Annotated in this window: 405 protein-coding genes, 15 tRNA genes, 3 rRNA genes, 6 pseudogenes and 2 riboswitches (2 of these 431 cut by a window edge); of the genes and pseudogenes, 257 read left to right on the top strand and 172 right to left on the bottom strand. The window is 60.9% G+C overall.

Annotated elements, in window-relative coordinates:
* From colR to DOCECA_RS16205, 5 genes are all read left to right on the top strand, one after another.
* Positions 1-360, top strand: the 3' portion of a protein-coding gene (colR, locus tag DOCECA_RS16225) for a two-component system response regulator ColR (RefSeq protein WP_039591775.1). It extends 324 nt beyond the left edge of the window; only the last 360 of its 684 coding nucleotides appear in the window; its start codon lies off the left edge, out of view; its stop codon occupies positions 358-360.
* Positions 350-1627, top strand: a complete 1278-nt coding sequence (locus DOCECA_RS16220) for a sensor histidine kinase (RefSeq protein ID WP_445570800.1) — start codon at positions 350-352, stop codon at positions 1625-1627. Before colR ends, DOCECA_RS16220 begins: the two co-directional genes overlap by 11 nt.
* A 112-nt stretch (positions 1628-1739) precedes the next feature.
* A complete protein-coding gene (locus tag DOCECA_RS16215) occupies positions 1740-2408 on the top strand; it encodes a class I SAM-dependent methyltransferase (RefSeq protein WP_420765204.1) in 669 nt (222 codons plus the stop codon).
* Between the two features lie 5 nt (positions 2409-2413).
* A complete protein-coding gene (locus tag DOCECA_RS16210) occupies positions 2414-3121 on the top strand; it encodes a lipopolysaccharide kinase InaA family protein (protein WP_420765203.1) in 708 nt (235 codons plus the stop codon).
* Between the two features lie 2 nt (positions 3122-3123).
* Positions 3124-3351 (top strand): hypothetical protein, encoded by a 228-nt coding sequence (locus tag DOCECA_RS16205; RefSeq protein WP_420765202.1) that lies wholly within the window; start codon positions 3124-3126, stop codon positions 3349-3351.
* Positions 3352-3429: 78 nt separating this feature from the next.
* Here DOCECA_RS16205 and DOCECA_RS16200 read toward each other — a convergent pair whose 3' ends face one another.
* The 11 genes from DOCECA_RS16200 to DOCECA_RS16150 all read right to left on the bottom strand — a co-directional run bounded on the left by DOCECA_RS16200 (position 3430) and on the right by DOCECA_RS16150 (position 15898).
* Positions 3430-6456 (bottom strand): multidrug efflux RND transporter permease subunit, encoded by a 3027-nt coding sequence (locus DOCECA_RS16200; RefSeq protein ID WP_445570799.1) that lies wholly within the window; start codon positions 6454-6456, stop codon positions 3430-3432.
* Positions 6457-6469: 13 nt separating this feature from the next.
* The gene (locus DOCECA_RS16195; protein ID WP_420765200.1) at positions 6470-7618 is read right to left on the bottom strand and encodes an efflux RND transporter periplasmic adaptor subunit; all 1149 of its coding nucleotides are present in this window, start codon (positions 7616-7618) and stop codon (positions 6470-6472) included.
* A gap of 155 nt (positions 7619-7773) precedes the next feature.
* Positions 7774-8871: a DUF1513 domain-containing protein gene (locus DOCECA_RS16190; RefSeq protein ID WP_420765199.1), complete on the bottom strand. Its 1098-nt coding sequence runs from the start codon at positions 8869-8871 to the stop codon at positions 7774-7776.
* A gap of 2 nt (positions 8872-8873) precedes the next feature.
* The gene (locus DOCECA_RS16185) at positions 8874-9938 is read right to left on the bottom strand and encodes an imelysin family protein (RefSeq protein WP_434675976.1); all 1065 of its coding nucleotides are present in this window, start codon (positions 9936-9938) and stop codon (positions 8874-8876) included.
* 27 nt (positions 9939-9965) lie between these two features.
* On the bottom strand, positions 9966-11393 hold the full coding sequence (locus DOCECA_RS16180) for a di-heme oxidoredictase family protein (RefSeq protein ID WP_434560273.1): 1428 nt from the start codon (positions 11391-11393) through the stop codon (positions 9966-9968).
* Between the two features lie 242 nt (positions 11394-11635).
* Entirely contained in the window at positions 11636-12988 is a 1353-nt protein-coding gene (locus DOCECA_RS16175; protein ID WP_445570798.1) for a sensor histidine kinase, read from the bottom strand.
* 68 nt (positions 12989-13056) lie between these two features.
* Positions 13057-13485, bottom strand: a complete 429-nt coding sequence (locus tag DOCECA_RS16170; protein WP_445570797.1) for a Spy/CpxP family protein refolding chaperone — start codon at positions 13483-13485, stop codon at positions 13057-13059.
* A gap of 288 nt (positions 13486-13773) precedes the next feature.
* Positions 13774-14451 (bottom strand): response regulator transcription factor, encoded by a 678-nt coding sequence (locus DOCECA_RS16165; RefSeq protein WP_434560269.1) that lies wholly within the window; start codon positions 14449-14451, stop codon positions 13774-13776.
* Between the two features lie 7 nt (positions 14452-14458).
* On the bottom strand, positions 14459-14869 hold the full coding sequence (locus DOCECA_RS16160; RefSeq protein WP_434607382.1) for a translation initiation factor 2: 411 nt from the start codon (positions 14867-14869) through the stop codon (positions 14459-14461).
* A 131-nt stretch (positions 14870-15000) separates the two neighbouring features.
* Positions 15001-15300: a YciI family protein gene (locus tag DOCECA_RS16155; RefSeq protein WP_420765192.1), complete on the bottom strand. Its 300-nt coding sequence runs from the start codon at positions 15298-15300 to the stop codon at positions 15001-15003.
* A gap of 1 nt (position 15301) precedes the next feature.
* Positions 15302-15898, bottom strand: a complete 597-nt coding sequence (locus tag DOCECA_RS16150; protein WP_420765191.1) for a septation protein A — start codon at positions 15896-15898, stop codon at positions 15302-15304.
* A gap of 87 nt (positions 15899-15985) precedes the next feature.
* Between DOCECA_RS16150 and DOCECA_RS16145 the strand changes: the two genes are divergently transcribed.
* The 5 genes from DOCECA_RS16145 (at position 15986) to rluB (ending at position 20746) form a co-directional block, all read left to right on the top strand.
* A complete protein-coding gene (locus tag DOCECA_RS16145) occupies positions 15986-16849 on the top strand; it encodes a PHP domain-containing protein (RefSeq protein WP_420765190.1) in 864 nt (287 codons plus the stop codon).
* 13 nt (positions 16850-16862) lie between these two features.
* A complete protein-coding gene (locus tag DOCECA_RS16140; protein WP_039591791.1) occupies positions 16863-17492 on the top strand; it encodes an L-threonylcarbamoyladenylate synthase in 630 nt (209 codons plus the stop codon).
* Between the two features lie 132 nt (positions 17493-17624).
* A complete protein-coding gene (locus DOCECA_RS16135; RefSeq protein ID WP_186706403.1) occupies positions 17625-18323 on the top strand; it encodes a segregation and condensation protein A in 699 nt (232 codons plus the stop codon).
* An 11-nt stretch (positions 18324-18334) separates the two neighbouring features.
* Positions 18335-19282 carry an SMC-Scp complex subunit ScpB gene (scpB, locus tag DOCECA_RS16130; protein WP_445570796.1) on the top strand — a complete coding sequence of 316 codons (948 nt, stop codon included), beginning with the start codon at positions 18335-18337 and terminating at the stop codon, positions 19280-19282.
* 231 nt (positions 19283-19513) lie between these two features.
* Positions 19514-20746 (top strand): 23S rRNA pseudouridine(2605) synthase RluB, encoded by a 1233-nt coding sequence (gene rluB / locus DOCECA_RS16125; RefSeq protein ID WP_420765188.1) that lies wholly within the window; start codon positions 19514-19516, stop codon positions 20744-20746.
* A gap of 225 nt (positions 20747-20971) precedes the next feature.
* Here the strand turns inward: rluB and DOCECA_RS16120 are convergent, their stop codons facing one another.
* Together DOCECA_RS16120 and DOCECA_RS16115 are read right to left on the bottom strand one after the other, a co-directional pair.
* Complete coding sequence (locus DOCECA_RS16120) at positions 20972-21934, bottom strand: leucyl aminopeptidase (protein WP_434607375.1); 963 nt, start codon at positions 21932-21934, stop codon at positions 20972-20974.
* Positions 21935-22018: 84 nt separating this feature from the next.
* Positions 22019-22156 (bottom strand): hypothetical protein, encoded by a 138-nt coding sequence (locus DOCECA_RS16115; RefSeq protein ID WP_003178782.1) that lies wholly within the window; start codon positions 22154-22156, stop codon positions 22019-22021.
* Between the two features lie 14 nt (positions 22157-22170).
* Here DOCECA_RS16115 and DOCECA_RS16110 point away from each other — a divergent pair, with 14 nt between their 5' ends.
* The 3 genes from DOCECA_RS16110 (at position 22171) to arfB (ending at position 25043) form a co-directional block, all read left to right on the top strand.
* Positions 22171-22470 (top strand): hypothetical protein, encoded by a 300-nt coding sequence (locus tag DOCECA_RS16110; protein WP_434607373.1) that lies wholly within the window; start codon positions 22171-22173, stop codon positions 22468-22470.
* A 624-nt stretch (positions 22471-23094) separates the two neighbouring features.
* On the top strand, positions 23095-24513 hold the full coding sequence (locus DOCECA_RS16105) for an amino acid permease (protein ID WP_420765185.1): 1419 nt from the start codon (positions 23095-23097) through the stop codon (positions 24511-24513).
* A 116-nt stretch (positions 24514-24629) separates the two neighbouring features.
* Complete coding sequence (gene arfB / locus DOCECA_RS16100; RefSeq protein ID WP_420765184.1) at positions 24630-25043, top strand: alternative ribosome rescue aminoacyl-tRNA hydrolase ArfB; 414 nt, start codon at positions 24630-24632, stop codon at positions 25041-25043.
* Here arfB and DOCECA_RS16095 read toward each other — a convergent pair.
* The 3 genes from DOCECA_RS16095 to DOCECA_RS16085 form a co-directional block, all read right to left on the bottom strand.
* Positions 25040-26239 (bottom strand): MFS transporter, encoded by a 1200-nt coding sequence (locus tag DOCECA_RS16095; RefSeq protein WP_434560261.1) that lies wholly within the window; start codon positions 26237-26239, stop codon positions 25040-25042. The two genes, arfB and DOCECA_RS16095, sit on opposite strands and share 4 nt — an antisense overlap.
* An 82-nt stretch (positions 26240-26321) precedes the next feature.
* Positions 26322-26570: a hypothetical protein gene (locus DOCECA_RS16090; RefSeq protein ID WP_434560259.1), complete on the bottom strand. Its 249-nt coding sequence runs from the start codon at positions 26568-26570 to the stop codon at positions 26322-26324.
* 37 nt (positions 26571-26607) lie between these two features.
* On the bottom strand, positions 26608-26751 hold the full coding sequence (locus DOCECA_RS16085) for a hypothetical protein (RefSeq protein WP_420765181.1): 144 nt from the start codon (positions 26749-26751) through the stop codon (positions 26608-26610).
* Positions 26752-26981: 230 nt separating this feature from the next.
* Here DOCECA_RS16085 and DOCECA_RS16080 point away from each other — a divergent pair.
* Both DOCECA_RS16080 and DOCECA_RS16075 read left to right on the top strand, forming a co-directional pair.
* Positions 26982-27734: pseudogene (locus tag DOCECA_RS16080) on the top strand (methyl-accepting chemotaxis protein); the annotation flags it as partial.
* A gap of 165 nt (positions 27735-27899) precedes the next feature.
* Positions 27900-28667 (top strand): methyl-accepting chemotaxis protein, encoded by a 768-nt coding sequence (locus tag DOCECA_RS16075; protein ID WP_420765413.1) that lies wholly within the window; start codon positions 27900-27902, stop codon positions 28665-28667.
* A 187-nt stretch (positions 28668-28854) separates the two neighbouring features.
* Here the strand turns inward: DOCECA_RS16075 and DOCECA_RS16070 are convergent, their stop codons facing one another.
* The 5 genes from DOCECA_RS16070 to DOCECA_RS16050 all read right to left on the bottom strand — a co-directional run bounded on the left by DOCECA_RS16070 (position 28855) and on the right by DOCECA_RS16050 (position 33101).
* Positions 28855-29877 carry a transporter gene (locus DOCECA_RS16070; protein ID WP_420765180.1) on the bottom strand — a complete coding sequence of 341 codons (1023 nt, stop codon included), beginning with the start codon at positions 29875-29877 and terminating at the stop codon, positions 28855-28857.
* Between the two features lie 179 nt (positions 29878-30056).
* A complete protein-coding gene (locus DOCECA_RS16065) occupies positions 30057-30362 on the bottom strand; it encodes a PepSY domain-containing protein (protein WP_434648695.1) in 306 nt (101 codons plus the stop codon).
* 119 nt (positions 30363-30481) lie between these two features.
* The gene (locus DOCECA_RS16060) at positions 30482-31609 is read right to left on the bottom strand and encodes a glycerophosphodiester phosphodiesterase (protein WP_445570795.1); all 1128 of its coding nucleotides are present in this window, start codon (positions 31607-31609) and stop codon (positions 30482-30484) included.
* 470 nt (positions 31610-32079) lie between these two features.
* Positions 32080-32394 (bottom strand): antibiotic biosynthesis monooxygenase family protein, encoded by a 315-nt coding sequence (locus tag DOCECA_RS16055; protein ID WP_420767518.1) that lies wholly within the window; start codon positions 32392-32394, stop codon positions 32080-32082.
* Positions 32391-33101: a CTP synthase C-terminal region-related (seleno)protein gene (locus tag DOCECA_RS16050; protein ID WP_420767517.1), complete on the bottom strand. Its 711-nt coding sequence runs from the start codon at positions 33099-33101 to the stop codon at positions 32391-32393. The genes DOCECA_RS16055 and DOCECA_RS16050 overlap by 4 nt, the downstream gene beginning before the upstream one ends.
* Before the next feature lie 14 nt (positions 33102-33115).
* On the opposite strand from DOCECA_RS16050, the gene DOCECA_RS16045 reads away from it, so the two are divergent.
* On the top strand, positions 33116-34063 hold the full coding sequence (locus DOCECA_RS16045; protein WP_445570794.1) for a LysR family transcriptional regulator: 948 nt from the start codon (positions 33116-33118) through the stop codon (positions 34061-34063).
* A 3-nt stretch (positions 34064-34066) separates the two neighbouring features.
* On the opposite strand, the gene DOCECA_RS16040 is transcribed toward DOCECA_RS16045, so the two are convergent.
* Entirely contained in the window at positions 34067-34675 is a 609-nt protein-coding gene (locus tag DOCECA_RS16040) for a TetR/AcrR family transcriptional regulator (protein ID WP_445570793.1), read from the bottom strand.
* A gap of 183 nt (positions 34676-34858) precedes the next feature.
* Here DOCECA_RS16040 and DOCECA_RS16035 point away from each other — a divergent pair, with 183 nt between their 5' ends.
* On the top strand, positions 34859-35917 hold the full coding sequence (locus tag DOCECA_RS16035) for an MBL fold metallo-hydrolase (RefSeq protein ID WP_445570792.1): 1059 nt from the start codon (positions 34859-34861) through the stop codon (positions 35915-35917).
* A 17-nt stretch (positions 35918-35934) separates the two neighbouring features.
* Here the strand turns inward: DOCECA_RS16035 and DOCECA_RS16030 are convergent, their stop codons facing one another.
* The 3 genes and pseudogenes from DOCECA_RS16030 to DOCECA_RS16020 all read right to left on the bottom strand — a co-directional run bounded on the left by DOCECA_RS16030 (position 35935) and on the right by DOCECA_RS16020 (position 37461).
* Positions 35935-36252, bottom strand: coding sequence for a helix-turn-helix domain-containing protein (locus tag DOCECA_RS16030; RefSeq protein ID WP_060740988.1), 318 nt, complete (start codon positions 36250-36252; stop codon positions 35935-35937).
* Between the two features lie 82 nt (positions 36253-36334).
* A pseudogene (locus DOCECA_RS16025) lies at positions 36335-36442 on the bottom strand (AraC family transcriptional regulator); the annotation flags it as partial.
* Positions 36443-36477: 35 nt separating this feature from the next.
* The gene (locus DOCECA_RS16020; protein ID WP_445570791.1) at positions 36478-37461 is read right to left on the bottom strand and encodes a hypothetical protein; all 984 of its coding nucleotides are present in this window, start codon (positions 37459-37461) and stop codon (positions 36478-36480) included.
* Positions 37462-37772: 311 nt separating this feature from the next.
* On the opposite strand from DOCECA_RS16020, the gene DOCECA_RS16015 reads away from it, so the two are divergent.
* Both DOCECA_RS16015 and DOCECA_RS16010 read left to right on the top strand, forming a co-directional pair.
* Positions 37773-38198 (top strand): helix-turn-helix transcriptional regulator, encoded by a 426-nt coding sequence (locus tag DOCECA_RS16015; RefSeq protein WP_434560243.1) that lies wholly within the window; start codon positions 37773-37775, stop codon positions 38196-38198.
* 13 nt (positions 38199-38211) lie between these two features.
* Positions 38212-38457 (top strand): type II toxin-antitoxin system Phd/YefM family antitoxin, encoded by a 246-nt coding sequence (locus tag DOCECA_RS16010; protein WP_434560241.1) that lies wholly within the window; start codon positions 38212-38214, stop codon positions 38455-38457.
* On the opposite strand, the gene DOCECA_RS16005 is transcribed toward DOCECA_RS16010, so the two are convergent.
* From DOCECA_RS16005 to DOCECA_RS15990, 4 genes and pseudogenes are all read right to left on the bottom strand, one after another.
* Positions 38432-38620, bottom strand: a complete 189-nt coding sequence (locus DOCECA_RS16005) for a DNA-binding protein (protein WP_445570790.1) — start codon at positions 38618-38620, stop codon at positions 38432-38434. The genes DOCECA_RS16010 and DOCECA_RS16005 overlap by 26 nt on opposite strands.
* Before the next feature lie 165 nt (positions 38621-38785).
* Positions 38786-39230 (bottom strand): annotated as a pseudogene (locus tag DOCECA_RS16000) (BRO family protein); the annotation flags it as partial.
* 63 nt (positions 39231-39293) lie between these two features.
* A complete protein-coding gene (locus tag DOCECA_RS15995) occupies positions 39294-40541 on the bottom strand; it encodes a ribonucleotide-diphosphate reductase subunit beta (protein WP_024776511.1) in 1248 nt (415 codons plus the stop codon).
* 485 nt (positions 40542-41026) lie between these two features.
* On the bottom strand, positions 41027-41290 hold the full coding sequence (locus DOCECA_RS15990) for a DUF2790 domain-containing protein (RefSeq protein WP_420767509.1): 264 nt from the start codon (positions 41288-41290) through the stop codon (positions 41027-41029).
* Between the two features lie 420 nt (positions 41291-41710).
* On the opposite strand from DOCECA_RS15990, the gene acs reads away from it, so the two are divergent.
* The 13 genes from acs (at position 41711) to astE (ending at position 56774) form a co-directional block, all read left to right on the top strand.
* Positions 41711-43666 carry an acetate--CoA ligase gene (gene acs / locus DOCECA_RS15985; protein WP_420767508.1) on the top strand — a complete coding sequence of 652 codons (1956 nt, stop codon included), beginning with the start codon at positions 41711-41713 and terminating at the stop codon, positions 43664-43666.
* Between the two features lie 708 nt (positions 43667-44374).
* On the top strand, positions 44375-45148 hold the full coding sequence (locus tag DOCECA_RS15980) for an ABC transporter substrate-binding protein (RefSeq protein WP_445570789.1): 774 nt from the start codon (positions 44375-44377) through the stop codon (positions 45146-45148).
* An 89-nt stretch (positions 45149-45237) separates the two neighbouring features.
* Positions 45238-45927 carry an ABC transporter permease gene (locus DOCECA_RS15975; RefSeq protein WP_420767506.1) on the top strand — a complete coding sequence of 230 codons (690 nt, stop codon included), beginning with the start codon at positions 45238-45240 and terminating at the stop codon, positions 45925-45927.
* Positions 45924-46622 carry an ABC transporter permease gene (locus DOCECA_RS15970; protein WP_420767505.1) on the top strand — a complete coding sequence of 233 codons (699 nt, stop codon included), beginning with the start codon at positions 45924-45926 and terminating at the stop codon, positions 46620-46622. The genes DOCECA_RS15975 and DOCECA_RS15970 overlap by 4 nt, the downstream gene beginning before the upstream one ends.
* A gap of 56 nt (positions 46623-46678) precedes the next feature.
* Positions 46679-47443: an ABC transporter ATP-binding protein gene (locus tag DOCECA_RS15965; protein ID WP_434560239.1), complete on the top strand. Its 765-nt coding sequence runs from the start codon at positions 46679-46681 to the stop codon at positions 47441-47443.
* Positions 47444-47555: 112 nt separating this feature from the next.
* The gene (gene argR, locus DOCECA_RS15960; RefSeq protein WP_420767503.1) at positions 47556-48536 is read left to right on the top strand and encodes a transcriptional regulator ArgR; all 981 of its coding nucleotides are present in this window, start codon (positions 47556-47558) and stop codon (positions 48534-48536) included.
* Positions 48537-48893: 357 nt separating this feature from the next.
* The gene (locus DOCECA_RS15955) at positions 48894-50114 is read left to right on the top strand and encodes an aspartate aminotransferase family protein (protein ID WP_420767502.1); all 1221 of its coding nucleotides are present in this window, start codon (positions 48894-48896) and stop codon (positions 50112-50114) included.
* Between the two features lie 234 nt (positions 50115-50348).
* Positions 50349-51368: an arginine/ornithine succinyltransferase subunit alpha gene (aruF, locus tag DOCECA_RS15950; RefSeq protein ID WP_420767501.1), complete on the top strand. Its 1020-nt coding sequence runs from the start codon at positions 50349-50351 to the stop codon at positions 51366-51368.
* Positions 51369-51415: 47 nt separating this feature from the next.
* The gene (gene astA, locus DOCECA_RS15945) at positions 51416-52441 is read left to right on the top strand and encodes an arginine N-succinyltransferase (RefSeq protein ID WP_420767500.1); all 1026 of its coding nucleotides are present in this window, start codon (positions 51416-51418) and stop codon (positions 52439-52441) included.
* The gene (astD, locus tag DOCECA_RS15940) at positions 52438-53907 is read left to right on the top strand and encodes a succinylglutamate-semialdehyde dehydrogenase (protein ID WP_445572174.1); all 1470 of its coding nucleotides are present in this window, start codon (positions 52438-52440) and stop codon (positions 53905-53907) included. Before astA ends, astD begins: the two co-directional genes overlap by 4 nt.
* A 143-nt stretch (positions 53908-54050) precedes the next feature.
* Positions 54051-55397: an N-succinylarginine dihydrolase gene (gene astB / locus DOCECA_RS15935; protein ID WP_445570788.1), complete on the top strand. Its 1347-nt coding sequence runs from the start codon at positions 54051-54053 to the stop codon at positions 55395-55397.
* Positions 55398-55466: 69 nt separating this feature from the next.
* On the top strand, positions 55467-55754 hold the full coding sequence (locus DOCECA_RS15930; RefSeq protein ID WP_003178862.1) for a hypothetical protein: 288 nt from the start codon (positions 55467-55469) through the stop codon (positions 55752-55754).
* 12 nt (positions 55755-55766) lie between these two features.
* The gene (astE, locus tag DOCECA_RS15925; RefSeq protein ID WP_445570787.1) at positions 55767-56774 is read left to right on the top strand and encodes a succinylglutamate desuccinylase; all 1008 of its coding nucleotides are present in this window, start codon (positions 55767-55769) and stop codon (positions 56772-56774) included.
* Positions 56775-56908: 134 nt separating this feature from the next.
* On the opposite strand, the gene DOCECA_RS15920 is transcribed toward astE, so the two are convergent.
* Positions 56909-57418 carry a 6,7-dimethyl-8-ribityllumazine synthase gene (locus tag DOCECA_RS15920; RefSeq protein WP_434607346.1) on the bottom strand — a complete coding sequence of 170 codons (510 nt, stop codon included), beginning with the start codon at positions 57416-57418 and terminating at the stop codon, positions 56909-56911.
* 98 nt (positions 57419-57516) lie between these two features.
* Positions 57517-57684, bottom strand: a riboswitch (FMN riboswitch).
* Between the two features lie 182 nt (positions 57685-57866).
* On the opposite strand from DOCECA_RS15920, the gene ltaE reads away from it, so the two are divergent.
* The 7 genes from ltaE (at position 57867) to DOCECA_RS15885 (ending at position 63825) form a co-directional block, all read left to right on the top strand.
* A complete protein-coding gene (gene ltaE, locus DOCECA_RS15915) occupies positions 57867-58871 on the top strand; it encodes a low-specificity L-threonine aldolase (RefSeq protein WP_445570786.1) in 1005 nt (334 codons plus the stop codon).
* A 146-nt stretch (positions 58872-59017) separates the two neighbouring features.
* On the top strand, positions 59018-61639 hold the full coding sequence (gene alaS, locus DOCECA_RS15910; protein WP_445570785.1) for an alanine--tRNA ligase: 2622 nt from the start codon (positions 59018-59020) through the stop codon (positions 61637-61639).
* A gap of 85 nt (positions 61640-61724) precedes the next feature.
* Entirely contained in the window at positions 61725-62966 is a 1242-nt protein-coding gene (locus tag DOCECA_RS15905) for an aspartate kinase (RefSeq protein ID WP_434648671.1), read from the top strand.
* 184 nt (positions 62967-63150) lie between these two features.
* The gene (gene csrA, locus DOCECA_RS15900) at positions 63151-63339 is read left to right on the top strand and encodes a carbon storage regulator CsrA (RefSeq protein WP_003178872.1); all 189 of its coding nucleotides are present in this window, start codon (positions 63151-63153) and stop codon (positions 63337-63339) included.
* A 62-nt stretch (positions 63340-63401) separates the two neighbouring features.
* A tRNA-Ser gene (locus DOCECA_RS15895) sits at positions 63402-63492 on the top strand.
* A gap of 107 nt (positions 63493-63599) precedes the next feature.
* A tRNA-Arg gene (locus DOCECA_RS15890) sits at positions 63600-63676 on the top strand.
* Positions 63677-63748: 72 nt separating this feature from the next.
* A tRNA-Arg gene (locus DOCECA_RS15885) sits at positions 63749-63825 on the top strand.
* Between the two features lie 40 nt (positions 63826-63865).
* Here DOCECA_RS15885 and DOCECA_RS15880 read toward each other — a convergent pair.
* Positions 63866-64357, bottom strand: coding sequence for a cell envelope protein SmpA (locus DOCECA_RS15880; RefSeq protein ID WP_434560227.1), 492 nt, complete (start codon positions 64355-64357; stop codon positions 63866-63868).
* Positions 64358-64678: 321 nt separating this feature from the next.
* Between DOCECA_RS15880 and mgtE the strand changes: the two genes are divergently transcribed.
* Positions 64679-66121 carry a magnesium transporter gene (gene mgtE, locus DOCECA_RS15875; protein ID WP_420767492.1) on the top strand — a complete coding sequence of 481 codons (1443 nt, stop codon included), beginning with the start codon at positions 64679-64681 and terminating at the stop codon, positions 66119-66121.
* 130 nt (positions 66122-66251) lie between these two features.
* On the opposite strand, the gene DOCECA_RS15870 is transcribed toward mgtE, so the two are convergent.
* Positions 66252-66578 carry an Arc family DNA-binding protein gene (locus DOCECA_RS15870; RefSeq protein ID WP_003178899.1) on the bottom strand — a complete coding sequence of 109 codons (327 nt, stop codon included), beginning with the start codon at positions 66576-66578 and terminating at the stop codon, positions 66252-66254.
* 524 nt (positions 66579-67102) lie between these two features.
* Between DOCECA_RS15870 and DOCECA_RS15865 the strand changes: the two genes are divergently transcribed.
* The 5 genes from DOCECA_RS15865 to DOCECA_RS15845 all read left to right on the top strand — a co-directional run bounded on the left by DOCECA_RS15865 (position 67103) and on the right by DOCECA_RS15845 (position 72587).
* Positions 67103-67179, top strand: a tRNA-Arg gene (locus DOCECA_RS15865).
* 218 nt (positions 67180-67397) lie between these two features.
* Positions 67398-69005 (top strand): response regulator, encoded by a 1608-nt coding sequence (locus DOCECA_RS15860; protein WP_420767491.1) that lies wholly within the window; start codon positions 67398-67400, stop codon positions 69003-69005.
* Complete coding sequence (locus tag DOCECA_RS15855) at positions 68998-69690, top strand: sensor histidine kinase (protein WP_434607338.1); 693 nt, start codon at positions 68998-69000, stop codon at positions 69688-69690. Before DOCECA_RS15860 ends, DOCECA_RS15855 begins: the two co-directional genes overlap by 8 nt.
* 217 nt (positions 69691-69907) lie before the next feature.
* Positions 69908-71149, top strand: a complete 1242-nt coding sequence (locus DOCECA_RS15850) for a glutamine synthetase family protein (protein ID WP_434611646.1) — start codon at positions 69908-69910, stop codon at positions 71147-71149.
* A 70-nt stretch (positions 71150-71219) separates the two neighbouring features.
* Positions 71220-72587, top strand: coding sequence for an MFS transporter (locus DOCECA_RS15845; RefSeq protein WP_445570784.1), 1368 nt, complete (start codon positions 71220-71222; stop codon positions 72585-72587).
* 63 nt (positions 72588-72650) lie between these two features.
* Here DOCECA_RS15845 and DOCECA_RS15840 read toward each other — a convergent pair whose 3' ends face one another.
* The 4 genes from DOCECA_RS15840 to flgA form a co-directional block, all read right to left on the bottom strand.
* Positions 72651-73397, bottom strand: coding sequence for a flagellar brake protein (locus DOCECA_RS15840; protein ID WP_420767488.1), 747 nt, complete (start codon positions 73395-73397; stop codon positions 72651-72653).
* A gap of 92 nt (positions 73398-73489) precedes the next feature.
* Entirely contained in the window at positions 73490-73957 is a 468-nt protein-coding gene (locus tag DOCECA_RS15835; protein WP_420767487.1) for a flagella synthesis protein FlgN, read from the bottom strand.
* 48 nt (positions 73958-74005) lie between these two features.
* Positions 74006-74320, bottom strand: coding sequence for a flagellar biosynthesis anti-sigma factor FlgM (gene flgM / locus DOCECA_RS15830; RefSeq protein ID WP_420767486.1), 315 nt, complete (start codon positions 74318-74320; stop codon positions 74006-74008).
* A gap of 172 nt (positions 74321-74492) precedes the next feature.
* Complete coding sequence (flgA, locus tag DOCECA_RS15825) at positions 74493-75257, bottom strand: flagellar basal body P-ring formation chaperone FlgA (protein ID WP_420767485.1); 765 nt, start codon at positions 75255-75257, stop codon at positions 74493-74495.
* A gap of 78 nt (positions 75258-75335) precedes the next feature.
* Between flgA and DOCECA_RS15820 the strand changes: the two genes are divergently transcribed.
* The 6 genes from DOCECA_RS15820 to flgE all read left to right on the top strand — a co-directional run bounded on the left by DOCECA_RS15820 (position 75336) and on the right by flgE (position 80418).
* Entirely contained in the window at positions 75336-76262 is a 927-nt protein-coding gene (locus DOCECA_RS15820) for a chemotaxis protein CheV (protein ID WP_420767484.1), read from the top strand.
* A 54-nt stretch (positions 76263-76316) separates the two neighbouring features.
* Positions 76317-77144: a protein-glutamate O-methyltransferase CheR gene (gene cheR, locus DOCECA_RS15815; RefSeq protein ID WP_434607332.1), complete on the top strand. Its 828-nt coding sequence runs from the start codon at positions 76317-76319 to the stop codon at positions 77142-77144.
* A 354-nt stretch (positions 77145-77498) separates the two neighbouring features.
* Entirely contained in the window at positions 77499-77906 is a 408-nt protein-coding gene (flgB, locus tag DOCECA_RS15810; RefSeq protein ID WP_420767482.1) for a flagellar basal body rod protein FlgB, read from the top strand.
* Positions 77907-77909: 3 nt separating this feature from the next.
* A complete protein-coding gene (gene flgC, locus DOCECA_RS15805; RefSeq protein ID WP_039591882.1) occupies positions 77910-78353 on the top strand; it encodes a flagellar basal body rod protein FlgC in 444 nt (147 codons plus the stop codon).
* 15 nt (positions 78354-78368) lie between these two features.
* Complete coding sequence (gene flgD, locus DOCECA_RS15800) at positions 78369-79091, top strand: flagellar hook assembly protein FlgD (protein WP_420767481.1); 723 nt, start codon at positions 78369-78371, stop codon at positions 79089-79091.
* A gap of 28 nt (positions 79092-79119) precedes the next feature.
* A complete protein-coding gene (flgE, locus tag DOCECA_RS15795; protein WP_434607330.1) occupies positions 79120-80418 on the top strand; it encodes a flagellar hook protein FlgE in 1299 nt (432 codons plus the stop codon).
* A gap of 221 nt (positions 80419-80639) precedes the next feature.
* On the opposite strand, the gene DOCECA_RS15790 is transcribed toward flgE, so the two are convergent.
* The gene (locus DOCECA_RS15790; protein WP_420767479.1) at positions 80640-83531 is read right to left on the bottom strand and encodes a ribonucleoside-diphosphate reductase subunit alpha; all 2892 of its coding nucleotides are present in this window, start codon (positions 83529-83531) and stop codon (positions 80640-80642) included.
* Between the two features lie 823 nt (positions 83532-84354).
* On the opposite strand from DOCECA_RS15790, the gene DOCECA_RS15785 reads away from it, so the two are divergent.
* Together DOCECA_RS15785 and DOCECA_RS15780 are read left to right on the top strand one after the other, a co-directional pair.
* Positions 84355-85077, top strand: coding sequence for a response regulator (locus DOCECA_RS15785; protein WP_420767478.1), 723 nt, complete (start codon positions 84355-84357; stop codon positions 85075-85077).
* Positions 85074-86684, top strand: a complete 1611-nt coding sequence (locus DOCECA_RS15780; RefSeq protein WP_420767477.1) for an ATP-binding protein — start codon at positions 85074-85076, stop codon at positions 86682-86684. The genes DOCECA_RS15785 and DOCECA_RS15780 overlap by 4 nt, the downstream gene beginning before the upstream one ends.
* A gap of 47 nt (positions 86685-86731) precedes the next feature.
* Here DOCECA_RS15780 and DOCECA_RS15775 read toward each other — a convergent pair whose 3' ends face one another.
* Together DOCECA_RS15775 and DOCECA_RS15770 are read right to left on the bottom strand one after the other, a co-directional pair.
* Positions 86732-87457: a 4'-phosphopantetheinyl transferase family protein gene (locus DOCECA_RS15775; RefSeq protein ID WP_420767476.1), complete on the bottom strand. Its 726-nt coding sequence runs from the start codon at positions 87455-87457 to the stop codon at positions 86732-86734.
* 196 nt (positions 87458-87653) lie between these two features.
* On the bottom strand, positions 87654-88442 hold the full coding sequence (locus DOCECA_RS15770; RefSeq protein ID WP_434560219.1) for a dienelactone hydrolase family protein: 789 nt from the start codon (positions 88440-88442) through the stop codon (positions 87654-87656).
* A gap of 143 nt (positions 88443-88585) precedes the next feature.
* On the opposite strand from DOCECA_RS15770, the gene DOCECA_RS15765 reads away from it, so the two are divergent.
* From DOCECA_RS15765 to DOCECA_RS15755, 3 genes are all read left to right on the top strand, one after another.
* On the top strand, positions 88586-89185 hold the full coding sequence (locus DOCECA_RS15765; RefSeq protein WP_420767474.1) for a hypothetical protein: 600 nt from the start codon (positions 88586-88588) through the stop codon (positions 89183-89185).
* 93 nt (positions 89186-89278) lie between these two features.
* Complete coding sequence (locus DOCECA_RS15760) at positions 89279-89956, top strand: response regulator (RefSeq protein ID WP_434560215.1); 678 nt, start codon at positions 89279-89281, stop codon at positions 89954-89956.
* Positions 89953-91299, top strand: coding sequence for an ATP-binding protein (locus DOCECA_RS15755; protein ID WP_434560213.1), 1347 nt, complete (start codon positions 89953-89955; stop codon positions 91297-91299). Before DOCECA_RS15760 ends, DOCECA_RS15755 begins: the two co-directional genes overlap by 4 nt.
* A 181-nt stretch (positions 91300-91480) precedes the next feature.
* Here the strand turns inward: DOCECA_RS15755 and DOCECA_RS15750 are convergent, their stop codons facing one another.
* Positions 91481-92479 (bottom strand): AraC family transcriptional regulator, encoded by a 999-nt coding sequence (locus DOCECA_RS15750; protein WP_420767471.1) that lies wholly within the window; start codon positions 92477-92479, stop codon positions 91481-91483.
* Between the two features lie 333 nt (positions 92480-92812).
* Between DOCECA_RS15750 and DOCECA_RS15745 the strand changes: the two genes are divergently transcribed.
* Together DOCECA_RS15745 and DOCECA_RS15740 are read left to right on the top strand one after the other, a co-directional pair.
* Complete coding sequence (locus DOCECA_RS15745; RefSeq protein WP_420767470.1) at positions 92813-94144, top strand: dicarboxylate/amino acid:cation symporter; 1332 nt, start codon at positions 92813-92815, stop codon at positions 94142-94144.
* Positions 94145-94452: 308 nt separating this feature from the next.
* Positions 94453-95634 carry a CaiB/BaiF CoA transferase family protein gene (locus tag DOCECA_RS15740; protein WP_445570783.1) on the top strand — a complete coding sequence of 394 codons (1182 nt, stop codon included), beginning with the start codon at positions 94453-94455 and terminating at the stop codon, positions 95632-95634.
* 113 nt (positions 95635-95747) lie between these two features.
* Here DOCECA_RS15740 and DOCECA_RS15735 read toward each other — a convergent pair whose 3' ends face one another.
* On the bottom strand, positions 95748-96242 hold the full coding sequence (locus tag DOCECA_RS15735; RefSeq protein WP_030142420.1) for a SprT family zinc-dependent metalloprotease: 495 nt from the start codon (positions 96240-96242) through the stop codon (positions 95748-95750).
* Positions 96243-96413: 171 nt separating this feature from the next.
* Positions 96414-97016, bottom strand: coding sequence for a Yip1 family protein (locus DOCECA_RS15730; RefSeq protein WP_039591896.1), 603 nt, complete (start codon positions 97014-97016; stop codon positions 96414-96416).
* A gap of 318 nt (positions 97017-97334) precedes the next feature.
* On the opposite strand from DOCECA_RS15730, the gene ttcA reads away from it, so the two are divergent.
* Positions 97335-98159 (top strand): tRNA 2-thiocytidine(32) synthetase TtcA, encoded by an 825-nt coding sequence (ttcA, locus tag DOCECA_RS15725; RefSeq protein ID WP_030142418.1) that lies wholly within the window; start codon positions 97335-97337, stop codon positions 98157-98159.
* A gap of 66 nt (positions 98160-98225) precedes the next feature.
* Positions 98226-98900, top strand: a complete 675-nt coding sequence (locus DOCECA_RS15720; protein ID WP_445570782.1) for a DNA-3-methyladenine glycosylase I — start codon at positions 98226-98228, stop codon at positions 98898-98900.
* Positions 98901-99014: 114 nt separating this feature from the next.
* Here DOCECA_RS15720 and DOCECA_RS15715 read toward each other — a convergent pair whose 3' ends face one another.
* Genes DOCECA_RS15715 through arsC form a run of 3 tightly spaced genes read right to left on the bottom strand, consistent with a single transcriptional unit; the run spans position 99015 to position 100388 of the window.
* Complete coding sequence (locus DOCECA_RS15715) at positions 99015-99440, bottom strand: DUF2069 domain-containing protein (RefSeq protein WP_434560209.1); 426 nt, start codon at positions 99438-99440, stop codon at positions 99015-99017.
* Positions 99433-100038 (bottom strand): NAD(P)H:quinone oxidoreductase, encoded by a 606-nt coding sequence (gene wrbA, locus DOCECA_RS15710; RefSeq protein ID WP_420767464.1) that lies wholly within the window; start codon positions 100036-100038, stop codon positions 99433-99435. The genes DOCECA_RS15715 and wrbA overlap by 8 nt, the downstream gene beginning before the upstream one ends.
* The gene (gene arsC, locus DOCECA_RS15705) at positions 100035-100388 is read right to left on the bottom strand and encodes an arsenate reductase (glutaredoxin) (protein ID WP_420767463.1); all 354 of its coding nucleotides are present in this window, start codon (positions 100386-100388) and stop codon (positions 100035-100037) included. Before arsC ends, wrbA begins: the two co-directional genes overlap by 4 nt.
* 104 nt (positions 100389-100492) lie before the next feature.
* Between arsC and DOCECA_RS15700 the strand changes: the two genes are divergently transcribed.
* Positions 100493-100960, top strand: coding sequence for a TlpA family protein disulfide reductase (locus tag DOCECA_RS15700; protein ID WP_434560205.1), 468 nt, complete (start codon positions 100493-100495; stop codon positions 100958-100960).
* A gap of 54 nt (positions 100961-101014) precedes the next feature.
* Here the strand turns inward: DOCECA_RS15700 and DOCECA_RS15695 are convergent, their stop codons facing one another.
* The 4 genes and pseudogenes from DOCECA_RS15695 to DOCECA_RS15680 form a co-directional block, all read right to left on the bottom strand.
* Complete coding sequence (locus DOCECA_RS15695; protein WP_420767461.1) at positions 101015-101419, bottom strand: META domain-containing protein; 405 nt, start codon at positions 101417-101419, stop codon at positions 101015-101017.
* A complete protein-coding gene (locus tag DOCECA_RS15690; RefSeq protein ID WP_434607300.1) occupies positions 101419-101853 on the bottom strand; it encodes a hypothetical protein in 435 nt (144 codons plus the stop codon). Before DOCECA_RS15690 ends, DOCECA_RS15695 begins: the two co-directional genes overlap by 1 nt.
* 100 nt (positions 101854-101953) lie before the next feature.
* Positions 101954-102058 (bottom strand): annotated as a pseudogene (locus DOCECA_RS15685) (2-hydroxyacid dehydrogenase); the annotation flags it as partial.
* Positions 102046-104796: a response regulator gene (locus DOCECA_RS15680; protein ID WP_445570781.1), complete on the bottom strand. Its 2751-nt coding sequence runs from the start codon at positions 104794-104796 to the stop codon at positions 102046-102048. The gene DOCECA_RS15680 and the pseudogene DOCECA_RS15685, both read right to left, overlap by 13 nt.
* Positions 104797-105013: 217 nt before the next feature.
* Between DOCECA_RS15680 and DOCECA_RS15675 the strand changes: the two genes are divergently transcribed.
* The 7 genes from DOCECA_RS15675 to DOCECA_RS15645 all read left to right on the top strand — a co-directional run bounded on the left by DOCECA_RS15675 (position 105014) and on the right by DOCECA_RS15645 (position 113414).
* Positions 105014-105736, top strand: a complete 723-nt coding sequence (locus tag DOCECA_RS15675) for a response regulator transcription factor (RefSeq protein ID WP_434611645.1) — start codon at positions 105014-105016, stop codon at positions 105734-105736.
* Complete coding sequence (locus DOCECA_RS15670) at positions 105723-107144, top strand: histidine kinase sensor domain-containing protein (RefSeq protein ID WP_434675992.1); 1422 nt, start codon at positions 105723-105725, stop codon at positions 107142-107144. Before DOCECA_RS15675 ends, DOCECA_RS15670 begins: the two co-directional genes overlap by 14 nt.
* Positions 107145-107329: 185 nt before the next feature.
* The gene (gene cysM, locus DOCECA_RS15665) at positions 107330-108232 is read left to right on the top strand and encodes a cysteine synthase CysM (protein WP_420767457.1); all 903 of its coding nucleotides are present in this window, start codon (positions 107330-107332) and stop codon (positions 108230-108232) included.
* Positions 108232-109602, top strand: coding sequence for a 23S rRNA (uracil(1939)-C(5))-methyltransferase RlmD (gene rlmD / locus DOCECA_RS15660; RefSeq protein WP_434607295.1), 1371 nt, complete (start codon positions 108232-108234; stop codon positions 109600-109602). Before cysM ends, rlmD begins: the two co-directional genes overlap by 1 nt.
* A gap of 100 nt (positions 109603-109702) precedes the next feature.
* Positions 109703-111949, top strand: coding sequence for a GTP diphosphokinase (gene relA / locus DOCECA_RS15655; protein ID WP_030142406.1), 2247 nt, complete (start codon positions 109703-109705; stop codon positions 111947-111949).
* Between the two features lie 65 nt (positions 111950-112014).
* Positions 112015-112848, top strand: a complete 834-nt coding sequence (gene mazG / locus DOCECA_RS15650) for a nucleoside triphosphate pyrophosphohydrolase (protein ID WP_434648656.1) — start codon at positions 112015-112017, stop codon at positions 112846-112848.
* 26 nt (positions 112849-112874) lie between these two features.
* Complete coding sequence (locus DOCECA_RS15645; RefSeq protein WP_420767454.1) at positions 112875-113414, top strand: DUF2058 domain-containing protein; 540 nt, start codon at positions 112875-112877, stop codon at positions 113412-113414.
* Positions 113415-113554: 140 nt separating this feature from the next.
* On the opposite strand, the gene DOCECA_RS15640 is transcribed toward DOCECA_RS15645, so the two are convergent.
* The 4 genes from DOCECA_RS15640 to purM all read right to left on the bottom strand — a co-directional run bounded on the left by DOCECA_RS15640 (position 113555) and on the right by purM (position 116464).
* Positions 113555-113749 carry a hypothetical protein gene (locus DOCECA_RS15640; protein WP_420767453.1) on the bottom strand — a complete coding sequence of 65 codons (195 nt, stop codon included), beginning with the start codon at positions 113747-113749 and terminating at the stop codon, positions 113555-113557.
* A gap of 284 nt (positions 113750-114033) precedes the next feature.
* Entirely contained in the window at positions 114034-114747 is a 714-nt protein-coding gene (locus tag DOCECA_RS15635; RefSeq protein ID WP_420767452.1) for a DUF3108 domain-containing protein, read from the bottom strand.
* Positions 114748-114755: 8 nt separating this feature from the next.
* Positions 114756-115406 (bottom strand): phosphoribosylglycinamide formyltransferase, encoded by a 651-nt coding sequence (gene purN / locus DOCECA_RS15630; protein WP_434560195.1) that lies wholly within the window; start codon positions 115404-115406, stop codon positions 114756-114758.
* Positions 115406-116464 carry a phosphoribosylformylglycinamidine cyclo-ligase gene (purM, locus tag DOCECA_RS15625; RefSeq protein ID WP_420767450.1) on the bottom strand — a complete coding sequence of 353 codons (1059 nt, stop codon included), beginning with the start codon at positions 116462-116464 and terminating at the stop codon, positions 115406-115408. The genes purN and purM overlap by 1 nt, the downstream gene beginning before the upstream one ends.
* A 365-nt stretch (positions 116465-116829) precedes the next feature.
* On the opposite strand from purM, the gene DOCECA_RS15620 reads away from it, so the two are divergent.
* The 5 genes from DOCECA_RS15620 (at position 116830) to DOCECA_RS15600 (ending at position 121452) form a co-directional block, all read left to right on the top strand.
* Positions 116830-117888, top strand: coding sequence for a DUF2066 domain-containing protein (locus DOCECA_RS15620; RefSeq protein ID WP_445570780.1), 1059 nt, complete (start codon positions 116830-116832; stop codon positions 117886-117888).
* Positions 117889-117920: 32 nt separating this feature from the next.
* Positions 117921-118994, top strand: coding sequence for an AI-2E family transporter (locus DOCECA_RS15615; protein ID WP_420767448.1), 1074 nt, complete (start codon positions 117921-117923; stop codon positions 118992-118994).
* 169 nt (positions 118995-119163) lie between these two features.
* Positions 119164-119868, top strand: a complete 705-nt coding sequence (gene hda, locus DOCECA_RS15610) for a DnaA regulatory inactivator Hda (protein ID WP_420767447.1) — start codon at positions 119164-119166, stop codon at positions 119866-119868.
* Positions 119869-120126: 258 nt separating this feature from the next.
* Positions 120127-120753: a C40 family peptidase gene (locus DOCECA_RS15605; protein WP_420767446.1), complete on the top strand. Its 627-nt coding sequence runs from the start codon at positions 120127-120129 to the stop codon at positions 120751-120753.
* A 165-nt stretch (positions 120754-120918) separates the two neighbouring features.
* Positions 120919-121452: a C40 family peptidase gene (locus DOCECA_RS15600; protein WP_434560191.1), complete on the top strand. Its 534-nt coding sequence runs from the start codon at positions 120919-120921 to the stop codon at positions 121450-121452.
* 83 nt (positions 121453-121535) lie between these two features.
* Here DOCECA_RS15600 and DOCECA_RS15595 read toward each other — a convergent pair whose 3' ends face one another.
* Together DOCECA_RS15595 and DOCECA_RS15590 are read right to left on the bottom strand one after the other, a co-directional pair.
* Entirely contained in the window at positions 121536-122846 is a 1311-nt protein-coding gene (locus tag DOCECA_RS15595; RefSeq protein WP_445570779.1) for a PQQ-dependent sugar dehydrogenase, read from the bottom strand.
* A 185-nt stretch (positions 122847-123031) separates the two neighbouring features.
* Entirely contained in the window at positions 123032-123616 is a 585-nt protein-coding gene (locus DOCECA_RS15590; protein WP_434560187.1) for a hypothetical protein, read from the bottom strand.
* 160 nt (positions 123617-123776) lie between these two features.
* A riboswitch (cobalamin riboswitch) is annotated at positions 123777-123984 on the top strand.
* 81 nt (positions 123985-124065) lie between these two features.
* Here DOCECA_RS15590 and cobO point away from each other — a divergent pair.
* The 13 genes from cobO to DOCECA_RS15525 all read left to right on the top strand — a co-directional run bounded on the left by cobO (position 124066) and on the right by DOCECA_RS15525 (position 135551).
* Positions 124066-124677, top strand: a complete 612-nt coding sequence (gene cobO / locus DOCECA_RS15585) for a cob(I)yrinic acid a,c-diamide adenosyltransferase (protein WP_420767442.1) — start codon at positions 124066-124068, stop codon at positions 124675-124677.
* The gene (locus DOCECA_RS15580; protein ID WP_445570778.1) at positions 124674-126086 is read left to right on the top strand and encodes a cobyrinate a,c-diamide synthase; all 1413 of its coding nucleotides are present in this window, start codon (positions 124674-124676) and stop codon (positions 126084-126086) included. Before cobO ends, DOCECA_RS15580 begins: the two co-directional genes overlap by 4 nt.
* On the top strand, positions 126083-126733 hold the full coding sequence (gene bluB, locus DOCECA_RS15575) for a 5,6-dimethylbenzimidazole synthase (RefSeq protein ID WP_445570777.1): 651 nt from the start codon (positions 126083-126085) through the stop codon (positions 126731-126733). The genes DOCECA_RS15580 and bluB overlap by 4 nt, the downstream gene beginning before the upstream one ends.
* Positions 126730-127638 carry an adenosylcobinamide-phosphate synthase CbiB gene (gene cbiB / locus DOCECA_RS15570; RefSeq protein WP_434648650.1) on the top strand — a complete coding sequence of 303 codons (909 nt, stop codon included), beginning with the start codon at positions 126730-126732 and terminating at the stop codon, positions 127636-127638. The genes bluB and cbiB overlap by 4 nt, the downstream gene beginning before the upstream one ends.
* Positions 127631-128623, top strand: coding sequence for a threonine-phosphate decarboxylase CobD (cobD, locus tag DOCECA_RS15565; protein ID WP_434648649.1), 993 nt, complete (start codon positions 127631-127633; stop codon positions 128621-128623). The genes cbiB and cobD overlap by 8 nt, the downstream gene beginning before the upstream one ends.
* Positions 128620-130071, top strand: coding sequence for a cobyric acid synthase (locus tag DOCECA_RS15560; RefSeq protein WP_445570776.1), 1452 nt, complete (start codon positions 128620-128622; stop codon positions 130069-130071). Before cobD ends, DOCECA_RS15560 begins: the two co-directional genes overlap by 4 nt.
* A gap of 132 nt (positions 130072-130203) precedes the next feature.
* Complete coding sequence (gene cobU / locus DOCECA_RS15555) at positions 130204-130725, top strand: bifunctional adenosylcobinamide kinase/adenosylcobinamide-phosphate guanylyltransferase (RefSeq protein ID WP_420767519.1); 522 nt, start codon at positions 130204-130206, stop codon at positions 130723-130725.
* A complete protein-coding gene (cobT, locus tag DOCECA_RS15550; protein WP_445570775.1) occupies positions 130722-131777 on the top strand; it encodes a nicotinate-nucleotide--dimethylbenzimidazole phosphoribosyltransferase in 1056 nt (351 codons plus the stop codon). The genes cobU and cobT overlap by 4 nt, the downstream gene beginning before the upstream one ends.
* Positions 131774-132349, top strand: a complete 576-nt coding sequence (cobC, locus tag DOCECA_RS15545) for an alpha-ribazole phosphatase family protein (protein ID WP_445570774.1) — start codon at positions 131774-131776, stop codon at positions 132347-132349. The genes cobT and cobC overlap by 4 nt, the downstream gene beginning before the upstream one ends.
* 2 nt (positions 132350-132351) lie before the next feature.
* Positions 132352-133083, top strand: coding sequence for an adenosylcobinamide-GDP ribazoletransferase (locus DOCECA_RS15540; protein WP_445570773.1), 732 nt, complete (start codon positions 132352-132354; stop codon positions 133081-133083).
* A 71-nt stretch (positions 133084-133154) separates the two neighbouring features.
* Positions 133155-133559: a MarR family winged helix-turn-helix transcriptional regulator gene (locus DOCECA_RS15535; protein ID WP_030142382.1), complete on the top strand. Its 405-nt coding sequence runs from the start codon at positions 133155-133157 to the stop codon at positions 133557-133559.
* Between the two features lie 52 nt (positions 133560-133611).
* Complete coding sequence (locus DOCECA_RS15530; RefSeq protein ID WP_445570772.1) at positions 133612-134820, top strand: MFS transporter; 1209 nt, start codon at positions 133612-133614, stop codon at positions 134818-134820.
* Between the two features lie 182 nt (positions 134821-135002).
* Positions 135003-135551, top strand: a complete 549-nt coding sequence (locus DOCECA_RS15525) for a glutathione peroxidase (RefSeq protein WP_420767432.1) — start codon at positions 135003-135005, stop codon at positions 135549-135551.
* A 98-nt stretch (positions 135552-135649) separates the two neighbouring features.
* On the opposite strand, the gene DOCECA_RS15520 is transcribed toward DOCECA_RS15525, so the two are convergent.
* The 3 genes from DOCECA_RS15520 to DOCECA_RS15510 all read right to left on the bottom strand — a co-directional run bounded on the left by DOCECA_RS15520 (position 135650) and on the right by DOCECA_RS15510 (position 138056).
* Positions 135650-136930 (bottom strand): OmpP1/FadL family transporter, encoded by a 1281-nt coding sequence (locus DOCECA_RS15520; protein WP_445570771.1) that lies wholly within the window; start codon positions 136928-136930, stop codon positions 135650-135652.
* Between the two features lie 144 nt (positions 136931-137074).
* Positions 137075-137557, bottom strand: a complete 483-nt coding sequence (locus tag DOCECA_RS15515; RefSeq protein WP_445570770.1) for a hypothetical protein — start codon at positions 137555-137557, stop codon at positions 137075-137077.
* A gap of 274 nt (positions 137558-137831) precedes the next feature.
* Entirely contained in the window at positions 137832-138056 is a 225-nt protein-coding gene (locus DOCECA_RS15510; protein WP_249875763.1) for a hypothetical protein, read from the bottom strand.
* A gap of 901 nt (positions 138057-138957) precedes the next feature.
* Here DOCECA_RS15510 and DOCECA_RS15505 point away from each other — a divergent pair.
* A complete protein-coding gene (locus DOCECA_RS15505; RefSeq protein ID WP_080942569.1) occupies positions 138958-139281 on the top strand; it encodes a hypothetical protein in 324 nt (107 codons plus the stop codon).
* Between the two features lie 175 nt (positions 139282-139456).
* Positions 139457-140839: a DNA recombination protein RmuC gene (gene rmuC, locus DOCECA_RS15500; RefSeq protein ID WP_445572173.1), complete on the top strand. Its 1383-nt coding sequence runs from the start codon at positions 139457-139459 to the stop codon at positions 140837-140839.
* A gap of 74 nt (positions 140840-140913) precedes the next feature.
* On the opposite strand, the gene DOCECA_RS15495 is transcribed toward rmuC, so the two are convergent.
* Both DOCECA_RS15495 and DOCECA_RS15490 read right to left on the bottom strand, forming a co-directional pair.
* The gene (locus DOCECA_RS15495; RefSeq protein ID WP_445570769.1) at positions 140914-144384 is read right to left on the bottom strand and encodes a hybrid sensor histidine kinase/response regulator; all 3471 of its coding nucleotides are present in this window, start codon (positions 144382-144384) and stop codon (positions 140914-140916) included.
* 244 nt (positions 144385-144628) lie between these two features.
* Positions 144629-145168 carry a TetR/AcrR family transcriptional regulator gene (locus DOCECA_RS15490; RefSeq protein ID WP_420767880.1) on the bottom strand — a complete coding sequence of 180 codons (540 nt, stop codon included), beginning with the start codon at positions 145166-145168 and terminating at the stop codon, positions 144629-144631.
* Positions 145169-145271: 103 nt separating this feature from the next.
* On the opposite strand from DOCECA_RS15490, the gene DOCECA_RS15485 reads away from it, so the two are divergent.
* The 3 genes from DOCECA_RS15485 (at position 145272) to DOCECA_RS15475 (ending at position 149829) form a co-directional block, all read left to right on the top strand.
* A complete protein-coding gene (locus DOCECA_RS15485; RefSeq protein ID WP_445570768.1) occupies positions 145272-146465 on the top strand; it encodes an MFS transporter in 1194 nt (397 codons plus the stop codon).
* A gap of 103 nt (positions 146466-146568) precedes the next feature.
* Positions 146569-147729, top strand: a complete 1161-nt coding sequence (locus DOCECA_RS15480) for a TDT family transporter (RefSeq protein WP_434701690.1) — start codon at positions 146569-146571, stop codon at positions 147727-147729.
* A 225-nt stretch (positions 147730-147954) separates the two neighbouring features.
* On the top strand, positions 147955-149829 hold the full coding sequence (locus tag DOCECA_RS15475) for an MFS transporter (RefSeq protein WP_420767877.1): 1875 nt from the start codon (positions 147955-147957) through the stop codon (positions 149827-149829).
* Between the two features lie 106 nt (positions 149830-149935).
* Here the strand turns inward: DOCECA_RS15475 and sugE are convergent, their stop codons facing one another.
* The 3 genes from sugE to rdgC form a co-directional block, all read right to left on the bottom strand.
* Positions 149936-150250 carry a quaternary ammonium compound efflux SMR transporter SugE gene (gene sugE / locus DOCECA_RS15470; protein ID WP_420767876.1) on the bottom strand — a complete coding sequence of 105 codons (315 nt, stop codon included), beginning with the start codon at positions 150248-150250 and terminating at the stop codon, positions 149936-149938.
* A gap of 116 nt (positions 150251-150366) precedes the next feature.
* Positions 150367-151332: a bile acid:sodium symporter family protein gene (locus DOCECA_RS15465; RefSeq protein ID WP_420767875.1), complete on the bottom strand. Its 966-nt coding sequence runs from the start codon at positions 151330-151332 to the stop codon at positions 150367-150369.
* Positions 151333-151473: 141 nt separating this feature from the next.
* A complete protein-coding gene (rdgC, locus tag DOCECA_RS15460) occupies positions 151474-152394 on the bottom strand; it encodes a recombination-associated protein RdgC (RefSeq protein ID WP_434560149.1) in 921 nt (306 codons plus the stop codon).
* A 160-nt stretch (positions 152395-152554) separates the two neighbouring features.
* On the opposite strand from rdgC, the gene DOCECA_RS15455 reads away from it, so the two are divergent.
* The 4 genes from DOCECA_RS15455 to DOCECA_RS15440 all read left to right on the top strand — a co-directional run bounded on the left by DOCECA_RS15455 (position 152555) and on the right by DOCECA_RS15440 (position 153075).
* Positions 152555-152630 (top strand) — tRNA-Val (locus tag DOCECA_RS15455).
* Between the two features lie 19 nt (positions 152631-152649).
* A tRNA-Asp gene (locus tag DOCECA_RS15450) sits at positions 152650-152726 on the top strand.
* Between the two features lie 179 nt (positions 152727-152905).
* A tRNA-Val gene (locus DOCECA_RS15445) sits at positions 152906-152981 on the top strand.
* Positions 152982-152998: 17 nt separating this feature from the next.
* Positions 152999-153075, top strand: a tRNA-Asp gene (locus tag DOCECA_RS15440).
* 90 nt (positions 153076-153165) lie between these two features.
* On the opposite strand, the gene DOCECA_RS15435 is transcribed toward DOCECA_RS15440, so the two are convergent.
* Complete coding sequence (locus DOCECA_RS15435; RefSeq protein ID WP_445570767.1) at positions 153166-154302, bottom strand: catalase family protein; 1137 nt, start codon at positions 154300-154302, stop codon at positions 153166-153168.
* A 31-nt stretch (positions 154303-154333) separates the two neighbouring features.
* Positions 154334-156139 (bottom strand): di-heme-cytochrome C peroxidase, encoded by a 1806-nt coding sequence (locus DOCECA_RS15430; RefSeq protein ID WP_445570766.1) that lies wholly within the window; start codon positions 156137-156139, stop codon positions 154334-154336.
* Between the two features lie 270 nt (positions 156140-156409).
* Here DOCECA_RS15430 and DOCECA_RS15425 point away from each other — a divergent pair, with 270 nt between their 5' ends.
* The 7 genes from DOCECA_RS15425 (at position 156410) to DOCECA_RS15395 (ending at position 164438) form a co-directional block, all read left to right on the top strand.
* A complete protein-coding gene (locus tag DOCECA_RS15425; protein ID WP_030142016.1) occupies positions 156410-157123 on the top strand; it encodes an FKBP-type peptidyl-prolyl cis-trans isomerase in 714 nt (237 codons plus the stop codon).
* A gap of 294 nt (positions 157124-157417) precedes the next feature.
* The gene (locus tag DOCECA_RS15420) at positions 157418-157873 is read left to right on the top strand and encodes a YkvA family protein (RefSeq protein WP_445570765.1); all 456 of its coding nucleotides are present in this window, start codon (positions 157418-157420) and stop codon (positions 157871-157873) included.
* Between the two features lie 114 nt (positions 157874-157987).
* Entirely contained in the window at positions 157988-158329 is a 342-nt protein-coding gene (locus tag DOCECA_RS15415; protein ID WP_434560143.1) for a helix-turn-helix domain-containing protein, read from the top strand.
* Entirely contained in the window at positions 158326-158697 is a 372-nt protein-coding gene (locus DOCECA_RS15410; protein ID WP_003179080.1) for a hypothetical protein, read from the top strand. Before DOCECA_RS15415 ends, DOCECA_RS15410 begins: the two co-directional genes overlap by 4 nt.
* Positions 158697-159098, top strand: a complete 402-nt coding sequence (locus tag DOCECA_RS15405; protein ID WP_434560141.1) for a sel1 repeat family protein — start codon at positions 158697-158699, stop codon at positions 159096-159098. Before DOCECA_RS15410 ends, DOCECA_RS15405 begins: the two co-directional genes overlap by 1 nt.
* A gap of 199 nt (positions 159099-159297) precedes the next feature.
* Positions 159298-164091 carry an RHS repeat-associated core domain-containing protein gene (locus tag DOCECA_RS15400; protein WP_445570764.1) on the top strand — a complete coding sequence of 1598 codons (4794 nt, stop codon included), beginning with the start codon at positions 159298-159300 and terminating at the stop codon, positions 164089-164091.
* Positions 164088-164438 (top strand): hypothetical protein, encoded by a 351-nt coding sequence (locus DOCECA_RS15395; protein WP_420766993.1) that lies wholly within the window; start codon positions 164088-164090, stop codon positions 164436-164438. Before DOCECA_RS15400 ends, DOCECA_RS15395 begins: the two co-directional genes overlap by 4 nt.
* 157 nt (positions 164439-164595) lie before the next feature.
* Here DOCECA_RS15395 and DOCECA_RS15390 read toward each other — a convergent pair whose 3' ends face one another.
* Both DOCECA_RS15390 and DOCECA_RS15385 read right to left on the bottom strand, forming a co-directional pair.
* Entirely contained in the window at positions 164596-166383 is a 1788-nt protein-coding gene (locus DOCECA_RS15390; protein ID WP_434676012.1) for a bifunctional diguanylate cyclase/phosphodiesterase, read from the bottom strand.
* 130 nt (positions 166384-166513) lie between these two features.
* The gene (locus tag DOCECA_RS15385) at positions 166514-168592 is read right to left on the bottom strand and encodes a carboxy terminal-processing peptidase (protein WP_434564134.1); all 2079 of its coding nucleotides are present in this window, start codon (positions 168590-168592) and stop codon (positions 166514-166516) included.
* A 139-nt stretch (positions 168593-168731) separates the two neighbouring features.
* Here DOCECA_RS15385 and DOCECA_RS15380 point away from each other — a divergent pair, with 139 nt between their 5' ends.
* Entirely contained in the window at positions 168732-169694 is a 963-nt protein-coding gene (locus tag DOCECA_RS15380) for a zinc-binding dehydrogenase (protein ID WP_434607232.1), read from the top strand.
* Positions 169695-169790: 96 nt separating this feature from the next.
* Here the strand turns inward: DOCECA_RS15380 and DOCECA_RS15375 are convergent, their stop codons facing one another.
* From DOCECA_RS15375 to DOCECA_RS15350, 6 genes are all read right to left on the bottom strand, one after another.
* A complete protein-coding gene (locus DOCECA_RS15375; RefSeq protein WP_434607229.1) occupies positions 169791-170444 on the bottom strand; it encodes an HAD family hydrolase in 654 nt (217 codons plus the stop codon).
* A gap of 47 nt (positions 170445-170491) precedes the next feature.
* The gene (locus tag DOCECA_RS15370; RefSeq protein ID WP_445570763.1) at positions 170492-171481 is read right to left on the bottom strand and encodes an ABC transporter ATP-binding protein; all 990 of its coding nucleotides are present in this window, start codon (positions 171479-171481) and stop codon (positions 170492-170494) included.
* On the bottom strand, positions 171478-172278 hold the full coding sequence (locus DOCECA_RS15365) for an ABC transporter permease (RefSeq protein WP_445570762.1): 801 nt from the start codon (positions 172276-172278) through the stop codon (positions 171478-171480). The genes DOCECA_RS15370 and DOCECA_RS15365 overlap by 4 nt, the downstream gene beginning before the upstream one ends.
* Positions 172265-173101, bottom strand: a complete 837-nt coding sequence (locus DOCECA_RS15360; RefSeq protein ID WP_420766999.1) for an ABC transporter permease — start codon at positions 173099-173101, stop codon at positions 172265-172267. The genes DOCECA_RS15365 and DOCECA_RS15360 overlap by 14 nt, the downstream gene beginning before the upstream one ends.
* Positions 173102-173106: 5 nt before the next feature.
* Positions 173107-173913, bottom strand: coding sequence for an alkaline phosphatase family protein (locus DOCECA_RS15355; protein ID WP_434560129.1), 807 nt, complete (start codon positions 173911-173913; stop codon positions 173107-173109).
* Between the two features lie 180 nt (positions 173914-174093).
* Positions 174094-175161, bottom strand: coding sequence for an ABC transporter substrate-binding protein (locus tag DOCECA_RS15350; RefSeq protein ID WP_420766986.1), 1068 nt, complete (start codon positions 175159-175161; stop codon positions 174094-174096).
* Between the two features lie 349 nt (positions 175162-175510).
* Here DOCECA_RS15350 and DOCECA_RS15345 point away from each other — a divergent pair, with 349 nt between their 5' ends.
* Entirely contained in the window at positions 175511-176236 is a 726-nt protein-coding gene (locus DOCECA_RS15345) for a UTRA domain-containing protein (protein ID WP_420766985.1), read from the top strand.
* 7 nt (positions 176237-176243) lie between these two features.
* Here DOCECA_RS15345 and DOCECA_RS15340 read toward each other — a convergent pair whose 3' ends face one another.
* The 7 genes from DOCECA_RS15340 to minC all read right to left on the bottom strand — a co-directional run bounded on the left by DOCECA_RS15340 (position 176244) and on the right by minC (position 181718).
* Entirely contained in the window at positions 176244-176426 is a 183-nt protein-coding gene (locus DOCECA_RS15340; RefSeq protein ID WP_420766984.1) for a hypothetical protein, read from the bottom strand.
* A gap of 205 nt (positions 176427-176631) precedes the next feature.
* A complete protein-coding gene (locus DOCECA_RS15335; protein ID WP_420766983.1) occupies positions 176632-177921 on the bottom strand; it encodes a M18 family aminopeptidase in 1290 nt (429 codons plus the stop codon).
* A gap of 81 nt (positions 177922-178002) precedes the next feature.
* Entirely contained in the window at positions 178003-178845 is an 843-nt protein-coding gene (locus DOCECA_RS15330; protein ID WP_445570761.1) for a hypothetical protein, read from the bottom strand.
* Positions 178846-178981: 136 nt separating this feature from the next.
* Positions 178982-179617 (bottom strand): RluA family pseudouridine synthase, encoded by a 636-nt coding sequence (locus tag DOCECA_RS15325; protein WP_420766981.1) that lies wholly within the window; start codon positions 179615-179617, stop codon positions 178982-178984.
* Positions 179618-179716: 99 nt separating this feature from the next.
* Positions 179717-179971 carry a cell division topological specificity factor MinE gene (minE, locus tag DOCECA_RS15320; RefSeq protein ID WP_445570760.1) on the bottom strand — a complete coding sequence of 85 codons (255 nt, stop codon included), beginning with the start codon at positions 179969-179971 and terminating at the stop codon, positions 179717-179719.
* Positions 179971-180783 carry a septum site-determining protein MinD gene (gene minD / locus DOCECA_RS15315; protein ID WP_025214989.1) on the bottom strand — a complete coding sequence of 271 codons (813 nt, stop codon included), beginning with the start codon at positions 180781-180783 and terminating at the stop codon, positions 179971-179973. The genes minE and minD overlap by 1 nt, the downstream gene beginning before the upstream one ends.
* Positions 180784-180983: 200 nt before the next feature.
* Positions 180984-181718 carry a septum site-determining protein MinC gene (gene minC, locus DOCECA_RS15310; RefSeq protein ID WP_420766980.1) on the bottom strand — a complete coding sequence of 245 codons (735 nt, stop codon included), beginning with the start codon at positions 181716-181718 and terminating at the stop codon, positions 180984-180986.
* Positions 181719-181836: 118 nt separating this feature from the next.
* On the opposite strand from minC, the gene DOCECA_RS15305 reads away from it, so the two are divergent.
* Both DOCECA_RS15305 and DOCECA_RS15300 read left to right on the top strand, forming a co-directional pair.
* Positions 181837-182769, top strand: coding sequence for a lipid A biosynthesis lauroyl acyltransferase (locus DOCECA_RS15305; protein WP_420766979.1), 933 nt, complete (start codon positions 181837-181839; stop codon positions 182767-182769).
* A 35-nt stretch (positions 182770-182804) separates the two neighbouring features.
* Positions 182805-183965, top strand: a complete 1161-nt coding sequence (locus tag DOCECA_RS15300) for a patatin-like phospholipase family protein (protein ID WP_420766978.1) — start codon at positions 182805-182807, stop codon at positions 183963-183965.
* Positions 183966-184179: 214 nt separating this feature from the next.
* Here DOCECA_RS15300 and DOCECA_RS15295 read toward each other — a convergent pair whose 3' ends face one another.
* The 6 genes from DOCECA_RS15295 to puuE all read right to left on the bottom strand — a co-directional run bounded on the left by DOCECA_RS15295 (position 184180) and on the right by puuE (position 189820).
* Positions 184180-184965, bottom strand: coding sequence for an outer membrane protein OmpK (locus tag DOCECA_RS15295; RefSeq protein WP_434560121.1), 786 nt, complete (start codon positions 184963-184965; stop codon positions 184180-184182).
* Between the two features lie 383 nt (positions 184966-185348).
* On the bottom strand, positions 185349-186644 hold the full coding sequence (locus DOCECA_RS15290) for a urate hydroxylase PuuD (protein WP_445570759.1): 1296 nt from the start codon (positions 186642-186644) through the stop codon (positions 185349-185351).
* A 51-nt stretch (positions 186645-186695) separates the two neighbouring features.
* Positions 186696-187199: an ureidoglycolate lyase gene (locus tag DOCECA_RS15285; RefSeq protein ID WP_025214983.1), complete on the bottom strand. Its 504-nt coding sequence runs from the start codon at positions 187197-187199 to the stop codon at positions 186696-186698.
* Between the two features lie 120 nt (positions 187200-187319).
* Positions 187320-188315: an allantoicase gene (gene alc, locus DOCECA_RS15280; RefSeq protein ID WP_434648628.1), complete on the bottom strand. Its 996-nt coding sequence runs from the start codon at positions 188313-188315 to the stop codon at positions 187320-187322.
* A 66-nt stretch (positions 188316-188381) separates the two neighbouring features.
* Positions 188382-188897 carry a 2-oxo-4-hydroxy-4-carboxy-5-ureidoimidazoline decarboxylase gene (gene uraD / locus DOCECA_RS15275; RefSeq protein ID WP_445570758.1) on the bottom strand — a complete coding sequence of 172 codons (516 nt, stop codon included), beginning with the start codon at positions 188895-188897 and terminating at the stop codon, positions 188382-188384.
* Positions 188894-189820 carry an allantoinase PuuE gene (puuE, locus tag DOCECA_RS15270; protein ID WP_434676016.1) on the bottom strand — a complete coding sequence of 309 codons (927 nt, stop codon included), beginning with the start codon at positions 189818-189820 and terminating at the stop codon, positions 188894-188896. Before puuE ends, uraD begins: the two co-directional genes overlap by 4 nt.
* Before the next feature lie 412 nt (positions 189821-190232).
* Between puuE and uraH the strand changes: the two genes are divergently transcribed.
* Complete coding sequence (gene uraH, locus DOCECA_RS15265; RefSeq protein ID WP_445570757.1) at positions 190233-190586, top strand: hydroxyisourate hydrolase; 354 nt, start codon at positions 190233-190235, stop codon at positions 190584-190586.
* A 185-nt stretch (positions 190587-190771) separates the two neighbouring features.
* On the opposite strand, the gene DOCECA_RS15260 is transcribed toward uraH, so the two are convergent.
* The 3 genes from DOCECA_RS15260 to DOCECA_RS15250 all read right to left on the bottom strand — a co-directional run bounded on the left by DOCECA_RS15260 (position 190772) and on the right by DOCECA_RS15250 (position 193581).
* Positions 190772-191398 carry a LysE family translocator gene (locus tag DOCECA_RS15260; protein WP_420766971.1) on the bottom strand — a complete coding sequence of 209 codons (627 nt, stop codon included), beginning with the start codon at positions 191396-191398 and terminating at the stop codon, positions 190772-190774.
* Between the two features lie 63 nt (positions 191399-191461).
* Positions 191462-192811 (bottom strand): NCS2 family permease, encoded by a 1350-nt coding sequence (locus DOCECA_RS15255; RefSeq protein WP_434560115.1) that lies wholly within the window; start codon positions 192809-192811, stop codon positions 191462-191464.
* A 332-nt stretch (positions 192812-193143) separates the two neighbouring features.
* Positions 193144-193581 (bottom strand): MarR family winged helix-turn-helix transcriptional regulator, encoded by a 438-nt coding sequence (locus tag DOCECA_RS15250; protein WP_420766969.1) that lies wholly within the window; start codon positions 193579-193581, stop codon positions 193144-193146.
* Between the two features lie 81 nt (positions 193582-193662).
* On the opposite strand from DOCECA_RS15250, the gene DOCECA_RS15245 reads away from it, so the two are divergent.
* Positions 193663-194829: a PLP-dependent aminotransferase family protein gene (locus DOCECA_RS15245; RefSeq protein ID WP_434607207.1), complete on the top strand. Its 1167-nt coding sequence runs from the start codon at positions 193663-193665 to the stop codon at positions 194827-194829.
* A 144-nt stretch (positions 194830-194973) separates the two neighbouring features.
* Here DOCECA_RS15245 and DOCECA_RS15240 read toward each other — a convergent pair whose 3' ends face one another.
* From DOCECA_RS15240 to DOCECA_RS15220, 5 genes are all read right to left on the bottom strand, one after another.
* A complete protein-coding gene (locus DOCECA_RS15240; RefSeq protein WP_434560111.1) occupies positions 194974-195345 on the bottom strand; it encodes a glutathione S-transferase N-terminal domain-containing protein in 372 nt (123 codons plus the stop codon).
* 103 nt (positions 195346-195448) lie between these two features.
* A complete protein-coding gene (gene folE, locus DOCECA_RS15235; protein ID WP_030142335.1) occupies positions 195449-195994 on the bottom strand; it encodes a GTP cyclohydrolase I FolE in 546 nt (181 codons plus the stop codon).
* A gap of 78 nt (positions 195995-196072) precedes the next feature.
* A complete protein-coding gene (locus tag DOCECA_RS15230; RefSeq protein ID WP_045156639.1) occupies positions 196073-196630 on the bottom strand; it encodes a Smr/MutS family protein in 558 nt (185 codons plus the stop codon).
* Between the two features lie 74 nt (positions 196631-196704).
* Complete coding sequence (locus DOCECA_RS15225) at positions 196705-197025, bottom strand: hypothetical protein (RefSeq protein ID WP_420766966.1); 321 nt, start codon at positions 197023-197025, stop codon at positions 196705-196707.
* A gap of 130 nt (positions 197026-197155) precedes the next feature.
* The gene (locus tag DOCECA_RS15220) at positions 197156-197746 is read right to left on the bottom strand and encodes a cysteine hydrolase family protein (RefSeq protein WP_420766965.1); all 591 of its coding nucleotides are present in this window, start codon (positions 197744-197746) and stop codon (positions 197156-197158) included.
* Between the two features lie 253 nt (positions 197747-197999).
* Between DOCECA_RS15220 and prmB the strand changes: the two genes are divergently transcribed.
* A complete protein-coding gene (gene prmB, locus DOCECA_RS15215) occupies positions 198000-198908 on the top strand; it encodes a 50S ribosomal protein L3 N(5)-glutamine methyltransferase (RefSeq protein ID WP_420766964.1) in 909 nt (302 codons plus the stop codon).
* A gap of 85 nt (positions 198909-198993) precedes the next feature.
* On the opposite strand, the gene DOCECA_RS15210 is transcribed toward prmB, so the two are convergent.
* Positions 198994-199791, bottom strand: a complete 798-nt coding sequence (locus DOCECA_RS15210) for a hypothetical protein (RefSeq protein WP_420766963.1) — start codon at positions 199789-199791, stop codon at positions 198994-198996.
* A gap of 110 nt (positions 199792-199901) precedes the next feature.
* Positions 199902-200867, bottom strand: a complete 966-nt coding sequence (locus DOCECA_RS15205) for an alpha/beta hydrolase (RefSeq protein ID WP_434607203.1) — start codon at positions 200865-200867, stop codon at positions 199902-199904.
* Between the two features lie 129 nt (positions 200868-200996).
* On the opposite strand from DOCECA_RS15205, the gene aroC reads away from it, so the two are divergent.
* From aroC to mtnC, 5 genes are read left to right on the top strand one after another with little or no spacing between them, the layout of a single operon-like run.
* Positions 200997-202088, top strand: a complete 1092-nt coding sequence (aroC, locus tag DOCECA_RS15200; protein WP_434560105.1) for a chorismate synthase — start codon at positions 200997-200999, stop codon at positions 202086-202088.
* Between the two features lie 34 nt (positions 202089-202122).
* On the top strand, positions 202123-203268 hold the full coding sequence (locus tag DOCECA_RS15195) for an MFS transporter (RefSeq protein ID WP_434564133.1): 1146 nt from the start codon (positions 202123-202125) through the stop codon (positions 203266-203268).
* Positions 203265-203885, top strand: coding sequence for a methylthioribulose 1-phosphate dehydratase (locus DOCECA_RS15190; RefSeq protein WP_434648619.1), 621 nt, complete (start codon positions 203265-203267; stop codon positions 203883-203885). Before DOCECA_RS15195 ends, DOCECA_RS15190 begins: the two co-directional genes overlap by 4 nt.
* A gap of 17 nt (positions 203886-203902) precedes the next feature.
* Positions 203903-204448 carry a 1,2-dihydroxy-3-keto-5-methylthiopentene dioxygenase gene (locus DOCECA_RS15185; protein WP_445570756.1) on the top strand — a complete coding sequence of 182 codons (546 nt, stop codon included), beginning with the start codon at positions 203903-203905 and terminating at the stop codon, positions 204446-204448.
* Positions 204449-204452: 4 nt separating this feature from the next.
* Positions 204453-205142, top strand: a complete 690-nt coding sequence (gene mtnC, locus DOCECA_RS15180; protein ID WP_445570755.1) for an acireductone synthase — start codon at positions 204453-204455, stop codon at positions 205140-205142.
* Between the two features lie 64 nt (positions 205143-205206).
* Here mtnC and DOCECA_RS15175 read toward each other — a convergent pair whose 3' ends face one another.
* The gene (locus DOCECA_RS15175; RefSeq protein WP_030142324.1) at positions 205207-205485 is read right to left on the bottom strand and encodes a DUF3509 domain-containing protein; all 279 of its coding nucleotides are present in this window, start codon (positions 205483-205485) and stop codon (positions 205207-205209) included.
* Positions 205486-205841: 356 nt separating this feature from the next.
* Here DOCECA_RS15175 and DOCECA_RS15170 point away from each other — a divergent pair, with 356 nt between their 5' ends.
* From DOCECA_RS15170 to DOCECA_RS15155, 4 genes are all read left to right on the top strand, one after another.
* Complete coding sequence (locus tag DOCECA_RS15170) at positions 205842-207668, top strand: long-chain-acyl-CoA synthetase (protein ID WP_445570754.1); 1827 nt, start codon at positions 205842-205844, stop codon at positions 207666-207668.
* Positions 207669-207763: 95 nt separating this feature from the next.
* Positions 207764-208282: an ankyrin repeat domain-containing protein gene (locus DOCECA_RS15165; protein ID WP_420766956.1), complete on the top strand. Its 519-nt coding sequence runs from the start codon at positions 207764-207766 to the stop codon at positions 208280-208282.
* A 71-nt stretch (positions 208283-208353) separates the two neighbouring features.
* A complete protein-coding gene (locus tag DOCECA_RS15160; protein WP_445570753.1) occupies positions 208354-208884 on the top strand; it encodes a hypothetical protein in 531 nt (176 codons plus the stop codon).
* A gap of 71 nt (positions 208885-208955) precedes the next feature.
* Positions 208956-209147 (top strand): PLDc N-terminal domain-containing protein, encoded by a 192-nt coding sequence (locus tag DOCECA_RS15155; protein ID WP_053149901.1) that lies wholly within the window; start codon positions 208956-208958, stop codon positions 209145-209147.
* Positions 209148-209212: 65 nt separating this feature from the next.
* Here the strand turns inward: DOCECA_RS15155 and DOCECA_RS15150 are convergent, their stop codons facing one another.
* The 9 genes from DOCECA_RS15150 to gcl all read right to left on the bottom strand — a co-directional run bounded on the left by DOCECA_RS15150 (position 209213) and on the right by gcl (position 220143).
* Positions 209213-210412 (bottom strand): MFS transporter, encoded by a 1200-nt coding sequence (locus DOCECA_RS15150; RefSeq protein ID WP_434648610.1) that lies wholly within the window; start codon positions 210410-210412, stop codon positions 209213-209215.
* A 248-nt stretch (positions 210413-210660) separates the two neighbouring features.
* A complete protein-coding gene (locus tag DOCECA_RS15145) occupies positions 210661-211659 on the bottom strand; it encodes a sulfate ABC transporter substrate-binding protein (protein WP_445570752.1) in 999 nt (332 codons plus the stop codon).
* 90 nt (positions 211660-211749) lie between these two features.
* Complete coding sequence (locus tag DOCECA_RS15140; RefSeq protein ID WP_420766952.1) at positions 211750-212574, bottom strand: ion transporter; 825 nt, start codon at positions 212572-212574, stop codon at positions 211750-211752.
* A gap of 21 nt (positions 212575-212595) precedes the next feature.
* Positions 212596-213498, bottom strand: a complete 903-nt coding sequence (locus DOCECA_RS15135; protein WP_445570751.1) for an urea transporter — start codon at positions 213496-213498, stop codon at positions 212596-212598.
* A 124-nt stretch (positions 213499-213622) separates the two neighbouring features.
* On the bottom strand, positions 213623-215038 hold the full coding sequence (gene pyk, locus DOCECA_RS15130; RefSeq protein ID WP_434648607.1) for a pyruvate kinase: 1416 nt from the start codon (positions 215036-215038) through the stop codon (positions 213623-213625).
* Positions 215028-216308: a glycerate kinase type-2 family protein gene (locus tag DOCECA_RS15125; protein WP_434648605.1), complete on the bottom strand. Its 1281-nt coding sequence runs from the start codon at positions 216306-216308 to the stop codon at positions 215028-215030. Before DOCECA_RS15125 ends, pyk begins: the two co-directional genes overlap by 11 nt.
* Positions 216309-216457: 149 nt before the next feature.
* Positions 216458-217348, bottom strand: coding sequence for a 2-hydroxy-3-oxopropionate reductase (locus tag DOCECA_RS15120; RefSeq protein ID WP_420766948.1), 891 nt, complete (start codon positions 217346-217348; stop codon positions 216458-216460).
* A 161-nt stretch (positions 217349-217509) separates the two neighbouring features.
* Positions 217510-218292, bottom strand: coding sequence for a hydroxypyruvate isomerase (gene hyi, locus DOCECA_RS15115; protein WP_420766947.1), 783 nt, complete (start codon positions 218290-218292; stop codon positions 217510-217512).
* 75 nt (positions 218293-218367) lie between these two features.
* The gene (gene gcl / locus DOCECA_RS15110; RefSeq protein ID WP_434560083.1) at positions 218368-220143 is read right to left on the bottom strand and encodes a glyoxylate carboligase; all 1776 of its coding nucleotides are present in this window, start codon (positions 220141-220143) and stop codon (positions 218368-218370) included.
* 267 nt (positions 220144-220410) lie between these two features.
* Here gcl and DOCECA_RS15105 point away from each other — a divergent pair, with 267 nt between their 5' ends.
* A complete protein-coding gene (locus tag DOCECA_RS15105; RefSeq protein ID WP_420766945.1) occupies positions 220411-220851 on the top strand; it encodes a GlcG/HbpS family heme-binding protein in 441 nt (146 codons plus the stop codon).
* 195 nt (positions 220852-221046) lie between these two features.
* Complete coding sequence (locus DOCECA_RS15100) at positions 221047-221505, top strand: REP-associated tyrosine transposase (RefSeq protein ID WP_445570750.1); 459 nt, start codon at positions 221047-221049, stop codon at positions 221503-221505.
* Positions 221506-221634: 129 nt separating this feature from the next.
* Here DOCECA_RS15100 and DOCECA_RS15095 read toward each other — a convergent pair whose 3' ends face one another.
* Positions 221635-222240, bottom strand: coding sequence for a TetR/AcrR family transcriptional regulator (locus DOCECA_RS15095; protein WP_434648601.1), 606 nt, complete (start codon positions 222238-222240; stop codon positions 221635-221637).
* A gap of 131 nt (positions 222241-222371) precedes the next feature.
* On the opposite strand from DOCECA_RS15095, the gene DOCECA_RS15090 reads away from it, so the two are divergent.
* Positions 222372-223286, top strand: coding sequence for a DUF808 domain-containing protein (locus DOCECA_RS15090; protein ID WP_434648599.1), 915 nt, complete (start codon positions 222372-222374; stop codon positions 223284-223286).
* Between the two features lie 132 nt (positions 223287-223418).
* On the opposite strand, the gene DOCECA_RS15085 is transcribed toward DOCECA_RS15090, so the two are convergent.
* Positions 223419-224207, bottom strand: coding sequence for an MlaA family lipoprotein (locus DOCECA_RS15085; protein ID WP_420766941.1), 789 nt, complete (start codon positions 224205-224207; stop codon positions 223419-223421).
* A complete protein-coding gene (locus DOCECA_RS15080; RefSeq protein WP_420766940.1) occupies positions 224200-225498 on the bottom strand; it encodes a serine/threonine protein kinase in 1299 nt (432 codons plus the stop codon). Before DOCECA_RS15080 ends, DOCECA_RS15085 begins: the two co-directional genes overlap by 8 nt.
* A 427-nt stretch (positions 225499-225925) precedes the next feature.
* Between DOCECA_RS15080 and DOCECA_RS15075 the strand changes: the two genes are divergently transcribed.
* From DOCECA_RS15075 to DOCECA_RS15065, 3 genes are all read left to right on the top strand, one after another.
* Complete coding sequence (locus tag DOCECA_RS15075; RefSeq protein WP_420766939.1) at positions 225926-226780, top strand: glycine betaine ABC transporter substrate-binding protein; 855 nt, start codon at positions 225926-225928, stop codon at positions 226778-226780.
* Positions 226781-227096: 316 nt separating this feature from the next.
* Positions 227097-227408 (top strand): DUF485 domain-containing protein, encoded by a 312-nt coding sequence (locus DOCECA_RS15070; protein ID WP_420766938.1) that lies wholly within the window; start codon positions 227097-227099, stop codon positions 227406-227408.
* Positions 227405-229063, top strand: coding sequence for a cation acetate symporter (locus tag DOCECA_RS15065; protein ID WP_434607175.1), 1659 nt, complete (start codon positions 227405-227407; stop codon positions 229061-229063). Before DOCECA_RS15070 ends, DOCECA_RS15065 begins: the two co-directional genes overlap by 4 nt.
* A gap of 277 nt (positions 229064-229340) precedes the next feature.
* On the opposite strand, the gene gltA is transcribed toward DOCECA_RS15065, so the two are convergent.
* The gene (gltA, locus tag DOCECA_RS15060) at positions 229341-230630 is read right to left on the bottom strand and encodes a citrate synthase (RefSeq protein WP_003172803.1); all 1290 of its coding nucleotides are present in this window, start codon (positions 230628-230630) and stop codon (positions 229341-229343) included.
* Positions 230631-230995: 365 nt separating this feature from the next.
* On the opposite strand from gltA, the gene sdhC reads away from it, so the two are divergent.
* From sdhC to DOCECA_RS15005, 11 genes are all read left to right on the top strand, one after another.
* Entirely contained in the window at positions 230996-231370 is a 375-nt protein-coding gene (gene sdhC / locus DOCECA_RS15055; protein WP_445570749.1) for a succinate dehydrogenase, cytochrome b556 subunit, read from the top strand.
* A complete protein-coding gene (sdhD, locus tag DOCECA_RS15050; RefSeq protein ID WP_003179222.1) occupies positions 231364-231732 on the top strand; it encodes a succinate dehydrogenase, hydrophobic membrane anchor protein in 369 nt (122 codons plus the stop codon). Before sdhC ends, sdhD begins: the two co-directional genes overlap by 7 nt.
* Positions 231733-231735: 3 nt before the next feature.
* Entirely contained in the window at positions 231736-233508 is a 1773-nt protein-coding gene (gene sdhA / locus DOCECA_RS15045) for a succinate dehydrogenase flavoprotein subunit (RefSeq protein ID WP_039594132.1), read from the top strand.
* Between the two features lie 11 nt (positions 233509-233519).
* A complete protein-coding gene (locus DOCECA_RS15040; protein WP_039594133.1) occupies positions 233520-234224 on the top strand; it encodes a succinate dehydrogenase iron-sulfur subunit in 705 nt (234 codons plus the stop codon).
* A gap of 262 nt (positions 234225-234486) precedes the next feature.
* Entirely contained in the window at positions 234487-237318 is a 2832-nt protein-coding gene (locus DOCECA_RS15035) for a 2-oxoglutarate dehydrogenase E1 component (RefSeq protein WP_420766934.1), read from the top strand.
* 42 nt (positions 237319-237360) lie between these two features.
* The gene (odhB, locus tag DOCECA_RS15030) at positions 237361-238584 is read left to right on the top strand and encodes a 2-oxoglutarate dehydrogenase complex dihydrolipoyllysine-residue succinyltransferase (RefSeq protein WP_420766933.1); all 1224 of its coding nucleotides are present in this window, start codon (positions 237361-237363) and stop codon (positions 238582-238584) included.
* A gap of 111 nt (positions 238585-238695) precedes the next feature.
* A complete protein-coding gene (gene lpdA, locus DOCECA_RS15025; protein WP_434560075.1) occupies positions 238696-240132 on the top strand; it encodes a dihydrolipoyl dehydrogenase in 1437 nt (478 codons plus the stop codon).
* 197 nt (positions 240133-240329) lie between these two features.
* On the top strand, positions 240330-241496 hold the full coding sequence (sucC, locus tag DOCECA_RS15020) for an ADP-forming succinate--CoA ligase subunit beta (protein WP_003179235.1): 1167 nt from the start codon (positions 240330-240332) through the stop codon (positions 241494-241496).
* The gene (sucD, locus tag DOCECA_RS15015) at positions 241496-242380 is read left to right on the top strand and encodes a succinate--CoA ligase subunit alpha (protein ID WP_039594137.1); all 885 of its coding nucleotides are present in this window, start codon (positions 241496-241498) and stop codon (positions 242378-242380) included. The genes sucC and sucD overlap by 1 nt, the downstream gene beginning before the upstream one ends.
* Positions 242381-242711: 331 nt before the next feature.
* A complete protein-coding gene (brnQ, locus tag DOCECA_RS15010) occupies positions 242712-244025 on the top strand; it encodes a branched-chain amino acid transport system II carrier protein (protein ID WP_445570748.1) in 1314 nt (437 codons plus the stop codon).
* A 136-nt stretch (positions 244026-244161) separates the two neighbouring features.
* Entirely contained in the window at positions 244162-244899 is a 738-nt protein-coding gene (locus DOCECA_RS15005) for a DUF599 domain-containing protein (protein ID WP_420766930.1), read from the top strand.
* A 73-nt stretch (positions 244900-244972) separates the two neighbouring features.
* On the opposite strand, the gene DOCECA_RS15000 is transcribed toward DOCECA_RS15005, so the two are convergent.
* Complete coding sequence (locus DOCECA_RS15000) at positions 244973-245224, bottom strand: hypothetical protein (protein ID WP_420766929.1); 252 nt, start codon at positions 245222-245224, stop codon at positions 244973-244975.
* Between the two features lie 147 nt (positions 245225-245371).
* Between DOCECA_RS15000 and DOCECA_RS14995 the strand changes: the two genes are divergently transcribed.
* The 4 genes from DOCECA_RS14995 (at position 245372) to DOCECA_RS14980 (ending at position 249095) form a co-directional block, all read left to right on the top strand.
* A complete protein-coding gene (locus DOCECA_RS14995; protein ID WP_434560070.1) occupies positions 245372-245848 on the top strand; it encodes a PaaI family thioesterase in 477 nt (158 codons plus the stop codon).
* Positions 245845-246306 (top strand): PaaI family thioesterase, encoded by a 462-nt coding sequence (locus tag DOCECA_RS14990; RefSeq protein ID WP_434648589.1) that lies wholly within the window; start codon positions 245845-245847, stop codon positions 246304-246306. Before DOCECA_RS14995 ends, DOCECA_RS14990 begins: the two co-directional genes overlap by 4 nt.
* Before the next feature lie 87 nt (positions 246307-246393).
* On the top strand, positions 246394-248298 hold the full coding sequence (htpG, locus tag DOCECA_RS14985) for a molecular chaperone HtpG (RefSeq protein WP_420766926.1): 1905 nt from the start codon (positions 246394-246396) through the stop codon (positions 248296-248298).
* Between the two features lie 68 nt (positions 248299-248366).
* On the top strand, positions 248367-249095 hold the full coding sequence (locus DOCECA_RS14980) for a dienelactone hydrolase family protein (RefSeq protein WP_434607162.1): 729 nt from the start codon (positions 248367-248369) through the stop codon (positions 249093-249095).
* A gap of 153 nt (positions 249096-249248) precedes the next feature.
* Here the strand turns inward: DOCECA_RS14980 and DOCECA_RS14975 are convergent, their stop codons facing one another.
* The gene (locus DOCECA_RS14975) at positions 249249-250109 is read right to left on the bottom strand and encodes a pirin family protein (protein ID WP_434648585.1); all 861 of its coding nucleotides are present in this window, start codon (positions 250107-250109) and stop codon (positions 249249-249251) included.
* A gap of 120 nt (positions 250110-250229) precedes the next feature.
* Between DOCECA_RS14975 and DOCECA_RS14970 the strand changes: the two genes are divergently transcribed.
* Entirely contained in the window at positions 250230-251246 is a 1017-nt protein-coding gene (locus DOCECA_RS14970) for an amidohydrolase family protein (protein ID WP_445570747.1), read from the top strand.
* Between the two features lie 146 nt (positions 251247-251392).
* Positions 251393-251857, top strand: a complete 465-nt coding sequence (locus DOCECA_RS14965; protein ID WP_445570746.1) for a DUF3859 domain-containing protein — start codon at positions 251393-251395, stop codon at positions 251855-251857.
* A 192-nt stretch (positions 251858-252049) separates the two neighbouring features.
* Here the strand turns inward: DOCECA_RS14965 and fabB are convergent, their stop codons facing one another.
* The 5 genes from fabB to DOCECA_RS14940 form a co-directional block, all read right to left on the bottom strand.
* Entirely contained in the window at positions 252050-253270 is a 1221-nt protein-coding gene (gene fabB / locus DOCECA_RS14960; protein WP_420766921.1) for a beta-ketoacyl-ACP synthase I, read from the bottom strand.
* An 11-nt stretch (positions 253271-253281) separates the two neighbouring features.
* A complete protein-coding gene (fabA, locus tag DOCECA_RS14955) occupies positions 253282-253797 on the bottom strand; it encodes a 3-hydroxyacyl-[acyl-carrier-protein] dehydratase FabA (protein ID WP_030138344.1) in 516 nt (171 codons plus the stop codon).
* A 250-nt stretch (positions 253798-254047) separates the two neighbouring features.
* On the bottom strand, positions 254048-255949 hold the full coding sequence (locus DOCECA_RS14950; RefSeq protein ID WP_445570745.1) for an ATP-binding protein: 1902 nt from the start codon (positions 255947-255949) through the stop codon (positions 254048-254050).
* Entirely contained in the window at positions 255946-256878 is a 933-nt protein-coding gene (locus DOCECA_RS14945; RefSeq protein WP_445570744.1) for an ABC transporter substrate-binding protein, read from the bottom strand. Before DOCECA_RS14945 ends, DOCECA_RS14950 begins: the two co-directional genes overlap by 4 nt.
* The gene (locus DOCECA_RS14940) at positions 256879-259038 is read right to left on the bottom strand and encodes a TonB-dependent receptor plug domain-containing protein (protein WP_445570743.1); all 2160 of its coding nucleotides are present in this window, start codon (positions 259036-259038) and stop codon (positions 256879-256881) included. It abuts the gene before it with no gap.
* 164 nt (positions 259039-259202) lie between these two features.
* Between DOCECA_RS14940 and DOCECA_RS14935 the strand changes: the two genes are divergently transcribed.
* The 8 genes from DOCECA_RS14935 (at position 259203) to DOCECA_RS14900 (ending at position 265384) form a co-directional block, all read left to right on the top strand.
* Positions 259203-260228, top strand: a complete 1026-nt coding sequence (locus DOCECA_RS14935; RefSeq protein WP_445570742.1) for an NAD(P)H-dependent glycerol-3-phosphate dehydrogenase — start codon at positions 259203-259205, stop codon at positions 260226-260228.
* Positions 260229-260256: 28 nt separating this feature from the next.
* Positions 260257-260604 (top strand): DUF4389 domain-containing protein, encoded by a 348-nt coding sequence (locus tag DOCECA_RS14930; RefSeq protein ID WP_420766916.1) that lies wholly within the window; start codon positions 260257-260259, stop codon positions 260602-260604.
* Entirely contained in the window at positions 260601-261053 is a 453-nt protein-coding gene (sixA, locus tag DOCECA_RS14925; protein WP_420766915.1) for a phosphohistidine phosphatase SixA, read from the top strand. The genes DOCECA_RS14930 and sixA overlap by 4 nt, the downstream gene beginning before the upstream one ends.
* Positions 261054-261099: 46 nt before the next feature.
* Positions 261100-261543, top strand: coding sequence for a hotdog fold thioesterase (locus DOCECA_RS14920; protein ID WP_420766914.1), 444 nt, complete (start codon positions 261100-261102; stop codon positions 261541-261543).
* A 151-nt stretch (positions 261544-261694) separates the two neighbouring features.
* A complete protein-coding gene (locus DOCECA_RS14915) occupies positions 261695-262489 on the top strand; it encodes an alpha/beta fold hydrolase (protein ID WP_445570741.1) in 795 nt (264 codons plus the stop codon).
* Positions 262486-263337, top strand: a complete 852-nt coding sequence (locus DOCECA_RS14910) for an alpha/beta hydrolase (RefSeq protein ID WP_434560050.1) — start codon at positions 262486-262488, stop codon at positions 263335-263337. The genes DOCECA_RS14915 and DOCECA_RS14910 overlap by 4 nt, the downstream gene beginning before the upstream one ends.
* 129 nt (positions 263338-263466) lie before the next feature.
* Positions 263467-264285, top strand: a complete 819-nt coding sequence (locus tag DOCECA_RS14905) for a DUF4892 domain-containing protein (protein ID WP_445570740.1) — start codon at positions 263467-263469, stop codon at positions 264283-264285.
* Between the two features lie 61 nt (positions 264286-264346).
* On the top strand, positions 264347-265384 hold the full coding sequence (locus DOCECA_RS14900) for an AI-2E family transporter (RefSeq protein WP_445570739.1): 1038 nt from the start codon (positions 264347-264349) through the stop codon (positions 265382-265384).
* 9 nt (positions 265385-265393) lie between these two features.
* Here the strand turns inward: DOCECA_RS14900 and DOCECA_RS14895 are convergent, their stop codons facing one another.
* Positions 265394-266434, bottom strand: a complete 1041-nt coding sequence (locus tag DOCECA_RS14895) for a sensor histidine kinase (RefSeq protein WP_434560046.1) — start codon at positions 266432-266434, stop codon at positions 265394-265396.
* The gene (locus tag DOCECA_RS14890; protein WP_445570738.1) at positions 266434-267192 is read right to left on the bottom strand and encodes a response regulator; all 759 of its coding nucleotides are present in this window, start codon (positions 267190-267192) and stop codon (positions 266434-266436) included. The genes DOCECA_RS14895 and DOCECA_RS14890 overlap by 1 nt, the downstream gene beginning before the upstream one ends.
* Positions 267193-267468: 276 nt before the next feature.
* Between DOCECA_RS14890 and pyrF the strand changes: the two genes are divergently transcribed.
* Positions 267469-268167 carry an orotidine-5'-phosphate decarboxylase gene (pyrF, locus tag DOCECA_RS14885; RefSeq protein ID WP_420766907.1) on the top strand — a complete coding sequence of 233 codons (699 nt, stop codon included), beginning with the start codon at positions 267469-267471 and terminating at the stop codon, positions 268165-268167.
* Between the two features lie 76 nt (positions 268168-268243).
* Here the strand turns inward: pyrF and DOCECA_RS14880 are convergent, their stop codons facing one another.
* Positions 268244-269248 (bottom strand): NADP-dependent oxidoreductase, encoded by a 1005-nt coding sequence (locus tag DOCECA_RS14880; RefSeq protein ID WP_420766906.1) that lies wholly within the window; start codon positions 269246-269248, stop codon positions 268244-268246.
* 226 nt (positions 269249-269474) lie between these two features.
* Between DOCECA_RS14880 and DOCECA_RS14875 the strand changes: the two genes are divergently transcribed.
* The 4 genes and pseudogenes from DOCECA_RS14875 (at position 269475) to DOCECA_RS14860 (ending at position 273920) form a co-directional block, all read left to right on the top strand.
* Positions 269475-270236, top strand: a complete 762-nt coding sequence (locus DOCECA_RS14875; protein ID WP_420766905.1) for an SDR family oxidoreductase — start codon at positions 269475-269477, stop codon at positions 270234-270236.
* Positions 270237-270444: 208 nt separating this feature from the next.
* Positions 270445-271842 (top strand): PLP-dependent aminotransferase family protein, encoded by a 1398-nt coding sequence (locus tag DOCECA_RS14870; protein ID WP_434676031.1) that lies wholly within the window; start codon positions 270445-270447, stop codon positions 271840-271842.
* 110 nt (positions 271843-271952) lie between these two features.
* A pseudogene (locus DOCECA_RS14865) lies at positions 271953-273011 on the top strand (HAMP domain-containing protein); the annotation flags it as partial.
* A complete protein-coding gene (locus DOCECA_RS14860; RefSeq protein WP_434564132.1) occupies positions 273012-273920 on the top strand; it encodes a methyl-accepting chemotaxis protein in 909 nt (302 codons plus the stop codon).
* Positions 273921-274084: 164 nt separating this feature from the next.
* Here DOCECA_RS14860 and DOCECA_RS14855 read toward each other — a convergent pair whose 3' ends face one another.
* Entirely contained in the window at positions 274085-274843 is a 759-nt protein-coding gene (locus tag DOCECA_RS14855) for a hypothetical protein (RefSeq protein WP_434560042.1), read from the bottom strand.
* A gap of 371 nt (positions 274844-275214) precedes the next feature.
* Between DOCECA_RS14855 and DOCECA_RS14850 the strand changes: the two genes are divergently transcribed.
* The 4 genes from DOCECA_RS14850 (at position 275215) to DOCECA_RS14835 (ending at position 275628) form a co-directional block, all read left to right on the top strand.
* Positions 275215-275290, top strand: a tRNA-Glu gene (locus tag DOCECA_RS14850).
* A 2-nt stretch (positions 275291-275292) separates the two neighbouring features.
* Positions 275293-275368, top strand: a tRNA-Gly gene (locus DOCECA_RS14845).
* Between the two features lie 105 nt (positions 275369-275473).
* Positions 275474-275549 (top strand) — tRNA-Glu (locus tag DOCECA_RS14840).
* 3 nt (positions 275550-275552) lie between these two features.
* Positions 275553-275628 (top strand) — tRNA-Gly (locus DOCECA_RS14835).
* A 181-nt stretch (positions 275629-275809) separates the two neighbouring features.
* Here DOCECA_RS14835 and DOCECA_RS14830 read toward each other — a convergent pair.
* The gene (locus DOCECA_RS14830; protein ID WP_420766902.1) at positions 275810-276217 is read right to left on the bottom strand and encodes a PA2817 family protein; all 408 of its coding nucleotides are present in this window, start codon (positions 276215-276217) and stop codon (positions 275810-275812) included.
* Positions 276218-276294: 77 nt separating this feature from the next.
* Positions 276295-278742: an acyl-CoA dehydrogenase gene (locus DOCECA_RS14825; protein WP_445570737.1), complete on the bottom strand. Its 2448-nt coding sequence runs from the start codon at positions 278740-278742 to the stop codon at positions 276295-276297.
* 303 nt (positions 278743-279045) lie between these two features.
* Between DOCECA_RS14825 and DOCECA_RS14820 the strand changes: the two genes are divergently transcribed.
* The 3 genes from DOCECA_RS14820 to DOCECA_RS14810 all read left to right on the top strand — a co-directional run bounded on the left by DOCECA_RS14820 (position 279046) and on the right by DOCECA_RS14810 (position 281513).
* Positions 279046-279669: a glutathione S-transferase family protein gene (locus DOCECA_RS14820; RefSeq protein WP_420766900.1), complete on the top strand. Its 624-nt coding sequence runs from the start codon at positions 279046-279048 to the stop codon at positions 279667-279669.
* Positions 279670-279804: 135 nt separating this feature from the next.
* Positions 279805-280737: an ABC transporter ATP-binding protein gene (locus tag DOCECA_RS14815; protein WP_420766899.1), complete on the top strand. Its 933-nt coding sequence runs from the start codon at positions 279805-279807 to the stop codon at positions 280735-280737.
* Complete coding sequence (locus DOCECA_RS14810) at positions 280734-281513, top strand: ABC transporter permease (protein ID WP_420766898.1); 780 nt, start codon at positions 280734-280736, stop codon at positions 281511-281513. The genes DOCECA_RS14815 and DOCECA_RS14810 overlap by 4 nt, the downstream gene beginning before the upstream one ends.
* Before the next feature lie 57 nt (positions 281514-281570).
* Here the strand turns inward: DOCECA_RS14810 and DOCECA_RS14805 are convergent, their stop codons facing one another.
* Entirely contained in the window at positions 281571-282086 is a 516-nt protein-coding gene (locus DOCECA_RS14805; protein ID WP_420766897.1) for a DUF2062 domain-containing protein, read from the bottom strand.
* A gap of 145 nt (positions 282087-282231) precedes the next feature.
* Between DOCECA_RS14805 and DOCECA_RS14800 the strand changes: the two genes are divergently transcribed.
* From DOCECA_RS14800 to DOCECA_RS14745, 12 genes are all read left to right on the top strand, one after another.
* Positions 282232-284478, top strand: coding sequence for a DNA internalization-related competence protein ComEC/Rec2 (locus DOCECA_RS14800; RefSeq protein ID WP_445570736.1), 2247 nt, complete (start codon positions 282232-282234; stop codon positions 284476-284478).
* Between the two features lie 96 nt (positions 284479-284574).
* Positions 284575-285210 carry a MotA/TolQ/ExbB proton channel family protein gene (locus tag DOCECA_RS14795; protein ID WP_420766996.1) on the top strand — a complete coding sequence of 212 codons (636 nt, stop codon included), beginning with the start codon at positions 284575-284577 and terminating at the stop codon, positions 285208-285210.
* Positions 285207-285635 carry an ExbD/TolR family protein gene (locus DOCECA_RS14790; RefSeq protein ID WP_420766895.1) on the top strand — a complete coding sequence of 143 codons (429 nt, stop codon included), beginning with the start codon at positions 285207-285209 and terminating at the stop codon, positions 285633-285635. Before DOCECA_RS14795 ends, DOCECA_RS14790 begins: the two co-directional genes overlap by 4 nt.
* Positions 285635-286645 carry a tetraacyldisaccharide 4'-kinase gene (lpxK, locus tag DOCECA_RS14785; protein ID WP_434607131.1) on the top strand — a complete coding sequence of 337 codons (1011 nt, stop codon included), beginning with the start codon at positions 285635-285637 and terminating at the stop codon, positions 286643-286645. The genes DOCECA_RS14790 and lpxK overlap by 1 nt, the downstream gene beginning before the upstream one ends.
* A gap of 22 nt (positions 286646-286667) precedes the next feature.
* Positions 286668-286853 carry a Trm112 family protein gene (locus DOCECA_RS14780; RefSeq protein ID WP_003179363.1) on the top strand — a complete coding sequence of 62 codons (186 nt, stop codon included), beginning with the start codon at positions 286668-286670 and terminating at the stop codon, positions 286851-286853.
* Positions 286850-287614 carry a 3-deoxy-manno-octulosonate cytidylyltransferase gene (kdsB, locus tag DOCECA_RS14775; RefSeq protein WP_420766893.1) on the top strand — a complete coding sequence of 255 codons (765 nt, stop codon included), beginning with the start codon at positions 286850-286852 and terminating at the stop codon, positions 287612-287614. The genes DOCECA_RS14780 and kdsB overlap by 4 nt, the downstream gene beginning before the upstream one ends.
* Complete coding sequence (locus DOCECA_RS14770; RefSeq protein ID WP_434607127.1) at positions 287614-288078, top strand: low molecular weight protein-tyrosine-phosphatase; 465 nt, start codon at positions 287614-287616, stop codon at positions 288076-288078. The genes kdsB and DOCECA_RS14770 overlap by 1 nt, the downstream gene beginning before the upstream one ends.
* Complete coding sequence (gene murB / locus DOCECA_RS14765) at positions 288075-289094, top strand: UDP-N-acetylmuramate dehydrogenase (protein ID WP_434560030.1); 1020 nt, start codon at positions 288075-288077, stop codon at positions 289092-289094. The genes DOCECA_RS14770 and murB overlap by 4 nt, the downstream gene beginning before the upstream one ends.
* Positions 289095-289361: 267 nt before the next feature.
* Positions 289362-289832, top strand: a complete 471-nt coding sequence (locus DOCECA_RS14760; RefSeq protein ID WP_420766995.1) for a (2Fe-2S)-binding protein — start codon at positions 289362-289364, stop codon at positions 289830-289832.
* On the top strand, positions 289829-292144 hold the full coding sequence (locus DOCECA_RS14755) for a molybdopterin cofactor-binding domain-containing protein (RefSeq protein WP_434648556.1): 2316 nt from the start codon (positions 289829-289831) through the stop codon (positions 292142-292144). The genes DOCECA_RS14760 and DOCECA_RS14755 overlap by 4 nt, the downstream gene beginning before the upstream one ends.
* Positions 292144-293115 (top strand): XdhC family protein, encoded by a 972-nt coding sequence (locus DOCECA_RS14750; protein ID WP_434648553.1) that lies wholly within the window; start codon positions 292144-292146, stop codon positions 293113-293115. The genes DOCECA_RS14755 and DOCECA_RS14750 overlap by 1 nt, the downstream gene beginning before the upstream one ends.
* Before the next feature lie 20 nt (positions 293116-293135).
* Positions 293136-293726 (top strand): nucleotidyltransferase family protein, encoded by a 591-nt coding sequence (locus tag DOCECA_RS14745; protein ID WP_445570735.1) that lies wholly within the window; start codon positions 293136-293138, stop codon positions 293724-293726.
* Between the two features lie 1461 nt (positions 293727-295187).
* Here DOCECA_RS14745 and rne read toward each other — a convergent pair.
* On the bottom strand, positions 295188-298379 hold the full coding sequence (gene rne / locus DOCECA_RS14740; protein WP_434648549.1) for a ribonuclease E: 3192 nt from the start codon (positions 298377-298379) through the stop codon (positions 295188-295190).
* A 699-nt stretch (positions 298380-299078) separates the two neighbouring features.
* On the opposite strand from rne, the gene rluC reads away from it, so the two are divergent.
* From rluC to DOCECA_RS14725, 3 genes are read left to right on the top strand one after another with little or no spacing between them, the layout of a single operon-like run.
* A complete protein-coding gene (gene rluC, locus DOCECA_RS14735) occupies positions 299079-300035 on the top strand; it encodes a 23S rRNA pseudouridine(955/2504/2580) synthase RluC (RefSeq protein WP_434560020.1) in 957 nt (318 codons plus the stop codon).
* Positions 300025-300687 (top strand): HAD-IA family hydrolase, encoded by a 663-nt coding sequence (locus DOCECA_RS14730; RefSeq protein WP_420767180.1) that lies wholly within the window; start codon positions 300025-300027, stop codon positions 300685-300687. Before rluC ends, DOCECA_RS14730 begins: the two co-directional genes overlap by 11 nt.
* 20 nt (positions 300688-300707) lie before the next feature.
* Positions 300708-301697, top strand: a complete 990-nt coding sequence (locus tag DOCECA_RS14725; RefSeq protein ID WP_445570734.1) for a S49 family peptidase — start codon at positions 300708-300710, stop codon at positions 301695-301697.
* Positions 301698-301739: 42 nt separating this feature from the next.
* Here the strand turns inward: DOCECA_RS14725 and DOCECA_RS14720 are convergent, their stop codons facing one another.
* A complete protein-coding gene (locus DOCECA_RS14720; protein WP_420767182.1) occupies positions 301740-302318 on the bottom strand; it encodes a Maf family protein in 579 nt (192 codons plus the stop codon).
* Between the two features lie 105 nt (positions 302319-302423).
* On the opposite strand from DOCECA_RS14720, the gene DOCECA_RS14715 reads away from it, so the two are divergent.
* From DOCECA_RS14715 to araH, 23 genes are all read left to right on the top strand, one after another.
* Positions 302424-302951, top strand: coding sequence for a YceD family protein (locus DOCECA_RS14715; RefSeq protein ID WP_003204262.1), 528 nt, complete (start codon positions 302424-302426; stop codon positions 302949-302951).
* A gap of 13 nt (positions 302952-302964) precedes the next feature.
* Entirely contained in the window at positions 302965-303147 is a 183-nt protein-coding gene (rpmF, locus tag DOCECA_RS14710) for a 50S ribosomal protein L32 (protein WP_003179396.1), read from the top strand.
* Positions 303148-303151: 4 nt separating this feature from the next.
* Complete coding sequence (plsX, locus tag DOCECA_RS14705; protein ID WP_420767183.1) at positions 303152-304162, top strand: phosphate acyltransferase PlsX; 1011 nt, start codon at positions 303152-303154, stop codon at positions 304160-304162.
* A 123-nt stretch (positions 304163-304285) separates the two neighbouring features.
* Positions 304286-305224, top strand: a complete 939-nt coding sequence (gene fabD / locus DOCECA_RS14700) for an ACP S-malonyltransferase (RefSeq protein ID WP_445570733.1) — start codon at positions 304286-304288, stop codon at positions 305222-305224.
* 15 nt (positions 305225-305239) lie between these two features.
* A complete protein-coding gene (fabG, locus tag DOCECA_RS14695) occupies positions 305240-305983 on the top strand; it encodes a 3-oxoacyl-ACP reductase FabG (RefSeq protein ID WP_420767185.1) in 744 nt (247 codons plus the stop codon).
* A gap of 190 nt (positions 305984-306173) precedes the next feature.
* On the top strand, positions 306174-306410 hold the full coding sequence (gene acpP / locus DOCECA_RS14690) for an acyl carrier protein (protein ID WP_003175607.1): 237 nt from the start codon (positions 306174-306176) through the stop codon (positions 306408-306410).
* A 108-nt stretch (positions 306411-306518) separates the two neighbouring features.
* Positions 306519-307763, top strand: coding sequence for a beta-ketoacyl-ACP synthase II (gene fabF, locus DOCECA_RS14685; RefSeq protein WP_109754384.1), 1245 nt, complete (start codon positions 306519-306521; stop codon positions 307761-307763).
* Positions 307763-308578, top strand: a complete 816-nt coding sequence (pabC, locus tag DOCECA_RS14680; RefSeq protein WP_445570732.1) for an aminodeoxychorismate lyase — start codon at positions 307763-307765, stop codon at positions 308576-308578. The genes fabF and pabC overlap by 1 nt, the downstream gene beginning before the upstream one ends.
* 3 nt (positions 308579-308581) lie before the next feature.
* Entirely contained in the window at positions 308582-309742 is a 1161-nt protein-coding gene (gene mltG, locus DOCECA_RS14675) for an endolytic transglycosylase MltG (RefSeq protein ID WP_434560010.1), read from the top strand.
* 20 nt (positions 309743-309762) lie between these two features.
* Complete coding sequence (gene tmk / locus DOCECA_RS14670; protein WP_434607102.1) at positions 309763-310395, top strand: dTMP kinase; 633 nt, start codon at positions 309763-309765, stop codon at positions 310393-310395.
* Positions 310388-311374, top strand: a complete 987-nt coding sequence (locus DOCECA_RS14665) for a DNA polymerase III subunit delta' (RefSeq protein WP_434560006.1) — start codon at positions 310388-310390, stop codon at positions 311372-311374. Before tmk ends, DOCECA_RS14665 begins: the two co-directional genes overlap by 8 nt.
* Positions 311375-311414: 40 nt before the next feature.
* A complete protein-coding gene (locus DOCECA_RS14660) occupies positions 311415-311771 on the top strand; it encodes a PilZ domain-containing protein (protein WP_186611513.1) in 357 nt (118 codons plus the stop codon).
* Between the two features lie 10 nt (positions 311772-311781).
* On the top strand, positions 311782-312576 hold the full coding sequence (locus tag DOCECA_RS14655; RefSeq protein ID WP_434607096.1) for a TatD family hydrolase: 795 nt from the start codon (positions 311782-311784) through the stop codon (positions 312574-312576).
* A 383-nt stretch (positions 312577-312959) separates the two neighbouring features.
* On the top strand, positions 312960-313598 hold the full coding sequence (locus DOCECA_RS14650) for a TetR/AcrR family transcriptional regulator (RefSeq protein WP_039593659.1): 639 nt from the start codon (positions 312960-312962) through the stop codon (positions 313596-313598).
* A 138-nt stretch (positions 313599-313736) separates the two neighbouring features.
* Positions 313737-314705: a GTP 3',8-cyclase MoaA gene (locus DOCECA_RS14645; protein WP_420767192.1), complete on the top strand. Its 969-nt coding sequence runs from the start codon at positions 313737-313739 to the stop codon at positions 314703-314705.
* A 211-nt stretch (positions 314706-314916) separates the two neighbouring features.
* Complete coding sequence (locus DOCECA_RS14640) at positions 314917-315522, top strand: DUF4823 domain-containing protein (protein WP_039593661.1); 606 nt, start codon at positions 314917-314919, stop codon at positions 315520-315522.
* Positions 315523-315537: 15 nt separating this feature from the next.
* Positions 315538-316098, top strand: a complete 561-nt coding sequence (locus DOCECA_RS14635) for a DUF1285 domain-containing protein (RefSeq protein ID WP_420767193.1) — start codon at positions 315538-315540, stop codon at positions 316096-316098.
* A gap of 114 nt (positions 316099-316212) precedes the next feature.
* Complete coding sequence (locus tag DOCECA_RS14630) at positions 316213-316956, top strand: FadR/GntR family transcriptional regulator (RefSeq protein WP_434560002.1); 744 nt, start codon at positions 316213-316215, stop codon at positions 316954-316956.
* Positions 316957-317832, top strand: coding sequence for an SMP-30/gluconolactonase/LRE family protein (locus DOCECA_RS14625; protein ID WP_445570731.1), 876 nt, complete (start codon positions 316957-316959; stop codon positions 317830-317832).
* 237 nt (positions 317833-318069) lie between these two features.
* Positions 318070-318888: an SDR family oxidoreductase gene (locus tag DOCECA_RS14620; protein WP_434648541.1), complete on the top strand. Its 819-nt coding sequence runs from the start codon at positions 318070-318072 to the stop codon at positions 318886-318888.
* 175 nt (positions 318889-319063) lie between these two features.
* Complete coding sequence (locus DOCECA_RS14615; RefSeq protein ID WP_420767197.1) at positions 319064-320068, top strand: substrate-binding domain-containing protein; 1005 nt, start codon at positions 319064-319066, stop codon at positions 320066-320068.
* 75 nt (positions 320069-320143) lie between these two features.
* Positions 320144-321688: an L-arabinose ABC transporter ATP-binding protein AraG gene (gene araG, locus DOCECA_RS14610; protein WP_434648538.1), complete on the top strand. Its 1545-nt coding sequence runs from the start codon at positions 320144-320146 to the stop codon at positions 321686-321688.
* Between the two features lie 10 nt (positions 321689-321698).
* Positions 321699-322667, top strand: coding sequence for an L-arabinose ABC transporter permease AraH (gene araH, locus DOCECA_RS14605; RefSeq protein ID WP_445570730.1), 969 nt, complete (start codon positions 321699-321701; stop codon positions 322665-322667).
* A gap of 206 nt (positions 322668-322873) precedes the next feature.
* Here araH and DOCECA_RS14600 read toward each other — a convergent pair whose 3' ends face one another.
* Both DOCECA_RS14600 and DOCECA_RS14595 read right to left on the bottom strand, forming a co-directional pair.
* Positions 322874-323254 carry a Rho termination factor N-terminal domain-containing protein gene (locus tag DOCECA_RS14600; RefSeq protein WP_434559996.1) on the bottom strand — a complete coding sequence of 127 codons (381 nt, stop codon included), beginning with the start codon at positions 323252-323254 and terminating at the stop codon, positions 322874-322876.
* 32 nt (positions 323255-323286) lie between these two features.
* Complete coding sequence (locus DOCECA_RS14595) at positions 323287-323634, bottom strand: hypothetical protein (RefSeq protein ID WP_434559994.1); 348 nt, start codon at positions 323632-323634, stop codon at positions 323287-323289.
* Between the two features lie 168 nt (positions 323635-323802).
* On the opposite strand from DOCECA_RS14595, the gene DOCECA_RS14590 reads away from it, so the two are divergent.
* On the top strand, positions 323803-324285 hold the full coding sequence (locus DOCECA_RS14590; RefSeq protein ID WP_445570729.1) for a GNAT family N-acetyltransferase: 483 nt from the start codon (positions 323803-323805) through the stop codon (positions 324283-324285).
* Positions 324286-324288: 3 nt separating this feature from the next.
* Here DOCECA_RS14590 and DOCECA_RS14585 read toward each other — a convergent pair whose 3' ends face one another.
* Positions 324289-324921 carry a glutathione S-transferase family protein gene (locus DOCECA_RS14585; RefSeq protein ID WP_434648536.1) on the bottom strand — a complete coding sequence of 211 codons (633 nt, stop codon included), beginning with the start codon at positions 324919-324921 and terminating at the stop codon, positions 324289-324291.
* A gap of 186 nt (positions 324922-325107) precedes the next feature.
* On the opposite strand from DOCECA_RS14585, the gene DOCECA_RS14580 reads away from it, so the two are divergent.
* The 5 genes from DOCECA_RS14580 to DOCECA_RS14560 all read left to right on the top strand — a co-directional run bounded on the left by DOCECA_RS14580 (position 325108) and on the right by DOCECA_RS14560 (position 330214).
* On the top strand, positions 325108-326091 hold the full coding sequence (locus DOCECA_RS14580) for a 2-dehydro-3-deoxygalactonokinase (RefSeq protein WP_420767203.1): 984 nt from the start codon (positions 325108-325110) through the stop codon (positions 326089-326091).
* A 19-nt stretch (positions 326092-326110) separates the two neighbouring features.
* Positions 326111-326731 (top strand): 2-dehydro-3-deoxy-6-phosphogalactonate aldolase, encoded by a 621-nt coding sequence (locus DOCECA_RS14575; RefSeq protein ID WP_434607083.1) that lies wholly within the window; start codon positions 326111-326113, stop codon positions 326729-326731.
* 49 nt (positions 326732-326780) lie between these two features.
* Positions 326781-327929 carry a galactonate dehydratase gene (gene dgoD, locus DOCECA_RS14570; RefSeq protein ID WP_420767205.1) on the top strand — a complete coding sequence of 383 codons (1149 nt, stop codon included), beginning with the start codon at positions 326781-326783 and terminating at the stop codon, positions 327927-327929.
* 113 nt (positions 327930-328042) lie between these two features.
* Positions 328043-329353: an MFS transporter gene (locus tag DOCECA_RS14565; RefSeq protein WP_420767206.1), complete on the top strand. Its 1311-nt coding sequence runs from the start codon at positions 328043-328045 to the stop codon at positions 329351-329353.
* A 57-nt stretch (positions 329354-329410) separates the two neighbouring features.
* The gene (locus DOCECA_RS14560; RefSeq protein WP_420767207.1) at positions 329411-330214 is read left to right on the top strand and encodes an IclR family transcriptional regulator; all 804 of its coding nucleotides are present in this window, start codon (positions 329411-329413) and stop codon (positions 330212-330214) included.
* Between the two features lie 6 nt (positions 330215-330220).
* Here the strand turns inward: DOCECA_RS14560 and DOCECA_RS14555 are convergent, their stop codons facing one another.
* Positions 330221-331273: an NAD(P)-dependent alcohol dehydrogenase gene (locus tag DOCECA_RS14555; protein WP_434559984.1), complete on the bottom strand. Its 1053-nt coding sequence runs from the start codon at positions 331271-331273 to the stop codon at positions 330221-330223.
* Positions 331274-331451: 178 nt separating this feature from the next.
* Between DOCECA_RS14555 and DOCECA_RS14550 the strand changes: the two genes are divergently transcribed.
* Positions 331452-332342, top strand: coding sequence for an AraC family transcriptional regulator (locus DOCECA_RS14550; protein ID WP_420767269.1), 891 nt, complete (start codon positions 331452-331454; stop codon positions 332340-332342).
* Between the two features lie 183 nt (positions 332343-332525).
* On the opposite strand, the gene DOCECA_RS14545 is transcribed toward DOCECA_RS14550, so the two are convergent.
* Positions 332526-334190, bottom strand: coding sequence for an electron transfer flavoprotein-ubiquinone oxidoreductase (locus DOCECA_RS14545; protein WP_434648533.1), 1665 nt, complete (start codon positions 334188-334190; stop codon positions 332526-332528).
* Between the two features lie 546 nt (positions 334191-334736).
* Between DOCECA_RS14545 and DOCECA_RS14540 the strand changes: the two genes are divergently transcribed.
* The 11 genes from DOCECA_RS14540 to DOCECA_RS14490 all read left to right on the top strand — a co-directional run bounded on the left by DOCECA_RS14540 (position 334737) and on the right by DOCECA_RS14490 (position 342682).
* Entirely contained in the window at positions 334737-335486 is a 750-nt protein-coding gene (locus DOCECA_RS14540; protein ID WP_007908338.1) for an electron transfer flavoprotein subunit beta/FixA family protein, read from the top strand.
* Position 335487: 1 nt separating this feature from the next.
* Entirely contained in the window at positions 335488-336417 is a 930-nt protein-coding gene (locus DOCECA_RS14535) for an electron transfer flavoprotein subunit alpha/FixB family protein (RefSeq protein WP_420767210.1), read from the top strand.
* 75 nt (positions 336418-336492) lie between these two features.
* Positions 336493-337317 (top strand): substrate-binding periplasmic protein, encoded by an 825-nt coding sequence (locus tag DOCECA_RS14530; RefSeq protein ID WP_420767211.1) that lies wholly within the window; start codon positions 336493-336495, stop codon positions 337315-337317.
* A gap of 9 nt (positions 337318-337326) precedes the next feature.
* Positions 337327-337686: a DUF4398 domain-containing protein gene (locus tag DOCECA_RS14525; protein ID WP_420767212.1), complete on the top strand. Its 360-nt coding sequence runs from the start codon at positions 337327-337329 to the stop codon at positions 337684-337686.
* Complete coding sequence (locus DOCECA_RS14520; protein WP_434607074.1) at positions 337683-338492, top strand: OmpA family protein; 810 nt, start codon at positions 337683-337685, stop codon at positions 338490-338492. The genes DOCECA_RS14525 and DOCECA_RS14520 overlap by 4 nt, the downstream gene beginning before the upstream one ends.
* Before the next feature lie 194 nt (positions 338493-338686).
* Positions 338687-340129: an aminotransferase-like domain-containing protein gene (locus DOCECA_RS14515; RefSeq protein ID WP_420767214.1), complete on the top strand. Its 1443-nt coding sequence runs from the start codon at positions 338687-338689 to the stop codon at positions 340127-340129.
* An 85-nt stretch (positions 340130-340214) separates the two neighbouring features.
* Positions 340215-340697 (top strand): translation initiation factor 2, encoded by a 483-nt coding sequence (locus DOCECA_RS14510; RefSeq protein ID WP_445572172.1) that lies wholly within the window; start codon positions 340215-340217, stop codon positions 340695-340697.
* Positions 340698-340845: 148 nt separating this feature from the next.
* Positions 340846-341100, top strand: a complete 255-nt coding sequence (locus DOCECA_RS14505) for a YkgJ family cysteine cluster protein (RefSeq protein ID WP_420767216.1) — start codon at positions 340846-340848, stop codon at positions 341098-341100.
* 54 nt (positions 341101-341154) lie between these two features.
* On the top strand, positions 341155-341763 hold the full coding sequence (locus tag DOCECA_RS14500) for an START domain-containing protein (RefSeq protein ID WP_420767217.1): 609 nt from the start codon (positions 341155-341157) through the stop codon (positions 341761-341763).
* Between the two features lie 138 nt (positions 341764-341901).
* On the top strand, positions 341902-342138 hold the full coding sequence (locus DOCECA_RS14495; protein WP_420767218.1) for a hypothetical protein: 237 nt from the start codon (positions 341902-341904) through the stop codon (positions 342136-342138).
* Positions 342139-342340: 202 nt separating this feature from the next.
* On the top strand, positions 342341-342682 hold the full coding sequence (locus DOCECA_RS14490) for a ribonuclease E inhibitor RraB (RefSeq protein WP_420767219.1): 342 nt from the start codon (positions 342341-342343) through the stop codon (positions 342680-342682).
* Positions 342683-342843: 161 nt separating this feature from the next.
* Here DOCECA_RS14490 and DOCECA_RS14485 read toward each other — a convergent pair whose 3' ends face one another.
* A complete protein-coding gene (locus DOCECA_RS14485) occupies positions 342844-343656 on the bottom strand; it encodes a c-type cytochrome (protein ID WP_434607069.1) in 813 nt (270 codons plus the stop codon).
* A gap of 610 nt (positions 343657-344266) precedes the next feature.
* Between DOCECA_RS14485 and DOCECA_RS14480 the strand changes: the two genes are divergently transcribed.
* From DOCECA_RS14480 to DOCECA_RS14470, 3 genes are all read left to right on the top strand, one after another.
* Positions 344267-345472 (top strand): acetyl-CoA C-acetyltransferase, encoded by a 1206-nt coding sequence (locus DOCECA_RS14480; RefSeq protein WP_434648525.1) that lies wholly within the window; start codon positions 344267-344269, stop codon positions 345470-345472.
* A gap of 26 nt (positions 345473-345498) precedes the next feature.
* On the top strand, positions 345499-347643 hold the full coding sequence (locus tag DOCECA_RS14475) for a 3-hydroxyacyl-CoA dehydrogenase NAD-binding domain-containing protein (protein WP_434648522.1): 2145 nt from the start codon (positions 345499-345501) through the stop codon (positions 347641-347643).
* 86 nt (positions 347644-347729) lie between these two features.
* Positions 347730-348464, top strand: coding sequence for an amidotransferase (locus DOCECA_RS14470; RefSeq protein WP_434648520.1), 735 nt, complete (start codon positions 347730-347732; stop codon positions 348462-348464).
* Between the two features lie 95 nt (positions 348465-348559).
* Here DOCECA_RS14470 and DOCECA_RS14465 read toward each other — a convergent pair whose 3' ends face one another.
* The 3 genes from DOCECA_RS14465 to DOCECA_RS14455 form a co-directional block, all read right to left on the bottom strand.
* Complete coding sequence (locus DOCECA_RS14465) at positions 348560-349531, bottom strand: magnesium and cobalt transport protein CorA (RefSeq protein ID WP_420767224.1); 972 nt, start codon at positions 349529-349531, stop codon at positions 348560-348562.
* 132 nt (positions 349532-349663) lie between these two features.
* Positions 349664-350386 carry a 1-acylglycerol-3-phosphate O-acyltransferase gene (locus DOCECA_RS14460; RefSeq protein WP_420767225.1) on the bottom strand — a complete coding sequence of 241 codons (723 nt, stop codon included), beginning with the start codon at positions 350384-350386 and terminating at the stop codon, positions 349664-349666.
* Between the two features lie 186 nt (positions 350387-350572).
* A complete protein-coding gene (locus tag DOCECA_RS14455; protein WP_434607061.1) occupies positions 350573-351262 on the bottom strand; it encodes a crotonase/enoyl-CoA hydratase family protein in 690 nt (229 codons plus the stop codon).
* Between the two features lie 306 nt (positions 351263-351568).
* On the opposite strand from DOCECA_RS14455, the gene DOCECA_RS14450 reads away from it, so the two are divergent.
* The 3 genes from DOCECA_RS14450 (at position 351569) to DOCECA_RS14440 (ending at position 353563) form a co-directional block, all read left to right on the top strand.
* Positions 351569-351658: transfer RNA gene (locus DOCECA_RS14450), tRNA-Ser, on the top strand.
* A gap of 234 nt (positions 351659-351892) precedes the next feature.
* Entirely contained in the window at positions 351893-352915 is a 1023-nt protein-coding gene (locus tag DOCECA_RS14445) for a UV damage endonuclease UvsE (protein WP_434648515.1), read from the top strand.
* A gap of 126 nt (positions 352916-353041) precedes the next feature.
* The gene (locus DOCECA_RS14440) at positions 353042-353563 is read left to right on the top strand and encodes a nuclear transport factor 2 family protein (protein ID WP_445570728.1); all 522 of its coding nucleotides are present in this window, start codon (positions 353042-353044) and stop codon (positions 353561-353563) included.
* Here the strand turns inward: DOCECA_RS14440 and DOCECA_RS14435 are convergent.
* On the bottom strand, positions 353508-354485 hold the full coding sequence (locus tag DOCECA_RS14435; protein WP_434607056.1) for a DMT family transporter: 978 nt from the start codon (positions 354483-354485) through the stop codon (positions 353508-353510). The two genes, DOCECA_RS14440 and DOCECA_RS14435, sit on opposite strands and share 56 nt — an antisense overlap.
* Before the next feature lie 127 nt (positions 354486-354612).
* Here DOCECA_RS14435 and DOCECA_RS14430 point away from each other — a divergent pair, with 127 nt between their 5' ends.
* The 3 genes from DOCECA_RS14430 (at position 354613) to DOCECA_RS14420 (ending at position 357243) form a co-directional block, all read left to right on the top strand.
* Positions 354613-355194 carry a hypothetical protein gene (locus DOCECA_RS14430; RefSeq protein WP_434607054.1) on the top strand — a complete coding sequence of 194 codons (582 nt, stop codon included), beginning with the start codon at positions 354613-354615 and terminating at the stop codon, positions 355192-355194.
* Positions 355195-355238: 44 nt separating this feature from the next.
* Complete coding sequence (locus DOCECA_RS14425) at positions 355239-355811, top strand: GNAT family N-acetyltransferase (protein ID WP_445570727.1); 573 nt, start codon at positions 355239-355241, stop codon at positions 355809-355811.
* Positions 355812-356070: 259 nt separating this feature from the next.
* The gene (locus DOCECA_RS14420) at positions 356071-357243 is read left to right on the top strand and encodes a zinc-dependent alcohol dehydrogenase (RefSeq protein ID WP_434559954.1); all 1173 of its coding nucleotides are present in this window, start codon (positions 356071-356073) and stop codon (positions 357241-357243) included.
* Positions 357244-357386: 143 nt separating this feature from the next.
* Here the strand turns inward: DOCECA_RS14420 and DOCECA_RS14415 are convergent, their stop codons facing one another.
* From DOCECA_RS14415 to DOCECA_RS14390, 6 genes are read right to left on the bottom strand one after another with little or no spacing between them, the layout of a single operon-like run.
* Positions 357387-359561 (bottom strand): HlyD family efflux transporter periplasmic adaptor subunit, encoded by a 2175-nt coding sequence (locus tag DOCECA_RS14415; RefSeq protein ID WP_445570726.1) that lies wholly within the window; start codon positions 359559-359561, stop codon positions 357387-357389.
* On the bottom strand, positions 359558-360937 hold the full coding sequence (locus DOCECA_RS14410; RefSeq protein ID WP_445570725.1) for an efflux RND transporter periplasmic adaptor subunit: 1380 nt from the start codon (positions 360935-360937) through the stop codon (positions 359558-359560). The genes DOCECA_RS14415 and DOCECA_RS14410 overlap by 4 nt, the downstream gene beginning before the upstream one ends.
* On the bottom strand, positions 360934-361695 hold the full coding sequence (locus DOCECA_RS14405) for an efflux RND transporter periplasmic adaptor subunit (RefSeq protein WP_434559948.1): 762 nt from the start codon (positions 361693-361695) through the stop codon (positions 360934-360936). The genes DOCECA_RS14410 and DOCECA_RS14405 overlap by 4 nt, the downstream gene beginning before the upstream one ends.
* Entirely contained in the window at positions 361692-363590 is a 1899-nt protein-coding gene (locus tag DOCECA_RS14400; protein ID WP_445570724.1) for a TolC family protein, read from the bottom strand. The genes DOCECA_RS14405 and DOCECA_RS14400 overlap by 4 nt, the downstream gene beginning before the upstream one ends.
* Before the next feature lie 39 nt (positions 363591-363629).
* Positions 363630-371228 carry an Ig-like domain-containing protein gene (locus tag DOCECA_RS14395; protein WP_445570723.1) on the bottom strand — a complete coding sequence of 2533 codons (7599 nt, stop codon included), beginning with the start codon at positions 371226-371228 and terminating at the stop codon, positions 363630-363632.
* 46 nt (positions 371229-371274) lie between these two features.
* Positions 371275-371499, bottom strand: coding sequence for a hypothetical protein (locus tag DOCECA_RS14390; protein ID WP_434559942.1), 225 nt, complete (start codon positions 371497-371499; stop codon positions 371275-371277).
* Between the two features lie 240 nt (positions 371500-371739).
* On the opposite strand from DOCECA_RS14390, the gene DOCECA_RS14385 reads away from it, so the two are divergent.
* The 6 genes from DOCECA_RS14385 to DOCECA_RS14360 all read left to right on the top strand — a co-directional run bounded on the left by DOCECA_RS14385 (position 371740) and on the right by DOCECA_RS14360 (position 376892).
* Entirely contained in the window at positions 371740-373929 is a 2190-nt protein-coding gene (locus tag DOCECA_RS14385; RefSeq protein ID WP_445570722.1) for a response regulator, read from the top strand.
* Between the two features lie 654 nt (positions 373930-374583).
* Complete coding sequence (locus DOCECA_RS14380) at positions 374584-375000, top strand: glycine zipper domain-containing protein (protein ID WP_420767236.1); 417 nt, start codon at positions 374584-374586, stop codon at positions 374998-375000.
* Between the two features lie 120 nt (positions 375001-375120).
* Positions 375121-375294 carry a hypothetical protein gene (locus tag DOCECA_RS14375; RefSeq protein WP_434559938.1) on the top strand — a complete coding sequence of 58 codons (174 nt, stop codon included), beginning with the start codon at positions 375121-375123 and terminating at the stop codon, positions 375292-375294.
* A gap of 42 nt (positions 375295-375336) precedes the next feature.
* A complete protein-coding gene (locus DOCECA_RS14370) occupies positions 375337-375540 on the top strand; it encodes a hypothetical protein (protein ID WP_420767238.1) in 204 nt (67 codons plus the stop codon).
* A gap of 85 nt (positions 375541-375625) precedes the next feature.
* The gene (locus DOCECA_RS14365) at positions 375626-375997 is read left to right on the top strand and encodes a hypothetical protein (protein ID WP_434559936.1); all 372 of its coding nucleotides are present in this window, start codon (positions 375626-375628) and stop codon (positions 375995-375997) included.
* Positions 375998-376196: 199 nt separating this feature from the next.
* Complete coding sequence (locus tag DOCECA_RS14360) at positions 376197-376892, top strand: HAD-IA family hydrolase (RefSeq protein WP_445570721.1); 696 nt, start codon at positions 376197-376199, stop codon at positions 376890-376892.
* 40 nt (positions 376893-376932) lie between these two features.
* Here the strand turns inward: DOCECA_RS14360 and DOCECA_RS14355 are convergent, their stop codons facing one another.
* Positions 376933-377679, bottom strand: a complete 747-nt coding sequence (locus DOCECA_RS14355; RefSeq protein ID WP_420767241.1) for a 3-oxoacyl-ACP reductase family protein — start codon at positions 377677-377679, stop codon at positions 376933-376935.
* A 125-nt stretch (positions 377680-377804) separates the two neighbouring features.
* On the opposite strand from DOCECA_RS14355, the gene DOCECA_RS14350 reads away from it, so the two are divergent.
* Positions 377805-378728 (top strand): LysR family transcriptional regulator, encoded by a 924-nt coding sequence (locus DOCECA_RS14350; RefSeq protein WP_445570720.1) that lies wholly within the window; start codon positions 377805-377807, stop codon positions 378726-378728.
* Positions 378729-378853: 125 nt separating this feature from the next.
* Here the strand turns inward: DOCECA_RS14350 and DOCECA_RS14345 are convergent, their stop codons facing one another.
* The 3 genes from DOCECA_RS14345 to DOCECA_RS14335 form a co-directional block, all read right to left on the bottom strand.
* Entirely contained in the window at positions 378854-379582 is a 729-nt protein-coding gene (locus tag DOCECA_RS14345; protein WP_420767243.1) for an aspartate/glutamate racemase family protein, read from the bottom strand.
* 58 nt (positions 379583-379640) lie between these two features.
* The gene (locus DOCECA_RS14340; protein WP_445570719.1) at positions 379641-381170 is read right to left on the bottom strand and encodes an NCS1 family nucleobase:cation symporter-1; all 1530 of its coding nucleotides are present in this window, start codon (positions 381168-381170) and stop codon (positions 379641-379643) included.
* 451 nt (positions 381171-381621) lie between these two features.
* Entirely contained in the window at positions 381622-382365 is a 744-nt protein-coding gene (locus tag DOCECA_RS14335; protein WP_420767244.1) for a phosphoadenylyl-sulfate reductase, read from the bottom strand.
* 173 nt (positions 382366-382538) lie between these two features.
* On the opposite strand from DOCECA_RS14335, the gene thrH reads away from it, so the two are divergent.
* Positions 382539-383156 carry a bifunctional phosphoserine phosphatase/homoserine phosphotransferase ThrH gene (gene thrH / locus DOCECA_RS14330; protein ID WP_434559930.1) on the top strand — a complete coding sequence of 206 codons (618 nt, stop codon included), beginning with the start codon at positions 382539-382541 and terminating at the stop codon, positions 383154-383156.
* A gap of 103 nt (positions 383157-383259) precedes the next feature.
* Here the strand turns inward: thrH and pabB are convergent, their stop codons facing one another.
* The 4 genes from pabB to rloA form a co-directional block, all read right to left on the bottom strand.
* Positions 383260-384603 carry an aminodeoxychorismate synthase component I gene (gene pabB / locus DOCECA_RS14325; RefSeq protein WP_434648489.1) on the bottom strand — a complete coding sequence of 448 codons (1344 nt, stop codon included), beginning with the start codon at positions 384601-384603 and terminating at the stop codon, positions 383260-383262.
* Positions 384604-384880: 277 nt separating this feature from the next.
* On the bottom strand, positions 384881-385867 hold the full coding sequence (locus DOCECA_RS14320) for an alpha-L-glutamate ligase-like protein (RefSeq protein WP_039593716.1): 987 nt from the start codon (positions 385865-385867) through the stop codon (positions 384881-384883).
* Positions 385867-387399 carry an osmotic stress tolerance membrane protein RloB gene (rloB, locus tag DOCECA_RS14315; RefSeq protein WP_420767247.1) on the bottom strand — a complete coding sequence of 511 codons (1533 nt, stop codon included), beginning with the start codon at positions 387397-387399 and terminating at the stop codon, positions 385867-385869. The genes DOCECA_RS14320 and rloB overlap by 1 nt, the downstream gene beginning before the upstream one ends.
* Before the next feature lie 5 nt (positions 387400-387404).
* Positions 387405-387941, bottom strand: coding sequence for a retropepsin-like aspartic peptidase RloA (gene rloA, locus DOCECA_RS14310; RefSeq protein ID WP_420767248.1), 537 nt, complete (start codon positions 387939-387941; stop codon positions 387405-387407).
* Between the two features lie 277 nt (positions 387942-388218).
* Between rloA and DOCECA_RS14305 the strand changes: the two genes are divergently transcribed.
* From DOCECA_RS14305 to prpF, 5 genes are all read left to right on the top strand, one after another.
* On the top strand, positions 388219-388932 hold the full coding sequence (locus DOCECA_RS14305) for a GntR family transcriptional regulator (RefSeq protein ID WP_420767249.1): 714 nt from the start codon (positions 388219-388221) through the stop codon (positions 388930-388932).
* Entirely contained in the window at positions 388929-389813 is an 885-nt protein-coding gene (gene prpB / locus DOCECA_RS14300; RefSeq protein WP_030137801.1) for a methylisocitrate lyase, read from the top strand. The genes DOCECA_RS14305 and prpB overlap by 4 nt, the downstream gene beginning before the upstream one ends.
* 40 nt (positions 389814-389853) lie before the next feature.
* Positions 389854-390981 carry a bifunctional 2-methylcitrate synthase/citrate synthase gene (gene prpC, locus DOCECA_RS14295; protein ID WP_434559924.1) on the top strand — a complete coding sequence of 376 codons (1128 nt, stop codon included), beginning with the start codon at positions 389854-389856 and terminating at the stop codon, positions 390979-390981.
* Between the two features lie 204 nt (positions 390982-391185).
* On the top strand, positions 391186-393777 hold the full coding sequence (gene acnD / locus DOCECA_RS14290) for a Fe/S-dependent 2-methylisocitrate dehydratase AcnD (RefSeq protein ID WP_434559922.1): 2592 nt from the start codon (positions 391186-391188) through the stop codon (positions 393775-393777).
* Between the two features lie 53 nt (positions 393778-393830).
* Entirely contained in the window at positions 393831-395021 is a 1191-nt protein-coding gene (gene prpF, locus DOCECA_RS14285) for a 2-methylaconitate cis-trans isomerase PrpF (protein WP_434559920.1), read from the top strand.
* Between the two features lie 129 nt (positions 395022-395150).
* Here prpF and DOCECA_RS14280 read toward each other — a convergent pair whose 3' ends face one another.
* The 9 genes and pseudogenes from DOCECA_RS14280 to soxR all read right to left on the bottom strand — a co-directional run.
* Positions 395151-396044, bottom strand: coding sequence for a metal ABC transporter substrate-binding protein (locus DOCECA_RS14280; protein ID WP_434676069.1), 894 nt, complete (start codon positions 396042-396044; stop codon positions 395151-395153).
* The gene (locus DOCECA_RS14275) at positions 396045-396944 is read right to left on the bottom strand and encodes a metal ABC transporter permease (protein ID WP_420767253.1); all 900 of its coding nucleotides are present in this window, start codon (positions 396942-396944) and stop codon (positions 396045-396047) included.
* Complete coding sequence (locus DOCECA_RS14270; protein WP_434648477.1) at positions 396944-397696, bottom strand: metal ABC transporter ATP-binding protein; 753 nt, start codon at positions 397694-397696, stop codon at positions 396944-396946. The genes DOCECA_RS14275 and DOCECA_RS14270 overlap by 1 nt, the downstream gene beginning before the upstream one ends.
* Positions 397693-398622, bottom strand: a complete 930-nt coding sequence (locus DOCECA_RS14265) for a metal ABC transporter substrate-binding protein (protein WP_434648474.1) — start codon at positions 398620-398622, stop codon at positions 397693-397695. Before DOCECA_RS14265 ends, DOCECA_RS14270 begins: the two co-directional genes overlap by 4 nt.
* A 35-nt stretch (positions 398623-398657) precedes the next feature.
* Positions 398658-399233, bottom strand: a complete 576-nt coding sequence (locus DOCECA_RS14260; protein ID WP_445570718.1) for a DUF6162 family protein — start codon at positions 399231-399233, stop codon at positions 398658-398660.
* Positions 399230-399556, bottom strand: coding sequence for a hypothetical protein (locus DOCECA_RS14255; RefSeq protein WP_420767257.1), 327 nt, complete (start codon positions 399554-399556; stop codon positions 399230-399232). Before DOCECA_RS14255 ends, DOCECA_RS14260 begins: the two co-directional genes overlap by 4 nt.
* Positions 399553-400095: a thiamine pyrophosphate-binding protein gene (locus DOCECA_RS14250; protein WP_434606995.1), complete on the bottom strand. Its 543-nt coding sequence runs from the start codon at positions 400093-400095 to the stop codon at positions 399553-399555. Before DOCECA_RS14250 ends, DOCECA_RS14255 begins: the two co-directional genes overlap by 4 nt.
* The gene (locus DOCECA_RS14245; protein WP_420767259.1) at positions 400092-401306 is read right to left on the bottom strand and encodes a PepSY-associated TM helix domain-containing protein; all 1215 of its coding nucleotides are present in this window, start codon (positions 401304-401306) and stop codon (positions 400092-400094) included. The genes DOCECA_RS14250 and DOCECA_RS14245 overlap by 4 nt, the downstream gene beginning before the upstream one ends.
* A 226-nt stretch (positions 401307-401532) precedes the next feature.
* Positions 401533-401891, bottom strand: a pseudogene (gene soxR / locus DOCECA_RS14240) (redox-sensitive transcriptional activator SoxR); the annotation flags it as partial.
* A 252-nt stretch (positions 401892-402143) separates the two neighbouring features.
* Here soxR and DOCECA_RS14235 point away from each other — a divergent pair.
* The 4 genes from DOCECA_RS14235 (at position 402144) to DOCECA_RS14220 (ending at position 406310) form a co-directional block, all read left to right on the top strand.
* On the top strand, positions 402144-402410 hold the full coding sequence (locus DOCECA_RS14235; protein ID WP_420767260.1) for a hypothetical protein: 267 nt from the start codon (positions 402144-402146) through the stop codon (positions 402408-402410).
* A gap of 98 nt (positions 402411-402508) precedes the next feature.
* The gene (locus DOCECA_RS14230; RefSeq protein WP_420767261.1) at positions 402509-403129 is read left to right on the top strand and encodes a LysE family translocator; all 621 of its coding nucleotides are present in this window, start codon (positions 402509-402511) and stop codon (positions 403127-403129) included.
* A gap of 155 nt (positions 403130-403284) precedes the next feature.
* On the top strand, positions 403285-404451 hold the full coding sequence (locus DOCECA_RS14225) for a cysteine desulfurase family protein (RefSeq protein ID WP_445570717.1): 1167 nt from the start codon (positions 403285-403287) through the stop codon (positions 404449-404451).
* A gap of 50 nt (positions 404452-404501) precedes the next feature.
* Positions 404502-406310, top strand: coding sequence for an aminopeptidase P family protein (locus DOCECA_RS14220; RefSeq protein ID WP_420767263.1), 1809 nt, complete (start codon positions 404502-404504; stop codon positions 406308-406310).
* Positions 406311-406320: 10 nt separating this feature from the next.
* Here the strand turns inward: DOCECA_RS14220 and DOCECA_RS14215 are convergent, their stop codons facing one another.
* A complete protein-coding gene (locus DOCECA_RS14215; RefSeq protein ID WP_445570716.1) occupies positions 406321-406911 on the bottom strand; it encodes a 2-hydroxychromene-2-carboxylate isomerase in 591 nt (196 codons plus the stop codon).
* Positions 406912-406942: 31 nt separating this feature from the next.
* Positions 406943-407671: an SDR family oxidoreductase gene (locus tag DOCECA_RS14210; RefSeq protein ID WP_445570715.1), complete on the bottom strand. Its 729-nt coding sequence runs from the start codon at positions 407669-407671 to the stop codon at positions 406943-406945.
* 89 nt (positions 407672-407760) lie between these two features.
* On the opposite strand from DOCECA_RS14210, the gene DOCECA_RS14205 reads away from it, so the two are divergent.
* Complete coding sequence (locus tag DOCECA_RS14205) at positions 407761-408330, top strand: TetR/AcrR family transcriptional regulator (protein ID WP_420767266.1); 570 nt, start codon at positions 407761-407763, stop codon at positions 408328-408330.
* 8 nt (positions 408331-408338) lie between these two features.
* On the opposite strand, the gene DOCECA_RS14200 is transcribed toward DOCECA_RS14205, so the two are convergent.
* Positions 408339-408620 carry a hypothetical protein gene (locus DOCECA_RS14200; RefSeq protein WP_420767267.1) on the bottom strand — a complete coding sequence of 94 codons (282 nt, stop codon included), beginning with the start codon at positions 408618-408620 and terminating at the stop codon, positions 408339-408341.
* Positions 408621-408785: 165 nt separating this feature from the next.
* On the bottom strand, positions 408786-409673 hold the full coding sequence (gene rhtA, locus DOCECA_RS14195) for a threonine/homoserine exporter RhtA (RefSeq protein ID WP_420767268.1): 888 nt from the start codon (positions 409671-409673) through the stop codon (positions 408786-408788).
* 682 nt (positions 409674-410355) lie between these two features.
* Here rhtA and DOCECA_RS14190 point away from each other — a divergent pair.
* The 5 genes from DOCECA_RS14190 (at position 410356) to rrf (ending at position 415583) form a co-directional block, all read left to right on the top strand.
* Positions 410356-411894: ribosomal RNA gene (locus DOCECA_RS14190) — 16S ribosomal RNA — on the top strand.
* Between the two features lie 123 nt (positions 411895-412017).
* Positions 412018-412094, top strand: a tRNA-Ile gene (locus DOCECA_RS14185).
* A gap of 10 nt (positions 412095-412104) precedes the next feature.
* Positions 412105-412180: transfer RNA gene (locus tag DOCECA_RS14180), tRNA-Ala, on the top strand.
* 241 nt (positions 412181-412421) lie between these two features.
* Positions 412422-415313, top strand: a 23S ribosomal RNA gene (locus DOCECA_RS14175).
* Between the two features lie 154 nt (positions 415314-415467).
* Positions 415468-415583 (top strand): 5S ribosomal RNA (gene rrf, locus DOCECA_RS14170).
* The 16S, 23S and 5S rRNA genes sit together here with 2 tRNA genes alongside, the layout of an rRNA operon.
* 98 nt (positions 415584-415681) lie before the next feature.
* Here the strand turns inward: rrf and DOCECA_RS14165 are convergent.
* Positions 415682-416083, bottom strand: coding sequence for a lysozyme inhibitor LprI family protein (locus DOCECA_RS14165; protein WP_434606983.1), 402 nt, complete (start codon positions 416081-416083; stop codon positions 415682-415684).
* Between the two features lie 120 nt (positions 416084-416203).
* Between DOCECA_RS14165 and DOCECA_RS14160 the strand changes: the two genes are divergently transcribed.
* Complete coding sequence (locus DOCECA_RS14160) at positions 416204-416662, top strand: SRPBCC family protein (RefSeq protein ID WP_445570714.1); 459 nt, start codon at positions 416204-416206, stop codon at positions 416660-416662.
* Between the two features lie 302 nt (positions 416663-416964).
* Here DOCECA_RS14160 and DOCECA_RS14155 read toward each other — a convergent pair whose 3' ends face one another.
* Positions 416965-417912, bottom strand: coding sequence for an AraC family transcriptional regulator N-terminal domain-containing protein (locus tag DOCECA_RS14155; protein WP_445570713.1), 948 nt, complete (start codon positions 417910-417912; stop codon positions 416965-416967).
* 198 nt (positions 417913-418110) lie between these two features.
* Here DOCECA_RS14155 and DOCECA_RS14150 point away from each other — a divergent pair, with 198 nt between their 5' ends.
* Positions 418111-418848, top strand: coding sequence for an SDR family oxidoreductase (locus tag DOCECA_RS14150; RefSeq protein WP_445570712.1), 738 nt, complete (start codon positions 418111-418113; stop codon positions 418846-418848).
* Between the two features lie 62 nt (positions 418849-418910).
* On the opposite strand, the gene inhA is transcribed toward DOCECA_RS14150, so the two are convergent.
* Positions 418911-419597: an isonitrile hydratase gene (gene inhA / locus DOCECA_RS14145; protein WP_445570711.1), complete on the bottom strand. Its 687-nt coding sequence runs from the start codon at positions 419595-419597 to the stop codon at positions 418911-418913.
* A 99-nt stretch (positions 419598-419696) separates the two neighbouring features.
* On the opposite strand from inhA, the gene DOCECA_RS14140 reads away from it, so the two are divergent.
* Positions 419697-420683, top strand: coding sequence for a GlxA family transcriptional regulator (locus DOCECA_RS14140; protein WP_420767862.1), 987 nt, complete (start codon positions 419697-419699; stop codon positions 420681-420683).
* Here DOCECA_RS14140 and DOCECA_RS14135 read toward each other — a convergent pair.
* The 4 genes from DOCECA_RS14135 to DOCECA_RS14120 form a co-directional block, all read right to left on the bottom strand.
* Positions 420652-421554: an alpha/beta fold hydrolase gene (locus tag DOCECA_RS14135; protein WP_445570710.1), complete on the bottom strand. Its 903-nt coding sequence runs from the start codon at positions 421552-421554 to the stop codon at positions 420652-420654. The genes DOCECA_RS14140 and DOCECA_RS14135 overlap by 32 nt on opposite strands.
* Before the next feature lie 28 nt (positions 421555-421582).
* Positions 421583-421960, bottom strand: a complete 378-nt coding sequence (locus DOCECA_RS14130; RefSeq protein WP_445570709.1) for a hypothetical protein — start codon at positions 421958-421960, stop codon at positions 421583-421585.
* Between the two features lie 275 nt (positions 421961-422235).
* Positions 422236-424059, bottom strand: coding sequence for a glycoside hydrolase family 15 protein (locus tag DOCECA_RS14125; RefSeq protein ID WP_445570708.1), 1824 nt, complete (start codon positions 424057-424059; stop codon positions 422236-422238).
* Positions 424052-424852 (bottom strand): SDR family oxidoreductase, encoded by an 801-nt coding sequence (locus DOCECA_RS14120; protein WP_445570707.1) that lies wholly within the window; start codon positions 424850-424852, stop codon positions 424052-424054. Before DOCECA_RS14120 ends, DOCECA_RS14125 begins: the two co-directional genes overlap by 8 nt.
* Before the next feature lie 157 nt (positions 424853-425009).
* Here DOCECA_RS14120 and DOCECA_RS14115 point away from each other — a divergent pair, with 157 nt between their 5' ends.
* Positions 425010-426182, top strand: coding sequence for an MFS transporter (locus DOCECA_RS14115; protein WP_434648458.1), 1173 nt, complete (start codon positions 425010-425012; stop codon positions 426180-426182).
* A gap of 50 nt (positions 426183-426232) precedes the next feature.
* On the opposite strand, the gene DOCECA_RS14110 is transcribed toward DOCECA_RS14115, so the two are convergent.
* Entirely contained in the window at positions 426233-427366 is a 1134-nt protein-coding gene (locus tag DOCECA_RS14110; RefSeq protein WP_434648455.1) for a cupin-like domain-containing protein, read from the bottom strand.
* 82 nt (positions 427367-427448) lie between these two features.
* The gene (gene tam / locus DOCECA_RS14105) at positions 427449-428219 is read right to left on the bottom strand and encodes a trans-aconitate 2-methyltransferase (RefSeq protein WP_445570706.1); all 771 of its coding nucleotides are present in this window, start codon (positions 428217-428219) and stop codon (positions 427449-427451) included.
* Positions 428220-428350: 131 nt separating this feature from the next.
* On the opposite strand from tam, the gene DOCECA_RS14100 reads away from it, so the two are divergent.
* From DOCECA_RS14100 to DOCECA_RS14085, 4 genes are all read left to right on the top strand, one after another.
* Complete coding sequence (locus DOCECA_RS14100; protein ID WP_420767854.1) at positions 428351-429085, top strand: thioesterase II family protein; 735 nt, start codon at positions 428351-428353, stop codon at positions 429083-429085.
* A 264-nt stretch (positions 429086-429349) separates the two neighbouring features.
* Positions 429350-441670: a non-ribosomal peptide synthase/polyketide synthase gene (locus tag DOCECA_RS14095; RefSeq protein ID WP_445570705.1), complete on the top strand. Its 12321-nt coding sequence runs from the start codon at positions 429350-429352 to the stop codon at positions 441668-441670.
* Positions 441670-455232, top strand: coding sequence for a non-ribosomal peptide synthase/polyketide synthase (locus DOCECA_RS14090; RefSeq protein ID WP_445570704.1), 13563 nt, complete (start codon positions 441670-441672; stop codon positions 455230-455232). Before DOCECA_RS14095 ends, DOCECA_RS14090 begins: the two co-directional genes overlap by 1 nt.
* Positions 455229-458090, top strand: the 5' portion of a protein-coding gene (locus DOCECA_RS14085; RefSeq protein ID WP_445570703.1) for a non-ribosomal peptide synthetase. Its footprint extends 351 nt past the window's final position; the window shows 2862 of its 3213 coding nt (coding positions 1-2862); its start codon is at positions 455229-455231; the stop codon falls past the right edge of the window. Before DOCECA_RS14090 ends, DOCECA_RS14085 begins: the two co-directional genes overlap by 4 nt.

The following is a 458090-nucleotide window of genomic DNA, read 5'->3' as shown; positions in this document are numbered from 1 at the left end:
CTGGCCGCGCGGATCGAAGCGGTGATGCGTCGGGCCCAGGGTGGCGGGCGTCGCGCGTTGCAGGTCGGCGACCTGAGCTACGACCTCGACACGTTGGAAGTGACCCGTGAGGGCCGGTTGCTCAAGCTCAACCCCGTTGGCCTCAAGTTGCTCGCGGTACTGATGCAGAAAAGCCCCCACGTGCTGCGCCGCGAAATCCTCGAAGAAGCCCTGTGGGGCGATGATTGCCCGGACAGCGACAGCCTGCGCAGCCACGTCCACCAACTGCGCCAGGTGATCGACAAACCGTTCGAGAAACCACTGCTGCACACGGTGCATGGCGTCGGTTACCGCTTGGCCGAGGGCCGGGATGGAGTTTAAGCAGAGCCTTGCCCAACGGATCATCATCGCGTTCGCCTTGATGAGCGCGTTGGTGGCGGGCGCATTTGCCCTGGGCATCGTGGCAACCGTTCACCTGGTGGAGGAAAAACTGATTTCCGCCGGCCTTGGCGGTGACCTGCAACGTCTACTGCTGATGGACAGCGTCTCCGACTGGAGTCATCGGCCTGAACCCGATCAGTTGTTCTATTTCAGCGGCGGTCCGGGTGACTTCGAGTTGCCCAAGGACCTGCGTCACCTGGATCGGGGTTTTCATGAAGTGTTTCGTGAGCAACTGTCCTACCACGCGATGGTGGAAATCGTTGACGGTCGCCATTACGTATTGTTGCAAGACCAGAGCGATTTCGAGGAACGCGAACGGGTACTGTTCGCCGTGGTGTTGGTGGGCTTCGTGCTCAGCCTGGCGCTGGCGGTATTCCTCGGATGGGTGCTGGCACGTCGAGTGATGGCACCTGTGGTGCGTCTGGCTCGCCAAGTGCGGCATCGCGACCAGCTCCTTGGACTTGCCCCGCCGCTCGCGCCGGACTATGCCGCCGACGAAGTGGGCGAGCTGGCCGTGGCGTTCGACGCTACGTTGGGCCGATTGCGCCAAGCCTTGACCCGTGAACGTTTGTTCACCAGCGACGTCAGCCATGAATTGCGCACGCCGTTGATGGTCCTGGCCACGTCTTGCGAATTGCTGTTGGAAAACCCGGCGCTTGACCAGCGGGGGCGTAGCCAGGTTGAACGCATCAACCGGGCCAGTGAGGAGATGCGTGAGTTGGTGCAGACCTTCCTCATGCTTGCCCGGGCCCAGCGCGAAGACAATGGAATCTCCCCTCGCTCGACCCTTGGACAGGTAGCGGACAACCTGCTCGGTGTCTGGCGCGCGCCGATCGAGTCCAAAGGTTTGACGTTGATCTTCGAGCCCGGGCAAACGGCCGATACGCTGTACAACGCCACATTCCTGACCGCCGTCATGGGCAACTTGCTGCGTAATGCCTTGCATTACACCGACCAGGGGTTTATCCGCGTCTCCCTGACGGTCACTGGGTTCATGGTCGAGGACAGCGGCGTGGGCATCCCCGAAGAGAAGCGCGAGGCGATGTTCGAGCCATTCGTGCGAGGTAATGAAAAGCGTGGCGAGGGCTTGGGGCTGGGCCTTTCGCTGGTACAGCGAATCTGCGAGGACCAGGGCTGGACAGTGAGCCTCAGTACGATGGAGCCCAACGGTTGCCGTTTCGAGGTGGAGCTGAATCCAAAGGGTTGAAGTGCGTCCCGGAAAAGCCTTGAAATGATTGGTTCAGATCCATGACGGTTTTTTCACGAGGCGATGACACATCTGTTCATAGGCTGGGCCCATCAATAACGGAGGGCCCCCCATGTCCAAAGCCATCAAGCTGGATTTTTCCGAAAAGTACGACGAGCAACACGCCAGGCAATATTTCCATAAACACCGCAGCGGGTTCAGCCGCCGCCTCTCCAATCGGCGCGACCAGCAACTGGCGCGCCGCGCCTTGGCCCTGGCCGGTGACCCTGGCCTGGTACTGGACCTTCCCTGTGGCGCCGGACGTTTCTGGCCCTTGTTGGCCGAGAAATCGAACCGGGTCATCATCGGCGCGGACAATTCCGCAGCCATGCTGCAAACCGCAATGAGCGTCCAACCCGCCGATGTCGTAAAACGGGTACAACCTTTGCACACTTCTGCGTTCGACATCGCCTTGCCTGATAACGCCGTTGACAGCATTTTCTGCATGCGTTTGTTGCACCACATCGGTGAACCCGCGCATCGCCTGGCAATCCTGCGTGAATTCGGGCGTGTCAGCCGCGACAGCGTCATCGTTTCATTGTGGGTCGATGGCAATTTCAAGGCTTGGAAACGCAAGCGTCTTGAGCGAACCCGTGGGCAGAAAGACTACCAGAACCGATTTGTGTTACCGGTTGCTACAGTGGAGGCCGAATTTCGACAAGCTGGCTTCCGCATCCAGGAACAACTGGATTTCCTACCGCTCTATGCCATGTGGCGAGTTTATGTATTACGCAAGGGGTAATGGGCATGGTTGTACAAGCAGTAGAAGCCCCGGCGGCTTCTCGCAGTTGCTTTGATCATTTTTGGAATCAAAGGGGTGACTGGGTAGAGGAACCCAACACGCGGCGGGGCGGTGAAAGCGGTGTGCAACGGATCAACGACGGCGACGGATTGCTCTATTCCAAGCGCCAGACCGGCCATATCTACCGCAGCTTGTTGCACCCCTTCGGCCGTCCGACTGTCTTGCGCGAAGAGCGAGCCTTGGTGGCCCTGACAGAACTCAATGTCACGGTGCCTCAGGTGGTTTTCTGCGGTGCGCAGAGGGACCCGGTACATAAATGGCGCGCGCTGTTGGTTACCCAAGCGTTGGACGGTTTCGAGGAAATCGAACAATGGTACGCCGCGGGTGGGCGCGAACGTCATGGCGAGGCGGTGCATGACCGTATCCTCCAGGCGTTGGCCGAAAACCTGGCTCGCATGCACAAAGGGCGCTGGCAGCATGGCTGTCTTTATATCAAGCACGTATTCGTGCGTGTAACAGGGGAGGGCGAGTCGGCCAAGGCTGAAATCGCACTGTTGGACCTGGAAAAATGCCGTCAACGCCTGACTGCCCGCAGCGCGGCCGCCCACGACATGAGGCAGCTGCGGCGCCATTCGTCGTTCCACGATGGCGACTGGAAAAAACTCGTCTACTTTTATACAACGGCGTTTGGCAGCGCTATCAAAGGTTTATAGCGATGAAAGTAGAAATTGCTAGAGGTTTGTTCTTGATCGGAGCCCTGGCAGTTACGTCAATGGCGGTGGCGGTATGGGAACAGCCGCGCTCGCAGATTCTCAGTGCCTCCACGGTGGGCGCCCATTGCCCTGTGCCTCGGATTGCCAAGGCCAGCGAGGCGATCCAACCGGACAACGATCTGCTGTTGTTCATGTTTGGCCTGTCTCAAGGCATGAAGCCGCAAAGTTGAGTTTCATGACTTAAAACAAAGGCCTCGCATTTGCGAGGCCTTTGTTTTTTTAGGTCAGCATTGTTCCGGCAGCCTGTGTTACCGCTTCTGCGGTTTTGCCAGCAAGGTGTAGACGCAAGGCAATACGAACAGTGTGAACAAGGTACCCACCGACATTCCCGTGGCGATCACTGTGCCGATGTCGAAGCGGCTCACCGCCCCGGCACCGGTGGCCAGGATCAACGGCACCATGCCGAATACCATCGCCGCAGTGGTCATCAACACTGGCCGCAGACGAATCGATGCGGCTTGTTCCACGGCCTCGCGCGGGCTCAGCCCTTGTTCCTTGCGTAGCTGGTTAGCGAACTCGACGATCAGGATGCCGTGCTTGCTGATAAGCCCGATCAACGTAACCAGGCCTACCTGGGTATAGATGTTCATGCTCGACCAGCCGAGGAACAGCGGGATCAATGCGCCGCAGATTGACAAGGGCACCGTCACCAGGATTACCAGCGGATCCCGGAAGCTCTCGAACTGCGCCGCCAGCACCAGGAAAATGATCGCCAGGGCCAGGGCGAAGGTTCCCCACAACGCGCTGCCTTCTTGTACGAATTGGCGTGAAGCCCCTGCGTAGTCGAAGGCGAACCCCACCGGTGCTTCCTCGCGAGCGATCTGGCGGACCGTCTCGATGGCCTCGCCCATGCTCACCGTGGGGAAACCCGAGATCGTCACGGCGTTGAGCTGCTGGAACTGGTTCAGTTGCCGCGGTCGTGCCTGGTCGCTGACCTTGATCAGCGTCGAGAGCGGGAGCGATTCACCCTGGGCATTCTTGACGTAGTAGTTGTTCAGCCAGTCCGGATTGTCCCGGAACGGTCGTTCGACCTGGGCTATTACCTTGTAGCTGCGTCCTTCCAGGGTAAAGCGGTTGATCTCCGACTCGCCCAGCAACGTCGCCAGGGTTCCGCCCAGGTCCTGCATGGACACACCCATCTGGGCAGCCTTGGCCCGATCGATATCCACCACGACCTCGGGCTTGTCGAAAGCCAGGTCAATGTCCATGAAGGCGAACTTGCCGGACTCCAGCGCCCGTTTCTTGACTCGCTCGGCAATTTGCAGAAGCGTCGTGTAGTCCTTCGGCGAATTGATGACGAACTCGAAGGGCAACCCTTCGCCCGTGCCCGGCAGCGAGGGCAGGTTGAAGCCAAAGATCTGCAGGCCCGGGATGCTTTCCAGCTTGGCCTGGACCTCCGGCAGGATCTCCATCTGGGTGCGGTTGCGTTCGTTCCAGGGCTTGAGCAGGAACCCGCCGATGCCCGACTGCACGCCGTTATAGCCGTTGATCTGAAAGGAAGAATAGTACTCAGGGAATTCCTTGAAGATCGTGATGAAGTGATCGGTATAGGCGTTCAGGTAATCGAGGTTGGTCGTCTTTGGTGCATTGGCCATCATGAATATGATGCCCTGGTCTTCGTCTGGCGCCAGCTCGGACTTGGTGAACATGATCAATACCGGTATCAACAGCAGCACGATCACCGCAAACACCAGCACCACGGGCCTGGTTTCGAGCGTGGCATGAAGCATGCGCTGGTAACGGTTCTTCAGGCGTTCGAAGATTACGTCCAGCCGATGGGCCAGCCCCGAGGAATTCTGGTCATGGCGCAGCAGCATCGCGCACATCATCGGCGACAGGGTCAGGGCGACGATGCCGGATATCACCACCGCCCCGGCCAAGGTCAGGGCGAACTCCTTGAACAGCGCGCCCGTCAGGCCTTCGAGCAGGCCGATAGGCGCGTAAACCGCCGCCAGCGTGATGGTCATCGAAACCACCGGCATGGCGATTTCCCGGGCGCCTTCTATGGCAGCGTCGAACGGGGTCTTGCCTTCCTCCATATGTCGATGGATGTTCTCCACCACCACGATGGCATCATCCACCACCAGGCCGATCGCCAACACCATGGCCAGCAGTGTCAGCAGGTTCATGGAATAGCCCATCAACTGCATGAAGAACATGACCCCGATCATCGACAGGGGAATGGTCACCACCGGGATGAGCACCGAACGCAAGGCGCCGAGGAACAGGAACACCACGACAATGACGATCAGGACCGCCTCAAACAGGGTTTTTACCACCTCGTCGATGGAGGCCTGGATGAAGAGCGTGGCGTCGTAGGCGATCTCGGCCTTGAGGTTGGTCGGAAGCTGGGCTTCCATCTCCGGCATGATCTTGCGAACTTCCTTGATCACATCCAGCGGGTTGGCGCCGGGCGTGGCCTTGATGCCGATGTACACCGAGGGCGTGCCGCCAAAGGAACTGATGGTGTCGTAGTTTTCGGCGCCCATCTCCACCCGCGCCACGTCCTGTAGCAAGACGCGGCTGTCGCCGTCGGTCTTGAGGGGTATGCCTGCGAAGGCTTCGGCGGACTTGAGTTCGGTGTTGGCGTTGATGCTGGTGACGACGTATTCGCCTTTCACCTCGCCGGCGGCGGAGACGAAGTTGTGCTGGCGCACGGCGTTGGTCACGTCGGCGGCGGTCAGGCCAAAGCCCGCGAGCTTGACCGGGTCCAGCCACAAGCGCATGGCAAAGACCTGGTCGCCGAGGATCTCCGCTTCGGCCATGCCGGGCAGTGTCGCCAGCTTCGGCTGGATCACCCGCGACAGGTAGTCGGTAATCTGCGGGTTGTTCAGTTCCTTGCTGAAGAAACTGATGTACATCAGCGCCGAGGCATCGGCAGCCTCACGGCTGAGCACCGGGTCCTCGGCATCCTGGGGCAACTGGTTCTTGACTTCGTTGGCCTTGGCCAGCAGTTCGGTGAAGAGCCGGTCGCTGTTGGAGCCAATGCGGGCATAGACCGAGATCACCGAGAAATTCTGCCGACTGACCGAGGTCATGTAGTCGATGCCCTCGGCACTGGCCAGGCTCTGTTGCATCGGCTGGGTGATGTAGCCCTGGATGGTCTCGGCGTTGGCGCCGGGATAGGCGGTGGTCACCGTGATCAGCGCGTTTTCCATTTGTGGATACTGACGCAGGGGCAGTTTGCTCCAGGCCTGGAAGCCCAGCAGCACGATCAACAGGCTGACCACGGTGGCGAGCACCGGGCGGCGGATGAACGGATCGGTAAAAGCCATGGGGGTTCCTTGATCAGTCCGCGCGCGGCGAGCTGTTCTGTTCGGTCAGGGTCTTGTCGTCACTGATGGCGACGGGCGTACCGTTGTCCAGCTTGATCTGGCCGCCGATGACCACTTCCTCGCCACTTTGCAGGCCCTTGGTCACCAGGACTTGCCCGTCCCGGCGCTCTCCCGTTTCGACGAAGCGGCGCTCGGCAATCAGGACCGGCTGGCCCTTGTCATCTTTCTCGACATTGCCGTCGGCGGCTTTCTTCTGGGTCACTACGTACATGGAGTTGCCGTAGAGGGTGTAGGTCACGGCGCTTTCCGGTACGACGATCCCGGCAGCCACGTCCGGCAGGATCACCTGCAGGTCGGCGAACATGCCGGGCAGCAGCTTGCCGTCGGGGTTGGCGAGGGTCGCGCGCACCAGCACGTTGCGGGTGCTGTCCTCGACCTTGGGATTGATGGCGCTGATGGTGCCGACGAACGTCTGGCCTGGGTAGGCCGAGACATTGACATTGACGGGTTGGGCCACGGCGAGTCGAGGCACCGACTGTTCCGGGACATAGAAATCCACATACAGGCTGCTGAGGTCCTGCAGGGTGGCGATCACCGTGCCGCTGGCCAGGTAATCGCCGATGTCCACCTGGCGAATGCCGATGGTGCCGCTGAACGGCGCGACGATGTGTTTCTTTGCCAGCGAGGCCTTGAGCTGGTTGACCGTGGCCTGGTTTTTCTTCAACTGGGCTGAGAGCCGGTCGAACTCACCCTTGGAAATCGCCTGGCTGCCTACCAGTTGCCGGCCCCGGCCGAAATCCAGCTGCGACAGGCCAAGGTCCGCCTGGGCGGTTTCCAGCAGGGCGCTTTCGACTTCGGTGTCCAGTTGCAGGAGCGGTTGGCCGGCCTTGACCTTCTGCCCCGATTCGAACTGAAGCTTTTGTACCGTCCCGGCAATTTCCAGGCTCAGGTCAACGCCTTGCGAGGCCTTGAGGCTGCCGACGGTGGGCAGGCGAGACTGCCAGGGCTGCTCGGTGGCCTTGGCCACGGCAACGCTGACTGGTGGTTTCGGGGCAGAAAACATCTGGATCTGCTGGTAGATGGAGAAGGCCTTGTAGCCTGCCAGCAACAGCACCACCAGCAGGACAACACCCAACATGATCAGCATGCGGCGTCGCAGCATGTTCCACTTCCTTGGAAAAGAGCTGAGAGAAAATACAGATAGGCGGGCACATTACCCTGAGTGCGCGGGGTATTCCAGATGCTCTAGGGTCGGTGGGGTGTAGGATTGTTCCGAAAAATCAAGGCGCCTTGCACCGACGCCCTTCGCTCCCTCGCTCAGGCCAGGTGCAAATGGTTGTCCCAGAGCCCTGCCGGCAGGTCCAGCGGTTTTGCAACCAATTGTGATTGACGGCAATCGTAGTAGCGGCAGCGCCCTTGGCCCGACGTCACGACGAAGCCGTCGGCCACCGCGCCGACTCCGGCGCAATCCGGCAAAGGCGCGTCCAGGCGAACCTCGCCGCTATCCAGGTCCCAAATGAAAAAGCGGTTGCCCCGTGGAGCCGTCAGGGCCACCAGGCGCAGTTCGCTGTGCACGGCGACGCTGGCGGTGTAGTGCCCCATGGCTTGCAATTGGTATTCGGGCACCGGGAACGCCTTGAAGGGTTGGCCCGGGCGCTTGATCGCCAGCAGTTCCGACGGCTCGTGGGCCGCCCCCATGAATTGCTGGCCGGAGACGATGGTCCCGTCGCTGGCAATGCCCAAATGGCGCACGCTGTTCATTTGCTGAGGGAGGGTTTCCTTGCTCAACAACGTGCCGTCGCGCTGCATCAGCACCAGGCTGGGTTCCATGGCATCGAGATTCATCTCGACCCGGCTCTCGGCCTCGGTGCGGATGCCGCCGTTGGCCACCACCAGCGTCTCGCCGTCGGGCATCCACGACACCTGATGAGGACCGATGCCATGGGTTGGAATTTCGCCGCTGTGCACCAGCCGCTCGCCTTCGAAGCGGTACATGCCCAGCAGGCCGCGGCCCGGATCGCGAGTGTCGTTCTCCGTGGTGTACAACCATTCGCCACCCTTGTGGATCACCGCATGGCCGTAGAAATGCCGGTTCGGCCGCGAGGCGATGGTTTGTAGCAGCCTGCCGTCGCGCAGGTCGATCAGATAGCTTTCGGTGCCTGGACGGCGGGCAACGAAAAACGCGATCGGCAGCGTCGGGTGATTGATGATGTCATGGCAGCGCTGGCCGACCTGGGTGGCGAACACCCGGGTGCCGTCCAATCGATAGCCGACGGCGAAGTGATTGCCTTCACCATCGTCCCGTGCCGAAAGCAGCAGCGGACTCTTGTCCTTTTGCTTGAACAGCGTCCAGCCGCCCAGGGTAACCGCGCCCAGCAGCAAGCTGCCGAGCGCCAGAGCCTGACGTCGAAACATGATCAGTCACCGTCGTTGGCGTTGAAGCCCAGTTGAATGCCCAGCGCCTTGGCCAATTCGCCTTCATGCAGGCGGTGGACGACGTTGAGGCTGTCGTACAACTCGTTGAGTTGCTGGCGCCCGGCGTCGTCGCCGAGCATTTCGGTAAGCGAGCGTTGGCTGCTGGCAAAAAGCTTCAGCGACGCGTCGTAGGCAGCGTCGATTTTGTCGGCCAGCGGTTTCTGGTCGCTTGGCAGCAGGCCGCGCAGGCCTTTGTTGTCGACGCCGGCCCACACGGTCCTGGCGGCTTTCAGGCTGGCTTCCAGCCCTTGCAGCGAAGACTGGCTGCGCCAGGCGTCGGCCTGGAATGGTTGCGGCACGCCCTTGCTCTGGCGGCCCATCGGCGTACCGAGTTTTTTCTTCAGGGTGTCCAGCGCAGTGACCTGGACCCGTAGCAAATCGGCGATCGCTTCGTGGGAATCGGCGTAGCGTTGGTTGGGAAACTTGCTCATCTGGGCGAGCATGCCGTCGTTGCTGTTCCAGCCCGACAGGATTTCTTCGGCCAGTTGCTTCTGACGTTCGCCGATGGCGGTAAGCAGCGGGCAGTACTTGGCTTTCTGAGCGCTGTCGGCCATGTCGATTTTCGCGTCGAACAACAGGTATTCATAGGCCGAAAGCCCTTGCACGACCACGCTGGACTCGGCCAGGCCGGCGGCGTCGATCTGCGGCTGGCTGTTGACCAATTGCTCGACCTGGCGACCGACCAGGTTCTTCTTGTCGGGCCAGAATTGCACCTGCCAGGCGCGGTTGCCCTCGGCCAGCGGACCGATCAGCAGCGGTTGCAGCTCTGCCCAGGCTTTTTGCGCCTTGAGGAAATCGGCGCGCGCGGTTTCCAGGTTTTCCTTGCCTTGGCAGAACGCCAGGGCGCTGGTCGCCAACTGCCGGTCAGCTTCGACCCAGCGGCTGTAGGTCGGCAGGATCACCTGCTTGGCAATGGCGGCCGACGTGACCGCCTGCGGGTCCTGGGGCGAGCAAGCGCCGAGGGCGATGGCGGCGAGACTGGTGAATAACAGCTTGGGACGGAACATGTCGGGCTCCCGTTTCGGAAATCAAGTTTAAAGAGAATTCAGGAAAGCCAACAACGCAGCGCGCTGCTCGGCATTGAATGCTAGAACCTGTCGCTGCGCCGCCTGGGCTTCGCCGCCATGCCACAGCACGGCTTCGAGCAGGTTGCGGGCGCGACCATCATGCAGGAATTGGGTATGGCCGTTGACGGTCTCGGTCAGGCCGATGCCCCAGAGCGGCGGGGTCCGCCAGTCACGACCGCTGGCCTTGAACTCGCTGCGGTTGTCAGCCAGGCCTTCGCCCATGTCGTGCAGCAGCAGGTCGGTGTAGGGGCGGATGACCTGGTTCGCCAGCTCCGGTTCGGCAGCATTGGCGGACGTAGTGTATTTGGGGGTGTGGCAGGATTGGCAGCCCGCCTGGAAAAACAGATTCTTGCCCGCCAGCACCTGGGGCGAATCCACATCGCGGCGGGCCGGCACCGCGAGGTTGCGACTGTAGAACAACACCAGGCGCAGGATGTTATCGCTGACTTCCGGCTCGCCCTGTGGGCCGTTGCCGTTGGGCGCGCGTTTGCAATCGGCCTGGGCCTCGGTGCAATCGTCGAACGGCCGCAGACTGGTTGTCAGGCCCATGTCCCCGGAAAACGCATGAACGTTCTGTTGATTGAGGTTCGGCTGGCCGGCCTTCCAGCCGAACCTCCCCGGCACGGCCTTTTGCTGGACATCGTCCCAGACCATGTTCGGACGGCCGGCGATACCGTTTTTCGCCCGCGCCTGAGCCTGGGCATTCGCCAGGATGGCGTCTTCAGGGATGGCCTCGAGCAAACCCAGGCCGATCATGGGCGGGGCGACGCGGGCCGAAAAACGCGTGTCGGGGTGCATCGGGCCATAACCCAATCGAGTGATCTGCAAGGCCGGCTTGCGCAGCTCCACGACGGTGCCGTCGGCAAAACGCACCGGCACCGGGGTGTAGTCGACTCGTACCTTGCCCTCCGGCGCGACGCCAGGAACCGACATGTCTTGCAATTGCGCGCCATAGACCGGCTCCGGCACGACGCCGAGCTGCTCGATGACCTTGGCGTAGGGGGGCGCGTCAGGAATCGACAGGCGCACCAGCATCGATACCGCGCTGCTCGCATCGGGTGCCGGTGGATGGCCGCGTCCATCCTTGATATGGCAATTCTGGCAGGCGTTGGTATTGAATAGCGGTCCGAGGCCGTCGCGGGCGGTCGTGGTCGAGGGCGCAATCACCCACGGGCTGCGGAAGAAACTGTTACCGACGCTGAAATCCACGCGTCGCGAGGGGGGCAGGTTGGCCGAAGGCAGGGAGAACGCGTTCTGATCAGCCTTGCGCACCGTCGCGCCGCCGCCGGACTTGGCTTCGCCGGGTTCGGCCTGGGTGAAACGCGGGGCGTCATCGCAGGCACTCAGGCCCAGGGCCAGGAACAGAGCGCATAAGCGAAGAGGCAACGACAACATCGGAAATCCTGCGGGACGAGTGAAACGCGGGCGCAAAGTCTAACAGGGCGGGGCAGTTTGAATAAGAGGAATTATCGTTTGGTTTGATCGGGGGGCACTTGATTTCCTGTGGCGAGGGAGCTTGCTCCCGCTGGGGTGCGAAGCAGCCCCAAAACCAGGCGCCGCGGTGCAACAGGTAAATCCAGCCAACCGGTTTGCGACTGCTGCGCAGCCGAGCGGGAGCAAGCTCCCTCGCCACGGGTTCACTGTTGTTCTGTAGGGGAGACCACCGCCCCTGGCACCAACGGCAATTCCAGCGTCGCAATGAATCCGCCCTCGGGATGGTTGGCCAGTCCCAACGTGCCGCCATGGCGTTCGGCGGCGCGGCGAGCGATCGCCAGGCCCAGGCCGTGGCCGGCGGCGGTCTGGCCGGGGGCGCGGTAGAACGGTTCGCCCAACTGGCCCAGATGCTCCGCCTCCACGCCAGGCCCGTGATCGCGCACGCTGATAAGAATTCGTTCCCCCTGGCGCACCGCGCGCATTTCAACGGGTTGCCCGTTGGGACTGAAGCGCTGTGCATTGCGCAACAGGTTGTCCACGGCCCGCTCGATCATGGTCGGCCAGCCCTTGAGGGTCAGGCCCGGTTCCGTTTCCAGCTGCACGATCTGCTCCGGTGAAGCCATCTGGGCGTCTTTTTGCAGGTTGATCAGCAGACTGTTGAGATCAACTTCTTCGGCGCTGGCGTTGTCGGCATCGACCCGCGCCAGAACCAGGATTTCACTGATCAGCGCTTCCAGGCGATCACATTCGCGGGTCAGGCGCGGCCAGAGTTTTTCGCGCTCTTCGGGACTGGCCCGCTCCGCCAGCGCCAGGGCGATGCGCAGTCGGGCCAAGGGCGAGCGCAGTTCATGGGACACGTCGCGCAGCAATTGGCGCTGGCTGGCGATCAGGCTCTGCAGGCGCGCACCCATGCGGTTGAAATCGGTGGCCAACACGCCGAATTCGTCCCGTCGGTTGGCCAGCTTGGCGAGGCTGTTCTGCTGGTAGGTCGCTTGTCCCAGATCGTGTACCGCGCCGCGCAGCCGGCTCAACGGCCGGGTGATGGAAAGCGTCACCAGCAGGCTGAACAGGGTCAGCACCACCAGCGCAATCGCCAAGGCGCTGAGGGGCCAGAGCAGGCTGTCGCGATGCCAGGCGTCCAATTCGGGGTGGGGAATGCGATAGATGAACAGATAGGTGTCGCCGGTCTTGGCGCTGGTGAATTCGTCGGTCAGGCGCCGCCAGGGCAGGCGGCGTTCGTCGTTGTTCTGTCGCGCCTCGAAGGCAGCGGCCCGATGTGGGAACGTGCCGCGCACCACCGGGTCGCCGCTTTCGTTGAGCACCTGGACATCGACGTGATACTCGCGCTTGCGTTGTTTGAGGATGTCCTGGGCGGCATCTTCGCCCTGGCTTTCGTAAGTCTGCGTCCACTCTTCGGCCAGGGTGTTGAGGCCCGGATGGCGGCTGAGGATCCAGGCGTCCTGGTTCAACATATGGCCCAAGAGAATCGAAAGTCCCGCCACCAGAGCGATGGCCAACCAGAAGCTGGCCAGGACGCGCCAGAACAATGAACGCACGGAGTTATCCTCGAAAACAAAGAAAGCCCAACGGCGATGTGCCGTTGGGCTGATGGTGCTTCAGTGCATTATTGCGCTTTTTGCGGCTGTTGCGCTTTCCAGGCCTTGAATTCGGCCCACTCGGCCCGACGTTCGGCGCGTTTTTTCTGGAGCGCATCAAACGCCTTTTGCTGCTCGGGTTTCAACAGACCGCGGATCTGCGCATCGACTTTCTGATGCCGAGCGTCCATTTCATCTTTCATGGCTTTCTGGTCGGCTGGCGAGAGCTTGGCCAGGTATTTGTCCACCAGTTCCCGTTGTTCGTGGCGTTGCTCGCCCATGATCTGGCGGATCTGCTGGCGTTGTTCACGGCTCAGGTCCAGTTGGCTGTACGGGCCTTTATCGTGCATCTGGCCGCCGTGGCGCGGGCCATCCATCGGGCCTGGACCTTCGGGCATGGCCATGGCGACGGTCGGCAGGGCAGCGGCGAACAGCAGGGCGGTAAGGGTCTTGCGCATGGTGTCTCTCCTTGTCTCATTCCCGGTCAGTTCCGGATATGTGCAGATTACGGAGATCAAGGTCAGCGGCGGTCAGGGGTGGGTAAAGCTTGGGTAAAGACGTTTTTGTGCAGACCTGACAAATCTCGGAGTCTGAACACAATCCCCGTGGCGAGGGAGCTTGCTCCCGCTGGGCCGGTCCGACGCTTCGGGCGAAGCGGCCCCAAAGATCTTGCGGTTGCTGCGCAACCGAGCGGGAGCAAGCTTCCTCGCCACAGGGTTAGCCATGTCTCTTGGTTCAAGCCGTGTTCAAAGGCTGTAGTAATACCCCCGGCTACGCAGGGCCACGATGCGCGGCCTGCCGTCGGGGTGGGGGCCGATTTTCTTGCGCAGGTTGCTTACGTGCATGTCGAGGCTGCGGTCGTACAGGGTCAGCTTGCGGCCCAGGGCGATCTGCGCCAGCTCCTGCTTGTCCAGGGGCTCGCCCGGCTGCTTGAGCAACGCTTCGAGCAGGCGGCTTTCAGATACGGTGAGGGTTTGTTCCTGTTCATCGATGTTGACCACCCCCCGCACAGGGCTGAAGGTCAGGTCACCCAGTTCGATCTGGCTGGAAACCGCCGCCGGATGGCTGCGACGCAACACGGCCCGCAGGCGGGCGGTCAGTTCCCGTGGGTCGCAGGGCTTGGCCAGGTAATCGTCAGCGCCCAGCTCCAGGCCAAGGATGCGGTCCAGCGGCTCGCCACGGGCCGAGAGCATCAGCACCGGCAGCTCCGGGTGATCGTTGCGCAGTTGCTTGAGCAGTTCCAGGCCGCTGCCGTCGGGCAGCATCACATCCAGCACCACCGCCGAGGGGGCGGTTTCGGCCAGGGCCTTGCGGGCGCTCAGGCCATCGTGGCAAGCACGGACCTGGAAACCTTCCTGGCCCAGCCAACTGCCAAGGAGCTCACACAGCTCCTGGTCATCATCTATCAGTAACAGCTCGCTCATGACTCACTCAATTTAGCCATTGCCGACGTTGTCTACGTCCACCGCTGGCAAAGATACCGCAGAGCAGGGCCAATAGCGCTACCCCGGCGCCAATGACGAACCATTGCTGTTGGTCAGTCAGCAGGCGTGGCAGGGGGTTGGCCTGGGCTTCCTTGAGTTGCAGCCTCAGGCGCTGGTTTTCCTGACGCAGCCGTCCCACCAGCGCGGTTTCGCGCTCGCCGTTGGCGTTCTGCAGTTGTTGAGTCAGTTCTTCACGCATGCGCTCGCTGTCTTTCAAGCGTTGCTGCAGTTCGGTGATATGGCCACCCGCGCTCAAGGACAAGGGCGCCGAATGAGCGGCCTCCATGCTTTCCTCGCCGTGGGCGGGCGCCCCGATCGCTAACGTGACCAACAACAGGCACAACGGACCTTTGCGCATTGCAACTCCTGAATTCCAATCGAGATTAGGCTGATTAGACAGGTTGTCGGCAGGCCGACGAGAACAATGAGCAAATGAGCAAATGAGCAAATGAGCGCAATGAGCCAGGACGGCTCATCGCGCCCGGAGGGTTACGGCAGGACTTGCTTGAACGGCTTGACCATGACATTGGCATAGACGCCGGCCGTCACGAACGGGTCGGCCTCGGCCCAGGCTTGCGCGGCGGCCAGCGAGTCGAACTCCGCCACGATCAGGCTGCCAGTGAAACCGGCGGCGCCTGGGTCGTTGCTGTCCACCGCAGGGTGCGGCCCGGCCAGCACGACGCGACCTTCGGCCTTGAGCTTTTGCAGGCGCTCCAGGTGCTCGGGGCGGGCGGCCAGGCGTTTTTCCAGGGAATCGGCAACATCGGTAGCAATGATTGCGTAGAGCATGTCAGTCCTCGGTTTTTGGCGTGGTGGGGTCGGCATCGTGCAGATGGCGGGACAGGTAGATCCCCTGGCCGATCAGGAACAGCAACGTCATGCCCAGGCTGCCGAAGACCTTGAAGTCGACCCAGTACGCCTGGAACGTGAACGCAACGAACAGATTGGCGGCGCCGCAGAACAGGAAGAATGCGATCCAGGCGATGTTCAAGCGGGTCCAGATCACTTCTGGCAGGTTGATGGCGTGCCCCATGATGCGCTTGATCAACAGGCGATCACCGATGAAGTGACTGCCGATGAAGGCCAGGGCAAACAGCCAGTTGACCACCGGGGCTTTCCATTTAAGGAAGGTCTCGCTGTGAAAGGCCAAGGTCAGGCTGCCGAATACAAGGCAGGCAATCAGGGTCAGCCACTGGCTTTTCTCCAGCTTGCGCTGGGAGATGAACAGCGCGCCGTAGACCACCAGGGAGCTGATGATCAACACCGCGGTGGCGCTGTAGATACCACCTACAGTCAAGGAGTGACCGGCAATGTCGACGGTTCGGGGATCAAGCTTGTAGACGATGAAAAACAGCAGGAGCGGGATGAAATCGATGAATTGTTTCACAGTGGCAGCCAGGAGCAGGATGTGGCGGCATAATAACAAACATCCTTGGCCGCGATAGGGCCAGCTGATTTGAGGTAACAAAGTCTCGTGAATGTTGATTTGCACTGCCATAGCACGGCCTCCGATGGCGCCCTGGCGCCTGCGGTTCTGGTGGCGCGGGCGTACGAGCACGGCGTGCGAGTCCTGGCCCTGACCGACCACGATACCCTGGAAGGCCTCGATGAGGCGCGTAGCGCCGCGACCGCCTTGGGCATGCAGTTGGTCAACGGGGTCGAATTGTCCTGTACCTGGGGCGGAGCGACCATCCACGTGCTGGGCTACGGTTTTGATGTCAACGCACCGTCCCTGGTCCAGGCCATTGCCGAGCTGCGCGACGGTCGTTGGCTGCGTTCCGAAGAAATCAGCCGCAAGCTCGCCCTCAAGGGCATGCCCGGTGCGCTGGAAGGCGCCCGGCAGATCCAGCAAGAGCTGGGCGATAGCGGCAACGCGCCGGCCCGGCCACATTTTGCCGACTGGATGGTGCGCGAAGGTTTCGTCAAGGACCGCGCCGAAGCCTTTCGCAAATGGCTGGGGGCCGGCAAGCTGGGGGACGTCAAGCAGCATTGGCCGACGCTCGAGGAAACGGTCGGGACGCTGCGGGCCGCCGGAGCCTGGATCAGCCTGGCGCATCCCTGGCACTACGATTTCACCCGCAGCAAACGCCGGCGCCTGATAGCCGACTATATTCAAGCAGGGGGCCATGCCATCGAAGTGGTCAATGGCCATCAGCCGGCCGAACAGGTCGGCAGCCTGGCGATCCTCGCCCGGGAGTTTGGACTGCTGGTGAGCGCCGGCAGCGATTTCCATGGCCCGGGGGGCTGGTCCGAGATTGGCGAATACCGCCCGTTGCCGGAAGATCTGCCACCACTATGGTGTAGATTCAAACATGATCCCGTTATCGCTGACGTCTGAACAGGTAGAACACGTGAGTCAATTTTTCCAGATTCATCCGGAAAACCCGCAAGCGCGCCTGATCAAACAGGCGGTGGAAATCATCCGTAGCGGTGGCGTAGTGGTTTATCCCACCGACTCGTCCTACGCCATTGGTTGCCAGATCGGCGATAAAAACGCCGTCGAGCGGGTAAGACGCCTGCGTCAGTTGGATGACAAGCACAACTTCGCGCTCATCTGCAGCGATCTTTCACAGTTGGGGTTGTTCGCCAAGATCGATACCGGCACCTTCCGCTTGCTCAAGGCCCATTTACCGGGACCGTACACCTTCATTCTCAATGCCACGCGGGAAGTCCCGCGGCTGCTGCTGCACCCGAAAAAGCGCACCATCGGCCTTCGGGTGCCAAGCCATCCCATTGCCCTGGCGCTGTTGGCGGAGCTGGGTGAGCCCTTGATGAGCGTGACACTGATCATGCCCGGCGAGACCGATCCGTTGACCGACCCCTACGAGATTCGCCAGTTGCTCGAACACCAGGTCGACCTGATCATCGACGGCGGTTCCGGTGGCATGAAAGCGTCCACCGTGATCAATCTGGCTGACGGCGAGCCGCAAGTGGTGCGCGTCGGTTGCGGGGATCCGACGCCGTTCATGGTCGAGGCCTGAATGTCGGTGGTGGAAACGGTTGTCGACAGCGTAGACAGCCAGGCCGGCGCGCAGCAGGAGTTGCCGTTCGCCATGGTCTACGGCCAGGCGGTCATGGAAATGCCGTTGGACCTGTACATTCCGCCGGATGCGCTGGAGGTTTTCCTTGAAGCCTTCGAAGGCCCGCTCGACCTGCTGCTGTACCTGATCCGCAAACAGAACATCAATATCCTCGACATTCCCGTGGCGGAAATCACCCGCCAGTACATGGGTTACGTCGAGTTGATGCAATCGGTGCGTCTGGAGCTGGCGGCGGAATACCTGGTGATGGCGGCGATGCTGGCCGAGATCAAGTCACGCATGCTGCTGCCGCGCTCGGCCGAGGTCGAAGAGGAAGAAGACGATCCCCGGGCCGAGCTGATCCGCCGCTTGCAGGAATACGAACGCTTCAAGGCGGCCGCCGAAGGCATCGACGGCTTGAGCCGGGTGGGGCGCGATGTGGTGGTGCCCAAGCTCGATGCCCCCGAGGCGCGGGCGCGCAAGTTGTTGCCCGACGTCAGCCTCGAAGAGTTGTTGATGTCCATGGCCGAGGTTCTGCGCCGGGGCGATATGTTTGAAAGTCACCAGGTCAGCCGCGAGGCGCTGTCCACCCGCGAGCGCATGAGCGATGTGCTGGAGCGGCTCAAGGGCGGCGGTTTTGTGCCCTTCGTCGAGCTGTTCACCGCCGAAGAGGGGCGGCTGGGCGTGGTGGTAACGTTTATGGCGGTCCTGGAATTGGTCAAGGAATCCTTGGTCGAGCTGGTGCAGAATGAGCCGTTCGCAGCGATCCATGTGCGAGCCCGAGCCGAATAACGAGCAAATCAATGAACCTGACTGAACCCCGCGAGCTGGCGCCGTTGCTTGAAGCTTTCCTGTTGGCCTCTGGAAAGCCGCAATCGATGGAGCGGCTGTTCGAACTTTTCGAAGAAGGCGAGCGGCCCGAGCCCGCCGTGTTCAAAAAAGCCCTGACGCTGTTGGGCAAATCCTGCGAGGGTCGGGCTTTCGAGCTTAAGGAGGTGGCGTCCGGGTACCGCCTGCAAATCCGTGAGAAATTTGCCCCGTGGGTAGGGCGCCTGTGGGAAGAACGGCCTCAGCGTTATTCCCGGGCGCTGCTAGAAACCATGGCGCTGATCGCCTATCGCCAACCGATCACGCGCGGCGAGATCGAGGACGTGCGCGGCGTGGCGGTCAACAGCAACATCGTCAAGACGTTGCTGGAGCGCGAGTGGATCCGCGTCGTCGGCTATCGCGACGTGCCGGGCAAGCCGGCAATGTTCGCCACCACCAAGGTTTTTCTCGATCATTTCAACCTGAAAAATCTCGACGACTTGCCGCCGCTGGCCGAATTGCGTGAGCTGGAACCCGAGCCGATGCTGGAATTCGACGATGCACCAGTGCCCCAGGGCCTGCAGGAATTGGCCGATGCCAGTGCCGAGCCGGAGGAACCGAAGGAAGAGACCAGTTTCCATTCGTTGCTCCTGGAACTGGACAGCATGGAGGAGGGCCTTAAGACCGACTTCGACGACCTGCTGCGTGAAGGTCCGGCCCCTGAGGAGGAGACGGATGAACCGACGCCGCTGTTGAGTGAAACCGAGCACGCGCCGCAGCCAGAGCCCCAAGGGGACATTCTCGGCGTTGCCGAGGCCCGGGAAAAACTGCTGGCCGCCGTCGCCGCCCTTGCGCCGCCGGAACCCGAACTGAGCGAGGAGGAGGCCGAAGCCCGCGCCCTGGCTGAAGCGATCGAAAACGAACGGCGTCAGTTTGAGGATTGAATCTATCGACTGACACACCGCTGTCACCCTGTGGGAGCGATGAGACTCCACCGACCTGCACACCACCGATCAGCGGAAAAAACGCTGCGTGCATTCAGATCAGCTAGTCTCTGATGCGCAATCACCTCAACGAGCGTATGATTCGCGACCCTTTGGCGATCCCTTCGCCGAACGACCTGTTTTCAAGTGCCAGGCCAAGCCTGGCTCGACCACACCGGGAGGTGCCCAGAAATGAACGACCAAGACCAGAACGACAGCCAGGAAATCGGCCCAGCAGGCGAAAAGCTGCAGAAGGTCCTTGCCCGCATCGGCGTCGGTTCGCGCCGTGACGTGGAAGCGTGGATCACCCAGGGCCGCATCAAGGTCAATGGCAAAGACGCCACCTTGGGCCTGCGCGTCGACATGCACGACGCCATCACCATCGATGGCAAGGTGATCAAGCGTGAAGAGGCCGCCGAAACGGTGCGCCGCGTGATCATGTACAACAAACCCGACGGCGAAATCTGCACCCGTGACGACCCGGAAGGCCGTCCGACCGTGTTCGACAAGATGCCGCGCCCCAAAGAAGGCCGCTGGATCAACATCGGCCGCCTGGACATCAACACCACCGGTTTGCTGATGTTCACTACTGACGGTGAGCTGGCGAACCGTCTGATGCACCCTTCCTACGAAATGGACCGCGAATACGCCGTGCGTGTGCGTGGCGAAGTCGACGACGAGATGATCGAGCGCCTCAAGGCCGGCGTCGTGCTGGAAGACGGTCCCGCGCGTTTCACCGACATCAAGCAGGCGCCGGGCGGTGAAGGTTTCAACCATTGGTACCACTGCGTGGTGATGGAAGGTCGCAACCGTGAGGTGCGGCGGCTGTGGGAATCCCAGGGACTGGTGGTCAGCCGCCTGAAGCGCGTGCGTTTCGGCCCGGTGTTCCTCAACTCCGACCTGCCGATGGGTCGCTGGCGTGAAATGACCCAACAGGAAGTCGACATCCTGGCGGCCGAAGTGGGGCTCAAGCCTGTGGCGATGCCGCAGATGACCGCCAAGAGCAAGGATAAGCTGGAGCGGATGCAGCGCAAATCCTCGCGTCCGATGGGCAAGACCGAGCGCGTGCGTACGCTGCGCCCGGCGGCCGACGGCGTAGCGACCGGCCCGCGTCCTTCCCGCGAGCCGCAGATCGAAGGCGAGCGCCCGGCGCGCAAGCCAGCACCTCGCCAGGACGGCGAGCGTGGTCCTCGCGCACCGCGTCCGGCCAACGGTCGTACCGAGCGTGGCGAAGGCCGCGCCCCGGCTGGCCGTGGTACGCCCGTCGCGGATCGCCCGGCCGACACCAAGCGTCCGGCCAAGCCTGCGCCGAAAAAGCGTCCGGGCATCATCCTGGCCGATCGCGATGCACCGTCGGGCAAGCGTCGTGGTGCGCCGGCGGGTTCGGGACAGCGTCCGGGGTTTGGGCGTCGTAAGCCGGAGTAAAACAGCTGCGGGCTTCTGGCTTTTAGCTGCAAGGAAAAACGCCAACCGTTGGGTTGGCGTTTTTTTGCCTGGCTTTTAGTGATGTGATGCCTTTGAGTCAGCCTTCGCGAGCAGGCTCGCTCCCACAAGGACCGCGTCGAGCACAGCCCCATGGTTCACTGATGATCAACTGTGGGAGCAAGCTTGCTCGCGATGGCGCCAGCAGCCCCCACGATCAATTTCAGCCTAAAGCACAAACCGCCCGTCGAACATCGGCTCGTTATCCAGCGCCAGCACACCGCCTTCGAAAATCAGATCCAGATGATGGCTGCCCTTGGCCCCGCCACCGAGGCCCAGGTGCAAGCCGCAATGGCGCTCCTCGAAACCGGCATTGCGGGCATACAGGCTCTTGACCCCTTCGTTGGTGCCGATCCCCAGTTCCTCGATGCGCCGGTTGGAAGGATTGGCGTCCAGGTACCGGTTGAAATCGTGTTCCAGGCCTGGGACATCGGTGGCGATTTTCTGGATCGTGGAATCTTCGATCCACAGCTCCAATGGCGATTGCAGCACGCCGTATTTGCGGGCGAATGGGATCGTGCTGAGGAAGGTCCCAACGAACTTCACACGGCCATTGATGGTGTCGCTGTGGGTGGCGATTTCACCAGGCGCAAGGTCGTAGTTGCCGACGCCGTTGATGTCCGTCCACTTCTTGACACTGTTCAGTGGGGTGTCGAAATACGATCCGTGGTGGTCCTCGAAGCTCAACGTGGTGGCCTGGGACATGCGGCGGATCAGGTGGCTGTTGAGCCCGGCGATGCGCTGGGGAATAACGCTGAAGGTGTCATGGAAGTACTCGCCGTAGTCCTTGAACAGCAGCGATTTCTTCCAGTTGTCCGCCATCACTCCCTGCAATGCGCGGACGAAGTCCGGGCCATCGGGGCGCGGGTTGGGAAGGGTGGATGAGTCGTAGAAGAAAATGTACAGATCGCTGTCGGCAATGGCTTGGGACAGCCGCTCGGTGGTTTCAAGATCCAGGCGCATGGTGCTGAACCGGAACGGCGAGGCGCCGGCCTGTTCGGAGATGCTGGCGACCAGCGCTTCGTAGTCTGCGGTGTGGCCGAGCAAGACCTTGGCGGACTGGATACCGGCCAGGGCGGGATGATGTTCGAGGTAGTAAAGGAAATGTGAGATGGCTCGTTGTGTGTCCATGCTTATTCTTCCCTGACGATTGATTTGGCGTCCTGACAGCAAGTGGCGGAGCCGACCGGCCGGATCAGCTCCGCCGGGTATCGCTTACAGAGGCCACATCGCCGTGCCGAACGGAACGACGGCATCGGCTTGCATCATTTCAACGGCGGCTTCATGGGTCGGTGCCTCGAACCATTCGTCCAGTTGCAGTTCGGTTTCCAAGTCTTTGTCCAGTGCTTGCATAGTGAATCTCCTAGATGACTTTTGCGGAAAACGCGGGCCGATCCGGCGAGCCATGCCCGGCGGAATCGGCACCGCAAAAACTCGCCGGCAAGATGCCTTGGCAAGTGGCTGAAAACCTAGTCGACGGTTTTTTGGAATGCAAAAAATTATTTTATTTTTTTCGTTTGAACTTTTTGTTCCATTTTCTGCGACCCGGTTTACCCCTTTCAAAACAGCCGACTGGCATTCCTTTTTGGTTAGGCAGCTATCTACCGTCAATTTGCAGTCAGCTTCCGAAAACCTCCCGAACGGAAAGTTTGCGTTACGGCTTGTAAAGAAATGCTTACGGAGATTGCCCGTCTCGCTGGCAATGCCCGGCGCTTCTCCCAGCTGTAAGAAAAAACTTCCGCGCCGGCTTGGCGTTCCTATTTCGAAAGGCGCCGGGCCGCTTGTTTCACGGGCGCTTCAAGGGTGAGATGCGTCCCATGCCTGTCGTGCAGGCGAATAACAACAAGGAGGCGCAATGAACGCCGTAGCTCCGTTTCCATCCTTCTGTGGTGACGCTTTTTGCATCGCTCACATCAACGGCTCGCAAGAGCCCGGACATCTTTTCGCAGCCGCCCGACACGTTCGAGGCGGCCCCGTGCGATCCCGGCAAACGACACGCTGATCCGGTGATGTCTGGCAGCAGGGGGTCAGCGGTGTACAATGCGCCGCGTTTTACTGTGACCCTTCGCGTACCCACGCATTTTCAAGGTTATCCGCCTTGTTCATTCCGCCACGCCACAAGCGTGTCGGGTTCGATTTCGTCACAGATAAAAACAAACAGGTGACGCATGACCGTTGTAAAAACGCTGAATTCCTGGTGCCTGCGCTGGGGTTTGATCGGCGCTGCTTGAGATCCGATTCGAGCGGCAACGTCTAACGAACATCATCAAACCTTGCGTGAGACCCTTTTCATGAGTGGACAAAACTCGCATTCGGGCGAGCTGAAACGCGGCCTGAAAAATCGCCACATTCAACTGATCGCCCTTGGTGGCGCGATCGGCACCGGCTTGTTCCTCGGCTCGGCGGGGGTGCTGAAATCAGCCGGCCCGTCGATGATCCTCGGTTATGCCATTTGCGGCTTCATCGCCTTCATGATCATGCGCCAGTTGGGCGAAATGATCGTCGAAGAGCCGGTGGCCGGCTCCTTCAGCCATTTCGCCCACAAGTACTGGGGCGGTTTCGCCGGGTTCCTGTCGGGTTGGAATTGCTGGATTCTGTATATCCTGGTGGGCATGTCCGAGCTGACCGCGGTCGGCAAGTACATCCATTATTGGGCCCCCGATATCCCGACCTGGGCGTCGGCGGCGGCGTTTTTCATCCTGATCAATGCGATCAACCTGGCCAACGTCAAGGTCTTCGGCGAGGCCGAGTTCTGGTTCGCGATCATCAAGGTCGTGGCGATTGTCGGCATGATTGCCCTGGGTAGCTATCTGCTGGTGAGCGGTGACGGCGGCCCGCAAGCGTCGGTGACCAACCTCTGGTCCCACGGAGGGTTCTTCCCCAATGGCGTGAGCGGGCTGGTCATGGCGATGGCGATCATCATGTTCTCCTTCGGCGGCCTGGAGATGCTCGGGTTCACCGCGGCTGAAGCCGACAAGCCGAGAACCGTGATCCCCAAGGCCATCAACCAGGTGATCTACCGGATCCTGATCTTCTACATCGGTGCCTTGGTGGTGCTGTTGTCCCTGACGCCATGGGACAGCCTGCTGACCACGCTCAACGCCTCGGGCGACGCCTACAGCGGCAGCCCGTTCGTGCAGGTGTTCTCGATGCTGGGCAGCGACACCGCGGCGCACATCCTCAACTTCGTGGTGCTGACCGCTGCACTGTCGGTGTACAACAGCGGCACCTACTGCAACAGCCGCATGTTGCTGGGCATGGCCGAGCAGGGCGATGCGCCCAAGGCGCTGGCGAAAATCGACAAGCGGGGCGTGCCGGTGCGTTCGATCCTGGCTTCGGCGGCGATCACGCTGGTGGCGGTTCTGCTGAACTACCTGATCCCGCAGCATGCGCTGGAGTTGTTGATGTCGTTGGTGGTCGCCACGCTGGTGATCAACTGGGCAATGATCAGCTACTCGCACTTCAAGTTCCGTCAGCACATGAACCAGACTGGCCAGGCGCCTTTGTTCAAGGCGTTGTGGTATCCGTATGGCAACTACGTCTGCCTGGCTTTCGTGGTGTTCATCCTCGGCGTGATGTTGCTTATCCCCGGCATTCAGATCTCGGTCTACGCGATTCCGGTGTGGGTGGTGTTCATGTGGGTGTGCTATGTGATCAAGAACAAGCGCGAGGCTCGGCATGAGCTCGCTGTGGCGGCTGCCGCCAAGTAAGCACTGCTGAAAGAAGACAAACCCGGCCGAGTGCCGGGTTTGTTGTATCTGGCAGGGATCAGGTGTTGCCTTGGGAATTCGCGGTATCCTGTGGGCCCTGACACCGGACACTTTCCATGCTTGTCATCTCAAATACCGTGCACATCCCGGACGCCGAGATCGAGCTGACGGCCATTCGCGCCCAGGGCGCCGGTGGGCAGAACGTCAACAAGGTTTCCAGCGCCGTGCACCTGCGGTTCGATATTCCGGCCTCGTCGTTGCCCGAGTTCTACAAGGAACGGCTGCTGGCCCTGCGCGACAGTCGCATTACCAGCGACGGGGTGTTGATCATCAAGGCCCAGCAGTACCGCACGCAGGAACAGAACCGGGCGGACGCACTGGAGCGCCTTGTCGAACTGATCCTCAGCGCTACCAAGATCGAAAAGAAACGCCGTCCGACCAAACCGACCCTGGGCTCGAAAAAGCGTCGCCTCGAATCCAAGACCAAACGCGGCTCGATCAAGGCCGGACGCGGCAAGGTGGATTTCTAGTTCTTCTCCCGCTCTTCGCGGTAGCGAGGGGCCTGCCGGTACAGGTAGACGCTCAGGCCCAGCCCACCCAGGGCCGCCAGCGCAGCGAACAGGAAAATCGAGGCAAAGCCGAAACCGGCGGCGATTGCCCCGGCCAGTGGTCCGGTGATGCCCAGCGACAAATCGATGAACAGCGAATAAGCCCCCACCGCGGCTCCACGGCTGGAGGCCGGCACCAAGTTGACCGCTTCCACGCCCAACGCCGGGAACACCAGGGAAAAGCCGAAACCGCTCAACGCCGCGCCTGCCAGGGCCCACTGCGCATCCGGCGCCAGCCACAACAGCAACAAGCCCAGGGTTTCCACCGACAGGCAGGCGATCGCGACCCTGAACCCGCCGAGGCGGTTGATCAAATTGCCGAACAGCAGGCGCGCACCAATGAAGCAGGCACCGAACAGGCTCAGGCACAGCACCGCGTTGTCCCAATGCTGCGTGGCGTAATACAGGGTAATGAAGGTGGCGATGGTGCCGAAACCGATGGAGCCCAGGGCCAGGCCGCAGCCGTGGGGCAATACTCGCCCCAGCACATGCATGAACGGAAGGCGTTCGCCGACGACGATGGGGGCCGCGGTTTTTGGCCAGGCCAACGCCAGCCCGAGCACGGCCAGCAGGAGGATGCTGACGCCCATGCTCCAAAGCCCCAGGGATTTCACCAGCCAAACCCCCAACGGCGCGCCGATCGCCAGCGCGCCGTAGCTGGCGATGCCGTTCCACGAGATGACCTTGGCGGTATTCGCCGCGCCGACCCGGCCGATGCCCCAGCCAATCGAGCCCGAGCCCACCAGGCTTTCCGCGCTGCCCAGCACCAGGCGACCGATCAACAGGCTGGTCAGGCTCAGGACCGGCATGCCGGCGGTCCAGGCAGAAACCAGCATGAACACGCCGCTCAAACCACACCCGGCCAGGCCGAACATGACCGCGCGCTTGCTGCCGAGGTTGTCGATGATGCGTCCCGCATAAGGACGGCTGAGCAGAGTAGCCAAATACTGGACGCTGATCACCAGTCCGGCGATCACCGCGCCGAATCCCAGCTCACCGTGGACGAATCCGGGCAACACGGCCAAGGGAATGCCGATGTTCAGATAGCCGATGAAGGTAAACAGGACAATGGAAACGACTTGCAGCGTGACCGCCATGGGGCGCTGGGAATCTGGCATGGGGGAAGGTCCACGGGGCAGCAGGATAGATAGGCTGCTTATGATAACGGCGACCGACAGGATGGAGCGTGGAAGAGTAAAACTATTTGCCGGACGGAGATTCAGGTGTGGTCTTGCCAGCGACCAGGTGCGTGGTGACCAGTGCGGCCAAGGCATTTTCCTGCGTGCCGAACCGCGCCAGCAGGGCGGCCTGTTTCTCGGGAGAGAGGCGGGTCCAGATCTCGACCATTTTTTCGGCTGTGCCGATCAACACGCTGGCCTGGGCCGGGCTGAAGGAGGAAGTTTCGTCGGTCATGGTGGGGCTCGGATTCAGGCGGTGTGGAAAGCGCATCTTAGCGCTTTCCACACAGTCTGGTGGTGCGGGTGGATCAGTCTTCGCTGTCGGCCTGACGGCGTTCAGTGGCTTGCTGCGGCTCGGTTTGCTGGGAGGCGGGTTGCCCTCCGGCTTGTAGCGGGGTCGTCTGCTCAGGTTCGTGCAGGCTAGGGAAGGGGAGATTAGGAATCTCGTGCATATCGCGCTCCTCGCAAAGTCTGTTGGATAGATCTGGTAGATCCGCGCTTTTAAAAAGCCTGGGCAGGATACCCCAGTAGAAATGACAAAAAGACTTTTAAATTCAGATGGAGCGACCGATGGGCTTGTCTGGACAGGTCATGTCCAGCCAGCGAAAGCAAGCTTGCTACCGGTGGTCGGCGAGGCTCAAGAACAAGGCATTCAAGCCGATCTCGTCTAGGAATTCTGCACATGCAGTTGCGAGAGCAGCCCCAGGACATGGACGTCCTTTTATTCGAAGAGATCGATTCCATGTTTGTACAAAAATCCCTGAGAGCCCAGATTCTGGCTCTCCTGAGCGGCAGCCTGCTGGCGATGCTGTTGATCGCCCTGGCGTCCTTTCACTTTCTTTCCGATGGCATCCACAATTATCGAAACCTCATCGATGGCCCTTTGCGCGCCTCGCAGTTGATCGACGAGGCCAACCTGCAATTCAAGGTGCAGGTCCAGGAGTGGAAAAACGTTCTGTTGCGCGGCAAGCAGCCGGCAGAGTTGGAAAAATACTGGAAGGAGTTCGACGATCGCCAGCGCGATGTCCAGAACCTTTTGGGTGAGTTGATCAAGCATGACGGTGTTCCGGCACCGATCAGGACACGCATCGAACGTCTGCAAAGCGAGCACGCACAACTGGGCGCCGCCTATCAAAAAGGCCGTGATGCGTTTGTCGCCTCTGGCGCAGACGCCGCGGCGGGGGATGCGGCGGTCAAGGGCTTCGACCGTGCCGCCAGTGACCAGATGAGCGAGTTGGTGGTGGAGCTGCATAAATTGGGCAATGAGCAATCGGCGCTGATCAGTGCCGGTGCTGATCGCACGATCCTGCTGGGCACCGTGATCATGCTGGTCTCGGCTTTGCTGGTCGGCATGCTGAGTCTCTGGCTGGTCAACCGCAACCTGGTGCAGCCAATCCGTAACCTCATCGAATACGTGACTCAACTGAGCCGTGGGCGTTTCGCCGAGCGTGTATCGAGCACGCGTCAAGATGAACTGGGCGACCTGGCCCTCGCGGCAAATACGCTGCGTGACTTCCTCGCTGAAACCTTCAACCGCCTGCAACGCAGCGCCACGGAGCTGGACAGCGCCAGCGGCGAGCTCAACGCCATCGCCAGCCTGATGAGCCAGGGCACCAGCGAGCAATTCGAACGCACCGATCAAGTGGCGACCGCGATGAACGAAATGTCCGCTACCGCCCAGGAAGTCGCCCGCCATGCCGCCGACGCGGCGCGGGCGGCCGATGATGCCGATCACTCGGCACAGTTGGGCGAGAAGGTCATGCACGGCACCATCCACACCATCACCCAGATGCGCGGCGAGATTGCGAACACCGCCACGGTGATCCGTCGCCTGGAAACCGACAGCGGGCGCATCGGCAAGGTGCTGGAAGTGATTCGCGGGATCGCCGAACAGACCAACCTGCTGGCCCTCAACGCCGCCATCGAAGCGGCCCGGGCCGGTGAAGCCGGGCGCGGTTTTGCGGTGGTGGCCGATGAGGTGCGCAGCCTGGCCCAGCGTACGGCGGCGTCCATCATCGAGATCAACCAGATCATCCAGACGGTACAAACCGGTGCGGTGGACGCGGCCCAGGCCATTGAAAGCGGGCAGTCGCGCAGCGAGGAAAGTGTCGAGCAAGTGACCCAGGCCGGCGAAATGCTCGAACGCATTACCCAGGCCGTCGAAGCGATTCGCGACATGAACCGCCAAATTGCCACGGCGGCCGAAGAGCAGACCTCCGTGGCTGAGGACATCTCGCGCAACCTGACTGAAATCACCTGTATCGCCAGCACCAACCTGGATAACGTCCAGCGTACCGAAGCGGCCAGTCGGGATTTGCAAGGGTTGTCGGGCCAACTGAACGAAGTGACGGCGCGGCTGAGTGCCTGACTATCTTTAGTTATTAGAGCTTATATCTGTGGCGAGGGGATTTATCCCCGCTGGGCTGCGCAGCGGCCCCAAACCAAGCAACCCGATTTGTCAGAAAGACTGAGGTTCACGTCTTCAGGGCTGCTATGCAGCCCAACGGGGATAAATCCCCTCGCCACAAATTAATACGGGGCGCAGAGGACCAGGTTCAATAATCGCGCCGCTTGCGAAACGCCCAGCGGCCGGCGAACAGTGTGAAGGTGGCGACCAGCGCCACCAGGATCCAGAAACCCTCGGGATCGCTCGCCAGCGGCACGCCACCGACATTCATGCCGAAGAAACCGGCGATGATGTTGATCGGCAGTGCCAGCACCGTGACCACCGTCAGGGTGAACAGTGTGCGGTTGCTTTGTTCGTTGAGGTTGGCGGCGATTTCTTCCTGCAACAGCTTGATCCGCTCGCCCAACGCGGTGAGGTCGTTGATGATCAGGGCGAACTCCTCGGTGGATTTGCGCAGCTCCTTGACGTCTTCTTTCTGCAACCATTGCGGCGGGCGATTGAGCAGCCGCAGCAACGACCCCGGTTCCAGCGCCAACAGGCGTTGCAGGCGCACCAGCACCCGGCGTTGGCTGCCCAGTTCGGCGCGGTTGGTCGAGACCCGCGAAGACAGCAACTGGTCCTCGATCTGGTCGACGCTGAGGCTGGTCTTGCGCACGATCTGGGTCAGTACCTCGCCCTGGTCGCGCAGCAAATGCACGAGTAATTCCAGCGGCGAGCGAAAGCTTTCCCCGGCCTTGACCGATGAGCGCAGCTTGTCGACCGAGTGCAAGGGCTGCAACCGCGCGCTGACGATCAGCCGACTGCTCACGCAAACCCATAACGTGGACACATCCGAAGACACCATGTTGCTGAGGTTGAATACGACGTCGTTCACCACCGCGAGCAAGGCCGAGTCCACGTGCTCGATGCGGGTCGAGCGCGAGCCTTCGTGCAAGGCTTCGAAGAACTCTTGGGGCAAGGCCAGGTGATTTTTCATCCAGCGCTCGCACGCGGCGTGGGCAAGGTTCAAGTGCAACCATAGGAATTCATCAGGATCCTGGGGTTGCTGCAGGCTTTGCAGGGCCTGGGCCGAACCGATCTCTCGCCCGCGCTCGCCGGGGCGGAAGCTGAATCCGTAGAGCAGGCCGAACAGATCCGGGTCGCGATGGCTTTGGTCGATGCTGTGGTTCATTGAGGCTCGCTGGCGGGGAGTGCCCGTCGCGGCGACAGGTTCACTTGAGCGGCATCATTGCAGGGATTTTTGAAGGTTTTGTGACGGTTGGGCTGTGGCGTCCCGGCCTGGCACAGCTTTACATACGTACGTGAAAAAGCCGCGCAACTTGAAAGTTGGGCGGCTCTTTTCGCGACTGATTAATTATCTTGCTTGTTGCTCAGAACTTTACCAGTGGTGGCGTCAAAGTCTACATCCCATTCTTGACCTTTGGCGTCGCGCAGTTCCACTTCATATTCGTAGCCGTTGAAGTGATTATCCAAATCGGTATCGGTGATGGTCGCGCCCGGGTGCAACTTCAGGGCTTCGGCATTCATCGATTCCAGGGATTTGATCTTGCCTTCCTTTACCAATTGAGGAATCTGGTCGACGCGAACATCAGCCTGGGCAAGGCCAGCGGTGAGGGTCAGGGCAGTAGCGGTGAACAGGGCAGTCAAAGTTTTCATGTTGTATTTCCTTGGTGTCGTCAAAGGGTGAGTCGTTTAAGTGGGTTCAGATTATCTCTGGCAACTTAATTCATCCTTAATTCGAAAAACTTTGTTAAATACCCTGATCCTGCACTCGCTCAGTAACCGTTCTTCTTCAGTAGTTGCGCCACGGTTCCTGTTTCGGGACGCTTGAAGTACTTGAGCAACTCACTGGCCCGATTGGTGAAAATGCCATCCACGCCGGCATCCATCACTTTCTTGAAGTCCACCGGCTCATCCACGGTGTAGACATGTACCAGCAAACCCTGGTCGTGGGTGTACTGGTTCATCCACGGTTTCACCAGGTCCGCATAGCTCTGGCTCCCGCCATGGGTCAACGCCGCCGAAGGGCCGGTGCCGATGGCGCCGTGGGCCTTGGCGTACTGGACCCATTGCTCGAACTCGGCCTTGTCCTTGGGCTCTTGCTTGGCGTAGTACACGGCTTTGTCGGTTTCACCGGACTCGCCGAACGTCACTTTGGATTTAGGCTCGATGTTGCCTTCGCCCACCCACAGCAGCAGGATTTTCGGAACCTTCGGCATTTCCTTGTGCAGCAGTTCCAGGCTGCTTTTCTCGAAGGTCTGCAAGACCACTTTGCCTTTGCCCTGGCCCACGCCGAGGGCGCGCTTGGCCAGCTTGGAGCCGGATGGGCTCAGCCAGCCTCGGTCTTGCAATTTATCCTTCAGGTCGCGCTCGATGCCGGGAAACAGCTTGGGCTCCTTGGTCTCGATGTACAGCCCTGGCTTTTGCTGAGGGTTGCCCTCGGCGATGTTGATGACTTCGTCCAGCGTAAGGATTTTCAAGCCCACGAAGGAAGGCCGCGCACGGTCCGGGTAGGCCGCGTTGAACCAGCTGCCGGCGTCCAGCGTCTTGAGTTCGGCCATGGTGAAGGTGTTGGCGGTGCTGTCCTTGCGTTCTGGAAACTTGGTCGCGACATCGGTGGTGCGCAGCAGGCTGTCGTCGTGCAAGACGAACAGAACGCCGTCCTTGCTGCGTTGCAGGTCGAGCTCAAGGTAGTCGGCACCCAGGTCGCGGGCCAACTTGTAGGCGGCGGCGGTGGATTCCGGTGCGTCGAACGATGCGCCGCGATGGGCGATGACCGCTGGATGTGGAATGCCCTGACGGTTCGCCAGGGCTTTGGGTTGCGGCGCCTCGGCGGCATGTGTCGGACCGAGTCCGAGCAACAGGCTCAACATCAGGGCGCTACGAGTAAAGGTGCGGGGCATGCTCGAGATCCTTTCGCAGGTTTCTGTAAACCTCTCTTTTAACAACTGAACGCTGCGGACGCTATCGCCATACCGACATTGATCTGCGTAAAGCAGATTTTTCCCACGCCACTAGCTCACAATAGCGGTCGATCAGCCAGCATCATCGTGACTGACACACCGCCATCGCGAGCAGGCTCGCTCCCACAAGGAATTGGTGCTCAACAACGAAGGTGTGACCACCGGGGAATAGTGTGGGAGCGAGCTTGCTCGCGATAGCGGTGGACCAGCCAGCATCATCGTGACTGACACACCGCCATCGCGAGCAAGCTCGCTCCCACTAGGAATTGGTGCTGAACAACGAAGGTGTGACCACCGGGGAATAGTGTGGGAGCGAGCCTGCTCGCGATAGCGGTGGAGCAGCCAGCATCATCGTGACTGACACACCGCCATCGCGAGCAAGCTCGCCCCCACTGGTTTTGTGGCCGATATCAAGTCTGGCGTTGGAAGGCATAGTCCCGTTCGACTTTGCACACCCTCGTCTGGCAATGGGCATACCAGGTCGCGCGGCCTCGCTCACGGATCGCGCTGTGTTCGGGATGCTGCTTCCACGCCAGGATTGCAGCTTCATCGCGCCAATAGGACACGGTGATTCCCAGGCCGTCGTCGCCACGGGCTGATTCGATGCCGAGAAATCCGGGTTGCTCCTGGACAAGGGTCAACATGTGCTCGGCGGCTTCGGCGTAGCCTTGGTCCCCGTCGGTACGCAGGGAAGTGAAAATCACGGCGTAATAATGGGCGCTCATGTCCTTTCCTCCGCGCAGGCTTCGACAAACGCGCTGACCAGCGGCGGCACGCGGCCTTCCAATGCTGCGCGTTCAGGCTGGAACAGCGTCGCGACAAAAAACGGATGGCCTTGAAGTTCAACCGCTCGCAGGCCGCCGTCCGAATCCCGGGCAACGGCGTGCAGCCGCTGATTCAACAAATCCTTTTCCAAATCCGGGTTGACGCCGAAACGGCAATGGTAGCCCTCCGATACCGTCCGGCGGCCGTAAGCCTTGGCAATCAACGACTCCGCATCGAGTTGAAGGCTGTCGATGGTTTCCACTAGCGCACAGCTCAGCGGCGTCAACAGTGCCCGTTCAGCTTCGGGGGAAGTTTCGCCGTGGACGGCGTCGGCCCAGCCCATCACGTTGCGGGCGTATTCCAGCACCGCATGCTGAAAACCGCCGCAGGTGCCGAGGAAAGGCCGACGCTGTTCGCGGGCAAAACGAATGGCCCGTAAGGCCCCTTCTTCATGTTGGTACGGGCTGCCGGGTACGCACCAGACACCGTCGAAATCCTCCAGCACGGCGGTGTTGGTGATGTGCGACGTTCCCAGCCATTGAAACCGGATTTCATGGCTGGTTTGCTTGCCCGCGAGCTCGAGTGCGAGGGGGATCGCCCGGTGAGCGGTGATCTGAGGGTCGTGATCGCCGATCAGGGCGATGTTTAAAGGACGTTGTTTATCCATGGGAGGCTCGCCGCTTGTTGATTCCTGGTGGCCACTATAGATTGGCGTTCACGCAATCAATATTGGCGTTCACCCAAGTGATCAATGCAGCGACGCACTATCGTCTGGACTACCCCGATCTATCCCTGATCCTCGCGCTGGTCCGTGGCGGCTCGCTGTCCCGGGCCGCTCGCCTCCTGCAGGTGGACGTGTCCACGGTGTTTCGTTCGGTACGTCGGCTGGAGGCGGCCTTGGGCCTGCCCTTGTTTGAAAAAAGCCGCTCTGGATATTTGCCCACGAGCCTGGCCCAGGCGTTGGCCGAACAAGCCGAGCGCGCCGAGCAGGCGTTGGAGGCGGCGCGAGTGGGCGTGGAGCAGGGCGGTGAGGTGATTAGCGGGACGGTACGCCTGACCTGCAGCGACTCAGTCCTGCAAACGTTGTTGCTGCCGGCGCTGGCGCGTTTCATGCCCGCTTATCCGGCGTTGAGTCTTGAGTTGAGCACTTCGAACGACTTCGCCAACCTCAGCCGCCGCGATGCCGACATTGCGTTGCGACTGACCCGTACACCGCCGGAACACCTGGTCGGTCGCAACCTGGGCCATGTGGCTTACCGGGTATGCGCCGGCGCTACGTATCTTCGCGCGGCGAATGCGGATGACCTGGCCGCCATGACCTGGATCGCACCGGACGATTTCCTCCTCGACCACCCCACGGTGGCCTGGCGTCGCCAGCATCTACCCGGCGTAGTGCCTGCCTATCGCTGCAACAGCATGCTGTCGGTCACCGAACTGGTGAGGGCAGGTCTGGGGATTGCGGCACTGCCTGACTTTCTGATCAATGAAGATAAAGGACTGATCCCACTTGGCGAACCGTTGAAGGGCTATGACACGGCTTTGTGGCTCCTGACCCGTCCGGACTGCCGGGCCCTGCGCTCGGTGGTGACCTTGTTCGATGAATTGGGGCGCAATTTGCGGTGGGGCTGAGGTTCAGGCTTGGTACCGATTCAGGAACATGTCGAGGGCCGATTCGATCACGTGGGTTTGTTCCTCCTGGGTCAGGTTCGGTTGCCCCATCGACACCTGTGGCCAGAACGCAAACGTCTTGAGCAACCCGTGCATCTGTTGGGCGGCAAATGCCGGCTCCACGGGTTTCAAGCGGCCATCGGCCTGGGCTTGGCGAATCCAGGCAGCCAGGCCTTCCTCGCGCTGCCCCATGCGCGACACCATGTCCTGGGCTCGCTCCGGGGAATGAATGGTTGCGGCGATGGCGATGCGCGCCAGGTCGAGAAAATTCTCGTTCGCCAGCAATTGCAGTTTGGCTTGCAGCAACGTTTGAAGCTGCTCCCGTAGCGGCGTTTGCGGGCTGTAGGGCATGTCCTGTTCTGCGGTGATGCTGTTCCATAACCGATTCAGGATTTCGGCAAACAGTTCTTCCTTGCTTGGAAAGTGGTTGTACACCGTGCGCTTCGACACGCCTGCCGTCGCCGCGATCTTGTCCATGCTGGTGATTTCGAAACCGCTGTTGCGGAATTCAGCAATCGCGGCCTGGAGAATGGCTTCGCGTTTTCGCTCGGTAAGGCGCTGCGGTGCGGTCATGGGCAGTTCGTCGGCAAAGGAAAATTACACTCGGTAGTTTACTTGCTCTTTCGATTCATGCAATCTGGAAACTACACCGAGTGGTGTAGTTTGAATAAGGCGGCTGAGGGTACATGCAACGGCCATTCAGCGTCCCGCAACGGCGAAGCGCATACGTGCGGACGCCCTTGGAGTTATCGCACCATGACCCATCCCTCTTGTTCGACCAACCATCCTCCTGCCCATGAGTCCTCGCGGCAAGACCAGGGCAAATATCGCAACCATGCCTTCACGCCGCGTGAAGGATTTGGCACGACCCTGCGCATCATCTGGAACATGATTTTCCACAAGCGCCGCTCCACCCGTCCTGCGGGCGCCATCGATGTACAACCGTTGAGTCGAGCCGCGCTGCTGGCCGCGCCGAACCACAGCGCCTTCCGCCTCGGTCATTCCACGGTGCTGCTCAAGCTGCGGGACAAGTTCTGGCTGACCGACCCGGTGTTCTCCGAGCGTGCTTCACCCGTGCAATGGGCCGGCCCGAAGCGTTTTCATCAACCACCCATCAGCCTGGAAGAATTGCCGCCGATCGAAGCGGTGATCTTGTCCCACGATCATTACGACCACCTCGACCATCAAGCCATTCTCAAGCTGGCGGCCAAGACCCGTCACTTCCTGGCGCCCCTTGGCGTGGGCGACACTCTGGTCAAATGGGGCGTCGACGCCGGCAAGGTGCGCCAGTTGGACTGGTGGCAGGGCACCGAGGTGGACGGTATCGATTTCATCGCCACGCCTTCCCAACATTTTTCCGGTCGAGGCCTGTTCGACAGCAACAGCACCTTGTGGGCCTCATGGGTAATGATCGATGGCGACACGCGAATCTTCTTCAGCGGCGACACCGGTTACTTCGAAGGTTTCAAGCGCATCGGCGAGCAATACGGCCCCTTTGACCTGACGCTGATGGAAACCGGCGCCTATAACGTGGATTGGCCCCATGTCCATATGCAGCCGGAGCAGACCTTGCAGGCCCATATCGATCTCAAGGGTCGTTGGCTACTGCCAATCCACAACGGCACATTCGACCTGGCGATGCATGCCTGGTATGAGCCTTTCAATCGCATCCTGGCCCTGGCCGCGGAACGCAACGTTTGTATCACCACGCCGCAAATGGGCGAAGCCTTCACCCTGACGCAACCGCAACGTGGCCGTGCCTGGTGGCTGGATGTGGAACCCTCGGCGTACCAGGACCAAGCGGGTATCGCCTAGCACTTGCACAAACGGTGTTATTCGATCATCGCGTAATCAGGCCGCCCCATCGGGTCCGGCGTCGCACCCTTGATGTTCATGCCGCGCCCCGGTGCGAAGCCGGGGAAGAACACCAGGCCCTCGGCCTCCAGGCGAAAGGCCAGGGCCAAGCGGGTCACATCGAGCAACTCGCCACCAGCCTCGAAGCGGCGGATAGCCTGGACCGATACACCGGATTGCCGGGACAGCTCCTCGACACTCCAGCCCAGCATGGCTCGGGCCTGCGCACTGTGGGCGGGGGTGAATTGATAGACAGCGATGCGTTCCAGGGTGGTTTTGATTGCGAGAGAGGCCATGGGGTGCTCCAAAGCTGTGGGATTCGAAAGTACTGTGTTTTTGTACAGTTGTTTTGAGTCCCGATCAATCTCATTTTTTTGATCAATGACCGGCGGTCATCTCCAGCCAGGTGCTCGGTGCATGGCCGAGCGTCTGGCGAAACATGGTGGAAAACGCCGCTGGGCTGTCATAGGCCAGGTCCAGGGCAATGGGTTTACGCAGGCTCGTACGGGCTTTCAGCCGGATCAGTCTTCAGCCAACCCCGGCGCTTCCCGAATAATGAAGTGATCCAGGTTCTCGATATTGGCACTGAACACCCCGAACGTTTCTTCGGGGTTCTTCTTGCTCGGCACCTGCTTCAACTCCGGCGTGACGCCATAAAAGAAGCAATACAACGGCGCAGCACTGTCGATGGCGTGCTTGATCTCTGCCAGGAACGCCTTGCGCTTGCGGTAGTTATCGATCAGCTTCTTGCTCAGGTAAACGTTGACCGAGTAAGGTTTTTTCTTCGCCTCGTCCGGCTGCTTGAACCAGACCTTTGCTTCGAAGTCGATGCGAAAGCTCAGGGTGTAATCCTTTATCTCCTTGATCTTGCCCCAGTAAATCAAGCCCTTATTGTCCTGCAAATACTCGATCTTCTTGAAGAACGATCCGTAGGGCGCCGTGTGCTCGCCAATCTTCAACGGCATGCGCTTGAGCAGGTCCTTGTTATCGAAATTCGAAACGAAACATTCCACCGGGTGGGCGAAGACACTGGTTTTGTCCGGTGTTGAATCCTGCGCGGAATGAGCGTTATCACCGTGGGAAGATACGGATGAGAGCGTAGGCCGATTCGCTTCAACGTTGTCAGACGGGGCGGACGGCTTGCGCACGTACTGACGCCGAGTCAGTAACAACTCCGACGGAAAATGCTCCTCGCGGTCGTCATCTGCTTCAACGCTTTGCGCATCAAGCCCTGGCGTTTTCGGACTGACATAAGGGCAGCCTTCGATATGCTGGGTCGTCGGCTGATTCTTGAAATGCGGCGTGCGGATGTAATTGACGTTCTTGGCATTGAACGTCGTCAGCCGATTCCCCTCATCAAACGCCGCCCGACAGGCATCGTTGGGGCACTGAAAGCGCTCCTTGGCCGAATCGAAGGCCATGGTCTCGTCGAAATTCAGGTCCCGAACGTCATAGATCGAAAGCTTGGCATCGAGGCTGAGGCAATAGGCGGTGTCGAATTTCATCGGGGCTCGGGTCCGTGAGAGGAAGTGTATTAATACCGAAGGACGTGGCGGGCTGCACCCAAAGTTTCAACCCACCAAAGAACTCCTGTGGGAGCGAGCCTGCTCGCGATTCCCAAACCCAACCCAACCATCAAGCCTGCCGCCCACCTGTGCCCTGACATCAACACGTGGCGAGGGTGCTTGCTCCCGCTGGGCTGCGAAGCGGCCCCTTTTCCGGTCCCAGATTGACGTAATCGGTATCATAATACCGGTTATGGCCTGACCTTCCGGATAACCGGCATTATATTGCCGAAACAACAAATAGAATTGCGATGAAAGAGAACACGGGTGAACGACGCAGGGCGATCATTGACGACATCGTCATGCAACATGTGACAGGGACCCAAACCCTGGGAACCTCTATTCGCCGGCTGAGACTTGAGGTTACTGGTCTCGACCAAGAGACGTTCGCAGTTATGTGCAAGATGTCGACAAAGGCTCTCTACCAGATCGAAAAGGACAAGGGTAATCCGAGCATCAGCACCCTCGACGCGATCCTGAGAAAGTTTGGACTGCGCTTGGGGTTGATGGCTGCTGTACCTCTTTACACGCCGCCACCCCGACCGCAAAAACCGGACCCCAAAGCGCCCGCTCGCGGCGCCAACCCTAAACGAAAGTCCACAGAGCAGCCCGGTAGAGTTGCTACTCTCAGAGCCACTAAAAAGGTAAAGGGTGGCGAGAATGGCCCAGGCGAATGAGCGAAGACGGTGTATGAGCGAACAGGTTCAAGTAACCCTGCACGAAGCGAGGTCCCAGCTCTTACAACTGGGTGCGCGTGCATGGCAGGGCGACAGAGTGGTGATCACCAAGGCCGGCAAGCCTTATCTGGATCTGCTGCCTCATGTCGATACACCGCAGGCGCGCAAGCCTGGGCGGTTAAAGGGGCAGATTCGGATGCCGGCGGATTTCGACCGCACCCCTGAGGACATCCTCAAGGGTTTTGAGTGCCGGCTCTGACTGTAGGTAAATCCTCTTGATCTGAGATTTCAGCAGATACCTCAGCCATGCACGCCTCGTCGAACTCTCGCATGGTGACCTCGTTGATAGCGCCGATTTTCAGCAGCGCTTCGGCCGAGCTGTGAATCGACTCGAAGGCCTCACTTCTTATCTTTTTCGTCATTACATATCCCCATCAATTCTTTTCTATCAACAGACGCTGAAGCTCTCAGAGCCTACACCCGTGGCGAGGGAGCTTGCTCCCGCTGGGCTGCGCAGCAGCCCCAATTCAATATTCCCAACAAAAAAACCGCCGCCCGAACACGGACGGCAGCTAATGATTGAATACTCAAAACCCTCGCAAAAACCGAGAAGCTTTTCGCCACCAAGACTCATGCTGACTAAACGGATCATCCACCAGCACCGCCGGCATATCCCGCAAGCGAATCCATGGTTCATCCTGCCAGTGCAGCATGCAGAGCGACATCTTCGGCCAATCCAACACGCTCAATGTAGGCCGTTCCACCTTATGGGAGTAGCGTTCATCCCGCAGGGTTGGCACCACCTGATGCGTGATCCACTCACGCAGCAATCGATCTTCAGGCAGTAGTGATAAACCAGCAATGCATAGACGCCTGACTCGCTCAGCATCAGACGTTCTTCGGTCAAGCCGTGGACATGCACGAGCATGATCCGGCGCTGGACAGGATCAAGCTTTCGGTCATGCGCTCATCGAGGTGCTTGCTCATCAAGCGCCCCAAATCGGAGGCGCTGAACCAAGCCTGGTTTTGAATGTAAAAAACCCCGCTTTCACGGGGTTTTCAGTGACGCATGCAGCCTAGGATTTTCCTTTCGAATCAATCCCAGCTCAAAGCCCCACCCGTTTGATACTCAATCACGCGCGTCTCAAAGAAGTTCTTCTCTTTCTTCAAGTCCATGATCTCGCTCATCCAAGGGAACGGGTTGGTCGTTCCTGGATACTCTTCCTTCAAGCCAATCTGCGACAGACGACGGTTAGCGATGAACTTGAGGTAGTCCTCCATCATCGCCGCGTTCATGCCCAGCACGCCGCGAGGCATGGTGTCGCGGGCGTATTCGATTTCCAGTTGGGTCCCTTGCAGGATCATCTGGGTCGCTTCTTCCTTCATCTCGGCGTCCCACAGGTGTGGGTTTTCGATTTTGATCTGGTTGATCACGTCGATGCCGAAGTTCAGGTGCATGGATTCGTCGCGCAGGATGTACTGGAACTGCTCGGCGACGCCGGTCATTTTGTTGCGGCGGCCCATGGACAGGATCTGGGTGAAGCCGCAATAGAAGAAGATGCCTTCCAGAACGCAGTAGTAGGCGATCAGGTTGCGCAGCAGCTCTTTGTCGGTTTCCGGGGTGCCGGTTTCGAACTTCGGATCGGAGATCGAACGGGTGTATTTCAGGCCCCAGGCGGCTTTCTTCGCGACCGATGGGATCTCGTGGTACATGTTGAAGATTTCGCCTTCATCCATGGCCAGCGATTCGATGCAGTACTGGTAGGCGTGGGTGTGGATCGCCTCTTCGAACGCCTGGCGCAGGATGTACTGGCGGCATTCCGGGTTGGTGATCAGGCGGTACACGGCCAGGACCAGGTTGTTGGCAACCAGGGAGTCGGCGGTAGAGAAGAAGCCCAGGTTGCGCATTACGATGCGGCGTTCGTCGTCGGTCAGGCCTTCCGGGTTTTTCCAGAGGGCGATGTCGGCGGTCATGTTGACTTCTTGCGGCATCCAGTGGTTTGCGCAGCCGTCCAGGTACTTCTGCCAGGCCCAGTCGTATTTGAATGGCACGAGCTGGTTGAGGTCGGCGCGGCAGTTGATCATGCGCTTTTCATCGACGGCGACACGGGCGGAGGCGCCTTCGAGTTCGGCGAGGCCTTCGGCGACGTCGAGTTTGTCGAGGGCCGCCTTGGCGCGAATGATCGCGGCCGAGTCGCTGGCCGTCACGGCGCGGGCTTCGAGGGCGGCGGCACCGCCGGCGCTGTCGAGGCGGTCCATGTTGGCTTCAGAAGCGTGGCCGGCGTTGGCGCCTTTTACGGCAACTTCGCCGTCTTCTTTGTCGAATTCGTCCCAGCTCAGCATGACGTGTCGTCTCCTGCGTGAGGGCCAGATGCCCGATAAGGCCTATTGGCCGCGGTGGATCTTGAAAAATCGTTTGTTGCAGCAGCTGACGCAGGCAATAAACAGAAAAATGTACGGGTCATTCCGGAGCGGCGGTAGAGCGGGAAGGCGATTGCCCCCTGCGTTGGCTCCAGGCTGGCGTGATCCCTGTAAGGGAATATTGCAGGCCCGTTTAAGGCGGCATTATAAGGACTTTTTTGCCTACGTGGTGCGGCGAAATAGCTCACGGGAGGGGTGGTGAGGGGCGTATCCGCATGGGAGCGCGGGTTTACAAGGCTTTGACCGCTGAAGTTTTTTTTCGCATGGATAGGGTGACGACTTTTTTTGATCACAAAATGATCGATTTTTGCCGTTTTGCACTACATGTTGTGTTTTCTGGCGCTTTTTGGTGGCTCCAGACACAACCAGGCCCGATCGGTATCGGGCCGTGGGATTGCTGGTTGTGATCAGCTGTCGGAACAACCGTTGCCCAGGACGCGGTAGCGCAGAATGTGGCGTTGGCCCTTGGAGTCTTCGTATTCCATTGTTGCCGGGACCACTTCGCAAACGTTCGGGATCGTGCTCATGGAAAGGACCTTGGCAATGTCCAAGTGGCTGGAGTAGGTGTACTCCTCGATAGCCGGTTTTTGCTGCGCGAGATCGGTCGGGGTTTCGTCAGCCATCGCGGTGGTGCAGAGGCTGCCGAGGACCAGAACCCATAAAGCTTTCATCTGTATTTCACCTTTGTTGAGGTCGAGTGGGGGCACGCAGCCTTTTTGGGGCTGCGTGTGGAGCGAGTTTTGGAAGTTGGATCAACGGCCTTCGTGGGGGCTGTGTTGCGTCAATCGTGTTTGCCGGTTGGCGAGGTGGATTTTAGAAGTTGGGGGCGGGGGCAAACAGACTCGGTTTTGATAAACACTGTTGGTTGATCTGGTAACAATCGGCTGACTTTTCGTTGGATCGATGATGGCTGACCCAGCGCCTTCGCGAGCAGGCTTGCTCGCCACATGAAGATATCTTCAAGTGCGTTTGCCAGTTAGTACCGACATTTTGTAGGGACTTGTTACTACCATCGTCGAATGGTTCTATAGGCCCGCCCCGGGCTACAACGGGATCATACAAAAACAACTATTGTCACCGAGGTAAGAAAGATGAGTGCGGCTTCTGTGTATCCCGTTCGTCCCGAGGTAGCGGCCAATACGCTGACTGACGAGGCGACCTACAAGGCCATGTACCAGCAGTCGGTCGTCAACCCGGACGGCTTCTGGCGCGAGCAGGCCAAGCGCCTCGATTGGATCAAGCCTTTCACCACGGTGAAGCAGACTTCTTTCGACGACCACCATGTCGACATCAAGTGGTTTGCCGATGGCACCTTGAACGTTTCCTATAACTGCCTCGACCGACACCTGGCCGAGCGCGGCGATCAAGTCGCGATCATCTGGGAAGGCGACGATCCTTCCGAGAGCCGCAATATCACCTATCGCGAGCTGCACGAAGAAGTCTGCAAGTTCGCCAACGCCTTGCGCGGGCAGGACGTGCATCGTGGCGACGTGGTGACCATCTACATGCCGATGATCCCCGAGGCCGTGGTCGCGATGCTGGCCTGTACCCGCATCGGTGCGATTCACTCGGTGGTGTTCGGCGGCTTCTCTCCTGAAGCACTGGCCGGCCGGATCATCGACTGCAAATCCAAAGTGGTGATCACCGCCGACGAAGGCATTCGTGCTGGCAAGAAAATCCCGCTCAAGGCGAACGTCGACGATGCGCTGACCAACCCGGAAACCAGCAGCATCCAGAAAGTCATCGTGTGCAAGCGCACGGCGGGCAACATCAAGTGGAACCAGCACCGCGACATCTGGTACGAGGACCTGATGAAGGTCGCCGGCACCGTATGCGCGCCGAAGGAAATGGGCGCCGAAGAGGCCCTGTTCATCCTCTACACCTCCGGTTCCACCGGCAAGCCCAAGGGCGTGCAGCACACCACGGCTGGCTACTTGTTGTACGCCGCGCTGACCCATGAGCGGGTGTTCGACTACAAGCCAGGCGAGATCTACTGGTGCACCGCCGACGTGGGCTGGGTCACCGGCCACAGCTACATCGTCTATGGCCCGCTGGCCAACGGCGCGACCACGGTGCTGTTCGAGGGCGTGCCGAACTACCCGGACATCACCCGGGTGGCCAAGGTGATCGACAAGCACAAGGTCAATATTCTCTACACCGCGCCTACCGCTATTCGCGCGATGATGGCCTCTGGCACCGCCGCCGTCGAAGGCGCCGATGGCAGCAGCCTGCGCCTGCTGGGTTCGGTGGGTGAGCCAATCAACCCGGAAGCGTGGGATTGGTACCACAAGAATGTCGGCAAGGAGCGTTGCCCGATCGTCGATACATGGTGGCAGACCGAAACGGGCGGTGTGCTGATCAGCCCGTTGCCAGGCGCTACGGCGCTGAAGCCAGGTTCCGCTACTCGGCCGTTCTTCGGTGTGGTGCCGGCACTGGTGGACAACCTCGGCAACCTGGTCGAAGGCGCTGCCGAAGGCAACCTGGTGATCCTCGATTCGTGGCCAGGCCAGGCGCGTACCCTGTACGGCGACCATGACCGTTTTGTCGATACCTATTTCAAGACCTTCAGCGGCATGTATTTCACCGGCGACGGTGCGCGTCGCGACGAGGACGGCTACTACTGGATCACCGGCCGGGTGGATGACGTACTCAACGTGTCGGGTCACCGCATGGGCACCGCCGAGATCGAGAGCGCAATGGTCGCCCACCCGAAAGTCGCCGAAGCGGCGGTCGTGGGTGTGCCGCATGACATCAAGGGGCAGGGCATTTATGTCTACGTCACCCTCAATGCCGGCGAAGAAACCAGCGAGGCCCTGCGTCTGGAACTGAAGAACTGGGTGCGCAAGGAGATCGGTCCGATTGCTTCGCCGGACGTGATCCAATGGGCACCGGGACTGCCGAAGACCCGTTCCGGCAAGATCATGCGCCGCATCCTGCGCAAGATTGCCACGGCGGAATACGACGGTTTGGGTGATATTTCCACCCTGGCCGATCCGGGTGTGGTGGCGCACCTGATCGAGACGCACAAGACCATGAACGTCGCCTGACGGTCGCATGTAGTACCCAAGAGCCCCGCCCGGTATTTGCCGGGCGGGGTTTTTTTATGGGCGCGCTGGGAGGGCTTGAAGTGTGGTGCCTTTGTGGCGAGGGAGCTTGCTCCCGCTCGGCTGCGCAGCAGTCGTAAACCGGTCAATGCGGTATGCCTGAACAAACGCGGTGCCTGGCTTTTGGGGCTGCTGCGCAGCCCAGCGGGAGCAAGCTCCCTCGCCACGGGTTTGATGGATGAATAAATATCGGCGTTCAATGTAAGAAGCGTCTGAACGTTACCGACGTTTCGAAATGTGTAACCAAAGGCGCCACAACGGGGCGATGTGAAACGCCAAGCCCCGTCGCAGGGCGTTTTCACGCATCTCGAAAAACAAGCCGACACGCTGTGCTTGCCGGATTAGAAGGGTTTGCCAATAATGGGCCCGCTATTTGCAGCATGGATCGGTTCCCTTTCCTTTGCTCTTGCATGTATTTGCGGGGCTGTCAATGTGCTCGAACAGCTTTCTCGGTGCTTCTGTAATTTGTTGTCGCATTGAAGAAATATCGGCTTCGGGCCTGTCGTTAGAATGCCGATCACTCGCTCGTCGTGGCCTGCGTTGAATAAAATGCGCGCTTGTCGGACGCAGCACCAAAGTTCGTTCCACCCATTCGCATATTGGGCTGTTGCTCACTCTGCCGTTTTCGCCCTTTACCGATGGAGTCCCAAGATGAAGAAACTTGTGCTGCTTGGCGCCCTGGCACTGTCCGTGCTGTCCCTGCCGACCTTCGCTGATGAGAAGCCCCTGAAAATCGGTATCGAAGCCGCTTACCCTCCGTTTGCCTCCAAGGCTCCGGACGGCAGCATCGTCGGCTTCGACTACGACATCGGCAATGCGCTGTGTGAAGAGATGAAGGTCAAGTGCGTGTGGGTCGAGCAAGAGTTCGACGGCCTGATTCCGGCGCTCAAGGTACGCAAGATCGACGCGATCCTGTCGTCGATGTCGATCACTGAAGATCGCAAGAAATCCGTTGATTTCACCAACAAGTACTACAACACCCCGGCCCGTCTGGTGATGAAGGCCGGCACCCAGGTCAGCGACGGCCTGGCCGAGCTCAAGGGCAAGAACATTGGCGTGCAGCGCGGTTCGATCCACGAGCGTTTCGCACGTGAAGTCCTGGCCCCGCTGGGTGCCGAGATCAAGCCGTACGGTTCGCAGAACGAGATCTACCTGGACGTCTCCGCCGGTCGCCTCGACGGCACCGTGGCCGACGCCACGCTGTTGGATGACGGTTTCCTGAAGACTGACGCGGGCAAAGGCTTTGCGTTTGTTGGCCCGGCCTTCACCGATGTCAGATACTTCGGTGACGGCGTGGGTATCGCGGTTCGCAAGGGTGACGCGTTGAAAGACAAGATCAACACTGCAATCGCTGCCATTCGCGAGAACGGCAAGTACAAGCAGATCCAGGATAAATACTTCGCCTTCGACATCTACGGCAAGTAACACGTCCCGCCACTGCGGCGAAATGGCGCAAGCAACAGGATTTCTGCGGTTTGCGCCATTTTTTCATCCCACTTTCGAGGACCTGAATCATGTTGAAAGGCTACGGGGCTGTCATCCTCGATGGCGCATGGTTGACGCTTCAGCTCGCCTTGTCGTCCATGGCCCTGGCCATCGTCCTGGGGTTGATTGGTGTCGCGCTGCGCCTCTCGCCGGTGCGTTGGCTGGCGTGGCTGGGCGACCTGTATTCGACGGTAATCCGCGGCATTCCGGACCTGGTGTTGATCCTGCTGATTTTCTACGGCGGCCAGGACTTGCTCAACCGCGTGGCGCCGATGCTTGGCTATGACGACTACATCGACCTGAATCCGCTGGCGGCCGGTATCGGCACCCTGGGTTTCATCTTCGGCGCGTACCTGTCGGAAACCTTCCGCGGCGCGTTCATGGCCATCCCCAAGGGCCAGGCGGAGGCGGGCATGGCGTACGGCATGAGTGGGTTCCAGGTGTTTTTTCGGGTGATGGTGCCGCAAATGATCCGACTGGCGATCCCGGGCTTCACCAACAACTGGTTGGTACTGACCAAGGCCACCGCGCTGATTTCCGTGGTGGGCCTGCAAGACATGATGTTCAAGGCCAAGCAGGCGGCGGATGCCACCCGCGAGCCTTTCACCTTCTTCCTCGCAGTGGCGGCGATGTACCTGGTGATCACCAGCGTTTCGTTGCTGGCATTGCGTCACCTTGAGAAGCGCTACTCGGTAGGCGTAAGGGCGGCTGATCTATGATCTTCGACTACAACGTCATCATTGAAGCCTTGCCGCTGTACTTCAACGGCTTGCTGACCACCCTGAAGCTGTTGGCCTTGTCGCTGTTCTTCGGCCTGTTGGCGGCGCTGCCCCTGGGGCTGATGCGGGTGTCCAAGCAGCCGGTCGTCAACATGACGGCGTGGCTCTACACCTATGTGATTCGCGGCACGCCGATGCTGGTGCAGTTGTTCCTGATCTATTACGGGCTGGCGCAGTTCGCTGTCGTGCGCGAAAGCTTCCTCTGGCCGTGGCTGTCCAGCGCGACGTTCTGTGCGTGCCTGGCGTTCGCCATCAATACCAGCGCCTACACCGCCGAAATCATCGCCGGCAGCCTGCGGGCCACGCCCAACGGTGAGATCGAGGCGGCCAAGGCGATGGGTATGTCGCGCTACAAGCTGTATCGCCGGATCCTGCTGCCCTCGGCCCTGCGCCGGGCGCTGCCGCAATACAGCAACGAAGTGATCATGATGCTGCAGACCACCAGTCTCGCGTCCATCGTCACCTTGATCGACATCACTGGTGCCGCGCGCACGGTGAATGCGCAGTACTACTTGCCGTTCGAGGCCTACATCACGGCCGGCGTGTTCTACCTGTGCCTGACCTTCATCCTGGTGCGCCTGTTCAAGCTGGCCGAGCGCCGCTGGCTGGGTTACCTGGCCCCGCGCAAGCACTGATAACGCATCGATCCGATCGACTGCTCAACGATTGACGTTTTGTGAGAACCGACCGCATGTACAAGCTTGAAGTCCAAGACCTGCATAAACGCTATGGCAGTCATGAAGTGCTCAAGGGCGTGTCCTTGAAAGCCGCCGCCGGCGATGTGATCAGCATCATCGGCTCCAGTGGCTCCGGCAAGAGTACCTTCCTGCGTTGCATCAACCTGCTTGAGCAACCCCATGCCGGCAAGATCTTGCTCAACAACGAAGAGTTGAAGCTCGTAGCAGGCAAGGACGGCGCCATGAAGGCCGCGGACCCAAAGCAACTGCAGCGCATGCGTTCGCGGTTGTCGATGGTGTTCCAGCACTTCAACTTGTGGTCCCACATGACCGCCCTGGAAAACATCATGGAAGCGCCGGTGCATGTATTGGGCGTGGCCAAGGCCGAAGCGCGGGAGAAGGCCGAGCACTACCTGAACAAGGTCGGCGTGGCCCATCGCAAGGACGCCTACCCAGGCCACATGTCCGGCGGCGAGCAGCAGCGCGTGGCGATCGCCCGGGCCCTGGCGATGGAGCCGGAGGTGATGCTGTTCGATGAGCCGACTTCGGCCCTCGACCCTGAATTGGTGGGCGACGTGCTCAAAGTGATGCAGGCGTTGGCGCAGGAAGGCCGGACCATGGTGGTGGTGACTCATGAAATGGGCTTTGCCCGCGAAGTGTCGAACCAGTTGGTATTCCTGCACAAAGGCATCGTTGAAGAAAGCGGCAACCCACGGGAAGTGCTGGTCAACCCGCAATCGGAGCGCCTGCAACAATTTCTGTCGGGCAGCCTCAAGTAATCGCTCCCGTTACGCACCGGATTGGATCATGCTGCGCGCCATGCGCCAGATGGTCTAGTTTGGTTGCAGCCGCTTTCGGCTTTAACACTGTTTTCGCTTCGGATTGCCCGCCATGACTGCCCATCGAATAGGTTTCCTGATTTGGCCCAGCACTAAAGCCTTGACGCTGGCGCTGGCCGAGGAGGCCTTGCGTGTCGCCCAGCGCGTGCATCCGGACGTGGTCTACGAATTGTCGTTCCTGCAAGCCGAGCCACCGGCCGAGGGCGCTTGGCAGTTACCCGGTGAATCCTGGGTCGGCAAGCTCGAAGGTCTTCAGAAACTGTTTCTGGTGGCCGACGAGCCACCAACGACGCTGGCCTCGCCGCTGAGCAGCGCCCTCAAGCAATTGGTGCGCGCAGGTTGCGTCATCGGCGGTTTGTCCGCTGGCGTCTATCCGCTGGCGCAGTTGGGTTTGCTCGATGGCTATCGAGCTGCCGTTCACTGGCGCTGGCAAGATGACTTCTCCGAGCGCTTCCCCAAGGTCATCGCCACCAGCCATTTGTTTGATTGGGACCGCGATCGCCTGAGCGCTTGCGGCGGCATGTCGGTGCTTGATCTGCTGTTGGCGGTGCTGGCCCGGGACCACGGCGCCGAACTGGCTGGCGCGGTGTCGGAAGAACTGGTGGTCGAGCGCATCCGTGAAGGCGGCGAGCGCCAGCGTATTCCGTTGCAGAACCGCTTGGGTTCCAGTCATCCGAAGCTCACCCAGGCCGTGCTGTTGATGGAAGCCAACATCGAAGAGCCGTTGACCACCGACGAGATCGCCCAACATGTGTGCGTGTCCCGCCGGCAGCTGGAGCGGATCTTCAAGCAGTACCTTAATCGCGTGCCGAGCCAGTATTACCTGGAGCTGCGCCTGAACAAGGCCCGGCAGATGTTGATGCAGACCAGCAAATCCATCATCCAGATCGGCCTGTCCTGTGGTTTCTCCTCGGGGCCACACTTCTCCAGCGCCTACCGCAACTTCTTCGGCGCGACACCGCGGGAAGATCGCAACCAGCGGCGTAGCAGCAGCCCGTTCGAATTGTCTTCGGTGCCGTCCGAGCGCGGCTAATGGTAAGACTGCGGATAGAGCGGTCAACACAAAAACTGTGGGAGCGAGCTTGCTCGCGATGACGGAGTGTCAGTCAATGCTGAAGGTGACTGACACTGCGCCATCGCGAGCAAGCTCGTTCCCACAGGTGTTTTGTGCCTGGCAGCGGAAATGTGGATGCAGGTGCCTCAAATACACCGGCAACGTTTAAACTGCGCCATTGCGACGCTATTTGTCGCATTGCCGTAAACCCGCGCAAAACGTGGGTTGGCGCTATAAGAAGTTGTCGCTTGGCGGCAAGGCCGGGCTGAAAACTGTCCTTACAATCCTTACCCAGCTCGCCAGTTCCAGGCGGGTGTTCCTCTTCAGGAGACTCCGATGTCCGTTGAGCAAGCCGCGGTACAACGCGCCGATTTCGACCAGGTGATGGTTCCCAACTATGCACCTGCAGCCTTCATTCCTGTGCGTGGTGCCGGTTCCCGCGTGTGGGACCAGTCCGGTCGCGAGCTGATCGACTTTGCGGGCGGTATCGCGGTCAACGTACTGGGCCATGCCCACCCGGCGCTGGTCGGTGCACTGACCGAGCAGGCCAATAAGTTGTGGCACGTATCGAACGTGTTCACCAACGAGCCAGCTCTGCGCCTGGCGCATAAACTGGTCGATGCGACCTTCGCCGAGCGCGCATTCTTCTGCAACTCCGGCGCCGAAGCCAACGAGGCCGCTTTCAAGCTGGCCCGCCGGGTCGGGTTCGATCGGTTCGGCAGCGAAAAATATGAAATCATCGCCGCGCTCAACAGTTTCCACGGCCGGACGCTGTTCACCGTCAACGTAGGCGGACAGTCGAAGTACTCCGATGGTTTCGGCCCTAAAATCACTGGCATCACCCACGTTCCTTACAACGACCTGGCGGCTCTGAAAGCGGCGGTCTCGGACAAGACCTGCGCCGTGGTGCTGGAACCCATCCAAGGCGAGGGCGGTGTGTTGCCGGCCGAGTTGGCCTACCTGCAGGGCGCCCGTGAACTGTGCGATGCACACAACGCACTGCTGGTTTTCGACGAAGTGCAGACCGGCATGGGCCGTAGCGGCGAGCTGTTCGCCTACATGCATTACGGCGTGGTCCCGGACATCCTCACCAGCGCCAAGAGCCTGGGCGGCGGTTTCCCGATCGCGGCGATGCTCACCACCGAAGCGCTGGCCAAGCACCTTGTCGTCGGCACCCACGGCACCACCTACGGCGGCAACCCGCTGGCCTGCGCGGTGGCCGAAGCGGTAATCGATGTGGTCAATACCCCTGAAGTGCTCAATGGCGTCAAGGCCAAGCACGACAAATTCAAGACCCGGCTGTTGCAGATCGGCGAGAAGTACGGCCTGTTCACCCAAGTGCGCGGCCTGGGTCTGCTGATCGGTTGCGTGCTGAACGACGCCTGGAAGGGCAAGGCCAAGGACATCTTCAACGCCGCCGAACAGGAAGGCCTGATGATCCTGCAAGCCGGCCCGGACGTGATCCGCTTCGCTCCGAGCCTGGTGGTGGAAGACGCCGACATCGACGCCGGCCTGGACCGCTTCGAGCGGGCCGCGGTGAAGTTGACCCAAGGCTGAAGCTGGACTGGATCCCTTGTGGGAGCGAGCTTGCTCGCGATGGCGGCGGATGAGCCAGTATCAAAGTGACTGACACACCGCTATCGCGAGCAAGCTCGCTCCCACAGGAGTCTTGCAGTGGCTGAAAAATCGAAGACCGCCGCAATGTAGTCATGGGCCAGGGTATTCGTTTAGTTTTTTTCTGTGTATCGATCTTACGGTCGAACCCTTTATTTCAAGTTAAGGAGTGACACCATGCTGGTGATGCGCCCCGCGCAAATGGCTGATCTGGGCGAGGTACAGCGTCTGGCTGCGGACAGCCCGATCGGTGTCACTTCCTTGCCGGATGACGTGGAACGCTTGAGCGACAAGATCGCCGCAAGCGAGGCCTCGTTTGCCGCCGAAGTCAGCTTCAATGGTGAAGAAAGTTATTTCTTCGTTCTCGAAGACACCGCCACCGGCAGATTGGCCGGCTGTTCGGCCATTGTCGCTTCGGCGGGTTATTCCGAACCGTTCTACAGCTTCCGCAACGAGACCTTCGTCCACGCTTCCCGTGAGCTGAAGATCCACAACAAGATCCACGTACTCTCCCAGTGTCACGACCTGACCGGCAATAGCTTGCTGACCAGCTTCTACGTGGTCCCGGAACTGGTGGGTTCGCCGTGGTCGGAGCTGAACTCGCGCGGGCGTCTGCTGTTTGTCGCCAGCCACCCGGAGCGTTTCGCCGATTCGGTGGTGACCGAGATCGTCGGCTATAGCGACGAAAACGGCGACTCGCCATTCTGGGACGCCATCGGTCGCAACTTCTTCGACCTCAACTATGCCGCAGCCGAGCGCCTGTGCGGGTTGAAAAGCCGGACCTTCCTCGCCGAGCTGATGCCGCATTACCCGATCTACGTGCCGCTGTTGCCGGATGCCGCCCAGGAAGCCATGGGCCAGGTCCACCCGCGCGCGCAGATCACCTTCGACATCCTGATGCGCGAGGGTTTCGAGACCGATCACTACATCGACATCTTTGACGGCGGCCCGACCCTGCACGCTCGCGTCTCGGGGATCCGCTCGATCGCCCAGAGCCGCGTGGTGCCGGTGAAGATCGGCGAAACCGTCAAGGGCGCCGGGCGGCAGTACCTGGTGGCCAATGCCCAACTCCAGGATTACCGCGCCGTGTTGCTCGACCTCGACTACGCGCCAGGCAAACCTGTGACGCTGGACATGGAAGCAGCCGAAGCCCTGGGTGTTGGCGAAGGCGCCAGCGTGCGCCTGGTAGCGGTTTAAACAGCAGTTTTCGCGGGTGGCATGAGCGGCCCGTTCGAGGAGATAGCATGATCGTTCGTCCCGTACGCAGCAGCGATTTACCCGCTCTGATCGCCCTGGCCCGCAGCACCGGCACCGGCCTGACCACCTTGCCGGCCAATGAAGAGCGTCTGGCCCATCGGGTTGGCTGGGCCGAAAAGACCTTTCGCGGCGAAGCTGGGCGTGGTGACGCGGACTACCTGTTCGTGCTCGAAGACGATGACGGTCGCGTGGTGGGTATTTCCGCCATCGCAGGCGCCGTGGGGTTGCGTGAGCCTTGGTACAACTTCCGGGTTGGCCTGACAGTCAGTGCTTCCCAAGAGCTGAACATCTATCGGGAGATCCCGACGTTGTTCCTGGCCAACGACCTGACGGGCAATTCCGAGCTGTGCTCGCTGTTCCTCCACGCGGACTACCGCAATGGCCTCAATGGCCGGATGCTGGCGAAGGCGCGGCTGCTGTTCATCGCCGAATTCCCACAGCTGTTCGGCAACAAGATCATCGCCGAGATGCGCGGCATGTCCGACGACAACGGGCGCTCGCCGTTCTGGGAAAGCCTGGGCCGGCACTTCTTCAAGATGGAGTTCAGCCAGGCTGACTACCTGACCGGGGTCGGTAACAAAGCGTTCATCGCCGAGCTGATGCCCAAGTTTCCGCTGTACACCTGCTTCTTGTCCGAGGACGCCCGGGCCGTGATCGGCCAGGTCCATCCCGACACCGAGCCGGCGCTGTCGATGCTCAAGAGCGAAGGATTCAGTTACCAGGGCTACGTCGACATCTTCGACGCTGGCCCGGCCATCGAGTGCGAGACCGGCAAGATCCGCGCGATCCGCGACAGCCAGGCGCTGGTTCTGGCCGTTGGCACGCCCGGCGATGACGCCACGCCATTTCTCATTCATAACCGCAAATGCCAGGACTGCCGCATCACGGCGGCGCCGGCGCGTTTCGCCGCGGGCACCCTGGTGGTCGATCCACTGACCGCCAAACGTCTTCAACTCAACGCTGGCGACCAGGTGCGTGCCGTGGCGTTGTCTGCCGCTCGGGAGTCGAAATAATGAAATCGTTGTACATCGCTGGAAGTTGGCTGGAAGGCCAGGGCGACGTCTTTGAGTCGTTGAACCCGGTGACCCAGCAAGTGCTGTGGTCTGGAAAAGGCGCGACGGCGGCGCAGGTGGAGTCCGCCGTGCAGGCGGCGCGCCAGGCATTCCCGGACTGGGCGCGACGCTCGCTGGATGAGCGCATCCAGGTGTTGGAAGCGTTCGCCGACACCCTGAAGACGCACGCTGACGAATTGGCCCGTTGCATCGGTGAGGAAACCGGCAAGCCCTTGTGGGAAGCCGCCACCGAAGTCACCAGCATGATCAACAAAGTCGCCATCTCAGTGCAGAGCTACCGCGAGCGCACCGGCGAGAAAAGCGGCCCTCTGGGCGACGCTACCGCCGTGCTGCGCCACAAGCCCCACGGTGTGGTGGCGGTGTTCGGTCCTTACAACTTCCCTGGTCACTTGCCCAACGGGCACATTGTGCCTGCGCTGCTGGCGGGCAATTGCGTGTTGTTCAAGCCCAGTGAGCTGACGCCGAAAGTCGCCGAGTTGACGGTCAAGTGCTGGGAGGAGGCGGGCCTGCCGGCAGGCGTGTTGAACCTGGTGCAAGGCGCGCGGGAAACCGGTATTGCCCTGGCGGCGGAACCAGGGATCGACGGGCTGTTCTTCACCGGGTCCAGCCGTACCGGCAATCTTCTGCACCAACAGTTCTCCGGTCGCCCGGACAAGATCCTCGCCCTGGAAATGGGTGGCAACAATCCGTTGGTGGTCGATGAGGTGGCCGACGTCGATGCGGCGGTGTACACCATCATCCAGTCCGCATTCATTTCCGCCGGCCAGCGCTGCACCTGCGCGCGCCGCCTGCTGGTGCCGGAAGGCGCCTGGGGCGATGCCTTGCTGGCGCGCCTGGTGCAGGTCAGCTCGACCCTCGACGTCGGGGCCTTCGACCAGCAACCGGCGCCGTTCATGGGCTCGGTGGTTTCCCTTGCCGCCGCGAAGGCTCTGATGGATGCGCAAAACCATTTACTGGGCAAGGGCGCCGTGCCGCTGTTGGCCATGACCCAGCCGCAACCCCAGGCTGCGTTGTTGACGCCAGGGATCCTCGATGTCACTGCCGTGGCCGAGCGCCCCGACGAGGAATTGTTCGGGCCGTTGCTGCAGGTCATTCGCTACAAGGATTTCGCGGGGGCGATCAGCGAAGCCAACAATACTCAATATGGCCTGGCCGCCGGCTTGCTTTCGGATTCCCAGGAACGCTACGAGCAGTTCTGGCTGCAAAGCCGCGCCGGTATCGTCAACTGGAACAAACAACTGACCGGCGCCGCCAGCAGCGCGCCGTTCGGCGGCGTTGGTGCCTCGGGCAACCACCGCGCCAGCGCTTATTACGCGGCGGATTATTGCGCGTATCCGGTGGCTTCCCTGGAAACGCCGAGCCTGGTCATGCCGGCGAGCCTGACGCCTGGCGTAAAAATGGTGTAGTCCGTTTCGCGAGCAGGCTCGCTCTCACAGGGATTTGCACAATCCATTGTGGGAGCGAGCCTGCTCCGGGCGGCGATCCGACGAAGCCCGCACTGCGGTCTTTACTGATGCCTATAAAAACAGATTCTCGTGGAGCCTCGCTGATGAAATCCTATGAAGTCAACTTTGACGGTCTGGTGGGGCCGACCCATAACTACGGCGGGCTTTCCTACGGCAACGTCGCCTCCCAGAGCAACAGCCAGCAATCTTCCAACCCCAAGGAAGCGGCATTGCAAGGCCTGGCGAAAATGAAAGCGCTGATGGACATGGGGTTCCAGCAAGGGGTGCTGGCGCCGCAGGAGCGCCCGGACGTAGCGGCTTTGCGCCGGCTGGGCTTTGCCGGCAGCGATGCCCAGGTCATCCAGCAGGCAGCCAAAGAAGCCATGCCGCTGCTCGTTGCCAGTTGCTCGGCCTCGAGCATGTGGGTAGCCAATGCCGCCACCGTCAGCCCGAGCGCCGACACGGCTGACGGTCGCGTGCATTTCACCGCCGCCAACCTCAACTGCAAATACCACCGCAGCATCGAACACCCGACCACCAGTCGCGTGCTGGGGGCGATGTTTGCCAACGCGCAACACTTCGCCCACCACGCCGCATTGCCGGCGGTGGCACAGTTCGGCGACGAAGGCGCGGCCAACCACACGCGTTTCTGTCGCGCCTATGGCGAAGCCGGTGTCGAGTTCTTCGTGTTCGGTCGCAGTGCATTCGACAGCCGTTTCCCTTCGCCACAGAAATACCCGGCGCGCCAGACCCTCGAAGCGTCCCGCGCCGTCGCCCGCCTGCACGGCTTGAGCGAAGAGGGCGTGGTCTACGCCCAGCAGAACCCGGCGGTGATCGACCAGGGGGTTTTCCACAACGACGTGATCGCAGTGGGCAATGGCGAGGTGTTGTTCTATCACGAGGATGCGTTTCTCGAGACCGACACGATGCTGGCCGAGCTGAGCTGCAAACTCGCCAAGGTTGGTGGGAAATTTCAGTCGGTGTGTGTACCGCGTTCGGCGGTCACCGTGGATGACGCGGTGCGTTCCTACTTGTTCAACAGCCAATTGCTGTCGCGTCCCGATGGCTCGATGCTGTTGATCGTGCCGGAAGAGTGCCGCAGCAACGAACGCGTCTGGCAGTACCTGCAAGGCCTGACGGGTTCTGGCGGGGTCATCCGGGAAGTGAAGGTCTTCGACCTCAAGCAAAGCATGCAGAACGGTGGCGGCCCGGCGTGCCTGCGGTTGCGCGTGGCGTTGAACGAAACCGAGCTGGCCGCCGTCAACCCAGGGGTTATCATGACCGCGCCGCTGTACGATTCGCTGACCCAGTGGATCGAGCGCCACTACCGCGACCGCATGGCCGAAAACGACCTGGCGGACCCGCAGTTGCTGCTTGAATGCCGGTCGGCCCTGGATGAGCTGACACAAATCCTTAAACTTGGCTCGGTCTATCCTTTCCAGATCAATTGAAAGCGCGCGCGACCTGACTACAGTCAAAGCAGGGCGCGTTGCCTTATCCCCAGACGAGAATGTAAAAACATGAGCGATACCCTGCAGCTGATTCTTGAAGACACCGACGGCACGCAACTGGAAACCTCCTGCACCCGCGTCGCGGTGATGTGGCAGGGCAAGGAACTGTGGATCCAGCAGGACGGCCGTGGTCAGTTGCTGATCGGCGTCGACGTGGAGGAAGGAGACGAGGAATACGCCAACCTGCTGTTGCGTCCGTTGGCGACCAACCTGGTCAGCCTGCAACTGGAAATGGAACCGGCGGACGTCGGCGACGATGACCATGTCCATGGCCCGGATTGCGGCCACGACCATTAAGGAAACCGCATTATGCTCGCCCTCGGCAAACTGCTTGAACTGACCCTCGCCGGCCGTGAACCGGCGGAGAAGACTCAACTGACTGTCGAAGGCGTACGGATGCGCTGGCTGAGCGAGGGCGCGCTGGAGGTCAAGCCGCCCGAAGCCCGGGATAATGGCCTGGACCTGCTGCTGTCGGCGGGTATTCACGGCAACGAAACCGCGCCGATCGAATTGCTTGACCGGCTGTTGCATGACATTGCCCGTGGCGACCTGAAGCCCCGGGCGCGCATTCTGTTCCTGTTCGGAAATCCCGAGGCAATCCGTCGCGGCGAGCGCTTTGTCGAGCAGGACGTCAACCGGCTGTTCAATGGTCGTCATGAGTTGAGTGGCGGGCCCGAGGCGTTGCGCGCCTGTGAGCTGGAGCGCCTGGCCGCAAGTTTTTTCAGCGTGCCGGACCGCAGCCGTCTGCACTACGACCTGCACACCGCCATTCGCGGCTCGAAGATCGAGCAGTTCGCCCTGTACCCCTGGAAAGAAGGCCGCCAGCACTCACGCCGTGAACTGGCGCGCCTGCGCGCGGCGGGCATGGAAGCGGTGTTGCTGCAGAACAAGCCCTCCATCGTATTCAGCGCCTACACCTACGACCAGCTCGGTGCCGAGTCCTTCACCCTGGAACTGGGCAAGGCCCGGCCGTTCGGGCAAAACGACGGCGTCAACGTCAACTTGCTGGAAACCCGTCTGCAGCAGATCATCGAAGGCAATGAGCCCGAGCTGGAGGACAGCCTGGACGGCCTGAAACTGTTCAGCGTGGCGCGGGAAATCATCAAGCACAGCGACAGCTTCCGCCTGAATCTGCCCGCGGACATCGAGAATTTCTCGGAGCTGGATAAAGGCTATGTGCTGGCCGAAGACATCGCCCAGACCCGCTGGGTGATCGAAGAAGAGGGCGCCCGGATCATCTTCCCGAACCCCAAGGTGAAGAATGGTTTGCGGGCCGGCATCCTGATCGTGCCAGCGACTGACGAAAACTTGGCCTGACCCGAATCTCACGCACGCCGCTGAACCCCTGTGGGAGCGAGCTTGCTCGCGATAGCTGAGTGTCAGCGACAAGGATGTCGGCTGGAGCACCGCTATCGCGAGCAAGCTCGCTCCCACAGGTTTTTTAGCGGCTTTTAAACCGCTACCGCCCGCTGCTCACTGCGACGCAACGCCCGAGTCTTATGCAGCGTATCGGCACACGTCTTCGCCGCTTCCTGACCCTTGTGTACGAAGTGCTCGAAGAAAAACTTCTGGTGTTCTTCGCCTGCATGGAAGTGATGCGGCGTCAGCACGACCGAGAACACCGGTACCTCGGTTTCCAACTGGACCTGCATCAGGCCGGTGATGACCGATTGGGCGACAAACTCGTGGCGGTAGATCCCGCCATCCACCACCAGGCCGGCAGCGACGATACCGGCGTAACGGCCGGATTTGGCCAGCAACTTGGCGTGGAGCGGGATTTCAAAGGCACCGCCGACTTCGAAGAAGTCGATGTCGCTTTCCTGGTAGCCCTGGCTGATCATTTCGGCGACGAAGCCTTTGCGGCTCTGGTCGACGATTTCCTTGTGCCAGCAGGCCTGGATGAACGCGACGCGCTCGCCCGGATGGGTTTTGGTCTTGCTGTCGATTGCGGTGGGTTGCATGTTCTGGTTCCTGTTTGTGTAAAAAACAGGGCGTCATGAATCGAAGGGGATTCGAGGGTACGCCGCGCACAGAGTCGCAGTCGGCCCTTGGGTGTCGATCCCGTTCTCTCTTCATCCGGACTATGACCGTCGGCCCCGGGATCACACCGGGTCTGCTGACCTTGCCGCTGCACCGCGAAAGCCGTGAAGTGCCAAGCGCTCGCGGGCTATGCGCATTGCGCGCAATTACCGCCGGTGGGGAATCGCACCCCGCCCTGAGAACGTTTTGCCGGCACATTTTGTGACGGCGGAGGATTTTTAACACATAACCCCTGTGGGAGCGAGCAAGCTCGCTACCACAGGTGATTTGGATGGTTCGTGTGGTCCTGGGCTTGATTATTCCGCGCCATGCCCGCAGTAATTGCCCTTAGAAAGGGAATTTTCCCCACCAGAACCCGAGGCCAGATTCATGAGTGTTATCGATCTTCGCAGCGACACGGTCACCCAACCCTCCGCCGGCATGCTGGATGCCATGGCCAGCGCGCCGACCGGCGACGATGTGTATGGCGAAGACCCGACTGTCAACCGTCTCGAAGCCGAGCTCGCCGAGCGCTTGGGTTTTGCCGCGGCACTGTTCGTGCCCTCAGGCACCATGAGCAATCTGCTGGGGTTGATGGCCCATTGCGAGCGCGGCGACGAATATATCGTCGGCCAGCAAGCCCACACTTACAAATACGAGGGCGGCGGCGCGGCGGTGCTTGGTTCGATCCAGCCGCAACCTCTCGAAGTGCAGGCGGACGGCTCGTTAGACCTGGCGCACGTCGCGGCGGCGATCAAGCCCGACGATTTCCACTTTGCCCGCACGCGACTGCTAGCCTTGGAAAACACCATGCAGGGCAAGGTGCTGCCGCTGGATTACCTGGCCCGAGCCCGGCGCTTTACCCAGGAGCATGGGCTTGCCCTTCATCTGGACGGGGCACGGTTGTACAACGCCGCCGTCAAGCTGAATGTCGATGCCCGGGAAATCACCCAACATTTCGATTCGGTGTCGGTGTGCCTGTCCAAGGGGCTGGGTGCTCCGGTGGGCTCGGTGCTGTGCGGCACGGTCGAGCTGATCCGCAAGGCCCGCCGGCTGCGCAAAATGGTTGGCGGGGGGATGCGCCAGGCCGGAATCCTCGCTGCGGCGGGGCTGTATGCCCTGGACCATAACGTCCAGCGCCTGGCTGATGACCACGCCAATGCTCAGAGGCTCGCCGAAGGCTTGCGCGCGGCGGGCTACGAGGTCGAGCCGGTGCATACCAACATGGTCTACGTGCAAATGGGTGAGCGGGCCGAGGCGATCAAGGCGTTTGCCGATGAGCGGGGCGTCAAGCTCAGCGCGGCTTCACGGCTGCGAATGGTGACGCACATGGACGTGAGCGCGGCGCAAATCGATCACGTGATCACCACTTTCGTCGAATTTTCCCGCCAATGACCCGGGAACCGGGGTAATTGATAGTTTCTATCGCATAAACACGCTGTACCCCACGCGAAGGGCCGATATAATGCGGCCCTTTGCCGTTGCTCCGTCTGTTGACGTTTTGCACAGGCCTTTGGCCGCAGCCTCCGTGGAAGAACCTAATGAAAAGCGCAGAAATCCGTGAAGCCTTCCTTCGCTTCTTCGAAGAGCAAGGCCACACCCGAGTAGCCTCCAGCTCTTTGATTCCGGGCAACGACCCGACCCTGCTGTTCACCAACGCGGGGATGAACCAGTTCAAGGACTGCTTCCTGGGCCAGGAAAAACGTGCCTACACCCGTGCGGTGAGCAGCCAGAAGTGCGTGCGCGCCGGCGGCAAGCACAACGACCTGGAAAACGTCGGCTATACCGCTCGTCACCACACGTTCTTCGAGATGCTGGGCAACTTCAGCTTCGGTGATTATTTCAAGCGTGACGCCATTACCTTTGCCTGGACGTTCCTCACGTCTGACAAATGGCTGAACCTGCCCAAGGAAAAACTTTGGGTAACGGTCTATGCCACCGACGACGAAGCCTATGACATCTGGACCAAGGACGTCGGTGTCCCGGCTGAGCGCATGGTGCGCATCGGCGACAACAAGGGTGCGCCCTACGCGTCGGATAACTTCTGGACCATGGGTGACACCGGCCCATGCGGCCCTTGCACCGAGATCTTCTACGATCACGGCGCCGACATCTGGGGTGGCCCACCGGGCTCGCCGGAAGAAGACGGTGACCGCTATATCGAAATCTGGAACAACGTCTTCATGCAGTTCAACCGCACCGCCGATGGCGTGTTGCATCCGCTGCCAGCACCGTCGGTGGACACCGGCATGGGCCTGGAGCGGATCAGCGCGGTGCTGCAGCACGTTCACTCCAACTACGAAATCGACCTGTTCCAGAGCCTGCTGAGCGCGTCGGCCAAGGCCATCGGCTGCACCAACGACAACCAGGCTTCGCTGAAAGTAGTCGCTGACCACATCCGTTCCTGCGGCTTCCTGATTGCCGACGGTGTACTGCCTTCCAACGAAGGCCGCGGTTATGTGCTGCGCCGGATCATCCGCCGCGCCTGTCGCCACGGCAACAAGCTGGGCGCCAAGGGCAGTTTCTTCTATCAGATCGTCGGGGCGCTGGTGGCCGAGATGGGCGAAGCCTTCCCGGAACTCAAGACCCAACAGGCGCATATCGAGCGCGTGCTCAAGGGCGAAGAAGAGCAGTTCGCCAAGACCCTGGAGCAAGGCCTGAAGATCCTCGAGCAGGACCTGGCCGAACTCAAGGGCAACGTGGTCCCGGGCGATGTGGTGTTCAAACTGTACGACACGTACGGCTTCCCGATGGACCTGACTGGCGACATCGCCCGCGAGCGCAACCTGACCCTCGACGAGGAAGGTTTCGAGCGCGAGATGGAAGCCCAGCGTGTGCGTGCGCGCTCCGCGAGCTCCTTCGGCATGGACTACAACAGCGTGGTCAAGGTTGACGTGGCGACCGAGTTCACTGGCTACGCCGCGACCACCGGTTCGGCCAAGATCGTCGCCATCTATAAGGATGGGCAGTCGGTCGACATCCTGAGCGAAGGCCAGGAAGGCGTGATCGTGCTGGACAAGACACCGTTCTACGCCGAATCCGGCGGCCAGATCGGCGACAGCGGTTACCTGCAGGCGGGCAATTCGCGCTTCGATGTACGCGATACCACCAAGACCGGCGGTGCCTTCCTGCACCACGGCGTGCTGGCTTCCGGCAGCCTGATGATCGCCGCCCCAGTGGCCGCTCATGTCGATGCCGAGGTTCGCCACGCGACTTCCCTGAACCACTCCGCCACGCACTTGCTGCACGCAGCGTTGCGCCAGGTGCTGGGCGAGCATGTCCAACAGAAAGGCTCCTTGGTGGACAGCCAGCGCCTGCGCTTCGACTTCAGCCACTTCGAAGCCATCAAGCCTGAGCAGATCAAGGCGCTGGAAGACATTGTCAACGCGCAGATCCGCAAGAACTCACCGGTAGAAACCGAAGAAACCGATATCGAGACCGCCAAGCGCAAGGGCGCGATGGCGCTGTTCGGCGAGAAGTATGGCGACAGTGTCCGTGTACTGAGCATGGGCGACTTCTCCGTTGAGCTGTGCGGTGGCATCCATGCCAATCGCACCGGCGACATCGGCCTGCTGAAGATCATCAGCGAAGGCGGCGTTGCCTCCGGCGTGCGACGTATCGAGGCCGTCACTGGCGCAGCGGCGCTGGCGTACCTCAACGCGGCGGAAGAACAACTCAAGGAAGCGGCCAGCCTGATCAAGGGCAGTCGCGACAACCTGATCGACAAGCTGTCGGCTGTGCTGGAGCGCAACCGCGCGCTGGAAAAGCAACTCGAGCAGTTGCAGGCCAAGGCCGCTAGCGCCGCGGGCGACGATCTGTCGGCCCAGGCCGTGGACGTCAAGGGCGTGAAAGTGCTGGCCGCGCGTCTCGACGGCCAAGACGGCAAGGCCTTGTTGGCGCTGGTCGATCAACTGAAAAACAAACTCGGCCGCGCAGTGATCCTGCTCGGCGGTGTCCATGAGGAAAAGGTCGTTCTCGTCGCAGGCGTGACCAAAGACCTGACTGGCCAACTCAAAGCCGGTGATTTGATGAAGCAGGCCGCTGCGGCAGTGGGCGGGAAGGGCGGTGGTCGTCCAGACATGGCGCAAGGCGGCGGTACCGATGCCGGCGCCCTGGACGCGGCATTGGCCCAGACCGTTGCATTTGTAGAGCAGGGTATTTAAGGCGGCGCCCCGGGTTCGCCAAGGCGGACCCGGCCGCTGTTGAGTGATTATTTGGGCGCCCTTCACGGGCAGAGGCGGCTTTGAAATGGCTTTGATCGTACAGAAATTTGGAGGCACCTCGGTCGGCACCGTCGAGAGAATCGAACAAGTCGCCGACAAGGTTAAGAAATTCCGTGACGCTGGCGATGACCTGGTGGTCGTGCTGTCGGCAATGAGCGGCGAGACCAACCGTCTGATAGATCTGGCCAAGCAAATCAGCGGCGACCAGCAACCGGTCCCCCGCGAGCTGGATGTGATCGTTTCCACTGGTGAGCAGGTGACCATCGCCTTGCTGGCCATGGCGCTGATCAAGCGTGGCGTGCCGGCGGTGTCCTACACCGGTAACCAAGTCCGTATCCTGACGGACAGCGCGCATAACAAAGCGCGTATCCTGCAAATCGACGATCAGAAAATTCGTGGTGACCTGAAGGCCGGTCGTGTCGTGGTTGTCGCCGGTTTCCAGGGCGTGGATGAGCACGGCAACATCACCACCCTTGGTCGTGGCGGTTCCGATACCACTGGTGTCGCGCTGGCAGCAGCCCTCAAGGCTGACGAGTGCCAGATCTACACCGATGTGGATGGCGTCTATACCACCGACCCACGGGTTGTGCCCGTGGCTCAGCGCCTGGACAAGATTACCTTCGAAGAGATGCTGGAAATGGCCAGCCTCGGTTCCAAGGTATTGCAGATCCGCGCGGTTGAATTCGCCGGCAAGTACAACGTTCCGCTGCGCGTCCTGCACAGCTTCAAGGAGGGTCCGGGCACCCTCATTACTATTGATGAAGAGGAATCCATGGAACAGCCGATCATTTCCGGCATCGCTTTCAACCGCGATGAAGCCAAGCTGACCATCCGTGGCGTGCCAGACACCCCCGGTGTGGCCTTCAAGATTCTAGGTCCGATCAGTGCCGCCAACATTGAAGTCGACATGATCGTGCAGAACGTTGCGCACGATAACACCACCGACTTCACCTTTACCGTGCACCGCAACGACTACCAGTCCGCCGAAGCCGTGCTCAAGAACACGGCCGACGAGATTGGCGCCCGGGAAGTGGTGGGCGATACCAAGATTGCCAAGGTCTCGATCGTTGGTGTTGGCATGCGCTCCCACGCGGGCGTGGCGAGCCGCATGTTCGAGTCCCTGGCCAAGGAAAGCATCAATATCCAGATGATCTCCACCTCGGAAATCAAGGTTTCCGTGGTGATCGAGGAGAAGTATCTGGAACTCGCCGTGCGCGCCCTGCACACGGCTTTTGAACTCGACGCCGCAGCCCGACAGGGCGAGTAAGGCGTTGCCTGAGGGCGCGGCTTCGACCGCGCCCTTTGTTTTTCTGAATGGCATGTTCCAAAACTGTTCTTTTGCACCCGCTGGTCAATACTAGGCCTGTGGGCCGCGAGCGTTTCGGTTGTAGGACCCATGCCCTTTTTTTGCAGACTGTTGTTCCTGAACTGAATCGCGTGAGGAGAAACGTATGCTGATTCTGACCCGTCGGTGCGCAGAGAGCCTGATTATTGGCGATGGCGAAATCACCGTGACCGTGCTCGGCGTCAAAGGAAACCAAGTGCGTATCGGCGTCAATGCGCCGAAGGAGGTCGCTGTGCACCGGGAGGAAATCTACCTGCGTATCAAGAAAGAGAAGGACGACGAACCAAGCCATTAATTTTTATCGATTTTTATGTTTGCAAACGGGGATGAAGGTGGTTAATATACGCCCCGTGTTGCGGAGAGCTGGCCGAGTGGCCGAAGGCGCTCCCCTGCTAAGGGAGTACACCTCAAAAGGGTGTCGGGGGTTCGAATCCCCCGTTCTCCGCCATTATTCGTTTAGTGCGCTGTTATCTTGCTTGATCGGTAAGTGATTGAAATTACTGAAAAAAGCGCTTTACAAAAAGATTCGGCGACCTATAATGCGCGGCAACAAATGCACTCGTAGCTCAGCTGGATAGAGTACTCGGCTACGAACCGAGCGGTCACAGGTTCGAATCCTGTCGAGTGCACCATTTAAGAGTTGCTTGCAGCAATGCAAATAACTTGGCTTCAACCAGTTGTGATCTGGTATAAAACCACAACTTGCACTCGTAGCTCAGCTGGATAGAGTACTCGGCTACGAACCGAGCGGTCACAGGTTCGAATCCTGTCGAGTGCACCATACACCAAGAAGCCCGCGTTTAACGCGGGCTTTTTGCTGTCTACGATTTGCCTTTCACGCATCCCTTCTCGTCGAACACGACCTCTGCGCTCCGACCTTTCTGTGTCTTGTAGGTGTACCGAGTGCTCGAATTTCGAACCTTGATCGTATCCGGTTTGCCAAGCGCGCTGACGACGTCTTGTTCGCTCATGCCGACAACGATTCGTCGCTTCAGGATGGCTTCGCGGCGCTGGTTGGTGTTGATCTGGTTTCCACAGCTGTCCTCGAGTTGGCCAACAATGGTCGGTTCCTTGCGTCTGGTTTTGTTGCTGGATGTTTGCCGACCTTCGGCTTCGGGCAGCATCGGCTCGATAGGGGGTGGGCTGTATGTATGAACCTGCTGCATTGTCAGGGTTTCTCCCGGCTCGCAACTGAGGGTTGTGAACGTGATTTTCCCAGCACTGTTTTCGCAGCGGTGCACAACGTGATCGGCAGCCCAGAGAGGCAGGCAGGGCAGGGTGGCGAGCAGAAACAGATAGCGGCTTACGGGCATGCTGCCGTCCTCCTTGACGGTAAATAAAAAAGGATAGCTGTGACATTTCTCCCTGGGGCTGTGTTTTCTTTTCAGGATAAGTCGTCGTAGAAACAGACGTTCAGCCTGTGTTCAGGTTTGTCTCGCAAGCACTTGTTCTTGCCATGATTTTTTAACGTGTTACGGCGCCAAGCGGTGTATGATTGCGCCCGTCAGCCCCGCCGGGGCTTTGGAATATCTTCATGGACTTACCCAGTAGTTACTCAATATCTCTTTTTGCCAATCATGAATTAACTGATTGATCCTTCCGGCGTGCTCCACTGCTGGGAGTGGAGTTCGCCTATGACTGAAATAGAAGTAAAAAAAACGCAGGAAAGCCTTCAGGATCGCCTCGCTCAAGTCGTTGAGCTGTTGCATCGCCAGCGCGTCGTGGAAGACCTCACGCATCGCCAGGAAGGTCCGCATTCCGATCGGGTCGAGAACCTGGTACATCGGCAGAATCTCGTCGAGTTGCAACGTAAGCTCGATGATCTGCACTCGGCCGACGTTGCCTACATCCTTGAAGCCTTGCCGCTGGAAGAGCGTCTGACCGTCTGGCAATTGGTCCAGGCCGATCGCGACGGCGACATCCTGCTCGAAGTGTCCGACTCGGTTCGTGAAACCCTGATCGCAGACATGGATGACCATGAGCTTCTCGCAGCGGCCAAGGAGATGGACGCCGACGAGCTCGCCGACCTTGCTCCCGAATTGCCACGGGACGTTGTCCATGAGCTGATGGAAGCTCTTGATGGTCAACAGCGCGAGCGTGTGCGTTCGGCATTGTCCTATGACGAGGAGCAGGTCGGTGCGCTGATGGACTTCGAGATGGTGACGATCCGCGAGGACGTCAGCCTTGAAGTGGTTTTGCGTTATCTGCGGCGACTCAAGGAATTGCCGGGCCATACCGACAAACTCTTTGTGGTCGATTATGACGGCGTGCTCAAAGGCGTTCTGCCTATCAAGCGTCTTTTGGTCAACGATCCGGAGAAGCAAGTGGCCGAGGTGATGGCCAGCGACCCTGTGAGCTTCCATCCTGACGAAAACGCCTACGATGCGGCCCAGGCATTCGAACGTTACGACCTGATTTCTGCGCCGGTGGTGGACAAGAACGGCAAGCTGATCGGCCGTCTCACCATCGACGAAATGGTGGACTTGATCCGTGAGGAAAGCGAAAGCGAAGTCCTCAGCATGGCGGGTCTGCGGGAAGAGGAGGACATTTTCGCCTCGGTCTGGAAGTCCCTGCGTAACCGTTGGGCCTGGCTGGCGATCAATCTGATCACGGCTTTTGTCGCGTCCCGCGTCATCGGCCTGTTCGAAGGCTCCATCGAAAAGCTGGTCGCACTGGCGGCGTTGATGCCCATCGTTGCCGGTATCGGTGGTAACTCCGGCAACCAGACCATCACCATGATTGTCCGCGCCATGGCCTTGGACCAGGTCAGTACCGGCAATACATCGCGTTTGATGCGCAAGGAACTGGCCGTTGCGTTGATCAATGGCGTCATCTGGGGAGGGGTGATCGGGGTCGTGGCGTACTTGCTGTATGGCAGCTGGTCGCTGGGCGTGGTCATGACTGCGGCGATGACGCTCAATCTGCTGTTGGCCGCGCTGATGGGCGTCTTGATCCCTATGACCCTGGCGCGCCTGGGGCGCGACCCAGCAATGGGTGCGAGCGTGATGATCACCGCCATGACGGACAGCGGCGGGTTTTTCATCTTCCTGGGCTTGGCGACGATTTTCCTGCTCTGAGTGGCTTATCAAGAAGCCCGCCTGACTGGCGGGTTTTTTTCTGGGTGATGGTTTCCCCGCCCCCCCAGGTCGCCAAACGCCGGGCGAAAAAAAAGCCAGCGTTAAGCTGGCTTTATTACCCTGGACACGATCAGGACGCGTCAGCGGCCATTTCGGCATCATGAGCAATCAGCGAAACGAGGGCGTTCTGCTGGCGATGGGAGAGCTGTCGGAAGCGTTGAAGCAACTCGCGCTCATGCAGCGACAGCTCCGGGCTGTCCAGGCGCATGCTCAATTCTTCACCCAACGCACCTTCCTGAATCAGGCTTTGCTCAAGGCGCGCGATGATTTCAGAGTTCATGCTGCGGTGATGATTACGAGCCACCTCGGCAATGCGTTCCCGCATTCCGTCTGGCAGACGCACGACGAACTTGTCAGCCGTACGGCTGGAATAAATTGCCTGTTTCAATGGGCGCATATTTATTTAACCGGTTAGTTCAGGGGAGCGGTTCTGGGGATTGGCCGCAGGATGTCGATAGGACAAGGCCCGTTGCCAAATGTTCAACCTGAATGTTTAGAGGCCGCATCATGCCTCAAAATTGCCAGATCATTGGCGCCAATTCTGTGACAAATTCTGATCCGGGTAAAGGCGTTATGCCAGTACTCTTCTCAAAAAATGCGGACTGGTTTGAAAAACACACAGGTTCCGCATTTTGTGACCACTGCATCGTGTCGTTGTGCCATACCGTTGGGCGGATAACCGATACGCAACTAAACGTCTGCGTTTCTAGTTACGTATAGGATAGTGGCAAAAGGCCGATTTACTAGGCCCGGAGGCTGTGGATAGATGAATGGCGCCATATTTGGGCGGCCTTCCCTTGGCGTGGCGTAAGGGTCGTACTATTTGCCTACACTTAATAGGCAGCGACGACATGACAAACGCGAGAGTGGCCGTTAACATGCTCGCCGTCCAACGCACCGCGTTTCTCGTGGTCGACCCGTGTCTCAGTAGCTCAATTGGATAGAGCATCCCCCTCCTAAGGGGAAGGTTGGCAGTTCGAACCTGCCCTGGGACACCATTATTATCCCGCAGCCCTGCAAGTCCCCACGATCTTCTAACGGAACCCCGTTTGCGGCCGATAACCCGATGAGTCTCCTTTCCTGACGTCCCGGCGTCCTGGAACGGCTCGCGGTATGCGTCGCGGCTGTCTATCATCTGCGCGCTTTGCCGGCCGTGAGGCGGTGTTTCGTTTGTTTTGCCATTGAGTTCATTTTCTTATTTGCCTGGACATCCTCGATGCTGGCGTACCACCAAAAAAGTTTTCTGATCGTCGATGATTTCTCGGATTTCCGCAGCTCCGTCCGGTCGATGTTGCGGGAGTTGGGCGTCAAGGACGTGGACACCGCCGATACCGGTGAAGTGGCGCTGCGCATGTGTTCGCAGAAGCGTTATGACTTCATCTTGCAGGATTATCACCTGGGCGACGGGCGCAAGAACGGCCAGCAGGTGCTGGAAGACCTGATGGTCGAGAAGTTGATCAGCCATGAGAGCGTGTTTCTCATGGTGACCGCCGAGACCAGCCAGGCCATGGTGCTCAGCGCCCTGGAACATGAGCCGGATGCGTACCTGACCAAACCATTCAATCGCTCCGGCCTGGCCCAGCGGTTGGAGCGCCTGGAGCAGCGCAAAACGTTGCTCAAACCGATCCTGCAGGCGCTCGATCGTGGCAAGCCGATGGAAGTGCTCAATGCTTGCATCGCCCTGTGCAAGCAGGACCCGCGCTACGGCCCACTGTGCCTGCGTTATCGGGCCGATGCGCTGCGCGACCTGAATCAGAACGAGGCCCTTGAGCGGTTGTACAACTCCATCATCGCGGATCGCCCGTTGCCGTGGGCGTACGCGGGGTTGGGAAAGTTGTTGTTCAAGCGCGGGCAGATAGGCGAAGCCAAGGCTGTCTATGAAAAGGCCCTGAAAGTCTTTCCGATGATGCCGGCCCTGTACGACGGCATGGCCGACGTGTTGGTGGCTGAAGGCGACACGAAGCAGGCCCAGAACGTATTGGAGGAAGCGGTGCGGTTGTCGCCGTTGGCGGTGCGTCGGCAGTCACTGCTGGGCAAGCTGGCGATGACCAACGAGGATTACGAGACCGCGTCGAAAGCCTATCGCCAGGCGGTCGGGCAGGGGGCGCAATCGCGATTCAAGGATCCGGAGAGCAACCTTGGCCTGGCCCATGCCTTGATCAGCAAGGGCAGCGAGAAGGGCCTGGACACCCGGACGAGGCTGGAAATCAACACCACGCTTAGCGCGGTGGCGAAAGATAACCCCAGCGATCCGGGCCTGCAGGTCCGGGCGCGGCTGATGAAAGCAACGAGCCTGTTGCTCAATGATGCCGAAACCGCCGAAAAGCTCACCGAGCAAGCCTTGCAGCGTCTCGACGGCATGGAACAGTTCATGAGTGCCGAAGCCGCGCTGCTGGTGGCCAAGCAGCTACAGATGCTCGGCCAGACCAGCGCCGGCGAATCGATGCTCAAGAACTGCGCGGAGATCTATGGCGATGATCCGACCGTGATGCAGGGCATTGCCAAGCTCACCGACGACCCGAATATCCTTAACCAGGGCAACGCCGCCGCCGAGCTGAATCGCGAAGGCGTGCGTGTCTACAAGACCGGCGCGTTACCCGAGGCGCGGGAATTGTTCCGGCGTGCACTGAAGCTGCAGCCGAAGAACATCAGTATTGCCCTGAACATGGCGCAATCCCTGCTGCACGGCACCGATACCAGTGTTGAATCGCAGCTGCTGCAGGAATGCCGTGCCTGCCTGAAACTGGTGGGCATGATGCCCGACACCGATGCGCGTTTTGCGCGTTATCAGAAACTGCGAAGCAAGGCATTTGGCGATGAATGACAGCGAACAAGCTCTCGATTTCTCCACGGTGATCGCGTCTACCGTGCATGACATGAAAAACTCCCTGACCCTGCTCATGCAGGCTCATACGCAATGGCTCGAGCGCCTGCCGGAACCTTCGCGGCAGACCTCGGAGCAGGGCGTGATGGAGTTCGAGTTTGCCCATCTCAATGGGCTGCTGGTGCAGTTGCTCGGGTTATACAAGCTGGGCGTGAATCAATTGCCGCTGCATCCGGCCTACCACGAACTGGATGACTTCATCGAAGCGCAGTTGGCCGGCCATCAGGACGTGTTCCGCAGTCGCGGGATCATGGCCACCTATGAGGTCGATCCGCTGAGCCCGCTGGGTTTCTTCGACCGTGAGCTGATCGCGTCGGTGCTCGACAACATGATCAACAATGCCATTCGCCACGCGCGCCAGGCGTTGTTGATCAGCGTGAGCGACGAGGCTGGGCAATTGGTGCTGACCATCAATGACGACGGCGAAGGCTACCCGGCCGAAATGATTGAGCGCCAGGCCGAGTATGTGCAGGGCATCAACCACAGCAGCGGCAGCACCGGCCTTGGCCTGTATTTCGCCGCCAGGATCGCCGGGTTGCATCAGCGTGGCGGCTTGAGCGGGCATACCGAGATTGCCAATGGCGGTGTGCTGGGCGGTGGGGTGTTCAGGCTTTACCTGCCCTGAGCTGTCCATATCCCCGTCAGATGTTTATTGTCTCGGGATGCTTGATATTCCGAACAGCCGGAGCCTATTTTGTACGGGTTGCCGTTCGCGGCTCGCACATAACAAGGATTGCGTCATGACGACCGATGGCCAGTGTTCACTCGCACAGCGATTGACGGGCATTGATGAGATTGAATGTGTCACGCCGGATTTGAATGGCGTACCCAGGGGCAAGGTAATGAGCGCCGAGGGCTTCCTTGAAGGCCGGCGGTTGCAGATGGCGCGCGGTGTGCTGCTGCAATGCATCATGGGCGGATATCCGCCAGCGCGCTTTTACGGCAGTGACGACGGCGACCTGGCGTTGGTGGCCGATCCACAGCAGATCCACCGGCTGCCGTGGAGCCATCCGCCACGCGCCTTGGCGATCTGCGACGCCGATGAGCTCAGCGGCGAAAGCTCACCTTTGTCGACGCGCGGTCAGCTCAAGGCCGTGATCGCTCGATATGCGGCGCTCGGGCTAGCGCCGGTAGTGGCGACGGAGCTGGAGTTTTTTGTGTTCGCGCCCAATCCGGATCCTTCCCAGCCATTCCTGCCTCCGATGGGCCTGGATGGTCGTCGCGAAGATGGCCAATCGGCGTTCAGCATCAGTTCCAACAACGGCCTGCGACCGTTCTTCACCGAAGTCTATGAATGCATGGCGGCGCTAGGCCTGCCGCGCGACACGTTCATGCATGAAATGGGCGTCAGCCAGTTTGAAATCAATCTGCTCCACGGCGATGCTCTGCTGTTGGCCGACCAGACGTTCCTGTTCAAGCATTTGCTCAAGGAGGTGGCCCTCAAGCATGGCCTGACGGTGGTCTGCATGGCCAAGCCGCTGGCGCGAACGCCGGGCAGTTCGATGCACATTCACCAGAGCGTCGTCGAGCTGGGCAGCGGTCGCAATGTATTCAGCGACGATGCGGGCGAGCCGACCGCGACGTTCCGGCACTTCATTGGCGGGCAGCAGGCCGGCATGGCGGATTTCACCGCGCTGTTCGCGCCAAACGTGAATTCCTACCACCGCCTCTGCCATCCATTCGCGTCGCCAAACAATGCCTGTTGGTCCCATGACAATCGTTCGGCCGGGCTGCGCATTCCTGCGAGTGCGCCGGTAGCCCGGCGGGTCGAGAACCGCTTGCCGGGAGCCGATGCCAACCCTTACCTGGCGATTGCCGCCAGTCTGGCGGCGGGGCTCCATGGCATCGAGAATCGCCTGGAACCGGGTGCCGCGATCCAGGGCGAGTTCGAGGTGCCGGAGAATCTGTCTTTGCCATGTACCTTGCATGCAGCGCTTGAACGTCTCAAGCGTAGCCACTTGGCGAAGGAACTGTTCGGTAGCGAGTTCATCGAAGGTTACGTTGCCTCGAAAACCCTGGAACTGACCAGTTTCTTTGACGAAATCACGCCCTGGGAGCGGCGCGTTTTGGCGGCCCAGGCATAACGAACCGTCGCATTCGGGCTATCTTCCAAAGATAGCCCTTACTTACCTCAAGGAGCCGCTCGGAACGCCGATGCGCCAAATCTGGAAACCTTTTCGAGCGCTTTATTTCGCCTCGCTGATGATGCTCATCGGCTCAGGCCTTCTGAGTACTTACCTGGCCCTGCGCCTGGCCGCCGACAACGTGGACAGCCTGTGGGTCGGTGCGCTGATGGCGGCGAACTATTTCGGCCTGGTGCTGGGCGGCAAGATCGGCCACCGGCTGATTGGCCGCGTCGGGCATATTCGCGCCTATTCGGCTTGCGCCGGGATCGTCGGTGCGGCGGTATTGGGCCATGGCCTGGTGAACTGGCTGCCGGCCTGGATCGTGCTGCGGATGATTGTCGGCCTGGGCATGATGTGCCAGTACATGGTTATCGAAAGCTGGCTCAACGAGCAGGCCGATGCCAAGCAACGCGGGGTAGTGTTCAGCGGCTATATGATTGCTTCCTACCTGGGGCTGGTGCTGGGCCAACTGATCCTGGTCATGCATCCGGCCCTGGGCCTTGAATTGCTGATGTTGGTGGCGTTGTGTTTCGCCCTGTGCCTGGTGCCGGTGGCATTGACCCGGCGGATTCACCCGGCGCCGTTGCATCCGGCGCCGATGGAGCCGCGCTTCTTTATCAAGCGCGTACCGCAATCGTTGACCACGGTGTTGGGCTCCGGGCTGATCGTCGGCTCCTTCTACGGCCTGGCACCGCTGTACGCCTCCCAGCAGGGCCTGAGTACCGAGCAGGTCGGCTTGTTCATGGGCTGCTGCATCTTTGCCGGCCTGCTGGTGCAATGGCCGCTGGGTTGGCTGTCGGATCGTTACGATCGGGCCCTGTTGATCCGCTGCTTCGCACTGGCCCTGGTGGTGTGTGCCTTGCCGCTGGCCATCCTGTCGAAGGCGCCGCTGGAAGTATTGTTCATCGCCGGTTTCTGCTGTTCGTTGGTGCAGTTTTGCCTGTACCCGCTGGCGGTCGCGTTTTCCAATGACCACGTCGAGGGTGATCGCCGGGTGTCGCTCACCGCGATGCTGCTAGTGACCTACGGCGTGGGCGCCAGCATCGGCCCGTTGGTGGCCGGGGTGCTGATGAAGCTGTACGGCAGCCAGATGCTCTATGGCTTTTTTGCCCTGTTTGCGTTGCTGCTGGTATGGCGGATCCGGCCGAAAGCGGTCACCAACCTGCACCAGGTCGACGACGCGCCGCTGCATCACGTGGCCATGCCGGACAACATGACCAGTTCACCCTTGGTGGCGTGCCTCGATCCGCGGGTCGACGAGCAAGTGGTGCAGGAGCAGATGCAGGCCTCGCCCAATCCGGACGTCGAGCCCGAGCCTCAACCTGAATTGGAGCCGGTCACCGAAGGCGCCAACGACGAACTGCCACCGTCCGATTTCACCCAGGCCAGGCCCTGAGACCGGCATAAAAAAAGGGCAATCCTTGCAAAGGGATTGCCCGTTTTTATAGCGCGCCGGAAATCAGAAATCGTCTTTATCGAACCGACGGGCTTCACGCTGCAATTGATACACGAAGCGTTCCACCTGGCGTTGTACCAGGCCGCTGATGTTATGGAAGCGCACGCCTGCGAACGTGGTGTTGATCCGCTCTTCGAAATGCAGGTAGCGCAGCTCCACCGGCGCGGTCATGCTGCCAAACGGTAGGGCGGCGATGAAGCGCTCGTAAACCTGGCCCAGCTGCAGCCGTTCAGTGATATCGCCATCGAAGCGCAGCTTGCAGCCGGTTGCGGAAATATCCAACAGCTTGCCATTCACCGGTGATTTGAGCTTGTCGCCTCCCAACTCCACGTTCACCAGTTGCGCCAGTTTCAATGCGGCCCGGAAGGCGTTGCGGCGTTGGTGATAAACCACTTCTTCAGGCAAGGCGCCGCGATAGCAGCGGCCATCGCTCGATTCCTGAATGGTCAATGGGCCGTTGCCCTCCCACGCGATGCGCACGCCGTCATGGAAACCCTCGACGCGAAACGGCTCGCCGGCCAGTAGGAAACGTTCACCGTCCCGAGGAATCATTTCGTCCAGGGCGATGGTGTTCGTTTCGCGATCGACATCCACCAGGTAACTCTGGAACCGCTGGCTGCGCTCGTGGAAGGTGATGATCAGCGGGTCGTGACTGTCTTGCAGCATCCGCAGATTGCCGGAGATTTCCAGAGGGGTGGCGAGGACCTTGGGCGGCTGCGGAGCATCATCCGCGTTTGAGGCATTGAACACGGTGGGTCAATCTCCAGGCAAAATACGACTACAAAGAGCCAGCATTTTGCCAGCATGTATCGCGCGTTGATAGTGCTCCGGCATCGTTCGCTTCATGCCTGGCTGAGCGGGCGGTGCTTGACCATTTTCGCGGTCGAGCCGCGAGCGTCATAGAGCGTCGGGATTTCGCCGCCATTGAGAATACGCAACTGATTGGCGGTGGCGGCCTGTTGCATCAGGATAGACTGGCCGTTTCGAGCATTGGCGGCCTGGCACTGGTTGAGCAGGTCGTTGAGCACGGCGCTTTGCGACAACAGCTGATCGCCGATCGACGATTGGCTGGCCAATTGCTCAAGGCCACTGTTATCGGCGGGCAGGTTGAGGCTGGCGAGGATTTCGCTGCGCTTGCGGCCATGCTGGTCGAGCAAAATGATCAATGCCTGCTTTTGCGCCAGAATATTTTCCAGCAGGGGCATGTCCCGCCCGTGCAATGCCAGGGCTTCGGTCTGCAACAGCTCCAACAATTGTTGCGCTGGAGCAAAGTCGTCGATGATCAGTTGCAATAAATGAGTGTCGTGCATGGCTGGCCTTGGGTCTTAAGCGTCCAAAAGCCTGGCGCAGGCGGGGGCCTAGCGCTGGGCTTCGAAGTTGAGCAGCTTGCTGGCTACACGGTTGCTGTCGACTTGATAGCTGCCATCGGCGATTGCTGCTTTCAACGCGGCCACGCGGGCGTTGTCGACGACAGGTTGATCGCGCAGCTTGTCAGTGACCTTCTGCAACTGTTGAGCCTCATTGCTGAGGTGTACCGATTCCCCGTTGCTGACAGTGGCGGCCTGGTCGGCTGGCTTGGATTTGTCGGTTTCGACGGTTTCCTTGCTGGCGCTGGTGCGCGCAGTGCCTGTCAGGGGCGAGGAGCTGTTTAAACGATTGAAATCGATGACCATGGTAAAAAACCTCTGGGTATTTGGACGCTTGCCATGTTTTCGGCCATCCCCAAAAAAACTTTAGGCTCATTTTTCAAATGAACGAGCGCACGTCCGCGCTTGCCTTCGTACAAGGCACAGTCTAGGGAACACCGAGGTCAAGCGCCAGCCTGTCTACCCTCCTTACAGCCTCTTACATAGCCACTTCCACCTGGCCAGGCGCTATCACCTGTGCCTTGATGACCCGTTGGGAATTGAGGTTTTTCACCCGAATCTGTTCGCGCATGCCACCGTTGGCCAGGGCCTCGCCGGGCATCCGCACGGCCAGGGTGCCGCTGCGAGCGGTGATGACCACCTGGTCGCCCTTGCGAACCACCTCGGCCTGTTCCAGATGCACCTGGGTCACCACCTGGTCGGCGACCATTGGTCGGACAAGTTTCTGCCCAATGGCCTCATCGACGGACGTCAGGAAACCCTGGCTGATCTGGCTGACGTCGCGCTCACGCAGCACCACGTCCTGCGGCTCGACGATCCCGGCCCGCTTGAGTGGGCGAGTGGTGGTGACAATTTCCCGGTACAGGCGCACTTGAGCGGGCACGAACACCGTCCAGGGCGCGGCGCTATCGCAACGAACCTTCACCGTGACGCGGCCCAGGGGCCTGGCCGGGCTCTCCAGCGAGGCAGTCAATTCCTTGTCGCACATCGGCATCCGCAGGCGCGGGTCGAGCTGGTTGACTTCAATCTCGTAGCGACCTTCGGTTTGACTGGTTGCCAGATAGTCTTCTACGGTGAACTCAAGAAAGCCCTGAGTGACGCCGATAAGGAGATCAGGCAAGGTTACCGCAGCGGCACCAAGGGCAGGACCGCCCGAAGCGAGCAGGCAGGCAGCCAGCAGTGCACCGAGCCAGTGGCGGCAGTGAGTGGTCAGGCGTCGAGAAAATGTCGTTTGTGCGTTCATGCCGGTTCAATAGCAAGCCCCGTGCCGTTTAGTGATGAATGCGCGTCGGACACATTAGCGTTAGGTAGGAGTCAGGGCATGGCGGGAGTGATGGATTCGGTAAACCAGCGCACACAGCTGGTGGGTCAGAATCGCCTGGAGCTGTTGTTGTTCCGTCTCGACGGCCGACAATTGTATGGGATCAACGTGTTCAAGGTTCGCGAGGTGCTGCAATGCCCCAAGCTGACCCTGATGCCGAAATCCAGTCCCGTCGTGTGCGGTGTGGCGAATATCCGGGGAGCGACCATCCCGATTCTCGACCTGGCGATGGCGACCGGTTCCGGCCGACTGCTGGACCAGAGCAATCCGTTTGTGATCATCACCGAGTACAACACCAAGACCCAAGGGTTCCTGGTGCGATCGGTGGAGCGCATCGTCAACATGAACTGGGAAGAGATCCATCCACCACCCAAAGGGACCGGCCGCGACCACTACCTCACGGCGGTGACCCGGGTCGATAACCAGTTGGTGGAAATCATCGACGTGGAGAAAATCCTCGCCGAAGTGGCGCCGACCCCGGAAACGATTTCCGTTGGCGTGATAGATGCCGAGACCCAGCACAAGGCGGTTTCCCTGCGGGTGCTGACCGTCGACGACTCCTCGGTGGCCCGTAAGCAGGTCACGCGTTGCCTGCAAACGGTCGGCGTCGAAGTGATTGCGCTGAACGATGGGCGGCAAGCGCTGGATTACCTGCGCAACCTGGTCGACGAAGGCAAGAAGCCGGAAGAGGAGTTCCTGATGATGATCTCCGACATCGAGATGCCGGAGATGGACGGCTACACGCTGACATCGGAAATCCGCAGCGACCCGCGCATGCAAAAGCTGCACATCATCTTGCATACTTCGTTGTCTGGGGTGTTCAACCAGGCAATGGTCAAGAAGGTCGGCGCCGATGACTTCCTGGCCAAGTTCCGGCCCGATGACCTCGCTTCCCGAGTCGTCGAGCGAATCAAGTCAGCAGGCTAAAGGTCGGGCGCGTTGTGCGCCCGGCAAGTCAATACAGTGAAAAGAGGCGGTATTTTGTCTACGGGTAATTTGGATTTCGAACAGTTCCGGGTCTTCCTGGAAAAAGCCTGTGGCATCTTGCTTGGTGAAAACAAGCAGTACCTGGTGTCGAGCCGTCTCAATAAGTTGATGGAACAACAGGGCATCAAGTCATTGGGCGAGTTGGTTCAGCGTATCCAGACCCAGCCGCGCAGTGGCTTGCGCGAGATGGTCGTGGACGCCATGACCACCAACGAAACCCTGTGGTTTCGTGACACCTATCCCTTTGAGGTATTGAAGAACAAGGTATTGCCGGCGGCCATCAAGGCCAGCCCGGGCCAGCGCCTGCGGATCTGGTCGGCGGCCTGTTCGTCGGGGCAGGAACCTTATTCCTTGTCGATGTCCATTGATGAGTTCGAGCGCACCAACATTGGCCAGTTGAAAGGCGGCGTGCAGATCGTCGCCACCGACCTGTCCGGGACCATGCTCAACAACTGCAAGACCGGCGAGTACGACAGCCTGGCCATCGGCCGCGGCCTGTCGCCCGATCGCCTGCAACGTTATTTCGACGCCAAGGGACCGGGCAAATGGGTGGTCAAGGCGCCCATCAAGAGCCGCGTGGAGTTTCGCTCGTTCAACTTGCTGGACAGTTACGCCAGCCTGGGCAAGTTCGACATCGTGTTCTGCCGCAACGTGTTGATCTACTTTTCCGCTGAGGTGAAGAAGGACATCCTGACGCGCATCCACAGCACCCTGAAACCGGGTGGTTATCTGTTCCTGGGTGCATCCGAGGCGTTGAACGGCTTGCCGGACCATTACCAGATGGTCCAGTGCAGCCCGGGGATCATTTACCAGGCGAAGTGATTGGCTTGGATGGTAGAACGGGAGTCCCTAGGGGCTCCCGTTTTTTTTTGCGTGCTCATATTCAATCACCACTGTCCCCTGTGGGAGCGAGCTTGCTCGCGATAGCGGTATTGCAGACGACATCAACGTTGACTGACAGACCGCCATCGCGAGCAAGCTCGCTCCCACATTTTGATTTCCTTTGCCTGGATGAAAGCGGCAGAAAAGCGGCATCCGGCGGAAACCGATTGCCGCTTTTCTGGCATTGCCGCTTTGCCGTTGCCCGCAAAGCCCCGGTTTACGGGCTTTCGGAAAGTGGCACGGCGCTTGCTAAAGCCTTCGTACGTACATTCTGGTCACCCAAAGGTTTCCGACATGAGCATCAGCTTCGATAAAGCGCTCGGTATCCACGAACAGGCCCTGAGCTTCCGCGCCCAGCGTGCCGAAGTCCTGGCCAACAACATCGCCAACGCCGACACGCCGAACTACAAGGCCCGTGACCTGGACTTTTCCAAGGTACTCGCCGAGCAGAACGAGAAGACCAAGAACGGCCACTTCGCCTTGAACATGACCAACAGCCGTCATATCGAAGCCGAAGGCGTAGGCAGCGGCGACGAATCGTTGATGTATCGCACGCCGATGCAGCCCTCGGTCGACCAGAACACCGTGGACGCTCAACTGGAACAGTCCAACTACGCGGAAAACTCCGTGAACTTCCAGGCCAGCTTCACCCTGCTCAACAGTAAATTCAAAGGGCTGGTATCGGCCCTGCGTGGAGAGTAAGTCATGTCGATCGCGAGCGTTTTCAACATCGCCGGCAGTGCCATGAGTGCCCAGACCACTCGCCTGAACACCGTCGCCAGTAACATCGCCAACGCCGAGACCGTTTCGTCGAGCATCGACCAGACCTACCGCGCCCGTCACCCGGTGTTCGCCACCATGTTCCAGGGTGGCCAATCCGGCGGCAGCGATTCGCTGTTCCAGGACCAGGACGCGGCGGGGCAGGGCGTACAGGTGCTCGGCGTCGTTGAAGACCAGAGCAACCTCGAAGCACGTTACGAGCCAAACCATCCGGCCGCGGACGCCAAGGGTTATGTCTATTACCCGAACGTCAACGTCGTCGAAGAAATGGCCGACATGATTTCCGCCAGTCGTTCGTTCCAGACCAACGTCGAAATGATGAACACCGCCAAAACCATGATGCAGAAGGTCCTGACCCTCGGTCAGTGATAAGGGGCGATTCATATGAGCGTCACCAATACAACAGGCGGTTTGAGCCTCAACGAGATTCTGGCCAACTCCTCGGTCAAGACCAATACCAAGGCCGATGGCCTGGGTGCGGCGACCAATGCGGCGAGTGGCAACCAGGAATTGGGCAAGGATGCGTTCCTGCAACTGCTCGTGACCCAGCTGAAAAACCAGAACCCGCTGGAACCCCAGGACAACGGTGAGTTCGTGGCCCAACTGGCGCAATTCAGCAGCCTGGAAGGCATCACCACGCTCAACGAAACCGTGAGCGGCATTGCCGGCAACTACAACTCGTCACAAGCGTTGCAGGCTTCGTCCCTGGTCGGCCGCTCGGTGATCGCTCCGGGTGACAAGGCCGTGGTCGACACCTCCAAGAGCCTCAACGGCACCGTGGTGGTTCCGGCGGCGGTGTCCTCCCTCACCGTCAAGATCATGGACAAGGATGGCAAGACCGTCCGCACCATCGATTTGGGCAGCCAGAAGTCGGGCAACTCTGCCTTCATCTGGGACGGCAAGAACGACGCGGGCACGACGGTAGAGTCGGGCACGTACACCTTCGCGGCCTCGACCACCATCGATGGCAAGGCCACGTCGCTGATCACCAACCTGCCGGCCACGGTCAGCAGCGTGACGATCAGCCAGACGGGCGGTGAGCTGATGCTCAACCTGGCCGGGCTGGGCAGCATCGCCCTGTCCAAAGTACAAACTATTGGTATGTAGAGCCGACTAACCGGCAAAAGGAGTCAACATGTCTTTCAACATCGGCCTTAGCGGTCTCTATGCAGCCAACAAACAGCTGGACGTGACCGGCAACAACATCGCCAACGTGGCGACCACCGGTTTCAAATCGTCCCGCGCGGAATTCGAAGACGTCTACTCGGCCACCAAGCTGGGTTCGGGCAGCAAGACCGTCGGCAACGGCGTGCGCCTGGCCAACGTTTCCCAGCAGTTCGGCCAGGGTGACGTGAACAACACCGGCAACGTGCTGGACATGGGGATCCAGGGCCAGGGCTTCTTTGTCCTGAGCAACGACGGCTCCCTGAGCTACACCCGTGCCGGTACTTTCAAGACCGACAAGGAAGGCTACGTCACCAACAGCGATGGCACGGCTCGTTTGCAGGGCTATGGCGTGGATGCCAACGGCAAGATCCTCAACGGTATCCTGACCGACCTGCGCATCGACACCTCGAACCTGCCGCCGCAAGCCACCAGCCTGGTTTCGTCGACCATCAACCTGAACTCGACGGCGACGCCGATCACTGCCGCGTTCAACCCGGCTGACACGGCGACCTTTACCAAGCAGTTCACCACCCCGATCTACGACACCCAGGGTAACCAGCACTCGATGGACCAATACATGGTCAAGACAGGCTCCAATACCTGGAACGTCTATACCTTGATCGATGGTCGTAACCTCAATGGCAGCTTGCCGACCACGACCGGTGCGACCGCGCCTGTTCCTTCCACCATGAACTTCGATTCGAGCGGCAAGTTGACCACGGTCACCACTCCGCCAGCGACCGTTAACAGCGATCTGGTGTTGACCGGCTGGGTTCCGGGCACCGTGACCAACGGAACCTGGACCGCCAACGGCGCCGCCAGCGCACCGACCATCACGATTTCGATGGGCAACACCACTCAGTTCAACGCCGACACCGCTCGTTCGATTCCTGCCCAGAACGGCTACGCCACCGGCCAGATCACCAACCTGACCATCGATGGCAGCGGTGTGATGCTCGCCAACTTCAGCAACAACCAGACCAAGCCGATCGGCCAGATCGCCCTTGCCAGCTTCACCAACGAGCAAGGCCTGCAGCCAGTAGGCGGCACCAGCTGGAAGGAAACGTTCGCCTCGGGTATCCCGGGCTACGATGCTCCACAGACCGGCACCCTGGGTTCGATCGTCTCCAACTCCCTGGAGGAGTCCAACGTCAACCTGACCAACGAATTGGTCGAGCTGATCAAGGCGCAGAGCAATTACCAGGCGAACGCCAAGACCATCTCTACCCAGAGCACCATCATGCAGACCATCATTCAGATGGCTTGATGCCGAAGGTCGCTTGAAAGCTGCACAAGGAGCCCCTCGAAAGAGGGGCTTTTTCATGAGCTTCAGTTTTGTATTGCTTGGGCCTGCCTCTTCGCGAGCAGGCTCGCGAAGAGGCAGGCCCAGGCGCCTACTTTTCGCCAGGCAAAAGAAAACCCCCGATAAACCAGCGGTCTATCGGGGGCTTCTTTCAGCGGGCGCCTTTAGGCGCCTACCCGCTCAGCTTATTGGCAAGCTTCGCAATCCGGCTCATCGATCGCGCAGGCTTTTGGCACTGGCGCAGGTCCTGCTGGAGCAGCCAGGACTGAGTCATCACCGTGGTTGCCGCCAGCGGAAACCGCGTTCAGCTTGCCGGTGTTGATGGTCGACTTCTCGGTGCTGGTGGCGGCCAAGGCACGGAGGTAGTAAGTCGTTTTCAGGCCACGGTACCAAGCCATGCGGTAGGTCACGTCCAGCTTCTTGCCCGAGGCGCCGGCGATGTACAGGTTCAGCGACTGAGCCTGGTCGATCCACTTCTGGCGACGGCTGGCGGCGTCTACGATCCACTTGGTGTCCACTTCGAACGCGGTCGCATAGAGCGCTTTGAGCTCTTGCGGGATGCGCTCGATCTGCTGCACCGAACCGTCGTAGTACTTCAAGTCGTTGATCATGACCGAGTCCCACAGGCCGCGGGCCTTGAGGTCGCGAACCAGGTACGGGTTGATCACGGTGAATTCGCCCGACAGGTTCGATTTCACGTACAGGTTCTGGTAGGTCGGTTCGATCGACTGCGACACGCCAGTGATGTTGGCGATGGTGGCGGTCGGTGCGATGGCCATGATGTTGGAGTTACGGATGCCTTTCTGCACACGGGCGCGAACCGGTGCCCAGTCCAGGGTTTCCTTCAGATCCACGTCGATGTACTTCTCGCCGCGCTGGGCGATCAGGATCTGTTGCGAGTCCAGCGGCAGGATGCCCTGGGACCACAGCGAACCCTGGAACGTCTCGTACGAACCGCGCTCGTCGGCCAGGTCGCAGGAAGCCTGGATCGCGTAGTAGCTGACCGCTTCCATGGACTTGTCGGCGAACTCGACCGCAGCGTCCGAACCGTACGGGATGTGCTGCAGGTACAGCGCGTCCTGGAAGCCCATGATGCCCAGGCCGACCGGACGGTGCTTGAAGTTGGAGTTCTTCGCTTGCGGCACCGAGTAGTAGTTGATGTCGATCACGTTGTCGAGCATGCGCACGGCGGTGTTCACGGTGCGTTGCAGCTTGGCGGTGTCCAGCTTGCCGTCGACGATGTGGTTCGGCAGGTTGATCGAGCCCAGGTTGCAGACCGCGATCTCGTCCTTGTTGGTGTTCAAGGTGATCTCGGTGCACAGGTTCGAGCTGTGGACCACGCCCACGTGCTGCTGCGGGCTGCGCAGGTTGCACGGGTCCTTGAAGGTCAGCCATGGGTGGCCGGTCTCGAACAGCATCGACAGCATCTTGCGCCACAGGTCTTTGGCCTGGACGACTTTGAACAGCTTGATCTTGTTGTACTCGGTCAGGGCTTCGTAGTACTCGTAGCGCTCTTCGAAGGCCTTGCCGGTCAGGTCATGCAGGTCCGGCACTTCGGACGGCGAGAACAGGGTCCACTTGCCGTCATCGAAGACGCGCTTCATGAACAGGTCAGGGATCCAGTTGGCGGTGTTCATGTCGTGGGTACGACGACGATCATCACCGGTGTTCTTGCGCAGCTCGATGAACTCTTCGATGTCCATGTGCCAGGTTTCCAGGTAGGCACAGACCGCGCCCTTGCGCTTGCCGCCCTGGTTGACCGCAACGGCGGTGTCGTTAACCACTTTGAGGAACGGCACGACGCCCTGGGATTTGCCGTTGGTGCCCTTGATGTACGAGCCCAATGCGCGGACCGGGGTCCAGTCGTTGCCCAGGCCACCGGCGAATTTGGACAGCATGGCGTTGTCGTGGATTGCGCCGTAGATGCCCGACAGGTCGTCCGGCACGGTGGTCAGGTAGCAGCTCGACAGCTGTGGACGCAGGGTGCCGGCGTTGAACAGGGTCGGGGTCGAGGCCATGTAGTCGAAGGACGACAACAGGTTGTAGAACTCGATCGCACGGTCTTCACGCTGCTTCTCTTCGATCGCCAGGCCCATGGCCACGCGCATGAAGAAGACCTGCGGCAGTTCGAAGCGCACGCCATCCTTGTGGATGAAGTAACGGTCGTACAGGGTTTGCAGGCCCAGGTAGGTGAATTGCTGGTCACGCTCGTGGTTGATCGCCTTGCCGAGTTTTTCCAGGTCGAATTCGGCCAGGACAGGGTTCAGCAATTCGTACTCGATCCCCTTGGCGACATAGGCCGGCAGGGCCTTGGCGTACAGGTCGGCCATTTCGTGGTGGGTCGCGCTCTCGGCGACTTCCAGGAAGCTCAGGCCTTCGGCGCGCAGGGTGTCCATCAGCAGGCGCGCGGTCACGAACGAGTAGTTCGGCTCGCGTTCCACCAGGGTCCGCGCGGTCATCACCAGGGCGGTGTTGACGTCCTTGAGGGCGACGCCGTCATAGAGGTTCTTCAGGGTTTCGCGCTGGATCAGGTCGCCATCGACTTCTTCCAGACCTTCGCAGGCCTCGGTGACGATGGTGTTCAGGCGGCCCATGTCCAGCGGCGCGAGGCTGCCGTCGGCGCGTGCGATGCGGATCGAAGGGTGAGCCTGGACCGGCGCGTCGGCCGGCGCGCGGGTGGCGCGCTCCTTGGCGCGGGAGTCACGGTAGATCACGTAGTCGCGAGCCACTTTCTGCTCGCCGGCACGCATCAGGGCCAGTTCGACCTGGTCCTGGATTTCTTCGATGTGGATGGTGCCGCCCGAAGGCATGCGACGCTTGAAGGTCGCGGTGACCTGTTCGGTCAGGCGGGCGACGGTGTCGTGGATTCGCGACGAGGCGGCAGCGGTGCCGCCCTCAACTGCGAGGAACGCTTTGGTGATGGCGACGGTGATCTTGTCATCGGTGTAGGGAACGACAGTGCCGTTACGCTTGATCACGCGCAGTTGGCCCGGCGCGGTGGCGGACAGATCCGGGCTCGAATCGGCGGCCAGCGGCGCGGTGCCCTGCGGGTTCTCGCGAGTTGTGTCGGTGTGCATGGGTGTCTCCACGTTCTCTATGTTTATTTGGGCACCATCACGGTGCCCACCGTTCCGTCCTGAAGCACTACAACCGACTGGCGCCGGGTATAACAACTTCGGGACAGTAGGGCGCGGGCCTGCGGCGTCGCGTCCATCCGAAGTTCTTGGATCGCGAGCCTGGGCTCGGAACCTGGTTTATCAAGGTGGCAGCAAAGGACTGCAACACCCGTACCGTTCCGGTCGTTTTCGACCTTGGAAACGGTTGCCATCCGCAGGGGCGGTCTGGACTTGTGAAACAGCGGTGTTGCAGAAGGACAGAGGCGAGAAAAGCGCTTGAATTCTCTATCCGACTTGTGTTTGGTTTTTGGCCGAAAACCCTACATGTAGGGTTTTTTACGCGGCGGGCTACAAGATAATGCGTTTTCGGACATGAATCAACGTGCTGCCTGTGGATAAGCCTGTGCGTAATTTGTGTGCGAAACGAGGAACTCCTCTGCAGGCCGCGACCTAGCTGGAGCGAGCCTTTTTTCAACGATTCTGACGACTCGAAAACCGGCCGGAGTTTTTTGCGGGCGCGGACGTTACCACACAAATCCAGCCCGACCGAACGCATTTGTCCGCTTGTTTTCTGCGCAAGCCGCGTTTATACAATCGGCCGGTGCATGGGCGTGTTTATCCTCCTTTAACATGACAAACGATGGAGGGGCGGTGGGCATTGTGGGAGCGAGCTTGCTCGCGATAGCGTCGGACCGGTAACGGTGATGCTGGCTGACCCACCGCCATCGCGAGCAAGCTCGCTCCCACAGAGTTCCATGTGCCCCACAACAATAAGAGGCCCCCAGTGGAACAAGAAGCCTGGCAGATATTGATTGTCGAGGATGACCAGCGTCTGGCCGAGCTGACCCGCGAATACCTGGAAAGCAATGGCCTTCGCGTCGCCATCGAGGGCAACGGCGCGGTCGCGGCGCAGCGGATCATCGACGAGCAGCCGGACCTGGTGATCCTCGACCTGATGCTGCCCGGCGAAGATGGCCTGAGCATCTGCCGCAAAGTGCGCGAGCACTACGACGGCCCGATCCTCATGCTGACGGCGCGTACCGACGACACCGACCAGATCCAGGGCCTGGACCTTGGGGCTGATGACTACGTCTGCAAGCCGGTGCGGCCACGCCTGTTGCTGGCGCGCATCCAAGCCCTGTTGCGGCGCAGCGAGCCGGAGCCGTCCGTGCCGCAGAAACCGCGCCGCCTGGAGTTCGGGCCGCTGGTGGTCGACGACGCCTTGCGCGAAGCCTGGTTGCAGGACAAGGGGATCGAGCTGACCAGCGCCGAATTCGACCTGCTGTGGCTGCTGGTGTCCAATGCCGGACGCATCCTGTCTCGCGAGGAAATCTTCACTGCCCTGCGCGGGATCGGCTACGACGGCCAGGACCGCTCCATCGACGTGCGTATCTCGCGCATCCGCCCCAAGATCGGTGACGACCCCGACCATCCACGGTTGATTAAGACCATTCGCAGCAAAGGCTACCTGTTCGTTCCCGAAGCTTGCGTAGACGCCGCTCCGTGAACTCGATCTTCCTGCGCATCTATGGCGGCATGTGCGCGGCCCTGGTGTTGGTCGCGGTACTGGGCGTACTGGCGCTGCATCAGCTCAACCAGACGCGTGCCGAGCAGTACCGCGAGCGCCTGGCCCATGGCACGTTTTCCTTGATGGCCGATAATCTGCGGCCGATGAACGGCACGGAGCGCCGTCGTGCCCTGGCGGTGTGGGCGCGCCTGCTGGGCATCCCGCTGGAACTGCAGGCGCTCAGCCAGGCCGACCTCGACCTGGGCCAGCGCACCCGCGTGCTGCGCGGGCAGGTCCTGGTGGAACAGACCGGCCCCCACGCGGCGAAGGTCTATCGGCTGGTCAGCGACGGCGAGCAGTTGACATTGGTAGGGGAGGTTCGCCAGATCAGTGAGCAATTGGCCCGGGCGACAATCTATTTACTGGCCGACGAACTGGTGCGTTACCCGGTGGCCGAGCAGCCCGAGCGGCTTGCACAACTCAAACAGGAAAAGGGCTTCGGTTTCGACCTGCGCCTGATGACCGTCGACCAGGCGGACATGGACGAAGACCAGCGTCGTCGGGTGTCCGAGGGCGATACGGTGATGGCCCTGGGCAAGGGCGGCGACTCGATCCGGGTATTCGCCGGGATGGTTGGCACGCCGTGGGTCCTGGAAATCGGCCCCTTGTACCAGATGAATCCGTACCCGCCCGAATGGCTGGTGCTGATCGCGGCGCTGGGCTTGAGCCTGATCGGTTTGATCGTCTACCTGCTGGTACGCCAGTTGGAGCGACGGCTGCGCGGCCTGGAATCGGCCGCCACCCAGATTGCCCAGGGCAGCCTGGAGACCCGCGTGCCGGCCAGGGGCGCTGACTCGGTGGGGCGTCTGGCCGCTGCGTTCAATGCAATGGCCGAGCACTTGCAGCAGTTGTTGGCGATCCAGCGGGAGCTGGTGCGCGCGGTGTCCCACGAATTGCGCACGCCTGTGGCGCGCCTGCGCTTCGGCCTGGAAATGCTCGGCAGCGCCAGCACGCCCGAGGCCCGGGACAAATACCTGGCGGGCATGGACCACGACATCGAAGACCTGGATCGGTTGGTGGATGAAATGCTGACGTATGCGCGCCTGGAGCAGGGGTCGCCGGCGTTGAACTTCCAGCGGGTGGATCTGGATGCGCTGGTCAATCAGGTCATAGAAGAACTGGGACCTTTACGCGCCGGGATCACGGTGGAGCGTGGCCTGTGCCTGTCGGCCGCCGATTGCGACGACGCCTGGGTCGAGGCTGAGCCGCGCTTCCTGCATCGCGCCCTGCAGAATCTGGTGGGCAACGCCATGCGCCATGCCCGATCACGGGTGACAGTGAGTTACCAGGTGGGCCAGTTGCGCTGCCGGGTCGACGTCGAGGATGACGGGCCGGGAGTGCCGGAGGCCGCGTGGGAACGGGTATTCAAGCCGTTCCTGCGCCTGGACGACAGCCGGGCCCGCGCCTCGGGTGGCCATGGATTGGGGCTGTCGATCGTGCGCCGGATCATTCATTGGCATGACGGCCGGGCCTTGATCAACAAGAGCAAAAGCCTGGGCGGGGCGTGTTTCAGCTTGAGTTGGCCGAGGCATCAGGATCGGTCCTGAAAGGTGCGGCGCCTATGCCGCCCCTTCGCGAGCAGGCACTGGAGGTCTCAGGCCTCGATCCCCACCAGGCTCAACAACTGCCCATCCTTCACCCCGAACTGCCCTTGCAACTCACTGCCATGGCGCCACTCGGGCGAAAGATCGGTCAGTAGTCGCAGCCGCACCTGCCCATCATGGGACCACTCCAGCACCTCGGCATGTTCGAAATAGAAACGTTGCCCAACGATCGGGTACAGCGCCTTGAACAGGCTTTCCTTGACCGAGAAGGTCAGCGTAACCAGCAGCGCACGATCATCGCGCGAGACGGTCGCCATGCGCAGCAGTTCCGCAGGCGTGAGGATCTCGCCCGCCAGGCGCTCGGCGCGTTCGGGGTCGAGCAGGTTTTCCAGGTCCATGCCCAGCCCTTGCCAACGCTGCTTCTGCGCGACAATGGCGGCCGCCCGGCCGGTACTGTGGGTGATCGAACCGCTGACATGGGCGGGCCACACCGGTGCGCGGTCTTCGCCGATGGCGGGAATACAGGCGATTCCATCAAGCCGATGCAAGGCCGCCCGGGCGCAGACTCGCCCGGCGAGGAACTCCGCCTGGCGCTTGGCCACCGAGCGCTGGATGCTCGCTGGCGGCTCGATAGCGCTGTTGGGGAAATCGGCGGCGACGAGCAGCAGCGGATCGAAACGCGTACTGAGCAGCACCGTATCGGCCAGGGCATCGGGCAGCAGCCACTGTTCATCCAGAGGCGAGCAGCAGGCGGGCAGGGCGGGGAGTGGGTTCATGCCGGCATTTTGCCGGGTTGGCTTGAGGCTGGGTAGTGGGGACGTTTGTGTGGAGCATGGCTGTCGTTTGTGGCGAGGGGATTTATCCCCGCTGGAGTGCGAAGCGCTCCCAATCGATCGGCCACCGCAGTGTGTCAGGCCTGACGAAGGGGCCGCTTCGCAGCCCAGCGGGGATAAATCCCCTCGCCACGGGGTGTCAGAAAATCTTCTTGAAGAACTTCTGCATGTCCGCCCATGACTTCTCATCGGCTTCCTTGTTGTAGCCGATGTCCGGCCCGCCATGCTCGCCATGGCTCAGGCGGTCGGCGTCGGGGTTGCTGAAGCCGTGCTTGGCGCCGTCGAGGCTGACGAACTTATAGTCGGCGCCGGCCTTGTCCATCTCGCTCTTGAACGCGGTCACGTTGTCTTCGGTGACCATGCTGTCCAGCGCGCCGTGCTCCACCAGGATCTTGGCTTTGACACTGCCTGGGGTGGCCGGGGTTTTGGTGACGAGGGCGCCATGGAAACTCACCACGCCAGCCAATGGGACGCCCTGGCGAGCGGCGTCCAGCACCACCTTGCCACCGAAGCAATAGCCGATGGCGGCAAGTTTGTCCGGATCGGTCTGAGGTTGTTTCTTCAGCAGGTCGAGCCCGGCCTGGAAGCGCGCGCTGGCCGCCTTGCCGTCCTTGAGCGCGGCCTGCATGAAGGCCAGGGCGTCCTTGGGGTGCTCGGTATTCTTGCCGTCACCGTACATGTCGATCGCCAGGGCGCTGTAGCCCAGGCCGGCAAGGTCGCGGGCGCGGCGCTTGGCGTAATCATTCAGTCCCCACCATTCATGCACCACCACCACGCCCGGGCGCGGGCCCTTGACCGCGTCGTCGTAGGCGTAATAGCCGATCAGCTTCGTGCCGTCGGCACTGGTGTAGGGAATCTCCTGGGTCTGGATGGCGGCGTGGCTGGCGCTGCTCAAGGCCAGAAGTACAACGGCAAGCAATCTGCGCATGATCGATCTCCTTAAAAAAGTGGGTGCACACAGACTAGCCGATTCATTCAGCCCAGGTTCAGAGAACGTTCAAGGAGGGTTCAGGGAGCAATGGCTATCGTGGCGGCGACTTCACACAACCCTTGCTTCAAAAGGAACTGATCATGACTCATATGAAAAAACTGCTGCTTGCATTCACTGTATTGGGTGCCACTGCCATGGCCCATGCCGATGACAATTTCGCCAGCCTGACCCTCGGCCAGACCAGTGACAAGGTCAAGAAATCCAATGCGCTGGACCGGAACCTGGGCAATCCGAACGCCGATGGCGTCATTGGCAAGGACACCACCTACGGCCTGCGCCTGGGCCGGCAGAACGATCAAGGCCGCTACTACGCTACCTATGACAACGTGTCGGGGAGCCACAACGGCATCAAGTTGCGCCAGGAAAACCTGCTGGGTAGCTACGATGTGTTTTATCCAGTGACCAGCAGCACCAAATTGTTCGGCGGTGGCACGGCGGGGCTGACCAAGTTGACCCAGGACTCCCCGGGCTTCAGCCGCGACACCGACATCGGCTACGCCGTTGGCTTGCAGGGCGGCGTCCTGCAACAAATTTCGCGAAACACCTCGGTGGAACTGGGGTACCGTTACCTGCGCAGCAATGCCAGCACTGAGATGAGCCCGCACGGGGGCGCGAAGGTCGGCTCCCTGGACCTGACCAGCAGCGCCCAGACTTACCTGTCCGCGAACTACACGTTCTAGGCGGCAGGCAATGGAGACGTGCAGCCGGGTCGGCCCAAGACGACCCGGCGCCTTGTTCGATACCTGCTGTCTTGAATCGCCTGGGAGAGGCCCATGAAACTATTGGTTGTCGAAGACGAAGCGCTGTTGCGTCATCACCTGCAAACCCGTCTCACCGACAGCGGCCATGTGGTGCAGGCCGTGGCCAATGCCGAAGAGGCCTTGTATCAGGTCCGCGAGTTCAATCATGACCTGGCGGTGATCGACCTGGGCCTGCCGGGTATCAGCGGCCTGGAACTGATTCGCCGCCTGCGTTCCCAGGACAAGTCCTTCCCGATCCTGATCCTGACCGCCCGCGGCAACTGGCAGGACAAGGTCGAAGGCCTCGCCGCCGGGGCCGACGACTATGTGGTCAAGCCGTTCCAGTTCGAAGAGCTGGAGGCCCGGCTCAACGCCCTGCTGCGCCGCTCCAGCGGTTTCACCCAGTCGACCATCGTCGCCGGGCCATTGCTGCTCGACCTCAACCGCAAGCAGGCGTCCCTCGATGAAGAACCGCTGGCGCTGACGGCCTACGAATACCGCATCCTCGAATACCTGATGCGCCATCACCAGCAGGTCGTCGCCAAGGACCGCTTGATGGAGCAGTTGTACCCGGATGACGACGAGCGCGATCCCAATGTCATCGAAGTGTTGGTCGGCCGCTTGCGCCGCAAACTGGAAGCCCCGGCCGGCTTCAAGCCGATCGACACCGTGCGGGGCCTGGGTTACCTGTTCAACGAGCGCTGCCAGTGATTCGTTCCCTGCGGCTGCGCTTGATGCTGGCCGCCATGACCCTGGCGGTGTTGTTCATGCTGGCGTTGCTGCCGGCGATGCAAGGCGCGTTCAGCCTGGCCTTGCAGGAATCCATCGAGCAACGCCTGGCGTCGGATGTGACCACGCTGATTTCCGCCGCCCGGGTGGAAAACAATCGACTGAAGATGCCGGCGCAATTGCCCGACGAACGCTACAACCTCGCCGATGCTCGGCTGTTGGGCTACATCTATGATCGCGACGGACGCCTGGTCTGGCGTTCGAAGGCGACCCAGGAAGAGCGCATCAACTACGTGCCGCGCTACGACGGGCAGGGCAACCAGTTCGCGCGGATCCGCGAGGATAACGGCCAGGAGTTCTTCGTCTATGACGTCGAGGTCAAGTTGTTGGGCGGCCAGAGCGCGGCGTTCAGTATCGTTACCCTGCAGCCGGTGCGCGACTATGAGGTCACCTTGCAAGGACTGCGGGACAATCTTTACCTGGGGTTTGGCGCTGCCCTGGCGGTATTGCTGGCGCTGTTGTGGATCGGCCTGACCTGGGGGTTGCGCGCCTTGCGGCGCCTGAGCCAGGAGCTGGATGAAATCGAAGCAGGCACCCGCGAAAGCCTCAGCTCCGCCCACCCCCGCGAACTGTTGCGCCTGACCGGCTCCCTCAACCGCCTGTTGCACAGCGAGCGCGAGCAGCGCAGCCGTTATCGGGACTCCCTCGATGACCTGGCTCACAGCCTGAAGACCCCGCTGGCGGTGTTGCAAGGTGTCAGCGAAGACATGGCCCGGCGCCCCCAGGACCGTGGACAGGCGTGGGTGCTGCAAACCCAGATCGAACGCATGAGCCAGCAGATCGGCTATCAGTTGCAGCGCGCCAGCCTGCGTAAAAGCGGTCTGGTGCGGCACCAGGTGCCCTTGCGTCCAGTGCTGCAAAGCTTGTGCGACACCCTCGACAAGGTCTATCGCGACAAGCGCGTTCGGGTCGATTTCGATCTGCCTGAGCAGGGCCAGGTGCCGATCGAACAGGGCGCCCTCCTGGAGATGCTCGGCAATCTTTTGGAGAACGCTTATCGGCTATGCCTGGGGGAGGTTCGGGTCAGCATGCACCAGACCCTCGGCGGTACGGAGTTGAGCGTCGAGGACGACGGCCCGGGTGTGCCACCGGACCAGCGTGCGCGGATTCTCCAACGGGGCGAGCGATTGGATCGCCAGCATCCGGGGCAGGGAATCGGGTTGGCGGTGGTCAAGGACATCATCGAAAGCTACGGCGCGCGATTGACCCTGGGGGATTCGGAGTTGGGCGGCGCGGCGTTTCGGATTCTTTTTCCGGTGGTTTGAGTGGCGTTTCAGTGTGTCGCGGGCCCCTGTGGCGAGGGGATTTATCCCCGCTGGGCTACGCAGTAGCCCCAAATGGGTGGCGGTGGTGTGTCAGACAGAATGCAGGGGGCCGCTTCGCAGCCCAGCGGGGATAAATCCCCTCGCCACAGGGCAGCACACCACAGAAGTGGGATATCCCCCATCAGTTTTCCAACTCCCGATAAGCCCCCGGCGTCACCCCGGTCCACTTCTTGAACGCCCGATGAAACGCCGACGGCTCGGAGAATCCCAACTGTTCGGCAATCTGCTGCAACGACAGATCCGCCCGGCCCAAATGGTAGATGGCAATATCCCGCCGCAACTGATCCTTGAGCTCCTGAAAGCTGGTGCCTTCTTCGCGAAGGTGCCGGCGCAGCGTCTGGGCGCTGATGTGCAGGTGTGCGGCGACGGTGTCCAGGTCGGGCCAGCGCGCCGTGTCGCGGCTGAGGAGGCGGCGCAGTTGGCTGGTCAGGCTGTGGCCGTCGTCTGGGCGCGACAGCAGGTCGGCGGGGGAGCGTTCGAGAAAATGCTTGAGGGTTCGCTCGTCCTGCAGCAAGGGCATTTCCAGGTAGCGACCATGGAACAACAAGCTGCTGCGTCGGGCCTCGAAGACCAGCGGGCAAGGAAACAGCAGGTCGTATTCTGCGCCGTGGCTGGGCTTGGCGTAGCTGAAGGTGGCCTGTTCCAGGCCGATCCGTTGGCCGATCAGCCAACTGCCGAGGCGATGCCAGATGACCAGCAGGCTTTCCGCCAGGAAGTGATCAGGGTCGCGTAGCGTCGACTCGTCCAGGGTCAACCGTACCCGGTCGCCTTCGCTCTCCAGGATCAGGCTCGGCGCATCGGGAAACAGGCTGTAGAACAACAGGCCGCGTTGCAGGGCTTTGCCCAGGGTCCGACAGTGGATCAACGTGTGACACATCATGGCAAACGTCCCCGGTTTACTCGGGGCGCTGCCGAATCCCAGGTATTCGTCCCCCAACGCCACCCACAGCGCCTGCAACAGGCGGGCGAACTGCTCGGGCGCGATGCGTGCCCGCGGCTCGTCGAGCAACTCCGGGCTGATGCCCAGCTGTTGCAGCAGCGACGAATAGTCAAAGCCTTGCCGGCGCGCGCCACCCAGGGCTGCGCGGGCGAAATGGCTGGCAATTGTGCGTTGGCGCATGAGGCATAGATCCGTCCGTTAGGCGAGCGATGGTAGCAGGGTGTCTGCGCTGGACAAGGCGGATATCCGCCAAATCCAGGAGTGAGAAATGGAGTCTTGGCGGGAATCCGCCATCCTTCGCCACCTGTTTAATCGACGAAGAATAAACAAAAACGTTATGGGACGCGGGTTGTAGGGCATTTCTTAAAAATGGCACGGGCCTTGCGATGTCCTGTGCAGGTCTGCCCCGTGCAGCCGACAAAACAAATCCCTCCAGTGCAGGAGGGTTCGCAATTGAGGTGTCGTGGACAACAGGTGGATGTTGTCACACGGGACTCTTGAGGAAGGTTTGCCATGACGACTCGTCAGCCCTTGTACAAATCCCTGTATTTCCAGGTAATCGTAGCCATTGCCATCGGCATTTTGCTCGGCCACTTCTACCCGCAGACGGGCGTTGCCCTCAAGCCGTTCGGTGACGGGTTCATCAAGTTGATCAAGATGGTCATCGCCCCGATCATCTTCTGTACCGTCGTCAGTGGTATCGGCGGCATGCAAAACATGAAGTCGGTCGGCAAGACCGGCGGCTACGCGCTGCTGTATTTCGAAATTGTCTCTACCATTGCCCTGCTGATCGGCCTGGTCGTGGTCAACGTCGTGCAACCGGGCAACGGCATGCACATCGACGTAACGACCCTGGACACCAGCAAGATCGCCGGCTTCATCAATGCCGGTAAAGACCAGAGCATCGTTGCCTTCATTCTCAACGTGATCCCTAACACCATCGTCGGCGCGTTCGCCAACGGTGACATCCTGCAAGTGCTGATGTTCTCGGTGCTCTTCGGTTTCGCCCTGCATCGCCTGGGTTCTTATGGCAAGCCGGTGCTGGACTTCATCGACCGTTTCGCCCACGTGATGTTCATCATCATCAACATGATCATGAAGCTGGCCCCGATCGGTGCGTTCGGCGCCATGGCCTTCACCATCGGCGCCTACGGTGTCGGTTCGCTGGTGCAACTGGGCCAGCTGATGATCTGCTTCTACATCACCTGCGTGGTCTTCGTGCTGGTGGTGCTGGGCGCCATCTGCCGCGCCCACGGCTTCAGCGTGGTCAAGCTGATCCGCTACATCCGTGAAGAACTGCTGATCGTGCTGGGTACCTCCTCCTCGGAATCGGCCCTGCCGCGCATGCTGATCAAGATGGAGCGCCTGGGTGCAAAGAAATCCGTGGTGGGTCTGGTGATCCCGACTGGCTACTCGTTCAACCTCGACGGTACTTCGATCTACCTGACCATGGCCGCGGTGTTCATCGCCCAGGCCACCGACACTCCAATGGACATCACGCATCAGATCACCCTGTTGCTGGTCCTGCTGCTGTCGTCCAAAGGCGCTGCCGGCGTGACCGGTAGTGGTTTCATCGTGCTGGCGGCAACCCTGTCGGCCGTGGGCCATCTGCCTGTGGCGGGCCTGGCGCTGATCCTGGGTATCGACCGCTTCATGTCCGAAGCCCGTGCCCTGACCAACCTGGTGGGCAACGCCGTTGCCACGATCGTGGTCGCCAAGTGGGTCAAGGAGCTGGACGAAGACCAGTTGCAGACCGAACTGGCCTCCGGTGGTCGCGGTATCTCCGACGTGCGTGAAGACGACGACGCGGTTGCAACGGCCGAAACCGCGCTGCCAACCAAGTAAGCTTCAGCCCGTAACAAGAAACCCGCTTCGGCGGGTTTTTTGTTGGGCCGTGCTTTCCGGGTGAAGTGCTTTTTGTGGCGAGGGAGCTTGCTCCCGCTGGGTTGCGGAGCGACCCCAGGATGTACCTGCCACTGAGGGGCTTCGTGTAATACGCAAGGGGCTGCTGCGCAGCCCAGCGGGAGCAAGCTCCCTCGCCACGACGGCCCTCTGGATTGAGCGGATTTGTCAGCCTAAACGACACGCTTGGTAATTGCCTCAACGCAAGCCCCTGCCTAGTCTTGGATGCACATCCGAAGCGGAGATTTTCCATGCAAGGCCCACTGGCATCGCTCAAGGTACTGGATTTCTCGACCCTGCTGCCGGGGCCGTTCGCCTCGCTGTTGCTGGCAGACATGGGCGCCGAGGTGCTGCGGATCGAGTCGCCGGACCGTCCGGATCTGTTGCGGATTCTGCCGCCCCATGACCAGGACGTCTCGGCCAGCCATGCCTACCTCAACCGCAACAAGCGCAGCCTGGCCCTGGACCTCAAGCAACCGGCTGCGCTGGAAATCATCAAGCGACTGTTGGACGACCATGACATCCTGCTCGAGCAGTTCCGTCCCGGCGTGATGGAGCGATTGGGGTTGGGGTATGAAGCCCTGAAGGCGATCAATCCGCGGCTGATCTATGTGTCGATTACCGGCTACGGCCAGACCGGCCCCTATCAGGCGCGTGCCGGTCATGACATCAACTACCTGGCATTGGCGGGTCTGGCGAGCCACACCGGGCGTGTCGGCAGCGGGCCGTTGCCGATGGGGATGCAAGTGGCCGACATCGCCGGCGGCTCTTTGCACGGGGTGATCGGGCTGTTGGCCGCGGTGATTGCACGTCAGCAGACCGGGCAGGGGCAACACTTGGACGTGAGCATGACCGATTGCGTCTTCAGCCTGAACGCACTGGCTGGCGCCGGTTACCTGGCCTGCGATGTGATGCCTGGGTGGGAGAATCATGTGCTCAACGGCGGCAGCTTCTATGACTATTACCGTACACGCGACGGGCGATGGATGTCGGTGGGCAGCCTGGAGCCGGTCTTCATGCGGGCCCTTTGCGAGACGCTGGGGCGGCCGGAACTGGCGGTCCAGGGGCTATCGCCCAAGCTTGAACAGCAACAGGCCCTCAAACTGGCACTGCAAGCCGAGTTCGAGAAACACGACTTCGACGAGCTGTGCCGCTTGTTCGCGAGGGTCGACGCCTGCGTCGAGCCGGTGCTGAGCCTGGAGGAGGCCGTGGGGCATGCGCAATTGCAGGCTCGGGAATTGGTCAAGCAGGTGCCCCGAGAGGATGGTTCGACTCAGGCGCAGATGGCCTGTCCGTTGAAGTTTTCCGAAGGACTGCCCGAGCCTCGGCATATCGGCGCGAGGCTGGGAGCGCACACGGACCAGGTGTTGGGGGAGTTGGGGTTCAGTGAGGAGCGGATTGCCCGGCTGCGTGATGACAGGGTCGTTGTGTAGCGTCCTTTCTGGCCTCATCGCGAGCAGGCTCGCTCCCACTTGTGAACGCCGAAAATCCAGCGTGGTAGCGAGCCTGCTCGCGAAAGCGTCAGCCTGGACACTACAAGAAACAGCTACTCGACCCGCGTCTCCCCACTGAACACCAAAGTATTGCGGCAGCTACGGCACAAGTACCGCCGCCCCTGGCGCACCAGGCGGTGGCGTTGCGCCGTGAATGGGAAGTCGCTGCCGTCGCAAGGGCATTTGTAGATGTACCGGGTTGCGGTACGGCGTTTGATCTCGTAGGTGTGGCAACGGTTGGGTGGCAGTTCGTAGACCCCACGCATGATCAGTTGCCATTCCTCTCCATGGGCCTGGATACGGTCGCCAAACAGTTGGTGGGCGATCAGGTGCGCGACCTCATGGGCCACCGTCTGCTTGAGGAAGTCCTCGGCGTTCTCCTGATACAGCTGTGGATTGAAGCGCAGCAGATTTTCATGAAGGTGCGCGACACCGGCCTTTTGGCCGCGCAACTTTAGGCTGACCACCGGACGTTTGAAAGGACGTTTGAAAAAGGATTCAGCTTGTTGATAACACTCTTCGACGCGGGTATTGAGTTGCTCGAGCATGCTTTACGGGTCTCCAGAAAGCCGAGTATGCCGCAAGCGTTGGCCGTTGCGAATCGTTGAGGCGCCCAGCGGTCGTCCCAGGCAGAACCACGCACAGAGGAAGGCCGCCTTGCGGCGGCCTGTGGTGGCAGATCGATTTTGGTTGGAGAGCCTTAATCCTTCAATAATCCTTCAATTGGTATAGACCGGGCCCACGCCCAGCCCCCAGACAATCACCGTGAACGCCATGATTGCCACCAGCACCACCAAACCCACGGCCAGCACCGAACTGGAAAACAGGAAACCTTCGTCCTGAGGGATGTTCATGAAGGTCGGCAGCCCTACGTACAACAGGTAGACCGTGTAGCAGATCGCCGCGGTCCCGACGATCATCCCCAGCCACATGTGGGGATAGAGCGCCGCCAGGCCGCCGATGAACAGCGGTGTCGCGGTGTACGTGGCGAACGCGACGCAGCGAGCCAGGCTCGGATTGGCGTCATAGGTGCGAGCCATCCAGTGGATGAACGCTCCCATCACCGCCACGCCGCCCAACATGGCCAGGTAAGACATGATGGTCATCCACAGGGCGCTTTCCTGGGTGAGCATGACCGGTGGACGATTGCCGATGACCCATCCTACCTGCGTGGTACCGATGAACGCCGATACCGCCGGGATGGCCGCCAGGATCAGCGTGTGGGTGAGGTACATGTGGCTGATGCTTTCCTCCTGATCGCCACGGATTTCCTTCCATTCTTGATCAGGGTGGGTAAAGAGCCCCACGACATGATGGATCATAGTCAGTCACTCCTTTGTTATTGCCATCGCCCCCCAACGGAGCGCCTACGGGCCAATTGACCAGGTAAGTAAAGGTCTGTAAGTGTGTGCGACCTTATGCCGCAGTATAGGAAGGAGTGGCCCTCAAGGGGATGGGGCGCTTAGAGCAAATCGCGCTGTAGCGGGGAACGCTAATCGCCGTTAGGTCTGTGCGCAGGGTTGCGCAACCCGACGGGGATAAATCCCCTCGCCATAAAGGCACCTGTCGTCAGCCTTCGCCGACAGCCAGTTTTTTGCGTAAAATGCCGGCCTTTCGTCACACCTCACGGATTTCGCGTCATGGGCACTCTTACGGTCAACCAGAACAAACTGCAAAAGCGCCTGCGCCGCCTGGCCGGTGAGGCGGTCGCCGACTACAACATGATCGAGGACGGCGACAAGGTCATGGTCTGCCTGTCCGGCGGCAAGGACAGCTACACCTTGCTCGACGTGCTGATGCATTTACAGAAGGTTGCACCGATCAAGTTCGACATCGTCGCGGTCAACATGGACCAGAAGCAGCCTGGGTTCCCGGAACATGTGCTGCCGGCCTACCTCGAGTCGCTGGGCGTCGAGTACCACATCGTCGAGAAAGACACCTATTCGGTGGTCAAGGAACTGATTCCCGAAGGCAAGACCACTTGTTCGCTGTGCTCACGCTTGCGCCGCGGAACGCTCTACACGTTCGCCGACGAGATTGGCGCGACCAAAATGGCCCTGGGTCACCACCGCGACGACATCGTCGAGACCTTTTTCCTCAACATGTTCTACAACGGCTCGCTCAAGGCCATGCCACCCAAGCTGCGGGCCGACGATGGGCGCAACGTGGTGATTCGCCCGTTGGCGTATTGCAACGAGAAGGACATCCAGGCCTATTCGGATTTCAAGCAATTCCCGATCATCCCGTGCAACCTGTGCGGCTCCCAGGAAAACCTGCAGCGCCAGGTGGTCAAGGAAATGCTCCAGGAATGGGAGCGCAAGACTCCGGGCCGTACCGAGAGCATTTTCCGCGGGTTGCAGAACGTCATCCCGTCGCAACTGGCGGATCGCAACCTGTTCGACTTCACCAACCTGCGCATCGACGAAAACGCCACGCCGCGGTTCGTCAATGTGGTGAACCTGTAAGGTTGCCAACCGGTTTTATCCACGGCGCTTGCGAGCGCCGTTTCTTTTTCAATACCAGGAGAGGGCATGCGCGATTACAAGTGGCTGCACGAGTATTGTCTGAACCGCTTCGGTTCGGCGGCTGAACTGGAAGCCCACCTGCCTGTACCCAAGACCCCGGCGCAACTGCGCAAGATCAGCGACGACCGCTACCTCTCGACCATGGCCCTGCGGGTGTTTCGCGCCGGGCTCAAGCACAGCCTGGTGGACGCCAAGTGGCCGGCGTTTGAAGAGGTGTTCTTCAAATTTGATCCGGAGAAAGTCGTGCTGATGGGCGCCGAGCACCTGGAGCGGCTGATGCAGGACGCGCGGATCATTCGCCACCTGGGCAAGCTCAAGAGCGTACCGCGCAACGCGCAGTTGATCCTGGACGTGGCCCACGAAAAGGGCAGCTTTGGGGCGCTGGTCGCCGACTGGCCTGTGACTGACATCGTGGGCCTGTGGACTTATCTGAAGAAACACGGCCATCAACTGGGCGGCCTGTCGGCACCGCGTTTCCTGCGGATGATGGGCAAGGACACATTCGTGCCCAGTTATGACGTGGTAGCGGCGCTCAACGCCCAGGACCTCATCGACAAAGCCCCCACGAGCCTTCGGGATCTTGCGACGGTGCAGGCAGCTTTCAATCAGTGGCACGAGGAGAGTGGCGGGCGGCCGATGTCACAGATTTCGATGATGCTGGCTTATACCGTGAATCATTGAGACCGGGTTGCGGCCATCGTCGGATCGCCGCCCGGAGCAAGCTCGCTTTCACAGGGGATTTTCAGCGTTTACAAGTCCACTGTGGGAGCGAGCCCTGCTCGCGAAGGCGGCGTATCAGGCGACGGCGATATCGCCTTCGCCAGCCAACCGCCGGTTCAACTGAAACCGCCAGCGTACGTACAGCAACGCCGAGCAGAACACCGCCACGCTCGCTGCCATTTCCAGCAAGCCGAACACATGCCGGTTCGGATCGTAGGCGGCCAGGGCGCCCTTGATGAAATACAGATTGACCACGAAACACATCCAGGAATGCCCGCGGGCGCTGCCGCTGAGCATGCCCGGCGCGAGGATCAGCAGGGGCACCAATTCGATCAGCAAGATCACCCACGGGCGCGCGCCGTGCAGGTCGGCGATGAGCAAGTAATACGCGCTGAGCAACCCCACCAAGCCGAAAAAGCACAGCAGGCTGACGGCGCGGGCGATGCGTACGCGTGGCTCCAGCCATTGGATGGGCGGCAGGATTTTCGGCTTCTTAGCCACGGCCGTTCTCCAGCAACAGGGCGGTTTTCGCCAGGCGCAATCCCAAGGCGCGGCACAAGGCAACTTCGTGTTCGTTCAAGCCGCTTTTGCCATCGGCGCCAGCATGGTGGCTCGGCCCGTAGGGCGTACCGCCGCCCTGGGTGTCGATCAAGGCCGACTCGCTGTAGGGCAGGCCGGTGATCAGCATGCCGTGATGCAGCAGTGGCAGCATCATCGACAACAAGGTGGTTTCCTGGCCGCCATGCAGGCTCGCGGTGGAGGTAAAAACGCCGGCGGGCTTGCCGACGAGGGCTCCGGTGAGCCAAAGGTTGCTGGTGCCGTCGAGAAAGTATTTCAGCGGCGCGGCCATGTTGCCGAAACGGGTCGGGCTGCCGAGGGCCAGGCCGGCGCAATTTTTCAGGTCATCGAGCGTGGCGTACAGCGGGCCTTGTTCCGGAATGTCCGGCGATACCGCCTCGCACTCGGCGGAGATCGCCGGCACCGTACGCAACCTCGCTTCCAGGCCGGCCTGCTCGACGCCCCGGGCAATCTGCCGGGCCATTTCGTTGGTAGAGCCGCTGCGGCTGTAATACAACACCAGGATGTACGGCGTGCTCACGGCAGGATCTCCAGAATCTTTTCCGGCGGACGGCCGATCACGGCTCTGTCGCCGGCTTCGAGGATCGGCCGTTCCATGAGCTTTGGATGGGCGACGATGGCAGCGATCAGATCGTTCTCGCCCAGGTTCTCGTTGGCCAGGTCCAGCGCCTTGTACTCGTCCTCGCCGGTGCGCAGCAATTGCCGCGCGCTGATGCCAAGCTTGCCCAGCAAGGCCTTGAGCTGCTCGGCGTCGAGCGGGGTTTCCAGATAACGAATGACAGTGGGCGTCAGGCCGCGGGCCTCCAACAGTTCCAGCGCACCGCGGGATTTGGAGCAGCGCGGGTTGTGATAAAGCGTCAGATCAGTCATGAGCAGGTCGCATCTTGCGTAAGGTGGCGGCTATTCTACTGTGCAGCGCGGCGCCTAGCACGTGATGGGCGGCCAGCGTTCACATTTCAGACAAGGATTGGCACATGACAAGGCGATTGGCGGCGGCACTGGCTTTTTTCGGCATTCTATTGCTCGCCGGCTGTGGAAACGATTATGGGGTGGACCAGAACGGCCAGCCGATCGCTTCGAAGCGGTTGGACAAACAATGGGTGGTGCTCAATTACTGGGCCGAATGGTGCGCACCCTGCCGCACTGAAATTCCGGAATTCAACGCGCTCGCCGAGCAGCTCAAGGGTCGAAACGTGGGCGTGTTCGGTGTCAACTTCGATCAGGTACAGGGTGAAGAGCTCAGGAGCGCCAGCGAAAAAATGGGGATTCGCTTCAGCGTATTGGCCCAGGACCCGGCCGAATTCTTCGATATCCCTCGCAGCGAAGGATTGCCGGTGACCTACATCATCGATAACCAGGGCAAGGTGCGTGAGCAATTGCTTGGGGAGCAGACGGCGGCGGCGGTGATGGCGAAGCTGGAGGCGTTGCAGGCGCTGAAATAGCGGGTTCAGTGGCGAGGGAGCAACTTCCTCGCCAGTGCCTGGTCAGGCAAGGCTTCAGCCTTCCTCCAACCACCAGCGCAGCGGCTTGCCCTGGGCGGGCCAGAAACGCATCTGTTCGATGGGGGAAACATCCCAGCGTTCGACTTTCTGTAGCGCCTGCAAGAATCGCGTCTCCTGCTCCATCACTGCCGGGGGGCAGAGTTTGCGGGTGCTGCCGATCTTGCCGAAACTCAGCCGGTCGCCTTCCAGGGTGTAGGGCGCAAACCAATGGTTGCAGCCGGCATTGCCATAGGCCCGGCCATCATCGCCGAGGGTGATGGTCAGGTGGCTGTAGTCCATCAATGGCCGCTCACCGATCCATTCAAGAATATAGCTGCGGTTTTGCTGCAGCTGCACCGGATCGGCGGCGCAACCCATCAGGCCAGCGCCGACCAGCGTGGCCAGGAACAGGCGTTTCATCAAGCGGCTTCCTGGCATTGGGGGCACAGATGCCTCTCGCCGACCGTCTGCCAGCCCAGCTCGGCAATGCGCGCGGTGGCGGCCGGTTTCTGGGCCTTGGTGCCGAGCTTGGCATCGACGGCGAATTCGAAGCTCAGTTCCTTGGTGCAGCGGTCGCAATTGACCTGCCAGGTGTGGATCGCCAGTTCGCCGAATACCGGGCCGGTAGTCATGGCGGTCCACTGGCCCATTGGCTTGAGCAGATGGCGAACGGTGTCCACGGTCAGGCGCATGGACAGGTCCTTGCTGCCCTTGAGGGTCACGAGCAATACGTCGTTGGCCTGGATCGAACCGCCATTGCCAGTGACCTGGTAACGGCCTGGCGCCAGGGCGCGGACCTCGGTCAAGGTGTGCTGCGGGTTCATCAGGGTGTAGCGAAAATCGTGTTCGGCCATGGGTCCTCCAAATAGGCGCGACATGCTAGCACGGGGCATGGCTGGGGCATGGACTCGATGAAAGGTTGGCCGACGAAACTCCATTCACTGTGGGAGCGAGTCAGCTATCTATCAGGTTCTGCGGCGCGCCGGCGGCCCAGGCTGCGATGTTATCCAGTGTGGCCGTGGCGATGGCGGCCAACGCTTCGTGGGTCAGGCACTGATGCGTGCCTCGCTGGCCAGGCGATTGATGGCCAGCTCCAGGTCTTCCAGGGCCGCCGCGGCCTTCGGATCCTTCTGCTTGAGCAGGGTTTCGCTGCGCTGGCAGGCCGCGCGCAGTTGCGGTACGCCGCAGTAGCGCGTGGCACCGTGCAGGCGGTGGACCCGCTCGATCAGGGCATTGTGATCGTTGGCTTCGCTGGCCTGGCGAATCGCTTCCCGGTCGGCTTCGAGGGATGCCAGCAGCATCGCCAGCATATCCGCCGCCAAGTCGGCCTTGCCGGCGGCCAGGCGCAGGCCTTCTTCATGATCGAGCACCAGCAACTCACCGCTGCGATGGGCGTCCGCGCCCCGGTCCGGCACCTGGTTGCGCAAGGCCAGGCCGGTCCATTTGAGCACGACCTGGGCCAGCTGCCGCTCGCTGATGGGCTTGGTCAGGTAGTCATCCATGCCGCTTTGCAGCAGGGCGCGTTTTTCGTTGGCCATGGCGTGGGCAGTGAGGGCGACGATCGGCAGCGGTGTGCAATGCCGCTCACTTTCCCATTGGCGGATCGCCTCGGTGCTCTGGCGACCGTCCATGCCGGGCATCTGCACATCCATCAGGACCAGGTCGAAGGTTTCCTGTTGCACCGCCTCGACCGCGGCGTACCCGCTTTCCACCGCCAGCACCCGGGCGCCCAGGTCCTCGAGCAGGGTTTGCACCAACAGCAGGTTCGCCGGGTTGTCGTCCACGCACAGCACTTTTGGCGCTCGGCTGGCCACCGGTTCATTGGGTTCGTTGCGCGTTGGGCGGGGGTTGGCCAGGTCGGAAAGCGACCGCCGCAACTTGCGCGTGCAGGCCGGCTTGGCCTGCAATTGGCTGTGGGGGTTCGGGACGGAGAGGTGGTACAGCGTTTGTTCGGTGGTAGGGCACAGCACGAGGACTTTGCAGCCCAGGTGTTCCAAGTCCCAGATGTGCTGGTTCAAGCGCTCGGGTGGCATGTCGTTGCTGGTGATGCCGAGCACCGCCAGGTCGATGGCCTGTTCGGTCTGGTGAGCAACCGTGACCCCGTTGGTCAGGTTCTCCAGCGTGTTGAACGGCGTGACCTGCAAGCCACAGTCTTCGAGCTGGTGCTGCAAAGCCTGGCGCGCCAACTCGTGATTTTCCAGGACGGCCACCCGCCGGCCCAGCAACGGCGGGCCGGGGAGATCCTCGGCGTCGTCGCGGGTCTTGGGCAGGCGCAGGCTGATCCAGAACTCCGAGCCTTCGCCTGGCGTGCTGTCCACGCCGATCTCGCCGCCCATCTGTTCCACCAGCCGCTTGGAAATCACCAGGCCCAGCCCGGTGCCGCCGGGTTGCCGGGACAAGGAGTTGTCGGCCTGGCTGAACGCCTGGAACAACGCGCGAACGTCCTGGCTGGACAGGCCGATACCGGTGTCCTGGATGCTGATGCGCAGCTGCACGCTGTCTTCGTGCTCGTCTTCGAGCATCGCGCGGGCGACGATGGTGCCTTCCCGGGTGAACTTGATGGCGTTGCTCACCAGGTTGGTGAGGATCTGCTTGAGACGCAGCGGGTCGCCCACCAGCGACAGCGGCGTGTCCCGGTAGACCAGGCTCACCAATTCCAATTGCTTGGCATGGGCGGCGGGGGCGAGGATGGTCAGGGTGTCCTGCAACAGGTCCCGCAAGTTGAACGGGATGCTGTCGAGCACCAGCTTGCCGGCCTCGATCTTCGAGAAGTCGAGGATTTCGTTGATGATGCCCAGCAGGCTGTCGGCGGATTTTTCGATGGTGCCCAGGTAGTCGAGCTGGCGCGGGGTCAGTTCGCTTTTTTGCAATAGATGGGTGAAACCCAGGATGCCGTTGAGCGGCGTGCGGATCTCATGGCTCATGTTCGCCAGGAACTCGGATTTGATCCGGCTCGCTTCCAGGGCTTCCTTGCGGGCCAGGTCCAGCTCGATGTTCTGGATCTCGATGGTTTCCAGGTTCTGGCGCACGTCTTCGGTGGCCTGGTCGATGCTGTGTTGCAATTCCTCCTGGGCGTTCTGCAAGGTCCCGGCCATGCGATTGATGCCCGACGCCAATTCATCCAGCTCTTGACTGCCCAGCGGTGGCAGGCGGGTTTCCAGGTGCCCATCCTTGAGCTGCGCCACGGCCTGCTTGATCTGGCTCAGCGGACGGTTGATGGTGCGGCCCATGCGCAAGGCCAATAGCCCGGTGCATCCCAGCCCGGCGGCGATCAGGAGCAGGCTGGCGAACAGGCTGCGGTAACCGCGCAGCAACATGCCGCTGTGGGACAACTCCAGCTCGACCCAGCCCAGCAGGCGGTCGGCCTCTTCGGGGATCAGTTCGCCGGCCAGGTTGCGGTGCTTGCCGAACACCGGCAGCAGGTAGCGGGTGGCGTCGTTGCCGGTGCGTTGCAGCAGTTGACTGCTGTTGCCTTCCGGTGCCCGGTTGAGCATGGTCGGGCCGGCGTGGGCCAGCGGAGCGCGGTCGGGGGCCAGGAAGGTCACGGCCCGGACATCGGCTTGCTCGAGGGACTGGGTGGCGATGCGCTCCAGCAGTTCGGTGTCTTGGCGGCTAAGGGCGGGGGCGACCAGCGGCGCCAGCTGTTCGGCGATCATTTCGCCCCTTTGCAGCAGTTGGGCGTGCAGGTCCGATTGCTGCATCCAGGTGAAATAGCCGCCCAGAACCAGCGCCATCAGGCTGGTTGGCAACAGGGTCAGCAACAGCACGCGGCCTTTGATTCCCAGTTTCTTGAGCACACCTTGTCTCCTGCATCCAGCGGTCTGATTGAGCTTTGCGCGCATCCGGCACGCAACACCTGCGCAGTGTAGCGATTTGCAGGCGAGCCTTCTCCGTAAAATTCATGTCGCCGTGCATCCGCGTCGCTGCCAGGATTGAGCGGGGCGATACGCGGCGGTTGCCTGTAGGGAAGCGATCTTGAATAATTGCTCAACTGAGAATTACTTGCAGAAACTGATGAGCCCCCACGCCACCGTGCCGCCCCGTATCCTTTCCATAGAAGACGACCCCGTACTGGGTGCTTATGTTCATGAGCATCTGGGCCGCAGCGGGTTCGACGTCACTTGGTGCCAGAACGGCCAGGAAGGCCTGGAAATCGCCTGCCGGCAGGCTTTTGACGTCGTGTTGATGGACATCCTGCTGCCCGGCCTGGACGGTCTCGCGGTGTTGACGCATTTGCGCAAGCGCCAGGCGACGCCGGTGTTGCTGATGTCCGCGCTGGGCGCCGAAGCGGATCGCATCAGTGGCTTTCGCCTTGGTGCTGACGACTACTTGCCCAAGCCCTTCAGCATGGTGGAGCTACGGGTGCGCATCGAGGCCATCCTGCGGCGAGTCGCGCTGGACCGACGTCCGGCCCAGGTGGCGATCCTGCGCCAGAGCCAGGATCTGGGTTTCGACGAAGAGCGCAGCGATGTGCAGGTCCAGGGACAATGGGCGGGGTTGACGCGCAGCGAATATCGCTTGCTGGACGTGCTGCACCGCAGCGGCGAAGAAGTGTTGAGCAAGGCCTTCCTGTACCAGCACGTGTTACAGCGCGGTTACGCCCCCCACGATCGCAGCCTGGACATGCATGTCAGCCAGATACGCCGCAAGCTCAAGGCCATCGGCTATACCCAGCGCGAATTGCGCACGGTGTGGGGCAAAGGCTATGTCTTGAGTGTTGTCGATGAAATGGTCTGACCTGCCCGGCAGGCACTCGCTGTTCTGGAAGCTGGCATGCCTGCTGGTAGCGTTCTGCTTGCTGATGATCTGGCTGAGCTGGTCCTGGGGGCGCTACATGGAAGTGCGCAATCAGTTCCTTTCGGACGAAGCCCGCGGCACCCTCACGCGTTACGCCGCCGAAGCTGAGCAGGCGTGGCTGACCGATGGAAGCGCGGGCGTCGATCAATGGGTCTACGCTATGCAATATCGTGAAGCGAGCTGGGTAGGGGTGATTGGCGGTGACTTGCAGTCACTGAGCGAACACCCGCTCACGGACAGGGAAATCGAGCGCCTCACCTTTCTGCGCGGCCTCGATTGGCCCATCCACAAAAAGGGACGGCCGTGGTTGCGGGTGCCTTTCCCAGAGAATCCGTCCATCGGCAGCTTGGTGATCGAACTGCCCGAGCGTTTCCTGCCGGGACGTTATCGAGTGTTCTGGCGCGTGATCACCAACGGTGTCATTCCTGGGCTGTTTACCCTGCTGCTGTGTGTCGGGCTGTATCGCTTGCTGGTGGTGCCGCTCAATCAGCTGCGCGAACAGGCCAATGCCTGGCGCGCCGATCAGTTGAACGTGCGCCTGCCTGCCCGTACCACCGATCGAGCCGACGAACTGGGCGAACTGGGCCGCGCTTTCGATCAAATGTCCGAACGCCTGCAATCCACCGTCGCCCTGCAACAGCAACTGCTGCGAGACCTGTCCCATGAATTGCGCACGCCCTTGAGTCGCTTGCAGGTGGCGGGCGACAGTGAGCAGGACCTGATTCGCCTGCGCGAGCGCGTCGCCCGGGAAGTCGACTGCATGCAGGGGCTGGTCGAAGACACCTTGCAACTGGCCTGGCTCGATACCGACCGGGCGCCGTTGCCCGCCGAGGCGATCCAGGTCCAGGCGCTGTGGGAAATGCTCACCGAAAACGCCTGCTACGAAACCGGCTGGCCGGCGAGCCAGTTGCAATGCGCCGTCGACGCCAGCTGCTGGGTGCAAGGCAACCTCAATACTTTGGCTCAGGCCTTGGAAAACATCCTGCGTAACGCTATTCGCCATTCACCGCCCGGCGGCATTGTGCGCCTGGATGGTCGGCGTGAGGATGGGTTCTGGTTGCTGTGGCTGGAAGATGAAGGCGGCGGCGTGGCCGAGCAGGATCTCAACCGCATCTTCGATCCGTTCATCCGCCTGGATGGCTCCCGGCCAGGGAACGGCGGGTTTGGATTGGGGTTGAGCATCGCTCGCAACGCGGTGGAGCGCCAAGGCGGGCGGGTGTGGGCGCACAATGGCGTGAAAGGGTTGCGCTTGAATCTGCGGCTGCTGGCCGTTGAGCCGCACACCGCCGACGTGGCGAGAGAGCTTGTTCCCGCTGGGGCGCGAAGTGGCCCCTTACAAACGGCTTGAAATACCGCGAAGTCCCGATTGGGGCGGCTTTGCCACTCAGCGGGAGCAAGCTCCCTCGCCACGGGACTGCACCGATTCCTAAAGGCTTATTCCCATAAGCCATAACCCCCTCACTTTGCGTGATATGGCCTCGCCCGGTTTGCCGGTATGATAGGCGCCCCCGCAGCCCGGATTGCGAATACGCCATGACTTTGCAGTACCCAACCATCGCCGATTGCGTCGGCAACACTCCGCTGGTTCGCCTGCAGCGCCTGCCTGGCGCGACCAGCAATACGCTTTTGCTCAAGCTCGAAGGGAATAACCCGGCGGGTTCGGTCAAGGACCGACCGGCGCTGTCGATGATCACCCGCGGCGAATTGCGGGGCCAGATCCAGCCCGGCGATACGCTGATCGAGGCGACGTCCGGCAATACCGGCATCGCCCTGGCGATGGCGGCGGCGATCAAGGGCTACAAGATGATCCTGATCATGCCCGACAATTCCAGCGCCGAGCGTAAGGCCGCGATGACAGCCTATGGCGCCGAATTGATCCTGGTAACCCAGGAAGAAGGCATGGAGGGCGCCCGGGACTTGGCCGAACGCATGCAGGCCGAGGGGCGTGGCAAAGTGTTGGATCAGTTCGCCAACGGCGACAATCCGGAAGCCCACTACACCACCACCGGCCCTGAGATCTGGCGCCAGACCGACGGCACGATCACCCATTTCGTCAGCTCGATGGGCACCACCGGCACCATCATGGGCACGTCGCGCTATTTGAAAGAACAGAACCCGAACGTGCAGATCGTTGGCCTGCAACCAATGGAAGGCTCGGCCATCCCCGGCATCCGCCGCTGGCCCGAAGAGTATCTGCCGAAGATCTACCAGGCCGACCGCGTGGACCGCATCATCGACATGGCCCAGAGCGAAGCCGAGGACGTGACCCGGCGCCTGGCGCGGGAAGAAGGCATCTTCTGCGGCGTGTCTTCGGGCGGTGCCGTGGCGGGCATGCTGCGCCTGTCCCGGGAAGTTGAGAATGCGGTGATCGTCGCGATCATCTGCGACCGTGGCGACCGTTACCTGTCGACCGGCATTTTCGACGCGCCCAACTGATGGCCAAGCAAGAAAGAGGCTTGCGCTTCCAGCCCAGCGGCGGAAGCCGGGCCCCGCAAGTGCCCACCGGTAAAAAGCAGCGCTTGACCATCGAACGCCTGGCCAACGATGGCCGGGGCATTGCGTTTGTCGACGGGCGCACCTGGTTTGTCATCGGCGCCCTGGCCGGTGAAGAAGTCGAGGCGCGGGTGCTCGGTGCCCACGGCAAGGTGGTCGAGGCCCGCACTGAACGAGTGTTTTCGCCCAGCGAGCTGCGTCGTGCCGCGCCGTGTGTCCATGCCGGTCGCTGCGGTGGATGCAGCGTGCAGCATCTGCCCCACAACGAACAACTCGCCCTTAAACAGCGCATGCTCGCCGAGCAGCTGTCACGGGTGGCGGGCGTTGAGCCGCAAGAATGGGCCGAGCCCTTGAGCGGGCCGGAGTTTGGCTACCGGCGTCGAGCCCGGGTGGCAGTGCGTTGGGATCAGAAAGCGAAGAAGCTCGAAGTGGGTTTGCGTGCCGTCGGCAGCCAGGACATTGTCGCCATCGACCAATGTCCGGTGCTGGTACAGCCCTTGCAACCGATCATGAGCCGCTTGCCCCAGATGCTTCGTCGCCTGGGCAAGCCCCAGGCGCTGGGCCATGTGGAATTGTTCGCCGGCTCGTCCCTCGCGCTGCTGTTGCGGCATATGGCGCCACTGTCGGAAGCCGACCTGACGATCCTCAAGGATTTTTGTGCGTTCCACGAAGCCCAACTGTGGCTGCATGGCGAAGGCGAGCCGCAACCGGTCGATCCGGGACGCTCCCTGGGCTATCGCCTGGAAACCTGGGACCTGGACCTGGCTTACCGGCCAGGGGACTTCATCCAGGTAAACGCCGCCGTCAACGAAGCGATGGTCGCCCAGGCCTTGCAATGGCTAGCGCCTCGCTCCGAAGAGCGGGTGCTGGACCTGTTCTGCGGCCTGGGCAACTTTGCCTTGCCACTGGCCAAAAGCGTGCGCGAGGTGGTGGCGGTGGAAGGCGTGCAAACCATGGTCGACCGTGCCGCGGCCAACGCCGTCAGCAACAATTTGCATAACACTGCTTTTTTTCAGGCCGATTTATCCCAGCCGTTGGCGGGTGCCGAATGGATCGGCGAAGGCTTTTCTGCGGTACTCTTGGACCCACCCCGTGACGGTGCTTTCGAGGTGGTGCGCAAGCTGGCATCCCTGGGTGCCAGACGGTTGGTTTATGTATCGTGCAACCCGGCAACTTTGGCGCGGGACACGGTCGAATTGATCAAGCAGGGCTACCGGTTAAAACGTGCCGGGATTCTCGATATGTTTCCTCAGACGGCGCATGTCGAGGCCATGGCGTTATTTGAAGCGAGCCAGGATGGCTTGTCCGACTGACCCGTTCGTGCACTCCGCCACGGCCCTGGGCGGAAACACGGGCAACGAAGGTCAGCGATGTTGACGCATTGAATCTGCGTCGTAGGGAAGGTAAGTAAAGATGGTACAGGTGAGAGCACACCAGCCGATCAACACTGACGGCAGTATCAATCTCGAGGCTTGGCTCGATCACGCGGTCAGTATCGACACGGCACTGGATCGCGAAGCCTTGAAGGCCGCTTGCGAGTTCGCTCGCGAGGCGGAGCAGCAACACAATGCGGCGAAGAACCTGTGGTCCGAAGGCACCTCGAGTTTCCAGACGGGCCTGGAGATCGCCGAGATCCTCGCCGACCTCAAGCTGGACCAGGATTCGCTGGTCGCCGCGGTGCTGTACCGCGGCGTGCGCGAAGGGCAGATCCAACTGCCGGTCGTCAGCCAGCGCTTCGGCACCGTGGTCGCCAAGCTGATCGACGGTGTGCTGCGCATGGCGGCAATCAGCGCCAGCCTCAGCCCGCGGCAGTCCATGGTGCTGGGCACCCAGGGCCAGGTGGAAAACCTGCGCAAGATGCTCGTTGCCATGGTCGACGACGTGCGTGTCGCGCTGATCAAGCTCGCCGAGCGCACCTGCGCGATCCGCGCCGTGAAATCCGCCGACGACGAGAAGCGCAATCGCGTTGCCCGGGAAGTATTCGACATCTACGCGCCGCTGGCTCATCGACTGGGTATCGGTCACATCAAGTGGGAGCTGGAGGATTTGTCCTTCCGCTACCTGGAGCCCGACCAGTACAAGCAGATCGCCAAGTTGCTGCACGAGCGACGCCTGGATCGCGAACGCTTCATCACCGACGTCATGACCCAGTTGCGCGAAGAGCTGCAGGCCACCGGCGTGGAAGCCGATATCAGCGGCCGGGCCAAGCATATCTATTCCATCTGGCGAAAAATGCAGCGCAAGGGCCTGGAATTCAGCCAGATCTACGACGTTCGCGCCGTTCGCGTGCTGGTCCCTGAAATGCGTGACTGCTACACCGCGCTGGGTATCGTCCACACGTTGTGGCGGCACATTCCGAAGGAATTCGACGACTACATCGCCAACCCCAAGGAAAACGGCTACCGCTCGTTGCACACCGCCGTGATCGGCCCGGAGGGCAAGGTGCTGGAAGTGCAGATCCGCACCCACGCCATGCACGAGGAAGCAGAGCTGGGGGTCTGTGCCCACTGGAAATACAAGGGTACCGACGTCAAGTCCGGCTCCAACCATTACGAAGAAAAAATCTCCTGGCTGCGCCAAGTGCTGGAATGGCACGAGGAACTGGGCGACATCGGCGGCCTCGCCGAGCAATTGCGGGTCGATATCGAACCGGACCGGGTCTACATCTTCACGCCTGACGGCCATGCCATCGACTTGCCCAAAGGCGCGACGCCGCTGGATTTCGCCTACCGGGTGCACACCGAGATCGGCCACAACTGCCGTGGCGCCAAGATCAACGGGCGGATCGTGCCGCTCAACTACAGCCTGCAAACCGGTGAGCAGGTCGAGATCATTACCAGCAAGCACGGCACGCCGAGCCGCGACTGGTTGAACCCGAACCTGGGCTACATCACCACCTCGCGGGCACGGGCGAAAATCGTCCATTGGTTCAAGTTGCAAGCCCGCGACCAGAACGTCGCTGCCGGCAAGACCTTGCTCGAGCGCGAGCTGAGTCGCCTGGGCCTGCCGCAGGTGGACTTCGACAAGCTGGCCGAAAAGGCCAACATGAAGACCGCCGAGGACATGTTCGCCGCCCTTGGTGCCGGCGACCTGCGCCTTGCGCAACTGGTCAACCTGGCCCAGCAGCTGGTGGAGCCGGAGCGGGGCAACGAGCAACTGGAGCTGATTCCGCGCAAGGCCACCGGCTACAAGCCGGGCAAACGCGGCGACATCCAGATCCAGGGCGTGGGCAACCTGATGACCCAGATGGCCGGTTGCTGCCAGCCGCTGCCGGGGGATGCGATCGTCGGCTACATCACCCAGGGTCGCGGCGTGAGTATCCACCGCCAGGACTGTGCGTCAGTGTTGCAATTGGCGGGTCGCGAACCGGAACGGATCATCCAGGTCAGCTGGGGCCCGGTGCCGGTGCTCACTTATCCAGTGGACATCGTCATCCGCGCCTACGACCGTTCCGGCTTGCTGCGTGACGTGTCCCAGGTATTGCTCAACGAACGCATCAACGTGCTCGCGGTGAATACCCGCTCGAACAAGGAAGACAACACCGCGCTGATGTCCCTGACCATCGAGATTCCGGGGTTGGACGCGTTGGGGCGGTTGCTGGGGCGGATTTCCCAGTTGCCGAACATCATCGAGACCCGGCGTAATCGGACGCCGGGCTGATCGCTGGTTGTCTTGGTTGATGTGGGAGCTCGCTCCCACATGTTTTTTTGTGACGGGACGGATTGATGTACAGCCTCGAAGACCTGCTCCACCTGATGAACCGGCTGCGGGACCCGCAGTACGGGTGCCCCTGGGACATCAAGCAAACATACGCCACCATCGTTCCCCATACCCTGGAAGAAGCGTATGAAGTGGCTGACGCGATCGAGCGTGGCGATCTTGATCATTTGCAGGGTGAGTTGGGCGACCTGCTGTTCCAAGTGGTGTATTACAGCCAGTTGGCCCGGGAGGAGAACCGTTTCGAATTCGCCGGCGTGGTCGACAGCATCACCCGCAAGCTGATCCGTCGCCATCCCCACGTGTTTCCCACCGGTGAGTTGTATGCGCCCGTGGATATTCCGCGCCTGAGCGAAGAGCAGGTGAAGCAGCGCTGGGAGGAAATCAAGGCACAGGAGCGAGCTGAAAAGACGTCGGCGCCCGAGCAATTGTCGCTGCTCGACGATGTGCCAGCGGCGCTGCCGGCCTTGTCCCGTTCGGCAAAGTTGCAGAAGCGTGCCGCACAGGTGGGGTTCGACTGGCCGGGGCCGTTGCCGGTACTGGACAAGGTTCGCGAGGAGCTGGACGAAGTGCTCGAAGCCATGGCGGACAATGATCCGGCTGCCATCAATGACGAGGTGGGTGACCTGTTGTTCAGCGTGGTCAACCTGGCGCGACACCTCAAGGTCGATCCCGAGACTGCCCTGCGTGGCGCCAACGCAAAGTTCGAGCGACGGTTCCGATTTATCGAACAGGCATTGCGCGACACCCGTCGTCCCATGGAAAATTGCACCCTCGAAGAGTTGGACGCCTTGTGGGGCGAAGCCAAACGTCAGGAAAAGAATTTGCCCAGCTGTGGCTGAGGCCGTTGCCTAAGTGAGTAAGCACCATGAGCCTTTCCCTTCGCGACCAGTTGCTCAAAGCAGGGCTGGTCAACCAAAAGCAGGCCAAGCAGGTCGGCAAAGAGAAACAGAAACAGCAGCGCCTGGCCCACAAAGGCCAGGTCGAACTGGATGATTCCCAGCAGCGGGCGGCTCAGGAAGCCATGGCCGAAAAGGTCAAGCGCGACCAGGAGCTCAACCGTCAGCAGCAGGAAAAGGCCGAGCAGAAAGCCCGTGCGGCGCAGATCAAGCAATTGATTGAAGTCTCGCGCCTGCCAAAGCTGACCACTGACGACTACTACAACTTTGTCGATGACAAGAAGGTCAAGCGCATCTCGGTCAACGCGCTGATGCGCAACAAGCTGAGCAGCGGCTCCCTGGCGATCGTCCACCACGCCGGCGGCTATGAAGTGATCCCGCGTGAAGCGGCGCTTAAAATCCAGGAGCGCGATCCCAAGCGCATCGTCCAGCTCAACACCCAGACTGAAGAAGTCGATGCCGATGATCCGTACGCGGCTTATCAGATTCCTGATGATTTGATGTGGTAAGCGGGACGCGATTCCATTGAGCTGAAACACAAAACCTGTGGGAGCGAGCTTGCTCGCGATAGCGGTATATCAGTGACAGAGACATTGACTGATACAACGCTATCGCGAGCGAGCTCGCTCCCACAGGTGTTTTGTGTGGTTCAGGATTGCGCGGTCTCACGCAAGCGCTGCAGTTCCTCTCGCTCCAGCTCGGCCTTATAGCTGTGTGCGTCCGTTTCGGAGTGGAACATCCCCACCAGCAAATCCTGTTGATGCACATCCCAGATCCGGATGCCGGCGGCAATGCCTTCGTGGGACATGTGGGCGTCGTCGCGTTCAGTTACTTTCACAGTCATCTTGCAAGCTCCAATCTCTGTTATCTGCAGCAAGGCGTGTGCAGGGTTTTGTTATAGATTTTGATAGCGTGCTAGGTAAATCCCTCGGTTCGTTAAGAAGTTTTCATGGAAAGTCCAACGATCCTGGAGGCCAGGCGGTGCGCGGCATTCGGTCGCAGGTGGTTTTTCATGAAGAAGTTTTCATGTCGTCAAGCAGGCTCGCTCCCACAGGGGTAGGTGGTGGGCTTGGAATAGCGAACAAAAAAAAGCCCCGCGTATGCGGGGCTTCGTGTTGTTGATGTGGATCAGCTGCCTTTAACAGCCTTGCCGTTGACCGTGCCGTCCTGGAGCATGATGTTGTACTCCTTGCCGTCAGTCTCGACCTGTTGCAGGCGTACCAGCAGGTAGTCCCAGTCCTTGGCGAACCAAAGCACGGTGATGCGCTTGCTCTGTGTCGGGTCGCGCACGCGCTCGACCTTGATCGCGTCGATCTGGCCGGCCTTGGTGTCGACTTTCTCCGAGCCCAGCACGCGGAAGTCATAGGTATCGACTTCGCCATCATCAACGACCTGGTAGCTCATGCTTTTCTTGCCGGCCGCGACGTCATGCTGAAGGGCGAGCTGATAAGTGGATTTGTCGACCATGCCCCGGTTCAGCGGGATCTTGACCGCGTCACCGCGATCGGTGCCGGTGACCATCTTGGTGTTCCAGTCGAAGTCCAGATCAGCCTTCTTTGCCTTGCCCAGACCACCGCGCTCGAAGTGGTAGGACTGTGGCAGGAGAGTGTCCTTGTCCAGGGTCAGGGTGCTTTCTTCGGTCAGGCTGGCGATCATCATCGAAGCCTTGAAGCTCAGCTTCCAGATGCCGTTGGCCTCTTTGGTCAGGCTGCGTTCGGCGGTGCCGCTCATGGGCAACTGCTTCCAGTCGGCGGTGTAGCTGGCGGAGAACGGTTGAAGGTCTGCCGCTTGTGCCAGGGGCAGGGCAAGCAGAGCGCAAGCGAAGAGCAGGGCGCGACGCATAAAATCTCCTAGTATCGAATCAAATGGCCGCTGGCGGCGAGCAACTGGCCGTCCAGTGAGGCTCCCCGATCGTCGAGGGCCAGCCGGCCTTCGGCAAACCAACGCACGGCCATCGGGTAGATCTGGTGCTCGCGGGCATGGACCCGTTGCGCCAGGCTTTGCGGCGTGTCGTGCAACTCTACCGGTATTACTGCCTGTACGACCAGTGGTCCGCCATCGAGTTCCTCGGTGACGAAGTGCACCGAGCAGCCATGCTCCGTGTCTCCGGCCTCCAGCGCCCGCTGGTGAGTGTGTAACCCTTTGTATTTGGGCAGCAGCGAAGGATGGATATTGAACAGGCGGCCTTGGTAATGACGCACGAAGCCGGCGCTGAGGATGCGCATGAAACCGGCCAATACCACCAGTTGCGGATTGAAGGCGTCGATCTGTTCGATCAACGCGGCATCGAAGGCTTCGCGGCCTTCGTATGCCTTGTGATCCAGGACGCGGGTGTCGATCCCTGCGTCCGTGGCACGTTGCAGGCCGTAGGCATCTGCGCGGTTGGAAATCACCGCGCGAATACGGACCGGGCTGTCGCCGGTCCGCGTGCTGTCGATCAGGGCCTGCAAGTTACTGCCGGTGCCGGACAGCAGCACCACCACGTCACAGGTTGCGGACATCAGTGTGCCTTAAGGTTTTGCAGCTCGACTTGCGCAGCGCCTTCGGCCGCGGTGGCGATCTGGCCGATGACCCAAGGCTGTTCGCCTGCGTCACGCAGCACGTTCAGGGCAGTCTCGACGTGCTCCTGGGCCACGCAGATGACCATGCCCACGCCGCAGTTCAACACGCGGTGCATTTCGGTTTCGTCGACGTTGCCTTTTTCCTGCAGCCAGTCGAATACGGCCGGGCGGGTCCAGCTCGCCACGTCGACCACGGCCTGGGCGCCTTTTGGCAGCACGCGCGGGATGTTGTCCAACAGGCCACCACCGGTGATGTGGGCCATGGCCTTGACGGCGCCGGTGTCCTTGATCAGCTTGAGCAGCGGCTTGACGTAGATGCGGGTGGGGGCCATCAGCAGGTCGGCCAGCGGCTTGCCGTCGAGCTGGGTGTTCTCGATGTCCGCGCCCGAGACTTCGATGATCTTGCGGATCAGCGAGTAGCCGTTGGAGTGCGGGCCGGAAGAAGGCAAGGCAAGCAGGGCATCGCCGGCGGCAACTTTCGAGCCGTCGATGATTTCGGCTTTTTCCACGACGCCTACGCAGAAACCGGCCAGGTCGTAGTCTTCGCCTTCATACATGCCAGGCATTTCAGCGGTTTCGCCGCCCACCAGGGAGCAGCCGGACAGCTCACAGCCGGCGCCGATGCCGGTCACGACCTGGGCAGCGGTGTCGACGTTCAGTTTGCCGGTGGCGTAGTAGTCGAGGAAAAACAGCGGCTCGGCGCCGCAGACCACCAGGTCGTTCACGCACATGGCCACCAGGTCGATGCCGATGCTGTCGTGCTTGTTCAGGTTCAGGGCCAGGCGCAACTTGGTGCCGACGCCGTCGGTGCCCGAGACCAGTACCGGTTGCTTGTAGCCGGCCGGGATCTCGCAGAGGGCGCCGAAACCGCCCAGGCCGCCCATGACTTCCGGGCGCGCAGTGCGCTTGGCGACGCTCTTGATGCGTTCGACCAATGCTTCACCGGCGTCGATGTCCACACCGGCGTCCTTGTAGCTCAGGGAAGGTTGCTTGCTCATGATCCAGGCCTTTAAAGGGGGGAATTCTGGGTAACGACCGATCGCCGGGGCCCTTGGATAACCGATGTACGATTATTCCGGATGCCCAGCCATTGCCGGTCTGCGAAGGCGCGCGATTTTATCAGGCTTGTGGGGCAGCGGCCATCCTCGCGCCGACGGGCAGGGTCATATCCGCCAAAAAAACCGATATTTCTTCTGTTGGTACTGCACGGCGCGTCTGTATAAGGTGTAGCGGTAAGCGACTGTGGTTGTGACAGTGTCGAAACTTGCCTCGGGCGGCTGAATGTTTTGCCGGGCGCCGTGTCACAGCCATGCTCAGTCTTCTCCACACGGCCGGTGCCAGCCGTTTTGTCCGGGAATTTTCCATGCGTCTGTTCAAACTCTTGTCTGTTGGCTGCCTGTCGCTGATCAGCCTGGCGAGCCATGCCGAAACCCTCAACAACCTTTATCAGGTACGTGAACCGGTCAGCAGCCAGGCACCGGACGAGCGTAACCAGGCAACCTTGCGAGCGCTGGATACCCTGGTGCTGCGCCTGACCGGCGACACCAAGGCCGCGCAGAACCCTGGCCTGGCGGCGATCCGCAAGGACCCGCAACAAATCATTCTTCAATATGGCTACGACGCCGGCCCGCCGGAAAGTCTGCAGGTGGATTTCGATCCCGCCAGCACCGACCGGGCGTTGCGTTCGGCGGGGTTGTCGCTGTGGGGCGCGAATCGCCCCTCGATCCTGGGCTGGTGGCTCAACGACTCGGTAGAAGGTTCCAGCCTGGTGGGGGATGGACAGGCCAGCGCCACGCCGTTGCGCCGCGCTGCCCAGCACCGGGGCTTGCCGCTGCACCTGCCGCTGGCGGACTTGAGCGAGCAGATTGTCGCCACTGCGCCGAACCTTGAAGGCAACGACCCGGCGCCGTTGCGCGAGGTGTCGGAGCGTTATGGTTCCGACGCGTTGCTGGCGGTCCACGCCAAGGAAGAGGGTGGGCAGTGGCAAGCGACGTGGCGCCTGTGGCTGGGCGACCAGCGCGAGCAGGGCAGTGCCCAGGGCGGCGATCCTGCCGCACTGGCCGACGCCGTGATGTTGGCGGTGAGCCAGCGCCTGGCGCCGCGCTTCGTGGCCAAGCCGGGGGTGGCGACGGAACAATTGCTCGAAGTGCAGGGCATGAACCTCGAACGTTACGCGGCGCTAGGGCGGTTGCTCGAACCGTTCGGTGGGCAGTTGCAGCGGGTCGAAGGCGACGTGATCGTCTACAAGGTCAATGGCAGCGCCGAGCAGTTGAAGGCACAACTGGCCTTGGCGAAACTCCAGGAAGTACCCGCCGGTGAGGTTGTCGCGCCGCCGCCCGTGGCTCAGCCTGCTGCCGATGGAACAATCTCGCCCGCGCAGCCAACACCGGCGCCGACCCCGAACCTGCGGTTTCGCTGGTAGGATTTCTTCCTTTATAGAGTCAGGAGTGGTTCATGGGCGATACGCGGCGTTGGTTCTGGTTGGGTGGGGTCGCCCTGCTGATTGCGTTTATCTACTTGCTGCACCCGATTCTCACGCCGTTCCTGGTTGCGCTGCTGTTGGCCTATCTATTCGATCCGGTGGTGGATCGCCTGGAAAAACTCGGCTTGTCCAGGACGTGGGGCGTGGTGGCGGTGTTCGCGCTGTTCACCTTGATCGTCAGTGCCCTGTTGCTGGTATTGATCCCCATGCTCGCCAAGCAACTGTTGCGCCTGTATGAGCTGGCGCCGCAGATGCTTGATTGGCTGCAACACACCGCGGTGCCTTGGGTGCAGTCGAAACTGGGGCTGGCCGATGGCTTCTGGAAGTTCGACAAGGTCAAGGCGGCCATCAGCGAACATATGGGACAGACCACCGACATCGTCGGCGTGGTGTTGAGCCAGGCCACGGCTTCGAGCCTGGCGTTGATCGGCTGGCTGGCGAATCTGGTGCTCATTCCGGTGGTAGCGTTCTATCTGCTGCGCGACTGGGACCTGATGATGGCCAAGATCCGCAGCCTGCTGCCGCGTCACCGTGAAGAACGCATCATGACGCTCACCGGCGAATGCCATGAAGTGTTGGGGGCGTTCGTGCGCGGGCAACTGCTGGTCATGGTCGCGCTGGGCTTTATTTATGCGGCGGGGTTGATGCTGGTAGGGCTGGAGCTGGGGTTGCTGATTGGCATGATCGCCGGATTGGCGGCCATCGTGCCCTACATGGGCTTCGTCATTGGAATTGGCGCGGCGTTGATCGCCGGACTCTTCCAGTTTGGCGGGGACCTGTATCCCATGGTTGGTATCGTGGCGGTGTTCATGGTCGGGCAGGCCCTGGAAGGCATGGTGCTGACGCCGTTGCTGGTGGGTGATCGTATTGGCCTGCATCCGGTGGCGGTGATCTTTGCGATCCTGGCGGGGGGCGAGCTGTTCGGCTTTACCGGGATCCTGCTGGCGCTGCCGGTGGCGGCGGTGATCATGGTGCTGGTGCGGCATATGCACGATCTGTACAAGGATTCGGACATCTACAGCGGCGTTGAAGACCCTGAACTGTAGGTTAAATCCAGGGCAGGGCGTCAGGGAAACTGACGCTTCGCTCCCTTGTCGCTGCAAACCTTTGATTTTGCTCGTGGTCCGGCGCATTGTGCGGTCTGCGTCACGGGTATAAACTTTGCAAACTTTACACAGAGGCCACTAATGGTTCCTTTGGAGCCGTTCAGTCAGCATGAAACCGATTCAGCTGCCCCTTGGTGTGCGTCTGCGTGATGACGCCACCTTTATCAACTACTACCCAGGCGCCAATGCCGCTGCACTCGGCTATGTCGAGCGGCTTTGCGAAGCCGACGCTGGCTGGACCGAAAGCCTGATATACCTGTGGGGCAAGGACGGAGTAGGGCGCACGCACCTTTTGCAGGCCGCCTGCTTGCGGTTCGAGCAGCTGGGCGAGCCGGCCGTCTACCTGCCGTTGGCGGAGCTGATGGATCGCGGCGTTGAAATCCTCGACAACCTCGAGCAGTACGAACTGGTCTGCCTGGATGACCTGCAGGCCGTTGCCGGCAAGGCGGACTGGGAAGAGGCGCTGTTTCATTTGTTCAACCGACTGCGCGACAGCGGCCGACGCCTGTTGATCGCCGCATCGACCTCGCCACGGGAATTGCCGGTGAAGCTGGCGGACCTGAAATCGCGCCTGACCCTGGCGCTGATTTTCCAGATGCGTGCGCTTTCCGATGAGGACAAGCTACGGGCATTGCAACTGCGTGCTTCGCGACGTGGCCTGCACCTGACCGACGAGGTTGGTCATTTCATCCTCACCCGCGGCACGCGCAGCATGAGCGCATTGTTCGAATTGCTCGAACGCCTCGACCAGGCATCGCTCCAGGCCCAGCGCAAGCTGACGATTCCTTTTTTGAAAGAAACCTTGGGGTGGTGAAAATTTTTTGGACGAGATCTTTTGTGGCGAGGGAGCTTGCTTCCGCTTGAGCGAAGCGCTCACAAAAGGGGCCGCTGCGCCCGAAGCGTCGGACCGGCCCAGCGGGAGCAAGCTCCCTCGGCACCGTTCAAAATGGGCTTAAGCGCTTAGATGTAAACAAAAAACCGGGAAGTCACATTTGCATCGATTGAATTTGCAAATGAGGTTGATAGAAGGCATAGTCTCGCCATCTTTACTACTTCAGCCACGGTCGTGCCCATGCTCAGTCGCTTCGCACCCCTCGTGCCTCTCGCACTCGTTACCCTGTTGTTCGGTTGCGCTGCCCACTCTCCAGTGTCCCAGCAAGCGCAGCAACCCCAAGTCAAGAGTTCTGTAACTGCCCAATCTTCCTCCGTTGCGTTCCAGGAAGAAGTGGCCTCCGATAAAGAGCTGGCAGACTTCGCCGGCAGCAAGCCTTATCAGCTTCCGGTGCTGGCGGACAGCATCCTGGAACGCGGCATGTCCTTGATTGGCACTCGTTACCGTTTTGGCGGTACCTCCGAGGCCGGCTTCGATTGCAGTGGCTTCATCGGTTACCTGTTTCGTGAAGAGGCGGGCATGAACCTGCCCCGTTCCACCCGCGAAATGATCAACGTAAATGCCCCGCTGGTTGCTCGCAACCAGCTTGAGCCTGGCGACCTGTTGTTTTTCAGCACCAATGGTCGTCGCGGTCGGGTCAGTCACGCCGGTATCTACCTGGGCGACAACCAGTTCATCCACTCCAGCAGCCGCCGCAGCGGTGGGGTGCGAATCGACAGCCTGGGCGACAGCTACTGGAGCAAGACCTTCATCGAAGCCAAGCGTGCCCTTGCCATGGCACCGACCGTGGTCACGGCTCGCAAGTAAGCGCACAGTTTGTAGGGCAAACTTAAAGTCTTACTTGAAGTTTGTCCCATAGCCGCTAGAATCCTAGATCATTGATTGATGGCAATCCGCCTGCGTACTACGCGGGCGGATTTGTTTCCATCTCCACGGCAGAAAAGCCGCATCCAGATCAGGATTGTTCCGCATATGTCGACGTCGGCCCGCCTCGTTCTGATTGTTCTTGCCGCGCTGCTCAGCGCCTGCGCCAGTCGCACCCCACCGCCCGCGCCGGTGCGGGCTCCAGTGGTATTCGCGCCCTCCCAGACTTTTTCTCCCGCCGCTGAAGACGTGCTTTTCCGTGCGCTGGGCTTGGTGGGGACGCCCTATCGTTGGGGTGGCAACACGCCGGACTCAGGTTTCGATTGCAGCGGTTTGATCGGCTATGTGTACCGTGACGCTGCCGGGATCTCTTTGCCGCGTTCCACCCGCGAAATGATCAGCATGCACGCGCCAGAGGTTGGCAAAGATGCGTTGCAGACGGGCGACCTGGTGTTCTTCGCCACCAATGGTGGATCCCAGGTCAGCCATGCCGGGATTTATGTAGGGGAGGGACGTTTCGTCCACGCACCGGCCACCGGCGGCACGGTCAAGCTCGACAGTCTGTCCAAGGCCTATTGGCAGAAGGCCTACCTCGGTGCCAAGCGGGTGTTGCAACCGGAACATCTGGCGCGTAATCCCTGACCCTGACGATTGATTTTTTGCGACGCTGGATCGCTCTTGTGGCGAGGTAGCTTGCTCCCTCGCCACGGGGATCGGTTTGAGCGTTAATTTTTCGATACCCGCCAGATCTTGTTCCCTACGTCATCAGCCACCAACAACCCACCTTGTTTATCGATCACCACGCCCACCGGCCGCCCCTGGGCTTTTTCGTCTGCGTTGAGGAAACCGGTCAGCACGTCCACGGGCTGGCCCACGGGTTTGCCGGCATTGAACGGGACGAAGATTACTTTGTAGCCACTGTGGGGCTTGCGGTTCCAGGAGCCGTGTTGCCCGATGAAGGCGCCTTCTGTTAACGGCGCGGGCAATGTGCTGCCTTCGGCGAAGGTCAGGCCCAATGAAGCCGTATGAGGGCCGACGGCATAGTCGGGAGCAATGGCCTTGGCCACAAGTTCGGGATTTTGCGGCTCGACGCGCACGTCGATGTTCTGCCCGTAGTAGCTGTACGGCCAGCCATAAAAGCCGCCGTCCTTCACCGAGGTGATGTAGTCCGGCACCAAGTCGCTGCCGATCTCATCCCGTTCGTTGACCGCCGTCCACAGGGCGCCGCTGCGAGGCTCCCAGGCCAGGCCGTTGGGGTTGCGCAGCCCTGAGGCGAAGATGCGGTGACTGCCGGTGGCCCGATCCACCTCCCAGATGGCCGCGCGGCCTTCTTCCGCGTCCATGCCATTTTCCGCGACGTTGCTGTTGGAGCCGGTCGTGACGTACAACTTGCTACCGTCCCGGCTGGCAATGACGTTCTTGGTCCAGTGGTGGTTGAGGGGGCCGCCGGGCAAATCGACAACCTTGGTGGGTTGCGCCTTTATTTGCGTATCGCCTTCCTTGTAAGGGAAACGGATCAACCGGTCGGTGTCGGCCACATAGAGGTCACTGCCCACCAGCGTCATGCCGAACGGGGAATTGAGGTTTTCCAGGAAAATCGTCCGGGTTTCGGCGACGCCGTCGTGATTGGCGTCCCGCAGCAGGGTGATGCGATTGGGGCTGGGGACGCCAGCGCCGGCGCGGTCCATGACTTTCTTCATGACCCAGCCACGAATGCCTTGGGTATCGTCGGGCTTGGGGGGAGCGTTGGTTTCGGCCACCAGCACATCGCCGTTGGGTAGCACGTAAAGCCAGCGCGGATGATCCAGGCCTTCGGCAAAGGCAACCACCTTCAGGCCTGGGGCCGGGGTTGGCTTGGCGCCGTCCGGCCATCCGATGGCTTCAGCGATATTCACCGTGGGCATCAGGGTCTTGTTCGGCTCGGGCAGTTTCGGTGACGGGCCGATGCCGTCGGAAACCTGCAATGTCGACGACTCGCCGCAAGCGACAAGCCCTGTAGCAAGGGCGGCGATCAACAGGTGATTTGGCTTGAGCATGCGGACTTCCCTATGAGTGCATGTGATTACTCATAGAGAAGCGTAGACGTGGGATGGTTCAACGGTGGGGCGACCCGCCTGGCAAACGAATTTCCTGAGGGAGCGAGCCTGCTCGCGAAAGCAGGTCAACCTGGCAGTGAAATGCGGGTTGCTCCCCCGTCTAGCGAGCAGGCTCGCTGCCACAATCAACCATGAGCCTGCTTGAACAGCACCGCGACCCCTGGGTGATAGTGTCCGGCCTCGTTGCGCAACTTGCGGTAGGCATAAGGGAAGTACCAGGCCACGGCGCAGGTGTTTTCCTTTTGCAGGTCATCGATCATGTCCTGCAACTCTTCTGGCGTCGCGCTTTGCTGGGCTTTTTGCGGGGCGATGAACAGGCAACCCAGTTTCAGGTCGCTGGCGTAGCTGATCCGCTTGGCGTCGCTGGTGGCTTCCAGCAACGGTTGGGTCAGGTTCAGGTTGTTGACCTTCGGCCAGCGCTGCGTGCTCTGGATGTAGGCGCGTTCATCGCTGCTGGCAATCAACAGATCGGCGCTGACATTACGTTCGCCTTCTTCATTCTGCTTGCGAGTCGCTGCGTCCTGCAGCGTGACCATCTCCGCCATCCAGGCTGCGGCCGACAGCAGACCGAGATTGGCTTTTTCATTGTGCCAATAGGGTGTGTCGTTATCGCCGCGCACGGCGTTGTAGCGGTCGATACAATCGAACCAGCGTTCCAGCACCGGGCGCAGGAATTCCAGTTTCGGATTGCTGATGATCATGCCTTGCATCGCATTTGCCCTCTTGTTCTTGTGATATCGGGTCGTAGTGTCTCTTTGATATCACTTGCCGCAGGATCACACAAGATTGACGTCAGCTTATTGATCCCGGCCAATATCCATTGCGCTGCCCATCGCGGCTTTAATTGACGCTCAACCCCCAACCCTCTAACCTTCGCGGCTTGTTTCAGGTGCTCTATGGCAATGGCCGATAGGGTGAAACAGGGAAGCCGGTGCGTGCACAAACCCGGCGCTGCCCCCGCAACGGTAAATGAGTCAAGGCTGCGTATAGGCCACTGTGTCGCATGACATGGGAAGGCGCACAGCCAGGCGTTACGCCGCTCATGAGCCCGGAGACCGGCCTGATTCATCCAACGGCATCACGGTGGGCGATGCCAGGCTCGTTGCCGTCCTTTTTTATGCCCGCCCGCCGTTATCCAGTCCCAACGGAGAGCTCCCCCATGACCGACACGCCCGATCGCGACGAACGCCACCTGGCGCGCATGCTGCGCAAGAAAGCCGTGATTGACGAGCGCATCGCCAATTCGCCCAACGAGTGCGGCCTTCTGCTGGTGCTGACCGGCAACGGCAAGGGCAAGAGCAGTTCTGCGTTCGGCATGCTGGCCCGGGCCATGGGGCACGGCATGCAATGTGGCGTGGTGCAATTCATCAAGGGTCGCAACAGCACCGGCGAGGAGCTGTTTTTCCGCCGCTTCCCGGAGCAGGTGCGCTTCCATGTCATGGGAGAGGGCTTTACCTGGGAAACCCAGGATCGCCAGCGCGACATTGCCGCCGCCGAAGCCGCGTGGGCGGTGTCCCGTGAGTTGCTCAGCGACCCGTCCATTGGGCTGGTGGTGCTCGACGAACTGAACATCGCCCTCAAGCACGGTTACCTCGACCTGGATCAGGTCTTGAGTGATCTGCAGGCTCGTCCGCCCATGCAACATGTGATCGTGACAGGCCGCGGCGCCAAGCCCGAGATGATCGAGCTGGCCGACACCGTGACCGAAATGGGCATGATCAAGCACGCTTTCCAGGCCGGGATAAAGGCGCAGAAAGGCGTCGAACTGTGAGCCGAGTGTCGACCGCCAGCCGCCATTGCCCGGCGGTCTTGATTGCCGCCCCGGCTTCAGGCCAGGGCAAGACCACCGTCACCGCGGCTCTGGCCCGGTTGCACCGCAACCAGGGGCGCAAGGTGCGCGTGTTCAAGTGTGGTCCCGACTTCCTCGATCCAATGATCCTTGAGCGAGCCAGTGGCGCGCCGGTCTATCAGTTGGACATGTGGATGGTCGGAGAGCAGGAAAGTCGCCGGTTGTTGTGGGAAGCCGCCGCAGAAGCGGACCTGATTTTGATTGAAGGCGTGATGGGGCTGTTCGACGGCACACCGTCTAGCGCCGACCTGGCCCGGCATTTCGGCGTGCCGGTGCTGGCGGTTATCGATGGCACGGCCATGGCCCAGACATTCGGTGCCTTGGCCTTGGGCCTGGCACGGTATCAGCCGGATTTGCCCTTCGCCGGGGTCTTGGCCAATCGGGTCGGCACCTTGCGCCACGCGCAATTGCTCGAAGGGAGCCTGACTGAAGGCTTGCGCTGGTACGGCGCGCTTTCGCGGGAAACCGGCATCGAGCTGCCGAGCCGCCATCTTGGCCTGGTGCAGGCCAGCGAATTGAATGACCTGGACGTGCGTCTCGATGCCGCCGCCGAGGCGCTGGCGGGCAGTTGTGAAGTGGCATTGCCGCCTTCGGTGGAGTTCGCGGCGCCGGAACTGACGGCCGTTGAGCGGTGGCTCGACGGCGTCCGCATCGCCGTGGCCCGTGATGAGGCATTTGCCTTTACTTATGGCGCCAGCCTCGATCTGCTGCAAGCCATGGGCGCGCAGTTGAGTTTCTTTTCGCCGATCCACGACACCCAATTGCCCGAGGCGGACAGCCTCTATCTACCCGGTGGATATCCCGAGCTGCACCACGTTGCCCTGGCGCAAAACGCGCCCATGCTGGCGGCGATCCGCGCCCACCATGCATCCGATAAGCCCTTGCTCGCCGAATGCGGCGGCATGCTGTACCTGCTCGATTCACTCACCGACGTCGAAGGCACGCGCGCCGAACTGCTGGGTATGCTGAGCGGCGATGCGCAGATGCAAAAACGCTTGGCGGCCCTCGCGCTGCAATCGGTGGATCTGCCGGAAGGCAACCTGCGCGGGCATACCTATCATCATTCCTTGACCAGCACCACGCTTGAGCCGATTGCCCGTGGGCATAGCCCCAATGGCGGGCGAGGGGCGGAGACGGTTTTCCGACAAGGGCGGATGACGGCTTCGTACGTGCATTTTTATTTTCCGTCCAATCCGAGGGCGATTGCCGCTTTGTTTGCGCCGGACCGAGAAGCAGCCTTCGCGAACAGGCCCGCTCCCACAGGGGATGGTGTGACCTCCAGTACGACGCCTGCCAGTGTGGGAGCGAGCCTGCTCGCGAATCGGCCATGACAGACAGCACTTTTTCCCAAGCCGAACGCGAGGCTGTCTACCGCGCCATCGCCGAACGCCGAGACATGCGTCATTTCATCGGCGGCAGCGTCGAGCCGCAATTGCTGCGCCGCCTGCTTGAAGCCGCGCACCAGGCGCCTAGCGTCGGGCTGATACAGCCGTGGCGGTTTCTGCGCATCAGCGATCGCGCCTTGCGCGGCGAAATCCAGAACCTGGTGGAAGAAGAGCGCATTCGCACCGCCGAAGCCCTGGGCGAGCGTAGTGATGAATTCATGAAGCTCAAGGTGGAAGGTATCCACGACTGCGCCGAAGTGCTGGTGGCCGCGTTGATGGACGACCGCGAGCGGCACATTTTCGGTCGCCGGACCTTGCCGGAAATGGACTTGGCCTCGCTGTCCTGCGCGATCCAGAATCTGTGGCTGGCGGCCCGCGTCGAAGGGCTGGGGATGGGCTGGGTGTCGTTGTTCGAGCCCCAGGCCATGGCCGATCTGTTGGGCCTGCCGGAGGGCGCAAAGCCCCTGGCGATTCTGTGCCTGGGGCCGGTCGAGGGCTTTTACCCAGCGCCCATGCTCGCCTTGGAAGGCTGGGCGAAACCGCGGCCGCTCGAGGAACTGATTTATGAAAATCGCTGGGGAGTGCGTCCATGAGCGTAGCGTTGCTCAGTGCCGCCGCGGTGGCGCTGGATGCGTTGCTGGGCGAGCCCCGGCGCTGGCATCCTCTGGTCGCGTTCGGCCGTCTTGCCAATCGTATCGAACAGCGTTTCAACTCCGGTGGACGGGGCTGGCGCAGTCACGGTGTCACGGCGTGGATCATCGCCGTGCTGCCCTTGACGTTGCTGGCCACAGCCTTGTCCTGGGCGCCCCTGGTAGGGTGGCTGGTGGACATTCTCGCGTTGTATTGCGCCCTCGGCTTGCGCAGCCTTGGTGAACATGTCGAGCCAGTGGCCCGGGCGTTGCGCAGTGGCGATCTGGACGAGGCACGCCAGCGGGTGAGTTATCTGGTCAGCCGCGAAACCGCCGAGTTGGATGAAAACGCCGTGGCCCGCGCCGCCACCGAGTCGGTGTTGGAAAACGGCAGCGACGCGGTGTTCGCCGCCTTGTTCTGGTTCGCGGTGGCTGGCGCGCCTGGCGTGGTGTTGTATCGGTTGAGCAATACCCTCGACGCCATGTGGGGTTATCGCAACGAGCGCTTCGAACGTTTTGGCTGGGCGGCGGCAAAGATCGACGACATGCTCAACTATATTCCCGCGCGCCTGGTGGCCCTGACCTACGCGTTGCTCGGCAAGACCCGACTGGCGTTCAGATGTTGGCGCACCCAGGGGCCAACCTGGGACAGCCCCAATGCCGGGCCGGTGATGGCCGCCGGCGCCGGAGCGCTGGGCGTGGAGCTGGGCGGCGCGGCGATCTACCACGGCGAGCTGCATCAACGTCCGCCCTTGGGCGAAGGCGTGCCGGCCAGTGCCGATTCCATTGATCGCGGCTGGCAATTGGTGCAACGCGGCGTATGGTTATGGCTGCTGATTCTCTGCCTCGGAGCCGAGTTTTATGCTTGAGCATGGTGGACGACTGCGCAAGGCCTCCCGGCAATATGGCATTGCCGAGGCCGACTGGCTCGACCTGTCCAGCGGCCTGGCGCCCTGGCCGTTCGACGTTCCGCCGATCCCGCTGCGGGCCTGGGCGCGCCTACCCGAGGCCGACGATGGATTGGAGCAGGCCGCCTGCGATTATTACGAAGCGACGCACGTGTTGCCGGTGGCCGGTTCGCAGATGGCCATCCAGCTGTTGCCGCGCCTGCGCCGGGCCGGCAAGGTGGGTGTTTTGTCGCCCTGTTACGCCGAGCACGCCGAAGCCTGGCGCCGCAGCGGGTACATCGTGCGCGAAGTGCTGGAGACGGAAGTCGATTTTTTCCTCGACAGCCTCGACGTGCTGGTGGTGGTCAATCCGAACAACCCCACGGGCCTGAGCCTGAGCCCCGAACGCTTGCTGAATTGGCACGCACGGTTGGCCCAGCGCGGTGGCTGGCTGGTGGTGGATGAAGCGTTCATGGACATGACACCGCATCTGAGCCTCAGCGCCCACGCCCATCAGGTCGGGCTGATTGTATTGCGATCGTTTGGCAAGTTCTTTGGCCTGGCCGGGGTTCGCCTGGGGTTTGTCCTGGCGGAGCGGCGTTTGCTCAAGCTGCTCGCCGAGCAAGTCGGACCCTGGGCGGTGAGCGGGCCGACCCGGGTCCTGGGCGAGGCGTGTCTTCTGGATACCGAGGCCCAGGTTCGTCAACGACAGCGCTGCGAAGAAACCAGCCAACGCCTGGCATCGACGCTGCAACGCTTCGGCTTCAAGCCCCAGGGCGGCTGCGCATTGTTCCAGTGGCTGGTCACCCCGCACGCCCAGGCCCTGTATGAATTCATGGCCCATCGCGGCATTCTGCTGCGCCTGTTCATCCACACCAGCAGCCTGCGTTTCGGGTTGCCCGCCGATGATGCCGGGTTCCTGCGCCTCGAGCAGGCTTTCGAGGCCTACGCCAAGGACATTCGATGACAACCTTGATGGTGCAGGGCACCACCTCCGATGCCGGCAAAAGTACCTTGGTCACGGCGCTCTGCCGTTGGGTTACGCGCCAGGGTGTGAAGGTGGTGCCGTTCAAGCCGCAGAACATGGCGCTCAACAGCGCGGTGACCGCCGACGGTGGCGAAATCGGCCGGGCCCAGGCTGTTCAGGCACAGGCCTGTGGCCTCGAGCCCCATACCGACATGAATCCGGTGCTGCTCAAGCCCAACAGCGATACGGGCGCCCAGGTCATCATCCATGGCCGTGCCGTGACCACCATGAACGCGGTGGCCTATCACGATTACAAAGCCATCGCGATGCAAGCGGTACTGGCCTCCCACGCGCGCTTGAGCGCGACATACCCGGTCGTCATGGTGGAAGGCGCGGGATCGCCGGCGGAGATCAACCTGCGGGCCGGAGACATCGCCAATATGGGCTTTGCCGAGGCGGTGGACTGCCCGGTGCTGCTGATTGCCGACATCAATCGTGGCGGGGTATTCGCCCATCTGGTCGGCACACTGGAGTTGCTTTCGCCCAGCGAGCAGGCGCGGGTAAAGGGTTTCATCATCAATCGTTTTCGCGGTGATATCGCCTTGCTGCAGCCGGGGCTGGATTGGTTGGAAACGCGCACTGGCAAACCGGTGATCGGCGTGTTGCCGTATGTAATGGACCTGCACCTGGAGGCAGAGGATGGCCTCGACCAGCGCCAGGCCGACAAGGCTGAACAAGTGCTCAAGGTAGTGGTGCCGGTGCTGCCGCGCATCAGCAACCACACCGATTTCGACCCGCTGCGCCTGCATCCGCAGGTCGACCTGCAATTCATCGGCCCTGGCCAGGCCATCCCGCCTGCCGACCTGATTATCCTGCCCGGGTCCAAAAGCGTGCGCAGCGATTTGGCCTACCTGCGGGCTAATGGCTGGGAAACGGCCATCCAGCGCCACTTGCGCTACGGCGGCAAGTTATTGGGTATCTGCGGCGGTTTGCAGATGCTCGGCCAGCAGGTCCACGATCCGCTCGGGCTGGAAGGCGTGGCAGGTTCCAGCGCCGGGTTGGGCTTGTTGGATTTCGAAACGACCCTGGAGCGCGAAAAGCAACTGCGCAACGTCCGCGGGCGACTGACCCTGGAAGACGCCGAGGTCAGCGGCTACGAAATCCACGCGGGCGTCACCGTCGGCGCGGCCCTGGAACATGCGGCGGTGCGCTTGGACGATGGCCGTTGCGATGGCGCCCAGAGCCGCGATGGACAGATTTTTGGTACTTATCTGCATGGGCTCTTTGAGTCGCCGGCAGCCAGCAGTGCATTGCTGCGTTGGTCGGGTCTGGAGGACGTACAGACGGTGGATTACCACGGCTTGCGCGAGCGAGATATCGAGCGGTTGGCGGATTTGGTGGAGCGGCATCTGGACACCGGGCTGCTGCGTGAGCTCTGTGGGATCTAGGGTGGCTGGGCTGGCGTCATCGCGAGCAGGCTCGCTCCCACATTGGTCTTGCGGCGCACAGAGATCCTGTGGGAGCGAGCCTGCTCGCGAAGGGGTCGGCACCCACACCGCCTATTTTGAAAGGGTATGAACATGCTCCAACTGATCCTCGGCGGCGCCCGCTCGGGCAAGAGTCGCCTGGCCGAAAAACTCGCCGCGAGCACAGGCTTGCCGGTGACTTACATCGCCACCAGTCAACCCCTGGACGGCGAAATGAACGAGCGTGTCGCCCAGCACCGCGCCCGGCGCCCCGCCGAATGGGCGCTGGTGGAGGAACCGTTGGCGCTGGCGCGGGTGCTGGAAGAAAACGCCGCACATGATCAATGCCTGTTGGTGGATTGCCTGACGCTCTGGCTCACCAACCTGCTGATGCTTGATGACGCCGACCGGCTGGTCGCCGAGCGTGAAGCGCTGCTGGATTGCATCAGTGCGCTTCCTGGCGAGGTCATATTCGTCAGCAACGAGACCGGCATGGGCGTCGTGCCGCTGGGGGAGTTGACCCGTCGTTATGTCGATGAAGCCGGTTGGCTGCATCAAGCCCTGGCCGAACGTTGTCAGCGCGTCGTGTTGACCGTCGCCGGCTTGCCCCTGACCCTTAAAGGAACTGCGTTATGAATCACCGCTGGTGGCTGGACCCGTGCAAGCCCGTCGATACCCAAGCGCTGGAACAGGCCGCGGCCCGTCAGCAACAGCTGACCAAACCGGCCGGCTCCCTGGGGCGACTGGAATCGATGGCGGTGCAACTGGCGGGCCTGCAAGGGCAGGTCAAACCGAACTTTGACCGGTTGTGGGTTGCGATTTTCGCCGGTGATCATGGCGTCGTGGCCGAAGGTGTCTCGGCGTATCCCCAGGAAGTCACCGGGCAGATGTTGCTCAACTTCGTCAACGGCGGCGCGGCCATCAGCGTTCTGACGCGGCAATTGGGCGCGTCCCTGGAAGTGATCGACCTGGGCACTGTAACGCCTTCGCTGAATTTGCACGGCGTGCGCCATTTGAACCTGGGTCCTGGCACGGCGAATTTCGTCCGGGGGCCGGCGATGACCCTGGCGCAAGGCGAACAGGCCCTGCAAGCCGGACGCGATAGCGTGGCGCGCGCGGTCGCGGCTGGAACGCAATTGTTCATCGGCGGCGAGATGGGCATCGGTAATACCACTGCCGCCAGTGCCCTGGCCTGTGCCTTGCTCGACTGCCCGGTGACGCACCTGGTCGGGCCGGGCACGGGCTTGGACGCGGCAGGTATCAGCCGCAAGGCCCAGGTGATCGAGCGGGCCCTGGCGTTGCACGGTGGTGCGAGCGGCGACCCGTTGCAGACATTGTTCAACCTCGGCGGTTTCGAAATCGCGGCGTTGGTCGGTGCGTACCTGGCCTGCGCTCAGCAGGGCGTCGCCGTGCTGGTGGATGGGTTTATCTGCAGCGTAGCGGCGCTGGTGGCGGTGCGGCTCAATCCCGGATGTTGCCCATGGCTGCTGTTCGGTCATCGCGGTGCCGAGCCGGGTCACCGGCACGTGTTGGAAACCCTCGGCGCCGAACCGCTGCTGGACTTGGGCTTGCGCCTGGGCGAGGGCAGTGGCGCGGCGCTGGCGGTGCCGTTGTTGCGCCTGGCCTGTGACCTTCACGGGCAGATGGCGACGTTTGCCGAAGCGGCCGTGGCGGATCGCCCGGCATGATCTTGCGCCTGGACCTGCTGCGTCACGGTGAAACCGAGCTGGGCGGCGGCTTGCGCGGCAGCCTCGACGACGCCCTGACGGCCAGGGGCTGGGAGCAGATGCACGAGGCGGTCGCCCAAGGCGGGCCGTGGGATCGCCTGGTGTGCTCGCCATTGCAGCGATGCGCCCGTTTCGCCGAACAACTTGGCGCCCGGCTTGGCGTTCCGGTGCAGGCGGACAAAGACTTGCAAGAGTTGCATTTCGGCGCCTGGGAAGGTCGCAGCGCGGCGGCATTGATGGAGACCGACGCCGAGGCCCTCGGTCGCTTTTGGGCCGATCCTTACGCCTTCACACCTCCCGGAGGTGAGCCGGTATTAGCGTTCTCGGCGCGGGTGCTGGCGGCGGTCGAGCGCTTGCACCTCGCATATGCCGGTCAGCGCGTGTTGCTGGTCAGTCATGGCGGCGTGATGCGCTTGCTACTGGCCCAGGCCCGGGGGTTGCCACGCGAGCAATTACTGAATGTCGAAGTCGGCCATGGTGCGCTGTTTTTACTGGCGGTGTCCTCCGGCCCCGTGCTTAGAGAGGCTGGCTGAGCATGTTGCCCTTCTGGATCGCCCTGCAATTTCTCAGCAGCTTGCCGATTCGCTTGCCGGGCATGCCTGAGCCCCGCGAGCTGGGGCGTTCGCTGTTGTTCTATCCCGTGGTGGGGCTGTTGTTCGGCGGTTTGCTGTGGTTGCTCGATGCACTGTTGGCGGGCGCGCCGGTGATGCTGCATGCCGCGCTGCTACTGATGGCGTGGGTGCTGCTCAGCGGCGGGCTGCACCTGGACGGCCTGGCCGACAGCGCCGATGCCTGGCTCGGCGGTTTCGGCGATCGTGAGCGTACGTTGCTGATAATGAAGGATCCACGCAGCGGGCCGATCGCCGTGGTCACGCTGGTGCTGGTGTTGCTGCTCAAATGGACCGCGCTGGTGGCGCTGATCGAGCAGGGGGATGCGTTGGCCTTGCTCGTTGTGCCGGTGCTGGGGCGTAGCGCCTTGCTGGGGTTGTTCCTCACCACGCCGTATGTGCGTGCCGGTGGGCTGGGCCAAGCGTTGGCCGATCATTTGCCGCGCCGCTCGGGCTGGCAGGTGTTGTCGGCCGGAGCGCTGGGGTGCGTGCTGGTGATGGGATGGGCGGGGCTGTGGACGTTGGCGGTCGCCGTGCTGGTATTTATCGGTTTGCGCCACATCATGCTGCGCAGGCTGCAGGGATGCACCGGCGACACCGCGGGCGCCTTGCTGGAATTGCTGGAAATGGCGGTTCTGGTGGCGTTGGCCTTGAGCTGAATCCCGGCTTGTCAGCGGTCAGGGCCTCATTTAAATTTGCATTCATTTAGTCGCGGGTATATACACGCATCATGCTTCCTTCCCAATGTCTGTGCATCAACCTGCGTCGCGCCGCGCGTGGCGTCAGCAGGTACTACGACGGCGCTCTCGATGGCTTCGGGATCAACGTTGCCCAGTATTCTTTGCTCAATAACCTGGCGCGCCTGGACCAGCCGAGCATTTCGTCCCTGGCCGAGGCCATGGGCCTGGACCGCAGCACCCTAGGGCGCAACCTACGGGTGCTGGAAGGCGAGGGGTTGGTGAAGTTGGCTGAGGGCGACGATTTGCGCAACCGCATCGTTGTGCTCACCGAGGCGGGAAATGCCCGGTTGGCGGCGGCATTGCCGGCCTGGGAAGCGGCACAACAGAAATTGATCGACAAGCTCGGTGCCGAAAAGCGCGCGACCTTGCTGGCCTTGCTGGATGAGTTGGCGTGACGCCGGTTCGTCCGATGATAAGTGGGTATATACCCGCGACCGGAGAATAAGAATGACATCGATGTGGCGTACCTGTGGTTGGGTCCTGGTGGGCAGTGCGCTGATCCTGGCGTTGTCCCTGGGCGTGCGGCATGGCTTCGGGTTGTTCCTGGCGCCGATGAGCGCCGAATTCGGCTGGGGCCGGGAGGTGTTTGCCTTCGCCATCGCTTTGCAGAACCTGATCTGGGGCCTGGCGCAGCCTTTCACGGGCGCCCTGGCGGATCGCTTCGGTGCGGCAAAAGTGGTGTTGATCGGTGGTGTCCTGTATGCGGTCGGCCTGGTCTTCATGGGCATGGCCGACTCGCCCTGGTCATTGTCGTTGAGCGCCGGCCTGTTGATCGGCATCGGCCTGTCCGGCACTTCGTTCTCGGTGATTCTTGGTGTGGTCGGGCGGGCCGTCCCTCCGGAAAAACGCAGCATGGGCATGGGCATCGCCAGCGCGGCCGGCTCGTTTGGCCAGTTCGCGATGTTGCCGGGCACGCTGGGGCTGATTGGTTGGCTCGGCTGGTCCGCGGCGCTGTTGGCGCTGGGCCTGCTGGTGGCGTTGATCGTGCCCTTGGTCAGTATGCTCAAGGACGCACCGGCACCCCTGAGCGGCAACGAGCAGACCTTGTCCGAAGCGTTGCGCGAGGCGTGCAGTCATTCCGGTTTCTGGCTGTTGGCGGTCGGTTTTTTTGTCTGCGGGTTCCAGGTGGTGTTCATCGGCGTGCATCTGCCGGCCTATCTGGTGGACCAGCACCTGCCGGCCAGCGTCGGCACCACCGTGTTGGCGCTGGTCGGTCTGTTCAATATCTTCGGCACCTACACCGCCGGCTGGCTGGGCGGGCGCATGTCCAAGCCGCGCCTGCTGACTGGCCTGTACCTGGTGCGGGCGGTGGTGATCGGCCTGTTCCTGTGGTTGCCAGTGACGACGACCACGGCTTATCTGTTCGGCATGGCGATGGGTTTTCTCTGGTTATCGACGGTGCCATTGACCAACGGGACGGTCGCCACGTTGTTCGGTGTACGAAATCTCTCGATGCTGGGTGGGATCGTGTTCCTGTTCCACCAGTTGGGCTCGTTCCTCGGTGGTTGGCTGGGCGGCGTCGTGTACGACCGCACGGGCAGCTACGACTTGATCTGGCAGGTGTCGATTTTGCTCAGCCTGCTCGCGGCTGCGTTGAACTGGCCGGTGCGTGAGCGCCCGGTTGCCCGCCTGCAAGCCCAGGCGGGTGCGGCATGAGCCGCGTCGGCCCATGGTTGATCGCAGCCGGCGCCGCCGCGCTGCTGGCGGTCGCCTGGTGGGGCTGGCGCCAGGGCGGGTTGGTTTTGATGCAGCTGGGCATGGGCAGCTGCTGACGTGTGGACGGCATCGGGCGCGCGGAGTAACGTCGTGGTCTGACAGGCTTACAAGGAAAATCCGACATGATGCGTTGGTTTGCTGTTCCCACCCTGTTGCTGGCTATGACCGGGCATGTATGGGCGGCTGAGTGCCCGTCACTCTTGGAGGGTTCGCTGCCCAAGCTGCGGGCCAAGGAAACCGTCGATTTGTGCCAGCGTTTCGCTGGCAAACCCTTGGTGGTGGTCAACACGGCCAGCTTCTGTGGGTTCGCTCCACAATTCAAAGGGCTCGAGGCGCTTAACCAGCGCTATAAAAGTGAAGGGTTGGAAGTGCTGGGCGTGCCGTCCAACGACTTCAAGCAGGAATCCAAGGACGGCGCGGAGACCGCCAAGGTTTGCTACGTCAACTATGGCGTGACCTTTACCATGACCGAACCGCAACCGGTACGGGGCGCGGATGCCATTCCCTTGTTCAAGCACCTGGCCGAACAGTCCAGCGCGCCGAAATGGAATTTCTACAAATACGTCGTGGATCGCCAGGGCAAGGTAGTTGGCAGCTTTTCCAGTCGGATAAAACCCGACGATCCTGATTTCATCAAGGCGGTGGAGACGGCTATCGCTTCAAAACCTTGATCCTCAACCACGAAAAAGCCCCGCTTTCTTTACAGAGAGCGGGGCTTTTTTTTGCTTCAGGTGGCGACCGGCTGTTTATGCCTGCTCGCCGTGGATCATCAGAAGCGGTAGGTTGCGCCGACGCCGAAGCCGTTGGCGCTGTTTTCGTATTCAGCGTTGTAGGCCTGGCCCAGGGCGTTGGCTCTGTTGACGTTGACTTTTTCTTCCTTGAGATAGGAATAGGCCACGTCGATGGTCAGGTCGTCGGTTGGGCTCCAGCCGGCACCCAGGCTGAAGATGGTCCGGTCGCCGGTAGGAATGCGAGGCGAACGGTCGGCGTTGTTGGTCGGCGACTGGTCGAAGGACAGGCCGGTGCGCAGTACCCATTGCTTGTTCAACTGGTAGGAGGTACCGATGGCGTAGGCCCAGGTGTCGTGCCAGTTCTGTTCTTCGGTGATGGTGCCGAGGAGAGGTGGAGCGAACCCACCGCCAGCTGTCGTAACACCTTCGTTGTTCACGGTAATCTCTTTCAAGCGACTCCAGCGAGTCCATGTACTGCCAGCATAGACTGTCCAGGCATCGTTGATTTCTTGAGTAACCGAGAAATCCACCGACTCAGGTGTCGTGATGTCCAGCGAGGCGTCGTAGCGGGCACCACTCAGTACGAGAGGAGATGTACCAGCACCCGGGCTCACTTCAGTGTGGCCTTCAAGCTTGTACTTGACCTTCGAGTGGTAAGTCAGGCCGACACGGGTGGTGTCAGTGGCTTGCACCAGCAAACCGATGTTGTAGCCGTAGCCAATATCGTCGCCCTTGATCTGGACGTTGCCATCATTAGGCGAGAATGGCGTGGTCAACGCCGACTCCAGCGAACCCGAAATCCGGTTGATAGTCGGGCCAAAACCGATCGACACCTTGTCATTGAAGGCGTAGCTGATGGTTGGCTGGAAGGTCACGACCTTCACTTCGCTCTTGCTGCCGAAATTGCGGCCCTGGAAGCTGCTTTCGTAGTCGGTGATCAGGCCGAAGGGGGCGTAGACGCCCAGGCCGAATGCCCATTGATCGTCGATTGGCTTGACGTAGTAGCCCATCGGAACGCCGGTGAACGGGACCATGTCGCCATCGTTCGTACCGGACTGGGTGCCGCTGGCATCGTTGATGTCGGTGGATGCGTCGATGACGGCGAAGCCGCCGGTGACTTGTTGGCGCTTGAGGCGCGACATGCCGGCAGGGTTGCCAAACACGGTGCTCGCATCATCGGCAGAAGAAGAACGACCCGCGAAGCCAGTGCCCATGCCACTGATGCTTTGTTCGTTCAAGGCAAAGCCACTGGCGAAAATTTGGGTGGATGCCAAGGTAACGGCAAGGCCAAGGGTGGTTTTGAGCATCATTTTTTTCATTGTTAGAACTCCAGGTGATCACCGGGGCGAAAATTACCAACATTTTTGCCCAAGCGCTATAGCTTGTATGGCTTGATTTAGAGGGGTTTTGTAGGACAATCCGACCAAAATCGTCGCAGTTGTAGGAAGTTTCCTTTTTTCCATTCAGCAAGCGACCTGGTTCAAGGGTGAAACACAGTTTTGCCACGCGCAGGTGAAGTCCCGCAGGCGACCAGTGGGATGAAAAACCTGGCGCCAGATGCGGGCCATGGCCAGCAAATCGTTTGAATCGGGAAGCGGGGTGGCGTGTTCCTCCACCAGCAACCAAGCGATGGCCGTGGCGTAGCGCAAATTGACGGTCAATTCCTGATGAGGGCCGCTCAGGAAAGCATGCTGGCTCGCCAGGCCTCGCACCAGGCTGGCTCGTTCCGGATCCAACGCCAGGTAATCGTCCCACAGGGCTTGATGGCGCGGTTCAGTGATGCGGTACAAGCCGTGCCCACGACGATCGTGCAACGCGGCGCCCAGGCCTGATTGACTGGCGGCGATCCCCAGCAACAGGTTTTCCGCCGTTGCGCTGTGGCTCCCCAGGTAAAGGAGCGTCGGGCGGATCACATAACGACACAGTTCGCTGGCAGCGATACCCATAAAATCCTCGAAACGGGAAATGGGCGGAGCCTGACGGTGTGGGCTTGGCAGCGGGTGGATCGGATCAGGCTCCGCCGAAGCGGATCATGCCGCTCGAGTTGAAGTGTAGTGTCATATCTGCGCTGTAAAGGCCTGTTTTTAAACCATGTTCATCGAACGGTTATGACCGTTATAGCTGTTTGTACTTAAGCCGTTGCGCTTTATCGAGAAATGCCGGGCAATAAAAAGCCCCGCGTTTTGGGCGGGGCCTTGGATGCTTCAGTGTCCTGGCGTGTCAGGCAACGAGCGCCTGACGGGTACGCTCGATGACCGCCTGCAGCGGTTCTGCGCTGGAGTACTGGTCTGGATACAAGCGTTCGCTGTGACGGGCGATGCCATGTTCGTTGACCAGCGTGAAGCTGAAGCAGCCTTTGCGAGCGGCCATGATCAGGCAGTTCATTGGAGCAAAGGCGTTGGTTAGGGTGCGGATGGCATCCTGTGTCTGGATTTGATTAGACATGTTATGGGTGTTCCTACAAATGACACGATTAAGAACCGTGCAACGTTAAAACGTTCCAGTAACGTCGACCACCATTGGTCGAACGAAGAACCCGACTGGAACAAAGCAGCCAGTTTGAGCGCTATAAAAGGGCGCGCTTGGGCTGGCAGGTAGGTACTTAGGAGGGCAGGCAACACATCGAGGGCAAAGGTTCTGGGCCCGGGGTGAAGATCCTGATCAATTTGCAGGTTGGTTCGGTCAGAATAATGAGCCTGGCGGCAGCTTCGGATTCGTTCGAAGTGCGCAGCGCGAGCATTACCTGGAAACCATCGAGGGGGGCGGTCTCTTTTTCGGCAGGCTTCCCGTGGGGATAGCTGACCGCTGAGATGTTTCCGACCCGGAATTGACTTTCAGCTTGGTACTAACGCCGCGGATACTATCGAATCAAGCCGCTTTAGGGAAGGCCGTTGGTCAGAAAAATGCCGGTGCTGCCGCTGGGGCGCGAAAGCGCGCAGCGTGTAAAAGTCTGGGATCGGGGCTTTTCCACAGGGTCTTGAGCGCCAGATGCGTCAAAAAAGCGCAGCGATATAACCACTTCAGCTGTTACTTGTACACACTCCTATGGGCCGCTGTCACCGTATTGTCATCTTTGAACAATCCGGGGCGGGTGCCTGTATCCAAAATTTAAGTCAATGAAAAACATCGCTTTTTTTTACTGGTGAAAAAATCGACAGTTTGAGCGCAGGCCCCGTTCCATAGGGCTTGCGGCGAGTTCAGGGTAGGTTGTCCACTGAGTTATCCACAGCTTCTGTGGATTGTCCCAAGCGCTTGCTCTAGAACGGGCGTGCCGGTTTTTTTCGACTTTACCCGTACGAAAAAAGGAGTAGAGTGGCGCGCCTTCCGATCTGTCCCGTAGTGCGTTATGAAGTTTCGCTCAGTATCAAATCCTGTTACCTCCGTACCCTCAGGTGTTACCCCTCCCAAGCGCATATCGATGCGAGTTGCCGAGTGGCTGCTGGACAGCCCGAGCCTGGGAGAGCGTCCCAGCGTCAAGCACCTGGCTGGACGCCTGCTCAAACAACCGGCGCGCGAAGGCGTGGTGGCCGCACAAAGTCGCCTCGGTCAGCTGATGTGCCGCGAATGCGGCAATGCACGGGACCGGCGTATTGGCCAGGACCTGCTGCGCCAGGCCGCGCGGGCCGGCGATCACCGTGCCCGCCAGGCATTGGGCGAGATCGAAGACTGAGCTGGGCAACGCCGGGTTGCTTGGTTAACCTTCGGGCTTTATCTCTTGCGCGGGAATTGTCATGGCGATGGATTTGACCAGCCTGTTGCTTGGCCTGGCAGGCGCTGCGGTGCCGCTGTTGGCACTGGCCTGGCACCTGCAACGCCAGGCAAGCGCGGCACAGACCGAGCTGGCGTTGATGGAAGAACGCCTGGCGACCGCCCACATGGCACACGATGGGTTGAATGCCCAGCTCGATGCCTGCCGCGACGAAATCAGTGACTTGGGCCAGGCCAATGCCGCCAGGCAAGCCGAGCTTGCGGCTGCGTGTCGCGAGGTCGAACTGCTGCAGATCGAGCGTGACAACGCAAGGGACGCGGCGCATGCCTGGAACCTGGAGCGTGCCAATAAGGAAGCTGAATTGCGACGCCTGGATGCCCAGGCTGCTTCGTTGCAGGCCGAATTACGCGAACAGCAGGAGAGCCATCAGCAGCGCCTGGACGATCTTCAAGGCTCGCGGGACGCATTGCGGGCCCAGTTCGCCGAGCTGGCGGGAAAAATCTTCGACGAGCGTGAACAGCGTTTCGCCGAAACCAGCCAGCAGCGCTTGGGTCAGTTGCTCGACCCACTGAAGGAACGCATCCAGTCCTTTGAAAAACGCGTCGAGGAAAGCTACCAGGCCGAGGCCCGGGAGCGATTTTCCCTGGGCAAGGAACTGGAGCGCCTGCAACAGCTGAACCTGCGCCTGAGCGATGAAGCCACCAACCTGACTCGTGCGCTCAAGGGTCAGAAGACCCAGGGCAACTGGGGCGAGTTGATCCTCGAGCGGGTCCTGGAACATGCCGGCTTGGAGAAGGGCCGCGAATACCAGACCCAGGTCAGTCTCAAGGGGCCGGATGGCGAACGGTTCCAGCCGGACGTATTGATTTATCTGCCCGGCGACAAGCAGGTGGTGGTCGATTCGAAGGTCAGCCTCACGGCCTACCAGCAATATGTGGCGGCCGAAGACAATGCCATCGGCCAGTTGGCTCTCAAACAGCACGTCGTGTCATTGCGAGCCCACGTCAAAGGCTTGGCCGGCAAGGACTACAAGCGTCTGGACGGTCTGCACAGCCTGGATTTCGTCTTGCTGTTCGTGCCGATCGAAGCGGCATTTTCCGCAGCCTTGCAAGCCGAGCCGAACCTGTTCCAGGAAGCTTTCGACCGCAACATCGTGATCGTCAGCCCGACCACGCTGCTGGCGACGCTGCGGGTGATCGACAGCTTGTGGAAGCAAGAGCGCCAGAGCCAGAACGCCCGGGAAATCGCCGAACGCGCGGGGTGGCTGTATGACAAGTTCGTCCTGTTTATCCAGGACCTGGACGAAATCGGCAGTCGCTTGCAGCAGTTGGACAAAGCCTACAGCGCCGCACGCAATAAGCTGACGGAAGGGCGCGGCAACCTGGTCAGCCGCAGCGAGCAGTTGAAACTGCTCGGCGCCAGGGCGAGCAAGAGCTTGCCTACGGAGTTGCTTGAACGGGCGATGGCGGACGTGGATGGGTTGCCAGAGGAGACCGGCGAAGAAAGCCGGGGTCAGTAACCTCCAAGGTTTGCACCGGACCCCTGTGGCGAGAGAGCTTGCTCCCTCGCCACAGGGGTTTACTTTTCCCCCTATTACAACGGCAAGTGCCGGCTCAACAACGCCCTCAGCGCCGCCGGCTTCACCGGCTTGGCCAAGTAATCCAATCCCGCCGCATGCACCTGGGCCACGGTCTCGGGCCGGCCATCGGCACTGATCACCACTCCGGGCACCGGCTCGCCCATGCGCGTGCGCAACCAGGCCATCAGTTCGGTCCCGGTTTCGCCGTCGTCCAGGTGAAAATCCACCAGCGCCAGTTGCGGCCGGCCGCCCTGGGCGAGCCAGCGCTCGCATTCTTCACGATTACGCGCCGTCCATACGCGGCACCCCCAGCGGGTCAGCAGGCTGTTCATGCCGATCAGGATGCTGTCTTCGTTATCGACACACAGCACCTGTGCGCCGCTGGGCAAATGGCCGTTGGCTTCGATCACGACAGTGGGCTCGACGGCTTGGCTACTGGCCAATGGCACGCTGACGCTGAACACGCTGCCGCGCCCTGGCCAGGAACGCACGCGCAAGGTATGGCCGAGCACGCGACACAGTCCATCGGCAATTGCCAGGCCGAGGCCGAGCCCTTTTTCGGCCCGGGTCTGATGGCTGTCCAGGCGTTTGAATTCTTCAAAGATGACCTGCAGCTTGTCTTCGGCGATCCCCGGTCCGCGGTCCCAGACCTCCAGACACAGCTCGCCGTTGCCCCGGCGCACGCCTAGCAGCACCGGGCCCTTGGCGTAGCGGAAGGCATTGGTGAGGAAGTTCTGCAGCACGCGGCGCAGCAGCTTGATGTCGCTGTCGACCCGCAGCCGCGAGCCGCGAACCCGGAATTTCAAGCCTTGCTCTCGAGCCAGCACGGTGAACTCGGCGCCGAGGGTATCGAATAGATCATTGAGGGCAAACGGCTTGCGGTCGGGGTTGATCTTGCCGTTTTCCAATCGGGAGATGTCCAGCAGGTCCGTGATCAAGTCCTCGGCCGAGCGCAACGAGCTGTCCAGATGTTGCACCAACTGCCGGGCTTCGCTCGGCAAGCCGTCGTGCTGATGGGAAAGCGCGGCGGAGAACAGGCGCGCGGCGTTGAGAGGCTGCATCAAGTCATGGCTGACGGCGGCCAGGAAGCGGGTCTTGGACTGGTACGCGGCTTCGGCCGTGCTCTTGGCTTCGGTCAGCGCGAGGTTGAGTTGCGACAGTTCGCGGGTGCGTTCGGCCACCCGCTGTTCCAGCCCTTCGTTGGCTTCGGTCAAGGCCTGTTCGGCTTCGCGGTAAGCAGTGATGTCCGTGAAACTCATGACGAAACCGCCGCCGGGCATCGGGTTGCCGATCAGCTCGATCACACGGCCGTTGGGGAACAGGCGTTCCGAGGTGTGTGCGCGGCCCTGGCGCATCCAGTGCAGGCGCCGGGCGACATGGACTTCGGCCTCGCCCGGGCCACAAAGGCCGCGCTCGGCGTTGTAGCGGATGATGTCGGCGATCGGCCGACCGACGCTGATCAAGCCGTCGGGGTAGTTGAACAGTTCCAGGTATCGACGGTTCCAGGCCACGAGCCTGAGGGACTGGTCGACCACGCTGATGCCCTGGGTGATGTTTTCGATGGCGCCTTGCAGCAGCGCTCGGTTGAATTGCAGCACTTCGGACGCTTCGTCGGCGATCCGCACGACGTCTTCCAGTTGCATCTCGCGGCCTTCGATGGCCGCTTTCACCACGGCTCGCGTCGACGACGCGCCGAGTACACCGGCCAGCAGCCGCTCGGTATGGGCGATCCATTCGCTGTCGGCGTTCTGGCTCGGGTTGAAGCCTTTGCCTTGGCGATAGGCAAAGCGAATGAAGCTCTGGCGCGCCCGTTCTTCGCCGACGAAGCGGGCCGCCAGCTGCAACAGATCCTCGATCTGGACCGCCAGCATCGAGCGAGGATTGGGTCGGGCGCTGATCTCCTGACCGATGAAGCGTCCAGCCTGCCAATGCTCCGACACGCGTGTGCGCGACAGGACCGAAACCCAGGCGAACAATATGAAATTGCCCGCCAGGGACAGGACGACACCTTGGGTCAGCGGCGTAATCGGCAAATCCAGCGGATTGCCATGCAGCCAGGCCAGGCCGGGGAAGCTGCTCAGTGACCAGCCCAGGCTATGGGCGGCGATCGGCAGCACCAGCGTGTAGAACCACAGGAATATGCCCATGGCGAGGCCGGCGAACACGCCGCGTCGATTCGCCTGTTTCCAGTACAGCGCGCCGATCATGGCGGGTGCCAGTTGCGTCACGGCGGCGAAGGCGATCTGGCCGATGGTGGCCAGGCTCGCGGTCGAACCCAGCAGCCGGTAGCTGACATAAGCCAATAGGAGAATCGCAACGATGCTCACCCGGCGTACCGACAGCATCCATTGGCGGAACACTTCGAAAGGACGCTCGGCGTTGTTGCGGCGCAATAGCCATGGCAGCAGCATGTCGTTGGAGACCATGGTCGACAGGGCGACACTCGCCACGATGACCATGCCGGTGGCGGCCGAGGCGCCGCCGATGAAGGCCAGCACCGCCAGCGCCGGATGCGCCTGGGCGAGTGGCAGGCTGATGACGAACGAATCCGGCAGTACCGAGCTGGGCAACATCATTTGCCCGGCGAGGGCGATCGGCACCACGAACAGGGCGGCCAGGGCCAGGTAGGCGGGGAACACCCATTTGGCCAGGCGCAGGTCCTGGGGTTCGATGTTCTCCACCACGGTGACGTGGAACTGCCGTGGCAGGCAGATGATCGCCATCATCGCCACGCCGGTTTGCACCACCATGGACGGCCAGTTGATGGTCTCCTTCCAATACTGCTCCAACCGTGGCGCGAGCATCGCCTGGTTGAACAGGTCGTCGAAGCCGTCATAAAGGCCAAACGTGACGAACGCGCCAACCGCCAGGAAGGCGAACAGCTTGACCAGCGATTCAAAGGCAATCGCCAGCACCATGCCGCGGTGGTGCTCGGTGGCGTCGAGGTTGCGAGTGCCGAAGACGATGGTGAATAGCGCCAGGATCAGCGAGACGATCAACGCAGTATCCTGCGCTCGGGTGCCCATGGCGTCGGCACCGGCGCCGATCAACAGGTTCACGCCGAGCACGATACCCTTGAGCTGCAAGGCAATGTAAGGCAGCACGCCGACCAGGCAGATCAGGGCGACCACCACTGCCAGTGATTGGGATTTGCCGTAGCGGGCGGCGATGAAGTCGGCGATGGAGGTGATGTTCTCCTGCTTGCTGATCATCACCATCTTCTGCAAGACCCACGGCGCCAGTACCAGCAGCAGGATCGGCCCGAGGTAGATCGGCAGGAATGACCAGAGCTGTTCGGCGGCCTGGCCCACGGCGCCGAAAAACGTCCAGCTGGTGCAATACACCGCCAGCGACAGGCTGTAGACCCACGCGCGCACACGTGGTGGCAGCGGTGTGCTGCGTCGGTCGCCGTAAAAGGCGATGGCAAACATGATGGCCATATAGGCCAGGGCGACAACGGCGATCAGCCCGCTGGACAGCGACATGGAAACTCCCAGACAAATACCCCCGGGCTTGGGCCCGGCAAGACAGTCTCGCACGCCCGCTCGGGTTCGTCAGTGTCGACCAAGGTCGAGGCGTGGCGGGGTGTCGCGGGTGGGATTTTTTTATGCAGCGATGTTGCCGGCCTCATCGCGAGCAAGCTCGCTCCCACAATGGCTATTTATCGAATACAAGATTTGTGGCACACCGAAATCCAATGTGGGAGCGAGCTTGCTCGCGATGGCTTTTTCACTGATCCAACGCCATATCCACCAACCGATACAGCTCCTCGACCTCCAGCGGCGCAGTGGCGAAGAGGATGCGAAACACCGTCGGCGCCACGATCACGTTCACCAACCGCTCGATCCCGGGATTCGGCTCGTCGGGATAACGATCCAGGATGATCTGCAACTGGCCGCTGATAATGCCCACGCAATACCCCGGCGTAGCGCAAGCCTGGATGTCACGCATCATATTGCGGCCAGGTTCTGAACTCATCTCGTCGAGGTACTGCTCGGCCCAGGCGCGCAGGTCGCCGCGCAGGCTGCCAGTGTTGGCCGGCTCGCTGTCCGGGCGCATGCGCGCGATGGCAACGTCGGCCAACAGCGCCGGCAGATCGCCCCAGCGCCGGTAGATGGTGGACGGCGTGACCCCGGCGCGCGCAGCGATTTGCGGCACGGTCAAGGTGGCGCGGTCCTGCTCCTGGAGCAGGGCGCGTACCGCCGAGTGAATCGACTCCTGAACCCGGGCACTTCTGCCGCCGGGGCGTAAACCTTCTTTAATAGCCATGCATCGGACCTTAACACAAAGAATTTGCTTTAAGCGCATGCCGGTAGCACACTCCGCAAAAGCAAAAAATTAGCTTTTATGAATCTCCTCGTGGAGCGTGCCCATGTCTCGTCCAGCTTCGACCCGCGCCAGTCTCATCTTCCTGGCGATCACCTTGCTCGGTTTTCTGGCGGCCTCCAGCGCGCCGACGCCGTTGTATCACCTCTACCAGGAACATCTGCAGTTCTCTCCGGCGATCCTCACGCTGATCTTCGGTGTGTATGCGTTCAGTCTGTTGGCGGCCTTGCTGGTCGTCGGCTCGTTGTCCGACTACCTCGGTCGCAGACCGGTGATCTTCGCGGCATTATTGCTCAACATGCTGGCGATGCTGCTATTCATCAATGCCGACAGTGTGGGCTGGTTGATGGGCGCGCGACTGATACAAGGCTTCGCCACCGGCATGGCCACCAGTGTGCTGGGCGCCGCGTTGCTCGACTTCGATCGCCAGCAAGGCCCCCTAGTCACTAGCGTTGCGCCCCTGCTGGGCATGGCGTGTGGCGCGATGGGGTGTGGCCTGCTGGCAGAATTTGCGCCGATGCCGTTGCAACTGACTTATTGGCTGCTGCTGGCGTTGTTTCTGGTCCAGGCGGTTTATCTCTGGCGCCTGGCCGAAAGCGTTAGCCCGCAGCCCGGGGCCTGGCGGTCGTTGCGCCCCACCTTGCATGTGCCGGTCCAGGCGCGGCGCGCGTTGTGGCTGATCCTGCCGCTGGACCTGGCGGCCTGGGCGGTCGGTGGTTTCTATCTGTCCCTGGCGCCGTCCCTGGTTCGCGCCGCCACCGGTTCGACATCGAACCTGATCGGCGGCTCGCTGGTGGCCGTGCTGACACTCAGCGGCGCATTGTCGATCTACATGTTGCGTAACCGCGCCGCGCAAATGATGCTGCGTCTTGGCGCGACGCTGCTGGTGCTTGGCCTGGCCCTGGTGTTGATGGCCGTACACGCGGCCAGCCTGCCGTTGTTTTTCATCGGCACGCTGGTGACCGGCAGCGGTTTCGGCGCGGGATTCATCGGCGCGCTGCGCAGCATCATGCCCTTGGCCTTGCCCCACGAGCGGGCTGGCTTGATGTCGGCGTTCTATGTGCTCAGCTATCTGGCCTTCAGCCTGCCATCGTTGCTGGCGGGGAATCTGACCCGTATTTTCGGCCTGATTCCGACCTCGGACGGCTACGGCGCGGTGTTGATTGTCATGGCCGCCGGCGCGCTGGTGGGCTTGTTGCGTGAACCCGCACGGCCGCTGGCGGACGGGCTTCGGCCCTGATTGCTTATCTATAGAACAGAATAGATATAGAGAAATTACCCGTTATATAGATATTCGATCCGGTTCTAGCATAGCTCCACCTCATCCGAGGAGAGGAGTGATCATGACCTGCTTTGCTGAAAACCGTTTTCGACCGCTGAGCCATTTGCCGGGGCCATTGGAGGTCGTCCGCCAATTCACGCCGAACTGGTTTGCCGCGACCATGGGCACCGGTGTGCTGGCGTTGGCCCTGGCACAACTGCCTGGGGCCAACCCTGGCGTATATGCGATTGCGCAAGGATTGTGGCTGTTCAATATCGTCCTGTTTGCCCTGTTCACCGGGCTCTACACTGCTCGCTGGGTGTTGTTCTTCGACGAGGCCCGGCGGATTTTCGGGCATTCAACCGTGTCGATGTTCTTCGGCACGATCCCGATGGGGCTGGCAACGATCATCAACGGTTTCCTGGTGTTCGGCGTACCGCGCTGGGGCGAGGGCGTGTTGTCGCTGGTCGAGGCGTTGTGGTGGACTGACGTGGCGATGTCGCTGGCCTGCGGTGTGCTGATTCCGTTCCTGATGTTCACCCGCCAGGAACACCGCATCGACCAGATGACCGCCGTGTGGCTGTTGCCCGTGGTGGCCGCCGAAGTCGCCGCCGTCAGCGGTGGCCTGCTGGCGCCGCACCTGGCTGACGTGCATTCGCAACTGATCATATTGGTCACCAGCTACATACTCTGGGCATTTTCCCTACCGGTGGCGTTCAGCATTCTGACCATCCTGGTGTTGCGCATGGCCTTGCACAAACTGCCCCACGAGAACATGGCCGCTTCGAGCTGGCTGGCCCTCGGCCCCATCGGCACCGGCGCACTGGGCATGTTGGTGCTGGGCGGCGATGCGCCGGTGATCCTTGCCGCCAATGGCCTGCCGGGCGTGGGCGAGGTTGCATCGGGCCTGGGGTTGGTCGCCGGTATCACCCTGTGGGGCTTCGGATTCTGGTGGATGTTGATGGCGCTATTGATCACCGCGCGCTATTTGCGTGAAGGCATCCCGTTCAACCTCGGCTGGTGGGGCTTCACCTTTCCCTTGGGCGTGTATGCGCTGACGACGCTGAAGCTGGCAAGCCTTCTGGACCTGGATTTCTTCAGCGTGTTCGGCTGCGGGCTGGTGGCGCTGCTGGTGGTGATGTGGCTGATCGTCAGCTGGCGCACGCTGGTCGGCGCCTGGCATGGCGAGTTGTTTGTGTCGCCGTGCCTAGTGTCCTGTACCTCAAATACTGCTCCTTCTTGACTGCGTCTGTTGTCGTCATGCAGCGTTGCTGCTCCTTGCCATAACGGGCTATGACTCGTTGCTGCGCCTTGCCTGACGACAACAGCCACTCGCCAAAAAGAAACGTATTTGCGAAACAGGACACTCTCAGTGCTGGGGAAATAATCGCCAAAGACAGGTAATGTGTGGCCTGGATCGAAAAAGCGTCATTCCAATAAGCGTCCACGCCACTCAGGAACATGGAAGATGAGTCACCCTTCACAGTTCACCTTGCTTCGCACGCGGCGCTTCCTGCCGTTCTTCGTTACGCAGTCCCTTGGCGCGTTCAACGACAACGTCTTCAAGCAATCATTGATCCTCGCCATTCTCTACAAACTGGCCATCGAGGGCGACCGCTCGATCTGGGTCAACCTTTGCGCGCTGCTGTTCATTCTGCCGTTCTTCCTGTTCTCGGCGCTGGCGGGGCAGTTTGGGGAGAAGTTCGCCAAGGACGCCTTGATCCGCCTGATCAAGCTGGGAGAAATCGCGATCATGGCGGTCGGTGCGGTGGGTTTCCTGTTCGATCACCTGTGGCTGATGCTGGTGGCGCTGTTCGCCATGGGCACCCACTCGGCGTTGTTCGGGCCGGTGAAATATTCGATCCTGCCGCAAGCCCTGCGCGAAGACGAACTGGTCGGTGGCAATGGCCTGGTGGAAATGGGTACGTTCCTGGCCATCCTGGCGGGGACCATCGGTGCGGGGATCATGATGTCTTCGGCGCACTACGCGCCGGTGGTGTCGGTGGCCATTGTCGGCATTGCCGTGGCCGGTTACCTCGCCAGTCGCGGCATCCCACGGGCGGCGGCGGCCTCGCCGCAGATGCGCTTGAACTGGAATATTTTCAGCCAATCGTGGGCGACCTTGAAGCTGGGCCTCGGGCAGACTCCGGCGGTGTCCCGCTCCATTGTCGGCAACTCTTGGTTCTGGTTCGTCGGGGCGATCTACCTGACGCAGATTCCCGCGTACGCCAAGGAATGGATGCACGGCGACGAAACCGTGGTGACCCTGATTCTCACGGTTTTTTCAGTAGGGATTGCCCTGGGTTCGATGCTCTGCGAAAGACTGTCAGGGCGCAAAGTGGAAATCGGCCTGGTGCCGTTCGGTTCGTTCGGGCTGACGGTGTTCGGCCTGCTGCTGTGGTGGCACTCCGGTGGAATCCCCGACAGCGCCGACGGCCATGGCTGGCTGCAGATTCTCGGGTTTGGCCACGCCTGGCTGGTCCTGATCGATATCCTCGGCCTGGGTATCTTTGGCGGCTTCTACATCGTGCCGCTGTATGCGCTGATCCAGTCGCGTACCGTTGAGAACGAGCGGGCGCGGGTGATCGCCGCCAACAATATTCTCAACGCCTTGTTCATGGTGGTCTCGGCGATCGTTTCCATCGTCCTGCTGAGCCTGGCCAAGCTGTCGATCCCCCAGCTGTTTTTGGTGGTGTCGCTGCTGAACATTGGCGTCAACGCCTACATCTTCAAGATCGTCCCCGAGTTCAGCATGCGCTTCATGATCTGGCTGCTCAGCCATTCCATGTACCGTGTGGAGCATCGCAACCTGGAGGCGATTCCCGATGAGGGTGCCGCGCTGCTGGTGTGCAATCACGTGTCGTTTGTCGATGCCTTGTTGATTGGCGGTGCGGTGCGTCGGCCGATTCGCTTCGTGATGTACTACAAGATCTACAACCTGCCGGTCCTGAACTTTATCTTTCGAACCGCTGGGACGATTCCGATTGCCGGACGCCAGGAAGATATTCATATCTACGAAAAGGCCTTCAGCCGCATCGCCCAATATTTGGAAAACGGCGAGTTGGTGTGCATCTTCCCTGAAGGAAAGTTGACCGCCGACGGTGAGATCAATGAATTCAGGAGCGGCTTGACGCGCATCCTTCAGGAAACGCCGGTGCCGGTGATTCCGCTGGCGTTGCAGGGGTTGTGGGGGAGTTTCTTCAGTCGCGACCCAGGTAAAGGGATGTTCCGTCGGTTCTGGTCCCGCGTGACCTTGGTGGCGGGGACGGCGGTAGCGGTCGAGTCGGCTGAGCCTGCGAAGTTGCAGGCGTTGGTGGGCGAGTTGCGTGGGGCTGTCAGGTAATAGCTGTTATTTTGCGGGCCTCTTCGCGAGCAGGCTCGCTCCCACAATGGACCGCATTCACTCGGTCGACTGTGGGAGCGAGCGTGCTCGCGAAGGCGGTGGAGGCTTAAGCGCTGGCCTTGAGCCCGATCAGCCCGGCAATGATCAACGCGACGCTGGCCAATCGGATCAGTGCCATCGATTCACCAAACAGAATGATCCCGGCGATCACCGTGCCTACGGCACCGACCCCGGTCCAGATTGCGTAGGCCGTGCCCAGCGGCAATTCCTTCATGGCAAGGCCCAGCAGGCCAAGGCTGATCGCCATGGCCGCGATGGTCAATGCGGTAGGAAGCGGGCGGCTGAAGCCGTCGGTGTATTTAAGGCCGACAGCCCAGCCGACTTCGAACAGGCCGGCAAAAAACAGAATGATCCAGGACATCACACACCTCATCGATGGATGGGGTCGTCCCCGGACAAAAACGCTATGGCGCGCAGGGTCGTCCCCGCATCGGGCGCCAGAATGCCCAATGCTGACTGTTCGGTCAAGTCCGCCTATCAGTCCGCCGTCTGCCGGGAGAGCTCTTCTCTGTCCTGCTTTTCGCTCATGCGACGGAACCAGGTCGAGAGCAGGGCGCCGGAGATGTTGTGCCAGACGCTGAACAAAGCGCTGGGCACCGCCGCCAGCGGCGAGAAGTGCGCACTGGCCAATGCCGCGCCTAGGCCGGAGTTCTGCATGCCTACTTCCAGGGACAAGGTTTTACGCTGGGCCAGTGGCAATCCAAACAGCCGACCGGTGAAATACCCCAGCAGATAACCGAAGCTGTTATGCAGGATGACGATAGCCATGATCAACAGGCCGGATTCGGCGATTTTCGCCTGGCTGGCCGCCACCACGGCGGCGACGATGATCACGATACTGACCACCGATACCAGCGGCAGGACTTCTACGGCGTGACGTACCCGCGCACCCAACAAGCGCTGGGCAACGATGCCCAAGGCAATGGGTAGCAACACGATTTGCAGGATCGACCAGAACAAGGCGGAGAACGACACCGGCAACCAGGCCGACGCCAGCAGCCAGATCAGCGCCGGGGTCAGCAAAGGGGCAAGCAGGGTGGTGATGGCGGAAATCGCCACGGCCAGCGCCAGGTCACCGCGTGCGAGCCAGGTCATGACGTTGGACGAGGTTCCACTCGGGCAGCAACCCACCAGAATGACCCCGACGGCGATTTCCGGCGGCAGGCTGAACGCTTGGCAGAGCAGCCACGCGGTGCCCGGCATGATCACGAACTGGGCAATCACGCCCAGGGCCACGCGTCCTGGACGACGAGCCACTTCGGCGAAGTCTTCCAGCTTGAGTGCCAGGCCCATGCCGAACATCACCAGTCCCAGCAGTGGCACGATGGCGACTTTCAAATCGACGAACCATTGCGGTTGCATGAACGCCAGCACCGCAAAGAACAGCACCCAATAAGCGAATGTATTGCCGACAAAGCGGCTTAACGCAGCCAACGCACGCATCACCTGATCCTTATTATTAAGAACACCAAATACTAATGTGGGAGCGAGCTTGCTCGCGATAGCGGCGTGTCAGTCAACACCTCGGTGGCTGTCATACCGCTATCGCGAGCAGGCTCGCTCCCACAGGGCAATCGTTACTTCTCAGATCCCCTGCGGAATCTCTTCCCCACCCAGCGCTTCAACCAACGCCGGCAGGAATTCGCCGAACGTCAGCATCATGAGGGTAAAGCTGGCATCCAGTTGGCCGAGGGCTTCATCGCCGCCATCCTGCTCCGCCTGGTCCTGCAACAGGTCTTCGAACTTGAGGCGCTTGACCACCATCTTGTCGTCGAGCACGAAGGACAGCTTGTCCTGCCAGGCCAGCGACAGCTGCGTCACCACCTTGCCGGTGTTCAAGTGCAGTTGGATCTCGTCACTGGTCAGGTCCTGGCGCTTGCAACGGACGATGCCACCGTCTTCATGGGTATCGCGCAGCTCACATTCGTCCAGCACGTAGAAATCGTCCGCGGCTTTCTGCGTCTTGACCCAGTCGGTCATGATCGCGGTAGGCGCTGTCTTCACTGTGAGTGGGCGTACCGGCAGTGAGCCGATGACTTCGCGCAGGGTGGAGAGCAGGTCTTCGGCACGTTTCGGGCTGGCGGAGTTGACCAGAATCAGGCCCTGTTTTGGCGCGATGGCGGCAAAGGTAGACGAGCGTCGGATAAACGCGCGAGGCAGGAACGCCTGGATGATTTCATCCTTGATCTGGTCCCGTTCCTTTTTATAGACCTTGCGCATTTGCTCGGCTTCGATCTCTTCGACCTTTTCCTTGACCGCGTCGCGCACGACGCTGCCCGGCAGGATGCGTTCTTCCTTGCGTGCGGCGATCAACAGGAAGTCCTGGCTGACGTGCACCAGGGGTGCGTCTTCGCCTTTGCCAAATGGCGCGACGAAACCGTAAGTGGTCAACTCCTGGCTCGCACAGGGGCGCGCCAGTTTGCTCGCCAGTGCAGTTTCCAACGCCTCGGCATCAAAAGGCAGATCTTGGGTCAGGCGATAGATAAGCAGGTTCTTGAACCACATGGGGTGAGTCTCTCCTTTATACAAAGGGGGGCATTATTCTCTTCGCGGCGTCATAGGCCAACCCTTCGCTAAGCCTTTGGAAGACCTGAAAAAATTAATTTAAAAAGTGCTTGCCAGGTCGGGGAGTGCTCCGTAGAATGCGCGCCACACCGAAAGTGAAGGGTGATTAGCTCAGCCGGGAGAGCGTCTGCCTTACAAGCAGAATGTCGGCGGTTCGATCCCGTCATCACCCACCATTCGCTTCCAGTGTTACGCGCAGCGGTAGTTCAGTCGGTTAGAATACCGGCCTGTCACGCCGGGGGTCGCGGGTTCGAGTCCCGTCCGCTGCGCCATATTCGGTTACCTGGAACACTGAACGCCAGGTCACCACAAAAAGCCCGCTAACGCGGGCTTTTTGCTGTTTGCAGTTCCCGCGGTGCGTGTGAATCACATTTTTTTTTTTGCTGAATTATCAATTAAATCAGCACGTTATAAAAAACTGTGAGAGAATGCGCCCCGCATCGAAAGTGAAGGGTGATTAGCTCAGCTGGGAGAGCGTCTGCCTTACAAGCAGAATGTCGGCGGTTCGATCCCGTCATCACCCACCAAACTTTCAATGTTACGCGCAGCGGTAGTTCAGTCGGTTAGAATACCGGCCTGTCACGCCGGGGGTCGCGGGTTCGAGTCCCGTCCGCTGCGCCATATTCGGCACTTGGAACACTGAACGCCAAGTGCTAACCAAAAAGCCCGCTCATTGAGCGGGCTTTTTGTTGCCTGTCATTTGGCCCCTTGCTACTGCTCAGCGTTCCGGCTGTGGCGGTAATCGCTGACCGCCTCGTACACTGCCTTGCGCAAACGGTTGATCCCACCAATGGGTCGATGGGCCTCGATGCCAAACCAAGGGTTGAAAGACTGGTTGTCACACGCCAGGTTCAGCTTGGGCGTATCGAAATCCTGTGCCGGAACCTTGATCCGCGCCACCGTTTCGAACGGCGCATCGCTTTCCTTCCATTCAATACTGGTGTCTTCGATCGGCATGTATTTGCTCGGGTCCTGGCGCTGGATCTGCAAGACAAAACAGGCCGGCACGCGATCGGTGGATAACTGCTGATTCAGCGCGCTACGCAAGAAATTCGGCAGATCCTGGTTTTGGGGCGGCAAGGTGTAGCCTGGGCAACTGTCCGGATCCGGCGCGACGCGAAACTTGGCATTGGCTTCGCCGAATTTGTAAGGCGAAACCGAAAAGTAGGTGGTCTGGGTCGGGCTTGCCGGAGGCGGCGAAAGTGTCGCCAGGGCGATAAACAGATGGCGGATCTGCCAAGTGCGTGGGTCCAGGTTTGGAAAGAACGCCATTGCCTTTTTTCCATCGGCTTGCGCGGCCACATTCTGACGGTACTCGGCGACATCACTGACGAAGAAATTCGGATGATTGAACATCACGAAATCCTGCTCGCCCTGTGATTGCCGATCAGCCAGCAGTTGCTTGCCGGGCACGTCCCGCAGTTTGATCGCCATTCCCCGCGCATCGCGCAGGCTATCGAACTGGGGATAAGCGTTGCCATTGGAGAGGCGGATCGTTGCCTGCCAAGTCTTGCCCGGTTCAGCGAACACACCCTGGCGCAATGGCGCAGGCAGGTCACTGGGCACCTGGACTTCGGCCATGACGCAACCGTGGGCTTTGGCATGGGCATCGCGCAGGTAGCGGGTACCTTCGCGGTGCTGGTCGACGATGCGGATGGCGGTCTGGATGATGTCCTGGGTCATGGCGCTTTCGGCGGGCGGTATCTGTTCCTTGTCCGGGACCGGTCCGCTGTGTTGCCAGGCGAACCAAGCGGCAGCCAGGGCCCAGCCGAGCAGCCCGATGCCCAGCAGCCATAGAAGCGTCTTGCCCAAAAAGGCGCCGAGGCGCAGCCAGAGCGTGATCAGCATGCAAACATCCTTTTACCTGTGGGGTTCGTCATTACAGTTGCGACTCCAGTGGCCCGCCGAGCACCTTTAAATACTCCAGCAAGGCCCAGCGCTCTTGCGGTTGCAGCAAGCGACCGATAACGCCATTGCCTCGCTCGCCCGCGCGGAACTCATGGCCGCTGTTGTGATTGCCAGTGACCCGCGTATCGAAGAGAAATCCATTGGCAAAGGCCTCCGTGCGATAGCCCAGGTGTCGCGGATCGTACTCGAAGCTGCCTTTATAGAAGGTGGTGGCCCGCTCAGCCTGGGGCGACAACAATTGATAGAGGGTTGGCACGGAGCCGTTGTGCAGGAAGGGCGGGGTGGCCCAGACGCCCGCCAGCGGTCGCGCTTTGTAGGCGCGCAGTTCACGCACGCCGATGGGCAGGCCAAAACCATCCAGGGCCGGGCGCTCGGCTGGCGTGACGCCGGCGTCGCGATAGGCGCGGTTTTCGACGAATGCCGTGACATAGGCCAGGCCCTTGGCGACCGAGACCCGGCTAAGGTCCAGTGGCTCTGTCGGGGTCGGGTGCAGTTGTACATCCAGCTTCGCCAGTTCGGCCGGATCCCATTGCAGACTGGTCAGATTGAAACGGTGGTCGGCGATATTGTTCGCAGTGCCGGGGTCGGTGCCGATCACTTTCACCGGCAGCATGTGCAATTGCTGGACCGGTCTGTCGGGGCCCTGGATAACCTTGGGCACATGGCAGCCGGCACAGTTTTCGGTAAACAGCGCCCGGCCTTTGGCGGCCAAGGGCTTGTCGATCGAGCCCAGCAATGCTTCCGGCCACGCTGGGGGCTTGAGCAGTTGCAGGGTTTCTTCGATTTTGTTCAGGTCGCGCACGCGTACGCTGGATGGATAGCGTGCGTCGCCCTGTAGCGGTTTGCCCTGGGCGTCGAAGAAGCTCAACGTGGCACCGACGCCCAACGCTTCGCCGACATTGCGGGCCATCGGTTGCTGGGCCGAGCCGTTCCATTGCACCCAGTCGAATGTCCACATTTCCCATAATTGCGGGTAATCCACCGGCGCGTTGGCGACCCGGTAGTTTTCTGCCGAGATGGCATCGCCAAAGCTTGCATTGGCGATACGGCCGAAGGCGTCGGTACGGCCAGGGCCTTCCTCGGTAGGGTAGAGGCCGCGGTGGGTGTCGTTCCAGGCCGTGCGCAGAAAAGTGTTCAGGGACACCTTGAGCGCCTTGCGCAACTCTTCATGGCGGGCGTCGTAGTCGTTGCCCAACACCTGGCGGGCGAAGCGTTCGAATTTCCATGGGTTGTAGTAAGTCGAGGCGAGACTCCCGACCAATGCCTGTCCGAAACTACCTCCGCGCAGCGTCGGAACAGTCGATGGCAACACGTGCTGGGCTGAACCGCCGTCGATCCGTATCGCTTGGCCCTTGAAGCGCAATTCGCCGGTGTGGCAGGCCGCGCAGGTGATGTCCAGATATTGCTCGCTGCTGCTGGCATTTTGGTGTCGCGTGAAGCCTACCGGCAGGTTGCCGGGGTTTTCCGGCGTGGCCTTCTGCGCCGGATCGACGAGGAAACCGAAGCGCGCCAGGTACTCCGGCGAAGCGAAGCGCTGTTGCGAGAAAGGAAGTTCCAAGGCGGTGAACCAGTCATAGCGCAGGCCTTTGACCTGGGTGCCCTGGGGCGTAAAGTAGTAGGTTTGGCGCTCGGCGGGGCTCCATTGCTCCAGGTAATGCACCTGTTCGACAGGTGTATAGGCGGGCAGGCGCGGGTTGGCGACGTAATAAAGCACCACGGCCGCGGCGACGACAAGCAGTGTGAGGATCAGCAAAAGAATGCGAGAGAGGAGGCGCACGGTAACGTCCTTGTTTTTTTTGATATGCCCTTATGCCTCAGTGCCGCTTGGCCGGCAAGTGGCCATTACCCTGGGCTGGCGGCGGGGCGGCTGTTTGTCCCGGTTCGTAATAGATGACAGATGCTTCATCTGCCCAGGATTAAAAAGCGTTTGCCGGCCTGAACTTATCATCACTTTGCGGCTCACATGCCGGTAGCCATTGGTCGTGGCCGCCTGATAAGCTCGCGGCTTTACTCGATTGCCCTTTAGGCGCATGAACAAGGAAATAGCATGAAACAGCATCGGTTGGCGGCGGCGGTTGCCCTGGTTGGCCTGGTACTGGCGGGTTGCGACTCGCAGACCAGCGTAGAGCTGAAAACCCCGGCGCAGAAAGCTTCCTACGGTATCGGCCTGAACATGGGCAAGAGCCTGGCTCAGGAAGGTATGGATGACCTGGACTCCAAAGCAGTGGCCCAGGGCATCGAAGATGCCGTCGGCAAGAAAGAACAGAAGCTGAAAGACGAAGAGTTGGTCGAGGCCTTTGCCGCACTGCAAAAACGTGCCGAAGAGCGCATGGCCAAGATGAGCGAAGAGTCGGCTGCGGCTGGCAAGAAATTCCTCGAAGAAAATGGCAAGAAGGCCGGCGTGACCACCACCGCTTCGGGCCTGCAGTATGAAGTCGTCAAGAAAGCCGACGGCGCGCAGCCCAAGCCGACCGACGTAGTGACCGTTCACTACACCGGCAAGCTGACCAACGGTACTGTCTTCGACAGTTCCGTGGAGCGTGGTAGCCCGATTGACCTGCCGGTCAGCGGTGTGATCCCAGGTTGGGTCGAAGGCCTGCAATTGATGCACGTCGGTGAGAAGTACAAGCTGTACATCCCAAGTGACCTGGCGTACGGCGCCCAGAGCCCGAGCCCGGCGATCCCTGCCAACTCGGTCCTGGTGTTCGACCTGGAGCTGCTGGCCATCAAGGACCCGGCAAAAGAAGACGCAGCCAAGTAATCGCGTCTGCTATAAAGACAACGCCTCGCTCATGCGGGGCGTTGTTGCATTCGGCTTTCGGTAAATGAGCAAAAAAACCGAACGCCCGGCAGCGACCACAGTCATAGGCAATACAGGCGCCGTGCTAGACCCAGTCGGCCAATCAAGTCAATGAAATATTGGGTTTTTTTATGTGAGTAAAAAACGCCCGATCTAAGCCGAGCCCTTATGAACCGTGGGCTTCAGCGGTGAAATGCAGCTCTGTTCACAAGGTTATCCACAATTTGTGTGGATAACATTTCAGTGGGAGAAGAAATGAAGGCGCCGTGGAATTTCACGAAATTTCTGCCCCTGGCGGGACGGCTTTTGGCCCGCGGCCGATTGCCGACATTACTGTTTGCCGTCGCCAGCAAGGGCGCGCGTGAAGGAGGGCGGCTGGGCAAGCTCAAGGACGACCTGCGCTTGCTTCAGGCGTTGTGCCTGGCTTACTGGCGTGGTGAATACCGGGCAGTCAGCGCCAAGTCGTTGCTTTCGATAGTGGCCGGGCTCATGTATTTCCTGAGTCCCTTGGACGCGATTCCGGACTTGCTGCCCATGCTCGGCATGTTCGACGACATCGCCGTGCTGGCGTGGATCATGAAGACACTCGACGACGAACTGAGCGCCTTCCGTGCCTGGCGAGACCGGCAGTCACCCGAGAAGCTCGCGTTGGTGGAAAGACTTCCCGATACCCCGGAACAACTTCAGCTCCAACGCCCGAAAAAGATCTGATCCAGCCCTATCCCTTCAGAAGATCATCGCCCCCGCGACCTTAGCCGCTATTTAGGATTACACTTCCTAGGAAAAAAGCTGACTCGCTAAGTGTTGTTGTCCTACGGGGTAGTCATGGATATTCAAGTAATCACACGCGACGGAGAGCCCGAGTACGCGGTTTTACCGTGGGATCAATACCAGTCGTTATTGAAGGCAGCAGGCATTAAACAAGCTCCGCCGCGCGAGGCAGACGTCCAGCCTGCGGCGGCACCCGGCCAGGTTCTCCCTGGTCTGGATCAATTGCGCAGTCTGCGCGAAGGGAAGGGCATCGCCATCGAGGCGTTGGCCCGCACGGTAGGCATCAGCCCGTCTTATCTGGCCATGATCGAGAGTGGTGAGCGTCAGCCCGACGCCGCTATCAAGCGCAGTCTGGCCTGGGAACTGACGGTGCCGGGTTGGAGGGATGAATCGTGAGTGTACGCATCAGTCGGCAACATTGGGACGGGTTGTTGGGTGAGTTGGACCAGGCGCGGCGCCAGCGCCATTTGTTGACCTATCGCGCCTTGCTGGAACGCTTGCAACTCCCCAGCCCGGCCATGCAGACCTTGACCGCAGCGCTTGAACACCTGGCCGCGCTGGACGCCCGCGCCGAACAACCGCTGCGCAGTTCGCTGGTCATCAGCCAAGGCGCCAGCCGGCTGCCGCGTACTGGATTTTTCGAATGCGTCGAGCGTCTTGGGCGCTTTTCCGGTCCTTCCGACGGCGTAGCCGCCGCGTCCTGGCATGCTTCGGAAGTGGTCCGGGTGTTCGAGTACGAATATCCCGAATCGGCGGAAGCCTAGTGCTCTGGCGTATCAAGGCCCGGGCTGGTTATTGGCTCGCGCGCCGGTTGTTTCATTGGCCATGGTTCGTTCGACAGCCGCGTGGCTGGGCCTGGCTCGAAGGTCAGTTCGCACGCATGGCGAACCTGGGCGACGTTGGCGCCCAGAGTTTCTACGGGCACATCCTGACATTTCGTGGCCAAGGGCTGGGCGCCCGGGAAGAGGGCATTCGCTTGCTGCGCCTCGCCGCACTGGCCGGCGATGGCAAAGCCGCATACCAGCTCGGTGTCATCAGCCTTGCCGGCAGCACCACTGGCGCGCCGGATCCGGTGGAAGCGGCTCGCTGGTGGACCTTGGCCGCAAAGGCTGGGCACCCACTGGCTGAAATAAAGCTCAAGTCGCTCAAGGGCCAGGAACCTTAGTTTCCTCAGTCTTTATTCCCCCGTTCTGAGGGGGATTGCCCTGCGGGGCTAATCAAAGAATTGTCCTACGCGCTCCGCCTCCTTATCTGACTTATTTCCCAAGCCGTCCCCGGCAAAGTCTCGCGCTCCGATTTCTTGCGAGACGCTTGCCCATGCCCGATCGTTTTCTCCTGCCGGTTCTTGATCGAGCCATGCGCTGATGGATCAGGCGCGCCGCATCGAGGCTGAACTCGACAGCTTCCAGGACACCCTTTCGCTTTATCGCGAGCAGTTTGATCGTTGGTATAGCCGGGCTGCGGATCGCGTCAGCCAAGCGGCCGACCTGCCTTCGCTGATGGGCATGGAACGACTGATTCGTTTCGGCCAAAGCACCACGGCAGTCGACGTCCGGGACAGGGACTTTCTATCCGTCGTCGCCCAGTGCCCGCAAGGCGGGATCATGACGATCGAGAGCAAGCTCGAGTCCGTGTACGACATCCCGCTGGGCGATATCGTGGTGGATGTGGTGGCGGTGGACACGGGCGAGGCCACGCCGGTCACGCTGGATGCTCAGGGCGTGGGTCGCTTCAAGGGCGAGGCGGGGCGGTCTTACCGGGTGCGTGTCCAGGGCGAAGTGTCCCCCAAGCGAATCGATGAGCTGTTTTCTTCCTACGACGGCCTGACGAATGATCTGACGGACTGGCTTCGCGGCGAGTGGCAGGGCTTCAAGCCGCAGTGGGCCCAGCAGTCATTGGCGACTTCGGCGGCAGCGGTGGGCAATGGCTTGCTCGCCGGCGGTTGGGCGGCGATCGAAGGCGTGTGGGACAGCATCAGTTTGCTGTCGGACATCCTCAAGGATCCCTCCCGGTTCGGCGGACGGTTGGGCAGCAGCGCAGCCGAGCTGGCCCAGCTTGCCGAGTCGGCGCCGCTGGTCATGGCGAAGCTGCAATTGCTCGCCAGCGACGAAGCGGCGCTGTGCTTGTTGGTGCGCACCGCCAGTCTCTGGCTGGACATGCTGCCCCCCAGTGAACTGGCGGGCGACACGGCGACGGTGTTATCCACAGTGGTCGTGCAGTTGGTCATCGACCTGTTGATCGGCGTGGTGCTGACCTTCGTCGGGGCAGGCGCGGGCATTGCTTATCTCTCGATGCGCCTGGGCCGGCACGGTGCTCGTCTGCTGGATGCCGTGAAGCGTTTTATCAGTGCCATTTTCGAGCTGGTGAACGGCTTCATGGGCTACGTTGACCGCTACAAGGCTGTGGCCGCGCGGGGCATTGCCGCCGGCGTAAAGAAGGGGCGCATGCAGTTGCGCTGGGATGCGCAGCGCAACACCACGCTGAAAAAGCAAGAACACCACGACGACGCCCCCGCCCAATCGAAAAACCCCAACGGCGACCCCGCCGACACCGCCGCCCAGACCCGCACCGACGGTTGCCCGGTGTCCTTGGTCACCGGCGAAGAGCTGCTCACCCTCGAAGACGGCACCCTCGACGGACGCTTGCCCTTCGTCTTCACCCGCCTCTACCGCACCAGCGCCGCCGACCTGGACATCGGGCTCGGCCGCGGATGGACCCATGCCCTGGCCCATCGCCTGTTGATCGACGGCGAGCAGGTGACCTGGGTCGACCAGGAAAACCGCCGCACCACGTTTCCCCGGCCCAGCCTGCAACGCCCAGCCATCCACAACAGCCTGGCCCGCGCGGCGATTTACCTGAGCAGCGAGCCGGACGAATTGATCGTCGCCCAGCCCGGCGAAGACGCTCCTTTCCTACATTTTCGCGACGGTCATCTGACGGCCCTGAGCGATCGGTACGACAACCGCCTGACCGTCCAACGCAACATCTACGGCGACATCAGCCGTCTGGACAACGGTGCCGGCAGCTGTTTGCGTTTGCGCTACGAACATCGGCACCTGGTCGCTATCGACTACCAGAGCTTTCACCCGGCGCTGACCCTCGACGAAGCCTGGCGCACCGAACAGACCCTGGTGACCTACCGCTACGATGCGCGTTCGCGCCTCATCGAAGCGACCAACGCCGCCGGCGAGAGCGAGCGCTACGACTACGACGACCAGCACGTCATCCTCCAGCGGCAACTGGCCGGGGGCGCGAGTTTCTACTGGGAGTGGCAAGGCCTCGGCCCGGCGGCGCGCTGTGTCCGGCATTGGGCCTCGTTCGCGCAGATGGACAGCCGCTACACCTGGGGCGATGACGGCAGCGTCACGGTCCGGCATATCGATGGCAGCCAGGACGTGTATGTCCACGACGACCACGCGCGGCTGGTGCGCCAGGTCGATCCCGCCGGCGGCGAACACCTCAAGGCTTATGACGAACAGGGCCGGCTGATCGCCGAGCAAGACCCGCTGGGCGCCGTCACCGAATACCGCTACGACGAAGTCGGACGGCTGGTGGCGCTGATTCCGCCGGAAGGCGAGCCCACGTCCTACGAATACCGAAACGGTTTCCTACACGCCCGGACTCGCGGCAAGGCCGTGTGGACCTACTGGCGCAATGCCCAGGGCGACATCATCGAAGTCGTCGACCCGGCTCGCCAAAGCACCTGGTATCACTACGACGACCAGGGGCAACTGAATACCATCAGCTACCCGGACGGCGGTGCCCATCATTTTGTGCGAAACCCGTTGGGCCAACTGACGGAAGAAATCCTGCCGGACGACGGCCAGCGAGTTTTTTCCTACGACGCCCTGGGCCGTCTGCTGACCCGTCAAGACGAACGCGGCGCCGTCACCCATTACCAATGGGACGCCGTGGGCCGCTTGCTACAGACCACCCTGCCCACCGGCGCGACCCGTGCATGGAGCTACAACGCCTACGGCAAGGTCACCGCGGAGCGGGACGAACTGGGGCGCATCACCCGCTACGAATACGCCGACGATCTGCACCTGGTCAGCCGCCGCCTCAACCCCGACGGCAGCGAACTGAAGTACCGCTACGACTCGGCGCGGCTGTTGCTGACCGAAATCGAGAACGAATCCGGCGAAAAGTATCAGCTGGACTACACGCCCAACGGACTGATCCGACAGGAAACCGGCTTCGACGGCCAGCGCACCGGCTACGCCTACGACCTCAACGGCCACCTGCTGGAAAAGACCGAATTCGGCGCCGACGGCAGCCAGCGGATCACCGCCTACCAACGCGACACCGCCGGCCGCCTGCTGCGCAAGACCTTGCCCGACGGTGCCACGGTCGAGTACGGCTACGACGCCCTCGGGCGACTGATCAGCGTTGAAGACGGCCATTGGCCGCTGGCCTACGAATACGACAACCAGGACCGCCTCGTCGCCGAACACCAGGGTTGGGCGAGCCTGCATTATCGCTACGACGATGTCGGCCGGCTGGTCCATTGCCGCCTGCCCGATCGCAGCACCCTGGATTACCGCCACCTGCGAGGCGGGGCGCTGATCGCCATCGACCTCAACGGCACGTGCCTGACCGAACACCGTTTCAAGGGCGGCCGCGAACGCCAGCGCCAGCAGGGCCAGTTGCTCAGCGACTACAGCTACGACGAACAGGGTCGCCTCAAGGCCCAGACCGTGTGGCAAAGCCAGCAAAAACAACTGTTCTGGCGTGACTATTCCTACAGCGCCAACGGCAACCTCGCCGCGCTTTCCGACACGCGAAACCGACGCGGCTACCACTACGACGCGCTGGATCGCCTGGTGCGCATCGACTACGCCCACAGCCAACCCCCGGAACACTTTTCCCACGACCCGGCCGGCAATGTGTTGTTCAACGACCGTCCCGGCCCGACCACCCTCAAGGGCAACCGCCTGCTGATGGAGGGCGATCGTCACTATGACTACGACGCCTACGGCAACCTGGTCCGCGAACGCCGCGGCCATGCCCAGTGCCTCGTCACGCAATACCGCTACGACAGCCAACATCGGCTCATCGGCGTCACCACCCCCGACGGGAGCGAAACCTCCTACCGCTACGACGCCTTCGGCCGACGCATCGAGAAGACCGTGGACGGCCTCACCACGGAATTCATCTGGCAGGGCGACCAGGTCATCGCTGAAAGCAGCGACCGTCACTACCAGAGCTACGTCTATGAACCCGGCACCTTCCGCCCCCTGGCCCTGCTGGAAGGCGCAGGCCCGGAAAAAGCCACGCCGTTCTACTACCACCTCGACCACCTCGGCACTCCCCAGGAACTGACCAGCCACCAAGGCGAAGTCGTCTGGGCCGCGCGCTACAACGGCTACGGCAAACTCACCGAACTGCGCCACGGCGACGGCAAACGACTGGAGCAACCGCTGCGCTTTCAGGGGCAATACCACGACCGGGAAAGCGGCCTGCATTACAACCGGCACCGGTACTACAATCCGGAGACGGGGCGGTATCTGACGCTGGATCCGAGCAAGCTCAAGGGTGGGCTCAATGGGTATCGGTACACCCTGAACCCGACGGGGTGGGTGGATCCGTTGGGGTTGGAAGGTTGCCCTGGCGACGGATGTAAAAAACCTGCCATTGGTAAACAAGACCCGGCGACTAAGGTTGGGGTGGATGAGGGTGAGCCTGCGCTGCCGATGACGGCGGAGCAGCGGAGGGCTCGGATTGATGCGTTGGCGGAAGCGAATGCTTATCGGCGTTTGGATGAGATGGAGCGATCGATACCAGGCGCGCATTTCCTACAGAAACATGGTGCTCAGACTACTACGGAGGCTCAGTTGGAGCGCGTTACGACAGGGCGAAATCCTGGCACTGGGCAAATCGATGTATATCACAGTGGAAGTAATGCAGGGCTACCTGCTATTCCGTCTGCCGCAACTCGTTTCCTTAATCATCGTGATCAGCTCAATGCTATTTATCGAGCTCAATTGATTTTCAGGCGAGCAGGAATCGCCGAGTCTAAAGAACCAATTGAAATGGGGCGGGTAATTGGTGAGGGTTATAAAAGAGATGGTTTGGAGTATATACAGCAAACTAAGGCGATTGTTATTCTTGATACAAGTGGCCTACCTAAGACAGCTTATACAGGACCGAGCACATGAAAAAACCGTTTGATTTGCACTGTATTTGGGGGTTGCTTTTTGTTTTTAGTATTGAGAATACTAATGATGTGGCGCGTGAGGAAATAATAACTTCAAAAAATGTAAATGATGACGAGGAATTGAGCCAGCTATTTGACTTGTTGATTCGTCCGGATTTTTTATGTCACACTTCAAAAGAGCAGATTTTACTAATTGATACTCTTGCCTATTTCTTAGGGTGCGATGACAGTTTTGATAGAGTTTTTTTAAATTTGGATACATACTTCGATCAGAAGGTTGAAGATCAGCGCAGATTTATGAGGGTTCTACTGGCTTCTTTAATGAAGTATAGAGCCGAGGCAATCTGATTAAGTTAGGGTTGGTTATAAATCTAGAAACAGCCTACGCAATTAACCAGACACACAACGTTTTTCATAAGAGGGGCTGCTACGCAGCCCAGCGGGAGCAAGCTCCCTCGCCACAGGATTTGTAGCTGCCATGCCGTTGGGGTGAAGGCACCCATTTTCACACCGACAGCCCCAACTCCAGGACCGGTACCTGCTCGATCGCACCATTAATCAAGTACAAACTCCCCCCAACAATTTCCTTGGCATGGTGCTTAGCCTGGGAAGCGAGTTCGGCCAGCTGACTGGCATCCAGCCCCGCACAAGCCTCCGAGCGCAGGTGCACCACCCCAATCGACAGCGACAGCAACGCAAATTCCTGCCGCACCCCCTGTCGGTTCAGCGCAGTAAAACAACCAGCCTCCAAGTGCTCGGGCCGGTAGAAGCGACGGCAGTGGTTCTGGAAGTCTTTCAACAATTGGGTCAGGCGTTTGCGCCAATCATCCGGGCCGAGGACCAGTAGGAAGTCGTCGCCGCCGATGTGGCCGACGAAGTCGCGGCTGGGGTCGATGCGTTCGTTCAGGCATTGCGCCAGGCACAGTAGGACTTCGTCCCCGCGACCGTAGCCGTAGATGTCGTTGAAGGGTTTGAAGCTGTCGATGTCGACGTAGCAGATTACCGACTCCTGACGCTGCTGCAGCAAGCGGGTAAGGCATTGTTGGATCGGCACGTTGCCGGGCAGCAAGGTCAGCGGGTTGGCGTAGCGGGCCTGTTGGATCTTCAGTTCGGTGATGAGCTTGAGCACGTCGATCACGCGCCCCAATCCCATGTAGCTGCCATTGAGGGTGATGATGAAATCTTCTTCGATGCGTTGTCGGGCGCGGCTGGTGATCAGGCGGCTGACTTGTTGCAAGGATTGGTTGAGTTCCACCGCGAGGAAGTCGTCGCTCATCAGGCGGCTGATGGGCTTGCGCGCGAAGAGGTCGGTGGCGAAGGGTTTGAGCAGCGCGTCCGAGAGCGAATGGCGATGGACGATGCCGCACGGCTGGCCACGGTCATCCAACACTGCCAGGGAGTTGAGGTTGGCCTGGCGGCGGAACGCATCCAGGACTGCCGCCGTCGGGGTATCGTGGGCCACCGCCGGTTGTTCGTTGAGCAGGGCGCCGAGGTCGCTCACTTCATCGCCCAGGGGCACCACCCCGCTGTCCTGCCGGGGCATCAGCGCTTTGGCATCCTGGCACGGGTGTTCCTGGGGCCGGGCAAGCAGATAACCCTGGACCAGATCAACGCCCATCTCGATCAGCACGGCCAGTTCTTCCGGCAGTTCTATTCCTTCGGCGATCACTTGGGCCCGTGATGCCTGGGCGATTTTCAGGATGGAACCCACGAATTCTCGCTTGAGCGCGTCCTGGTGAATGCCATCGATGAAGTGCCGGTCGATCTTCACGTAATCGGGGCGCAGTTCCGACCAGAGCCGCAGGCTTGAATAACCGGCGCCAAGGTCGTCCAGCGCAATGGAAAAACCCATCGCCCGATAATGATGCAGAGCGGTTTGCAGGAGCTGGAAATCATCGATCGGGGTTTGTTCGGTCAGTTCGATGACGACTTGGCTGGGCGGGATGCCGAAGTCCTGCAACAACTGCAACGTACGACCGGTCTGGTGTGCCGATTCAAGCAGGGATTCGGGCGAGACGTTGAGAAACAGCTTGCCCGGCAGTTTTTGCTCATTGAAGCGCTGGCAGGCGCTGCGACGGCAGGCCAGCTCCAGTTCGCTGAGCCGCCCGGCCTGGCGAGCCACCGACAGCAATGCGACAGGGGAGTGCAAGGGGCTGTTGGATGGGCCGCGAGTCAACGCTTCGTAACCCAGAATGCGTCGTTCGGAGAGGCATACGATGGGTTGGAACAGACTGTGCAAACCGCTTTGACTCAGGATCGAGCTCAAGGCACCCAGCTGTTCTATCGTGGTCATGGCAGTCTCTGGCGATAAAAAAAGGACGGGGCGCAACCCCTGCTGGGGCGCGCCCGGTCCTGTATTTCACGACAGACTGATGTCAGTTTGATGACACTCCGACGAGCATCACCATTAAATGGCCATCATCTCAGTGCTTGGCGACCGCCGTGTTGAGTTTCAGGTAATCCAAAAGGATTCGCCCGGTTTCACTCAGGTAGGCATCATCTTCCGGCTTGGTCTTTTCCGGCTCGGTGATCAGGTCTTCGTCTTCTTTCTTCAGCTCTTTGAGCGGCTCTTCGCCCTTGGCCTTGCGACGCAGGTTTTCCATCGCCAGTTGCTTGGCCTCGATGTCGGCATGCTGTGCGCGGCGGTCGGCTTCATTGAGCGTGACGGTTTTTTCGGTCATCAATTTTTGCGCCAAGGCCAGCTTGTCGCGAATGAACACGAATTCAGCGTCCTGGGCGGTGCGGGTGTCATGTTCGGACTTGAGCTGGGCCAGGAATGGCTTGAACGGGTCCACGGCCGGCTTGATCGCGGGACGGATGGTGTCCCACGGCATGGCTTCGGGCAGGGCGCTTTCACCGATTTCCTTGGTGTCGATGATCGACGGGTAATCGATATCAGGCAGCACGCCCTGATGCTGAGTGCTCTGACCGGAAACACGGTAGAACTTCGCCAGGGTCAGTTTCAGTTCGCCGTGGTTCAACGGCTGGATGGTTTGTACGGTGCCCTTGCCGAAAGTCTGGCCGCCGATGATCAAGGCGCGGTGGTAGTCCTGCATGGCACCGGCGAAAATCTCCGAGGCCGAAGCGGACAGTCGATTGACCAGCAAGGCCATCGGGCCTTTGTAGAAGGCGCCCGGGTTCTCATCTTCCAGCACATCGACCCGGCCATCGGCATTGCGCACGAGCACGGTCGGGCCTTTGTCGATGAACAGGCTGGTCAATTCGGTGGCTTCCTGCAGCGAGCCGCCGCCGTTGTTGCGCAAATCGATGACGACGCCGTCGACCTTTTCCTTTTGCAGTTCGGTCAGCAGCTTCTTGACGTCGCGCGTGGTGCTCTTGTAGTCCGGATCTCCGGCGCGGAAAGCCTTGAAGTCCAGGTAGAACGCCGGGATCTCGATGATGCCGAGCTTGTAGTCCTTGCCGTCCTGCTTGAGTTTCAGGACCGATTTCTTCGCGGCCTGTTCTTCCAGCTTCACTGCTTCACGGGTGATGGACACGACTTTGCTGGTCTGGTCATTTGGCGCATTGCTGGCCGGAATGACCTCCAGGCGGACGACCGAGCCTTTCGGGCCACGGATCAGCTTGACCACTTCATCCAGGCGCCAGCCGACCACGTCGACCATTTCCTTGTTGCCTTGGGCGACACCAATGATCTTGTCCGCCGGACCGACCTGCTTGGTCTTGTCCGCCGGGCCCGCGGGCACCAGGCGCACGATTTTGACCTGGTCGTTGTCGCTTTGCAGGACCGCGCCGATGCCTTCCAGGGACAAGCTCATGTTGATGTCGAAGTTCTCCGCGTTATCCGGCGACAGATAATTGGTGTGCGGGTCGTAGGACATTGCAAAGGTATTGATGTAGGCCTGGAAGATATCCTCGGCTCGGGTCTGGTCCAGACGCGCCAATTGGTTCTTGTAGCGCTTGGTCAGGGTTTCCTGGATCTGCTTGGGATCCTTTCCGGCGATCTTCATGCGCAGCACTTCGTCCTTGACGCGTTTGCGCCACAGGTCGTCGAGTTCGGCCGTACTTTTGAGCCAAGGCGCGTCCTTGCGGTCGACCAGCAAGGTTTCCTTGGCATTGAAATCGATTTTGTCGACACCCTTGTTCAATTCGGCAAGGGCGTAATCCAGGCGCGCCTTGACGCGGTCCAGGTAGCGCTTGTAGATAATGAACCCGGCGTTCAGGTCGCCGCTTTTGAGGAAGTCGTCGAATTGAGTCTTCCACTTGTCGAATTCGGCAATGTCACTGGCCAGGAAATAGCTGCGCGACGGATCAAGCAGCTTCAGGTAGCTGTCATAGATGATGACAGAGCGCGCGTCATCAAGCGGCGGCTTGCTGTAGTGATGACGCTTGAGCAACTCAACGACGTTAAGGCTGGCGATCACCTCGTCGCGATCGGGCTGAAGCTTGTCCCAGCTGTTGGCCGCGAGCGCAGTGCTCGAAAGCGTCGAAACGCCGAGGCCAATGAAGAGGGCAAGTGCAGTACTGGGGAACAAGTGCTTCATGCTGATTCGACGCAGGGACAATTGATAACGCATATTAGGCCGTCTTTGAAGTCGCCGGTTCCATGTGGCCCGGGCGCATAATGCAAGAAAGCCCGGCGTTATAGCAGCGGGCCCAGTCGAGACTCACTATGGAGGCACCGTGAAAGCATTGCAAGGCGTTGAAGGCCAAGTGGTATGGGCAGATGAGCCAAGTCCGGCCTGCGATGCGGGCCAAGTTCGCATCCGCGTGGCTGCCGCCGGCCTGAATCGGGCCGATTTGCTGCAAAAAGCCGGGCATTATCCACCGCCACCCGGCGCGAGCCAGGTGTTGGGGCTGGAATGTTCGGGAGTGATCAGTGAAGTCGGGCCGGGTTCCTCCTGGCAGGTCGGTGACCGGGTCTGCGCGTTGCTGGCTGGCGGGGGAATGGCCGAAGAGGTAGTGGTCGATGGCCGCCATGTCTTGCCCGTGCCGGAAGGCCTGTCGATGGCCGAAGCGGCCGCGCTGCCTGAGGTCTACGGCACCGCGTGGCTGAATCTGTTCCAGCTTGCCGGCCTGCGGCCAGGCGAAAAAGTGTTGCTGCATGCCGGCGCCAGTGGCGTCGGTTCGGCGGCGATCCAGCTCTGCAAGGCGTTTGGCAACCCGTGCTGGGTCAGCGTCGGTTCGGCGGATCGCCTGGCCTATTGCGAAGCATTGGGGGCCCAGGGCGGCGTGGTTCGTACCGACGATATCAACAGCCTGAACGACTTCGCGCCCTTCGACGTCATTCTCGATCCGGTCGGCGCGAACTACGCCGGCCTCAACGTGAAACTTTTGTCAGTTGACGGCCGCTGGGTGCTGATCGGCCTCATGGGCGGCCGCACGACCGAACTCGACCTGGCCCAGGTGCTGGGCAAGCGCATCCAACTGCTGGGTTCGACCCTGCGCAGTCGCAACGATCAGTTCAAGGCTGACTTGATCAGCGAATTGGGGCAGAACGTATGGCCGCTGTTTACCGATAAACGCCTGAGTCCGCAGCTGGCCAGGACGTTTGCAATCACCGATGCCGAGGCGGCGTTTGCGGAGCTGGCGACCAATCAGGTGTCCGGGAAGTTGGTGTTGGTGATCGACGAGAGCTTGAGCTGATCGGTCCCCTGTGGCGAGGGAGCAAGCTCCCTCGCCACAAAGCCACAAAGCCACAAAAAGCCATAAACGCTTCAGGTGTTCTGGAGTTGATCCGCTTCACTTCCAGGTATGAATCGGCCAGCCAGCCAACTCAGCGTGAGCTTTCAATACCGGGTCCGGATTCACCACATGCGGGTAATCCACCCGCAGCAGCAACGGCAGGTCATTGCGCGAATCGGAGTAAAAACTGGCGCCTTCGAGGTTCTCTTCCTCGGCATCCAGCCAATCCAGCAAGCGGGAAATCTTGCCCTCGCGGTAGGTCAGGGTGCCCACGGTCTTGCCGCTGTACACCCCATGGGCCACTTCAAGGTCGATCGCCAGGATCTCATCAATGCCCAGGCGCTCGGCAATCGGCTTGACCAGGTGCGTGCCCGAAGCCGAGATCACCAGGATCCGGTCGCCGGCCTTGCGGTGTTCGGCGATGGCCTTGGTGGCGTCGCTGAAGATGATCGGCTCGATGAAATCTTCCACCCACGGTGTCACCAGGTGCTCGATCTCTTCGGGCGTGCGGCCGATCATCGGTTCCAGGCTGAAGTCCATGTACTCTTCCATGCGCAATTTTCCGTGGCTGTAGGCATCCATCAGCTCGTTGTTGCGACGCATGAACGACTCGGGATCGACCCAACCCAGGCGCCCCATCTGTTCGCTCCAGAGGGTGGCGCAGTCGCCGTGGATCAGGGTTTCGTCCAGATCAAAAATTGCCAGGGCCATCAGCGCGTTTTCCTTTTCAAGATCAGCTTCAAAAATCAACAAGGCCGTCAGGCTACCTCACACAGCGCCGACGGATCGATGGAAAGTGCCAACCGCGCACCGTCAGGATGCAGGTCGGCGGCCGAACGGTTGAGCACATCGACCACCAGCTCCACGCCACGGGCCTCGACCCGGTAGCGGATGACATTGCCCAGCAGGCTGTGGCTGCGGATCAGTGCATCGGGCTTTCCATTGCGACTCAGTTCGATGGCTTCCGGGCGAATGGCGATGCGACCGTTCACTGGGCGTTGCAGCAGCTTCGTGGCGCTGTCGGCGTCCAGCAGGTTGTAGTTGCCGATGAAGCCGGCGGCAAAGACGTCGACTGGCGCAGTGTAAAGGGTCTCGGCATCGCCGCTCTGTACGATCTTTCCCTGGTTCATTAGGAAAATCCGGTCAGACATGGTCAGGGCTTCTTCCTGATCGTGTGTGACGAAGATCGTGGTCAAGCCCAGTTCGCGCTGGATCTGTCGGATCTGTTCACGCAGGTGTTTGCGAATCCGTGCGTCGAGGGCCGAGAGGGGTTCGTCCAGCAGCAACAGGCGCGGCCGGGTCACCAGGGAGCGGGCAAGGGCGACACGCTGGCATTGGCCTCCTGAAAGCTGGTGGGGATAGCGCGCTGCAAAATCATGCAACTCCACCAGACGCAGGATCTCCAGTACACGCTGGCGGCTGTCCGAGGCATCAACCTTTTGCATGCGCAGGCCGAAGGCGACGTTCTGTTCCACGGTCATGTTCGGGAACAAGGCGTAGCTCTGGAAGACCATGCCGATCCCACGCTTCTGCGGGCTCAACGGGACGATGTCCTGGCCGTCCAGCAAGATCTTGCCGTCATCCACCGCCGTCAGGCCGGCAATGCAGCGCAACAATGTGGACTTGCCGCAGCCCGAGGGGCCGAGAAGGGTGACGAATTCGCCCTTCTGGATTTCGCAGTTGATGTCGCTGAACACCGGCGTGCCGGCGTAGCTTTTTTGCAAGTGTTGGACGCTGACGTAGCTCATTGGCTTTTGTCCTTGTTCAAGATGTTGGCCGCCCAGGTCAGGACCAGTACGAAGAAAAAGTAGGAAATCACCAGCGCACTGGTGAAGTGGCCGCTGCTGTTGCGCATGTTGTTCAGGTACACCTGCAGGGTTTCATAGCGGGTGCCGACGAGGATGTTGGCGAACACGAACTCGCCGAACAGGAACGAGAAGGACAGCAACAGCGCCACCATCAGGCCCTTGCGCAGGTTCGGCAGCACCACCAGCAGTGCGGCCTGGAAAGTACTGGCGCCGAGCAGTTGGGCAGCGTCCATCAGGTCACGCAGGTTGATGGCTTGCAGGTTGTTGGTGATTGCTCGGTACATGAACGGCAGGGCGACGGTGAAATAGCAGCCGATCAGGATCCACGGCGTGCCAACCATCGCCAGAGGCCCGGAACCATAGAGTTGCAACAGCCCCACCGACGACACCACCGGCGGCACCGCGAAGGGGAGCAGGATGAGGATGTTCATCAGCGCATCGAGTTTGGGAAAGTGGTAATGCACCACGAACAGCAGCGGCAGGATCAGCACCACCGAGAGCACCAGCGCCCCCACACAGACGACCAGCGATTGGCCGAAAGCATGGAGAAAGCGCGGATCGCTCCACAACTGCACGTACCATTTGAAGGTATAGCCGCTGGGTAACACGGTGGCCGACCAGCTGCTAGCGATGGAGTAGACGAGTGTCCCGACCAGGGGCAGCAACAGAATGGCGAACAGCAGGTACACCACCGCTCGATGATAGAGCTCGACGGAGCCCGATTCAGCGCGAGACATGGTAGCTCCTCTTGAGCAGCAATTGATGGACGATGGTTACCAGAGTCATCAGCGCCACCAGCACCACGGCCAATGCACTGGCCATGTTCGGGTCGAGGGAAATGTCGCCGGAGACCATGGCGGCGATGCGAATCGGCAGGACGTTGAAGTTGCCGGTGGTCAATGCATAGACCGTCGCGTAGGCGCCGAGAGCGTTTGCCAGCAGGATCACGAACGTGCCCAGCAGCGCCGGGGTCAGGACCGGCAAGCCGATGTGCCGCCAGAACTGCCAGCCGCTGGCGCCCAACAGGGCGGCGGACTCACGCCAGTCTTCACGCAGCGCGTCGAACGCCGGGTAAAGCAGCAGTACGCCCAGGGGAATCTGGAAATAGGTATAGAGAATGATCAACCCGGTTTTCGAGTACAGGTTGAAATCCTCGATGATGCCCGCCTGCTTGAGCATGATCGTGATACTGCCGTTGAACCCCAGCAAGATGATGAAGGCGAATGCCAGGGGCACGCCGGCGAAGTTGCTGGTCATGTTGGCGAATGCGTTGACGAAGTTGCGCAGCCGCGAATCCACTCGACGCAGGGAGTAGCTGCCGAGCACGGCGATAACGATGCCGAACACGCTGGACCAGAAGCTGATTTCCAGGCTGTGCTGGATCGCTTGCCGATAAAACTTCGAACTGAAGATCTTGCTGAAGTTGGCCAGGCCCCAGCCGAACTCTTCCGATTCCAAGCTGTTGACCAGCACCCAGAGCAGCGGGGCGATCTGGAAGACGATGAAGAATATCGCGAAGGGCACCAGGCACAACGCTGCCAGCCATTTGCCGCGCGTCATGGCGTTCACTTGAGCAACTCCTGGCAAAAGGGTTTGTCGTGGGCGATGCCAAGCAATTGGCAAATCGTGCCGCACAGTTCGGTTTGCAGGGGAGCCGCGTCGGCGTTCAGGCTGAAACCATCCCCGAGGACAAACAGCGGCACTTCCCGTTCTTCCGCCAGCAGCCCGTTGTGGGAGCGATCGTTGTTCATGCCATGGTCGGACGTCACCAGCACTTGGTAACCGGCGTCGAGCCAGGCTTGCAGGTAGACGGCCAGGTTGATGTCGGCCGAGCGGGCACTGTTGCGGTATTGCGCAGTGTCGAGGCCGTGCTTGTGGCCGGCGTCGTCGATGTTCATCGGATGCACCAACAGAAAATTCGGCAAGTAGCGCTGCCGCAGGTGTTCGGCATCAGCGAACAGGTGGGAATCGGGGTAGTGGTCGTTCCAGTAGAAATGGCCGTATTGGATCGGCAGGTCGGGGTTATGCGTATGGCGGTCGCGACCGGCAACGAAGGGCGAAACGTTATAGAGCTCGCTGACCCAATGGTAGGCAGCGGCCGCCGTGCTCAGGCCGGCCTCGGTGGCGTAATGGAAAATGCTGCGCTGGTTCGACAGGCGCGAGACGTTGTTGTGCACGATCCCGCTGTCGATAGGCACGACGCCGGTGAGTATGCATTCATAGAGCGGGCGGGACAGTGCGGGCAATTCACATTCCAGTTTGTAGAGCGCCGCGCGTCCTGCGCCGACATACGCCTGCAAATGTCCCATGGCATGCCGGGCGACCTCGTAGTTGAGACCGTCGAGCACCACCAGGATGACGTTGTGCTTCATGGGGACCGGGACTCCGGGCAAGAACCAAAAAACCGGGTTCACCAAGCGTCCAATGTGGGAGCGAGCCTGCTCGCGATTGCGGTGTGTCAGCCAATATTCATGTCGACTGACACTCCCTCATCGCGAGCAAGCTCGCTCCCACAATGGATCAGCGGTGATCCGGGAGTGGAAGCTAGCGCCTCACTTCATCTCGACGATGACTTCTTCGTTCCACTGCTGCGGCAGTGCCTTGGAGGTCTTCTCCCACGCATCCGCATCCTTGATCGGGGTCACGCCTTTGTACTGCTCGTTCGGCAGCAGCTTGGCCTGGACCTCTTCCGGCAGTTTCAGGTGCTCGGCGCGAATCGGGCGGGCGTTGCCCTTGGCGAGGTTGATCTGGCCGGCGTCGCTGAAGATGTATTCGCGGGTCAGCTTGGCGGCGTTCGGGTGCTTGGCGTATTTGTTGATGATGGTGGTGTAGCCGGAGATCACCGAGCCGTCGGACGGGATCAACACGACGTAGTCATCCGGGTTGGCCATCTTGGCCTTGTAGCTCAGGCCGTTGAAATCCCAGACCACCCCGACTTCGACTTCACCTTTTTCCATCGTGGCGATGGTCGGGTTGGCCATGGACAGGCGCCCTTGCTTGGCAATCTCGGCGAACATCAACAGCGCGGGCTTGATGTTCTTCTCGTCACCACCGTTTGCCAGGGCCGCGGCCAGCACACCGTTCGCCGCCTGTGCAGCGGTGCTCACGTCACCAATCGAGACTTTGTATTTACCGGTTTTCAGGTCGGCCCATTTGGTCGGGACGTCGGAGCCATGCAGCAGCTTCTTGTTGACGATGAAGGCAATGGTTCCGGTGTAGGCCAGGGCCCAGTTGCCGTCCTTATCCTTGGCCCAGTCCGGCACTTGCTCCCAGGTGCTTGGCTTGTAGGGCTGGACCACGCCCTGCTTGACCGCGATCGGGCCGAAAGCCGCACCGACGTCGCCGATGTCGGCGCTGGCGTTGTCTTTCTCGGCCGCGAATTTGGCGATTTCCTGGGCGGAGCTCATGTCGGTGTCGATGTGCTTCAAGCCATAGAGCTTGGCCAGGTCGTCCCAGGTGCCTTTCCAGTTCGCCCAGTCATCGGGCATGCCGACGCTGTTTACGGCGCCTTCCGCTTTCGCAGCGGCTTCCAGTGTTTTCAGATCGGTATCAGCGGCCATGGCGGCGGTGCACATGGCGATGGTCGAGCCTAACAGTGATGCCAGGAAAAGCTGTTTCATCCGAAGCTCCTATGGGCGTTTTCAACGCTGCGATTGCGGTTGTGTTGGTCTAGGTCAGCAATACCTGAGCCAATGTAGGTGTCTCCCATGACATTTTGATGTCGACTGCAAGCGCGCCAGCAGTCGTCGGGATCACGGAGGGTCGCTGCGTCATAAGCGTAGACCATGAGTAAACAACTGATCTGCAAGGACTTGGCCGTTTAATTGCAAGCCAGGAAATAGACCGTTCAGCGGTTGTGTCATCTCTCAGTCATGCTCAGCGCCTAGGCTTGCAGGCATGCGATACGGATCGAAGCGGCAAAGATCCCGCCCCGAAACAGTGCTGGTCTAGTCCAGATAGGTAACGTTGATGCGCGTTGAGGCAACCAAAGCGGTGACATCCATCGGACAAGTTCTGCAAGAGCAGATCGACCACGGCTTGCTGGCGGCCGGCAACAAATTGCCAGCCGAGCGCAAACTCAGCGAATTGTTCGGCACCACTCGGATTACCGTGCGCGAGGCATTGTTGCAGTTGGAAGCCCAAGGGCAGATTTACCGCGAGGAACGTCGGGGCTGGTTCGTTTCGCCACCGCGGCTGGCCTACAACCTGATGCAGCGCAGCCATTTCCACGCGATGGTTGCCGCTCAAGGCCGGGTGCCGCGCACCGAAGTCATATCGGCCCGCTTGCAACCCGCCTCGGCGGCAATCTGCGCCTGGCTTCAACTGCCGGCGCTGTCCAGCGTCATCCAGATCTGTCGCACCCGGCGTATCGATGAAAGACTGGTGCTTTATGTGGAGCATTATCTGAACCCGTCGTACTTTCCGGACATTCTCGCGTTCGATCTCAACCAGTCCATGACCGAGCTGTACGCCCGCCATTACGACTTGCATTACGGCCGGGTGAAATTCGACATCGTGCCTACCTCGCTGCAACCCGAGGCCGCGGCGGCGCTGAAAGTGTCGGTCGGCAGCCCCGGGCTGCGGATTGCCCGGGTCAATTATGACCAGCACCAACGGCTGATCGATTGTGACTTGGAGTTCTGGCGGCACGACGCGATCCACGTTGGCGTGGACGTGCCGGAACAACCCGCCTGAGGCGTATTCAGGAGGACTCGTTGAGCTTCGCCATAATCCTGAACAGCACTGTGATAAGGATCAGCAACATGCCGATCCACATGGCGAACACCCCGACATTTTTGTCTCGGAAGTTGAAGCCAATGGCCAGCAGGATCATGCCGGCGATGATGGGCACGAGCATGGCGTTGAACGAGGACATGGAGATCATTGCGACGGCCTTGTCGGGAGGGATAAGGTCAGTCTAGTTCGGGTTTGCTTGGGGTGTGGTGAGGTGTGTCATGAGTTATCCAGACCTTTCGCTGGATACCCTTGTGGCGAGGGAGCTTGCTCCCGCTCCAGTGCGCAGCACTGGCAAAACCGGTTTGGGGTGGCTGCGCCACCCAGCGGGAACAAGCTCCCTCGCCACGAAGGTTTTATGGCAACTCGCGAGAAGCGTAGAACGCGCTCAGCACTTTCACCAGGTGCGCCAGGTCTTGGCTACCGCACAGTTCGCGGATCGAATGCATGGCAAAGGTCGGCAGGCCAATGTCCACGGTGCGCACACCCAGTTGACTGGCGGTGATCGGGCCGATGGTCGAGCCGCAACCCATGTCGCTGCGCACCACGAAACTCTGCACCGGTACTTCTTCGGCCATGCACAGGTGGCGGAAGAAGCCGGCGGTTTCGCTGTTGGTGGCGTAGCGCTGGTTGGTGTTGACCTTGATCACCGGGCCGGCGTTGAGCTTGGGGCCATGATTGGCGTCGTGCTTGTCGGCATAGTTGGGGTGTACGCCGTGGGCGTTGTCTGCGGAGACCAGCAGGGATTTCTGAATGGTGCGTACGAAATCTTCACCGTCGGGCAGCAGACGGCGCAGGGTCTGTTCGAGCATCGGGCCGTCCGCGCCACACGCCGAAGTAGAACCGACCTCTTCGTGGTCGTTGCACACCAGCACGCAGGTTTCTTCGGTGTCGGCGGTCAGCAAGGCTTGCAGGCCGGCATAGCAGGAGAGCAGGTTGTCCAGTCGCGCGCCAGTGATGAAATCACCATGCAAACCGATGACCGCTGCGCTTTGGGTGTCATAGAAGCTCAGCTCGTAATCGAGCACCACGTCGGCGTTCAAGCCGTGTTCCCGGGCCAACTGGTCAGTGAGCACGGCGCGGAAGTCGACGCGTTCGTCGCCAGCAAACTGGGCGAGGATCGGCGGCAGCTCGTTCTGCGGATTGATCGCCCAGCCTTGGTTGGCTTCACGGTTGAGATGAATGGCCAGGTTTGGAATCGTGGCGATCGGCGCCTTGAAATCGATCAGCTGACTCTCGACCTTGCCGTCACGGCGGAAGGTCACGCGGCCGGCCAGCGACAAGTCGCGGTCGAACCACGGCGCCAGCAGTGCGCCGCCGTACACTTCCACGCCCAGTTGCCAGAACCCCTGACGTTGCAGTTCCGGCTGGGGCTTGACCCGCAGGCAAGGGCTGTCGGTGTGGGCGCCGACCAGGCGGATGCCGTCGTGTAGCGCAGAGTTGCGGCCCAGTTTGAAAGCGATGATCGAGGAATCGTTGCGCGTGACGTAATAGCGACCGTTGGCCTCGGTGGCCCAGGTTTCGCGCTCATCGAGACGCTGGTAACCCGCCGCCTCCAGGCGCTGGGCAAGGCTGGCGGTAGCATGGAACGGGGTGGGGGAGGCCTTGAGGAAGTCGATCAGGCCCTGGTTCAACTCTGCGCGCATAAATAACTCCAGACAGCAATGGGCGCGAGTTTACCCCATCGGGCAGCGACATAGCAGGGCCAATGCCGCGCCCCGAGTGGCTCAGTCAAGCAGGAGCCGGCCTTGAAGGAACACTTCTCGGCGCTCCTTGCGGCCCAGGTGGCAGTGCTTGCTGACCTGATACACCTTGTTGAAGTTTTCCATCGAGACCGTTGGCTTGCGATCGAGGTATTCCTCGACCAGGCTGTCGTACCGTGCTTCGGTGATGTACCGGTAGATTTCACGGTGGTACAGGAACCCGAGCTGGAAGCCGAGTGTTTCGCTGTGAAACGGCGTCGGCCGGGAAAAACAGTTCTCGAAATCGATCGCCATCAGCGGACGTTGTGGATCAGCCGGGTGCATGAGATTGCCAGCCCAGAAATCCATGTGGCTTATGTTCCTGCTTGTCAGGGAATCCAGCAGTTCGAAGGCTTTGTGGGTGAATATTTCAATCTGTCCGGGATGTTCCGCCAGCCATTTTGCGCCGTCGGTGTAATCCTCCAGCAACTCGGTGATCAGGAAGTAATCCTGGGCCAGGCCTAATCCACTCCTGGTGTAGCCAAACCCCTGGAGCGTCGGCATCCGGACGCCGCGATGCTGGGCCAGCAGCGTGTTCTGCAGCTCTTCCAGTGGCCAGTCAAAGCGCCCGTTGCGCTGGGGGGCGCCCAATGTGACGCGTACTTTGCTTCGCCAACTGCCCAGGCGCTTGACCTTGGCAAACAAAGCCTGTTTGCTGCCCGCAATGATTGCCGTCGCCCTGGTCACCGCGCGCTTGCGGCGATTGATGATGAGCTGGCGCAGCGCTTGCTCGGTGCGATGACAAGGTTCGTCCCGTAGATGTAAATCCGTATTCAAGAAGCGGAAGGTATAACGGTAGTCCTGCTGAAGCGGTGGAGAATCTGGCACGGGCGTCCTGGCCTTGGCTAAATGCCACCATCTTAAGCATATTCCATTGAATGTGAAGACTTTTCCTACACACGGTGTCCCGGTCGAGGCCTCTGGCGCGTATCGCCAGAAGGCTCGACTTCGTTTGATCCCTTGTTCAGAACGGTGCCGGGCACTCGAAACGCAAGCGCTCGCCGCTTTGCGGATGGGTAAAGCTGAGCATGCTGGCGTGCAGGCACAGGCGCGGCCAGGCCGCCAATGCCTGCGGATGGGCATAGAGTCCGTCGCCCAGCAACGGATGACCGATGGACAGCATGTGCACGCGCAACTGATGTGAGCGTCCGGTGATAGGCGTCAGTTCGACCCGACACCAGTCGCCGCAACGTTCGAGTACACGCCAGAACGTCAGGGCATGCTTGCCGTGCTCATGGTCCACGACGTGACGGGGCTTGGTCGGTGGGTCGTAGCGCAAGGGCAGATCGATGCTGCCACTGTCCAGCTCGGGCTGGCCCCAGCACAACGCGGTGTAGGCTTTTTCGGTTTCGCGGTCATGAAACTGGCGGGACAGTTCGCGATGGGTATCCGGATCGCGGGCCAGCAGGATGATGCCGGAGGTTTCCCAGTCGAGCCGGTGCACGATTCGCGCTTCCGGATAGCCGTTTTCCTGCAGGCGAGTGATCAGGCAATCTTTATTGTCGTCCGCCCGGCCAGGCACGGACAGGAGCAGGGTCGGCTTGTCGACCACGAGTACGGCGGCGTCCTGGTGGAGGATGCGGATGTTGGACAGGGGCATTAAACAGTCTCGTAACAAACGGCAACGGCGGCTCGGGCCCTTCTCCAATCCCAGGGGGAGAGGAGAGGGCCCGAGCCGCCGTGGCTCCCGCAGGGTCGATCAGCGATCCGGCAGGGTGATATTGAGTTCCAGAATCGAGCAGCTGCCCTGGCTTTCGAGCGCCACATGCACGTCATCGTTGCCGATGTTGACGTATTTGCGGATCACTTCCACCAGTTCCTTCTGCAAGACCGGCAGGTAATCAGGGGTGCTGCGTTGGCCGCGTTCGTGCGCCACGATGATCTGTAGACGCTCTTTCGCGACCGAGGCGGTACTTGGCTTTTTGTTGGCACGAAAGAAGTCAAAAAGGTTCATTACCTACCTCCAAACAGGCGCTCGAAGAAACCTTTCTTCGTGACGTCGAGGAATCGATGTTCGACGGTTTTGCCCAGTAGACGATCGACTGCATCGCTGTACGCCTGGCCAGCGTCGCTCTGGTCGTCAAGAATGACCGGCACGCCGGAGTTCGAGGCCTTGAGTACCGCTTGGGATTCTGGAATCACGCCCAGCAGGGTGACCGCCAGGATTTCCTTGACGTCCTCGACGCCGAGCATTTCGCCGTCGCTGACGCGCTGAGGGTTGTAGCGGGTCAGAAGCAAGTGTTCCTTGATCGGCTCTTCGCCCTGCTCGGCGCGACGGGACTTGCTCGCCAGAAGGCCCAGCATGCGGTCGGAGTCACGCACCGACGACACTTCCGGGTTGGTCACGACGATCGCTTCGTCAGCGAAGTACATGGCCAGGTGGGCACCTTTTTCGATACCGGCCGGGGAGTCGCAGACCACGAATTCGAAGTCTTCCTTGAGCTGCATCAGCACCTTTTCCACGCCTTCCTGGGTCAGCGCGTCTTTGTCGCGGGTCTGGCTCGCGGCCAGCACGTACAGGTTCTCAAGGCGCTTGTCCTTGATCAGGGCTTGTTGCAGGTTCGCTTCGCCATTGACCACGTTGACGAAGTCATAGACCACGCGACGCTCGCAACCCATGATCAGGTCGAGGTTACGCAGGCCGACGTCGAAGTCGACGATGACTGTTTTGTGGCCGCGCAAGGCGAGGCCGGTACCGATAGCGGCGCTGGTGGTGGTCTTACCCACACCACCCTTGCCGGATGTAACCACGAGAATCTTGGCCAAGGTGTTTCACCCCTAAGGAAAAAGGACTTTGTCAGCCCCTGAAAAACATCTCTGGAAAACTGCTGCAACTGCACAGGCTTGGCTGGAATAGGACATTGGGCCGGGTCTACTTCTGGTAAACACTGCCTGATCCTTTTTCCTACGTCGTTAAGCTGTTTTCGCTACGTTTTAGAGATGCTTGGAAAATGCGGCAGTATCCGTTAAAGCCGAATGATGTTCAACACGTCGCCCGACAGGCTGACCTGGACGCCAGCCCCCCACAACGGGTCGCGACGCAAATCCTCGGAAACCTTGTAATGCCCGGCGATGGAGACCAGTTCGGCGCTCAACTGCTGACAGAAGATCCTTGCCTTGGTGTCGCCCTTGACACCGGCCAGCGCACGGCCGCGCATCGGGCCGTATACATGGATGTTGCCATCGGCCAGAAGTTCCGCGCCCGGACTGACCGAGGACACGACGACCAGATCGCCACCCTGAGCATAAATCTGCTGTCCGCCGCGTACCGGCGTGGTGATCACACGGGTTGGCTTGACGGTGGGCTCTGCTGGTTTCTCGGGTTTCTTCGGTTCGGCCGGGCTCAGTTCCAGCACCCGCTCACGAGCACCGGAAGGCGGTAACACCGGGATGTCAATGGCGATGGCGGCGGCGATGTCTTCGATGCGGCTGGCGCGGATCGCCAGCGTGCGCAGGCCATGTTGGCGGCAGACGCGCATCAGGCCAGGCAAGTCCACTGAACCTTCGCCGGCAGGCAGCTTGTCCAGTGCCAGTACCAGGGGGGCATTGCTGAAAAAATTCGGGGCCTGGGCGACTTTCGCCGCCAACTGCCGGTCAAGACCTTCCAGGTCGTTACGGGCCAGTTCCAGCACCGTAATGGCGAGCATGCTGCCCTTCAGCTGGAACACGGGATCTTGGTCTAGCGGTTCGGTTTGGCTCATGGTCGGCGTACAACGACTTGTCACTAAAAGTGCCGAGACTTATAACGAGATCGCCCGTCAGCCGCAACCCGGGTCGAACAATGTAGAATGCGCGGCCCAAGTCTTTGTGGAAGCTGTAATGGATCGCCCGCGTCTTCGAGCTGCATTTTTTCATCCGCGTTTCTGGCTGCTGTGGTGCGGCCTGGGGCTGTTGTGGCTGATCGTTCAGTTGCCGTATCCGTTGCTGCTGCGGATCGGCCGGGCGCTGGGCGCGCTGATGTACCGGGTGGCCGGCGACCGGCGGCGCATCGCCAGTCGCAACCTGGAACTGTGTTTTCCCGAGAAGTCCGCCGCTGAGCGCAAGCGCTTGCTCAAGGAAAACTTCGCCTCCACCGGCATCGCGTTCTTCGAAATGGCCATGAGCTGGTGGTGGTCGCGTTCGCGCCTGGCGAAGCTGGCCCATGTCGAAGGGTTGGAGCATCTCAAGCAGGCCCAGCGCGAGGGCCGGGGTGTGATCCTGATGGCGCTGCATTTCACCACGCTGGAAATCGGCGCGGCGTTGTTGGGCCAACAGCACACCATCGATGGCATGTACCGCGAGCACAAGAACCCGTTGTTCGACTATATCCAGCGCCGCGGTCGCGAACGGCACAACCTCGATTCCCTCGCGGTGGAACGCGATGATGTGCGCGGCATGCTCAAGTTGCTGCGCGCGGGCCGGGCGATCTGGTATGCACCGGACCAGGACTACGGCGCCAAGCAAAGTGTATTCGTGCCATTGTTCGGCATCCAGGCGGCGACGGTCACCGCCACCAGCAAATTTGCGCGCTTGGGCAAGGCACTGGTCGTGCCGTTCGTCCAGGAGCGCCTGGCTGATGGCAGCGGCTATCGACTGGTGATCCAGGCGCCGCTGGAGGATTTTCCGGGGGAGACCGAGGAAGCCGATTGCATTCGCATCAACCAGTGGGTAGAAAAATCGGTCAGCCAATGCCCCGGGCAATATCTCTGGGCCCATCGGCGCTTCAAGACCCGTCCGCCGGGTGAGCCGAAGTTGTACGAAAAACGCGGTTGAAATGTAGCCTAATTGACTGAGCACGGAGCATCGCGATGACCCCAGCTGAACCGGTAACAGGTTTGATTCTTTCCGGCGGCGGGGCTCGAGCGGCATATCAGGTGGGCGTATTGGCGGCCATCGCCGAGTTATTGCCAGACGGCGCAGACAACCCGTTCCCGGTGATCGTCGGCACGTCGGCTGGCGCGATCAACGCGGTCAGCCTGGCAAGCGGTGCGATGGATTTCAAAAGCGCCATCGAGCGGCTGACGGCGTTCTGGCAAGCGGTGCGCAGCCACCAGGTGATGCGCAGCGATTGGCGTGGCGTGCTCGTCCAGGCGACGCGTTTCATCACGCACAGCCTGTTGGGCCTGGGGGCCAAGTTGCCGGTGGCGCTGGTCGACAGTTCACCGTTGCGCGAATTGCTCCGGGCACAATTCCATGCGTCGGGTATCGAGCAGGCGATCGCCGAGCACCAGCTGCGAGCGGTGGCGGTGACCGCGTTCGGCTACGAGTCCGGACAGGCGGTGACGTTCTATCAAGGTCGCGGCACTATAGATGCCTGGTTGCGGCACCGGCGCATCGGTGTCCCGACGCAGTTGTCGGTGGAGCATCTGCTGGCCAGTTCCGCGATCCCCTTGCTGTTCGCACCGGTCAAGATCGGCCCCCAGTACTTCGGCGACGGCGCGGTGCGCCAATCGGCGCCGATCAGTCCAGCCCTGCACCTGGGAGCCAATCGTGTGTTGGTCATCGGCGTCAGTGGCAACCCCCGCGGCGCGGGTGGGCAAACGCCCCAGGAGCGCAGCTACACCGGCCAGCAACCCACCCTGGCGCAGATCGGCGGACACATGCTCAACAGCACGTTCATCGACAGCCTGGAAAGCGACATCGAGTTGCTTGGGCGCCTCAACCAGTTCAGTCACCTCCTGCCCGAGGGCGTGCCTGCCCATACCCTCGGTGCGGCACCGGTGGAGGTGTTGGTGATTTCGCCAAGCCAACCGATCGACGAGATCGCCGCCCGTCATCGCCAGGAACTGCCCCGTGCGTTGCGGGTGTTCCTGCGCGGGCCGGGCGCGACCAAGACCAGCGGGGCTGGGGTGTTGAGCTATCTGCTGTTCGAGGCGGGGTACTGCGGCGAGCTGATCGAGCTGGGGCGCCAGGATGCGTTGGCGCAGCGTGAGGCGTTGAGCCGGTTCCTGGGCTTGGCTCAGGAGTGATGCAAGCAGATCCACCGCTTTCGTCGGATCGCCGCCCGGAGCAGGCTCGACCCCACAGGGATTTGCAGTTGATGCCAAACCTGCGGTTGGCAAGCAGCCCATGTGGGAGCGAGCTTGCTCGCGATGAGGGCGGCACATCCAGCATCTGGGCAGGCTGACCCACCGCCATCGCGAGCAAGCTCGCTCCCACAATGGAACCTTCTATGTGTGTAAATCAGAAATGATACTTCAGCAAGAAACTGGTATTGCTCTGGTTGGTCTTGAAACTACCGCTGTCTTCGATCGCGTATTTGTTTTTCCAGTAGTCGTATTCCACACCGACATACAGTTGCTTGGCGCCCAGTTTCAAGGCCTTGCCCAAGTCATATTTGATCTGCGGGACGATGTGCAGGTTGGCGTGGTAGGTGCCCTTTGAGTTGGTGTCGTTGTCCACGACCCAGTCGATGAAACCATCGATCAGGATATCGGACGACCCCACGGGCACGGTGTAGGCCCAGGCCGGTGTGATCTGCCAGACGTTGTCGCCGGCACGCGAGCCTTCGGTCTGGCGGTTGTAGAAGTTCAGCTGGAAATAATCGAAACCGGGAATGGCCAGGTCGAAACCCGGGCCGATCAGGTAAGACTCGTTGTCGCCTTCGCCAAACTCATAGGTCATCGCCAGCAGCACGTCCTTGATCGGACCCAGTTCGAGCTTCTGGTCAAAAATCTTGCCGAACGACAAGCGTGGGCTGAACTCGCCGTAATAGGTATTCGGGCCGGACTGGCTGTCGTCCTGGCCGTTGTAGAAGATCCGGTCGAGGAAGAAAAAGTTGTCGCCGTATTTCCACGCATCGGCATGCTCGAACGTCACGGTCTGCTGGATGCGTGGGTTGATCTGGAAATCCTTGCCATACAGGTAGCTCAGGCTGTTGCTCTGCCATTGGAGCAGGTCGCCTGCCACGGCCTGTCCCCCTGCCAACAAAGATCCCGCAACGATCAGATTGGTGCACGTGCGTTTCATTCGGTTTGCTCCCAAAGGTAAGTGGTATCGCGTTTCTTGTCGTCAGCGCTCTGGTGTGGCGCTTTTTCTACGGATAAACATCCGTTCGGTCAGCTTTTTGTTTGTGACAAGAGCTGAAAACAGCGGCGTCGGTCAGGATCCGATTGTTATTTGGAGACGTCCGGATTCGAACGGCCGCGCAGGATACGGGCTTGCATGGAGGGGCTCAAGTGCGTTGCGACAGCGCATGGGCAACGGATGCGGGGCGTGAGTGTGGAAAGTGTGCATGGGGTGCTTTCCTCTTGTTGTTATTGTTGAGGCGCAGGCGGCCGCTGACGGGCGACCGGCGTGTGCCGGTCTGCCCGTTAGCGGTATTGCTGTGGATCGAGGCTTGCTCGGGTGGACTAGTTGGTCCGTGCACCTTGGGTGATCCAGGCGCCAATCAGATCGCGCTCCTGCTGGGTCATCTGGGTGATATTGCCCAGTGGCATGATCTGGGTGGTCACGGCCTGGGCCTGGATGCGCGCGGCTTCTTGCTGGATCTGCTGTGGCGTATCGAACATCACCCCGCCCGGCGCCGCGCTGAACAGCGGGCTGGTGGGGTTGGCCGAATGGCAGACCGAGCAGCGTTCCTGGATCACGCTGTGGACTTTATCGAATGACGGGCCCTGGGCATTGGCAGCCTGGGCAGGCGCGGGCGCCTGCGCTGGTACTGCGGGTTTGGCGCCGCCGCCCACCGCCGTCTCCGGCAGTGGCTGATACTCGATCACGCCGGGCACCTTCGCGACTTCCGGCGCGCCAGGCATCGGCTTGGGACCGGTGACATAAGCCAGGCAGATCATCGCCAAGGCGCCCACCGGCAACGTCCAGGCAAACCGATTGCTGTCATGACGCGTGTTGAAGTAATGCCGCACCAACACCGCCGCCACTGCGATACCCGCCAGGATCAGCCAGTTGTATTGGCTGCCGTAGGTGCTTGGGAAGTGGTTGCTGATCATGATGAACAGCACCGGCAGGGTGAAGTAGTTGTTGTGGCGCGAACGCAACAAGCCTTTGGCCGGCAGCGCCGGGTCGGGGGTGCGGTTCTCGGCGATAGCCGCCACCAGCGCACGCTGGGCCGGCATGATGATGCGGAACACGTTGCCGACCATGATCGTACCGATGACGGCACCGACATGCAGGTAGGCGCCGCGACCGCTGAACACCTTGCTGAAGCCATAGGCCGCGGCGATCAACAGCACGAACAGAATCAGGCCGAGCAGGGCGGGGCGCTTGCCCAGGGCCGAATCGCAGAGAAAGGAATAGATGAACCAGCCGACCAACAACGAGCCGAGGCCCAGGGCGACGCCTTCAGGGCCGCTCAGGCTGCTGCCGGGAGCCAGCAGGTAGACGGTCGGGTTCCAATAGAACACCACGCACAACAGCGCGATGCCCGACATCCAGGTGAAGTAGGCTTCCCACTTGAACCAGTGCAGGTTGTCCGGCATGGCCGGTGGTGCGAGTTTGTATTTTTCCAGGTGATAGATACCGCCACCGTGGATGGCCCACAAGTCGCCGGCCAGGCCGCTCTTGGGGTTGACGCGATTGAGGTTGTTTTCCAGCCAGACGAAGTAGAACGACGCGCCGATCCAGGCTACGCCAGTGATCATATGAACCCAGCGAATGCTCAGGTTCAGCCATTCCAGCATATGTGCTTCCACAGTCTTTACCTCTCGCCCGTCACGCTTGTTTTCGCGTGATCGGACCTTCTCTTATTGGTGGGGGGCGAGGATCAAAAACTCATCCTCTTTGAAAAAATGCTCATCGCAGTTGTTGCCTGTGCCACTGCGATCAACCACCAGGAAGTCATCCCGCTTTTCGATCGTCAGCACCGGGTGGTGCCAGACGCCGCGATGGTAATTGATGCCCTGCCTGCCGTTGGTGACGAAGGCGCGGACCAAGCCTGATACAGGTGCATCGCCAAGTGGCGCGACCACGATCAGAAAGGGGTTGCCGAGCAGCGGAATGAAGGCCTGGCTGCCCAGCGGATGGCGCTCCAGCATGCGCACGGTCAGTGGCATCTCCAGCGCGTCGGCGCGGAAGATGCTGATGATCGCCTTGTCGTCCGGCGTGGCGGTTTCCACCGTCGCCAGGCGATGAAAGCGCATGGTCGAACCGTTGTTGATCATGAAGTGATCGCTGCCGTCGGTTTCGATCACGTCACCGAACGGGGCGAAGGCTTCTTTGGTCAATGGTTCGATCTTGAGAGTGCGCATGCTGGTCTTCTTTACCTTGAATTCATTGTTGTCTGTTCTATTGCTATCGCGAGCAGGCTCGCTCCCACATTTGACCGCCTACCCTGTGGGAGCGAGCCCTGCTCGCGATTGGCTTCACCGCTATTTAGCGACCTTGCCAAGCACCCGCAGGCGACTCACGCCACCATCCGGGAACACGTTCAGGCGGATATGGGTGATTGGCCCCAGCGCCTTGATCTGTTCGGCGAAGGTGTGTTCGGCGTGCATTTCCAGCTTCTGGCTCGGCAGCAGCTCGCGCCAGAACAGCGATTGGGTTTCGATCTGGCTGTCGGTGCCACCTTTGACGAACGCGCCCTGGATCGAGCAGCTGTCCGGGTAATTGCCCTTGAAGTGCAGGGTGTCGACGACAACTTGTTCAACGATACCGGCATGGCCCAGGGCGACGATTACCCAGTCATTGCCAGGCGTGCGACGACGGGCGGTTTCCCAGCCATCGCCCATGTTGATGCCGCGGCCCGGGTTGAGAATGTTGCTCATGCGGCCGAAGTGCTCGTCGGAGCAGGCCAGGGCGCGCCCGCCATTGAGGGCGGCGGCCAGGTCGATCTGTTCGTTGTCGCCCACGGCGGACCAGTCGCGATACGGAACACCATAGACCCGCAGGCGAGCCACGCCGCCATCCGGATAAATGTTGAAGCGCAGATGGCTGAAGGCTTGCTCGTTGCTGATTTCGTGGTAGTGGTGGCTGTTGCCTTGCAGCTCGACGGCCGACAGCACTTCAGTCCACTGGGTGGTTTCGTCCGGCTCGCCTTCGGCCAGGAAGCAGGCTTCCAGGGAAGCCGATGGCGGGTAGTTGCCGGTGAAGAATGAAGTGTCGATGTCCACGCCCTTGATCGAGCCCGGCACGCCCAGGCGGATCACCGCGCTGTCGTAGCCTTCGAAGCGCTTGCGGCGCGACTCCCAGCCATCCATCCACTTGCCGTTGTCATCGAACACGCCCTCCTTCCACACGGCCGGGGTCGGCTGGAACAGGCGGTTGGCGTCGGCGAACCAGTCGTCGGTGACCGAGATGATCTTGGTGCCCAGACGGGCGTCGGCCAGGTTGACGAACTTTTCGAACGGTACGGCGTAAGCTTTCATTCTTCTTGTCTGCCTTTGATAAGTTGGCTGGGGATGCTTGCAGGACCTGTCTTCAGGAGCCGCTCGCTAAAGGGTCAGTAATCGGAACAACGCGATCTTGTTGATCTCTGCCAGCGCGCATTTGAATTCGGCGTCTGCCGAGTGGTGGATGCGCGTCTCGAACGCGGCGAGGATCTGGTGCCGGTTGCTGCCTTTTACCGCCATGATGAAGGGAAACTTGAACTTGGCTTTATAGGCCTCGTTCAGCTCGGTGAAGCGCTGGAACTCTTCGGCCGTGCATTGGTGGATACCGGCGCCAGCCTGTTCGTTGGTGCTGGCTTCGGTCAGTTGTCCCTGGACGGCGGCTTTGCCGGCCAGGTCCGGGTGAGCGTTGATCAGGGCCAGTTGGCTGTCGTGATCGGCACTCAACAGGATGTCGCTCATGCGCTGGTGCAGGGTCTCGATCTCGTCGATCGAAGGGTCCTGCCCCAGGTCGAAGGCCTTTTCGGCCACCCATGGCGAATGTTCGTAAATGTCAGCGAAGGCTTTGACGAACGCTTCGCGGCTCAAGGTGGAAGGCTTGAGGGTTTGGAAAGCGGTCATTTGCACGCTCCCTGATACGGATGGGTCTGCTGCCAATGGCGAGCGATGTCGACGCGGCGACTGAACCACACCTGCTCATGACCCTTGACGTATTCGAGGAAACGCTTGAGGGAGGCCAGGCGCGCGGGGCGGCCGATCAGGCGGCAATGCAGGCCGATGGAAAGCATCTTCGGCGCTTCGGCGCCTTCGGCATACAACACGTCGAAAGCGTCCTTGAGGTACTGGAAGAAATCGTCGCCCTTGTTGAAACCCTGCACTTGGGTGAAGCGCATGTCATTGGTGTCCAGGGTGTAAGGGATGACCAGGTGCGCCTTGCCGGTGGGGTTGTTTGGCTCCCAGTAGGGCAGGTCGTCGTCGTAGGTGTCGCTGTCGTAGAGGAAGCCGCCTTCTTCCATCACTAGCCGGCGGGTGTTCGGGCCGGTGCGGCCGGTGTACCAGCCCAGCGGACGCTCGCCAGTGATTTCGGTGAGGATGCGGATCGCTTCGAGCATGTGCTCGCGTTCCTGGGCCTCGTCCATATATTGGTAATCGATCCAGCGATAGCCATGGCTGCAGATTTCGTGGCCGGCGGCGACCATCGCGCGAATCACGTCCGGATGACGCTGGGCAGCCATGGCCACGGCGAAGATGGTCAGTGGTATATCGAACTCCTTGAACAGCTTGAGGATCCGCCAGACCCCTGCGCGGCTGCCATACTCGTACAGCGACTCCATGCTCATGTTGCGCTCGCCCTGCAGCGGTTGCGCCGCGACCATCTCCGAAAGGAACGCTTCGGACTCCTTGTCGCCATGCAACACGTTGCGCTCGCCACCTTCCTCATAGTTGAGTACGAAGGAGAGGGCGATGCGGGCATTGCCCGGCCATTGGGGATGGGGAGGGTTACTGCCGTAACCGATCAGGTCGCGTGGGTAGTCAGCGCTCACTGCAGTCTTCCTTCTTGTTCGAACCATGTAGGTGGCGCCCTGGCGATGGGTATCGGGCTGGCGTCACGACGATGGACTGATTGTATACAACTTTGCCTTCGACTTGTAAGCCTGTTTTTTGCATTTTTTACCGCCAAGGTTGCCGTATCGGCGCTGCAAGAAACTTGCCTACCCAGTCAGCTAATGTTGCATAAGCCCTTATATGCCCGGGGTTGGGGTAAAAACAAATGACGATTGCCGTGGTTGGCGAAGTGAAGCAGATATCTGTTTTTTATTGTGTACAATTCAGCTTTAAAGTGTCTTAATTCGCTCACTGCCGTGATCTTTCGTGCTTCGAAATGGTGCGGCTTGTCTTTCAACTGACTCAGGAGGCGCCGTGCCTGGCTGTTCCGCATCCGGGCATGCACAATCGATGGGACGTCTGACTACACACGTTTTAGATGCCGCACACGGCTGTCCAGGCAGCGCGATCAAGATCGAACTGTATCGCGTCGAAGGTTCAGAACTGCAACGGGTTGCCAGTGCAGTGACCAACAGCGATGGCCGTTGTGACGCACCACTGCTGCAAGGAGACGACTACCGCAGCGGCGTTTACCAGATCCAATTCAACGCCGGCGATTACTACCGCGCCCGTGGCGTGCAACTGTCCGAGCCGGCATTCCTGGATGTGGTGGTGCTGCGCTTTGGCATTTCGCAAGAGCAGGAGCATTACCATGTGCCGTTGCTGATTTCGCCCTACGCCTATTCAACCTATCGAGGCAGCTGAGCCCCCAAGCAGCTGCCTTGCCCTGGAAGCGACTGCGCATAGAGCTTCTTTGGTTTTTAGCCCGCTCACACTGCGGGCTTTTTTTCGCCTATCAAATAGGCGAGGGCCTTATCGCGAGCAAGCTCGCTTCCACAATCGAATGCGTTTCAACTGTGGGAGCGAGCCTGCTCGGGAAGATTTTTTTCTCAGCGGCTCAGCAAGGAAGCCGCCCCGGCCCCGCTGAACAACCCGGCGCTGACCCGGTTGAACCAGCTCTGGCCCTTGCCCGTGCGCAGATAGCGGGCAGCGCCATGGGCACCGAGGCCATACGCCAGCTTGCAGAGCAGGTCGAGCACGGTCCAAGTGGCGATCATCACCAGCAGTTGCGGCAAGAACGGCTGCTCGGCACTCAGGAATTGCGGCAGGAATGCCGCGAAGAAAAGGATGTCCTTCGGGTTGCTCGCGCCGAGTACGAACGCACGGCCGAACAGCGCGCGGAAACGCGGAATGGGGGCGGCTTGCGGTACCTCGGCACCCTGGGAAGGCTGGCGCGATTGCTGCCAGCTCTGCCAGGCGAGGTAGAACAGGTACAGCGCGCCGACGATTTTCAAGGCGCTGAACAACTGCTCCGACGCCAGCAACAGGGCACCGAGCCCCAGCGCCGACGCACTCAACAAGCAGATCGATGCCACCACTCCACCAAGGAAAGCCGGGTAGGATCGGCGCAAGCCGTAGTTCAGGCTGTTGCTGATCATCAGTAACGATAACGGGCCGGGGATAAGGATTACCACCAACGCGGCACCACTGAACAACAACCAGGTTTCCAGATTCATTGCTTTGCTCCTGACGTACAAAAGCCCCACCCGACAGGGTGAGGCGGGTAAGGCTCGTGCCGCTTACAAGAAGATGAACTTGGCGATAAAGATCGCACAAAGCACCCAGAGACTGACGGATATTTCCTTGTGTTTACCGGTGCCAGCCTTGAGCACGACGTAAGTGATGAAGCCGAGCGCGATGCCATCGGCGACCGAGAACGTCAGAGGCATCATGATGGCGGTGACGATCGCTGGAATGCTGTCGGTCGCTTCGTCCCATTCGATATGGGCCATGCCACCCATCATCAGCATGGCGACATAGATCAGGGCGCCGGCTGTCGCATAAGCAGGGATCATCCCGGCCAGCGGCGCGAAGAACATGGCGGCGATGAACAGCACACCGACCGTGACTGCGGTAAGCCCCGTGCGGCCACCGGCCGCGACTCCGGCGGCGCTTTCCACGTAGCTGGTCACGGGCGGCACGCCGACCATGGCGCCGAACACGCTGGAGGCGCTGTCCGCCTTCAACGCCTTGGACAGGTTTTCGATCTTGCCATCCGGTTTCACCAGGCCGGCGCGCTGGGCCACGCCCATCAGCGTCCCGGCGGTATCGAACATATGTACGAACAGGAAAGCCAGCACCACGCTGATCATGCTGACGTTGAATACACCGGCCACGTCCATGGCCATCCAGGTCGGTGCCAGGCTGGGCGGCGTGGACATCACGCCGTTGTATTGCACCAGCCCCAGGCCCCAACCGGCCAGGGTCACGGCGATGATGCTGATGAGGATCGCGCCGAACACGCGGTGGTAGCTCAGCACGGCAATCATCAGGAAGCATACGGCAGCCAGCAGCGGTCCCGGTTCATGCAGCGAGCCCAGCTTGATCAGCGTGGCGGGGCTGTCGACGATGATGCCGGCGGTTTTCAGGCCGATCAGCCCGAGAAACAGCCCGACCCCCGCGCCCATCGCGTAGCGCAGGCTCACCGGGATACTGTTGAGCAGCCATTCACGCACCCGTGACAAGGTCAGGAACATGAACAGCACGCCGGAAATAAACACCGCGCCCAAGGCGGTTTCCCAGTTGTAGCCCATGGTGCCGACCACGGTGTAAGTGAAAAAGGCGTTTAATCCCATGCCCGGCGCGAGGCCCACCGGCCAGTTCGCGTAGAGGCCCATCAGCAGGCAACCCAGGGCGGCGGCAATGCAGGTGGCGACGAACGCGGCGCCATGATCGATGCCCGCGTCGGCCATGATGTTGGGGTTGACGAAAATGATGTAGGCCATGGTGATGAAAGTCGTCACACCGGCAATCAACTCGGTCTTCACCGTGGTGCCATGCAAGCTGAGTTTGAAGATGCGCTCCAGCCAGCCACTGCGTGATGGCGGCGAAAGATCCAAGGTCTGGGCTTCGGGTTTGCGGCTTTCCACAGCGAGTACTCCTCAAGAGTTTTATTGTTATTTCCGGCACCGCACGCCCCCTGAGGGTGGCGGCGAGGCATTGAGGCAGGTAAGGCTGGCGTAGTAGTTGACTTGTTGGTCAGGAACTCGCACGAAGCGAATTATGCTTTTGTATACAAATAAAGCAAATAATGTTTTCTGTTTTGTTGACGAAATTTCGAGCGATAGGGATATATCCCTTGTGCGGACGCTATCGCGAGCGAGCTCGCTCCCACAGTGGGCTGTGATGAATGCGAGATTTGTGGTCACCGCTGAACGCTGTGGGAGCGAGTTTGCTCGCGATAGCGTTGGATCAAACGCTTTCACTCGCCAGATTTACCCAAGGCTAGGTTCACCGCCAGCCAGCCATCCACCGCCGCTTCCCCGGCCTCGGCAAACACCCGCTCCAGCAATTTCACTTGTTCGCGGCGCAGCGCCTGTTCGAATCGCTGGCCCTCGGCGGTCAGCTCCAACAATCGTTTGCGCTTGTCGGCCTCGGACGCGACGCTGTTGACCAGATGCATTTCCATCAATTGCCGCAATGGCATGTTCAACGCCTGTTTGGTCACGCCCAACAGCGCCAGCAACTCCTTGACGCTCAAGGATGGGTAACGGGCGATGAAAAAGACGATGCGCTGATGCACTCGGCTCAAGCCCCGGCGTTCGAGCATTTCATCGGCCTTGGCGGTGAAAGCCTGGTAACCAAAGAAGAATGCTTCCATGGCCATTTGCTGGGAGGTGGGGTTTTTAAGGTCAAGCATATTGACGTTTCCAGAAAGAGCGGGGTAATTTCAGTCAAGGAGTTTGACTTATATTTCCAACGCTTCGCTACAGGTGACCCCATGGCTTTTTCCGAACGTGTCTCGCGCCTCAAAAGTTCTCTTATCCGCGAAATCCTCGCCGCGGCGCAGCGCCCGGAAGTGATGTCGTTCGCCGGTGGCCTGCCGGCCGAAGCCATGTTGCCAAAAGTGGAGTGGGCGGCGATGCCGTTGTCCATGGGGCAATACGGCATGAGCGAAGGTGAGCCGGCCCTGCGCGAAGCGTTGGCGGCGCAGGCGCGGTCGTTAGGGCTGGCTTGTGAGGCGAGCCAGGTTTTGGTGGTCAGCGGTTCCCAGCAAACCCTCGACCTGACGGCGAAGTTGTACATCGACGTCGGCACCGAGGTGATGCTCGAGGCACCTACCTACCTGGCGGCCTTGCAGATCTTCCAACTGTTCGGCGCCGACTGCATCACCGTCCCCCTTGAGGCGGACGGCCCGGACCTGGAGCAACTGCGGGCGCGCCTGGAGCGGCATCGCCCGGCGTTCATCTACCTGATCCCGACGTTCCAGAATCCATCGGCGGTACGCTACAGCGAGGCCAAGCGCGATGCCGTGGCGGCGCTGCTGGATGAATTCGGCGTGACCCTGGTCGAAGACGAACCCTATCGCGAACTGACCTTCGACGGTGGCAGCGCCACGCCAATCGCCAGTCGCTTGAAAACGGCCAGTTGGATCTACACCGGCACCGTGTCGAAAACCCTGCTGCCGGGGCTGCGCGTGGGTTACCTGATCGCCAGTCCGGACCTGTTCCCGCACCTGCTGCGGCTCAAGCAGTCGGCGGACCTGCACACCAATCGCATCGGCCAATGGCAGGCGCTGCAGTGGATTGGCACCGAGCAATATCGCCGCCATATGCAGGAGTTGAGAGATTTCTATCGGGATCGGCGCGACCGCTTCGAGGCTGCATTGCAAAGGCATTTTGCCGACATCGCCGATTGGAACACGCCCCAGGGTGGGCTATTTTTCTGGCTGACGCTCAAGCAACCGCTGGACACCCGCACCTTGCTCGCCGCAGCGCTGGCGGCTGACGTGGCGTTCATGCCAGGGGAACCGTTTTTCCCTGAGCCAGACAAGCATCCTGGCCACTTGCGCTTGAACTTCAGCCACATCGATCCGGCGCGACTGGATGAAGGGTTGAAGCGGTTGGCGGGGGTGGTACGGGGGGCGTTGGCGGCCAGGGCAGCCTGAGATATCCAGTGGATGGGCCGACCCCATCGCGAGCAAGCTCGTTCCCACAGGGGACCGTGCATGATTGCAGATTTGTAATCAGCACCAGCCTCCTGTGGGAGCGAGCTTGCTCGCGATGAGGCCTTGAAGCTCACCACAAAACAATCAGACCGCCGAAAACCGCTTATCCAGATAATCAATGATCACCTTGGATTCATACATCCAGGTGGTCTCGCCATTTTCTTCAATGCGCAGGCACGGCACCTTGATCCTGCCGCCCTGTTCCAGCAGCGTCTGGCGATCCTGCTCGTTGTTCTTGGCATCGCGCAAGGCCACCGGTACGTTCAGGCGACGCAGGGTCCGGCGAGTCTTCACGCAGAAGGGGCAGGCATGAAATTGATACAGGGTCAGGCTGCGAGCGGCCTGGTCGACTTGCGCCTGGGCGTCGGCCGGGCGCTGTTTCTTGCCGGGGCGGGTGATGAAATCGATAAGGATGATGAGCTGGCCCAGGCCAACTCGAAGCGCTTTGACGATCACGTTATAGCCTCACGGCAGGGAAGAAGAGGGCGCGCAGCTTACCTGATTTTTCGCAGGCGAAAAAAAACCGGCGATCAATGCCGGTTTTCTTCGAGCGACGTTTTTATTTGATCAGGCTTAGGAATTCCATGCGGGTCGCCGCATTTTCGCGGAATTCGCCCAGCATCACTGAAGTGATCATCGACGAGTTCTGCTTTTCCACACCGCGCATCATCATGCACATGTGCTTGGCCTCGATCACCACCGCCACGCCCAGGGCACCGGTCACCTGCTGGACCGCATCGGCGATCTGGCGACTGAGGTTTTCCTGGATCTGCAGGCGACGGGCGTACATATCGACGATGCGCGCGACCTTCGACAGGCCCAATACCTTGCCGCTCGGGATGTAGGCCACATGGGCCTTGCCGATAAACGGAAGCAAATGGTGTTCGCACAGCGAGTACAACTCGATGTCCTTGACCAGCACCATCTCGCTGTTGTCGGAGCTGAACAAGGCACCGTTGGTGACTTCTTCCAGGGTCTGTTCATAACCGCGGCAAAGGTACTGCATGGCCTTGGCAGCGCGCTTGGGCGTGTCGAGCAGGCCCTCGCGGGAAACGTCCTCGCCCAATTGGCCGAGAATCGCGGTGTAATTCTGTTCCAGAGACATGAAACTACCTGTGGGATTTTACGCAAAGGGCAAGGGTACGGTGGCGGGCACGGCGCTGCAAGCTCGGCAATCGAGCGGTTACTCGTCGCGGCCTTCCATCATGGTGCGCTTGAGCATCACGTAGACCGCACCGGCGCCGCCGTGCTTCGCCTGGCAGGAGGTGAAGCCGAGCACTTGCGGGTGCTGGCGCAGCCAGGTGTTGACGTGGCTCTTGATCATGGGGCGCTTGCCGTCCAGCCGCACGGCTTTGCCGTGGGTGACGCGTACGCAGCGGATTTCGAATCTGGTGGCTTCGGCCAGGAAGGCCCAGAGGGTCTCCCGGGCTTTTTCGACGGTCATGCCGTGCAGGTCGAGGCTGCCTTCGAAGGGGATCTGGCCTACCTTCAGCTTGCGCATCTGGCTTTCCTGAACGCCGTCGCGCGCCCACATCAATTCATCTTCGGGGCCGACGTCGATGACGAACTGATCGGACAAGCCATCCACGGTTGTCGCGTCGGTGCGCACGGTTGCGGCCTGGCGCAGCTTGGCGATTTGTGCGCGATCGGCCTTGGGTTTGCCCGTTTCGGCGCGATCGTGTTTGATTGGTTTTACGCCCTGGATCGCACTTTTGAACAGGGAAAAGTCGTCGTCTTGCATGTCAGCCTCCGCGAAGGCCGGCCAGTTTACCCAACTCCCGGGGATTAGGGCGCGACAAAACGTCGGATGGCGGATCAGTCGTGTTTTTTCATCAGATGCGGAGCCATGGCCAGCTCCAGGGATTGGCGGGCGCGACGGCGGCAGCGCCGCCAGAGCCAGATGCCCAACAGCAGTACCAGCAGTCCGATTGCCAGGATGACCGCCGAACCCAGCGGTGTGGCGTTCAGCTCGCCCAGTGCGGGCGGGCGGCCGAGTAGGCTTGCGGCGCCGGCCATCGCCAGTAGCACGCCGAGCGTCGCCAGCAGGGCCGCGATCCCCGCGCCGATACGAAATCGCCAGTTGCTCGGGCCCTTGGGCCGCAAGCGACGTGCGTCAAAACCATCGGATATCTTCATTCCGACCTTCCTCAATGGGTATCGGCCCTTCGACCGGAAGATGTTCGGGTTGTTCCTGATACTCCAGTAATTGAAGCAAATGAGAGGCTTTTGCGGATGAGCGGCGCAGCAGGCCGCTCATCGAGCGCTATCAGGTGAAATCGTGGGTCAAGGCCAGTGTGGCGAAGTTGTCTGCCATGATCGCCATTTCGGTCTGGTGCACGTGGTCGGCGCTGAGTACGCCGCCCTTGTGCGGCAGATCACGAGTGGCGCAGGCGTCCTCGACCAGGGTGCAACGAAAACCCAGGTTCTTGGCTGCCCGCACCGTGGTGCTGACGCTGGAGTGGCTCATGAAACCACAGACGATCAGGTCCAGGGGACCGAGGTCTTCCAGGCGCTTCTTCAGGTCAGTGCCGTGGAAAGCGCTCGGCAGCAGTTTTTCGATCACGGTTTCGTCGCCCTGGGGTTCAAGGCCCGGAATGAATTCGCCGCGCTCGCCCTGTGGATCGAACAGCCCGCCATGGGTGCCCAGGTGGCGCACATGTACGATCGGCCGGCCGGCGGCGCGGGCAGCGCCGAGCAATTGCTTGATGTTCGCGACCGCCGCATCCATGCCGCTCAGGGCGAGGGGGCCGGCGAGGTATTCTTTCTGGGCATCGATGATGATCAGGGTCGCTTGACTCAGATTGGCCGCTGCGTAACCGCGGCCGCTGAGTTGAAACATCGTTTTTGGAACGGACATTCTGGGGCTCCTTCGAGTGGGGCTTTTGCGACATTGTCCTCTGGCGGAGCGGTTCTGTGAATCGCTTCCATCACAAGCACCGTCGTTGCTGGCCTACAGCCTTGTCAAGACTGGCATCTTGTTCAATAGGGTTGACGGAAAACGGAAGGATCCTACGATTGCAGCGATATTTACTGTCGTCCTTGGAGCGCGTTTGGGTAGGCATGCGTTTGGCTGGTAGACTCGCCCGTCGATTTTCCTGGAGTTTGCCGCCGTGATCACTTCCCGCCTTCGTACCCTGCGCGACCATATCCGTTGGGCCGTCAGCCGTTTCCATGGGGAGGATCTGTTCTTTGGCCATGGCACCGACAACGCCTGGGACGAAGCGCGCCAGCTAGTCCTGGGCGCGTTGCACCTGCCCTGGGAAATTGCCGACAGCTACCTGGACTGCCGTCTAGAAGACGAGGAGTTGGTGCATGTGCAGCGTCTGCTGCGCCGACGTATCGCTGAGCGCATTCCGGCCGCTTACCTGTTGGGCGAGGCCTGGTTCTGCGGCATGTCGTTCATCGTCGACGAACGCGTGCTGATTCCGCGTTCGCCCATTGGCGAGTTGATCGAAAAACGCTTCGAGCCTTGGCTGGGCCAGGAGCCCGCGCGAATCCTCGACTTGTGTACCGGCTCCGGTTGCATCGGGATTGCCTGCGCCTACGAGTTCCCCGAGGCCGAGGTGGTGTTGGCCGACCTGTCGTTCGAAGCGCTGGAAGTCGCCAACCAGAACATCGAGCGCCACGGTGTGGACGAACGGGTGTTTACCGTCCAGGGCGATGGTTTCGATGGGCTTCCTGGGCAACGTTTCGACCTGATCGTGTCGAACCCGCCCTACGTCGACGCGGAAGATTTCGCCGACATGCCCCAGGAATACCAGCACGAGCCTGAGCTGGGCCTGGCCTGTGGCGACGACGGTTTGAACCTGGTACGCCGGATGCTCGCCGAGGCGGCCGATCATCTGACGGACAAAGGATTGTTGATCGTCGAAGTGGGCAACAGCCAGGTTCATGTCGAGGCGCTTTATCCAGAAGTCGACTTCGCCTGGCTGGAGTTCGAGCGCGGTGGGCACGGCGTGTTCATGCTCAGCGCCGAGCAGTGCCGTGAGCACCAGGCGTTGTTCGCTTCGCGGGTTTGACGCTGGCTGTGTTGGCGACCGCGTTCGTGGCGAGGGGATAAATCCCCTCGCCACGGGAGTTGCGTCAGACACTTCTGAGCAGCCATCAATGCCGCGTAGCAATCCAGATCAGCAATCCGGCCTGGAACATCGCAAACGCCACCAGGCAGGTGATGGTGAAGCGCAGGCCCGTGTCTTCACGCTTGAACTTATTGACCTTCTCTTCCTGCTTCTGCAGCTTGACTTCCTGCTCCGCCAGATTCTGCTCGGCCTGTTGCAACATCTGCGCGGCTTCGAGAATCTCGACGAACTGCAGCTTCTCGGTGTTCCAGTCGCCCAGCAGCTCGCCAACCTGGGCTTGCTTGACGCTGCCCTTGAGGTGTTGGGCATCGGCGTAGACCACTTCGAAGCCGTGGGCTTTGAGGAAGTGATCACGACGCAAGCGGGTGTCTTCGTTCAGCGCGTCCTTATTGTTCAGGTCAGTGCCGTCAACCCGATAGGTCGACCAACGCTTCTTGGCCCAAGTGATGCCCTGGGCGGCGAGGAAGCGGCCAATGCCCCGGTTCAAGGGCTCGACTTGCAAGCTGTCGGGCGAGAAGAACAGGCGTTTCTCGACGTGGTCGGCCCACACGTCGAGGTGATTCTGTTCCTTGCGCACTCGCTGGCCGGGCAACTGAATGCTCATGCGCAGCAAGCTGCGTTCCTTGCTATGGCGCTCGGCATAGCTGAACTCGACAAACCGCAGCGGCCGCGCACCGGTGGCGCGATCGGTCTTGAGCGGGGCCAGCCGAAGCATCTTGTGATGTTCGGCCTCAACGTCCGTCCAAGGCAGCTCGGGCGCCGATGGGCCTGCTGGCGCGGCCGCTTCGGCGGCGATGTCGGGAGAAGTCTGAGTCTCAGTCATAACGGCAAAAATCCTGTCCAGGCCGGCTTGTCGGCAGCCATTGCGCTGTCCGACACCGGTTTATCGGCCGGATTTGCCAAGACTAGAGGGCTATAGGCCACCAAACGCGCTTAACGGGCGGCCAACGTGCCAATAAAACTCAGGATGTGGGCACTGAGCTCCGCCGCCAGGGGCAGGTTCGGATCCTTGTAGGAGGCCAGTTGCCGCTTGACGTCGTTGGGCACGATGCGCATCACATGGTTCATGCCCTTGATCAGCGCCAGTTCGGCGTCGGGCTTGGCCACTTTCAATTGCCGGGCATCGTCGACGCTGACTTGGATATCGTGGCTGCCCTGGATGATCAGCGCCGGCATTTTCAGGGCTGCGAAGGCCTGGGCCGGATCCTGGCGGAACAGCGAGATCAAGTAAGGCTGCACGCTGGGGCGAAAGATGACCTGCAGTTGCGCAGGAACATTCGGGTCGGGACGGCCGGCCTTGAGGCTGTCGAGCAACTCGTTGCTGCGCAGCATCAGCGGCGGTGGCAGGCGGGCGCTGAGTTGCTGGCGCAAGACCTCGTCGATGGGGCGCGCGCTGCCGGCCACCGAGATGACCGCCGCCGCGTTGGCCTGGGGCGCGGCGAGGCTGGCGATCAGCGCCCCTTCGCTGTGGCCCAGCAGGATCAGTGGGCCCAGGCGAGGATCGGCGGCCAGCTTGTGGCTCCAGGCCACGGCGTCGGCTACGTAGGCTTCGACGCTCAGGTTGCGTTCGTCCGGTGTGGCGGCGAGGCTGGCGGCCACCCCGCGCTTGTCGTAGCGCACGCTGGCGATGTTCTGCCGGGCCAACACCCAGGCCAGGCGCTTGAGGCTGTCATTGCGCCCGCCTTCGGGGTTGTTTCCGTCACGATCCGTAGGGCCTGAGCCAGAAATGATCAGGACGACGGGCACCGGCGTGTCGGACTTTGGCAGCAGCAGGGAGCCGAAAAGTTCACCGTTGCCGGTGTCGAGGCTGATGGGACGTTGCAGGACGGTGGCCTGGGCGACGCCGCAGACCAGGCCCGTGAAGAGGGTAAGGCTCAACACAAACAGTTTTAACATCATGACGCCATGAGTTGCGAAGGTGCCGGTTGGACTGGCGGGCACTGATAAGGTTCGAGGATGAACTACTCGGGGAGCCTGCGTATACTGGCGCCCATCTCGATTTCTCAGCGATTTCTCGGAGCACCCTGCATGTCCGGCAATACCTACGGCAAGCTGTTCACCGTCACCACCGCGGGCGAAAGCCATGGCCCGGCGTTGGTCGCCATTGTCGACGGCTGCCCGCCGGGCCTGGAGATTTCCCTGGACGACCTTCAGCGTGACCTGGACCGCCGCAAGCCCGGCACCAGCCGCCACACCACCCAGCGCCAGGAAGCCGATGAGGTCGAAATCCTTTCCGGCGTCTTCGAGGGGCGCACCACCGGCTGTGCCATTGGCCTGCTGATCCGTAACACCGACCAGAAGTCCAAGGACTACTCGGCCATCAAGGATCTGTTCCGCCCGGCTCACGCCGACTACACCTACCATCATAAGTACGGCGAGCGCGACTACCGCGGCGGCGGGCGCAGCTCGGCCCGGGAAACCGCGATGCGCGTGGCGGCCGGGGCGATCGCCAAGAAATACCTGGCCAGCCAGGGCATCGTCATCCGCGGCTACATGAGCCAACTGGGCCCGATCGAAATTCCGTTCAAGACCTGGGACTCGGTCGAACAGAATGCCTTCTTCAGCCCCGACCCGGACAAGGTGCCGGAGTTGGAGGCCTACATGGACCAGCTGCGCCGGGACCAGGATTCGGTTGGCGCGAAGATCACCGTGGTCGCCGAAGGCGTGATGCCTGGCCTTGGCGAGCCGATCTTTGACCGTCTCGACGCCGAGCTGGCCCACGCGCTGATGAGCATCAACGCGGTGAAGGGCGTGGAAATCGGCGCCGGTTTCGCCTGCGTCGCCCAGCGCGGCACCGAACATCGTGACGAACTGACGCCACAAGGTTTCCTGAGCAATAACGCCGGTGGGATTCTCGGCGGCATCTCGTCGGGCCAGCCGATCGTCGCGCACCTGGCCTTGAAGCCGACGTCCAGCATCACCACGCCGGGGCGCTCCATCGATATCCATGGCAACCCGGTGGACGTCATCACCAAGGGCCGCCATGATCCGTGCGTGGGCATCCGCGCCACGCCGATCGCCGAAGCGATGATGGCCATCGTGCTGATGGATCATCTGTTGCGCCATCGCGGCCAGAATGCCGACGTTCACGTCGGCACCCCGGTGCTGGGTCAGCTTTGATGGCTGGCCTGCCGACCGCCGTGGCCTGACGACCATGGCGGCGTTGCCGTACTGGCGGCTTTCCAGTTTCTACCTGTTCTATTTCGCGTTGCTCGGTTCGACCGCGCCGTTCCTGGCGCTGTACTTCGATCACCTGGGGTTCAACGCGGCACGCATCGGCGAGCTGGTGGCGATCCCCATGCTGATGCGCTGCGTGGCGCCGAATCTCTGGGGTTGGCTGGGGGACTACACGGGCCGGCGCCTGGCGATCGTGCGGTTCGGCGCGATCTGCACGCTGCTGAGCTTCTCCCTGATCTTCATCGACAAAAGCTATGCCTGGCTGGCGATGGTCATGGCGCTGCATGCATTCTTCTGGCACGCGGTGCTGCCGCAGTTCGAAGTCATCACCCTGGCTCACTTGAGCGGACAAGCCTCGCGCTACAGCCAGATCCGCCTGTGGGGCTCCATCGGGTTCATCATCACGGTCGTTGTGCTCGGCCGCCTGTTCCAATGGCTGAGCCTGGACATTTATCCGGTGGCCCTGGCCTTGATCATGGGTGGCATCGTGCTGAGCAGCTTCTGGGTGCCCAACGCTCAGCCGGTGCAGGGGCCGCGGGTGGCCGGGGACGGATTCCTGCGGCAGTTGCGCAACCCGGGGGTGCTGGCGTTTTATGCCTGCGTCGGCCTGATGCAAATGAGCCACGGGCCGTATTACACCTTCCTGACGCTGCACCTGGAGCGCCTGGGCTACAGCCGTGGATTGATCGGCGTGCTCTGGGCCGTCGGCGTCGTGGCCGAAGTGTTGGTGTTCCTGTTCATGAGCCGGATCCTGGCGCGGTATTCCGTGCGTCGGGTGCTGATGGTCAGTTTCCTGTTGGCGGCGCTGCGCTGGTTGCTGCTCGGCTCGCTGGCCGAATTCCTCTGGGTATTATTGTTTGCCCAGGTGCTCCACGCCGCGACGTTCGGCAGCTTTCACGCCGCTGCCATCCATTTCGTGCAACGTAGTTTCGGCCCGCGCCAACAAGGTCAGGGCCAGGCGCTGTACGCCGCGCTGGCCGGCACCGGTGGAGCGCTGGGGGCGTTGTACTCCGGCTATAGCTGGAATGCCATGGGCGCCGGTTGGACATTCAACATCGCCAGCCTCGCAGCCTTCGCTGCAGCCGTTATCATTGCCACACGCATGCAAGAGGACAGGCCATGAGCCTTACCCGTGAACAGCTCGCCCAGCAGATCATCGACGCCGGGCGTTTTTTGTACGGTCGCGGTTGGTCCCCGGCCACCAGCAGCAATTATTCGACCCGTTTAGCGCCCGACCAAGCCTTGCTCACCGTGTCGGGCAAGCACAAAGGGCAGTTGGGCATCGACGATGTGCTCGCCACCGACCTGGATGGCAACAGCCTGGAGCCGGGCAAGAAACCGTCGGCTGAAACCTTGCTGCACACCCAGCTGTATCGCTGGCGCCCACAGATCGGCGCGGTGCTGCACACCCACTCGGTAAACGCCACGGTGCTGTCGCGCCTGACCGGCGAAGCGTTCATTGACTTTGAAGACTATGAATTGCAAAAAGCCTTCAGCGGCGTCACGACCCATGAGTCCCGGGTCCGCGTGCCGATTTTCGACAACGACCAGGACATCGCGCGCCTGGCCGCCAAGGTCCAACCCTGGCTGGACGCGCATCCCGATTGCGCCGGCTACCTGATCCGTGGCCACGGCCTGTACACCTGGGGGGCGGGCATGAACGATGCGCTGCGCCAGATCGAAGCGTTCGAATTCCTGTTCGAGTGCGAACTCAAGACCCGCGCACTCCTGAACCGATAATTGCTGGAGCCATTGCCATGAGCAGCCTGTCCGTCTACCACGTCTCAAGTGCCGAGATCCCGAACAAGGTACTGACCCACTTCGAGGACATCGCCTCGACCCTGGCCGAAAAGGGCGTGCGGTTCGATCGTTGGGAAGCCGCGACGAAAATCCAGCCCGGCGCCAGCCCGGAAGAAGTGATCGCCGCCTACAAGTCCCAGATCGACCAATTGATGACCGAGCGCGGCTACGTCACGGTCGACGTCATCAGCCTCAACAGCGACCATCCGCAGAAAGCCGAACTGAGGGCCAAGTTTCTTGATGAACACCGGCATGGCGAGGACGAGGTGCGATTTTTCGTCGCCGGTCGTGGCCTGTTTACCTTGCACATCGACGATTACGTCTACGCGGTCCTGTGCGAGAAGAACGACCTGATCTCGGTGCCCGCCGGTACCCCGCACTGGTTCGACATGGGCGAGCACCCGCATTTTGTCGCCATTCGCCTGTTCAACAACCCGGAAGGCTGGGTCGCGAAATTCACCGGCGATGACATCGCCAGCCGCTTCCCGCGCCTGGAGGACTGACGTCGTGACGATCAAAGCCATCCTCACCGATATCGAGGGCACCACCAGCGCGGTGAGTTTTGTCTTCGACGTGCTGTTTCCCTATGCCGCCGAGCACCTGCCGGACTTTATCCGCCACAACGCCGGGCGCGCCGACGTTGCTCAACAGTTGGACGCTGTGCGTCGGGACAGTGGCGAGCCGGACGCTGATATCGAACGGGTTATCGCGATCCTCTTGGGCTGGATCGCCGAGGACCGCAAGGCTACGCCGCTCAAGGCGTTGCAAGGCATGGTCTGGGAGCAGGGCTACGAGGCCGGGCAATTGAAAGGTCACGTTTATCCGGATGCGGTGGATGCGCTGAAACATTGGCATCAGCAAGGCTACCGGTTGTTTGTGTATTCCTCGGGCTCGATCCAGGCGCAAAAGTTGATTTTCGGTTGCTCCGAAGCCGGTGACTTGTCGTCGCTGTTCAGCGGTTATTTCGACACGACCTCGGGGCCCAAGCGGGACGTGCAGTCCTACCAGCGGATCAGCGAGGCGGTGGGTGTCGCGCCGGGGGAAATCCTGTTTCTGTCGGATATCGTCCAGGAACTGGACGCGGCCCGTGGCGCCGGGATGGCCACGTGTGGCCTGGCGCGTGACGGGGGCGACCTGTCCGGGCACGAAACCGTTGAAAGTTTTGCTCGAATCGATCCGTCCCGGTTCGGCGCTTGAACGGCGGACAAAAAAAATCAGGCCATGGAGCCATAAGCTCCAGGCCTGATCCCGGCACAGCGTGTCAGGCGCTGTGATAGGTCGGTAGCGCGAAGCGATGCTGGCTTTGCAGCATCGCCACAGGCGGCAATTCGCTGGCTTGTTCAGCCAGATCGCGGCGAATGGCACTGATGGCCCAGGACAACTGGTCCCCGGCGTGCAATTGCGCATAGGAAATCGTGCGTTTGAACAGTTTGCCGTCGCTGTTGCGCAAGGTCAGCAGGATCCCGCCATCCGGGCGTGCCTGGGTAGTGACTTCGTAGTTGGAAAACAGCGATGCAAACTTCTCTTGAATCATGTTCATCGTTCATTGCTCCATGGTATGGCAAACCGTGGAGGGGTAGTTGCAGTGTCTGTGCCAGTATTTGATTTGTTAAAAAATCCTTTTAAAACAATAGCTTAATAAATACCTATATTTTTGCTTTCGTGCAACTTGCATGAACGGCCATCGTGCATCCTGCATTTTGCGTGGTCTGACAATTATTTTTGGAACCAAACCGTGTCCCCGCGCTCACGCTTCGCCTGTTCCATGCAGCGGATACAAAACATTGCAAAAACCGCGTGTACAGCCTTGGAATCGCTGGCGTACTTTCGATCCAGATTTCGCATAACCCCACACAAGAACCGCGACCCATAAGGTCGGCCGGGGAAGGATCACCCATGAGTCGTACACCCAGCGACGCTATTACCTGGGGCATGATGTTGCGCAAGTTGCCCGCCATCGCCAGAGCTGTTCCCCGCATTGTCAAAGGCATGAAACTCGCCAACGTCCAGGACCCCGCGCAGCCCTGCGGCCTGGGTTGGTGCTTCGAACAAGCCACGCTACGCAACCCCCGAGGCCCGGCGCTACTGTGTGGCGATACGGTGCTGAGTTATGCACAGGTCAACGAGCAGGCCAATCGCATCGCCCATTGCTTGTTGGCGCGAGGTGTCGCGAAGGGCGACTGCGTAGCGATTCTCATCGAGAACCGTCCACAATTGCTGGTCACGGTGCTGGCAGTGGCCAAAGTCGGCGCGGTCAGCGCGATGATCAACACCTCGCAAACGGGGGATGCACTGGTCCACAGCCTCGCATTGGTCGCGCCTGTTGCGGTGGTGGTCGGGGATGAGCGGGTCGCGGTGTTCAACGATGTGCGCGGTCGAACCGCGCTACCGGATGCTCGAACCTGGTGGGTGGCGGACCAGGATGCCTCCTCGGCGCCGTCCGGATTTGTCGACCTGATGGGCACAAGCCAGCAATTCCCCGGCGCCAACCCGGCCAGCAGCCAGCAGGTGTTTTTCAACGATCCCTGTTTCTATCTCTACACCTCCGGCACCACGGGGCTACCGAAGGCGGGGGTGTTCCGCCACGGCCGCTGGATGCGCACGTCCACCAGTTTCGGCCTGATCGCCTTGGACATGCAGCCCGACGACATCGTCTATTGCACGCTGCCGCTGTATCACGCCACCGGGTTATGTGTGTGCTGGGGCGCGGCGATCTGCGGTGCCTCGGGATTTGCGATCCGCCGCAAGTTCAGCGCCAGCCAGTTCTGGAGCGACGTGAGAAAGTATCGAGCGACGACCCTGGGTTACGTCGGTGAGCTGTGCCGTTACCTGGTCGATCAGCCTGCCAGCATCACGGACCGGCAGCACCGCGTGACGAAAATGATCGGCAATGGCCTGCGCCCTGGCGCCTGGGCGGCGTTCAAGACACGTTTCGGCGTTGACCACATCTGTGAGCTTTACGCGGCCAGCGACGGCAACATCGGGTTTACCAACATCCTGAACTTCGACAATACGGTCGGGTTTTCACTGATGGCCTGGGAGCTCGTGCAATACGATCACGACAGCGGCGCGCCCTTGCGCAACCTGCAAGGCCGCATGCAAAAAGTCCCCAAGGGCGAACCGGGCCTGCTATTGGCGCGCATCGACGAAAAGGCGCCGCTGGATGGCTATACCGATCCGGCGAAGACCGAGAAAACCATCCACCGGGACGTTTTCGTCCCGGGCGACCGTTATTTCAACACCGGTGATTTGCTGCGCAACATCGGTTTCGGCCACGGGCAGTTCGTCGATCGTCTCGGCGACACCTACCGCTGGAAAGGCGAAAACGTCTCCACCACGGAAGTCGAGAACGTGTTGCTGCAACATCCGCAGATTGCCGAGGCGGTGGCCTATGGCGTCGAGATCAACGGCACCAATGGTCGCGCCGGCATGGCCGCGATCACACCGGCCGAATCCCTGGCGACCCTGGACTTCAATGAACTGCTGCGGTTTCTCCAGTGCAAACTGCCCGCCTACGCGGTACCGCTGTTCTTGCGCATCAAGGTGAAGATGGACACCACCGGCACCTTCAAATACCGCAAAACCCGTCTCAAGACCGAGGCTTTCGACCCGTGCCAGACAGGCGATGAGCCGATCTACGCCTGGCTGCCCGAGACCTCGACCTATGTGCCCGTGGACCGGCAATTGGCGATGCGCATCCAAGGGGGACAGTACCGCTATTGATTCTGGCTATGAGCATCGCAGAGAAAAAAGGGATGACAGCCCCGGAGTCCCTCGGGAAACTAGCGGCTTTGTGATGAGCCTGATGGAGTTTTCCCATGTCTGATACAAGCCGCCAGATGACCCCGGAAGAAGCAGCGGAATTTGCCGAGCAGGTCTTCAACGTTGCCCGCCAGGGCGACGCCGCGATGATGGCCGCGCTGCTGAGCAAGGGCTTGCCGCCGAACTTGCGCAATCACAAGGGCGATACCTTGCTGATGCTGGCCGCGTACCATGGGCATGTCGAGACGGTAAAAGTCTTGCTGGAACACAAGGCCGATCCGGAAATCCGCAACGACAACGGTCAGAGTCCCATTGCCGGTGCAGCGTTCAAGGGTGACCTTGCGGTGGTTTCAGCCCTGGTGGACGGTGGCGCGCAAGTGGAAGGCTCCTCGTTCGACGGTCGCACGGCATTGATGATGGCGGCTATGTTCAACCGAGTCGAAATCGTCGATTACCTGATCGGCAAAGGCGCCGACCCGAAGGCCAAGGATGCCAACGGCGTCTCGGCACTGGACGCGGCCAGGACCATGGGCGCGGTGGACACCACGGCGCAATTGGAGAAGTTGTTGGGCTGACCTCGCCAAAGGGAGTGGGGGATGCGCTATCCTTCGCGCCCGAAAAAAACACATCGCCACAGGATCCGCCCATGAAAGCCGTACTCATCGAACTCATCAGCAAAATCAGCTCCGGCTGCCTGGGCGAGGCGGACATCGAGAAGATTGCCGATGAGGCGGCCCAGGCCTACGCCGACCCGGTGGCGTTCCTGGCGGCCAACCCGGACATCAATTACGACGACACTTTCCTCATCGCGCTGGGCGAGTGGGTGGTGGTGGGCAGCTTGCCCGATACCGTGTTGTTCCAGGCGGATACCTACGTCGAGTTGTTCGAGCAGATCGTCGCCTCGTTCGGCCCCGGCGTCGCGTTCAACCTCAAGCCCAAGCAACTGGCCAAGACTGAAGCCCTGACCGCACTCAACCGCATCCAGATCCAGATGAGCAGCCTGAACAAGGAAAACGGTGGCTACGTGCTGATGAATTTCAGCCAGTTGCTCGACGATGAATTGCAGATGGTGCTGGTGTACGGCAACGACGTGCCGCGCGTGCTGGAGTTGTGCGCCGAGGTGGGCATCGCCGCGGCACCGTCCTTGGAAGCGCTCAAGGTCGCGGTTCACGTCTGAAGCAATAAAACGGAACCCTTGCCCAGGGGCCGCTATCCTAAATGGGCATATCACCATTCGGGAGCGACACCATGGGTTCCACTTTCAACGGCCTGATTGGCCTGATTATCCTGGCGCTCGATATCTGGGCGATCATCAACGTACTCAAGAGTGGCGCGGGCACCGGGGCGAAAGTCCTTTGGGTACTGCTGATCCTGCTGCTGCCGGTGTTGGGCCTGATCATCTGGGCGATTGCCGGGCCGCGTGGCAACGTGCGGGTCTGACCGCCCGATAAAAAAAATGCCCGACAGGTCATGACCTGTCGGGCATTTTTATTTGCGCGCCGTTATCAGGCTGTCGCCAACGAGGCCTTCTGCGAAGCGCTCAAGAAACGCAGCAAAGCCAGCAGCGGGAAGGCGCTGCCGACGATCACCACCCACAGCCAGCCGCCGTGTTCGTAGACCGCACTGGCGATGGACGAACCGAACGCACCGCCGACGAAGATGCTGGTCATGTACAGCGCGTTCAGTCGGCTGCGACTTTTGGCGTCGAGGGCGTAGATGGTGCGTTGGCCCAGGACCATGTTCATCTGTACGCAGAAATCCAGGACCACGCCGGTCACCGCCAGGCCAATCACGCTGTAGGCCGGGTGAATGAAGGCGGGCAGGAAACTCAAGCTGGCGAACAGCATCGCCAGCAGCGAAGCGACGCGGGTGTGACCGGCATCCGCTAGGCGCCCGGCTATGGGTGCGGCTATGGCACCGATGGCGCCGACCAGGGCGAACAAGGCGATGTCCGTCTGGGTGAGACCATGGTTGCGCGCCAGCTCCAAGGGCGCGGCGGTCCAGAACAGGCTGAACGTGGCGAACATGCAAGCCTGGTAGAACGCCCGTTGACGCAACTGCGGTTGTTGGCGCAACAAGGTGCCGAGCGATCCCAGCAGCTGGCCGTAGGAAGCGCTGTGATCGGGCTGGCGCTTGGGCACGGTCAGCGCCAGGACGATGCTGATGGCCGCCATCAGCACGGCGGCGATCATGAACATCGCCCGCCAGCCGAAATGATCGGCGACGACGCTGGAGATCGGCCGCGCCAGCAGAATTCCAAGCAACAGGCCGCCCATGATCCCACCGACAACCCGTCCCCGGGATTCCTCGGGTGCCAGGTGCGCTGCCAGTGGAATCAGCACTTGCACCGAGACAGAACTGAAGCCAACCAGTAGCGAGACCAGCAGGAACACATTCGGCTGATCGGTGAAGGCCGCACCCAGTAGGCTGGCTATCGCGACCACGGTGGTGAGGATCATCAAGCGCCGGTTTTCCAGCAGATCGCCCAATGGCACCAGGAAAAACAGGCCCAGGGCATAACCGATCTGGGTCAGCGAGACGATCAGGCTGGCCATGGTGCTGGACAGGCCGACGTCGGGAGCGATCAGTTCGATGATGGGTTGGGCGTAGTAGATGTTGGCGACGATGGCGCCGCAGCAGAAGGCGAACAGCAGGACCATGCCGCGGGTCAGGGTGACGCCGGGCGAGGAGGGATGAGCACTCATGGCAATCTCGTCGATCGATTGAAAGGATGGCGTGAGGCTAAAGACTTGCAGGGCTCTGGAACAGGCTTTGCGGCTGATATCAGTCATGCCCGGGATTAATGATGGCCATCAAATTCCTGTGGGAGCGAGCTTGCTCGCGATAGCGGCTGCTTATTCAGCATCGTTGATGCAGACAGACCGTATCGCGAGCAAGCTCGCTCCCACAGGGTGGGGCTTGGCTGACAGGCGGTGTTTATGTGAGTCGAGTCTTACTGTCCGCTATAGATCTGATCGAAAACCCCACCGTCATTGAAGTGAGTCTTCTGCACGGTGCGCCAGTCACCGAAAGTTTTTTCCACCGACAGGAAATCAACTTTCGGGAAGCGGTCGGTGTATTTGGCCAGCACGGCCGGATCCCGCGGACGCAGGTAGTTGGCGGCGGCAATTTTCTGGCCTTCGGGTGACCACAGGTATTTGAGGTACGCCTCGGCGGCTTCGCGGGAGCCTTTTTTCTCGACCACTTTATCCACGACGCTCACTGGCGGCTCGGCTTCGGCGGACACGCTTGGGTAGACCACTTCGAACTGGTCGCGGCCAAACTCGCGGGCGATCATTTCCGCTTCGTTTTCAAAGGTCACTAACACGTCGCCAATCTGGTTGGTCATGAAGGTCGTCGTCGCGGCGCGGCCGCCGGTGTCCAGCACGGGGGCTTGTTTGAACAGCTTGCCGACGAAATCCTTGGCCTTGTTCTCGTCGCCGCCGTTCTTGAGCACGTAACCCCACGCCGACAGGTAGGTGTAGCGACCATTGCCGGAGGTTTTCGGGTTGGGCACGATCACCTGCACGCCGTCCTTGAGCAGATCAGGCCAATCCTTGAGCGCTTTCGGGTTGCCCTTGCGCACGATGAAGACCGTGGCCGAGGTGAACGGCGCGCTGTTGTTCGGCAAACGAGTGACCCAGTTTTCCGGAACCAGCTTGCCGTTGTCCGCCAAGGCATTGATGTCGGTGGCCATGTTCATGGTGATGACATCCGCAGGCAGCCCATCGATCACCGAACGCGCCTGCTTGCTGGAGCCGCCGAAGGACATCTGCACGGTGATGTTCTCTTTGTGCTCGGCTTGCCAGTGCTTCTGGAACGCAGCGTTGTAGTCCTTGTAGAAATCGCGCATCACGTCGTAGGAAACGTTCAGCAGGGTTGGGGCGGCGTTGGCCAGGCTGCCGAAGGTCAGGCCGGCGGCGAGAAGGGAGGCGCCAAAGAAGTTCTTCACTGCGAATTCCTTTTTATAGGGGGAGGCGGGCGAGTAGCCAGCACACTAATGGCAAGTCTATAGGCCTTCAAGAATTTAAAAGTGCTTTGCTTATTCCGTTTTCTTGAAAAGTGCATTACCGCAACGAGAGCAGAAAGCAGCGCCATGTTCATGGTTGTTTTTGCTGCACACCGGGCAATCGTGCTTGAGCTGGTCGCCCCGCATGGCCGTGGCGAGTTCAGCCGTGAAAATACCCGTGGGCACGGCGATGATCGAGTAACCGGTGATCATCACCAGTGACGACACCACTTGGCCCAGGGGTGTCTTGGGCACGATGTCGCCAAATCCTACGGTGGTCAATGTCACGATAGCCCAATAGATGCCCTTGGGAATGCTGGTGAAACCGTGCTCGGGGCCCTCGATGACGTACATCAGCGTGCCGAATACGGTCACTAGGGTCGAGACGCTGACGAGGAACACGATGATCTTCTGCTTGCTGCCCCGTAGCGCCGCCATCAGGTAGTTGGCTTGCTTGAGGTACGGGCTGAGCTTGAGCACCCGAAAGATCCGCAGCATGCGGATGATCCGCACGATCAACAGGTATTGGGCATCGCTGTAGTACAGCGCCAGGATCCCCGGCACGATTGCCAGCAGGTCCACCAATCCATAGAAACTGAACGCATAGCGCAGCGGTTTCGGCGAGCAGTACAGGCGCAGGACGTACTCGACGAGAAAGATGAAGGTAAAGCCCCATTCGATGTAGGCCAGCAGGGCCGCGTAGTTCTTGTGCACGCTGTCGATGCTGTCGAGCATCACGATCACCAGGCTGGCAAGGATGATCAGCAGCAGCGTACTGTCGAAGCGCCGGCCGGCCACGGTGTCGGTCTGGAAAATGATCACATAGAGGCGTTCACGCCAGTTGTTGCTGCTGTCCATAACCTTCGCCTGAATCGATGATCAGCGAAGCCTAGGGCGATTGCCCCGCAGAGCGCAAGGCTCGTTATCAAGGATGGTCTGGTGCCAGAGCCGCTCTGTTGAGTGAACCAGCCAGCAGGCGAGGATGAATGGCGCTGTCAGTGGGGCCAGGCCCAGGGCGGCGAAGCCCGGCGTGAGAAAGACCGCCAATAAAATGCCCGTCAGCGGCTTCCATGGTCCACGGGCCCGTTGACCCAGGGCCACGGCCACCAGCGCCGGGTTATAGCCGCCCAATCCGGACAGGGCGAGGCTACTGTCGTGTTGTAGCCAGGCGAACCCAAGGCCGACGACGGAGCCGAACAGTGCCCAGCCAGCGGCGCGGCGATTGGCGATCAACAGGCCGATCGCGACCAGCGCTCCGGCCAACGGGTGGTCGAGAAACATGACCTGGCCCAGCCCGATCAAAGGGGCCGTCAACAGATCGGGTAACGTCATGTCCAGCACCGCGGGTGAGGGCGATGGCGGGGGGAAACCCAGCAACAACCAGCCCATCCCCACGAAGGGCGCGGTGTAGGCGGGCAAGCAGCGAGGGCCGGTGGTTCGCTTGAGCCATTGTTGGGTCAGCATCGCACCGAGGCCGCCACCGGCGATGATCAACGGTGGCAGCAACACCGACCACGGCAGGGCCAGGCTCAACAGCAATCCCAGCAGGATGCCGTTGTAGCTGAAGAGGCCAGCTTGTCGATCTTCCTTGGTATAGCCGCGTCGTTGCGCCGTCAGCAATCCAGCCACGCCGCCCAGCAGCGCACCGCCGAGCAAGGTGGGTGCGGTGAGCAGGATGGCCAACAGGCACAGCAAGCCGCACAGCGGATGGCGCTGGAGGAAAATCTGGCTGAAGCCGTTGAGCAGGGCGGTGGCCCAGTCGGGGCAGTGGGGGTTGGGCATGATAGGTGATGTCAGATGGACCGAGTCGCCTTCATCGCGAGCAAGCTCGCTCCCACAGGGGGTTTGTGATCGCCGCAAATCCAGTGTGGGAGCGAGCTTGCTCGCGATAGGGCCAGTTCAGACGCTAGAGCAGCGTCTCAATGCGCAACGAGTTGGTCGACCCCGGCTGCCCGAACGGCACGCCCGCCGTGATCAGCAAGGTGTCGCCACGCTGGGCCATGCCTTGGGCCTGGGCGATTTCCAGCGCCGTGGAACACACTTCATCCACCTGCCGCAGCCGATCGTTGACCACCGAATGCACGCCCCAGGCCAAGGTCAGGCGGCGAGCGGCCTGCAGGTTCGGCGTGAGGTTGAGGATCGGCACTGTCGGCCGTTCCCGTGCGGCCCGCAGGCTGGAGCTGCCCGACTCGCTGTAATTCACCAACACCGCCACCGGCAGGACGTTGCTGACCCGGCGAATCGCGCAACTGATGGCGTCCGACACAGTCGCCTCGGCTTTCGGCCGGCTGACGTCCAGTTGCGCCTGGTAGTCGGGGCCGTTTTCCACCTGGCGGATGATCTTGCTCATCATCTTCACGGCTTCGAGGGGGTAATCGCCAGAGGCGGTTTCCGCCGACAGCATCACCGCATCGGCACCTTCGGCCACGGCGTTGGCAACGTCGGTGACTTCGGCGCGGGTCGGCGCCGGGGAGAACCGCATCGACTCCAGCATCTGCGTGGCCACCACCACCGGTTTGCCCAGGGCACGGCAGACGCCGATGATGTTTTTCTGGATCTGCGGCACGCTCTCGGCCGGCACCTCGACGCCGAGATCACCACGGGCCACCATGATCGCGTCGCTCAGTTCGGCAATCTCTTGCAATTGGGTGACAGCCGAGGGTTTCTCGATCTTGGCCATCAGGAACGCCTTGTCGCCAATCAGCGCGCGGGCTTCGCGGATGTCCTCGGGGCGCTGCACGAACGACAGCGCCACCCAGTCCACGCCCAGCTCCAGGCCGAAGCTCAAGTCGCGGCGGTCCTTGGCGGTCAGCGGGCTCAGGTCAAGCACCGCCTGGGGCACGTTCACGCCCTTGCGGTCCGAGAGTTCGCCGCCGTTGAGCACCTCGGTGTCGATGGCGTCGGCATGCTGGGTGGTTACCCGCAGGCGCAGCTTGCCGTCGTCCAGCAACAAGTCCATGCCAGGCTTCAACGCCGCGATAATCTCTGGGTGGGGCAGGTTCACCCGGCGTTGATCGCCCGGCGTCGGGTCCAGGTCCAGTCGAAGGGCCTGGCCCCGTTGCAGCAGCACCTTGCCTTCGGCGAATTTGCCGACCCGCAGTTTCGGGCCCTGCAAGTCCATCAGGATGCCCAGCGGATAATTGAGCTGCTGCTCGACTTCGCGAATCCACTCATAGCGCTGGGCGTGGTCGGCGTGATCACCGTGGCTGAAGTTCAGGCGAAAGATGTTCACACCGGCCTGCACCAGTTCGCGGATGTCATCGATGCCACGGGTGGCAGGGCCGAGGGTCGCGAGGATCTTGACCTTTTTATCAGGCGTCATTTTTTGGGGTCTCGAGGATCAGGATGGCGCGAAAGTCGTTCACGTTGGTGCGGGTCGGTTCGGTGACGATCAGCGCGTCCAACGCGGCGAAGTAGCCGTAGCCGTTATTGTTGTCCAACTCGTCGCTGGCGTTGAGGCCCAGCTCGGCGGCGCGGCGATAACTGTCAGGCGTCATGAGGGCGCCGGCATTGTCCTCGGAGCCGTCGATGCCATCGGTGTCGCCGGCCAGCGCATAGATGCCGGGATGGCCCTTGAGGCTGTCGGTCAGGCTCAGCAGGAATTCGGCGTTGCGCCCGCCACGGCCGTTGCCGCGCACGGTGACGGTGGTTTCGCCGCCGGAAAGGATCACGCACGGCGCCGCCAACGGTTGGCCGTGCAGGGCGATTTGCCGGGCGATGCCGGCATGGACCTTTGCCACCTCCCGGGATTCGCCTTCCAGGTCACCGAGGATCAATGGGCTGAAACCAGCCTGGCGCGCCTTCACGGCTGCGGCTTCCAAGGATTGCTGGGGGCGAGCGATCAGTTGGAAATGACTGCGTGCCAGGCTTGGGTCTCCGGGTTTGACGGTTTCCGATTCCGGGTTTTGCAGCCAGGTGCGTACCGAGGCCGGTACTTCAATGTTGTAGCGCTTGAGAATCGCCAGGGCATCGGCCGAGGTGCTGGGGTCGGCCACGGTGGGGCCGGACGCGATGACCGTGGCGAGATCGCCGGGCACATCGGAAATCGCATAGGTGTACACCGTCGCCGGCCAGCAGGCCTTGCCCAGGCGTCCGCCTTTGATGGCCGAGAGGTGTTTGCGCACGCAATTCATCTCACCAATGGTGGCGCCGGATTTGAGCAAGGCTTTGTTGATCGATTGTTTGTCGGCCAGGGTGATGCCGGCCGCTGGCAAGGCCAGCAACGCCGAGCCCCCGCCGGACAGCAGGAAAATCACCCGGTCGTCTTCATTGAGGTTGCTGACGAGTTCGAGCACCCGTCCGGCCACTTCTAGGCCCGCGGCGTCCGGCACCGGGTGAGCGGCTTCGACCACTTCGATTTTCTGGCAGGGCGCGCCATGGCCGTAGCGGGTCACCACCAGGCCGCTGACCTCGCCTTGCCAGCAACGCTCGACCACTTGCGCCATGGCCGCCGCCGCCTTACCGGCCCCGATGACGATCACTCGGCCGCTGCGGTCGCTGGGCAGGTATTGTTCGAGGACTTGCTGCGGATGAGCCGCGTCGATGGCTGTGGCAAACAGCTCGCGCAGCAGTTGTTGCGGATCGACCGACATGGCGGGCTCCCGAGATTCTTGTTATTTGAGGGCAACGCAGACTCCTGTGGGAGCGAGCTTGCTCGCGATGGCTATTTCAGAACCAACAATGATGCTGACTGAACGACCGCTATCGCGAGCAAGCTCGCTCCCACAGGGTTATTTGAGTGTCAGTTGTCGCGAATCGAGAAATTCGCCATATGCTCCAGCCCTTTGATCAACGCCGAGTGGTCCCAGTTGCTGCCGCCGATGGCCGCGCAGGTGCTGAACACTTGCTGGGCGTTGGCGGTGTTGGGCAGGTTGATGTTCAGTTCCTTGGCGCCTTGCAGGGCCAGGTTCAGGTCCTTCTGGTGCAGGCTGATGCGGAAGCCCGGGTCGAAAGTGCCCTTGATCATGCGCTCGCCATGGACTTCGAGGATCTTCGACGAAGCGAAACCACCCATCAGCGCTTCACGGACCTTGGCGGGGTCGGCACCGTTTTTCGAGGCGAACAACAGGGCTTCGGCCACGGCCTGGATGTTCAGGGCAACGATGATCTGATTCGCCACTTTGGCGGTCTGGCCGTCGCCGTTGCCACCGACCAGGGTGATGTTCTTGCCCATGGCCTGGAACAGCGGCAGGGCTCGTTCGAAGGCAGCGTTGTCGCCACCGACCATGATGCTGAGGGTCGCGGCCTTGGCGCCGACTTCGCCGCCAGACACCGGGGCGTCAAGGTACTGCGCGCCCCTTTCATTGATTTTCGCCGCGAAGGTCTTGGTGGCGGTCGGCGAGATCGAGCTCATGTCGATCACTACCTTGCCCGCACCCACGCCGGCCGCGACGCCATCGGCGCGAAACAGCACGTCCTCGACCTGTGGCGTGTCCGGGACCATGACGATGATGAATTCGGCTTCCTGGGCGACTTCCCGAGGATTGGCCAATGCCACCGCGCCACCGGCCACGAGATCGGCCGGGGCGGCGTCGTGGTGTTGGGTCAGGAACAGGCTGTGACCGGCTTTTTGCAGGTTGAGAGCCATTGGGTGGCCCATGATGCCGGTGCCGATGAATCCGATTTTAGCCATGAGAAAAATCCTCTCTTATTAAAGTGCCCACGGACTCTGTGGCGAGGGAGCTTGCTCCCGCTGGGCCGCGAAGCGGCCCCAGAAATCCATCGGTGAAAAAACATGCGTCTGCTTCGCAGCCGAGCGGGAGCAAGCGCCCTCGCCACACAAGCTCTCGCCAGTCAGATTGCGTTATGGGTTTTCAGCCAGCCCAGTCCCGCTTCGGTAGTGGACAGCGGCTTGTATTCGCAGCCGATCCAACCCTGGTAGCCGATGCGATCCAGGTGTTCGAACAGGAAGCGGTAGTTGATCTCGCCGGTGCCCGGCTCGTTGCGGCCCGGGTTGTCCGCCAATTGCACATGGTTGATCTCGCCCAGGTGCGCCGACAGGGTCCTGGCCAGGTCGCCTTCCATGATTTGCATGTGGTAGATGTCGTATTGCAGGAACAGATTGGCGCTGCCCACCTGCTCGCGGATCGACAGGGCCTGGGCCGTGTTGTTCAGGTAGAAGCCCGGGATGTCGCGGGTATTGATGGCTTCCATGACCAACTTGATGCCTTCGCCTTGCAGCTTTTCGGCGGCGTATTTGAGATTGGCGACGAAGGTTTTTTCCGCCAGTGCCTCGTCGCACTTCTGTGGACGAATCCCGGCCAGGCAATTGACCTGGGTATTGCCCAACACTTTTGCGTAAGCGATCGCCAGGTCGACCCCGGCGCGGAACTCTTCGACTCGGTCCGGCAGGCAAGCAATGCCGCGCTCACCGTCGGCCCAATTGCCGGCCGGCAGGTTGAACAGCACCTGGGTCAGGCCGTTGGCGTCGAGCAGGGCCTTGAGTTCGGCAGAGCTGTAATCGTAGGGGAACAGGTATTCGACTCCACTGAAACCGGCCTTGGCGGCCGCTTCGAAACGGGCGAGAAAATCCTGTTCGGTGAACAGCATGGACAGGTTGGCGGCGAAACGCGGCATGGTTGTCTCCTGTGGATAGTTGGCAGGCCCCCTTGTGGGAGCGAGGTTGCTCGCTCCCACAAGGGGGCCACTCGGTCAGTCGAGCAATGAGATGGCCGTAGGTGCATCGTTGCCTACCAGCGCCAGGTCTTCAAATTCATTGACGGCGTTGATCTCGGTGCCCATGGAAATGTTGGTCACGCGTTCCAGAATGATCTCGACGATCACCGGCACCTTGAATTCCTCAATCATTTCCTGAGCCTTGCGCAGTGCCGGCTGGATGCCAGACGGTTCGAACACTCGCAGAGCCTTGCAGCCCAGGCCTTCAGCGACGGCGATGTGGTCAACGCCATAGCCGTTGAGTTCCGGGGCATTGAGGTTGTCGAACGACAGCTGCACGCAGTAGTCCATGTCGAAACCGCGCTGGGCCTGGCGGATCAAGCCCAGGTAGGAATTGTTCACCACGACATGGATGTACGGCAGCTTGAACTGCGCGCCCACCGCCAATTCTTCGATCATGAACTGGAAATCATAGTCGCCCGACAGCGCTACGACTTTGCGGTTCGGATCGGCCTTGACCACTCCCAGGGCGGCTGGGATGGTCCAGCCCAAGGGACCGGCCTGGCCGCAGTTGATCCAATGGCGTGGCTTGTAGACGTGAAGAAACTGCGCCCCGGCGATCTGCGACAGGCCGATGGTGCTGACGTAGCAGGTGTCCTTGCCGAACACCTGGTTCATTTCCTCGTAGACACGCTGCGGCTTGACCGGCACGTTGTCGAAGTGGGTCTTGCGTTGCAGGCTGGCCTTGCGTTGCTGGCAGTCCTGCAGCCAGGCGGTGCGGTTCTTCAGCTTGCCGGCCGCTTGCCATTCACGGGCCACCTCGATAAACACAGTCAGGGCCGAAGCGGCGTCGGAGACGATGCCCAGGTCGGGGGTGAATACACGGCCGATCTGGGTGGGTTCGATGTCGACGTGAATGAACGTGCGGCCTTCGGTGTAGACATCCACCGAACCGGTGTGACGGTTGGCCCAGCGGTTGCCGACGCCCAGCACGACGTCAGACTTGAGCAACGTAGCGTTGCCATAGCGATGCGAGGTCTGCAGGCCGACCATGCCGACCATCAACGGGTGATCGTCGGGGATGGTGCCCCAGCCCATCAACGTGGGAATGACCGGGATGCCGGTCAGCTCGGCGAATTCCACCAGGAGGTCGCTGGCATCGGCGTTGATGATGCCGCCACCGGCCACCAGCAAGGGGCGCTCGGCCTGATTGAGCATTGCCAGGGCTTTCTCGATCTGCACGCGGTTGGCCGCGGGTTTGGCCAGGGGCAGCGGCTGGTAGGCGTCGATGTCGAATTCGATCTCGGCCATCTGTACGTCGAACGGCAGGTCGATCAGCACCGGGCCGGGACGGCCGGAGCGCATTTCATAAAAAGCCTTCTGGAAGGCATAGGGCACCTGGCCGGGTTCCAGGACAGTGGTGGCCCACTTGGTCACTGGCTTGACGATGCTGGTGATATCCACAGCCTGGAAGTCTTCCTTGTGCATCCGGGCGCGGGGCGCTTGTCCGGTGATGCACAGGATCGGAATCGAGTCGGCCGACGCGCTGTAGAGGCCGGTCACCATGTCCGTACCAGCCGGGCCCGAGGTGCCGATGCACACGCCGATGTTGCCGGCCTTAGTCCGGGTGTAGCCCTCGGCCATGTGCGAGGCACCTTCAACGTGGCGAGCAAGGACGTGATCGATGCCACCCACCTTCTGCAGGGCGGAGTACAGCGGGTTGATCGCAGCACCCGGGATGCCGAAGGCGGTGTCCACGCCTTCACGGCGCATCACCAGAACGGCGGCTTCGATTGCTCTCATTTTGCTCATTATTTTGTGCCTCTTACGTTTTGTAATTGTATACAAGTGGCTGTGCGAAGAGTTTATTCACGGCGGATGGCGCAGGTCAATCCCTTTCCTCAAGCAGCTGTTTCATTCGTCGGCCTAGCTGGTTTATAGCGGCTCTTTGCTGAATAAGGTTGGTTTGCGGAAATTATTGTATACAAAAACATAACGTGTTGTGTTCTATTTGTGGGGTTCGGTTTTGCTGCAAAGTGAAGCCCGAGGCTTTCCCATGACAAAAGAAGGACAGCACCCATGAGCGCTCTGACTTTGAAAATCGCCCTCGACCTGGCTGGGCAAGCCCTTGCCATCGGTCGTGAAATAAGCGCCGCACCCCTGACCGTCGCGGTCCTGGACAGCGGCGGGCACCTGGTTGCCTTGCAACGCGAAGACGGCGCCAGCCTGCTTCGCCCGCAGATCGCCATCGGCAAGGCCTGGGGGGCCATCGCCCTGGGCAAAGGCTCGCGGCTTCTCGCCCAGGACGCCCAGCAACGCCCAGCGTTCTTTGCCGCTTTGAATGGCTTGGGCCAAAGCAACATCGTGCCGGCCCCGGGCGGGGTGTTGATCAGGGATCAGGCCGGGAAGGTGCTGGGGGCGATGGGAATCAGCGGGGATGTTTCGGATGTGGACGAGCAGGTGGCGGTGAAGGCGGTGGAGGCTTCGGCGTTGAAAGCGGATGCCGGGATGGTTGCTTGATGATGGGGTGAATGGACCGGCGCCATCGCGAGCAGGGTTTGATGTTGGACACATTATTTATGAACCTGCAAATCCCCTGTGGGAGCGAGCTTGCTCGCGATGGCGATCCTGCAGACACATCCAGCTAAAAGTTTGCCCGGCATTCAACGTACGCTGGCCTACCCTTTAGTGACTTGATCATTGGAGAGGCAAGGAATGCCTGGTTTACCTGCTTCACATCGCTTGCGCACCGGTCGCTACGGTGAGTTGAATCGAATCTATTTGCTGACTACTAACACCGCTGAACGAAAGCCTGTTTTCCAAAATTTTGCCTTAGGCCGACTGGTCGTTAAACAGTTTCGGTGCGCTCAGGATAAAAAATGGGCGAAGACATTGGCTTGGGTCGTCATGCCTGATCATTTCCATTGGCTGGTTCAATTGCAGCAAAGCTCGTTGCAGCAATTGATGCAAAAAACCAAGTCCTTGAGTGCTCAGGCAGTGAACAGGGCCACAGAGTCCAGGGGCAGCCTTTGGCAGCCGGGCTACCATGATCGGGCACTGCGGCGGGAGGAAGAGTTGATAATTATGGCCCGTTATGTGGTCGCAAATCCGCTGCGGGCAGGGCTGGTGAAAAGGCTTGGTGACTATCCGCTCTGGGATGCCATTTGGCTTTGACTGGAAATCGAGTTGCGTTCATCGCGAGCAAGCTCGCTCCCACAGGGCTTGATGTTGGTCACACAAAGTCTGAATACCGAAAATCCCGTGTGGGAGCGAGCTTGCTCGCGATGAGGGCAGCTCGGTCTATCAGTTCAGCTCACACCCCTTCAAAACCAACCGGATAATCGTCTGCGCCGCCGCTTCGTAATCCGCTTCATCCAGCTTGGCCTTGCCGGTCACGGCGCTGATCTGCCAGTCGAAATCGGCGTAGGTCTGGGTGGCGGCCCAGATGCTGAACATCAGGTGGTTGGGGTCGAGGGGGGCGATCTGGCCGCGGTCGATCCAGGTCTGGATGCAATCGATGTTGTGCCGGGCCTGGGCGTTGAGCTGTTCCACCAGGTCCGCGCTCAGGTGCGGGGCGCCGTGCATGATTTCGCTGGCGAAGACTTTCGAGGCGAAGGGCAGGTCGCGTGAGATACGGATCTTGGAGCGGATGTAGTGGCTCAGCACTTCGCCCGGCTCGCCATCGGCGTTGAACGGTGTCGAGGCTTGGAGGATGGGTTCGATGATGCTTTCCAGGACCTCGCGATAGAGGTTTTCCTTGGACTTGAAATAGTAGTAGACGTTGGGTTTGGGCAGGCCCGCCTTGGCCGCGATGTCGCTGGTTTTGGTCGCGGCGAAGCCCTTGTCGGCAAATTCTTCGCTGGCGGCACGCAGGATCAGTTCTTTGTTGCGCTCGCGGATAGTGCTCATAAACCCTGGGTTTCCTTGCCGGTTCTGGCGGTTGCGCATGGTAGCACCGGCCTCGCGCGACGCTCAAGAATGCCCCTAGGATGCGTGGCTCGCGCTATGCTTCGCAGCATTATTTGTTCAAGGAGCCCCCCATGGCTGGAAGCAGTTTGCTGGTTTTGATCGACGACATCGCTACCGTGCTCGACGATGTGGCATTGATGACCAAGATGGCCGCCAAGAAAACCGCCGGCGTGCTGGGCGATGACCTGGCGCTCAATGCCCAGCAGGTGTCAGGCGTGCGTGCCGAGCGGGAGCTGCCAGTGGTCTGGGCGGTGGCGAAGGGATCCTTTATCAACAAGCTGATCCTGGTGCCGTCGGCGCTGGCCATCAGTGCCTTCGTCCCTTGGCTGGTGACGCCGCTGTTGATGGTCGGCGGCGCCTACCTGTGTTTCGAAGGGTTCGAAAAACTCGCCCACAAATTCCTTCACAGCAAGTCCGAGGACCAGGCCGAGCACGCGCAACTGGTCGAGGCGGTGGCGGATCCAGCGGTCGATCTGGTCGCCTTCGAAAAGGACAAGATCAAGGGCGCGGTGCGTACCGACTTCATCCTCTCGGCGGAGATCATCGCCATTACTCTCGGCACTGTTGCCAATGCGCCGTTGACCCAGCAGGTGATCGTGCTGTCGGGCATCGCCATTGTCATGACCGTCGGCGTCTACGGCCTGGTGGCGGGAATCGTCAAGCTCGATGACCTGGGCTTGTGGCTGACCCAGAAGCCAGGGCAGGCCGCCAAGAGCATTGGCGGGGCGATCCTGCGCGCAGCGCCTTACATGATGAAAAGCCTGTCGGTGATCGGCACGGCAGCGATGTTCCTGGTGGGCGGCGGCATCCTCACCCATGGCGTGCCGGCGGTGCATCACTGGATCGAAGGCGTTGCCGCGAGTGCCGGTGGCGCCGGGTTCATCGTGCCAATGCTGCTCAATGCGGTGGCGGGAATTGTCGCGGGGGCGATGGTGTTGGCGGGTGTGCTCGTCGTGGGCAAAATCTGGAAAGCGCTGAAAGGCTGAGTCTGCCAACGCATTACAACTGTGGGAGCGAGCTTGCTCGCGATGACGGTCTGACATCCAACATTAATGTTGCCTGACAGACTGCTATCGCGAGCAAGCTCGCTCCTACAGTGGTTTTGCGGTCTCCGAACGTTACTCGGCGATCTGCAACTTCCGCGACTCGGTATACACGTACCGCACCTTTTCATACTCGAACGGCGAATTCAGCTGGCCGTAGCGGAAGCTCGTCTGGTAGCGCCTGTCCACGCCGCGCAGCAACAACAGTTCCGGGTGGTTGGAGCTGACCTCCGACACGTTGAGGAAGTTGATCGCCGATTCCGCCGTGTAGTCCACCAACAAGCCCGACGTGTCGCGCAGGTTCGAAGGGCCGAAAATCGGCAGCACGAAATACGCGCCGCCCGGTACGCCGTAGAAGCCAAGGGTCTGGCCGAAGTCTTCGCTCTGGCGCGGCAGGCCCATGGCGGTGGCCGGGTCCCACAGGCCGGCGATGCCGACGGTGGTGTTGAGTAGCAGCCGCGCCGTGGTTTCCATCGAACGCTTGCCCTTGAATTGCAGCAGGCTGTTCATCAGGTTCGGCACGTCCCCCAGGTTATTGAAGAAATTGCTGACCCCGGTGCGCACAAAGCTTGGGGTGATGTAACGATAGCCGTCGACCACGGGCAGGAACACCCACTGGTCGAAGCGGTAATTGAAGTGGTAGACGCGTCGGTTCCAGGATTCCAATGGGTCGTAGACGTTCAGCGCGTTGAGCGTCGAGCGTTCGAATTCCCGTTGATCCAGGCCCGGGTTGAACTTGAGTTTGGTCAGCGGCTCCTTGAAGCCGTCCGAGTCCACCACCACAGGCGCGTCGGCCTTGCTGTTATCGGCGTGGACCATGCCCGCGCTCATTAACGCGGCGATCAGCAGGAGGTATTTAGCCACGGAAGAACTCCAGCATGGCGTCGCTGTTGACGCGATAGTTAAGGTTGCCGCAATGGCCGCCCAGCGGGTAGACCGTCAGGCGATCACCAAAGGTCTTGCGCAGGAAGCCCAGGTCACCCGGGCCGAGGATCACATCGTCGGCGTTGTGCATGACCGCGATCTTCGGGCTGGCCTGCAAGTAATCCTTCAGTGCATAGAGACTGACCTGGTCAACCAGTTGCAGCAGGCTGCCGCCGTCAGTGCGTGCTCGCCACATCGGGATCACCTGCTCGGTGAGATAACAATCGAAGTCGCATTGCAGCGCGCGCTTGAGGAATGGCGTCAGGCTGGTGCTCTCGGTGATCGGAAACTTGGGCGGGGTGATGAGGCCGCGACGATTGATCAAATCCGAAGTGAAGGCGATGTCGGCCGCCGAGAAACGGAACGACGTGCCGATCAGCATCGCCATCTGCTCGTTGCTCAAGTGCTGCTTGGACTGCTGAAAATCGTAGAGCAGCGCATCGTTGAGGTCGATGTAGCCTTTTTGCTGGAAGTAGCGGGTCAGCTTGTTCAGGACCAGTTCATAGAACGTGGTGGTGCTGTTGATGCCCTTGACCTCGGTCTGGACCAGCTTGTCCAGGTTGGTGATCGAGGTATAGAGGTTCACCGGTGGGTTGAGCAGCAGCACTTTCTTGAAGTTGAAGCTGCGTCGGGTTTCGTCCAGGTGCGCGACGAACGCTGCGTCCAGTGCGCCGAGGCTGTAGCCGGTCAGGTAGTACTCGGTCACGGGCACTTTTGGATTTTGCGCGCGCACGGCCTGCATCACTCGATACATGTCTTCGGCATCTTCCTTGGTGATGCCCGGTGTGGCGAAGCGCGAAGCGGCGCTCATGAAGTCGAAGCTGGTGGGCGAAGACAGCTGCACCACGTGGTAACCGGCCTTGTAATAGAGGCGCTTGAGGTATTCGTTGAGCGTGCTGTCATACCGCGCGCCGGTGCCGGCGATCAGGAAGATCAGCGGCGCCGGTTTGTCCTGGGTGGCCATGCGGTAGGTGAGGCTTTTCACCGGCCAGAAATTGTCCGGCAGGATGAACTCCCGTTCGGGGCGCAGGGTGACGTTGTAGTCCGCCTGGTCGATGTCTTCGTTCAGCGGCAGTTCCGGTCTAAGGTCTGGCGGCGTTGTCGCGATCGTCGCCTCGAACGGGTTGGTCAGGGGGTAGCCATAGCTGGCGGCGTCGACATCCACCGCCAGCGCGGACGCACTCAGGATAAGGCCGCCGAGGAGGGCAGCGAAGCGCAAGGAACGGAGCATGACTGGATCCCTTAGAGGAAGGTGCCGAATGAGGTTCGCAGCCTATGACCATCGAAGTGAAGCCAAGTGCCATGACGGCTGCAAAACAAGCGCGTGCGAGGCGCGACAGTAGCGGGACAATACACGTTGGAGCGTGGAGGCGGCTAGTGGAGCCGCCAGCTTCCTGGTACTGGCATGCAAAGTTTGGGCGAAAATGACCCTGCTAAACCGGTTAGATGGGTTGCTGGCTTTCTGATGTCGTTTCTCGCTGCTTCGGCGTCGCAGACAGAGCAGGTTCCAGATCGGCGCAGGTTGATGATCAGTCGGTCAGTACTCCACTGGCGTTCGGAGCGGTTTGCAGGCGAGCGTGATGGGGGCGCTGGGCACCATAACAATACGTTGAAGCCGCTCGGCATCCGCCGGGCGCAGCACTTTCGGGGAAGTAACGATGAAGATGCGACGACTCTTGGGCGCAGGTGCCGCACTGGTACTGGCGATCAGCTCCACCTTGGCCAGCGCCGAAACCAAAACCCTGAGCATTGGCTACGTTGACGGTTGGTCCGACAGCGTTGCGACCACTCACGTGGCCGCCGAAGTGATCAAGCAAAAACTTGGCTACGATGTGAAGTTGCAGGCTGTCGCGACCGGGATCATGTGGCAGGGCGTTGCCACCGGCAAGCTCGATGCGATGCTGTCGGCCTGGCTGCCCGTGACCCATGGCGATTACTGGACGAAGAACAAAGACCAGGTCGTCGACTACGGTCCCAACTTCAAGGACGCGAAGATCGGCCTGATCGTACCGGAGTATGTCAAGGCCAAGTCGCTCGAAGACCTGAAGACCGATGACTCCTTCAAGAAGCGCATCGTTGGCATCGACGCCGGTTCAGGCGTAATGCTCAAGACCGACCAGGCCATCAAGGACTACGACCTGACCGGCTATCAACTCAAGGCCAGTTCCGGCGCCGGCATGATCGCCGAGCTGACCCGTGCCGAGAAAAAGAACGAGTCCATCGCCGTCACCGGTTGGGTGCCGCACTGGATGTTCGCCAAGTGGAAACTGCGCTTCCTGGACGACCCGAAAGGCGTCTACGGCGCGGCTGAAACCGTGAACAGCATCGGCAGCAAGGAATTGGGCACCAAGGCGCCAGAAGTGGCCGAATTCCTGAAGAAGTTCCAGTGGGCCTCGAAAGACGAAATCGGCGAAGTCATGCTGGCGATCCAGGAAGGCGCCAAGCCGGACGCCGCCGCCAAGGATTGGGTCGCCAAGCACCCGGACCGCGTGAAGGAGTGGACCGGCAAGTAATCGGCCTGGTTTGACTGTTCCAAAAGCCGCATGACGTTGTGTCATGCGGCTTTTTTGTGCCCGCGATTCCTGGATTCTCCTCAAAACACTGTGGGAGCGAGCTTGCTCGCGATGACGACGCAACATTCAACAGAGATGCAAGCAGACACACCGCTATCGCGAGCAAGCTCGCTCCCACAGGAGGGTGAGTATGGAAATGTGCGGAAAACTGGCGCAACCGTCATGTCGTTCTAATACTAAGGTCGTCTGGAATCTGGCCTTCAGCCGCATAGAGTAGAGCGGTACCAAATAAATCTGTGCTGCGAGGATAAAAACAATGAACGACAGCATTTACCTCTCGATTCAAAACAGCCCGCGCTTCAAGGAGCTGGTGAAAAAGCGAGAGAAGTTCGCCTGGATTCTCTCGGCGATCATGCTAGGGCTGTATTCCGGCTTCATTCTTCTGATCGCCTATGGGCCGCATATTCTCGGGGCCAAGATGTCGCCCGAGTCGACCATCACCTGGGGTATCCCTATCGGGATTGGCTTGATTCTGTCGGCCTTCGTTCTGACCGGCATCTACGTGCGACGCGCCAACGGCGAATTCGACGACCTGAACAATGCGATTCTCAAGGAGGCTCAGCAATGATCCGGCGTCTACTGGCTCTTTTGAGCATTGCAGCATTTGCACCGGGTGCCTGGGCGGCTGACGCCCTGACCGGCGCCGTGCAGAGACAACCCCTCAACGTCCCGGCTATCTTGATGTTCGTGGCCTTCGTGGGCGCGACCCTGTACATCACCTACTGGGCTTCCAAGAAAAACAACTCGGCGGCCGACTACTATGCGGCCGGCGGCAAGATCACCGGCTTTCAGAACGGCCTGGCGATTGCGGGCGACTACATGTCGGCGGCGTCCTTCCTTGGGATTTCCGCGCTGGTATTCACCTCCGGCTACGATGGCCTGATCTACTCCATCGGCTTCCTGGTGGGCTGGCCAATCATCCTGTTCCTGATCGCCGAGCGCCTGCGTAACCTGGGTAAATACACCTTTGCCGACGTGGCGTCCTATCGCCTCGGGCAAACCCAGATCCGCACCTTGTCCGCCAGCGGCTCGCTGGTGGTGGTGGCGTTCTACCTGATCGCGCAAATGGTCGGTGCCGGCAAGCTGATCCAGCTGCTGTTCGGCCTGGACTACCACGTTGCGGTGATCCTGGTCGGCATCCTGATGTGCCTCTATGTACTGTTCGGCGGCATGCTGGCGACGACCTGGGTGCAGATCATCAAGGCGGTGCTGTTGCTGTCGGGTGCGTCGTTCATGGCCCTGATGGTGATGAAGCACGTCAACTTCGATTTCAACATGCTCTTCGCCGAAGCGGTCAAGGTTCACCCTAAAGGCGAGGCGATCATGAGCCCCGGCGGCTTGGTGAAGGATCCGATCTCGGCCTTCTCCCTTGGCCTGGCGCTGATGTTCGGTACCGCTGGCCTGCCGCACATCCTGATGCGCTTCTTCACCGTGAGCGACGCCAAGGAAGCTCGCAAGAGCGTGCTGTATGCCACTGGCTTCATCGGCTACTTCTACATCCTGACCTTCATCATCGGCTTCGGCGCGATCCTGCTGGTCAGCACCAACCCGGCCTTCAAGGACGCGGCAGGTGCCTTGCTGGGCGGCAACAACATGGCGGCGGTGCACCTGTCCAACGCGGTTGGCGGCAGCATCTTCCTGGGCTTCATTTCGGCGGTGGCGTTCGCGACCATCCTGGCGGTGGTAGCGGGCCTGACCCTGGCCGGTGCTTCGGCGGTGTCCCATGACCTGTATGCCAGCGTGATCAAGAAGGGCAAGGCCAACGAGAAGGACGAGATTCGCGTCTCGAAGATCACCACCATTGCCCTGGCAGTGCTGGCGATCGGCCTGGGCATCCTGTTCGAGAAGCAAAACATCGCGTTCATGGTGGGCCTGGCGTTCTCCATCGCGGCAAGCTGCAACTTCCCGGTGCTGCTGCTTTCGATGTACTGGAAGAAGCTGACCACCCGTGGCGCCATGGTCGGTGGCTGGCTGGGCCTGATCAGTGCCGTGGGCCTGATGGTGCTCGGCCCGACCATCTGGGTACAGATCATGGGTCACGAGAAGGCGATCTTCCCGTACGAATACCCTGCGCTGTTCTCGATGATCATCGCGTTCGTTGGCATCTGGTTCTTCTCCGTTACCGACAAGTCGGCCGAAGGCGTCAACGAGCGGGCGCTGTTCTTCCCGCAGTTCGTGCGTTCGCAGACTGGCCTGGGGGCGAGTGGGGCGGTGAACCACTGATGCAGAGGTAAGTGCTTGAAGAAATACCCCGGTCGAGAGGCTGGGGTATTTTTTTGTGTAAGGTTTATGGAAGGCAGGCCTGCCCCCATCGCGAGCAAGCTCGCTCCCACACTGGAGCACGTTCATCCTATGAGAGCGAGCTTGCTCGCGATGGCGCCGGGTCTGCCAATGCAGTTACCGGATCAGATTAAAAGAGGCATAAACAAAACAGCCCCCGCTCTTATATAAGAAGCGGGGGCTGTTTCAGTGCAGCTTGGGACCTATCGCAAGGCAGGTCTTACTTGCGGTCTTCCAGCTTGGTGATGTCACGCGACTCGTAGCCGGTGTACAGCTGGCGTGGGCGGCCGATCTTGTACGGGCTGGAGAGCATTTCCTTCCAGTGAGAGATCCAGCCCACGGTCCGCGCCAGGGCGAAGATCACGGTGAACATGCTGGTTGGAATGCCGATCGCCTTGAGGATGATCCCCGAGTAGAAGTCGACGTTCGGGTACAGCGAGCGCTCGATGAAGTACGGGTCGGTCAGGGCGATCTCTTCCAGGCGCATGGCCAGTTCGAGTTGCGGATCGTTCTTGATCCCCAGTTCCTTGAGCACTTCGTCGCAGGTCTGCTTCATGACGGTGGCGCGTGGGTCGCGGTTCTTGTAGACCCGGTGACCGAAGCCCATCAGCTTGAACGGGTCGTTCTTGTCCTTGGCCTTGGCGATGAACTTGTCGATGTTGGAGACATCGCCGATTTCATCGAGCATGGTCAGTACCGCTTCGTTGGCACCGCCGTGGGCAGGGCCCCAGAGCGCGGCGATACCGGCGGCGATACAGGCGAACGGGTTGGCACCCGACGAACCGGCCAGGCGCACGGTGGACGTGGAGGCGTTCTGCTCGTGGTCGGCGTGGAGGATGAAGATCCGGTCCATGGCCTTGGCGAGCACCGGGCTGATCGGTTTGATCTCGCACGGGGTGTTGAACATCATATGCAGGAAGTTCTCTGCATAGGTCAGGTCGTTGCGCGGGTACATCATGGGCTGGCCCATGGAGTACTTGTAGACCATGGCTGCCAGGGTCGGCATCTTCGCCACCAGGCGGATCGCGGAGATTTCGCGATGCTGGGGGTTATTGATGTCCAGGGAGTCGTGGTAGAAGGCCGAGAGGGCACCGACAACGCCGCACATGACGGCCATCGGGTGGGCATCGCGACGGAAGCCGTTGAAGAAGGTCTTCAACTGTTCATGAACCATGGTGTGGTTCTTCACGGTGCTGACGAACTGGGCCTTTTGCTCTGCGGTCGGCAATTCGCCGTTGAGCAGCAGGTAGCAGGTTTCCAGGTAGTCCGATTTTTCAGCCAGTTGCTCGATCGGGTAGCCGCGGTGCAGCAGGATGCCGTTGTCGCCGTCGATATAGGTGATTTTCGATTCGCACGAGGCGGTCGACATGAAACCTGGGTCAAAGGTGAAACGGCCCGTGGCCGTCAGGCCCCGTACGTCGATTACATCGGGACCAACGGTGCCGGTTAAAATGGGCAGCTCGACGGGGGCTGCGCCCTCGATGATCAACTGCGCTTTTTTGTCAGCCATGTGGCCTCCTATTAATGCTTGGAATCATCAGACAGACCCCCCACGCAGGGCCCGCACCACTATAGTGAGATAAATCCGAATGTCAATTTGCCTAAAGTCTTGCTCCAGAAGGCTTTAACCGGACTTTTTCCGCGAAATTGCCTGCCGTTTACGCCTTTTGCCTCATATGTGCAATGCGCTATTAGGGGAAGGTGAACGCGTTGTCATTAGTAGCCTAACTGTCTATACTCGGCCACCGACCGCCAGGGGCTTTTGGGCCTGCTTTCTTGGGGGTCGTCACTCCCTGGGTGGTGAGTACCTGACCAGTGCGCGCCCCAACAACTTTGCCCTGATTGTTAGGGGCTCTTCAGTGTGAAAAAAAAGCCGTGAAAAGCCAACGACCTGTAAACCTAGACCTAAGGACCATCAAACTCCCAGTCACTGCTTACACGTCCATTCTTCACCGTATTTCCGGTGTCATCCTCTTCATCAGCCTGGCCATCATGCTTTATGCATTGGACAAGTCGCTCGATTCGGAAGAAGGCTTCGGTCAGGTGAAAGCGTGTCTGACCAGTCCGCTAGCCAAGCTAGTGATTTGGGGCATCCTGTCCGCCTTGCTGTATCACTTGGTCGCCGGTGTGCGCCACTTGATCATGGACATGGGCATCGGTGAGACGCTGGAAGGCGGCAAGCTGGGCTCGAAAATCGTTATCGCCGTTTCGGTGGTGGTAATCGTTCTGGCAGGAGTCTGGATATGGTAACCAACGTCACGAACCTCTCGCGTTCTGGCCTGTATGACTGGATGGCGCAGCGTGTGTCTGCGGTCGTTCTCGCGGCTTATTTCATCTTTCTGATTGGATATGTAGTCGCCAACCCCGGCCTGGGCTACGCCCAATGGCATGAACTGTTTGCAAACAACTGGATGCGTATCTTCAGTCTGCTGGCACTTGTCGCACTGGGCGCCCACGCCTGGGTCGGCATGTGGACCATCGCGACCGACTACCTGACGCAGATGGCGTTCGGCAAGTCGGCGACTGCCGTACGTTTCCTCTTCCAGGCAGTATGCGGCGTTGCGATGTTCGCTTACTTCGTCTGGGGTGTGCAGATTCTCTGGGGTATCTGATTCATGGCTAACATTCCAACGATTTCTTTCGACGCCATCATCATTGGTGGTGGCGGTGCCGGCATGCGCGCTGCGCTGCAACTGGCACAGGGCGGTCACAAGACTGCCGTGATCACCAAGGTTTTCCCGACCCGTTCGCATACCGTGTCCGCCCAGGGTGGCATCACCTGCGCCATCGCTTCGGCCGACCCGAACGATGACTGGCGCTGGCACATGTACGATACCGTCAAGGGTTCCGACTACATCGGTGACCAGGACGCTATCGAATATATGTGTCAAGAAGGCCCGGCCGCTGTGTTCGAGCTGGACCACATGGGCCTGCCGTTCTCGCGTACCGAAACCGGCCGCATCTACCAGCGTCCGTTCGGCGGCCAGTCCAAGGACTATGGCAAGGGCGGCCAGGCGGCGCGTACTTGCGCGGCGTCCGACCGTACCGGTCACGCTCTGCTGCACACCCTTTATCAGGGCAACCTGAAAGCCGGCACCACGTTCCTGAACGAGTATTACGCCGTCGACCTGGTGAAAAACCAGGACGGCGCGTTCGTCGGTGTGATCGCGATCTGCATCGAAACCGGCGAAACCACTTACATCCGCTCGAAAGCCACCGTATTGGCGACCGGCGGTGCAGGCCGTATCTACGCCTCCACCACCAACGCCCTGATCAACACCGGTGACGGCGTTGGCATGGCCCTGCGTGCTGGCGTGCCGGTGCAAGACATCGAAATGTGGCAGTTCCACCCGACCGGCATCGCCGGCGCTGGTGTACTGGTCACCGAAGGCTGCCGTGGTGAAGGCGGTTACCTGATCAACAAGCACGGCGAGCGTTTCATGGAGCGTTATGCTCCGAACGCCAAGGACCTTGCCGGTCGCGACGTCGTGGCTCGTTCGATGGTTAAAGAGATCATCGCCGGCAACGGCTGTGGCCCGAATGGCGACCACGTGATGCTCAAGCTCGACCACCTTGGCGAGGAAGTGCTGCACAGCCGCCTGCCGGGTATCTGCGAGCTGTCGAAGACCTTCGCTCACGTCGACCCAGTCGTTGCGCCGGTTCCAGTGGTTCCAACGTGCCACTATATGATGGGCGGCGTTGCCACCAACATTCATGGCCAGGCAATCACTCAGAACGCCGAAGGCGTGGACGAAATCATCCCTGGCTTGTTCGCCGTGGGTGAAGTGGCTTGCGTATCGGTACACGGTGCCAACCGCCTGGGCGGCAACTCGCTGCTCGACCTGGTGGTGTTCGGCCGCGCTGCCGGCCTGCACTTGGAAAAAGCGCTGACCGACGGTATCGAATACCGCGACGCCAGCGACACCGACATCGACGTGGCCCTCAAGCGTCTGGCTGGCCTCAACGAGCGCACCGAAGGCGAAGACGTCGCCACCCTGCGCCGCGAGCTGCAAAGCTGCATGCAGAACTACTTCGGTGTGTTCCGTACCGGCGAGTACATGCAGAAGGGTATTGCCCAGCTCGCACAATTGCGTGAACGAATCGCCAACGTGAAGATCAACGATAAGTCGCAGGCGTTCAACACTGCGCGTATCGAAGCGCTGGAGCTGCAGAACCTGCTGGAAGTGGCCGAAGCCACCGCCATCGCCGCAGAAGTGCGCAAAGAGTCCCGTGGTGCCCACGCCCGCGAAGACTTCGAAGACCGTGACGACGAAAACTGGCTGTGCCACACCTTGTACTTCCCAGGTGAAAAACGCGTCGCCAAGCGTGCCGTGAACTTCTCGCCGAAGACTGTTCCGACTTTCGAACCAAAAGTCCGGACTTATTAAGGGTGACCGCTATGTTGCAAGTCAGTGTTTATCGCTACAACCCTGATCAGGACGCCGCGCCGTTCATGCAGGACTTCCAGGTCGATACCGGTGGTAAAGACCTGATGGTGCTGGACGTGCTGGCCTTGATCAAAGAGCAGGACGAAGGTTTTTCCTATCGTCGCTCGTGCCGCGAGGGCGTTTGTGGCTCCGATGGCATGAACATCAACGGCAAGAACGGCCTGGCCTGCATCACGCCGCTGTCGGCTGTGGTCAAGGGCAACAAGCTGATCGTTCGTCCGCTGCCAGGTTTGCCGGTCATCCGTGACCTGGTCGTCGATATGAGCATCTTCTACAAGCAATACGAGAAGGTGAAGCCATTCCTGCAGAACGACACGCCGGCTCCGGCCATCGAGCGTCTGCAGTCCCCTGAAGAGCGTGAAAAGCTCGACGGTCTGTACGAGTGCATCCTGTGCGCTTGCTGCTCGACCTCGTGCCCATCCTTCTGGTGGAACCCGGACAAATTCCTGGGCCCGGCCGCCCTGCTGCAAGCGTACCGCTTCCTGGCAGACAGCCGTGACACCAAGACGTCCGAGCGTCTGGCCGCACTGGATGACCCGTTCAGCGTATTCCGCTGCCGCGGGATCATGAACTGCGTCAACGTCTGCCCGAAAGGCCTGAACCCGACTAAGGCCATCGGTCACGTACGTAACATGCTGCTGCAAAACGGCGTGTGATTCAGCTGCTGTACCCGTAGAACCGCTGTACCCGTAGAGGCGAGGGCGTGGGCTTCAACCCACGTCCTGGCTATAACCAGAACAGCCGCTCACAAAGCGGTCGTTCTTATTTTGAAGAAATGAGACAAGCAGGGGCATCCGGGCTGGTACCCGGACTATCAGCGTGATCCTAAGTGGCTTGTTTTAGTCGCTGCACTCGGACTTCTGCAAGTTTGCTCGGTGTTTTCGCCGGTGGTGTTCCCCTAATCGAGGGTGACCAAGCATGCAAGAAAGCGTGATGCAGCGCATGTGGAACAGTGCCCACCTCTCCGGTGGTAACGCTGCCTATGTGGAAGAGCTCTACGAGCTCTACCTGCACGACCCTAACGCTGTGCCAGAAGAATGGCGCACCTACTTTCAGAAGTTGCCGGCTGACGGTAACTCTGCCACCGATGTTTCGCACTCGACGATTCGCGATCATTTCGTGCTGCTGGCAAAGAACCAGCGCCGCGCTCAACCGGTTTCCGCCGGCAGCGTGAGCTCCGAGCATGAGAAGAAGCAAGTTGAAGTGCTGCGACTGATCCAGGCCTACCGGATGCGTGGCCACCAGGCAGCCCAGCTGGACCCGCTGGGGCTGTGGCAGCGTCCTGCTCCTGCAGACCTGTCGATCACTCATTACGGCTTGACCAATGCCGATCTTGATACGACCTTCCGTGCCGGCGACCTGTTCATCGGCAAAGAGGAAGCGAGCCTACGCGAAATTCACGAAGCGTTGCAGCAGACATATTGCCGCACCATCGGCGCTGAATTCACGCACATCACCGATTCCGAGCAGCGCCAGTGGTTCCAGCAGCGTCTGGAAAGCGTTCGTGGCCGTCCGACGTACTCCGCCGACATCAAGAGCCACTTGCTCGAGCGCGTCACCGCCGGTGAAGGCTTGGAAAAATACCTGGGCACCAAATACCCAGGCACCAAGCGTTTCGGCCTGGAAGGCGGCGAAAGCCTGATTCCGATGCTGGACGAGCTGATCCAGCGCTCCGGTTCCTACGGCACCAAGGAAGTCGTCATCGGCATGGCCCACCGTGGCCGCCTGAACGTACTGGTCAACACCTTCGGCAAGAACCCACGCGAGCTGTTCGACGAGTTCGAAGGCAAGAAGAAGGTCGAGCTGGGTTCCGGTGACGTGAAGTATCACCAGGGCTTCTCGTCCAACGTGATGACCACAGGTGGCGAAGTCCACTTGGCCATGGCGTTCAACCCGTCCCACCTGGAAATCGTTTCCCCGGTGGTCGAGGGTTCCGTCCGTGCGCGTCAGGATCGTCGCAACGATCCGACCGGTGAGAAGGTATTGCCGATTTCGATCCACGGTGACGCGGCATTCGCCGGTCAAGGCGTGGTCATGGAAACCTTCCAGATGTCCCAGACCCGCGGTTTCAAGACCGGTGGTACGGTTCACATCGTCATCAACAACCAGGTCGGTTTCACCATCAGCAACCCGCTGGACTCGCGTTCCACCGAGTACGCAACCGACGTCGCGAAAATGATCCAGGCGCCGATTCTCCATGTGAATGGCGATGACCCGGAAGCCGTGCTGTTCGTGACCCAGCTGGCCATCGACTACCGCATGCAGTACAAGCGCGACGTGGTGATCGACCTGGTCTGCTACCGTCGTCGCGGCCACAACGAGGCCGACGAGCCAAGCGGCACCCAGCCGCTGATGTACCAGCAGATCGCCAAGCAGCGCACCACCCGTGAGCTGTACGCCGAGCGCCTGACCCAGAGCGGTGTTCTGGATGCCGAGCGCGTCCAGGAAAAAGTCGATGAATATCGCAACGCCCTGGATAACGGCCTGCACGTTGTGAAGAGCCTGGTCAAGGAACCGAACAAGGAACTGTTCGTGGACTGGCGTCCTTACCTGGGCCACGCCTGGACCGCTCGTCACGACACGCGCTTCGATCTCAAGACCTTGCAGGAACTGTCCGCCAAGCTGCTGGAAATCCCGGAAGGCTTTGTGGTCCAGCGTCAGGTCGCGAAGATCTACGAAGACCGGCAGAAGATGCAAGCCGGCGGCCTGCCGATCAACTGGGGTTACGCCGAAACCATGGCGTACGCGACCCTGGCGTTCGAAGGTCACCCGATTCGCATCACCGGCCAGGACGTAGGCCGCGGCACTTTCTCGCACCGTCACGCGGCGCTGCACAACCAGAAAGACGCCAGCACCTACATCCCGCTGCAACACCTGTACAAGGGCCAGCCACGTTTCGACCTGTACGATTCGCTGCTGTCCGAAGAAGCCGTCCTGGCGTTCGAATATGGCTATTCCACCACCGAGCCGAATGCGCTGGTGATCTGGGAAGCCCAGTTCGGCGACTTCGCCAACGGTGCCCAGGTGGTTGTCGACCAGTTCATCACCAGCGGCGAGCACAAGTGGGGTCGTCTCTGCGGCCTGACCATGCTGTTGCCACACGGTTATGAAGGGCAGGGGCCGGAGCACTCTTCGGCGCGTCTGGAGCGTTACCTGCAACTGTGCGCCGAGCACAACGTCCAGGTTTGCGTACCAACGACCCCGGCGCAGATCTACCACCTGCTGCGTCGTCAGGTCATCCGTCCGCTGCGCAAGCCGCTGATCGTGCTGACACCGAAGTCGTTGCTGCGTCACAAACTGGCGATTTCCACGCTCGAAGACCTGGCCGAAGGCTCGTTCCAGACCGTCATTTCGGAAATCGATACCCTGGACGCGGCGAAGGTGACCCGCCTGATCCTGTGCAGCGGCAAGGTCTACTACGACCTGCTGGAAAAACGTCGTGCCGAAGGCCGCGAAGACATCGCCATCGTGCGTATCGAGCAGCTTTACCCGTTCCCGGAAGAGGACCTGATGGAGGCCATCGCGCCTTACACCAACCTCACCCATGTGGTGTGGTGTCAGGAAGAACCGATGAACCAAGGCGCGTGGTACAGCAGCCAGCATCACCTGCGTCGCAGCATCGGCAACCATAACAAGGCCCTGGGCCTTGAATATGCCGGCCGTGATGCGTCTGCGGCACCTGCTTGTGGTTATGCATCGATGCACGCCGAGCAGCAGGAAAAGCTGCTGCAAGATGCCTTTACCGTTTAATGCCTTCGCGCACCTGAAACCGAATTTAAGGAACCACAGATAATGGCTATCGAGATCAAAGCCCCCACTTTCCCGGAATCGGTTGCCGATGGCACCATTGCCACCTGGCACAAAAAACCGGGCGACGCGGTCAAGCGCGACGAACTGATCGTCGACATCGAAACCGACAAGGTCGTGTTGGAAGTACTGGCCGAAGCTGACGGCGTCCTGGGCGCTATCGTCAAGAACGAAGGCGACACCGTGCTGTCCGCTGAAGTCCTGGGCTCCATCGAAGAGGGCGGTGCTGCCGCCGCCGCTCCAGCCGCCGCTGCCGCACCGGCTGCTGCTCAAGCCGACGCGCCTGCTGCCTCGGGCGAAGACGATCCAGTCGCCGCTCCGGCCGCTCGCAAGCTGGCTGAAGAAAACGGCATCAACATCGCTTCCGTTGCCGGTACCGGCAAAGGCGGTCGCGTGACTAAGGAAGATGTGGTTGCCGCCGTTGCCGCCAAGAAAGCCGCTCCAGCCGCTGCCCCGGCCAAGCCAGCCGCGCCTGCCGCTTCCGCGCCAGTGTTCGCTGCCGGTGACCGCGTTGAAAAACGCGTTCCGATGACCCGCCTGCGTGCCAAGGTCGCCGAGCGCCTGGTTGAAGCCCAGTCGAACATGGCGATGCTGACCACGTTCAACGAAGTCGACATGACCGAAGTCATGGCCCTGCGTTCGAAGTACAAGGACCTGTTCGAGAAGTCCCACAACGGCGTACGCCTGGGCTTCATGTCGTTCTTCGTCAAGGCTGCCACCGAAGCGCTGAAACGCTTCCCGGCCGTCAACGCGTCGATCGACGGTTCCGACATCGTGTACCACGGCTACGCCGACATCGGTGTTGCGGTCTCCAGCGACCGTGGCCTGGTGGTTCCGGTCCTGCGCAACGCCGAGCTGATGAGCCTGGCCGAAATCGAAGGCGGCATCGCTACCTTCGGCAAGAAGGCCCGTGACGGCAAGCTGTCCATCGAAGAGATGACCGGCGGTACGTTCACCATCACCAACGGTGGTACATTCGGTTCGATGATGTCGACCCCGATCGTCAACCCGCCGCAAGCGGCTATCCTGGGCATGCACAACATCCTGCAGCGTCCGATGGCGATCAACGGTCAGGTCGTGATTCGTCCGATGATGTACCTGGCTCTGTCCTACGATCACCGCCTGATCGACGGCAAAGAAGCCGTGACGTTCCTGGTAACCATCAAGAACCTGCTTGAAGACCCGGCTCGTCTGCTGCTGGATATCTGATTTTCGCCGCGAGGGCCGGTCTGTCGACCGGCCTCTTGCTGAAACAACCGGTTTCGTCCCTCGACGGTCATCACAAGTGATCGTCCGGTTTGATTCGAAAAGGAATGACTCATGACTCAGAAATTCGACGTGGTAGTGATTGGTGCGGGCCCTGGTGGCTACGTAGCGGCCATCAAGGCTGCGCAACTGGGCCTTACCACTGCCTGCATCGAGAAATACACCGACAAGGAAGGCAAACAGGCCTTGGGCGGTACTTGCCTGAACGTCGGTTGCATTCCTTCCAAGGCGCTGCTGGACAGCTCCTGGAAATACAAGGAAGCGAAAGAAAGCTTCAACGTTCACGGTATCTCTACCGGTGAAGTGAAAATGGACGTCGCCGCGATGGTTGGCCGCAAGGCTGGCATCGTCAAGAACCTGACCAGCGGTGTCGCCACCCTGTTCAAGGCCAACGGCGTGACCTCCATCGAAGGCCACGGCAAGCTGCTGCTGGGCAAGAAAGTCGAAGTGACCAAGCCGGACGGCTCGGTTGAAGTGATCGAAGCCGAAAACGTCATCCTGGCGCCAGGCTCGCGTCCGATCGATATCCCGCCTGCTCCAGTCGACCAGAACGTGATCGTCGATTCCACCGGCGCCCTGGAATTCCAGACCGTGCCAAAACGCCTGGGCGTGATCGGCGCTGGCGTGATCGGCCTCGAGCTGGGTTCGGTATGGTCGCGCCTGGGCGCTGAAGTGACCGTGCTCGAAGCCCTCGACACCTTCCTGATGGCCGCCGACGCCGCGGTTTCCAAGGAAGCGCTGAAGACCCTGACCAAGCAAGGCCTGGACATCAAACTGGGCGCCCGCGTGACCGGCTCCAAGGTCAACGGCGACGAAGTCGTGGTGAACTACACCGACGCCAACGGCGAACAGACCATCACCTTTGACAAGCTGATCGTGGCCGTCGGCCGTCGTCCAGTGACCACCGACCTGCTGTCCGCCGATTGCGGCGTGGAAATCGACGAGCGCGGTTTCATCGCGGTCGATGACCATTGCGCAACCGCCGTACCGGGCGTCTTCGCCATCGGCGACGTGGTTCGCGGCATGATGCTGGCCCACAAGGCTTCCGAAGAAGGCATCATGGTCGTCGAGCGCATCAAAGGCCACAAGGCCCAGATGAACTACGACCTGATCCCATCGGTTATCTACACCCACCCGGAAATCGCATGGGTTGGTAAAACCGAGCAGGCCTTGAAAGCCGAAGGCGTTGAAGTTAACGTCGGCACCTTCCCGTTCGCCGCCAGTGGCCGTGCCATGGCAGCCAACGATACCGGTGGTTTCGTGAAAGTCATCGCCGATGCCAAGACGGATCGCGTATTGGGCGTTCACGTCATCGGCCCAAGCGCTGCCGAGCTGGTCCAGCAAGGCGCGATCGGTATGGAATTCGGCACCAGCGCCGAGGACCTGGGCATGATGGTCTTCTCCCATCCGACCCTGTCCGAAGCGTTGCACGAAGCGGCCCTGGCTGTGAATGGCGGCGCCATCCACGTGGCCAACCGCAAGAAGCGTTAATAGATAATAAGAAACCACGGCGGTATCGGCCCGTCGTGAGCCTTGCGCGCAAGACTCACCGCGGAATGTCCGCTGGACGCAGTCTTGCGTAGCAGCACCGGTTGACCGGAACGCTACGCAAGCAGCAGTCACAGGTGGTGCGGCACCACAACGGTGCAGCACCGAATGCGCAGTACCTAACGAAGACGGTAATAAGCATGAATCTTCACGAGTATCAGGGTAAGCAGCTGTTCGCTGAGTACGGCCTGCCAGTATCCACCGGCTACGCTGTAGACACCCCGGAAGCGGCAGCAGAAGCTTGCGACAAAATCGGCGGCAGCGAATGGGTCGTCAAAGCCCAGGTTCACGCCGGTGGTCGCGGTAAAGCGGGCGGCGTCAAGCTGGTTCGCAGCAAAGAAGACGCCAAAGCCTTCGCACAGCAGTGGCTGGGCAAGCGTCTGGTGACCTACCAGACCGACGCCAACGGTCAGCCAGTCACCAAGATCCTGGTTGAATCGTGCACTGATATCGCTAAAGAGCTGTACCTGGGCGCTGTCGTTGACCGTTCGAGCCGCCGCATCGTGTTCATGGCTTCCACCGAAGGTGGCGTGGACATCGAGAAAATCGCTCACGACACCCCTGAGAAAATCCTCAAGGCCACCATCGATCCACTGGTTGGCGCACAGCCGTTCCAGGGTCGCGAGCTGGCATTCCAGCTGGGCCTGGAAGGTAAGCAGGTCACTCAGTTCGCCAAGATCTTCGTAGGCCTGGCCAAGCTGTTCCAGGACCACGACCTGGCACTGCTGGAAGTGAACCCGCTGGTGATCAAGGCCGACGGCGATCTGCACTGCCTCGATGCCAAGATCAACATCGACGCCAACGCCATGTACCGTCAGCCTAAGCTGAAGACTTTCCACGATCCGTCGCAAGACGATCCGCGCGAAGCGCACGCTGCCAAGTTCGAACTGAACTACGTAGCCCTGGAAGGCAACATTGGCTGCATGGTCAACGGTGCCGGCCTGGCCATGGGTACCATGGACATCGTCAACCTGCACGGCGGCAAGCCAGCCAACTTCCTCGACGTGGGCGGCGGTGCTACCAAGGAACGCGTTACCGAAGCGTTCAAGATCATCCTGTCCGACACCAACGTCGCTGCAGTACTGGTCAACATCTTCGGCGGCATCGTTCGTTGCGACATGATTGCCGAAGGCATCATCGGCGCCGTGAAAGAAGTCGGCGTGAAAATCCCGGTTGTTGTTCGCCTCGAAGGCAACAACGCTGAGCTGGGCGCTAAAGTACTGGCAGAAAGCGGTTTGAACATCATCGCTGCTACCAGCCTGACCGACGCTGCTCAACAAGTCGTTAAAGCTGCGGAGGGCAAATAATGAGCGTCCTGATCAACAAAGACACCAAGGTTATCTGCCAGGGCATTACCGGTTCGCAAGGTAGTTTCCACACCCAGCAAGCCATCGAGTACGGCACCCAGATGGTTGGCGGCGTAACTCCGGGAAAGGGCGGCACCGAACACCTGGGCCTGCCTGTCTTCAACACCGTGAAAGACGCCGTAGCGGCCACTGGCGCCACCGCCAGCGTGATCTACGTTCCAGCTCCTTTCTGCAAGGACTCCATCCTTGAAGCAGCGTTCGGCGGCATCAAGCTGATCGTTTGCATCACCGAAGGCATCCCGACCATCGACATGCTGGAAGCCAAGGTCAAGTGCGACGAACTGGGTATCACCCTGATCGGCCCTAACTGCCCAGGCGTGATCACTCCAGGCGAATGCAAGATCGGCATCATGCCAGGTCACATTCACTTGCCAGGCAAGGTCGGTATCGTTTCCCGTTCCGGTACCCTGACTTACGAAGCCGTGAAGCAGACCACTGACGCCGGTTTTGGTCAGTCGACTTGCGTCGGCATCGGCGGTGACCCGATCCCAGGCTCCAACTTCATCGACATCCTGAAGCTGTTCCAGGAAGACCCGAAGACCGAAGCGATCGTCATGATCGGTGAGATCGGCGGTTCCGCTGAAGAAGAAGCCGCAGCCTACATCAAGGCCAACGTGACCAAGCCGGTTGTTTCCTACATTGCTGGTGTGACTGCTCCTCCGGGCAAGCGCATGGGCCATGCTGGCGCAATCATCTCTGGCGGCAAAGGCACTGCAGACGAGAAGTTCGCTGCGCTGCAAGACGCAGGCGTGAAAACCGTGCGTTCGCTGGCAGACATCGGCAAGGCCCTGGCCGAGCTGACTGGCTGGGAAATGAAGAAGTAAGCTTCGGCTGATTTTTTCGTTTCAGCAACAAAGGCCACCTTCGGGTGGCCTTTGTCGTTTCTGGCATTGGGTCGCGTTTGCCCTTGTGCGAACCCGGTTAGCTGGAAAAATAGATACGTAAACGCGACACAGAAACGTCGTGTATCGGATAGTTCGCCCTGTAACAGTGCGTTTTTCCGCCAAATTCGTTAGTCTGGCGGCCAATTTTGCGACCGCGGCCCACAAGGCGGCGATGCGCTCAACGGGTCGATCCCATACGGATCGGCAGCATTTCCCTCACCCTTCAGGGAAATCCCTCTCTAAATTCCGATTCAGTAGTGTGGTTTCCTTAATGAAAGTGTTGAAAGGTCAGGACATCCTGGCGCTTGGTTTCATGACATTTGCCCTGTTCGTCGGGGCCGGCAATATCATCTTCCCGCCTATCGTTGGTTTGCAGTCCGGGCCTCATGTCTGGATGGCGGCGTTGGGCTTCCTGATCACTGCGGTTGGGTTGCCGGTGATCACCGTCGTTGCGCTGGCGAAAGTCGGTGGCGCGATGGACGCGTTGAGCAGCCCAATCGGCAAGATTGCCGGTGGCTTGCTGGCGGCAGTTTGCTACCTGGCGGTCGGCCCGCTGTTCGCCACGCCCCGAACCGCCACCGTATCGTTTGAAGTAGGCCTGGCGCCGCTGACCGGCGAAAGTCCGTTGGCGCTGTTTCTCTATAGCGCGGTGTACTTCCTGCTGGTGTTCTTCATTTCGCTCTATCCAGGACGCCTGCTCGATACCGTCGGGCGCTTTCTCGCGCCGCTGAAAATCATCGCCCTGGCCGTGCTCGGCATCGCTGCGTTTGCGCTGCCCGCAGGCGATATCGGCGTGGCGACACCCGAGTACGTGGCGGCTCCGTTTTCCCAAGGCTTCATCAATGGTTACCTGACCATGGATACCCTTGGCGCTCTGGTGTTCGGGATTGTTATCGTCAACGCCATCCGTTCTCGGGGCGTCGAGTCGCCGGCCTTGATCACCCGTTACGCCATCATCGCCGGGCTGATTGCCGGTGTGGGGCTGGCGCTGGTTTATGTCAGCCTGTTCCGCCTGGGCTCCGGTAGCCACGAAGTGGCGGCGGGCGCGACCAACGGCGCCGCTGTGTTGCACGCCTACGTACAGCACACCTTCGGCAGCTTGGGCAGCGGCTTCCTTGCGGTGTTGATTTCCCTGGCATGCCTGGTGACCGCCGTCGGCCTGACCTGCGCCTGCGCCGAGTACTTCAGCCGTGTACTGCCGCTGTCCTACAAGACCTTGGTGATCATCCTCGCGGCATTTTCGCTGCTGGTGTCCAACCTGGGCCTGACCAAGCTGATTGCCCTCTCGATCCCGGTCCTGACTGCGATCTATCCACCTTGTATCGCGCTGGTGGCCCTGAGCTTCTGCAAGGATTTCTGGCACGAGCAAGGTCGGATTGTCGGCCCGGTCATGCTGGTGTCGTTCCTGTTCGGCTTGATCGATGCGCTCAAGGGGGCAGGGCTGGCGGATTGGATGCCGGCGCAACTGGCCCATCTGCCGTTGAGCGAGCAAGGCCTGGCGTGGCTGGTGCCTTCGGTCATGACCCTGGCGGTCGCCGTGGTGTGCGATCGGTTGCTGGGCAAGCGCAGCGAAGCCTTGGCTTAAGCGTCTCGCTGCAGCTCACCGATAAGACCGAAATGCCCCGTATCAGTCGATACGGGGCATTTTTTTGCCCGCGGTGTCTCCCACAGGGTTCGCTGATACTATTGCCACCGATTTTGTTTCTGCCACAGGGAATTGCATGTCATTCATCCAAGCCAACCTGATCCATCTCCTGGCCGCGGTATGGTTCGTCATCTGCTGGGCCGGTTATACCCGGTATGCCTCTTGGAAGGCTCGCGACACGGCATGCTTGGCCAGCGTTATGCATTTGTACCGTGAAGACTGGATGCGACGCATGTTGCTGCGCGACAACCGCATCGCCGATGCCAGCGTGATCGGCAACCTGGAGCGCAACGCGTCGTTTTTTGCCTCCAGTACATTGATTATCCTGGCGGGTATCCTGACGGTGCTCGGAGCGTCTGATCGAGCGGTTTCGTTGCTGGCTGACCTGCCGCTGGTGCAGCAGGCCTCCCAAGGCATGGCGGAAGTGAAGCTGCTGTGTCTGGCGTTGGTGTTCGTCTATGCGTTCTTCACGTTCAGCTGGTGCATGCGCCAATACAATTTCGCCGCCGTCCTGGTGGGGTCGGCGCCGATGATCGGTGAGCGGCACGTGTCCGAGCTTGAGCGCAAGGCCTTTGCTTCGAGGGCGGCGCGGGTTATTTCCATGGCGGCCAACCAGTTCAACTTCGGTTTGCGTTCCTATTATTTCGGCATGACCATGTTGGCCTGGTTCGTCAGCCCGTGGTTGTTCATGTTGATGAGCGCCGGCGTGGTCTTTGTGTTGTATCAGCGCGAGTTCCATTCGGACGTGCTGGACGTCATGGTCTATACGCCCACCGAGGCACCAGCGCCCGAAACCGGCAAGGAAACCGCCTGACGGCGTGACTGGTTGAATCGCAGGCAAAAGAAAACCCGCACCAGGCGGGTTTTCTTTTACTGCTAAAACCGTATCAGTTGGTTTTAGGCGCGTCGGCAGGGGCTTGTTCCTGTTGCGCGGCATTGTTCGATTCAGCCTGATCTTTGGCGGCTTCGGCGTTTTCTTTCGCCGCGTCGTTCACTTTATCCTGTGCTTTGTTCATGTCTTGCTGAGCTTGTTCAGCGTGTTGTTGGGCATCTTGAGCCTTGTCCTCGGATTTTTTATCGCAGGCAGCGAGACCGAGAGAGGCGGCCAACATCAAGGCAATAGCTAAAGTCTTACGCATGGGGTGTTTCTCCTTATGGATATAACTACTGGCCTTTTGAACCGTGCCCTCAGGGTTAAGTTCCTCTCGCTCGTTAGATATATAACTTTGCACACCGATGGAACTTTGCCGGGTGCACCTGAAAGTCCCTGAAGGAGTTATCGGTCAATGGCTGAAGATCCCGTTTTTGAGCGCGCGACCCGCTTTTTATCGGCGCTCAGGCATTGCCACGTGCTGGGCATCAAACTGCACAGCGCCAGTCGCGATGGGTTGACGCTGGAGTTGCCCTACAGCGCTCATCTTGTCGGCAATCCCCTGACGGGCATTGTCCATGGCGGAGCGCTGACTTCATTGATGGACACCGCCTGCGGCATGTCGACCTTATGTGTACTGCCGCAATTCGAAGTCTGCCCGACATTGGACCTGCGCATCGACTACATGCACGCTGCCAGGCCCAACAAGGCCATCTATGGTTTCGCCCAATGCTATCGGGTGACGCCGGATGTGATTTTCAGCCGGGGATTTGCCTATCAGGATGATCCCGAGCAGCCCATTGCCCACGTTGTGGGTACTTTCATGCGCCTGGGCGACAACGCCCGAGGACTCAAGGGAGGCGGCCCCACGGCTGCCGCGCTGACACCATGACCGATCTTACCGAGGTGCAACTGCGCCAGGCTTGCGAGCAGGGTGACGTCGCGATGCTGCTGGCTTCGATTCCCTATGCGCGGCTCATCGGCGTCGAATGCACCCGCCAGGGTGATGATCTGCTGTTTCGCCTGCCGGCCAATAAAGACAACATCGGTAACCCTTTACTGCCCGCTATCCACGGCGGGGTCATCGCCGGATTCATGGAGCTGTCGGCCGCCGTTCATCTGCTGATTGCCACCCGTGCGACCGGTGTGCCGAAGATCATCGATTTTTCCCTGGATTACCTGCGTGCCGGGCAGTTCCGCGACACCTTTGCCCGGTGCCAGGTCTGGCGCCAAGGGCGGCGCGTGGCCAACGTGGCGGTCACGGCCTGGCAAGAGTCCGAAGCCGAACCCATTGCCACCGCCCGTGCTCATTTCAAGATCCCGGCGCCCTCCAGGCCGAGCGGCCCTTGAAATCATCAACGTTGCCCCCACCTTGTGGACATCCCGCCGCCATTCTCTGCGAGGCGGACACCACCATCCACTTGGAGTTTGATGACCATGAGCGTGGAAACTCAAAAGGAAACCCTGGGCTTCCAGACCGAGGTGAAGCAACTGCTGCACCTGATGATTCACTCGCTGTATTCGAATAAGGAAATTTTCCTCCGCGAGCTGATTTCGAACGCCTCCGACGCTGTCGACAAATTACGTTTCGAAGCGCTGTCCAAGCCAGAACTGCTGGAGGGCGGCGCCGAGCTGAAAATCCGTGTGAGCTTCGACAAGGACGCCAAGACCGTCACCCTCGAAGACAACGGTATCGGCATGAGCCGCGACGAGGTGATCACGCACTTGGGCACCATCGCCAAGTCCGGCACAGCCGATTTCATGAAAAACCTGTCTGGCGACCAGAAGAAGGATTCCCACCTGATCGGTCAGTTCGGCGTCGGATTCTATTCCGCGTTCATCGTTGCCGATCACGTTGAAGTGTTCAGCCGCCGTGCCGGCCTCGCCCCGAGCGAAGGCGTGCACTGGTCCTCCAAGGGCGAGGGCGAGTTTGAGGTCGCGACCATCGACAAGGCCGATCGCGGCACCCGCATCGTCCTGCACCTCAAGTCTGGCGAAGACGAGTTTGCCGATGGCTGGCGCCTGCGCAACATCATCAAGAAGTACTCCGACCACATCGCGCTGCCGATCGAGCTGCCGAAGGAAGCCACCGCTGCCGAAGGCGAAGAAAAGCCCGAAGTGGAATGGGAAACCGTCAACCGCGCCAGTGCCTTGTGGACCCGTCCGCGCACCGAGGTAAAGGACGAGGAATACCAGGAGTTCTACAAGCACATCGCCCACGATTACGAAAATCCGCTGAGCTGGAGCCATAACAAGGTCGAAGGCAAGCTGGAATACAACTCGCTGCTGTACGTGCCGGCCCGCGCGCCGTTCGACCTGTACCAGCGCGAAGCGCCACGTGGCCTGAAGCTTTACGTGCAGCGCGTGTTCGTAATGGACCAGGCCGAATCGTTCCTGCCGCTTTACCTGCGCTTCATCAAGGGTGTGGTGGATTCCAATGACCTGTCGCTGAACGTTTCGCGGGAAATCCTGCAGAAAGATCCGATCATCGACTCCATGAAGTCGGCGCTGACCAAGCGCGTGCTGGACATGCTGGAGAAACTGGCGAAGAACGAGCCCGAGCAGTACAAGAGCTTCTGGAAAAACTTCGGCCAGGTCATGAAAGAAGGTCCGGCCGAAGACTTCGCCAACAAAGAGAAGATCGCTGGCCTGCTGCGCTTTGCCTCGACCCAGGGTGAGGATGGCGAACAGATCGTTGGCCTGGCCGACTATCTGGCTCGCGCCAAGGAAGGACAGGACAAGATCTACTACCTGACCGGCGAGACTTATGCACAGGTCAAGAACAGCCCGCACCTGGAAGTCTTCCGCAAGAAAGGCATCGAAGTGCTGCTGCTGACCGATCGCATCGACGAGTGGCTGATGAGCTACCTCAACGAGTTCGACGGCAAGAGCTTCGTCGACGTGGCCCGTGGCGATCTCGACCTTGGCAACCTGGATTCGGAAGAAGACAAGAAAGCTGCCGAAGAAGTCGCCAAGAGCAAAGAAGGCCTGGTCGAGCGGATCAAGACTGCCTTGGGCGAAGCCGTCAGCGAAGTGCGGGTTTCCCACCGCTTGACCGATTCCCCGGCGATCCTGGCCATCGGTGAGCAAGACCTCGGTTTGCAGATGCGCCAGATCCTCGAAGCCAGCGGACAGAAAGTCCCGGACTCCAAGCCGATCTTTGAATTCAACCCGGCCCACCCGCTGGTGGAGAAGCTCGACAACGAGCAGAACGAAGAGCGTTTCGGCGACCTGTCGCACATTCTCTTCGACCAGGCGGCCCTGGCGGCTGGCGACAGCTTGAAAGACCCGGCTGCGTATGTACGTCGCCTGAACAAGCTGTTGGTTGAACTGTCAGCTTGATCAAGTGAGACAAAACCCGCTTCGGCGGGTTTTGTCATTTCTGGTGTTCAGTCAAAGAGGAGTCCGTCATGAGTCAGGTTACGGTTCGTTCGCTGGTCTATCAGGTCGATGGTCAAAGTTATGAGGGGCGCCTGGCCTTCGACGTCAATCAACAGGGCCCACGTCCGGGTTTGCTGATGGCGCCGAACTGGATGGGTGTTGGGGCGGGGGCCGAGGAAATCGCCAGGTCTGTGGCGGCAAACGGATATGTGGTGCTGATTGCCGACCTTTACGGGCAAACAGTGCGCCCGAGCAATGCCGATGAGGCGGGAGCGGCGATGATGCCGCTCAAGAACGACCGGGCGTTGTTGCGCAAGCGCATGCAGGCAGCGTTCGAGCAACTGCAGAGCCAGGACCAAGCGAAGGTCGACACGGCGAAGCTGGCCGCTTTTGGTTTTTGCTTTGGGGGATGCTGCGCCTTGGAGTTGGCTCGCACTGGCGCCCCCTTGAAAGCGACGATCTCATTCCACGGCACCCTGGATACGCCGAACCCGGTTGATGCGCAGAACATCGAGGGCGCGGTATTGGTCCTGCACGGCGCCTCCGACCCGCTGGTGCCAAAGGAACAGCTGCCGGCCTTCGAAGATGAAATGAACGCGGCTGGGGTGGATTGGCAATTGCTGAGCTACGGCGGTGCGGTGCACTCGTTCACCGACCCGCAGGCCAATGTGCCTGGCAAGATGATGTACGACGCCAAGGTCGCCGGACGGGCGTTCCGCTCGATGCATAACCTGCTGGATGAAGTGTTCAAGGGCTGACGTCGGGCCCGGATCTCTTTTGTCTGGTACAAAGCCATCGCGAGCAAGCTCGCACCCACATTGGATCAAGTTGTTCTCGGCATTTGTGAACCGCACCGATTCAGTGAGGGCGCGAGCTTGCTCGCGATGTCTGCCTGACAGGCAACCCTTGAATCAGGGCAACTCGATCCGCTCGCTTTCCCCTGGTACGGTTGGCCAGTTCCCGGCCGCCCAGCGTCGGCGGGCTTCGTCTATGCGGGCCGGGTCGCTGGAGACGAAATTCCAATTCATCCGCCGTGGCCCATCCAAGGGCGCACCGCCGAACAGCACCGCATGGCACTCGGTGTCGGCAGACAGCGTCATTTCTTCCCCGGCAGGCAATATCACCAGTGAATGGGGCTCAAGCGGCTCACCGTCCAACTGCGCCTCGCCGTCCAGGATGTACAGTGCGCGTTCTTCATGTTCCGTGGGAATCAGCAGCGTCGTTGCGGTCTGCAGGTTCAGTTCGGCGTAAAGCGTAGGAGACAGCACTGGCACCGGCGATTCCAGGCAAAAGCCTGACCCGGCGATCATGCGGATGTTCACCCCCAGGTTCTCACTGACCGGCAGGCTCTGTGCCGGATGATGGCTGTAGTGCCCGGGACCTTCCTCGTGAGACTTGGGCGAGGCCAGCCAGATTTGCAGCCCATGCAGCACGAAGCCGCTCTCCAACAACGCTTTCGGTGTCCTCTCGACATGGGCAATGGCGCTGCCGGCGGTCATCCAACTGACATCCCCGGCGTTTACCACCTGATCGGAACCGAGGCTGTCCTTATGCTGGATCTGGCCCTCGAACAAGTAGGTGAGGGTGGACAGACCGATGTGTGGATGTTGGCGAATGTTCATGCCTCGGCCGGCCGGGTAGGACGTTTGCAGCATATGGTCGAAAAACACGAAAGGCCCGACGCTGCGGCATTTAGCGGACGGCAAGGGCCGAAGAATCGGCTGGCCTTCCACGTCTTCTGCGCGGGGACGAACGATGAGGGGAGCGGTCATGGTGTCTTCCAGGTTGAACGACGGATGGGCAGAGCATAACCCGAGGTTGCAACGGACGGCAGCGCCGGCTTGAACCCAGGCGGCACGGCTGGGGTCTATGCTGCTCATGGCCTATGGAGAATGCCCGTGCCCTCGATCCGTTTGATGTTCGCCTGCCTGCTGGCCGTTACGTGCAGCACCGGCTCGGCTCGCGAATATGCCTACAGTGATGCGCACCTGCATTACGTCGATTTCTTCCAGGAAACCGCCGGCATGGCCAAGCTCCTCAAGGCCATGGCGGACAATCGCATCGAGCATGTGATGATTTCCGGCGTGCCCGTGGCGAAGAAATGGCACGAAGACGAACCCAAGCGACCGCGTTACTACGCCGGTGACGATGCGGACGCCTATTGGTACAGCGCCACCGATGTGATTGTCGCTGCCGCGGTGTCCAAGCTCCCCGCTGAGCAACGCCAGCATTTCCATCCATTCCTGTCGGGCTTCAACCCCAATGACAAGAACTCCGATGCGCATATCCAGCGCATGCTCGATCTCTATCCGGGGCTGTGGCAAGGCATCGGCGAAGTGTTCACCCGTCATGACGACCTGACGGCGCTGACCTCCGGCGACACGCCGCGCGCCAACAACGAAGCCATGACCCGCATCTATCACCTGGCGGCGGAGAATGATCTGCCCGTGATGCTGCATTCCAACATCACGTCCAAGCGTGAGAGAAATCCGCTGTACCTGGCAGAAATCGAAGAACCGCTGCGCAACCATCCACACACACGGTTCATCTGGGCCCATGCCGGCACGAGCATGGAGATTCACCGGCACCAGACCCGGCTGGATTTTCTGCTGCCGACCCTGACGCGGATGCTGGAGTCTTATCCCAATCTTTTCATCGACCTGTCCTGGAGCATGCTCACGCCGTATCTACTGGATGAGGCGGGCAAGCCCCGGGACGAATGGTTGAAACTGGTGGAGCGCTTCCCGGAGCGGTTCATGGTGGGATCGGACGTGGTAGGACGGTTCAACAAATTGGGTAAGGAGTTGCACAGCTTCGATCCGTTCCTGGATGCCTTGCCTGAGGATGTGGCGCGGAAGGTGGCGCGGGACAACTTTCTGGCCGTGTTGCCGCGCTCAGTCACCCGCTGAGCCCGCTCCTGTGGCGAGGGAGCAAGCTCCCTCGCCACAGGTCAACCCTGTATCCGGGCTTTAGCTGGCCTGTTGAACACCGCTTTGTCATCAGCCTGTCACCCCCGCGTCATACCCTCGCGCTCATCTCAATCAAGGAGCGCACCATGCACCTCACCCGTTCAAGCGCACTGCTCGCGCTGTTGTTGACCTGCGGCCTGGCCCAGGCGGAAGTTCGTGTCGAAGGCCCGGTGGAATATGGGGTATTCGAAGGGCCGAAGGCCGAGTTGCAATCGGGCGAGCGGGTCTTGCGTCGCAGCAATGAGCAGATCCGCCAGACCGAAAGTGTTCCGGCCAAGCTGGGCACCAAATTCGGCATGCGCTATCAGTTGGCGGGCAAGGTCGCTGACGACCAGCCGTTGACCCTGTTGTACTTCACCCCCGGTATCCGCACACCCGATGGCGTACGCCACGACAAATTCGAAGTCATCCAGAAACTGGTGCCCGGCGCGCCCCGGGACGTCATGGCCTATGAATTTACCGAAAGCCACGAAGTGGTGCCGGGGGAGTGGCGGTTCATGGTGTTCCAGGGGGATCGGCTGTTGACGCAGCAACGGTTTGTCGTGCGCTGAAACTTCATTTGCACAGATCAAAGTGTGGGAGCGAGCCTGCTCGCGAAGGCGGTATGACAGTCAGAGCGTTGTTGCTTGATACTCCGCTTTCGCGAGCAGGCTCGCTCCCACAAGGAATTCAGGCATATCCGTCAGACAAAAAAACGCCCCGAACCAGTCGGGGCGTTTTTGTGTGTGGCGTACCAGCGGGAATTACTTGCCCTGCCAGCGCTTCATCACCAGGGTAGCGTTGGTGCCACCGAAGCCGAAGCTGTTGCTCATCACGGTGTTGATGGTGGCGTTCTCGCGAGTTTGGGTCAGGATAGGCAGGTCGGCCACTTCCGGATCCAGTTCGTCGATGTTGGCGGAACCGGCCATGAAGTTGCCTTCCATCATCAGCATGCAGTAGATCGCTTCGTGAACGCCGGCGGCGCCCAGGGAGTGACCCGACAGGCTCTTGGTGGAGCTGATGGCCGGGGCCTTGTCGCCGAACACTTCGCGCACACCCTTCATTTCCGCGACGTCGCCGACCGGGGTCGAGGTGCCGTGGGTGTTCAGGTAGTCGATCGGTGCATCGACGGTGGACATGGCCATCTGCATGCAGCGCACGGCACCTTCACCGCTCGGTGCGACCATGTCATAGCCGTCGGAGGTGGCGCCGTAGCCGACGATTTCCGCATAGATCTTCGCGCCACGGGCAAGGGCGTGTTCCAGCTCCTCGACCACGACCATGCCACCACCGCCGGCGATGACGAAACCGTCACGGTCGGCGTCGTAGGCACGGGAGGCTTTTTCCGGCGCGTCGTTGCGCTTGCTGGACAGGGCGCCCATGGCGTCGAACAGGAACGACTGGCTCCAATGTTCTTCTTCACCGCCACCGGCGAACACGATGTCCTGCTTGCCCATCTGGATCTGTTCCATGGCGGTACCGATGCAATGGGCACTGGTGGCGCAGGCGGAAGCGATGGAGTAGTTCAGGCCCTTGATCTTGAACGGCGTGGCCAGGCAGGCCGAAACGGTGCTGCTCATGGTCCGCGTGACGCGGTACGGGCCGACACGCTTGACGCCTTTTTCGCGCAGGATGTCCAGCGCTTCCATCTGGTTCAAGGTGGAGGCGCCGCCGGAACCTGCCACGAGGCCGGTCCGTACGTTGGAGACCTGCTCTTCGGTCAGGCCGGAGTCAGCGATGGCGTCTTTCATGGCCAGGTAGGCATAAGCCGCCGCGTGGCCGACGAAACGGTAGATCTTGCGATCGATCAGCTCTTCGAGGTTCAGGTCAATGGAGCCGGAAACCTGGCTACGCAGACCCATTTCGGCATATTCCGGATTGAACCGGATGCCAGGGCGACTTGCACGCAGGTTAGCGGAGACGGTCTCTTTGTCATTGCCCAGGCACGAAACGATGCCCAGACCAGTGATAACGACGCGGCGCATGCGGATAACCCTTAGAAGTTGTCAGTGGAAGTGAAAACGCCAACCCGGAGGCCTTCGGCGGTGTAGATCTCGCGACCGTCGACAGCCACCGAACCATCGGCGATGGCCATGTTCAGCTTGCCCTTGAGGACGCGTTTGATATGGATGTTATAGGTGATCTTCTTCGCAGTCGGCAGTACCTGACCGAAGAACTTCACTTCGCCCGAACCCAGGGCGCGGCCGCGACCCGGCAGGCCTTGCCAGCCGAGGAAAAAGCCGACCAGTTGCCACATGGCATCCAGGCCCAGGCAGCCGGGCATCACCGGATCGCCTTCGAAATGGCAGGCGAAGAACCACAGGTCCGGAGTGATATCCAGCTCGGCGACCAATTCACCTTTGCCGTACTTGCCACCCTCATCGCTGATATGGGTGATGCGATCCACCATCAGCATGTTCGGGGCGGGCAGTTGCGCGTTACCTGGGCCGAACAGCTCACCGCGACTGCAGCGCAGCAGATCTTCCCGAGTAAAGGCGTTTTGTTTGGTCATGCGAGCTCCTCAATAGTCCCATGCGGCAGGGTGGGGCAAATCTTCCCGGCCGATCGAAGCGTTCATGCCTCGAGTCGGCAGCCTACTCATAGACTATTGCGTTGTAGTGAAAGTCACAGCACACGGGAAAATCAATGTACACCTGTGCACTGAAATAGTTATTCCTTCCCCGATCGAGGCGTGGCCGGGTGCTTAAGACTGCCGCACTTTCGCCTTTCACGCCAGTCGCAGATAGTCCTAAGCCCTGCATTTACCCGACCCAGCGTTGCAGAATCTGCTGCAAGTCGATTCGTTTGAAGGGTTTGGCCAGGTAATCGTTCATGCCCGCTGCCAGGCACGCTTCGCGATCACCCTGCAGTGCATTGGCGGTCAGGGCGATGATGGGCACGTCGGTGCAGCCGGGCAACTGGCGGATCTGCCGCGTGGCTTCGTAACCGTCGATGACCGGCAACCGGCAGTCCATCAGGATCGCTTCGAAAATCAGGCTCTCGGCGCTACGTACGGCCTGGGCGCCATCGGTGGCGACGCTGACCTTGAAGCCGAGGCTGCGCAGCATCGCTTCGATCACCGTCTGGTTAACCGGATTGTCTTCCACCAACAAGACATTGCGGCCTTCTCCGTTGCTACCGCCGCCGGGCAGGCGCAGGGGCAGGGTCGGTGGCGCCAGGCGCGACAGGGCCAGCGGGATTTCCAGGGTAAACACCGAGCCCTGGCCTTCCTGGCTCTGGGCCCGCAGCGTGCCGCCCATGCGTTCGGCCAGGGTGCGGGCGATCGGCAGGCCGAGGCCCGTGCCGCCGTAGCGTCTTGAAATGGAACTGTCGGCCTGCTGGAAGGCGTCGAACATGCGCTCCAGGCTTTCGGCCGGGATGCCAATGCCGCTGTCGCGCACGGTGCAGGTGAACCACAGCAATTCGTGATCAAGGGCCTGCCACTGGCACTGCACCGTAACGCGGCCCTGGTCGGTGAATTTCAACGCGTTGCCGATCAGGTTCACCAGGATTTGCCGGATCCGCGTCGGGTCGCCTTGTACCTGCAGCGGTTTCATGTCGTCGGGGACCAGCAGGTCCAGGCCCAGCTTGCGCTGCGCGGCGCTGTGCTGGAACGACTGCGCGCAACTGCCCACCAGCTCGGCCAGGTTGAACGGGATGTGCTCCAGCTCCAGCGCCGAACGCTCGATGCGCGAGAAGTCGAGAATGTCGTTGATGACCTTCAACAGGTGCTCGGTGGATTCCGATGCCAGCGCGGTGTATTCATGCTGCTCATCGGTCATATGGGTGGTTTCCAGCAATTGCAGCATGCCCAATACGCCATTCATGGGCGTGCGCAGTTCGTGGCTCATCATCGCCAGGAATTCCGACTTGGCGCTGTTGGCCTTTTCTGCTTCCTCCCGGGTCTTGATCAATTGAGCCATGGCCTGGTGCTGTTCGCGGCTTGCTTGTTCGAGGCCCGCGGCCAGGTTGTTGATGTGCCGCGACAGGGCGCCCAATTCCCCGTCGTCGACAATAGGCAAGGGCCTGCTGTAATCACCCTGCTGGATGGCCTTGACCGCATGGCCGATGTCGCGAATCGGCTGCGACAGGCTCGCTGCCAGGCGGCGCGCCACCAGAAACGTGAACAGCAGCGCAAACAGGGCCAGGACCGCTGCCTTGAGCAGGATCTCCTGTTGCCGCTGGCTGAAGGCGTCGCTGGACATGCCGACAATGACGCGGCCCAGGTAATCCTCGCCGGCCGCCTCGATGGGCGGACTGTTGCCTTGCAGGAAATCATTGTTGAGGGCAATGCGCTGCAGGCGAACGGGGGCCTGGAATACTTCGACCTGCTGGGAATGGTTGCGGGTTTGCGACGGTTGTTCCACGTACACGAGAACCCGCTCGGTGCGGTCCTGGACTTCCAAAAAGCGCACATGAGGCGTGGCGAGCGTGGCCGTCAGCAGGCTTTCCAGCACGTCATTGTTACCGGATATGACGCCATACTCCGCGGCTGGAGCGAGTTGGTTGGCGATCAGCTGCCCGGTGTGGTTGAGTTCCTGGCGCAGGTCCTGGATTCGCACGAAGGTGAAGAAGCTGATCAACAGCACCGTCAGCAGCAGTGCCGGCCCCAGGGCGATGAGCTGGGTACGGGTATTGATATCCCAGCGGCGACGCAAGGTCATGGACGGTATTCTCCTTCTGCCAGCTGCGTAGCGACGGATTCGACGTCAATCGGTTCGATCCCCAACGAGCGAGCGACCTGTTGATTGCTCAAGACTTTGAAGCGGGGCGGATACAGGCTGCGCGGCCACGTGGCGGCGGGGCGGTCCAGCAATTCGTCGAGAATCGCCAGCCAGTCTTCCTGGTCGCTGTAGGTGCTGGCCAGGCTGCCGGCCTTGACGAAGGCGGCGCTTGGCCCGATCAGCGCGCGTTGCCGGGCGTAACTGCTCAGCAACAGGTTCTTCACGGTCTTGGGGTTATAAAGGTCGGGGTCGTCGAGGCCCAGCAAGACGTCGCTTTGGCCCAGCAGGTTTTGCAAAGGGCGGCTGTCGTTGATGTCGTCCCAGCGTTCGCTGACGATTTGCAGGCCCAGCGGCAACGCTGCCTGCTGAAGGTCCTTGAGCAGGAACTCGCTGTGCCTGTCGTACAGCACGCCGACCCGCCGTACTTGTGGCAGGACCTGACGAATCAGGCGCAACTGCCGGCCCATCGGTGGATCGCTCCAGAGCAGGCTCAGGTGTCCGGGCGTCCCGTCACCCAGGCGTTCCCGGGCTTGCTGACGGCTGATCCGCAGCACCAGAGTGGCCGGCCCGCGAGGCGTTTGCAGGCGCCAGTCGAGGCTCGGCGGGTCGAGGAGGATCAGGCGCACGTCATCCGGCAACCGATCCGGCGCCGGCAGGTTGGCCAATGGGGTGAATCGCACGCGGTCCTGGGGACGCCGGGCCTGCAAGGCCTGGGTGAATGACTGCACGCCGGGGCTGTCCTGGGCGCCTGTCAACAGGACCTCGGCGGCCCGAGCCTCGAGCGTGACCAGCAGGCCGGCAAATGCCAGGCACAGTAACCACCACAGGCGGCCACGAAAGGGCGTCGTGCGGGGTTGGCACCGGGACATCTAGAAGGACAACTCCGCGCTGAAATACACCACATGGCGGGAATCGTAGCGGTTGTCGACGAACGTGGTCGGCTGGTCATCGAGGCGTTGCTGCAGGGTCCCCGCGACTTCCAGGCTGGCTTTGCCCAGGGGAATGCGCCGGGCGAGGCGGCTGTCGATCCGTTCGTAGCGGTAACCGTTGAGGGCGTCGGCGGCGTAATAGAAAACCGCGCTGTTCCAGCCCCGGCCCCAATCGCGCAGCCAGCCGGCCGAACCGCTGTTGCGGGCGGTCAGCTGTTCGTCGAGGGGGTTGCTGGCCAGCGCATCGACATAGGCGTAGGTCAGGCGCAGCCGGTCGGCCGCTGTCATCCGCCAATCGAATTGGGTTTCGGCGCCGGTGAACTGCGATTCGTTGCTGTTGCTGGCGATGTACTGGTTGTTGCGCAATGGTTCGCTGATCATTCCGGTGATTTGGTCGTGGAACAGCTTCACGTCCACCGCCAGGCCCAAATCCATGAAATAACCGTTGTAGCCAAGCTCACGCGAGCGCATGTGCTCCTGATCCAGGTTTCCAGGGCCGCGCGTTCGAACGAAATAACGGGCGCTGTCCTGACCAAAGGCGGCCGGCCGTAGATTGGTGACTTGATAACTCCAGTTGACGTTGTTCTCGAACATGTCCGGCGAGCGCACCGCCCCGGAATAGACCGCCCGGAGGCCGTGTCGCGGGGTGATCAGGTAGTTGATTGCCATCCGAGGGGTCAGCGAGCTGCCCGTCAGGCGTGCGTCCTCGAACATCGCGCCGCCCTGCAACAACCAGTGTTCGCTGGCCCGCCATTCGAGCTGGCCGAAAAAACGGTAAGTGGTGTCGTCCAGGGTGCCGTTGAAGTACGTCTGCGAATCGGCCCGGTCGTAACGATAATTCACGCCGGTGACTAGCCGCAGGCTGTCGGAAAGACTGAGGGTGTCCTGAACCTCAAGGTCGTAGCGCGACTCCCGGGCGCTCTGGTCGATATCGCCACACAGTGTCCGGGAAGCACCGTTTCGCCATTGGTCGAGCACTTGATTGGCCAGTGCCTGTTCCTGGGCCGTGCCGGCGGGGACCCCGGTATTCAGGAAACTGGGAATATTGCGCGCCAGCTTCTCGGCATAGTTGGGGTTGAGCTGCCACAGATCGGTCAATTGCGGGCTGAACGACACCTCCGCATCGCAGGCGCGCCAAGTCTGCTGGCGATCCCAATGCTGCATCGAACCCTGGATATAAAGGCTGTGGTTAGGATTCAGGTCCAGGTTCCAGCGCAGCGAAGCGGCGTAATCCTTGGCGCTGACGTCGGAGTTATCCCCAGCTTCGGTAATCCCGGCAAACACCGGACGGTAGGTGTAGGGCCGCTGGTTGGTCCCTTCCTTGGCATTCAACTGCCAGTCAATGCTCTGGTATTCATCCAGGGTTTGGCTGACGGACAGGTTGAAGCGGTTCAGGCGACGGCTGTCGCGGTAGTCGGCCCCGTTGCGGTTGCTGTCAAAACCGTCGTCTTGCTGGCCGGACAGCGACAATCGCATGTCACCGTCTTCCCAGCCTGTGCCCTGGCTGGCGTACCAGTCGCTGATGCCGTTCTGGCCTCGGGTAACCTTGAAACGGGTGCCGTGGCTGTCGGCCGGGGCGCGGGTGATGATGTTGACGACGGCCATCAGTGCATTGGCGCCATAGCTGACGGTGTTGGGGCCGCGAAAGACTTCGATCCGCTCGATGTCTTCCATGGCGACCGGTATATCGCTCCAGTCCACTGTCGCCAGGCCGGCCCGGTACACCGAGCGACCATCGATCAGCACTTGCATGCGCCGCGCTTCACTGGCACTGGTGCCGTGGTAGTTGGCGGTGGGCTGGTTGCCGCTGATGTTGCCGACCATCATGCCTGGCACCAGGCGCAACAATTCGCTGATCTCCCGAGCGCCGCTGGCCTTGATCAATTCACGGTCCAGCACGGTCATGCTGCCGGGTACCGCCGCCGGCGACTGCTTCAGGCGCGTGGCGGTCAATACCTGGGGGAGGGGCTGGTTGTCCACGAACAAGTCGTCGGCCACCGCTGGCGGGCTGATGATCAGCGCCAATAGCAGTGATGAGCCTGGACGGGTGGGGCCAACGAACACGGCACAGCCTTTGGATAGAAGAAGGATGGCGGGCATGTTAACCGAGCCGAACGACTTTTCCATTCACGTTGACAGCATTTTCCTAGGAATTGGTGGTCAGCTTCCTACAGCGATGGGTAATTGCGGACGGGGCTGGTCGCGCTCTGGCTGCTCCGTATAATGCCCGGCATTGCCACTTGGTATGGAAGAGCGGATTGCATATGACTGAACAGCGCCCGATTGCGGTCCTGGGAGGCGGGAGTTTCGGCACCGCCGTGGCTAACCTGCTGGCGGAGAATGGCCACGCGGTGCGCCAGTGGATGCGTGACCCGGAGCAGGCCGAGGCCATCCGGGTCAACCGGGAAAATCCGCGTTATCTCAAAGCCATCAAGGTCCGCCCTGAAGTCGAGCCGGTGACCGATTTGCAGGCCACGCTCCAAAATAGCGATCTGTTTTTTGTCGCCTTGCCCTCTAGCGCCCTGCGTTCGGTGCTGGCACCGCACGCCGAGCGCTTGAGCGGCAAATTGCTGGTGAGCCTGACCAAAGGCATCGAGGCGCAAACGTTCAAGCTGATGAGCGAGATTCTTGCGGACATCGCCCCCAAGGCGCGAATCGGCGTGATATCCGGGCCTAACCTGGCGCGGGAGATTGCCGAACACGCCCTGACCGCCACCGTCGTCGCCAGCGAAGATGAAGAGCTGTGCCAGCAGGTCCAGGCCGCGCTGCATGGCCGCACCTTCCGGGTCTATGCCAGCGCGGATCGTTTCGGCGTGGAGCTGGGCGGTGCGCTGAAGAACGTCTATGCGATCATCGCCGGCATGGCGGTCGCCCTGGGCATGGGCGAGAACACCAAGAGCATGCTGATCACTCGGGCGCTGGCGGAAATGACCCGTTTCGCCGTGAGCCAGGGCGCCAACCCGATGACCTTCCTCGGCCTGGCCGGCGTGGGCGATCTGATCGTCACCTGTTCCTCGCCCAAGAGCCGCAACTATCAGGTCGGTTTCGCACTCGGCCAAGGCCTGAGCCTGGACGAGGCCGTCTCGCGCCTGGGCGAAGTGGCCGAAGGGGTCAACACCCTCAAGGTGCTCAAGGCCAAGTCCCAGGAAGCCGGCGTGTACATGCCGCTGGTCGCCGGTCTGCATGCGATTCTGTTCGAAGGGCGCACGCTGGAGCAGGTGATCGAACTGTTGATGCGTGGCGAACCCAAGACCGACGTCGATTTCATTTCCACCAGCGGTTTCAACTGATTCCGTTGACCGCAAGCAGGAGCGAACCATGAACGATCCGAAAGGGCAGCCGCAATACGAATCCATCCTGCTGCGAGTGCTGTGGATGGTGATTTACCTGCTGGTCTGGCAGGTGGCGCAATTGATCCTCGGCGCCGTGGTGCTGGTGCAATTGATCTACCGGCTGATCTACGGCGCACCGAGTGCCAGCCTGATGAATTTTGGCGACAGCCTGAGCCAGTTCCTGGCGCAGATCGGTCGCTTCGGCACTTTCCATAGCGACCAGAAGCCTTGGCCATTCGCCGACTGGCCAACCCCACGCACACCGGAAGGTGAAACCCCCCACACCGTTGCACCGGCACCACATCCCGCCCGGGACGAGGAGCCGAAGCTATGAAATTGTGGGTGTTGCGTCATGGCGAGGCCGAGCCCCACGGTGTTCGTCCCGACCCTGAACGGGTGCTGACCATCCATGGCCGCGAGGAAGTCTTGCTCAGCGCCGGTCGGTTGATGGGCGAGCCCCTGCGGGCCATTTTTGCCAGCCCCTATGTACGTGCCCAACAGACCGCGCAATTGGTTCGCGAGGCGCTGGGGTTCGAGCCGGAGTTGGTCACGGTTGATTGGCTCACGCCGGAAACCCGTCCGGCCGAGGTATTGAAACACCTGGATGATCAAGACAACGTGCTGCTGGTCAGCCATAACCCACTGGTGGGCAGCTTGCTGGGGCTTTTGCAGCACGGTCATCTGCAGCAACCGGAACAAGTATCGACGGCAGGCCTGGCCGAGCTGGAGGGCGACCTGCCGCTGGCCGGTTCGATGAAACTCAAGAGCCTCAGGCACCCCTGAGAACAACCGTCCCAAGACAAAACAAAAACATAAAGGAAGGGCAGCGATGAGTCTGTGGCGCACCACCCCCAATATTGAACAACTGAACGCGGCCGGTAAGAACACCATCAGCGAAGTGCTGGACATCCGTTTCGAATCTTTCGACGACGAATCCCTGACCGCGAGCATGGTGGTCGATCATCGTACCCATCAACCGTTCGGCCTGTTGCACGGCGGCGCGTCCGTGGTGCTGGCCGAGACAGTCGGCTCCATGGCGGCCTATCTGTGCGTCGACACGAGCAAGTTCTACTGCGTCGGCCTGGAAATCAACGCCAACCACTTGCGTGGCGTGCGCAGCGGGCGAGTAACCGCGACGGCCCGGATGGTTCACCTGGGCCGCACCACCCAGGTCTGGGACATCCGCCTGGTCAATGATGACGGCAAGGTCAACTGCGTATCGCGCCTGACCATGGCGGTGGTTCCATTGGGTGAGCAGCCGCCGGCGCGCTAAGAGACGTTACAAGCTAAGCAGTCCCGCTTTTACTTGTAGCTTGCAGCTCGAGGCTCAATGTTGCTGTCATCATTCCTGTCAGTTCCGGTCATTGCCGCACCATCAGGTTCTGCGCAAAATCGGTCGCAGTTCTCGCAATGGATCGGCCAATATGTCGCAACAGGTGTTTTTCGCCCACGCCAATGGTTTCCCCTCCGCCACCTACGGTAAGTTGTTTGCCGCGCTGGCGCCGCAGTACGAGGTTTCCCACCTCGAACTGCACGGCCATGACCCGCGATTCCCGGTCGACGACAACTGGAACAGTCTGGTGGACGAACTGATTCACCACCTTGAGCGGCAATCGCAGCCAGTGTGGGGCGTCGGGCATTCTCTGGGCGGCGTACTGCATTTGCATGCGGCGTTGCGCTGCCCGCAGTTGTATCGTGGTGTGGTCATGCTCGATTCCCCGGTCCTGACCCGCGCCGACCGCTGGCTGATTCTTGCCGCCAAGCGCCTGGGCTTCATCGATCGCTTGACGCCGGCCGGGCGAACCCTGGGGCGGCGGGAAGAATTCAACGACCTGGCGTCGGCGCGGGAATATTTTGCCGGCAAGACGTTGTTTCGCGGTTTCGACCCGGAGTGCTTCGAAGCGTACCTGCAACATGGCTTACAGCCGGTTGGTGATCGGTTGCGGCTGCGCTTCGACCCGGCCACGGAAATCAGCATCTACCGAGGCGTGCCGCACACCAGCCCCGGGAGGGCTCGAAAGCTCGACATCCCGTTGGCGGTAGTGCGGGGCCGACAGAGTCGGGTGGTGATGCGTCATCACGCCCGATCCGTGAGCCGCATGCCCTTGGGCGAATCCTTGACCATGCCGGGTGGTCACATGTTTCCACTCGAATATCCCCAGGACACGGCCAACTTGCTCAAGGGCCTGCTGCAGCGCTGGCAGGGTCGTAGCCCATGAGCGTCGTCGAAGAAATTCGCCTGAGCCTGCCCCACATCGAGTTGGCGGCCCATTTGTTCGGGCCGGAAGATGGCCGGCCGGTGATTGCCCTGCATGGCTGGCTGGACAACGCCAACAGCTTCGCCCGGCTGGCGCCTATGCTCCAGGGCGTACGGGTGATTGCCTTGGACATGGCCGGTCACGGACATTCCGGGCACCGTCCGCCCGGCGCCGGCTATGCCCTGTGGGATTATGCCCACGATGTGCTGCAAGTCGCCGAGCAACTGGGCTTGAAGCGTTTCGGGCTGCTGGGGCATTCCATGGGGGCCATTGTCTCGCTGGTCTTGGCCGGTGCCTTGCCGGAACGGATCAGTCACCTGGCCTTGATCGATGGGGTGATTCCTCCTACAGCGAAAGGCGACAATGCTGCCGAGCGCATGGGCATGGCCCTGCAAGCGCAACTGGATTTGCAGCAAAAACGCAAACCCGTCTACAAAACCCTCGACCGGGCCATCGAAGCGCGTATGAAGGGACTGGTGGCAGTCAGTCGCGAAGCCGCCGAGCTACTGGCCCAGCGCGGCTTGATGCCGGTGCCGGGAGGGTTCACCTGGCGCACCGACAATCGCCTGACCTTGCCCTCGCCGCTGCGCCTGACCGAGGAACAGGCCATGGCCTTCGTCGCGCGGGTCGCTTGCCCCGCGCACTTGGTGGTCGCGGCCGACGGCATGCTTGCCCAGCACCCCGAATTGCTGGAGCGTCTACCCTTCAGTCATGAACAGTTACCTGGCGGCCATCATCTGCACCTGAACGACGAGGTCGGTGCCGCTCTTGTAGCAGACTGTTTCAATCGGTTCTTCAGCGTTTCTTGACTTGCGCCGGGCAAGTGTCGAGGCTGGGCGGGTTGAAAGGGAGCCAACCATGACAGATATCCATTCACTTGCCTTGCTGTGCATTGATGAACGCCTTTGCGTCGCGCGGACCCAGGCCAAGCCGATCCAATGAAACTATCCATTCGTTCATTCGTCCTGCTGGCACTGGCCGGTTTCAGCCCGCTATCCCTGGCTGCCGATGTACCCGGCAGCCAGGATCTGGAACGCGTGCCGCGCATGCCGGACGCGCAAATCGTCGATTATCGGCAAACCAGCGACCTTGAGCGTATCTACCCCATGGGGTCGATTCGCAAGATCAGCGGCCAACTGCGTTTCGACGGGCAGGTCGATGCCCGTGGCAACACCACCTCGGTGACCTACGAACTGCCGCCGGAACATACCGCCACACAAGCGTTCACCGCCGCCCGCGAAGCCTTGCAGAAACAGGGCGCGGAGCTGCTGTTCTGGTGCCAGGCCCGCGATTGTGGCGAAAGCAGCCTGTGGGCCAACGAAGTGTTCGGCAATGCCAAGCTCTATGGCGCCGACAATGGCCAGGCCTACCTGTTGCTGCGCCTGGCGCCGCCGGCGGACAACACGCTGATCGCGCTGTATGCCATCACCCGTGGCAACCGCAAGGCCTACCTGCATGTCGAGCAGTTCGAAGCGAGCGCGCCCCTGGGGGATGTGCTGCCGACTTCTGCCACGTTGTTGCGCCAGCTCAAGGACACCGGCGTGCTGGACTTGCCGCGTCTTGCCGGCGAACCGGAGGAAGCCTGGCTACGCCTGTTGTCTCGGGCCTTGAACCTGGACACCGGCCTTCGGGTCAGCGTCGCCGGCCCACACGCCGAGGCGTGGCGCCAGGCGCTGGTCGAGCAGGGCGTCCGGGCGGCAAGAATGGAAGCGGCCGGCGGTAACACGGCGGGCTTGCACCTGGAGCTGTTGCGATAAGCTGACGTGGCAAACGCGCGTGTCGTCCTAGCCCGGCCTTGTTCATTTCTCGAGACCCTACATGCTCAATAACGATCGGCTGTTGGTGCAAATACTGCTCCTGGTGTTGTTCGGGGCCAGCCTCTGGGTGATGGCTCCGTTCTGGTCGGCGCTGTTCTGGGGGGCTGTGCTCGCTTTTGCCAGTTGGCCACTGATGCGCCTGCTGACCCGTTGGGTCAACGGTCGCGAATCCTTGGCGGCGGCCTTGCTGACGGTCGGCTGGATGTTGCTGGTGGCGGTGCCGCTGGTGTGGCTGGGCTTCAATCTCGCCGATCATGTGCGCGATGCCACGGCCTTTGTCAGGGATGTGCAGGTCGATGGCCTGCCCGAAGCCCCCGACTGGCTCGCCGGCGTACCGCTGGTGGGCGGGCGCCTGGTAACGCTCTGGAACAGCATCGACCAGCAGGGCGCGGCGATGATGGTGTCCATCAAGCCCTACCTGGGACGTGTCGGCAACTGGTTGCTGGCCCGTAGCGCGCAGATCGGCGGCGGAATCCTCGAACTGACCCTGAGCATCGTGTTCGTGTTCTTTTTCTACCGGGACGGCCCGCGATTGGCGGCGTTTGTCCAGGGGCTGCTGGAGCGGCTGATCGGTGATCGTGCCGGGTACTATGTCGAATTGGTGGCCGGCACGGTGCAGCGAGTGGTCAACGGGGTGATCGGTACCGCCGCGGCTCAGGCGGTACTGGCGCTGATCGGCTTTTTGATCGCCGGGGTGCCGGGTGCGCTGGTACTGGGTATCGTCACCTTCCTGCTCAGCCTGATTCCCATGGGGCCGCCGCTGGTCTGGATACCTGCCACGGCCTGGCTGGCGTGGAAGGGCGAGTATGGGATGGCGGTGTTCCTGGGTATCTGGGGCACGTTCATCATCAGTGGCATGGACAACGTGCTCAAGCCCTACCTGATCAGTCGTGGTGGAAACCTGCCGCTGGTGATCGTGTTGCTCGGGGTGTTCGGTGGCTTGATCGCGTTCGGTTTCATCGGGTTGTTCATCGGTCCGACCCTGCTGGCGGTGGCGTACAGCTTGCTGACGGATTGGAGCAAGAGCCAGGCGCGGTAACGCAGCGGTTCAGGCCACACGGGGCACGCGAATCACCGCCGTCAACCCGCCGCCGGGTGTTTCTTCCAGGCTTAAGTGCCCGCCCAGGCGTTCGGCGGCCTCCCGGGCGATGGTCATGCCCAGGCCGACGCCTCCCGAGTTGCGGTTGCGCGAACCCTCCAGGCGAAAGAATGGCTCGAATACCGCTTCGCGCTTGTCCGCCGCGATGCCAGGGCCGTGGTCAATCACCCGGATCAGCAACTGGTGCTGCTGATCGTCCAGCACGATCGATGCGTCGCCCGCGTAACGCACGGCATTGTCGATGAGGTTGTTGATGCATGAACGCAGTGCCATCGGTTGCACCCGCAAGGGCGCGCAGGTACCGCTGGCATGCACATTGGCGCCGTGGTCCTGGGCGTTTTCGCTTAATGATTCAACCAGCGCCTGCACGTCCATCCATTGCAACGCTTCGCTGGTGCGTTGTTCGTGGAGATAGGTCAGGGTCGCGTCGAGCATGCCGATCATATCGTCCAGGTCTTGACGCATCTGATCCTGCAGCCGGGGGTCGTTGATCTGCTCCAGGCGCAGCTTGAGTCGCGCAAGTGGGGTGCGCAGATCATGGGATACCGCGCCAAGCATGCGCGAGCGTTGCTGTACCTGCTCGCGGATCCGTTGTTGCATCAGGTTGAACGTATGGGCGGCTTGGCGGGCCTCCCGCGGACCGTTCTCTTCCAATGGCGGGCTATGGAGGTCCTCGCTCAGCCGTTGGGCGGCGTCGCTCAGTCGCTGGATGGGCCGAGTCAACAGCTTGGCGCCGTACCAGGCCGCAACGATCAGGAACACAAATTGAAACGTCAGGGGCACCACAGGCCCGCCAAACCGGGGGCGTGGGCCGGGTGGCGGGCCGGAGTGCGAGGGACCTGCGGTTTGATGGGAAAATTCCGGGGGCGGCCCGGGAGGTGGCTTGTCGTAATGAAAAAACCAGGCAAAGGCCAGCAGGTGCGCCAGCACGATCGCCACCAGCAGCACGCCGAACAGGCGGCCAAACAGGGAATCGAAGCGCAGGCGCATCAACCGATATCCCGCGCATCGAACAGGTAGCCTTCACCGCGCACGGTCTTGATCAACTGCGGAGCCTTCGGATCGTCCCCCAGTTTCTGGCGCAAGCGCGAGACCAGCAGATCGATACTGCGGTCGAAGGCCTCGATCGAGCGACCGCGCGCGGCGTCCAGCAATTGTTCACGGCTGAGCACTCGGCGTGGTCGCTCGATGAACACCCACAACAGGCGGAATTCTGCGTTGGAGAGGGGCACTACCAGCCCGTTGGCGGAAACCAGTTGGCGCAGCACGCTGTTGAGCCGCCAGCTATCGAAGCGAATGTTGGCGCGCTGCTCGCTGCGATCGTCGCGCACCCGGCGCAGGATGGTCTGGATTCGCGCCACCAGCTCCCGGGGTTCAAAAGGTTTGGCCATGTAATCATCCGCGCCCAACTCCAGGCCGATGATGCGGTCGGTGGGTTCGCAGCGGGCCGTCAGCATCAGGATTGGAATATTCGACTCGGCGCGCAGCCAGCGGCACAGTTGCAAGCCGTCTTCGCCCGGCAGCATCAGGTCTAGCACGATCACGTCGAAGTGTTCTGCCTGCATCGCCTGGCGCATGGCCGCGCCATCGGTTACGCCACTGGCGCGAATGCCGAAGCGGCCCAGGTAGTCGATCAGCAGCTCGCGGATCGGTACGTCGTCATCGACGATCAGCGCGCGGGTGCTCCAGCGCCTGTCGTCGTCGGACACTTTCTGATCGCCAGAATTTGCAGCAGGGGTGTACTGCATGAGATGCATCATCTGCCATTGGGGCTGCCAACCGAAAGAAGGCGGCGGGGGGGTGGGGTGAGCATAAGCTTCGCGGCGGTGGGCCGTGAAGCGTTGAAAGAGCGGCGTTCGGCGGCTGAGGGTAGCGTCCCGTCGTGTTGTGCGCATGTCATGAATGTATCGGCGTTGACACACATGACGGCAGGGCCGATCAATGATTTGCCGATCATCGGGTCCCGTTAGGGCGCTGGTTCCGCTACAATGCGCGCCGATTTCGACTTGCCTGAGAGCTCATCCATGTCCGCCTGCCAGACGCCTATCATCGTCGCCCTGGATTTTCCTACCCGTGACGCCGCCCTGAAGCTGGCCGACCAGTTGGACCCCAAGCTCTGCCGGGTCAAGGTCGGCAAGGAGCTGTTCACCAGCTGCGCGTCGGAAATCGTCGGAACCTTGCGGGACAAGGGTTTCGAAGTGTTCCTGGACCTCAAGTTCCACGATATCCCCAATACCACCGCCATGGCCGTCAAGGCCGCTGCGGAAATGGGCGTGTGGATGGTCAATGTGCATTGCTCCGGTGGCCTGCGCATGATGGCTGCCTGTCGTGAAGTGCTGGACCAGCGCAACGGCCCCAAGCCGTTGCTGATCGGCGTGACCGTGCTGACCAGCATGGAGCGTGAAGACCTGGCGGGCATCGGCCTGGACATCGAGCCCCAGGAGCAAGTGCTGCGCCTGGCGGCGCTGGCGCAAAAGGCGGGAATGGACGGCCTGGTTTGCTCGGCCTTAGAGGCCAACGCCCTGAAAACGGCCCACCCCTCGCTGCAACTGGTGACCCCGGGCATTCGCCCGGCGGGCAGTGCCCAGGACGACCAGCGCCGCATCCTGACCCCGCGCCAGGCACTGGACGCTGGCTCCGACTACCTGGTGATCGGCCGGCCGATCAGCCAGGCAGCCGATCCGGCCAAGGCGCTGGCGGCGGTAGTGGCGGAGCTGGCCTGACCCAACTACGCGGGCCCCTGTGGGAGCGAGCTTGCCCCCACAGTTGTTTTGCGTCGGCCACTCACAGTGATGTGCCTCAGACCTTCAACACCAACTTCCCAAAATTCTCACCACTGAACAATTTGGTCAGCGTCTCGGGGAATGTCTCCAGCCCTTCGACGATGTCTTCCTTGCTCTTGAGCTGCCCCTTGGCCATCCAGCCGGCCATTTCCTGCCCGGCGGCGGCGAACTGCGAGGCATAGTCCATGACCACGAACCCTTCCATCCGCGCGCGGTTGACCAACAGCGACAGGTAATTGGCCGGGCCCTTGACCGCTTCTTTGTTGTTGTATTGGCTGATGGCGCCGCAGATCACCACGCGGGCCTTGAGGTTCAAACGGCTGAGCACCGCATCGAGAATGTCGCCGCCAACGTTATCGAAATACACATCCACGCCTTTGGGGCATTCGCGCTTCAGGCCGGCGTGAACGTCTTCACTCTTGTAATCGATGGCACCGTCGAAGCCCAGCTCATCGATCAGGAATTTGCATTTGTCGGCGCCGCCAGCGATGCCGACTACGCGACAGCCTTTGATCTTGGCAATTTGCCCGGCAATGCTGCCTACCGCCCCGGCGGCACCGGACAGGACCACGGTTTCGCCGGCCTTCGGTGCGCCGACATCCAACAGAGCGAAATAGGCGGTCATGCCCGTCATGCCCAGCGCTGACAGATAACGTGGCAGCGGCGCCAGTTTCGGATCGACTTTGTAGAAGCCTCGCGGCTCGCCGAGGAAATAATCCTGCACACCCAAGGCACCGTTCACGTAGTCGCCTACCGCGTATCCGGGGTTATTCGAGGCGACGACCTGGCCTACGCCCAAGGCGCGCATGACCTCACCAATGCCGACCGGCGGGATGTACGATTTTCCCTCATTCATCCAGCCACGCATGGCCGGGTCCAGGGACAGGTACTCGTTCTTGACCAGGATCTGGCCGGGCGCCGGCTCGCCAACCGGGACTTGTTGATAAGTGAAGGTCTCACGGGTAGCGGCGCCCACCGGGCGTTTGGCGAGCAGGAACTGGCGGTTGGTCAGGGCGGTCATGACAGGCACTCAAGATGAATGAAGCCTTGTTGATAGACGCTTGGAGCCTTCGCTGCAAGGTTTGCCGATACAGCGAATGCACATCGATCCAACCCAGTGATAATCCGCCGGGTATCGTTATCACTGGCGTTCATGCGACGCCAACCGGCGGTTGGATAGTGCTGCCGCACCGAAGCGATGGATGGCTATATTGCAGCGACAACGGTAATTCTTCGAGGCATTGACGATGAGCATGACGTTTTCCGGACAGGTTGCCGTGGTGACGGGCGGCGCGGCGGGCATTGGTCGCGCCACGGCCCAGGCGTTCGCAGCACAGCACCTGAAGGTAGTCGTCGCCGACCTGGACGTCGCGGGTGGCGAAGGCACGGTGCAGTTGATTCGCGATGCGGGTGGCGAGGCTGTGTTCGTGCGCTGCGACGTGACACTGGACAGCGACGTGCAAAATCTCATGAATGAAGTCATCGGCGCCTACGGTCGCCTCGATTACGCATTCAATAACGCGGGCATCGAAATCGAGAAGGGCAAACTGGCTGACGGGACGCTGGATGAGTTCGACGCGATCATGGGCGTCAACGTTAAAGGCGTCTGGTTGTGCATGAAATACCAACTGCCCTTGCTGCTTGCCCAGGGCGGCGGCGCGATCGTCAATACGGCCTCGGTGGCCGGGCTTGGGGCGGCGCCAAAGATGAGCATCTACGCGGCGTCCAAGCATGCGGTGATCGGCTTGACCAAGTCTGCGGCGATTGAATATGCCAAGAAGAAAATCCGCGTTAATGCGGTGTGCCCGGCGGTGATCGATACAGACATGTTTCGTCGGGCCTATGAGGCGGACCCGAGAAAAGGCGAATACGCCAACTCGATGCATCCGGTGGGCAGAATCGGCAAGGTCGAGGAAATCGCCAGCGCCGTGTTGTATTTATGCTGCGACGGCGCGGCATTCACCACGGGCCAGGCGTTGGCGGTGGATGGGGGGGCTACGGCAATCTGATACCGACAAGCGCTTTTCTCGCTGCAGGACAAAGCCCGCACTGGTTGCGGGTTTTTCTTTGGAGGGCAAAGGTTCCCCTGATGGGTTTGCCATTGTATTTCAAGAAATGAGAATCAGCCGTTTTTGCGTGTTCTCTTACATCGCCCAGCATCGCCCTGTGCTTAACTGTTTGTGGAAATAAAACAAACGCTTAGGAGCTTGGTTACTCATGGAGTTGAGAATCGACCGGCAGGCCCTGGTGCCCGTCGTGCAGCAAATTGTCGATGCGTTGGCCTGCTGGATTCGACAGGGCGCGGTGGAGCCGGGGACTCGCCTGCCATCGATCCGCCAGCTGGCACGGGAGAACCTGCTGAGTCAGGCGAGCGTCCATGAAGCCTGCCAGCGTTTGGTCGCCCAGGGCTTGCTGGCGTCGCGCCACGGTTCGAGTTTTGTCGTGGCTCCGGCCGCTTGCGCAACGGAAGAAGCCTTGGCCCATGGCTGGCTGCAAGGTGTATTGGCCGATCATGACGCCCCGGCAGGCGTTATGTATCAAGCGCTGAAGCTGGGCGGCGGCGGGCTGCCTGAAAGCTGGCGCGAAAGTGATGACCTGGGGTATGCGATACGTCAGGTGACTCGCACCGACATGGCGGGGTTGTTCAACTACAGCACGCCACTGGGACTGCCAGCCCTGCGTGAGCAGCTGTCCAGGAGATTGAAACAGTTCGATATCGATGCCGATGAAAAACGCATCCTGACCACCCTGGGCGCTACTCACGGGCTCGACCTGATCGTGCGCACGCTTCTGCGACCGGGCTGCTGCGTGGTGGTGGAGAGCCCCGGTTACTCGAAGCTGTTCGACCTGCTCAGGCTGCACAAGATAGACATGATTGAGCTGCCCAGGACACCCCGTGGTCCGGACGTCGACGCCCTTCAACGCCTGCTGGCGATTCATCGACCCAGCGCTATTTTCGTCAACAGCGCCTGCCACAACCCAACCGGCAGCAGCCTGGCGCCGGCGGTGGCCCAGCGTCTGCTGCAACTGGCGCAAGAGCACGCGATGCTGGTTATCGAAGATGATGTCTACGCCGATTTTCAGGGGCCAACGCGGGCCCGATTGGCGGCGCTGGATACCGACGTGGTCTACCTGGGCAGCTTCTCCAAGACCTTGAGCAGCTCTTTACGCGTTGGGTTCATGGTGGCGGCGCCCTCCGTCATCGCGCGTCTGGGCGAGATCAAGGAGATCACTTGCCGGGGCGGTTCCCGATTCGCCGAGTCCGTGCTGGCCAGCCTCCTGGCCAATGGCGCCTATCGCAAGCTGGTCCAGCGCCAGCGCCAGCGCCTCAATGCCGACATGGCGGTGGCGTTGCAGCTTTTGGAAGATGCCGACTGGAAAGTATTCGGCAAACCGGCGGGAGGCCTGTTCATCTGGGCACGTCCGCCGCTGTGTGACTATGCTGAGGTACAGCGTCTGGCCAGGCGGTGCGGCATTCAGTTGTCATCCCGCACGGCGTTCAGCCCATCGGGTGCCGAGACGGATTGGCTGCGGGTCAACGTCGCCTATGCGCGGGATCCCAGGGCCTTGGCTTTCTTCCGGGCCACGGCTCTGGATCGACCTCAAATGTCCTGAAAACGACGCGGCTGTAGCTTTTTGCCATTATTCCGACGCCAGCATCTTGTGTTGCGGGGCGTCTCGTTGCGAATCTGCAATCAACACACACCGGCAGAGGACTGGGCACAATGATTTCGGCCGTGCAAGGACGTTTTGCCAACCTGGGTATGGCAAAGAAATTGGGTATCGGCTTTGTCCTGGTGCTGCTGCTTACCGCAGTAGTGGCGGCCATTGGCGTCTGGTCCCTGCAAACCATCAGCCATCGCTTCGACGGCTTGAAGCAGATGTCATCCCTCAACAGCCGGTTGCTCAAGGTCCGGCTGCTGGAGCAGGAATTTGCCTTGCGTTCAGACCCCAAGTCCGCCGATGCCCTGCGACAGGGGGTCGATGGCTTGCTGGCCCTGGCGAACGACCTCAGGGCATGGTCAGACGGCAATGCGGCGGTGATGAATGAAGTGGAGCAGGCGCTGACGGCGTATCGCAAGGCCTTCGATGAGTTCGTCGGGCTGAGCCAGAGCAAGGACCTAGCGCTGGAAATGGCCAGTTGGTCGGTGTCCAGTGTCGCCAACAACCTGGATGTATTGCAGGCCGGACTCGCCGATGACGGCGCCTATACCTTGAAGGATTCCGAGGGCAAGGAGGGTGCAGAGTTCATCGAGCAGGCCAACCAGGTCAGCGAAGTGTCGCGACTTATGCTGCAGTCGATGAACGAAGCGCGCGTTCGGTTGGACCAAAGCCGTAAAGGCAGTGATGAGGCTGCCGGGCAGGGCAATATCGAACAGGCCGAGCAGGCCATGAAGTTGGCGGAAGCGCTCAAGGGCGCGGTCAAGGACCCGGGTTACCAGACCGTACTCAACGAGGTCGCCGGGCACATCGGCGGGTTCAATCAGCAACTGGCGGAATACACCGCGCTGCTGGCCAAGGAAAAGATCGTCTACCAGCAATTGCATGAGCGCGCCGATCAGGTGATGGCGCGGGTCGACCAGGCCTACAGCGCCGAAGACAGTGCCATGCAGGCGGAACTTAAGAAAAATTCGTTGATGATCATCGGCTCGTCGGCTTTGGCGCTGCTGGTTGGATTGATCGCGGCCTGGGTGATTACCCGGTTGATCGTCGCCCCGCTGCGCAGTGTGATCCGTGTCGCCCAGCGGATCGCCGCCGGGGACCTGAGCGCCAAGGTCGAAGTGATGCGCCGGGATGAGATTGGCCAGCTGATGTTGGCGATGCAACAGATGGGTGCCGGCTTGAGCAGTATCGTCAGCGGTTTGCAGGCTGGCATCGACCAACTGGCCAGCTCCGCCCAGTCGCTGTCGTCCGTCACTGAACAGACCAACCTGGAAGTCAGCAGCCAGAAGGAAGAAACCGAGCAAGTGGCCACGGCGATGAACCAGATGACTGCCACGGTTCACGATGTAGCCCGCAATGCGGAGGAGGCGGCGCAAGCGGCCCAAACGGCTGATGATAAAGTCGAAAGCGGCCAGCAGGTCGTGCGCCAGAGCATGGTCCGTATCGAGCAACTGGCTGACTCGGCGACCATGGCGAGCACCAGCATCGAAAGCCTGAGCGCCGAGATACAAAACATCGGCACCGTGCTGAGCGTGATCAAGAGTGTCGCCGAGCAAACCAATCTGTTGGCGCTCAACGCAGCTATCGAGGCGGCGCGGGCTGGCGAACAGGGCAGGGGGTTCGCGGTGGTGGCCGATGAAGTGCGGGCCCTGGCCAGGCGCACGCAACAGTCCACCGAGGAAATCGAGCGCCTGGTCAGCGCGCTACGCTCTGCCGCTCAAGCGTCCGTACAGCAAATCCAGAGCAGTGGCGAGCTGGTAAAAATGGCGGTCAGCGATGCATTGCAGACCGAAAGCGCGCTAGGCAGCATCGCGGCGGCGGTGTCGTTGATCCAGCAAATGAACCAGCAGATCGCAGCGGCCGCCGAACAACAAAGCTCCGTGGCCGAAGAAATCAACCGCAGCGTCACCAGCATCCGCGCCAGCGCCGATCAATCATCCGTGGCCATGCAGGGTAATGCTGCCTCCAGCGTTGAACTGGCGCAGTTGGGCGTTGAGTTGAAAGGAATGGTGGGGCATTTCAAGTTGTGAGTTGGGGAGCTGTTGCTGCCACTATCGCCAGCAAGCTGGCCCCCACGTGGGATGTCCGGTGAACACAAGGTTCATGTCGCCGCAAATCCTGTAGGAGCGGGCTTGTCCGCGAAGAGGCCAGCACGTTCCAACCTTCTCACCCCATCCCGCTCCGCACCCCAACCTCAGTCGTAGACCTTCTTTTTCTTCCACTCGTCGTTCGCTTCGTCTTCCTTCAACCCCTCGGTCAACTGGTTCACCTCACCCTCCACAGGCTGAGTGCTCGCCAGGACCTGGGCATTGGCCCGAGCCAGAAGCTTTTCCAGATAAGCCAGCTGTTCAGCATAGACCTGCGGTTCCTGCTGCTTGCGCAAATACTGGACACCACGCTCGAACGCCAGGCGAGCCTGCCCGGGCTGTTCCTGCTGCAGCGCCTGCTGGCCGAGGTTGTTGAAGAATTCGATGTGCAGCAGCACCAGAATGTGCCGGACCTCGCGAACCCAGCGCTTGGCCTCGTTGGGCGGCAGGAAACCGTCCTGGGCCGCGCGGGTGATCTGGCCGTGCAAGGCCTCGAGCAGGAACCGAACGTCCTTGGCCTTCGCTTCGGTCTGGATCGGCGCCGGCGGGTTGTTGACCGGAATCGATTCACCCTGGGCGGCCAGTGCAGTCAGTTCGTCCAGGCGTGCCTTGACCTGAGCGTTGGACTTGTCGAGATTCAGCAGGCGCTGGCAGACGTTCAGCTCAAGACGCGTGATCAGCAGCTTCAGGGCAGGGGTCATCAACTGGCCGGGGAAGGTTTCGGTGAGCTCGCCACAACGACGCAGGCGGTCGTTGAGCTCGACCTTGGTGCGGGCCTTTTCCAGCTTGTTGTTTTCCACCACATGGTTCATGTAGCCAATGGCGATCAACAGTGCGATCCCGGCTACGACGAGCAGGGTGATCATGAGTGGTGTCACCGGTAAGACCTCTTTAATGGGGAACGCATGTCATGAGTGTAGTGGCTTGGCTTTTAAGCGCATAGGCCCGAGCGACGCGATTAGACGGGCGTCGTGCTGTTTATAGGGCTTACAGCGGAGTAGATGCACATTGCCACTATTTGCCTGGTGCGACTATAGCGCCTTGGCGGGTGACAGAATATAGGCGTCAGAGACCGGGCGGACAAAATTCACGAAGCCGCTTCAAAGCGGGGGAAGTCATTGATTTAAATAAATTTATATCTGGGGGTTGACGACCCTCCAATCCATCCATAGAATGCGCGCCACTTACAGCGTAAAGCACCTAGCCAAACGCGATAAGCAGTGAATGTTGTACGTGTGTCCCCTTCGTCTAGTGGCCTAGGACACCGCCCTTTCACGGCGGTAACAGGGGTTCGAGTCCCCTAGGGGACGCCAATGCGGGAATAGCTCAGTTGGTAGAGCACGACCTTGCCAAGGTCGGGGTCGCGAGTTCGAGTCTCGTTTCCCGCTCCAATTTTAAACAGCGTTGCTTTCGGGCGGGGCTGAGTGAAGCCAGAGCCGACATCTTCGGATGCGGATTTGGGCACTGGAATACACACCATGTGTTCCAGTTAGTGTGTCCCCTTCGTCTAGTGGCCTAGGACACCGCCCTTTCACGGCGGTAACAGGGGTTCGAGTCCCCTAGGGGACGCCATTTGCGGGAATAGCTCAGTTGGTAGAGCACGACCTTGCCAAGGTCGGGGTCGCGAGTTCGAGTCTCGTTTCCCGCTCCAAATTCAAGAAAACGCCGCTCATTCGAGCGGCGTTTTTTTATGCGCCTATAAAAAGTCTCCTAGCCCTCCAGGCGGTCGCGAGCCGCGATGACTCAGCGATCGGGCTGGGTTGCGCTGCTCCACAGCAAAGAAAAAGCCCGCAAGGTGTAAGCCGTGCGGGCCTGTTTTTTACTGGCTGCGATCAGTGTTTGCTGTCCTGGTCCGACATCGCCAGCAATTGTTTTTCCTGGTTCCAATCGAAGGGCTCGTCGTTCTGCTCAGCTTCGAACCGACGTTCCTCCAAGGCCTGGTACAGGTTGATTTCTTCGTCGGGCATGTAGTGAAGGCAATCGCCGCCGAAGTACCACAGCAGGTCGCGAGGCACCAAGTGGGCAATCTGCGGATATCGGACGATCACTTGGCACAAGAGGTCCTGGCCCAGGTATTGGCTTTCGATCGGATCGACCGGCAACTGCGCGCGCAAATCATCAAAGCGTTCCAGAAACAGCGCATGGCTTTCTTCGGGCACCTGTTCGGCCTCACCCACGGCGACCAGGATGCTGCGCAAGTGGTCAAGCAAGACGAGGTGATCGGCAACGACGTTGGACACGAGATAAGTCCTCAAGAGCAAAACGGGCGCAGGAGTATAAAGCGCCTGCGCCCGCTTTTACATGCTGGTCGTCCGGATCAACGGACTTTGTCCTCAGTGAGCGTCAGCGCTTGCGGGTCGAAGTCGTCCACGTCGATGATCTTGCGGCGTGCCGTTTCAGCGGCTCGCAGGGTCTGCGCTTCAGTTGCATTCAGCACGCCCGCTTCGAGCGCTGCATCGATAAGGGGCTCTCCAGGTGCCGGGTCGAGCTGACCCTGCTTCAGTGCCGAGTGCAACTTCTTGTGCAGTGGATGGGCGGTGGCCAGCAGGTCGGCGGCGTATTGCAGCGCACCGACAGGATCATCCTGTGACTGTGGGCGATAGCAGCCTTGAAGCAACTCCTCCAAAGTCGGATCGCCCTTGGCGCGACCGATAACCGCTGCCACCTCGGCATCGAGCCGGTCGCTCGGACCTTTATGACGCCGGCCGAAAGGAAACACCACCACACGCAACAGGCAGCCCAGCAGCCGGCTTGGGAAGTTGGCCAGCAGCTCGTCCAACGCCCGCTCCGACTGACCCAGGCTTTCTTCCATGGCCCACTGGAACAGTGGCGCCATATGGTCCGGCGAATCGAGATCGTGGTAGCGCTTGAGTGCAGCCGAGGCCAGGTAAAGGTTGCTCAACACATCACCCAATCGGGCAGACAAGCGCTCGCGGCGCTTGAGCTCACCACCCAGCAACATCATGCTCAGGTCCGCCAGCAAGGCAAATGCCGCCGCTTGCCGGTCGAGGGCGCGGAAATAGCCTTGGCTCAAGGCGTTGCCTGGCACGTTATCGAAATGCCCCAGGCCGAGATTCAGCACCAAGGTACTGGCGGCATTGCTGACCGCGAAACCGATGTGCTTGAGCAGCAGTGCGTCGAATTCGAGCAATGCCTGGTCTTTGTCCTCGCGGGTGGCCAGGGCCATTTCCTTGAGCACGAACGGATGGCAGCGGATGGCACCCTGGCCGAAGATCATCAGGTTGCGCGACAGGATATTCGCGCCTTCGACCGTGATGAAAATCGGCGCGCCTTGCCAACTGCGTCCCAGGTAGTTGTTAGGACCCATGATGATGCCTTTGCCGCCGTGAACGTCCATGGCATGGCTGATGCATTCGCGGCCACGTTCGGTCAGGTGGTACTTGAGGATCGCCGACAGCACCGAAGGTTTTTCGCCGAGGTCCACCGCGTTGGCCGTCAGCATGCGCGCGGCGTCCATCAGCCAGGCATTGCCACCGATGCGCGCCATGGCTTCCTGGATGCCTTCGAAGGCCGACAACGGCACGTTGAATTGTTCACGCACCTGGGTGTACTGGCCGGTGACCAGGCTGGTGAACTTCGCCGCGCCGGTACCGACCGCGGGCAATGAAATCGAGCGCCCGACCGACAGGCAGTTCATCAGCATCATCCAGCCCTTGCCGAGCATGGCCTGGCCGCCGATCAGAAAGTCCAGCGGGATGAAGACATCCTTGCCCCAGTTCGGCCCGTTCATGAAGGCGGCGCCGAGGGGCAGATGGCGACGGCCGATCTGAACGCCGGGCGTGTCGGTGGGGATCAGCGCCAGGCTGATTCCCAGGTCTTCTTCGTCGCCCAGCAAGCGGTCCGGGTCATAGGCCTTGAAGGCCAGGCCGAGGAGGGTGGCGACCGGGCCTAGGGTGATGTAGCGCTTTTCCCAGTTCAGGCGCAGGCCAAGGGTTTCCTCGCCTTGCCACTCGCCTTTGCAGATGATCCCGGTGTCGGGCATCGCCCCGGCGTCGGACCCGGCCAGTGGGCCGGTCAGCGCGAAGCAGGGGATGTCGTCGCCACGGGCCAGTCGCGGCAGGTAATGGTTGCGTTGTTCGTCGGTGCCGTAATGCAGCAACAGTTCCGCGGGGCCGAGGGAATTGGGGACCATGACGGTGGAAGCCAGGTCGCCGCTGCGGGTGGCGAGCTTCATTGCCACCTGGGAGTGGGCATAGGCGGAGAACCCCTTGCCACCGTATTCCTTGGGAATGATCAGGGCGAAAAAACCATGCTCCTTGATGTGTGCCCACGCTTCGGGCGGCAGGTCCATCGCCTGGCCGATCTGCCAGTCGCTGACCATCGCACAAAGCGCTTCGGTAGGGCCGTCGAGGAACGCCTGCTCCTCGTCGGTCAGACGAACCTTGGGGTAAGCCAGCAGCGTGTCCCAGTCTGGCCGTCCACTGAAAAGCTCGCCATCCCACCATACCGTGCCAGCGTCGATGGCGTCGCGCTCGGTCTGGGACATGGGCGGCAGGGTTTTCTGGAACCAGTCGAACATCGGCGCGCTGAAGTATTTGCGGCGCAGGTCCGGTAGCAGCAGCGGTGCCGCGATGGCGGCGAGCACCAGCCAGAGAACGAGCATCAGCCAGCCGGGTGCATGGCTGGCGATGCCCATCACCAGCAGGTAGACGGCGACGATGCCTAGCGCCGGTAGCGGGGCGGTGCGACGATGCGCCAGCCAGGCTACCCCGACGACCAGAACCAGTATCCACAACAACAGCATAAGTGATCCTCCGTGAACCAAGGCAAAACCGACCTTCAGAGCTTAGACGGCCCCTGCAAAACCGGCAGTCGGCGCGATGTGATTGATTTCGTGGGAAACCCTCGACGTATCGCGCCAGTCTGGTTGGCAACAACCGTGGGAAATCGTTCGTTGCCAGCGTGAGAAAACGCCATTGTTTGGCACAAATGCCGTGTCGGCCCCGGATGGGTCGACAGCGCGGGTCGGCTCCGTGGCGGGTAATGATTTGAGCCGTTCCTCATCCGGCGTATGCTGCTGCGGCATTTATCCTTTGAGGAAGCCGAGATGCTGAAGATTTGGGGCCGGAAGAACTCATCGAATGTTCGAAAGGCGTTGTGGTGTGCCGAGGAACTGGGACTGGCCTACGAGGCCATCGATGCCGGCGGGGCCTTCGGTGTGGTGGATACGCCGCAGTACCGCGCCAAGAACCCCAACGGTCGGGTTCCGATGCTGGAAGACGAAGGCTTCGTGCTCTGGGAGTCGAATACCATCGTTCGCTACCTGGCCGCTCGTCATGCATCGGGTTCGGCTTGGTACCCCGACGATGTCCAGGCCCGGGCCAAGGCAGAGAAGTGGATGGACTGGACCACGTCCAGCTTCGCGGCCCCGTTTCGCACGGTATTCTGGGGCGTCCTGCGCACCCCGCCCGAGCAGCAGGACTGGGTTGCCATCAAGGCGGCGATCAAGGAGTGCGACGACCTGCTGGCGATGGTCGACCAGGCCCTGGCCGAACAGCCTTACCTTGGCGGTGATGAAATCGGCATGGGCGACATTCCCCTCGGCAGTTTCATTTATGCCTGGTTCGAGATGCCCATCGAGCGCGCCGCGCTGCCGAACCTCCAAGCCTGGTATGCACGGCTCAGGCAGCGTCCGGCCTATCAGAAAGCTGTCATGACCGCGTTGACTTAATAGTTACTATCGACACACTTCACTGTACTTGTGCGGCGACGCCACGCACCATTGCCTTCGTGCGCCATGGTTGCATTGCTCGCCGTGCGCCCTTATCTAGTGTTCTTCTTCCCCCTTCTTGGTGCGTAATCCGATATGAGTTCCGCTCTGTCCATACGGCAGTTAACCAAAACCTACGGCAACGGTTTCCAGGCCCTGAGTGGTATCGATCTGGACGTCGCCGAAGGTGATTTCTTCGCCTTGCTTGGCCCGAACGGGGCAGGCAAATCCACGACCATCGGCATTCTTTCCACTCTGGTGAACAAGACCGGCGGCACGGTCAATGTCTTCGGCCACGATCTGGACCGCGCGCCCGCCGCGCTCAAGCGCTGCATCGGCGTGGTGCCTCAGGAATTCAATTTCAACCAGTTCGAAAAGACCTTCGACATCGTCGTGACCCAGGCCGGCTACTACGGCATCCCGCCGAAGATTGCCAACGAGCGCGCCGAACAGTACCTGACCCAACTGGGCTTGTGGGACAAGCGCGACGTGCCGTCCCGTTCGTTGTCCGGTGGCATGAAGCGACGTTTGATGATTGCGCGCGCGCTGGTGCATGAACCGCGCCTGCTGATCCTCGATGAACCGACCGCGGGGGTGGACATCGAGCTGCGCCGTTCGATGTGGACCTTCCTGACCGAGCTGAACCAGAAAGGCATCACCATTATCCTCACGACGCATTATCTGGAAGAAGCCGAGCAGCTGTGCCGCAATATCGGCATCATCGACCACGGCACTATCGTCGAGAACACCAGCATGCGGCAGTTGCTGAGCCAATTGCACGTGGAAACCTTCCTGCTGGATCTCAAGCATGATTTGAGCGTCACCCCTCAGCTCGTAGGCTATCCGGCCCGGCTGCTGGACGGCCACACCCTGGAAGTCCAGGTCGACAAATCCGTCGGCATTACCGGGCTGTTCACCCAGCTGGCCCTGCAAAACATCGAAGTGCTGAGCCTGCGCAACAAGACCAATCGCCTTGAGGAGTTGTTCGTGTCCCTGGTGGAAAAAAACCTGGCGAAGGTGGCGGTATGAGTTCGGAACTGCGCCCCAACCTGATCGCCCTCAATACGATCGTTTATCGCGAAGTCCGACGCTTCATGCGGATCTGGCCGCAGACCTTGCTGCCCCCGGCCATCACGATGGTTTTGTACTTTGTGATCTTCGGTAACCTGATCGGCCGGCAGATCGGCGACATGGGCGGCTTTACGTACATGGACTACATCGTGCCGGGGCTGATCATGATGTCGGTGATCACCAACTCCTACGGCAACGTTGTGTCGAGTTTCTTCGGCAGCAAATTCCAGCGTTCGATCGAAGAATTGATGGTCTCACCGGTTTCGCCCCATACGATCCTGATCGGGTTTGCCTTGGGCGGTGTGTTGCGAGGATTGGCGGTGGGCCTGATCGTGACCCTGCTGTCGCTGTTCTTCACCGACCTGCAGGTGCATCACCTGGGCGTGACGATCCTGGTAGTGGTGCTGACGGCTACGATCTTTTCGCTGCTGGGTTTCATCAATGCCGTGTTTGCGCGCAACTTCGACGACATCTCCATCATCCCGACCTTCGTACTCACGCCGCTGACCTACCTGGGTGGGGTGTTCTATTCGATCTCCTTGCTGCCCCCGTTCTGGCAGACCGTATCGTTGGCCAACCCGGTGTTGCATATGGTCAACGCGTTTCGCTACGGGATCCTTGGGGTGTCGGACATTCGCATCAGTATCGCGATCACCTTCATGCTGGTTGCGACCGTGGTGCTTTACGTGGGGTGCGCGCGGTTGCTGGTGAGTGGGCGGGGAATGCGTACCTGAGATTGTCTTGGGTTCTTCGTTTTTTTGGGGTGCGTGAATACACATACCCCAAAATCATCACATCCGACTCCGCTTGCGCCGCCTCCATTGTCTGGTAACCCACCAGCGCCAGTACGCCATCGTCACGAAGTATGCCAGCGCCCCAAGCACCAACCCAGTCACCACCGAACCCAACAGAAACGGCTGCCACAACGTCGCCAGCTGGTGGGTGATCCACTCCCAGGTCAATTCGTCCGGCAACGTCCGGGCTGGCACATCCATCAGCCAGGCGCCGGTTTGATAAGTGCAGAAGAACACCGCCGGCATGGTGATGGGGTTGGTCAGCCAGACCAGGCTCACGGCAATCGGAATGTTGCCGCGAACCGTGATGGCCAGCGCCGCGGCCAGCAGCATTTGCAGGGGAATGGGCAAGAAAGCGGCGAACAGGCCGACGGCCATCGCCCGGGCGACCGAATGGCGATTGAGGTGCCAAAGGTTGGGGTCGTGCAGCAGCGTACCGAGAAAGCGTAAGGATTTGTGTTCCCGAATGCTCGCTGGGTCAGGCATGTAACGTTTGAATAGGCGCCGGGGCATAAGGCTTCTCGGTCGGATCACAGCAGTCAGGCCGCAAGTATGTCCGGATTCTACGACTGACAGATTCAGACTTTGTGACAATTGATAACGCGCAGGGTGCCATTGAGCGTCTAAGCCTGGAGAGGGAACTCTCAAGGATGGGCTTATGCGCACGGCAATGGTCGCGCTTGCACTGGGGCTGCTGGCCCCGATTTTTCTACCGGCCTTGCCGCCGTCCTGGTTGATTGCAGCCATGACTGTGGCGGCATTGTTGGTGTTGCCGACGCGTACGTACTGGGCAGGCTTGTTCTTCATCGGGCTGGCCTGGGCCTGTTTTTGCGCACAGCTCGCATTGGACGATCGGTTGTCCGTCGCGCTGGAGGGTGAGACTCGCTGGGTCGAGGGGCGGGTCGTCGGTTTGCCGCAACAGGGTGATGGCGTCGTGCGTTTCGAGCTCGCCGATGCGCATTCCCGGCGTACGCGTTTGCCGGCGTCGATGCGCCTGGCCTGGTATGGCGGGCCGCTGGTCAGTAGTGGAGAGACGTGGCGCCTGGCGGTGAAACTCAAGCGACCCGCGGGGTTGCTCAATCCCCATGGCTTCGACTATGAGGCCTGGCTGTTGAGCAGGGGGATCGGTGCGACCGGCACCGTCAAGGATGGTTCGCTGCTACAACCGGCCAAGGGCGCCTGGCGCGATGGGGTGCGCCAGGCACTGGCAAAGGTCGATGCCCAGGGCCGTTCCGGTGCGCTGCTGGCGTTGATCCTCGGCGACGGCGCCGGGTTGAGCCGCGAAGAATGGCGGGTGCTGCAAGACACCGGCACCGTCCATCTGCTGGTGATTTCCGGGCAGCATATTGGCCTGCTTGCCGGCCTGGTCTATCTGCTGGTGGCGGGGGCGGCGCGTTATGGCGTCTGGCCGGCGCGTTTGCCGTGGTTGCCCTGGGCGTGCGCCCTGGCATTTGCCGCGGCCCTGGGGTACGGCCTGCTCGCCGGGTTCGATGTGCCGGTGCGACGGGCCTGCGCAATGATTGGCCTGGTGCTGTTGTGGCGCTTGCGTTTCCGCCAGGCTCAACCCTGGTGGGCCTGGATGGCGGCGTTCGTCGGGGTGCTGGTGCTGGATCCGCTGGCCAGCCTGCGGCCAGGCTTCTGGTTGTCGTTCGCTGCGGTGGCGATATTGATGTTCACTGTTGGCGGTCGCCTGGGGCCGTGGCGCTGGTGGCAGACGTGGACCCGCGCCCAGTGGTTCATTGCCCTGGGGCTGTGCCCGCTGTTATTGATCCTGGGACTGCCGGTCAGCCTCAGCGGTCCTTTGATCAACCTGCTGGCGGTGCCCTGGATCAGCCTGTTGGTGTTGCCCTCGGCACTGCTTGGCACGGCGTTGCTGCCGATCCCCTTCGTCGGTGAAAGCCTGCTCTGGATCGCCGGCGGGCTGCTCGATCTGCTGTTCAATGGGCTCGGCTTGGCTGCCGGGCAGGTGCCGGCCTGGGTGCCTCTCGCCATACCGCTGTGGGCGTGGTGCATTGCAGCGACCGGTGCTCTGCTGTTGTTGCTGCCCGAGGGCGTGCCCCTACGCCTCCTCGGATGGCCGATGTTGTTGCTGATGGTTTTTCCTCCCAGGGACGAAGTGCCTCCGGGCCAAGCGGAAGTCTGGCAATTGGACGTCGGCCAGGGGTTGGCGATCCTGGTGCGCACCCATCGGCATACCTTGCTCTACGACGCAGGGCCGCGCTTTGGCGAGGCGGATTCAGGCGAGCGCGTGGTCGTGCCGACCTTGCACAAGCTTGGTGTGGAAAAGATCGACCTTCTGTTGCTTAGCCACGCCGATGCCGATCACGCCGGCGGAGCCCAGGCCGTGCGCAACCGATTGCCAACGACTCGGATCATCAGCGGTGATCCGCAAGCGCTGCCCGGGGATTTGCAGGCGGGTTCATGCGATAGCGGCGAGAGCTGGGCATGGGACGGGGTCAGGTTCGAGCTCTGGCGCTGGGATTCAGCTGTCGAAAGCAATCAGAAATCCTGTGTCTTAGTGGTCATGGCGGGCGAGGAGCGACTGCTGTTGACCGGCGACATCGATACCCACGCCGAGCGCGCCTTGCTCGAAGGTCCCTTGGCGGGACCGATCCAATGGCTGGCGGCACCGCACCATGGCAGCCGCAGCTCATCGTCGATGGCGCTGCTGGCGCGGCTCAAACCTCATTCGGTGTTGATATCCAGGGGGCGGAGCAACGCGTTCGGCCATCCGCACCCCTGGGTGATCGAGCGATACAGGAGGTTGGGCCTGTCGATTTTCGACAGCGCCGAGCAGGGCGCCATTCGTCTGCAACTGGGCGCCTTCGCGCCGGCGCGCACCCAGGCAGGTGTTCGGCGTTACTGGCGTGACCGGCTGGCCGCGGGGGCTTGGACAGAACATTGACCCAGCTCGTCAGTCATGGTCGTGTTGTCGGCGGCACGGGTCTGCACCGCGCGTCTGTATGATAAAGTGGCGCACTTTTTCGAGGGGGCAGTCACTGTGTGGGAATTGGTCAAATCCGGCGGCTGGATGATGTTGCCGATCATTCTGAGTTCCATCGCGGCATTGGGAATCGTTGCCGAACGCCTGTGGACCCTGCGGGTCAGCCGCGTGACCCCGGAGCATCTGCTCGGGCAGGTCTGGGTCTGGATCAAGGACAAGCAGCTGAACAAGGACAAGCTCAAGGAGTTGCGTGCCAGTTCGCCGCTGGGCGAAATCCTTGCGGCGGGCCTGGCGAACTCCAAGCATGGCCGCGAGATCATGAAGGAGTGCATCGAAGAGGCGGCTGCCCGGGTCATCCATGAGCTGGAGCGCTACCTCAATGCCTTGGGAACCATTGCCGCCATGGCCCCGTTGCTGGGATTGCTGGGCACGGTGCTGGGCATGATCGATATTTTCAGTGCGTTTACCGGGACCGGCATGACCACCAATGCATCGGTGCTGGCCGGTGGCATTTCCAAGGCGTTGATCACCACCGCAGCCGGTTTGATGGTGGGAATCCCCTCGGTATTCTTCCATCGTTTTCTGCAACGTCGCGTCGATGAGTTGGTGGTGGGCATGGAGCAGGAAGCCATTAAGTTGGTCGAGGTGGTGCAGGGCGACCGCGATGTGGACCTAGCCGGGGGCAAGAAGTGAAATTCCGCCGCAAACCACGGGAAAACATCGAGATCAATCTCGCGTCGCTGATCGACGTGGTATTCATCCTGCTGCTGTTTTTCGTCGTGACCACCACGTTTACCCGGGAGACCCAGCTCAAGGTCGAATTGCCGCAGGCCGTCAGTGGCTCGCCGGCCGAAGACCAGCAACTGAAGAACCTGGAGGTCACCATCAGCGCCGAAGGGACGTTCTCGGTCAACAACAATCTGTTGCCCAAAAGTGACCTGGCGAGCCTGATCGAGGCCCTGCAGAGGGAGTCCGGCGGCGATACCAGCCTGCCACTCTCCATCAGCGCCGACGGCAAGACGCCTCATCAATCGGTCATCACCGCCATGGACGCCGCCGGCAAGCTCGGCTTCAGCCATCTGCGCATGACCACCGTCGAGGCGGCGCCCGCACCCTGATGGCCATGTCCGATCGATTGCTTGCCGCCTGGTATGAAGGGCATCCCGCCCTCGCGCTACTGCGGCCACTTGAATGGCTGTACCGACGCGTCGTGGTCGGCAAACGCGAGCGTTTCCTGGCAGGCGAGGGTGAGGTTTACCAGCCGCCCGTGCCGCTGATCGTGGTTGGTAATATCACCGTTGGCGGCACTGGCAAGACGCCGCTGATTCTGTGGATGATCGAACATTGCCGGCGCAGTGGCCTGCGGGTCGGCGTAGTCAGCCGGGGCTACGGCGCCAAGCCGCCGCAATTGCCCTGGCGGGTCGCGGCGGACCAGGGCGCCGACATCGCGGGCGACGAGCCGCTGCTGATCGTCCAGCGCACCGGCGTGCCATTGATGATCGATCCCGATCGCAGCCGCGCTGTCCGGGCTTTGTTGGAAAGCGAGCCGCTGGATCTGATCCTGTCCGACGATGGCATGCAGCATTATCGCCTGGCGCGGGACCTTGAACTGGTATTGATCGACAATGCCCGGGGCCTGGGCAACCGGCGTTGCCTGCCTGCCGGTCCGCTGCGCGAGCCGGTCGAGCGCCTGCAATCGGTCGACGCCGTACTGTTCAACGGCGCCAGCGCTGATCGCGAGGACGGCTTCGCCTTCCAGCTCCAACCCACCCTGCTGGTCAACCTGGCCAGCGGCGAACGGCGCTCCCTCGATCATTTTCCACCCGGCCAGGCCCTGCACGCCGTGGCCGGCATCGGCAATCCGCAGCGTTTCTTCACGACCCTTGAAACGCTACACTGGCGGCCAATACCGCACGGGTTTGCCGATCATGCCGAATACAGTGCCCAGGCGTTGAATTTTACGCCGTCCCTGCCGGTGGTCATGACGGAAAAGGACGCGGTCAAGTGCCGTGCCTTCGCCGCGCCCGACTGGTGGTACCTGGCGGTGGACGCAGCACCTTCGCCGGCCTTCGCGGCCTGGTTCGATACGCAGCTGATGCGCCTGTTGCCGGATCGGCTCTTGCCTTAAACGTTTTTCCAGGGGATTTTTCATGGACACCAAACTGCTCGATATCCTGGCTTGCCCGGTCTGCAAAGGCCCGCTCAAGCTCAGCGCCGACAAGACCGAGCTGATCAGCAAGGGCGCCGGCCTGGCCTATCCGATTCGCGACGGCATCCCGGTGATGCTCGAGAGCGAAGCCCGCACCCTGACCACCGATGAGCGCCTGGATAAATGACCACAGCCTTTACCGTCGTCATTCCGTCGCGCTTCGCCTCGACGCGCCTGCCTGGCAAGCCGTTGTTGTTGATCGCCGGCAAGCCGATGATCCAGCATGTCTGGGAACAGGCCAGCAAGAGCAGCGCCCAACGCGTAGTGGTCGCGACGGACGATGCGCGCATCGTTGAGGCGTGCGAGGGCTTTGGCGCCGAGGTGGTGATGACGCGCGAGGACCACAACTCTGGTACTGATCGCCTGGCGGAAGTGGCCGCGAAGCTCGGGCTGGCGCCCGATGCCATCGTCGTCAACGTGCAGGGCGACGAGCCATTGATACCGCCAAGTGTCATCGACCAGGTGGCCGCGAACCTGGCGGCCCATCCCGAGGCGCGCATGGCCACCCTGGCCGAGCCGATCGAGGACGTGCCGACGCTGTTCAACCCCAATGTGGTCAAGGTGGTCAGCGACCTCAACGGCCTCGCGCTCACGTTCAGTCGCGCCACCTTGCCCTGGGCCCGGGAGGCCTTCGCGCAGAGCCGCGACGTGCTGCCCGACGGTGTGCCGTACCGCCGCCATATCGGCATCTATGCCTACCGCGCCGGTTTCCTCCAGGACTTCGTCGCGTGGGGGCCGTGCTGGCTGGAAAATACTGAGGCCCTGGAGCAACTGCGCGCATTGTGGCATGGCGTGCGGATCCACGTCGCCGATGCCTTGATCGCGCCTCCGACCGGGGTGGATACCCCCGAAGACCTTGAGCGCGTTCGTCGCCTGCTGGAGGCTTGATGCGGGTTCTGTTCGTCTGTCTTGGCAATATCTGCCGGTCGCCCACAGCCGAAGGTATCTTGCGCCACAAATTGCGCGAAGCCGGGCTGCAAGAGCAGGTGGAAGTCGCTTCCGCCGGCACCGGCGACTGGCATGTCGGTAAAGCGCCGGACAAACGCAGCATGGCCGCGGCCCTGCGTCGCGGCTACGATTTATCGGCCCAGCGAGCCCGGCAGGTGACCCGCGCCGATTTCGCCACCTATGACCTGATCCTGGCGATGGACAGCAGCAACCTGCGCAACCTCAAGGTCTTGCAACCGGCCAATGCCCGAGCAGAGCTGGACCTTTTCCTGCGTCGCTACGAAGCCGAACTCGATGAAGTGCCTGACCCTTACTACGACGGTGAGCAAGGTTTCGAGCAGGTGCTGGATCTGATCGAGCGCGCCACGGATCGTCTGGTGATCGAATTGAAGGGGCGGTTATGACCTTGCAAGTCCAGACGGGCGTCAGCCTCAAGCCGTACAACAGCTTCGGCGTGGATGTCGGCGCCCGGCTGTTCGCCGAAGCCCACAGCGATACGGATGTTCGGGAAGCCTTGGCCTATGCCGCCGGCCACGACGTGCCGCTGCTGGTCATTGGCGGCGGCAGCAACCTGTTGCTGACCGGCGACATCAACGCGCTCGTGTTACGCATGGCCAGCCGGGGGATTCGCTTGCTCGTCGATGACGGCGAGCGGGTGGTGATCGAGGCCGAGGCCGGGGAGCCGTGGCATCCGTTTGTCCAGCACACGCTGGCGCAAGGTTGGTCGGGCCTGGAGAACCTCAGCCTGATTCCCGGTACGGTGGGGGCGGCGCCGATGCAGAACATCGGTGCCTACGGTGTGGAAATAAAGGATGTTTTCGCCGGCCTCACCGCGTTGGATCGCTACACCGGCGAGCTGCGCGATTTCACCGTCGACGAATGCGCCTTCGCCTACCGCGACAGCCTGTTCAAGCAGCAGCCGGACCGCTGGTTGATCCTGCGGGTGCGCTTTGCCCTCAGCCGTATCGCGCATTTGCACCTGGAATACGGCCCGGTGCGCCAGCGCTTGACCGAACAAGGCATCGACCAGGCGACGCCTGCCGATGTCAGCCGGGCGATCTGCAGCATCCGCAGCGAGAAACTCCCAGACCCCGCCGTACTCGGCAACGCCGGGAGTTTTTTCAAGAATCCATTGGTGCCGGCCGCTCACGTGGCGCATCTCAAGGCGCAATACCCCGACCTGGTGGCTTATCCACAGGCTGGTGGGCAGATGAAAATCGCCGCCGGCTGGCTGATCGAGCGGGCCGGTTGGAAAGGGTTCCGCGAAGGCGACGCCGGAGTGCATAAGTTGCAGGCGCTGGTGTTGGTCAACTATGGCAATGCCACGGGGCTGGAGCTGCTGGATCTGGCTCGACGGATTCAGAAAGACATCGCCGAGCGTTTCCAGGTCGAGCTGGAAATGGAACCTAATCGGTATTGATAGCCCTCGCAATCGCGTCAGGAAAAACGCCCTGCACCGCCCGCACAATGTGATTTGTGCAGGATTGTGCAGGGCGTTTTGCGTGTTCCTGGGTTAATTTAACTGGCTGATGATGCGAGCATTCGCGTCCCAAGGCCCGGTGCAGACGCTTGCTTGCGTATGCGCAACGAAGAGCCCGATTAGCCTGAGCCAATCTGCGATACCGAACCGATAACCCAACGGCAGATGGCTCGACCCTCATAACTCGATAACGATGCGGGCGTGCCCATGATTACCCTGAAACTCAATGGAAAAGATCACTCACTGGATGTGACCGAGGACATGCCTCTGCTATGGGCGATCCGAGACGTGGCCGGCTATAACGGCACCAAGTTCGGCTGCGGCATGGGCCTGTGCGGCGCCTGCACCATCCACATCGACGGCGCCCCGGCGCGCAGTTGCATCACGCCGATCGGCTCAGTGAAGGGCCAGAACATCAGCACCATCGACGCGCTTCACGTCGATCCGGTCGGGCAGGTCGTGCAGAAGGCCTGGCTGGATACCGCCGTCGCCCAATGCGGCTATTGCCAGGGAGGGCAAATCATGTCCGCCACCGCGTTGCTCAAGACCAACCCCAACCCCAGCGACGAGCAGATCGAAGAAGCCATGGCTGGCAACATCTGCCGCTGCGGTACGTATAACCGGATCAAGACCGCGATCCGCCAGGCTTCCACTCACTTGAAGGAGGCCAAGGCATGAGCCGCTTGCCCGCTGATTTCGCGCTGAGCAACCTCAGCCGTCGTGGATTTCTCAAGGGCGCCAGCGCCACCGGCGTGCTGGTCCTGGCCGCCACTTGGGGCCTGCCGGATGCCTTTGCCGAAGAGAAGAAGTTCGGCGCCGAGGGAATGCCCCATGGCGCGGTCGATGATCCGAAGGTGTACGTCAGTATCGCCGCCGACGGCAGCGTGACAGTGATCTGCAACCGTTCGGAAATGGGCCAGGGCGTGCGTACCAGCCTGAGCATGGTAGTGGCCGACGAACTGGATGCCGACTGGGCACTCGTCAAGGTCCAGCAGGCGCCGGCGGACGAGGCGCGTTTCGGCAACCAGGACACCGACGGTTCACGCAGCATGCGTCACTGGTACGAGCCGATGCGTCGTTGCGGTGCCGCGGCCCGGACCATGCTCGAACTCGCCGCCGCTGCGCAGTGGAAGGTGCCGGCGCAAGAATGCCGTGCACAGCTGCACAAAGTGGTGCATGAACCTTCAGGGCGCGAGTTGGGTTATGGCGAGCTGGCTGCCGCCGCCAGTGCCTTGCCGGTACCGGCTCGCGACAGCCTACGCCTCAAGCAGCCCTCGGAGTTCCGCTACATCGGCAAGCAAGCGAGCCGCGCCATCGATGGCGCAGACATCGTCAACGGTCGTGCGGTCTTTGGCGCCGATGTGCATTTCGACGGAATGCTCTACGCCGTCGTGGCCCGTCCGCCGGTCTATGGCGGCAAGGTCAAGTCCGTGGATAGCAGCGCAGCGCTGAAAGTACCTGGTGTGGTCAAAGTGCTGCAGATCGAAGGGCGCCCGTTGCCTTCCGAGTTCCAACCCCTGGGCGGCGTCGCCGTGGTGGCGAAGAACACTTGGGCGGCGATCAAGGGCCGCGATGCACTGAAGATCCAGTGGGACGATGGCCCGAACGCTGGTTATGACTCCATTGCCTACCGCGGGGAACTGGAAGCGGCCGCCCTCAAGCCCGGAAAAGTCCTGCGCAGCACCGGCGATCTCGACGGTGCGCTGACCCAGGCTGATTCAACTCTTGACGCGTCGTATTACCTGCCGCACCTGTCCCAGTCGCCCATGGAACCGATGGTGGCCGTCGCCCGGTTCAAGGACGGTCAATGCGAGGCCTGGGCACCCAGCCAGGCACCGCAGGTGACCCGTGAACGCGTAGCCGAGCGCCTGGGCATTCCTTTCGAAAAGGTCACGGTGAACATCACGCTGCTGGGCGGCGGTTTCGGACGCAAGTCGAAACCCGACTTCGTCGTCGAAGCGGCTGTCCTCGCCAAGGAATTTCCCGGCCAGGCCGTACGGGTGCAATGGACCCGCGAGGACGATATCCATCACTCGTATTTCCATACGGTATCGGCTGAATACCTGAAGGCCGGCCTGGACAAGAACGGCATGCCCTCCGCTTGGTTGCACCGCACCGTGGCCCCGACCATCACCGCGCTGTTCGCGCCCGGCATGACCCATGAAGCACCATTCGAAGTGGGCATGGGCGTGACGAACATGGCCTACGCCATTCCCAACATGCGCCTGGAAAACCCCGAGGCGGTGGCCCACACCCGGGTTGGCTGGTATCGCTCGGTCTCGAACATTCCCCATGGCTTCGCGATCCAGAGTTTCATTGACGAACTGGCCCACAAGGCCGGCCAGGATCCGCTGAAATACCACCTCAAGTTGCTGGGCCCGGACCGCAAGATCGATCCGAATTCCTTGAACGACGGTTGGAACTACGGCGAATCCCCCGAGCGTTATCCCATCGACACGGCGCGGATCCGTACCGTGCTGGAAACCGCCGCGAAGGCCGCCGGTTGGGGACGTGAGCTACCCAAGGGGCGGGGATTGGGATTGGCGGTGCACTACAGCTTCGTCACTTATGTGGCAGCGGCGATCGAAGTCGAGGTCAAGGACGATGGCACGGTGATCGTGCACAAGGCGGACATCGCCGTGGACTGCGGTCCGCAGATCAACCCTGAGCGCATCCGCTCGCAGTTCGAAGGCGCCTGCGTCATGGGGCTGGGCAATGCGATGGTCGGCGAGATCAGCTTCAAGGATGGCAAGGTGCAGCAGGACAATTTCCATATGTACGAAGTGGCGCGAATGTCCCTGGCGCCCAAGGAAGTGGCGGTGCATCTGATCACTCCGCCGGGCGAGGTGCCGTTGGGCGGTGTTGGCGAACCGGGCGTGCCGCCCATTGCGCCGGCCTTGTGCAACGCGATCTTCGCTGCCACTGGCAAGCGTATCCGCAATCTGCCCGTGCGTTATCAGCTGCAAGGCTGGCAACAGGCCAAAGCCTGATGGACAGCGTTGACCTGAACGTATTGCGCAGCGTCCTGGAATGGCGCCGCGCTGGGCAGCGGGTAGTGTTGTTCACCGTGGTTCAGACCTGGGGCACCGCGCCCAGACCTCCGGGGGCCATGTTGGCCCTGCGCGAGGACGGCGTGGTGATCGGTTCGGTATCGGGCGGTTGTGTCGAGGATGACCTGATCGCCCGGCTGCACGACGGCCGTATTCCCGAGGACGGTCCGCCGGTGCAACTCATCACCTACGGCGTCACCCGCGAAGAGGCGGCGCGCTTCGGCCTGCCGTGTGGCGGTACGTTGCGCCTGACCGAAGAGCGGGTCGGCGATCCTGCCTGGGTCGCCGAATTGCTTGAGCGATGCGAGGCCCATGAAATCGTCGCCCGGGAGCTGACGATCGCCAGTGGCAATGTGACTCTGGCGCCGGCGAGCAAAACCGACGCCCTGGTGTTCGACGGGCAGCTGCTGCGAGCCATTTATGGCCCACGTTGGCGCTTGCTGCTGATCGGCGCTGGGCAACTGTCCCGTTACGTGGCGGAAATGGCCCGATTGCTGGATTTCGAGGTGCTGATCTGCGATCCGCGCAAGGAGTTTGTCTACGGTTGGGAAGAACAGCATGGCCGCTTCGTTACCGGCATGCCCGACGAAGCGGTACTGGACATCCAGACCGACGAACGCACGGCGATCGTGGCCCTGACCCATGATCCGCGCCTGGACGACATGGCACTGCTCACCGCCCTGGATTCCAAGGCCTTTTACGTCGGCGCCCTGGGCTCGCGGGTCAACAGCCAGAAGCGCCGAGATAACCTGGCTCAGCTAGGCTTGTCCGCAGAGGCGATCGGACGCTTGCATGGACCAATCGGCCTGCACATTGGCAGCCACACGCCGGCGGAGATCGCTTTGTCGCTGTTGGCTGAAATCGTGGCCATCAAAAATGGCGTGGAACTGCGGCAGAAAAAAACGTTGTAGGCCGTGGACGAGGAGGGCGTATGGAAAAGTCGATTGGCGTGATCATCCTGGCGGCGGGATCGGGCAGTCGCTTTCGTCAGGTAGCCGGCGCGGACAAGGATAAGTTGCTGGCCGACTGCACGGGGCGTGACGGCGCCGTCAGATCGGTAATCGAGCATGTGTTGGTCAACCTGCCGGCATCCTTGGAACGGCGCGTTCTGGTGGTGAACAACGACCGGCCGCAAGCCATTCGCATGGCCCAGGCCTATGGCTGCGATATTGTGGAACTGAACTCCCCCGGCCTGGGGGATAGCATTGCCGCGGGTGTCCAGGCCTGCCCGGATGCCGATGGCTGGCTGATTATGCTGGGCGATATGCCTTTCATCCCGTCGTCGAGCATCGAGCAAGTGGCCGCGGTAATTAGCGAGGAGGGCATCAGCGTGCCGGTCCTCACCGGTGAGTACGGACACCCGGTGGGATTTGGTCGTGGGTTCGGGCCGAAACTGATGGCACTGACCGGGGATTTTGGTGCCAAGGCGCTGTTTATCGGAGCGCAAGTGCTTGAGGTTCCGGTGGACGACCCTGGCGTAACCTGGGATGTCGATGTGCCAGAGGCGCTGGCCTTCAAATAAACCATCGACGATGGACCATGACTGGTGTCGGCTGCACATCCCGTGTGAGAGCTTTAGGGGATAGAAATCCTGCGCCTGGCCCGAATCCCCTGTGGGAGCGAGCCTGCTCGCGATAGCGGTCTGGCATTCACCCTGGTTGCAAGCTGAGCCGGCGCCATCGCGAGCAAGCTCGCTCCCACATTGGATCTTCAGTGGGTATAAATCCTGAAGCCGGCCCGAATCCCCTGTGGGAGCGAGCCTGCTCGCGATAGCGGTCTGGCATTCACCCTGGTTGCAAGCTGAGCCGGCGCCATCGCGAGCAAGCTCGCTCCCACATTGGATCTTCAGTGGGTATAAATCCTGAAGCCGGCCCGAATCCCCTGTGGAAGCGAGCCTGCTCGCGATAGCCGTCTGGCATCCACCATGGATGCAAGCTGAGCCGGCGCCATCGCGAGCAAGCTCGCTCCCACATTGGATCTTCAGTGGATATAAATCCTAAAGCCGGCCCGAATCCCCTGTGGGAGCGAGCTTGCTCGCGATAGCGGTCTAGCATTCCCCACGGGTGCAAGCTGAGCCGGCGCCATCGCGAGCAGGCTCGCTCCCACATTGGATCTTCAGTGGATATAAATCCTGAGGCCGGCCCGAATCCCCTGTGGGAGCGAGCCTGCTCGCGATAGCGGTCTGGCATTCACCATGGTTGCAAGCTGAGCTGGCGCCATCGCGAGCAGGCTCGCTCCCGCATTGGATCTTCAGTGGATATAAATCCTGTGCCTGGCTCGAATCCCCTGTGGGAGCGAGCCTGCTCGCGATAGCGGTCTTGCATTCACCATGGTTGCAAGCTGAGCCGGCGCCATCGCGAGCAGGCTCGCTCCCACATTGGATCTTCAGTGGATATAAATCCTGAGGCCGGCCCGAATCCCCTGTGGGAGCGAGCTTGCTCGCGATAGCGGTCTAGCATTCCCCACGGGTGCAAGCTGAGCCGGCGCCATCGCGAGCAGGCTCGCTCCCACATTGGATCTTCAGTGGATATAAATCCTGAGGCCGGCCCGAATCCCCTGTGGGAGCGAGCTTGCTCGCGATAGCGGTCTAGCATTCCCCACGGGTGCAAGCTGAGCCGGCGCCATCGCGAGCAGGCTCGCTCCCGCATTGGATCTTCAGTGGATATAAATCCTGAAGCCGGCCCGAATCCCCTGTGGGAGCGAGCCTGCTCGCGATAGCGGTCTCGCATTCACCCTGGTTGCAAGCTGAGCCGGCGCCATCGCGAGCAGGCTCGCTCCCACATTGGATCTTCAGTGGATATAAATCCTGAAGCCGGCCCGAATCCCCTGTGGGAGCGAGCCTGCTCACGATAGCGGTCTGGCATTCACCCTGGTTGCAAGCTGAGCCGGCGCCATCGCGAGCAAGGATGTGTTTGTATATCTGCGTGCATGAAAAAGCCCCGCCTGGCATCACCAGGCGGGGCTTTTTTACTGGGCGGTGGGATTAAGCGTGAGGTTTAGGCTCGTGCTCTTTTTCCAGCGCTTCAGTGTGACGCGGTGCGACTTCTTCAGCGGTGTGCTGAGGTTCGTCAAACGTCGGAGCCGGTTCAACCGGGGTTTCGGCGACCGGGGCAGGAGCTGCCTCGGCGACTTCTTCCACGGCCGGAGCGGGCTCGGCAGCAGGGGCTTGGGCGGCGGCAGCGGCAGCTTGTTCGGCTTCCTTCTGCAGACGCTCGGCTTCACGCTTGCGGCGACGCACTTCGCGCGGATCGTTTGGAGCGCGACCGTTCGGAGTCAAGGCGCTGACAGGGGCAGGCTCTTCAACCGGGGCAGGTGCTTCGACAACCACGGGCGCTTCGACCACTGGAGCAGGTTCGACCACTTCTGGCTCGGCCGCTTTCACGGGCTCTGGCGTCGGCTCAGGCTCGACAACGGCGGCCGTTGCGGCTGGCTCCGCGGTCCAGTTGAACGCAGTCTGCTCTTCGCGGGCAGGCTCTGGCGCCTTTTCCTCGATCGGTGCTTCGACAACCGGCTCGGCAGCAACAACGGGTGCTTCGACGATCGGCGCAGGCTCGGCGGCGACTTCAACTTCAGGCTGGGCTTCGGATGCCGGTGCGAGTTCCACTTCAGGTGAAGCGGTAGCTTCCACCGGGGCAGAGGATTCGACCACAGGCGCTTCAACCGGCGCGTTTTCCACCGCAGCGGTGGCACGTTCAGCCTGCTCGTTTGCCTGGGCTTCGGCCGGGGCGCTGATCGCGCTGCTGGCAACTGCCGCAGTGACCGCCAGGCCAGCGGCCAGGTCAGCAGCGCTTGGCGTTTCGGCGTTCTCGGTGGATTCGGATTCTTCCGAACCTTCGATCACGTTGCCATTGGCGTCGCGCTGACGCTCACGACGGTTGCTGCGACGACGCTGGCCACGGGAGCGGCGGCGTGGACGATCGCCTTCGGCGGTGTCCTGGCCGTCTTCCTGCAACTGCTCTTCGGTGTTCAGCACTTCTTCTTCGCTGGCAGCGGCGGCTGCCTGCTCGGCGCGTGGCTGGCGTTCCTCGCGTGGAGGACGCGGTGCGCGCTCTTCACGAGGCTGGCGAGCCGGACGCTCTTCAGCGACGGCGGCGGCAACGGCCGGGGTCGCATCCAATGGCTCTCGCAGTTCGCGAACGCGTTCTTCACGCTCGCCGCGAGGCTTGCGGTCTTCACGCGGCGCACGCGGTTGGCGTTCTTCACGCGGCGGACGCGGTGCGCGCTCTTCGCGGGCTACGGCCGGCGCTTCCTCACGGGCTTCGCGAGGTTGGCGCTCTTCACGCGGCTCACGTGGCGCACGCTCTTCACGCGGGGCACGTTCTTCGCGCGGCTTGCGCTCTTCGTCGCGACGACCGTTGCGGTTGCGGGTCTGCTGGCGACCGTTGCGGCGTTCTTCGTTGCGGGCCGGACGCTCGGAAGCGGCGGGCTTGGCGACGACGGTTGGGGCAGCCGGCTCTTCCTTGGTGGCGAACAGGCTGACCAGCGACTTCACCAGGCCTTTGAACAGGCTCGGTTCCGGGGCGGCGGCCGGGGCGGCAACCGGAGCGGTCACTTCGGTCGGAACCGGAGCGTTGGCGCGGGCCGGAGCGGTCTTGACCGCTGCCTCCTGGCGAACCAGGGTGCGAGTGGCGGCGGCCGGCTGGATGTCTTCCACTTCGGCAGCGGCAGCGGCGATTTCGTAGCTGGACTGGTTGGTGTGGGCTTCCGGGCTGTCATCACGCAGGCGCTGCACTTCGAAGTGCGGCGTCTCGAGATGATCGTTCGGCAGGATCACGATGCGGGCGCGGGTGCGCAGTTCGATCTTGGTGATCGAGTTGCGTTTTTCGTTGAGCAGGAACGCAGCGACCGGGATCGGCACCTGGGCGCGAACTTCGGCGGTGCGGTCCTTCAGGGCTTCTTCTTCGATCAGGCGCAGGATCGCCAGGGACAGCGATTCAACGTCACGAATGATGCCGGTGCCGCTGCAGCGTGGGCAAACGATGCCGCTGCTTTCGCCCAGGGATGGACGCAGGCGCTGACGGGACATTTCCAGCAGGCCGAAGCGCGAGATACGGCCGACCTGTACGCGGGCGCGATCGGCTTCCAGGCATTCACGGACTTTTTCTTCCACGGCGCGCTGGTTCTTGGCCGGGGTCATGTCGATGAAGTCGATGACGATCAGGCCGCCGATGTCGCGCAGGCGCAACTGACGGGCGATTTCCTCGGCGGCTTCAAGGTTGGTCTGCAGGGCTGTCTCTTCGATGTCGCTGCCTTTGGTGGCGCGCGCCGAGTTGATGTCGATGGACACCAGGGCTTCGGTCGGATCGATGACGATGGAACCGCCGGACGGCAGCTCGACGACGCGCTGGAAGGCGGTCTCGATCTGGCTTTCGATCTGGAAGCGGTTGAACAGCGGAACGCTGTCTTCGTAGAGCTTGATCTTGCTGGCGTACTGCGGCATCACCTGGCGAATGAAGGTCAGGGCTTCGTCCTGGGCTTCGACGCTGTCGATCAATACTTCGCCGATGTCCTGGCGCAGGTAATCGCGGATGGCGCGGATGATCACGTTGCTTTCCTGGTAGATCAGGAACGGCGCGGAGCGATCCAGCGATGCTTCTTTGATGGCGGTCCACAGTTGCAGCAGGTAGTCGAGGTCCCACTGCATTTCTTCGCTGCTGCGGCCCAGGCCGGCAGTGCGCACGATCAGACCCATGTCGGCGGGGGCTACCAGGCCGTTGAGGGCTTCACGCAGTTCGTTGCGCTCTTCGCCCTCGATGCGGCGGGAGATGCCGCCGGCGCGTGGGTTGTTCGGCATCAGGACCAGGTAACGGCCAGCGAGGCTGATGAAGGTGGTCAGGGCGGCGCCCTTGTTGCCACGCTCTTCTTTTTCAACCTGGACGATGACTTCCTGGCCTTCGCTCAGCACGTCCTTGATGTTGACGCGGCCTTCAGGGGCTTTCTTGAAGTATTCGCGGGAGATTTCTTTGAGGGGCAGGAAGCCATGGCGCTCGGAGCCGAAATCGACAAAGGCAGCCTCAAGGCTTGGTTCGATGCGAGTAATCCGGCCTTTATAGATATTGGCCTTCTTTTGCTCGCGTGCACCGGATTCGATATCCAGGTCGTAGAGGCGCTGGCCGTCTACCAGTGCAACACGCAACTCTTCGGGTTGAGTTGCGTTAATCAGCATTCTTTTCATGTAGTACCGTCGGTTTCCGGGCTGCCGGAAACGGCGTTCGGCACACACGACTTCTCACGGTCGGTGTCAGGTGCGTCCTGGAAATGGCGGGGCCATTCCAGTGTCCAGCGAGTTCGACCCAATGATGGCGAAGTCGCGACGGACGCGTCCTGCTTGCTGGTACTCAAGCACTCAGTCAGGAGGAGGAATCAACCGGCGCCTGTGGACGAGATGAAGCGTCTAAATATAAGCCTAGTGCTACACAGTCCGACGGTTGTACATCTCCACCCTACACGTATCCCTGATAGTTCGGGTGCTGCCGCGCGCAGAATCCGCAGCGGGTTGGCATTTACCGTGAGCTCCGAAAGGGGAAGTCACGCATCATGGCTAATTTAGGCGTTGTTTCCGAAGCTCTCGCTCGGGGTCGTTCCCGGGTGACTGCACTTTGTGAACTGGCCGTGAATGTGGCGCGCAAGGCGAGTCAGAACTCTGCTTTGCGGCGTATTTCAGGCCTCATGTCACCTGCGCTCGTTGCACCTGCAAACTCTGCCGTTACGTAGCAAGAACCCCGTAGGACGGCCTCTCGTCCTCGTGAATTGCGTTGGTCAGGGCCGGTTTTTGACCGTTAGTCCGCTGTCCAGCCACTTTTGGCGGCGTTCGCGACTATAGCAGCAATGATTAAGTGCTTCAATTCCATAAAAAATTGTTATGATCGCCGCCATGACGACTACTGCCCCTTCGACCCCTGGCGTTCAACTGCTCGAGGTCTCGCCGGAATATGCCGGCCAACGAATCGATAATTTTCTCCTTGCCCGGCTCAAAGGTGTGCCCAAGACCTTGATCTATCGCATTTTGCGCAAAGGCGAAGTGCGGGTGAACAAAGGTCGGATCAAGCCCGAATACAAGCTGCAGGCCGGTGATGTCGTGCGTGTACCACCGGTTCGCGTGCCGGAACGTGACGAGCCGGTGCCTTTGGCCCAGGGCCTGTTGCAACGCCTGGAGGCTGCCATCGTCTTCGAAGACAAGGCCCTGATCGTGGTCAACAAGCCTGCGGGTATTGCGGTCCATGGCGGCAGCGGCCTTAATTTCGGTGTGATCGAAGCCTTTCGTCAGTTGCGTCCGGACGCCAAGGAATTGGAGTTGGTCCATCGTCTCGACCGCGACACCTCCGGCCTGCTGATGATCGCAAAGAAGCGCAGCATGCTGCGCCACCTGCACGAGCAATTGCGCGGCGATGGCGTCGACAAGCGCTACATGGCGTTGGTGCGTGGCCGCTGGGAGACCTCTGTCAAGCAGGTCCGCGCCCCGTTGCTCAAGAGTAACCTGCGTTCAGGCGAGCGCATGGTGGAGGTCAACGAGGAAGGCAAGGAAGCGCTGACCGTATTCAAGGTGCTTCGACGCTTCGGCGACTTTGCCACCATGGTGGAGGCCAAGCCGGTCACCGGGCGTACCCACCAGATCCGCGTGCACACTCTGCATGCCGGGCACTGCATCGCCGGCGACAGCAAATACGGCGATGACGATTTCACCAAGGAAATCCGTGACTTGGGCGGCAAGCGCCTGTTTCTCCATGCCTATATGTTGACGGTGCCGTTGCCTGACGGCGGCGAGCTGAAGCTGCAGGCTCCCGTGGATGACATGTGGGCCAAGACCGTGGAGCGGTTGAGTGCATCCTGACTACAAGCTGCTCATATTCGATTGGGATGGCACTCTGGCGAACTCCATCGGTCGGATCGTGGATGCGATGCACGTTGCGTCGGATCGCACGGGGTTTCCCCGGCGGGATGATTTCGCGGTAAAAGGCATCATCGGTCTCGGCTTGCCGGAGGCGATTCGAAGCCTGTACCCGGAAATCGATGATCAAGAGCTGATCGTTTTTCGCCAGCACTACGCCGATCACTACATTGCCCTGGAAGCCGAGCCTTCGCCGCTGTTTGACGGCGTGGTGCAAACCCTCGGGGCCTTGCGGGAGGAGGGGTATCGGCTGGCGGTCGCGACCGGCAAGGCCAGGCGTGGGCTGGATCGGGTATTGAAGGCGCATGGTTGGGAAGATTATTTCGATATCACTCGTGCCGCGGATGAAACGGCGAGCAAGCCACATCCTCTGATGCTTGAGCAGATCCTGGCTCATTGCAATGTGTCCGCTGGCCAGGCGCTGATGGTCGGCGACTCATCGTTCGACCTGCAAATGGCCCGTAACGCAGGCATGGGGTCGGTGGCTGTCAGCTATGGCGCGCAGACGATCGAGGCGCTCAAGGCCTTCGAGCCGTGCCTGGCGATCGACCATTTTGCGCAATTGCACGCTTGGTTGAGCCAGCGTGCCGATTAAGTTCTGATGGAGATGCGTGCATGACGGATGAATGGAAGGCACCGGCCAAGGCGAGCGCCGAGAGCGGTGACGATAAAAGCTGGAAGCTGCTGGAGAAGACGTTGCTGGCTAGCGTCCAGGAGCAGCGCCGGTCCCGTCGCTGGGGGATTTTCTTCAAGCTGCTGACGTTCATCTATCTCTTTGTCGCGCTAATGCTGTTTACGCCGCTGATGAGCATAGAGAAGGGGGCCGTGAGCGGCTCGGCTTATACGGCGCTGATCGACATCGAAGGCATGATCGCCGACAAGGAACCTGCAAGCGCGGACAATATTGTCGGCAGCCTGCGGGCGGCGTTCGAGGATCCAAAGGTCAAGGGTGTGGTGTTGCGCATCAACAGCCCGGGCGGTAGCCCGGTTCAGTCGGGTTACGTCTATGACGAAATCGTTCGGTTGCGCGGGTTGCATCCAGACATCAAGGTCTACGCGGTGATCGCCGATCTCGGTGCGTCCGGGGCCTACTACATCGCCAGTGCGGCGGACCAGATCTACGCCGACAAGGCCAGCCTGGTAGGCTCCATTGGTGTAACGGCGGCCGGCTACGGGTTTGTCGGCACCATGGAGAAGCTGGGCGTGGAGCGGCGGGTCTACACCTCAGGCGAGCATAAATCGTTTCTTGATCCGTTCCAGCCGCAAAAGCCGGAGGAAACCGCATTCTGGCAAGGCGTGCTGGACACCACTCACAAGCAATTCATCGCCAGCGTCAAGAAGGGTCGGGGCGAGCGTTTGAAAGACAACGAGCATCCGGAGCTTTTTTCCGGGCTGGTCTGGTCTGGCGAGCAGGCTCTGCCGCTGGGCTTGATCGATGGCCTGGGCAGTGCCAGCTCCGTGGCTCGGGATGTAATCGGTCAGAAAGACCTGGTGGATTTCACTATCGAAGAATCGCCGTTCGATCGCTTCTCCAAGAAGTTGGGGGCGAGCATCGCTGAGCACTTGGCGATGTGGATGGGCTTCCAGGGGCCGGCGTTGCGCTAGGCTCTGGCGGGGCCCCTCGCCACAAATGGGTTGTCTGGGGTTTCAGGGAACCTGCACGCCCTCAGCCAGCAACATATCCACAAGGCGAATCAGCGGTAGGCCGATCAGGCTTGTGGCGTCCGGGCCTTCGGTGCTCTGGAACAGGCTCACGCCCAGGCCCTCGGCCTTGAAGCTGCCGGCGCAGTCGTACGGCTGCTCGGCGCGCAGATAGCGCTCTACGCGAGCTTGATCCAATGCCCGCATATTCACGGTGAAGGGTACGCAGTCGACCTGGCATCTGCCGGTCTGGCTGTTAAGCAGGGCCAGGCCGGTCAGGAATGTCACTCTGGCGCCGCTGGCGGCCATCAGTTGCTCACGGGCATTTTCGAATGTGTGAGGCTTGCCCAGAATGCGGTCGCCGAGCACGGCGACCTGATCCGAGCCGATGATCAGGTGGCCTGGGTGGCTGTCGGCGAGTGCCAGGGCTTTCTCCCGGGCCAGGCGCTTTACCAGTTGGGCCGCAGGTTCGTCGGCGTGACGGTTTTCGTCGATGTCCGGCGAACTGCAGACGAATGGCAGCCCCAGGCGGGCCAGCAGTTCCCGGCGGTAAACCGAGCTTGAAGCGAGTAATAAGGGCAGCATGGCTATCTCCGATGGGCAGGGAAGGATTCTAGCCAGGCACGCAAGTGATGGACAGGGCTGAATTTCCTTTGACATGGCCCGGTGCATCCCTATAATGCTGCGCCTATGTTGAATGACCCGATTCCACCTCACGTTGACCCGCGCAAATTGGCTGATCGTGGCACCACCCTCCAAGGTGAACTGCTGCTGGCCGATTTGAAGAGACTCTGCGATCCGCTTTCCGACGATGTCGGTACGGTCCAGGCCAAATTCGTTTTTGAACGAGATGAACGTAAATCTGTGGTAATCCACAGCTTTATCGACACTGAAGTCAAAATGGTTTGCCAGCGTTGTCTTGAGCTGGTCACCCTGCCGATCCACAGCGAATGCAGTTACGCGGTGGTGAAGGAGGGTGCGAATACCCAGTCGTTGCCGAAAGGTTATGACGTGCTGGAACTGGGCGAAGATCCTTTGGATCTGCAGTCACTGATCGAGGAGGAGCTTTTGCTCGCCTTGCCCATTGTGCCTGCTCATCATCCGGAAGAATGCCAGCAGCCGGCGGGAGCAGATGAGCCCGAACCGAGCGAGGACGAGGTAACGCGGTCCAACCCGTTCAGTGTATTGGCGCAGTTAAAGCGTGACCCAAACGTTTAGGAGTTAATCAATTATGGCTGTTCAGCAGAACAAAAAATCCCGCTCTGCCCGTGACATGCGCCGTTCGCACGACGCTCTCGAGGCTAGCACCCTGTCTGTAGAAAAAACCACTGGTGAAGTTCACCTGCGTCACCACGTATCGCCAGAAGGCGTATACCGTGGCCGTAAAGTGATCGACAAGGGCGCTGACGAGTAATCACTTGTCCGCTCAAGTCATCGCGATTGACGCAATGGGCGGGGACTTCGGTCCCCGCAGCATTGTCCAGGCCAGCCTTGCTTGCCTGCGTGCCACGCCCTCGCTGCACCTGACCCTTGTCGGTCAACCCTCCCTTCTAGAAGAACTGCTCGGCGGCCAATCGGCTGCGGATCGCGCGCGCCTGTCGATCATGCCCGCGTCCGAAGTCATCGCCATGGACGAAAAGCCAGCCCAGGCCCTGCGCGGCAAGCCTGACGCGTCGATGCGGGTGGCCCTGGAGTTGTTGCGCGATGGCAAGGTGCAGGCGTGCGTCAGTGCAGGCAATACCGGGGCGCTGATGGCGCTGTCGCGCTACGTGCTCAAAACGTTGCCGGGCATCGATCGTCCGGCAATGGTGGCGGCGATCCCGACTCAGCGCGGGTTCTGCCAATTGCTTGATCTGGGCGCGAACGTCGATTGCAGCGCCGAGCACCTGCTGCAATTCGCCGTGATGGGTTCGGTTGCGGCGCAGACCCTTGGCATTGCGCGTCCTCGCGTGGCGCTGCTGAACATTGGCACCGAAGAGATCAAGGGCAACCAGCAGGTCAAGCTGGCGGCGACTTTGTTACAAAATGCACCGGGCATCAATTACATCGGATTCGTCGAAGGCGATGGCTTGTATCGCGGCGAGGCCGATGTGGTGGTGTGTGACGGCTTCGTTGGCAATATCCTGCTCAAGTCCAGCGAGGGATTGGCCACCATGATCGGGCAGCGCATCGAGGCGTTGTTCAAGCAGAGTTTGGCCTCGCGGGTGGTGGGTGCGCTCGCGCTGCCGTTGATGCGTCGGTTGCAGGCGGACCTGGCGCCGGCGCGGCACAACGGTGCAAGTTTCCTGGGGTTGCAAGGTATCGTGATCAAGAGCCATGGTTCGGCCGGGGTGCAGGGGTTTCAAAGCGCCATTAACCGGGCGGTGATCGAGATCCAGGAAAACCTGCCGGAACGCCTTCATGGGCGCCTCGAGGATTTGTTAACTTAGGCGTTTTCGTCCGACAATGCTTAAATGTGACCGGTCGGTTCAAGCCGTCATCCAACTGTCAGTTTCCTAGCGCCCCCAGGGGCGTCAATTTTTGACGACAAGATCATTAGGGGCTTTGTTTTCATGTCTGCTTCCCTCGCATTCGTCTTTCCAGGACAGGGCTCGCAGTCCCTCGGCATGCTGGCCGAGCTGGGCGCGCAATACCCGCTGATCCTCGAAACATTCAAAGAAGCATCCGATGCACTCGGCTACGACTTGTGGGCACTGACCCAGCAAGGGCCGGAAGAGCAACTCAATCAAACCGATAAAACCCAGCCGGCAATCCTGACGGCCTCCGTTGCGCTGTGGCGCCTATGGTTGGCCGAGGGCGGCGCGCGCCCGGCGTTTGTCGCCGGCCACAGCCTGGGCGAATACAGCGCCCTGGTGGCTGCGGGTAGCCTGAGTCTCGGCGACGCGGTGAAGCTGGTGGAACGTCGTGGCCAATTGATGCAGGAAGCCGTTCCGGCCTGGCAGGGCGGCATGGCCGCGATCCTCGGCCTGGAAGACGCCGACGTGTTGGCAGCGTGTGCCGAAGCGGCTCAGGGTGACGTGGTCAGTGCGGTCAACTTCAACTCCCCGGGCCAGGTGGTCATCGCGGGGGCCAAGGCCGCCGTCGAGCGCGCCATTGAGGGTTGCAAGACCCGTGGTGCCAAGCGCGCCATGCCGTTACCGGTCAGTGTGCCGTCGCATTGCGAGCTGATGCGTCCAGCCGCCGAGCGTTTTGCCGAGTCCATCGCCGCCATCGACTGGCAGGCTCCGCAGATTCCCGTGGTGCAGAACGTCAGCGCCAACGTCGCAGCAGACCTGGAAACCCTCAAGCGGGACCTGCTGGAGCAGCTCTACAAGCCGGTTCGTTGGGTTGAATCGGTCCAGATGCTGGCAGCCAAGGGTGCGACCGAACTGGTCGAGTGCGGTCCTGGCAAAGTGCTGGCAGGCCTGAACAAGCGCTGCGCCGAAGGCGTGTCCACTTCCAACCTCAACACCCCAGACGCTTTCGCTGCCGCTCGCGCAGCGCAAGCCTGAACAGGAGAAGCTTGCATGAGTCTGCAAGGTAAAGTTGCACTGGTGACCGGTGCAAGCCGCGGCATCGGCCAGGCCATCGCCCTGGAACTGGGTCGCCAAGGCGCCATCGTTGTCGGCACCGCGACGTCCGCTTCGGGCGCCGAGCGTATCGCCGCCACCTTGAAGGAAAACGGCATCCAGGGCACCGGTCTTGAGCTCAACGTGACCAGCGATGAGTCTGTTGCGGCGGTATTGTCCAGCATTCAGGAGCAGTTCGGCGCGCCGGCGATCCTGGTCAACAATGCCGGTATCACCCGCGATAACCTGATGATGCGCATGAAAGATGACGAGTGGTTCGACGTGGTCGATACCAACTTGAACAGCCTGTACCGGCTGTCCAAGGGCGTCCTGCGTGGCATGACCAAGGCTCGTTGGGGCCGAATTATCAGTATCGGCTCGGTTGTGGGTGCCATGGGCAACGCAGGCCAAGTAAACTATGCTGCAGCGAAGGCCGGTCTGGAAGGTTTCAGCCGTGCGCTGGCACGAGAAGTCGGTTCGCGCTCGATTACGGTAAACTCGGTCGCACCGGGTTTCATCGACACCGACATGACCCGTGAACTGCCGGAAGCGCAGCGTGAAGCCTTGTTGACACAGATTCCGCTGGGTCGTCTGGGGCAAGCTCAAGAAATCGCGTCCGTGGTCGCTTTTCTTGCTTCGGACGGTGCGGCATACGTGACTGGGGCTACAATCCCGGTGAACGGCGGGATGTACATGAGTTAAATGTGACGGATTGCTTCAAAAAAATGTCATACGAGCTGTCTAAAATCCGTTATAAAGCTGCAATCTATTTATAGGCGGCGGGCCCCAGGTTCGAGGAGTGAAGCTTTCGGTTGAAAAACCGAAAAGTCTTTCTATACACTTACCCACCGGCCAGCTGCCTGAATTTGTCCATTAGGAGTGAAAACAAGGTATGAGCACCATCGAAGAGCGCGTCAAGAAAATCGTTGCCGAGCAACTGGGCGTTAAAGAAGAAGAAGTTGTGAACACCGCTTCCTTCGTTGAAGACCTGGGTGCCGACTCCCTTGACACCGTTGAGCTGGTGATGGCTCTGGAAGAGGAATTCGAGACCGAGATTCCTGACGAAGAAGCTGAAAAGATCACTACTGTACAAGCTGCTATCGACTACGTTACCAGCCACCAGGCGTAATCGTATTCAGTCGTCGCTAGCTGTCATGGAAAAACCGCACTGCCATCACGGCGTGCGGTTTTTTCTTTAGGCCTGATGCAAAGTCGTCATTTGAAAAAGGAGAGTGCTGTGTCGCGTAGACGCGTCGTAGTCACCGGTATGGGTATGTTGTCGCCACTGGGCACGGATGTGCCGAGCAGCTGGCAGGGCATTCTGGCTGGCCGTAGTGGCATTGGTCTGATCGAACACACCGACCTTTCTGCCTATTCCACCCGTTTTGGCGGCTCGGTAAAGGGCTTCAATGTCGAGGAATACCTGTCGGTCAAGGAAGCTCGCAAGCTTGACCTGTTCATTCAATACGGCTTGGCTGCCGGTTTTCAGGCAGTGCGTAACGCCGGCCTGGAAGTCACCGACGCCAACCGCGAGCGCATCGGCGTGGCAATGGGTTCAGGTATTGGTGGCTTGACCAATATCGAAGAAACCAGCCGCACGCTGCATGATTCGGGGCCGCGACGGATTTCTCCGTTCTTCGTGCCGGGCTCGATCATCAATATGATTTCCGGTTTCCTGTCCATCCACCTTGGTGCACAGGGGCCTAACTATGCCATCGCCACGGCGTGCACCACCGGCACCCACTGCATCGGCATGGCCGCGCGCAACATCATGTACGACGAAGCCGACGTGATGATCGCCGGCGGCGCCGAAATGGCGGCCTGCGGTCTGGGCATGGGCGGTTTCGGCGCCTCCCGCGCGCTGTCGACCCGCAACGATGAGCCTGCACGGGCCAGCCGACCTTGGGACAAGGGCCGCGACGGCTTCGTGCTGTCCGATGGCGCCGGTGCGCTGGTGCTCGAAGAATTGGAGCACGCCAAAGCTCGCGGTGCGACCATTTATGCCGAGCTGATCGGCTTTGGTACCAGCGGCGATGCGTACCACATGACGTCGCCACCGGCCGATGGCGCTGGTGCTGCCCGCTGCATTGCCAATGCCTTGCGTGATGCGAAGATCAATGGCGAGCAGGTCCAGTACATCAACGCCCACGGCACTTCGACCCCGGCGGGTGACCTCGCTGAAGCCCAGGCGATCAAGACGGTGTTTGGCGAGCACGCCTACAAGCTGGCCGTCAGTTCCACCAAGTCCATGACCGGTCACTTGTTGGGTGCGGCGGGGGCGGTGGAAGCCATCTTCAGCGTACTGGCGATCAATAGCCAGACCGCGCCGCCGACCATCAACCTCGATGAGCCGGACGAAGGTTGCGACCTTGACTTCGTGCCGCATACGGCCCGCAGCATGGACATCGATGTGGTGTTGTCCAACTCCTTCGGCTTTGGCGGAACCAACGGATCGCTGGTGTTCCGCCGGTTCGCCGGTTGATGGAAAGCTGGGTCGACGGTCAGCCGGCAGACGTCCTGTCGCTGAAAGATCGCGGCCTGGCTTATGGCGATGGGCTGTTCGAGACCATCGCCGTGCGCAATGGCGCACCTGTACTGCTGGAGCGCCACCTGCAGCGTCTGGAGGCCGGTTGCCAGCGTCTGGCGTTCAACGTCGACTTGAGCGTGCTGGGTGCTGAGCTGAGCGCCTATGCCCAGCGCCTGGGCAATGGCGTGTTGAAACTCATCGTGACCCGGGGCAACAGCCTGCGTGGTTATGCGGCCGATCCGTCGAGTCCGGCCAGGCGTATTCTGCAAGGAAGCCTGCCGGCTGCTTATCCCGCCACCCATGCCGAACAAGGCATCCAAATGTTCCCCTGCACCGTGCGTTTGTCCGAACAGCCCTTGCTCGCCGGCCTCAAGCACCTCAATCGCCTGGAGCAAGTGCTGGCCCGCGCCGAGTGGCGCGACATCGAACATGCCGAGGGATTGATGCTTGATACGTCCGGACGGGTGATCGAAGGCGTCTTCAGCAACCTGTTCCTGGTGCGCGATGGCGTTCTGTTCACAGCGGACCTGAGTCGTTGTGGCGTGGCCGGTGTGATGCGCGCCGAATTATTGTTTCAAGCCAAGTCCCAAGGCATCGCCACGCAAATCTCCGACATCAGCCTCGAACAGCTGCACCAGGCCGATGAAGTCATGGTCTGCAACAGCGTTTATGGCGTGTGGCCGGTACGCGGATGCGGTTCGGCGCGCTGGCCCGTTGGCCCGCTCACCCGTAAACTGCAGGCCCTTGCCCGTGCGCTATTGGATGCTTGATTCGTGAGACGTAAATTCTTGTTGTTGCTGGAGACCGGACTGGTTCTGGCAGGGCTGTTGTTGGGCGCTTCGGCCTGGAAAATTCATTCGGCGCTGCAGCAGCCGTTGAACATCACCCAGGAAGAGTTGCTGGATGTGCCCAATGGGACCACGCCGACCGGAACCCTCAATCGTCTCGAAGCCGATGGCCTGATCAAGGATGCGTTCTGGCTGCGCGTCTATTGGCGTTTCAATCTTGCCGGCCAGCCGTTGCACACTGGTGAATACCGGATGGTGCCGGGCATGACGATGGAAGGCCTGATCGGCGTCTGGAAGCGCGGTGAAGTGGTGCAGTACAGCGTGACGCTGGTGGAGGGCTGGAACTTTCGCCAGGTGCGCGCGGCGTTGGCCAAGGATGAAAAGCTCGAGCAGACGCTCGCCGGCCTGAGTGATAGCCAGGTCATGGATCGCCTTGGCCATTCCGGCGTATTTCCGGAGGGTCGGTTCTTCCCGGACACCTACCGATTCGTGCGCGGTACATCGGATGCCGACCTGCTGAAGAAAGCCTACGAGCGGCTCGACGATGTGCTTGCCAAGGAATGGGCGCAACGGGCCGCCGACGTGCCCTACACCCAACCCTATCAAGCATTGATCATGGCTTCGCTGATAGAAAAGGAAACCGGTGTGCCTCAGGAACGGGGTCAGATTGCCGGGGTGTTCGTGCGGCGCCTGCGCCTGGGCATGCTGCTGCAGACCGATCCCACTGTGATCTACGGCCTGGGGGAGCGCTACACCGGCAAGCTCACCCGTTCCCATCTGAAAGAACCCAATCCCTACAACACCTACCTGGTGCCGGGCCTGCCGCCTACGCCTATCGCGATGGTCGGGCGCGAGGCGATTCACGCAGCATTGAACCCGGCCGACGGCAACAGCCTTTACTTTGTTGCGCGGGGCGACGGCAGCCATGTGTTTTCCGATGATCTGGAGTCGCACAACAATGCGGTGCGTGAATACCAGCTCAAACGTCGCGCCGACTACCGCTCCAGCCCGGCCCCGGCCACACCTGAAGATTCGGCGCCGATTCCCGCCGCGTCACCTGATACCGCGCCGCAAGACGGGCCCCAGGTGCCGCCTCAGGATCCGGCCCCCGAACCGGATGCCAGTGAGCCACCGAACCCGCAATGACTTTGACTAAGGATCGCCCCGTGACTGGTTTGTTTATCACGCTGGAAGGCCCGGAAGGCGCCGGCAAGAGCACCAACCGCGAATACCTCGCCGGACGCCTCCAGGCCGCCGGCATCGAGGTGGTCTTGACCCGCGAGCCGGGCGGTACGCCGCTGGCCGAGCGGATTCGCGAGGTGTTGCTGGCGCCCCTTGAAGAAGTCATGAACCCTGACGCTGAGTTGTTGTTGGTGTTCGCTGCCAGGGCGCAGCACCTGGCCGAAGTGATTCGACCGGCGCTGGCCCGAGGAGCCGTGGTGCTTTGTGACCGCTTCACCGATTCGACTTACGCCTACCAGGGCGGTGGCCGAGGCTTGTCCGTCGAGCGTATCGCTGCGCTGGAAACGTTCGTCCAGGGCGACCTGCGGCCGGACCTGACCCTGGTTTTCGACCTGCCGGTGGAAATCGGCCTGGCGCGGGCCAGCGCTCGTGGCAGGCTGGATCGCTTCGAGCTTGAAGGGGCAACGTTCTTCAATGCCGTGCGCGACGCCTTCATCGAGCGCGCCAAGGCCGATCCGACGCGTTACCTGTTGATCGATGCCGCGCAGCCGTTGACCCAGGTCCAGCAATCGCTGGATGCGGTGTTGCCCGGGTTGCTGGAGCGTGCCCGTGGCTGAAGCCTATCCCTGGCAGGACGGTCTCTGGCAGCAACTGGCCGGCCGCACGCAGCATGCCCACGCGTACCTGTTGCATGGCCCGGCCGGTATCGGCAAGCGGGCGTTGGCCGAGCGCCTGATGGCGAGCCTTTTGTGCCAGGCCCCGACGGCCACGAATGCCTGCGGGGAATGCAAATCGTGCCTGCTGCTCAAGGCTGGCAGTCATCCGGACAATTACGTGCTGGAACCTGAAGAAGCGGACAAAGCGATCAAGGTCGACCAGGTCCGTGACTTGGTCAGCTTCGTGGTCCAGACCTCGCAAATGGGCGGGCGCAAAGTCGTGCTGGTCGAGCCGGTTGAGTCAATGAACATCAACGCCGCCAACGCTTTGCTCAAGAGCCTCGAAGAGCCTTCCGGCGATACCGTCCTGTTGCTGGTCAGTCATCAGCCGAGCCGTTTGCTGCCGACCATCAAGAGCCGCTGCGTGCAGCAGGCCTGCCCGCTGCCCAGCCAGGCGATGAGTTTGCAATGGCTCGCCCAGGCCATGCCTGACAGCACCGATGAGGAACGTGGCGAACTGCTGACCCTGGCCGCCGGTTCGCCGCTGGCGGCCGTCAGCCTGCAGGCCCAAGGCGTGCGCGAGCAGCGGGCGTTGGTGGTGGACGGCGTGAAGAAGCTGCTCAAGCAGCAACAATCTCCAACGCAACTGGCCGAAGGCTGGAACGCCATTCCCCTGTTGCTGTTGTTTGACTGGTTCTGCGATTGGTCGAGCCTGATCCTGCGTTATCAGCTTACCGAGGACGAAGCCGGCCTCGGATTGACCGACATGCGTAAAGTCATCCAATACCTGGCGCAAAAAAGCAGCCAGGACAAAATCTTGAACATCCAGGACTGGATTCTTGCCCAACGTCAGAAGGTGTTGAGCAAGGCCAACCTCAATCGCGTATTGCTGTTGGAGGCGCTGTTGGTGCAATGGGCGAGTTTGCCTGGTCGTACCTGACAGAGGCACTAGACTCAGCTCAATCGCAGCGGAGACCAGCATGAACGAACCTGTCAGTCCCGGACCACGCAACGGCATTCTGTCCCTGACCATCAAGGACAAGTCGGTGCTCTACGCGGCCTACATGCCGTTTATCAAAAACGGCGGCCTGTTCATTCCCACCAACAAGAATTATCGCCTGGGCGACGAGGTGTTCATGCTGTTGAGCCTGATGGACGAACCGGAAAAAATCCCGGTCGCCGGCAAGGTGATCTGGATGACTCCCAAAGGCGCCCAGGGCAACCGGGCCGCCGGCGTTGGCGTGCAGTTCAACGAAGGCGACAACTCGGCTCGCAACCAGATCGAAACCCACCTGGCCGGAACGCTCAAGTCCGACCGTCCCACCCATACGATGTAGCCTGGCCCTTATGCTCGTAGACTCTCATTGCCACCTCGATCGCCTTGACCTCGCCGCCCATGGCGGATCCCTCGACGCCGCGTTGGATGCGGCGCGCCAGCGAGGGGTGGGGCATTTCCTCTGCATCGGTGTCAGCGCCGACAACGCCGCCGACGTCAAGCGCCTGGCTGAACGATACGAAGACGTCGATTGTTCGGTGGGCATCCACCCACTGGATGTGCAGCCCGATGCCACGCCGGCCCTGGATTGGCTGTTGCACGAACTCGATCATCCGCGAGTCGTGGCTATCGGCGAGACCGGGCTCGACTATCACTACGAGCCGGAGGCCGCCGAAGTCCAGCAGGCGTCGTTCCGGTTGCACTTGGAGGCCGCCAGGCAGACCGGTAAGCCGGTGATCATCCATACCCGTGGCGCGCGGGCCGATACCTTGGCATTGCTGCGGGACGCGGCGCTGCCCCACGCCGGTGTGCTTCATTGCTTCACCGAGGATTGGGATATGGCCAAGGCTGCCCTGGACATGGGTTATTACATTTCCTTGTCCGGCATCGTCACGTTCCGTAATGCCGACGCCCTGCGCGACGTCGCAAGCAAAGTGCCAGCCGATCGTTTGTTGGTGGAAACCGACTCGCCTTATCTGGCGCCCATCCCTTATCGTGGCAAGCCCAACCTTCCGCAGTATGTCCGGGAGGTTGCCGAATACCTGGCGATGCTGCGGGGGGAACCGTACGACCGGTTCGCGGAGCAAACCACCGAAAATTTCAAGCGGCTGTTCCCGTTGGCTCGGGTCCGTACGGCAAGAGCCTGAAATCGAGGCAAAAAAAACCCGGGTTCTGGGGGGTGAATCCGGGTTAAGACCATTAGGAGTAAAACAAAGGCACGCGGTCCGTTGGTACCTTTATCGGCGCGTCACTTGGGGGAGATGTCGTGCCGACAGTTCAAGTATTGATCAGTCTGGCGATGAGTCCAGTTTGACCGAGGTCGTTTTTAAACAAATTTGGAATACGTTCGCTTCGGATAAGTTCTCATTGCCGGCAAAGCCTGCCCAGGCGGGTCCGCGCTTACCAACTGAGGAGCTGGGGTCGCACCGTTTTGTGAAGAACTGTGGCCGTGCGCGGATGATCCGTGCATTTTTGCGTAAGTTAGGCATAATACCCGGCTTCGAATTTTGACCCTTCAGACCTTTTTCTTATGCACAAAGAACCTCGTAAGGTCCGTGAGTTTCGTCGCCGCGAGCAGGAAATTCTCGACACCGCGCTCAAGTTGTTCCTCGATCAGGGTGAAGACAGCGTCACCGTCGAGATGATTGCGGATGCCGTGGGTATCGGCAAAGGCACGATTTACAAACACTTCAAGTCCAAGGCAGAGATCTACCTGCGGCTGATGCTCGATTACGAGCGGGATTTGAACGAGCTGTTGCATTCGGCCGATGTCGACAAGGACAAGGAAGCGCTGTCCCGAGCGTACTTCGAGTTCCGCATGCGCGACCCGCAGCGTTACCGCTTGTTCGATCGCCTGGAAGAAAAGGTGGTCAAGGGCAACCAGGTGCCGGAAATGGTCGAGGAGCTGCACAAGATCCGCGCCTCGAATTTCGATCGCCTGACCTTGCTGATCAAGGGCCGGATCAGCGAAGGCAAGCTTGAAGACGTCCCGCCGTATTTCCACTACTGCGCTGCCTGGGCGCTGGTGCACGGCGCGGTGGCGCTGTACCACTCGCCGTTCTGGAGCAATGTGCTGGAAGACCAGGAAGGCTTCTTCCAATTCCTGATGGATATCGGTGTGCGCATGGGAAACAAGCGCAAGCGCGACACGGATACGCCGAGCAGTTGAGGCATTCAGCTGCTTAATTGCGCCATGTCCGCTTACATGGCGCAGTGCCCCAGGAATATACTCGGGCTTGGGTCTTGCGAAAACTTGATTTCTAGGTCAATTTTCACGGGCTCGATTCTTCTTTCGCCGGAGTGATCCATGATCGTTGACCGTCAAGGCAGGCGTTTTCGCAATTTGCGGATCAGCCTGACTTCAGCCTGCAATTACGCCTGTACCTACTGCGTGCCTGACGGCAAGCGGCTGGTGGCTGCGCAGGATGAACTGTCGGCCGAGGCCATGGCGCGAGGCGTGGCGTATCTGATCGAAGCGGCCGGAATCGAGCGGTTGCGCATCACGGGTGGCGAGCCGCTGGTCAGCCCCAAGCTTGAGAGCTTCATGACAGCGGTGGGGCAGATGGGCCTTGAGGACATCAGCCTGACCACCAACGGCCAGTTGCTGGCCAGGAAGCTGCCCCTGCTAATGAATGCCGGTATCCGCCGGATCAACGTTTCCCTCGACACCCTGGACGCCGCTGCGTTTCGCAGCATAGCCCGCGGAGGAGACCTGGCGACTGTGCTCGATGGCATGGAGCAGGCCCGGGCGGCGGGCCTGAAGATCAAGGTCAACATGGTGCCGCTGCGCGGGCAGAACCTCGATCAGGTGATGCCGTTGCTTGAATACTGCCTGGAACGTGGCTATGAGTTGCGCTTCATCGAGTTGATGCGCATGGGGCACCTGGCCAAGGATTCCAATGCGTTCCTTCAGCAATTCGTCAGCCTTCAGCAACTGCTGGGCCTGATTGGCGACCAATACGAATATCTGCAAGCCGACGCTCCCGTCGATGCCACGGCTGTGCGCTATGAAATTCCCGGGCTCGGGCACTTTGGCGTGATCGCCAACGAAAGCGTGCCGTTCTGCCGAACCTGTTCGCGACTGCGGTTGTCTTCCACTGGCTGGCTGCACGGCTGCCTGTCGTCGAGCAACCGTCATTACGTCGGCGATCTGCTGGACAAGCCCCGACACCAGGCGTTGCCGGCGCTCCAGCGCTTGCTGGTCAAGGCGTTGGGAGACAAGCAGGAAGTAGCGTTCTCGGGTGGCGCGACCATCATGAAAATCATTGGCGGCTGACTGGCTTCTCGTGGCGAGGGAGCTTGCTCCCGCTCGGCTGCGAAGCAGTCGCAACGTGCAAAGGGGCCGCTACGCCGAAGCGTTGGACCGGCCCTGCGGGAGCAAGCTCCCTCACCACAGGTATTCCAAGTCGCATACCCTGCAAGCTGGCGCAAAAGCTGCATCCCACGGCCATTCGCCGGTTTTCCGTCACCGGTTTTTGGAGGATAGGATGCGTAGCCTGTTTTTGCTGCTGACCGTTTTGACGCTTGGTGGCTGCATGAATGTCAGCGATATGGGGGAGGGCGTTCGTTATCACATGAGCGATGCCGGCCTGCTGGACCATAGCGACAGCCGCCGTGTAAACAACCTGCGCATCCAGCCGGATTCCTTCATCTACATCGCTCAGGGCGCTTTTGCTCCGCCAGGTAGCGCCTATCCGCGACCCAACGTCGTGGCTGAAGAAGCCTTCAATGGATTCATCGAATATTTCCCGATGGTTCGTCGCGCCCGGGTCCCGGAAGGCCTCGATCAGGCGATGGGTGAAGCGCGTGCCGCCGGTGCCCACTATTTGCTCTACACCCGATTTGCCAAGGCGGACAACCGCATCGGCAACACCGACGAATGGCTGGATGAAGAGGCGGTGGATCGCCTGGGTGTCGACACCAGTGTGATTCAAATCATGTTGATCGAGACCAGCACCCAGTATTTGATTGATACTGCACGCATCAAGAGTCGTGGCGGTTTGCTGACGTTGCACGACAAGCAGCCACAAGACCTCATCGCCGCGCCGTTGCGTGAGTACGCCCGCAGCTTGTTGGGGATGAGCAACGAATAAACAGAAGGGGGCACCATGAGCGGACCGCAAAAAGCCAATGACCTGCTGGGGCAGATCCCCAAGACCAAAGGCCTGCCGCCGGTCCACTTGTGGAACCCTGACTTCTGCGGCGACATCGACATGCGCATCGCCCGCGATGGCACTTGGTACTACCTGGGCACCCCCATCGGACGCAAGCCGATGGTCAAGCTGTTCTCCACCATCATTCGCCGCGACGGCGATGATTACTTTCTGATTACCCCTGTGGAAAAAGTCGGCATCAAGGTCGATGATGCGCCGTTCGTGGCCGTGACCCTGGAGGTCGAAGGAGAGGGGGAAGGGCAGTTGTTGCGCTTTACCACCAATGTCGAGGAAGTCACCGAAGCCGGCCCGGAACATCCGATGCGGGTGATGATCGATCCCCAGACCCAGGAACCGGCGCCTTACATTCATGTGCGCAGCAATCTTGAAGCGCTGATTCATCGCAATGTGTTCTATCAATTGGTGGAGCTTGCGGTCAGCCGTGAGATAGATGGGCAGCGCTGGTTGGGCGTCTGGAGTGGTGGCGAGTTTTTCCCCATCGGCCTGGAGCCCTGATTTTTCTGTAGGAACGAGCTTGCTCGCTCTCACAAGGCCCCAAAAATTCAAATTGACACCCAATCGTATGATGATTAGCGTGGGCACCTAACAAGAAATGCCCACGGGGTGCTCATGTCCAGCAGTTTTCACGCGTCGACCGTCGATTGGCTGGGGGGCTGGATCGCCGCCGGCCAGGTCAAGCCTGGGCAAACCATCAAGGTCGAGGCGGATCTGGGCGAGCAACTGGGCGTCAGCCGCACGGTGATTCGCGAAGCCATCAAAACCTTGGTGGCCAAAGGCATGCTGGAAGTCGGGCCGAAGGTCGGCACGCGGGTGTTGCCGGTGCGCCGCTGGAACCTCTTTGATCCACAAGTGGTGGGCTGGCTGTCGCGCAGCGGCTTGCCGGAGAATTTTGTCGACGATCTGCTGGACCTGCGCCGCACCATCGAACCGATGGCCGTGCGCTGGGCCTGTGAACGGGCGACGGCCGACCAGGTGCAGGCGATCCGCCTGGCCTATCATGCGCTTGAGCGGGCGGTGGACAGCGGTGCGGATTACAACCGCGCCGACCAGTTCTTCCACGAATGCATCCTCGCGGCCAGCCACAATCAATTCATCGAACAAATGGTCCCAGCCCTCGGAGCGTTGTTGGCGGTTTCGTTCGAGGTGTCGGCCGCCGACCCGGACGAACTGCGCCGCACGCTGCCGATCCACAAGGACATCGCCGAAGCCATCGCCGCTCGGGACGCGACGCGAGGCGTCTGGGCCTGCATGACGCTGATCGATAACGCAGACCTGGCCATCAAGCGTTTTTACCCCAATGTCATGGCCGGTCGAACAGACAACGCCGGGAAACTCGGGAACAGGAGGTTTTAAATGAAGTGGACGGCTGTGACGGAGCATCGGGCGAAGCTGGGCGAGGGGCCTTTTTGGGACGAGCCGACCCAGGCGCTGTATTGGGTCGATATTGCCGGCAAGCAGGCGTTGCGGCTGATTGGCAAGAACGTGCAGATCTGGCAGATGCCTGAGCACGTCTCTGCATTCATCCCGACCCAGAGCGGCGATGCCTTGGTGACGTTGAGCAGTGGCGTTTACCGGTTGGACCTGGACTCCCCAGGCCTGGAACCGCGCCTGAAGTTGCTGTGCATGGCCGATCCCCAGCCGGGCAATCGCGCCAACGAAGCCCGCTGCGATGCGTTGGGCCAGCTCTGGCTGGGCACCATGCAGAACAACATCGGGGAGGATGGCGAAGACTTGCCCATCGAGCAGCGCTCCGGTGGGCTGTTTCGTGTCGGCGGCGATGGCCGCGTGATGCCGCTGTTGCGTGGCTTGGGCATCCCCAACACATTGTTGTGGAGCCCTGATGGCACGACCGTCTATTTCGGCGAGAGCCTGGACGGGACCCTTTATCGGCACTTCATTTACCCCGATGGAAAACTCGCGCCCGCCGAAGTCTGGTTCGGACCCCATTCCCGTGGCGGGCCGGATGGTTCGGCGATGGATGCGCGGGGCTATATCTGGAACGCCCGTTGGGACGGCAGTTGCCTGCTGCGGTTGCATCCGAAGGGTCACGTCGATCAGGTGATCGAATTGCCGGTCAGTCGCCCTACCAGTTGTGTATTCGGTGGTGAAGACCTACGGACTTTGTATATCACCAGTGCGCAAAGTCCCCTCAATCACCCATTGGACGGGGCGGTGCTATCGATGCGCGTCGATGTGCCGGGCGTGGCTTGTACACGGTTCGCGGGGTAAATCCCAAAATATGGGATGTAAATATATATATTGAGATTATTCGGCGGTCGGGTTTATAGTCGGCTCCATCAGCAATACGCACTCACACTTAAAAAAACAAAACAGGTGAAGTGATGCATCGTTTTTTCCCGGAACGCCTCGGCGGTGTTCGCGAATCAGTGTTGAGCCCACAGCTTTTGAACCGGCCATCGTTGGGTGTCCGGTTTTTGTCGTGTGTTTGCACTGGAGGCCCCGTCCATGGCTGAAGCGCTTTGCTTGCCGCCGGTGCCTGAGCCCGTGAAGGGCGAACGCCTGAAAGACAAGGTCGTGCTGTTGACCGGCGCTGCCCAGGGCATCGGCGAAGCCATTGTCGCCGCGTTCGCTTCGCAACAGGCCCGGCTGGTCATCAGCGACATCCAGGGGGAAAAGGTCGAAACCGTCGCCGCCCATTGGCGTCGACAGGGTGCGGATGTCCAAGCGCTGAAGGTTGATGTCTCGAACCAACAGGATTTGCACGTCATGGCCCGCCGGGCGGTCGAGTTGCATGGTCGCATCGACGTGCTGGTGAACTGCGCAGGCGTCAACGTGTTCCGCGATCCGCTGGAAATGACCGAAGAGGACTGGCGCCGTTGCTTCGCCATCGACCTGGATGGTGCTTGGTACGGTTGCAAGGCGGTGTTGCCGCAGATGATCGAACAGGGCGTGGGCAGCATCATCAACATCGCGTCGACCCATTCGTCCCACATTATTCCCGGTTGTTTCCCATACCCCGTAGCCAAACATGGCCTGCTGGGCCTGACCCGTGCCCTGGGCATCGAGTACGCACCCAAGGGCGTGCGGGTGAATGCCATTGCGCCGGGCTACATCGAGACTCAACTGAACGTCGACTACTGGAACGGCTTTGCCGATCCCCAGGCCGAACGCCAGCGCGCGCTGGACCTGCACCCGCCACGGCGCATCGGGCAGCCGATCGAAGTGGCAATGACGGCCGTATTCCTGGCCAGTGACGAAGCACCGTTCATCAATGCCTCATGCATCACCATCGATGGTGGGCGTTCGGTCATGTACCACGACTGAACATTCTTGGATTGCGGAGGGAAACTTCGCCTGTAATCCAATCATCATACGATATGACTATTTACACCTATGCTTGTGCAGTAACACGATTTGACCGGCCAGCCTGCGCAATTCCACCCATGTGGAGCAGATCCCTGGACGTTTGGCTTTCAATAAAAAAAACAAGGAGTCAGCTATGAAATATCGTCGTGGGATCCGTTCCCTGTGTCGTGCCGCCCTGGCGGTGACCGCGGTCAGCCTTAGCAGCAGCCTGCTGGCAGCGGATCCGGTAAAAATCGGTTTTCTGGTCAAGCAGGCGGAGGAGCCCTGGTTCCAGACCGAGTGGGCTTTCGCCGAGAAGGCGAGCAAGGACAAAGGCTTCGAGTTGATCAAAATCGCCGTGCCCGATGGCGAAAAAACCCTTTCGGCCATCGACAGCCTTGCCGCCAACGGTGCCAAGGGCTTCGTGATCTGCCCGCCGGACGTGTCTCTCGGCCCAGCCATCATGGCCAAGGCCAAGCTTAACGATCTCAAGGTGATCGCCGTCGACGACCGTTTCGTCGACGCCAAAGGCAAGTTCATGGAGGACGTGCCATACCTGGGCATGGCGGCCTTCGAGGTGGGCCAGAAGCAGGGCGCCGCGATGGCCGCCGAGGCGAAAAAGCGTAACTGGGACTGGAAAGACACCTACGCGGTGATCAACACCTTCAACGAACTGGACACCGGCAAGAAGCGCACCGACGGTTCGGTCGATGCCTTGAAGAAAGCCGGGATGCCGGAAGACCACATTCTGTTTGCGGCGCTCAAGACCCTCGACGTCCCCGGCAGCATGGACTCCACCAACTCGGCGCTGGTGAAGCTGCCAAGCGCTGCGAAAAACCTGATCATCGGCGGTATGAACGACAACACCGTGCTGGGCGGCGTGCGCGCCACCGAAGCAGCCGGCTTCAAGGCGGCCAACGTGATCGGCATCGGCATCAACGGCACCGACGCCATCGGCGAGTTGAAGAAACCGGACAGCGGCTTCTTCGGTTCGATGTTGCCAAGCCCGCACATCGAAGGCTACAAGACCGCCGAAATGATGTACGAGTGGATCACCACCGGCAAGGAACCGCCGAAGTACACCGCCATGGACGAGGTGACGCTGATCACCCGGGAGAACTTCAAGCAAGAGCTGGAAAAGATCGGCCTGTGGAACTGACGGCCGGTTGATTCAAAAGCGGCCCTGGCCACATGAGTGGCAGGGTCGCTTGATCTCTGTGAGTTCGAGGTGGTTATGCAAGCGCAAACAGCGACATGGCAACACAACATCGGCGGCAGCTTGCGATTCAACGGGATCGGCAAGTCCTTTCCTGGCGTGCAGGCGCTGGCCAATATCAGTTTCGTTGCTCATCCGGGGCAGGTGCATGCCTTGATGGGCGAGAACGGCGCGGGCAAGTCCACGTTGCTGAAAATCCTCGGGGGCGCCTACATCCCGAGCAGCGGCGACTTGCAAATCGGCGAGCAGACGATGGCCTTCAAAGGCACCGCCGACAGCATCGCCAGCGGTGTGGCGGTGATTCACCAGGAATTACACCTGGTGCCGGAAATGACCGTCGCGGAGAACTTGTTCCTCGGTCATTTGCCGGCGCGTTTCGGCCTCGTCAATCGCGGCGTACTGCGTCAGCAGGCGTTGACATTGCTCAAAGGGCTGGCGGACGAAATCGACCCGCAGGAAAAAGTCGGTCGTCTGTCCCTTGGCCAGCGCCAGTTGGTGGAAATCGCCAAGGCCTTGTCCCGTGGCGCCCACGTCATTGCCTTCGACGAACCGACCAGCAGCCTGTCGGCCCGGGAAATCGACCGTTTGATGACGATCATTGCCCGCCTTCGGGACGAGGGCAAAGTGGTGCTGTACGTCAGCCACCGCATGGAGGAGGTGTTCCGCATCTGTGACGCGGTGACGGTCTTCAAGGACGGTCGTTATGTCCGCACCTTCGAGAACATGAGCGAGCTGACCCACGATCAGTTGGTCACGTGCATGGTCGGTCGCGATATCCAAGACATTTATGACTACCGCCCCAGGGAGCGCGGCGACGTGGCGTTGCAGGTGAAAGGCCTGCTCGGGCCGGGCTTGCGCGAACCGGTGAGTTTCCATGTACACAAGGGCGAAATCCTCGGCTTGTTCGGGCTGGTCGGCGCCGGTCGTACCGAGCTGCTGCGTTTGCTCAGTGGCCTGGAACGTCAGAGCGAGGGCAGCCTGGTCCTGCACGGCAAGGAATTGAAACTGCGTTCCCCCCGGGATGCCATCGCCGCTGGTGTGCTGCTCTGTCCGGAAGATCGCAAGAAGGAGGGCATCATTCCGTTGGGCAGCGTGGCCGAGAACATCAACATCAGCGCCCGTCCGGCTCATTCCGCGCTCGGCTGCCTGTTGCGTGGCGAGTGGGAGCGGGGCAATGCCGACAAGCAGATCAAGTCGCTCAAAGTGAAGACCCCGGCGGCGAGCCAGAAAATCATGTACTTGTCCGGCGGTAACCAGCAGAAAGCAATCCTGGGACGCTGGCTTTCCATGCCGATGAAAGTCCTGCTGCTTGACGAGCCGACGCGAGGCATCGACATCGGCGCCAAGGCCGAGATCTACCAGATTATCCACAACCTGGCGGCCGATGGCATCGCGGTGATTGTGGTGTCCAGTGACTTGATGGAAGTGATGGGCATTTCCGACCGGATCCTGGTGCTGTGCGAAGGGGCCATGCGCGGCGAGTTGCCGCGTGACCAGGCCGACGAATCCAACCTGCTGCAACTGGCGCTGCCGCGCCAACGCGTTGCCGACGCGGCGAACTGAGAGGTAAATCATGACCATCCAAAACAATGCACTGCCAACGGCGCGCAAACCCCTGGACCTGCGCCGCTTCCTCGACGACTGGGTCATGCTGCTGGCGGCCATCGCCATCTTCGTGCTCTGCACCCTGATGATCGACAACTTCCTGTCGCCGCTGAACATGCGCGGCCTGGGCCTGGCGATTTCCACCACCGGCATCGCGGCATGCACCATGCTGTATTGCCTGGCGTCCGGGCATTTCGACCTGTCGGTGGGTTCGGTGATTGCCTGCGCCGGCGTCGTCGCGGCCGTCGTGATGCGTGACACCAATAGCGTATTTCTCGGCGTGAGCGCGGCGTTGGTGATGGGGCTGATTGTCGGCCTGATCAACGGCATCGTCATCGCGAAACTGCGGGTCAATGCGCTGATTACCACGCTGGCGACCATGCAGATCGTACGCGGCCTGGCCTACATCTTTGCCAACGGCAAGGCGGTGGGGGTGTCGGAAGAATCGTTTTTCGTCTTTGGTAACGGCCAGATGTTCGGTGTGCCGGTGCCGATCCTGATCACCATTGCCTGCTTTCTGTTCTTCGGCTGGCTGCTGAACTACACCACTTATGGGCGCAACACCATGGCCATCGGCGGCAACCAGGAAGCGGCATTGCTGGCAGGCGTTAACGTTGATCGCACCAAGATCATCATCTTCGCCGTGCACGGTGTGATTGGTGCGCTGGCAGGCGTCATCCTGGCGTCGCGCATGACCTCGGGCCAGCCGATGATCGGCCAGGGTTTCGAACTGACCGTGATCTCTGCTTGTGTTCTGGGTGGCGTTTCGTTGAGCGGCGGCATCGGCATGATTCGCCATGTCATCGCCGGCGTGCTGATCCTGGCGATCATCGAGAACGCGATGAACCTGAAGAACATCGATACGTTCTACCAGTACGTCATCCGCGGCTCGATCCTGCTGCTGGCGGTGGTGATTGACAGGTTGAAACAGCGTTGAAGATTATTGGAGGCTGACCTGCCGCCATCGTCGGATCGCCGCCCGGAGCAGGCTCGCTCCCACACTGGCTCTGCACTGTTCCGAAGTCCTGAGCCAGGCACAAAAACCTGTGGGAGCGAGCCTGCTCGCGAAGGCGTCGGCACATCCGACACTTCCTTAGCTGACCCACCGCATTCGCGAGCAGGCCCGCTCCCACAGTTTTCGCTCTACCCCGCCTTGCGCAACGCCTCGACCAGTTCCTGCTTGCGCATCTTCGAGCGTCCGGGAATATTTTTTGCCCGGGCTTCTTTCATCAAGCTGTCCACGGTCTGGGCCTCATGGGAGGCTTTGCTGGTGCGCGGCTGCCCTTCGCGGCTCTTGGCGGCGCGCCGGGCCGACTCCTTGCGATCGGATTGCTTGGCTTCGGCGGGCTTCTTCTTGCCGGATCCACCAGAGCGTTCGCCGCCTCCCGATTGCTTGTTCACCGTGGCCCAGGCCCGAGCCTCGGCCTCGCCTTCCGACACACCTTTTTGCTCATAGCTGTCTTCGATGTGCTCGGCCTTGCGCTTCTGCTCATCGGTGTACTTGTCTTTGCTTCCACGAGGCATGGGAACGGTCCTCCTCAATGGCTGGGTAGAAGTTATTGACTGGAGGCCCCACCACCTTCAGAGCCTGAACCTCCGGTTGTGGTTTTCGAACCCACGCCAGTATCGGCATTGTCGGGCGCAGTGGAGTCAGGTGTGTTCATCCCGCCTTGGCGGCCCGTGTCGTTGCCTTGGACCCGCGGATCGGTGCCTGTGGCAGGCGGCTGGCCATTGTTCAAGGTGCCGCCCGTGCCATCGGTGTTCAGTTTGGGCAAACCTTGGGTGGCCGGCGAGTTGGGTGCCTGAACCGGGTCGGTCGGTCCGGTGCCACTGGTCGTGGCCGCGAAAGCCGCCGAAGACAGCAGCGTGGCGAATGTGAGTGCAGTCAGCCTTGAATAGATCATGGTGTCGCCTCCATTTTTTGAAATGCTTGCCAGATTTTTGGCCGCGCTGGAGAGGGGTTGGTGCCGCAGGGGCGACGAACGGCGCTATTGGGGGTGTTATTTAGAAGATGTGACGAGCGCCGCAGAGCGGCTTAGTATGATGCTTTCAATTGGCGACAAGGCCTGTTCATGTCCATCGAAATCCGTCCCGCGCAGCCCAGCGATGCGCCGCAAATCCTTGTTTTCATTACTGAGCTGGCCGATTACGAAAAAGCTCGCCACGAAGTCATCGCCAGCGTGGCCGACATCGAGCGCAGCCTGTTCAGCGAAGGCGCCACCGCCCACGGCTTGATCTGCCTGCGCGATGGCGTGCCGATCGGTTTTGCGGTGTTTTTCTTCAGCTATTCCACTTGGTTGGGCAGTAATTGCCTGTACTTGGAGGACTTGTACATCACGCCTGAACAGCGCGGTGGCGGGGCGGGCAAAACCTTATTGCGACATCTGGCGAAGATCGCCTGCGACAACGATTGTGGTCGCTTCGAGTGGAGCGTGCTGGACTGGAACACCCCGGCCATCGACTTCTACAAATCCCTCGGCGCGCAACCGCAGGAAGAGTGGGTGCGCTACCGGATGGATGGCAAGGTGCTCCGGGACTTCGCTAACGGCAACTGACGTTCATGAGTACGCGTCGGACGCCCACTGGGTAAACCCGGGTCGCTGTTGGAGTCGCGTGCAATAAGCGGCTACGGCTGGATAGTCCGGACGTTCCATGGGCGTCTGCCGCCAGCGGTGTACGGATAGGCCAATGAGTACGTCTGCAAGGGAAAAGTCTGCACCGGCTACGTAGGCGCCGGTGTGGTCCAGCTGTTGTTCCAGCAAGCCCATCTTCTTATTCCAGCCTTTGACGCCGGCGGCGATGAGTTGTGGGTCCTGGAAATCCGGGTGCTTGCGCACCAGTCCATAAAACGCATCGCCCCACGACGGATTGAGCTCGGTGGCTTGCCAATCCATCCACTGCTCTACACGCGCCCGTGCGGCAGGCTCGACAGGCAGCAGGTCGCTGCGCCCGTGCTTGCCCACCAGATAGCGGCAAATGGTGTTCGACTCCCAGAGCACGCCGCTCTCGTCGACAATCACCGGCACCTGGGCGTTGGGATTCAATGCCAGGAACGCCGGGTCATGGGTCGACGCGAAGCCGATGCCCCAGTCTTCGCGCTCGTAGGAGATTTCCAGTTCCTGGCAAGTCCACAAGACCTTTCTGACGTTAATCGAGGAAGTGCGGCCGAGGATCTTCAACAATTGTCCCATCACTTTTTCCCTGAGTTGTTTGGCGTCCGGTCAGAAACGTAGCAGGGTCTTGGGTGGATGGCGATGCCTTCACGATAGAATTGATATCCCAATATGTGGGAGAGATATTTATATATTGAGATTTTCCTGCGTCCGGGTTTATAGTCCGCGTCACTCACTGCCCAATAAACAAAACAGGTGAAGCGGATGCAGGCGCAATTGATCGCGCTCGATTGGGGAACGACCTCATTACGGGCTTACAAACTAGCCGCGGGAGGCGAGGTGCTCGAGCAGCGTTCGCTGTCGTCGGGGATCATGCAGTTGCCGTCCGGGCCGCGGACGATAGCGGGCCAGGTCTGCATCGACGGTTTTGAGCTGGCCTTCGATGAAGCCTGCGGCGATTGGCTCGATGCGCAGCCAGGCTTGCCCGTCATTGCCTGCGGCATGGTGGGCAGCGCCCAAGGTTGGCGGGAAGCGCCTTACTGCGACACGCCGGCAAACGTCGCCAATCTCGGACATTCCCTACAAATTATCCGGAGCCTTCGCGGTGTTGATGTTCACATCGTGCCAGGGGTAATCCAACGCTCCCGACTGCCCAATGTGATGCGCGGCGAAGAAACCCAGGTGCTCGGTGCGTTGCCTGGCTTGCCCAACGAAGCGGTGCTGATCGGCTTGCCGGGCAGCCATTCGAAATGGGTGGAGGCGGCTGAAGGCTGCATCGTCCATTTCGACACCTTCATGACCGGCGAGATCTTCGCCGTGCTCAGCGACCACAGCATTCTCGGCCGCACCCAGCAGCGCGGCGCGGCGTTCGATGGCGTGGCTTTCGATCGCGGCGTGCAGGTGGCGCTGTCGTCGGATGGGCAGATTGGCCCGCTGTCCACCGTGTTCAGCGCCCGCAGCCTGGGCCTGACCGGCGAGCTCGGCGCGAGCGCCCAGGCCGATTACCTGTCGGGTGTGCTGATCGGCCATGAGTTGACGGCCCTGGCCGCCGTGCAACGTCAACGGCGCAACAGCGTTCACCTGCCGACGGTCGTGCTGATTGGTAATTCTCAACTCTGCGCCCGTTACCAGCGGGCCCTCGACGCCTGCGGTTTCGCCCGCGTGATCCTGGCCGAACAGGCCACCGAACGCGGTTTGTGGCAACTGGCCTTGGCGGCCGGGCTGCTCGGACCCACCGCGTCGCGTTAAACCTGACTGGAGACCTGACATGCTCAAACAAGCATTGGCGCACAACGGGCTGATCGCGATTCTTCGCGGCCTGCGCCCCGAGGAGGCGGCATCTATCGGCGAAGTCCTGTATAGCGAGGGATTTCGAGTCATCGAAGTGCCGCTCAATTCCCCCGAACCGTACGAAAGTATCCGCATCCTGCGCAGTACCTTGCCCGCCGATTGCCTGATCGGCGCGGGTACTGTGCTGACCCCGGAGCAGGTGGAGCAGGTCAAGGCGGCCGGTGGCCAGGTGATCGTCATGCCTCACAGTGACCCGAAGGTCTTGCGGGCGGCAAAAGCGGCGGGGCTGTACCTGTCGCCCGGCGTCGCCACGCCGACCGAAGCTTTCGCCGCGCTGGCCGAGGGCGCTCATGTGCTGAAGATGTTCCCCGCCGAGCAAATGGGCCCGGCGGTGGTCAAGGCCTGGCTCGCGGTTTTACCGGCCGGGACCGTGCTGGTGCCGGTGGGCGGGATTACGCCGGACAACATGGCGGTGTTCGTCGAAGCCGGCGTCAAGGGTTTCGGCCTGGGTTCCGGGTTGTTCAAGCCGGGCCTGACAGCGGATCAAGTGGCGGTGCGCGCCAAGGCCTATGTGGCCGCATGGAATGCCTTGAACTGAAGACTTTTCCAGCGCTCCGAGCGCTGCATCTGACAAGAGAGACAACAAGATGAAAATCACCAAGCTGACCACGTTTATCGTTCCGCCGCGCTGGTGCTTCCTCAAGGTCGAGACCGATGAGGGCGTGACCGGTTGGGGCGAACCCGTGGTCGAAGGCCGTGCCCACACAGTGGCGGCTGCGGTTGAAGAATTGTCCGACTACCTGATCGGCAAAGACCCACGCAACATCGAAGACATCTGGACCGTGCTCTATCGCGGTGGCTTCTACCGCGGCGGGGCCGTCCACATGAGCGCCCTGGCCGGTATCGACCAAGCGTTGTGGGACATCAAGGGCAAGGCCCTGGGTGTGTCGGTCAGCGATCTGTTGGGCGGCCAGGTTCGGGACAAGATTCGTGTCTATTCATGGATCGGCGGCGACCGGCCGGCGGACACCGCCCGAGCGGCGAAAGAGGCGGTGGGACGCGGCTTCACGGCGGTGAAGATGAACGGCACCGAAGAACTGCAGTTCCTCGATACCTTCGAAAAAGTCGACCTGGCCCTGGCCAACGTGGCAGCGGTGCGCGACGCGGTCGGGCCGAACGTCGGCATTGGCGTGGATTTCCACGGCCGTGTGCACAAGCCAATGGCCAAGGTTCTGATGAAGGAGCTCGACCCCTTCAAGCTGATGTTCATTGAAGAACCGGTGCTCAGCGAAAACTACGAAGCCCTCAAGGAACTGGCGCCGCTGACCAGTACCCCGATTGCCCTGGGCGAGCGGTTGTTCTCGCGATGGGATTTCAAGCGGGTGCTCAGCGAAGGCTATGTGGACATCATCCAGCCGGATGCGTCCCACGCCGGCGGCATCACCGAAACCCGCAAGATCGCCAACATGGCCGAGGCCTACGATGTGGCGCTGGCACTGCATTGCCCGTTGGGTCCAATCGCCCTGGCGGCGTGCCTGCAACTGGACGCGGCTTGCTACAACGCGTTTATCCAGGAGCAGAGCCTGGGCATCCATTACAACGAAAGCAATGACTTGCTGGACTACATCAAGGACCCGCGAGTGTTCGACTATGACCAAGGCTTCGTGAAAATTCCGAACGGTCCTGGCCTGGGTATCGAAATCAATGAGGAATACGTCATCGAGCGCGCGGCCATTGGCCATCGCTGGCGCAACCCGATCTGGCGCCATGCCGATGGCAGTTTTGCCGAATGGTGAGTCACGCCTGACCCTGTGGGAGCAAGCTCGCTCCCACAATTTGATCTTCGCAAGCAGGGAGATCTTCTTCGATGCGCCCGTTTCCTCAATAAACATAAAAAGAGGCACCTCACATGCAAGCGCACACCCTGAGCGCGCAGGCGTCGTCGGTGACGCCCAGCCGCAAGCGTTTTTTCATCATGGTGTTGCTGTTCATCACGGTGGTGATCAACTACCTGGACCGCAGCAATCTCTCGATCGCGGCCCCCGCATTGACCAGCGACCTGGGCATCGACCCGATCCACGTCGGGCTGATTTTCTCGGCGTTCGGCTGGACTTACGCCGCCATGCAGATCCCCGGCGGCTGGCTGGTGGACCGGGTGCCGCCGCGCATCCTGTATAGCGTGGCGTTGTTGCTGTGGTCGGCGGCCACGGTGATGCTCGGTTTTGCCGCCAGTTTCATCGCGCTGTTCGTGCTGCGCATGGCCGTCGGTGCCCTGGAAGCGCCGGCTTATCCGATCAACAGCCGCGTGGTCACCACCTGGTTTCCCGAGCGCGAGCGGGCCACGGCCATTGGTTTCTATACCTCCGGGCAGTTCGTTGGGCTCGCATTTTTGACTCCGGTGCTGGCGTGGCTGCAACACGCGTTTGGTTGGCACATGGTGTTTGTCGCCACGGGCGCGGTGGGCATTCTCTGGGCGGTGATCTGGTATGCGGTATATCGCGAGCCTCGGGATTTCAAGGGCGCCAATGCCGCGGAAATCGAGTTGATCCGTGAGGGTGGAGGGCTGGTGGACATCCAGGCCGATACCGCCAAGGCCAAGGCCAAATTCAGCTGGAGCGACCTGGGCATCGTCCTGACCCAACGCAAGTTATGGGGTATCTACCTGGGGCAGTTCTGCCTCAACTCCACGCTGTGGTTTTTCCTGACGTGGTTCCCGACCTACCTGGTGAAGTATCGCGGCATGGACTTCATCAAGTCCGGCTTGCTGGCGTCGTTGCCGTTCCTTGCGGCATTCGTCGGCGTGCTGTGTTCCGGCTTCTTCTCGGACTGGCTGATCCGCCGAGGCGCCACGGTGGGTTTTGCGCGCAAGCTGCCGATCATTGGCGGGCTGCTGATTTCCACCTCGATCATCGGCGCCAACTTCGTGGAGTCGACGCCCCTGGTGATCGCCTTCCTGGCCCTGGCGTTTTTCGGCAATGGCCTGGCGTCGATCACGTGGTCACTGGTTTCCACCTTGGCACCGGCGCGGTTGCTCGGTTTGACCGGCGGGGTATTCAATCTCATCGGTAATCTGGCGGCCATCGCCACGCCGATTGTCATCGGCTTCCTTGCTAGCGGTGATTCGTTTGCCCCGGCCATTACCTATATCGCCGTATTGGCATTGGCCGGGGCGCTGTCCTACATCCTGCTGGTCGGGAAGGTCGAGCGCATCGAGTTGTAGTCCGACGGGGCGGGCGACCATAATGCCGCCCGTTCCCCGCACTGTTGAAGGCCGGATATGCAGCAAGACGATCCAAAAATCATCAAGGATGCCGCTCCTACTGGCACGCAGACCTTGCTGCGCGGCCTGGGCGTGGTCCAGGCGGTCGCCAGCGGTGCTCGCGACTTGAAGGAAATCGCCCGGCTGATCGGCACCACCCGCAGCACCACCCACCGCCTGGCCAGTTGCCTGGTGGACGAACGTTACCTGCGCGTGGTGCCGCAAGTGGGTTACCTGCTGGGGCCGAAGTTGATCGAGCTGGGTTTCCAGGCTCGGGAAGAGTTGCCACTGGTGAGCCTGGCGGGGCCGTACCTGGACGAGTTGTCGGCGCTCACCGGGGACACCGTTCACCTGGCGATTCGCGAGGGCGACGAAGTCTTGTATCTGCTGAAAAATCCGGGGCGTAACGGGCCGGAAATGCGTTCGCGCGTGGGCCATCGCATGCCGTTGGCGCGGACAGGGATCGGCAAGGCGCTGATGCTCGATGATGCCCAGGAACAATGGAAGCGGCTGTACGAAATCAGCCTGCCGGCGGGTGGGAAGAATCAATTCTGGCCCCAGCACCAGGAGCAATCCTGGGAACAGTTCCAGCAACGGATGGTGGAGTATGTGGCGGGGGGCTATGCCTTCGACCTGGAGGACAACGAACCGTCGATCCGCTGTGTGGCGGCGCCGATCCGTGACGCCGGCAAGCGCATCGTCGCCGGTATCAGCATCGCCAGCACGGTGCCGTACATGCCTTTGGAAAAGATGGCCGAGCTGATTCCCCTGGTCAAAGGGGTCACAGCCCGGCTGTCGGCGGAACTGGGTGCCAAGGTTTGACGAGCGTCAGGCCTTGAGCGTCGCCATGTCGATAACGAAGCGGTACTTCACATCCCCGGCGATCATGCGGCTGTAGGCCTCGTTGATCTGGCGGATGTCGAGCATTTCAATGTCGCAGCTGATGTTGTGTTTTGCGCAGAAATCCAGCATTTCCTGGGTTTCGGCGATGCCGCCAATCAGCGAGCCGGCCAACACTCGGCGACCCAGGATCAGCTTTGCCGCGTGTACGGGTGGGTCGACCGGCTCGACCAGGCCGACGATGATGTGCACGCCGTTGAAATGCAGCGTATCGAGGTAGGGATTGAGGTCGTGCTGCACCGGAATGGTGTCCAGCAGGAAGTTGAAACGTCCGGCGGCGGCCGCCATCTGTTCGGCGTCGGTGGACACGATCACATGGTCCGCGCCTTGGCGACGGGCTTCTTCTGCCTTGCTCGCCGAGCGGGTGAACAACGTCACTTCCGCGCCCATGGCCTTGGCGAACTTGATGCCCATGTGGCCCAGGCCACCCATCCCCAGCACGCCGACCTTGTCTCCGGCCTTCACGCCATAATGCTTGAGGGGAGAGTAGGTGGTGATGCCTGCGCAGAGCAGCGGCGCGGCGCTGGCCGGGTCGAGTGTCTGGGGGACGCGCAGTACAAAATGCTGGCTGACCACGATGCTGTCGGAATAGCCACCCATGGTGTGGCCGCCGCTCACGTGGTCCGGGCTGGCGTAGGTCTGGGTCATGCCTTCCAGGCAGTATTGTTCCAGATCGGCACGGCAAGCTTCGCATTCGCGGCAGGAGTCGACCATGCAGCCTACGCCTACCAGGTCGCCGACCTTGTGATGGGTGACATTCGCCCCCACGGCGGTGACTTTGCCGATGATTTCGTGGCCGGGCATCAGCGGATAGACGGCGATGCCCCATTCATTCCGGGCCTGATGGATGTCGGAGTGGCAGACGCCGCAGTAGAGAATTTCGATCGCCACATCGTCCGCGCGCGGGCTGCGGCGCTCGAACTTCATGGGGGCGAGGGGCGTGGTGGCCGATTGGGCGGCATAGCCGATGGCTGTGTACATGATGGACCTCGCTATCATTGAACGGTGAGGGGTTCATTCTGGGAGGCAGGGCGGCCGGTGGCGATGGCGATTCCTACGCCTGTCATGCCTAATCCTACGGCGTTGGCCAGGATTCGATTCCATGTGGCGCCAGACCTGCGATGATGTTTTCATCCCTTTCTTCGTGAAGTTTTCGCTCATGCTGCTGACCCGTCATCTCGATGCCAACGCCACGCTGGTTTCGCTGATAGAACCTTTGGCGACCCACGACGGTTTTGTTCCTACGCGACTGCCAGGGGTGCACGCGCTTCGCGCCAGCCAGGACGTCGCTCGTGGCCCGCAGCTCTACGAACCGAGCCTGGTGATCATTGCCCAGGGCAGCAAACTGGCGTACCTGGGGCCCCGCACAATGGAATATGGCGCGGGGCATTATCTGATCCAGGCCCTGCCGGTGCCGTTCGAATGCGAAACCTACGCCATGCCCAATGCTCCGCTGTATGGAGTTTCCGTTGCGATCGATCGGGCGATGCTGGGCGACCTGGTGCTGGCCATGGGGTTGATGCCGGGGCGGAATCTGCCGCCTCAGACGCCGGAGTCCATGACTTGCGCAGTGCTCGATGACGCCATGCGTGGGTGTGTCGAGCGCTTGTTGCGCTGCTTGCACGACCCGTTGGAATGCCAGGTCATGGGCCAGGCGCGGCTGCGGGAGCTGCTGTTCGTCGCGTTGCGCGGACCCCAGGCCGATGTGCTGCGGGCGTTGGTGGAGCAACAGGGCCAGTTCGCCCGGATTGCCGCTGCCCTGGGCCATTTGCATGCGCACTTCACCGAGCCGTTGAACGTCGAGATCCTGGCCAGTCGCGCGAACATGAGTGCTTCGACCTTTCACGAGCATTTCAAGCGCAGCACGTTGCTATCGCCGGTGCAGTACCTCAAGCGATTGCGCCTACTCAAGGCCCAGCGGCTGCTGCTCTGCGAGGGCATGAGCGTGGCCCAGGTCGCGCACCAGGTGGGGTATCAGAGCCCGTCGCAATTCAGCCGGGAGTACAAGCGTTACTTCGAGCGCAACCCAGGGGACGAACGCGCCGCCTGAATTGTGCAGGGAACCCTGTGGAAGCGAGCCTGCTCGCGAAAGCGGTTTATCATTCAACACACATGTCGACTGAGACACCACTTCGCGAGCAGGCTCGCTCCCACTTTGGTTCGGTGTGCTTCCCGGAATCGCGGGCAACAAAAAGGCCCCCATTGCGGGAGCCTCGATGTTCAGCGTTCCGGCTTACATGTTCGGGTAAGTCGGTCCGCCGGCGCCTTCCGGCGTGACCCAGGTGATGTTCTGTGCAGGGTCCTTGATGTCGCAGGTCTTGCAGTGAACGCAGTTCTGGGCGTTGATCTGGAAGCGCTTCTCGCCATCCTCCTTGGTGACCACTTCATAAACGCCGGCCGGGCAGTAGCGCTGGGCCGGTTCGTCGTACAGCGGCAGGTTCTTGCTGATCGGGATGCTCGGGTCGGTCAGCTTCAGGTGGCAAGGCTGCTCTTCTTCATGGTTGGTACCGGAGATGAACACCGAGCTGAGCTTGTCGAAGCTGATCTTGCCGTCCGGCTTCGGGTAGTCGATCTTCTTGCATTCGGCCGCAGGTTTCAGGCAAGCATAATCTGGCTTGGTGTCGCGCAGCGTGAATGGAATCTTGCCGCCGAAAATGTTCTGGTCGAGCCAGTTGAAACCGCCGCCGATGATCGCACCGTACTTGTGGATCGCCGCGCCGAAGTTGCGGCTGGCGAACAGCTCTTCATACAGCCAGCTGTTCTTGAAACTGTCGACATAGGCCGTCAGTTCATCGCCGCCTTCGGACTCGGCGAACAGGCGATCAGCCACGGCTTCGGCAGCGAGCATGCCGGATTTCATCGCGGTGTGACTGCCCTTGATCTTGGCGAAGTTCAGGGTGCCGAGGTCGCAACCGATCAGCGCGCCGCCCTTGAAGACCATCTTGGGCAGCGAGTTCAGGCCGCCCTTGGCGATGGCGCGAGCGCCGTAACTGACGCGCTTGCCGCCTTCCAGATACTGCTTGAGCACAGGGTGATGCTTGAGGCGCTGGAACTCGTCGAATGGTGACAGGAAGGTGTTGCTGTAGGACAGGTCGACGATCAAGCCGACGACCACTTGGTTGTTTTCCAGGTGATAAAGGAAAGAGCCGCCGGTATTTTCGGTGCCCATGATGTCCAGCGGCCAGCCGGCGGTGTGCACCACCAAGCCTGGTTGATGCTTGGCCGGGTCGATTTCCCAGATTTCCTTCAGGCCGATGCCGTAGTGCTGGGTGTCGGCTTCGCTGTCCAGGTTGAAGCGCTTGATCAATTGCTTGCCAATGTGGCCACGGCAGCCTTCGGCGAACAGCGTGTACTTGCCGCGCAACTCCATTCCAGGGGTGTAGAGGCCTTCTTTCGGATTGCCTTCGCGGTCGACGCCAAGGTCGCCGGTGATGATCCCGCGGACGACGCCGTTTTCGTCGAACAACGCTTCCTGGGCGGCGAAGCCCGGGTAGATTTCCACGCCCAGGTTCTCGGCCTGCTGGGCCAGCCAACGGCAAAGATTGCCAAGGGAAATAATATAGTTGCCTTCGTTGTGCATGGTCTTGGGCACAAAGAAGTCAGGGATTTTGCTCGCGGTCTCGGCGTTTCTCAGGACATAAATGTCATCGCGCTTGACCGGCGTGTTCAACGGAGCGCCGAGCTCTTTCCAATCCGGAAACAGTTCGTTCAGGGCGCGCGGTTCGAACACCGCGCCGGAGAGGATGTGCGCGCCGACTTCGGAGCCTTTTTCGACCACGCAGACGCTGATTTCCTTACCGGCTTCGGCGGCCTTCTGTTTCAGTCGGCAAGCGGCAGACAGGCCAGCGGGGCCGGCACCGACGATGACCACGTCGAATTCCATGTATTCGCGTTCCACAGGCTATCTCCTACTCAAGGCTCAACAGTTTTTTCTAATTGGAGGTTTGGCGTTGCATCCGTTGTTTCCTTCGCGAAGCGACGAAAGCGACAATGGATGACCCGCGCTTCTCTCTTAAGCGGCGCATTATATCTACACCACTCTCAGGGTCCAATACAAACGTTTGTTTGAAATTGCCGCAGCCCAGATAAATCACTGACGTACGGCTTATGACTGACCATTTTGCCGTATTGACCGGAATAGACGTTCCGGTCAAGATACGGGCGGTTTTGCGCTCGCCGTAGGCTGACTGTTGGTTCCAAGAGCACCTCTAAAGACAGGGCGAAGGCAGCACAAAGTGACGAGTTGCGCGGTTCGGACGCGCAGTTTACACGCCGCGATAATGAATGACTCATCGGTCATCACTGACGAATGGTCTTCACTCCCGTGAGCAAAGGTCATGTGTGGTTCATGCCGGCGTTTTTAGAGGTGCCCTTGCGCCCATGATCATCAACCGCCAGGTTCGCCCAGGCGACTTTCTTTTCACCGGAGAGTAACGAGGAATCCATGAAGGTTCTTGTAGCTGTCAAACGAGTGGTCGACTATAACGTCAAGGTTCGCGTCAAGGCGGACAACTCCGGCGTCGACCTCGCCAACGTCAAGATGTCGATGAACCCTTTCTGCGAAATCGCCGTAGAAGAAGCCGTACGCCTGAAAGAAAAAGGCGTGGCGACTGAGATCGTCGTCGTTTCCATCGGCCCGACCACCGCCCAGGAACAACTGCGCACCGCGCTCGCGCTGGGTGCCGATCGCGCCATCCTCGTCGAATCCGCCGAAGACCTGACTTCCCTGGCCGTTGCCAAGCTGTTGAAAGCCGTAGTTGACAAGGAACAGCCACAGCTGGTGATCCTCGGCAAGCAGGCCATCGACAGCGACAACAACCAGACCGGCCAGATGCTCGCTGCGTTGAGCGGCTACGGCCAGGGCACCTTCGCGTCGAAAGTCGAAGTGTCGGGCGACAGCGTTGCCGTGACTCGCGAAATCGACGGCGGCGCGCAGACAGTTTCCCTGAAACTGCCGGCCATCGTCACCACCGACCTGCGTTTGAACGAGCCGCGTTACGCGTCCCTGCCAAACATCATGAAAGCCAAGAAGAAGCCGCTTGAAGTGCTGACTCCTGACGCTTTGGGCGTTTCCACCGCCTCCACGAACAAGACCCTGAAAGTCGAAGCGCCGGCTGCACGCAGCGCCGGCATCAAGGTCAAGTCGGTGGCTGAACTGGTCGAGAAACTGAAAAACGAAGCGAAGGTAATCTGATATGACTATCTTGGTAATCGCCGAACACGATAACAAGGCGCTGGCTCCGGCCACGCTGAACACCGTTGCTGCCGCCGCCAAAATCGGTGGCGATGTCCACGTCCTGGTGGCCGGGCAGGGCGCTGGCGCCGTTGCCGAAGCCGCCGCCAAGATCGCTGGCGTGAGCAAAGTCCTGAACGCCGATAATGCTGCCTATGCGCACCAACTGCCGGAAAACGTTGCTCCATTGGTAGCTGAGCTGGGCAGTGGCTACAGCCACATCCTGGCGGCCGCGACATCGAACGGCAAGAACATCCTGCCTCGCGTAGCTGCTGCATTGGACGTCGACCAGATCTCCGAAATCATTTCGGTAGAAAGCGCCGACACCTTCAAGCGTCCGATCTACGCTGGCAACGCCATCGCCACCGTGCAATCGACCGCTGCGATCAAGGTCATCACCGTTCGCGCCACCGGTTTCGACCCGGTTGCCGCCGAAGGTGGTTCGGCTGCCGTTGAAGCCGTGGGCGCTGCCCACGACAAGGGCATTTCCAGCTTCGTCAACGAAGAGCTGGCCAAGTCCGATCGTCCTGAGCTGACCGCCGCCAAGATCGTCGTTTCCGGCGGCCGCGGCATGCAGAACGGTGACAACTTCAAGCACTTGTACGCCTTGGCTGACAAGCTGGGCGCTGCCGTTGGCGCATCCCGCGCAGCGGTCGACGCCGGTTTCGTTCCCAACGACATGCAGGTCGGCCAGACCGGCAAGATCGTTGCACCACAGCTGTACATCGCCGTCGGTATCTCCGGCGCGATCCAACACTTGGCCGGCATGAAGGACTCCAAGGTGATCGTTGCGATCAACAAGGACGAAGAAGCGCCAATCTTCCAAGTGGCCGACTACGGCCTGGTGGCGGACCTGTTCGAAGCCATCCCTGAGCTGGAGAAGCTGGTCTAATCCGGCATCTTCACTTATAAAGAGCCCGGCCTTTTGGCCGGGTTTTTTATTTCTGTTTCCGGAGCGCTTAGTGCCATGGATCTTCGCCGTTTGGCTTGCTCGTCGTTGTTCTGGGCGTTGGCGTGCGCGCCAGGGCTGTCTGCCGCCGCTGGCAAATGCGAGCGCCTGATCGCTACTGGCAGCCCCGATGCGCCGCCTTATCTTTGGCAAGATCCCCAGGATCCCAAGCATTTGATCGGTGCCGGGGCCGACCTGCTGGCGCAGGTGGCGCAGGCGCTGGGGATCAAGATCGAATTGCTCTACGCCGGCAAACGCGCCCAGGCGTTGGACGAAGTGCGCAGCGGACGCATGGACCTGCTCACCGATGCCCCGCTGACCACGACTGGGTTGCAAGCCTTGGATTACGTGCACCCGCCACTGCTGGAGAACGATTACCTGGTCTGGACACGCAAGGATTCGACGCTGGTGGTCGAGCGACCGGAGGATCTTCACGGGCATAACGGCGCCTTGTCGGAAAAGGCTCGCATGACACAAGGATTTGGCCTTTTCGCTGAGCAGAATCTAACCGTGACCCGTACGCCCAACCTGACCCAGGCCTTTCAGAAACTGCTCCTGGGTGAAGTGGAATATGTACTGGCGGGGCGCTACTCGGGCCTGGCGATGGCGCAGACGCTAGGGATGGCTAATGACTTGCAAGCCGCGCCGCAAGCGGTGGACAAGCCGGGCTTGTTCCTCGCGCTTTCCCATAACTCCGCCTGCAATGACCCATGGTTACGCGGACAGCTGGCGCAAAAGATGACAGAATTGGCCGCGTCTGGCCTGGCGGAGGCTGTGTTGCAGCGCAATCTGGAGCGTTGGAGAGCACAGTTGAAGTCCCCCGTCAGCGCCCCCAAACAGTAGGGAATATTAGTGACTATTCGACCTCTTTTCGCTGCCCTGGCCGTTCTGGCTCTGGCGGGTTGCGCAGCCGATCCAGCGCCGAATGAACAGATCCGCCTGACTGAACAGGCCATTGAGCAAGCGCGTGCGGTGGGTGCCACCACCGACGAAGTACCCGAATTGAAACTGGCTGAAGAAAAATTCACGCGCGCCAAATCCAACATGGCCGATGAATCCTATAAAAAGGCGCGCATGCGCGCTGAACAGGCCGAGTTGGATGCACGTCTGGCCGAAGCGAAGGTGCTGACGCTCAAGAGCCAGGAGCAATTGAACGTGCTCGACACTCGCATCAAGCGCTTGCGCAAACAGCTGAGGGAGGATGCCCAATGAAGCACTCCCAAGTATTGGGCGGCCTGGTCCTCGCGGGGCTGGCCAGTCTGTACGGTTGCGCCGGACAGCGCAGCGAGGTGGCGCTGGAAAAGGCCAGCGATGACTTCCAGAAGGTCAAGGAAGATGCCAACGTGCTGCGTGCGGCGCCCCGGGACGTGATCCGGGCCGGCGAATCCCTGGCCCGCGCCGATCGCTTGTCCAGCTACTGGGGCAGCGGTGAGGACGTGCAGCATTACGCCTACTTGAGTCAGCGCTACAGTCAGATTGCCCGTGAGCACAGCAACCAGGTGCTCAACGAAGAGCGCGCGACGAAGCTCGAGCTGGAGCGCCAGCGCCTGCAGCTGGCCCTGCGCGAATCCAAGCTGCTGAGTGTCCAGCAGCAGGGCAAGTGGCTTGAAGAGCAGATCATGGCGATGGCGACCACCCAGACCGATCGCGGCCTGGTGATGACCCTCGGGGATGTGCTGTTCGATACCGGCGAAGCCGAGCTGAAAAACTCGGCCAATCGCGTGGTGCTCAAGATCGTGCAGTTCCTGCAACTCAATCCCAAGCGCGTGGTGCGCATCGAGGGCTACACGGACAGCACCGGCGGCAAGCAGGAAAACCTCAAGCTGTCCCGCGACCGCGCTCAGGCCGTGGCGGACGTGCTGGTGGACCTTGGCATTGACGAAAAGCGCATCCAGGTCGAGGGCTACGGCGATCAATACCCGGTGGACGTCAACGCAACCGAGCGTGGCCGGGCGCAGAACCGTCGCGTTGAAATCGTATTCTCCGATGACAAGGGCCAGCTCGGCGCCGCCCGTTGAGGACGGCGTCACTGGAAAACCCGGCCCCTTCGAGGCGCCGGGTTTTTTTTCGCCTGATGTTTGGGATGAGTACAGTTGGGGCTGTCAACCCACTGTACTGTCGAGTAATCTGGCAACTGTCCCAGTACACTTCTAAACTGTGCCGGTAGAATTTCCGACAAGAATAAAACGCCTGCGAAATCGAGTACTGCGTCATGACCAACCTCCTGCTCTATCAACGTATTGCGCAACAGTTGGCGGAAGACATCCGGCGTGGGGTGTATCAGCCGGGTGAACGCGTGCCTTCGGTGCGCAAGATGAGTTCGCAGCTCAACGTCAGCCATGCCACCGTCCTCCAGGCCTATGCGAACCTTGAAGACCAGGGGCTGATTCGCGCGCGGCCGCAATCGGGCTATTACGTGCACCAGACGCCGGCGTTGACCGCGCCGACGCCGGACATTGCCCGGGTCGAGCGCCCCGGATTGGTGACGCGCAGCAGCATTATCCAACAGGTGTTGGTCGAGTCGCGCCGCGAAGGGGTGTTTCCGCTGGGCGCGGCGGTGCCGAGCGTTGATTATCTGCCCGTGCGGGCGTTGCATCAGCAGTTAGCCAAGGTCACGCGTTTCCACAGCCCGCGGGCGTTCAGCTACATGTTCAGTCCCGGCTTCGAGCCGTTGCGCCGCCAAGTCGCGATCCGCATGCGTGACGCCGGCGTGGTGGTGGATCCTTCCGAGGTCGTCATCACCCATGGCTGCGTCGACGCCCTGCAGATGTCCTTGCGCGTGCTGACGCGTCCCGGGGATTTGATCGCCGCCGAGTCGCCCACTTACTACGGGCTGCTGCAACTGGCGGATCTGCTGGGCCTGAAGGTCATCGAGATCCCCAGCGACCCGGTCACTGGCATGAGCCTTGAAGCCTTGCAATTGGCGGCCAACCAATGGTCGATCAAGGCGCTGGTCCTGACCACGCGCCTGAGCAATCCCCTGGGTGGCACGATGCCCGAAGAGCGGCAAAAACAACTGCTGCGCCTGGCATCGGATTTCGATATCCAGATCGTCGAGGACGATATCTATGGCGAACTGATGTTCGAACAGGGCCGGACCAAGGCATTGAAGGCCTACGATCGCTTGGATCGGGTGATCTACTGTTCGAGTTTCTCCAAGACCCTTTCGCCCGGCGTTCGGATTGGCTGGATGATCGCCGGCAAGTTCCAGCAGGAGATCCAGCGACTCCAGACGTTCAGCACCCATTCGGCGTGCAGCGTCACTCAGATGGGGATCGCGGCTTACCTGGAGAATGGCGGCTATGACCGGCACTTGCGCTATATTCGCCAGGAGTACCGCAAGAACCTCAGCGCTTTTCAATTGGCGGTGCAACAGCACTTTCCGGAAGGCACGCAGATGAGTCGTCCCACCGGTGGGTTCATTCTTTGGGTCAGCCTGCCGGGGCGGGTCAACACCCAGGAACTGCACGTCCGCGCGCTGCAACAGGGCATCAGCATCGCCCCCGGGCTGATTTTCAGTAATACCGAGCAATTCAACCACTGCATCCGCCTGAATTGCGGCATACCCTGGAATCGCGAGGCAGAGCGTGCGTTGATGACCCTGGGGTTGCTGGCGACCCAGTTGTGCCAGGAGACCGCCAGCGGGTTTTTATAGAAATCAGCGGCTTGGCCCGATGTGCTTGTCAGCGCCTCAATATCGGGCGAGCATGGACATCTCTGCCGTAGGTGTCGTCGTGTCTATGAAAGCCATTGTTCCTGCTGCGTGGGTTTTGATCGGCCTGTTGAGTGTCCTCGACATGGGGAGTGCCATGGCAGCTTCGGCCCAAGAGAAACCGGCCGCCAGCGCCGCCAAGCCCACCGCGAAGAAAACCGCCGAGATAAAGAAGACTGTCAAAAAGACGCCCGCCAAAACGGCCGCCGCAAAGAAAAAGCGCGCCCCCATTTCCTCCAAGAGCAAATCGGCCCGCGAAGTCGCCAAGACCCCTTTACCACCGGCCAGGCTGGACCTGAGCCTGCCACACGATATGGTCGATCAGTTGCAGCCACCCGGCAAGGTGCCCCTGCCCAAGCGTGAGCCACTGTTGCCGTCCATGTTTGGGGAAAAGCCGGGCCCATTCCAGCTCAACGGCCGTCTGCTGAGCAACGAGATGCAGCTGCCCTTGCGCAATCAGGAGCGCAACGAAGTGGAAGGCGCGGCACTGGAATTCGAATTCAAGCAATAAGGCCATGCAATGCTGCTGTTCGTCGCTGACTGCCGGGTCACTCCACCCACTACGAAAAAAACCCCCGGACGGCGATTTCAAACGGCTGTTTTAGCCGTTACCCTGTGTCCTGTTACCAATCATTACTTGTCGTGAGGATCCTGTCGTCATGAAGTGCCGTGAAGGCTGTGGCGCCTGTTGCATCGCCCCTTCCATCAGTTCTCCCATCCCTGGCATGCCCCAAGGCAAGCCGGCGGGAGAACGTTGCGTGCAGTTGTCGGCCGGTAATCTCTGCCTGATCTTCGGCCAGCCTGAACGCCCGGCGGTGTGTTCGGCGTTTGAGGCGGACCTTGAGGTCTGCGGCAATAGCAGCGAAGAAGCCATTCGATTGATTGGCTGGTGGGAGCAGGTCACGGCGGCGTAGTGGGACAACGATCGGAAACGACATGAACGAACTTGGACGATAAGGAAAACAATTATGGGTTCGCTGCATCGTATGGCTGTGTTGTGTGGATTGACCGTCCTGTTGGCAACAGCTACCGCCCAGGCAGAAGACTGGCAAGTCGCCAAGGAAAAGGAAGGTATCCAGGTGTCGCTGAGTGAGGTCGCTGGCTCGAAGTACAAGGCCTATCGCGGCGTGACCGTCATGAAAACCACCATGGCCAAACTGCGGGCCCTGCAGGAAGACGTTGCGGATGCGTGTGGATGGATCCATGAATGCAAGAGCCAGAAGTTGCTCAAGCACGAGGGCGACAAGAGCTGGACCTACACCCAATTCAATACGCCGTGGCCGGTCACGGCCCGCGACTCCGTGCTGGAAGTCACTACCGTTGAAGGAGCTGATGGCAGCCTCACTCGCAAACTCAAGGGCGTGCCTACCTATCTGCCGGAAGAGAAAGGCTTTGTGCGCGTGACGCAGGTCGAAGGCTTCTGGAAGTTCACCCCCAAGGCGGCGAACCAGATCGAAGTGACTTACCAAGTCCACACCGAGCCGGGGGGTGATGTACCGTCCTGGCTGGCTAACAAGTTCGTGGTGGACGCGCCGTTCAATACGCTGAAAGCGCTGAAAGAGCGTGCCGAAAAATAATCGGTAGGCCGCGATGAAGAAACCGCCCACGAGGCGGTTTTTTCATTGGTGCCGTCAGCGAACTCAGCGGAACGATTGTTTCGCCATCAATGTCGAGATAGACGTAAGCCCGGCCATGTATTGATCGAGGAGACACCGATGCAGAAGTGGGAAATCACTTTCGTTGATGATCACGGCGAAGCCGTCGCCGAGCAGTTCGATTACGACCAGGAGCCCACAATGGAACAGGCCGCCCAATTGATCCGCCAGAGACTGCTCCCCGTGCCCGCCAAGCTTGATCTCAACGATCTGGAAGGTCGCACGCAAGACCCTACGCTCAAAAGCCTCAAGACCCAAAACAGCATTGAAATCATCAGCATTAAACCGATTTCATGAAATTCATTGTTCGGTCCCGCTTGGCAGTGGCGATGACTTGAAGCTACTCTGCAACCGAGATCAGCGAAAGGATCGCCAAGGTCCGGTCTTGTCAGCTACATGCTTGTGTCCCGACGGCCAGTTGATGCCGTACTGCTTGTAACCAGCGGTTGCACGCACGGGAAGACGGAAAGTCTATCCATCGGTCTGAGGAGGACGTTTCATGAGCACAGCCTATCAAGAAGACATCAGCACCAGTGTGCTGCGCCGCATGAAAGAAGGCGGTTTCGATTTCTCCCAATTTCATCCCATCGAGTTCTATGCCATTTTCCCCGACGAGGAACGGGCGCGCAGGGCGGCAGGCCAATTCAGGGGGGAATCGCTGAATGCGCAGATCAGCGCGCGGGACGATGGAGCCTGGTCGCTCGAACTGAGCCGGGTGATGTACGCCACTTATGATGACATCGGCGATTTCGAGTTGAACTTCGAGGCCGTGGTCGAGCCCTTGGGTGGCGTTATCGAAGGGTGGGGCGTCAAGCAGGAGATCCGTCGCCTGCAGGCCTGAATGTTTTATGCATCCAGCAACGGCTGACCTTTGTGTCGGCCGTTTTCATGTTGGGTGCTGATCGATTTTCTGTCGTCATCGCGAGCAAGCTTGCTCCCACAATCGGTCTGCGATCCGCCACAACGCCCAGTGGTAACGGGCTTTGCGGCGAAGGAACGCGCCTACGGCTTCAACGGCTGCTTGCGTCCTGCCATGTGCTTCAAATACCCCACCAACAGGTCAAGCTCAGAATCCGGCAACACCGCTGCGGAGAATCCCGGCATTTTACCCTGTGGCCAGTGGCGCAAGCTTTGAGGGTCACGGATGTAACGTTTGAGGAAATCTTTCGAAAAGTATTCCGTAGGGTTGAAGGGAATGTTCAGGTCCGGTCCGAACTGCGCATCACCCGCGCCGTTGAGTCGATGGCAAGCCAAACAGTTTTTCTGAAACAACTCGAAGCCTTTGTTGACCGGATCGTTTTTGGCCAGGCTGGGCGAGGGCAGCAGGGCGGGGAAGCGGTCGGCCACTGGTGACAGGCGCTTGATGCTTGCCAGCGCATACGGCCATTGCTCGGGGCTGATATGGCCCGCTTGAGGATCGGTCCAGATCAGATAGAAAGGACCGGCGCTTTGCTTGCCTTCCCCCAACGCCGGCCAGGGTTTGGTCGGGTCCTCGATCGCCAGCCACGCGCGGGCGCCGTGTGCATTGAGTAATGGCGCCGCTGGCAGTTCAGCTGCGAAACCGTCCAGGGCTACGGCTTGCAGATGATCGTTCGGTTGCACCCCGGTCAATAGCGAGGTCAACGGCACGGCGCGATAGCTCATGGGTTTCTTGTAGGAAACGTCTTCGTTGATCTGAACCGTTTGAACGTCGGGATGCTTGAGTAGCTCTTCAGTCTGCCAGGTGCGGGTACCCGCGCCCAGCTCCAGCGTGAGCTGCGCCGCGTACAGAGGGCCGCTGATCAGCAGTGCCCCGAGGACAATAAGTGCTTTCAAGTGAATCGCCGTCCATGTCGAGAGGGAGGCGCAAAGGTTGGCACAGCCACCGTTGCCGGAACAATCAACCCTCTCACATTTATTTAGCGAAACGACTGTAATAAAGCGGACATCGCGCGTCTGGGTCAGCCGATCACTTTAGTGATGTTCGGCAAGATCAACAGCAGCGTCGTGGCGAAGAGAATGAGTCCGGCTTGACGAACTTTCGTATGTTTGAACATGGCTGACCCGCCTTTTTGTTATTTCCTGAGGCCAGCCTGCATTACTCCGTGACGGCTGGCGTTGCACTTCCTGTCTGACAAGCGCCTCGGCAAAACCCGACGACTTACTTGTACAAGGTTTACATTAGGGGCCGCAGCCGGCTTCGCTTAGACCCAATTAGTATCAGTTTATGGGTCCAGGTTATCAAAACAGCATGAGGCCTATTGCCAGCTGCTTGCGGGCCCTTTTGCTAGACAGCTTGCTTACCTGAAACGGTTAATCCGATAGCTCGCTACCGTTCGTCTGAGCGTGCCTGTCAATGTCGTTGAGCACTGAGGTCATTGAATCCGCCGCCGCTGGGCTTAAGGTTAGAGGTGTTTGTAAAAGCCGATCGCGGTTTGAGGATGTCATGACCGAAGCTATGATTTTTGACGCATTACGCACGCCTCGCGGTAAGGGAAAAGCTGACGGCGCCCTGCACACCGTCAAGCCGGTGAACCTGGTCGGTGGCCTGTTGACGGCGTTGCGCCAGCGCATGAGCCTGGACACCAGCCAGGTGGACGACATTGTGCTCGGCTGCGTGACGCCGATCGGCGATCAAGGTGCCGACATCGCGAAGACCGCCGCCTTGGTGGCTGACTGGGATGTCAGCGTGCCCGGCGTTCAGCTCAACCGCTTTTGCGCTTCGGGTTTGGAAGCGGTGAACCTGGCCGCGATGAAGATTCGTTCCGGTTTCGAAGACCTCGTAGTGGCGGGGGGCGTCGAGTCCATGTCCCGTGTGCCTATGGGCAGCGATGGCGGCGCATGGGCGCTGGACCCGCAGTCCAATCTGCACGGCCATTTCGTTCCCCAGGGCATCGGCGCCGACCTGATTGCCACCCTCGAAGGTTTCAGTCGCGAGGACATCGATGCCTTTGCGTTGCAATCCCAGCAAAAAGCCGCGCGAGCACGGGAGAACGGCTCGTTCGATAAATCCCTGGTGGCAGTACGGGACCAGAATGGCATCGTGCTGCTCGATCATGACGAATTCATCCGCGCCGACTCGACGCTCGAAGGCCTGGGCAAACTGCGGCCAAGCTTCGAAGCGATGGGCCAGATGGGCTTCGACGCCACGGCATTGCGCGTCTATAGCCATGTGGAGCGGATCAATCATGTGCACACGCCGGGCAATAGCTCGGGCATCGTCGATGGCGCCGCGCTGATGCTCATTGGCTCCCCGGCCAAAGGTCGCGAGCTGGGCTTGCAACCCCGGGCGCGGATTGTTGCCACTGCCGTCACCAGCAGCGAGCCGACCATCATGCTCACCGGTCCGGCCCCTGCCACTCGCAAGGTATTGGCCAAAGCTGGCCTGCGGGTCGAGGACATCGACCTGTTCGAAGTCAACGAAGCCTTTGCCTCGGTAGTGCTCAAGTTCATCAAGGACATGGCCATCGATCCCGCCAAGGTCAACGTCAACGGCGGCTCGATCGCCATGGGCCATCCGTTGGGCGCCACCGGTTGCGCAATCCTTGGCACGCTGCTCGATGAGTTGGAGGCGCGTCACCTGCGCTATGGCCTCGCGACACTGTGTGTCGGCGGCGGCATGGGCATCGCCACCCTTATCGAACGCCTCTGAGCCCCGATTTTGAAGGAACACTTTTCATGACCCATGCCATTCGTTTCGAAACCGGCCCGGACCGGATCGTCGTGCTGACCCTGGACATGCCGGGGCAGGCGGCCAACACCATGAACGCGATATACCGCGAGGCCATGGGCGCCTGCGTTGCTCGCCTGACCGCCGAAAAAGACTCGATCGCCGGCGTGATCATCACTTCGGCCAAAAAGACGTTTTTTGCAGGCGGCGACCTGAACGAGTTGGTCCAGGTCGACAAATCCCAGGCCCAGGCCTTTTACGAAACGGTGTCCGAGATCAAGGCGCAGCTGCGCGCATTGGAGACCCTCGGCAAACCGGTGGTCGCCGCTATCAACGGTGCGGCCCTGGGCGGCGGCTGGGAAATCTGCCTGGCCTGCCATCATCGGGTGGCGCTGGACCATCCCTCGGTGTTGATCGGCCTGCCGGAAGTCACCCTTGGCCTGTTGCCGGGCGGCGGCGGTGTGGTGCGGATGGTGCGCTTGCTGGGCTTGGAGAAGGCATTGCCGTATTTGCTCGAAGGCACCAGGGTTCGTCCGCAACAAGCGCTGCTGGCTGGTTTGATCGATGAGCTGGCGACGGATCGCGACGAGCTGCTGGACAAGGCCCGGGCCTGGATTCTCGCTAACCCGAGCGTGGCCCAGCCGTGGGACATGAATGGCTATCGGATCCCTGGGGGCACGCCGTCCGCCCCGGCGGTCGCCCAGATGCTGGCGATCGCGCCTTCGATTCTGCGCAGCAAGACCCAGGGCTGCCTGCCCGCACCGGAAAAAATCCTCTGTGCGGCGGTGGAAGGCGCGCAGGTAGGCTTCGATGCGGCGCAGTTGATCGAAACCCGATACTTCACCGAGCTGACGACCGGCCAGGTGGCGAAAAACCTGATCGGTACGTTCTGGTTCCAACTCAACGAGATCAAGGCTGGAGGTTCTCGCCCGCAGGGTTTTGTGCCTTTTCTGACGAAAAAAGTCGCTGTGCTCGGCGCCGGGATGATGGGCGCGGGTATCGCCTATGTCAGTGCTGCGGCCGGCATCGACGTGGTACTCAAGGACATTGATCTGGACGCAGCGCAAAAGGGTAAGTCCCGCGCGGCGTTGCTGCTGGACAAGAAAGTCGTCCGTGGCCAACTCACCGCGCAACGGCGCGACGCCATCCTGGCGAGGATCCAGCCGACCGACAGCGATGCGGACCTGGCCGGCTGCGACCTGGTCATCGAGGCCGTATTCGAAGACCGCGTCCTTAAAGCCAGCGTGACGGCCGCAGCCCAAGCGGTGGCCGGGCCGGACGCGGTGATTGCGTCCAATACTTCGACCTTGCCCATCACCGGCCTCGCGATGGCGGTGCCGGACGAGGGCAAATTCATCGGGCTGCATTTCTTCAGTCCAGTGGAAAAAATGCCCTTGGTCGAGATCATCAAGGGTGCCCGCACCTCTGACGAAACGCTTGCCCGTGGCTTCGATTTCGTCCGGCAAATCGACAAGACGCCGATTGTCGTCAACGACAGTCGTGGGTTTTTCACTTCGCGGGTGTTCGGCACCTTTACCCACGAAGGCATCGCGATGCTCGGCGAAGGCGTGAGCGCGCCGATGATCGAAACCGAGGCACGCAAGGCCGGGATGCCGGTCGGGCCGCTGGCTGTCTCCGACGAAGTTTCACTCAGCCTGATGAGGCATATCCGCACGCAGACTGCCAAAGACTTGCGAGCGGAGGGGAAAACTCCGACCGAACACCCCGCATTCGCTGTGATCGATCTGCTGCTCGAAGAATACAAACGGCCAGGTAAAGCGGCCGGAGCCGGTTTCTATGAGTACCCAACCCAAGGGCAGAAATATCTCTGGCCGGGGCTCAAGGCGCGTTTCGACAAACCCGCGGGGCAGATTCCAGCCCAGGATATCCGTGATCGTCTGCTGTTCATCCAGGCCCTGGAAACCGTTCGCTGCGTCGAGGAAGGCGTTGTCACCTCGACGGCGGACGCCAATATTGGCTCGGTCTTCGGCATCGGATTCGCGGTCTGGACGGGCGGGGCGTTGCAGTTTATCAACCAGTACGGTTTGCCGGCGTTTATCGCCCGCAGCCAGTACTTGGCCGAGCAATACGGCGAACGTTTTTCACCCCCGGCACTGTTGCTGGAAAAGGCCGCCGCTCAAGCACTGTTCTGACTATGCGCGGGGGCTTGCCTTGGGACGGTGTTTCAGGGCAGGCTCTGGGGTGTGCAATATTCCCATCATCGTGTCAGGTATTTTTTATGTCGCTACGCATCTGCATTCTGGAAACCGATATCCTGCGTCCAGAACTGGTCGACCAGTATCAGGGTTACGGGCAGATGTTCCAGCGCCTGTTTTCGCAGCAGCCCATTGCGGCCGAATTTCTCGTGTACAACGTGGTGGAAGGGCAGTATCCAGGCGACGATGAACAATTCGACGCTTATCTGGTGACCGGCAGCAAGGCGGATTCCTTCGGGACCGATCCGTGGATACAGACGCTCAAGACTTATCTCCTGGACCGCTACCAGCGTGGCGACAAGCTGCTAGGCGTCTGCTTCGGCCATCAATTGCTGGCACTGCTGTTGGGCGGCAAGACCGAGCGCGCCAGCCAGGGTTGGGGGGTGGGTACCCATCGCTACAAACTCGCGGCCAAGGCCCCCTGGATGAGCCCGGTGATGGAGGAGCTGACCTTGTTGATCAGCCATCAGGATCAAGTCACCGAGCTCCCGGTAAATGCCACCGTCATCGCCTCGAGCGATTTCTGCCCGTACGCGGCTTATCACATCAATGATCAAGTGCTGTGCTTCCAGGGCCATCCAGAATTCATCCACGACTATTCCCGGGCCTTGTTGGAGATTCGCCAGCAACACCTCGGTGAGAAGATCTACAGCCAGGGCGTGGCGAGCCTGGAACAGGAACATCACGGTACGACGGTAGCGGAGTGGATGATGCGTTTCGTCGCCCATAAACCCCAAGCCGATGCCGCCCAGGGCTGACTACTCGGGCATGCCACCGTTGATCAGCGGTTCACTGCTGATCAACGGTGGGAAGCTGCTCGCGAAGAAGGCTACGCAAATCCCGTCGAAAAATCCTACAACCACCCCGACCGCTTGAAACTTGCCCACAACGCGGTACATCCAACCCCGATGAACCCGAGCACCAGGAAATATCCATAGTGCCAGGTCAGCTCCGGCATGTTTTCGAAGTTCATCCCGTAGATGCCGGCCACCGCCGTCGGAAACGCCAGGATTGCCGCCCAGGCGGCGAACTTGCGTTGCACCACGCTCTGGCGCGAGGCTTCGAGCAGCACGCCGATTTCAATCGTCTGGCTAGCGATGTCCGCCAGGGTCGCCAAGTCTTCCATCTGCCGTGTGACGTGGATCTGCACGTCGCGGAAATAGGGGCTCATGTTCTTGTCGATGAAGGGGAAATCCAGGCGCTGCAGTTCTTCGCTGATTTCCACCATCGGCGCCGCATAGCGACGCAGGCGCAGCACGTCGCGGCGCAAACTATGCAGGTTCTGGATGTCCCGCTCATTCAGGGCGCTGCATAGCACGTTGCGCTCCAGTTCATCGATCTCGGCATGAATGGCTTCGCCCACCGGCAGGTAATTTTCAATGACGAAATCGAGGATTGCGTAAAGAACGAAATCCTCCCCGTGCTCCAGCAGGATAGGACGTGCCTCACAGCGTTGTCGGACATGGGCGTAGGACGCCGAGTGACCGTTGCGGGCGGTAATGATGTAGCCCTTGCCGGCGAAGATATGGGTTTCGATGAACTGCAGCTTGCCGTCCTTGCGCACCGGCGAATACGTGACGATGAACAGCGCATCGCCGAACGTTTCCAGCTTGGGCCGGCTGTGCTTCTCCATCGCGTCTTCAATCGCCAGCTCATGCAGGTTGAACTGGCGCTGCAGGTTGGTCAGCTCCTGGGTGCTGGGCTCTTCGAGGCCGATCCACACGAAGTGTCCGGGCTTCGCCGCCCAGGCGCTGCCTTCATCGAGGGTGATATTGGTGACTTTCTTACCGGCGCTGTAAACCGCAGCAGCAACAACTCTACCCATGATGTGGTTCGCTTCTTCTTGGAAATTGGCAGTGGGGGCAGCGTCCAGCTTAGCGCGCCACGCTGATTGAGAGTCAGCGAAATTCGCGAAGTTCGCGTAAAAGAAAACCCGCCGTAGGGGCGGGTTTCTTGTTCACATGGGCTGCAACTGCCGGTCCATCGTCTCGATGCACTCGCGCATCTGCTCACGACATTGAGCGATAAGGCGAGGCATGTCGTCCATGCTCAGGCCCGCCGTGGGAATTGCCGGCAGGGAGCGTATGAGAATGTCACCACTGCGCCAGCGATTGAGCTGCATATGCTTGATATAAGTGCTCACACAGACTGGGATGATCGGCACTCCGGCAGCAATCGCCATCTGGAACGCGCCTTTCTTGAACGGCAGCAATTCAGCGCCCAAGTTGCGTGTGCCTTCCGGAAACACCCAGATCGAGGTGTCTTCATGCTGGAGGGTGTGGGTGGTGGTCAGCATCGACTTGCGGGCCTTGATTGCATTGCCCCGATCAATCAACACGTTGCCCGCCAGCCAGAACAATTGACCGAACAGCGGTACCCATTTCAGGCTCTTCTTGCCGATGCACACGGTACGACGCGGTACCACATTGCCGAAGACAAACAGATCATAGTTGGATTGATGATTGGCGATGATCACGCTGCTCTGGGCTTTATTCGCCAGTGTGTCGACTTCGGCCTTGACCCGCAGGCGCAGGATCCACATCGCGGGTACCGCATACAGCCTGGCGCACAGACGGCTGTTGTCAGGGTTGAACGGGCGACACACACCCAGAATCACTCCCAACACACCCGCCAGGATAAAGTGCAGGCCCATCAAAGACATACGCAGTGCAAACAACATCAACAGGCCCCACAGGGACAAAAGGTGGCGCAGTGTACGGATGTGCACTGTTTTCAGCAATTGCCCCTACAGAGGTAGGAGATGGGCGATGTTTAAGCTGATGTTTCGAAATGGCGCGTAAGAAGCGGCTTAGAGCGGTCGCCGGGTTTTAAGCCGCACGTGTCGGAACCTCACTTCAGCCAGGGTTCAGCCCATGTATTCCTGGTCCAGCAATATCGCGCTGTCCAACGCATCCAGCAGCGACTTGCGAACCTTAAGCTTGGTGTTTTTGTGGGCGGTCATATTGATCTTTTTCAACTGACGCGCCGCTTCCAACGCCGTAGCTTGCAATTCGTCCGCCGACACCACCTTATCGAGGAAGCCCGCATCCACGGCGCTCTGGGGATTGAACATCTCGCCATTGATGACCGAGCGGTGGAATGCCGACTTGCGCAACCGATCCCGGGCCAGCTCGATACCGGCATGGTGCATGGTCATGCCGATCTGCACCTCGTTCAGGCCGATCGTGAACGGCCCTTCGACACCAATGCGGTAATCCGCCGACAACAACAGGAACGCTCCCTTGGCGACCGCATGCCCCGGGCAAGCGACAATGACAGGGAAGGGGTGCGACAACAGGCGGCGAGCCAGGGTCGAACCGGACGCCACCAGGCTCACCGCTTCCTTGGGACCTGCGGTCATTACTTTCAAATCGTACCCGCCCGACAGAATCCCCGGCTGCCCGGTAATGATCACCACCGCGCGATCGGCCACTGCCTGGTCCAACGCAGCGTTGAACGCGGCAATCACATCAGGCGAAATGGCATTGACCTTTCCGTTGTTCAAGGTCAGGGTCGCGATACCGTCTTCGAGATGGTAGGCAATCAGGTCGCTCATGACGCTATTCCTTGTAAGAGAAGTCAGCAGACGTTACCCACCGTCGCAGGCCAGGTAAAGCGCCGTGACTGACTCACCGGTCAGCCCCGCCCCTTTCAAACGGCCTCGCCCGCCCGATGGGCCGCGCTTGCTTCTATAAGCGGGCCTGCGGACAAAGCCGAAGTTTGGCCGGTTTGCCATGCCCCGACCCGTTTGAAATGCTGGCCTGCCTTAAGCACATGAAAATTCTGAAAAAAACCTTTGCCATCGCCAAGGCTTTCGACTACATTAGCGCGCCTCGACAGACTGAACAGTTTGCCGAGACACGGTGAAGTGTCCGAGTGGCTTAAGGAGCACGCCTGGAAAGTGTGTATACAGGAAACTGTATCGAGAGTTCGAATCTCTCCTTCACCGCCACATTCTACAAACACAAACCCCTGATTTTCCTAGAGAAAGTCGGGGGTTTGTGGTTTTTGGCGTCTGGAAAAGGGTGGTATGGGAACAATGTGGGACCAGCCCACGCTTCTGTTCTGGCCGGCACTGCCTGATCTCGAACACTTTCCGAGGAAAGCTGTTTCAACGACCAATCAAAAACGACGACTCGGCCGCCAGGATGTCTACCGCCAATAGACTCAAAGGCCAGGACTCCCCATGACCCACCCCCGCATTGGCTTCGCCTGCCAATACCGGCACCCTGATCGCGGCCTCTCGGCGGCCGCGCTAAAGACAATCGAAGCCCCCTTCAATCCGCGCACCACAACGTTGCGCTGGATGGACAGCGTCTCCCCACAGGTCGCCCGCGACAAGCTGTTGGAAATCATCACGCACAATCTCGACGCGCAGTTACGCCTTATCGCCTACGTCGCCGAGCTTCCCCCGACCCTGCGCATGCTTCGGCTGAGTAGCGATCTATTGCCGTTCTACAGTCATCCGAAGGTGAGCGCGTTCTATCAGGACCCTGCCATCCAAGCCCAACTGGAAGAGCGCTTTGGCGCGATCGGGGATCTGGCGCGTTCAGCGGATATCCGCCTGTCCTTTCACCCTGGGCAATACTGCGTGCTCGGTTCGGATAAACCACCGGTGGTGGAGAACAGCCTCGCCGAGTTCGAGTACCACGCCGACATGATCCGGATGATGGGCTTTGGTCGGCATTTCCAGGATTTCAAATGCAACGTGCACATTGCCGGGCGGCTGGGGGGCGAGGGGATACGTTCGGTCTGGCCACGGTTGTCGGAGGCGGCGCGCAATTGCATTACCTTCGAAAACGAGGAAAAGACCTACGGCCTGGATGATTGTCTGGAACTTGCCGACCTCGCACCCATCGTGCTGGATATCCATCACTGTTGGATCAACGAGAACGATTACATCGCGCCGGATTCCCCACGAGTCGATCGCGTCATCGACAGTTGGCGCGGCGTGCGGCCCACCATGCATTACTCGCAACCCCCGGAGCGGCTTCAGGCGTTGGGTTTCGATGCCGACGGTAAGCTTGAGATGGATGCCTTGTTGAGGGTCGTGTCCAAGCGTGACCTGTACGGCCACAGCGCGCAGATGTGGAATCGCTGGACGAACCAGTACGCCCTCAGGTTTCTGGACCGGTTCGACATTATGTTGGAGGCGAAGGACAAGAATCTGGCAGCGCAGGGTTTCTACGAGGACGTTGTACGGCGTTGATGGCGGTATCCACGTGATAGCTCAGCGCCAAACAGCATCAGGCAACCCCACTGCAGTATCGAGCAAAGACCTCTCCCCGTATGCCGTTAAGGTTCTATTGAAATTTAATGGCTGTGGGAGAACATCATGACCCGGTGGATGAGTTTGGCTTGGCAAGCCCAAGTGCTTGCACTTTCTTTTATATTCTCAGCGGGCAACGGCTGGGCTTCGGAAAATGTTCAACGTACCAATACGGATCTGGTTCGCCAGGCTTTCGCGAATTGGCAGGAGGGCAACGGCACGGTCTTCGACCTGCTGGCGCCGGATGCCAAATGGACCGTGGCCGGGACAAGCCCGGTGTCAGGCGTCTACACCAGCAAGGCTGAGTTGGCCCAAGCCGTGCGCCCGATCACTGCTCGGCTGGCTACGCCGATTGTGCCAACGGTGCAAAGCATCATTGCCGAGAACGACGTCGTGGTTGTTCTTTGGAACGGCACAGCCACGGCACTTGATCACAAGCCCTATTACAACACTTACCTGTGGCACATGACGCTCAAGGATGGGCAAATCACACAGGTGACGGCGTTGTTGGATACTTACGCATTGGATGAGCTCATGCGTCGGGTGACGCCGCAATTACGCTTACATGGTCCCGCGTCGTCAGGATGATCCGCACCGCCATGACCACCCCAACCAGTACAGCCGCAAGTCCTGATGCCTCTAGAAGCGTCGGAAGTCGGTGGTGAAACCATAGGCCAAGCAGCGTGGCGAACACCGATTCCAAGGCGATCAATTGCCCGGAAAGCACCATGGGCAAACGCTGGGACGCGGCGTTCCAAGCCCAGGCACCGACTAAGGACGACATCAGCGCAATCACGAAACCCCAGAGATATAAACGGCCCGCAACGGAAACGCTGAACCCCAGGCTCGGCAGTTTGAGCAGGTCGAACGCTTGTACCGCCGGTAACAAGCACAAGGTGCCCAGTCCGGCACCGACCATCATGAGGCCAGTCCACGCACCGGATGCGTGGGGTGGCAGCGCGAGCAAGGCGCGTTGGTTCAACCCGCTGAATGCGAGCCATAAGAGCACGGCTGCGATTGAGAACATTAATCCCATCAGCCACGATCCTGCGCCCGCAGCGGGATGATGGAGAGCCCCGAGATTCGACACCAGCAGCCCAACCGTCAAGAAAACCAAGGGGATCGCCAGTTTGCGCCACGGGAGGGTCTTGGCCGTGGCGTTGCCCAGCAGCGCCAGCAACACGGGCACCATACCAATGAAGGCCGGCGTCAGCACCGGCCCGCCGAAGATGATGCCGGCGGCGATGCACGCGCTATAGCCGAGGTAGCCGATCACGCCCAGGCTTGCGGCCACAAGCATCTGATCACACCGCAGGTGCCGAAGCTGGGCCCGGTAGAGCAGCACGACACCCAGGCCCAGGGCACCGGCAACCAGGAACCGTACGACCAACAAGTCGTAGATCGTGTAGGCACCGGTGACGTAAGGCGCAATGAAGTTCAAGGCCCAGCTCAGCGTCGCGATGATTGCGAGGGCCAAGCCCGCGATGAGGTTTGATTGAGCCTGGATCATCAGGCGTGCGCCCCGATACATCGGCCATTGCAGAGTGTCTGCGAACCCCTTATAAAATCTCGCGCTGACATCGCGTCCCTCTCGACCGTCGTTGGCCCTGGATAACAGACCTGCATGGAGCATCATCGTGAGCGAATCACCGCACCCCCTCAACCCCCGACTCAACATTTGCTCGCGCAAGACGTCCCGCGTGCTGCGACAGGCCTGGAGCATCAGCCTCCTGGCCCTGCTCAGCGGTTGCGGAGCGCTGTCGGATGTCCGTTCTTTCTCCACCCCTTACTCAACGCCTGACGGTGGCGAGACCGCGCGTTTGCGGGTAATCAGCGACGGCATGGTCAGGGCCGTACCCAAGTCTGACTGCGTGGACTTCCGCCAGCCAGGCGCCGGGGTCATGGTGGCGTTCCGGGATGGCTATGCCAATCGCAACGGCGAAAGCCTGGGCATGCCAGACGACGACAAGCATTCATCTTCCACGGTCATGACTGAGCTGTTGATACCGGCCGGGCAGCCCATCGCTTTTCATTACATCGGCGATCGATGCTACAACATGTTCAGCTTTGTCCCTAAGGCAGGGGAGGATTACCAACTGGACGCCGCGGGCCGTTTTGAATGTGAAGTGAGGCTCAAGCAACTGCCCGCGGCGACGACGCAACTGCCCCCTTCATTCTTGAAGGACAGCAAATTGTGCAGGGTTACGGATAACCTGTAGCGGGGGGCGGGCACGCCATAACATCTGAAAAAGGAGTTTTCATCATGAGCCCCATTCCCACGCTCCAAACCCGCCGCCTTATCCTTACCCCCCTGGCGCTGTCGGACGCACCGGCAATTCAACGGCTATTTCCGCATTGGGAAGTGGTCCGCTACCTCGACAGTCGTGTGCCCTGGCCCTACCCGGATGACGGCGCGCTGACCTACGTGCGCGATCAGGCGCTCCCCGCTGTTGCCGCCGGACGCGAGTGGCACTGGATGATTCGCTTGGCCGAAGATCCCACTCAGCGTATCGGCAGCATCAGCCTGTACGACCAGCCCGGCAACAACCGCGGTTTCTGGTTGGCGCCGCAATGGCAGGGAAAAGGCTACATGCGCGAGGCTTGCGCGGCGATCAACATCTATTGGTTCGAAACGCTGGAGCGTCCGGTCATGCAAGTGCCGAAGGCGGTGGGTAACCTGGCTTCTCGCAGGATTTCGGAGCGTGAAGGCATGCGGATGGTCGGGACGCAGCAGGGCGACTTTGTCTTTGGGGCCTCGCTCAAGGAGGTTTGGGAGATGACGCGTGAGGAGTGGTTTGGGGAAGAAGCTGTGTCAAGGATACCCAGTCGTACCTGAATGATCCCGGATTTTTGGGCGCGGTCTTTCTTATCGGGCCGGTGGAGGCAAGTTTTTCGGGGGCAATGAGTCTGGGGTGAGCGGAGGGAAGAGCCGCTTGATAACCCGAATGACGGCGCAGCCGTCCATCGCGTTTTACCGATGTGGGCAGACATGCTTTGAACTTGTCGCGTTTTCCTCCGACCGAAAACATCAGTAGGTGCGCATAACGAGAATGTTCATGGCTGGCGCACCGACCCTGTTCAGGAGGTGTACCAAGATGAAAGCGTTACGCTGGCATGGAAAAAAAGATATCCGCTGTGATGATCATCTGCCCGACCCCACCATAGAAGACCCACGTGACGCCATTATCAAGGTCACCTCGTGCGCCATCTGCGGCTCGGACCTGCACTTGTACGATGGCTTCATGCCCGGCATGAAGCATGGCGACATCATGGGCCATGAGTTCATGGGTGAAGTAGTGGAAGTGGGTTCGGCCAACAAGAAACTGAAAATTGGCGATCGCGTGGTGGTGCCCTTTACGATTTGCTGTGGTGAATGCGATCAATGCCGTCGGGGTAACTTCTCGGTCTGCGAGCGCAGCAACCGCAACAAGGACCTGGCCGACAAGGCCTTCGGCCACACCACTGCCGGGCTGTTCGGTTATACCCATCTGACTGGCGGCTATCCTGGCGGCCAGGCCGAGTACGTGCGGGTGCCTTATGCGGACTTTACCCCGGTGGTGATTCCGGACGGCCTGACCGATGAGCAAGTGCTGTTTCTAGGGGATATATTCCCCACCGGTTGGCAGGCGGCCGTGCAATGCGATATCCAGCCCACCGACACCGTGGCCATCTGGGGCGCCGGTCCGGTAGGACAGTTCACGGTGCGCAGCGCGGTGATCCTGGGAGCCAAGCAGGTGGTGTGCATCGACAACGTGCCCGAGCGCCTGGCCATGGCCAAGGCCGGGGGCGCCATCACCATCAACTTCGATGACGAAAGTGTGCTGGACCGCTTGGCCGAGCTGACGGGCGGCAAGGGCCCAGAGAAATGCATCGACGCGGTAGGCATGGAATCCCACGCGACCCGTTCGTTCGATTCCATCTACGATCGGGTCAAGCAAGCGGTGATGCTGGAGTCAGACCGCCCCCACGTGCTGCGGGAGATGATGTATGTGTGCCGCCCCGCCGGCACGTTGTCCATCCCCGGTGTGTATGGCGGCTTGATCGACAAGATCCCGTTCGGCGCGGCCATGAACAAGGGCCTGACTTTCAAGATGGGGCAGACCCACGTGAACCGCTGGACCGACGACCTGCTCCGGCGCATCCAGGAGGGGCAGATCGATCCAAGCTTCGTCATCACTCATACCGTGAGCCTTCAAGACGGCCCGCAAATGTACAACACCTTCCGGGACAAAAAAGACGGCTGTGTGAAGGTGGTGCTCAAGCCTTGAGCCGACGATGCACCCGTGGCGAGGGAGCTCGCTCCCGCTTGAGTGCGAAGCGCTCACAAAAAAGGGGCCGCTGCTCCCGAGGCGTCGGAGCGGCCCAGCGGGAGCAAGTCTCCTCACCACGGGGGAGCAGGCGAAAGCCCCCTTCAGAACCCGCTTTCCCTGATCAGAATCGACAACGCATCGGTGAACAGCTCTGCAACCGGGCTGATGCGGGCCCCCTCGATGGACACGTTGCCCAGGCGCATCATCATCTGGGCGGGAGGGGCGTCCAAACGTATTCTCACCCGGTAAAGGGCATCACGGATCTGCAGGTTCCGGTCCTGTTTTGCGGAGACGGCGATGGGACCGCCGTAGGTCGTGCTCAGCATGAGATGCGGGACGTTCTGGGTGCGTGAATCGTCAATGCCGATCACTTCTCCCTCAAGCGTCGTGCCGCTGCCTCCCTGTGCATAAAAGCGCGCGCGAGCGCCAACGGCCACGCGCGAGAGGTCTTGCTGGCGAACGAATGCTTCCACCGTCCAGCTATCGGGGCTGACCAAGACGCCCAGCGGCTGATTGGGCTTGACCCAGACGCCGGGCTGCACGGCGGGGTCGATGTCGATGAGCACTCCGGCCATCGGGGCGCGCAATGTCAGGCGTTGCAACTCGGCCGCCTGGGCGGCGGACTCGGCTTGCTGACGGTTGAGCTGGCTGGCAATCGAGGCATATTTTTCGGCCCCATCGGCAGTTCCGGGGAGTCCGGCGAGTTGCGCGCGCAACGCGAGGGTCGCTTTGTGAGACCGTTCGGCCTTGTCGCGTATGACCGGGGAATCCAGAACGACCAAGGTTGAACCGGCTTCGATCGGTTGCCCGGCGAGAGGCATTTCCACCAGCCGGGACGGCAAGGGACTATAGAGCGTGTATTGAACCTCTGCATGCAGCCAGGCGGGCGCCTGCACCTGGGTGCTCCACGGCAAGGCGGCCAATAGCATCAGCGCGCCTGGCCCGAGCAAAAGCAGACGACCTCGCCGCGTGGGGATCTCCTTGCGACGATCCCACCAGACCTTGAGTTCACGCTGGATAGGCATGACGACGAACCATGCAATTTCGACTAGGAACAACAAGATACCCAGCGCCTTGAAAAACAGGTAATACACGGCGACGGCGATGCCGAGAAACACTACCAGGCGATAGATACGGGTGACGATGGCAAAGGCAATGAGAAAACCACGCAGGCGCGGCGCTACGACTTCCGGATCGGGTTCGTCCCAGGACAACAGGCGACGGCGCATCCAGGCTTGCGCCAAGGCACCCGAGCGCTCGTGGAGGTTGGGCAGGTCGAGCCAATCCGACAGCAAAAAATACCCATCAAAGCGCATGAAGGGGCTGGCATTGAGGGCCAATGAAATCATCCAACTGGTGGTCGCCAGGAAGAACAGCCCGCTCTTGAGCATTGGGTTTTCGCACAAGGCCCAACCTAGCGTCGAAACTCCGGCAACCAGCAGCTCCACGAGAATGCCGGCACCGGCGATGTGAAAGCGTTGACGGCGGTCGGCGAGCTTCCAGGATTCGCTGGTATCGGTGTAGAGCACCGGCCATAGCACCAGGAATGCCACGCCCATGTGCGCGACGCGCACGCCGTAGCGCGTAGCCGTATAGGCATGGCCGAGCTCGTGAAGGCACTTGGTAATCGCCAGGGCTACCAGATAACCGACCAGGCCTTGCGGTGACAGGCTTTGCTGGAAGCTGGCAACGAACACATCCCATTGCTGTTCGACGAAGAACAGGCCCAGCACGATGGCGAGGGCGATGCACACCAGAAAGGTCCGGCTGAACAGTGGCGCGACCCAGGGCAGGGTTTTTTCTAACAGGCGCTGCGGACGCCAGAGCGGCACGCGCATGAACAGGTAATTGTGAAGCAACCATTGCCAACCGGTGTGCTTGCCTTGCCGGGCCATCTCTTCCAGGCGTCGGGTACCGGTGACGTCGCTGACATGCAATAACTGATGGCGGCTCAGAAACGCCAACAAGGCCGCCAGTTCCGCTCGGCTGACGTTCAGGGGCGTTTCGGCCGCGAGCGCCTCGAGCAAGCGGGTCGGGCTACCCAGGGACCAGCGTGACAGGATCTCGAACTCCAGCCAGCCGATGTTGAAGAACCGGTTACCGACCGGGTCCTGGATCATCCAGGCTGGCGAGCCATCACGTTGCGCGGCCGCGGGAATCAGGCGCAAGTCTTCGCGCACCGCGGGCAGGTGTTCGGGAAGATGTACGTCTGGGCCTTGCAATGTCGATCCGGCCGATGAGCCCGACAGCAGAGTCGCCAGGTCCAGTTCGCTCACAGCCCGCTCCATTCACGCAGGGCGGCCAACGGACGGCGCATGACGTAATAGATCAGCGGTACCGATTCGCCATACAGCTTGGCGGTGCCCTTGAGGCCGATCCGAGCCAACTGGCTGGCATCACCCTGGAACTGCCCCCGAATGCGATACGAGGGAATGTTGTCTGGCGAAAGCGTGGCCTGGTAGCTGGTCTGGATCAGGCTGGCGGTCAAGGGCGATAGCGGCGCAACGTGCAGGAACAGACGAATTTCAGAACCGGTATCGAGGTTGATGGCATTGGCCACCGGGAGCCAGACCAGCACCCCCGCATCTTGCGGGTCGGCCAGCTGGATGATGCGCTCGCCAGTGACCACCGGCTTGCCGATCCAATCATTGGTGTCGCCAAATATCGCGATGCCGTCGCGTGGCGCTCGGACCACATTGCGCTCAAGCATTTCGTCGAGCCAAGCGACCTCGGCCTGTTTCTCCTGCACTTGCCCATTGAGCGCGGCCAGCTCGCCCTTGCTCTGTGCGCTTTCGAAGGCTTTTTGCGCAGCGAGCAGCGCTTCGGACCGGGCGACTTCCAGCGCTTGCCGGGCAACCGCGCGGCGATTGCGCAGGGTCGTGTCGTCGAGGCTGAACAGCGGTTGATCCTTTTGCACCATCTGGTTGGGCTGCACCAGGAACTCGTGCACCACGCCATCTTGCGGGGAGGCGATGGCCATCGCGTTATGGGCTTCGATCTCGGCCGGTGCCAGGGCGCTCAGTCGGACCGGCACCAGGCACGCCAGGGCCATGGCCGTCCCCAACGCCAATAAACGCCACGGGCGCTGTCGCCAGACTTGCCAGCGGGCGCCGAGCGTGGGGCGTTTGTTGGTCAGCGCCGCGAGGCAGTAGGCATAGGTTTGCCCCAGTCTGGCGAGCAGGGCCTGGGTGTGTTCGTCCGGCTCGGTATCGCAGGCAAGCAGCAACATGCCACGACGTGAATGATCGCGAGGCGGTAGCGGTACGCACAGCAGATGCATCGGCATCCATTCGGTCCAGCCCTCGGCGAAGCTTTCGGGAAGGTCCCGGGCTCGCAACAGATGCAAGACGGTGGCTGGTGTCGATTCGGCCGATAACGCGGGCTGCGTCCAGAGATGCTGGGCCAGCCTCTTGAGCCAGACGGTAAACGGTGTCTCTTCAGGCAGCACCGCCAAGCTGGAAACGTTGCTCAGCGAGGGCTTGCCCAGCACATCGCTGACAAATACATAGCCTTGGCGATAACGCAAAAGTTGCCACGTTTCGTTGACTATCACAAAACCCAGCTCGGCGGTACTGCGCGCTTCTTGTGCGCGCTGCTCAAGATGCAGCAGCACCGCGACCGGGTTGGGCGCTGTATTGGCTTGGGCGTTCATTGCGGCGCTTCGAACAGCGCAGTGCCACTCATGCCGGCGAGCAGATCGACGGGCCGGCCTTCGATCACCCCTTCAAGCTCGATGGTCTGGCTGACGGCGTCGACCTGGCCGTTGATGGCGCTGACTTTGGCGGGATAACGTTTGCCGGTCTCACCCAAATCAACCTGGAAGGGCAGGTCGGGCTTGAGCCAGACCAACCATTTGGAAGGTACATTCACACGTACCTTCAATGGCCCTTTGCTGATGATGTCGAGCAGTGGTTGGCCCAGGTTGACGCCCTGAAAGGCTTTGACCTGGACCTTGACCACGCGCCCGTCGAACGGTGCGAGCACGTTGCATTGTTGTTGCTGGGCCCGGTACTGGGCCACCTGGGCAGCGGCTTTCTCTGCGGCACTGGCGGCCAGCGAAACTTCCACCTCGCCGGCGGACTGCAACCCTTGCAAGCGCAGCTTGGCGTCATGGGTTTCACGGGCGGAGCTCAGGTCGGCCTGGGCCATCTTCAGGCGAGCGACCTGTTCGTCGCAGTCGAAACTGACGAGCACGTCACCCTTGCTGAACGTCGATCCCAGCGACGCGTTGACCGCGCGTACCCGCCCCACCAGCTGGCTCGCCAGGGTGGTTTCCTGGTCGGCCACCAGCAGCACGCGTACGCCGGCATCGGTTTCGCTTTGTGCCCATGCCGGTTGCGCTGACACGACCAGACCGAGCAACGAACCGCCGATCACAGAAAGAGAAGCACAACGTGATCGGATCTTCATTTCGAGGCCACCTGTGTTGGGCCCGATTTCAACCACGCGCGCAAATTCGGCACTTCAGCGACCGTGGCGGCTTCGCAGAATGCGTTCAAGGAATCTCTGTCCGGCTGGGCGCGCAACGTGCTCTGGTAGTGACTGGTGCCTGCCACGCTTCCGTCGGCACGGCGCAGGCTTACGCTCCATTCACCGCGACGGATACCGTCCTGAACGTTGGCGATACGCAGTTGCATGATCAGCGTAGGCCCGGGCTGGTTGTTTTCGGCAAGCACGAACTGGTTGCGTTTCAATGCTTGGCGAGCCACTTCGAGCATGTCATTGGCTGCCCGGGTATCGCCTGAGTATTCCAGGCGTACCGCCAGCGGTTGCTGCGAAGGCAACTCTCCGATCGCCGTCGTGAACGCCTGGCGTTCTGAACGGCTCAGGCTTTCCTGCAGTTGTTGCGAGAGTTGCTGCAAGTCGCTGGCGTCGCGCACGTCTTCGGGTAGCACGTCCAGGCCCAGGGAGTTGTAGATGCGCCCGAAAGCGGTCTGCGCCGTGGCGTAGGCCGAGTATCGCTGGAACTGTGCGAGCAGGGCGCGGGTTTCGGTGCGAATGACTTCAAGCTCGGAATCGGTGCGGGACGACACCGAAGCGCGGGCGAACTTGGCCATGCGTTGATCGACCTGGCTCGACTGGTCGGCCAGGTCGTAATCGACCAAGGCGAGCTTGTAGCGCTCCACCGAGATGCGCACTTGTGTCAGCACGGCCATCGAGAGCGCAAGGCGGCGCGCGTTGTCGGTTTTTTCCTGGGAGGCGCTGGCTTTTTGCGTGGCCGGGATGGCCGCCAGCTTGAACAGGTTGGCGCTGACCTGTACGCCGCTGTCGACCCAGTTGCTGTTATAGAGATATTTGTTGGAGTCGTACTGATCGTTGATGTTGATTCCAAGGCTGGGCAGCAGTGCCAGCAATTGGCGTCGCGCTTCGTCCGCCGAAATGCGCTTGCGATAGTCTTCCTCACGCAGCTCAGGACGCGCCTGTAAGGCGATTTCCTCAAGTTTGGCCATGTCGACCGGGACGCCAGGCAGCGAGGGCTCGCTTTCTTCAGCCAGCGTGAATTGGGTGCCCGGTGGAATGCTCATCAGCGCGGCCAATTCGCGTTTGGCGAATTCCAGATCCTGGCGGCGAGCGTTGAGCAAAGTGGTCGCGTCCAGCAGGGCGCTTTGGTAAGCCAACGCCTGTGCCGGCGGTAGCAGACCCTGTACCTCGGCCTCCCGTGATTTGCCCAGCGCCAGGCGTACACGGTTCAGCAGCTCGTCGGCCTGGCTTTCAAGACGCTGGGCGCCCAGGGCGCGCCAGTAGGAGGTGCGCAAGTCCTGCAGAACCGTTTGCATCACGCGTCGGCGTCGCTCCTCGGCGATCAGGTATTGGTCGGCACTCTGCTTGGCGCGGTAGTAGCTGACGCCAAAGTCCAGCAGGTTCCAGGAAAACTCAGCGTTGGCCAGTGTCCGGTTACGCTCGACGGAGGAGGAGGGGATCAACGAAACCGTGTTGGTTTCAATGCCGACGCTCGTACCACCCGACTCGTTGTTGCGCGACGTGTAGCCAGCCGAGACCAGCATCTTGGGAAGCATGTCGTAACGTGAAACGTCATGCAGGCCCGCCGCCAGAGCCGATTCCATCAACTTCAGGCGATAGTCGAGGTTGTATTTGAGCGAGCGTGCCAGCGCGTCGGCGAAGGTCAATGGCCCCTTGATCGGTTCCTGGTCGGCGTAAAGCTGGAGCTGGTCCCCGGCCACTCGTTGGTGAATTTCATCTTGTTGCAACGGTTTCGGCGCAACGGAGCAGCCTGCCAGGCCGATAACCATGGCCGCGACCCAGCCTGCGCCCAGTACTGAACGATTTTTTTCCATCAAAGACATGTGATTACCGTTTTTATAAGGAAAGTAGAGGACGTTGGGTCAACCTTTGCGCTGGGGCGCCGGTAGCCGTTCGACTTGAGTGGACGAATGAGGCTGGCGCTGTTTGGCGGCCTGGCTGATTTGGTCACTGAAGGAAACGGCCGCCTTGGGCTGATCAGACGGCGGGCTGGGCTTGACTTCTCTTGCCGAAGGCTCTTCAGCCCCAGGCTGCAAGGCATCGAAATCGCCGAACAAGCTATGGCCACCGGTGAAATACAGGCTGTCCTTGAATTTGAGCGAACCTTCCTGGTAATCGACGGTTTTTTGCGAATCCTGTACCGCCAGCGTGACGTGTAGGTTAGGAACGAAACCGAGGCCGATCCCGATCGACTCCGAACGTATTTCGCCGCTGTAGGCTTCGGCATAGCCGGAGCGCAGCGGGTCGAGTCGTTCATCGGCCTGGATTTGCGAATCCATCACCGGAAGCGTGACGAACAAGCCCGGCACCATGTCGCGCCGTACGCTCAACGAATCAAGCTGCCAATCCGGGTATTCATGGCGCAGAACGTCGCCGGTGGGCGCGTTCCGATCTGTCGAGACATCGGACGTGGGCGGCAGCGGCAATGTCGAGGAGTCCATGCGCAGCCTCAATTGCGCCGTTGCGAAGCCACCATGGTCGTCGGTGATCCGATAATCGATGGTCGGCACCGCGCCGAGATAATTGGCGTTCGGTGTAAATACGAAGCGGCCATCGAGGTCGAGCCTAATCGTGCCGACGCCTGGGATTGCCACGCTGTCGCCGGCCGCGAAGGTGCCGGTCACGCCATCCACGGTGAAGTCGACCACATGAATCGCATCGTTCTCGGGGTCGCTGTCGTTGCCGAGCACGCTGCCCCTGATCGGGTCTCCTTGGGGCGCGCTATGAACACCGTCGTTGACGGCCACGGGCGGCTCATTGATATGGATGCGCACTTGGGCGGTGTCGCTGCCACCCACGCCATCGCTGATCACGTAGGTGATCGTGACATCGCCCGTGACGCCGGGTGCCGGGGTGAAATCCAGGGTTCCGTCTGGGTTGATCGTAACGCTGCCGTCAGCGCTCTGGGCGTGGGTGACGGTGAGCGGATGGCCGCTCGGATCGGTGTCGTTGGCCAACACCTGTATGGATTGGATGGGCGTGTCGCGGTCCGTGAGCAACACCCCGTCATCGTTGGCGACAGGCGTGGAATTGACCCGGATGGTCAGGTCGGCATTGTCGGTACCGCCCGCGCCGTCGGTGATGCTGTAGGTCACCACCGGCACATCGCCGTGGAAGGTCGCAACCGGCGTGAAGAGGTAACTGCCGTCGGCGTTGAGCGTCAGGGTGCCGACACCGGTAATGGTTGCGGTATCGCCAGGATTGAAAGTGCTCGCAACCCCCGCGACGGTAAACCCGGCGACGCTCAGCGGATGACCTTCCGGATCACTGTCGTTGGGCAGGACGTTGCCGCTGGCCGGCGTGCCCTGCTGGACGGTTTGCAGCCCATCGTCTACCGCCACTGGCGGCGCGTTGACCCGAATCGTCAGGTCGGCGCTGTCGGTACCGCCCACGCCGTCGGTGATGCTGTAGGTCACCACCGGTACATCGCCGTGGTAGGTGGGGATCGGCGTGAAGAGGTAGCTGCCGTCGGCGTTGAGCGTCAGGGTGCCGACACCGGCAATGGTTGCGGTATCGCCAGGATTGAAACTGCCGACTACCCCCGCCACGGTGAACCCGCCGACACTCAGGGAGTTGCCGTCCGGGTCGCTGTCATTGGGCAGGACATTGCCGCTGGCCGGATCGCCTTGCTGAACGGTTTGCAGACCATCGTCCACCGCAACCGGTGGCGCGTTGACCCGGATGGTGAGGTCGGCGGTGTCGGCGCCGCCCGTGCCATCGGTGATGCTGTAGGTCACCACCGGCACATCGCCGTGGAAGGATGGCGCTGGTGTAAACAAGTAGCTGCCGTTGGCATTGAGGGTCAGGGTGCCGACGCCGGCAATGGTGGCGGTATCGCCAGGATTGAACGTGCCGACGACCCCCGCGACGGTGAACCCGGTGACACTCAAAGGGTTGCCGTCCGGGTCGCTGTCATTGGGCAGGACATTGCCGCTGGCCGGATCGCCTTGCTGGACGGTTTGCAGGCCATCGTCCACGGCCACCGGCGCGGTGTTGAGGTGGATGGTGATGGTTTGCGTCGCGATTTTCCGCCCTTCGGCGCCTTGGTCCTGGCCGCTGCCGGCAGTGCCGCTGTCGGTGGTGTTCGGGTTCTGGTCGTTGAGCACGAAGTCGACGGCTACGTCGGCGCTGGCCGATGTCGAGGCGTTGGTGTTGCTGTAGGTGACGGCGCCCATCACTTTGCCGACCACTGAACCGTCGGCATCGGCGTTGAAGGTGACTTGCAGCGTGCCCGAGGCATTGCTGATGCTGCCCACGACCACCCCGTCGACGAGCAGGTCGCTGCCGTTGACCTGAACACCGACCGCATCGTCCCCCGCATCGCTGTCGAAAAGGCCAAAGACATCATCGGCATTGCCGCCGCCCTGACGGTTGATGGTCAGCGTCGCGCCCTGCCATTTGTCAGCACTCACATCCAGTTCGAGGTCGCTGACGGCCACATTGCCGTCGCCATCCAGACGAACGGGGTTGCCGCCCTTGGTCACGGTTTGCGAGCTGTCGAGGCCCGAGGCCAAAGGCGCATCGTTGACCGGCAGCACGGTTACATTGATCGTGCGGGTGGTGATCAGCGCGGCGGTGGTGCCGTCGGCGTAGTCGAAATCGCCCGGGTTCTGGTTGGCATCGTCGGTGTCGCCGGTCAACGCTCCAGGACGCTGCCCGGTGCTGCCGCCATCGTTGACGGAAACCGTCACCGTGAAGTTGCCCGTGTAGTCGCTGCCTGCCGGCGCGCCCGTGGCCGTCGGGTAAGTAATCGTCAGGGCCTGCAGACGAGCGTTGACTTCGGCTTGGGTGGCCCCGCTGATCGTCACCGTATCGCTGCCCACACCGCTGATCGAACCACCACTGCCGCCCACGCCGGAAATCACCCCCTGGCTGACGTGTACGATGGCCGAGAACGTATTGGCACCGTTGGCGTCCGGGTCACTGATGGTGAACCCACCCACACTGCCGGTCAGGTTGAGGGTCGCCGAGCCTTCCCTGACGGTGACGTCGCTGGCGGTAACCTGGGTCGGGTCGTTGAGGCTGGAAACAAACAGCGTCCGCGTGTTGCTGCCCATATTGAGCGTGAGCGAGCCAGGCAACGCCGCGTAGGGATCGATAACGGTGGCGGGGACCACGGCGGTCGAAGCACCGGACGGATTCAAGCCGCCGTTGGCCAGACCACTGGCATCCAGCACGCCGGTGGCAACGTCGCGAATGCGGTCGTCGGCAATCACCTGCACCCTGTAGCTGGTGTCGGTGTTGGCAAGGGTGCCGCTGAGGGTAACCTGCAAACCCGCGAGGTAAGCATTGACGTTGGCCAGGCTGCCGCGGATGACCAGTGCACTGTCGGTGCCGGAATGGGTGTCATCGATTTCGAAGCTGGTGTGATCTTCCGTGGGCGAGCTGGTGGAGCCGAGAATGATGTCGGTGTAGCTCGCTTGGCTCAGCGGCACGCCATTGGCATCGGTCAGGCGCACGGTCACCTGAGTGAAGTCCTGTTCCGGCGAAGCGCTCTCGCCTGGCGGTGCGCTGATGCCCCCACCGTCGTTGTAGTCTCGATCCGAGACCGAGAACCCCGGCACGGCCACCGCTGCGCCGCTTTGGCCTATCGCCAGGCTACCGCTGCCTGCCGTTACGGTAGGGGCGTCGTTGGTCGCTTGCAGGGTGATTGCCAGTTCGCTGGTCTGGGCGGGCGACGCAACGCTGCCACTGCCCACGTCACCACCGATGGCGGCGGTGCCTTCGTTCAATTGCACGCTGAGCGTAACGTCGCCAGCAGCGGCACCGTTGTAGTCGTGGTTGGCGTGGGCTGCGCTGGTGTAAGTCAAGCCAGTGCCGGCGGCGTTGAGCAGCGACTGGATATCGTCCGCCCGACCGATCAGGGTGACGCTGTTGCTGTTATCGCCACTGATGCTCACGGTTCGCCCTGACGGCAGGGTGATGGTGGTCTGCGTACCCGCGCCGCCAATCCCCAGTATGCCTTGGCCCGATGGCACGCTGACCGTCACGGAGACCGGAACGTCGAGGGCCGTGGACTCGGTATCGACCACCGAGATGCCGGTGACGGCGGTCGAGCGATCTTCGTTGATCAGTTGGGACGCCGGGATACCCACGCTGGGCAGGCTGTTGATTGTCGACACGCGGACCAACACGCTGGCCTGTGCCAGGTTGAGGTCGGTGCCGGTGACGCTGTCGGTGTATCCATCGAATTCAACGGCGGAGATCGGCTGCCCGTTGCCGCCGGGGGTGGCCGCCTGGTTTTCGCTGCCGCCATTGGCCCCCGTCGTCAGGTTGCCGCCGGCGTCACGCAGCCGATCATCGACCACGACCTGGATACGGTATTGATGGTCCTCGTTGCTGGGGTCGTTGACGCTGGCGGTCAGGGTCGCCAGCGCCGCGTTGACTTCGGCCCGGGTGCCGCGAAGGACCAGGTAATCGCCATTGCCGTCTTTATCGGCGTCTCGGGTAGCGCCGCCGCCCAGGCCGACGGAGAGGGTGACGCCCGCATACTCGCCCGCCGTGAAAGCGGTGCCGTCGGTCTGGGTCAGCCGCACGATGACTTGCACCGAATCCTGCGTGCCGACGCCGCTCAAGTCATCGAGATCGCCCACCGTGAAGCCGCCCACCGGATTGTTGCCAGCGACGGTGCTGTCGATATTGACCGGGTTGTTGGGGGCAGACACCGTTGGCTTGTCGTTGGTCGGCAGAATTTCGATGTTGTAGGTCGATGCCGTGGCGGTGACGCCCTGGGCGAATGAGCCACTGTCGTTGGCGCTGAAATCACCGTCACTGACGATGTAGGAAAATGAGTCGTTGCTGGTTTCACTGCCGTCATGTTGATAAGTGACGCGATTGGCGTCCAGGTCGGCTTGGGTGAAGACCGAGCCGAGCCCGAGGACGCCGCCGTTGAGCATCAACCTGCCATGCTCCGGAATAGCGGTGAGCCGGTATTGGCGCTGTAGGCTGGAGTTATCGTCATCGCCGTACACAAGGTGCGCGCCGCCCACCGAGCCATTTATCGTCCCGGATCCATCGGCATTGGCATAACCCGATGCACCCCCGATCACTGCCGATTCCCCTTCGTGGATGGCGCCCGCTTCACCGGCGACCAGTTGGGATTTGGAATTGAACGCGGGCGCATCGTTGACCGGTGATATGGTGATCGGCACCACCAAAGCCGAGCCGGTGCTGGATTGGTTGGTACCCGCTCCGACGGCCACGCCCTGGTCGTCAACGGGCACCACGGAAAAACTGTCAGTAAAGTTTTCGCTGCCGTCATGGACGTACTTCAGGTCGCCCGCGGCCAATTGCGCCGAGGTCACGGTCTGATTCAACGTCACGGTCACGCCGCCAAGCGTCAGGTGACCGAATTGTGGCAGCGCACTGATCTGCAGGATGACGTCGTTGCTCGTGGCGTATTGGGTGCCGCCGCTGGCATCGGCTTGTCTGTCGGTATCGGCGACCACGATGTTGCCGTTGGTAATGGTGACGGTGCCGCCTTCGGCCGTGAATACCCGATCGTCATTGGTGGCGGTCGGTGTGTCGTTTTTCGGCACGATACTGAGGCTGAAATTTTCGGTCGCGGTGGTCAGCGTCCCGTCGGAAACCGAGAATTGGAAGTTGTCGACAAAGTGTTCGTCGCCGCTGTGCTGGAACGTAACGCGTCCAGCGTCCACGTCGGCCTGGGTGAAGGTGCCGAACGCACCGATCGCCACACCGTCGAGCAGCAATGTGCCGCTGCCCGGCGTGACCAGCACCCGGTACGTCAAACCGTCGGCGGGGGTGAAGTCATCCGTGGCGTTGAGGTCGGCGGTCGTCAGCGTGTAGCTGGCGGCTTCGTCGATCGTCGCGGTTTTGTCGCCGCCGCTGACGGGCGCCTGGTTAGGCGCGGGGTCGGCCGGCAGTGCCCCCGGCAACGTCGATGGCTCGGCCGGCACGTGGACGTTGAACGTCTTGACCGTCAACGAGCTGTTGGCCGCGTCGGTGTCGTAGATACCGCCATCGCGCGCGCTTGGATACAGGCGTACGCCGCCGTCCTTGACGGTAAAGCTCATGCTGTCGGTTCGCGCCGTGCCGGTATAGGCCCGAACGTGATAGACCACGTTGCCTGCGTTGATGTCGGCCTGGGTAAAGCTCGATCCCACCACCAGCAACCCACCGTTGAGCGTGAAATAACCGACGTTTCTGTCGGGCACGGCGGTGAGCGTATACCTGAGGCTGGAATCGAAGGAGTCGTTGTCGGTGACCTGCAGCATGGCGTTGGTGACGACGCGGATCGTTTCCCCAGGATTCAGGTTCTGGTCGATGCTGTGATCCAGGACCGGATCGTCGTTGTTGGGCAGGATGGTGAGATCGACGGTCAACGTCGACGTCTTGGGCACACCGGTGCCGCCGCCGTCATCGGTGACATTGAGCAAGAAGCTATCGGTGGCGCCGGCCCCGCTGGCTTCGCTGCCGTCGTGGCTGTAGGTGAGCTTGGAGAGGTCCAGGATGACGAAGCTGCTGTCGGTGATCACCACGCCGTCATAGCGCAACGTACCGTGGGTCGGCAGGGAGTTGAGCGTATAGGTGAAATCAACACCCGGGGATTGATCGGGATCGCCGATCTGGATCGTGCCACGGGGCGTGCCGATTGGGCTGACCAGGTTGCCGTTGTCGGTCAGGTTGACGCTTTGCTCGCCCTCGATGATCGTGATGGTGCCGCTCGATGTCGGCGCCTGGTTCACCGGATTGACGTGAACCTGCACGTTGTGGTCATGAACGACGCCGCCGGCGCCGTCATCGATGGTAATGGTGAAACTGTCGGTGAGGCCCGCGGGATTGATGACCTGGTCGCCATTGTGGCGATAGCTGAGGTTGGCGATCTGGTCGATGGAAAAACTCGACCCTACCCCTAGCTCCTTACCGTTGAGCAACAAGGTGCCATTGCTCGCCAGGGAGGTGAGCTTGATGATGACCTGTTGCTGCACGTTATCGACGTCGGTCATGCCCAGGTTGCTTTGGGTGAAGCCCTTGCCGTCGGGGGAGCTGGTGGCCGGCGAGAAATTCGCCGTCCCGCCTTCGTCCACCTGCAACGCCGGGCCACTGCCGGAAATCGTCGGTGCGTCATTGACCGGGGTCAGGTTGATGTCGATGGTTTTGCTGGTGGTATTGCTGCCGTCGTTGCTGGTCAACGTAAACGAGGCAGCACCATTGAAGTTGCTGTCGCCCCGGAACGACATGCCGTTCAAGGCGGCGTTGATGTCTGCCAGCGAGCCGCTGAAACTGATGCTGGCGCCGCCATTGCCGGTCAAGCCGGTGAGGCCATTGGTACTGGCCAGGTTCAGCGTGCCATGGCTGGCATTCAAGGTGACGTGTTGTGTTGCGCTATCGGTGTCGCTGACGCTGATGCCGCTTATCGCGACGGAAGCATCTTCGGCGCCGCTACGTGCCACGACCGCAGTATCGGCGATGACCGCCGCCGCGCCGTCGAATAGCATTCGTTGTTCAAGGGCGAAAAACCTGTTGCGTGATACTGGAGATACATCACTTCTGGGTTTGGTGTTCTTCACCGTTTCGCCCCTGATTTTTTTTCTTATCTATATGTCCTTCGCCTGTTTCGTCGGACACCTGCGTTATCGCAGTCTCGTCCGCTTGCGCCTTCGTCTCCATGTCTCGGGCGGGTATGGCAAATACCAAGTGCGCCTGTTTTATCGGCGCCTGCAAGCCGATCTTTAGCCCCATGATCCACATCTTTTCGAGTCGCTGCATCGCCTTGATCCGACGATGCGTACTGGTCGCCAGAGGAGGCGAAAGCCCGCCACTTTCGTTGGTTTGTAGGACGTTGCTGTAGCCTTTCGGTCGAGAATCGTCATTTGTTGGGTAATTGCAGCCCGACACATCCCACAATCCAATCGCACTTTCCTACCCCGCGCGGGATAATACGGCCCTGCCTGGGGTCACAAGCTTTTCCCCTCGCTGGGTATTGGCGTGCCAGAAGGATCGAACGCAATGACAGATTGGCTCCAGAGCTATGGAGAAATGGCTGAAAGGGTGCGCCGTCACGATTGGAACGACACCTCCCTCGGACCCTTCGAAAAGTGGCCAGATGTGCTCAAGACCACCGTGGCGCTGAGCTTTGCGTCCCATTTTCCCCAAGCAATCGTTTGGGGCCCCGAGCTGGTCATGCTGTACAACGATGCGTTCTTGCCCATCCTCGGTAGCAAACCCGAAGCATTGGGCCGTCCGTTCGATCAGGTTTGGCAGGAAGCCTGGAGCGATATCGGGCCGATCGTGGGCGCGGCCTTCGAGGGACAAGCGACCTATATCGAGAATTTTCCGTTGGTCATCGAACGTGGCGGTGGCCCCGAGAAAGCTTTTTTCACGTTCTGCTACAGCCCCATCCGGGATCAGTTCGGCAAGGTCGTGGGTATGCTGGACACGGTCACCGAGACGACTTCCACGGTGCTCATGACCCAACGCCTGGCGGTGCTCGATGCCATTGGCAGTGCCGTGGCCAATGCCACGGATCCGCAGGCGATCATGGCAACCACCGCGCGCATTCTCGCGGCGCACCTCAACCTGTCCAACTGCGCCTATGCCGATATGGATGAGGACGAGGATGGCTTCACGATTCGTGGCGATTGGGCGAGGGCTGGGTCGCCCAGCATCATCGGGCATTACCGTCTGCTGGATTTCGGCCGGTTGGCGGTCACCAATCTGCGGGCAGGCAAGCCATTGGTGATCAACGACAACCTGACGGAGCTGGCGCCTGAGGAAGCGGCTGCGTTCCAGTCGATAGGCATCGCGGCCACCATTTGCGTCCCGCTGATCAAGGATGGTCGCTTGACGGCGCTGATGGCGATCCATGACAAAACACCGAGAACCTGGACGTCGAACGACCTGACGTTGCTGATGGAGGTCACCGAGCGCTGCTGGGCCCACATCGAACGCGCCCGTGCGGACGCTGCGGTGCGTGAAGGCCTGGCGGCACTGGCCGAACTGAACGCGACCCTGGAACAACGGGTCGAGGAGCGCACGACGCGGCTGCAACAGACCGAAGCGGCGCTTCGCCAGTCGCAAAAGCTCGAAGCCATCGGCCAGCTCACCGGTGGCGTGGCCCATGACTTCAACAACCTGCTGACCATCATCCGGTCCTCGGTCGACTTCCTGCGCATGCCCAACCTATCCGACGATCGCCGGCAGCGCTACATGGTCGCGGTTTCCGAAACGGTGGAGCGGGCTTCGAAGCTGACCAGCCAGTTACTCGCGTTTGCACGGCGACAGCCGTTGAAGCCGGAAATCATCGACGTGGGCAAGCAAGTCCAGAGCCTGGGGGACATGCTGGAAACGGTCACGGGGGCGCGCATCCACGTCAAGGTCCAATTGTGTGAACAGCCTTGCTACATCCGCGCGGATCTGAGCCAGTTCGAGACGGCGCTGATCAACATGGCCTTGAACGCCCGGGATGCCATGAACGGCCAGGGAACGTTGTGGTTGAGGCTCGATTGTGGGCACAGCATGCCGCCGATCCGAGGCCATGCCGGGGCAGGGCAGGCCTTCGCCGCCATCGCGCTGGAGGACACCGGGACGGGAATCGACCCGCAAATACTCGAGCATATTTTCGAACCGTTCTTCACCACCAAGGAAGTGGGCAAGGGCACGGGGCTGGGGTTGTCTCAGGTATTTGGTTTCGCCAAGCAGTCGGGAGGCAACGTCGATGTTTCCACCGTCGTCGGTAAGGGCACCGTCTTCACGCTGTATCTCCCGGAAGTCGAACCAGAAGGAGTCCAGGCGCCCAAACGCGAGGAAACCACGCCTATGGTGCTGGAGAAGGGCCGGCGTCGGGTATTGATCGTGGAGGACAACTTGGAAGTGGGGCGTTTCGCCAACCAGATCCTGCAAGACCTGGGATACGAAACGGCCTGGGCGACCAATGCCGAGCAGGCGTTGGAGATGATTGGCCAGGATGCGACGAGGTTCGACGCCGTATTCTCCGATGTCGTCATGCCCGGCATCAGCGGAATCGCCCTGGCGAGGGAATTGCACAAGCGTCGCCCGGAGCTGCCGGTGGTGTTGACGTCTGGTTACAGCGAGGAGCTGGCTCGAAGCGGGCATGAAGGTTTCGAGTTTCTGTCCAAACCTTATTCGGCTGATCAGGTTTCCAGGGTTCTGAGCCGCACCATACTGGGCGCGGAGTGAGTGTTTCCTTTTTGAAACAGTGGGTTCCGTTCGTCGGTCAGGGCGGGTTGCGGACAGGCAGTCTGTTGATGACCCGCTAGTCTCACTGACGTGAAAGTCGATATGTATAGGCAATCGTTGTTGCCGGTATCGGCTTCGTCGAAGGGGAAATGCGATGGGAGCACAGTACAGCGAGGAAAATGGCGCCGCGTATCCGGTCAACGAAGGTCTACAGTGTGGTCAGTCGGCCTATCGATCGGATTTCGGCGACGAGCCGATCAAGTCCATCAAGACGAGAGTATCCAAGGTACAGCGAGGGGAAAAAGCCAAATTCCTGCCCCGAATCCCCGTCAGGAAATAATCGTCAGCGCAGCCCCGTCATCGAATGGGGCTTTTTTCACCCGTTCGTTTCGTAAAAACGGGACGTTTCCTGAAATTTTTCATTTTTTTCCTACAGAGATTTGCTTTCACGTTTCTTTCACAGTCGGTCGCGTAGTCTCAGCTCATCCGTTAGAAAGCAGTACCTGCCCGTTTCCCCAGCGGGCTTTTTTTTGCCTGTCATAAAACTACCCCCTTGCTTGTGGTCCAACCGCCATGGCTGTCGCGGTTTGGCGTACACTCGCGCCCGCGCGCGCCGGCCTTTTCCCCCGATGCGGCATTCTTGAGGTTTTTATCATGCGTTTGACTTTGTCCACCTTGGCGCTTGGGCTTGTGCTCGCTCAGGGCGCGATGGCCGCTGGCGACGGTACTGCTGCGGTTGGCGGTGGTCTGGGCGGTGTGTTGGGTAATGTGGTTGGCCAACAGATGGGCGGCAGCACTGGCGCCGCGATTGGCGCGGGTGTCGGCGGTGCGGCCGGTAGTGCGGTGGGCGCGCGCAAGGGCAGCCGTACGGAAGCAGCCATCGGTGGTGGCCTGGGTTCGGCGGGTGGCTCGATCGTTGGCAACCGCTTGGGCGGATCGACCGGATCCACCATCGGCGCGGGCATTGGTGGGGCGGCAGGCGGTGCGCTGGGCAGCAACCTGTCCAACGATAATGATGGACACTCGGGCGGCAAGAAGCACAAGCACAAGCACAAGAAAAAGCATCGCTGAGCGAATCCACGCATTGAAAATACCGGCCCAGCGCCGGTTTTTTCTTATGGGCATTTACCCGGAACGATTAGCTTTCTATCGCCTCGAATTCATACATTCACGTGTGATTGGAGGTGTGCCATGACGCCGGAAACTGAAGGCAAGGAAGAAAAGGGCCCGTCGGGTGTTCCCTTCATCAACGATCCGGGCGTCAACGATCCGGGTAACGAAGACCCTGGTTCCCTGATGGATGATGCTCAGGTTCCCTTGATCGACGATGAAGATGCCGAGGTTGAGGATGAGTCCTACAAATAAGTCCGTCTTGCTTGCGCTTATTGCAAATACCAGGAGGTTGCCATGACTGCTGATACGCCCGTACCCGACGACGAGACGCCGGAATATCCGCTGCGTTCACCCACCGACCCGCTAAGCCGCGACCAGCGACCCCCTGATGACGACGACACTGGAGTCGAGCAGGTGCCAAGCGATGATCAGGATGTCGAGGCGACGCCGGACGATCCGGACATTGCCGGTGACGACGCTTCGGGCACGCCCAGCTGATCGTCATCCGCCCGTCGATTTCGCGGCACCATCGGCGCGCCAGGGTTGCCTGACATGAAGTAATCATCTGAAAAGGAGATTGACCATGATGAAGTCAAACCTGACGGCTCTGGCATTCGCCGGAGTCCTCTGCGCCAGTTCACTGGCGGCTTTCGCCCAATCGTCGGACAACGCGCCCGTGGACAAGGGAGGCATGCCGCCTTCGACGCAGATGGATGCGGGATCCACCACCGACACCACCGGCAACGCCCTGCCACCCGGCTCCGTGGGTGGAGGCAACGGTGGTGATGCCAGCGGCAGCAGCACCAGCCCGGGAACCGGTAGCGGTTCCACCAGCGGCGGCAGCACGATGGGCGGCGGTTCCGGCTCAAGCAGTGGGACCGGCAGCAGCAGCGGTAGCGGCGGTAGCTCAAGCGGCGGCGGGTCGGGCTCCGGCTCAGGTGGTTCCGGCAGCTGACGCACGTTCCCGTCGATCATCCCAACTGTTCGTGACGGGGGGTTGCAGTTGCCAATCCCCCGTCACCGTCCTAATAAAATTTCCCATTGCCTGTATCGAGCGCGCCTCGTTATTCTGCTGAATCCTTTAAGGCGAATACGTTGCGCCGGGCGCACCTGAGCCATCCCTGAAATGCTGAGTTGATAACGGATCAGATGCGATGAATGCACCGCTGAAAAAGTTTGGCCCGATCAAGGCCGTGATTTTCGACATGGATGGCTTGCTGCTGGACACCGAAGGCATCTATACCGAAGTCACGTCCATCATTGCCGAGCGCTACGGGCGCACGTTCGACTGGAGCGTCAAGCAGAACATCATCGGGCGTGGCGCCACGGACCTGGCCAACTACGTTGTCCAGGCGCTGGAGTTGCCAATCACCCCCCAAGAATTCCTGACCATTCGCGAACCCTTGATGCGCGAGCGTTTTCCTCATGCCATGGGGATGCCTGGCGCTGAGGAGCTGGTGCGGCATTTGAAGGATCACCACATCCCGATTGCGGTAGGGACGAGTTCGGCCCGCCCATCGTTCGAGCTGAAAACCACCCTGCATCGGGACTGGTTCGCGTTGTTCGACTGCATCGTGACCGCAGATGATCCGGAAGTGGGTGCGGCCAAGCCCGCTCCGGATATCTTCCTCACCGCGGCCCGACGCCTGGGCGTCGATCCTCGCGATTGCCTGGTCTTCGAGGATTCCCCGTTCGGCGTCACGGCGGCGAAAGCGGCGGGCATGACCGCCATCGCTATTCCGGATTCGGCCATGGCCGACGAAAAGTACGCCCACGCCGATGCGATCATCCGATCACTCAAACTGTTCCAGCCAAGCCTGTGCGGTTTGCCGGAACTGGAATGGGCTTGATGCGAAAGGGCTGCTGTGCAGCCCTGCGGGTTGCCTCGGATCAGGCGCCGAAACCGCCGTCGATGGTCAGGCTGGCCCCGGTGATATAGGCAGCTTCCGGGCCCGCGAGGTAGGCAACGAAGCTGGCGATTTCTTCCGACGTGCCGTAACGGCCAACCGCCATGAGGTCTATCAGGCTGGAGGCGAAGTCGCTGTCGGCCGGGTTCATGTCAGTGTCCACCGGGCCGGGCTGCACGTTGTTGACGGTGATGCCCCGTGGGCCTAGGTCACGGGCCAGGCCTTTGGTCAGGCCTACCAGCGCGGATTTACTCATGGCGTACGTGGCGCCTCCAGCGAAGGGCATGCGATCGGCGTTGGTGCTGCCGATGTTGATGACCCGGCCACCTTCGCCCATGTGCCGCGCGGCGGCCTGGGTGGCGACGAACACACTGCGCACGTTGACGGCCAGGGTCTGGTCGAAATCTTCCAGCTTGAACTCATCCAGCGGCGCCATTGCCAGCACGCCGGCATTGTTGACGAGGATATCCAGGCGGCCAAAAGCCTCGACGGTGGCGGCGACGGCGTTGCGCACGGCGTCGGCGTCGGCGCTGTCAGCCTTGATGGCCAGGGCCTTGCCGCCCGCTGCGGTGATGCTGTTCTGCAGTTCTTCGGATTTTGCGCCAGAGCTGACGTAGGTAAAGGCGACTGCCGCGCCTTCCGCAGCCAGGCGCTTGACGATGGCGGCGCCGATGCCACGGGAACCGCCCTGGACCAATGCGACTTTGCCGTTCAGTGCTTGGGTATTCATGATGTTCTCCATAAGGTGCCGGGGCGAGGTGCCGCGGTGATGGGGCGAGTATCAAGACTAGGCTATCGGCTGGGTAGACCTTCGTTGATATAGTCTGTGTAAACCCAAAGTTGGTAGTGGGCGCCATGGAGAGTTTCAGCAGTATCGAATGTTTTGTTCGCAGCGCCGAAGTCGGCAGCTTTGCCGAGGCGGCACGACGTTTGGGCGTGACCCCGGCAGCGGTGGGTAAAAGCGTCGCCAAGTTGGAGGCGCGGATGGGGGTGCGCCTGTTCCAGCGCAGCACCCGCAGCTTGAGGCTGACCGAAGCCGGCCAGTTGTTTCTAGGAGAAGTTGGCAGCAGTTTCAACACCATCCAGAATGCCGTCGCCAACCTGGCCAGCGCCGGCGGACAACCGGCGGGAACGTTGAAAGTGAGCATGGGCACGGCGTTCGGGCGGTTGTATGTCGTGCCGTTGTTGGGGGAATTGCTGCGCAGGTACCCGGCGATCAGTCCGGATTGGCATTTCGATAACCGGCAGGTGGACTTGATCGGCCAGGGCTTCGACGCGGCTATCGGCGGCGGTTTTGAGTTGCCTCAGGGCGTCGTTGCTCGAAAATTGGCCGTGGCCCACCGGGTGCTGGTTGCGTCAGGCGATTATTTGCAGAAATATCCAGGGATCATCGAGCCCGGGGATCTGGCGCACCATCGAGGCATTCTTATTCGCTCGCCCCAAACCGGGCGTGTCCGTTCATGGCAATTGACCAGCCGCGACCAACAACATAGCCCGCTCATGCTTAAACCCGGCATGACAATGAGTGATTCAGAGGCCGATTGCGCCGCCGCGGCTCAGGGGTTGGGCATCGGTCTGGTCAGCATGCCAGTAGCTCTTCCCTTCCTCGACAGCGGCGCCGTGCAACGGGTCCTGCCGGACTGGTACGTCGATGATGGCAACATTTCCATCTATTACGCTGAGCATAAACTGTTGCCAGGCAAGACTCGGGCGTTCGTGGACTTCATCATTGAGCAGTTTGGCGAACAGGGGTTGGCTCGGCGGTTTAGCGCGGTCTGATTTGGACGTTGACCGAAGTTGGCTCTAATCGCGAGCAAGTTCGCTCCCACAGGATTTCGCAATAACACAGTTTGTGTGGCCGCTGGAATCCATGTGGGAGCGCGCCACGGGCTAGTGCCGCACACTCACCGCCCAAACCGCCCCGGCCAGCCGATGATGTTCTTCGGCCGAGGTGTCGCGTAGGTGCGCACCTTAGAGGTGGACAACCCCAGCCGCACCAGCGATTCGGCAATCGTCACGGCCGCGGTCACCCCGTCGACCACCGGCACGCCGGTGCGCTGGCGGATCTGCTCATCGAGCCCGGCCATGCCGCCGCAGCCCAGGCAGATCACTTCCGCCTTGTCCTGCCTGACCGCCAGTTCGGCCTGCTGCACGATCGCTTCCACCGCCCGTTGCGGGTCCTCTTCAAGCTCCAATACCGCAAGGCCGCTGGCCCGCACCGAGGCGCAGCGATCGAACAGGCCGGAGAGTTTGAGACGATCTTCGATCAGCGGCACTGTGCGGTCGAGCGTCGTGACGACCGAGTAAGCGTGGCCCAGGAACATGGCGGTGCTGGCGCCAGCGTCGGTGATGTCCACCACCGGCACGTCGAGCAACTCCTGCAAGCCCTCGCGACCATGCTCGCCGTAGCCGGCCTGGATTACCGCATCGAAGGGTTGGTCATAGGACATCACCCGGTCCATGACGGCGATGGCCGCCAGGTAGCTCTCGAAGTTGCCTTCGATGGAATCGGCACCGAAATGCGGCGTGAGCCCGATGATCTCGGTACCCGGCGCGGCGACGGCCTGGGCTTGTCGGGCAATGGCCTGGGTGATGGAATCGGTGGTGTTGACGTTGACCACTAGAATTCGCATGAGCTATTCCTTTTGAACGAAAACAGGAGGCCCGTACCTGACGAGCCATTTCCATGGATTAATGGCTGACGTTATCCACAGCGATGGATTCGCCGCTTACGTCCTCGTAGTGCGGCTCGCGCTTGGCGATGATCAGGTACAACAACCCTGCAATCGAAGCGCCAATCAGCCAGGAAAATGGTGAAATGCTGTCAAAGCCGGGCACCAGCGCCAGGACAATCGCGATCAGTGCCGCTGGAATGAACGCCGCCACCGCCCGCAGGTTGACCCCGTTGCTGTAGAAATACGCACCATTTGGGTCCTCGCTGTACAGTTGCGGCACGTTGATGCGGCCTTTTCGCAGCAGCCAGTAGTCGACCATGATCACGCCATACAGCGGCCCGAGCAGGGCGCCGAGGCCGGACAGGAAATACACGATCACCAGCGGGCTGTTATAGAGATTCCACGGCAGGATCAGCACGGCAATGGCGGCGCTGATCAACCCCGCGCGGCGGAAGGTCAGGTACTTGGGCGCCAGGTTGCTGAGCACGAACGCCGGGGCGACGAAGTTGGCCATGATGTTCACCGCCACGGTGACGATCAAAAAGGCCAGGCAGCCAAGCACCAGGAAGAACGTATTGGGAATCGAGGCGATGACCTGGGTCGGGCTTTCGATGATCTGGCCGTTGATCTGGAACTGCGCACCGCACAACAGGATGGTAATGGCGGCAAACACCAGAATGTTCACCGGCAAGCCCCAGAAGTTTCCTACGACGATGGTTCGGCGGCACGGCGACGAGCGGGCGAAATCGCAGAAATTCAAAATGAGCGTGCCATAGATCGCCAGCCACAGCGCTCCGCCCGCCAATATGTTGCGCCACATCTCGCCTCCGGTCAGGGGCTCGCGGATCGACCAGGCAATGGTTGCGTCGGCCTGCAGATACATCCAACCGGCAAGTGCCGCGACCGTCACCAGAATTACCGGCCCGGCGAAGCCTTCGTAGCGTCGGACCATCTCCATGCCGTAGGCCAGGATCACCAGTTGCACGAACCAGATGGCCACGAAGCACACCCAACCCAGGCTCGACAGCCCGAGGATGGAGTTCTGGTCGTACTCGGCGAAGCCAGGGTGGACCGCGGTCAACAACACGCGAAATACCACTGAAGCCAGGTACGTCTGAATACCAAACCAGGCGATGGCGATAACGGCCCTGATCAGCGCAGGAATCTGCGCGCCGTGGATACCGAAACTGATCCGGCTGATGACGGGAAAAGGTACTCCAGTTTTCTGCCCCATGTAGCCGGACAGGTTCATGAAGCCATACACCAGTGCCGCGCCGATCCCCAGGGACAGCAGGATCTGCCAGCCGCCCAGGCCCAGGGCATAAAGGCCGATGGCGAATGAATAGTTGGCGATGTTGTGTACGTCGTTGGTCCACAGGGCAAAGATGCTGTAGCGACCCCAGCGCCGGCCTTCGACCTTGGTTGGCGCTAAATCCTTGTTATGCAATCTGGGGCTCAAGGCGAGAGGAGCTGCTGCTCGTTCTTCGAGCGCAGTGGTTGGGGAGGGCAGATCCAGCGCGATGTTATTAGAAAGACTTGTACGCATTCCGGCAGGCTCCAGAGTCTCGGGCCACGGTGACTGTGCATGAGCGCGAGGCTCGGCAGATCTTCGTCGCGGCGGCGAGCATCATTGGTTACGGGGCATCTGCAGCCTGTACGGGATAGGGCGCTTCAGGCTTGCGGATCGAAAAGTGTGTGTATTTTGTTTTCTCTTTGTATACAAAACACTGGTCGTCTTAAGCCAGATATATGCCACTTCAGGATCTAACGAATGGGTCGTTGATTTCGGTTTGTTATGGACTGCAAGTAACCGCCTGAAATATCGAAGGTAAAATTTGACCGTTCGAACAGGTATTTATTTTCAACGCTAGCGTCAAGCGGGGGGAGGCAGCAGGTAGGGTTTTAGAGTCCTGTAACTTTTAGGGGCATTCAAGCGGGGCATGCACACAAAAATGGCACCTGAAGTGACATTTTTGTGTACAGGAAATGAGGAAGGGCTAAACAGTCTTGGATTTGGCGATGATATTTCCGGCGTGCAGCCCGCATTCTTTCTGCGTGGCTTCCTCCCACCACCAGCGGCCCTCGCGCTCATGTTGGTTCGGCAGGACGGGGCGGGTGCATGGCTCGCAGCCGATGCTGATAAAACCGCGTTCGTGCAGGCTGTTATAAGGCAGCTCGAGCATGCGGATATAACCCCAGACTTCCTCGCTGGTCATCTGCGACAGCGGGTTGAACTTATACAGCGTGCGCTCGGGCGTAGAGAATGCCGTGTCGATTTCCAACACCGCCACCTGGCTGCGGGTGCCAGGGCTCTGATCGCGACGCTGGCCGGTGGCCCAGGCGCGCACGTCGGTCAGTTTACGCCGCAACGGCTCGATCTTGCGGATGCCGCAGCATTCGCCATGGCCGTCCTTATAGAAACTGAACAGGCCTTTTTGCTTAACGAAAGGGTCCAGTTTCGTATGGTCGGGCGAGATCAATTCGATGTCGATCTTGTAGTGGTCGCGGACCTGGTCGATGAAACGATAGGTTTCCGGATGCAGGCGGCCGGTGTCGAGGCTGAACACCTTGACGTTCTTGTTCAGTTTCCAGGCCATGTCCACCAGCACCACGTCTTCGGCGCCGCTGAAGGATATCCACAGGTCATCGCCGAATTCGGCGAAGGCCAGCTTGAGGATGTCTTGGGGGGACTTGTTGGCATAGGTCGTGGCGAGTTCCACGACGTCAAACGATGGGCTCATCAGGGCGGTTTCCTACAGGTCGGTGGCGCTGGGCGCTCTATATGGGGCTGATGGTAACAAAAGCAACGGGGGCTGGCGCGCTCCTGTGCGTTGCGCGGGCTTCGTCGAATGGCTAGAGTCGGCAAGCCTTTTGTTCGCTCAACCGATAAACATCAAAAAAATGGGAGTGTCTTGTGGAAATTGCCTGTCTCGACCTGGAAGGTGTGCTGGTCCCGGAGATCTGGATCGCCTTCGCTGAAAAAACCGGGATTGAATCCCTCAGGGCAACCACTCGGGACATTCCCGACTACGACGTGCTGATGAAGCAACGGTTGCGCATCCTTGACGAGCATGGTCTCAAGCTCTCCGATATCCAGGAAGTCATCGCCACCCTCCAGCCGCTGGACGGCGCCATCGAATTCGTCGACTGGCTGCGGGAGCGGTTCCAGGTGGTGATTCTTTCCGACACCTTTTACGAGTTCTCCCAACCGCTGATGCGTCAGCTGGGTTTCCCGACGCTGCTCTGCCATCGTTTGATCACCGACGACGGCGGGCGAGTGACTGGCTATCAGCTGCGTCAGAAAGATCCCAAGCGTCAGTCGGTCCTTGCCTTCAAGAGCCTTTACTATCGGGTGATCGCGGCGGGAGATTCCTACAATGACACCACTATGCTGGGCGAAGCCGACGCTGGGATTCTGTTCCATGCGCCTGAAAACGTCATCCGCGAGTTTCCGCAATTCCCGGCGGTGCATACGTTTGCCGAGTTGAAGCAGGAATTCATCAAGGCTTCGAACCGCCCCCTCGGCCTGTAACACTTCTCAATGTGGGAGCGAGCCTGCTCGCGAAGCGGTTTGTCAGTCAACATCAATGCTGGCTGAACCACCGCCTTCGCGAGCAGGCTCGCTCCCACAGGGTTCACAGGTTCTGCAAGGTTTCCAGCAGGACCTTCACCTTGGTCATCGACTCCTGATATTCCGCCTGCCAATCTGAATCCGCGACAATCCCACCACCGCCCCAGCAACACACCTGTCCATCCTTGACCAACAAACTGCGGATGGCGATCGAGCTGTCCATTTCCCCGCGCACATCCAGATACAGCAGCGAGCCGCAATACAACCCGCGTCGGGTCGGTTCGAGTTCGTCGATGATCTGCATGGCGCGGATTTTCGGCGCGCCGGTGATCGAGCCGCCGGGAAAGCTACCAGCGATCAGGTCCAAGGCGTCCTTGTCATCCGCCAGTTCGCCGGTCACGCTGCTGACCAGGTGATGCACGTTCGGATAACTTTCCAGGCTGAACAGCTCCGGCACTCGCACCGAGCCGATGCGGCACGTGCGGCCCAGGTCATTGCGCAGCAGGTCGACAATCATCAGGTTTTCCGCTCGGTCCTTGGGGCTGGCCAGCAGTTCGGCGGCGTGGGCCGTGTCTTCCTCGGGCGTTGTGCCGCGGGGTCGGGTGCCCTTGATCGGGCGGGTTTCGACGTGGCCTTCGCTGACCTTGACGAAACGCTCCGGCGACAGGCTCAGTACCGCGCCGCCCTCCGGCAGGCTCTGGAAACCGGAAAAAGGCGTCGGGCAGGCCGCCCGCAGCGCCTGGTAAGCGGCCCACGCATCGCCCTGGCACCGGGCGCGAAAGCGCTGGGCAAAGTTGACCTGATAACAATCGCCGGCCTGGATATACGCCTGGATACGTTCGAATGCCTGCTTATAGGCTTCAGCGCTGAGGTCGGGCGCCATTGGGCCCTCAAGACTGAACGCCTTGGCAGGCGCCGCGAGCGGCTGGCTGAACAGTTCAATCAAACGTCGGCGTTCACTTTCGCCGCAATGGGGATGGAAAACCAATTGGCTGGTAGCGGCCTGGTGATCGGTAATCAATGCCCAGTCGTACAGGCCGAAACGTGCGTCGGGCAGTTGCAGGTCATCGTGTGCATGGGACGGCAGTGCTTCGAGGTGTCGGCCGAAGTCGTAGCTCAAGTAGCCAATCAGGCCGCCAGCGAAGGGCAATTGCACCGTGCCAGGTAGCTCTGCGTGGCCCAGCTGCGTTAGATGCATCCGAAGACGCTGTAGGAAATGGCCACCGCTTTCATCCGGCACCACCGCCAGTTGTTCCAGCGGCCAGGCACTGAGCAGGTCATAACGCCCCCGCTCGGCGCTCGGCCGGCCGCTGTCGAGCAGCACGCTTCCCGGGGCATGGCGGATCGCCGCGAAATAATCGGCGGGGTTGGCGCGGTAGGGCAGCGGGTGTACGAAGCAGGTTGGCATGGGCGGGGTGGGTCGGCCGTTCAGGCGGGGTGGCGATTGTAATCCCCTGTAGGAATTGCTCCTAGAGGGATGTCGGTATTGAACAGGTCTGAAGCTTCAATGAGACCCGTGGCGAGGGAGCTTGCTCCCGCTGGGCAGCGAAGCGGCCCCCTGGGCAGTTGAGCGCGATCATTCTGATACACCGAGGTGCTGGGCTTTGGGGTTGCTGCGCAACCCAGCGGGAGCAAGCTCCCTCGCCACAGGGTTCAACCTTCAGCTTCGGTTTTCATCCTCAGCTTCACCCCTCAACCGGCGGAATGTGCCCAAACAATTCCTGGGCAAACGCCACGCGCTCTTCCACGGTTTCGATCACGCCTCGGGCCTTGAGCTCTTCCAGGCGTGCTTCCACGGCATGGGTGCGCAGGGTCAGCCCGCAGTCGTTGGCAATCTGGATGTTCAGCCCGGGGCGGGCGTTCAGTTCGAGGATCAACGGTCCTTTTTCCTGGTCCAGCACCATGTCTACGCCGATGTAGCCCAGCCCGCACAGTTCATAGCAACCGGCGGCCAGTTTCATGAAGCCGTCCCAGTAGGGCAACTGTACGCCATCCACCGCGTTGGTGGTGTCGGGGTGCTTGGTGATGATGTTGTTCAGCCAGGTGCCGCGCAGGGTGAGGCCGGTGGCGAGGTCGACGCCGACGCCGATGGCGCCCTGGTGCAGGTTGGCCTTGCCGCCGGACTGACGGGTCGGCAAGCGCAGCATGGCCATCACCGGGTAGCCCATCAACACGATGATGCGGATGTCCGGCACGCCTTCGTAGCTGATGCTCTTGAAGATCTGGTCCGGCGTCACGCGGTACTCGATCAGCGCCCGGTCACGGTGCCCGCCCAAGGAATACAGGCCGGTGAGGATGCTCGAGACGTGGTGCTCGATTTCCTCGTGGCTGATGATCTTGCCGGACACGGTGCGGTAGCGGCCTTCGAAGCGATCGGCGATGACGATGATGCCATCGCCGCCGGCGCCCTGGGCCGGCTTGATCACGAAGTCGGTGCGCCCGCCGATGATCTCGTCGAGCTTGTCGATTTCCTTCTCGGTGGAGATCACCCCGTACAGCTCCGGCACATGAATGCCGGCGGCGATAGCCCGTTCCTTGGTGATGATCTTGTCATCGACGATGGGGTACAGGCTGCGCTTGTTGTACTTGAGCACGTAGTCGGCGTTACGCCGGTTGATGCCCATGATGCCCCGGGCTTCCAGGGCTTTCCAGGTCTTCCAGAGGCCGAACATCAGGAGTCAGCCTTGACGAAGGCCTTGAACCGAACCAGCTCGGTCAGGCGATAGCCGCGATAGCGACCCATGGCCAGCATGAAGCCCACCAGGATCAGCAGGATCGCCGGGAAGGTGAACACGAAGTACACCAGCTCAGGAACACTCATGATCAGGTGCGCCAGCGACGCGGCGAACAAGGTGCCGATGGCGACTTTCATCGCGTGGCCGGCGCCGCGTTCTTCCCAAGTGATGGACAGGCGTTCGATGGTCATGGTCAGGATCACCATCGGGAACAGCGCCACTGACAAGCCGCGTTCCAGGCCCAACTTATGGCTGAACAGGCTGATGGCGGCGATCAGCACCACCACGAACGTCAGCACCACGGAGAGCCTCGGCAGCATTTGCAGCTTGAGGTGCTCCAGGTACGAACGCAGCGACAGGCCCAGCGTGGTGATCACCGTGAACAGTATGATGCCGAAACCCAGTTGGGTTTCGCGGAAGGCGAGGGCGATCAGCACCGGGGTGAAGGTCCCCAGGGTTTGCAGGCCGATCAGGTTGCGCAGCACCAGGATCACCAGCACGCCAATCGGGATCATCACCATGATCATGAAGGTTTGCTGGGTCTGCAGCGGCAGGCCGTACAGGGAATATTCGAGGAAGTTGGCGTCGGTGTTCTCATCCGTCAGCTTGGCCAGGCGAATGGCGTTCATTTCGCTGTTGTTCATGCTGAAGGTGACGGTCGCTTTCTTGCCGCCATCGACGGTGATCAGGTTCTCATCGCCGGTCCACCACAGCAAACGGTCGGTGGGCAGGCCTTGCTCGCCGGTATCCGGGTTGAAATACAGCCAATCGGTGCCGTTGAAACTGCGCAGCCACAGCTCGGGTGTCTGCGGTTGGTCAGCCACCAGCCGGATGGTGTGGACCTTTTCCACCGGCACGTGGGCAATGGACAGCACCAATTCAACGATGCGTGCCTTGTTGGCCGACGAAGGATCACCGGCCAGCAACAGCTTGACGTTGTCGTCATTGAGGTTGTTGACCCGCTTGATCGCTTCGCTGATGAAGGTCTCGACGTCGGCCGAATGCTGGCGGATCGGCGCGAGCAGTGCTTCGGCGGCGAGTTTTTCCGGCCCTTCGACGGCAATGCTGTCGCGGAAGGTCGGGCCCTTGACCTTGGTTTTCTCGGCGCTGTAGCGCTTGGTCAGCACCAAGCGGTAATAGAGGGTCTGGTTGCCCTTGGCGCGACGGGCCGACCACGTCACCTTGCGGTTGCCGTCGACCCGGTTCACCGCCACGCCGTAATTATTGGAAATGAAGCTCTCGTTGAGGCTCACATAGTCGCGGCTCAAGGGGGGCACGAACATCTGGATCTTCACCGGATCCTTGGCGTTGGGCACGAACTCGACCTTGGCATCGATATTCCAGAGGTCATCGGTGGCGTCTTCGGTCACCGGGATGCCGAGCACGAAAATCTGATAGGCCGTTACCGACAGGCCCAGCACCACTAGGATGGCGATCAGCATTTTCAAATGGAGGGTAAGGGAGCGCATTGGAATTACTCTGCGGTGTGAGCGGCATTGGCGCAGGCGGGTTTGCCGGCTGCGTATTTGAGACTGGGGTCGACCAGCGCGTCGAAGCGTTTAAGCGCCTCGGAGCCGATCAGCAACGGGTATTGAAAGGCGCTGCGGTCGGTCAGGTTCACTTCGATGCTGCGCAGGGCCGAGCCCATGCAGATGTCCAGTTCGATGACCGGCCGGGCCGTGTACTTCTTGCCTTCTTCGGGGTCGTAGTCACCGGCGCGGCGCTTGATCTTGCTGACCCGGGCCAGCGGGCGTTCGATGGGGTGCGAATGGGCGGCGTCGATCGCCAGGTAAAAGCGCACCCAGGATTCGCCGTTGCGCTTGAAGCGCTTGATGTCGCGGGCACTGAGCGAGGCCGTCTTGGCACCGGTGTCCAGCTTGGCGGCAACCTCCAGGTCAATGCCCTGCAGCGCCGCATATTCGTTGAGGCCGTACACGGTTTTTTCCCCCGCCGCGGCGAGCCCCGGCAGGCACATGAAGCAAAAGGCAGCGGATAAGGGCTTGAGTGTCATAAATCCTGGTGCGCAGCGTTCCGTTTTCGGTTCAGGCCCTGGCATTACTGCACAAGCTCCCTAGGTGCCTTCTCTATATAGAAGAGTGGCAAATGCGGCGGCATTCTAGCACGGTGGTTTTCTGACGCCACCGCTGGCCGGGGGCTACGATACTTCGAAGCGGCAAGTTATGTCAGCACGCGTTATTAGACGATTGTCGACAATATGGTTTTTTGCTTTGACGTTTGAGGGTTATACGTTTAGTTTTTGCCGTATTGATTTTAAAGGTGTCGACAATATGCTCGATCAGCTCGAAACGCCGGTCCTCGTCCAAGACGATGTCGAGACCTTGTCCGAGAACGTTTTTCGACGCATCCAGGCTGCCATCGTCAAGGGCGAGATCGCCCCGGGCAGCAAGATCTCCGAGCCCGAACTGGCCCGTACCTACGGCATCAGCCGTGGGCCGCTGCGCGAGGCGATCCATCGCCTCGAAGGCCAGCGCCTGCTGGTGCGCATCCCCCATGTCGGGGCACGAGTGGTCTCGCTGAGCCATGCCGAGCTGCTGGAGCTCTATGAAATTCGCGAGTCCCTGGAGGGCATGGCCTGTCGCCTCGCGGCGCAGCGCATGACCCTGGAGGAAATCGACGAACTGCGCCGGGTCCTGGAAACCCACGAGCGCGATGCGGCGTTCCAGGCCGGTGTCGGCTATTACCAGCAGGAAGGCGACTTCGACTTCCACTATCGGATTATCCAGGGCAGCGGCAATCGCACCCTGACGCAGATGCTCTGCGGCGAGTTGTACCAACTGGTGCGCATGTACCGCATCCAGTTCTCCACCACGCCCAACCGTCCGCGCCAGGCTTTTGCCGAGCACCATCGGATTCTCGATGCCATCGCCGACCGTGACGGCGAACTGGCTGAATTATTGATGCGCCGGCACATCGGCGCGTCCAAACGCAACATTGCGCGTCATTTCCAGGACAGCGCCGCCACTGAACGAGGTGAGTCATGAGCAACAGCACTCCAGGCCAGCGATTCCGCGATGCGGTCGCCAGCGAGCATCCGCTGCAAGTGGTCGGCACGATCAACGCCAACCACGCGCTGCTGGCCAAGCGCGCCGGTTTCAAGGCGATCTACCTATCGGGTGGCGGCGTGGCAGCCGGCTCTCTCGGCGTGCCGGACCTAGGCATCACCGGCCTGGATGACGTGCTGACCGACGTGCGCCGCATCACCGATGTTTGCGACTTGCCGTTGCTGGTGGACGTGGACACCGGTTTCGGTTCCTCGGCGTTCAACGTGGCGCGCACGGTCAAGTCGATGATCAAGTTTGGCGCGGCGGCGATTCATATCGAGGACCAGGTCGGCGCCAAGCGCTGCGGCCATCGCCCGAACAAGGAAATCGTCTCGCAGCAGGAAATGGTCGACCGCATCAAGGCCGCCGTCGATGCCCGCACCGATGACAGCTTCGTGATCATGGCCCGTACCGACGCTCTGGCGGTGGAAGGCTTGGAATCGGCCCTGGACCGCGCCGCCGCATGCATCGAGGCCGGCGCCGACATGATTTTCCCCGAAGCCATCACCGAACTTGAAATGTACAAGCTGTTCGCCAGCCGCGTGAAAGCGCCGATCCTGGCCAACATCACCGAATTCGGCGCGACCCCGCTCTACACCACCGAACAACTCGCCGGGGCCGACGTGTCCCTGGTGCTCTACCCGCTGTCGGCCTTCCGGGCCATGAACAAGGCGGCCGAAAACGTCTACACCGCCATCCGTCGCGACGGCACGCAACAGAATGTCATCGACACCATGCAGACCCGCATGGAGCTTTACGATCGCATCGACTACCACACCTTCGAGCAGAAGCTCGATGCGCTGTTCGCGGCGAAGAAGTAAGGCGCGACTCCCTACAAATTCAAGAAAATGGAGACAGAACATGGCCGAAGCAAAAGTACTCAGTGGCGCCGGGCTCCGTGGCCAGGTAGCTGGGCAAACTGCCCTATCCACCGTAGGCCAGTCGGGCGCCGGGCTGACCTATCGCGGCTACGACGTCCGCGACCTGGCGGCGGATGCGCAATTTGAAGAAGTGGCCTACCTGCTGCTGTACGGCGAGCTGCCGACCCAGGCACAGCTGGACGCCTACACCGGTAAATTGCGCCAATTGCGCGACTTGCCCCAAGCCTTGAAAGAAGTGCTGGAGCGCATTCCCGCCGACGCCCACCCGATGGACGTGATGCGCACCGGTTGCTCGTTCCTCGGCAACCTTGAGCCCGAGCAGGATTTCTCCCAACAGCACGACAAGACCGACCGCCTGCTCGCGGCGTTCCCGGCGATCATGTGCTACTGGTATCGCTTCAGCCACGAAGGTCAGCGCATCGAATGCGTAACTGACGAAGTGTCCATTGGCGGCCACTTCCTGCATCTATTGCACGGTAAGAAGCCGAGCGAGCTGCACGTCAAAGTGATGAACGTGTCGCTGATTCTCTACGCCGAGCACGAATTCAACGCCTCGACCTTCACCGCCCGCGTCTGCGCCTCCACGCTGTCGGACCTGTTCTCTTGCATCACGGCCGCCATCGGCTCGTTGCGCGGCCCGTTGCATGGCGGCGCCAACGAGGCGGCGATGGAAATGATCGAGCGCTTCAGCTCACCCCAGGATGCCATCGAAGGCACCCTCGGCATGCTGGCGCGCAAGGACAAGATCATGGGCTTCGGCCACGCGATCTATAAGGACAACGACCCGCGCAACGAGGTCATCAAGGGTTGGTCGAAAAAACTTGCCGATGAGGTGGGCGACACGGTGCTGTTCCCGGTTTCCGAAGCCATCGACAAGACCATGTGGGAGCAGAAGAAACTGTTTCCCAACGCCGATTTCTACCATGCCTCGGCGTACCACTTCATGGGCATCCCGACCAAGCTGTTCACGCCGATCTTCGTCTGCTCGCGCCTGACCGGCTGGGCCGCCCACGTGTTCGAACAACGCGCCAACAACCGCATCATCCGACCGAGCGCCGAATACACCGGCGTCGAACAGCGCAAGTTCGTGCCAATCGAACAACGCTGAGCTGGAGGGCTAGCCGCAGGAACTGGGGAACTGGATAAACCCACAACCCTGTGGGAGCGAGCCTGCTCGCGATAGCGTCGGGTCAGCAGCATCAATGTTGGCTGACACACCGCAATCGCGAGCAGGCTCGCTCCCACAAGGGAACATGTTCACTTCAGTAGCTGCGCCAACCCTTCTGAAACCACCGTGACCCGAGTCCTGACGATGAACACAGAATTTCGCAAACCGCTGCCTGGCACTTCGCTGGATTATTTCGATGTTCGCGCGGCCGTGGAGGCCATCCGCCCCGGCGCCTACGATGGCTTGCCGTACACCTCTCGCGTATTGGCGGAGAACCTCGTGCGCCGCTGCGACCCGGCCACGCTGCGTGAATCGCTGCTGCAACTGATCGAGCGCAAGCGCGACCTGGACTTCCCATGGTTTCCGGCGCGGGTGGTGTGCCATGACATTCTCGGCCAGACCGCCCTGGTGGACTTGGCCGGTTTGCGCGACGCCATTGCCCAGCAGGGCGGCGACCCGGCGCAAGTCAACCCGGTGGTGCCGACCCAGCTGATTGTTGACCACTCCCTGGCGGTCGAGAGCGCCGGTTTCGATCCCCAGGCCTTCGCCAAGAACCGCGCCATCGAAGACCGCCGCAACGAAGACCGCTTTCACTTCATCAACTGGACCAAGAAAGCTTTCAAGAACGTCGATGTGATTCCGCCGGGCAACGGGATCATGCACCAGATCAACCTGGAGAAAATGTCGCCGGTGATCCAGCAGCGGGACGGCGTGGCCTTCCCGGACACGTGTGTCGGCACCGACAGCCACACGCCCCACGTCGATGCACTGGGCGTGATTGCCATCGGCGTTGGTGGCTTGGAAGCGGAAAGCGTCATGCTTGGCCGCGCCTCGTGGATGCGCTTGCCGGAAATTGTCGGCGTCGAGCTGACCGGCAAGCTGCAACCGGGCATCACCGCCACCGACATGGTGCTGGCGCTGACTGAATTCCTGCGTAAACAAAAAGTCGTGGGCGCATGGCTGGAGTTTTACGGCGAAGGCGCCAGCGCGCTGACCTTGGGCGACCGGGCGACCATCTCCAACATGGCCCCTGAGTACGGCGCCACGGCGGCAATGTTCCATATCGATCAGCAGACGATCGACTACCTGAAGCTCACTGGGCGCGAAGACCAGCAAGTGCAGCTGGTCGAGCACTACGCCAAGACCATTGGCCTGTGGGCAGACAGCCTCAAGGGCGCGCAATACGAGCGTGGCCTGACGTTCGATCTTTCTTCGGTCGTGCGCAACATGGCCGGCCCGAGCAACCCCCACGCCCGTGTCGCGGTGTCGGATCTGGCCGCCAAAGGCATCTCCGGCCAGTGGGACGACGTGCCTGGGCAAATGCCCGACGGCGCGGTGATCATCGCCGCGATCACCAGTTGCACCAACACCAGCAACCCGCGCAACGTGATCGCCGCAGGCCTGCTGGCGCGCAACGCCAACCGCCTGGGCCTGGCCCGCAAGCCGTGGGTCAAGTCATCCCTGGCACCGGGCTCTAAAACCGTGGCGCTGTACCTGGATGAAGCCGGCCTTACGCCCGAGCTCGAGAAGCTGGGCTTCGGTGTGGTGGCGTTTGCCTGCACCACGTGCAACGGCATGTCCGGCGCGTTGGACCCGGTGATCCAACAGGAAATCATCGACCGCGACCTATACGCCACCGCCGTGCTGTCGGGCAACCGCAACTTCGACGGGCGTATCCACCCGTACGCCAAGCAGGCGTTTTTGGCCTCGCCGCCGCTGGTGGTTGCTTATGCCATCGCCGGGACCATTCGCTTCGACATCGAGAAGGATGTGCTGGGCGTGGTGGACGGTCGCGAAATCCGCCTCAAGGACATCTGGCCAAGCGACGAAGAAATCGAAGCCGTGGTCAAGGCGGCGGTGAAGCCGGAGCAGTTCCGCCAGGTCTACATCCCGATGTTCGCCATCCAGGAAGACACCGGCCCGAAAGTCACGCCGCTGTACGACTGGCGCCCGCAAAGCACCTACATCCGTCGCCCGCCTTATTGGGAAGGTGCATTGGCCGGTGCGCGGCCGCTGCAGGGCATGCGCCCGCTGGCGGTGCTGCCGGACAACATCACCACCGATCACCTGTCGCCATCCAACGCCATCATGTTGGACAGCGCCGCCGGTGAGTACCTGGCAAAAATGGGCCTGCCGGAAGAGGACTTCAACTCTTACGCGACCCACCGCGGCGACCACCTGACCGCGCAGCGCGCGACCTTCGCCAACCCGAAACTGTTCAACGAAATGGTCGTTGAAAACGGCAAGGTCAAGCAGGGCTCCCTGGCCCGGGTCGAGCCGGAAGGCAAGGTCATGCGCATGTGGGAAGCCATCGAGACCTACATGGAACGCAAGCAGCCGTTGATCATCGTCGCTGGCGCCGACTACGGCCAGGGATCGTCGCGGGACTGGGCGGCCAAGGGGGTGCGTCTGGCCGGTGTCGAGGCGATCGTTGCCGAAGGCTTCGAGCGCATCCATCGCACCAATCTGGTGGGCATGGGCGTGTTGCCGCTGGAGTTCAAGCCCGGTACAGATCGCAAGACCCTGGGCATCGACGGCAGCGAAATATACGACGTGATCGGCGAGCGCACCCCGCGCGCGACGTTGACGTTGGTCATCACCCGCAAGAACGGCGAGCGCGTCGAAGTGCCGGTGACCTGCCGCCTCGATACCGCCGAGGAAGTGTCGATCTACGAAGCCGGGGGCGTGTTGCAGCGCTTTGCCCAGGACTTCCTCGAGTCGGCGGTGGCCGTTTAAATCGCCTGGGTGGCCGGTTTTTCCGGCCGCCCGTTTTTAAGGAGTTGGAGCACATGGCTCACTCGCCTCAAATCAAGATCCCCGCGACTTACATGCGTGGCGGCACCAGCAAAGGCGTGTTCTTCAGCCTGCCAGACCTGCCCGAAGCCGCCCGAGTCCCTGGCCCGGTCCGGGATGCCCTGTTGCTGCGGGTGATCGGCAGCCCCGACCCGTACGAAAAACAGATCGATGGCATGGGCGGCGCGACGTCCAGCACCAGCAAGACGGTAATCCTGTCCAAGAGCACCCGGGCCGACCACGATGTCGACTATCTGTTCGGCCAGGTGTCCATCGACAAGCCTTTCGTGGACTGGAGCGGCAACTGCGGCAACCTGTCGGCGGCGGTGGGGTCGTTTGCCATCAGCAGTGGCTTGGTGGAGCCGGCCCGGATTCCGCAAAACGGTGTGGCCGTGGTGCGGATCTGGCAGGCCAACATCGGCAAGACCATCATCGCCCATGTGCCGATCACCGACGGCGCGGTGCAGGAAACCGGCGACTTCGAACTCGACGGCGTGACCTTTCCGGCGGCTGAAGTACAGCTGGAGTTCATGGACCCGGCTGCCGAGGAGGAGGGCGGTGGCGGCTCGATGTTCCCGACCGGGAACTTGGTGGACGACTTGGAAGTGCCCGGTGTTGGTACCTTGAAGGCGACGCTGATCAACGCAGGCATCCCGACGATTTTCATCAATGCCCGGGATATCGGGTACACCGGTACTGAATTGCAGGGCGCCATCAACGGCGATCCGAAGGCGCTGGCGATGTTCGAAACCATCCGCGCCCACGGTGCCTTGCGCATGGGGTTGATCAAGCATCTGGACGAAGCGGCTCAGCGCCAGCACACCCCCAAAGTCGCGTTTGTCGCGCCGCCAGCGGATTACCTTTCGTCCAGCGGGAAAGCCGTGGCGGCGGGCGACGTCGATTTGCTAGTGCGGGCGTTGTCCATGGGCAAGCTGCACCACGCCATGATGGGCACCGCCGCCGTCGCCATCGGCACCGCCGCCGCGATTTCCGGCACCCTGGTGAATCTGGCCGCCGGCGGTATCGAGCGCAACGCCGTGCGTTTCGGCCACCCGTCCGGCACCTTGCGTGTCGGCGCCGAGGCCAGCCAGGTCGACGGCGAATGGACTGTGAAAAAAGCCATCATGAGCCGCAGCGCGCGGGTATTGATGGAAGGGTTCGTGCGGGTGCCCGGGGATGTTTTTTAACGGGTTCCTTCAGACATAACCCAAGACCTGTGGGAGCGAGCCTGCTCGCGATGAGGCCGGCACATCCAGCATCTATGTTGGTTGACACACCGCTTCTCGCGAGCAGGCTCGCTCCCACCGTGGCTGTGGTTAGCCTCCCATCAGTGCCGTGACGACCACCCCCACATTAGTTTCCAGCTCCGCCACCGGGTCGGCGCCATCGGTGCTCAGTACCAGCAACTGACTGCCGCCCTCGGTAATGGCCGCTTTCACAGCTTCCGACGGCTGGCGATGATGCAGCACCAGCGCCACGTCATTGTCTTTCAACGTTGTGATCAATTGCTTCAAGGCCTCGGGCGTCCACTCGGCGTCGGGCCGGGCGTCAGTACTGATGCCATCCAGATTCAACCCGCTGATCAAGTAACCAAAATGCTCGCTCAGGCTGACTACGCTCAGGTTATCGGCACTGGCGAGACGTTTTTCGCTGTCGGCGCTGAGCTTGAGCAGGCGTTGCTTGAGGGCCGCCAGGTTGGCGTCGATTTTCGCTTTGTCGTTTGGGGCCAGGCGCACCAGGTCGGCGGCGATCACGTCGGCCATCCGCCCCAGGTTGGGGCTGGCCATCCATGGCTGGCTCGCCAAACCGTCAGCCATCCCCGGTTGGACGGCGATACCGGGCAGGGCGCCGTCCACCGGGCGGGCCGCGTCGACTTCGACGATGCGGATGTTGCTGCGTCGGGCCATGGGGTACAGCGGATCGTCCGGCCATAACGAGCGCAGGCCGATCACGGCATCGGCATCGCTGGCCAGTTTGCCCAGGGCCGGCGCGCCACGGCCGCTGAAATAGGCATTCTGACGGGTGCCAGGCAGATTGGCGGGCGCGGCCCGCTCCAGGCTGACCTCGGTGCCCTTGAGCAAGGCCTCGCCCAACCCGTAGGTGACCGGCAACGACGCCAGCAGACGGACCTTTTCGGCGGCGAATGATGAAGTGACGGCCACGCCGCACAACGCGACGGCCAGGGTCAGTTGTCGCAATGAAAAAACCATTTATCCAAGATTCCCTTTGAGGCTGGGGACGACGCCACGGGCGATGGCGCTCAGGGCGAAGGCGATGCCGGCCACCAGAATGATCGCGGCACCGGACGGGATCGGCAGGTCGAAGACGATCGGCGCGAGAATCCCGCACAACGTGCTGACGGTGGCGATCAGTACCGAACACCAGAAGAAGCCTTTCAACGATTGGCTGAGCAGGCGCGCGGCAGCCGCCGGGATTACCAGCAGCGCCCCCACCAGAATGGCGCCAATGACTTTCACCGCCGCCACGGTAATCAATGTCACCAAGATCACGAACAGGTAGTCCAGGGCCTTGACCGCCACCCCGCGCACCGCCGCCAGTTGCGGATTGAAGCTGGCGAGCATGATGCGGTTGTACAGTGGCAACGCCAGCGCCATCACCAGTGAACCGACCACCGCCAGCACCAGCAGGTCGTTGCCGTTGACCGTCAGCACGGAACCGAACAGCACGTTCTCCAAGATGTGTACGTTGATCTTGCCCGCCAGGATCAACAGCAGGCTTGCACCCAGGGCCAGGGACACCGAAAGGAAGACGCCGATCAGGGTGTCCGGTGACAGGCCGGTTCGGTTGCGCAGGTAATTGAGCAGGATGCCGAACAGCAGGCAATAGCCGAACAGGCTTCCGTATGGCCCGGTGTAGGGTTCGCCGAGCAGGATGCCGACGGCCACGCCAGTCAGCGCCGCATGGCCCACGGCTTCGGAAAAAAACGCGAAGCGCTTGACCACCACCAGCGTACCGAGGCCGCCAAGCACCGGGCCGATCAACAACCCGGCCAACAATGCGTTGACCACAAACCCATAGGCCAGCGCTTCGGGCAGATAGCCGGACGAGGCCCAGCCCTGGACCATCAAGCGAAAGGCTTCGTAACTCATCAGGCCGCGCTCCCGTTGGTGCGTGGATGGGTGGAAAACAGCGTGAGCAGTCGCTCCGGGGTCAGGGTCTGGCGTGGCGGGCCGTCGAACAGTACCCGGCGATTGAGGCCCGTGACCCGGTCGGCCAGCCGCCCGACGGCTTCCAGGTCATGCTCGATCCACAGCACGGTGATCCCGGCCTGGCGCCAGTCCTGCAGCAACCGCTCGAACACCTGGATGCCGGCCTCGTCGAGGGCTGACATCGGTTCGTCCAGGACCAGCAGTTGCGGTGAAGGGATCAAGCCCTGGGCGAGCAATACCCGCTGGCGCTCACCGCCGGACAGCGCGCCCATCCGGCGCTTGCGCTTATCCTGCATGCCGACCCGCTCCAGGGCCTGGCCGATGGCACCGGTGTACTGCTTGCTCAAGCCGAGAAAGGCCGGGCGCCGTTGACACATCGCGGCCATGAAATCGTCCACCGTCATGGGCAGGCCACGATCGAACTCAAGGGCCTGGGGCACATAGCCGATGACGCCGGGCTCACCTGGCCACTGCAAGCTCAGGCGCCCCTTGTGCGGCATTTGTCCGAGCAGGGTCTTGATCAGGGAACTCTTGCCGCCGCCGTTGGGGCCGACCAGGGCATGGATGCTGCCAGGTTGTATCTGCAAGCCCACGTTGTCGAGAATCGTGGTGCGCCCCAGCTCGAGGCTGATGTCGATGAACTCGATCAGCGGGCCGGCCTTTGGCTGGATAAGGGTTTGCTGCACGGTCATGCGCCGGACTCCTGGATCGCCCGGACCACGGTGTCGAGGTTGCCGGTCATCTCCTTTTCGTATTTCCCGGCGCTGTATTCACCGTAGGAAATGTGCGAAAGCGGGTACAGCTTTACGCCTGATTCACGTTGGATGGTGTCGACGTAGGTGGAGGGAAAATCCATCTCCGAAAAGATCACTTTCACATCCAGTTCGCGCAACTGATCGATGGTCTTTTTCAACTGGCTGGGGCTCGGCTCGATACCGTGGGCCGGCTCGACCACGGCGGTCACTTCCAGGCCGAACTCGCGCAGCAGGTAATCGTAGGCGGCATGTACAGTCGCGACCCGCAACTCGGCGTTCGGCGCCTGGGTCAGCTTGGCCAGGGCGTCGGCACGCATCTGCCGCAGGCGCTTGCCGTAGGCGCGAGCGTTTTGCGTGTAGGTCTTGGCGTTATCGGGGTCGAGCTTGCCCAGCTCTCGGGCGATGTTGTTGACCTGGGCAATGGACGCGCTGATGGACAGGAACGTATGCGGGTTGACGACTTTGCCCGCGCCCCTGGCGGCAGTGCCGGTGGCGGCCAGCAAGGGCACGTTTTCGTTGGCTTCGATGACCTTCACGTCTGGTGTTTCGCTGGCGGCGATCATGCGGTCGGCAAAATCGTCATGGCCGACGCCGTTGAGCACGATCACATCCAGACCGCTGATGCGCTTGATGTCTTCGGCCCTGGGTTCATAGGCGTGGGGATTGAATCCGGCCGGGATCAACGGCACCACTTCGGCCTTGTCACCGACGATGTTCGCCACGTAACTGTAGTAAGGGTGCAAGGTGATGCCGATGCGCAGGCGCTTGGACGTTTCGGCGCTGGCCATCGGGGCGAGCAGGCAGGCCAGCAGGCCAAGCAACAGCAGGCACAGGAACGGGCGGCGTGGAGAGGCGATAGACATGGGCAAGCGGTCTTCTCTTGGATGAGGGCGAGGGGTCAATGCCGGTGCTGGCGGGTCACGCCGGCATCGAATTGCGCGACGATCTGTTGCCAGCCGGATGCGGACAAAGCAGCGTCGTCCAACACGGCAGGGGCGGTCGCAGGATTGCTGCGGTTGAGCCAGATGTCCGGGGGCGCGTCGGATGTTTCGCTGATGCGCATCAGAAAGGAGCCTGCGATTGACGGGGTAGCACTCGCGCCAAAGTAGGCTTTTTCACCCAGCAGTTGCCAGGCGTGGCCGCCGCGGGTGACAGAACTGGCATCTTGGGCGAACGGGGCAAAACCTTCGTCCGCCAACGCTTGCGGGCCGGGAAGGGCTAGCTCGCTTTCGCGCAGAATGCGGATCTCGTCCAGCGTGACCCGCAGGTCGGCATAGATGCCTTGCTCGGCGGCGCTGAGGTCGCGACGGGCATCCAACTGGTTGCTTTGCACGGGAGTGACGTCCTGGGTTTCGCCATGCCAGGCCACCACCGACCCGGCTCCCAATACGATGATCAGGCACAGCAGCAAGACATAAAGGGTTTCGTGGCCCGCGCCAGCGGGGCGAACGACGCGGAGGGTAGGTGTGCTCATGGGGCCTCGATGTCGGCTTGGTCGATTTCCACGACGTGCCCGGGGCCGGCGTCGAAGAGTACGTAGAACTCGGCGTCCGGTTTCTTGAAGGTCAGCGTTGAGTCGGCGCCGAGCTTGCCGGGTACGAGGATGGTTTCGTCATAGCCAATCACGTCCAGCGTCACTCCGGGTGCACCGCTGCCGTCGGAAAAACCGCCGGTGCATTGGATCTGCTCGGCGTCGATGGCCTTGCACTCGCACATTGGGTTATGGGCCAGTGCGCTGGTGCTCAAGCTTGCGCAAAGGAGCAATGCCATGCTGTTGAGGAAGGCGCGGAGGGTCATGGTCGGGCTCCTTGGGTTTTCAGCCAGGCAACGGTGGCCGGGGAGGCCTGGTTCAGTGGAATCGAGGCCTGGTGCATCGAACCGTCCCAACCCTCGAGGGTTATCCACAGTTCGGCATCGGGCTGGGTCTTCGGCGGGACTGGCAACAACGCGCCCATGCGATAGGGCGAGCCAAAGAAAATCACCCCGGCGGCCCGCAGGCTGCGGGGCTTGCCAATGCGCAGATAGGTGGCTTTCACCTGGCTGATGCAGCGTTGGCACAGCGCGGCATTGAAGTGCTTCATGGGGCCGGCGGGACCCTGGGTACGAGGGGCTTCGTTGCGAAATTCCGCCAGGCGCAAGCTCCACGGCCCGACCTGGATCTCACCGACTTCCCGCTCTCCGAGCCCGCCGTCGCCACGGAACAACGCAGCTTCCGAGAAATACTTGGGCATGAAGCCCAGGGGAATCAGCAGCAACAGCACATTGAGATGGAAACGCCATTTATGCCAGAACCGGCCCAGGCGAGAGGGTGGCAGGGTTGTGGTGGACGGATTCACAGGCTGCCCTCCGGCGAGTCACGGTGGAGGGAGGGTTGCAATGGGGGGGCGATCCGGGCGGGCCGGGCAGGTTTCTGGCTGCGCTTGACGGCGTTGGCAGTGGCCAGGGCGGTGCGTTTGGTCCAGATCAGCAACCCACTGAGGACCATCATGCTCAGGATCAGACCGAAGAAAAACCAGATGAGCTTGATCCAGAGGCCGCCGAAGTCCCCGGTGTGCAATGGCCGCATGGATTCGGTGACGAACTCCAGGGGCGTGCGGTCCGCCAACAATCGCGTGGCGTCCACCTCGCCGCTGTAGGGATTGATGGTCGCGGTCTGGAACATCAATGGATACCAGCCGCGCCCGCCGATTTCGACGTGGCTGTAGGCATTGCCGGGTAGGCTGACAAAACTCGCGTCCAACCCCGGGATTTGCTGCCGGGCGATCTCGATGGCTCGGTCCAGGTTCAATCGTGGTGGAGCAATACCATCGGCTGACAGTGGAACGCTTTCACGAGCCACGACCGGGACGACCGGCGCGCTGGAGATGGAGATGCCGTTGTCGGCCAGTGTGGCTTCGATCAGGAACCAGGTGCCGGTCACGGAAATGACCGCAATGAACCAGATCGACCAGATACCGCTGAGCCGATGGAAATCGCCCCAGAAAATCCGCGCGCCGTGGCGGATGCGCAAGGTCGGGCGCAAGAAACCTTTCCAGAAGCGTTTGTAGACGACAAGCCCGGTAACCAGTGATGCCAGCATCGGCAGGCCGAGGAGAGACACCAGGTACCAGCCCCAGCTGTAGCCGTTGGTGAACGGCACCAGCCACCATCCATGCAGGGCGCGGGTAAAAGCCCTGAAATTGAACGCCGGGGCCGATCCCTGGATGACGCCGCTGTAGGGATTGACGTAGACGGTGTCCGGGCGGCCGTCGGGGTAGGTGACTTTGGCTTCAAGGGCAAAATGCGACTCATCCGGACGCACGATACTTTGCACTTGTGTCAACGGCTGGGCTTGCTTGATGGCGGCCATGACCTGGTCATAGCTGAGCAACGGGGCGTCATCGCTGGGCTTGCTGGCGCGCATCTCAGGATTGACCAGCCAGACGATCTCCTGGCTGACCACCGCCAGAGTGCCGGTGACGCAGACGATCAGGACAAAAAACCAGATGGGCAACGCCAACCAGCTATGAACGAGAAACCAGAGTTTGGAGCGGGACTTCTTCGACATGATTGAACGTCTTGATTCGATGGAAGGTTCCGTGTCGCGGGCTTCGCAACGGCCTGAACCCTGGAAAAGCAGACCGTGGCTTTTGCCGACGCGGCCTGCTGCATCTAATTAAGACGAACGAGACACTCAAATCCTGAAGAGTAAGTTGAAAGAAAATGTTTCGCGTTAGCGATAAGCGTGGTTTGGTGTTTGGGTGGCGAGCCATCAAGCTCCCGGACGATCACACACAACCGATGCAGCCGTTCAGTCGGTCGCGCAGAGCGATCAGTTGATTGATGCGCTCATCCAGATTCCGGCTCCACGGCGCCGACAAGGTCTGCCAGTCGGCTGCTGTCGGAGCGCGATCCTCCGGCAGATTCTTCAGCGCCTCGCCAATCTCCGTCAAGGGAATGCCCAGGCGCTGAGCGACTTTTGATCAGCGCCACCCGCCGTAGCACTTCCCGAGGGTAGCGACGTTGATTGCCCTGGTTGCGGGTGCTTTTGACCCTTGGACTCATAGAGGTGCAGCGCCGTGACCGCTACGCTGCTGCGAGCGGCGACTTGGCCAAGGGTGAGCTCCTTGTGGAGGTTAATAGGAATCGTCATTTCAGATGGCGAGGGGTATTTCTGGTGGCTGGTTCACAAGCATCGGGCCAAAGCGGTGACGTTCGGCTCATTTCAGGTACTGCGCATTATCGAGCGCAGCCTGGACGGCGCTCTGCATTGCCCCTGGGTCAGCCAAGCGCAACGAGAGATACGAGAGGGCGATACCCACTATCGAAACCGTTGATTTTTGCCGTTCCATGCTGGCGGGTAGCCTTTGTTCATCGCCCCACTACAGAACATTGGACGCCCGCCATGAACCGTATCCTTGCTGTCTTGCTACTGTTGGCCGTCACCGTATTGAGCGGTTGCGCCTCGTCGTCTCCGGAGCTGCGTCCTTACACAGCTGAGGAAACTCGTGAGCTGGCCCTCGAAGCGCTGAATCGCCGAGGCCTTTCTTTTGAGGAGTATCACGCGAAGAAAGCCGAATTGCTGGGACCGTCGCAGAAAAATACCGGTTTCGACGAGCGTGGCGAAATGAATGCCGAACGGACCGTTCAACTGCCTGGCCGACCAAGCTGAAAGACTGTACCGCTCGAAGTTTTGCCTAACTGTCCATGGGCGCGTGCCGGGACGTGGGGTAGGGTCATCATTTGACTGCCCCAACGGATTGACCTGCCATGACGCTCTCGCTTGACCTGCTGCTGGGCTTCGCCCTGTTTGCCCTGGTGACCTCGATCACACCAGGCCCCAACAACACCATGTTGCTGGCCTCGGGTGTCAATTTCGGTTTCAGCCGTACGATCCCTCACATGCTGGGCATCACCTGCGGCTTTTTTTCCCTGGTGCTGGCGGTGGGCCTTGGCCTGGGCGCGGTGTTCCAGACTTATCCATTGCTGTACACCGTGCTGCGCTACATAGGCGCGGCGTATCTCATGTACCTGGCATGGAAAATCGCCCATTCCGGCCCGGTCTCGGACAGCTCAACGGGCAACAACAAGCCGATCGGTTACTGGGGCGCGGCGGCGTTCCAATGGGTCAACCCCAAGGCCTGGATCATGGCCATCGGTGCAATCAGCACCTATACACCGCTGCAAGGCTACTTTTTCAATGTGGTAGTGATCGCGGCGGTGTTTGCCTTGATCAATCTGCCAAGCGTCAGCCTTTGGGTCGTTTGTGGCAGCCTGTTGCGAAACCTGTTGCGTGATCGTCGATGGTTGCGCCTGTTCAACTGGGGCATGGCGCTGCTGTTGGTCGCGTCGCTGTATCCGTTATTGCTCGAAAGCATGAGTGAGGGCTGAGCTTCGGCGCGATGCCTGCTAAGCTCGCTGTTCCAGGAGCGTTCCTACGCACTTATAAATGAAGTCCGACTTCTTTAAAGGTCTTGATCAGGTAATGCTTGTCTCGAATCCAACGAGGGCACCCTGGTCTTGGAACCGGCTCTGCGAGTTTCCTTATGAATAAGCGTCCTTTGTATTTCGATTACGCCGCCACCACGCCGGTGGATGAGCGGGTTATCCAGGTCATGATCCAATGCCTGGGCTTCGACGGTAACTTTGGCAACCCAGCCTCCAGCTCCCATGCGTTCGGCCAGGAGGCACGACAAACCGTGGAGCAGGCACGCCAGCAGGTGGCCCGGTTGGTTGGCGCTCGAGCCGATCAAATCATCTGGACCTCCGGTGCCACCGAATCCAATAACCTTGCCTTGAAGGGCGTGGCGCAGGCGCGCGGTGCCGGCGGTGGGCATGTCATTACCAGCCTGATCGAACACAAGGCGGTTCTCGATACGGTCAGGCAACTAGAGCAAAGTGGCGTCGAGGTGACTTGGCTGGCGCCAGACGCCGATGGCCTGATCACTGCGCGCGCGGTTCGCGAGGCCCTGCGCGAAGACACGTTCCTCGTGTCGCTGATGCTGGTGAACAATGAGTTGGGAACCGTCAACGACGCCGTTGCCATCGGTGAGATCGTTCGCGAGCACGGCGCGCTGTTCCACATGGACGCCGCCCAAGGGGCGGGAAAGGTGGGCATCGACCTGGCCCGGTGGCCGGTGGACCTGATGTCCTTTTCCGCGCATAAGATCTACGGACCCAAGGGTATCGGCGCGCTATACGTTGGCGACCGTGCGCGGCCTCGGGTATCGGCACAGATTCATGGCGGAGGCCACGAAGGTGGTTTGCGCTCCGGCACCCTGGCGACCCATCAGATTGCAGCCATGGGCGCTGCGTTCGAGCTGGCGGCGCAGTCGTTCGACCAGGAGCTTGCCCAGATCGCCCGGTTGCGCAATCGTTTGCTCGAGCCGCTGTTGGCATTACCCGGTGTATGTATCAATGGCAGTGCGAGCTGCCGTATTCCCCACACGTTGAGCCTGACGTTCAACGAAGGTGAATTCAACTCGGCGACATTGGGTGCGTCGATTGCATTTTCGGCTACTTCGGCCTGCAATTCAGCGCAGAACAGCCCATCCCATGTCCTGCTGGCCCTGGGGCATGATGCACGTGCGGCCGGGCGGACTATCCGCTTGAGCCTGGGGCGTTTCACCAGCGAACAGGATATTGATGAGGCGGTGCGGGTTATCAAGGAAGCCTGCGCTGCTGCGCCGGCGTTTTGGGCGACGACCCCTTGAACCGACCGACCTTTTGCAACGAACAATAAAATCGATTAGCAGGAGTAATAATGAGTACCGAGCCTTTGACCCCAGGAGAGGTGCCCCAGCGCCTGGCCCGAATTCGCCAGTTGATGAGCGAGGAGGGCGTTCATGCGCTGCTGGTCCCGTCGGCCGATCCGCATCTGTCCGAATATCTGCCAGGCTATTGGCAAGGGCGTCAGTGGTTGTCCGGCTTCCATGGATCGGTCGGCACCTTGATCGTGACGGGGGAATTCGCCGGGGTCTGGGCCGACAGTCGATACTGGGAACAGGCCACGAAGGAACTGGAGGGCAGTGGGATCGAGTTGGTCAAGCTCATGCCAGGTCAGCCCGGCCCATTGGACTGGCTGGGTGAACAAACACCCGAGGGTGGTGTTGTGGCGGTCGACGGTGCAGTCATGGCCGTTGCGTCGGCCCGCACGCTGAGCAGTAAGCTTGAATCGCGCGGCGCGCGGTTGCGTACCGACGTCGACCTGCTGCATAAGATCTGGACCGATCGTCCAGCCCTTCCGGATCAGCCCGTCTACGCCCACCTGCCACCCCAAGCCACGGTGAGTCGTGTAGAGAAGCTTGCCAAACTGCGCGAATCCCTCAAGGAACGCGGTGCCGATTGGCATTTCATTGCGACCCTGGATGACATTGCCTGGCTGTTCAATTTGCGTGGCGCGGATGTGTCGTTCAACCCGGTGTTTGTCTCCTTCGCGTTGATTGGCCAACAACAGGCGACGTTGTTCGTAGCCTTGGACAAAGTCGGTGCGCCATTGCGTGCCACTCTTGAACAGGATGGCGTGACGCTGCGCGATTACAGCGAAGCCGCGGCCGCGCTGCGTGAAGTGCCAAGCGGTGCGAGCCTGCAGATCGATCCGGCGCGGGTCACGGTCGGCTTGCTGGATAACCTGGACAGTGGCGTCAAGCTGGTCGAAGGTCTCAACCCCACGACCCTGGCCAAATCCCGCAAAACCTCGGCGGATGCCGAGCATATCCGCCAGGCAATGGAACAGGACGGTGCGGCGCTCTGCGAATTCTTCGCCTGGCTGGAAAGCGCCTGGGGCCGCGAGCGCATCACCGAGCTGACTATCGATGAACATCTGACCGCGGCACGCAAACGCCGGCCGGATTTCGTCTCCCTGAGCTTCAATACCATCGCGGCCTTCAATGCCAATGGCGCAATGCCCCATTACCACGCCACGGAAGAAGCGCACGCCGTTATCGAAGGTGATGGCCTGTTGTTGATCGATTCGGGTGGCCAGTATCTCGGCGGTACCACGGACATCACACGCATGGTACCGGTCGGAACGCCAACGCCGGAGCAGAAGCGTGATTGCACTCGAGTCCTCAAAGGTGTGATCGCGTTATCGCGGGCCAAATTTCCCCGGGGCATTCTATCGCCTTTGCTCGATGCCATCGCCCGCGCGCCAATCTGGGCCGAGCAGGTGGATTACGGCCATGGCACTGGCCATGGCGTCGGTTATTTCCTGAACGTGCACGAGGGGCCACAAGTCATTGCCTATCAAGCCGCTGCCGCGCCGCAAACCGCGATGCAGCCGGGTATGATCACGTCCATCGAACCGGGCACTTATCGCCCGGGTCGCTGGGGTGTGCGCATCGAGAACCTGGTCCTCAACCGCGAGGCAGGCAGTAGCGAGTTCGGTGAGTTCCTGTCCTTCGAAACCCTGACGCTGTGCCCGATCGATACCCGTTGCCTTGAGCCAGCGTTGCTGACCCAGGATGAAAGGGACTGGTTCAACGCCTACCACGCCGAGGTTCAGCGTCGGTTGAGCCCATTGCTGCAAGGCGATGCGCTGCAATGGCTGAACACCCGGACAGCGGCGATCTGATGCAAAAAGGTCAGGCTAGGGCTTCACGGACGAAGTCCAGCCGATCCTGGCCGAAGAACAGCTCGTTGCCTACAAACATGCTCGGCGCGCCAAACACGCCTCTGCGGATCGCTTCTTCGGTGGAGTTTTTGAGCTGGTCCTTGACCTGTTGATCAGAGGTCAAGGCCAGTACATACCCAGGATCAAAACCGCCGCCTTCCAGAACCGCCGCAACTGTCGCTGGATCGTTGAGATTTCGGGCGTCAATCCAAAGCGCGCGGAACAGGCAATCGATAAAGGTCTCGAATCGGTCTGGGTGGCGCAATTGCATCCCGGTTACGGCGCGCATCAACAGCAACGTGTTGATTGGGAAATAGGGGTTGAGCTTGAACTCAACGCCATAACGGGTAGCAAAGCGATTCAGATCCTTGAACAGATATGGCCCTTTGGCCGGTACGGTAACAGGCGATGCGTTGCCGGTTGCCTTGAAGACACCCCCCAGCAACATCGGGCGGTAGATCAGCTCACTATCCGCTTGTGCGCAAAGCGCAGGTAACTGCGTGTAGGCCAAGTAGGTGGTGGGGCTGCCGAGATCGAAGAAAAACTCTACGGATTTGCTCATGGGCTGCTCTTTTTTTTTATGAGGTGGAGGCTTACCAGCGTTCGCTCCAGGGGCGCACATCCAGCTCGAATGTCCAGGCATCGCGGGGCTGGGTATGCAAGTACCAGTAATTTTCAGCAATGTGTTCCGGATCGAGAATGCCGTCTTCGTCCTTGGTGGCATATTTTTCCGGGAAGTTGTCGCGAATGAAGGCCGTGTCGATGGCGCCGTCCACTATTACGTGAGCGACATGGACGTTCATCGGGCCCAGTTCGCGCGCCATGCTTTGCGCCAAAGCTCGCACACCATGCTTGGCCCCGGCAAACGCGGCGAACCCTGACGCTCCGCGCAATCCGGCCGTGGCTCCGGTAAACAGGATTGTCCCGCGCTGGCGCTTGACCATGCGCTTGGCCACTTCCCGAGCATTGAGAAAGCCGGAGAAGCAAGCCATTTCCCAGATCTTGAAATACTTGCGCGCCGTCTCCTCCAGAATGCTGCAGGGCACATTAGCGCCAATGTTGAATATGAAAGCTTCGATCGGTCCGATCTGTACTTCAATTTGCTCGATCAGCCCGATGACTTCATCTTCGTTGCGCGCATCGCAGGCGAAACCGTGAGCATCACCTCCCTCGTCCCGAATGCTGTTAACTAACGGCTCAAGCTTGTCGGCACTTCGACGCGTGACGCAGGCAACGAAACCCTCCCGGGCGAAACGCCTGGCTATTGCCCCGCCGGTGGCATCGCCAGCACCCACAACCAGTACGACCTTCTTGTTATTCATAGTCCGTCCCATTGCTAAACGATCGTTAACTAAACGGACGTTATGTTAAGATCCGGCCAACGTCAAGGTGTGCATTCAGAGGCAGGACGATGCGTTATTCAGCCAACCACAAGATGGAAACTCGCGAAAAACTGCTCGCCAGCAGCGCTATCTCTGCTAAGAAATCCGGATTTGCAACGGTGGGCGTTGATGGCCTGATGAAGGCGATCGGGTTGAGCGGCGGCGCGTTCTATAGCCATTTCTCATCCAAGGATGAGCTTTTCAGGGCGATTGTCGAACGAGAGCTGGCCCACAGCCTGGACCGCTTGAGTGGCGATGGGATCATGGACTCAACGAAACTGGAGCGTTGCCTCAAGCAGTACTTGAGCATGAGCCATGTGGAGCAACCGGAGGTGGGGTGTGCCTTGCCCGTGTTGGGGGCAGAGATCGCGCGCTCGGATATTCAGGTACGGGAGGCGGCACAGACTTGGATCTGCCGGTTGCATGAAGGCTGGGCGCGGATAATGGGAAGTGACAGCCTGGCATGGGCGGTCCTGTCACAATGTGTCGGGGCATTGGTAGTGGCACGCATGTTGGCGTCGCCTGAGATTCAGCGCGATGTCCTCAAATCCAGCCGTGAGGAAATCAGTCGTCGAATCGCCGAGCGACCCTTTGACTGATCCGCTGATTATTTGCAGATGACGATCATGCTGCGGCTGGTATACCCGGCGGGGTTGAGCCCGAAGGGATAGTCACCCGGTTCCTCGACGGCATCACCGGATTTGGCGATCACCTTGTAGTTCTTGGGGGCGCATGAATTGGCCGCCGTGGCGGCGCATTGGTCCCAGGATGAAGTCAGACCGGAGCAATTGATGTGAAGGCCCTTTTTACCGCGTTTCATTTCGGTTTTCGATGTCGCCGCGCAGCCCGCAACTGCCAGCACGGCGATCAAGATCAAGATTCGTTTCATTCCCGTCCTTATGCCGTCGTGGATCTTGTGTCTACGTACGGCTGTGTTCGCTTTCGCTTGAAGCGTTCATGACGTCCTGTATAAAAAAATCCATGCCTGGCATTAGGTTACGGGGCTAAACATGGCCTAAATGTGCGGTAAATACCAGAGCTATATAAAAACTGCTCAATCTGCTGCGATGGCGGGCTTTGCGGTATCTCCCATCGTCAGTGTCGCGCCGACTGATGCAAGGACGATGCAGGTGATGGCGGCCCACTGCGCCAGCGACAGGTATTCCTGAAGGAAGATAAATCCCGACAAGGCGCCGATCGCGGGCTCGACGCTCATTAGCGTGCCGAACGTGCGGGCTGGAATCCGGGTCAGGGAAATCATCTCCAAGGTATAAGGCAGGGCTGTGGACAGGATGGCGACCCCGATGGCGACCGGAATCAGACTCGGCGTCAGCAGCGCGGCACCGGCGTGCACAATACCAATAGGGGCGACAAACAGAGCCGCTATCATGACTCCCAATGCTGCGGTCTGAACGCCATTGTCCGCGCCGGCCTTCTGGCCAAACAGAATGTATAGCGCCCAACACACGCCTGCGCCCAGGGCGTAACCGGCACCTACCAAGTCGATGCCGGTGTCGGCTGCCCCGGTAGGTATCAATAGCAGCAATCCGATCACTGCCAAGGCGATCCAAAGGAAATCGATCGCCCGACGCGAGGCGTAGATTGCAACCGCCAGCGGGCCGGTGAATTCCAGTGCCACGGCAATGCCCAGCGGAACGCTACGAAGAGACATATAGAAGAGGAAGTTCATGCCGCCGAGCGCCATCCCGTAGACCATCACCGTGCGCAGGGATTGAGCGGTGAGCTTGGCGCGCCAAGGGCGTAGCAATAACAACATGATGATGCTGGCGAAGATAAGGCGCAGGGTCGTGGTTCCTTGCGCGCCCACTACCGGGAACATGCTTTTGGCAAGAGCCGCGCCAGACTGGATCGAGGCCATCGCGATTATTAGCAAGGCAACCGGGAATAAAGAAGAAACCAGGTTGCGATTGGCTGGAGTCATTACGGGGTGTCATCCAATAAAAGGGCAAGAGAAACGGGTTTGAGCAATATAGTGCGCATTTCAAGCGGCGCAGTCTATATATCAGGCGGGTTTGGACCCGTTCAGCCGGAAAGATAAAGAAAGGAAAAAATAACGGTTGACGGCAAATTCTGGATGTCTATAATTCGCCCCACTTCCGGCGCAGTCGAAACGGAAAACTCCTTGAGTTTCAATGAGTTAACCAAGTTTCGGTAAGTGCTTCGCTTCAGTTCATCGAGGCGTGGAAGGAGTGGGTAGGCCGGTTTGTTGGGCGCTATCGACGGTTCGATCTTCTCGGTCGAAAGCGGTAAAAAAGAGGTGTTGACAGCAGCGAGTAACGCTGTAGAATTCGCCTCCCGCTAACGAGAGATCGGAAGCGCAAGTGGTTGAAGTTGTTAAGGATTTCCAAGCGAAACTTTGAAAGCTTCTTAAAATAACCGCTTGACAGATACACGGGGCGCTGTAGAATGCGCGCCTCGGTTGAGACGAAAGGCTCAACCCACCGCTCTTTAACAACTGAATCAAGCAATTCGTGTGGGTGCTTGTGGAGTCAGACTGCTAGTCAACAGATTATCAGCATCACAAGTTACTCCGCGAGAAATCAAAGATGTAACCAACGATTGCTGAGCCAAGTTTAGGGTTTTCTCAAAACCCAAAGATGTTTGAACTGAAGAGTTTGATCATGGCTCAGATTGAACGCTGGCGGCAGGCCTAACACATGCAAGTCGAGCGGCAGCACGGGTACTTGTACCTGGTGGCGAGCGGCGGACGGGTGAGTAATGCCTAGGAATCTGCCTGGTAGTGGGGGATAACGCTCGGAAACGGACGCTAATACTGCATACGTCCTACGGGAGAAAGCAGGGGACCTTCGGGCCTTGCGCTATCAGATGAGCCTAGGTCGGATTAGCTAGTTGGTGAGGTAATGGCTCACCAAGGCGACGATCCGTAACTGGTCTGAGAGGATGATCAGTCACACTGGAACTGAGACACGGTCCAGACTCCTACGGGAGGCAGCAGTGGGGAATATTGGACAATGGGCGAAAGCCTGATCCAGCCATGCCGCGTGTGTGAAGAAGGTCTTCGGATTGTAAAGCACTTTAAGTTGGGAGGAAGGGCATTAACCTAATACGTTAGTGTTTTGACGTTACCGACAGAATAAGCACCGGCTAACTCTGTGCCAGCAGCCGCGGTAATACAGAGGGTGCAAGCGTTAATCGGAATTACTGGGCGTAAAGCGCGCGTAGGTGGTTCGTTAAGTTGGATGTGAAATCCCCGGGCTCAACCTGGGAACTGCATTCAAAACTGTCGAGCTAGAGTATGGTAGAGGGTGGCGGAATTTCCTGTGTAGCGGTGAAATGCGTAGATATAGGAAGGAACACCAGTGGCGAAGGCGACCACCTGGACTGATACTGACACTGAGGTGCGAAAGCGTGGGGAGCAAACAGGATTAGATACCCTGGTAGTCCACGCCGTAAACGATGTCAACTAGCCGTTGGGAGCCTTGAGCTCTTAGTGGCGCAGCTAACGCATTAAGTTGACCGCCTGGGGAGTACGGCCGCAAGGTTAAAACTCAAATGAATTGACGGGGGCCCGCACAAGCGGTGGAGCATGTGGTTTAATTCGAAGCAACGCGAAGAACCTTACCAGGCCTTGACATCCAATGAACTTTCCAGAGATGGATTGGTGCCTTCGGGAGCATTGAGACAGGTGCTGCATGGCTGTCGTCAGCTCGTGTCGTGAGATGTTGGGTTAAGTCCCGTAACGAGCGCAACCCTTGTCCTTAGTTACCAGCACGTTATGGTGGGCACTCTAAGGAGACTGCCGGTGACAAACCGGAGGAAGGTGGGGATGACGTCAAGTCATCATGGCCCTTACGGCCTGGGCTACACACGTGCTACAATGGTCGGTACAGAGGGTTGCCAAGCCGCGAGGTGGAGCTAATCCCACAAAACCGATCGTAGTCCGGATCGCAGTCTGCAACTCGACTGCGTGAAGTCGGAATCGCTAGTAATCGCGAATCAGAATGTCGCGGTGAATACGTTCCCGGGCCTTGTACACACCGCCCGTCACACCATGGGAGTGGGTTGCACCAGAAGTAGCTAGTCTAACCTTCGGGAGGACGGTTACCACGGTGTGATTCATGACTGGGGTGAAGTCGTAACAAGGTAGCCGTAGGGGAACCTGCGGCTGGATCACCTCCTTAATCGACGACAGCAGCGGCTCCATGAGCTCCCACACGAATTGCTTGATTCATTGAAGAAGACGATAGAAGCAGCTTTAAGCTCCAAGCTGATAGCTCACAGCTAACAGTTACAAGCTCGAAATTGGGTCTGTAGCTCAGTTGGTTAGAGCGCACCCCTGATAAGGGTGAGGTCGGCAGTTCGAATCTGCCCAGACCCACCAATTTTGTTATGGGGCCATAGCTCAGCTGGGAGAGCGCCTGCCTTGCACGCAGGAGGTCAGCGGTTCGATCCCGCTTGGCTCCACCATAAACTGCTTCTGAAAGCTTAGAAATGAGCGTTCCATCCGCTGGATGATGAATGTTGATTTCTAGTCTTTTGATTAGATCGTTCTTTAAAAATTTGGGTATGTGATAGAAAGATAGACTGAACGTTACTCTCACTGGTAACGGATCAGGCTAAGGTAAAATTTGTGAGTGGCTCTTAGAGCCAGATCGAATTTTCGGCGAATGTCGTCTTCACAGTATAACCAGATTGCTTGGGGTTATATGGTCAAGTGAAGAAGCGCATACGGTGGATGCCTTGGCAGTCAGAGGCGATGAAAGACGTGGTAGCCTGCGAAAAGCTTCGGGGAGTCGGCAAACAGACTGTGATCCGGAGATGTCTGAATGGGGGAACCCAGCCATCATAAGATGGTTATCTTGTACTGAATACATAGGTGCAAGAGGCGAACCAGGGGAACTGAAACATCTAAGTACCCTGAGGAAAAGAAATCAACCGAGATTCCCTTAGTAGTGGCGAGCGAACGGGGACTAGCCCTTAAGCTTCTTTGATTTTAGCGGAACGCTCTGGAAAGTGCGGCCATAGTGGGTGATAGCCCTGTACGCGAAAGGATCTTAGAAGTGAAATCGAGTAGGACGGAGCACGAGAAACTTTGTCTGAATATGGGGGGACCATCCTCCAAGGCTAAATACTACTGACTGACCGATAGTGAACTAGTACCGTGAGGGAAAGGCGAAAAGAACCCCGGAGAGGGGAGTGAAATAGATCCTGAAACCGTATGCGTACAAGCAGTGGGAGCCCACTTTGTTGGGTGACTGCGTACCTTTTGTATAATGGGTCAGCGACTTATTTTCAGTGGCGAGCTTAACCGAATAGGGGAGGCGTAGCGAAAGCGAGTCTTAATAGGGCGTCTAGTCGCTGGGAATAGACCCGAAACCGGGCGATCTATCCATGGGCAGGTTGAAGGTTAGGTAACACTGACTGGAGGACCGAACCGACTACCGTTGAAAAGTTAGCGGATGACCTGTGGATCGGAGTGAAAGGCTAATCAAGCTCGGAGATAGCTGGTTCTCCTCGAAAGCTATTTAGGTAGCGCCTCATGTATCACTGTAGGGGGTAGAGCACTGTTTCGGCTAGGGGGTCATCCCGACTTACCAAACCGATGCAAACTCCGAATACCTACAAGTGCCGAGCATGGGAGACACACGGCGGGTGCTAACGTCCGTCGTGAAAAGGGAAACAACCCAGACCGTCAGCTAAGGTCCCAAAGTTATGGTTAAGTGGGAAACGATGTGGGAAGGCTTAGACAGCTAGGAGGTTGGCTTAGAAGCAGCCACCCTTTAAAGAAAGCGTAATAGCTCACTAGTCGAGTCGGCCTGCGCGGAAGATGTAACGGGGCTCAAACCATACACCGAAGCTACGGGTATCACGTAAGTGATGCGGTAGAGGAGCGTTCTGTAAGCCTGTGAAGGTGAGTTGAGAAGCTTGCTGGAGGTATCAGAAGTGCGAATGCTGACATGAGTAACGACAATGGGTGTGAAAAACACCCACGCCGAAAGACCAAGGTTTCCTGCGCAACGTTAATCGACGCAGGGTTAGTCGGTCCCTAAGGCGAGGCTGAAAAGCGTAGTCGATGGAAAACAGGTTAATATTCCTGTACTTCTGGTTATTGCGATGGAGGGACGGAGAAGGCTAGGCCAGCTTGGCGTTGGTTGTCCAAGTTTAAGGTGGTAGGCTGAGATCTTAGGTAAATCCGGGATCTTAAGGCCGAGAGCTGATGACGAGTTACCCTTTGGGTGACGAAGTGGTTGATGCCATGCTTCCAAGAAAAGCTTCTAAGCTTCAGGTAACCAGGAACCGTACCCCAAACCGACACAGGTGGTTGGGTAGAGAATACCAAGGCGCTTGAGAGAACTCGGGTGAAGGAACTAGGCAAAATGGCACCGTAACTTCGGGAGAAGGTGCGCCGGTGAGGGTGAAGCACTTGCTGCGTAAGCCCACGCCGGTCGAAGATACCAGGCCGCTGCGACTGTTTATTAAAAACACAGCACTCTGCAAACACGAAAGTGGACGTATAGGGTGTGACGCCTGCCCGGTGCCGGAAGGTTAATTGATGGGGTTAGCTAACGCGAAGCTCTTGATCGAAGCCCCGGTAAACGGCGGCCGTAACTATAACGGTCCTAAGGTAGCGAAATTCCTTGTCGGGTAAGTTCCGACCTGCACGAATGGCGTAACGATGGCGGCGCTGTCTCCACCCGAGACTCAGTGAAATTGAAATCGCTGTGAAGATGCAGTGTATCCGCGGCTAGACGGAAAGACCCCGTGAACCTTTACTATAGCTTTGCACTGGACTTTGAATTTGCTTGTGTAGGATAGGTGGGAGGCTTTGAAGCGTGGACGCCAGTCTGCGTGGAGCCATCCTTGAAATACCACCCTGGCAACTTTGAGGTTCTAACTCAGGTCCGTTATCCGGATCGAGGACAGTGTATGGTGGGTAGTTTGACTGGGGCGGTCTCCTCCTAAAGAGTAACGGAGGAGTACGAAGGTGCGCTCAGACCGGTCGGAAATCGGTCGTAGAGTATAAAGGCAAAAGCGCGCTTGACTGCGAGACAGACACGTCGAGCAGGTACGAAAGTAGGTCTTAGTGATCCGGTGGTTCTGTATGGAAGGGCCATCGCTCAACGGATAAAAGGTACTCCGGGGATAACAGGCTGATACCGCCCAAGAGTTCATATCGACGGCGGTGTTTGGCACCTCGATGTCGGCTCATCACATCCTGGGGCTGAAGCCGGTCCCAAGGGTATGGCTGTTCGCCATTTAAAGTGGTACGCGAGCTGGGTTTAGAACGTCGTGAGACAGTTCGGTCCCTATCTGCCGTGGACGTTTGAGATTTGAGAGGGGCTGCTCCTAGTACGAGAGGACCGGAGTGGACGAACCTCTGGTGTTCCGGTTGTCACGCCAGTGGCATTGCCGGGTAGCTATGTTCGGAAAAGATAACCGCTGAAAGCATCTAAGCGGGAAACTTGCCTCAAGATGAGATCTCACTGGAGCCTTGAGCTCCCTGAAGGGCCGTCGAAGACTACGACGTTGATAGGCAGGGTGTGTAAGCGCTGTGAGGCGTTGAGCTAACCTGTACTAATTGCCCGTGAGGCTTGACCATATAACACCCAAGCAATTTGTAGACTCGAAAGAGGCCAGATTGCGGTGTTGTGAAGACGAAACGAACCGAAAGTTCGAGATACTCACAAGCAACACGCTATCACATACCCATTTGCTGGAACGTGACCGTAAGGCACGCGCTGGCTACCGAATTTCTTGACGACCATAGAGCATTGGAACCACCTGATCCCATCCCGAACTCAGAAGTGAAACGATGCATCGCCGATGGTAGTGTGGGGTTTCCCCATGTGAGAGTAGGTCATCGTCAAGATTAAATTCCGAAACCCCTATCTGCTGATGCAGGTAGGGGTTTTGTTTTTGCGCTTGGATTAAAACCGGATGGCTTGTCATCCCTCTCATTGTCCTCAATCAAGCTTCAGGCACCGGACAGCTCAGGTCCCCTTCTTTGCAGCTGAGATAGGTGTTGAACGCGTCAATCCGCGCCTTGGTCAGCGTCGTGATGCACTCATTGTGGATCATGGGATGGACGCTTCCGCCTTCGACACCGGACGCCGAAAAGCTACATTCAGCGTCACGGAAGTCAATCCAGGCGCGCTGTGCCTTGACCAACAATTGTTTGGCCGCAGCGTTATCCTTCAGGCGCGCTGTGATTTTTTGGTACAAGCGGTTCAACTCTTTATCGGCGGCCCTGTTTTCCTGGGTTGCGCACTGGTTCAACTCGCCCTGGGTCGTGGCGTTTGCGCAATCATCAGCTTGGACGGGGCTGACGAACAGCAGCGGAATAAGGGGCAGCAGCAAGCGTTTGGACATTATCAATCTCTCCTTGACGGGTAAAACTGCCGGAGGGAGTGTACCCAAACAATGCGCTGACACAACTTTCCGGTTGGCCTCGTGGTCTTACAAGCCTAGTGTTGAACAAGGAGGTGACCCATGCATTTACCTGACCGTATCGAAAGAAAGATCTTATTGAAGGCGCCCCGTTCGCAGGTTTGGCGCGCACTGGCCGATGCTGAGACCTTCGGCCAATGGTTTGGTGTGAATCTCGACGGGAAACGGTTTGTCGCCGGAGAGCGCACCCAAGGGCAGATTACTTATCCGGGCTACGAACACCTCGTTTGGGATGTGATGGTGGCGCGTGTCGAGCCCGAGCGGGTGTTTTCGTTTCGCTGGCATCCCTACGCTATCGAGCCACAGACGGATTACTCCCAAGAGTCCGAGACTCAGGTGGAGTTCGAACTCGAAGACTTTAAGGGGGGGACGTTGTTGAAAGTGGTGGAGTCGGGATTCAACGGTATTCCTGAAGCGCGTCGACTCAAGGCCTTTCGAATGGATAGTCGGGGTTGGGATGAGCAAATGGCCAACATCGAGGAATTCCTGAGCAAGGCATGATATGGCTTCGGAGCCTTTATCGATCCGATGCCCGATTGACTAAGGGTTTTCGGAAGGGAGGGTATAGCGAATGTCTTACACGGCTTGGTAGTTATATCCTCTATTTCACTTTGGATCCGACGCGTAATCTTTGCTCATCCACTGAAGCACAGGGAGTGCTCAGGATCAGGGATGATCGACCTTGCAAGGATAGCTATCGACAGGGAGTCGTAATGGTCTTGGAAAAACCCGCTTAGGCGGGTTTTTTTTCGTCTGCGAGAAAGATATTCCATAAGGCCTGGCGTCGGGTTTTGCATGCCGGATCAGGCGCTGCTGGCCTGTAATGCCATCGCCCGCAGACGAGCGATGTCCTTGCTCGGCGAGGCGCCGAATAGGCGACTGTATTCCCGACTGAATTGAGAAGGGCTTTCATAGCCCATCTTGTAGCCAATTGACGAAACGTCGCAGTTCTCGGCCAACAATAATCGTCGGGCTTCCTGCAGGCGCAGCTGTTTCTGATATTGCAGCGGGCTCATGGCGGTCACGGCTTTGAAGCGGTGATGCAGCGCCGAAGGGCTGAGATTGATCATTTGCGCCAGACTCTCGATGCTCAATGGCTCGGCATAATGGCTATTGAGCCACTCGATGGCTCGGCTGATGCGGTGGGTCTGGGTGTCAGGAATTGCGATTTCATGCAGGCGCCGGCCTTGGGCACCGCGCAACAGTCGATAGAAAATCTCCCGCTGGGCCAAGGGCGCAAGTGTCGCGATGTCGTCCGGACTGTCGAGCAGCCGCAGCAAACGCAGCATAGCGTCGAGCAGGGGTTCGTCAATTCGGTCTAGGAATAATCCGCGGTCAGTTCTTTCAGCCGGCAAACCGATGGGGTTGGCATCGGCAATCAGCCGACAGATCTGGGCCGGCTCAATGTCCAGGCGAATGCACAGGTACGGTTGCTCTGGACTGGCCACGATCACTTGGCCGGCCAGCGGCAGCGTCACCGAGACCACCAGGTAATTGAGAGGGTCGTAGACATAGCGCTCGTGGGCCAGCGTGACTTCTTTGCGACCCTGCACAATCACACAGAGCCCCGGCTTGTGCACGACGTGCAGGGCTTCTGTGGGTTGGTCGCAGCGGATCAGGTGCAACGCTTCAATAGCCGTGGCGTGGACACCAAATTCCGGTGCGAAGCGCTTCATCAGGTTCGCCAGTTCGGCGCGACGCACGTCTATGCGGTTATCAGGCGTGATGGTGATGGACGTGGATACCGACATGCCGATCAATCTCCCTGGCCAATTGAATGGATCGCGCTAGTAAAGCCGATTGCAACTGCGACGACCAGAGGCGCTATCGTTACAGGATCGTGCAAATGCGCAGGAGAATCCGGCTAACCGAAGCGCAGAACGAATCCCTAATCTGGACCTGTCAAAACGCTCCACCGGGAGCCAACACATCCAGACGAGGGATTCATCATGTCCGATATTCAAAACAAAGTCGTGGTCATTACTGGCGCCAGCAGCGGGATTGGTGAGGCGGCGGCACGCTTGCTGGCTGCCCGGGGGGCTTGCGTCGTATTGGGCGCCCGGCGCGAGGAGCGTTTGCAGGCACTCGTGCAGGAGCTTGAGGCCGCCGGCCAACGGGCTGCTTGCAAAGCCGTGGATGTGAGCCGTCGCGATGACGTGCAGAGCCTGATCAATTTCGCCGTCGAAAAATTCGGCCGACTCGATGTGATCGTCAATAACGCCGGGGTCATGCCCCTCTCCAAACTTGAGGCATTGAAAGTCGATGAGTGGGATCGCATGATCGACGTCAACATCCGCGGGGTGCTCCACGGTATCGCTGCCGGCCTGCCACTGATGCAGCGTCAGCGCAGCGGCCAATTCATCAACATTGCTTCCATCGGTGCCTACGCAGTCAGCCCGACTGCCGCGGTGTACTGCGCCACGAAGTATGCCGTGCGGGCGATTTCCGAAGGCTTGCGTCAGGAAGTCGGTGGGGATGTTCGCGTGACCGTGATTTCCCCCGGCGTCACCGAGTCGGAGTTGGCCGAAAGCATTTCCGATGAAGGCGGACGCGCCGAGATGCGTGAGTTCCGTCGGATCGCCATACCCGCCGAGGCCATCGCCCGGGCGATTGCCTACGCCATCGAACAACCGGCGGACGTCGACGTCAGCGAACTGGTGGTGCGGCCGACGGCAAGCCCTTACTGAGGCGAATCGATCCAGCATCGGCTCCAGCCAGGTAACGCTCGCTTACCTGGCTCAACCTCCCGCTACACTTTCTCCAACCGCGCCGCAGCCCGGTGAGTGATCTGCGAACGTACCCGCAAAGACTCCGCCGAACGCCGGTTGGCTTCTTCCAATACTTTCGTCGGCGCCGTGTCCGGACACCCTGAGGCGAACGGCGGTGCGGGAGCGTATTCGAGTTGCAGCTGGACCAGTTCCGCGGTGTCTCGATCGAACAGCTCCGCCGCCAAGGTCAGGGCAAAATCGATGCCTGCCGTGATGCCGCCCCCGGTGAGCAGGTTACCGTCTCGTACTACGCGGTCCTTGACCGGCGTCGCGCCCAGGGGCTGCAACAAACTGTGGAAGGCCCAGTGGGTGGTGGCGCGCTTGCCACGCAACAATCCCGCCGCACCAAGCACCAGCGAACCTGTGCACACCGAGGTGACATATTTGGCATGGGCCGCCTGACGTTTGATGAAGGACAGGGTCTGCTCGTCTTCCATCAGTGGACCGACGCCACTGCCGCCGGGGACGCAGATCACGTCGAGCCTCGGGCAGTCCTCAAATGTGGTGGTCGGCAGCAAGACCAGCCCGGTGCTGGAATTGACGGGCGCCAGGTCTTTCCAGATCAGGTGCACTCTTACATCCGGCAACGAGGCCAGTACATCGTAAGGGCCGGTGAGGTCCAGTTGCTGGGCCTGAGGGAACAACAGAAAACCGATCTGCAACGTCATGTGGCTTGCTCCTTTGGATGATGGCCGAGGGGTAGACGGTTTTACTGTAGGCTCGTAGGATCTGGCGTATTCGCCAATAAGCCCACGAATCACGCCAATATGCCAAATACACCGAAATCCATTCATGTGCTGGCCTTCGCCAATGTGCAGGTGCTCGATGTCACCGGCCCCCTGCAAGTATTTGCATCGGCCAACGATCTTGTTCGTGGGCAGGGTCTGCCGGCGCCGTACGCGCCGACCGTGGTCGCTGCCGGTGGCGGGGCAGTGATGTCGTCGGCGGGGTTGGCGCTGATGGCCGAGCCGCTCCCCAACGACGTCAGCGACACCTTGTTGATCGCGGGCGGTTGGGGCGTGTACGAAGCCGCCGAGGATCCAGCCCTGGTGGCCTGGGTCAAACATCAAGGGATGCGCTCGCGACGGGTCGCGTCAGTGTGTACCGGAGCGTTCCTGTTGGCGGCCAGTGGCTGGCTGGACGGACGACGGGTGGCGACTCACTGGACCCGCTGTGAACAGTTGGCCCAGCAACATCCGCAACTGCGGGTCGAACCCAATCCGATTTTCATAAAGGATGGTCCTGTCTGGACGTCGGCCGGGGTCACGGCCGGGATTGACCTGGCATTGGCGTTGGTCGAAGAGGACTTGGGCCGGGCGATGGCCTTGGAGGTGGCTCGGCATCTGGTGGTTTTCCTCAAGCGCCCCGGCGGGCAATCGCAGTTCAGCGCCACCCTGGCGCTACAAAAGCAGGGCGGTCGCTTCGACAAATTGCACGCCTGGATCGCCGAGAACCTGACGCGGGACCTGGGCCTGTCGAGCCTGGCTGCCGAGGCGGGCATGAGTGAGCGCAGTTTTGTCCGCCATTACCGCGCCGAGACCGGCCAGACCCCGGCCCGCGCCGTGGAACTGATCCGCGTGGAGACCGCTCGCCGTCTGCTTGCCGACAGCGCGGTGCCGGTCAAGCGCGTCGCCCTGCAATGTGGCTTCGGCAGCGAAGAAACCCTGCGCCGCAGCTTTTTGCGAGCCGTGGGCGTGACACCCCAGGCTTATCGCGAGCGGTTCAGTGCCCAAGCAGATCAAGCAACGCCTTGACCGTGGCCTCGGGCGCTTCCTGAGGAATGTTGTGGCCGACGCCGGGCAGTACGCGGCGTTCATAGAATCCGCTGAAGTGGCCTGTATCTTCATCGTCCTCCGTCGCAGGCCCCACACCGTCATCGCCGCCGCACAGGGAAATACTTGGCACGCTGATGACAGGTTGCTCTGTCAGTTTTTCCTCCATCCACTCGAGCGTCGGATCCCCCGGCGCGTACATGAAACGATGGCGATAGGAGTGGATCGTCACTTCGACGAAGTCCGGATTGTCGAATGACGGCGCGCTAAGAGGGTACAGCTCGGCGCCGCGTTTCCAGGTTGGCGACCAGAGGCGCCAGAGCAATCGGCACAATTCACGCCGATTCTGCGTCAGGCCTTCGACGCCCCGGGCGGTGTGGAAGTAATACTGGTACCACAGACGGTATTCATCTTCGGGGCTCAGCGGCTGGGTTGAATGGGGAATGTCCTGCAGATTGTAGCCATCGCCCGTTACCAGGCAACGGGCGCGCTCGGGCCACAAGGCGGCGACGATGCACGCGGCGCGGCCACCCCAGTCATAACCGCACAGCGCGGCTCGGGGAATGTCGAGCGCGTCCATCAGGTCCAGCAGGTCCTGGGCCAGTGCCGCCTGTTGGCCGGAGCGGGCGATGGCGGGATTGTTGTACCGGGTCGGGCCATAGCCGCGCAGGTAGGGCACGATGACCCGATAGCCGCGTTGGGCCAGGACCGGGGCCACCTCGTCGAAGGCGCGCGGGTCATAGGGGAAACCGTGGAGCAGGATGATTGGCTCGCCGCTGGCGGGTCCATGTTCTTCATAGGCGATGCGCAGCAATGGCGTCACCGCGAAATTGACCTTGGGCGCAGTTGTCATATCTGCCTCCGGCATCGCTCGATTGTTGTCAGGCGGGCTCCTGGTTCACGTATTTGGCCCGCTCCGGTGTGAACGTCACGATCATGTTCGTGCTGGAGCAGGTCAGGGTTCGTTCCTGGGCCAGGTCGATGTCCAGGTCCTCCCCGCGCAGGCCCTGCCATTGGGCCAGGTACTTGAGACAACCGAATTTGGCGGTTTTCTTCAGACTGCGGCTGACCCCGCCTTTCCAGCCCAGCACCGGCAGTTCACCGTCCCGGCAGCGTTGAGCCAGTTCCGGAAACCTCGCCGCCCGGTCGCGGCCGATTTCCCAGCATTTGATCAAGCCTTTGTCGTGGTCGTCCCAGAGTTCTTCCCGGGTCAGCCCTGTTCGGGGCTCGGTGGTAATGGAGCGTTTGATGTGCGTCATGTCAGGTCCTTGAATCGGGTTTTATCGGGCAGCTCCGCTGCACCCGTGAGTGCATCGATCTTAGGAGAGGGTTGGAGGACTGGCAACCTGCAGCCAGCGAAATGCGTTCAGCTTTGTTGGAATCCAACGTGGCGAGGGAGCTTGCTCCCGCTGGGACGGTCCGACGCTTCGGGCGAAGCGACCCAAAATTTCCGAACTGAAAAGCGGCGTGTGCTACGCAGCCGAGCGGGAGCAAGCTCCCTCGCCACGGAATCGTCATTGGTCATAACCGCAGCTCACGGCTGCCAATGATTTTTCTCCCCGCTCAACTTGCGATCCAAAAAGCTCGCCGCGCTGATCAGCGCCAAATGACTCAAGGCCTGGGGCAGGTTGCCGAGATGATAACCGTGGCTGTCGAACTCCTCGGCATACAGGCCCAGCGGATTGGCGTAGCGCAGCAGCTGTTCGAATTCCAGTTGGGCTTTTTCCACCCGGCCGGCGCGGGCCAGGCATTCGACGTACCAGAATGAGCAGGCCACGAACGAACCTTCGGTGCCGCTGAGGCCATCGATGGGGTTGTCGTCGGTGCGGTAGCGATAGACCATGCCGTCTCGCACCAGGTCTTTTTCGATGGCGTCCAGCGTCGACAACCAGCGCGGGTCGCGGGCGCTGACGAAGCGCACCAGCGGCATCAGCAGCATCGAGCCGTCCAGGGCGGTGCTGCCCAGGCACTGGACGAAGTGCTGATGTTCGTCGCTCCAGAAGTTCGTCCAGATGTCTTCGTAGATGGCCTGGCGGGTCTCATCCCAACGGGCGAACGGGGCGGGCAGGGAGCGTTTGCTCGCCAGGCGGATGGCGCGGTCCACGGCCACCCAGCACATCAAGCGCGAGTGCAGGAAATGTTGCTTGTCGCCGCGCATTTCCCAGATGCCGACATCCGCGTCCCGCCAGATCGTGCATACCTGATCCACCACATCGACAGTGTGTTTCCAGCCCTGGTGGGAGATGGCTTCGCCGTATTTGTTGACCAGGTACACCGCGTCCATCAGCTCGCCGAAGATGTCCAGCTGCACCTGCTGGTAGGCCAGGTTGCCGATACGCACCGGCTGCGCGTTGCCGTAGCCGCTCAGGTGCGTCAGTTCGGTTTCGGGCAATTCAAGCCGACCGTCCAGGCCGTAGAGGATGTTGAGTTTGGTCGGTTGGTCGCGACAATCGCTGACTCGGCCACGCAGCCAGCGCATGTAAGCGTTGGCTTCGTCGACAAAGCCCAGGCGCATGAAGGCGTAGACGGTGAACGAGGCGTCGCGGATCCAGGTGTAGCGATAATCCCAGTTGCGCTCGCCGCCACGTGATTCCGGCAGGCCGAAGGTGGCGGCGGCGAGGATGGCGCCCTGTTTGCGCGATGTCAGGAGTTTCAGCGCCAGGGCGGAACGGTTGACCATTTCCCGCCAGCGGCCGCGGTAGTTCGATTGGCTGATCCAGCCGCGCCAGAACGCCAGGGTTCGTTCCAGGCAAAGGGCACTGGTATCGTCCACCAGCCGAGGGTCGTCGATGCTGCCCAGCAGGAACTCAGCGGTCTGGCCTTGCTCCAGGGTGAACTCCGTCACTGCCGCCTGGCCGTCCAGCGTCAGGGGCTGGTCGGCGCACAGGCGCAGGCTTGGTTGTTGCGTTGCCTCGAAAATGACGTGATCGCCCTCCTGGCGCGCCGTGGTCGCGGCGCGGGAATAATCATGGCGCACCGCGCAACGCATGCGAAACGTCGCGCTGCCGACGGTCATGCGCACCCGACGCATCAGCACCGGCAGGTCATCCTCGCTGTCGCCGATGGGCAGCAAATCGGTGATTTCCACCACCACGCCGTCGCTCAGCCAGCGGGTCTGCAGGACGTTGGTGTCGGGCAGGTAAATCTGCTGGCGACGGGCGTCCGGCAAGATCGGCGCGAGTTGAAAGATGCCGGCCTCGGGAGTGTCCAACAGCGAGCAGAAGATCGACGGGCTGTCGAATTCCGGCCAGCAGAAAAAATCCACGCTGCCTCGATCGTTGACCAGCGCGGCGGTGCGCATGTCGCCAATGATGCCGTGGTTCTCGATGGGGCTTTGCGGCTCGTCATGATCAACCATTGCCGCGGAACCCCGGATAGAGGCTCATTCCACCGTCGATGAACAGCGTGGTGCCCACGACATAATCGGACAAGTCCGATGCCAGCCAGACCACCGCATTGGCGACATCCTCCACATCGCCGACCCGACCGTAGGGGATGAGCTCGAGGATTTTGTCCTCATTGTCGCCTGCCATGGCCTTCCGATTGATGGCCGTGCGGATGGCGCCAGGGGCGATGCTGTTGATGCGGATGCGCTGGTGGCTGGTTTCCTGGGCCAGGGTCTGCATGAGCTGGTCGATGCCGCCCTTGGATGCCGCATAATTGACATGACCGGCCCAGGGGATGCGCTGGTGCACCGAGCTCATGTGGATAATCTTGCCGGCGGCCCGGGACACGCCCTGGCGAATGCCCTGGCGGTTGAAGATTCGCAGGGCGGCGCGGGCGCAGAGGAATTGGCCGGTGAGATTGACGTTGATGACGGTGTTCCAGTCGTCCAGGGTCAGGTCCACGGCGGCGGCGTCCTTTTGCAGGCCGGAGTTGGCGACCAGGATGTCCAGCGTGCCGAAGGCGTCGAGGGTCTGGGCGAACAAGCGTTCGACATCCTGCTCCTTCGATACATCGGCGCCGAGGGCGATGGCGCGGCCGCCGCTGTCGTTGATCTCGCGGGCCAGGTCTTCGGCCGGGCCTGCACTGGAATGGTAGTTGAGCACCACGGCGGCACCGGCCGCCGCCAATGCCCGGGCGGAGCCGGCGCCGATGCCAGAGCTGGCGCCAGTGACCAGGGCAACTTGTCGGGCGAGGGAAATCTGCATGGGTAGCACCTTGAACTGAGGGCCTTACTTGCTGACTGGCGCCAGGTGCCGAGAGTTCATTTGCAGGAAACAGTCTTCACATTTCACCCACAGTTTTACGCTTTGCCCGTCCCGGTCGTTTATGGCAAGTTGCAGGCCCTTGTTGAGACCGTGTCCCATGGCAAACCCCTATCGTGAATTATTCACTGCCCCTGGCAGCCGCGGCTTCGTGCTGGCGGGGATGATCGCGCGCATGCCGATATCCATGACCGGCATCGGCGTGATCACCATGCTTTCGCAGCTCAAGGGCGGCTATGGTCTGGCCGGCGCGGTGGCGGCGACGTTTGCCTTGGCGACCGCGTTCTGCGCGCCTCAGGTGTCGCGGCTGGTGGACCGTTTCGGCCAGGGACGGGTCTTGCCGGCGGCGGCGTTGCTGGGGGGCGGGGCGCTGTTGATGCTACTGCTGTGTACGCGATTGCAGGCGCCCCATTGGACGCTGTTCCTGTTCGCTGCCCTGGCCGGTTGCATGCCCAGTATGTCGGCGATGGTCCGAGCGCGCTGGACCGAGGTGTATCGCGGCCAGCCGCAACTGCGCACCGCTTATGCGCTGGAGTCGGTGCTCGACGAGGTCTGTTTTATTGTTGGGCCGCCGCTGTCGGTGGGGTTGTGCGTGGTGGCGTTCCCGGAAGCGGGGCCCCTGGCCTCGGTGCTGCTGCTGGCGATCGGCGTGACCGCGTTTGTGCTGCAACGCGGGACCGAGCCGCCGGTTCATCCGCATCAGCCCCATCATCAGGGCTCGATCATTGGTTCAGTCGACGTGCTTTTGTTGCTCCTACTGATGGTCGCCATGGGCGTCATCGTAGGCGTGGTGGACGTGGTCAGTGTCGCGTTCGCCCAGCAGCAGGGGCAACCGGCGGCGGCGAGCATCGTGCTGTCGGTCTACGCCATCGGCTCGTGCCTGGCCGGGCTGGCGTTCGGCGCGCTGCGCTCCAAGCTGCCTCTGCCGCGGTTGTTCCTGTATGGCGGCGTGGCGACCGCGGTCACCACGCTGCCGCTGTTGTTGGCGAGCAATATCCTCGGATTGTCCCTGGCGGTGTTCGTTGCCGGTTTATTTTTCGCGCCGACGCTGATCGTCGCCATGGCCTTGGTGGAGCGCATCGTGCCGCCAGCCCGGCTGACCGAAGGCCTGACCTGGCTGGTGACTGGCCTGAGCATCGGCGTGGCGATCGGCGCGGCCGGTTCGGGGTGGCTGGTGGATACGTTCGGCGCGCGCAGTGGGTTCTGGCTGGCGATTGCGGCCGGGGCGGTGGTGCTGGGGGCGGCGGTGCAAAGTTATCGCCAGCAGAGGTAAGCGACAGGTTTGCCGTACACATTCCCTCGCCACGAGTGCAAGTTCGACCGCTACCAACCCCGTCCCGAATTCACCCAGAAATTTACTGACAGCGATGTGGACACCGATTCCACTTGATGAAACCAGCCTTCCGGCAAGAACAGCAGGTCACCGGCCTCCAGTGTGGCCCGCAGGAACGTCACGTCCCGGGCGCTGGGGAAACGTGCATAGTCCGGCGCGTCGGGATTGAAGTCGCAGCCGTCCAGCCCGCCTTGGGGCGCGGTCGACCAGGTGCCCAGGGCTTCGCGGTGGTGGGGCGCGGCGAGGGTGAAGGTTTTCTGGCCCCAGACCTGGGCGAACAGGTTATCGGTGTCGTCGCGGTGCAGTGGGGTGAGGGTGCCCTTGGGACCGATCCAGATACGTGGCGGGATGAACAGCGAAGCGTCGAAGTAGGGCGGGTATTTGATCAACTCCATCAACTGCGCCGGCAGAATGTTGTTGCCCATGTACGCCGGCGGCTCGCCGTTGGCGGCCGTGGTCACCGGGTTGTCGAGGGAGGCGATGAAATCGGCCATGGAGGTGGAGCGAAAATCCCGCTCCGTTGAGAAGGTTTTCTTGATGTAGTCGCCGTGGCGGGTGATGCCTTGCAGCTCGGCAAAATGCACCAGGGTTTCTTCCCGGCTGAGCTTGAACAAGGGCCAGTCCTGCAGCGCATCGCTGATGACCACCGGGATGCCATGGGGCAGATAGCGCGCCTTGAATTCCTGGACTGACAACCCGCTGCACGGCCGACGTTCCACGCTATGTTGAGTTGGCAAGCTGGCGGTGAGCTTTTCGCTGAAGCGCGGCGGGGTGGGGTAGCGCTTGTTCATGTCGACCTTTTCCACCGGGCGGCTGCCATGGCGCGCATGGTCGATGATCTGTGGCAGCAACGTCGCCAGGCCCATGTTGCCGCCGATTTTCAGGCGGCCGCTGGCGAACAGTTCCTCGACATTGGCCAGGCCGGCCATGATCCCGAGGAAGTCCTTTTCCGCCACTTCGATGGTGACGTCGGGGCTGGCGTGGCGCCCGGCCTGGGTGCGGCTGGTGGCCTTGACCTCGGACCAGTACGCCTGGTGCGGGCCGAACACGAACTGGAAGACGCCTTCGATACCAACGGCGCCGGCATTGGCGAACAGCTTGCCCAGGATGGTTTGCAGGTCCACGGCGGTCACTCTTGCGGGTTTTCGGTCTAGCAGGTAACGAGGGCCGTGACCGAAAATTTAGCCTGTGCCGCCAATCGCCGCCCTAGCGTGTCGCGACGATGAAGACCCGTGGAAACGGTAGCAGGACCGAACCATCGTCCAGGGTCGGGTAGGCCTGTTCGACAGCCTTGAGGTATTGCGTCAGGTATTGCTCGCGTTGCGTCTCGTCCAACGGTTCGAGAAACGGGCGCAAGCCGCTGCCCTTGAACCATTCCACGATGCCCGAAGCGCCACCGGCCAGTGGATGATGATAGGTGGTGCGCCACACATCGACCCGGCTGCAATGGGGCTTGAGGATCGAATAATAGGTGCTGGCGTCCTCCACCTCGGTCCGAGAATCAGCGGCCCCGGCCAGTTGGCTGGCCCAGGGGCCGTTGGCCGCAATCTCCCGCATCAAGCGGTGGGACGGCTGATGCAGGGTGTCGGGCATCTGGATCGCCAGGCTGCCACCTGGTGCGAGTTTGTCCACCAGTGACGGCAGTAGGGTGGCGTGGTCCGGCAGCCATTGCAGCACAGCGTTGGCGAAGATCACCTCGAAGGGGCCGCTTTCATTCCAGAGGCCGATGTCTGCCGTATCGAATGTCACGTCGGGCAAGCGCTTGCGGGCGGCTTCGACCATGTCGGCGGAACTGTCCAGGCCACGCACCGTCGCGCCGGGGAAGTGGTCCACCAACAGTTCGGTGGAGTTTCCGGGGCCGCAGCCCAGATCGATCACCTGGCGCGCCTGTACCGGCGGGATCGCCGCCAGCAGATCGCGGGACGGGCGGGTGCGTTCCTGTTCGAAAGCGACATATTGTTGGGCGGACCAGCTCATTGTGTTCTCCTTGGGCAGACCAGAACCATGGGGTTTGCAGTATAAGACGCATCCAGGGGAGAGGCCGGCGACTAATTTTTTACGGCCCGGCCTCGTTATCCTTTTGACTCGAACGATCGGAGAAAACCGCAGTGACCCAACTGACCCTGCTGTGCCTGCCTTATTCCGGCGCCAGCGCAATGGTGTACAGCCGGTGGCGGCGCAAATTGCCGCAATGGCTGCACGTGCAACCAGTGGAGTTGCCGGGACGCGGGGCGCGCTTCGACGAGCCGCTGCACACCGAGATGGGCCCGTTGGCGATGCAACTGGCGCGGGAGCTTTACCCGACGCTCCAGGCGCCGTACGCCTTGTTCGGTCACAGCCTGGGTGCGCTGTTGGCCTGTGAAATCGCCCATGCCCTGCGTGAACTCGGCAGCCCGGAACCGGTGGCGCTGTTTGCATCCGGCACCGCCGCGCCGACGATGCGAGCCGACTACGATCGCGATTTTGCCACGGCAAAGACCGACGCTGAGTTGATCGAGCAACTGCGCACCCTCAACGGCACGAGCGAGGAGATCCTGGCCAATGAAGAACTGATGGCCCTGACCCTGCCGATCCTGCGGGCCGATTTTTTGCTGTGCGGACGTTTTCAGCCGCGGCAGCGACCGTTGCTCAAATGCCCGGTGCACGTGCTCGGCGGCACCGCCGACAAGGCCACCACGGCGCAACTGATGGGCTGGCGCCAGGAAACCACGGGCAGCTTTTCGGTGGACATGCTGGCCGGCGGGCATTTCTTCATCCACGAGCACGAGGCCAAGGTGCTGCGGCTGATCAAGGATCAGTTGAGCGTGCATCATCGGCGGCATGGGTTGGCGATCAGCGCATAACCCGTTAAAGACCCGCTTTCGTGACCTAGGGAGCTTGCTCCCGCTGGGCGGCCGGGCCGCCTCAAAAAGAATGGCGCATTAACCCAGGCAGACCGCATCAGCCGGTTTACGACTGCTGCGCAGCCGAGCGGGAGCAAGCTCCCTCGCCACGGTTTTGTTCCTTCCTGACACTTGTTCCCAATCGCTAATTTTTCCGGTTTGCATTCGTTTCATAGGGACGACATGCCTCTGTGCCTTGTGCCCACTGATTCCGGATACCCAGAAATGAATGCTGAAAACGCCTTGAAACTTGCTCGCCGGTTTATCGGGTTGCCTTTGGACAAGCGCCAGATGTTCCTGGCGGCGCTGGACAAGGAGGGCGTGGATTTCAACAGCTTTCCCATTCCCCAGGGCGTCGAAGCCGAGGATCGCCAGGCCCTGTCCTATGCCCAGCAGCGCATGTGGTTTCTCTGGCAGTTGGATCCCGACAGCGGCGCCTACAACCTGCCCGGGGCGGTGCGGCTCAAGGGCGCGTTGAGCCTGTCGTCGCTGGAGCAGGCTTTTGCCAGTTTGGTGGCGCGTCATGAAACCCTGCGCACGGTGTTCCGGCGCCAGGCCGACGACAGCCTCTTGCAAGTGGCGACCGATGCGCCGCTGCTGATCGAGCATCAGGACCTCAGCGGCTTGCCGGCAGGCAATCGCGAGCAAGCGGTGCGCCAGGCTGCGCAAGCACAATCGATGCGGCCCTTCGACCTGTCCAGCGGCCCCTTGCTGCGGGTCGAGTTGCTCAAGATCGATGCGCAGGAGCACGTACTGCTGTTGACCCTGCACCACATCGTCTCCGATGGCTGGTCGATGAACGTGCTGATCGAAGAGTTCATCCGCTGCTACGACGCCCACGAAGCCGGCGTGCCGCCGCAACTGGCCGATTTGCCGATCCAGTACAGCGACTACGCGCTGTGGCAGCGCCGTTGGCTGGAGGCCGGTGAGCAGGGCCGACAACTGGCGTACTGGCAGGCCCAGCTGGGTGATGAGCATCCGGTGCTGGAATTGCCCACCGACCATTCGCGCCCGGCCATGCCAAGCTATCGCGGCAGCCGTTATGAATTCGCCATCGAGCCGGGGTTGGCGGAGCAACTGCGCAGCACGGCCCAGCAGCAGGGCGTCACGCTGTTCATGCTGCTGCTCGGCGCGTTCAACGTGCTGTTGCATCGCTACAGCGGCCAGTCCGACATCCGCGTGGGCGTGCCGATTGCCAACCGCAACCGCGACGAAATCGAAGGCCTGATCGGTTTCTTCGTCAACACCCAGGTGCTGCGCACCGAATTGGATGGCCAGATCCGGGTCGACGAGTTGCTGCGCCGGGTCAAGGAGACCGCGCTCGGTGCCCAGGCCCACCAGGACCTGCCTTTCGAGCGCCTGGTCGAGGCATTGAAATTGGAGCGCAGCCTCAGCCATACGCCGCTGTTCCAAGTGATGTACAACCATCAGCCCCAAGTGGCGGATGTCACCACGATCCGAACGGCGTCCGGGCTGGAACTGGACATGATCGAGTGGCAGACCCGCACCACCCAATTCGACTTGACCCTGGACACTTACGAAAAAGCAGGCACGTTGCGCGCCGCGCTGACTTATTCCGAGGACCTGCTCGAGGCGCCGACCGTCGCGCGCATGGCGCGGCATTGGCTGCGATTGCTCGCGGCGATGATTGCCGATCCGTCCCGGCGTGTCGGGGAGCTGGCGCTGCTTGATGCCGACGAGCACGCCACTCTGGTTTATGACTGGAACGCCACGGCCCAACGCTACCCGACCGAACTGTGCATGCATCAGTTGATCGAAGCCCAGGTGGCGCGCACTCCGCACGCTCAGGCGCTGGTGTTTGGCGACCAGAGCCTGACCTACGCCCAGCTCGATGCCCGCACCAACCGTCTGGCCCATCTGCTGCGCGGACGCGGTGTACGAGCGGACAGCTTAGTGGGCATCTGCATCGAGCGTTCGGTTGAGATGGTGCTTGGCCTGCTGGCGATCCACAAGGCCGGCGGTGCCTACGTGCCGCTGGATCCGGAATATCCGCAGGATCGCCTGGCCTACATGATCGAGGACAGCGGCATCGGCTTGCTGCTGACCCAGCGCGCGCTGTCGGCGGGGCTGCCGACCGAGGGGATCGAGGTCATCGCGCTCGACCAACCGGACGGTTGGCTCGACGGTTATAGCGACAGTCGACCCGACGTCGCGGTCGACCCGCTGAACTTGGCTTACGTGATCTACACCTCTGGTTCCACCGGCAAACCCAAGGGCGCGGGCAACAGCCACGCGGCACTGGTCAATCGCTTGTGCTGGATGCAACAGGCGTATCGCCTGGATGGCAGCGACGCGGTGTTGCAGAAAACCCCGTTCAGTTTCGACGTGTCGGTGTGGGAGTTCTTCTGGCCGCTGATGACCGGAGCACGCTTGGTGATTGCCGCGCCCGGTGCCCATCGTGATCCGCGGCAACTGATCGATAGCATCAACCGTCATCGCATCAGCACGCTGCACTTCGTGCCGTCGATGCTGCAGGCCTTCATCCATGAACCTGGCGTGGAATCCTGCGAAAGCTTGAAGCGTATCGTCTGCAGTGGTGAAGCCTTGCCGCTGGATGCGCAGCAGCAGGTCTTCGCCAAACTACCGGACGCAGCGCTCTACAACCTGTACGGCCCGACCGAAGCGGCCATCGACGTGACTCATTGGACTTGCGTAGATGAGGGCACCGATTGCGTACCGATCGGCCAGCCCATCGCCAACCTGCGTACCCATGTGCTCGACGCCGATCTGTCGCCGGTACCGTGGGGCGTGGCGGGCGAGTTGTACCTGGGCGGGGCGGGGCTGGCGCGCAGTTATCACCAGCGTCCGACGCTGACCGCCGAGCGTTTCGTGCCGTGCCCGTTCCATGACGGCGCGCGCCTGTACCGCACCGGCGACCGCGTGCGCCAGCGCGCCGACGGTGTGATCGAATACCTTGGCCGTCTCGATCATCAGGTCAAGCTGCGCGGCCTGCGCATCGAACTGGGGGAAATCGAAGCCCGTCTCGTGCAACATCCACTGGTGCGCGAGGCCGTGGTACTGGTGCAGGACGGCAAGCATCTGGTGGGCTACCTGGTGCTGGAAAACGGCGACCCGCGCGAGCAGTGGCAACAGGACCTCAAGGCCTGGCTGCTCGCCGGCCTGCCGGAATACATGGTGCCGACCTACCTGATGCCATTGGCCGGCCTGCCCGTGACCGCCAACGGTAAGCTCGATCGCAAGGCCTTGCCACAACCCGACGCCGCGCCCCGGCAAACATTCATCGCCCCGCAAGATGCACTGCAAACCGTCTTGGCTGAAATCTGGCAGAGCGTGCTTGGCGTTGAGCGCGTCGGTCTCGAAGACAACTTCTTCGAACTGGGCGGCGATTCGATCATTTCCATCCAAGTGGTGAGCCGCGCACGACAGGTTGGTGTGCATATTCATCCCCGCGACCTGTTCCAGTACCAGACCGTGCGCAGCCTGGCGCTGGTCGCCCGCCACGACAACCACAGCGCCCTGGACCAAGGTCCGGTCACTGGCGATGCCATGCTCGGGCCGATCCAGCAGCAGTTTTTCGCCCAGGCGATGCAGGCCCGCGAACACTGGAACCAATCGCTGTTGCTGACCCCACGCGAACCGATGAATGCACAATGGCTCGACGCGGCGCTGACCTGCGTCATCAACCACCACGACGCCTTGCGCCTGCGCTTCGTCGAAGACGCCGACGGTTGGCGGCAGAGCCATGCCGCGTTTTTGCAAAGCGCCGACCTGTGGCAACGCGATGCCCGATCCATCGAGCACCTGAATGCGCTGTGCGACGAGGCGCAGCGCAGCCTGGACCTGCAAGACGGGCCACTGGTGCGCGCCATGCTGGTGAACCTGGCCGACGGCAGCCAGCGCCTGGCGCTGGTTATCCATCACTTGGTGGTGGACGGCGTGTCATGGCGCGTGCTGCTGGAAGATTTGCAGCAGGCCTACGAGCAACTGGCGGCCGGTGGCGGCGTTACGTTGCCGGCCAAGACCAGCGCCTTCCAGAGTTGGACGGCGCGTCTGAGGGCCGAAGCATCGCGCTTCGATGACCAGTCGGCCTATTGGAAAAACCAGCACGAGGCCGCGTGGGACCTGCCATGCGAACGCCCGCAGGGCAGCTTGCAAAACATCCACGGCGAGAAAATCCAATGGCGCCTGGAGGCCGAACTGACCCGGCAACTGCTGCAACAGGCGCCCGCTGCCTATCGCACCCAGGTCAACGACCTGCTACTCACCGCGCTGACCCGCACCATCAGCCGTTGGAGCGGGCAGCCAAGCACATTGATCGAGCTCGAAGGTCATGGCCGCGAAGACCTTTTCGATGACATCGACCTGACCCGCACGGTGGGTTGGCTGACCAGCCTGTTCCCGGTCAAGCTGACCGCCACCGAGGACATCGGCGGCTCGATCAAGACCATCAAGGAGCAACTGCGCAGCGTCCCGGACAAGGGCCTGGGCTATGGCGTGCTGCGTCATCTGGCAGCGCCGTCGGTGCAGGCCCAATGGACGGATCTGGCGCCTGCGCGCATCACTTTTAATTACCTCGGCCAGTTCGACCGCCAGTTCGATGAGGCGGCGCTGTTCCTGCCGTCCGGCGAAGGCAGTGGCGTCGCCCAGGACCCGACGGCACCGCTGGCCAACTGGCTGACGGTGGAAGGGCAGGTGCATGGCGGCGAGCTGGCGATGAGCTGGGGCTTCAGCCGTGACATGTTCGACAGCACGACCGTGCAGCAACTGGCCGATCAATACGCCGTCGAGCTCAAGGCGCTGATCGACCATTGCGTCAACCTGGCGGAACCGCAAGCCACGCCGTCGGACTTTCCGCTGGCGCGGATCACCCAATCGCAACTCGATCATCTGCCAGTGGCGGCCGGTCAGTTGGATGATGTCTATCCGCTGTCGCCGATGCAGCAGGGCTTGTTGTTCCACACGTTGTACGAGCAGGCGGCTGGCGAATACGTCAATCAATTGCGGGTGGACGTGCAAGGCCTGGATGCCGAGCGCTTCCGTGCGGCGTGGCAGGCCACTGTCGCGGCGCAGGATATTTTGCGCAGCGGCTTCGTCTGGGAAGGTGAATGGCCGCAACCGCTGCAGATCGTTCACAAGCAGGTGCAGTTGCCGTTCACGGTACTGGACTGGCGCGAGCATGCCGACCCGGCCCACGCCCTCGCCGCGTTGGCCGAGGCCGAGCGTGCCCAAGGTTTCGACTTGAGCCAGGCGCCGCTGTTGCGCCTGGTGCTGGTGCAGACCGGAGCGGCGCAATGGCATTTGATCTACACCCATCACCACATCCTGATGGATGGCTGGAGCAACTCGCAGTTGCTCGGCGAGGTGATGCAGCGCTACAAAGGCCGCGCCCCGGCCAGCACTGTTGGGCGTTATCGCGACTACATCGCTTGGCTGCAACGCCAGGACGGCCAGCTCAGCCAGGATTTCTGGAGCGCACAGCTGGCCCCGTTGCAAGAGCCGACCCGACTCGCCCGCGCGGCTTCGGACAGCGGCGAGAGCGGTCACGGCGATCATTTCCTGACCCTCGACATGCGGCGCACCCAGGCACTGGAGTCGTTTGCCCGCCAGCAGAAAATCACCCTCAACACGCTGGTGCAAGCGGCTTGGCTGCTGTTGCTGCAACGCTATACCGGGCACCCGACCGTGACGTTTGGCGCGACGGTTGCCGGTCGCCCGGCGGATCTGCCGGGGATCGAGCAGCAGGTCGGCCTGTTCATCAACACCTTGCCGGTCATCGGCAGCCCGCGTCCGGACCAGACGGTCGGCCAGTGGCTGCAAACGGTGCAGGACCAGAACCTGAGCCTGCGGGAGTTCGAACACACGCCGCTGGCGGACATCCAGCGTTGGGCCGGGCAGGGCGGCGAGGCGCTCTTCGACAACCTCTTGGTATTCGAAAACTATCCGATTGCCCAGGCTTTGCAGCAAGGCACTGCCAGCGATGTCACATTCGGCGACGTTGCCAACCGTGAGCAGACGCATTACGCCCTGAGCGTGGCGGTTACCCTCGGCGAACAATTGGCGCTGCACTTCAGTTACGAGCGTCGGCAGTTCGCCGACGAGATGATTGATCACATCGGCACTCATCTGCTGCATCTGCTTGAGCAATTCAGCCAGGACGCCGGACGCAATCTGGGTGAAATCGCCCTGGCCAGCGGCGCCGAACACGCGCGCCAACAGGCCGACAACCACCCGCAGCCGTACCCGGTAAACATCCCCGTGCACCAGCGCATCGCCGCGCTGGCCGCCGAGCGCCCGCAACGCACGGCGGTGATTTTCAACGACCGACACGTCAGCTACGGCGAGATCGATCGGCGCGCGAACCAACTGTCCCACGCCTTGATCAGCCGCGGCGTCGGCCCGGAAACCCGAGTCGGCGTGGCCCTGCCGCGCAGCGAAGAGGTGATCGTCACGCTGTTGGCGGTGCTCAAGGCCGGCGCTGCCTACGTGCCGTTGGACGTCAGCTATCCCCGCGAACGCCTGGCTTATTTGATGAAGGACGCCGGGTTGGCGCTGCTGGTCAGCGATTCCTCGGTATCGGCCCAGTTGCCCGTGGATGAGTCGTTGCCGTTGCTGGAACTGGACCGTATCGATCTGCGCGAACTGCCGACCAGCGCGCCCAACGTCCAACCCGACCCGCACAACCTGGCCTACGTGATCTACACCTCCGGTTCCACTGGCAACCCCAAGGGTGTCAGCGTGGCCCACGGTCCGCTGGCGATGCACTGTCAGGCCATTGGCGAGCGTTATGAAATGCGCGACAGCGATTGCGAATTCCATTTCATGTCGTTCGCGTTCGACGGCGCCCACGAGCGCTGGCTCACCAGCCTGACCCACGGTGCGTCGCTGCTGATTCGCGACGACAGCCTGTGGACCCCGGAGCAAACCTACAACGCCATGCACGAGCACGGTGTGACGGTGGTGGCGTTCCCGCCGGTGTACCTGCAACAACTGGCCGAGCACGCCGAGCGTGAAGGCAACCCGCCGAAGGTGCGCATCTATTGCTTCGGCGGCGACGCGGTGCCCAACGCCAGTTTCGAGCGGGTCAAGCGCGCCTTGCGTCCTGAGTACATCATCAACGGTTACGGTCCGACCGAAACGGTGGTCACGCCGCTGATCTGGAAGGCCGGTCGCGAGGCGTGTTGTGGCGCTGCCTACGCGCCCATCGGCAGCCGCATCGGCGACCGCAGTGCCTACGTGCTCGATGCCGACCTTAACCTGTTGCCCCAAGGCATGGCCGGTGAGCTGTATCTGGGCGGCACGGGATTGGCTCGCGGTTACCTGAACCGACCGGGGCTGACCGCCGAGCGTTTTGTCGCCGACCCGTTCAGCGCCGGCGGCTTGCTGTATCGCACCGGAGACCTGGTGCGCCAGCGCGCCGACGGCACTTTCGATTACCTGGACCGCATCGACAACCAAGTGAAGATCCGTGGTTTCCGCATCGAACTCGGTGAAATCGAAGCCAGTCTGCAAGCCCTCGATGGCGTGCGCGAAGCGGTGGTCGTGGCCCAGGAAGGCACCGCCGGCAGCGGCAAGCGTCTGGTCGCCTATGTGGTGGCGGCAGAACCTGCCCGTGAAGACTTCGCCGAGCACTTGCGTGAGCAGCTCAAGGCGACGTTGCCGGCGCACATGATTCCGGCCTATCTGCTGCTGCTCGAATGCCTGCCGCTGACCCCCAACGGCAAGCTCGACCGCAAGAACCTGCCCAAGCCCGACGCCAGCCAATCGCAACACGCCTACCTGGCGCCGCGCACTGCGCTGGAACAGCAACTGGCGGCGATCTGGCAGGACGTGCTCAAGCTTGAACGCGTGGGCCTGCGGGATAATTTCTTCGAACTGGGCGGCGATTCCATCGTCTCGATCCAGTTGGTCAGCCGCGCCCGCCAGGCCGGTATGCACTTCACGCCCAAGGACCTGTTCCAGCACCAGACCCTGGAAACACTCGCCACCGTGGTTCGCCAGGGTGAAGCCGCCCAAGTCATCGATCAGGGTCCGGTGACCGGTGAACTGGCGCTGTTGCCGGTGCAGCGGGTGTTCTTCGAACAGGCGATACCGCAGCGTCATCACTGGAACCAGGCGGTGATGCTCAAGGCGACCGAACGCCTGGATGCATCGGTTTTGAACCAGGCTTTGAATGCGTTGTTAGAGCATCATGATGGCCTGCGCTTGAGCTTCACCGAGCAGGCCGAAGGCTGGAGGGCGGTTTACCGTCTCGCCGACATTCAATGCCAAGACCTGCTCTGGACTGTGGACGCACCTGATGCGCAGGCCTTGCAAGGCATCGCCAATGAGGCCCAACGCAGCCTGGACCTGCAAGATGGGCCGTTGCTGCGGGCAGTCCTGGCGACGCTGGGCGATGGTACCCAGCGGTTGTTGCTGGCGGTGCACCACTTGGTGATCGACGGCGTGTCGTGGCGAATCCTGTTCGAGGACCTGCAAACCGCCTATCGTCAGTTGTCCAGCGGTGCGGCGCTGCTACTGCCGCTGAAGACCACCTCCGCGCAGGCCTGGGCCGAGCGCCTGCAAGCGCATGCCGGCAGCAACCGGCTGGCGCAGGAACTGGCGTTCTGGCAAGCCCAGCTCGAAGACGTCGATGCCTCGTTGCCGATGGATAACCCGGCGGGCGGCCAGCAGAACCGCCTGGCCGTGACGGTGCGCACACGACTCGACGCCACGCTGACCCGGCAACTGCTGCAAGACGCGCCCAAGGCTTATCGCACCCAGGTCAACGACCTGCTGCTCACCGCGCTGGCGCGGGTGATGGTGCGCTGGACCGGCAGCGACAGTGCGCTGATCCAGCTTGAAGGCCATGGCCGCGAAGCCTTGTTCGACGACGTCGATCTGACTCGCACCGTCGGCTGGTTCACCAGCCTGTACCCGGCGCGGCTCACGCCTCGGGCGGACTTGGGCGATTGCCTCAAGCAGATCAAGGAACAACTGCGGGCGATGCCCGACAAGGGCCTCGGTTTCGGCGCCCTGGCCCATCTGGCGGATGACGCGACGCGGGCGATCCTGGCCGGGCTGCCGACGCCCAGCCTGACCTTCAACTACCTGGGCCAGTTCGACGCCAGCTTCAACGAAGCCGACGGCGCTTTGTTCGTGCTGGCCGACGAAGCCGCCGGCGATGAGCTGGACGCCGAAGCACCGCTGTCCAATGCGCTGGCCTTGAACGGCCAGGTGTTCCGCGGCGAACTGGACCTGGGCTGGACCTTCAGCCGCGAGCAGTTCAACGAGTCCACCATCCAGGCGCTGGCCGACGATTATGGGATGGAACTGCAGCGGCTGATCGAGCATTGCTGCCGGGGCGAGCACAGCGGCGTGACGCCGTCGGACTTCCCGCTGGCGAGCCTGAACCAGCAGCAACTGGACGGACTGGCGCTGCCTCCAGCGCAGATCGTCGACCTGTATCCGTTGTCACCGATGCAACAAGGCATGCTGTTCCATGGTGTGTATGGCGACGCGAGCGGCGACTACATCAACCAACTGCGCCTGGACGTCGAAGGGCTGGACCCGGAACGCTTCCGCCAGGCCTGGCAAGCGGCGGTGGATGCCCATGACATCCTGCGCACGCGGTTTGTCTGGCAGGGTGATTTGCCGGCGCCGGTGCAAGTGGTCAGCAAGTACCTGCAACTGCCTTACAACGTGCAGGATCTGCGCGGTGAGTTATCGCCTGACCAGACCCTGCGGGCCCTGGCCAATGCCGAACGCCAGCAACTTCACTTGAGTGCGCCTGCCCTGATGCGGCTGATGATCGTGCGTCTCGACGAGCAGCGTTATCACCTGATCTACAGCCACCATCACATCCTCATGGACGGCTGGAGCAACTCGCAGTTGCTCGGCGAAGTGCTGCAACGCTACAGCGGGCAGTCCATTGCCGTATCGGGCGGTCGTTATCGGGACTACATCGCCTGGCTGCAACGCCAGGACGCGGCAGTCAGCGAAGCGTTCTGGAAACCTTTGCTGCAACGCCTGGAGGCGCCGACGCGGCTGGCTGACGCGGTGGCCAAACCAACGGACGCTGGTGTTGGTTATGGCGATCATGTGCAGGTGCTGGACGAAGCCCTGACCCGTCGCCTGGAAGCCTTCGCGCGTGCCTCGAAAGTCACGGTGAACACGCTTGTGCAGGCGGCGTGGTTGCTGCTGTTGCAGCGTTACACCGGTCGGGAAACGGTTGCCTTCGGTGCGACGGTGGCCGGTCGTCCGGCGGACCTGCCTGGCATCGAGCAGCAGATCGGTTTGTTCATCAACACCTTGCCGGTGATCGCCAGCCCTCGGGCCGAGCAGTCTTTGGACAGTTGGCTGCAAGCGGTGCAAGCGCAGAACCTCGCCTTGCGCGAGTTCGAGCACACCGCGTTGCTGGACATCCAGCGATGGGCCGGGCAGGGCGGCGACGCGTTGTTCGACAGTTTGTTGGTGTTCGAGAACTACCCGATCGCCGAGGCCCTGGAGCAGGGCGCACCGGACGGTTTGCGCTTTGGTTCGCCGATCACCCAGGAACAGACCAACTATCCGTTGACGCTGTTGGTGGGGCTGGAGCGGCAGTTGTCGGTGCACATGAGTTATCAGCAGGCGAGCTTCTCGGCGGTTACCGTGGAGCGGTTGGCGGCGCATCTGGCTCAGTTGCTCGGACAGATGACGGCTAATGGCGAGCTGTGCTTGGGTGAACTGTCGATGCTGGAATTCGATGAACACCAGCGCCTGACCCATGACTGGAATTCGGTGGATGCGCCGTTCGAGCAAGACCTATGCATCCATCAATTGATTGCCCGCCAAGCGGAAAACACCCCGGACGCCTTGGCGGTGACGTTCAATGATATTCGCCTGAGCTACAGCGAACTCGACGGCCGCGCCAATCGTCTGGCCCATAAACTGATCGAGCTGGGCGTCGGCCCGGAAGTGCGCGTGGGCGTGGCGATGCCGCGCTCCGAGCAACTGCTGATCGCCTTGCTGGCGGTGCTCAAGGCTGGCGGCGCGTACGTGCCGCTTGACCCGGATTACCCGGCCGAACGCGTGGCCTACATGCTCGACGACAGTCGGGCGAAGGTGCTGTTGACCGAGCAGGCTGTGGCTTTGACGTTGACCGTTCCGGCTGGAACCGAAGTGCTGATGCTGGATCGGGTTGAATTGACCTCATATCCCTTAAAAACACCGGACACAGCGGTCACACCAGACAACCTCGCCTACGTCATCTACACCTCCGGTTCCACCGGCAAACCCAAAGGCGTGGCCATCGCCCACCGCAACGTTCTGGCGCTGATCGACTGGTCGAAAACCGTCTACAGCCGCGACGACATCCAAGGCGTGCTGGCCTCGACCTCGGTGTGTTTCGACCTGTCGGTGTGGGAGCTGTTCGTGACCCTCGCCAACGGCGGTTCGCTGATCATCGCTCGCAATGCCCTGGAACTGCCGCACCTGCCGGCCCGCGACCAGGTGCGCCTGATCAACACCGTACCCTCGGCCATCGCGGCGTTGCAGCGCAGTGGGGATATCCCGCCAAACGTGCGCATCATCAACCTGGCCGGTGAGCCGCTGAAGCAAAGCCTGGTGGATGCCCTCTACCAGGTTGGTGGAGGTGTTGAGCATGTCTACGATTTGTACGGCCCATCGGAAGACACCACCTATTCAACCTGGACCCGCCGCACCCAAGGCGGCACGGCCAATATCGGCCGCCCACTCAAGCACACCGCCAGCTACCTGCTGGACGCCAACCTGCAACCGGTCCCCCAGGGCGTGTCGGCTGAGCTGTACCTGAGCGGCGCGGGCATCACCCGGGGTTACCTTGGCCGCGCGGCGATGACCGCCGAAAAATACGTGCCCAACCCGTTCTCCACCACCGGCGAACGCCTGTACCGCACCGGCGACCTGTGCCGTTATCGCGACGACGGCGTGCTCGAGTACCAGGGCCGCATCGACCATCAGGTGAAGATCCGTGGTTTCCGTATCGAGCTGGGGGAAATCGAGGCGCGACTGTTGCAACAGCCCGAGGTCAAGGAGGTGGCGGTGCTGGCCCAGGAAGGGCCGGGCGGGCAGCACCTCGTCGCCTACGTGGTGGCCTCGCTGGACGCCGACACCCTGCGCGATCCACTCAAAGCCCGCCTCAAGGAGCATCTGCCCGACTACATGATCCCGGCGCACTGGCTGTTCCTCGATCACCTGCCGTTGACCCCCAACGGCAAGCTTGACCGCAAGGCGTTGCCGGGCATCGAGGCCGGGCGCTCGAAAAACGCATACCAAGCACCGATCAGCGAACTGGAACAGCAAGTCGCGGCGATCTGGGCCCAGGTGCTCACCGTCGAGCGCGTGGGCCTGAACGATCACTTCTTCGAGTTGGGCGGCCACTCGCTGCTGGCGGTCACCGCCGTCTCGCGCATGACCCTCGAACTGGGGTTGAGCCTGACCCCGCAACTGCTGTTCCAGCACCCCGTCCTGCAGGATTTCGTCGCCCGACTCGACAGCACGGACGGGCCAATCAATGAAGAGAAACTGAACAAGCTGGACGCCCTGCTTGATGAAATGGAGGAAGTCTGATGGACAAGAGTGTTGCTTTGAGGGTCGCCAAGCGCTTTATCACTCTGCCGCTGGACAAACGCAGGCTGTACCTTGAGAAGATGCTGGAAGAGGGCGTCTCGCCGGCCAACCTGCCGATCCCCGAGGTGCGTTCCGGGTTCGAGCATATCCCGCTGTCCTACGCCCAGGAGCGTCAGTGGTTCCTCTGGCAAATGGAGCCGCACAGTTCGGCCTATCACATCCCCAGCGCCCTGCGTCTCAAAGGACGATTGGACGTGCCGGCGCTGGAACGCAGCTTCAACGCTTTGGTCGAGCGCCACGAAAGCTTGCGCACCACGTTCAGCGAGCACGGCGAGCAAGCCGTTCAGGTTATCCACCGGCAGATGCCCCTGAGCATCGCTGTCGAGGCGCTGCCTGCTGGTTCACCGATCAGCGAGGACGCGCGCATCAAGGCATACGTCGAAGGCGAAACCGCGCGTCCGTTCGATTTGCGCCAGGGGCCGTTGCTGCGGGTTTCGCTGTTGAAAGTCGCCGAGGACGACCACGTGCTGGTGCTGATCCAGCATCACATCATTGCCGATGGCTGGTCGATGCGCGTGTTGGTAGACGAACTGGTGCGCTGTTACGCCGCCGACACAGACGGCCAGCCGCTTGTATTGCCGGAGCTGCCGGTGCAATACGCCGACTACGCCATCTGGCAGCGCCATTGGCTGGAAGCCGGCGAGCGTGAGCGCCAGTTGGCCTATTGGGTGCAGACCCTGCGCGACGAGCAACCGGTGCTGGAGCTGCCGTTCGATCATCCGCGTCCCCCGGTGCAAAGCCTTCGTGGCGCGCGGCTGGATTTGACACTGGCGCCGGAGCTGGCTGCCTCGCTGAAACAACTGGCCCAGCGAGAAGGCGCCAGCCTGTTCATGGTTTTGCTCGCCTCGTTCCAGGCGTTGCTGCACCGCTACAGCGGCCAGCCGCAGATCCGCGTCGGCGTGCCGACGGCGAACCGCAACCGGGTCGAGACCGAAGGGCTGATCGGCTTTTTCGTCAATACCCAGGTGCTTAACGCCCACGTCGATGGGCAGCAGCCATTCGACGGCTTGCTCGCCCAGGTCAAGCAAGCGGCCATGGCGGCCCAGGCCCATCAGGATTTGCCTTTCGAGCAACTGATCGAGGCGTTGCAACCAGAGCGCAGCCTCAGCCACAGCCCGATCTTCCAGGTGATGTTCAACCACCAGAACGCCGATGCTAAGGGTCGCCGGCAGACGCACCTGCCGCAACTGCGCGTCGAGGACCTGACGTGGGAAGGGCGCACCGCCCAGTTCGACTTGACCCTCGGTACCTACGAAACCGAGCAGGGCATCGTTGCGGAGCTGACCTACGCCACCGACCTCTTCGAACCGCAGACCATCGAGCGCCTGGCCGCGCATTGGCAAAACCTGGTGCAAGGCATTGTCGATGCACCCCGCCAGCGGGTCGGCGAACTGCCGCTGCTCGACCCGGCGCAACAGCGATTCACGCAACAGCAATGGCTGCGCGTCGCCGACCACGGCGCCGGAGCCGTGTGCGTCCACCAACGCATCGCCGAACAAACTCAGCGGGCCCCCGACGCACTGGCACTGACCGTGGACGGACAATCCCTGAGCTACCGGCAATTGGACGCCCGCGCCAATCAACTGGCCCACCGTTTGATTGATCTGGGCGTGTCCCCCGGCGAGCTGGTGGGCATCGCGGTGGAGCGCAGCATTGAGATGATTGTCGGCCTGCTGGCGATCCTCAAGGCCGGCGGCGCCTACGTACCGCTGGACCCGGCGTATCCCGAGGATCGCCTGGCCTACATGATCGAAGACAGCGGCATCGGGTTGCTGCTGACCCAGGCCCGTTTGCAGGCGCGATTACCGATCCCGTCGACGCTCCGGACCCTGCTGCTCGATCAGCGGGACGCCGCGCTGCAAGAGGCTCCGAAAACCTGCCCGGCCGTATCGCCGACCGGCGAGCACCTGGCCTACGTAATCTACACCTCCGGCTCCACCGGCAAGCCCAAGGGCGTGATGGTGCGCCATGGTGCGCTGAGCAATTTCATCACCAGCATGATCGCCCAGCCGGGACTCGCGGCCAGCGATCGCATGTTGTCGCTGACGACCTTCTCCTTCGATATTTTCGGCCTGGAAATCTACGGGCCGCTCTGCGCCGGGGCCAGCATCGTCCTGACCGGGCAGAACGTGCATCAGGATCCGCAAGCGGTGCTGGCGCTGGTCGAGCATCACGACATCAGCGTGCTGCAAGCCACGCCGTCGAGCTGGCGCATGCTGCTCGACCATGAGCGGGCATCGGTGCTCGCCGGCCGGACATTCCTGTGCGGCGGCGAAGCCTTGCCCCAGGAACTGGCGCAGCGACTGCTGGCGCTTTCGCCAAAGCTCTGGAACCTCTATGGCCCTACCGAAACCACCATCTGGTCGGCCGCGCATCCATTGAGCCCCGAGCGCGACCGGCCGTTCCTTGGCCAGCCGCTGGACAATACCGCGCTGTACATCGTCGGCGGCGACCTGACCCTCAATCCGCCCGGCGCGCCGGGTGAGCTGCTGATCGGCGGCGCCGGCCTTGCCCGTGGTTATTTCCAGCGCCCGGGGCTGACCGCCGAACGCTTCGTACCGGACCCGTTTTCCACCGCCGGCGAACGGCTGTACCGCACCGGCGACCTGACCCGCTATCGCCCCGAAGGCGTGGTCGAATACCTCGGCCGCATCGACCATCAGGTGAAGATCCGCGGCCTGCGCATCGAACTCGGGGAAATCGAAGCCGCGCTGCTGGCCCAGGACAGCGTGCGCGAAACCGTGGTGGTCGCCCACGAGGGCCCGACCGGTGCGCAACTGGTGGGCTACGTCGTGCCTGCCAGCGGCGCGGTGCCGGAGCCCGATGCGCCGTTGCGCGTCGCGCTCAAGGCAGCCCTCAAGGCGCAGTTGCCGGACTACATGGTCCCGGCGCACCTGTTGTTCCTGGCCCGATTGCCACTGACACCCAATGGCAAGATCGATCGCAAGGCCTTGCCGGCGCCCGACGCCAGCGATCTGCAACAGGCCTACGTGGCGCCTCGCAGTGAGGTCGAGCAACAAGTCGCGGCGATCTGGCAGGACGTGCTCAAGCTTGAGCGCGCGGGCCTGGAGGACAACTTCTTCGAATTGGGCGGGCATTCGCTGCTAGTGACCCAAGTGGTCTCGCGAATCCGTCGGGTGCTGGGCATCGAGGTGCCGCTGCGCAGCCTGTTCGAACACAGCACCTTGCAGGCGTTTGTCGCAGCCTTCGAGGCCACGCCAGGCGAACAGGCTCCGGCAATGGTGCCGGTGCCTCGCGATGCGCCACTGCCGCTGTCGTTTGCCCAGGAACGCCAATGGTTCCTGTGGAAAATGGACCCGGACAGCGCCGCCTACAACATCCCCACGGCCCTGCAGATGCGCGGCACGCTGGACAAGGATGCGCTGCGCGAGAGTTTCGCCGCGCTGGTGGCGCGTCACGAAAGTTTGCGCACCGTATTCGCCGAAGAGGATGGCCGCACCTGCCAAGTCATTCGCGAACAGGGTGAGGTCGACTTCGTCGAGCAGCGCCTGGAAGAGGATGAGATCCAGGCCTTTGTCGAACAGCAGACACAGCGCCCCTTCGATCTGTTGACCGATTCATTGCTGCGCGTGGCACTGCTGGAGGTGGATGAGCAGGATCACATCCTGGTGCTGACGCTGCATCACATCGTCTCCGATGGCTGGTCCTTGCAGGTGATGGTCGATGACCTGATGAGCCTGTATTCGGCGTTCGTCCAAGGCCAGCAAGCGCATCTGCCGCCATTGGCGGTGCAATACGCCGACTACGCCGTCTGGCAGCGGCAATGGATGGCGGCCGGTGAGCGGGATCGCCAATTGGCCTATTGGTCCGGGCAACTGGGCGGTGAGCAACCGCTGCTGGAACTGCCCACCGACCGTCCGCGCCCGGCGCAGCAAAGTCTGCGCGGCGCACGCCTGCCGATCAGGCTGGACGCTGCCTTGAGCGCGAACCTCAAGGCCCTGGCCCGACGGGAAAACGTCACGCTGTTCGTGCTGTTGCTCGGCTCTTTCCAGGCGCTGCTGCACCGCTACAGCGGCCAGGCCGACATCCGCGTCGGCGTGCCGATCGCCAACCGTCAACGACTGGAAACCGAGCGACTGATCGGTTTCTTCGTCAACACTCAGGTCCTGCGCAGCGAGTTTCACAATGGGCTGACCGGCGCCGCTCTGTTGCAGCAGCTCAAGCAGACGGCCCTGGCCGCGCAGATGCACCAGGACCTGCCTTTCGAGCAACTGGTGGATGCTTTGCAGCCGCAGCGCAACCTCAGCCACAGCCCGTTGTTCCAGGCGATGTTCAACCACCGCAACGAAACCGATTCGGCGTTCGCCAATGCCTTGCCGGACCTTTGCGTCGAGCCCCTGGGCTGGACGCAGCGTACCGCGCAATTCGACCTGAGCCTGGACACGGTCGAAGGCCCGCAGGGCTTGCACGCGGCCCTGACCTACGCGACGGATCTGTTCGAACCGGCGACCATCGAGCGCATGGCCCGGCATTGGCTCAACCTGTTGCACGAGCTGGTGCACGACCTGCATCGCCCGGTGGTGCAGTGGGCGCTGTTGGATGAGGACGAGCGCCGGCACATGCTCAGCAATTGGAACGCGACGGCGCAGCATTACCCACTCGACCGCAGCGTGCAAAGCCTGATCGAGGAGCAAGTGCGCCGGACCCCGGACGCGCCTGCGCTGGTCTTCGGCGAGCAGCGCCTGACCTACCGTGAACTCAACGCCCGGGCCAACCGTTTGGCCCATCGGTTGATCGACCAGGGCGTCGGCCCCGACGTACTGGTGGGCATCGCCGTGGAGCGTTCCGTGGAGATGGTGCTGGGGCTGTTGGCGATCCTCAAGGCCGGCGGCGCCTACGTGCCCTTGGACCCCGAATATCCGCGCGATCGCCTGGCCTACATGTTCGACGACAGCGGCATCGGCTTGCTGCTGACTCAGCGACATTTAATCGATTCCTTACCGATTCCGGTAGGGCTGCACAGCCTGGTGCTGGACCTGCCCGATGACGGCTTGTATGCCAGCCGCGTCGGCAATCCAGGCGTCGAAGTCCACGGCGAGAACCTGGCTTACGTGATCTACACCTCCGGCTCCACCGGCAAGCCCAAGGGTGCGGGCAATCGCCATAGTGCCTTGGTCAACCGGCTGTGCTGGATGCAACAGGCGTATGGCCTCGATGCCCCGGACAGCGTGCTGCAAAAGACACCGTTCAGTTTCGACGTGTCGGTGTGGGAGTTCTTCTGGCCGCTGCTGACCGGTTCGACGCTGGTGGTGGCCGCGCCGGGCGCCCACCGTGACCCGGCGCAGTTGATCGACTTGATCACGGCCCAGGGCATCACCACGCTGCACTTCGTGCCGTCGATGCTCCAGGCGTTTATGCAGGACCCGCGCGTGGCTGAATGCACCGGTTTGAAGCGGATCGTCTGCAGCGGCGAAGCGCTGCCGGTGGATGCCCAGCAGCAGGTGTTCGCTAAATTACCGAACGCCAACCTGTACAACCTCTACGGCCCGACCGAGGCGGCCATCGACGTCACTCACTGGACCTGTGTCGAGGAGGGCCGCGACAGCGTGCCCATCGGCCAACCGATCGCCAACCTCGGCACCTACATTCTCGACGATGAATTGTCGCCGGTTCCGGTGGGGGTGACCGGCGAGTTGTATCTGGCGGGCGAAGGGCTGGCGCGGGGTTACCACCGACGCGCGGCGTTGACCGCCGAGCGCTTCGTCACCGGGCCGTTCGGCCATGGTCAGCGCTTGTATCGGACCGGCGATCTGGCGCGCTATCGCCCCGACGGCGTGATCGAATACGCCGGGCGGATCGACCATCAAGTGAAGATCCGTGGCCTGCGCATCGAGTTGGGTGAAATCGAAGCGCGCCTGGCCGAACACGATGCCGTGCGCGAAACCGTGGTCCTGGCCCAGGACGGCACGCTGCTGGTGGCTTATCTGGTGCCGGCGCGCGCCGAGCTGCTCGCCGCCGATGGCGCCGTTCGCCAGGCGCTGCAAGCACGCCTCAGGGAACATCTGAGCCAATCCTTGCCCGACTACATGGTGCCGCAACACTGGGTGTGGCTGGAAAAAATGCCGGTCAGCCCCAACGGCAAGCTCGAGCGCAAGGCACTGCCCAAGGCCGAGCCGAGCGCCCATCCCCAGGCCTACATCGCAGCCATGACGGCGCAGCAGCAGACGCTGGTCGATATCTGGCAAAGTGTGCTTGGACGCGAGCGCGTGGGTGTGACCGACAATTTCTTCGAACTGGGCGGCGATTCGATCATCTCCATTCAGGTGGTGAGCCGGGCCCGGCAGGCCGGCCTTCATTTCAGCCCCAAGGACCTGTTCCTGCACCAGACCATCCAGGGTTTGGCCGGCGTGGCGACAACGGGAGACGGCGGGCCGGTCATCGACCAGGGCCCGGTGACAGGCGAGGCGCTGCTGCTGCCGTTCCAGCAGTTGTTTTTCGAGCAGGCCATGGCCGAGCCCCATCACTGGAACCAGTCGGTACTGCTCAAAGGCGTGCGGCCGGTGCACGCCGGGCATCTGGAGCAGGCGTTGCAGGCCGTGGTCGAACATCACGATGCGTTGCGCTTGGCCTTCTCCCATGAGGATGGCGCCTGGATCGCTCGCCATAACACCCTGGCCGATCAACGTGCGTTGTGGCAACGCTCGCCGCTGTTGTGGGCCGCCGAGGTTCCCGACGCGCCGGCCCTCGAACGCCTGGCCGAACACGCCCAGCGCAGTCTTGAACCGGGCAGTGGCGCGCTGCTGCGCGGTGTCCTGGTGACCCTGGCCGATGGCAGCCAGCGGTTGTTATTGGTGATTCATCACCTGGTGGTGGACGGCGTGTCCTGGCGGGTGCTGCTGGAAGATTTGCAACAGGCATACGACCAATTGCAGGCCGGCCAGATGCCGACGTTACCGGCCAAGACCACGTCTGCACAGACTTGGGCGCAACGGTTGCAGGCCCATGCCAGCAGTGCGGCGTTGCAAGGCCAAGTCGCTTACTGGCAGGCGCAACTGGACGGCGCTCGCCCCGACCTGCCTTGCGACTACCCTCACGGTGATTTGCGTAGGTGTCATGGGGCGCAAGTCCAGACGCGGCTGGACAAAGCACTGACACAACGATTGTTGCAGCAAGCCCCCGCGGCCTATCGCACCCAGGTCAACGACCTGCTATTGACGGCGCTGGCCCGGGTGATCGGCCGCTGGACTTCCCAGGCGTCGACCTTGATCCAGTTGGAAGGCCATGGCCGCGAGGCCCTCTTCGATGATGTGGACCTGAGCCGCAGCGTGGGTTGGCTCACCAGCCTGTTCCCGGTGCGTCTGACCCCGACGGCGACCGCCGAAGGCTCGATCAAGGCGATCAAGGAGCAACTGCGGGCGATCCCCGACAAAGGGCTTGGCTTCGGCGTGCTGCGTTATCTGGGCGATGAACCGACGCGTCGTGCCCTCGCGGCACTGCCGGTGCCGCGCATCACCTTCAATTACTTGGGGCAGTTCGACAGCGGCTTCAACGAAGCGGCCAATGGGCTGTTTGTCCCGGCCAGCGAATCGGCGGGCGCGGCGCAGAGTCCATTGGCACCGCTGGATAACTGGTTGACACTCAATGGCAGCGTCTATGCCGGCGAGTTGAGCATCGATTGGAGCTTCAGCACGCAGATGTTCGACGAAGCGACGATCCAGGCGCTGGCAGAGGATTACGCTCGGGAATTGCGGGCGCTGATCGACCACTGTTGCCAGACCGAACGCCACGGCTTCACGCCCTCGGACTTCCCCCTCGTCGGGCTGAACCAGGAGCAATTGGACGCGTTGCCGCTGGTGGCGCGAGAGGTGGAGGACCTTTATCCGCTGTCGCCGATGCAGCAGGGCATGCTGTTTCACACGCTGTACGAGCAACAGGCCGGCCACTACATCAACCAGATGCGCGTGGAGGTCCAAGGGCTGGACGTCGAACGCTTCCGCCTGGCCTGGCAGGCGGCCACGGATACCCATGACGTGCTGCGCAGCGGGTTTGTCTGGGACGGCGATTTCAAGCATGCATTGCAGGTGGTGTACAAGCGCGTCGACGTTGTGTTGCAGCTTGAGGACGGGCGCGCAAATGCTGACCTGGCTCACTGTCTGGAAAACCTCGCAACGGCCCAGCGCCAACAAGGGTTTGCCCTGGACGCGGCGCCGTTGTTGCGGTTGGTGGTCGTGCGCGTGGCGGACGATCGTTATCACCTGATCTACACCTGCCATCACATCCTCATGGACGGCTGGAGCAACTCGCAGTTGCTCGGCGAAGTGCTGCAACGCTACAGCGGGCAGTCCGTTGCCGTATCGGGCGGTCGTTATCGGGACTACATCGCCTGGCTGCAACGCCAGGACGCGGCGGTCAGCGAAGCGTTCTGGAAACCTTTGCTGCAACGCCTGGAGGCGCCGACGCGGCTGGCTGACGCGGTGGCCAAACCCACGGACGCTGGTGTTGGTTATGGCGATCATGTGCAGGTGTTGGACGAAGCCCTGACCCGTCGCCTGGAAGCCTTCGCGCGTGCCTCGAAAGTCACGGTGAACACGCTGGTGCAGGCGGCGTGGTTGCTGCTGTTGCAGCGTTACACCGGTCGGGAAACGGTTGCCTTCGGTGCGACGGTGGCCGGTCGCCCAGCGGACCTGCCTGGCATCGAGCAGCAGATCGGTTTGTTCATCAACACCTTGCCGGTGATCGCCAGCCCTCGGGCCGAGCAGTCTTTGGACAGTTGGCTGCAAGCGGTGCAAGCGCAGAACCTCGCCTTGCGCGAGTTCGAGCACACCGCGTTGCTGGACATCCAGCGCTGGGCCGGGCAGGGCGGCGACGCGTTGTTCGACAGTTTGTTGGTGTTCGAGAACTACCCGATCGCCGAGGCCCTGGAGCAGGGAGCACCGGACGGTTTGCGTTTTGGTTCGCCGATCACCCAGGAGCAGACCAACTATCCGTTGACGCTGTTGGTGGGGCTGGAGCGGCAGTTGTCGGTGCATATGAGTTATCAGCGGGCGAGTTTCTCGGCGGTTACCGTGGAGCGGTTGGCGGCGCATCTGGCTCAGTTGCTCGGACAGATGACGGCTAATGGCGAGCTGTGCTTGGGTGAACTGTCGATGCTGGAATTCGATGAACACCAGCGCCTGACCCATGACTGGAATCCGGTGGATGCGCCTTTCGAGCAAGACGTTTGCGTTCACCAACTGATTGCTCGCCAAGCCGAAGCCTCGCCGGATGCCTTGGCGGTGACGTTCAATGATATTCGCCTGAGCTACAGCGAACTCGACGGCCGCGCCAATCGTCTGGCCCATAAACTGATCGAGCTGGGCGTCGGCCCGGAAGTGCGCGTGGGCGTGGCGATGCCGCGCTCCGAGCAACTGCTGATCGCCTTGCTGGCGGTGCTCAAGGCTGGCGGCGCGTACGTGCCGCTGGACCCGGATTACCCGGCCGAGCGCGTGGCCTACATGCTCGACGACAGTCGGGCGAAGGTGCTGTTGACCGAGCAGGCTGTGGCTTTGACGGAGCCGGCCGGAACCCGAGTATTGATGCTCGATCAACTCGACCTTTCACGTTATCCATTGAGCGCACCGGTTACTCACGTTTCAGCGGACAACCTCGCCTACGTCATCTACACCTCCGGCTCCACCGGCAAACCCAAAGGCGTGGCCATCGCCCACCGCAACGTTCTGGCGCTGATCGACTGGTCGAAAACCGTCTACAGCCGCGACGACATCCAAGGCGTGCTGGCCTCGACCTCGGTGTGTTTCGACCTGTCGGTGTGGGAGCTGTTCGTGACCCTGGCCAACGGCGGTTCGCTGATCATCGCTCGCAATGCCCTGGAACTGCCGCACCTGCCGGCCCGCGACCAGGTGCGCCTGATCAACACCGTACCCTCGGCCATCGCGGCGTTGCAGCGCAGTGGGGATATCCCGCAGAGCGTGCGCATCATCAACCTGGCCGGTGAGCCGCTGAAGCAAAGCCTGGTGGATGCCCTCTACCCAACACCCCTAACCTGTGGGAGCGAGCCTGCTCGCGAAAGCGGTGGGTCAGGCAATCCGATGCAAACTGACAGGACGCCTTCGCGAGCAGGCTCGCTCCCACAGGGGATTGAGCATGTCTATGACCTTTATGGCCCATCGGAAGACACCACCTATTCAACCTGGACCCGCCGCACCCAGGGCGGCACGGCCAATATCGGTCGCCCACTCAAGCACACCGCCAGCTACCTGCTGGACGCCAACCTGCAACCGGTCCCCCAGGGCGTGTCCGCTGAGCTGTACCTGAGCGGCGCGGGCATCACCCGGGGTTACCTTGGCCGCGCGGCGATGACCGCCGAAAAATACGTGCCCAACCCGTTCTCCACCACCGGCGAACGCCTGTACCGCACCGGCGACCTGTGCCGTTATCGCGCCGACGGCGTGCTCGAATACCAGGGCCGCATCGACCATCAGGTGAAGATCCGCGGCTTCCGTATCGAGCTGGGGGAAATCGAGGCGCGACTGTTGCAGCAGCCCGAGGTCAAGGAGGTGGCGGTGCTGGCCCAAGAAGGGCCGGGCGGGCAGCAGTTGGTGGCCTATGTGGTGGCTTCGGCGGATGCCGACACCCTGCGCGATCCACTCAAAGCCCGCCTCAAGGAGCATCTGCCCGACTACATGATCCCGGCGCACTGGCTGTTCCTCGATCACCTGCCGCTGACCCCCAACGGCAAACTCGACCGCAAGGCGTTGCCGGCTGTGGAAACCGGGGCGACGCAAAACGGTTACGCGCCACCCGCAAGCGAACTGGAGCAACAGATCGCCGACGTCTGGCGTGAAGTCCTGGAAGTGGAACAAGTCGGTCGCAACGATCATTTCTTCGAGCGCGGCGGTCACTCATTGCTGGCGACCCAGGCCATCTCTCGGCTGCGCAAACTCACGGGCTATCCGCTGAGCTTGCGTGATCTGTTCGATCATCCACGCCTCAGCGCATTGGCGGCGCTGATGAGCGGGACCGGTGATGCAAGCGTGCGCGCCGGCGACTCCAGCAAGGTCCGGCTCAAGGCCCACGGGCCAAGGCAATCGGCTCCGCTGTCGCTGGTGCAACGGCGGTTGTGGATCGCCGAGCAGCTGTCCGGTGGCACTTCCGCGTATGGCATGCCCATGGCCCTGCGCTTGTGCGGCGAGTTATCGGTCGAACGCCTGATGAGCAGTTTTGCCGAAGTGACGCGCCGTCACGCCGTACTGCGCACCGCGTACGTCCAGGACGACGAAGGCGATCCGCTGGCGCTGATTGCCGACGAAGTCCGGTTGGATTTCCCGCTGGTCGATCTCTGCGATCTATCGCCCGGTGCCCAGCTGGAACAGGTGGCCCAGGCGACGCTGGACAATGCTCGCACGCCGATCGACTTGGAGCAGGCGCCGCTGCTGCGTGGGCGAATCCTGCGCCTGAACCCCACCGAACACGTGTTGTTGTACGCCATGCACCACATCATTTCCGATGGCTGGTCGATGGGGCTGTTGATCAACGAACTGGTGCAGATCTACGAAGCCGCTTCGCGCCATGAACCGATGCCGCTGGCGCCGCTGGAGGTCCAATACCATGACTTCGCCCTCTGGCAACAGGCGTTGGAAGAGCAAGGCGTACTGGCGCGCCAGGCCGACTATTGGAAGCAACGGCTCGATGGCTACAACGGGCGTCTCGACCTGCCGCTGGACAACCCTCGCGGGCAGACCTCGTCGTATGAGGGCGATGCGTTGCAGTTCGAACTGTCTGCCGGACTCAGCGCGGCATTGCGGCGGTTATCGAGCGAAGCCGGCGTCACGCTGTACAGCACGCTGCTGGCCTCGTTCCAAGTGTTGTTGCATCGCCTCTGCGCCGCGCAGGATCTGGTGGTGGGCGCTGACGTGGCGGGGCGCGAGCAACCGGAGCTGGAGCGCTTGATCGGCTTCTTCGTCAACGTATTGCCGCTGCGCTCGCGCTTCGATGCGGGCATGACGTTCACGCGGTTCCTGGCCCAGACCCAGGACGACTTGCTCGGCGCGTTGGAGCATCAGGACTTGCCGTTCGACCAGATCGTCGATGCCTCGGGCGTGCCTCGTCACAAAGGCATGAACCCGTTGCTCCAGGTGCTGTTCGTGATGAACAACGTGCCGGTGCGCACGCGCTCCATGGCGGGCTTGAGCGTGGAGTTCCTGCCAGCGCTGCAGAACCATTCTAAATTCGACATGGCATTGTTCGTTGACGAAGAAGAAGGGCAATTGCGCGGTAATTGGCAGTTCGCCACACGCTTGTTCGGACATGGGCGCGTCCAGTACCTGATCGGGGCCTGGACGACCCTGTTGGAACAGATCGTCGCTGATCAGGATATTCAATTGGGAGCTATCAGCATGCCAGTCGACAACGTGGCGACATCCGCCACGCCTGCCAACGTCCCGGGGCCCAAGGCCGACAAACTGGGCAAGTTCCTCAAGCGATCGGCGACACCGGCCGCGCGGCCGCGTCCGGCGCTGGTGCGTGAATCCCTGGTGGCAGCGCCACAGCGGTTCCCATTGATGCTGGAGCCCGGCGACCCGCACCTCGACGTTATCGAGTGGATCCGGCAAAACCGGCCATTGATCGAGCAGAAGCTGGCCGAACACGCTGGCATCCTCTTCCGTGGTTTCGAGCTGGACGGCATCCAGGGTTTCGAAGCGTTCGCCGAAGCGATTCAACCGGGGTTGTACGGCCAGTACGGCGATTTGCCGAAAAAGGAAGGCGGCAAGAACACCTACCGTTCCACGCCATACCCGGAACGCAAGATGATCCTGTTCCACAACGAGAGCTCCCACCAGGATCGCTGGCCGCGCAAGCAGATGTTCTATTGCGAGCAAGCGGCGCCCGTGGGCGGCGCGACCCCGGTGGTGGACTGCCGCCTGATGTACGAAAAACTGCCGGCGGACCTGCGCGAAAAATTCGAGGACAAGGGGCTGCTCTACGTACGCACCTTCACCGACAAACTCGACGTGTCGTGGCAGCACTTCTTCAAGACCGAGGATCGCCGCGAAGTGGAGGCCCGTTGCCGGGCCGGCGGCATCCAGTGGCGTTGGCTCGATAACGATGAATTGCAAACCCGTACGCCAGGGCCGGCAATCATCACGCACCCGATCACCGGGGAAAAATCTTTCTTCAACCAAGTGCAGTTGCATCACATCCATTGGCTGGAGCCGGACGTGCGCCAGGACCTGTTGTCGATGTACGGCCTGGACCGCATGCCCCGGCATGTCTACTACGGCGACGGCACACCGATCGAAGACGAGGTGATGGCGCGTATCGGTGAGTTGTACGAAGCGTGCGCGGTGCGTTTCGACTGGCGCAAAGGCGATGTGATCCTGCTGGACAACATGCTGGTGGCCCATGCCCGCGACCCGTTCGAAGGGCCACGCAAGATCGTGGTCGCCATGGGTGATATGTACGACCACGCCAGCCTGCAACGGCCCGCGACCGTCGGGCAATCCGCCCGGGGCGTATTCAGTACCGAGGAAACCGGAGCATGAACGAGGTGATGATGGACGTGCAGGACGCGGGTTTCGCCCTGGCGCCCGAGCAGCAACGGGTCCTTGAGCAATTGTCGGGCACGGTGACCACTGGCGAGGCCTTGCGTTGGGTAAGCGTGGCTATCGACGGCGACCTTGACCCGCAGCGATTGCAGGGCGCTTTCGACAGGCTGGCGACGCAGCAGCCGATGCTGCTGGCGCGGTTGGTCAAGGTCGCAGGTTTCCACGGCTTGCGTCAGGTTGCCCAGGCCGGGCGCTTCCCGCTGACGATAAACGCAAGCGAACAGCCCGTTGCAGAGGTCCAGGCACAGGTCAACGAAACCCTCGGCCGGGCGTTCGTGGTCGGCGAATCGGCTGGCGTCCAGGCGGTGCTTTATCGTTTGGCGCCACGGCAATGGCAACTGCTGCTGGGCATCGCCCGCTACAGTGCCGATGCGCCATCGATGAACCTGCTGCTTGGACAGGTAGGGCAAGCGTATGCGGGCCAGTGCTCGGAAGACGAAGCGCCGGGAGAGTTCGCCCAGTACCTGGAATGGCGCAGCGAAGTGGTCCTGGATGAAGATGCCGCCACCGCGCGAGCCTATTGGCAGCAACATCTGCAAGGTTTGCAGGCGCAGATCGACACGCCATGGCTGGCGGCACGCCGCGCCGGCAGCGGGACCGCCAGTGCCCGTGTTTCATTGGAGCTGGAACCGGTCCGGCGCGATGCTTTGCAGCGCTTGGCCGATGAGCTCGGGCAACCGTTGGAGACGTTATTACAGGGCGCATGGTGGGTGCTGCTGGGACGCCTGAGCGGTTCCGATCAGGCACTGGTGGGCGTGCGTCACGACAGCCGCAGCGATTATGACTACTTCGCCAGCGCCATTGGCGTGTTCGAGAAGACCCTGCCGCTTTGCGTGCCGTTGCCCCCCAACGCGCCGTTCAGTGAGTGGCTGATGCAGTTGGCGGCGGGCCTTGAGGCGCATCGCACCTGGCAGGAGTATTGGGTGCCCGAACTGGCACCTTACGCGGCGTATCCGGCCTATGGTTTCGCGATCGGTCGAGCAAGTTTCGTCTACAGCGACGCCGGTTTGAAGTGGAAGGAGTCTTTGCCTGTCCGGACCGATCCGCTTGAGCTACTGCTGCAGGTTCGATTGGAGGATGCCCAGCAGCTTGCCGCGATCGACCTGCAATACGCCGACGCTCGTTATTCGAAAGCCACCGCCAGCACCGTGTTGGAACAATACGACGTGCTGCTGGCCTCTATCCTGGCGGATGCGCAAACGCCGCTGGCGCAGCTCAACCTGCTGGGCCACAGCGAGGAACAGCGCTTGCGCGCGATCAACCCGCCGATGCAAGTATTGGACGATAACCGCTATCTGCCGCAACGCATCGCGGACCTGGCGCTACGGACGCCGGAGGCCATCGCGCTGACCGACGCCCACCAGTCCTTGAGCTACGGCCAGTTGAATGAGCAGGTCGAACGCGTGGCCCTCGGCCTCCAAGAGCAAGGCCTGGGTAAGGGCTCGATCGTCGCCCTGGCCTTGCCGCGCTCGGCGGATCTGGTGATCGCGATGCTGGCGGCATGGCGCATCGGTGCGGCCTATCTGCCGCTGGATATCCAATGGCCCCAGGCCCGTCAGGCGTTGATGTTGGAGCAGGCGGGCGCCGCAGTGGTGGTCACCGATGCGGCGCACCTGCCGGCGTGGCAGGCCCCGCCATGTAACGTGCTGACGTTGGCCGGGCTGAGTCCGTCGAGCGAGCCCTTGCCGGCGCGGGCGACCAAGGGCAACGACATCGCCTATGTGTTGTTTACGTCCGGCTCCACCGGTGTGCCCAAAGGCGTGGTGATCGAGCATCGGCAATTGCTCAACTACACCGCCCAGGCCAGCCAGGCGTTGGCGCTGGATCAGTGCACACATGTCGCCTTCAGCTCCACCGTGGCGGCGGACCTGGGCAACACGGCGCTGTTTGGCGCGCTGTTCAATGGCGCGACGCTGCACGTTGCCAGTGACGAGCAGATGCAGGACGGCGCGTTGTTTGCCACGTTCATGCGGCGGCAACAGATCGATTGCCTGAAAATCGTGCCATCGCACCTCGCGGCATTGCTCGACAGCGAGCAGGCGACATTGCCGCGTACCCTGGTGCTCGGCGGTGAGCCGATTGCGCCGACATTGATCGAGCGCATCGCTCGGTTGCGTAGCGATTGCCGGGTGTTCAACCACTACGGGCCGACGGAAGCCACGGTCGGGGTGATGATCCATCCGGTGTCGCTGGAGGGTGCCGCTGAGGATTGTTCGGCGCTGACCCAGGTGCTGGGCAACAATCAGGTTTATATCCTGGATGCTGATTTACGCCTGGCACCGGTGGGCGTGCCGGGTGAGTTGTACTTGGGCGGGGCGCAACTGTGCCGGGGTTATTTGAACGCCGGGGCCGATGGACAGACGTTCATCCAGAGCCCGTTCGATCCGGCGCAGCGCCTCTACCGCACGGGTGACCTGGCGCGTTATCGCCCGGACGGCGGCATTCAACTGCAGGGGCGGCGCGATCAGCAGGTCAAGGTGCGGGGCTTCCGTATCGAACTGGCGGAAATCGAAGCCCAGCTGCTGCGCCTGCCACAAGTAACCGAGGCGCTGGTGGTGCCAGCCACCTCGGCCGAGCAAGGTTTGCTGGCATTTATCGTGGCAGCGCAAGGCTTGCCTACGGACGTGCTGGACACCGTGCGCGCCGAGCTGAGCGCACGCTTGCCCGGCGTGATGGTGCCGCAGCATTGGCACCTGATCGAACGCTTTCCACGGCTGGCCAACGGTAAGATCGATCGCCAGGCGTTGCAGCATTTGGCCGTCGCGACGAGCGATGAAGAGGGCGTCGCACCCCGT

The sequence above is a fragment of the Pseudomonas sp. E102 genome, from assembly GCF_052660185.1.
The sequence above is the reverse complement of the archived record's forward strand: the minus strand, read 5'-3'. Positions and strand labels throughout refer to the sequence as shown.

Bases quoted from the DNA above. Each gene is read 5' to 3' on its own strand.
- DOCECA_RS16220 (WP_445570800.1), top strand. From the start codon at position 350: ATGGAGTTTAAGCAGAGCCTTGCCCAACGGATCATCATCGCGTTCGCC.
- DOCECA_RS16215 (WP_420765204.1), top strand. From the start codon at position 1,740: ATGTCCAAAGCCATCAAGCTGGATTTTTCCGAAAAGTACGACGAGCAA.
- DOCECA_RS16210 (WP_420765203.1), top strand. From the start codon at position 2,414: ATGGTTGTACAAGCAGTAGAAGCCCCGGCGGCTTCTCGCAGTTGCTTT.
- DOCECA_RS16205 (WP_420765202.1), top strand. From the start codon at position 3,124: ATGAAAGTAGAAATTGCTAGAGGTTTGTTCTTGATCGGAGCCCTGGCA.
- DOCECA_RS16200 (WP_445570799.1), bottom strand. From the start codon at position 6,456: ATGGCTTTTACCGATCCGTTCATCCGCCGCCCGGTGCTCGCCACCGTG.
- DOCECA_RS16195 (WP_420765200.1), bottom strand. From the start codon at position 7,618: ATGCTGCGACGCCGCATGCTGATCATGTTGGGTGTTGTCCTGCTGGTG.
- DOCECA_RS16190 (WP_420765199.1), bottom strand. From the start codon at position 8,871: ATGTTTCGACGTCAGGCTCTGGCGCTCGGCAGCTTGCTGCTGGGCGCG.
- DOCECA_RS16185 (WP_434675976.1), bottom strand. From the start codon at position 9,938: ATGTTCCGTCCCAAGCTGTTATTCACCAGTCTCGCCGCCATCGCCCTC.
- DOCECA_RS16180 (WP_434560273.1), bottom strand. From the start codon at position 11,393: ATGTTGTCGTTGCCTCTTCGCTTATGCGCTCTGTTCCTGGCCCTGGGC.
- DOCECA_RS16170 (WP_445570797.1), bottom strand. From the start codon at position 13,485: ATGCGCAAGACCCTTACCGCCCTGCTGTTCGCCGCTGCCCTGCCGACC.
- DOCECA_RS16165 (WP_434560269.1), bottom strand. From the start codon at position 14,451: ATGAGCGAGCTGTTACTGATAGATGATGACCAGGAGCTGTGTGAGCTC.
- DOCECA_RS16160 (WP_434607382.1), bottom strand. From the start codon at position 14,869: ATGCGCAAAGGTCCGTTGTGCCTGTTGTTGGTCACGTTAGCGATCGGG.
- DOCECA_RS16155 (WP_420765192.1), bottom strand. From the start codon at position 15,300: ATGCTCTACGCAATCATTGCTACCGATGTTGCCGATTCCCTGGAAAAA.
- scpB (WP_445570796.1), top strand. From the start codon at position 18,335: ATGAACCTGACTGAACCCCGCGAGCTGGCGCCGTTGCTTGAAGCTTTC.
- rluB (WP_420765188.1), top strand. From the start codon at position 19,514: ATGAACGACCAAGACCAGAACGACAGCCAGGAAATCGGCCCAGCAGGC.
- DOCECA_RS16120 (WP_434607375.1), bottom strand. From the start codon at position 21,934: ATGGACACACAACGAGCCATCTCACATTTCCTTTACTACCTCGAACAT.
- DOCECA_RS16115 (WP_003178782.1), bottom strand. From the start codon at position 22,156: ATGCAAGCACTGGACAAAGACTTGGAAACCGAACTGCAACTGGACGAA.
- DOCECA_RS16110 (WP_434607373.1), top strand. From the start codon at position 22,171: ATGACTTTTGCGGAAAACGCGGGCCGATCCGGCGAGCCATGCCCGGCG.
- DOCECA_RS16105 (WP_420765185.1), top strand. From the start codon at position 23,095: ATGAGTGGACAAAACTCGCATTCGGGCGAGCTGAAACGCGGCCTGAAA.
- arfB (WP_420765184.1), top strand. From the start codon at position 24,630: ATGCTTGTCATCTCAAATACCGTGCACATCCCGGACGCCGAGATCGAG.
- DOCECA_RS16095 (WP_434560261.1), bottom strand. From the start codon at position 26,239: ATGCCAGATTCCCAGCGCCCCATGGCGGTCACGCTGCAAGTCGTTTCC.
- DOCECA_RS16090 (WP_434560259.1), bottom strand. From the start codon at position 26,570: ATGCGCTTTCCACACCGCCTGAATCCGAGCCCCACCATGACCGACGAA.
- DOCECA_RS16085 (WP_420765181.1), bottom strand. From the start codon at position 26,751: ATGCACGAGATTCCTAATCTCCCCTTCCCTAGCCTGCACGAACCTGAG.
- DOCECA_RS16075 (WP_420765413.1), top strand. From the start codon at position 27,900: ATGAGCCAGGGCACCAGCGAGCAATTCGAACGCACCGATCAAGTGGCG.
- DOCECA_RS16070 (WP_420765180.1), bottom strand. From the start codon at position 29,877: ATGAACCACAGCATCGACCAAAGCCATCGCGACCCGGATCTGTTCGGC.
- DOCECA_RS16065 (WP_434648695.1), bottom strand. From the start codon at position 30,362: ATGAAAACTTTGACTGCCCTGTTCACCGCTACTGCCCTGACCCTCACC.
- DOCECA_RS16060 (WP_445570795.1), bottom strand. From the start codon at position 31,609: ATGCCCCGCACCTTTACTCGTAGCGCCCTGATGTTGAGCCTGTTGCTC.
- DOCECA_RS16055 (WP_420767518.1), bottom strand. From the start codon at position 32,394: ATGAGCGCCCATTATTACGCCGTGATTTTCACTTCCCTGCGTACCGAC.
- DOCECA_RS16050 (WP_420767517.1), bottom strand. From the start codon at position 33,101: ATGGATAAACAACGTCCTTTAAACATCGCCCTGATCGGCGATCACGAC.
- DOCECA_RS16040 (WP_445570793.1), bottom strand. From the start codon at position 34,675: ATGACCGCACCGCAGCGCCTTACCGAGCGAAAACGCGAAGCCATTCTC.
- DOCECA_RS16035 (WP_445570792.1), top strand. From the start codon at position 34,859: ATGACCCATCCCTCTTGTTCGACCAACCATCCTCCTGCCCATGAGTCC.
- DOCECA_RS16030 (WP_060740988.1), bottom strand. From the start codon at position 36,252: ATGGCCTCTCTCGCAATCAAAACCACCCTGGAACGCATCGCTGTCTAT.
- DOCECA_RS16020 (WP_445570791.1), bottom strand. From the start codon at position 37,461: ATGAAATTCGACACCGCCTATTGCCTCAGCCTCGATGCCAAGCTTTCG.
- DOCECA_RS16015 (WP_434560243.1), top strand. From the start codon at position 37,773: ATGAAAGAGAACACGGGTGAACGACGCAGGGCGATCATTGACGACATC.
- DOCECA_RS16010 (WP_434560241.1), top strand. From the start codon at position 38,212: ATGAGCGAACAGGTTCAAGTAACCCTGCACGAAGCGAGGTCCCAGCTC.
- DOCECA_RS16005 (WP_445570790.1), bottom strand. From the start codon at position 38,620: ATGACGAAAAAGATAAGAAGTGAGGCCTTCGAGTCGATTCACAGCTCG.
- DOCECA_RS15995 (WP_024776511.1), bottom strand. From the start codon at position 40,541: ATGCTGAGCTGGGACGAATTCGACAAAGAAGACGGCGAAGTTGCCGTA.
- DOCECA_RS15990 (WP_420767509.1), bottom strand. From the start codon at position 41,290: ATGAAAGCTTTATGGGTTCTGGTCCTCGGCAGCCTCTGCACCACCGCG.
- acs (WP_420767508.1), top strand. From the start codon at position 41,711: ATGAGTGCGGCTTCTGTGTATCCCGTTCGTCCCGAGGTAGCGGCCAAT.
- DOCECA_RS15980 (WP_445570789.1), top strand. From the start codon at position 44,375: ATGAAGAAACTTGTGCTGCTTGGCGCCCTGGCACTGTCCGTGCTGTCC.
- DOCECA_RS15975 (WP_420767506.1), top strand. From the start codon at position 45,238: ATGTTGAAAGGCTACGGGGCTGTCATCCTCGATGGCGCATGGTTGACG.
- DOCECA_RS15970 (WP_420767505.1), top strand. From the start codon at position 45,924: ATGATCTTCGACTACAACGTCATCATTGAAGCCTTGCCGCTGTACTTC.
- DOCECA_RS15965 (WP_434560239.1), top strand. From the start codon at position 46,679: ATGTACAAGCTTGAAGTCCAAGACCTGCATAAACGCTATGGCAGTCAT.
- argR (WP_420767503.1), top strand. From the start codon at position 47,556: ATGACTGCCCATCGAATAGGTTTCCTGATTTGGCCCAGCACTAAAGCC.
- DOCECA_RS15955 (WP_420767502.1), top strand. From the start codon at position 48,894: ATGTCCGTTGAGCAAGCCGCGGTACAACGCGCCGATTTCGACCAGGTG.
- aruF (WP_420767501.1), top strand. From the start codon at position 50,349: ATGCTGGTGATGCGCCCCGCGCAAATGGCTGATCTGGGCGAGGTACAG.
- astA (WP_420767500.1), top strand. From the start codon at position 51,416: ATGATCGTTCGTCCCGTACGCAGCAGCGATTTACCCGCTCTGATCGCC.
- astB (WP_445570788.1), top strand. From the start codon at position 54,051: ATGAAATCCTATGAAGTCAACTTTGACGGTCTGGTGGGGCCGACCCAT.
- DOCECA_RS15930 (WP_003178862.1), top strand. From the start codon at position 55,467: ATGAGCGATACCCTGCAGCTGATTCTTGAAGACACCGACGGCACGCAA.
- astE (WP_445570787.1), top strand. From the start codon at position 55,767: ATGCTCGCCCTCGGCAAACTGCTTGAACTGACCCTCGCCGGCCGTGAA.
- DOCECA_RS15920 (WP_434607346.1), bottom strand. From the start codon at position 57,418: ATGCAACCCACCGCAATCGACAGCAAGACCAAAACCCATCCGGGCGAG.
- ltaE (WP_445570786.1), top strand. From the start codon at position 57,867: ATGAGTGTTATCGATCTTCGCAGCGACACGGTCACCCAACCCTCCGCC.
- alaS (WP_445570785.1), top strand. From the start codon at position 59,018: ATGAAAAGCGCAGAAATCCGTGAAGCCTTCCTTCGCTTCTTCGAAGAG.
- DOCECA_RS15905 (WP_434648671.1), top strand. From the start codon at position 61,725: ATGGCTTTGATCGTACAGAAATTTGGAGGCACCTCGGTCGGCACCGTC.
- csrA (WP_003178872.1), top strand. From the start codon at position 63,151: ATGCTGATTCTGACCCGTCGGTGCGCAGAGAGCCTGATTATTGGCGAT.
- DOCECA_RS15880 (WP_434560227.1), bottom strand. From the start codon at position 64,357: ATGCCCGTAAGCCGCTATCTGTTTCTGCTCGCCACCCTGCCCTGCCTG.
- mgtE (WP_420767492.1), top strand. From the start codon at position 64,679: ATGACTGAAATAGAAGTAAAAAAAACGCAGGAAAGCCTTCAGGATCGC.
- DOCECA_RS15870 (WP_003178899.1), bottom strand. From the start codon at position 66,578: ATGCGCCCATTGAAACAGGCAATTTATTCCAGCCGTACGGCTGACAAG.
- DOCECA_RS15860 (WP_420767491.1), top strand. From the start codon at position 67,398: ATGCTGGCGTACCACCAAAAAAGTTTTCTGATCGTCGATGATTTCTCG.
- DOCECA_RS15855 (WP_434607338.1), top strand. From the start codon at position 68,998: ATGAATGACAGCGAACAAGCTCTCGATTTCTCCACGGTGATCGCGTCT.
- DOCECA_RS15850 (WP_434611646.1), top strand. From the start codon at position 69,908: ATGAGCGCCGAGGGCTTCCTTGAAGGCCGGCGGTTGCAGATGGCGCGC.
- DOCECA_RS15845 (WP_445570784.1), top strand. From the start codon at position 71,220: ATGCGCCAAATCTGGAAACCTTTTCGAGCGCTTTATTTCGCCTCGCTG.
- DOCECA_RS15835 (WP_420767487.1), bottom strand. From the start codon at position 73,957: ATGCACGACACTCATTTATTGCAACTGATCATCGACGACTTTGCTCCA.
- flgM (WP_420767486.1), bottom strand. From the start codon at position 74,320: ATGGTCATCGATTTCAATCGTTTAAACAGCTCCTCGCCCCTGACAGGC.
- flgA (WP_420767485.1), bottom strand. From the start codon at position 75,257: ATGAACGCACAAACGACATTTTCTCGACGCCTGACCACTCACTGCCGC.
- DOCECA_RS15820 (WP_420767484.1), top strand. From the start codon at position 75,336: ATGGCGGGAGTGATGGATTCGGTAAACCAGCGCACACAGCTGGTGGGT.
- flgB (WP_420767482.1), top strand. From the start codon at position 77,499: ATGAGCATCAGCTTCGATAAAGCGCTCGGTATCCACGAACAGGCCCTG.
- flgC (WP_039591882.1), top strand. From the start codon at position 77,910: ATGTCGATCGCGAGCGTTTTCAACATCGCCGGCAGTGCCATGAGTGCC.
- flgD (WP_420767481.1), top strand. From the start codon at position 78,369: ATGAGCGTCACCAATACAACAGGCGGTTTGAGCCTCAACGAGATTCTG.
- flgE (WP_434607330.1), top strand. From the start codon at position 79,120: ATGTCTTTCAACATCGGCCTTAGCGGTCTCTATGCAGCCAACAAACAG.
- DOCECA_RS15790 (WP_420767479.1), bottom strand. From the start codon at position 83,531: ATGCACACCGACACAACTCGCGAGAACCCGCAGGGCACCGCGCCGCTG.
- DOCECA_RS15775 (WP_420767476.1), bottom strand. From the start codon at position 87,457: ATGAACCCACTCCCCGCCCTGCCCGCCTGCTGCTCGCCTCTGGATGAA.
- DOCECA_RS15770 (WP_434560219.1), bottom strand. From the start codon at position 88,442: ATGCGCAGATTGCTTGCCGTTGTACTTCTGGCCTTGAGCAGCGCCAGC.
- DOCECA_RS15765 (WP_420767474.1), top strand. From the start codon at position 88,586: ATGACTCATATGAAAAAACTGCTGCTTGCATTCACTGTATTGGGTGCC.
- DOCECA_RS15760 (WP_434560215.1), top strand. From the start codon at position 89,279: ATGAAACTATTGGTTGTCGAAGACGAAGCGCTGTTGCGTCATCACCTG.
- DOCECA_RS15750 (WP_420767471.1), bottom strand. From the start codon at position 92,479: ATGCGCCAACGCACAATTGCCAGCCATTTCGCCCGCGCAGCCCTGGGT.
- DOCECA_RS15745 (WP_420767470.1), top strand. From the start codon at position 92,813: ATGACGACTCGTCAGCCCTTGTACAAATCCCTGTATTTCCAGGTAATC.
- DOCECA_RS15740 (WP_445570783.1), top strand. From the start codon at position 94,453: ATGCAAGGCCCACTGGCATCGCTCAAGGTACTGGATTTCTCGACCCTG.
- DOCECA_RS15735 (WP_030142420.1), bottom strand. From the start codon at position 96,242: ATGCTCGAGCAACTCAATACCCGCGTCGAAGAGTGTTATCAACAAGCT.
- DOCECA_RS15730 (WP_039591896.1), bottom strand. From the start codon at position 97,016: ATGATCCATCATGTCGTGGGGCTCTTTACCCACCCTGATCAAGAATGG.
- ttcA (WP_030142418.1), top strand. From the start codon at position 97,335: ATGGGCACTCTTACGGTCAACCAGAACAAACTGCAAAAGCGCCTGCGC.
- DOCECA_RS15720 (WP_445570782.1), top strand. From the start codon at position 98,226: ATGCGCGATTACAAGTGGCTGCACGAGTATTGTCTGAACCGCTTCGGT.
- arsC (WP_420767463.1), bottom strand. From the start codon at position 100,388: ATGACTGATCTGACGCTTTATCACAACCCGCGCTGCTCCAAATCCCGC.
- DOCECA_RS15700 (WP_434560205.1), top strand. From the start codon at position 100,493: ATGACAAGGCGATTGGCGGCGGCACTGGCTTTTTTCGGCATTCTATTG.
- DOCECA_RS15695 (WP_420767461.1), bottom strand. From the start codon at position 101,419: ATGAAACGCCTGTTCCTGGCCACGCTGGTCGGCGCTGGCCTGATGGGT.
- DOCECA_RS15690 (WP_434607300.1), bottom strand. From the start codon at position 101,853: ATGGCCGAACACGATTTTCGCTACACCCTGATGAACCCGCAGCACACC.
- DOCECA_RS15675 (WP_434611645.1), top strand. From the start codon at position 105,014: ATGAGCCCCCACGCCACCGTGCCGCCCCGTATCCTTTCCATAGAAGAC.
- DOCECA_RS15670 (WP_434675992.1), top strand. From the start codon at position 105,723: ATGAAATGGTCTGACCTGCCCGGCAGGCACTCGCTGTTCTGGAAGCTG.
- cysM (WP_420767457.1), top strand. From the start codon at position 107,330: ATGACTTTGCAGTACCCAACCATCGCCGATTGCGTCGGCAACACTCCG.
- rlmD (WP_434607295.1), top strand. From the start codon at position 108,232: ATGGCCAAGCAAGAAAGAGGCTTGCGCTTCCAGCCCAGCGGCGGAAGC.
- relA (WP_030142406.1), top strand. From the start codon at position 109,703: ATGGTACAGGTGAGAGCACACCAGCCGATCAACACTGACGGCAGTATC.
- mazG (WP_434648656.1), top strand. From the start codon at position 112,015: ATGTACAGCCTCGAAGACCTGCTCCACCTGATGAACCGGCTGCGGGAC.
- DOCECA_RS15645 (WP_420767454.1), top strand. From the start codon at position 112,875: ATGAGCCTTTCCCTTCGCGACCAGTTGCTCAAAGCAGGGCTGGTCAAC.
- DOCECA_RS15640 (WP_420767453.1), bottom strand. From the start codon at position 113,749: ATGACTGTGAAAGTAACTGAACGCGACGACGCCCACATGTCCCACGAA.
- DOCECA_RS15635 (WP_420767452.1), bottom strand. From the start codon at position 114,747: ATGCGTCGCGCCCTGCTCTTCGCTTGCGCTCTGCTTGCCCTGCCCCTG.
- purN (WP_434560195.1), bottom strand. From the start codon at position 115,406: ATGTCCGCAACCTGTGACGTGGTGGTGCTGCTGTCCGGCACCGGCAGT.
- purM (WP_420767450.1), bottom strand. From the start codon at position 116,464: ATGAGCAAGCAACCTTCCCTGAGCTACAAGGACGCCGGTGTGGACATC.
- DOCECA_RS15620 (WP_445570780.1), top strand. From the start codon at position 116,830: ATGCGTCTGTTCAAACTCTTGTCTGTTGGCTGCCTGTCGCTGATCAGC.
- DOCECA_RS15615 (WP_420767448.1), top strand. From the start codon at position 117,921: ATGGGCGATACGCGGCGTTGGTTCTGGTTGGGTGGGGTCGCCCTGCTG.
- hda (WP_420767447.1), top strand. From the start codon at position 119,164: ATGAAACCGATTCAGCTGCCCCTTGGTGTGCGTCTGCGTGATGACGCC.
- DOCECA_RS15605 (WP_420767446.1), top strand. From the start codon at position 120,127: ATGCTCAGTCGCTTCGCACCCCTCGTGCCTCTCGCACTCGTTACCCTG.
- DOCECA_RS15600 (WP_434560191.1), top strand. From the start codon at position 120,919: ATGTCGACGTCGGCCCGCCTCGTTCTGATTGTTCTTGCCGCGCTGCTC.
- DOCECA_RS15595 (WP_445570779.1), bottom strand. From the start codon at position 122,846: ATGCTCAAGCCAAATCACCTGTTGATCGCCGCCCTTGCTACAGGGCTT.
- DOCECA_RS15590 (WP_434560187.1), bottom strand. From the start codon at position 123,616: ATGCAAGGCATGATCATCAGCAATCCGAAACTGGAATTCCTGCGCCCG.
- cobO (WP_420767442.1), top strand. From the start codon at position 124,066: ATGACCGACACGCCCGATCGCGACGAACGCCACCTGGCGCGCATGCTG.
- bluB (WP_445570777.1), top strand. From the start codon at position 126,083: ATGACAGACAGCACTTTTTCCCAAGCCGAACGCGAGGCTGTCTACCGC.
- cbiB (WP_434648650.1), top strand. From the start codon at position 126,730: ATGAGCGTAGCGTTGCTCAGTGCCGCCGCGGTGGCGCTGGATGCGTTG.
- cobD (WP_434648649.1), top strand. From the start codon at position 127,631: ATGCTTGAGCATGGTGGACGACTGCGCAAGGCCTCCCGGCAATATGGC.
- DOCECA_RS15560 (WP_445570776.1), top strand. From the start codon at position 128,620: ATGACAACCTTGATGGTGCAGGGCACCACCTCCGATGCCGGCAAAAGT.
- cobU (WP_420767519.1), top strand. From the start codon at position 130,204: ATGCTCCAACTGATCCTCGGCGGCGCCCGCTCGGGCAAGAGTCGCCTG.
- cobT (WP_445570775.1), top strand. From the start codon at position 130,722: ATGAATCACCGCTGGTGGCTGGACCCGTGCAAGCCCGTCGATACCCAA.
- cobC (WP_445570774.1), top strand. From the start codon at position 131,774: ATGATCTTGCGCCTGGACCTGCTGCGTCACGGTGAAACCGAGCTGGGC.
- DOCECA_RS15540 (WP_445570773.1), top strand. From the start codon at position 132,352: ATGTTGCCCTTCTGGATCGCCCTGCAATTTCTCAGCAGCTTGCCGATT.
- DOCECA_RS15535 (WP_030142382.1), top strand. From the start codon at position 133,155: ATGCTTCCTTCCCAATGTCTGTGCATCAACCTGCGTCGCGCCGCGCGT.
- DOCECA_RS15530 (WP_445570772.1), top strand. From the start codon at position 133,612: ATGACATCGATGTGGCGTACCTGTGGTTGGGTCCTGGTGGGCAGTGCG.
- DOCECA_RS15525 (WP_420767432.1), top strand. From the start codon at position 135,003: ATGATGCGTTGGTTTGCTGTTCCCACCCTGTTGCTGGCTATGACCGGG.
- DOCECA_RS15520 (WP_445570771.1), bottom strand. From the start codon at position 136,930: ATGAAAAAAATGATGCTCAAAACCACCCTTGGCCTTGCCGTTACCTTG.
- DOCECA_RS15515 (WP_445570770.1), bottom strand. From the start codon at position 137,557: ATGGGTATCGCTGCCAGCGAACTGTGTCGTTATGTGATCCGCCCGACG.
- DOCECA_RS15510 (WP_249875763.1), bottom strand. From the start codon at position 138,056: ATGTCTAATCAAATCCAGACACAGGATGCCATCCGCACCCTAACCAAC.
- DOCECA_RS15505 (WP_080942569.1), top strand. From the start codon at position 138,958: ATGAAGTTTCGCTCAGTATCAAATCCTGTTACCTCCGTACCCTCAGGT.
- DOCECA_RS15495 (WP_445570769.1), bottom strand. From the start codon at position 144,384: ATGTCGCTGTCCAGCGGGCTGATCGCCGTTGTCGCCCTGGCCTATATG.
- DOCECA_RS15490 (WP_420767880.1), bottom strand. From the start codon at position 145,168: ATGGCTATTAAAGAAGGTTTACGCCCCGGCGGCAGAAGTGCCCGGGTT.
- DOCECA_RS15485 (WP_445570768.1), top strand. From the start codon at position 145,272: ATGTCTCGTCCAGCTTCGACCCGCGCCAGTCTCATCTTCCTGGCGATC.
- DOCECA_RS15480 (WP_434701690.1), top strand. From the start codon at position 146,569: ATGACCTGCTTTGCTGAAAACCGTTTTCGACCGCTGAGCCATTTGCCG.
- DOCECA_RS15475 (WP_420767877.1), top strand. From the start codon at position 147,955: ATGAGTCACCCTTCACAGTTCACCTTGCTTCGCACGCGGCGCTTCCTG.
- sugE (WP_420767876.1), bottom strand. From the start codon at position 150,250: ATGTCCTGGATCATTCTGTTTTTTGCCGGCCTGTTCGAAGTCGGCTGG.
- DOCECA_RS15465 (WP_420767875.1), bottom strand. From the start codon at position 151,332: ATGCGTGCGTTGGCTGCGTTAAGCCGCTTTGTCGGCAATACATTCGCT.
- rdgC (WP_434560149.1), bottom strand. From the start codon at position 152,394: ATGTGGTTCAAGAACCTGCTTATCTATCGCCTGACCCAAGATCTGCCT.
- DOCECA_RS15435 (WP_445570767.1), bottom strand. From the start codon at position 154,302: ATGCTGATCACGCTCTGGCTGCGCCTCGGCGCCTTTTTGGGCAAGACG.
- DOCECA_RS15425 (WP_030142016.1), top strand. From the start codon at position 156,410: ATGAAACAGCATCGGTTGGCGGCGGCGGTTGCCCTGGTTGGCCTGGTA.
- DOCECA_RS15420 (WP_445570765.1), top strand. From the start codon at position 157,418: ATGAAGGCGCCGTGGAATTTCACGAAATTTCTGCCCCTGGCGGGACGG.
- DOCECA_RS15415 (WP_434560143.1), top strand. From the start codon at position 157,988: ATGGATATTCAAGTAATCACACGCGACGGAGAGCCCGAGTACGCGGTT.
- DOCECA_RS15400 (WP_445570764.1), top strand. From the start codon at position 159,298: ATGGATCAGGCGCGCCGCATCGAGGCTGAACTCGACAGCTTCCAGGAC.
- DOCECA_RS15395 (WP_420766993.1), top strand. From the start codon at position 164,088: ATGAAAAAACCGTTTGATTTGCACTGTATTTGGGGGTTGCTTTTTGTT.
- DOCECA_RS15390 (WP_434676012.1), bottom strand. From the start codon at position 166,383: ATGACCACGATAGAACAGCTGGGTGCCTTGAGCTCGATCCTGAGTCAA.
- DOCECA_RS15385 (WP_434564134.1), bottom strand. From the start codon at position 168,592: ATGAAGCACTTGTTCCCCAGTACTGCACTTGCCCTCTTCATTGGCCTC.
- DOCECA_RS15375 (WP_434607229.1), bottom strand. From the start codon at position 170,444: ATGGCCCTGGCAATTTTTGATCTGGACGAAACCCTGATCCACGGCGAC.
- DOCECA_RS15370 (WP_445570763.1), bottom strand. From the start codon at position 171,481: ATGAGCTACGTCAGCGTCCAACACTTGCAAAAAAGCTACGCCGGCACG.
- DOCECA_RS15365 (WP_445570762.1), bottom strand. From the start codon at position 172,278: ATGTCTCGCGCTGAATCGGGCTCCGTCGAGCTCTATCATCGAGCGGTG.
- DOCECA_RS15360 (WP_420766999.1), bottom strand. From the start codon at position 173,101: ATGACGCGCGGCAAATGGCTGGCAGCGTTGTGCCTGGTGCCCTTCGCG.
- DOCECA_RS15355 (WP_434560129.1), bottom strand. From the start codon at position 173,913: ATGAAGCACAACGTCATCCTGGTGGTGCTCGACGGTCTCAACTACGAG.
- DOCECA_RS15350 (WP_420766986.1), bottom strand. From the start codon at position 175,161: ATGAAACAGCTTTTCCTGGCATCACTGTTAGGCTCGACCATCGCCATG.
- DOCECA_RS15345 (WP_420766985.1), top strand. From the start codon at position 175,511: ATGCGCGTTGAGGCAACCAAAGCGGTGACATCCATCGGACAAGTTCTG.
- DOCECA_RS15340 (WP_420766984.1), bottom strand. From the start codon at position 176,426: ATGATCTCCATGTCCTCGTTCAACGCCATGCTCGTGCCCATCATCGCC.
- DOCECA_RS15335 (WP_420766983.1), bottom strand. From the start codon at position 177,921: ATGCGCGCAGAGTTGAACCAGGGCCTGATCGACTTCCTCAAGGCCTCC.
- DOCECA_RS15325 (WP_420766981.1), bottom strand. From the start codon at position 179,617: ATGCCCCTGTCCAACATCCGCATCCTCCACCAGGACGCCGCCGTACTC.
- minE (WP_445570760.1), bottom strand. From the start codon at position 179,971: ATGAACCTTTTTGACTTCTTTCGTGCCAACAAAAAGCCAAGTACCGCC.
- minC (WP_420766980.1), bottom strand. From the start codon at position 181,718: ATGAGCCAAACCGAACCGCTAGACCAAGATCCCGTGTTCCAGCTGAAG.
- DOCECA_RS15305 (WP_420766979.1), top strand. From the start codon at position 181,837: ATGGATCGCCCGCGTCTTCGAGCTGCATTTTTTCATCCGCGTTTCTGG.
- DOCECA_RS15300 (WP_420766978.1), top strand. From the start codon at position 182,805: ATGACCCCAGCTGAACCGGTAACAGGTTTGATTCTTTCCGGCGGCGGG.
- DOCECA_RS15295 (WP_434560121.1), bottom strand. From the start codon at position 184,965: ATGAAACGCACGTGCACCAATCTGATCGTTGCGGGATCTTTGTTGGCA.
- DOCECA_RS15285 (WP_025214983.1), bottom strand. From the start codon at position 187,199: ATGCGCACTCTCAAGATCGAACCATTGACCAAAGAAGCCTTCGCCCCG.
- alc (WP_434648628.1), bottom strand. From the start codon at position 188,315: ATGAAAGCTTACGCCGTACCGTTCGAAAAGTTCGTCAACCTGGCCGAC.
- uraD (WP_445570758.1), bottom strand. From the start codon at position 188,897: ATGACCGCTTTCCAAACCCTCAAGCCTTCCACCTTGAGCCGCGAAGCG.
- uraH (WP_445570757.1), top strand. From the start codon at position 190,233: ATGGGACGTCTGACTACACACGTTTTAGATGCCGCACACGGCTGTCCA.
- DOCECA_RS15260 (WP_420766971.1), bottom strand. From the start codon at position 191,398: ATGAATCTGGAAACCTGGTTGTTGTTCAGTGGTGCCGCGTTGGTGGTA.
- DOCECA_RS15250 (WP_420766969.1), bottom strand. From the start codon at position 193,581: ATGCTTGACCTTAAAAACCCCACCTCCCAGCAAATGGCCATGGAAGCA.
- DOCECA_RS15245 (WP_434607207.1), top strand. From the start codon at position 193,663: ATGGCTTTTTCCGAACGTGTCTCGCGCCTCAAAAGTTCTCTTATCCGC.
- folE (WP_030142335.1), bottom strand. From the start codon at position 195,994: ATGTCTCTGGAACAGAATTACACCGCGATTCTCGGCCAATTGGGCGAG.
- DOCECA_RS15230 (WP_045156639.1), bottom strand. From the start codon at position 196,630: ATGCAAGACGACGACTTTTCCCTGTTCAAAAGTGCGATCCAGGGCGTA.
- DOCECA_RS15225 (WP_420766966.1), bottom strand. From the start codon at position 197,025: ATGAAGATATCCGATGGTTTTGACGCACGTCGCTTGCGGCCCAAGGGC.
- DOCECA_RS15220 (WP_420766965.1), bottom strand. From the start codon at position 197,746: ATGTCCGTTCCAAAAACGATGTTTCAACTCAGCGGCCGCGGTTACGCA.
- DOCECA_RS15210 (WP_420766963.1), bottom strand. From the start codon at position 199,791: ATGACTGAGACTCAGACTTCTCCCGACATCGCCGCCGAAGCGGCCGCG.
- DOCECA_RS15205 (WP_434607203.1), bottom strand. From the start codon at position 200,867: ATGATGTTAAAACTGTTTGTGTTGAGCCTTACCCTCTTCACGGGCCTG.
- aroC (WP_434560105.1), top strand. From the start codon at position 200,997: ATGTCCGGCAATACCTACGGCAAGCTGTTCACCGTCACCACCGCGGGC.
- DOCECA_RS15195 (WP_434564133.1), top strand. From the start codon at position 202,123: ATGGCGGCGTTGCCGTACTGGCGGCTTTCCAGTTTCTACCTGTTCTAT.
- DOCECA_RS15190 (WP_434648619.1), top strand. From the start codon at position 203,265: ATGAGCCTTACCCGTGAACAGCTCGCCCAGCAGATCATCGACGCCGGG.
- DOCECA_RS15185 (WP_445570756.1), top strand. From the start codon at position 203,903: ATGAGCAGCCTGTCCGTCTACCACGTCTCAAGTGCCGAGATCCCGAAC.
- DOCECA_RS15175 (WP_030142324.1), bottom strand. From the start codon at position 205,485: ATGAACATGATTCAAGAGAAGTTTGCATCGCTGTTTTCCAACTACGAA.
- DOCECA_RS15170 (WP_445570754.1), top strand. From the start codon at position 205,842: ATGAGTCGTACACCCAGCGACGCTATTACCTGGGGCATGATGTTGCGC.
- DOCECA_RS15165 (WP_420766956.1), top strand. From the start codon at position 207,764: ATGTCTGATACAAGCCGCCAGATGACCCCGGAAGAAGCAGCGGAATTT.
- DOCECA_RS15160 (WP_445570753.1), top strand. From the start codon at position 208,354: ATGAAAGCCGTACTCATCGAACTCATCAGCAAAATCAGCTCCGGCTGC.
- DOCECA_RS15155 (WP_053149901.1), top strand. From the start codon at position 208,956: ATGGGTTCCACTTTCAACGGCCTGATTGGCCTGATTATCCTGGCGCTC.
- DOCECA_RS15150 (WP_434648610.1), bottom strand. From the start codon at position 210,412: ATGAGTGCTCATCCCTCCTCGCCCGGCGTCACCCTGACCCGCGGCATG.
- DOCECA_RS15140 (WP_420766952.1), bottom strand. From the start codon at position 212,574: ATGGACAGCAGCAACAACTGGCGTGAACGCCTCTATGTGATCATTTTC.
- DOCECA_RS15135 (WP_445570751.1), bottom strand. From the start codon at position 213,498: ATGCCCAACCCCCACTGCCCCGACTGGGCCACCGCCCTGCTCAACGGC.
- pyk (WP_434648607.1), bottom strand. From the start codon at position 215,038: ATGACGCCTGATAAAAAGGTCAAGATCCTCGCGACCCTCGGCCCTGCC.
- DOCECA_RS15125 (WP_434648605.1), bottom strand. From the start codon at position 216,308: ATGTCGGTCGATCCGCAACAACTGCTGCGCGAGCTGTTTGCCACAGCC.
- DOCECA_RS15120 (WP_420766948.1), bottom strand. From the start codon at position 217,348: ATGGCTAAAATCGGATTCATCGGCACCGGCATCATGGGCCACCCAATG.
- hyi (WP_420766947.1), bottom strand. From the start codon at position 218,292: ATGCCGCGTTTCGCCGCCAACCTGTCCATGCTGTTCACCGAACAGGAT.
- gcl (WP_434560083.1), bottom strand. From the start codon at position 220,143: ATGAGCAAAATGAGAGCAATCGAAGCCGCCGTTCTGGTGATGCGCCGT.
- DOCECA_RS15105 (WP_420766945.1), top strand. From the start codon at position 220,411: ATGAGCGCTCTGACTTTGAAAATCGCCCTCGACCTGGCTGGGCAAGCC.
- DOCECA_RS15100 (WP_445570750.1), top strand. From the start codon at position 221,047: ATGCCTGGTTTACCTGCTTCACATCGCTTGCGCACCGGTCGCTACGGT.
- DOCECA_RS15095 (WP_434648601.1), bottom strand. From the start codon at position 222,240: ATGAGCACTATCCGCGAGCGCAACAAAGAACTGATCCTGCGTGCCGCC.
- DOCECA_RS15090 (WP_434648599.1), top strand. From the start codon at position 222,372: ATGGCTGGAAGCAGTTTGCTGGTTTTGATCGACGACATCGCTACCGTG.
- DOCECA_RS15080 (WP_420766940.1), bottom strand. From the start codon at position 225,498: ATGCTCCGTTCCTTGCGCTTCGCTGCCCTCCTCGGCGGCCTTATCCTG.
- DOCECA_RS15075 (WP_420766939.1), top strand. From the start codon at position 225,926: ATGAAGATGCGACGACTCTTGGGCGCAGGTGCCGCACTGGTACTGGCG.
- DOCECA_RS15070 (WP_420766938.1), top strand. From the start codon at position 227,097: ATGAACGACAGCATTTACCTCTCGATTCAAAACAGCCCGCGCTTCAAG.
- DOCECA_RS15065 (WP_434607175.1), top strand. From the start codon at position 227,405: ATGATCCGGCGTCTACTGGCTCTTTTGAGCATTGCAGCATTTGCACCG.
- gltA (WP_003172803.1), bottom strand. From the start codon at position 230,630: ATGGCTGACAAAAAAGCGCAGTTGATCATCGAGGGCGCAGCCCCCGTC.
- sdhD (WP_003179222.1), top strand. From the start codon at position 231,364: ATGGTAACCAACGTCACGAACCTCTCGCGTTCTGGCCTGTATGACTGG.
- sdhA (WP_039594132.1), top strand. From the start codon at position 231,736: ATGGCTAACATTCCAACGATTTCTTTCGACGCCATCATCATTGGTGGT.
- DOCECA_RS15040 (WP_039594133.1), top strand. From the start codon at position 233,520: ATGTTGCAAGTCAGTGTTTATCGCTACAACCCTGATCAGGACGCCGCG.
- DOCECA_RS15035 (WP_420766934.1), top strand. From the start codon at position 234,487: ATGCAAGAAAGCGTGATGCAGCGCATGTGGAACAGTGCCCACCTCTCC.
- odhB (WP_420766933.1), top strand. From the start codon at position 237,361: ATGGCTATCGAGATCAAAGCCCCCACTTTCCCGGAATCGGTTGCCGAT.
- lpdA (WP_434560075.1), top strand. From the start codon at position 238,696: ATGACTCAGAAATTCGACGTGGTAGTGATTGGTGCGGGCCCTGGTGGC.
- sucC (WP_003179235.1), top strand. From the start codon at position 240,330: ATGAATCTTCACGAGTATCAGGGTAAGCAGCTGTTCGCTGAGTACGGC.
- sucD (WP_039594137.1), top strand. From the start codon at position 241,496: ATGAGCGTCCTGATCAACAAAGACACCAAGGTTATCTGCCAGGGCATT.
- brnQ (WP_445570748.1), top strand. From the start codon at position 242,712: ATGAAAGTGTTGAAAGGTCAGGACATCCTGGCGCTTGGTTTCATGACA.
- DOCECA_RS15005 (WP_420766930.1), top strand. From the start codon at position 244,162: ATGTCATTCATCCAAGCCAACCTGATCCATCTCCTGGCCGCGGTATGG.
- DOCECA_RS15000 (WP_420766929.1), bottom strand. From the start codon at position 245,224: ATGCGTAAGACTTTAGCTATTGCCTTGATGTTGGCCGCCTCTCTCGGT.
- DOCECA_RS14995 (WP_434560070.1), top strand. From the start codon at position 245,372: ATGGCTGAAGATCCCGTTTTTGAGCGCGCGACCCGCTTTTTATCGGCG.
- DOCECA_RS14990 (WP_434648589.1), top strand. From the start codon at position 245,845: ATGACCGATCTTACCGAGGTGCAACTGCGCCAGGCTTGCGAGCAGGGT.
- htpG (WP_420766926.1), top strand. From the start codon at position 246,394: ATGAGCGTGGAAACTCAAAAGGAAACCCTGGGCTTCCAGACCGAGGTG.
- DOCECA_RS14980 (WP_434607162.1), top strand. From the start codon at position 248,367: ATGAGTCAGGTTACGGTTCGTTCGCTGGTCTATCAGGTCGATGGTCAA.
- DOCECA_RS14975 (WP_434648585.1), bottom strand. From the start codon at position 250,109: ATGACCGCTCCCCTCATCGTTCGTCCCCGCGCAGAAGACGTGGAAGGC.
- DOCECA_RS14970 (WP_445570747.1), top strand. From the start codon at position 250,230: ATGCCCGTGCCCTCGATCCGTTTGATGTTCGCCTGCCTGCTGGCCGTT.
- DOCECA_RS14965 (WP_445570746.1), top strand. From the start codon at position 251,393: ATGCACCTCACCCGTTCAAGCGCACTGCTCGCGCTGTTGTTGACCTGC.
- fabB (WP_420766921.1), bottom strand. From the start codon at position 253,270: ATGCGCCGCGTCGTTATCACTGGTCTGGGCATCGTTTCGTGCCTGGGC.
- fabA (WP_030138344.1), bottom strand. From the start codon at position 253,797: ATGACCAAACAAAACGCCTTTACTCGGGAAGATCTGCTGCGCTGCAGT.
- DOCECA_RS14950 (WP_445570745.1), bottom strand. From the start codon at position 255,949: ATGACCTTGCGTCGCCGCTGGGATATCAATACCCGTACCCAGCTCATC.
- DOCECA_RS14945 (WP_445570744.1), bottom strand. From the start codon at position 256,878: ATGTCCCGGTGCCAACCCCGCACGACGCCCTTTCGTGGCCGCCTGTGG.
- DOCECA_RS14940 (WP_445570743.1), bottom strand. From the start codon at position 259,038: ATGCCCGCCATCCTTCTTCTATCCAAAGGCTGTGCCGTGTTCGTTGGC.
- DOCECA_RS14935 (WP_445570742.1), top strand. From the start codon at position 259,203: ATGACTGAACAGCGCCCGATTGCGGTCCTGGGAGGCGGGAGTTTCGGC.
- DOCECA_RS14930 (WP_420766916.1), top strand. From the start codon at position 260,257: ATGAACGATCCGAAAGGGCAGCCGCAATACGAATCCATCCTGCTGCGA.
- sixA (WP_420766915.1), top strand. From the start codon at position 260,601: ATGAAATTGTGGGTGTTGCGTCATGGCGAGGCCGAGCCCCACGGTGTT.
- DOCECA_RS14920 (WP_420766914.1), top strand. From the start codon at position 261,100: ATGAGTCTGTGGCGCACCACCCCCAATATTGAACAACTGAACGCGGCC.
- DOCECA_RS14915 (WP_445570741.1), top strand. From the start codon at position 261,695: ATGTCGCAACAGGTGTTTTTCGCCCACGCCAATGGTTTCCCCTCCGCC.
- DOCECA_RS14910 (WP_434560050.1), top strand. From the start codon at position 262,486: ATGAGCGTCGTCGAAGAAATTCGCCTGAGCCTGCCCCACATCGAGTTG.
- DOCECA_RS14905 (WP_445570740.1), top strand. From the start codon at position 263,467: ATGAAACTATCCATTCGTTCATTCGTCCTGCTGGCACTGGCCGGTTTC.
- DOCECA_RS14900 (WP_445570739.1), top strand. From the start codon at position 264,347: ATGCTCAATAACGATCGGCTGTTGGTGCAAATACTGCTCCTGGTGTTG.
- DOCECA_RS14895 (WP_434560046.1), bottom strand. From the start codon at position 266,434: ATGCGCCTGCGCTTCGATTCCCTGTTTGGCCGCCTGTTCGGCGTGCTG.
- DOCECA_RS14890 (WP_445570738.1), bottom strand. From the start codon at position 267,192: ATGCAGTACACCCCTGCTGCAAATTCTGGCGATCAGAAAGTGTCCGAC.
- pyrF (WP_420766907.1), top strand. From the start codon at position 267,469: ATGTCCGCCTGCCAGACGCCTATCATCGTCGCCCTGGATTTTCCTACC.
- DOCECA_RS14880 (WP_420766906.1), bottom strand. From the start codon at position 269,248: ATGACCGCCCTGACCAACCGCCAGTTCCTGCTCGCCAAACGCCCGGTG.
- DOCECA_RS14875 (WP_420766905.1), top strand. From the start codon at position 269,475: ATGAGCATGACGTTTTCCGGACAGGTTGCCGTGGTGACGGGCGGCGCG.
- DOCECA_RS14870 (WP_434676031.1), top strand. From the start codon at position 270,445: ATGGAGTTGAGAATCGACCGGCAGGCCCTGGTGCCCGTCGTGCAGCAA.
- DOCECA_RS14860 (WP_434564132.1), top strand. From the start codon at position 273,012: ATGCGCCGGGATGAGATTGGCCAGCTGATGTTGGCGATGCAACAGATG.
- DOCECA_RS14855 (WP_434560042.1), bottom strand. From the start codon at position 274,843: ATGATCACCCTGCTCGTCGTAGCCGGGATCGCACTGTTGATCGCCATT.
- DOCECA_RS14825 (WP_445570737.1), bottom strand. From the start codon at position 278,742: ATGCTGTTGTTGTGGATACTGGTTCTGGTCGTCGGGGTAGCCTGGCTG.
- DOCECA_RS14820 (WP_420766900.1), top strand. From the start codon at position 279,046: ATGCTGAAGATTTGGGGCCGGAAGAACTCATCGAATGTTCGAAAGGCG.
- DOCECA_RS14815 (WP_420766899.1), top strand. From the start codon at position 279,805: ATGAGTTCCGCTCTGTCCATACGGCAGTTAACCAAAACCTACGGCAAC.
- DOCECA_RS14810 (WP_420766898.1), top strand. From the start codon at position 280,734: ATGAGTTCGGAACTGCGCCCCAACCTGATCGCCCTCAATACGATCGTT.
- DOCECA_RS14805 (WP_420766897.1), bottom strand. From the start codon at position 282,086: ATGCCCCGGCGCCTATTCAAACGTTACATGCCTGACCCAGCGAGCATT.
- DOCECA_RS14800 (WP_445570736.1), top strand. From the start codon at position 282,232: ATGCGCACGGCAATGGTCGCGCTTGCACTGGGGCTGCTGGCCCCGATT.
- lpxK (WP_434607131.1), top strand. From the start codon at position 285,635: ATGGCCATGTCCGATCGATTGCTTGCCGCCTGGTATGAAGGGCATCCC.
- DOCECA_RS14780 (WP_003179363.1), top strand. From the start codon at position 286,668: ATGGACACCAAACTGCTCGATATCCTGGCTTGCCCGGTCTGCAAAGGC.
- kdsB (WP_420766893.1), top strand. From the start codon at position 286,850: ATGACCACAGCCTTTACCGTCGTCATTCCGTCGCGCTTCGCCTCGACG.
- DOCECA_RS14770 (WP_434607127.1), top strand. From the start codon at position 287,614: ATGCGGGTTCTGTTCGTCTGTCTTGGCAATATCTGCCGGTCGCCCACA.
- murB (WP_434560030.1), top strand. From the start codon at position 288,075: ATGACCTTGCAAGTCCAGACGGGCGTCAGCCTCAAGCCGTACAACAGC.
- DOCECA_RS14760 (WP_420766995.1), top strand. From the start codon at position 289,362: ATGATTACCCTGAAACTCAATGGAAAAGATCACTCACTGGATGTGACC.
- DOCECA_RS14755 (WP_434648556.1), top strand. From the start codon at position 289,829: ATGAGCCGCTTGCCCGCTGATTTCGCGCTGAGCAACCTCAGCCGTCGT.
- DOCECA_RS14750 (WP_434648553.1), top strand. From the start codon at position 292,144: ATGGACAGCGTTGACCTGAACGTATTGCGCAGCGTCCTGGAATGGCGC.
- DOCECA_RS14745 (WP_445570735.1), top strand. From the start codon at position 293,136: ATGGAAAAGTCGATTGGCGTGATCATCCTGGCGGCGGGATCGGGCAGT.
- rne (WP_434648549.1), bottom strand. From the start codon at position 298,379: ATGAAAAGAATGCTGATTAACGCAACTCAACCCGAAGAGTTGCGTGTT.
- rluC (WP_434560020.1), top strand. From the start codon at position 299,079: ATGACGACTACTGCCCCTTCGACCCCTGGCGTTCAACTGCTCGAGGTC.
- DOCECA_RS14725 (WP_445570734.1), top strand. From the start codon at position 300,708: ATGACGGATGAATGGAAGGCACCGGCCAAGGCGAGCGCCGAGAGCGGT.
- DOCECA_RS14720 (WP_420767182.1), bottom strand. From the start codon at position 302,318: ATGCTGCCCTTATTACTCGCTTCAAGCTCGGTTTACCGCCGGGAACTG.
- DOCECA_RS14715 (WP_003204262.1), top strand. From the start codon at position 302,424: ATGTTGAATGACCCGATTCCACCTCACGTTGACCCGCGCAAATTGGCT.
- rpmF (WP_003179396.1), top strand. From the start codon at position 302,965: ATGGCTGTTCAGCAGAACAAAAAATCCCGCTCTGCCCGTGACATGCGC.
- fabD (WP_445570733.1), top strand. From the start codon at position 304,286: ATGTCTGCTTCCCTCGCATTCGTCTTTCCAGGACAGGGCTCGCAGTCC.
- fabG (WP_420767185.1), top strand. From the start codon at position 305,240: ATGAGTCTGCAAGGTAAAGTTGCACTGGTGACCGGTGCAAGCCGCGGC.
- acpP (WP_003175607.1), top strand. From the start codon at position 306,174: ATGAGCACCATCGAAGAGCGCGTCAAGAAAATCGTTGCCGAGCAACTG.
- pabC (WP_445570732.1), top strand. From the start codon at position 307,763: ATGGAAAGCTGGGTCGACGGTCAGCCGGCAGACGTCCTGTCGCTGAAA.
- DOCECA_RS14660 (WP_186611513.1), top strand. From the start codon at position 311,415: ATGAACGAACCTGTCAGTCCCGGACCACGCAACGGCATTCTGTCCCTG.
- DOCECA_RS14655 (WP_434607096.1), top strand. From the start codon at position 311,782: ATGCTCGTAGACTCTCATTGCCACCTCGATCGCCTTGACCTCGCCGCC.
- DOCECA_RS14650 (WP_039593659.1), top strand. From the start codon at position 312,960: ATGCACAAAGAACCTCGTAAGGTCCGTGAGTTTCGTCGCCGCGAGCAG.
- DOCECA_RS14645 (WP_420767192.1), top strand. From the start codon at position 313,737: ATGATCGTTGACCGTCAAGGCAGGCGTTTTCGCAATTTGCGGATCAGC.
- DOCECA_RS14640 (WP_039593661.1), top strand. From the start codon at position 314,917: ATGCGTAGCCTGTTTTTGCTGCTGACCGTTTTGACGCTTGGTGGCTGC.
- DOCECA_RS14635 (WP_420767193.1), top strand. From the start codon at position 315,538: ATGAGCGGACCGCAAAAAGCCAATGACCTGCTGGGGCAGATCCCCAAG.
- DOCECA_RS14630 (WP_434560002.1), top strand. From the start codon at position 316,213: ATGTCCAGCAGTTTTCACGCGTCGACCGTCGATTGGCTGGGGGGCTGG.
- DOCECA_RS14625 (WP_445570731.1), top strand. From the start codon at position 316,957: ATGAAGTGGACGGCTGTGACGGAGCATCGGGCGAAGCTGGGCGAGGGG.
- DOCECA_RS14620 (WP_434648541.1), top strand. From the start codon at position 318,070: ATGGCTGAAGCGCTTTGCTTGCCGCCGGTGCCTGAGCCCGTGAAGGGC.
- DOCECA_RS14615 (WP_420767197.1), top strand. From the start codon at position 319,064: ATGAAATATCGTCGTGGGATCCGTTCCCTGTGTCGTGCCGCCCTGGCG.
- araG (WP_434648538.1), top strand. From the start codon at position 320,144: ATGCAAGCGCAAACAGCGACATGGCAACACAACATCGGCGGCAGCTTG.
- araH (WP_445570730.1), top strand. From the start codon at position 321,699: ATGACCATCCAAAACAATGCACTGCCAACGGCGCGCAAACCCCTGGAC.
- DOCECA_RS14600 (WP_434559996.1), bottom strand. From the start codon at position 323,254: ATGCCTCGTGGAAGCAAAGACAAGTACACCGATGAGCAGAAGCGCAAG.
- DOCECA_RS14595 (WP_434559994.1), bottom strand. From the start codon at position 323,634: ATGATCTATTCAAGGCTGACTGCACTCACATTCGCCACGCTGCTGTCT.
- DOCECA_RS14590 (WP_445570729.1), top strand. From the start codon at position 323,803: ATGTCCATCGAAATCCGTCCCGCGCAGCCCAGCGATGCGCCGCAAATC.
- DOCECA_RS14585 (WP_434648536.1), bottom strand. From the start codon at position 324,921: ATGGGACAATTGTTGAAGATCCTCGGCCGCACTTCCTCGATTAACGTC.
- DOCECA_RS14580 (WP_420767203.1), top strand. From the start codon at position 325,108: ATGCAGGCGCAATTGATCGCGCTCGATTGGGGAACGACCTCATTACGG.
- DOCECA_RS14575 (WP_434607083.1), top strand. From the start codon at position 326,111: ATGCTCAAACAAGCATTGGCGCACAACGGGCTGATCGCGATTCTTCGC.
- dgoD (WP_420767205.1), top strand. From the start codon at position 326,781: ATGAAAATCACCAAGCTGACCACGTTTATCGTTCCGCCGCGCTGGTGC.
- DOCECA_RS14565 (WP_420767206.1), top strand. From the start codon at position 328,043: ATGCAAGCGCACACCCTGAGCGCGCAGGCGTCGTCGGTGACGCCCAGC.
- DOCECA_RS14560 (WP_420767207.1), top strand. From the start codon at position 329,411: ATGCAGCAAGACGATCCAAAAATCATCAAGGATGCCGCTCCTACTGGC.
- DOCECA_RS14555 (WP_434559984.1), bottom strand. From the start codon at position 331,273: ATGTACACAGCCATCGGCTATGCCGCCCAATCGGCCACCACGCCCCTC.
- DOCECA_RS14550 (WP_420767269.1), top strand. From the start codon at position 331,452: ATGCTGCTGACCCGTCATCTCGATGCCAACGCCACGCTGGTTTCGCTG.
- DOCECA_RS14540 (WP_007908338.1), top strand. From the start codon at position 334,737: ATGAAGGTTCTTGTAGCTGTCAAACGAGTGGTCGACTATAACGTCAAG.
- DOCECA_RS14535 (WP_420767210.1), top strand. From the start codon at position 335,488: ATGACTATCTTGGTAATCGCCGAACACGATAACAAGGCGCTGGCTCCG.
- DOCECA_RS14530 (WP_420767211.1), top strand. From the start codon at position 336,493: ATGGATCTTCGCCGTTTGGCTTGCTCGTCGTTGTTCTGGGCGTTGGCG.
- DOCECA_RS14520 (WP_434607074.1), top strand. From the start codon at position 337,683: ATGAAGCACTCCCAAGTATTGGGCGGCCTGGTCCTCGCGGGGCTGGCC.
- DOCECA_RS14515 (WP_420767214.1), top strand. From the start codon at position 338,687: ATGACCAACCTCCTGCTCTATCAACGTATTGCGCAACAGTTGGCGGAA.
- DOCECA_RS14510 (WP_445572172.1), top strand. From the start codon at position 340,215: ATGAAAGCCATTGTTCCTGCTGCGTGGGTTTTGATCGGCCTGTTGAGT.
- DOCECA_RS14505 (WP_420767216.1), top strand. From the start codon at position 340,846: ATGAAGTGCCGTGAAGGCTGTGGCGCCTGTTGCATCGCCCCTTCCATC.
- DOCECA_RS14500 (WP_420767217.1), top strand. From the start codon at position 341,155: ATGGGTTCGCTGCATCGTATGGCTGTGTTGTGTGGATTGACCGTCCTG.
- DOCECA_RS14495 (WP_420767218.1), top strand. From the start codon at position 341,902: ATGCAGAAGTGGGAAATCACTTTCGTTGATGATCACGGCGAAGCCGTC.
- DOCECA_RS14490 (WP_420767219.1), top strand. From the start codon at position 342,341: ATGAGCACAGCCTATCAAGAAGACATCAGCACCAGTGTGCTGCGCCGC.
- DOCECA_RS14480 (WP_434648525.1), top strand. From the start codon at position 344,267: ATGACCGAAGCTATGATTTTTGACGCATTACGCACGCCTCGCGGTAAG.
- DOCECA_RS14475 (WP_434648522.1), top strand. From the start codon at position 345,499: ATGACCCATGCCATTCGTTTCGAAACCGGCCCGGACCGGATCGTCGTG.
- DOCECA_RS14470 (WP_434648520.1), top strand. From the start codon at position 347,730: ATGTCGCTACGCATCTGCATTCTGGAAACCGATATCCTGCGTCCAGAA.
- DOCECA_RS14465 (WP_420767224.1), bottom strand. From the start codon at position 349,531: ATGGGTAGAGTTGTTGCTGCTGCGGTTTACAGCGCCGGTAAGAAAGTC.
- DOCECA_RS14460 (WP_420767225.1), bottom strand. From the start codon at position 350,386: ATGTTGTTTGCACTGCGTATGTCTTTGATGGGCCTGCACTTTATCCTG.
- DOCECA_RS14455 (WP_434607061.1), bottom strand. From the start codon at position 351,262: ATGAGCGACCTGATTGCCTACCATCTCGAAGACGGTATCGCGACCCTG.
- DOCECA_RS14445 (WP_434648515.1), top strand. From the start codon at position 351,893: ATGACCCACCCCCGCATTGGCTTCGCCTGCCAATACCGGCACCCTGAT.
- DOCECA_RS14440 (WP_445570728.1), top strand. From the start codon at position 353,042: ATGACCCGGTGGATGAGTTTGGCTTGGCAAGCCCAAGTGCTTGCACTT.
- DOCECA_RS14435 (WP_434607056.1), bottom strand. From the start codon at position 354,485: ATGATCCAGGCTCAATCAAACCTCATCGCGGGCTTGGCCCTCGCAATC.
- DOCECA_RS14425 (WP_445570727.1), top strand. From the start codon at position 355,239: ATGAGCCCCATTCCCACGCTCCAAACCCGCCGCCTTATCCTTACCCCC.
- DOCECA_RS14420 (WP_434559954.1), top strand. From the start codon at position 356,071: ATGAAAGCGTTACGCTGGCATGGAAAAAAAGATATCCGCTGTGATGAT.
- DOCECA_RS14410 (WP_445570725.1), bottom strand. From the start codon at position 360,937: ATGAACGCCCAAGCCAATACAGCGCCCAACCCGGTCGCGGTGCTGCTG.
- DOCECA_RS14405 (WP_434559948.1), bottom strand. From the start codon at position 361,695: ATGAAGATCCGATCACGTTGTGCTTCTCTTTCTGTGATCGGCGGTTCG.
- DOCECA_RS14400 (WP_445570724.1), bottom strand. From the start codon at position 363,590: ATGTCTTTGATGGAAAAAAATCGTTCAGTACTGGGCGCAGGCTGGGTC.
- DOCECA_RS14395 (WP_445570723.1), bottom strand. From the start codon at position 371,228: ATGCTATTCGACGGCGCGGCGGCGGTCATCGCCGATACTGCGGTCGTG.
- DOCECA_RS14390 (WP_434559942.1), bottom strand. From the start codon at position 371,499: ATGCAGCGACTCGAAAAGATGTGGATCATGGGGCTAAAGATCGGCTTG.
- DOCECA_RS14385 (WP_445570722.1), top strand. From the start codon at position 371,740: ATGACAGATTGGCTCCAGAGCTATGGAGAAATGGCTGAAAGGGTGCGC.
- DOCECA_RS14380 (WP_420767236.1), top strand. From the start codon at position 374,584: ATGCGTTTGACTTTGTCCACCTTGGCGCTTGGGCTTGTGCTCGCTCAG.
- DOCECA_RS14375 (WP_434559938.1), top strand. From the start codon at position 375,121: ATGACGCCGGAAACTGAAGGCAAGGAAGAAAAGGGCCCGTCGGGTGTT.
- DOCECA_RS14370 (WP_420767238.1), top strand. From the start codon at position 375,337: ATGACTGCTGATACGCCCGTACCCGACGACGAGACGCCGGAATATCCG.
- DOCECA_RS14365 (WP_434559936.1), top strand. From the start codon at position 375,626: ATGATGAAGTCAAACCTGACGGCTCTGGCATTCGCCGGAGTCCTCTGC.
- DOCECA_RS14360 (WP_445570721.1), top strand. From the start codon at position 376,197: ATGAATGCACCGCTGAAAAAGTTTGGCCCGATCAAGGCCGTGATTTTC.
- DOCECA_RS14355 (WP_420767241.1), bottom strand. From the start codon at position 377,679: ATGAATACCCAAGCACTGAACGGCAAAGTCGCATTGGTCCAGGGCGGT.
- DOCECA_RS14350 (WP_445570720.1), top strand. From the start codon at position 377,805: ATGGAGAGTTTCAGCAGTATCGAATGTTTTGTTCGCAGCGCCGAAGTC.
- DOCECA_RS14345 (WP_420767243.1), bottom strand. From the start codon at position 379,582: ATGCGAATTCTAGTGGTCAACGTCAACACCACCGATTCCATCACCCAG.
- DOCECA_RS14340 (WP_445570719.1), bottom strand. From the start codon at position 381,170: ATGCGTACAAGTCTTTCTAATAACATCGCGCTGGATCTGCCCTCCCCA.
- DOCECA_RS14335 (WP_420767244.1), bottom strand. From the start codon at position 382,365: ATGAGCCCATCGTTTGACGTCGTGGAACTCGCCACGACCTATGCCAAC.
- pabB (WP_434648489.1), bottom strand. From the start codon at position 384,603: ATGCCAACCTGCTTCGTACACCCGCTGCCCTACCGCGCCAACCCCGCC.
- DOCECA_RS14320 (WP_039593716.1), bottom strand. From the start codon at position 385,867: ATGTTCGGCCTCTGGAAGACCTGGAAAGCCCTGGAAGCCCGGGGCATC.
- rloB (WP_420767247.1), bottom strand. From the start codon at position 387,399: ATGCGCTCCCTTACCCTCCATTTGAAAATGCTGATCGCCATCCTAGTG.
- rloA (WP_420767248.1), bottom strand. From the start codon at position 387,941: ATGACACTCAAGCCCTTATCCGCTGCCTTTTGCTTCATGTGCCTGCCG.
- DOCECA_RS14305 (WP_420767249.1), top strand. From the start codon at position 388,219: ATGCTCGATCAGCTCGAAACGCCGGTCCTCGTCCAAGACGATGTCGAG.
- prpB (WP_030137801.1), top strand. From the start codon at position 388,929: ATGAGCAACAGCACTCCAGGCCAGCGATTCCGCGATGCGGTCGCCAGC.
- prpC (WP_434559924.1), top strand. From the start codon at position 389,854: ATGGCCGAAGCAAAAGTACTCAGTGGCGCCGGGCTCCGTGGCCAGGTA.
- acnD (WP_434559922.1), top strand. From the start codon at position 391,186: ATGAACACAGAATTTCGCAAACCGCTGCCTGGCACTTCGCTGGATTAT.
- prpF (WP_434559920.1), top strand. From the start codon at position 393,831: ATGGCTCACTCGCCTCAAATCAAGATCCCCGCGACTTACATGCGTGGC.
- DOCECA_RS14280 (WP_434676069.1), bottom strand. From the start codon at position 396,044: ATGGTTTTTTCATTGCGACAACTGACCCTGGCCGTCGCGTTGTGCGGC.
- DOCECA_RS14275 (WP_420767253.1), bottom strand. From the start codon at position 396,944: ATGAGTTACGAAGCCTTTCGCTTGATGGTCCAGGGCTGGGCCTCGTCC.
- DOCECA_RS14270 (WP_434648477.1), bottom strand. From the start codon at position 397,696: ATGACCGTGCAGCAAACCCTTATCCAGCCAAAGGCCGGCCCGCTGATC.
- DOCECA_RS14265 (WP_434648474.1), bottom strand. From the start codon at position 398,622: ATGTCTATCGCCTCTCCACGCCGCCCGTTCCTGTGCCTGCTGTTGCTT.
- DOCECA_RS14260 (WP_445570718.1), bottom strand. From the start codon at position 399,233: ATGAGCACACCTACCCTCCGCGTCGTTCGCCCCGCTGGCGCGGGCCAC.
- DOCECA_RS14255 (WP_420767257.1), bottom strand. From the start codon at position 399,556: ATGACCCTCCGCGCCTTCCTCAACAGCATGGCATTGCTCCTTTGCGCA.
- DOCECA_RS14245 (WP_420767259.1), bottom strand. From the start codon at position 401,306: ATGTCGAAGAAGTCCCGCTCCAAACTCTGGTTTCTCGTTCATAGCTGG.
- DOCECA_RS14235 (WP_420767260.1), top strand. From the start codon at position 402,144: ATGAACCGTATCCTTGCTGTCTTGCTACTGTTGGCCGTCACCGTATTG.
- DOCECA_RS14230 (WP_420767261.1), top strand. From the start codon at position 402,509: ATGACGCTCTCGCTTGACCTGCTGCTGGGCTTCGCCCTGTTTGCCCTG.
- DOCECA_RS14225 (WP_445570717.1), top strand. From the start codon at position 403,285: ATGAATAAGCGTCCTTTGTATTTCGATTACGCCGCCACCACGCCGGTG.
- DOCECA_RS14220 (WP_420767263.1), top strand. From the start codon at position 404,502: ATGAGTACCGAGCCTTTGACCCCAGGAGAGGTGCCCCAGCGCCTGGCC.
- DOCECA_RS14215 (WP_445570716.1), bottom strand. From the start codon at position 406,911: ATGAGCAAATCCGTAGAGTTTTTCTTCGATCTCGGCAGCCCCACCACC.
- DOCECA_RS14210 (WP_445570715.1), bottom strand. From the start codon at position 407,671: ATGAATAACAAGAAGGTCGTACTGGTTGTGGGTGCTGGCGATGCCACC.
- DOCECA_RS14205 (WP_420767266.1), top strand. From the start codon at position 407,761: ATGCGTTATTCAGCCAACCACAAGATGGAAACTCGCGAAAAACTGCTC.
- DOCECA_RS14200 (WP_420767267.1), bottom strand. From the start codon at position 408,620: ATGAAACGAATCTTGATCTTGATCGCCGTGCTGGCAGTTGCGGGCTGC.
- rhtA (WP_420767268.1), bottom strand. From the start codon at position 409,673: ATGACTCCAGCCAATCGCAACCTGGTTTCTTCTTTATTCCCGGTTGCC.
- DOCECA_RS14165 (WP_434606983.1), bottom strand. From the start codon at position 416,083: ATGTCCAAACGCTTGCTGCTGCCCCTTATTCCGCTGCTGTTCGTCAGC.
- DOCECA_RS14160 (WP_445570714.1), top strand. From the start codon at position 416,204: ATGCATTTACCTGACCGTATCGAAAGAAAGATCTTATTGAAGGCGCCC.
- DOCECA_RS14155 (WP_445570713.1), bottom strand. From the start codon at position 417,912: ATGTCGGTATCCACGTCCATCACCATCACGCCTGATAACCGCATAGAC.
- DOCECA_RS14150 (WP_445570712.1), top strand. From the start codon at position 418,111: ATGTCCGATATTCAAAACAAAGTCGTGGTCATTACTGGCGCCAGCAGC.
- inhA (WP_445570711.1), bottom strand. From the start codon at position 419,597: ATGACGTTGCAGATCGGTTTTCTGTTGTTCCCTCAGGCCCAGCAACTG.
- DOCECA_RS14140 (WP_420767862.1), top strand. From the start codon at position 419,697: ATGCCAAATACACCGAAATCCATTCATGTGCTGGCCTTCGCCAATGTG.
- DOCECA_RS14135 (WP_445570710.1), bottom strand. From the start codon at position 421,554: ATGACAACTGCGCCCAAGGTCAATTTCGCGGTGACGCCATTGCTGCGC.
- DOCECA_RS14130 (WP_445570709.1), bottom strand. From the start codon at position 421,960: ATGACGCACATCAAACGCTCCATTACCACCGAGCCCCGAACAGGGCTG.
- DOCECA_RS14125 (WP_445570708.1), bottom strand. From the start codon at position 424,059: ATGGTTGATCATGACGAGCCGCAAAGCCCCATCGAGAACCACGGCATC.
- DOCECA_RS14120 (WP_445570707.1), bottom strand. From the start codon at position 424,852: ATGCAGATTTCCCTCGCCCGACAAGTTGCCCTGGTCACTGGCGCCAGC.
- DOCECA_RS14115 (WP_434648458.1), top strand. From the start codon at position 425,010: ATGGCAAACCCCTATCGTGAATTATTCACTGCCCCTGGCAGCCGCGGC.
- tam (WP_445570706.1), bottom strand. From the start codon at position 428,219: ATGAGCTGGTCCGCCCAACAATATGTCGCTTTCGAACAGGAACGCACC.
- DOCECA_RS14095 (WP_445570705.1), top strand. From the start codon at position 429,350: ATGAATGCTGAAAACGCCTTGAAACTTGCTCGCCGGTTTATCGGGTTG.
- DOCECA_RS14090 (WP_445570704.1), top strand. From the start codon at position 441,670: ATGGACAAGAGTGTTGCTTTGAGGGTCGCCAAGCGCTTTATCACTCTG.